The organism is Acinetobacter sp. NIPH 1852 (assembly GCF_022549455.1).
Lineage (GTDB): Bacteria > Pseudomonadota > Gammaproteobacteria > Pseudomonadales > Moraxellaceae > Acinetobacter.
Genome location: NZ_JAKZGG010000002.1, coordinates 1 through 336,024 on the forward strand (window position 1 = coordinate 1; position 336,024 = coordinate 336,024).

Consider the following 336,024-nt stretch of genomic DNA (forward strand, 5'->3'; position numbering starts at 1 on the left):
AATGTGAGTTTAGATTTAACTATGGTAGTCCTCGACAACAACTAAAAACTTTGAGGTTTTGGACTAAAATTTAAACCTTATCTAGTACAGCCCCAAATTTTTTAAAATAAGACTAAAAGTTCATACTTCTTAATGAGTTTAAATTTTTTACAAAATGGCATTTCAAGATCTTTAGTTTAATTTTTATAAAAAAAGACCTCCTGTTTTAAAGGAGGTCTATTGAAAAATTAGTCGTATTCAATAGTCACTGTTGCCATCGCACGAACTTTACCAGCTGTTACGTTAGTATTTGTTTGATAATAGCGAGCAGTAAGCGGAACATTGTATTCAATAGTTTGATTAGATTTCACTGTTCCTAATTCTAGTTTGTCGCCAAGCCCAATAACTTGATTTTTATTCTGATAATTCCATACAAGTTGAACGCCCACACCATTTGCTTTGGTTGCATTTGGCTCAAGGTTTTTCAAAACCTTTGTGTTAGTACCTTCTTGCTGATAATCAAAACTTAAGCTGATTAAATTCTTTTCCTCGTAACCAGTTTGATTTTCACCACCATTACAAAGAATATTTAAATCGAAGCTTTGTTCTCCTTGTGTTGATCCAACACCAGTAAAGCCTGATTTTGTTACAGTTGGCAGTGTGACAGCTTTATTAATATTACCCCGCCATTCACAAGAAGAAGATGCAATGGTAATTGCATTTCCATAAACTGTACTTGTTAAGAAAGGACGATCACTTCGATTTCCTGCGTAGTATGTACTATAGACACCAGGGACTAATGTTCCAGACCCAGTATTTTCTGCTGTTTTAACAATTTCAACAACAAAATAGCCTTCAGCAAGTCTAATATTCGTACCTGGTACAGGGGCTGTATACGGATAATATCCCGAGAAGTTCGTTGCATTAAAAGCTTCTCGATAAAGGCGAATTCCGATCCCCGGGATATTAGTAGAATAAATATTATTACCAAGTGGGCTAATTGCATAATTTTGTAATAATCGTGCAACCATCATATCACTACGACTGCAAGTATATGTCGTTCTGTCGTTTGGACGAATCTCGAAAAGTGATTTAACCAAGACTTTTCCAACGGGGTCACTTGGTCGAACAACAACACGCCCAACTTGCATAGAGACATCAATAGTGGTAAAGCCTGGGCTCGTTGAACAAGCTGCATTTGCCTCAGCATAGAAACCGAGACCTGCGGTAAGTAAAACACTGTTTAAGAGTAATTTTTTCATTTACAAACCGCCTCAGTCATTATTAAACTTTGTTGATCTTGCGCAAGTTGTGCTGTTACATCATACGTAATTTCACATTGCTCAGCGCTATCTTCACCCCATTTTACATATAGGTGATCTTGTGTTTTAGGTGTACGCAAATAAACCATACTACCTTGAGCGACGATACCAACTGCTTCATTGTTTTGATCAAACACTTGTGCCGCAAATGGAAGACTTTCACCTGTTGCTGTTTTTGCAGCGATATAAATGGCATAACCTGTTTTGGTAGAAAAATCGACTTTTGTGATTGCACCAGCAAACGGAGCAATACGCTGACTGGTTTCTTCCAACTCAACATGAGTCGACATTTCTTGCGGATCTAAAGTGATATCATTTAAACGATATGGAGTAACGTAAGGAATAACAGCATAGCCATCCTTATTTACTGTTAAACCAGTTGTATTATTCACTTTTGCACCAGCAGCGTCAGGCGCATAAACAAGTACCATGGTTTGACCTTGTTCAGGGCCAAATAAAACACCATCACGATGTGCAACAATATTACCTGTGAGGCTAACCATTGCTTGCTGATACGCGTCAGCAATACTGTATGAACCACCAACAGTTGTATAATTGGTGCGGTATCGAGCATTCACGTTTAGAGTAGGGTTGTTATAGTCTTGGTGGGACATAGATGAACCATAACTAAAACGATCTCCTACTGTGCCACTGACACCAACAGTACGGTTGTTTTGTGATGCGTTTGCATTGACATTCATTGAATGCTTTTTAAAGCTCAATGGGAATGAAAGCGTCATCAAATATTCGGTATCACGTGTTTGATTATTTGAACCATAGTCAATTTGACGATTGGTTGCAGATAAACCATAAGTCAAACCATGGTAATTATTGCTATAACCAATTTGATATTGCTCGCCGCTTTCCTTGCGATTCCAGTAATCGACCCATGAACCAACCATGTAGAAGTTACCCCAACCATCAGGTAGCCCCTGATTCAAGGTAATTTGGAATTCACTACGTTGTTTACCAACAGCGAAGCTGTTCATACCTTTTTGTTCTAAATCGCGAATTAATAGCGCATCACGTAATTTATAATAATTTTCAGTCGAGTAGCGATACGCTGCTAAGGTTAGGTTGGTGCTTGTTGGCGCAATTAACTTACTATAACTGAGGCGATAACTTTGACCTGATTGCGATTCTTTTTTTTCAAAATCAGCTTCAGAATGCGTAACATCGAGTGAAATCGCACCAATAGGTGTTGCAAAGGCAGTACCGACTAACGCTGAAGCATATTTTTCAGTCGCTTGAAAACCCGTATAGCCCGTTAAGTAGTTGTTAATACCGCGTTGATATTTACCTTGTACAACCCAAGGGTCTAAATCAATATCACGATCACGGAACTCACCCGCAGTAACAGAATATCTGCTCATGCCCGGACGTAACATTTGTACGACCGAAGAATAGGGAATTGCAAATCTTTGTATTTCGCCACTAGATTCGATGACCGAAACTTCGAGTTCACCACCAAAGCCTGTTGGATAAAGATCATTAATTTCAAAACTTCCTGGTGATACAGTGGTTTGATAGATTAATTGACCTTGTTGACGAACCTCTACCTTGGCATTAGTTTTAGCGTTACCACGAATACGTGGGGCATAGCCCAGCATACTATTTGGTAACATGCGATCATCACTTGAAAAATCGACACCACGATATCCAAATGAATCAAAAATTTCACCATTGGTAAAACTATCACCCAGTGTTAAAACACTACGATATTGTGGGAAAGCACGTTGTAAATAGGTACTTGTAGTTTGATAATTTGATTTCTTTTCATCTTCATTCGGTCGGTCTTTCCATTGCCATTGACCGTTATGGCGTAACTGCCAACCTGCTATATTTGCTCCAGCTGTTAAGGCCATGAATGCATTGGTTGTTTCTTTATTGTCGTTACTACGATTGAACGTCTTATAGGCAGTACCGCTATAAGATAAGAACCCAGCATTGATACCGCGATCCCAAATACTTGGATCGACATATCCTTGTGCATTTTTTTGTAATGCAACTTGAGGAATAGAAATATCTACACGTAATTTTGATGTATCAAAATCATAGTAGGCGTCCTCAATCCATTCATCTATTTTTAAACAACTATTTTGTGACAAAGCGGATTGTTGTTGAGCAAGAATATCTTGTTTTACGCCGTACTCGAGTAGTGCACCTGAGTTAAAGCATGTGATCGCATTTTGTTTTGGATCAACTGCTTTAAACACCATTCGGCGTTTTCCGAACCATTGGCCATTGATATATACATCGACGTTATATTCGCCAGCTAAAACGGGGTTGCCATATTTAAAACGCGAAATATCAATCTTTTGTGCATCACCGATTAAAAAAGAAGAGTTAAACTCAGCTTCCATCGCATTTTTGTGTGCGGGTTCGTCTGCATAGACCATAACAGGCACAGTCATACTGACCATGCCAGATGCAAGGTAAAAACAAATATGACGCTTTAATAATCTATGTGGTGCGTGCTGTTTAGACATGATAAAAATCGCCTATATGGTATAGGTACTTAAAATTATTGGTTATTTAAGTGAAGAATGATTATTGGAATTTGATTGGTCTTTCGACACGTCCGCCATAATCATTTACATTGATAAAACTCATCTTCTCAGTATTCGTGTTTTTCAGTTGAACGCGATCTTCAGAAAAAGGCTTTAACATGAGACCTTGAGGTAATAAATCGACTTTTTTATCACCATTGGCTTGGAAAATTGAAGTCATGGTAATGTGGAAAGGGGTCGGATTTTTAATGACAAGGCTTTGACCAGATTTTTGCCATTGCAGTTTATCGGCTGCTAAGTTGGCATCTTCTTTAATACTTGCTGGTCGATAAAAAAACTTAATTCGTGAGCGAATTGCAAGTTGCAAGAAATTATCTGGAGCAGCTTCATTCCCTTTACCTGTTGGGCTAGGTGGAATATCTAAAACATTTAACCAAAGTACAGTTTCTTGTTGTTGATTTAACTGCGAAGCACTAGGCAAAGCTGTAATACGAAGCGTTTGGCTTTTCGATGCTTCCACACGCGAAATCGGAGGTGTGATCATGAAAGGTACTTTTGATTGGTCAGGCGTACTTTTCGGATCACCTTCATCAATCCAAGCTTGGACAAGTGCAGGTTTAGCGCCATTATTACTAAGTTGTAAGGTTACTTCACGTGCATCGGAAGGGTAAATAACCCGTGTGCCATGAATAATCATTTCTGCATGTGTGGCAGTTGCCATCACAGAACAAAGTGCTAAACCAGACAAAAATTTACAACCGCTAAATGACATGTGCAACATTCTCAAAAAAGACAGATGAATTTAAAAGTGAAAAGAGTTTCTATGCTCTAAAACATAGAAACTCTGTTATCAATAAATTATTGATAAATAATTGTGTATTGTACTGAAGTTGTTACTTCACCAGCAGTAGATGCGCCAGTAGCGTAGTATTCAGCATAGTAGTTCAAATCAGCGCTACCGCCTTCAACAACATCAACCCACTGAGAGTTAGTTTGAGCACCAGTAGCACCAGCAGCGAGTACTGGAATAACTTGGTTGTTGTTACCTAATAATTGGATATCAACGTTTTGTGCACCAGCTGCAGCTTGGTTGATTAAACGACCTGTATTGAAATCAACAGTTGCGCCTGGCTCGAAGTAAGTAGCAACTTTACCTTCTGAACAATCTTCTAAGTTGATTTGGAAAGGAGTACGACCTGCAACATCGCCAGCATTTGCTAGAGTCTGTCTAGAAACTGTTGGAAGAGTAACGATAAAATCTTTACCCGCTGGAGTAACGATGTTACAAGTTTTGTCAGTAACTAAACCATTGATTGTAATAGTACCATCAGCAGCTTGTGCATTAGCAATACCTACAACTGAAAGTGTAGCGATCAAAGCAAGTTTTTTCATAATAATATCTCGAATACATCAGCTAAAAAATTGAATTAGATTACTTTTTCAGGTTATTTTTGCGCCGAACAAGTAATGAGCGAAATATACCAGTTATTAAAAAAAATGCAAACTCCGTCACAAAAATAAATTTATTAATCATATATTATACAATTGCTAAGTAAGTCGCTGTTTATTTGAATTTTTTTATTAGAAAAATTAATCTTATTTGTTAGTTTTGTGAAAAATCATGAAAAAAATGATGATTTTTTTTAAGCAAAAATTGAGTAAATGTTTATTTTTTGTTCAAAATTGAGCTTTTTTTATATGAATTTTTTATGACAAACATTATGTGTTAATACGGTTTTTGTGAATTTTGAGTCAAAAAAGTTCGGCATTAACAAAAATGCTTAATTGGTTTTAAGAATTTCTTAAGATTGGGAGCTTAGTTTTTAAGCATGGTCTGATGGTAAAAACACCAATAAGGAGATTTCGATGAACATGCTTTATACCCATAAACCAAACTACTATTTTTTTGCTCATAAATTTGTCCTGTTTTTAGAGGGCTATCTAAAAAGTCACGCTACAGAACAACAGCGCACGAGTTTCAATTTGCAAACGATTTATGATTTGTTTGGTCATGATCGAGCTTCAAGTACAACAAATCTAGAAGGTATTTTAAACATTGCAGATGAATATGTACTCGACACTGATGAAGGGCAGCAAGCATTGATTCGTGCTTACCATGTGCATTTAGATAATCATGTGCTGACTTTAGAGTTTAATCCAAAAGCGGTTGCATGCTTAAAAGGCGGTCAAACCATCGTCAGCCCACAAGCGGCTTAAGCTGAGCGAAGTAGACAAAATTCCTCGTTGATACACTGAGTTAATGATCTTTTAGCTCAGTGTTTTTTTATCGAGCTGATTTCAAGTCATCGATTGGTTATGATATCTATATCAAATCAAGTGATCAGAATATTGTGATGGATAAAGACTTTAACTCTGAAACGTATACCGTAGATGAAAGTATTAGCGATACTATTTTGTGGTTAATGCAACATCAAGAGATATTTGATTCATTTCATTTTGACGTGCATACGCAAGAGTTGTCTGTGACACATGCAGCAGGGGTGGATATCATCCGGATCGGCATGTTTTTGAATGCCAAATACGGCATATTGGTTACATCAATTTAACACTAGTGATTTCTTTAGAAAAAAGCCTTGTCAAATGACAAGGCTTTTGAATTTATGCGCTCATGGCATCCACTGTGAGTTCAGCAATACTTGGTTTCGGTTTTTCAGCAGTGAGACCGAGTTTAGCAAACAAGAGTTGGTCTTTACCTTCACCTGCATTTGGTGTGGTTAAGAGCTTTTCACCAGAGAATAACGAATTAGCCCCAGCCATAAATGCCAATGCTTGATCAGAATCACTTAAAGACTCACGACCCGCAGATAAACGAATATAACTATGCGGCATGATGATTCGAGCAACAGCGATCGTGCGAATCCATTCGGTTACTTCAAGTTTTTCAACATCAGCAAGTGGTGTACCTTCGATAGGTACTAGCATGTTAATTGGCACAGACTCAGGATGAACAGGCATAGTCGCAAGTTCATGTAATAAACCTATACGATCATTGCGGCTTTCGCCTAAGCCCACAATACCACCGCTACATACTTTCATACCTGCCTGACGCACATGATCAAGGGTATCCAGACGATCATCAAAGGTGCGGGTACTAATAATATGTGAATAATATTCGCGGGATGTATCTAGGTTATGGTTGTAATAATCTAAACCAGCATCTTTTAGGCGTTCTGCTTGAGATTGATTGAGCATTCCTAAGGTCATACAAGTTTCTAAACCAAGTGCTTTCACTTCACGTACCATTTCCAGTACATACGGCATGTCACGTTCATGCGGATTACGCCAAGCTGCGCCCATACAGAAACGAGAAGAACCCGATTCTTTTGCTGATAGTGCTTCACGAATGACTTTATCTACTGCGATACGTTTTTCAGCTTCCAATTTAGAATCGTAGCGAGCAGATTGTGAGCAATACTTGCAGTCTTCAGGGCATTTACCTGTTTTAATAGAAAGAAGCGTACTTACCTGAATCGTATTGGCTTGGAAATGTTGACGATGAACACCTTGCGCTTCAAATACTAAGTCTAAAAATGGTTGATCATATAGGGCTTGGATTTCATCACGAGTCCAGTCATTACGTACAGTCATTGTTATATCCATGATGATAGATTACGTTTGTTGAGATTAATCATACAGAAATCATGCCAAAGCCAAAGGGCAAAAAACATCATTTTTCTATTTGACGCACATTTGCTTGTTGCAATTGCTGTTGAATTGCCCAATCAATATGTACATTTACAATCTCATCGTGCCATGTTTTTGCTTCTTGCAATTTGGCTATGATTTCAGATGAGTATGGCGCATTTCCTAGACCGATTGCAATATTGCGCTTAAAGGATTGGTAGCCTGTACGACGGATTGGGCTACCTTCTGTATTGGCTAAAAATGTTGCCTCATCCCATTGCCATATTTCGAGTAAGCTAATGTTATCTAAATGATGTCTTGGATCGAAGTCGGGGATAGATGCTGTTTGAGCAAAACCATTCCATGGGCAAATAAGCTGACAGTCATCACAGCCAAAAATACGGTTGCCAATACCTTGCCGCAAGTCTTCGGGAATAATTCCTTTATACTCAATGGTCAAATAAGCGATACATTTTCTGGCATCAAGCATATAAGGCTCAACGATCGCTTGTGTTGGGCATATATCAATACAGGCTGTACATGAGCCACAATGCGCTGTTGCAGGCTGGTCAAACGGAAGTTCAAGAGAAGTAAACAATTCACCTAAAACAAAAAAAGAACCTGATTTTTTGTGGATAAGTAAAGTATGTTTTCCTGTCCACCCCATACCTGCACTTTCGGCTAAAGATTTTTCAAAAATTGGGGCTGAGTCTGCGAAAGGGCGTGATTCAAAATCTCCCACTTTTTCTTTGATACGCGTGGCCAATGTTTTAAGTCGTCCACGCATGACCTTATGATAGTCACGCCCACGGGCATAGCGTGCAATAATGGCTGAATTTGGTTCAAGTGGTACATAACGAGGCTTAGGCGATGCCACAAGATAGTTCATTCGCACACAAATAATGCTTTTTGTGCCCGGGACGAGTAAGGTTGGGTCTGCACGTTTTTCTAAGTTTTCTTCTAAATAGTGCATGTCAGCATGATAACCACGCTTTAAATATTCTTTGAAACGTGGCATTTGATCTTGAGCATCAGGTTTGGCAATGACACAATCAGAAAAGCCCAAGTCTAAAGCCTGTGCTTTGATCCATGCTTTAAGTTCTTGAGGATCAAACTGTTGCAGTTCAATCTTTTGAGAAAGTTTTTGAGACGATGCAGTGGAAGCCATAAACCAATAACAGGGGGATAAACATGCAACGTCCAGTTTACCATAGTCAAAGTATTCAAGCATGGGAGCAGCGTTGGTTTGCTCAGCAAAATTCTTCGCTGGGACTGATGCAACAAGCCGCTTGGGCAATAACACAGCACTTACTTCAACAATTTCAAGAACAAGACATTAAAAAAATTGCTGTGTGGTGTGGTCAAGGTAATAACGCGGGTGATGGTTATTATATCGCTGCATTTTTAAAACAAGCGGGATTTGAGGTAACGGTATTTGCCGCTGAGTTAGGTCACTCTGCTGATCTAAAGCAAGCTTATGTATATGCTCAAGAGTATCAAATTGATATTCAATTATTAAATCTCCCTAAATCCCTCTTTGAGAAAGAGGGACTTTTATTTGATTGTCATATAGATGCTTTATTTGGTATTGGCCTAAACCGAGCACTAGATCTAAGGTGGCAAAATATTATTCAACTCTTTAATGAGCAAACAGGTTTAAAAATTTCAATTGATATTCCAAGTGGTTTGCATGCCAATACAGGGCAAGTCTTACCTTGCGCAATTCAAGCTGACCAGACTTTTACGATTCTCGGTTATAAAGCTGGATTGTTTACAGGTCAAGGCAAGGAATTTGTAGGGAAGCTTCATTTAGTCAGCCTAATTCCAACTGACGAAGAATTAAAGCCAGTGGCTTATTTATCCCCAGAAAAAATCACTTTACCTAAACGCAAAGCCTTTGGTCATAAAGGCAGTTATGGACATGTCTTGGTGGTGGGTGGTCATGCGGATATGGGGGGAGCAGTCATCATGTCTGCTGAAGCTGCTTTTTATGCAGGTGCAGGAAAAGTCAGTGTGGTGTGTGATGCTAAACACCATCAAGCAATCTTATCGCGTTCACCAAATATTATGGTTCGAGATATAAATGCTTTAAATCTAGAAACCATTCAACAGCTATTAAAGCAAGTTGATGCAGTCTGTTTTGGTATGGGTTTAGGGCGAGATGAATGGGCTGAAAATATCTATAAACAATGGTTGGATTCACTCAATCAAAATACGCAATTAGAAGTTGTGCTTGACGCTGATGGACTTTGGTTTCTAGCCAAGCATCCACAACAGTTAAATGAGCATATCTTTGCAACTCCGCATTCAGGCGAAGCGGCGACATTATTGGGCTGTACAGCCGTTGAAATTGAACAAGATCGAATTACGGCGATTCTTCAACTACAACAAAAGTATGCAGGGCAATGGGTACTAAAAGGCGCGGGGAGTCTGACCTTGGAATTAGGTGATGACTTATTTATCTGTACCCAAGGTAATGCAGGCATGGGCACAGGAGGGATGGGTGATGTCTTAGCAGGTATGATCGCCAGTTTAAAAGCACAATTTCATCAGCATGTTAAGTTGCATGAAATCGTTAGCTTACATGCGCAAGCAGGTGATCTTTTAGCGAGCAACGGTATGAGAGGATTACAAGCACATGAAATGGGGAGAATGATTTATAAAGTTGTGAATGATTAACGTCGTCTACTACTTGAACGACTTCGTCCACGTGCCATACCACCTAATGCATTCAACACTGCCAGTTTAGTCATACTTCCTGAGGCGTGTGCATGACAAATCGCAGCAGCAAGCGCATCGGCAGCATCGGCTTGAGGCTGAATGCTTAAATTGAGTAGACGCATGACCATCATTTGTACTTGCTCTTTTTCCGCAGCACCATAGCCAACAACAGACTGCTTGATTTGACGTGCAGTATATTCAGCGACTTTTAAATCTAAATTAACCAGTGCCGCTATTGCTGCGCCACGTGCTTGACCTAGCTTTAGTGCAGAGTCAGGATTCTGAGCCATAAATACTTGTTCTACGGCTGCTTCTGTTGGCCCATGAAATTTAACAATACGTTCAACACCTGCAAAAATACGTTTTAAACGTTCAGGCATTTCTTGTGTTTCAGTACGAATGGTTCCTGCATCGACAAAACGTAATTTGTTACCATCTTTTTCGATAATTCCATAACCTGTTAAACGTGAACCAGGATCAATACCAATAATGAGTGACATGCAGCACTATAAAAGAATAAAGGATGATTGATATTGTTACATAATGGGCTTTTAGCTGCATGATAATTTTGTAGTATTTTGAATTATAAAGATATAGTTGTTTTATTGAACAAAGTATTTGTTTTTTTAGTAAAGGCACTGAATTTTGTATTTATTGGAAATCTGCTTGCTGAGACGATTAAAATTAAGTTTTATCTCGTATTTGTATTAAATATGAACGTTAATTTAAAAATTAAGTGATTTTTATAAATAAAGTTTGCATTGTCAGGTGTAGGGGCGTATAAAGCTAATTCGCTGATGCGGGGTGGAGCAGTCTGGTAGCTCGTCGGGCTCATAACCCGAAGGTCGTTGGTTCAAATCCGACCCCCGCTTCCAAATTAATATTGCTCTGTGATGTGTAAAAGTTGTTGTTTATTATTGATTAAGCAGTAGCTGAGTTAGCTTAAATAACCTTAAATAAAGCTAAAAATTATTAAATTCTAGTTATGTAGTCTTTTCCCTCATCTAGCATTGTAGTAAATTAGATCGATCACTTGAGCTCAGTAATGAGTATTTAAGTTTTGAATATTATTAGTGAATGGCATGTAGCCACTGCCACGAATGGCAATGAAATTAGTGTGCAAATTATCCCACTTAAACGCCAGCAAAGTACGATGGATGGTTTTAAATGGGTAGAAGTAGGTAAAAAGATACTTTTGCAGTCTGGTCAAGAAATTGAATTCAACCAAGATGGAAAAAGTTTCTATACTTCGGTCAATCAGCTATATCGTTTGACTTAAAATTTGGTATGCTTGTAGTATCTATTTAAGTAAAATAGATAGAGTTAAAATTAGAAGCGGTTTTGTTTCTAATTTGGCTTTTTTTTTAAACAAAAGATTTTAAAGGTTTAGGTTTTATGTCTGAAACTGTTAACGGAACTGTAAAGTGGTTCAACGAAACTAAAGGTTTTGGTTTTATTCAAGCTGACTCTGGGCAAGACGTTTTTGCTCATTTTAGCGAAATCCAAAGCAGCGGTTTTAAAGTTTTACACGAAGGTCAACGCGTTAAGTTTGAGCTTGGTCAAGGTAAAAAAGGACCACAAGCTACAAACATTACCGTTATCTAACAGAAATCATTCGGTAAAAAAGAAGCTCACACAAGTGGGCTTTTTTATTTGTTAAGAATAAATTTGGAATGTTGGGCGTTAGATACGTATTGCATCGAAAAACTAAAGTGGTGTATAGTTAAAAACAACTAGAAGAATAATACTGTTGATTCAGCAAATCTTTTCATTTCGTAGTTTAACCAAACCTTTCGTTTTATCAGATTTAGTTTCATAGTTTATTATTTCAAGTTAATTGCGATTAAGCATCTTAAGTTTTTTTGAAAAAATAGGTTAAATATATGTCTAATACTGTGACTGGTACGGTTAAGTGGTTCAACGAAACTAAAGGTTTCGGATTTATTCATGCTGACTCTGGACAAGATGTTTTTGCTCATTTTAGCGAAATCCAAAGCGACGGTTTTAAAGTTCTACACGAAGGCCAACGCGTGTCATTTACCATTGCTGATGGTAAAAAAGGCCCTCAAGCAACAGGTATTACGGTAGTTTCTTAAAACCAATCGTATGACTTGAAAAAAAAGCTCACTTTGGTGAGCTTTTTTGTTTTTTGGCTTTTACTTTTTTAGAAAATAGGGTGCATTGAATGAGAAAAGGTTAGTCTCTACAAGTGGTATGGTAAACGCGAACAATGCTTACATTTTCTAATCAGTTGGTATTTATGAAGCACTTTTGTTTCAAATCATAGACATAAAATATAAATTTTTTTGTTATCTTATTTTTTTTGCAAGAAAACAAACATATGAAAAACTTTTTATTTTTAGGTTTAATCCTGACCTCGCTGGCAGCTTGTTCTTCAACGCCAAATCAAGAACTTACGCCACCAAAAATCGGTATGGCAAATCCTGCAAGCAAATTCTGCGTTGATCAGGGCGGTCAGTTAGAAATTCGAAATGAGGCAAATGGTCAGGTTGGTTACTGTAAGTTACCGAATGGTCAAGTCGTTGAGGAGTGGGAGTTGTTCCGTTCAAGTCAACCTAAGTGTTTAGCAGATGAAGCACAGAAACTCATTGGTCAATCTGGGTTGAGCGAAGACCAAATCAAACAAAAAACAAAATCTGAGATCGTGCGTAGTATTGGTCCGAATCAGCCTGTAACGATGGATTATCGTGAAAACCGAGTGACGGTCACAGTTGATCCAAAATCTAAAAAAATTACGAATGCTACCTGTGGTTAATTATTAAAAGAAACTATAGTGCTCAATTAAACTGGCTTTAATTGAGCGCTTTTTTATAGAACTTGCTCTCTCAAGCCTTGATAATTCAAAAAATGCACCCATCATTTTATTTAGCATGATTTTTTATTTGCTGTGTAAGCTTTACTTTTATACACTCTGTGCTGCACATTTTTTCAATTTTTCTGAGATAGACGAAGCTTTGACATGAATCTACTTCTTATCGTGGTATTTGGCACAATTGCTGAAGTTTTAGTATGGATCGGCGTGGGCGACCTTGTAGGGAGTATGTGGTACGTATTCTTTTGGTTCATCTTCGCATTCTTTATTGGTTTAAACCTTGTTCGTTCGAGTACATCGAGTATCATGCCGCAATTGCAGCAGATGCAAATGACTGGGCAGCTTGGTGGTGATCCAGCCGTAACTAAAAAACTGGCACTTGCGATGTCTGGTTTTCTATTGATGATTCCAGGTTTAATTTCGGACGTGCTTGCAATACTTGTATTGATCCCTGCTGTTCAAACTGCGCTTCGTAATGCCTTGATGAAAACGATGGCAAAACGTCAACAAGCGATGATGGAACAAATGATGGGTGGTATGGGGGGCGGTGCTGCTGGACAAAATCCTTTCGCTGATATGATGCGTCAAATGCAAGAGATGCAAAACCAGCAACAGGGTGGTGGTCAGTATCGTGATTCTACGATCATCGATGGTGAAGCACGTGAAGTAGAGCCAAATCAGAAGAAAATTGAGTTTAAAGATGTAAATTAATAATGACACAATGAACTAAAAAACACGCTTCTTTAAAGCGTGTTTTTTTATGCGTCTTGTTCAGATATCTGATCAGGTTTTTGGTCAACTTGGGTTTGCTTGTCTTTTTCTTTATTTGATGGTTGATATTCACTCGGCGGGAGTACTGTTATCTCATTTTCTGAGTTTTTATATTTGCGGCTACGGTTGGCTCGTTCACGAAATCCACCTTTATTAATCAATTGGGTCATGATGATATTTCTGAAATTGTTAAAACACTATTCTAACAAATTATATAAAAGTTCGTAATTAGCGTGTTATTGACGTGACTGGGGTGTTCTTAGAAATGCATTAAGCTGTCATAAAGTTGTGTTACTTTTAAAGTATTGGTTCGAAAACAAGATTGTATTCTGATTTTTTTTCTCATAGGATAAAAGTATGACGGTTTGATCGTTGTGCTAAGAAAATAAAAAAGAATAAATGGAGGAGTGAATGATGTTATCTCAATATCATTGTGCATGTTGCGACAAGGTTGTTGCATCAACAGATAAATCGTGCCCTTATTGTGGCTCTCAACATATTCGCAGCCCTTATGGTTTATGGATGTTGTGCGTTGCAGCTTGTTTTGTGGTTGTGGTGATCGTCAAAGTTGTACATATTTATTTACAGCAACATCATGAAGATCAAGCAATGCAAAAAAATTCATTGTTTGAAATATTTAAGCACGAGAGTGTAAATCCTAAAAAATAGATAGAAATTTGCTGTGGAATTAAAAAAGCTCACAGTGTTGTCACTGTGAGCTTTGGGTATGAGATCGGATTGTAGCGGAGGGATTATAATCCAGCAGCATCCTTCAAGATCTCAACCTTATCTGTTTTTTCCCAAGTAAATGCAGTATCCGAACCTTCGCGACCAAAGTGTCCGTAAGCTGCAGTCTGCTTGTACATCGGTTGAATCAAATTCAACATACGTGTAATGCCATATGGGCGTAGGTCAAAGTGTTCACGAACAAGTTGAATAATCAACTCTTCGGATACTTTGGCTGTGTTAAATGTATTGATCGAAATTGAAGTTGGCTCAGCAACACCAATTGCGTAGCTGACTTGAATTTCACATTTGTCTGCTAAACCTGCAGCAACAATATTTTTAGCGACATAACGACCTGCATAAGCAGCAGAACGGTCCACTTTAGATGGATCTTTACCCGAGAAAGCACCACCACCGTGACGGGCCATACCACCGTAGGTATCTACAATGATTTTACGACCTGTTAAACCACAGTCACCAACTGGACCACCAATCACAAACATACCTGTTGGATTGATGTGGAATTTAGTACCTGCATGGAACATTTCAGCAGGAATGATCGGTTTGACGATTTCTTCAATTACAGCTTCTTTGAGTTGAATTTGAGAAATCTCAGGATCATGCTGGGTCGATAATACAACTGCATCTAAGCGAACTGGCATGCCATTTTCATAGGCAAACGTTACTTGGCTTTTTGCATCTGGACGTAACCAAGGTAAAGCACCTGAACGACGTAACTCAGCTTGGCGTTCCATTAAGCGGTGCGCATAAGAAATAGGGGCAGGCATAAGCACATCAGTTTCACGGCTGGCGTAACCAAACATTAAACCTTGGTCGCCTGCACCTTGATCTTCTGGTTTTTGGCGGTCAACACCTTGCGCAATTTCAGGTGATTGCTTGCCGATCATATTGATGACCGCACAAGTTGATCCATCAAAACCTAAATCAGAGTGATGATAGCCAATACTATTTACGGTTTGACGTACAATCGCTTCAAAGTCGACATTGGCTGTCGTTGTGATTTCACCAGCAAGAACAACGACACCTGTTTTTACTAATGTTTCACAAGCGACACGCGCATACGGGTCTTCTTTGATGATTGCATCTAAAATCGCATCACTAATTTGGTCAGCCATTTTGTCTGGATGACCTTCGCTTACAGATTCTGAAGTAAAAACAGCATACTCGCGCATGAACGTCCTATCACTGGTATTTTCAAAAAGACAGAGTATGTTACATCGACTTAGCTTATAGGACTAGCACAAGCTGACTAAAAAGCATGAATTTATTTCATTTTCACCGTGTTTTTATTGATATGTGTATCAACAAAACTAATATACGGGCTTCCTTCGCTCTAGAATTTCGGTTGGACTATTCTTTCATTTTGAAGATGATGGTTTTATTTTCTGCTTAAGGCATGAACATTTGTACTTATAATGCGAGATGAACGAATGAAAAATAAGAAATATCGTGTATTAGGCTTTACCCCATGTCGTTTTTTTAAGACAATAGTCACATCTTTTGAAAGGTGATTTCTCATCTTCTCTCATCTAATTGATTTAATCGGATTCTGACTTATGACAACCCCTTTAAATGAACGTCGTATTGCAAATGCAATTCGTGTCTTGGCTATGGATGCTGTGCAACAAGCAAACTCAGGGCATCCTGGTGCTCCAATGGGGATGGCAGATATCGCTGATGTAGTTTGGCGTGAATTTTTGAATCATAATCCAACAAACCCACAATGGGCGAACCGCGACCGCTTTGTATTGTCAAATGGCCATGGCTCTATGTTGCAATATGCTTTGTTGCATTTGACGGGTTATGAATTATCAATTGAAGATTTAAAACAATTTCGTCAATTACATTCTAAAACACCAGGCCATCCAGAATTGGGTTATGCACCTGGAATCGAAACAACAACTGGCCCATTAGGTCAGGGTATTGCCAATGCTGTTGGATTTGCTTTGGCTGAAAGAACTCTAGCTGCACAGTTCAACAAAGAAGACTTAAATGTAGTTGATCACTTCACTTATTGTTTCCTTGGTGATGGTTGCTTGATGGAAGGTATTTCCCATGAAGTATGTTCACTTGCTGGTACTTTAGGTTTAGGCAAACTTGTTGTTTACTATGATGACAACGGTATCTCGATTGATGGTGAAGTTGAAGGTTGGTTCAGTGATGACACAGAACAACGTTTTAATGCATATGGCTGGCAAGTACTTCGTGTAGACGGTCATGATGCTGCTGCGATTCGTCAAGCGACGATTGACGCAAAAGCTGAAACAAATAAACCAACGATTATTATTTGTAAAACGATTATTGGTCTAGGTTCACCAAATAAACAAGGCAAAGAAGATTGCCACGGTGCGCCACTTGGTAAAGACGAAATCGTTTTAACGCGTGAAGCTTTAGGCTGGAAAGAAGACGCATTTGTAATCCCAGAAGATGTGTATGCAGCTTGGGATGCAAAAGCCAAAGGTCAAAGCTCTGAATCAGCTTGGAACGAATTATTTGCCCAATACCAAGCAAAATATCCGACTGAAGCGGCTGAGTTATTACGTCGTATCAATGGCGATTTACCTGCTGAATTTGCTGCACAAGCAGATGCATTTATTGCGGAAACAAATGCCAAAGCAGAAACCATTGCAACACGTAAAGCAAGCCAAAACACTTTACAAGCATTCGGTCCATTACTTCCTGAATTGTTAGGTGGTTCTGCTGACTTAGCTGGTTCAAACTTGACACTTTGGAAAGGTTGCCAAGGCGTACAAGAAAACCCAGCGGGTAACTATGTCTATTACGGTGTTCGTGAATTTGGTATGACTGCCATCGCGAATGGTGTGGCTTTACACGGTGGTTTTGTCCCTTACGTTGCTACATTCTTGATGTTCATGGAATATGCACGTAATGCAGTACGTATGTCTGCATTGATGAAACAACGTGTGATTCATGTATATACGCATGACTCAATTGGTTTAGGTGAAGATGGCCCTACACATCAACCTGTAGAGCAAATCGCATCTTTGCGTGGTACACCAAACTTAAATACTTGGCGTCCATGTGACACCGTTGAAGCAGCGATTTCTTGGAAATCTGCGCTTGAGCGTAAAGATGGTCCGACAGCGTTAATTTTCTCTCGTCAAAACTTACCATTCCAAGCGCGTAATGAAGCTCAAATTCAAAATGCTGCTAAAGGTGGTTATGTGCTTGCTGAAGAAAAAGGTGAGTTAAAGGCAATCATCATCGCAACGGGTTCTGAAGTTTCATTGGCAATGGAAGCTTATGCACAACTTGAAGGTGTACGTGTAGTTTCTATGCCGTGTGCTGAAGAGTTTATGAAGCAAGATGCTGCTTACCGTGAAGCGGTACTACCTGCGCATATCCGCGCTCGTGTTGCTGTTGAAGCGACTCATGTCGACTACTGGTGGAAATTTGTTGGCTTAGACGGCAAAGTGATTGGTATGACCACTTATGGTGAATCTGCTCCAGCGAAAGACTTGTTCCAATTCTTTGGTATTACCACAGAAGCGGTTGTTGCTGCGGTTAAAGAACTGACTGCTTGATGATTTAAGTGGTATTAAAAAGCGTTCCATTCGGAACGCTTTTTTTATGTTTTACTGAAATAACACTAAGAGTTAAAAGTTTTTTTATTTCAGCCTTTAAGTTCAAGATTGTTGATTACTTTCAACTTAATTGATTCGTAAACCGTATTTAACTTAATTTTGAAAATTTGTATTAAGTATTCAACTCTGTCTGAATCGCAATATTAGAAGTTAATAGCTTGTGAACAGGGCAGCTTTCTGCAACTTTTAATAAACGTTTATGCTGATCTTCGGTAAATTCGCCTGTTAATACGATTTTTCGTTCAATATTATTTTGACCTGCTTCAGGTTTGCCATTTGGATTTAGAGCCAAGTCGACTTGAACGTGAGTAAGCACAATACCTTTATGTTTTGCATACATCTCTAAGGTAATGGTTGTACAAGCGCCTAAAGCGGAAAGTAAGATTTGAATTGGGTTTGGTGCAGAATCTTGACCACCTTGATCTGCGGGTTCATCTGCATACCAGTGATGACCAGAGGAATCTGTGAGCGTGACACGGTAGGGCGTTGCGGTGCTTTGGGCTTGAACGGAGTGAGTCATACTTTACCTTGTTATCTACTTGATGATTTTTAGCTGCGTTAATAAATTCTAGCTTGAAAAAAAATAAGAGCAACAATGCTCTTATTTTAGCTCATTAAATCAATAGCGGACTTTGGCTAATAAATTGATATTATCATCTAAAAATTCGCCACTTAGGAAGTTGGCTTTACCACCATGTTGAATCACAATAGATAAAACATCATCTACAATATCATCAGTATTGGTGGTATCAGAATTAAGTTCAACATTTGAGGTTTCCTCATCAATTGTTGCTGGTTGAATGTAACCCTTACGGATAAAGATCTGATCAACACGACCTTCTTTGGCGGCACGATAAATCGAGGAGAGATCTTCTATTAATAGATTTTGACTTTTCGCCTGACTGATTTCAGCTTGTGATGCTTGCTGAAGCTTTGTTCGATATAAATTAACTTTATCCTGAGCATCATCAATCAATAGGCGAGCTTCGGATTCTAAATTGGTACTATTCGTCACAGTTGCAAAGATGGCACTTGGATTATCACAAACTTGTTGATAGAAAGAGACGATCCGTTCGTCACCGAAGACAAGAATAGGCAAAGGATTTTGCTTGTAAACTTCTTGGACGCTTTTATCGACACGGTTTAAAAACTCTTTTATATAATTTTCCTCTTTTATCGCATTTGAGCGGTCATCAGAGTTGGTTGTATAAAGATGCGTGTTTTCAATTGGAAAATTTAAACCTTGTAATTCATCTTCTTGATTAAGCTCTCGTACTAATTGGTCGTTGAAGACTTCCAATAAACGTCCTTGGTTTCTTGAAACAACCACTAAATAATAGTGCACAGCATTATTTAGTTCACGAAGAATATCTCGTGTTGAAAAATGCTGATCAATGATAACTCTTGGCTTAACTTTAAAAGGGAAATTTAGAATTTGTGTATCTTCAGCGGTCGCGAAAATAGCCAAAGTATCCAAGTTGTAGTTATGATTGTGATCGGCAAGTTTTTGCTCGATTTGTTGAACCAGTGTTTGCGCTTCACGTTTGTCATGATTTTCAGATAATCGTGTCTCCAACTCTTTCATTGCATTCTTTAAAGCAATCGCGTCTTGTTGATTGTCAGGAAAGGTTCGGTGGGTTGGAACAAAAATGCTGATAGCAGGTTGTGCTTGCGTTATGTTTAATTGATCAAATATTTTTTGTAAATTCATGCCACTTCCTCTAAATGAAAATATAAATTTTTTTAAAGTTGATTAATTTTTATAACATTGTTTTTTAAAAACTAAGGTTAAAAATTGATAAGTTTTGTACAGACTAAATTTAATCTAGTTGTCATTAAGATGCGTTCTAAGTAATCGCGTTATTTTATTAAGGCTCTTCGTTGCAAAAACAAAACACTGTGTCATAAATCCTCACACTCTATTGTTGTCGTTTTCTAATACAATTTACTAAATTTAAAAATGAATTGAGGAATACATGAAAAACTTAAAGGCTTTATCATTCGGTGTATGTTTGGTGCTAGGTTCAACATTGGCTCAAGCAAAAGTGATTGACTATAAAATTGATCCTACGCATACCGCAACAGTATTTAGTTGGAATCATTTTGGTTTTTCTACACCAAGCGCTAACTTTACTGACATTCAAGGTGTTATTAAAGTAGATGAAGCAAAACCAGCAAATTCTTCAGTAAATGTGACTATTCCTGTAAGTAGCGTAAATTCAAATGTTGTTGCGCTTGATAAAGAGTTTCAAGAAGAAGCTTGGTTCAATGCTGCAAAATATCCAAACATTACTTTCAAAAGTACCAAAGTGGAAACAAAAGACAAAAAACACTTTAAAATCACAGGTGATTTGACCGTAAAAGGTGTAACTAAACCTGTTGTGTTAGATGCAGTGTTGAATAAACAAGGCGAGCATCCAATGGCAAAAGTTCCAGCGATTGGTTTCAATGCAACAACTTCATTTGATCGTTCTGCCTTTGGTATCGGAAGTTATGTACCAAATGTTGGTGATAAGATCACTGTAAATATTACCACTGAAGCGACTGCTGCGAAGTAATATTTTTAATTATTCAAGATGTTAAAAAACTCACGATGCAACCATCGTGAGTTTTTTTATGTAGATATGCTGCTTGCACGTCTAATTATTTCTTTGACTGTTTTTCTTTTAACAATAAATAAGCAGGTGTCGATTTCTTTGCTTGTCGACGCAGCATCATTTTGATGTAGAGCACGATTGCAAAACAGGCTGTTGCCACCGTGAGCATCAGGCTATTCATATAGCTCATCATTGAACTGACATAACCAATAGTCGCAAGACGACGTTGCATGCGTTCAACTTGCGTGCTTGATTCAATGCCTGTGATAGCCCATGTACATAAATGCTCACAGTTGTTAATAATTAAGTGATAGTGATTTTCATGCATGCGCGAGCGCATCCGACGTACCACAGCTTTGGCTTTGTAGCGAGGGGCAGGATAGTTTCGTATATAAATGACTTTATTCCGTGCGAAACGTTGTAATGAGGTCATTTCGATCGGATGCTTTTTAAAAATATGGGCAAAACCTGAATAATGAATGACTCGCCCGCGACCTGCATAAATCCCATGATGACTGTACCCAAAGTGTTTAACTATGAGATGCGCACCGAGTGGGTAATGTGGATGTTTTTGCTGCATACTGATACGAGGCTTTTGCATTTACGCAACTATTCTAATCAAAAAAGGTGGAGCAATCGAGTATATTTATGCACAGATGTAGCAGAATATGTGTCGAGGTTGTATCCACTTTTTGAACGCGATAAGCAGTGCTATAAATATAAACTTTGATTGATAATCATACGCGGAATTTAGATGCGAAAAAGACTTTTGATAGGACTGCTCATTTTCGTTGTGCCCATAGCACATGCAATGCAGCATCAAACGATCGATACTGATCATGTGACTTATGATGTAATCAAAGTAACGGATCTCAGTCAGCTTGAGCTTTATTTAAAAAATCCTCAGACACATCGTTATTATCAGAAATTTTCAAATATTCAACATGAGTTGCCCAAATGTGCACAACTTAACTTTGCAATGAATGCAGGGATGTACCACGCCGACTTTCAGCCAGTGGGGCTTTATGTAGAACAGGGGCAACAGCTTTCAAAGCTCAATCAAGCGAATGGGGTTGGTAATTTCTTTATGCAACCGAATGGTGTGTTGGCTTGGAATCATCAGCAAGCCACAATCAAAAACACACAAGACTATAAACAACAAGGATTTAAAGCTTTGTATGCAACACAATCAGGGCCAATGTTGATTTATAATGGAGAAATCAATCGCAGATTTTTAGTCGATTCTAATTCTTTAAAAATAAGAAATGGTGTCGGCGTTAAAAATAATCAGTTGTATTTTGTGATTTCTCGGCAGCGAGTTAGTTTTTATCAATTTGCGCAATTTTTTAAACAACAATTAAAAATAGATCATGCTTTGTATTTGGATGGTTCAATTTCCAGTCTATATTCAGTATCAACCAAACAACATGATAAAGCGTTTAATTTGGGACCGATTGTAGCGGAAGTTGATCGTAGTGCGTGTAAATAAATCCCTAGTCTCTTTTCTGTAAAGAGACTAGGGTGAGACTTTTATTGAATTGGGGGATTGATCATTTCAAGAAGTTCTTTACGCGTATAACCTCGAGAAATGAGCACTTTTTTGATGCCTTTAACGACATCTTCATCAGTGGCTTTTACTAAAGCATTGAGTAGTTGTTCATCCGATTTACGTGAACAATCATTCTCGACGCAAGCGGTTTGATTTTTGTGTTCATTATACTGTTGTTCAGCAGAGAACAGTTTTTCCCAAAAACTCATAGAGCCTTTCTTATCGAAACTAACATAGCTCGAAATATAACCAATCTAAAATAAAATACAAGCCTTAAGCAGTGATAAAAGCAGCAGTTAGACTCAAATTTTTCCGATGGATATAGATGAGATCAACGAAATTATGACAGCTTAATGACTTGATCTTTATAGAAAACTATATTTTGTTTTAAAAATCAATTAAAAAATAAGGAGTTATTAGACTCCTTATTTTGTAGTGTTACATAGACATAATTTGTTTAAATTTTTTCGAGTAAAACACCTGATTCAACATGGTGAGTGAAAGGGAATTGATCGAACATTGCAAACTTGGTTATTCGATGTGTTTGAGCCAAAGTTTTTAAATTGTCATGTAAGGTATCGGGGTTACAAGAGATATAAATAATATGTTCAAAACCTTGTAGTAATTTTAGGGTTTCATCATCAATCCCTGCACGTGGTGGATCTACGAAAACGGTGTCAAAGTCGTAGCCTTGAATATCAATATTTGCTTCTTGCAAGCGTCTAAATTCACGTTCGCCTTGATAGGCTTGGGTGAATTCTTCAGCAGATAAACGTGCGACTTGAATATTTTCAATTTGGTTTTGTTCGATATTCCATTGCGCTGCATATACAGAAGACTTGGCAAGCTCTGTTGCGAGGACACGATTAAACTTTAAAGAAAGTGGTAGGGTGAAGTTGCCGTTGCCACAGTACAGTTCTAAAAGGTCTTTTTGAGCGCCTTCCGCAGCGTTACATGCCCACTCAAGCATATGCTGGCAAACTTGAGCATTTGGTTGAGTAAAGCTACTTTCAATTTGTTTGTATTTAAACGTTCGTCCATGTACCTTGAGTTGCTCAACGACATAGTCATCACCAATAATGACTTTTTGACCGCGACTACGACCCATAATTTTAATATTGAGCTTTTCAGCTAAAACTTTCGCAGCAACTTCCCAATCTGCATCTAATTTACGATGATAAATCAGTGTAACCAACATTTCTCCACTCAATGTTGAGAGAAAGTCAGCTTCAAAAATACGTTGAGATAAAATTGGGGTTGCTTTTAATTCTTGTAGTAATCGTGGCATCAATTCATTAATACTACGATCCGCAATCGGAAAATCATCGACACGAATCACGTCTTTTTGTTTACCGTCTTCAGCACGTTCAAACATGGCATAGAACAAATCGTCTTCTGTATGCCAAAGGCGAAACTCGGCGCGCATACGAAAATGTTGTTCAGGTGATTGAAACACTTCTAAAGCAGGTGGATTGAACGAAGCAAATTGTGTGGTGATTCGTTCAACTTTCTCTTGAAGCTGCTGTTGATAAGATACGGTCATAACTAGCAAAAATACAAAACAAATTTAACTGTGAATGGTATCAAAAAAGCTGTGCGAGGTGCAGGGGAATTCTAACAATCAGTGGTTTACTTTTAATTATTTTGATTAAGTACTTGTTGGATGAAGTTGGCTTTTATCTCGCGGTATTGGTCTTGTGATAAACCGATACATTGCTGCTTTAGTTGATTATATTCCTGAATCAGATGAGATGATTCTCTTAATCTATCTCGGAAAACTAGAAAATTTTGGAATTCCGATCCATTCGTTACAATATGAAGCGCGACATCATCATCTAATGACTCCAACATACAAAGATCATCGGTGCGTAACGTATCAAGCTTTTCTCTAAAGTTGAGTCTCTGAAGCTGGTTAATTGTATCTAAGAAATATTTTGCTGGAACTTCAACATAAATGTCTAAATCACCTTTAGAAATTGTATGAGGGATTGCAGATGAACCAATATGCTCGACGATTGCGTAAGGTGTAAGTTGCAATATTTGGACTTTATATTTTTCAAAAAGTTGTTGGCAGCGTTGTTGATATTGATCTGCTGGAAAGAATTGCATCTAAAATTTCTCATTTTTATGAATGGATTTAAGTCTAGCAAAATAATAAAAAACCCGAACCATGTAAACATGATTCGGGCTAGGAGATTGAGGACTAAAACTAGTCTTCAGATAAAGTCATCAAACTTGCATTACCGCCTGCTGCCGCAGTATTTACGCTAATGGCACGTTCGATGACGAGGCGTTCTAGAGGAATCTGTTCATCTGCTTGGAGATGAGTAATACCCACGATTGCTCCAGAACGGTTCGCAATTTTATGTTGTAAGGTTTGTAGTTGATCAACTGAACCTTGATGCAATACAGCATCAAATTGATCTGTTTCAACACGCGCAATGACTTTAATTGCGGCTAACACTTCTTTTGGTAGAGAAGCTTGGTGCTTAGCCAAGAATACGTTGTCTTTCAACACTGCTGCTGAACTACCTACCGCAAAAATTGCGAGAAGCTGTTGTAACTGACCACGTTCATCATCTGCGATTGAAAGCACGCGATGACGAGGTAAGATAATGTATTGATTGCTCTCACCTGTAGGGCCTTGTAACTCGTAGAACTTACCAACACCAAATGTAGGAATTGTTGTTATGGCTTGAGGCATATTTTGATTCGCCCAAGACAACAAGTTTTGGTAAGCAACATTTGATACTGCATCAAAATTTGAAATTTCAGCTTTCATTGCAAATGGCGTTGCCAAAACTTTCTCAGAACAATGTTCCATCAGGCGGTACATATAAAGGGGACCACCAGCTTTTGGACCTGTACCCGATAGACCTTCACCACCAAAAGGCTGTACGCCTACGACAGCACCAACGATGTTACGGTTGATATATAAGTTACCTACTTCAGCACGTTGGATCACGGTATTAATGGTTTCATCAATACGTGTGTGCAGCCCCATGGTTAAGCCGTAGCCTTTTGCATTGATACGATCAATTAATTGCTCAAGTTCACCATATTTATAAGTGATGATATGCAATACAGGACCAAAGACTTCACGCTCTAAATCATCGAGGTTCGGTAATTCAATCGCTGTAGGCGGAACAAACGTACCTTGAGCAAGTGCTTGTTGACTAGCAGCATCATTAAACATCAATTGATGAACAGGGTATCCCTTAGATTTCATCTTTTGGATATGAGTATCAATTGTTTGTTTTGCTTCTTGATCAATCACAGGACCAATGTCAGTTTTCAAGATAGCAGGGTGACCTACGATCAACTGTTTCATTGCACCTTTCAGCATTTGGATGACGGTCGCAGCACTATCTTCTTGTACACATAAGATACGAAGTGCAGAACAGCGTTGACCCGCACTGTCAAATGCAGAGCTTACAACATCTAACACAACTTGCTCAGTAAGTGCAGAAGAATCTACGATCATCGCATTTTGACCACCCGTTTCCGCGATTAACGGAATTGGTTGCCCATTTGCTGATAAACGTTTAGCGACAGTCTTTTGCAAGATTTTTGCAACTTCAGTAGAGCCAGTGAACATGATGCCTTGAATACGATCATCTTGGCTGAGTTGAGCACCCACTGTTTCACCACGGCCTGGAAGAAGTTGAACGACACCGTGTGGTACGCCAGCTTCCCATAAAATTTGTACGGCTTGAGCTGCGATAAGTGGGGTTTGTTCCGCAGGTTTTGCAATCACACAGTTACCGCTGACCAAGGCTGCTGCAATTTGACCAGAGAAAATCGCAAGTGGGAAGTTCCAAGGGCTGATACACAGTACCGTACCCAATGGTTTTACTTGCGCATTTACAGGTAAGTTTTCAATTTGAGTAGCATAGTAACGCAAGAAATCTACAGCTTCACGAACTTCGGCAATCGCATTGGCATAGGTCTTGCCACTTTCACGGCAAAGTAGAACCATAAGTTCTTGGATACGTGCTTCCATCAAATCAGCAGCACGTTTTAAGCATGCAGCACGTTCTACTTTATCTGTTACAGACCAACTTTTTTGTGCTTGTACGGCAGCTTCCAAAGCAAGCTGTACGTCGGCACTCGTCGCTTCATTGACATGACCCACAACTTCGCTGTTTTGTGCAGGGTTTGTAATTGCAATCGCATTACTAATGTCGTGAACAGTCGATTCAAAGCCAAGTAGTGGAGCACTTTTCCAAACGTGATGACGTAGTTTTTGTGCCGTTGCATCTAAATCTGCTAATGGTTGATCGTTGTTTAAATCAAAACCATTCGAGTTTGGACGTAATGGATATAAATCATGTGGAAGTGGGATCGCTGGGTGTTTTAAACCTAACTGACCTTCTTCTTTTGCAGCAGTTTGGATATCTTTGATTGGAGACTGAATGAGGTCTTCAACTTTCAAAGTTTTGTCGGCAATACGGTTTACGAATGATGTGTTTGCACCATTTTCCAATAAACGACGAACTAAATAAGCCAATAATGTTTCATGGTTACCCACTGGCGCGTAAACACGACATGGGATACCCAGTTTATTGTCTGCTTTTGAACCAACCACTTGCTCGTACAATGGCTCACCCATACCGTGTAAGCATTGGAACTCGTACTGACCCGGATAATATTTGCTTGGGTCTGCAAGCGTGTAGATCGTTGCAAGTGACTGTGCATTGTGTGTTGCAAACTGAGGATACACTTGCTCAGGTGCAGCCAGTAATTTTTTCGCACAAGCGATGTATGACAAATCCGTGTGAACTTTACGGGTAAACACTGGATAATCAGTCATCCCATCAATTTGCGCTTTCTTGATTTCGCTATCCCAATATGCACCTTTCACCAAACGAATCATTAAACGTTTGTTACTGCGTTTTGCAAGATCAACAATATAATCAACCACGTAGAAACAACGTTTTTGATAAGCCTGAATCACGAAACCAATACCTTTCCAGTCGGCAAGTTTTGGTTCAAAACATAAACGCTCAAGCAATTCGAGTGAGATTTCCAAGCGTTCAGATTCTTCGGCATCGATGTTTAAACCGATGTCGTAGTGTTTTGCTAGACAAGCAAGTTCAAATACTTTGTTGTAAAGTTCATGGTGAACACGGTCGATTTGCGCACGTTGGTAACGAGGGTGTAGTGCAGAAAGCTTGATCGAGATACCCGGACCTTCATAAACACCACGACCATTGGATGCTTTACCAATCGCATGAATTGCTTGAGTGTAATCATCATAATAGCGTTCAGCATCATGATCAGTCAGTGCTGCTTCACCAAGCATATCGTACGAGTAGCGGAAACCTTTGTGTTCTAGTGGCTTAGCATGTTCAAGCGCTTCTTCAATAGTTTCACCAGTGACAAACTGTTCGCCCATCATACGCATGGCAACGTCAACCGCTTTACGGATGATGCCACGTCCACTACGGGCTAGAAGTCCTGTTAACACGCTAGATAAACTGGTTTGTTTCGGCGTTTCCATTAACTTACCCGTTAACATCAAACCCCAAGCAGCAGCATTTACAAACATCAGGTTACTTTGACCGAGATGCTCTTTCCAGTTGCCTTGGTTGATTTTGTCACGGATCAACAAATCACGGGTTGCTGTATCTGGAATACGAAGCAATGCTTCTGCCAAACACATGAGCGCAACACCTTCTTGAGAAGAAAGTGAAAATTCTTGTAGTAAACCTTGAACAATACCTGCTTTACCAGCCGAGCTTTTACGTTCACGTAAATTATGCGCAAGGTTGAAAGCCAGTTCATAAATTTTTTGATCGAGATCAGGAGAGATATTTGCCGCTTCAGCAAGTTCTGCTACTGATTCAGGTTCTGCACGTCGCCAAGCAGTATTAATACTTTGCTCAAACTCACTTTTTTCTTTAAATTCGGTGATATAACCACCGTTGTCGTGAGCCGTGTCCATTTGTGCGTGGGTATCCAATTTATTCATTGCTAAATTCCGATAACAATACTCTATTGAGTACAGAGGTTTAGATAATTTATAATTACAGAATAAAACCCGAATAACTCACTATAATTGACCCATTTTTTAGAGGAAAACTCAGTTGGATAGCCCTATTTATACATTGGATCGTACTGATTTGAAAATTCTGGATATTCTTCAAACAGATGGGAGGATTTCGAATAGTAAATTAGCTGAGTTAGTGAATCTGTCACCAACGGCCGTGATGGCGCGTGTGCAGAAATTGACGAAAGATGAATTTATCTTGGGTTATGAGGCAAAACTCAATCCCAATAAGCTCAATGCAAGTTTTTTGGTTTTTGTAGAAGTGCTGCTAGATAAAACTACGCCAAACGTATTGGAAGATTTTATTGATGCAGTGACGCAATACCAAGAAATCGTCGAATGTCACATGGTCAGTGGTGGTTTTGATTTTTTAATCAAGTTGCGTAGTGCTGGAATGGAAGAATTTCGGCGTATTGCGGGTCAGATTTTATGGCAATTACCGGGCGTAAAAGAAACGCGAAGTTATCCTGTGATGCAGGTCATTAAGGACAGTTCTAAAATAAAAATCAAATCCAGAAGTAAATTTTAAATCAAAAAAAGGGGCTCTTAAGCCCCTTAAATTTTATCTAAAATGATTATTTCATTTCTCTTGCGTAAATCTCATCAGCTTGTTCAAAGCGACTTGTTACGTTTGAGTTTGGTGCCTTACCAAGTAAGCTCACCACAACGATACTGATCAATGCGAAAAGGAAACCAGGGATGATTTCATAGATGCCTGTATCGCCAAAGAAGTTTTTCCAAACGATAACCGTCACAGCGCCGACGATCATACCTGTCAACGCACCGTTCAAGGTCATACGTTTCCAGAACAATGAAAGAATAATCAGTGGACCAAATGCAGCACCAAAGCCTGCCCAAGCATAAGCAACTAAGCCGAGGACTTTACTTTCTGGGTTTTGTGCCAAGAGCAGTGCAAGCATAGCGACAGCAAATACCATTGCACGACCAATCCAAATCAATTCTTTTTGCGAAGCATTTTTACGGATCAAGCCTTTGTACAAATCCTCTGTCAATGCACTTGAGCAGACCAATAATTGACAACTCAATGTACTCATTACCGCAGATAAAATTGCGGCAAGGACGATACCAACCACCCAAGGATTGAATAAGATCTTGGTCAGTTCCATGAACACAGTTTCAGGGTTTGCAGTTACTGCTGCTGCAAGTTCTGGATGTTGTTGGAAATATGCGATACCAACAAAACCTGAACCAACTGCACCCGCTAAACATAAAATCATCCATGTCATACCGATACGACGAGCAGCAGGGATTGATTTAACTGAGTCGACCGCCATAAAACGAACGAGGATATGTGGTTGCCCGAAATAGCCTAAGCCCCAAGCAGCTGCTGAAAGTATCGCGACTAAGCTTAAATTCGAAGCAAAGTCATAAGCATGAGGACGTGCAGTTTCAACTAAAGCAGTAAATTGAGCAGCGCCTGCATCCAACGAGAGATAGGTGATGATCGGGAGTAGTAGCAATGCAAAAATCATCAAGCCTGCTTGGAAGGTGTCGGTCCAACTAATTGCCAAAAACCCACCAATACAAACATAACCAATTGTTGCAAACGCGCCTAACATCAAGGCTGTGCCATACGGTAATTCGAATAATGTTTCAAACAAACGTGCACCAGCGACCATGCCAGAAGCACAATAAATCGCGAAGAAGACCAAAATAATCAATGCGGATGTTACGCGTAAGATTTTTTTCTGATCATCAAAACGACCTGTAAAATAATCAGGTAGGGTGAGGGCATTATTCTGCACTTCGGTATGTACACGTAACCGTCCTGCAACGAGGTACCAGTTGAGCCACGCACCAATAATCAAACCGATCGCGATCCATGATTCAGATAGTCCAGCCAGATAAATTGCGCCAGGTAAACCCATGAGTAGCCAGCCACTCATGTCCGATGCACCCGCCGATAAAGCGGTGACAAAACTACCTAAACTTCGTCCTCCAAGAATATAATCATCAAGACTTTTGGTAGAAAAATAGGCGTATAAACCTATACCCAACATGGCAATAATATATACCACGAACACAACAACAGTGGGATTAGAGAAATTCATAATGGATGCTCATCCTTATATATCCATAACGGTACAATCCCATCTGAATAGCCCAAAAATGATTTACTATTCTAATAAGATTGATAAGGTGACAGATTCAAGCACGATTGTTTTTTGAAACACTGTAATAGACGTGTATGTTATTTGTATTCTTTGTGTAAATCAATATAGGTGGTTGAATATTAGGCTTTTAATTTAAAATAACGAGTGATTTTGGATAAAAATTTAGCTTTATCTATAAATAAATAAGTAAATAATTTTGGAAATTTACAAAAAAGACGCTTAGATGATCAAAATATGGTATTGAAGGAGTGATATATAGCTGGAATATATGAAATATAAAGTTACAAAGGTGGGGATTCAGAGAAATTCCCTTATAAAAAGCAGCGAATATTAAGCAGTTTTGCCAATGAAACGGTATTTTCTACCCATTTACAGTCGCAAAGTGAAGAAATCTTGCCTTAAAAAAATTGTGCTTAGAAGTAGGTGCAATTTCAATTGATTTTGAATTCTAATGAAAAAGCCTAGTTTAATTTAAACTAGGCTTTTTGATAGATCAGTCTATATAAAGGCTTATAGACCTGATTCGTATTCTTCATTTGATAGAAGTTTTTCAACATCAGCCATATTGTCTGGTTTGATCTTATAGATCCAACCTTTGCCGTATGGATCTTCATTGACAAAATCAGGATCATCTTCAAGATCAGTATTTACTTCAACAACTGTGCCTGAAACAGGTGCGTGAATATCTGAAGCGGTTTTTACAGACTCAACAATACCCGCTTGTTCTGTTGCAGTGACTTGGCTATCAAGTTCAGGTGTTTCCACATAGACTAAATCACCCAACTCATCTTGTGCATGGTCAGTAATCCCTGTCACAACTAAGTCGCCTTCAATTCTTACCCACTCATGTGTACGCGCATACTTCAAATCTACTGGATGATTCATGACAACTCCTTAATAATCCATCTCATCATTTTTGTTTCGTTTTATACAGGGTTTTGATTAAAAACAAAAGTTTTATCAATTAAGTCCGATATTACAAATACGGATCTTTACGCCAGTTACTTGGACTACGACCACTCCAGCGTTTAAAAGCACGGCTAAAATTTGCAACATCAGAATAACCTAATTCATCAGCAATTTGTTCTAGGCTATAGTCTGTTCGTGAAAGTAGGGAAGTTGCATGACGATATCGCACTTCATCCACCAAGGTTGAAAATGATGTTCCTTCCGCTGCAAGCTGACGTTTCAATGTGCGATCTGACATATGTAAACGATCAGCCACGTTTTCAATACTCAGATAGTGCTGTTCAGAGTTGGTCAGAATATCACGGACACGCATCGCTAAACGGCGACGTTCACCCAAAGCAGATAACTCAGTTTCACACTGATTAATTGCAATTTGGCTAGCAATAGGATCTGCATTGACCATTTTCAAGCCTAGATATTTTTTATCAAAACTTGATATCAAATGTGGCTGATTAAAGCGAACCATACTGGTCAATTTGTCACGATACTTATCAAACCCATCTGGTTCGGGGAAATCTAAATCAACTTCACCACTTAAGTCCTCGATTCCAGTCAAAGCTTTAGCCATGGTCATGATACCAATGGTTAGCCCTAGAATAATCTCAGTTCGCAAAGGCTCAACTTGAATGTCACATTGTAGTTGTAACGTTGCTTTAGGGCCAAAAGTAGAAAAATAAAGTTGGAGAAAAGGCAAACGTAATTGAATAAAACGGCTCGCAAGTGCAATCGCATCAGTGATGTCATGGGCGGTCATAATTGCATAACCAATAAAGCCATGAATCGAGATGCGCATTTGCGTACCTAAATGAAAGCCAAGTGTACTTTCACCTGTGAGGCGTAAAGCATGCTTTACCAATTCATTGGCAATCGGCGTTGGAATTCGATAGTTTGGATCAGCCAGTTGTTCGCTCGTTAAGTGAAACGGAGCAAATAATGTTTCATCGCTGTATCCCCAGCGTGAAACAACATCTAATAACAATAAGCCATAGACGCCTGGTATTCCTTGATCTTGTCGAGTTGAGGTCGTTTTCATGTGCTATCCGTGGCGGCTCATCGATCTTTACAAGTACTTTTCAAACATCTTTGCATGAAATAAAAGAATGAATCATAAAAATTGTTGGACAAGAGAGTCACCTAATCCTCAAAAATCAAGTTGGTTTTCTAAAGACCATAATTTTGGTTGTAGATATTAATAGCACATCGCCGTGTTGGTTCAAAGCTTGTGTGACATAGCTAACGATACCACGATCAAGTTTAGTTTTAGAGGGCACAATGGCGGTAATTTCAACATCGACATGGATTTTGTCACCAACACGGGTGGGACGGGGCCAGCGTAGACTAGATTCAGTACCCAATAACCCGCCTGCGATTGGGAAACACTCAGTCCATAAACGCATCACCACAGCGGAAGTATGCCATCCACTAGCAGCTAAACCTTGAAATATAGGATGCTGTGCTGCCGCCTCTGCATCTAAATGGAAGGGCTGAGGGTCAAATTGACCTGCAAATTGTTTAACTTCCTCAAGGGTTATTTCATATTCACGACTGATGAAACGATCACCAATATTCAAATCTTCTAAATACAACATTATTCGGTGTCCTGAGTCACTCTTTGTTCAACTAAAAACCCGCCTGTTTGGCGTTTCCAAAGTTGGGCATACAAACCATCATTCGCTATCAGTTCTTCATGTGTACCTTGCTCAGCAATTCTGCCTTGATCAAGGACGATGAGACGGTCCATTTGTGCAATAGTAGATAAACGATGCGCAATTGCAATGACCGTTTTGCCAACCATTAAGTCATTTAAACTAGATTGGATCGCGGCTTCAACTTCAGAATCAAGTGCACTGGTGGCTTCATCCAAAACCAGAATAGGCGCATCTTTAAGAAAAACCCGTGAAATGGCAATACGTTGACGTTGACCACCAGAAAGTTTTACACCACGCTCACCGACATAGGCATCAAATCCGACACGACCTTTTTGGTCACTCAGTTGAGGAATAAACTCTTCAGCACGAGCTTTTCTCACCGCTTGTTGAATTTCGGCCTCACTCGCATTTGGACGACCATATTTAATATTCTCTGCCACTGTACGATGCAAGAGCGAGGTATCTTGGGTCACTAATGCGATGTTGGCACGTAAACTATCTTGGGTTACGTTTTGGATATCTTGTCCATCAATCAAAATATGGCCCTGATTAATCGGGTAGAAATGCAGTAGTAGTTGAATTAATGTCGATTTACCAGCGCCAGAACGCCCCACAATACCGATTTTTTCGCCGGGTTTGATGGTTAAATTAAAGTGATCAATCACATTTTTCTGATTATAAGCAAAACTCACATTTTCAAAACGAATTTCACCCTGTTGAACTTTTAATTCAGTGGCATCTTGTTTGTCTTGGATTTGGATCGGTTTACCTAAAGTCTTCATACCATCTTGAATGGTACCGACATTTTCAAAGAGCATGGTGATATGCCACATGATAAATTCAGCTAGGCTATCAAGCTTCAACACCATGGCAGTTGTTGCTGCTATTACACCGATCGCGGCTTGACCTTGAGTCCATAACCAAACAGAAGTTCCAATAACACCAATAAAAAGAAAAGCACTCAGCAGGCGAATACTAATTTGGTATTTCACCCCTAAACGCATTTGCTTATAAACAGTCTCCATAAATTCTTTCATGGATTCTTTGGCATACTGGCTTTCACGCCCAGCATGTGCAAACAGTTTTACGGTTTGAATATTGGTGTAGGCATCTGTGATACGGCCGGTCATGATAGATCGTGCATCTGCTTGCGCTTGAGAAATCTTTCCTAAACGTGGGATAAAATAACTGGCAATCGCAATAAACAACACTAACCATATAATTAAGGGAACGATTAGGATCGGAGAGATCGAACCAAGTACAATACTGATGGTAATAAAATAAATAACCACATAAACCAGCATATCGCCAAGAATCATCCAAAACTCGCGTACAGCTAATGCCGTTTGCATCACCTTGGCTGAAAGACGTCCTGCAAAGTCAGTGTGGAAAAAATCTAAGCTTTGTTGTAACAATAAATTGTGAAAGCGCCAACGCATACGCATTGGAAAATTACTAAATAAAACTTGATGTTTAATAATAGCTTGAATGCTGACAAAGAAAATATTGGCAAATAATATACTGATTAGAATGGTCAGATTTTGCTGATTGGTCGCAAAAAATGTATTGGGTTGACTGTTGCTCAGCCAATCGACCAATTTACCGATATAAGAAAAGAACAATGCTTCAAAACAGGCTGCTGCGGCTGTACAAGCGACCAGTAAGAATAAATAAGGGCGAATGCCTTGTGTCGCTTTCCAGACGAAAGCAAAGAAAGTGGTGGGTAATGGTTTGTTTAAGTCTTTGCTTGGATATGGGTCGACTAATTTCTCAAACCATCGCAGCATTGTTTCTTCCTCTAAGTTTAAAAAAGTATAAACATATCGCCATTATAGGATAGCAGAAAATTAATGTAATAAACGTGAAAAGTGAAATTGTACGCATTCTAACGAGCTTGAAGTTGATTGAAATTTATTATTGTCTAATATGAAAAACTAATGAAATATAACACTTGAGAAATATAACACTTGAGAAATATGACATGAAAAAATTATTTGAACACCTACAAGATTCTAATCTCATTATTGAAACTTCATTGATTGATCGTTTTTATCCTAAATACTGGCGGATTGATGGCCCGCAAACCATGTCTTTTGCGATCACCAATTATCAGAATGGCTTTGAAGCATTATTTCGATCTCGCACCACGACTGATTTAGCCGGTATTGTCTGGGATTCTCATGATGCTAAAGACCATACATTTCTCGCATACGAGACTAAGTACGATTACTCAGGGATGATTTGGGGTTTTGATATTGAGTTATCTGCTTCAATGCCAACTCTTAATCATGAAACACTTACACCTACTTTGACGGTCCATTACCATGATCATGGTGAAGATAAGGTGGCTTATATTGTTTTGTTTAATTATGCCAACCAACCCACGGCTCGATCAGCACATATTCAGATCAATTGGGACACAGTAAAAGCAGGTTTCTCAGCCACAGACTATTTCCCTGTCACCAATATTCAGCGGATTTCCTTTTCGGCTTATACAACCACATATAATGGACATTCAACACTTCCACTCGCTCAAGCTGAAGATGGTTATATCCGCATATTCAACTCTATCACTACAGGGCCAAATGCAAAGCTGACTTTAAATCGAGTATCTGTACCACCGCATCATTATGGCATTTGTACCAGTTATGATGACCACTATGATTTAAACCCTCAGCGGCTTGTTGATAATATGAAAGCTTTGGGCTATCAAGGCTTTATGAATCATTATTGTGGTATGTCCAAATATCCAGAGTTAATTTGGAAAAATGATCTGAATAAGTGGCAAATTCCAGATACGCTTATGACACTTGAAGATGTGGTAAATCCATGCACACGTATATGGCATGAGCATTTTGCACAAGCGCTTCATCATGCAGATATGCAGCCAGTATTTGGTGTGAGTTTTGAAATGTACTCATTAGGTGCAAATGAGTTTTGGGCGCAGCGAGATTGGAATAGCAATCTAGGTCGTACGGGTTATGAACCCCCGAGTTATTTTTTTAGTCCATGTGATCAAAATGCACTAGCCTATCTACACAAAGCATTTATCGAGTTTGCAGATATGATGGCGATAGGTGGGTGTGAGGTAAATATGCAAATTGGTGAGCCGTGGTGGTGGTATAACCAAGGCACAGACCTACCTTGTATTTATGATTTCCCCACCAAACTCGCTTTTAATGCTGATACTGGATTATACGCACCAGACTTAGGAACAATTTATGATGCTGTGCATAAAACAGGTACGCCGTATCATGAGTTTAAAACGTGGTTAAGAAATAAGTTGGGTCAGACATGTCAGGACATCCGTGCTGTGATCAAAGCAAAATATCCAAGTGCTCTAGTCTGTCCATTAATTTTCTTTCCCACGATTCGAACACCAATAGAAACTCTTGCGACGGACATTAACTATCCACGCGAACATTATGCTTATCCTCATTTTGATTACATGATGACTGAAGCCTATGATTGGCTTTTAGAGGCAAAACTGGATTTGGCACATCAAACTGTGGCAGAGATACCGACTCAAGATCTTCATTATCCAATCGATAAAGTTGCTTATTTATCGGGATTTGTTCCTGATCCATCTATTGCACATCTCTATGGATTTGACGCTAGCAAAGCGTATCAAGTACACATCTGGCAGCGAATTTTTGGCGATATGCAGAACAATGATCCACTAGGACTGATGAAGCAGTTTATTTGGGCATATCCGCAAGTGATGTTGGATTCAATTACCATTGATATCGGGCAAGCGCCAAACGGCTTCTTTGTAGGGGAGGTCTTTTATTCCCCAATTGCTGATGATACTCCGTATCCTCCGGAAATTTATTTATAAGAGAGTCAATTAAAAAGCCTTTATATAAAGGCTTTTTAATCATCACTTACCGATCGCATAGTAAAAAATAATAGTGTGCACTTTGCTACTTGTTTTAAGTTTGAATAGGGCTATCTATTTGAAAAACCAGATGATGCGCGGGGGTGAAGCAAAGTCTTAGTACAGCGATATGATGAGCGGTCACAATAAAGCGATAATAATACTAGAACTATGCTTACAAAACAGCAATAATTGTGATGTGCTTCACGATTATATGGATGTTAAATGTTAAAAAAAGTCGGCAATTTAAGTGTTTGTTTGTTGTTCATCGCAAGTATATTTTTTCTTATTCGTGGTGCTCCATCTATTGATATCGTTTTAATTACTATTTCACTAGCCTTGATGATGGCAGCATATTTGTTGGCATCGGAATTTAATTTGAATCTACTTAAGTGGACCAAATGATTTTATAAAATTTGAACATTTTTAAAATAGATAACTAGAGAAAATAGGCTTAAGTATAGCTATACCTAGTTGTCGCTATAAAATTTTTATCTATACCTCGATGGCTTGAGAGTTCTGTGTCTGTCCATTTATTTGGGTCGGGTGAGAACTTCAAGCCATTGCAGTTTTTATGCGTATTGATTTAAGTGAGCTTTTCAGTGCTTGCTTGTTGTCTAAATGCTTGTAAATCGTGTCCTGATGGTGCTTGATAAATTCTTAAACCAAACTCAGGAACAATAGCAATTAGATGATCGAAAATATCAGATTGAATTGCCTCATAAGATGCCCATGCAATCGTGTTGGTAAATGCATAAATCTCTAAAGGTAAGCCCTCACTTGTTGGTTGTAACTGGCGAACCAAAATTGTTTGATTTTGGGCAATCCCGTGGTGCTGACGTAAGTAGAACTCAACATAAGCCCGAAACGTTCCCAAGTTGGTTAAACGTCTCTGGTTATATCGAGAATGATTGGTTAAATGATTATTGAACTCCTCAATTTCAGATTTCTTTGCATCAAGATATTGATCTAACAGTAAAAAGTCTTTGAGTTTTTGCTGTTCTTCATCACTCATAAAATGAACACTACTTTGATCAAGAAAAAGCGAGCGCTTCATACGACGGCAACCTGAGTTGCTCATTCCGCGCCAATTCCTAAACGTATCCGTTACTAGTTTATTGGTTGGAATGGTGGTGAAGGTTTTATCAAAGTTCTGAACAGTCACGGTATGTAATGACATATCAATGACGTCACCATCAGCATTTAAAGACGGCATTTCAATCCAGTCGCCGATACGAACCATATCGTAAGATGTGATTTGTACACTGGCGACCAAAGAAAGAATTGTGTTTTGGAACACCAGCATTAATACCGCTGCCATTGCCCCGAAACCAGCAAGTAAAGTGAAGACATCTCTTTTAAGGAAAGTACCTAAAATTAATAGCCCACAAACCACAAACAAGACCAACTTAACCAGTTGCAAATAACCTTTAATGGGTTTATTTCTTGATTTAGGATTACGCTGATAGACGAGGTTGAAGATGTTGAGCGCTTCACTGATCGAGAGTGCGATAGTGAGGAAAATAAAGGCCTGAGCACCCATTTGCACAAGGCTGATTACTTTCTCTGGGAGGTGTGGGACTGAGGAGATCCCATTCATAATCACAATTGCAGGCACGATATTGGCAAAACGACGAGTCACACTATGCTGTGAGAAGATCGCTTGATTTGGAGATTTAAACTTGGTGATTAAATGGCGTATACCACGAACAATAATTCTTTTCGCAATGAAATTTGCCAGTGCTGCGAATAAAATTAGAACGATCAGAGCGAGTAGCATTTCAAGCCAAGGAAAATGGCTTAATTCAGCTCTAATATCGCGTATAAAATTTAAATAATCCAAAACCCAAACACCTTAAAATTCTTTAATAGCGAATTGTAAGCTGTAATAGGGCTTTAGTTATTTTTAATCACAGTTTATATACGATCTGTAAGGCGTTTTTACAGAGTTAAATGATTTACCACATCAAATCATCAGGAATGACATAGGCTGCGTATGGATCTTCTTCATCTGTAGTCTGACTATTATTTTCAGTATTGTTGTTGACTAAGATGAATCCTTGCATTTTCTGGTCAATCTTCTCGGCTAATTCTTTAGGAAGACAAGCATAACTGTCTTGATCTTTTGCAATGACCAGTGAGCCAGAGACCAGTGCGTTATAGACCTGTTGAGCAAGGTAGATTTTCTTAATTTTATTATCATCAATAAATTGATAAGCAATATCGCCATCAGTTTGCTGTACTTTGTGTTGTTTGATCATTTGGATAATTGAAGCTTTTAGGGCTTTTTCTTCCAAGATACGTTGTTTCTCTGAATTGAGCGCTTGATCTTTGGCTATTTTTTCTTGTTTGGCACGATCAATCTCAGCTTTAAATGTTGCATCATCGTTTTGCCCTGTACGTTGCTCATGTTGCACTTGTTTGGTTAATTTTTTCGCTTTTTTATTGTCGACCAAACCCGCTTTTAATAACTGAGCCTGCAATGCATTTTTAACCATGATTCAATCCAAATTTAAGTTTGATGAAGAACGAAAATAATAAATCCAATATGCCATACTCATCGCTAAGCTTAAAGCCGTTGGGATAAGAAAGGTTTGTAAGTTTAAATATGGATACAGCACACTCGCAATGAGTCCGCCTGCTAAAAATCCAGTAAAGATGAGTAAGTGTAGCAAAATACGCCTTCTTTCGACTGTTAACCCACGTGCTTTGTAGCCGAGCGCTAAGCCAATATCGGTTAATACACCAGATAAATGTGTGGTACGAATAATCGCTCCTTTATAGTGGCTGACCATTGCATTTTGTACGCCCATCGCTACACAGGCCCAGAGTAAGCCATAGCGAGGAAAATAGGGGATGAGCAACCACGTTAAAAACAGAAAAATGGCGACCAAACTCAGTGGAAATCCATAATGTCGCCCTAGCGCAAGATTGCCATTTCCAAGAATTAGGCCACTATAAAATGAGCCAACTACAAAGCATATTACCACTAAGCCAAGGTAAATCAGATGATCTGGTTGCCAATCGAGTACATTCATGGCCAATAAGCTGACATTACCCGTCATATGAGAAACGGATTGGTGCAGGAGAGTGAATAAACCCAAAACGTTCACCATCCCTGCATTCAATGCCAATAAAAAAGCACCCAGTTGAATCCAATTTGGTAAACGTTGAAGTGGCATATAAACCTATGAGTCTAGACGGTCTCTGAAATCTACAGCAGCAGTGAATAAAACATCTGTTGATGAGTTGAGTGCTGTCTCGGTTGAATCTTGCAATACACTAATGATCATACCAATTGCGACAACCTGCATAGCAACTTCTGTTGATATACCAAACAAGCTACAAGCAACGGGGATAAGCAATAATGAACCACCTGCTACGCCAGATGCACCACAAGCAGATATTGCTGCAACAACAGACAAAATAATCATTGTGCTGAGATCGACTTGAATACCGAGCGTATTTACAGCAGCGAGTGTTAATACCGTCACGGTAACGGCAGCACCCGCCATGTTTATTGTAGCACCAAGTGGAATGGAAACACCTGCAGTTGCTTCATTGACACCTAAACGTCGTGCAAGGTCTAAGTTCACAGGAATATTTGCAGCTGAACTACGCGTAAAGAAGGCAGTAATCCCACTTTCTTTCAAACAGATAAACACGAGTGGATAGGGATTGGCACGCATTGTAATCGCAACAAGGATTGGGTTGATCACCAGTGCAACAAAAATCATTGTACCGATCAATACCATCAATAAATGTGCATAGCTTGTCAACGTTGCAAAACCAGCTTCAGCAAAGGTCACTGCAACTAAGCCAAAAATACCGACTGGCGCAAAACTAATCACGATATGAATGATTTTATTCACAGCATTGGAAACATCGGTTAATACTTGTTTTGTTGATTCAGAACTGTGGCGCAGTGCTAAACCTAAACCAATTGCCCAAGCCAAGATACCAATAAAATTAGCATCACTGATTGCTTGTACAGGGTTGGCAATAAAGCTAAGCAGTAAGTTCTTTAAGATCTCAGCAAGATTACCAGGTGCTTGTAATTCAGACTGGGCTGCGATATTCAAAAAAAGCTGACTAGGGAACATGATGCTTGCAATGACAGCACTAAATGCAGCGAACAGCATGCCGAGTACATACAAGGTCATGACAGGTCTTAAATTAGAATTTTGACCCACTTGAAAGTTTGCAATTGAAGAAAGTACGAGTACAAAAACTAAAATTGGTGCAACAGATTTCAAGGCCTTAATAAATAACTCACCTAATAAACTTAGATAAGGTGTGAAAGTAGGGAATAGCAATGCCACGCCAATCCCTAAAAAAATAGCGATAATAATTTTGCTAACTAAACTTAAGCGAGACAATACATTAAACATATGAAGGCCTTATAAACCTATGCACGATTTAAGGTTAAACAAGCGCCGTATTCTATACCTAAGCGCTATGAATATTAAAATTTTTTTTACTACCGCATTACTTTAAAAATACTGTAAAAAATAACGTAATGTTTTTTAAAAGTATTTTATAGAAATATACGATATCCTTTTGAGCGAAAAAACAGCTATAAAGTTTTTGTATCGGCTTGAGGTTGAGTGGAAAGCGCTTGTATTGCTTGGTAGTGTGATAGAAATATTCGACCACTCAACTCCTTTACTAGCTCTGATTTAGACAGCTTATCGATTACTGGTCCTTTTACTTCTGAGAGGTGAAGCTGGATCTGTAATTGTGATAATTCTTGATTTAGATCCTTCAACATTTCTAGCGCACTGAGGTCAATATTACTGATACTTGAGCAATTGATGACGACATGTTGTATCTGTGGGTTTTGGCTAAGCTCAGTAATCACATGACCTTTCAAAATATGTGCATTTAAAAAACTAAGATTTTCATCAACACGAAATGCCACAACGTTTGGTGTTGTTATGACATCATATCGTGACACATTTCTAAAGTGCTGAGTGCCTTCGATTAAACCAATCACTGCAATATGTGGACGGCTGATTCGCCAGAGTAATAAGACAAAAGTTAAAACAATACCAATAATAAGCCCAGTCGAAATATCAATACAGGTCACACCCAAGAACGTTGCCCACATCGCAAGACCATCCGCTTTTGAATATCGCCATGTATCAATAAAAGGTGTCAGTGTGACAAGTTTCCAGATGGAAACAAAAATCGTCGCAGCTAAAACGGCTAAAGGTAGATTTTCAAATAGACCTGTAAAATATAAGCTTACGAGGATCATTAATAATGAAGAAAGCACACCAGAGATCGGCGTTTTTGCACCTGCATCAGCATTGACCACCGTTCTAGATAAACTGCCTGAAACAGCAAAGCCTGAATTTATACCTGCTGCAATATTTGCCAAACCTAATGCGATCAACTCTTGATTGCTGTTTAAATCATCACGCTTTTGCAAAGCAGTTGCTTGCGCTATTGCCAAGGACTCAATAAAACTAATCATTGCAATCATAAAAGCACTAGGGAGTAGCTGTTGAACCAAAGTCAAGTTCCATGTTGGAAAATGAAAACTAGGTAAAGCAGAGGGAATCGCTCCAACAGTTTGAATACCATAATGATCTCCCCCTAAGGCAGAAATAAACACGATTGATAAGAGGAGAAGCAGTAGAGGAATAATTTTATTTATAAAATGAGATTGAATAAACTTGGGCAATAAAATGAGTATGCCAATCGCTGTAATTCCAAAACCGAGATTTGTAAGACTTATCTTATCGAAGTGTTGAGATAGACTGACAAAGAACTCAGGAATATTATTTGCTTGTAAGGGGATATCGAGTAAAAACTTGAATTGCCCGAGTGCGATCAATAATGCCGATGCAATGATGAAGCTTTGAATAACGGGATGGCTAATCAATTGAATTAAAAAACCAAAACGAAATAGACCTAAAATGAGTGATATCACACCCACTAAGACCGCCAAAAGACAAGCAGCTTCTATATAGGCTGCTGAACCAACTGTAAAGAGTGGGTTTAATGCTGCGAAAACCATCATGGAAATAATGGCAACAGGACCAATCGACAGTGTGGAGCTACTGCCCGTAAATGCATAGATGATCATCGGCAATATACTGGCGTATATTCCCATGACTGGTGGCAAGCCCGCCAACATGGCATAAGCCATACCTTGAGGAACAAGCATCGCCAAAACAATTAAAGCGGCAGTTAAATCAGACCTAAAACTGGGGAGCTGATAGTTGCGTAACCATTTTCTTGCAGGAAACAGTACAGAGAGGCCTTGATTTAACTTTTTCATGTCTAACATTTTAAAGCATAAATTCGTATATATTATGCAGAAAAAATGCTAAAGAAACGAGTGCTTGTTTTCCCTATGATTGGTCTGGTTTAGGGCAATAATGCTCATACAAGGTATTCAAGATGATATTTAGCTTTGGATCAAGAATTGAATAAAAAATTTGTTTGCCATCACGACGTGTAGAAACAACATTGCTTTTGCGTAGCATCATCAATTGTTGTGAAAGGGTGGGTTGAACAATGTTTGTGAGTTCCGCAATTTGTGTGACGTTAAGTTCTTTTTGAGTTAAATGACACAAAATAATCAACCGATCAGTATTTGCTAGAGATTTGAGTACATTAACAACGTTACCCGCAGATGCTCTCATCGCTTCAATTTCAAGATTTTTTTGCATATTTCACTCGTCACCAGAAAACCGACCCAAGTATAAGATGGGTAATAGAAAGAATTGTTGTAAAACTGAATAATCACAATGGTTTTTAATGACAAGGCATATAAGCAAAATTTATAAGCATAAGCAATTATGTTAATGAATTAGCTTTTTTTTTAATAAATGTCGACTGATTAGCATTTGGTGGGTTTGAGCTAAAATAGAACCAAAAAATCATGTCTATGGAGTAAGATTTTTTAAGTTTACTACACAATAAAATTAAGTGATTAATATAACTAATGAATATTAAAAAAAGTTAAAAATTGATTGTACTTCAAATAAAAGTGTATACAATTGGAATTAGGACAGAAGAATCTGTCTGCATAAAAAGGATCGGAACTGTGAAAACACGACCGCCAGAGGGTAATAATAGTTATTATTAACTAAATTTAGACGCAAGCGTGAGCCAGAAAAAAAATTATAAATCACGCTTTATTTTTTTATTCAATTATTTCATTGCTTTATATAGTTATCCCTTTACTGGTAAAGGGATAAAATTATTTATGCAAGTGTTTGTTCAAAGTTAATCAAGTGTTCAACACGCTTCCAATACTCGTTCATTTCAACAGAGTTTTTATTCACATGCGCTTGAATCGTCATACCGTCTAAAATACTGACAATGAGCGTTGCAAGGTGGATTGGTGTTTGAATTCCTATATTTTCAAGTAAAGCTTGAATTAAGGCAGTTAACCAAATTTTATATTGAGTTGCAGGTTCTAAGGTTGAAGGGTAGATCTTGATCACTTCTCCAAGCGCTTTTTGAAACATGCATCCGTTAAAATCTTCGGTATTGAACCATGCAGCATACCATTCAAAAATCGTTTTGAGCTGCCCCATATGGTCGGCTGGATCGCCTTTACTTAAAGCGATGTTTAGCGAAGCTTGGAGATTTTGGTTGCGCTGGATGAGACATTCTTGAATCAGCTTTTCCTTAGATGGAAAATATTTATAGAAAGTCATTTTTGCAACGTTTGACTCGCTGATAATTCGATCGACCCCAACCGAGTTGTAGCTATGCGAGTTAAATAGTCTTAATGCTGTGCTAATAATATCTTCTTTTTTTGACATATAACGCCTCGGGTTCGCTCCCCATCAAGAGCATTTTTTTGCATTTCATTATGCAATTTTGGCGGACATTTTACATGCTATTCAAAAATTATCATAGGGGTAAATAACACTATTTATTTAATTGATTTTTAAATGAGTCATTCATGTGATCAGTTAAAACGAGCAGTACGGATTTAATAATGCGAATAAAACTTGGTTATAAAAAGTTTGGTTATTAATAGATAGAAAATTGCGCTGAAATGAGTACGCTTCGAATGATTCTATTGATTGGTATTATTGCGAAGAAACAATATTTAATTAAAAATGATAATCATTTTCATAACCAGGGGTTGATTGATGAAATGGTCAGTTATCAATAGATAATAACTGATCCATCATCTTTATCTGAGCTTATTGGGGTTGCTGTTTCGGCAGACTTGCAATGAGTCGAGCGAAGTTTTTGGAAAGTGTGGATGATTGCGTTGGGGTATATACTGAGCGTTGAATTATTCCTTTATCGGTTTCAATGGATAGCTCAACGTTTTTCGCGCCTCTCAATTCATAAAGAAACGAGCTTGGGAGAACAAAGGTATTGGCTGAGTGTTTAGGAATAAGCTTACTTATATATTTCTGTTGAGTTTTCTCAGTAGGTCGGTAGTTAAATGACTTCCCATCCACCAAGAAAGTCATAGCTGTTATATCGTAATATTGATAAGTACTTGTCAACGCAACATCAACTTTTAGTCGATCTTTTTGTTGTTTATCCCATTCAACGACCACATTCGGGCAAATTTCATTGCTCTTACAATTTAATGAGCCTGCAGTAGCAAGATGATCAATAGCCGTAGTGGTTTGCGAATTTTGCAAACTTGTACAACCACTTGTCATTACAGCAATACTAAGTAAGCACAGTACTTTTTTCATATTTAAGGTCTCTTGTTTATTCCACGTCTAGGCGGTTATTAATGTGATGCTGAACCAAGAAATTCAAATGGTTTTGCGATTTTGAACTGACTGGTTGCGTCACCAGCAAAGGTATTTTGTTGATCACTGCCAAGATCAAGTTTACGTGTAACACCATCTTTAAAATTGATTTTCTTTAAATCAATCCAAAAAACATTCGGGGAAACAGCTGATTCAAAAAAATAAAGTTGTTGCTTGTGATCTGCAACTGTTCTCCAGCGGGTTGAGGAGATATTCGGTTCTTCGGCTGTATTTAAACCAAATGGTACGGATGCATTGCGAATAACACTAAATACCGAGGCGATCGCTTCTTTCGGGTTATTGTTTTTAGGAATGGCATTGATGTAAAAAGAGGCGCGTGCAAAGCGATCTGCGGCTCTATTGGTGCCGGGTAGCATCACGGTTCCACCAATTTGTTGCCAATAAGTATTGAGAGCAAGTTGCTGATCAAAGGTTGGAGAATTCGTCATCACTTGATATTTTTTATTGTGGTGAATGACCTGTTTTCCATTGATGTATTCAATGATTGCACTATCTCCTGTTTTATCAGAAAGCGATAAGTGGAGCGTTGTTAGGCGTTGTTCACCGGGTACATTATCGGTAATGATGATAAAAGGTTCTTTTTCTAAGGCACTAACAGCTTCAGCAACAGTTGCATAATTATCAAGTACGTACTGTGCCCATGCTGAAATACTTAAATGGGGTTTATTTGATTTTTTTGAGTCTGGATATTGAGACTCGACTAACCAAAGCACATTCGCTACAAGGCCAACTTCGTTCATTCCATCTGTGGTGGAAACATCATAACCAGAGGCGATTACGCTGCCATATTTTGATTTCCATTTTAGTGATTTTGGACCTGCATTACTATCTCGATTTACACCACTGGGCATGATCCATAGATTGCTACCGACATCGACTTTCCAGTCCATAGAGCGAGCAGTGATGACATGATTGTCATTGCCCAAATACACGGCTCTGGTACAGGCCTGAACAGTTTGTAAAAATAATGAAGAAGCGATAAATGAACAAAATAATGTTTTTTTAAACATGTTTTGGCTCCGTTTTTTGTCAAAAAATTATTTAAAAGAAAGATATATTTTTAAATTATTAATAAGTAGTTTATAAATTTTTTATTGGTATTCAATCATTAAAATGTAATTGTTATAAAAATAATCACTTTGATATTTCCAAGTATAATTAACCGACTGTAGTGAAAAGGTTAATTTAATATATTTTCACATATTGAAGTTAATTATCTTGGAAGTATCAATAAAAGGATTAGTTTGGAGGTAATAACATCACAATCGCATTATTTAGCAGTTGAGCGACATCTTCGAGTATTTCAGTTTGATTGAACTGTTCATCAAATATTAAGCTTTCACCATCTGCGACTTGCTTTAAGTAATTTTCAAAGGTCTTGGAAACACAGACGTTTTCGCCATTTGCCCAAAAGTCTAGAGAGTCACCTTGTTGTCTATAAAGTAGTCTCGATGCGGGTTCAAGGATCAACTGGAATCCTGTATCAATGATTTCTGTCAAATCATTGGCTTCAATTTCCTCTGGTTCTGGAATATTGTTAGGATAGTTTGATTCACTCATATAAGACATGATCGCAGCGTCGAACTCTGGTGCTTGAGTGAGATAGTCAAGTAGTTGAGTTTTTAAGTATGAAAATTCAGTATCGTTAATTTCACCCACTTGAGCAGCTTGTTGGCGTTTAATATCAAGCAATGGTTTTTTGAGTATCTCGTTTTCTGCAAATTTATCGCTGACTTGATCAATCATCTCTGAGAGGTTTGGCATACGGAAACCGAAAGAGAAGGTTAAACAATCATCTTCTGCGACACCGTAATGTGAAAGACCTGGCGGTACATAAAGTAAATCACCTGGAGCAAGCACTTCATCAAAATGAATATCCATTTCAGCTAATAATTTTAAAGGTTGGTCAGGAACAAATGCTGTAGATTCATTACACATTTGACCGAGTTGCCAGCGGCGATGACCATGACCTTGCACCAAGAAGACATCATAAAAATCAAAATGCTTGCCGACTGAACCACCTTGTGGTGCATAAGACACCATGATGTCATCCCGACGCCATTGGGGAATAAAAGGAAATTTTTTCCAGAGTTCAGCGATATCAAATGAATAATGATCAACCGCTTGAACTAATAATGTCCATAGATTCGGTAATTTTTGAAAATCACCTTTGGTGAGCGGAGAAGACTTTACATGCCATTCATTTGGATTTTTATTCTTTTGACGAATCAGGCGAGCAGTGACATCTTCTTCCAAAGCAAGTTCTTTTACATCGTCTGGTTCTAATAGACCGACAATTTCAGGCATTGCGTTACGCACCAGCAAAGGTTTTTTTTGCCAATATTCAGTTAAAAACTGTTCTGCTGTGATACCGCCTAAAACCGTTAAAGATTGTTGAGACATAGGGAGCAAGCCAAAATATATAAATTTGTTGCGTATTGTCTATGGAGTTGAATATTGGCGCAAGTGTTGCGCGATGTAATCGGTATGGAAATAAATAATACGGGAATGTATTTAATCTTGATCAATTAGAAGCAGATTCGTTTACAGTCCTTTCAAAAAAACAGTATGCTTAAGATGCAAAATGGGAGCATACATGTATCAAGTACTGGCAAGAAAATACCGTCCACGTAATTTCAATGAGTTAGTGGGGCAAAACCATGTTTCTCGTGCTTTAACGAGCGCGTTAGAACGTGGGCGTTTGCACCATGCTTACTTGTTTACAGGGACGCGTGGGGTCGGGAAGACGACGATTGCCCGTATTTTAGCCAAGTGTTTAAATTGTGAGACTGGGGTAACCTCTACGCCATGCGAAGTTTGTGCAACGTGTAAAGCTGTCAATGAAGGTCGTTTTATTGATTTAATCGAAATCGATGCTGCATCACGCACCAAGGTTGAGGACACACGTGAACTTCTTGATAATGTTCCTTATGCTCCCACTCAAGGACGGTTTAAGGTTTATCTGATCGATGAGGTTCATATGCTTTCAACGCATTCATTTAATGCGTTGTTAAAGACATTGGAAGAACCACCTGAACATGTAAAGTTTTTATTTGCGACAACTGATCCTCAGAAATTACCGATTACCGTAATTTCTCGTTGTTTGCAGTTCACCTTGCGCCCTCTGGCTGTCGATGAAATAACCACGCATCTCACTGAGATTTTGAATAAAGAACATATTGATGCTGATCAAGATGCCATTTGGCAAATTGCTGAATCGGCACAAGGTTCTGTGCGTGATGCGCTTTCCTTAACGGATCAAGCGATTGCCTATGGTCAGGGTGCTGTTCACCACCAAGATGTTAAAGACATGCTTGGATTGATTGATCGTACGATTATTTATGATTTGATTTTGGCGATTCATCAAAACCAACAAGCCCGTGTCAGTCAGTTGCTTTTGCAATTTAGACAGCAAGCATTAGATGTGTCTTTGGTCCTAGATCAGTTGGTTTCAACATTGCATGAATTGGCTTTGTTACAGTATTTACCTGATCTTGCATTGAAATATAGTGAAGAAATTAATCAGAAAATTCTGCAACTCTCAAAATTGCTTTCAGCTCAAGATTTACAACTTTATTATCAAATTGCATGCAAGGGGCGTGCTGATTTACAACTTGCAGTAACACAAGAGCAAGGCTTTGAAATGTGCGTATTACGCTTGCTCGCATTTAGACCTTTATCTGTGGGTGAGATCACTGTTGTTGAAACAAACCCACATCATGTTGAGCCATCCCCAAAAACTGTGGTTTCGGCTGAAAAAATCTCATCAGATACTCAACAGTTGCAACAACGCACTGAAGTTGAAGAGCAACTTGTCGTTCAGCAAGAAGTCGTTAGCGTTGAACCTGAACCTGAACCTGAACCTGAACCTGAACCTGAACCTGAACCTGAACCTGAACCTGAACCTGAACCTGAACCTGAACCTGAACCTGAACCAATCGTGCAGGAAGATCCTGAGGTCATGGTTTTCGATGCAGCAGATGGACAGCTTATCGGAATAGACAGTGTCTCCGATCAACAAAATCACCAGTCTAATATTGCAGCATTTGATGATGTGCTTATTTTTCCTGTAGAGCCAAAAGCGCAGACAGATCAAATTGTAAATCAAGAGATTGAACAGAATCATTTACAGGTCGAGCCTGAGTTATTCGATGAAGTTGTTGTGGTCGAGCAAATGACGGCACAATCTGCCGAGATTTCGACTGATATTCAACAAGCTGCTGTTGAAGCAATGGATTTGATGCCACAAGACATTCTAAAACTTCATGAACAGGTGCTAGAGGGTGAGTGGAATTTGGAGAAGTGGGAGTTTTGGTTTAGAACCAGTCAGCTTTCTCCAGCCGTTCAGGAGTTAGCCCAGCATGGAGTCATGCAAGGGCAAATTAATGGTGTGTCGATTTTTCATATTCCTCAAGAATACGAGGGAATGCTATCGCAGTTACAACATGGTTTAGAGGATGCACTCAACTCGCAATGGCCAAATACCCAGTTCGATGTGCAGTATGGTGAAGTGCATTCCAATACGCCATTGGCGATACAAAACCAGCGTAAAGAAAAAGCTTTCAACCGAGCTGTGGAATTATTGCAACAAGAACCAACCATCAAAAGCTTGATTGAGACTTTTGATGCAGAACTACACAATATTCAATTGAAGTCCTGAGTGAGGACAAAGCAACGCTTTGTCCGAGCGCAAGACGAGAGCAAGGCTCGAGTGGCGGAACTAAACTTAGCTTTGTCCGAGCGCAAGACGAGAGCAAGACTCGAGTGGCGGAACTAAACTTAAAGCAACGCTTTAGTCTGTTAGTAAATATTCAGTAAGCACATCGCGCATATTTTCAGGAATTGCCGTACTCTTTCGATTCGCACGATCTACAAAGACATGAACAAAATGCCCCTGTGCGGCGGCTTGCTGTTGGCCTTGCTTAAAAATCGCCAATTCATAACGTAACGATGAATTGCCAATTTTTCCAATTGCGACACCCACTTCAATGATTTCTGGAAATGATAGTTCTTGTAAAAAACTACAGGCTGAATCAACCACCAGACCAATCACGTCGCTGTGATGAATATCAAAACCTGTTTTTTGAATCAACAATGAATTGGCTGCGGTATCAAAATAACTATAGTAGGTCACATTATTGACATGGCCATAAATATCGTTGTCTGCCCAACGGGTTTGTATATCCAAAAAGAATTTGAATTGGTCACGGTTTTTTAAAATCGGTTTACTCATGCATAAATCGCCTGATAAATCTGTAAAGCATCTTGTTCGGTCATAGCTCGTGGATTATTTTGCAATAATCGCGTTTGAAGCATGGCATCCTTCGCCAATAGTGGCAATTTTGCTTCTGCAATATCCAAGTCTTTTAATTTAAGCGTTAGACCACTTTGATCTAAATGATTTTGCATATGATCAATGAAAAGATCACATAATCCATCCGTACAGCCTGTACTGCGTGGATCGAGCAGCTGCATGAGCTCGGCGTAATAATGTTTAGCTTTTGGCACATTGAACTTCAATACTTCAACAAGCACCAAAGCATTGGTATGTCCATGTGAAAGATGGAAATGTCCACCCAGAGGATAAGCAAGAGCATGCACAGCGCCGACAGGTGCATTCGCAAAAGCTTGACCTGCCAACATTGAGCCGATCAGCATATTTTGACGAGCATCTAAATCAGCGCCATTTTTGAGCACTTTGGCTAAATTTTGATTGAGTAATTGAAGTGCATTCTTCGCCAATATATCGGCATAAAAGTTTTTTTTGATATTTGAGGTATAGGCTTCAATGGCATGTACCATCGCATCGATACCTGTTGCAGCCGTGATATGTGCAGGCAGACCTGCTGTAAATGTTGCATCTAAAATAGCAACATCAGCATAAAGGATAGGGGAAACAACCCCCATTTTGGTTGTCGCACCTGTTGTGACGATTGAAATCGGCGTGACTTCAGAGCCTGTTCCAGCAGTCGTTGGAACTAAAATAAGAGGCAAACGAGGGGCTTTGGCTTGATTTACACCATAGATTTCACTGAGGTGCTGCTGTTGCTCTGGATGTGCGAGTAAAGCAATAATTTTAGCGACATCCATTGAACTGCCGCCACCAAAACCGATAATCACATCAATCTTTTCTTTTTTCGCAAAATCAACTGCTTCTAATACGATATGTTCTGGTGGATCAGCTTGAATATCGGAGTAAATAATATGGTCGAGGGAGATTTGATTGAATATTTGTATAATCGGCTGATGCAGCTGATGTTGGATCATGCCCGCATCTGTTACTAAAAGCGCTTTGTGATAATGGTGTTGTGCTAAAACCTGTTTAAGTTCTTGTATCGAACCTAGTCCCGCAATAATGTTCGGAACGGTTTGAAATTGAAATGGATTCATAGATACATCCTTATACTTGAACTTTATTTGCATTTTATAAATCAATTACGCGCTAAGCTAAAATATTCTCTCTCATAATCATAGATGAAATGTTAATAAACCCTAATAAATACAACATTTTTATATCAAGTGACTATAGGTTTCATTGCTCAAATAAATTAACATAAGACGCTGTCAAAAAGTGTAGCGTTGAGGTGATTATGCCATCGAAAATGCCCTATAAGGTGTTATGTGTCTGTTTGGGAAATATTTGTCGCTCACCCACAGCAGAAGCGATTCTCAGACATTATTGTGATGTGCATGCTTTAGACGTATTGGTCGATTCAGCTGGAACAAGTAACTACCATCCGAACAAAGCACCAGATACACGGAGCCAGCATCACGCCAAGCTGCGCGGCTATGATCTCTCTACGCAAAGAGCAAGACAATTGCGATTAGAAGATTTCATTGAGTTTGATCTTATTTTAGCAATGGATCATGAAAACTTTGAAGATATTCAATCACTCATGGCTAAAGCCGTTCACCAATTTGGGGCTGATCAAATCCGTGCAAAAATAGCATTGATGAGTGAACACGATCCGTTATTTACTCAACAAGCCGTTCCTGACCCGTATTATGGTGGGGCGGATGGCTTTGATCGAGTGCTTGATCAATGTGAGTCGAGTAGTCAAGCATGGGTGAATATTTTTAAACAGCAAATCAAAGCAGGGTAATAGGATCTCATTCGACATGAATGTACAACAGCAAGTTCAGCTTAAACATTTAAATACCTTAAACCTGAATGCGATCGCTTCACACTATGTTCAAATTCATCAGCCGCATGATGTTATAGAGGCGTTAGCGTTCGCTGAACAACAAGGTTTAAACGTTTTGGTTTTGTCTGGTGGAAGTAATTTATTGCTGCCGCAACAACTTCAAGCGTTGGTGGTGCACTTAAATATTCAAGGCATTGATCTGCTTGCTGAAGATGAAAATACAGTGACTGTGAAGGTTGGCGCAGGTCAAGTATGGCATGATTTTGTTTTATATAGCACACAGCAAAACTGGTTTGGTTTACAAAATTTAGCTTTGATTCCGGGTTTAGTGGGCGCTTCACCTGTACAAAATATTGGTGCTTATGGTGTTGAGGTCGGTGAATTTATTGAATCTGTACAAGTCTATGATCGTGAATTAAAGCAGTTCGATTCAATTTTAGCCCAAGATTGTCATTTTGCTTATCGGCATAGTATTTTCAAAGATCAACCGAATCGCTACATTATTGTCAGTGTTACTTTTAAATTATTGAAGCATGCTGATTTAAAGCTAAATTACGGTGATCTCAAACAAGCGGTAGCAGATCAGTTGACGGCGGAAAATCTGCAAAATCAGGTGATTCATATACGTCAAAGTAAATTGCCCGATCCGAAAGCATTTCCAAACGTGGGAAGTTTTTTTAAAAATCCCATTCTTTCACAAACTGAATTTGACAAAATTGCTCAACAATTTCCAAACATTCCTCATTATCCACAAGCAAATAGCAATGTTAAAGTGGCAGCAGGTTGGTTGATTGATCAAAGTGGTTGGAAAGGCAAGCAATTGGGTTCAGTTGGTATGTTCCATAAGCAGGCATTGGTACTGGTGAATTATGCTGAGGCGACTTTAGCCGATGTTAAAAATACCTACCATGCTGTACAAAGTGATGTAAAACAAAAGTTTAGTATTCAATTGGAACCTGAGCCTGTGTTATATAGTGAACAAGGTTTAATCCAAGCCCATAATGCATGAGGAGATCTATGGCTAAAGTACATTGGATGGTCAGTTTGGTACGCGTAATAACAATACTATTCGTGCTATTGGGCTGTTTTGTACTTTTTTTATATTCGCCATTTTACTCTCAACTGATGGTGAAGGGGTTAAATCACTTTGTTTCAGTGGATGTCAATGAAGTTGCGGCTCAAAGCCAAAAATCCGCTGCTTTGAGTGAACATGAAAACTTGGAACCGGGTTCCAACTTGTGGATCGCTCGACAAGCATATCTCAAATTAATCGAAAAGCGTTTTCAACCTGAAAGTTCTGAAGACTTAAAGCTCATTCAGGCGCGGTATAAATTGCTACAACAACTTATTGTTGATGAACAAGAAAAAGAAAGCGAACAGGAAAAAAAGCCAATTATTCCGTTAAGCAATGAGCAAATAGAACAAGCGCAAGAGCGTGTCGCTGCTGCGAGTACACCTATTGATTTTTTACAATTCAATACACCTGATAATTTGGTGTTAATGGAAAAGTATGTCGTTTTTTTAGAAACATATCCGATTGAGTTGCCGATCGTTCAGGAGCAAGAAGGGCCGAGCAAAGAAGATTTACTTGAGCTTGAAAAGAATAAAGACAGCATTGTTGAAGCTAAAAACAGCACTGAACCTTATGCGATTGTGGTATTGGGTGGTGGGTTGACGCTTGGTGCAAATGGCAAAGACATTGTGGTAAATAATTACACACGCTTGCGCTTGGAGCGAACATTGCAAGTTGAGAAGCAGTACGATTTGCCTATTGTGCTGAGTGGAGTAGAAGCACCATATATGCAAGCTTGGCTAGAAGAACGAGGTCTTGAAGCGAAACTACTTGAAAATAGAAGTATGAATACCTGTGAAAACTCTCGCTTCAGTTCGCTTTTACTGCAAAAGAAAGGTGGCGCACCCAAAGTCATCTTGATTACTGATGAGTATCATATGCCTCGTACACGACGGTTATTCGCTTTGAATGGCATAGAGACTGTTCCTGTCGTTGCACCAATGCCAACTAGCTTAACGCGCTGGCGCCCAAGTGAAAAAAACTATGATCATAGTCGCCGTGCAAATTATGAAATGCTTGCCACGATTCGTGATGTGCTATTTGGTTCAAGTGATTGTCGGGAGATACCATAATGTCCAATATTCCATTTTTAAATCCGACAATTTTAAAACAACTTGATTTACCTATTCCAAATCGTGAAACCACGCCTCAAATCCTTGAAGCTTTAGATCTGAATCAACCTTTTGAAGCACCTAAAGCATTACTTGCCTACCAGAAGTTGTATGGATTGGACTCGCTGGAGTGTGATCAGTGGCAAGGTTATGTCGAAATGCCATTGTTCCGTGTTCATGTACAAGTTTTTCAACCGAAACAATCCAAGATACAAGGTACTGTTTGCTTGTTGCATGGGTACTTAGAGCATAGTGGGATTTATCAGCCGATCATTAAAGAGATATTGGATCAAGGCTTTAGTGTTGTTACTTACGATTTACCGGGACATGGTTTGAGTGATGGTTCAGCGGCAAGTATTCAAAACTTTGACCATTACCAACAGGTATTACATGCTGTTTATGATGCGGTTCGTGACGCGAAACAATTACCAAAACCATGGTTAGGAATAGGGCAAAGTACCGGTGGTGCGATTTGGATGCATCATTTGCTGGCGTATGCTGAGCGTCGGGAAGATCCGATCGTTGATCGAGTGTTGTTGTTGTCACCATTGATTCGACCTGCGAAAACAGCGTGGTGGCATAATTCTGTCGGCCTAGGCATTATTCGCAGGATCAAAAGCCAAGTGCCACGACATTTCCGCCGTAATAATCATAACCCTGAGTTCCTTCGTTTTATTCGACTTAAAGATCCTTTACAGCCTCGTATGATGGGAATGGATTGGATACTCGCGATGTCGAAATGGATGTTGGAAATGGAACAGCGACCCGCTTGTCGTATCCCTGTTTGGTTAGCACAAGGAGCGCTCGATCAAACCGTGGATTGGCGTTATAACATTGAATATATTCGGCGTAAATTTAGATTGCAGACTTTATTGATGTTAGAAGAAGGCTCACATCAATTGATTAATGAGCGTGCCGATATTCGTGCGGCGTTGACAGGACTCATTCCAGCATTCTTACATGCCAAACCAAATCACCACTATTATTAGTGGTGATTGCTATTTAGTTTCTATTAGAACCGAGTGGCATCCGCCATTTTCCACATTCGATAGTAGAAATTCTCGTCATCATCTAAATCGCTCTGTAGCAATTCCTTTTCTTTGAGAAAGAAATGAATTTGCGCATAGTTTTTGATTTCTCGATCATTCATACGCTGTGCTAAATGATGTGCTTTGATCTCGGATGGATGACTTAAACCTGCGGCGGCTATCATTTCAGATAATGCATGTAAGGTGTTTTTGTGAAAACTAAACACGCGTTCGGACTTACTTGGCACATCAATCGCTTTTTGGCGATCTGGGTCTTGTGTGGCGACACCAACAGGGCATTGGTTGGTATGACAGCTTTGCGCTTGAATACAGCCAACAGCAAACATAAATCCACGTGCGGAGTTGACCCAATCAGCACCTAAAGCAAAAGTGCTGGCGATATCAAATGCACTGATGATCTTTCCACTTGCGCCAATTTTCACTTGGCTGCGTAAACCAGCACCGGTCAAGGTGTTGTGTACGAAGCGTAAACCTTCTCTTAATGGCGTGCCGATGTAATCACTAAACTCAATTGGCGCAGCACCTGTACCACCTTCAGAACCATCTACCACTACAAAGTCAGGTACAATCTTTGTTTCGAGCATGGCTTTTACAATACTCATAAACTGCCAAGGCTGCCCAATACACAGCTTGAAACCAACAGGTTTGCCACCAGACAGCTCTCTTAATTGCTGAATGAAATGCATCATTTCAATTGGCGTGCTAAAGCTTGGGTGTTTAGATGGAGAAACGCAGTCATGATCTCTGGAGATACCACGAATACTTGCGATTTCTTCAGTGATTTTATGTTTCGGCAAAATTCCACCATGACCCGGTTTAGCACCTTGTGAAAGCTTGACTTCAATCATTTTAATTTGTGGATTTTTAGCTTGTAAAGCAAACTTCTCAGGATCAAAAAGTCCATCAGGCGTGCGACAGCCAAAATAGCCACTGGCAATTTGCCAAACAATATCGCCGCCATTTTCTAAATGGTAAGGGCTCAAGCTGCCTTCACCAGTATCGTGATAAAAATGCCCCATTTTTGCGCCCTGATTCAATGCTCGAATGGCATTGGCACTTAGACTCCCAAAGCTCATTGCTGAGATATTCATAATCGAGGCACTATAGGGTTGCAGACATTGGGCATTACCGATCTGAACACGAAATGAGGCTGGATCAGCAGGCGGGCATGGCGCGATAGAGTGGACGATGAAGCGATAGTTCGGTTCATACACATCGATGATTGAACCAAATGGTTTATCTGCATTTTCATTTTTGGCGCGTTGATAGACTAGGCTACGTTGCATCCGCGAAAAAGGTAACGCATCTTGATCTGACTCAATAAAATATTGGCGGATTTCAGGACGTACATCTTCAAAAATAAAACGGAAATGACCTAAAATTGGATAGTTTCTTAATATGGCATGTTTCTTTTGCAGTAAATCGTATAAACCAACCAGACTGAGTATCGTTGTTACTAGCCAAAGCCCATTTAGCAGCGTGTCAGAAATAAAATAGTAAATGGTATGTGGAGTGTACGTTGCTTTGAACCAAGTAATACTTAAAGCGATAAAAATACAAAGAAACCAAACAGAATGTCTTGAAAAGAAAGTGTTGAGTAGTTTATGTCTTATCGCTTGTGCTGGACTAGCCATAGTCAAGAGATTCCTATCATTAAACAATGAAGCAACCATGCCAAGAACCAGATATAACTACAAGTAATGAATTGTTAGGTCTGAGAATGATTCTCTTAAAGCGGCTAAAATCAATTCCAATGTACATACATCAAATTTTGTATTCTTCTCAGATGGTTAGGGTCTGTTGACATTTCACAGATGCTTGCGACAGAGGGCATTTTTTTGACGGTACAAGGCATGTTTTATGAAATTTAGTCATTCTAAATGATTAAAACATAACGCTGTAACGGCTAAAAATGACCCTGTCCCGAAGGGTTATAGCTAAAACTTCCCTAAACTTCGTTATAAAACTTGACAAGGGGATCGCCATTGTCTGCGTTTCATGCCTTGTTTATGTCATTTTAGCTGATAACGCAAGGCATGGCTGAAGTGTCAACAGACCCTACTCATACACATCTTTTTATTGCTTAGTGAACTTTTAACGTGCTGACGCGCTTCGAGGTTATTTATACATTTTGCTATTCATTTAGTGGAATATTCATGTTTTATTGTATTGAGACCAAGGTCGGATTTAGATATAAATCTATCTATCGTTAAATCACGCTGATCCCGCAATATAGGGTGTTTGATTAAGCAGAATTGAGTCCGTGTAAATCGAAATAATTACACATAACATAATTAAATTATGTATTGCATAAATTTAATCTTTCTTGTAGCATTAATTTTAAGTTGGTAGCCAATGCTTAGACATGCTTTTTTAGCGTTGTATTTGGCTTACTCAAGGAAAAGAAAAGGCTTTAACACGGATGCTTTTGACCGATATATAAAAACACCGTATGCCTTTTCTGTTAACGCTTACACATGTTGTGATCTTTTGGATGATGTTAACGATGAGAGCCATTGTTTAAATCATCATTTAGAAATCGATATCATGCTGTTTAGTATTAAAAACGGATGAATTTATCTCAAAAAGGATAAGGGAAACTAGATGGACATTTTAGATAACCCATTAGAACTATGTGGATTTGCTTTTATTGAGTTTGTTTCGACGGAAAATGGATTAGATCAAATCTTTGAAACAATTGGTTTTTCAAAAGTCGCAAAACACAAGTCTAAAAAAGTTTATTTATGGCGCCAAGGTAATATCAATATCATCTTGAATTACCAACCTGAATCTTATGCTTCATTTTTCTTTAAAGAGCATGGTCCATCAGCATGTGCAATGGGCTTTAGAACCCGTGATGCTGCAAAAGCCTTTAAGAATGCTGTCGAGCTAGGTGCAGAACCGATGCATTCTCAATCAGGGCCAATGGAACTGAATATCCCAGCGATTAAAGGTATCGGTGGTATGCCGATTTTCCTCGTAGATCGTGATATTTATGAAAATGATTTCGTTTTCTTTGATGATGTTGAGCGTAATCCACGCGGTGCTGGTTTAAATGAAATTGATCATTTAACCCATAATGTCTATAAAGGACGCATGGATTACTGGGCTAATTTCTACGAAAAAATCTTTAATTTCCAAGAAATTCGCTATTTTGATATCAAAGGTGAATATACAGGTTTAACCTCTAAAGCCTTAACTGCACCTGATGGTTTGATTCGTATTCCATTAAATGAAGATTCTGACAAGGGTAATGGTCAAATTGCTGAGTTCTTAGCAGATTTCAATGGTGAAGGCATTCAACATATTGCATTCATTACCGATGATCTTATTTCGACATGGGATAAGTTGAAAGGCTTAGGGCTTAAGTTCATGACGCCACCGCCAGAAACTTATTATGAAATGTTGAAAGAGCGTTTGCCTGAACATGGTGAACCGACGGATGAATTACAAAAGCGCGGTATTTTATTAGACGGCAATACTAAGGATGGTCAGAAGAAGCTGTTATTGCAGATTTTCTCTGAAAATATGCTTGGGCCAGTTTTCTTTGAGTTCATTCAACGTAAAGATGATGATGGCTTTGGTGAAGGTAACTTCAAAGCATTATTTGAATCGATTGAACGTGATCAGATTCGTCGTGGTGTATTAGAAGCCAAATAAATATCTCGAAAAATCCATACTAAAAAGCCAAGAATCGATTCTTGGCTTTTTTGATTTTTAGGATGAAAAGATGATTTAAAAATTAACGCGTTTTAATGTACTGATTGATTGCTGCAACTTCACGTTTGAATAATTCGAGTTTTTCACTGCCTGCATGTACAGGTAGGAACATCTCACTGTCCAAAGCAACTATACAAAACTCCATGGCATGTTGCGCATTAAATATTGGTAAACCAACCGCATTAATGCCCACCAGCAGATCACCTTGTGCGATCGCCATGCCATGCTGTAGCGTAGTTTCTTTGAGTGCTAAGAATTCATCCCAGTTTGATGGTTTAATTGGATAGTGGTTTTGTGCCGCTTTTTCCCATTCGGTATACATCAACGGCTGAATCACAGCTTCAGGCAAATAAGATGCAAAAATACGACCTGCCGCAGAGTTGACCAAAGGCATGGTTGAGCCGACTTTGGTCACAATTGAAATCGGGTGGTTTGATTCAATCGATTGTACGACTAACGGACCTTTAGGTGACCATTTACTGATCTGAATACCGCAGCCAATTTTACTTTGTAGATCGTAGATTAGATGCTGAACCAGTTGTAAGACATCAGTATGTTGAATACAGTTAAGCCCCAAACGCCAAGCTTGATCGCCCAAGGCATATTGACCACCTTCCAGTTGTTTCGCGTAATTCATACGAATCAGGCTGACCAAATAGCGATGTACTTTGGCTGGATGCATATCAAGTTGGCTGGACAGCTCTTTTAAAATAATCGGCTTATTGTGTTCCAAAAGGGCATTGAGAACGGATAATCCCACCTCAAGTGATTGAACCCCACCAGATAACTTTTCTTCAATCATTCAATAACCCTTCATCTACATTTCATCTAGCAGTATTGGTTTGATCTTGGTATTCGATTTTACGAGTTCTGCACATAATGCCTGAGCATCCCGCAAAATAGAAATCATCTTTTTAAATGACTTAAATAGGTGAATCGTATAAGCATACATTTGTTTTCGCATGGAATTGCATTTCGTTTGTATCACAGCAAAATATGCCTCTCATTTAGCAATTTACCTATGTTCAGGCAATAAAAAATCGGCATTGAAGTCAATATATCTTCAATGCCGATCCCCACATTGTTTATGCTATGCGTCTATGCTGAAAACGTGCCTTTTTACTGGCATTATCTTTCTGCATCACATTTGCATAGCGCATATCTAAGCACCTAACTCATCTTCATGTAAGAAATGGGTATGGTGCGGGGCGCGTTTAGTACGGCTCCACTCGTCGAGCATTTCTGACTTCATTTCTTCGGTAATACGCGCAATTTTGGCATCGGCATGTATATCGTTATAAGTGAGTTCTAGCCGATGACCATTTGGATCAAAGAAATAAATTGAATGGAAAATACCGTGATTGGTAACACCTAGTACTTTCACATCATGGGCTTCAAGATGTGCTTTTGCATCTAATAGGGTGGCGTGATCTTCAACCTCAAAAGCGATATGTTGCACCCACTGTGGTGTATTCTCATCGCGGCCCATTTCAGGCTGCGTTGGCAGTTCAAAAAATGCCAAGACATTGCCTTGACCTGCATCGAGGAATAAATGCATATAAGGATCAAAGGCTTTAGTCGAAGGGACGTGATCTTCTGCAAAAGCTAAAATGAAGTCCATATTCAGCATGGTTTTATACCATTCCACGGTTTCTTTCGCATCTCGACAACGGTAGGCGACGTGGTGAATTTTTTTAATTGCAAAGCTCATCATAAAACTCCTTTTATCTTTATTCCCAATCTGGTTGTTGTTCTGGGGCTGCGTGCAAGAATGCAGGAAGCGTTAAACAGTGTTGATAAATGGATTCAATCTTTGGAAACGCAGTTAAATCAATTTTGAATCGTTTTGCGTTATAGACTTGAGGAATCAAACAACAGTCAGCAAATGTGGCTTGTGTACCAAAGCAAACCTGCCCATTTGAATCCTGAAGCTGTGCTTCTAAACTCTGAAAGCCGAGCAACATCCAATGCTGATACCAGTTACTTTTTTGCTGATCGCTTAGCGAAAGATCCTGTTGTAGATACTTCAACACTCTTAAATTATTGAGCGGATGAATATCACAGGCGATAGCTTGGGAAAAGGCTCGAACTTTAGCTCGTTCAGCAATATTCTTTGGTAATAAAGCGACCTCAGGATAAGCTTCTTCCAAATATTCCAAAATGCTGATGGATTGCAACAAGGTCTGATCCGCATCAACTAGCGTCGGTACCAATTGGCTTGGATTCAGTGCTTGATAATCTGCCTGCTGCTGTTCATTTTTTACTAAATGAATCGGCTGAGTTTCATAGGCAAGCTGTTTTATATTCAACGCAATCCGTACGCGATATGCAGCGGAACTACGGAAATAGCTATACAGTTTCATAGCTCTCTTCCTCAGTTCGATTAAATTCAAACTTATGTGCTGCAAGGATGGTATTTTCGACTTGACCAAAACCGACCCGAATCCCATCTTTCTCACAATAACCTTTCATCACAACACGGTCGCCGTCTTCTAAGAAACCACGTGTTTCACCATTTGAAAGGGTTAATGGTTTGGTAGTATTCCACGTTAATTCAAGTAAGCTACCGTACGAGTCTTCGGTTGGTCCTGAAATGGTACCTGAGCCCATCAGATCACCAACTTGCACATTACAACCTGCGATGGTGTGATGTGTCAGTTGTTGTGCCATCGACCAATACATATATTTAAAATTGGTTTGGCAGATCACTTCTGATTTTTGCGATTGTGGCGTTTGTACTTCGACACTGAGATGAATGTCGTAGCTATTGGCGATATTTTCTTGTAAATAACGGAGTGGTTGTGGTTGCTGCGTCGGACCTTTGACTTTGAATAGTTCCAGTGCTTCCATCGTTACCACCCATGGAGAAATAGCACTAGCAAAAGTTTTGGCATTGAATGGTCCTAACGGTACGTATTCCCACTGTTGGATATCACGTGCTGACCAGTCATTGAGTAAAACCATACCAAAAATATGATCTGATGCATCTTCTATCGAGATAGGCTGACCAAGCTTAGTCGCTTTGCCCACGATAAATGCAGTTTCCAATTCAAAATCGAGTTTGCGTGTTGCTGAGAAAATTGGACGTTCGCTATTTGGTAGTTTGATTTGTCCTGATGGACGAACAATATCTGTACCACTAACGATGACTGAGCTCGCTCGTCCATTGTATCCAACTGGAAGTTCGCTCCAGTTAGGCAGAAGGGCATTTTTAGGATCTCTAAACATGGTACCGACATTGGTGGCATGTTCTTTAGATGAATAGAAATCGGTATAGCCAGGTACATGAATGGGTAAGTGTAAAGTTACCGTATTTTGTTGCAATAATACCAGTTTACGTAGTTCGGCATTATCACGTAGTGTTGGGTTGTCTATAGACAATAAGTTCTGCAGGGTTTGACGCACTTTTTGCCAGTTTTGTTTCCCAGACTCAATAAATGTATTCAATGTCGGCTGATTGAAATAGTTTTGATTTCCATCCAGTTGCAACAAGCCGTGTGTTTCTAATACCGCAAGATCAATCACCCAGTCTCCAATGGCAACACCGACGCGTTTATTAGCTTGAGCTATTTCACTAAAAATGCCATACGGCAAATTATGCATTGTGAAATCTGATTGAGGGTCAATCTCAAGAAAAGAAGTTAAATGCTGTGTCATGATTTTGCTTTCCTTGTCTTAATTTTTTCAGGGTTTACCTTTAAGCTTCTCACTTTATTGATCAATTGTTTGAAATATATAGATATATTGAAAATATTATAAGTTTCTTTCAGCTTGATCTCGCAAGAGGAGTGAACGTTATGATTTCTATCATACTGAAAATAATTAATTACGCAATACATAATTTAATTACATATAACATAATTATTGTTATTTGTTGAATTTTCTGCTTATATGCGCGGTTACGAGAAAAGTAAATTAATTATTTTTCGATCAACTATAGGCATTTTGGATTAATTTATGATATACGTAATTTAATACAAGAAAATTACGTGACAAGGATGAGAATAATCATATGTCAAAACAATCGCAAGGAAACCTGAAACATGGTTTGAGCAATCGGCACATCCAGCTTATCGCGCTAGGTGGTGCGATTGGTACAGGACTGTTTCTTGGTATTTCACAATCTATTAAGCTGGCAGGTCCGTCAGTGATTTTAGGTTATGCAATCGCAGGCTTAATTGCATTTCTAATGATGCGACAGTTAGGTGAAATGGTGGTTCAAGAGCCAGTTAGTGGCTCATTTAGTCATTTTGCGAATAAATACTGGGGTTCGTTTGCAGGTTTCATGTCTGGCTGGAATTATTGGGTACTCAATATTCTCGTCTGTATGGCTGAGCTGACGGCAATTGGACTCTATATTCAATATTGGTGGCCTGAAATCCCAACTTGGGCATCGGCATTGGCCTTTTTCCTCTTAATCAACGGCATTAACTTATTGCATGTGAAGCTGTTTGGAGAGATGGAATTCTGGTTCTCTATCGTCAAAATTTTAGCCATCTTAGCCATGATTGGCTTTGGTTCTTATTTGCTTGCAACTGGTACGGCAGGTCCACAGGCTGGTATTAGCAACCTTTGGGCGTTGGGTGGTTTCTTTCCATTTGGTATTGAAGGCTTAGTCATGGCAATGGCTGTGATTATCTTTGCATTTGGTGGGATCGAATTGTTTGGTATCACGGCAGCTGAAGCACGTGATCCTGATAAAACCTTACCTAAGGCTGTAAATCAAATTATTTACCGTATTTTGATTTTCTATATCGCAACGCTGTTCATCTTGTTTGCATTATTCCCTTGGAATCAAATGATCGAGGGTGGCAGTCCATTTGTGATGGTATTTGCGTCTTTAGATAGTCACGGTGTGGCAACCATGTTGAACTTTGTCATTTTGACAGCCGCAGTTTCTGTTTATAACGGCACAAGCTATTGCAGCAGTCGTATGTTGCTCGGTTTGGCAGAGCAGGGCAATGCACCAAAATTTTTAAAGCATATCAATAAACGTGGTATCCCAACCAATGCGGTTCTGGTATCTGCTTTCGTGACGGTATTGTGTGTATTGATCAACTATCTATTTCCAGAAAAAGCCTTTGCTTTGTTGATGATGTTGGTGGTTGCAGCGATTGTGATTAACTGGATCGTGATCTCATGGACACATCTTAAGTTCCGCAAAGCGATGCAAATACAAGGGCAGAGCACCAAGTTTCCAAGTATTGCTTATCCATTTAGTAATTATCTTTGTATCGTATTTATGCTGGGTATTCTTGTGGTGATGTCACTTTCACCCGATATGCGTATTGCGGTGATGATGATTCCTGCGTGGATCCTCTGCTTAATGTTGACCTATGTCTTTAAGCTGAGAAAATTGAAAAACGCACAATCGAGTATGGCTTTAGGAACTGATGTCTAAAGACTATTTCTGAGTTTTTATATCAATAGGGTTGAATTCGTTTTCAGCCCTATTTTTTTGTAATGTCTAAAATGTGGCTACCAATGTTCATAACAACAAATCGTCCATGCTTTGGTTGAAGTATTATTGTTTTATCTAAGCTAGAATTGTTGGTTCATCAATCTAAAATAAGTTTGCATTTTTGGCTTGATATCACGTTGTTCATTAAAAGGCTTTTGAATTGTTTCAATCTTTAAGTATTCAAACTCGATTGGGTGGTTTCTACCTATTTTATTATGCAATCGTTGGAACATTCATGCCTTATTGGAACCTGTATCTGCAAGATCAGGGCTTCAATTATCAAGAAATCGGTATTCTATCTTCAATCGCAATCATTACTCGTTTTTTTGCGCCGCTGATTTGGGGTTGGATTGCGGATAAATCAGGTAAACGAATGCTGCTGGTGCGCATTGCCACATGGATGGAAGCCTGTATTTGGTTTGCTATTTTTGTGATTCCAAATAGTTTTCAATCTGTGGCATTGCTGATGTTGATCTTCAGTTTTTTTCAAAATGCGATCTTGGCGCAGTTTGAAGGTGTGACACTTTTTTGGTTAGGTGAAAAACGCGCTGAACTATATGGAAAAGTGCGAAAGTGGGGTTCGGTCGGTTTTATTGTTGGGGTGTTCGCTATTGGAGCATTATTAGAAATCATCCCCATCTCAATGCTACCTATCTTACTTTTAGCGATTTCATTTTTAGCTTTTTTATGGTCATTCAGCATTAAAGAACCTGAGCACGCACCAAGTTCTCAGAAAAAATTAGAACCTTTATGGCCAGTTTTAAAAAAACCACTGGTTGCAGCATTCTTTACGATCGAGTTTATTCTATTATTTTCACTTGCACCATTTTATAGTTTCTATAGCAACTTTCTCAAAGAAATCGGGTTTAGCACAACACAGATAGGCAGCCTTTGGGCAATGGGTGTTATCGCTGAAATTGTGATGTTTGCGGTGGCACAAAGACTGTTTTTCACCCGTTTTTCATGGAGGAACTTGGTGGTTATTTGTCTTTTATTTACCAGTCTTCGCTGGTTTCTCGTGGGAATATTAGATACTAATTTCATCGGGCAACTTTTAGCACAATGTTTGCATGCCTTTAGTTTTGGACTATTTCATTTGATTGCGATGAAAGTGATTTTCCAAAACTTTTCAGCAGAGCAACAGGGTCGAGGTCAAGCGTTGTACAGCACCATGTGGGGGCTGGGCGTTGCTTCAGGAAGTTTGTTGGCAGGGTACTATTGGCAGATTCTTTCGGGTCCGACCATTTTCTTCTGTGCAAGTGCAGTTGTATTAGTTGGTTTAGGTCTGGTGATGTGGCTGCCGAATCAGGTAGAAACGGCAGCGAAAAGTTAGATTAGAGTTGAATTTTTTTATACTGCGGCATCCACGGTTGTGCTTGCTCAAGTTGTGCGGCGAGTTGTAGCAAATGGTCTTCACGTCCAAAGGGTGCAATAAACTGGCTACCCAAAGGCATACCATTTTTATTCCAGTACAGCGGTACAGACATAGCAGGTAAACCAGTGACATTGGCTAATTGAGTGAAGGGAACCCAACTTAAATTATCTTGCACCATTTTCTCGACCAGTTTGCCTTGCGCGAGATAATGCGCTTTTCCAACTTTTAATAAAGCTTTCAAAATGGGCTTTTGCCAAGCAGGTGTGGCAACTTCACCATTTTTAGGCGCGACCGATGCTGTTGTTGGGGTTAGGTATAGGTCATATTTCTCAAAGAAAATATTCATTTGGGTGCTATACAGTCCCCAATTGTTGAGTGTGTGAATATATTCGGTTGCAGTTGTTTTTGCACCAAAGGCAGCTAAGGCTAATGAATCAAGCTCGAAATCAGCATCTGTTGAGCCAGACATGTGTTTGATTTGTGCTTGCATATAAGTGAACTGACTAAACCACGTTGTGATGAAGTCTTTCGCCAGCGCTAAGCCATCTATGTTTGGACGATCTTCGACCACGATATGACCTAAAGACTCTAAAAGCTTGGCAGTTTGTTGAACGGCCTGAATCGCGTCTTTAGAAACTTTTGTTCCAATGGGTGAATGCGTGCTAAAAGCGATTCTCAGTTTTTTCGGTGCTTGTTGGATAATATCTAAATATTTTTGATCAGGTGCTTGAATCGTAAAAAGTGAGCTTTGTTCAGGACCTTGCACCGCATCTAACATAGCCGCACTATCGCGCACGGTTTTACATAACACATGCTGCATCGCTGCACCATGCATGGCTTCACCTGATTGAGGTCCCCATGGCGTGCGTCCGCGACTTGGTTTTAGTCCAAACAAACCGCAATACGATGCAGGAATACGAATTGATCCGCCGCCATCACCAGCGCCTGCAATCGGGACTAAACCCGCAGCGACAGCCGAGGCAGAACCGCCTGACGAGCCACCGCTATTGTGTTTTAAATTCCAAGGATTGCGACAAGCGCCCCAAGCATCAGGTTCAGTAATACCTTTGATTCCAAATTCAGGGGTATTGGTTCGCCCAAATGTGACAATTCCAGTTTGTTCCCAACGATTGACGATTTCTGCATTAAAGTCTGGTGTGTAATTGATTTTTTTAAGTGCATGGCTACCAAAAGAGGTTGGTATGCCTTGATATTCTTGAAATAAATCTTTTACTAAAAATGGAACACCAGCGAATTGACCTGTACGTTGTTGTTGGGCGCGTTGTTTGGCTTGCTCGTACATTGGGATAATGATTGCATTTAGTTTAGGGTTGATTTGTTCTGTGCGTTGCAATGCAATTTCAAGTAACTCTGATGGATGAACTTGCTTATTTTTGACCAACTCAGCTAAACCTAAACCATCATATTGGATGTATTCAGAAAATTTCATGGCTTTATATCCCTAAAGCTAAACTTTTATAAATTAAATATTTGTATTCAATAAGAATACCTTAAAAAACCGGAACAATCAAATAAATATCAGCACAAAAATATTGTGTTGATATGGTTATGTTTCAGTGTTTTTACTCAAAAATATGCTAAGTTAAAGCCATGGAAAGTTTAGATGATAACTTAATTAAATCTATGAAAAATATTTATATTATTGGATTATTGTGGGCTTGCTCAACAGGGGCAATCGCTGAAACAGCAGTAAACGCGAAGGCAGTAAAAGCTCAAGCTATGACTTCGGTGAATAATATACGTGTCACCAATCGCCCTGAAATTATGGGGTTGTGGGGAATGGAAATACCCAATAATAAAAAATGTGTTGAATACTATAACTTTCGTGGAATGAATGAAGTTGTGGTAAAAAGTGGCAAAGAATGGTCGTATGGCATGTATGACTATCAGCCGTCAGAGGATCATAATGAGCGTTTGCCAGCACTGATCCTACAAATCAAATATGATAATAATGAAATTGACTGTTCAGGTCAGCAAGTCGATCAAACTGGGGAAGTTTCTCAATACTTTGTAAAATGGTCGAACCCACATACCATTGACTTCTGTGCGAACGAGAAAGGCGAAAAATGCTTTGCAACTTTACGCCGTGTTTTACCTTAGACCATTTAATTCAATAAATAAAAAACACCGCCTATGATTCATAAGCGGTGTTTTTTATTGCAGCATTTATTTAAACTTTTTCAGCTTTTGGTTCAAGCTGTTTTAGTAAATGTTTTTCGAGATAATGAATATCCATCGCTTGTTCGCAGAAATTCTTATCTTTCAAAATCAGATCTTTATGCAAAGGGATATTGGTTTTAATCCCTGTCAAAATCATTTCGTCTAATGCTTGACGCATACGCGCTAAAGATGTTTCACGATCTTTACCATGTGCAATGAGTTTTGCAATCATTGAGTCATAGTAGGGCGGAATGCTATAACCTGGATAGATATGAGAATCTAAACGAATACCCGCGCCACCCGGTGCGTAGAAGTTGTCAATTCTACCCGGAGAAGGCAAGAAGTTGGTCGGGTCTTCGGCATTGATACGACATTCTATCGCATGACCTTTGACTTCGATTTCATCTTGTTGAAGGTCTAAGCCTAAGCCACCAGCAATACGAAGTTGTTGTTCAATAATATCAATACCCGTCACCATTTCTGTGACTGGATGTTCAACTTGAACACGTGTATTCATTTCGATAAAGAAGAATTCGCCATCTTCAAATAAAAATTCGAATGTACCAGCACCACGATACTGCATAAGCTTACAGGCATTTACACAAGCCTCTAAAATATCAGCACGGGCTTGTTCAGGTAGATTTGGTGCAGGTGCTTCTTCTAAAACCTTTTGATGGCGACGTTGTAATGAACAATCACGATCATATAAATGAATCGCATGGCCATTACCATCTCCGAGGATTTGTACTTCGACATGACGAGGTTTCTGTAAGAAACGTTCCATATAAACCGTATCGTCACCGAACCACATTTCCGCATCACGTTGTGCAGCTTGAACAGACTCAAGCAGTGTATCCACACGTTCAACAATACGCATACCACGACCACCACCACCAGATGCGGCTTTTACGATCAGTGGGAAGCCGATTTCTTTGGCTTCGGCAAGTGCATTATGAATCGTAACAGCGTGGTCACAGCCCGGTACGGTTGGTACACCTGCTTTTTTCATTGCAATGATTGCTGAAACTTTGTTCCCCATGAGACGAATATGCTCAGGACGAGGACCAATAAAAGTGAACCCTGAACTTTCTATAATCTCAGCGAACTCGGCATTTTCAGATAAAAAGCCATAACCCGGATGGATTGCATCAGCACCAGTGATTTCTGCGGCAGTAATAATTGCAGGAATATTTAAATAACTTTCACTTGTGGTACCCGGTCCGATACATACTGCTTCATCTACAAAACGTAAATGCATCAAATCTTTGTCAGCATCAGAATAAATACCAACGGTTTTAATACCAAGTGTTTTGCAAGCCCGAGTAATTCGTAAAGCGATTTCACCACGGTTTGCAATTAATACTTTTTGCAACATAGAAATCCCCAGATGTATTAGGCGCGGTAGCGGAAAAGTGGTTGACCGAACTGAATGACGTCACCGTTTTTCACTAAGATTTCTTCGATTACACCGCTTTGTGTTGCTTCAATCGGGTTCATGATCTTCATTGCTTCGATGATCCCTAGGGTTTCACCTGCAGATACCGTTTGACCAATTTTGACAAAAGGTGCTTCACCTGGACTTGGTGCTGCATAGAACACACCGACCATTGGCGAGGTTTCAACCGCACCGCGTGGCGTTTTTACAACGGGTGCTGCTGGCGTTGATGCCGTAGGTGCAGCCGCGACAGATGCATAAACAGGTGTTGGACGAGTCAACGAGATGGATTGATCACCTTCCTTAACTTCAATCGCTTGTAAGTCAGATTCAATCATCAGGTCGATGAGTTTCTTGATTTTACGGATATCCATGAGTGAGCATTCCTGAAATGTTTAAATTAATTAGTAGATTGAATTTTTTCGATAGCGTAATCGAGTGCAAGGGAATAACCCTTAGCACCTAAGCCACAAATCACGCCAATGGCTTTATCTGATAGATATGAGTGATGACGGAATGTTTCACGTGCGTGAACATTCGACAAATGAACTTCAATAAATGGGATCGCAACACCAAGTAGTGCATCGCGTAATGCAACCGAAGTATGGGTCAGGGCAGCGGGGTTGATAATGATCAATTTCACCCCTTCATTTTGTGCCTGATGGATACGATCAACAATCGCACCTTCCCAGTTACTTTGGAATGTATCTAGTATAAGTGACGCATTTTTAGCTTGAGCGGTGAGTTGTTGGTCAATATCACTTAAAGTGAGATGGCCATAAACTTCTGGTTCACGCTTTCCTAGCAAGTTTAAATTCGGTCCGTGAATCACCAAAATGGTTGAGCTCATTCAGCCTGCTCCAATTCTAAAACTGCAAATGTGTTTTGCAAGATGTCTGCAAAGTTTGCTTATTATGGCACAAAATTCTACAATTTTTTTATAATTTCTTTTCGTCAATTAAGAAATTCGCATACCAAGCATGGTGCATATAATGAAAACTTTGCAAGGAATTGGCAATGTTAAAAAATGACAAAATTCACCTTATTTTATTTTTTAATATTCTAAACTGAATTACACCAATTGGTTCAGAGGATTTGTGTAACTTGACAGTCAATATGCATCAAATATTATGATATTTAACTCATTTATGATCCATAGATCTATAAAGCCTAAGCACATTCAAATTAAAAAATAAGCCTGAGTATAATAATTTAATATATTGTTTTTATTTGCTTTTATTGTTTTTTCTACATATGGGTTAACCCTAATTATTTAGATGTTTATGCATATCAGCGCTTGGCTTGTTGCATGTTACCGCTGAATCAGCGGCTAGATTTAGCTAAATCTGCCAAGCTGATGGTTTGTTAGGCATCACTTTGCGTTTATGAATTGGCAAAAGTGATGCATTTCTATATTTTGGATGGCAGTTAATGACATGAAAATGTCCGAAAAAGATAAGCTTTATTTGAGTAATATCACTATTACTTGAGAGACTACTTTGATTGGCGTGGTCTCTTTTGGGTCTTTCAGCGCTGTCTTTATATTTAAAGGCAGCTTTTTTTACGCTAAGATTTTATCGCTTCATTCATTGCGGCAGAGTAAGTGTCTAATAACAAGCAGTTTTGTGCTGGATCAGTACATGAAGATGCCTTGATCTTAGGACTGTGCCATTTTTGCATTTGTTCAAATAACCATGCAAAGTCTTTTTGCTTGGGTTCAGCATCATCTTGAATGAAGTTGCGTATGATGTTTTGAATATTAAAATACTTTTCAACATGAACCTCTGGTGAGCAGTTGAATTGAATAATCTCAAATTCAATCAGAAGCTGCCAGACGGGTGCAAAATCTTCGATCTCCCTAAGTTCACGTTGTGCTCTAATAATGGCACTGGTTAAAGCGATCAACGTATTGGGATGTTGTTGTGCCCATTCTTGGGTAACTGCCAATACTTTATCTGCAACGTTGGGAATAATATCTTGGCTTGAACAAACGATATGGCTTAATCCAAGCAGTTCAGGTTGAGTATTCCATGGCTCCCCGACACAAAAACCATCAATTAAATGATTGCTGAGCGCTTCAGCCATATAGGGCGGTGGAAGCGTTTTTACCTGAATGGAGTGTGCCAAATCCGCATCGGCCAACGCTAACCATTCTCTTAGGCAATAGTGATGAATAGAGTGCTGAAATACGTGGGCTAAGGAAATAGGATGATTTGTCTTTATTTTTTGCACCAATTTCTGTGCAGAAGTTTCAGCCGAGTCTTGTTTTTGAATGTTTAATTCATAACAGAGCTTTTGACTTAGACTGATAAATGCACGGTTTTCGCTCAAAACTAAAGGGGTTTGTAATGGGATGCCAATTTGATCGGCTGCCACTGCTGCTGCAGGTAACATTGCCGATAAGCAATGAGCAGCGTCAAGCAAACCAAAAGCAAGTCGATCACGTAGGCTTGCCCAAGATGCTTCCTGTACTAAGCTAATATCTAAGCCAACATCATCAAAGAAGCCACGTTGTTTAGCCCAAAGTAATGCAACGCAGTCAAGTAAAGGGATGTAGCCGAGCTGTAATTGGGTTTTTTCTAATTTTGCTAAATGGCTCATCTATTCATCCTTTAATTGGTTGTTTAATAGTTGTTGCGCATCGAGCAAGCGACGAGCCATCTCACCAATAGTCATACGATGACTCATGGCATTTTTTCTAAGTAATTGAAAGGCAGTGTCTTCACTCAAACCGTGCAGTTTCATCAATAATACTTTGGCTTTATCTATATCTTTACGGTCTGCAAGTTTGGTTTTTGCATCTTTAAGATCACCTTCTAGCTTTTTATGCTTTTTATATTGCTCAATGGATATCTCTAAAATGGTGTGTAAGCGAGAAGGGTCAATACCATCGACGATATAGGCTGTAATCCCCGCATCAATCGCTTGTTTTATGGTGTCTTTATCCGTGTTTTTGGTAAAAAGTACCGTAGGTAAGTCAAAACTGCTGACACAGTTCTCAATCACATCGCGATGCGGGTGATCCATATCAAGCAAAATGACATCTGCTTGAAGGTGTTCTAGATTAAAAATATTAAGGTGATCTAAGGTAAAACAAGCGACTACATCAAAGTCATGTTCTGTTAAACAGGTTTTAATGTATTCCGCCCGAGCCTGATCATCGTCAATGAGAACAATTTTGAGTTTCGGCATAAGTATAAGAGTCAAACTGTCGGTATATGCACATTCTGAATAAAGTGCTGTGAGTAGGGGCTGTTGAAATTTCACAGATGCTTGCGACAGAGAACATTTTTTAGACGGTACAAGGCATGGTTTGTGAAATTTAGTCATTCTAAATGAGCAAAGCATAACGTAGTAGCGGCAAAAAATGCTCCTGTCCCGCAGGGTTATAGCTAAAACTTCCCCAAACTTCGTTATGAAACTTGACAAGGGGATCGCCATTGCCTGCATTTCATGCCTTGTTTGTGTCGTTTTCGCCGATAACGCAATGCATGGCTGAAATGTCGACAGACCCTATTATTTTTTTAAGCAATATTAATGCCATCAGAAAACTTCCGATTCGGTGCAAACGCCCCAGAAGTAGATAGTTTATGCGCTTTATTGTATCGCTGCTCGTTTTTTTAAAAAAATGAAATCTGGGCTGGAAGTGTTAAAAAACTGAATATGAGCCTTTTTGGTGCGTAAAAAGTGTTGTTATGAAGCAAGGTGAATTGTGCTTTAAAACAGGTCATCACAATTTTTAGGGGTAAAAGATGTGTTTCACTTATATCTATGATGTCTGAAATTTACTAACAAATACATATAAAACAATGGTTAACCTTGTTTTTACTTTTATATTGGTTTGTTTGGCACAGCATTTGCTAGTTAAATACTGAGTCAAAGACGACTTTTCAAAAAAAATTGTAAGACGGCCAACGATGTCCGATCTGATCGGTTTGTTTACACAATGTTTGTGTCAACAACACAGTACACGTTCAGTAAAGGAGAGATGGCAATGTCTTTAGATTTATCGGCCAAAAAAGCCACATCAATTAAGTTATTCAACTTTTCCGCACCAGCGATGCGTGCATTCCACATGAGCTGGCTTGCATTCTTCGTTTGTTTCTTTGCTTGGTTTGCTTGTGCTCCTCTTATGCCTGTGATTGCAGGTGAGTTCAATTTAACCATAGATCAAATTGCCAATATCAATATTGCAGCTGTCGCGATCACGATTGTCGTTCGTCTTATCGTTGGACCACTGTGTGATAAATACGGTCCACGCAAAACCTATACCGCATTATTGCTGATCGGGAGTATTCCTGTATTTGGTGTTGCTTCTGCAAATAGCTATGAATCTTTCTTATTTTTCCGTTTATTGATTGGTGCGATCGGTGCCAGTTTTGTGATTACGCAATATCACACCAGCATTATGTTTGCGCCGAATGTGGTGGGGACTGCAAATGCTGCTTCTGCTGGTTGGGGTAATGCTGGTGGCGGTGCGACTCAAGTCTTAATGCCATTGATGCTTGCAGCGTTGGTGATGTTCGGTGTTGAGCAGGCAATGGGGTGGAGAATCGCACTGCTTGTTCCTGGTCTGTTGATGGTTATTGTCGGGGGACTTTACTGGAAATACACGCAAGATTGCCCACAAGGCAACTTTAAAGAGCTTCGTGCACAAGGTGTCTCGGTTGGCAGCGATAAAAAAGGCGGGATGGCGATTCTGATGCACGCGGCGCGTAACTATCGTGTGTGGATCTTATTTGTTTCTTATGCAGCGTGTTTTGGTATTGAGATCTTCATCCATAACATCATCGCCATGTATTACGTCACACATTTTGATTTTGGTTTAAAAGAAGCGGGTTTAGCGGCAGGTATCTTTGGTTTGTTGGCACTATTTGCCCGTGCATTAGGTGGCATGGTTTCAGACAAAGTCGCATTGAAGCGAGGTTTGGACGGACGTACTAAGATTCTATTTTTACTGATTTTGGGTGAGGGTTTGTTCTTGATCCTTTTCTCTCAAATGAACAGCGTTACGTTAGCTATTCTTAGCATGACCATCTTCGCATTGTTCACTCACATGGCATGTGGAGCGACCTACGCACTGGTTCCATTTATTGATCGTGAAGCTCTAGGTGGTGTGGCAGGCATTATTGGTGCAGGTGGTAACGTCGGTGCTGTTGCAGCAGGATTTTTATTGAAAGGCATGTTGGATATCCAAACATGTTTAATGGTTTTAGGTGGCTTAGTTGTGATCACTGCGGGTTCTGTGATGTTCATTCGATTCTCGGTAGAGCATAAAGAAAAAGAACAACGCTTATTTGAACAAGCTCTTGTAGAACGCCACGCAGAACAAAACAGCGCAGCTTAATCGAAATCAGATTTTAGGAGAAACACAATGAAATTAGTGATGATTGGTCACGGCATGGTAGGTCATAAATTCATCGAAGCCATTTTAGAGAAAGCTGATGATGAGTTAGAAATCACCATTCTTGCAGAAGAACCACGTATTGCTTATGACCGTGTACATTTGACTGAGTACTTCTCTGGTAAATCGGCAAAAGACTTGTCACTTGCACGTTTTGATTTTGCCGATGCACACGGGATCGATTTACGCTTAAATACCAAAGCAACTGCGATTGATACAATTGAACAGACTGTTACCACGAATCATGGGGATGTGATTCACTATGACAAATTAGTTTTGGCAACAGGTTCTTATGCTTTTGTTCCGCCAATATCAGGTAATGATCGTGAGAATTGCTTTGTCTACCGTACGCTTGAAGATTTGGATGCGATTCGCGCAGCAAGTTTAAATGCCAAAACAGGTGTGGTGATCGGTGGTGGCTTACTTGGCTTGGAAGCAGCGAAAGCATTACGAGATCTAAACTTAGAAACACATGTTGTTGAATTTGCACCACGCTTGATGGCAGTGCAAATTGATGATTTGGGTGGGAAAGTATTACGTCGTAAAATTGAAAATCTTGGGGTGAAAGTTCACACCCAAAAAGCAACATCTTCTATTGAAGCAGGTGCAGAAGCAACGCATGTGATGAAGTTTGCTGATGGCAGCGAGCTTGAAACCGATATTATTTTATTCTCAGCAGGTATTCGTCCGCGTGATGAATTGGCTCGTTCGAGTGGTTTAGTCCTCGGTGAGCGTGGCGGTATTAAAATCAACGATTACTGCCAAACCTCAAATGAAAACATTTATGCGATTGGTGAATGTGCGCTGTGGGATAACAAAATTTATGGTTTAGTTGCACCGGGCTATGACATGGCACGTATTGCAGCAAAACATATTTTGGTTGAGGAAACGCACAGTTTCGCAGGTGCCGACATGAGCACCAAGCTGAAATTGATGGGTGTCGATGTTGCATCAGTGGGTGATGCACATGGTATGACTCCAAACTCTCTCAGCTATTTCTATGCTGACGAAGACGCCTTGGTTTATAAAAAGATCGTGGTCGATGCTGATAAAACCAAACTGCTTGGCGCGGTTTTGGTGGGTGATGCAGCCGAATATAACGATCTATTGCAAATGATGCTGAATGGCTTGGCATTACCTGAAACGCCTGAAAGTTTAATTATGCCGGGCTTTGCTGATTCAGGTGCAAAAGCAGGAGGCGGTAGTGGCGTTGACTTACTACCTGATAGTGCCACCATTTGTTCGTGTAATAACGTATCTAAAGCTGATATTTGTCAAGCAATCTGTGATGGTTCAACCTCACTCGGTGCTTTGAAAAAATGCACTAAAGCTGCAACCGCTTGTGGTGGTTGTGCGCCACTCGTAACTCAAGTATTAAAGTCTGAGTTACAACGCCAAGGTGTTACAGTCAATAACCATATTTGCGAACACTTCCCGTACTCACGCCAAGAGTTGTATCACTTGGTCCGTGTCAATGAAATCAAAACTTTTGATGATTTGATTCATCAACATGGTCATGGTTTAGGTTGTGATATTTGTAAGCCAACGGCTGCCAATATTTTGGCATCGTGCTGGAATGATTTTGTGCTTGAACCAAGTCATGCAGGCTTACAAGACAGTAATGATTACTACTTGGGTAATATCCAAAAAGATGGTTCTTATTCAGTTGTGCCACGTATGGCAGGCGGTGAAGTTACACCAGATGGTTTGATTGCGGTCGGTCAAATCGCTAAGAAATATAATTTGTATACCAAAATTACTGGCGGTCAACGTGTCGACTTATTCGGCGCGCAAATCCATGAGCTTCCATTCATTTGGGAAGAACTCAACGCGGCTGGCTTTGAATCTGGTCACGCTTACGGTAAATCATTGCGTACTGTGAAGTCTTGTGTGGGTAGCACATGGTGTCGTTATGGCGTTGATGACTCTGTAGGCTTAGCGATTGAACTTGAGAATCGTTACAAAGGTTTACGTTCACCACATAAATTGAAAATGGCGGTTTCGGGTTGTACGCGTGAGTGTGCCGAAGCGCAAGGCAAAGATGTGGGCGTGATTGCAACTGAGAAAGGCTGGAACTTATACGTCTGTGGTAACGGCGGTATGAAACCTCGCCATGCTGAGTTACTGGCATCAGATTTAGATACTCAAACCTTGATTCGCTATATTGACCGCTTCTTTATGTTCTATATCCAAACCGCAGATCGTTTACAACGTACTAGCGTATGGCGTGACAACATGGAAGGTGGTTTAGATTACTTGAAAGCCGTAATTGTCGATGATTCATTGGGTCTAGCAGAAGAGCTTGAAAATCGTATGAGTCATGTGATTGGTACGTATCAAGATGAATGGCGTACTGCGGTGGAAAATCCTGAAATCCGCAAACGCTTCCAAACTTATATTAATGCAAGTGCAGATGAACAAGCTGATCCACACATTCAGTTTACCCAAGTACGTGATCAAATCCGTCCTTTAAATGACGCAGAGCGTTCAGTTGATCGTATTCCAATGGTTGAAGCATAAGGAGAATTAAAATGACGAACTTAAAAGATTTAAATATGCTTCCTGAAGATCAATGGATTGATGTCTGTGCTTTGAATGACATTACACCGAATACAGGTGTTGGGGCATTGGTGGGTGAGCAAACAGTGGCCTTGTTCCGTGTGGGTCATGAAAAACGTATTTATGCATTGAGCAATAAAGATCCGTTTAGTCAAGCGAATGTGATGTGTCGTGGCATTATTGGTGATTTGCAAGGCGAGCGTGTGATTGCATCGCCGATCTATAAGCAGCATTTCAGTTTAGCGACGGGACGTTGTTTGGAAGATAAAGATCAAAAGCTTTTGGTCTTTCCAACTAAAATTGAAGAAGGTCGGGTATGGGTGAGTCCAGTCCCACAAAAGACTTACATCACCAATAACGGTGCTTCTCAAGAAAAATTAAAACTGGTGCTTATCGGTAATGGCTTAGCGGGCATGCGCTGTCTGGAAGACTTACTTGATATGGCGCCAGATCGTTATGAAGTGACCGTAATTGGTGAAGAGCCTTGGGGCAACTACAACCGCATTATGTTGTCGCATGTACTTTCAGGTGAGAAAACCATCGATGATATTATGCTGCATCCACATGCATGGTATAGCGATAAAGGCATCAAGTTCATCGCTGATGATCCTGCGGTAAAGATCGATCGTACACGCAAAACCGTACATACCCAAAAAGGTGAAAGTGTTGATTATGATCGTCTGATTATTGCGACAGGATCGTCGCCATTCATTCCGCCAGTTCAAGGTGTCGATCTAAAAGGTGTGATCAGCTTCCGTGATATTTACGATGTAAATACCATGATCAACTATGCTGAAAGCAAGAAGAATGCAGTGGTGATTGGTGGAGGCTTACTTGGTTTAGAAGCTGCTTATGGTCTGGTACAGCGTGGTATGAATGTCACTGTATTGCATTTGATGGATCGTATCATGGAGCGTCAGCTTGATAGTCGAGCAAGTGCGATGTTACGCCATAGTATCGAACAGAAAGGCATCAATATTATTACTGAGGCAAATACAGAAGCCTTGATTGCGGATGAACATGATCATGTTAAACAAGTTCGTTTAAAAGATGGGACTGTTTTAGACGCTGATCTTGTGATTTTTGCAGTGGGCATCCGTCCAAATATCGCATTGGCACAAAGCGCAGGCTTACGTTGTAATCGTGGTATCTTGGTCAATGACACCATGCAAACCTTCGACCCAAGTATCTATGCGGTAGGTGAGTGTATCGAACACCGTAATCAAACCTTTGGTCTGGTTGAGCCGCTATGGGGACAAGCATTTATCTGTGCAACTCATTTGGCAGAGCATGGTAGTTTGACTTTCAAATCACCAACGGTTCCAACGCAGCTTAAAGTCAGTGGTGTAGATGTCTTCTCGGCGGGTAACTTTGAACTGAAAGATGACTATGAAGACATCATTCTCAACGACGAGAAACGCCAAATTTACAAGCGCATTATTATCCAAAAGGATCGAGTGATTGGTGCCGTTCTATTTGGTGATACCGAAGATGGCATGTGGTATGCCGAACTGATTGCAGATCAAACGCCAGTGTCGACATTTAGAAATAAATTGTTATTTGGTAAAGATTTTGCAATGAAAAAAGCTGGGTAATCCTCTTTGGCTTAGGGGGGGATCCTCCTAAGCCAAAAATAGAATGTGAAATGTAGGCAGAAATGAATTAGGTAAGGGGCAGTCATGAACAGTATTCAAAATTTAGAACACATTCGCTCCGATCATGTAGAAAAAATCATTACAAAAACAACTTGTCCCTATTGTGGTGTTGGTTGTGGTGTGGATGTTACCGTCCAGCATAAAGCACAATCCACAACTGTACAGGTAGCTGGAGATACAGCACACCCAGCAAACTTTGGTCGACTGTGTATCAAAGGCAGTAATTTAGCAGATACTTTAGGTTTAGAAACACGTGTCTTGAACCCAATGTTCGGGCGTAAAAATCATCGGACCGCCACCACTTGGGATGCTGCCATTGAGAAAATTGCAGACCAATTCCAAGCCTGTATCGATCAATATGGTCGTGACAGCGTTGCATTTTACGTGTCGGGTCAGCTACTGACTGAAGACTACTATGTGGTCAATAAATTCGTGAAAGGTTATCTTGGCACGGCGAATATCGATACCAACTCACGTCTATGTATGTCATCTGCCGTAGCTGCACATAAACGTGCCTTTGGCGAGGATATCGTCCCTGCAAGTTATGAAGACTTTGAACATGCTGATATGGTGGTATTGGTCGGTTCAAATACGGCTTGGTGTCATCCTGTTTTATATCAACGCATCATGCAGGCAAAAACTAAAAATCCAGATTTATTTGTAGTGGTGGTTGACCCAAGATTCACCAGTACCTGTGAACAAGCTGATTTACATTTGCCAATTTTACCGGGGCAGGATGTCGCTTTATTTAATGGTTTATTGCAGCATTTATATCACAATGATTTTGTAGATCATCATTTTGTTGAATCTTATACAGAAGGTTTATCAGCACTTTTAGAGGCGAGTCACAGCGAACAAGATTTTAATGCCTTGGTGAAACGTACGGGTATTTCTGCGGAAAAATTACAACTGTTTTTTGATAAGTTTGCCAATACTGAAAAAGTCGTCACCTTATTTTCTATGGGGGTCAATCAATCCTCTCAAGGGGTAAATAAAGCCAATAGCATTATCAATTGCCATTTATTGACTGGAAAAATTGGTAAGTTGGGGGCAGCGCCGTTCTCAATGACAGGGCAACCCAATGCAATGGGTGGGCGTGAGGTTGGCGGTTTGGCGAATATGCTGGCAGCGCATATGGATATTGATAATCCATCGCATCAAACACTTGTACAAAACTTTTGGAACAGCCCAGTGATAGCCAATCAAGCAGGCTTGAAAGCGGTTGATTTGTTCCAAGCGGTAGAAAGTGGAAAGATCAAAGCCATTTGGATTATGGCGACCAATCCAGTGGTGAGCTTACCTGATGCTGATCAAGTCAAACGTGCTTTGGAAAAATGTGAGTTTGTGGTTGTTTCTGATATATGTGCAGATACAGATACCACTGCTTATGCCGATGTGCTGTTACCGGCTTTAGGTTGGGGTGAGAAAGATGGCACAGTGACCAACTCGGAACGCCGTATTTCTCGTCAACGTGCTTTCCTACCCGCACCAAAACAAACCAAAGCAGATTGGTGGGCCGTGTGTGAGGTGGCGAAGAAGCTTGGTTTTAGTGGCTTTGATTTTAATAATGCCTGCGATATTTTTAATGAACATGCAGCGCTGTCCGCCTATGAAAATGCTAGCTTAGATCAGCGTGATCAGGTCGAAAATTTTCGTTATTTCAACTTGAAAGGCTTAATGAATTTAAGCGTAGATGAATATAATCACTTACAACCTATTCAATGGCCCGTTTGGGAAAAAGGCCAGAGTATTATGGTTGAGCAACTTTTTGATCAAGGGCGCTTTAGCCATAAAAATAGCAAGGCCAAATTGATTCCAACGGTTGCGATTGATCCTGTCAATGCGACTTCTGAAGATTATCCATTGATATTGAATACAGGTCGTATCCGTGACCAATGGCATACCATGACACGGACAGGTTTATCAGAGAATTTGACGACACACCGAGCTGAACCTTTTTGTGAGATTCATCCCAATGATGCCTTAAAGTTTGGTATTAGTGATAAAGGTTTAGTCGAAGTGCGTTCAGCATGGGGCAGTTGTGTATTACGTGTGACGCTGGCGCATGGTGTACGCCGTGGACAAATCTTTGCACCGATTCATTGGACTGAACAAGTGGCCTCCGATGCTCGAATTGGTACGGTGGTCAACCCAGTGGTAGATGCCATTTCAGGTGAACCTGAATTTAAACATACACCTGTGGCGATTCAGCCTTTCCATACCACTTGGCAAGGGGTATTGTATGTTCGAGAGGGGTTTGAACATCACATCAAAAACTCACTACAAACCTGTGCTTGGTGGACCAAGATTAAGACGGCTAAAGCAATGCGTTATGAAATTGCAGACCGCCATAATTTTGATCAAACGCAACGAAATCTTAAAAACTTCTTACCTTTTGTCGATGAAACCTATGAGTGGTTAAGTCTGGATGATGTTTCAGCACAATTGAGTCATAGTGTGATTTTGAAGGATGGCATTCTTATTGCTAGTTTATATATCGCACCAGCAGAGTTGTTGCCTGATCGAGATTGGGTTGCTACGCTATTTAAACGTGAGCGATTGAGTGCGTTACATCGTAAAGCTTTGTTGGCTGGTATGCCGATGTCGGCGGCGAACAATGATGGACCATTGGTGTGTAGTTGCTTTAAAGTAGGTAAAAATAAAATCATCGAAGCCATTAAAACCCAAAATATCACGCATGAAAAACAAGTGACTGCATGTTTAAAAGCAGGCGGAAATTGCGGTTCATGTTTACCCGAGATTCGTGGCTTGATCAAAACCTGTCAATTGGAGGCAGAAGTATGAATACAGAGTTTCCCGCTACAGATCTGGTGATCTTGGCGGGAGGGCAAGCACGCCGTATGAACGGTATGAACAAACTTTTACAACAATTTGATGACCAAGTTCAACTCTCAAAAATCTGTCAAAATTTTAAAGCTGAAGTGCAAAATATCTGGGTCAATAGTCACCGTGATAGTTCGATTTATAAACATATTGAACCTGATATTCAGTGCTATGCAGATGATCAAAGTGGTTTCCTTGGACCTTTGATGGGAATGAAAAGCGCTTGGTCACAGGTGCAATCAGACTATGTTCTATTCATTCCTTGTGATGTGACTTATATCCCAAATCAGGTTTTGGCAAAACTTCATCGTGCTTTGCAGAAAAGTACGCTCGCTCAAGTGGCATATGTCATGATTAATGGCGATGCTTTATATCCATTTTGCTTATTAAAAAGACAAAGTTTGCAGATTTTAGAAAAACAAATAACAGCAAATAAATTAAGTTTACGTGCATGTTTTAAACTTTTACATGCACAAAATGTCTCATTTCAGAAGCAAAGTTTATTTTGTCATAGCATAAATTCTCTAGATGAATTACAGCAATATCAGCAGATCAAAGATTTTAAGCGGATGCTTATTTCGAATTAATGGTTGTATGTCTTTTCTGTTAAATCACTTTAAAAGAAAACGACTTACTTTTCGGATTTTTTGAGGTAATTCTCCATTTCTTCAGCAGGTACCATGCCACCGCCAGTTCCCCAAACGATATGATTGGCATTTTCAAGCTGATCATCTGTTAGTTGGTGTAAAATGGCATACTCTTGATGCTGGCTGATCAATATTGGGCCTAACATGCCAGCTAAAGCTGAGGGTTCTAGCTTGAGGTTTTCAGATTGGTTAAGCATGCCAAGTAATAGATACATCGTTTGGTCTTCAATTGTATAAAAGCCATCCAATAATCTTTCCATTGCGCGACCAACAAATCCTGATGCACGACCCACAGCGAGACCGTCAGCAGCGGTAATATTATCAATCCCAATGTCTTGAACAGAAATTCCATCATGTAGACCGCTAGCAACACCTAGTAGCATACATGGTGAGTGCGTGGGTTCAGCGAAAATACAATGCACATGATCACCAAAAGCCATTTTTAACCCAAAGGCGACGCCACCAGGGCCACCACCAACACCACAAGGCAAATAAACGAACAAAGGGTGATCTTGATCCACAACGATATCTTTCTGTGCTAGCTGTTTCTTTAAACGTTCGCCTGCAACTGCATAACCTAAAAATAAAGTTTGCGAATTTTCATCATCAATGAAAAAACAATTCGGATTTGCTAAGGCTACTTTTCGACCTTCTTCTACAGCAACACCGTAATCTTGCTCATATTCAATCACAGTGACACCGTGTGATCGTAACTTATCTTTTTTCCATTGGCGTGCATCTGCTGACATATGCACAGTGACATCAAAGCCAAGTTTCGCACTCATTATTCCGATGGAAAGCCCTAGGTTTCCTGTTGAGCCGACGGCAATACTGTATTGGCTAAAAAACTGTTTAAACTCAGGTTGGCTTAATTTTGAATAATCATCTTCAATTGTTAATAAACCTGCTTGAAGTGCAAGCTTTTCAGCATGGTAGAGCACTTCGTAAATACCGCCGCGTGCTTTAATTGAACCTGAGATTGGTAGATGGCTATCTTTTTTAAGCCAGAGTTTACCGGAAACTTTTTCCCCGAAGTGGGCTTCAACTGCGTGTTGCATATTAGGAATGTTTATAAGCTCAGATTCGATGATACCTTTTGTGATTATTGTTTCAGGAAATACAGCCATCAAATAAGGAGCAAAACGTTTTAAACGGTCGCGAGCATCATCAATATCTGTTTGATCGAGTCCAACGTAGGGCAAGCCTTCGCTAAGTGATGTGAATTGGGAATTAAACCAAATTGTCTCTTTGAGTTCGATCAGATCTTTAATGATCGGATGTTGTGTAATCAGGAGCTTAATCTGATCTGAATCCATAAGTGTGCTCATCAGGTTTAAATAAAATAACAATGCAGCCTAGCGTAAAGTTTTTTTAAATTTAAGACCAGTGTTCTTGACCTTTTTTTAAATAAGTTCTATTTTGGAACTCGATTAATTTTAATTCAGATGAACATGTGCAAATAAGCTTTAAATTAACCATCCCAACACAATCATGTCGAAACCAGTGTTGAATATGATCAAAATTTTTTAGATGTTATGAGATCAGCAAGGAAAATTTGTTTAATGGGCCAATTTTCATAACAAGGATAAGGTGAAAACACATGACAATAACAACGCCAGCATCGAGACAGGATGTAACCGCATGCATTCTATGTTCACGAAATTGTGGACTGAGTGTAGAAATCGAAAATAACCAATTTAAGAAAATCAAAGGTGATCCTCAGCATCATTTTTCACAAGGTTATATCTGTCAAAAGGCAGCACGATTACAGCATTACCAACAACATGCTGATCGGTTAGCTAAGCCGCTTAAACGCCAAGCTGATGGTTCGTTTATAGAAATTGATTGGGGGCAAGCGATTCAGGAGATTGCTGATCAACTGGTACAGATCCGTAACACCTATGGTGGAACTGCTTTCGCTTCAGTTGGTGGTGGTGGACAGGGCAATCACTTAGGCGCAGCCTATGGTCGTCAGTTGTTATATGCCATGAAAAGTTTTTATGCATATAACTCTTTGGCACAGGAAAAAACAGGTGATTTTTGGGTAAATGGTCGTTTGTTTGGAAGCCAAGCTTGTCATACCACAGAAGATGTTGAACATGCTGATTATGTCTTGTTTATTGGAACCAACCCATTTCAGGCGCATGGTATTCCAAATGCACGGGATACTTTAAAACATATCAAAAAAGATCCCGATCGAACCATGGTGGTGTTTGATCCGCGGCGGACAGAAACTGCCAAACAAGCTGATATTCATGTTCAATTAAAACCAGGAACAGATTCTTATCTAATGTCAGCCATGATCGCGATCATGTTACGTGAAAACTTATACGACCAATCGTTTATTCAACAACATACCCATGGATTTGAACAAGTTAAGCAGGCTTTCTTTAACATTCCTGTGGAAGAATACATTCAAAAAGCAGATGTTCCAATTGAGCTGATTTATCAAATTGTTCGCGATTTCGCCAAAGCAAAAAGTGCTTGTGTACGAATTGATTTAGGTATTCAACATACTTTGAATACGACCTTGAATGGCTATTTAGAGAAGCTTTTATATTTATTAGCAGGGCATTTTGGTAAACAAGGGACCAATAACTTACATACGATGTTCATTCCGATTTTGACTGATACCGATGAGCGAAACCCTAAATATCGTCGTACAGTTCATCATAAAATGTTTCCGATTTCTGGATTTTTCCCGCCAAATATTTTACCTGATGAAATTCTAAAAGCAGGTGAAAAACGGGTTCGTGCGGTATTTGTCGATAGTTGTAATCCGTTACTTACATATCCCGATACTTCAGCCTATGAACAGGCTTTTCAATCGCTTGATCTCTTAGTCGTGGTAGATGTGGCGATGACAGAAACTGCACGTTTGGCGCATTATATCCTGCCTGCACATACTCAGTTCGAGAAATGGGAGTTTACGGGGTTTAATTTGGAATTTCCTAAAAATGGCTTCCATTTACGCCATCCACTTTTTCAAGCACAGGGCGATACCCTGACTGAAGCAGAAATTTACACGCGTTTGCTCGAAGCGATGCAGGTGATGCCGAAACAGTTTCCTATTTTGAGTAAGATTGCAGCAAAAGATTCGGCGAATCGGATTTATCTAGCGTATTTTGCAGCACTTGGAGTGAGTTTCGCTCGAAATAAGAAATTAATTCCTTTTGCAGCATCTATTGTGTATCGCACTTTAGGCAAGACTTTACCAAATGACGCTGCGTCTACCGCATTGTTACTTCCATTATGTATGCAGTATGCGGCTCAGCATTATAAAGCTGTGAAGCGAGCAGGATATGTGGGTAATCGTCTCAATTTAGGTGTTAAATTGTTCCAAACCATCTTAGAACAACGTTCAGGTGTGGTGTTGTCACAACATGAATATGCAGATGTATGGCGTTTGATTGCTTATAAAGATCAGAAAATTCGCCTAGCGATTCCTGAAATGTTTGTCGAGTTGGCACAATTGGCTCAACAATCACCACATTTATCGAATGATTATCCATTTATTCTATTGGCAGGTGAACGTCGTAGCTATAACGCCAATCAAATCTATCGTGATCCAGCATGGCGTAAAGTTGATGCAGAAGGACGCTTAAGAATGAACCCTGAAGATGCATTGAAACTTGGGGTGGAAACAGGTCATTCTTTGCAATGTCTTTCTGAGCATGGGCAGATTCAAGTTACTGTTGAGCTTGATGAGGGGATGCGTAAGGGTGTAGTGTCATTACCACATGGTTATGGTTTGCGTTATCGTGGCGGTGAGCCAATAGGACCGCAGCTAAATCGACTAACGTCTACTCAGCATTGTGATCCCTTGTCCAAGACGCCATATCATAAGTATGTACCTGTGCGTTTAGAGCTTGTACAAGCGTCGTGAGACAAGAATGATGCCGCACTCATTTGTTTCGTTTTTACGGAATAGTGGTAAAAGATGGTGCGCTATGGTTGGGGACGATATGATGCATAACTACATTAATCGTTGTTTTATGATTGAAGAAGTTGCTTAATTGAACGAATAAACGACACAACACGCATCAATTATTATAGATTGGAATAATTATTGCTGTAAAAAAGCAACCCACAGCGATTAGTCAAACGATGATGCACAGCATTTGTGCTAACCACAGTGGGAAGATTCACAATATGAGTGCATATAATGACGCATGAGATAGCCAACACGCCATTACCGATTTTAAAGGATCAGTATGGTCGTATTAAACGGAAGTTACGGATTTCTGTGACTGATCGTTGCAATTTCAAATGCATTTATTGTATGCCTGAACATCCAGAATGGATGAAAAAACAAGATTTACTGAGTTTTGAGGCTTTGTTGGTATTTTGCCAGTATATGGTTCAACAAGGCATTGAAAACATCCGTATTACGGGTGGTGAGCCATTAATGCGTCAGGGCGTCGTTCACTTTATTCGTGATTTGCAAGCTTTGAGAGCTTTAGGCTTGAAGCGTATTTCGATCACGACTAACGCACATTATCTCGCAAAATATGCACAACAGCTTAAAGATGCGGGTTTAGATGATTTAAACATTAGCCTTGATAGCTTAGATGCTGCTCAATTTAAAATATTAACAAAAAAAGATTTAGCGCCTGTTTTAGCGGGGATCGAATCAGCTCAGCAAGCCCAACTGCCATTTAAAATCAATTGTGTATTGATGAAAGGTCAGAATGATGACCAAATTTTGCCGATGGTGAAATGGGCAAAACATCACAATATTCCATTACGGTTTATCGAGTTTATGCCTTTGGATGGTGATCAGCATTGGACAGATCAAGCTGTGGTCAGTGAGGCGGAAATTTTAGAACAACTCAAACCGCACTATGATATTCAGCAGCTCATCCAACAACAACATGAACCTGCACGTCAATATCAACTCGATGGAACATATCGTATCGGCATTATTTCGACCATTACCCATTCATTTTGTGGTGAATGTGATCGGATTCGATTGACTGCACTGGGTGAGTTATATAATTGTCTTTTTGCGCAACAAGGCTTAAATATTAAGCCCTATTTGCTAGATGCAATTCGGCAACAAGGTTTAGATAAAGCGATTGATTTCCATCAACTCGATTTACAAATAAAGCCTTATATATGGCAAAAAGCGAAAGGTTATCACGCGATACAACATCAGCAGTTACGTAAGATTAGTATGCATATGTTGGGTGGTTAGTTTGGAAAATGTGGTCTGGAGAAGAAATGCAAACTGTTGAAATTAAAATTGAAGCCTTTGGTGCTATAGAGCGATTATTACCAAAGGCATTGGCATTTGAGTTTGCTGCTGGTCAATTGGTTCAAGATGTGCTCACACATGTAGTATCACTTTATCCTGAGTCTGCAACCGCGATGGAAAAATGCGCTTGTGCTATTGGGGAGGACATCGTAGCTCGACAAACAGCATTGGCTTCTTCATGTACATTAGTGCTGTTATCACCAGTCGCAGGAGGATAAAAATGCGTGAATTTGCTAGAGTTCAAGATCAAGCTTTACGTTTAGATTGTTTTGATCCAATTCAAAGCTTTCCTGAATGTGGTGGTATTGATATTTTTGTTGGTACGGTGCGTAATCATCATGAAGGAAAAGCGGTTAAAGCCTTAAAATATACGGCTTATACACCCGTCGCTGAAAAAATGATTCGTGAGATCGAGCAGCAAATAAAAGATAAATATCAGGTTTCATATGTGCGAGTTATGCATCGTATCGGCTTTTTGGATGTCAGCGAAACCGCGATTATTGCGATTGCTTATGCTGCTCATCGCCGTGAAGCATTTCAGGCTTGCGAAGAAGCAGTGGAACGGGTCAAGCATGAAGTGCCGATTTGGAAAGAGGAATTCTTTATGGATGGCACCAGCCAATATGTTGAGGGTTGTTGTATCCGCAAAGATACGACTGAAGTCGAGACTCAACCTCATGTTCATAGCCATTGCACACATGAGCATACACACGAATAAGGTTTTAGGAAGTTAAAATGAAAAATGTTGGGATGAAACCTGAAAGTTATCGTGTCGCAGAAGCACAAGCAATTTTATATGCACCACCACATTGTATTCAGTTGCTGCGTGATGGAAATACCGAAAAAGGCGATGCCTTGAAAACAGCCCGTATCGCAGGTATTTTGGCGGCGAAACGCACAGATGAACTTATTCCACTGTGTCATCCTTTACCGATCTATCGTGCTGATGTGGAATATGACCTACAAGATGATCATGTCGTGATTTTGACTACGGTAGAAACCATTGGGCCAACTGGGGTTGAGATGGAAGCGTTAACCGCTGCGAGTTTAGCTGGGTTGACCATTTACGATATGTTAAAACCACATTGTGAGCCTGACGAACTTTGTTTAGATCAGTGTAAGTTGCTGAAGAAAAAAGGTGGTAAGTCTCACTTTAAACGCACCTTGCGTCAGCCAGTTTCGGCGGCTGTGATTGTTCTTTCTGACACGGTTGCAGCAGGGCGTAAACCTGATACTGCGGGTAAATCCGTGGTTGATACTTTGACTGAGGCTGGATTTGATCCGATTCATTATCAAATCTTAGCCGATGAACCAGATCAGTTGAAAGATTTGGTTTTAGAGCTGACCAAGTCCTATGCATGTATTATGACGGTAGGCGGTACTGGGATTAGTAAGCGTGATATTACCGTCGATACACTTGAACCTCTCATGGAACGTAAATTAGATGGTTTGATGGAAGCTTCTCGTGCATTTGGTCAAAGACGTACCCCTTATGCTGCGATGTCTCGTGGTGTTGCTGGTTTTATTGATCGTTCATTGGTGGTGACTTTACCGGGTAGTCGCGGTGGCGCAAGTGAATCAATGGCCGCAATTTTACCAGCGTTAGTCCATATTTTTGATGTGTGCCGTGACTTACCTCATCCTGGAGGTTATGAATAATGTCTGGATGTGGTGCTGAAAAAGGTTTAATCAGTATTGATGAAGCATTACAACTGATTCAAACACGACCTCAAGTACTTGCGACAGAGACATTGCCTTTAGGGCAATGTCTTAATCGTTATTTAGCCAAAGCTGTGTATTCAGAAGTGAATCTCCCTAATTTTTCGCAAAGCGCAGTCGATGGCTATGCGTTGAATACTTCGCTTGAGTATCTCCAAGACGCTTATTTTGAGCTGAAGGGCGAAATCAAAGCAGGAAGTGTATCTGATCGTCCGTTGCAGCAGGGGCAAGCGATTCGGATATTTACAGGCGGAAAAATTCCTGAAGGTACAACACATGTTGCACGACAGGAAATCGTCGTTGTTGAGTCTGATGCTAAAATTCGGTTAGCTGAACATATCAAACCAGAAGCAGATATTCGATTTACTAGTGAAGAAATCCAAGTTGGCCAACAATTGGCTGATGTTGGCCAGAAAATTAATATTGGTGCACTTGCTGCACTGAGTATGGCTGGCGTACAAACCATCGATGTGTTTAGTGTGCCCAAAGTTGCCGTTGTGGTTACAGGTGATGAAGTTGCGGAAACGACAGCGGATTTACAAGCAGGTAAAGTTTTCGATGCTAATGGCCCATTGTTGAAAGCATGGTTCAATGATTATGGGCTAGATGTGGAGATTTTGCATATTGCTGATGAAGCAGAACAAGTCAGACACTGCTTTGAACAGTTGAAACAACAGTATGATGTGATTATTACCACTGGCGGTGTTTCAGTTGGAGATTATGACTTTGTACGTCCTTGTGCATTTGAAACGGGTTTTGAGCAAGTTTTTTGGAAAGTAAAACAAAAACCGGGTAAACCGCTGTTTTTTGCAGAATATAAGCCACTAAATGGTGAGGGCCAACCTTGTTATTTACTTGGATTACCGGGAAATCCAGCCGCCGTATATGTAGCAATGCAGATTTATGGCAAAACTTTATTAGATGCTCTACAAAATCAAGATCAGCCACTAGAGTGGTTTAGCGCTGTCCTGACGCATGAACTCAAATCAGATGCGCGTGAACGTTTTTTGAGAATGCATGCCTACTTTGAATACGGGCAACTTAAACTACAAAGCTTGGCTAAACAGCAATCTCATATGCTGAGTAATCTCATGCATGCAAATTGTTTGGTTCGTATTCCTGCCAATATTAAAATAGAAGCAGGACAACTGGTCTCTGGGCTATTTATTCACGATTAGGATTTGATTGTATTCTGTAAACTAATTGTTTTTTTTCACTTTTAGCTCAGTACCAATATTGCATCTGATCGCTGAGGTCGTTACTGTATTTTATATTGCTTAGTTTCTAAGCTTACGGTTCAAGACAAGGTTCAATGTCTTTTAAAACTTTAAAATAATGATTTGGTGATAATAATGAAATGGGAAGAAATCGGTGATCAACCTTGTTCAGTTGCGCGAGCGCTTTCTGTGCTGGGTGATCGATGGACGATGTTGATCTTGCGTAATGCGTTTATGGGTATCCATCGTTTTGATGATTTCCAACGTAGCTTGGGTTTAACACGACATGTTCTTTCTGAACGATTAAAGCGTTTAGTTGAACATGGTATTCTGGTTAAAGTTCCCTATGTGGAGCGACAGGAGCGTTTTGAATACCGATTGACAGACAAAGGTTTAGACTTATATCCGATTATGTTGTCGATGGTACAATGGGCGGATAAATGGATGGATATGGGGCTTGGAAAGCCGATTGAGTTTACTCACAAGCACTGTGGAAAGAAAATGATACCTAGAATGGTCTGCTCAGAATGTGACGAGCCTATTCAAGTTAAAGATGTACGGGCGACAGCTGGGCCAGGTTATTTTGCATTTATGGATCAAAGGCAAAAAAGTGCATGATTTTTAGGGTCTTTTGGCATTTCAGCCATCACCCTATTTTTGTCGTTTTATTTCATCTTGAATTGCATGGGATAGAACATCGAAAATCTTTGGATCTAAAGATTGTGCGACATTAAAACGAATGAAATTTTGATAATTTTGGCTTTGGCTGAATGCATTTCCCGGCGCCAAAATTACACCATGTTCAAGGCAGGTTTTGGCAATACGAGTACTGTCCAAATGATCTGCTAATTTGCACCATAGAAATATTCCTGCCTGTGGTTTAACCCAAGGTTTTATGCCGAGTGTTTCTAATTGCTTGATGGTTGAATCCATTGCTCTGGACAAGCGTATTTTTAATTCCTCTAAATACTTTCGATAATTCCCATCCGTTAATGCTGTATATAAGATTTCAGCTGATAACTGATTGCCACCGAAGCAAGTTGCGATCTTTATATCGGTTAAATCTTCAATCCATTCAGATTTAGTGGCGAGATATCCAGTTCGAACCGAACCAGACAAGGTTTTAGAAAAACTCCCAATATGTATGACGCGTGATAATCCATCCAGTGCAGCAAGTCGTGGCGCTGTATGTAATTCTAAATCAGCAAAAATATCATCCTCGACTACAATCAAATTGGATTGTTCAACCAGCTTTAAAATTTGATACGCCGTTGAAGCAGTTAATATTGCGCCAGTTGGGTTGTGAATTGCTGAATTGGTTATGTATAAACGAGGATTATAGGTTTTAATTGCTTGGGAGAATGCTGCTATATCAGGACCCGTTTGCGTATAAGGTACACCAACGATTTGTATTTGATGAACTTTAAGTAACGCATGAAAATTAAAATAACAAGGATCGTCGACGAGAACGACATCATTCGGTTTTAAAAAATAGCGACAAATTAAATCAATCGCTTGCGTGCCAGAGTCAGTGAGTAAAATTTGATTTGGACTGGCTTCGATTCCTTTATTTAAAATTTTACGTGAAAGTAGCTCACGTAATGCAGGTAGACCAAGCGGGGTTGAATAATCGGTCAGGATTTTTGCATTGGCTTTTGAAATTTTTCGAACCGCTTTACGAATATTTTCATGAGGCATCCAATCATCGGGTAACCAGCCGCATCCAGGTTTCAGAACATCTTGTGTTGCTTCTAATGCTTGTCTTGAAATCCATAATGGGTCAATGTTTCGATCTATCTTAGGGTGAATTTCCGAAATAGATAATGGCGCGAGAGGACCTGCAACAAAATACCCTGAACCTGTTTTAGCTTCGATTAGGCCTTGAGCGGCAAGGCGTTCATATGCTTCAACAATTGTTGAGATCGATAAATTAAGTCGACTAGCCAAAGCACGTACAGACATTAATCTCGAACCAGGCATCAATGAACGATTTTTAATCTGCTCATGGACATGTTGTATAACGAAATCAATTTTTGTTGTTTTCATCCATTCGCTCTTGAACTGTATTGGTGATTTATACAGTACGGTTATTTAAAATTGTACTGTACTGTGTGTGGTACATAAACCTTAACACAGTTTAAATTCTCCATATAGATGTGGAGTGATGAAATGAAGTTTTTAAGCAATGGTTGGGTGAATGGACTCATAGGTGTCGTGATATTTGCGGGCTCTTTACCTGCAACACGTGTTGCAGTCATGGATTTTAGTCCGACATTTTTAACTGCCGCAAGGGCTGCGATTGCAGGGGTGCTAGGGCTAATTTTAATCCTCTTATCACGTCAAAAATTACCTGAGAAAAAAGACTGGATGCCGCTATTGTATGTTGCAATTGGTGTTGTTATCGGCTTTCCACTGTTTACTGCTTTAGCGCTGCAATATGTTAGTGCTGCCCATAGCATCGTTTTTGTAGGATTATTGCCTTTGGCCACCGCCATTTTTGGTGTGTTACGAGGCGGTGAGCGGCCTAATTTTGCATTTTGGTTATTTGCAATCTTAGGGGCAGCACTTGTGTTTGCTTTTATGTTGATTCAAACCCAAAGTTGGCTATTTAACTATGGTGACATTTTTATGCTGCTAGCCATCATACTCTGCGGATTTGGGTATGCTGAGGGTGGAAAGCTGTCAAAACATTTAGGTGGTTGGCAAGTGATCTGTTGGGCACTTATTTTGATGTTACCCATCATGCTTGTTATTTCTTATTTGTATATCCCTACCAGTTTTGAACAAATTTCATGGTCTGCAACATTGGGCTTAGCTTATGTATCCATTTTCAGTATGCTTATCGGTTTTTTCTTTTGGTATAAGGGATTGGCACTTGGTGGTATTGCGGCAGTCGGGCAGTTACAACTATTACAACCGATATTTGGGTTGGCGATTGCAGCAGTCATCTTACATGAGCAGGTAAGTATGACCATGTTTGTGGTGACCGTAGCAGTCATTGCTTGTGTGACTTGTGCTAAGAAATTTGCTTGATTCAAAAGGATTACAAACAATTTGCAGGTTTAGGAACGCCAGCCAAACGACTCAAATGACGAGCAACTAAACCTGTATTAAATCGCTGCTGTAGTTCCGCATTATTAATTTCAGGACTGACCGTTTTCATTAGAAATTTAATCAATGGACGAGTTGCTGGTGAGTGCCCGAATTGCTGGTAAAACTGACGTACCGCATGAAGCACTTCAAAATGCCATGCTGTTAGTTCTAAATCCAAAGATTTAGCCAATTCATGAGCGACTTCTTGATTCCAAATTGTATAATCAAGCAAATGACCATCTTGATCTAACTCTAATTGCATAAAATAGCCTAAGTAAATTTAAAACTGGAAATGGATTATTTCAACGTCACACAGCGATCAAAATGTAAAACTAAATCAGCGAATTGAGTATATTCTATGATTTTCACATACTCTTTAATTTCAACATTTAATAAGCTTTGCTCGCTGCTTAAACAATAAAGATGAAAAAAACGATCTAAAATAGTTTGGGGGATATGCAACGCTGCATCACCCATAATAATAATCGAGTCATCAGTTTGAGCCATTTGACATAAATCTGCCCACATCTTATCAAGTTGTGAATAGGGTGACTGGATCAAAAATAAAGTTGTATTTTGCATCGAATGATTCCTTACCAATACAATACATGGTCAAATAATTGAATGAACTGTGGATTGAGTTCAATAAATTCGATGTCTTGTTCAGTATTTTGAATCACACTGAGTTGTTGATTTTTTGTTTCGATCAAAATAGGCGTTAAATCATAAAACTCAAAACTTTCGACCATATTTGATGCGACTTTAAACGCATGCTTGAGTTGATCGAATGTTAACTGATTGTTCAATAAACTTAGTGCCGCGTCTTTTAATAAAACTTTGACAGAAATACCAAAGGTTGCTAAAACCATAGTTGCAGACAAACTTTCGTTGACCTGCAAACTGGTTAAATTGGGCTGCGTTAGGATGACAAGTACAGATTTCACACAATTTACCTTTTAAAAGCAACACTCTATTAAAGAACTTAAATTAAAATTGAATTAGACGAGAACAATCTTGCACTGCATCAGCAAGCTCACCTAGTCCAACTAGCTCAAAACCCTGCGCTAGATTGTGATGTTGAAGTGAATGGCGTTGTGCATTACTCGCATCAGTAATTCCCCGAGCAAGGGCAGCACTGACACAGACAGGGAGTCGAATGCCGAGCTTTTGCCATTCTTGTTTCAGATTGCGTTGATCATCAGGAAACCACTGTAAATCGTTCGCAACCTGAACACCGTCTTGGTAAAAGAAGACACGAATTTCTTCATGCTTATCTCGTAATGCTTGCGCTAAACCGAATGCGTGCCAAGCCATTACTGAAGTAGGCGCAGAAGTAATTAGCAGTAGTGTACTCATTGAATATTCACTATGGTCATATAGGCGAAATGAAGGTGGGCATAATTAAAAAGAAGGTAATTATACAATGATTTTGCTGACAGGTGGTTTAGGCTTTATCGGTTCACATATTGCTTTGAGTTTATTAGCTCAAGGGAAAGAAATAGTTATTGTTGATAATTTAGCTAATTCTACCTTACAGACCTTAGAGCGATTGGAATATATCTCAGGTATGTATATTCCATTTGTAAAGTTGGATGTTCGTAATACACCAGCGCTAAATAAAGTATTTGAACAATACTCAATCGATACTGTTATTCATACTGCAAGTTTTAAATCTCTCGAAGAATCTGCTTTGAAACCGCTTGAGTATTATAACGACAATGTCAGTTGTATCATGAGTTTATTACGTGCCATGCAACGAATGGGTGTAAGGCAGTTGTTGAATTTATCTAGTTTGGCTGTTTACGGGAAGTCTGATTCTCAGCTATCAGAGGACACAGAATTTAATTATCGTTCTGCCAATCCTTATATTCGAACCCAACAAATCGTTGAAGATATTATAGCCGATACCTATAAAGTTGATCACGAATGGAAAATCGTGAATTTTCGTTTATCCAATATTGTTGGTGCATTTGAGCATGGCGTATTGGGTGAGTATGTTACTCAACTCCCTAAAAATATTGTGCCTCTTGCTTTACAAGTTGCAGCGATGCAAAGAGATTGTATCGAGTTGCAAAACCAAGCAGAAACAACGGATCACACGGTAGAGCGTAGTTTCTTACATGTGTTAGATGCTTGTGATGCGATATTGATGACGATGAATTGGTTAGAAACACAAAGCAATTGTTTAGAGTCTTTTAACATTGCACATTCGCAGCTAACTTCTATTCAAAGCTTATTAGATGAAATCGCAAAAGTGACGCAGGCTGAGATTCGTGTTCAGCCAGCAGTTTATCAAAATCAGGAGTTGGCTCAGTTAGGCGCAAATATTGATAAGGTAAAAAAAGTACTGAATTGGGAACCGAAACGTTCCTTAACTAGAATGCTTGAAGATGAATGGAGATTTTATCTCAATACTTTAAAAGGTAATTAAGTTAATGATTCTTATTTACAATAATGACCTGTTTGACGATAATGATGCCTGTTGTCGGACATTTATAGAGATATTCTACGACTGAGCTAGCCAAAGCATCTATTTGCTTCAGCCCGTGAAAATTTTAACCAAATAGAGCAGAGGTTGATGATATGCAAATGCGAATTGAACACGACACCATGGGGGAGATTGAAGTTCCCAATGAAGCCTTGTGGGGTGCGCAAACGCAAAGAAGTTTACAGAACTTTAAGATCGGTCAAGAGCGTTTACCACGCGCAATGATACGTGCAATGGGCTTGGTCAAAAAGGCAGCCGCAATCACCAATGCTGAGCTGAAACAACTTCCTCAAGATCTGAGCGAATATATTGTCGGTGCTACTGAAGAAGTCATTGCTGGACAATGGGATGCACAGTTTCCTTTGGTGGTTTGGCAAACAGGCTCAGGCACGCAAAGCAATATGAATTGTAATGAAGTCATTGCCAATATAGCCAATCAGAAATTGGGACAAGCACTCGGTGCACAAAATCCTGTACATCCGAATGACCATGTCAATCGTGCTCAATCCACCAATGACTCCTTCCCCACTGCGATTCATGTTGCGGCAAGTCTTCAAATCAATGAGCTGCTCATTCCAGCAGTTGAAAAACTCAAAGTTACTTTACAGCGTAAATCAGATGAGTTTAATGATATCGTCAAAATAGGTCGTACACATTTACAAGATGCGACCCCCCTGACTTTAGGACAAGAGTTTAGTGGTTATGTTTCACAATTAGAGCATGGCGTGAAGCGTCTACATCAAGCACTTGCTGGTTTATATGAATTACCTTTGGGTGGTACGGCTGTCGGTACAGGTTTAAATGCCCATCCTGATTATGCAGTCAAAGCGGCAGAGCAGTTATCTACGCTTACGGGACTTCCATTTATCACTGCGCCGAATAAATTTGAAGCTTTAGCTGGACGCGATGCAGCCGTATTTGCATCAGGTGCATTAAAAACCTTGGCTGCGAGTTTAAATAAAATTGCGAATGATATTCGATGGTTGGCGAGTGGTCCTCGTTGTGGCTTTGGTGAGATTCGTATTCCAGAGAATGAACCTGGCTCAAGCATTATGCCGGGTAAAGTCAATCCGACTCAAAGCGAAGCCATGACCATGGTGGTTGCTCAAGTATTAGGGAACGATACGACTATCAATGTGGCAGGTGCATCTGGTAACTTTGAATTAAATGTATTTATGCCTGTGATTGCCTATAACTTATTACAGTCGATTCAGTTGCTGGGTGATGCATGTAATAGTTTTAACGATCATTGTGCGGTGGGCATCGAGCCAAATCGTGAGAAAATTGACCATTTCTTACATAACTCTTTAATGTTAGTCACTGCATTGAATCCTGTGATTGGCTATGAAAACTCAGCCAAAGTTGCCAAAACAGCCTATAAAGAAGATAAAACCTTAAAACAGGTGGCAGTTGAATTAGGTTTGGTCACCGCTGAGCAATTTGATGAGGTTGTTAAGCCTGAAAATATGGTATCGCCGAACAGTAAGTCGTGATTTTATCTTAATTGTACGTCCTCTCATTTATGGGGGGACTTTTTTATGAGTGGTTTTTACAAAGTGAACTGCGTACAATATTGGTTTGATTGACTAGACCATTGTTTTACTATGCTTAATATTTATTTAACAGATACTCAAACTCATATTCAATATTCTGGTCTGTCTCATGAAAACCCTGTTAAGTTTCTGTTGAATTTAAAGAAAATATTTCCAAGTACCGTTGATTTATTATTGCCAGTATTGCCTGATGATAACGACTTAGAAAATTTAACGTGGGAAGCCAATTCAAAAGATTTTGAAATTTTTAAAAAGTTACTGGAAGGTTGGGGTGTTATCGAATTGCGTTTAAGTGCAATTACCACATATAAAGATAAAGATTTTGCAAATGAGCTGGTAAAAAAAGCCCAAACTCAACGTAAACGGATTGCACAAAAACAAACTCAACTGTCATTACTTGCGTTGGACTATGTGTTGATGCATGAAATTCATGCGTTGATCGATGCAGAACTGGTAACGATTGGAGAAAAGTTCTATTTACCTACATTGCGCCAGCAATGGAAAGGGCAATTCTCAGAGCAAATTTTGCAATGTAAATTTTAATGACGGAAAGCAGACTTAGGGTCTGCTTTTTTTTGATTAATCATGTTGACCTAGAAAAAACATACATATACAAACAGTTACAAGATTTTAGTGTCTGAATTTTCAAGCGGCATATATATTGCTTGTAGGGATATAAATATTATTGCGGGAGAGAAGTTCTTCAATGAACTCGCCGAAGGAGCAACGACCCCGGAAACTCTCAGGCAGAAGGACTGTAATAATAGACATACAATCTGGAGAGCAGTGCTCAATTTGTAGAAACATATATTTTAATTTATTTCTTCTATGAAAAACACTCACCGAAGGGGAAGGCTCAATGATTAATTGGTAATCATCTGCCAAAACTCTCAGGTACCATGACAGATGGGGCTACGCATTAAGGAATGTTATGCATTTCTAGGAGTTTGCTATGCCACATGTTGTTGTAATTGGTGCGGGGATTACGGGTGTAACGTCTGCTTATGAATTGATTAAACTCGGTTATGAGGTGACGGTAATAGATCGACACTTATTTCCAGCAATGGAAACATCCTTTGCCAATGGTGGGCAGTTATCTGCCTGTAACGCCGAAGTTTGGAATCAAAAAGCAACTGTGCTGAAAGGTATGAAATGGATGGGCAAAAAAGATGCACCATTATTGCTCAATCCATCTTTTAGTGTGCACAAATATCGCTGGCTCGTTGAGTTTTTGACTCACATTAAAAATTATAAAGCTAACACCATTGAGACTGTACGTTTAGCGTTATTGGCGAGACAACGTTTATTTGAAATTGCAGAGAAAGAGAACATTTCTTTTGATTTGGAAAAACGTGGTATTTTGCACATGTACCATACCAAAGAAGACTTTGAAATCGCAAAAAAAGTGAATGATGTGTTAGTCGAAGGGAAACTGGAACGTAATGCGATCACGCCCGAAGAAATGAAGGCAATTGAACCCAATTTAACAGGTACATATTTTGGTGGATACTACACTTCTGGAGATGCAACAGGAGATATTCATAAATACTCTGTGGGTTTAGCTGAAAAAACCCAAGAGTATGGTGCGAAATATTGCTTTGGTTTGGATGTGGTTGATGTTCAATGTTTACAAGATAAAGTGATCGTCCAGTGTAAAAACAGCTCGGAAAATACTCATCCTGACTCAGAGCAGATCACTGAAATCGAAGCAGATTTGATTGTGGTTTGTGGTGGTGTCGGTAGCTATCAATTGGCCGATATGCTTGGAGATACGATTAATGTTTATCCTGTAAAAGGTTATTCAATTACAGTCCAGCTTAACGACGAGCGTAGTGTAAACAATGCACCTTGGGTCAGCTTATTGGATGAAAGCGCAAAAATTGTGACTTCGCGATTGGGTGCTGATCGTTTTCGTGTTGCTGGAACAGCGGAGTTCAATGGTTATAACCGTGATATCCGTGCTGATCGCATCCAGCCTTTGGTTAATTGGGTCAATCAAAATTTTGATATTTCAACAGAGCATGTTGTGCCTTGGGCGGGTTTGCGTCCGATGATGCCAAATATGTTGCCAGTGGTGCGACAAGGTAAGCAATCGCGCGTGTTTTACAATACAGGACATGGTCATCTAGGCTGGACATTATCTGCCGCTACGGCAGTTTTGATAAGCCAAGAAATTGCGCAGAAGTTTCCAAGCTAAGTTTTTATGAAGCCGATGGATACATCGGCTTCATATTCGTCATTTTGAGATCAATCATATAAGCGATAAATACCTGCAAAGCGTTCGCAACCTTTTTGTTCGGTTTTTATCACCAATAAAGCTTTCTGAAAATCAAAATGATATTGGCACATCTTCTCGTTGTCGGTAATCTGATTTTTCTCATTCGGGGTGCTATAAGCAAGCAAAGATAATGTTTGTGTTTCCAAACGATTGTTAGGATTTCGATAGGCGATCCCTTCAATTTTAAGTTTGTCTTTGTCGAGCTGATGAATCTGTAAATGAACAGGTTGCGCTGCAAGTTTGCCATGTTCGTATTTTAAATAGTGCTGTGTGAGCGTTTGATTCATTGACGTATAAAAATTCAAATCATCAAAACGCGCATCGAACTGCTGTTGAAAACATGCTTTCGATTTACATTTTCGTATTTGGCCTAACCATAACTTTTGAGTATCGTGTAAAAGTTGCAGAGGGGCATCAGTGACTAGATAAGCCGTTAAAAATTTATCGTTGAGTTTTAGTCGGTGCTCATTATATTGCTTGGAACATATGATTTTGAGGTCAGAATTGCGACTAGAGCAATCGATAGATTGGGCAAATGTATATGTTGAGCAGAAACAACCCAATGCGATGATATAACCTGCTTTCTTTAATTGATTTCTTACCATGTTCAACAGCATAATCACTTATACTTTCAGTCTAATTTGCTCAACGTACTATAGCGAAATAGAAAGCCTGAATACAAGATTTGTTCGGTATATTGTAAAAGGAAAATGTTATGGTTGCTCAGATTCGTATTGGACAAGGGATAGATGTACATGCTTTTGAAGAAGGTGATTTTGTAACCTTGGCAGGTGTTCAAATCCCTCATACACACGGTTTAAAAGCACATTCAGATGGTGATGTAGTTTTGCATGCACTAAGCGACGCTTTATTGGGGGCTTTGGCTTTAGGGGATATTGGGCAACACTTTCCTGATACTGATCCAGAATATAAAGGTGCTGATAGTCGTGTGCTGCTGAAACATGTTTATCAGTTGATTTTGGATCGTGGTTATCATTTAAATAACGCTGATATCACAGTTGCCTGTGAACGTCCGAAACTGGCTAAACATAATCTAGAAATGCGTCAAAGTATTGCAGATGTGCTAGATGTCGAGGTGACGCAAATTAGTATTAAAGCCACAACCACTGAAAAACTTGGTTTTACTGGTCGCCAAGAAGGCATCCTAGCAACAGCTACAGTATTGATTTCACATCAAGCAAAATGATCTGTATTAATCAAAGCTTGTTGCAATTCTTGAGTTGCTTTACGGCCTTGGAGTTGTAAAGCAATGCTATGGATTAGACCAGTCCAAGTCTCGTTTGGTTCCCAGATCTGGTGTAACAGTTCTTGGGCTTCTGGTAGGTCAATGTTCATATAGAATTGGCGATACAAATACATGAGGCTACTCACACGCATATTTTTAGCACAGTGTAACCAAACGACTTCGTTTTGTACTAAGTGATCAATGAGATCCAATACAAAAAGGCATTGTTCTGAACAAGGCATGTCCCAGTCGATTGGGATATGCATATAATTTAATCCAAGCGCTAAGCAAATTTGATCTTGTTTGAGTAAATGGTTCTCGGATTTGCTGGTTGCGAGATTAATGACTGTACTGCAACCATACTCTTTGATCTGCTGTAATTGTTCTGCAGTTGGTTGAGCTGAGCTAAATAAATGCTCATGCACCACGGAGAAACTTGGTATTTCAGATAAAGCTTGCTCAAGTGTCGTCATAAGATCCGCTGTGTCGTCATTGAAGTTTTCTTATAAAGAGAAACTTAATCTAAAGGGCATGGATTACTATAAGTGTTTTTATTTAAGTGTTCAATTTATAAGGCTCAAATAAAAAATATAAGATGCAAAAAAACAGCATCAAATGATGCTGTTTTTTGATACTGGCAATTAACCTTTTTTTAGATTCTCGTTCAGTAAGAACTCCATCAATGCTTTTTGTGCATGTAAGCGATTCTCTGCTTCATCCCAAACAACGGCATTTTTATGATCAAGCATATTTTCAGAGATTTCTTCACCACGATGTGCTGGCAAACAATGCATAAATAAGCAATCAGGATGAGCCAAGTCCATGAGTTTTTCATTGACTTGAAAATCAGCAAACGATTTCTCACGAAGTTTTTGCTCTTCTTCTTGGCCCATGCTTGCCCAAACATCGGTCACGATCAAGTCAGCATTAACGGCTGCATCTTCGGCTTTGTTGAAAACTTCAACACAATCGGCAAATTCGGCTAAAAATTTCGCTTGTGGTTCATAACCTTCAGGCGCAGCAATTTTTAGTTTAAAGCCCATCATATGTGCTGCTTCAATATATGAGTTACACATATTGTTGCCATCACCGATCCACGCAACTGTTTTACCTTCGATGCTGCCACGATGTTCTTGGAAGGTTTGTAAGTCAGCGAGTAATTGGCAAGGGTGATGATCATCAGTGAGACCATTGATGACAGGAACTTTTGAGTAAGAAGCAAAACGTTCGACAATGTCATGACCAAAAGTACGGATCATGACGATATCAAGCATGCTTGAAATAACACGTGCAGAATCTTCAATTGGTTCACCACGGCCCAATTGGGTATCGCGTGGAGATAAAAAGATAGCACTACCACCAAACTGGTCGATACCAGCTTCAAAAGAAATACGTGTACGCGTACTCGATTTCTCAAAAATCATTCCCAAAACTTTACCAACAAAAGGTTGATATACCGTATTGCTATGTTGCATACGCTTAAGTTCATGCGCGCGATCTAAAATGCGTTGCAGTTCCAAAGAAGATAGGTCACGTAAAGTTAGAAAATGCCGAAGCGCCATAGTTACTCCCACAATAATTATTGAATAAAAACAATAACTAATTGCTCTTTATTGGGTGGTGAATAAAAAAGAATTGACTACTATACTATAGGTCTAAAAAAATGCAAAAGAATTAGACCTTTTGATGAGCTTTTAAGAATAGTTCTACAGAATAATTAATATAATCAAATATTTCAGCATCATTATCTGACACGTCTAGACCCATCAAAATACGCCACTCTACATCACGTAGAATCCCAAAATACATCGTGGCTGAAAAATGGGGTTGTGAACAAAAAATCTCATTGTCTGAATGTGCTTGTTCAAGCGCAAAAGCGATCGTGTTTTGAATGTTGGAGGCACATTTGTTATAAAAATAATTTGCTAATTGTGCATCTTTTTGTGATTGCTCGGTAAACATACGCATAAATGCGATATTTTCAGGTTGAATAATATGTTGGTAAAAGCGCTGGAGCGTCTTAGATAAGTAATTTTTTAAGCTGATCTTTTCTGAGGCATAAGGTAAGCAGACCCCGTTAAAGAAAACCTCTCTTCGGTAATCACAAATTGCGCTAAAAAGCCCTTCTTTGTTTCCAAAATATTTATAGATGGATGTCTTGGATCCACCAGCATGATTGACAATATCATCCAAAGAGACAGCATCATAACCTTTCTCAAGAAACATGTCGGTTGCACAAAGAAGTAAGGCAAGGCGACGTTCTTGACCTCGACGGGTTTGAGGTCGTTCACAATTTGGGTAACAAATATCAGTCATCGTATTCGATACTCATATGTTGGGTAATCCTCATTATAGCAAAAACCATATGCATTGTATGGTGATCTTATTGAGGTATATGTCACTCCCATTACAAAACAAAAAAGCGAGCACCTAAATGACTCGCTTTTTTTGTTAAAGATGTTGAAGCGCTAGACTATGCGGGTTTCCTCTTCTTCATCTTCCTCGGTTGAATCCATCCCTAGCTCTTTAAGTTTACGGGTGAGTGTGTTGCGACCCCAACCTAATAGCTCAGCGGCGTGGCGTTTACGACCACGGGTTTGTTGTAATGCGGCAGTGATCAATGTGCGTTCAAACATCGGGGTGGCGATATCGAGAATCTTCATTTCACCATTTTTGAGTTTTTGAATTGCCCATTGAGACAACAACTCATCCCAGTGATGAACTGCCATTCGGTCAACTAAGGCTGGACTGGTAGTAGAAGTTGTTGATGTCGCGTCACTTGAGATTTTCTGTACAGAGACTTGTTTGAGTTCTGCAGGGAGATCTTCGGGATAGACTTCACGACCTGTAATCATGACAGTAAGCCAGCGGCAGGTATTTTCTAACTGACGGACATTTCCCGGCCAAGGTAGTTGTTGCATATAGTCGGTTGTTTCAGTACGTAAGATTTTTGGGCTTACGCCTAACTCTTTACCTGCACGGGCTAAGAAGTGTTGCGCCAGCATAGGAATATCTTCGCTACGATGTGCAAGTTTTGGAATATGAATACGAATGACATTTAGGCGATGATATAAGTCTTCGCGGAAACGACCATCATTCACCAACTTTTCCAGATCTTGATGGGTTGCAGCAACAATACGCACATCAACTTTGACGGGCACATGTCCGCCAACGCGATAAAATTCACCATCTGCTAAGACGCGAAGTAAACGAGTTTGTGTCTCAAATGGCATATCACCAATTTCATCTAGGAATAATGTACCGCCATTGGCTTGTTCAAAACGTCCCTGATGTTGGGTGTTCGCACCCGTAAATGCACCTTTTTCATGTCCAAATAACTCAGTTTCAATTAAGTCTTTTGGAATTGCAGCCATGTTGAGTGCAATAAAAGGCTTAGCGCGACGTGGTGAGTGTTTGTGCAAGGCATGTGCAACCAGTTCCTTACCAGTCCCTGATTCACCATTAATCAACACTGTAATATGTGATTGTGATAAACGTCCAATCGCACGGAAGACTTCCTGCATGGCAGGTGATTCACCAATAATTTCAGTGGATTGAATAGGTGCTGCTGCTGCGGTTTTAGTCGCTTCTTGCTGTTGTAATTTATTGATATGCAAAATAGCACGATTGACTAGTGCTAATGCCTCATCAATATCAAAAGGTTTTGGTAGGTATTCAAAAGCACCTGTTTGATAGCTAGATACTGCTGACTCCAGATCAGAGTGAGCAGTCATGATGATTACAGGTAGGTCAGGATGGGTATTTTTAACTTTAGATAAAAAAGTTAAACCATCAATACCAGGCATGCGAATATCCGTCAGAATGACATCTGGTGCATCTTCATGTAAGCGATCTAGTGCGGTTTGTGCCTCTTCAAAATTGGTAACGTCAAAACCTTCTTCTTTGAAAGTTTTTTCGAGTACCCAGCGCATGGCACGATCGTCATCTATTACCCAAATTTTATTTCGTGACACGGTCCGACTCCCAAGGTAAATATAAGCTAAAAACGGTTTTTCCAGAAACGGATTGACACTCGATCATTCCGTTATGTTGATGCATGATGTTTTGTGCAATGCTGAGGCCTAGACCTGTACCTTTCGCTCGTCCAGTGACCAGCGGATAAAATACAGACTCTAAAATACTTTCAGGTACACCGGGTCCATTGTCTTCAATATCAACACGAACGGTTGAGCGATGAAGAGAACCATTAATGGTCACTAGGCGTTGTATACGGGTTCGTAAAATAAGTTCAGGTTCAGAATCCACAAAGAAATCTTTATTTTCTGTCATGGCTTGAACGGCATTTACGCTAATGTTGAGCATGACTTGAATGAGTTGATCACGGTCTGCCATAACATCGGGCAATGAAAGATCGTAGTCACGTGTAATTTTAATCTTCTTCTTGGTTTGATTCGTGATTAATGATCTAACGCGCTCTAAAGGCTCATGCACATTTACAAGTTCATAACTTGGCAATTGGCGTGAACCGAGCATGGTGTCTGCTAAATTGGTGAGCCGATCCACTTCACTAATAATAATGTCGGTAAACTCTCCATAACGATCATCATTTAAGCTACGTGCGAGTAGTTGAGTTGCACCGCGAATGCCTGCTAAAGGATTTTTGATTTCATGGGCGACACCACGAACCAATTGACGAGCGACTTGATGTTGTTGAACTAAGTTTTCTTCTTTGGAAATCTTTAGCATGCGATCAATAGGGTTGAGTTCGATGAGTAATAATGGAGTATGGTTTTTCCCAGTACTAAGTTGTGAAACCGTATAATCAACGTGAATTGATTTAAAACTTACATTGATCACTGCTTCACGACGTGTGTAATGTTGTCCGCTTTTTAATGTTTTTAATAAAGCTTCGTGTGTATTGAATGAATCATCATGAGCGTGTAATAAATTCAAGACGGGTTGTCTTGAGGCGCGGAGTAGACTGATATCAAACAATGCTTCACAAGCAGAATTCAAATAAAAAATATTAAGGTTACTATCGACCAATAAAATGGCAGTTGTCAGATTATCTACTAAGAGTCGATAGTCGATAGTGTTGTGTTGATCCATTTGTGAATCGTCCTGTTTTAAAATGGCGCAATAAATATCAATTTGAATGAATAGCCATTAACTTCTAAAGTGTAGTTTATGCAAAATGCACGCCAACTTTGTATTGGCTAAATTTCAATAGCTTATTTATGAAGTGATCTATTTATACGGTATTTTTCACATACATCGCTTTAATTTAATATATTTGCATGTTCTAAAATAGTGCATTAATGGATTTTATTTAAAAGATTGGTTGTATTTTGGTGCATTACACAAAGAGATGTTTTTGCAGCTATGCGTAAGCCAAGAAAAGTCATACAATACGCCGATTCAAGTGGAGCGCAGATTCATGAAGACCCCCAAAGTCGGTTTTGTATCTTTAGGTTGTCCTAAGGCATTGGTAGATTCTGAACGAATTTTAACTCAGTTAAAGACTGAAGGTTATCAAGTTGCATCAGATTATGACGGTGCAGATTTGGTTGTTGTTAATACCTGTGGTTTTATTGAATCTGCAGTACAAGAGTCTTTAGACGCGATTGGCGAAGCCATGAGCGAAAACGGTCGAGTTATCGTAACAGGTTGTTTAGGCAAAGACGAAGATAAAATACGCCAAATGCACCCAAATGTTCTTAAAGTAACAGGTGCGGCAGCATATCAAGATGTGATGGAAGCAGTACATGAATATGTACCTGCACCACCAAAGCACAATCCATTTGTCGATTTAGTTCCAGAGCAAGGTGTTCGTTTAACACCAAAACACTATGCTTATCTAAAAATATCAGAAGGTTGCAACCATCGTTGTACGTTCTGCATTATTCCAAGTATGCGTGGTGATCTCGTTTCTCGTCCTGTAGGTTCGGTGTTGGAAGAAGCAGCTGCGCTGAAGCGTGCAGGTGTAAAAGAAGTCCTGGTGATTTCTCAAGATACGTCTGCTTATGGATTGGATACTAAATATAAGCTGGACTTTTGGAATGGTCAGCCCGTAAAAACTAAATTCTATGATATGTGTGAAGCACTCGGTCAACTTGGAATTTGGGTGCGTTTACATTATGTGTATCCATATCCACATGTTGATGCAGTGATTGACCTGATGGGTCAAGGCAAGATTTTGCCATATTTAGACATCCCTTTTCAGCATGCCAGTCCACGTATCTTAAAATTGATGAAGCGACCAGCACATAGTGAAAACACGTTAGAGCGCCTTAAATTGTGGCGAGAAAAATGCCCTGATTTGGTGATTCGTTCAACATTCGTGGTTGGTTTTCCAGGCGAAACAGAAGAAGATTTCCAAATTTTATTGAATTGGTTGAAAGAAGCTCAACTTGATCGTGTTGGTTGTTTTACTTATTCGCCAGTAGAAGGTGCAACAGCCAACGATCTGCCTAATCATGTTCCTGAAGAAATTAAACAACAACGTTATGAACGTTTTATGGAAGTCCAACAGCAAATTTCAGCGGAAAAGTTGCAAAAACGAATTGGTCAAACCATGACTGTACTTGTTGATAACTTAGAAGACGAATTTCCAGTTGCTGTTGCACGTTCATACGCAGATGCACCAGAAATCGATGGTAATGTTTTTGTTGAAGATATTGATAAAAGCCTGATTAAAGCAGGGGATTTGCTTGAAGTCGAAATTACCGATGCAGATGAATATGATTTATTTGCAAAGTTGATTCAGATTAAATCTGCTTGATTTTGGATTAAATTTAAGAATTTTTGAGATTGTTCGGTTTGGAGTATAAAAGTATGTCAACTTCTAAGAATCCACGTTATGCACGTATCTTGCTCAAGCTTTCTGGTGAAGCGCTCGCAGGAAACAAAGATATGGGTATTGATGCCCAAGTACTCGATCAAATGTCATTGTCGATTGCGCACTTAGTTGGTTTAGGTGTGCAGGTGGGTATTGTGGTTGGTGGTGGTAACTTATATCGCGGTAGCCAATTGCAAAAAGATGGTTTGGTGGGTCGTGTAACGGGTGACCAAATGGGAATGTTGGCAACAGTAATGAACGGTTTGGCAATGCGTGATGCATTGGTACGCCGTAATATTAAAACTCGCTTAATGTCTGCGTTACAGATCGGTACAGTAGTTGAGTCATATTCTAGCCGTGATGCAATTCGTTATCTAAGCCAAGGCGAAGTATGCGTATTCGTTGCAGGCACAGGTAATCCATTTTTTACGACGGATACAGCAGCGTGTTTGCGTGGTATTGAGATCGAATCAAACTTGATCCTTAAAGCAACCAAGGTTGATGGTGTCTATAATAAAGACCCAAGCAAATATGATGATGCAGTTAAATATGATCACTTAACTTTCGATCAAGTACTTGATGAGAAATTGGGTGTTATGGATTTGACTGCGATCTGCTTGTGTCGTGACCACAATGTTCCACTCCAAGTATTCGATATGAATAAATCTGGCGCATTACTTTCGGTCGTAATGGGCGAAAAAGAAGGTACTCACGTCACCAACTAATATACGTGCAGCATAAAGCTCTTTATACTACGCATAATTTTCTTGTAATACCTATTGAATAAGTAAGGAAGATCATATGATTAACGATCTCAAAAAAGACAGCGAACAGCGCATGCAGAAAACCCTTGAATCTTTAGAGCAGGGGTTTGCAAAGGTTCGTACTGGACGTGCTCATCCATCTATTTTAAATGGTGTAATGGTTTCTTACTATGGTTCTGACGTGCCACTTAACCAAGTTGCGAACGTAGGTGTAGAGGATTCGCGTACGCTAGTCGTTCAGCCATTTGAACGTACAATGGTTTCTGCAATTGATAAAGCGATTCGTGAAAGTGACTTGGGATTGAATCCAATCACTGCTGATTCTATTCGTGTTCCGTTACCAGCTTTGACTGAGGAAACACGCCGTGACATGCAAAAAGTAGCACGTACCGAAGCTGAGAATGCAAAAATCGCGATTCGTAACATTCGTCGTGATGTTTTGGGTGACATCAAATCATTATTGAAAGAAAAAGAAATTTCTGAAGATGATGATCGTCGTGCAGGTGATGATATCCAAAAAATTACAGACAAATATGTTGCAGAGGTTGATAAACGTCTTGCGGCAAAAGAAGCAGAATTGATGAAGGTCTAATTCTATGACCTTGCAAGAAGAACCGCTTCTTCCTCAACATGTTGCCATCATTATGGATGGCAACAATCGTTTTGCCAAAAAAAAGCAAATGCAAAAAGGTGATGGGCATCGTGAAGGCAAAAATGTCTTAGATCCTATCGTCGAACATTGTAAAAAAATGGGTGTTCGAGCGTTAACCGTTTTTGCATTTTCCAGTGAGAATTGGAATCGTCCCCAATATGAAGTTGATTTGCTCATGCAATTGCTTGAAGAAACCATTCATGAGCAGCTTCCGCGGATGGAAAAGTTCAACATTGCACTGCGTTTCATTGGGGATCGTTCTCGGTTGTCAAATGAGTTGCGTGATTTAATGCAAGTGGCAGAGCAAAAAACCGCCGCTTTTGATTCCATGACACTTTCCATCGCCGTAAGTTATGGTGGTATGTGGGATATGGCTCATGCTGCAAAATGTATTGCTGAAGATGCACTGGCTGGAAAACTTCAAACAGATCAGATAAATGTTGATTTATTTGATAAATATGTCAGTCTAAATGATCTACCTGCTGTCGATTTGTTGGTCCGTACTGGTGGTGACTATCGGTTGTCTAATTTCTTACTTTGGCAAGCAGCATACGCAGAATTGTATTTTACTGAGACTTTATGGCCAGAATTTACAATTAAAGAATTAGATCATGCGTTTCGCGTTTTTTCGGGACGTGAAAGACGTTTTGGTAAGACATCTGAACAGATTCAACAAGCGAAAATAGAGAATTAATAATGTTAGAGCGGATTATTACCGCATTGGTGTTAGTTGCTGTTGTTTTAAGTTGCATGTTTGCAACGCAATCACATTATCCAATGTTTATGCTTATGATTTTAGCTGCGGGGGTGGCAGGTTATGAGTGGTTTAAGCTTATGCCACGTACTGCGACCACTGTGCCAAAACCTAAGGCTTGGTTGTATGGTGGTTGTGTAGCACTCGTATCGGCACTGGCATTGTTCTACGATGATGTGGCACTACTGCTTTGGGCTGCTTCTATTCTCACTTGGTTGGGAAGTATTTATTGGGTTAAAAACTTTCCTGAATCGGATGGTTGGTACAATCCATCATTATATATCATTGGCTTTATCTTAATTTCTGCTGCAGTCACTGCATTGTATGCCCTATGGTTTAGCTCGCCGTGGTGGTTAATGTATTTGTTCTTGCTGGTTTGGGGCGCGGACAGTGGTGCTTATTTTGTTGGACGCAAATTTGGTCAAAAGAAACTTGCACCTTTTGTAAGTCCAAACAAATCCCTAGAGGGATTGTATGGCGGTATTGCAACGACTGTCATTATTATGTTTGTTGTGCAGTATTTTTATTTAGATTTAACCACTGTACAGCTCGTCTTATTCTTAATACTCTCTATCATTACCGTGTTTGCCTCAGTATTGGGCGATTTGTTCGAGTCGATGATTAAACGCCGTGCTGGGATTAAAGATTCTGGTCGCGTACTCCCTGGACATGGTGGTGTGCTCGATCGAATAGATTCTTTGCTCGCAGCTGCCCCGATTTTTGCAACAGGGTTGTATATCTTAAAACTTATTGGTGTAGATCTATAAATGACACAAGCTGTTTGTATATTGGGTGCGACAGGTTCAATTGGACAAAGTACTTTAAAAGTATTAGCGCAGCACCCAGAGCAATACACTGTATTTGCGGTTTCTGCTTATAGTCGTTTAGATGAGCTTTTAGAGATTTGTAGAAAATTTCATCCTAAAATTGTTGTGGTACCGAATGAAAAAGTCAGTGAACTGCAACAGCGTTTTAACCAAGAAAATTTAAAACAAATTGAAATTCTTTCGGATGAAACTGGCTTAATTGAGATTGCTGAACATCCTGACGTTGATATTGTCATGGCAGCGATCGTTGGTGCTGCTGGTTTATTGCCGACACTTGCCGCAGTTAAAGCGGGTAAACGTGTATTACTTGCCAATAAAGAAGCATTGGTGATGTCGGGTGACATTATGATGCAGGCTGCACGTGAGCATAATGCATTACTATTACCCGTAGATTCTGAACATAATGCGATTTTTCAATCATTACCACATGATTACTTAACCACTGAACGAACAGGGCAGCCACAGCTAGGCGTTTCTGGTATTTTGTTGACAGCCTCTGGCGGCCCATTTCTCAATCACACATTAGAACAATTAAGTGCAGTAACACCACAACAAGCGTGCAAACATCCAAACTGGTCGATGGGACAAAAGATCTCAGTAGACTCAGCGACTTTGATGAATAAAGGTCTAGAACTGATCGAAGCATGCCATTTGTTTTCAATATCAGAACATTTTGTTACAGTTGTTGTGCATCCACAAAGTATCATTCATTCAATGGTTCAATATGTGGATGGTTCAACTTTGGCACAAATGGGTAACCCCGATATGTGTACGCCGATTGCACATGCATTGGCATGGCCAAATCGCCTAAAAACACATGTTCCTGCATTGGATTTATTTGCGACAGCTCAGTTGGACTTTCAAGCACCTGATGAAGTTAAGTTTCCTGCTTTAAATCTAGCACGTCAGGCGATGAGAGCAGGTGGTCTAGCACCTACGATCTTGAATGCAGCAAATGAAATTGCAGTGGCTGCATTTCTACAAAACCGCATCGCTTTTACGCAAATTGCTCAAGTTGTCGAACAGAGCTTAGATGCTGTACAAAATGCTAAAGCAGAAAATATAGACATCATTTTGCATACTGATATGATCGCTAGACGGATTGCAGAGAAATACATTGTGGATATAGGAGGCTAAATCGTATGAATGCACTATTTATGATTGTTGCAGCGATTTTATTGCTTGGGCCTCTGATCGCAATTCATGAGTTTGGTCACTATTGGGTTGCACGCAAGCTTGGTGTAAAAGTTTTAGTTTATTCGATTGGTTTTGGTCCAACTTTACTGAAATGGCAATCTAAAAAATCTGGTATTCAATATCAGCTTTCTGCGTTGCCTTTAGGTGGTTACGTCAAGATGTTGGATGAGCGTGAGGGAAATGTCGCAGAAAAAGACCTTCCTTATACATTCAATCGACAGCCACCGTGGAAGCGTATTGCAATTGTTGCTGCGGGTCCTTTAATTAATCTCATTTTTGCAGTTTTTTTATTTTGGATTTTGTTCCTACCTGCACAAGAACAGTTGAATACGCGTATTGGTAAAATCATGCCAAATACACCTGCCGCTCAGGTCGACCTACAGGTCGGTGATAAAGTTCTAGCTGTGGATGGTCAAACGACGCCGACATGGGAAAAATTAAACTTTGCTTTAATTAACCGTGTGGGTGAATCTGGTCAAGTGTCGGTGCTGGTTGAGCGAGACGGTACTGAAAAACAATTTAACTTGTCGATCCAAAACTTTCTCAAAGATCAAAGTCAATCACCTTTAGACGCATTGGGTTTCCTGCCTTATCGTCCAATGATCCCTGCTGTCGTGAAAGAACTAACTGCCGATGGCACTGCGATTCGCCAAGGGATGAAAGAAGGCGATCAAATTGTGGCAATTAATGATGTTGCCATGAAAGACTGGTTTGATGTGGTGAGTGTGGTTCAAAAATCACCTGAAAAGCTATTAAATATTGATGTGATGAGACAAGGTGAGCTGGTACATTTACAGATGATACCCCGTGGTCAGCGTGACAATATGGGCAATGTGACTGGTGTACTGGGAGTGAAAAGTGATGCAGGTCAAGTCACGATTCCGAATGATTATAAGCAAACCATTCAGTATTCACCTTTCCAGGCTTTTGGTGTCGCGGTTGATAAAACCGTACAGCTTTCAAGTATGATTTTTAACTCGATCGTCAAAATGGTACGTGGATTAATTGGGCTAGATAATTTGTCAGGACCAATTACCATTGCTAAAGTTGCAGGTCAAAGTGCAGAAATGGGATGGCAGACATTTATTTCCTTTATGGCACTGATGAGTGTGAGTTTGGGGATTTTGAACTTATTGCCGATTCCGATGCTTGATGGTGGACATCTGGTTTATTACTTTATCGAACTCATTCGTGGTAAACCTGTTTCCGAACAAATACAGATATTGGGTCTAAAAGTTGGTATGGTACTGCTCGGTAGCATGATGCTTTTGGCTTTATTTAACGACTTCATGCGTTTATAAAAAACGCAAATGGAATTTAACTTACTGGAAAATATATGGGCATGCGTCACACACATTTATTAATGCCTTTGGCACTGGTCAGTGCGATGGCAGTGGTACAACAAGCATACGCAGCAGATGAGTTTCTTGCACGAGATATACGAATTGATGGGCTAGTGCGTTTAACACCTGCAAGTATTTATTCGATGTTGCCAATAAATAGTGGTGATCGTGTCAATGATCCAATGATTGCTGAGGCTATTCGTAGTTTATATGCATCAGGTTTATTTGATGACATTAAAGTCTATAAAGAAAGCGATGTATTGGTGTTCAAAGTCGTCGAACGTCCAGTGATTTCCAAGTTGGAGTTTAAAGGAAATAAACTTATTCCAAAAGAAGCTTTGGAACAAGGCTTGAAGAAGATGGGAATCGCTGAGGGCGAAGTGTTCAAGAAGTCTGCGCTACAGATCATTGAAACTGAACTTGAACAACAGTATACCCAGCAAGGTCGTTATGATGCTGATGTGACAGTAGAAACAGTTGCACGACCAAACAACCGTGTTGAGTTGTTATTGAACTTCAACGAAGGAACAGCAGCTAAAGTATTCGATATTAATATCATTGGTAATACTGTATTTAGTGACAGTGATATCAAGCAAGCTTTCGCAGTAAAAGAAAGTGGCTGGGCTTCTGTTGTAACTCGTAATGACCGCTATGCACGTGAAAAAATGGCAGCAAGCTTAGAAGCTTTACGTGCGTTATATCTCAACAAAGGTTATATCAATTTTAATATTATTAATTCACAACTGAATATCAGTGAAGATAAAAAGAATATCTTTATCGAAGTTTCTGTTGATGAAGGTAGTCAATTTAAGTTTGGCGAGACCAAATTCTTAGGTGATGCACTTTATAAGCCTGAAGAACTAAAAGCACTAAAACTATATAAAGATGGCGAAACCTATTCACAAGAAAGAGTGAATGCCGTTAAGCAACTATTACTGAGAAAGTATGGTAATGCTGGTTATTACTACGCTGAGGTGAATGTCGTACCTGAGATTAATAACCAAACTGGATTGGTGAATCTCAATTACTATATCAATCCGGGGCAACAAGTTACGGTACGTCGTGTGAACTTCACAGGTAATAATAAGACTGCTGATGAGGTTTTACGTCGTGAAATGCGCCAAATGGAAGGTGCGTTAGCAAGTAACGAAAAAATTGATTTATCAAAAATTCGTTTAGAGCGTACAGGCTTCTTTAAAACCGTTGATGTTAAGCCTGTTCGTGTACCAAACACACCTGACCAAGTTGATTTAAATGTCGCTGTTGAAGAGCAACATTCAGGAACTACAACTTTGGCAGTTGGTTACTCTCAAAATGGTGGTGTGACTTTCCAAGCAGGTTTAAGTCAAACTAACTTTATGGGGACAGGTAACCGTGTTGCAGTCGATCTATCTCGCTCAGAAACACAAGATTATTACAACCTAAGTGTGACCGACCCATATTTCACGATTGATGGTGTGAGTCGTGGTTATAATGTTTACTATCGTAAAACCAAGCTAAATAAAGACTTTAACGTCAATAACTACGTGACTGACAGTTTGGGCGGTAGTCTAAGTTTTGGTTATCCGATTGATGAAAACCAAAGTTTAAGTGCATCGGTGGGTATTGATAAGACTAAAGTCAGAACGGGACCAAACGTATCTACTTACATCCGTGACTATTTATTAGCAAATGGTGGTAAAAAGACAGGTTCAAGCTCATTTTGTGAGGGCTCTTACAAGTCGCAAAAAGAAATTGATATTGAAAAAGGCGATCCACCACCATCTGATCCCCCAGAAGGATATGATTTACCTACACATTGTGTAGATGACAAGTTCGATGCTTTGAAGTTGAAAGAGTACGGCAATCAGTTTGAAGGTGAATTTTTAACTTATACACTTAATTTGGGCTGGTCATATAATACGCTGAACCGACCAGTTTTCCCAACATCAGGTATGTCGCATCGTGTTGGCCTAGAAGTGGGTCTTCCAGGTAGTGATGTTGACTATCAAAAACTAACTTATGATGCGCAAGCATTTAAATCATTACCAAAAGGTTTTGTACTTCGAGGTTATGGTAAGTTAGGTTTTGGTAATGATCTACCATTCTACAAGAATTTCTATGCAGGTGGTTATGGCTCAGTTCGTGGCTATGACAACAGCTCTTTGGGTCCAAAATATCCAAGTGTTATTTTCCAAGAAACAGGTAGAAATGACCCAGATCCTGAAGAAGTCGGTGGTAATGCACTAGTCCAGTTTGGTACTGAACTCGCCTTACCTGTGCCATTCAAAGGGGATTGGGCACGTCAAGTCAGACCTGTACTGTTTGCTGAAGGTGCACAAGTATTTGATACGAAATGTGATGTGCCTAAAGGTAACATTTCAGTAAATGGTAGCAATGTCGATATAAAACAATACTGTAAAGACAACTACAATTTTGATGCTGGAAATATGCGCTACAGTGTTGGTGCAGGCTTTACATGGATCACTATGATTGGACCGTTATCGCTGAGTTATGCTTACCCGCTTAATGACAAGAAGGGTGATGACACTAAATCAATCCAATTTGAAATTGGTCGTACATTCTAAGTACGACCTTGTTTAATTTTTGAAAAATATACAAAGGATGGAATCATGAAAACATTAACCGCTGTCATGTTCGGTTTAGGTTTAACGATATCTGCGATGAGTAATGCAGCAAGTATTGCTGTCGTCGATTTAGCAAAAGTTGTTGAAAGTAGTACCTATTTGAAACAGCAGAACGCCAGTCTCGGTCAATCGGTAAAACCGACATCGACCAAATTGGAACAGTTAGGCAAAGAAATCGAGAGTTTGCAACAAAGAGCGCAATCTGCAAATCAAGCTGATTTACAAAAACTTTCTGCACAATATCAGGCAAAAGTAAATGAGTTCAATACAACTCAACAAGGTTTACAGACTAAAGTTCAGTCAAGTTTGCAAACCATGAATACGACTTTTGAAAATCGTGTTAAGCAAGCAGCCGAACAACTGCGTAAAGAAAACAATTTAGACTTTATTATGAATAAAAATTCTACGATTGCCTCTGACGCTAAGTATGATTTAACTGATAAAATGATTCAAAAGGTTAATGCAATGAAATAATCAATGAATAGAAGTCGTTATCGTTTAGAAGAACTTGCTCACCTTGTAAAAGGTGAGTTTTTTGGTGAAAAAGACTTTCAAATTTCCAATTTGGCAAGTTTAGAGCTGGCTCAGAACCAGCATATTAGTTTTGTGAATGGTGAAAAATATCTAGCCCAAGCAGAAGCAAGTCATGCTGGTGTTTATATCGTCACGGAAACATTGAAGCAGCAACTTCCACAAAAGAAAAATTTTATCGTTGTTGATAACCCTTATTTAGCATTTGCAGTTCTCACGCATCTATTCGAAGCAAAAATCCTCCAACGTGGTATTGAAAGCACGGCTCAAATTCATCCCTCAGCAATCATTGCCGATGATGTTTATATTGGACATTATGTGATCATTGGCGAAAACTGTGTGGTTGGAGCAAATACAATTATTCAAGCCCATTCATTTATTGATGACGGTGTTGAGATCGGAAAAGATTGCTTTATTGATGCTCATGTCACCATTACGGGACAAGCGACATTAAAAGATCGTGTTCGGATCCATGCAAATACTGCGATCGGGACAGAAGGCTTTGGTTTTGCACCTTATGAAGGGAAATGGCATCGAATTGCTCAACTTGGTTCAGTTCAGATCGGTAATGACGTGCGTATTGGCTCAAATTGTAGTATTGATCGAGGTGCTTTGGATGACACGATTTTGAAAGATGGTGTCATTATTGATAACCTTGTGCAAATCGCTCACAATGTACATATTGGTGAAAATACAGCAATTGCCGCGAAATGTGGAATCGCTGGCAGTACGAAAATTGGCAAAAACTGTATTCTAGGTGGAGCCTGTGGGGTGGTTGGGCATCTTGAAATCACGGATAATGTGACACTTACAGCAATGTCAATGGTCACAAAAAATATTTATGAAGCTGGAACGTATTCTTCTGGTGTTGGACTTTTTGAAAATAGTCATTGGAAAAAGACCATTGTGCGCTTAAGACAATTAGCAGATGTGCCATTGACCCAAATCACGAAAAGACTCGATCATATGCAAGCTCAATTAGAGTCCCTTGAATCAACCCTTAAGTTACGTAAATAATTTATTATGACCGAATCTACATTACCAACATTTACAATGCCTGAATTGCCAATGGATATTTTGACCATTCGCGAATATTTACCTCATCGCTATCCTTTTTTATTAGTTGATCGTGTGACTGAAGTGACTGAAAACAGCATTGTCGGTTATAAGAATGTGTCTATTAATGAAGAGTTTCTTCAAGGACATTTTCCCACTTATCCGATTATGCCTGGTGTATTGATCATTGAAGCTTTAGCACAGGTCTCTGGTATATTAGGTTTTGTATTAACAAATCAAAAGCCAAAAGCGGGTTCGTTGTTCTTATTTGCTGGTGCAGAAAAAATAAGATTTAAGAAACAGGTTGTTGCCGGTGACCAGCTTATCTTAAAATCTGAACTTGTTATGCAAAAACGCGGCATTTACAAGTACAATTGTACTGCAAGCGTTGACGGTATTATCGCTGCAACGGCAGAGATTATTATTTCACACCAAAAAATTGAGCAGGCATGAGTAGTCAAAATTTAATACATCCTACAGCTATTATCGATCCATCTGCAGTAATCGCATCAGATGTGCAGATTGGACCGTATTGTATTGTAGGCCCAAATGTAAGTATTGACACGGGGACAAAATTACACTCACATGTAGTGATTGGTGGTTTTACGCGGATTGGTAAAAATAATGATATTTTCCAATTCTCTAGTGTTGGGGAAATTTGCCAAGATTTGAAATATCAAGGTGAAGAAACGTGGTTGGAAATTGGCGACCACAATATTATCCGTGAGCATTGTACCTTGCATAGAGGTACAGTTCAGGATAAAGGCATTACCAAGATTGGTAGTCATAACCTATTTATGGTGAATACCCATATCGCACATGATTGTGTGATTGGGAATCACAATATTTTTGCCAATAATGTCGGCGTTGCAGGCCATGTACATGTTGGTGATCATATTATTGTCGGTGGTAATGCTGGTATTCATCAATTTTGCCGTATTGATTCATATAGTATGATTGGTGGTGCTGCATTGATTCTCAAAGATGTTCCTGCCTATGTGATGGCATCAGGAAACCCAGCGCATGCATATGGTATGAACATTGAAGGTATGCGACGTAAAGGCTGGTCAAGAGATACCATTCAAGGCTTAAGAGCTGCCTATAAACTGATTTATAAGTCTGGCCTCACCTCTGAGCAGGCTATTGAACAGATTCGTAATGAAGTACTGGTGAATACACCAGAAGCGCAACTATTTATTGACTCTTTAGAAAAATCAACGCGCGGTATTGTGCGTTAATTGATTCAGTGCGGTTAATAGATAAGAAAAAAGACACTGAGGTGTCTTTTTTGCATTTTAGTCGTCGTCCTCAATGAATTGTTGTCGATATTGTTTAGGTGATACTTCAAAGGTTCTTTTAAACGCTTGGCTAAAGGCAGTTTCCGATGAATATCCGACTTTATTTGCAATTTGTTGAATCGAATAACTGCTTTTTCGTAGATATTGGCTGGCTAAACGCATCCGATGTTGTTGTAAATAGGCTAGCGGTGATTCGCCGATAACTTCATGGAATAAACTGGCAAACTTTGAGCGTGACATACAGCATTGTTCTGCCAATAATTCGACGGTCCAAGCATCTTCGGGATGGTTGTGAATAGCAGCTAAGCTATTACTGAGTTCAGGATGGTTGAGTGCACTGAGCCAGCCGTGTTGAGTTGATATTTGTTGGATATGATCACGTATACATTTGATCAATAAAATATTCACCAAGTGGTCAATGATAATGTCTCGACCTGCCTGAATATTCTGAGTTTCCAATGCTAGGAAATGCAATCCTATTTGTAACCATTCAGGTGCGGTCGCATCTCCTTGTTGCAGATGAATCAATAACGGAAGTGCTTGAACAAAAGGGCGCGCCATGATGGTATCAATTTGGCAACGGATCGTTAAAATTAGATTTTTATTCGAAGATTCTGTACCAAACTCTAAGGCATCTTCTTTGTGACCATCGAAGAATTTTGAAATATCAATCGCATCAACGAGCTTGGTAATCGCATTGTCTGCACCAATATGCGCTTTCCCAGAAGGAATAATCACAATTTCGCCAGCATGAGCAGTCAAACTGTTCTGAGCATCAATTTGAATATAAACCGAACCAACCAAAACAATATGCACAATCAAAGCGCTTTGATCTTGGCAAAAAAAACTCCATTCTCCCTGAGTTTTCAAGTAGATATATTCAGTGTGGTTTAAATGAATATCAGCAAAAATTTTACTTAGGGCATCCATATGATTTTTACATGATGTAGTTATTCTTAAATTATAGAGTGCTATGGAGATAACTCAATATCTGTTTATGTGCTTAAAGGACAAAAACAGGGGGGAAAATGCCAAAGACGCTGAAATAGGTTTTTTGGACGCTTGCAACTGTAATCTGCTACATTTTCCTAGAAAATATAAGTATATAGAAAAGATATGGAAAAGATGATGAATGCGCCAGTAAATGTTGAGCATGAACTTACGCCAGTAAGCATTCCAAAATCAAAAATGGAGTTGGACCGTAAACGTTATTTATGGGCAATTAGTCCAGCTTTACCTGTAATCGGTATTGGTATTTTAGCTGGTTACCAATTTGCACCTCGTCCATTGAAGAAAATCTTTGCATTGGGTGGGCCGATTGTTTTACATATTGTCATTCCAACAATTGATACAATCATTGGTAAAGATGCCAATAATCCATCTGAAGAAGATATTAAGCTTTTAGAGAAAGATCCATACTATTCGCGTTTAGTCAAAAGCTTTATTCCGTTACAGTATGCAGCGAATTTTTATGCATGTTATTTAACAAGTCGAAAAGAAACATCATTCATTGATAAAATTTTCCTTGGTATTTCAATGGGTGCGATTAATGGTATTGCGATTAATACCGCACATGAACTCAGCCATAAACATGATCGCATTGACCATATTTTGTCACATTTGGCACTTGTTCCAACAGGGTACAATCATTTCCGTATAGAACATCCTTATGGCCACCATAAACGTGCGGCGACACCAGAAGATCCAGCATCTTCACAAATGGGTGAGACATTTTATGAGTTTTGGCCACGTACAGTCTTCGGTTCTTTTAAGTCAGCAATCGAGATCGAGACCAATCGTTTAAAACGTAAGGGCTTAGAATTCTGGTCTAAAGATAATGAATTACTTCAAGGTTGGGGAATGAGTGCAGCATTCCACGGCTCGATGATTGGTTTATTTGGTAAGGGGGTAATTCCTTATTTAGCAACTCAGGCATTCTATGGCATTACTTTGTTCGAGATTATTAATTATATCGAACACTATGGTTTGAAGCGTCAGAAAAATGCAGATGGGAAATATCAACGCACGATGCCAGAACATAGCTGGAACAATAATAATATTGTGACCAATTTGTTCTTGTATCAGTTACAGCGTCACTCAGACCATCATGCTTATCCAACTCGTCCATTCCAAGCATTACGTCATTTTGATGAAGCACCAGAGTTGCCAAGTGGCTATGCAAGCATGTTACTTCCTGCGTTGATTCCACCACTATGGTTCAAAATGATGGATAAGCGTGTATTTGATCATTACAAAGGTGATTTAAATAAAGCCAATATCTATCCAAAACGTCGTGCTAAAATTTTGAAAAAATTTGGTGTGGCTGACCAGTCTTTAGAACAAGCATCCATTGAAGTTGCTGTTACAGACTAATTTTTAAGCTTCCAAAACAAAAAACACTGATCAGCAATGATCGGTGTTTTTTTATTTTCTTGTATTAAAAAAATAAAAAAGGGCTGTTTTCAGATCCTGTTGCTGTATACCTATCCATAACGTAAAACTAAAAAATCCTGATATTAAGAGGCTGAAATGACAAAACATTATGATTATATTGTGATCGGTGGCGGTAGTGGTGGTATTGCATCGGTGAATCGAGCAGCGATGTACGGTAAAAAATGCGCCTTAATTGAAAGGAGCGAAATCGGTGGAACTTGTGTCAATGTTGGTTGCGTACCTAAAAAAGTCATGTGGTATGCAGCGCAAGTCGCTGAAACCATCCAAAAATACGGGCCTGATTATGGCTTCAATAGCAAACTAGAGTCATTTGATTGGCAGATCTTAATTAAGAATAGACAAGCTTATATTGAGCGGATTCATCAGTCTTATCAAAATAGCCTAAGTAATAATAACGTTGATATAATTCATGGCGCTGCAACTTTTATTGATAAAAATACCATTGAAGTCAATGCTGAACGCTACACAGCAGAACATATTTTAATTGCAACAGGAACACAGCCTGCCTTACCTCAGCTTGATGGCGTTGAATATGGCATCGATTCAAATGGTTTTTTTGAGTTAACAGCTTTGCCTAAAAGAACAGCCGTTGTAGGTTCTGGCTATATCGCAGTTGAGCTTGCTGGTGTGCTGAATGCCTTAGGCTCAAAGGTGGAATTGTTTATTCGTAAGGATTTACCTGTACGTCGTTTTGACCGATTCATCAGTGAAACTTTGCTTGAGGTGATGCAAACAGATGGAATCATGGTACATACGCAGGCAGTGCCTAAGCGTGTCACAAAGAATCAAGATGGTTCTGTTATTTTACATCTGGAAAATGAAGAACAACATACTGTCGATTGTCTGATTTGGGCAACAGGGCGTAAACCAGATACATCAAATTTAAATCTAGATAAAGCCAATATTCAGCTCGATGAAAGGGGCTATATCAAAGTCGATAAATTTCAAAATACGACTCAAGTTGGTATCTATGCAGTTGGAGATATTACTGGGAAAATGGAATTAACACCTGTTGCTGTAGCGGCTGGTCGTCGCTTATCCGAAAGACTGTTTAATAATAAACCTAATGAATATTTGGATTATGACAATATTCCAACCGTGGTGTTTAGTCATCCACCGATTGGCACAGTTGGGATCACTGAAGCTGAAGCAATTGAAAAATACGGTAAACAATCAGTGAAAGTTTATAGCTCATCTTTTACTGCGATGTTTAGTGCGATTACCCAGCATCGGCAGCCAACAAAAATGAAGTTGGTCTGTGTTGGCAAAGAAGAAAAAATTGTGGGAATTCATGGCATAGGTTTTGGGATGGATGAAATTTTGCAAGGTTTTGCGGTTGCATTGAAAATGGGTGCGACTAAACAGGACTTTGACAATACCGTGGCAATTCACCCGACCTCTGCTGAAGAGTTTGTGACGATGAGATAAATCAGCTTTTCATTTATCAAAATTAAAAAAAGGACGTTATAGCAACGTCCTTTTAATTCTGTACTTTCACAGACAGAAATTATTTCAACTCGCTCGAAGATTTACCTAACTCACGACGAGCAATAATGAGTTGCTGAATTTGTTGCGTACCTTCAAAAATATCAAGAATTTTTGAATCGCGTGCCCATTTTTCTAATAACTCATCTTCACCATAACCAAGGCTTGCAGCCAGTTCGACACATTTTAGGGTGATTTCATTGCCCACACGTCCAGCTTTTGCTTTGGCGATCGAGGCTTCTTTGGAGTTTGGTTTCTTGTTATCCGCCATCCATGTTGCTTTGATCATTAGCAAACGTGCAGCTTCCCACTCAGCTTCCATGCGATAAATTTGGGCAGCTAAGTTTGAAGTTTGGAGATAGGGTGTTTTATAGTCAGGATCAAGTTGATCTTTGAATATTTCTTTAATTCGCTCTAATGAAGCTTTAGCGCAACCAATCGCCATTGCAGCGACTAGCGGTCGAGTATTGTCAAAGGTTTCCATCACGCCTGCAAAACCTTTTGCGATATCAATTTCAGGATTGCCCAGTAAATTGGCAGCAGGAACACGACAGTCGATGAAACTAATTACTGCGGTATCCGATGCTTTGATCCCCAACTTATGCTCTAGACGCTCTACCTTCATTCCTGTAGTACCTTTTGGTACAACAAAGGATTTAATCGCAGCGCGACCAAGTTTTTTGTCTAAAGTTGCCCAAACGACAACCGAGTCAGCACGTTCACCAGAGGTAACGAAGATTTTCTCACCATTGAGGATATAGTCATCGCCATCTTTAGTCGCTGTGGTACGAATAGCAGCAGAGTCGGATCCACAACCCGGCTCCGTAATGGCCATCGCTGCCCAAGTATTTTTGAAGCGTTCAAGTTGTTCATCATTGGCGACCGCAGCGATGGCGGAGTTACCTAAACCTTGGCGTGGCATACTGAGCAATAAACCTGTATCGCCATAGCACATCTCAATGATACCAAGTGCAGTCGACATATTATTGCCATTTTTATTTCCTGTTTCAGCGGCACCACGTTGTCCAACAGCCGCGCCCGCATTGATGCCTTCACCACCTTCATTCATACCATCGACCAAAGAGGCTAGCATATCCAACTCTTTTGGATAGGCGTGTTCAGCTTTATCATACTTGCGAGAAATCGGGCGCAATACATTCAACGCGACTTCATGTGCTTGATCGACCATCATTTTGAATTTTTTAGGATTTTGTAAGTTCATCGTATTATCCTCAGGTGATCAGTTAAGCATGTAAGCCAGAATGTAAAATTGCAGTTGCGCGTAAGTCTCGATACCAACGTTCAACAGGATGCTCTTTGGTAAAACCGTGCCCGCCTAGAATTTGTACGCCATCTGTACCGATTTTCATTGATTTTTCAGCACAGAGTAAACGAGCTAAATATGCTTCACGATGGAAGGGTTGTCCAGCTTCTGCCAAACTCGCTGCGTTTAGCACCAACATACGCATGGCATCAATTTCAATCGCCATATCGGCAATGATAAATGCAACACTTTGACGATGAGAGATTGGCTCACCAAATGCGGTACGTTCATTGGCATATTTGATACAGTATGCTTTGATCGCTTCACATGTACCAACCGCCATTGCACACCACATGAGATTGCCCAGGTCGACAAATGCAGTGTAGTCAAAATCTGCATCACCTAAAGGTAAAGCAGGGGTGTTATTAAATCGTAATGTTGCGGTTTCGGCTGCTTTTAATCCCATAGCTGGATTGGCTTTAATCGAAATACTGTCATCGCACTGCACGACAAAGATATTTGCTTCTCCATCGAACTCGGCACTCACCAAGAAAACATCGGCAGTATCACCAAGCACAACTAAAGTTTTTTCACCATTAATGAGGATTTGACCATTTGATTCTGTCGCTGTGGTTTTCAATTGGAATGGATTAAATGCAGGTGTTGCTTCTTGAACTGCAAAAGTTGCGGTCACGTCAGTATCTTCAGCAAAGCACGGGAGATACATCGACTGGACTTGAGTTGAACCCCAACGGGTAATGGCATTAATGACGCTGAATGTACTCAGTAAGCCTGCAGTTAAACTAAAATCACCCTTTGCTAAGCTTTCTGCAATGAGAATATTGCTGACGATATTTTGTTCGGCTGCAACACCGCCTAATGCTTCAGGTAGAGCGTAGTAGTTTAAGCCTAAGTCTACTAAATGTTGCCAGAGTTGTTCTGGAAACTGTGCATTGTGATCGGCATCATGAGCAAGTGTATACAACACTTCTTGTGCAAATTGTGACATTGCATCCGCAGTCATTTGCTGTTCTTCAGTTAAACTGAGATCAAATAAATTTTTGTTAATTTGATTGGGTAAACGTTGTTTATCAATAGGTTGTGCTTTAAAGGCTTTCTGCGTTTTTGTAAGTACTTTAAAACCAGTTTTTGAACCTTGATATAATGATTTTTCTACAAATTTTCGTAATTTGAGTTGATCAAGCACATCGCTTCCTGCAAGTTTTGTGATCAAAGATAGCCCAATACCTTGAGCTTTATTCATCATATTCGACATGTTTTTATCCTAGAGGATGGTTGTGATTTTATGCTGACATGTTCTAGAGCGAAAGACTATGTCTTCTTTGACCTGCTGATTGGATATAGATAAAGGGTGATTTGCATGATGGTTTTATTTTATCTATTTGTTTTTAAATAAGTAAATAAAAATACTAAAAAATTAATCTAAAAAAAATTGACCAAACTGACAAATCAGATTGGTCAAAGTGACTTTTATGAGGATGAGTTACGCAAACTGACGAATCATTTTACGTACATTGGTTTTTGCTTCAATCACAGTCATAAATGTATAAGCACCAATAAACTTACGGCTAATAAACATAAATTCTTTTGGTGGCACCGAGAAATAACGTGAAGCCATGGATTGTGCTGCTTGTTGCATAACGCGGCTATGAAGCTGACTTTTTTTCCAATCATAACGATCTTGATCATCCATAATGCCTGCTGGCATATTTGGATTGTTACTTGGACAGCTAAATGCTTCAGTTGCAACCAAAAACACATCTGCCATACCCGGTTTAATGCTTTCAGGCATCGCATCAAAAAACTCATAACCTGTCATGGCTTTTACCATTGCAGCTTTATCATGCTCATAACCGGCTTGAATCAAGTTACGTGCCACAGAGAGTAAATTGTCATCAAATTTGCGAATTGCACCAAAATCAAGTAAAACGATTTTATCCCTTACATCATCGCCATTGCCTAGACGAACCAAATAATTACCAAAGTTTGGATCGGTCTGCATTTCACCCCATTCAAACAGTTCACGTACAGCAATTTCTAAAGAAGCTTCGCCCAATTGGTTTCTACGTTCTTGAGGTAGAGAGAGCATAACAGGGCTGTTAATCGGCACACCACGCTCGAAGGTCATACAGAGCACTTTTTCAGCACAGAACTCATTTACAATTTGAGGAACGATATAGCGAGGATCTTCTTTTAAACGTGCGGCAAAGCGGCGAGTTGTGGCTGCTTCGATGCCGTAATCCACTTCACGATGCATCATTTCACGAACTTCATCAAACCATTGATCAAATTCACGTGTTTGCGGCACCATGCGAGTGAGTTTCAACATGTTTTTGAACAGATTCATATCTGAGTCAATCGCTTCAGCAACACCTGGATATTGAATCTTTAAAACCAATTCTAAACCATCGGATTTACGTGTAGCGCGATGTACTTGTGCCAGTGAAGCTGTTCCGATCGGCTCATGATCAATGGTCAAGTCGTCTAATCTCGAACCTAATTGTGCTTGCAAATGTACTTTGATCGCAGGCCAAGCTAACGCTACAGTTTGATTGTTGAGCGTATTTAATGCTTGTGTGATTTCTTCAGGTAAAAAATGTTCGCCATATAAAGCCATCATTTGTCCAATCTTGACGATCGACCCTTTGAGCTTACCGATTTCTGCGACGAGGTAATTGGCTTGATCACTCATGGCTTTTTTACGTTTTTTTTCTTTTTCTTCCTCATTGGAAAACATAGAAGTCGCGTTAGCTGTTGCCCAACGTGTGCCAGCGAGTAAAGAAGCTTTTGCGATCGATAAGCGACGATCCACAGACGAGGTTTTCAGGTTCTTAAGCTTATCGTTCTGATCGGACATGAAAGAAAAATCCTATGCTGAAATCGAAGGGAGTGAAGCCGAGAGCTAAATTGTAGTGGATATTACAGCTTTTAAACGTATTAAAATAGTTCAATCGTTTGAATTATCAGTCTAAATTCGTGAAACAGATCAATGGTTCAAAATAGCCTAAGTAATTTGCTAACCTTTTGAATCACATTGATATACAAATGTCCTAAATTTTAAACTGAATCTTCAATGTTGATTTCTGCATCAGAGCTTCACGATTTGAATGAATATGCTTAATCAACATTTGTTTTACAAAGTTGTGATGGAAACCAAGCGCATGCGCTTTAACGATAATGATGCTAGGCAAGGTGAAAAAGAAGTACTTAGTGTCTTCTAACGTTGCATTCTGAAAAATACCTTCTTCAATTAAAGTATCTTTTAGAAATTGCTTTTCAGCTTGTACAGCAGTGGATGATTCATCTTCCCAGTAATTATGGCGCATTGCCATTAAATTGTTATGTTTGTAGCTCATGAGTTGCTGTACCGAATCATTTACATTTAAGAAATATATGAGGATGACATGCAATTTATCAAGAATAGTTTTATGTCTAAAATAGCCTAAGTAAATTTAATCTTGTTTATTAGAATGCTACACTATTAACACTTTTAAAAATCAAATGAAGAACATAGATCTACTATGACACCAGCATGTAAGTTATTGGAAAAAAATAAAATAGCATTTTCAGTTCACGAGTATGAGCATGATGCTAATGCCAAAAGTTTTGGTTTAGAAGCAGCCGAAAAGTTAAATTTGAATGTGGAAGAAGTGTTTAAAACACTCATGGTAACAGATGGGAAAAATTATTTTGTGGCGGTATTGCCTGTAAATCATCAATTGAACCTCAAAAAAGTTGCTGCCGCAGTGGGCTGTAAAAAGCTACAAATGGCAAATCCAAAAGATGCTGAACGTTTAACTGGTTATTTGGTTGGAGGAATTAGCCCATTAGGGCAGAAGAAACGATTAAAAACAGTGATTGATGCAACGGCGAAAGCTTTTAACAAGATATATGTAAGTGGTGGGAAGAGAGGATTGGACATAGGGCTTGCTCCGCACGACTTAGCACAAATACTTAGCGCTGCTTTTTTTGATGTTTTGGATGTTTAATATGTGAAAAGTATATTAATTCGGCATATTTTCAAATTTTTTTATATCTATAAAAACAATTGATGTTTGAGGATTGATCATATTATCTAATAATAACGATTGTTCTTCTTTGTATCTTTTTAAAGCATTTTTCTCTTAAAAACATTTTAAATCAACAGATTAAGAATAATTCTTTATTTTAATTATTAAATTGAAATTATAAATGATAATTATTATCATTAATATAATCTTAACCATAAAACTTTATGCTAAGGTTTGTTTAGAGCTCAAAACATTTCGAAAAAAAATTTACTCTCTTCATAAGAGGATACCGACAGATGCAATCACTTGCTAATCGGTTGGCGATACAACATTTCGTCAACGCATATACGCAAGAAACTGGCAAAGGTCACTTGCTAAATCAAAATCAGCAAAATTCGCAACAACTAGCGTTTAGCCAAGGTTTGACGCTGTTATCGTTACCGATACATTCGATACATGCACAATGTTATTTCCCTTTATCTTATGTCAGTCGAGTCGGACGACATCGTTTAGCCGATCTTCCACAGATTATTATTCATGGACAAATTAAAACCTTAAGCCCAGTCTCGATCGTGGGGCTTTTACTTGAAGAGCTGGTTTTTGAATCGTCTATTCTCTTAGATGCCTCGTCTTTAGTCGAGAAATGGATTCAAAGTCGTGATGCGCTACAACAGTTTTTACAAAATCGTGAACATGAATTTGATGATTTAATAAAAGCAGGGCAAAGCTTTATTGAAACAGAGCAAGCTTTGATTTTGGGGCATAGTATGCATCCTGCGCCAAAAAGTAGAACGGGCTTTGTTCACGAGGATTGGCTGAAGTTTTCTCCTGAAAATAAAGGCCTGACGCAGATGTATTATTGGTTAGTTCATCAGGACTATATTGCGGAAGGTAGTGCAACAGATGAGCGTATTTCTAGTCAATTAAAAAAAGCGTTACAGTGGTATTTGTCTGAAGCGGATCTAAGTCTCCTAAGAACACACACGGAATATAAATTACTCCCTTTACATCCGTGGCAAGCACGTTATTTACAAAGCAAACCGTGGTTTGAACGTTTAAAGCAAACAGGGCAATTGCTTGATATTGGTTTGCGCGGCTGGCAATTTTCTCCTACGACATCGATTCGAACTTTAGCAAGTTTCAATGCACCGTGGATGCTTAAACCTTCACTTTCAGTGATGATCACCAATTCTATTCGTGTGAATTTAGCCAAAGAATGTCATCGTGGCGAACTTACACATCGTTTATGGCACAGCGAATTTGGTCAAAATATTCTAAAGCAGTGCCCAAGCTTGAAAGCAGTCAATGACCCAGCTTGGATTGCGTTGAAAATTGATGAAGAAGTGGTAAATGAAAGTATTTGTATCTTCAGAGACCAGCCATTTCATCCACAACAGCAAGTCACCTGTATTGCATCTTTATGTCAGGATCATCCGAGTAAACCGTTAAACCGATTTAATGCACTGTTTGCAAAAATAGCCAAAGCAAATCATGAAACAAATTATTCAGACATTGCCTTGGATTGGTTCAATCGTTTCCTTGAGGTTAGTTTGCAACCCTTGATGTATGTCTATCATCGTCATGGTATGGCATTTGAATCGCATCAACAAAATGTGTTACTTGAATTAGAGAACCATTTCCCAAAAACTTTGTGGTTACGTGACAATCAAGGTTTCTATTATATCGAAGAGTTTGCCACTGAAATTTTAGCAGCACTCCCTGAACTCAAAGAAAAAGCCTTTGCGGTAGGTCCTAAAGATTTTGTGGACGAACGCTTTAGTTATTATTTCTTTGGTAATACCTTATTTGGCATTATCAATGCGATTGGAGCAACAGGCTATATCAGTGAAGATATCCTGCTCGAGTATTTAAAAGTGTTCTTACAAGAGCAGTTGCTGAAATATCCAGAGAGCACTTTATTACAAGGTTTATTGTTCAATGACACCTTGCCATATAAGGGGAATTTACTGACGCGGTTGCATGAGCTAGATGAGTTAATTTCACCCGTCGAAAATCAATCTGTTTATGTACAACTGCCAAATCCGCTGTGTATCTCACAGAAGGATGTCAGTTATGCTTGATTTTATTGGAATAGGTTTAGGGCCATTTAATTTAAGTCTTGCTAGCTTGCTACAAAATAAAAGCGCATTAAATTATGTGTTTTTCGAGCAAAAGGCTCAGTTTGATTGGCATGCAGGAATGCAGTTACCCAATACGATATTGCAAGTGCCGTTTATGGCGGATTTGGTGTCAATGGTTGATCCAACCAACCCCTTTAGTTTCTTAAATTATCTACGTCATCAGCAACGTTTATATAAATTCTATTTTTTAGAGCAACCACATATCCCACGTTGTGAGTATAACCATTATTGCCGATGGGTTGCTGAGCAACTCGATTGTATCGAATATCAATCGCGGGTTTTAAAGATTGAGCCTCAAACAATTGGTTTTAAAGTGGTTGTGGAATCACAAGGTGTTCAGCAAAGTTATTTATGTCGTCATTTAGTAATCGGTAGCGGTAATGTGCCTTATTTACCTGAATGTTTGGCTAAAGTTCAGCAACAGCAACCTAAACAATGTCTGCATTCAGCTCAGTATATGACACACGCTGATGCGGATTTACACGGCGATATCGTGGTACTTGGTTCTGGACAGTCTGCGGCTGAGGTGTTTATTGATCTGTTTGATGAACAACAGGATAAATCACGTCATCAATTTGATTTGCATTGGTTTACGCGTTCTCAAGGTTTCTTCCCGATGGAATATGCACCATTAGGTTTAGAACACTTTAGTCCAGACTATGCACAGCATTTTTACGAATTGCCAGTAGAGCAAAAAGATCAGCAATTGCAGCAGCAGGCTTTGTTGTACAAGGGCATCAGCGCAAAAACGATTCGGGAAATTTATCAAAAGCTTTATCACCGCTCCATTGCAGGGCAGCGTTTACAAACGCATTTGCATAGCCAATGTGAGTTGAAAGACGCAGAAGTGTTGGATACGCAAAAAATTCGTTTGTATTTCCAACACCGTGCCACAGCACAGGCTTTCCATCTCGATTGTGATTTCTTGGTCGCAGCAACAGGCTATTTCACACCAGACTTTGAGTTTATGCAATTGCTGAAGCCATATATTGAATTTGACCATAAACAGCGCTGGAAAATCACTGAGGACTATCGTGTTGTTCATCATTTGAATGGCAATATTTTTGTTCAAAATCAGGAAATGCATAGTCATGGTGTTGGGACACCTGATTTAGGGCTTGGTGCATACCGCGCAGCAACAATTATCAATCAATTGCTTGGCGAGCAACTCTATGATCTTGGTCAGCAAGAGAAAACTTTCCAACATTTTAATCTCTCCCAAAACCCTAAAATTTGTTTAGCAGATGAAAACGTACGTTCAGATGATTGCCTCGGTGAAAAAGTGAGTAGCAAAAACCATTTGATTTTAAAGAAAACAGAACAGGGCGTGTTGATAGCACATTCAAGCAGCCGTTGTTCCAATAAACGTACTCAAACTACTTCTGCGCATCCAACGTATGAGAAACTGATATGAACTTTGCAACGTTAAAAATTAATCAGCAGCAATGGCGTGCCGCAGGACAGCGTCTTATTGAAATGGCAATTGCAGAGTTTCTCTATGAAGAAATTATTGAAGTGAACGCTTCAACTGCTGGACATTACCAGTTAGATCTAGGCGATCGTCACTATGAGTTTCAAGGTCATCCATATTTGCTTGGGCATTGGAAGATTTTGGAAGGTTCTGTACGTGATCTAAGTCATGATCAGGATCAACCTGCTTGGAATCTGCATGAATTTATTGTTGCTATGGCTGACAGCTCCAATGTAAAGCCATTTACCAAAGCGTATTTGATTAAAGAAATGAACAATACTTGGTTGGCTGAAGCGCATTTATTCGATGTAAATCGCTTGGCAAGCCATGCGGTTTTGACGGAACCACATTATAAAGTTGAAGGCATGTTACGTGGTCATCCTTGGTTGATTATGAGTAAAGGACGTATGGGTTTTGGTTATGATGATTATCTTTCATCAGCGCCAGAACTTTCACCTGAAATGAAAGTGCTCTGGTTAGCAGTCCATCGTGATTTAGCTGAATATCGCAGTACTCAAGAATGGAACGCATGTGATTTGTACCAACACGAATTTGATACAAATGAACTGCAACAGTTCCAAAGTATTCTACAAACGAAAAACCTAAACCCACAAGATTACTTTTTGATTCCAGTCCATGCTTGGCAATGGCATCAATGGCTTGTTCCAACTTATGCCAATGAAATCGTGGATCAGAAAATTATTGAGCTGAGCATCAGTCAAGATAGCTATGTGCCGATGCAGTCAATTCGCACGCTTTGCAATACATCAAACCTACAACGTCATTACATTAAGATGCCTGTCAGTATTTTTAATACGGCTGTTTATCGAGGATTGCCTTCAAAGCGTAATCTTGCTGCTCCAGCAGTGACGGCATGGTTAAAACAAATCCATCAACAGGATCAAGATCTACAGAAAACAGGTGTCATTTTTTTAGGTGAAGTTGCGACTTTAACCATACATCAGCCCTGTTTTGATCGAATAGAAGGTGCGCCTTATCAATTTAAAGAGTTATTTGGTTGCTTATGGCGCGAAAGTGTAGATCGCTATGTTGATCCATCTCAACAAGTGCTTTCTCAAGCTGCTTTATTACATCGAGATATTTCAGGGCAGTCCATTCTCAGTGTGTTGATTCAAGCTTCAGGTCTCAATCCGTTGCAATGGTTAGCGCAATTTGCACAAGTTTGTCTTAGCCCGTTGTTGCTTTGTTTGTACCGCTACGGTTTGGCATTCTCACCCCATGGGGAAAACACCATGCTGGTACATGAAAATGGTGTACCAAAAGCATTGATCTTAAAAGACTTTATTGATGATATTAATTTGGTCGATGAGGATTTCCCAGAGTTGGCTCAATTGCCATCTGAAGCTGATTTGTTATTACGTCATGAAGCCTCTGATTTGAGTCACTTTATTTTCACTGGTCTATTCATGGTGCATTACCGTTATATCTGTAATGTGTTCTTGCAAGATTATCCTGAATATTCAGAGCTGGATTTTTGGCAAACGATTTCTAATACGATTGTTGAATTTCACCATCAACATCCAGAACTGGCAGAGCGTGCTGAAAAGTTTGCCATGTTACGCCCAACCTACACCAAAATTTGTCTAAACCGTGTGCGTTTATTTACCACAAGTTATAACGATGAAGCAGAACGTCCTGTGCCTGTTTTCCTTGATCCAATCGCGAATCCTGTTAGTCCGAGCACCTTAGCTGACTGGTCAGTCCAGAATGTTAATACTAAGGCAGGCTAAGCATTTGTAAACAATTTTTGAATTTGAAGGTTTTGATATGAAAACAATCTCTAGACAACTTCCTGATTTTTTTGAATACTATGAGAATGGGACGCAATACTATTTAAGACAAGTCCAATATCCACAAGATATTCCTTTATTACACAAATGGATGCATGAACCACATGTGATCCCCCAATGGCAATTAAATAAGTCTGAATTAGAACTACAAGTTTATTTTGACAAGATGCTAGCGGATGATCATCACCGTTTACTCATTGTGGGTATTGATGGAAAAGATGTGGGTTATACCGAAATCTATGAAGGTAAACGGGATCGTTTAGGTCGTTATTATGAAGGTGATGATGATGATTTAGGTTGGCATTTGTTATTTGGCGATAAGTCTGTTTTTGGCAAAGGCTTTTTGCGTCCAACGATTCGTTTACTGAGTTTCTATATTTTTGAATATTCAAATGCTAAAAAAATCGTAGGAGAACCAGATCATACGGTTAAACCTTATGCAGCGGTAGTAGAAGAGCTTTGCTATGAAAGTCAACGTCTGATTCCGATGCCAGAGAAAACTGCCATGTTGTATTACTGCTATAGAGAAACGTTTTATCACAAGTTTGGGGAATATTACCAAGCTTCTCAACAACAGCTCGCTGAACAGCCAGCCAAATCCTTGAGTGTTACATGAGCTTATTGATCAATGAAAAGTCAATCAATGAGATGCACATCTTAGACATGCGCTTTGCGGCGCAAGTCTCAGTGGCAGAATTTGAACAATGGCTAGCACATATTCAGCACTATTTTGAACAAAAAAGAAATTTTGTGTTGATTATGCAGACCGATGTGAATACAGCATTTCCTGAAGAATATCGCGCGATACAGGGCAAGTGGTACAAACAATATAAACAAGATTTTTACCAGTATTGTTTGGGTTTTGCTCGTATTGCGCAGGACGAAGAGGATCGTATCCGATTAGATACACCTGCTTTGCATAAAGCATGGCACGTTCCATATTTTGTGAGTGTCGATAAAACTGATGCCATGCAATGGGCGATGCAGAGGTATTTATGAATCAGCAAAATACGCTCAATATTCAAAAAGTATCTGCATTAAGTTTATCTGTTGTTGTCGTGCTTTATTTAGCACATGCCTTACCATTGTACTTTTACAACGTTGCATTACCTGCGATTTTGCGTCATCAAGGTGTAGATTTACGCTGGATTGGGATGTTGTCGCTGCTCTATATTCCATGGGCATTTAAGTTCTTTTGGGCACCATTAATCGATCGTTTTTATTTTAAAGCACTTGGCAAACGTAAAACTTGGCTTCTATTTACGCAGATCGCATTGGTCTTGGGTGTGGTCGCTTTAGCACTCACGCAGTTCGATTATGGACTTGGTGTATTTGTCATCGTAGGGCTTTGGATTTCAACTTTTGCTGCAACCCAAGACATTGCGATTGATGGCTATACCGTCGAAACTTTTTCAGAATCTGAGTACCGCTTAGGGAGTATGGCGCAAAGCATTGGCGTTGCACTTGGCAGTATGGTGGGTGGTGCTGCGACCTTATGGCTTTATCAGCTTTACGGTTGGCAGACGGCACTGATGTCTCTTGCTGCAATGACTGCATTGACTATGCTTGCCATTTCTCAAATCAAAGAAAAATCAAGCACCGAGAAAATTGCAAAGCAACCACCGAGTCTGATCCGAGCTTTTAAACGCCCTGAAATGTTATGGGCTTTAGCATTGATCGTTTGCTATCGCATCGTTGAAGCACCAGCAATGGCAATGCTGAACCCAATGCTGATTGATCAAAAATGGTCACTGTCTGAAATTGGTGTCCTCATGTCAGTGATTGGAGCTGGTGTAGGGTTGTTAGCAGCCGTATCTGCTGCATTTCTTTTGAAAAAAATAGCAGCAACACAATTACTGATTTGGGCAGGTTGGGCACGAACTTTGATTTATGCCTTATTGGGAGTTGCTGTTTTACTCAGTTGGTTTGATCAATGGCAGAGATTACTTGGCGTATTTGTTGTTGTCATTCTTGCGATTCGTTATATCGCGATGACGGCGTTATATGCACATTTCATGCAGACCAGTTCCAAAGAGCAAGCTGGAACGGATTTTACCATTTTAGTTTGTTTTGAATTATTGGTTTATTTCATTGGTGGTGCGATGTCAGGTTTCTTAGCCAAAGCGTTTGGCTACGGAAACTTTTATTTAATTCTTGCCGCTACATCCATTTTGAGCGTTTTACTCAGTCAGGTTTTGATTTCCAAAGCAAAACAATCGAAACAACTTACCTAGGGGTTATTTATGAAAGTTCATACGCTTTCGACAACATTAACACTTTTGAGCTTGGCGGTGAGCGCTCAGCTTTATGCGCAAACAACTGAGATCGATACAACGATCCAAGCAAATGTTGCAACATCTACAGAAGTTCAAAAGCCAACACAGCTTGCACCGATTGTTGTGACCGCATCACGTTCAGCACAAAGTATTGCTGAGATTGCAGGGACTGTTCAATCAATCGAACAAAAACAAATTGGGCAACAAGCTGCTGCTGGACGAAAGTTGGCAGATATTCTAGCGCAGTTGGTTCCGTCACTCAGTCCTAGTAGTGGTACGACCACCAACTACGGTCAAACCATGCGTGGCCGTCAGGTGCTTGTCCTCATTGATGGTGTTGCACAAACGGGTTCTCGTGATGCTGCTCGTCAACTGAATAGTATCAGCCCAGATTCAATTGAAAAAATTGAGGTAGTTTCAGGTGCAAGTAGTATTTATGGTTCAGGTGCGACAGGCGGTATTATTAATATCATCACTAAAAAAGGCACTGATGGCGTAAACTTTGAAACAAAACTTGGGGTTACATCTGGCGATAATTTTAAAAAAGATGCACTTGCCTATGAAGCGTATCAATCAGTTGGATTTAATCAAGGGGATTGGAATGGCTTCTTAGGGGCGGGCTATACCAAACGTGGCGAAATCCAAGACAGTCATGGCAACCGCATTGGACCAGAGATTGCACAAACGGATCGCCAAGATACTGAAACGGTTGATGTAAATGGACGTCTAAGCTGGCAATTTGCCGATACTCAAAAAATAAGTTTGGGGGCGCAGTATTATGAAGACAAACAAGATTCGGAATATGGTCCTGATTATGGTCCAGGTTTTGCGGTTTTAAAAGGCAATCCACCGAGCTTAAAAGCAATCAAAGGCTTTGAAATCGATGATCAACCATTTACTAAACGTTATGCTGTCAATGCGCAATATCAAAATACAGATGTATTTGGTCAAGAGTTAAATATTGAAACGTATTATCGTAATGAAAAGGCTCGCTTTTTCCCAACAGTTCTAGCTAACTTTATTCCTGCTGGATATTATTTGGCTTACCAGTCGGAATCTGATATTGATGTCGCGGGTATTCGTGCTGCAATGACATCAAAATTGAATGTTGCTGATCGTGATCTAAAACTGACTTATGGTATTGATTATGATCATGAGAAAGATAAGCAAACGGCTGATTTGTATAGTTTTACTCATAATGGTCTGAAATATCAAAATACAGGGCGGAGTTATGATTTTGGCCCAGATGCAACCATTAAAAACTTAGGTGCATTTGTTCAAGGAAATTATGATTTAACGGATGCATTTAATGTTCAAGCGGGTTTACGTTACCAACGTATTGAAAGTGATACCAGTGCATTTCAACCCACCGTTGCAGCAATTCAAGGCGATATTACTGGACAGCCTGTAGGCACAGTCGCTGCGGGTTCTGTTAAGCACGACAAAACATTATTTAATTTAGGTGCTGTTTATAAGTTAAATGATCAGCAACAAGTGTTTGCAAACTTCTCACAAGGTTTTAGCTTACCTGATATTCAACGTGTATTACGTGATGTGTCAGCAGGTTATGTGGTTCGCTCTGGCAATGTTGACCCAATTACGGTCAATAGCTACGAACTGGGTTGGAGATTGCAAAATGACCATGGTGGAAATCTAGGATTAACAACGTTCTACAATACTTCTGATAAAGTCATCCAGTTTAAAGCTGATCGTTCTGTAACTGTTGCAGATACCGACCAACGTATTTATGGTCTTGAAGCGAATGCAAGCATGCCAGTATTGGATCAGTTTAGTGTCGGTGGGACATTATCTTATACTCGAGGTCAATTTAAAGATGCGAGCGGTTCTTGGCGAGAGCTGAATGCGTTTCAAATTTCCCCAATCAAAGGAACATTATTTGGTGAGTGGAATGATGACAAGGGCAATGGTCTAAGAGTTCAGATGCTAGCCGTGAAAGGTACTGATAAAGCATATGAAGATTCCCTCGTTGCCAAATATGATGAAAATGTTCGCCCGAATGCGGCAACTAAAATCAAGGGGTATGCAGTTATGGATGTGATTGCCAACGCAAAAGCTGGTCCTGGAACTGTAGGTTTTGGTGTTTATAATGTTTGGAATACAGACTATAAAACGGTATATAGCCAAGCGGCTGAAGCCGTTTATGGTCCAATCTCTAGCCTACCAGCTCAAGGTCGTACCTATGGTTTGAGCTATACACTCAAATATTAATCCAATCAAAAAGGCATCCTCACCCGATGCCTTTTCTTTTAATGAATACACATTATGCAGCAAAATTTTAAATTATTGGCTTGGGCAACTTTAGCCAACGGCACTTGTTTCTCAATGATTTTGCCTTTACTCGCACCATTAATTCGGGAGCTTGGCTTAACGGAGTTACAAGGTGGCATGATTGTTTCAGCAGGTGCGATTTGTATGGCAATTGCATCCATTCTGATCGCCAAAGGGAAACAAATACAGACGCCTTATCAATTAATGAATTATGGTTTCTGGGGCATGACCATTACTTGGGCTATATTTACAGCAATTCTTTATTTGGGAATACAACAGACATTACCTGTTTTGGTTATTTTTGCATTGTTAGTGATTAGTCGAGCCAGTACGGGTGGTTTTATGGCGATGCCACAAATTGGTCTACAAAGTTATGTGATGCAACATGTCATAGATGAGCAACAACGCAGTCAAAAAATGGCGATGTATGGCGCGATGAATAGTTTAGGTATGATCGTTGGCCCATTTCTGACCTCAGTGTTATTGTTCGGTGGAATTCTATTGCCGATGTGGGTTGCTGTCATTTTATTGGTGGTTTTTAGTTTAATTATTACGCTCTATTTTCAGAAAGACTCGGTGATGTCTGCTGTAACTGCTGAAAAACAACAAGATATAACACAAGCAGATTCTTTCTCACTGAAGCCAGCGCTGCCTTGGTTGATACTTGGGTTTAGTACATTCGTCGCGATCGTCACTTTGAATATGACTGCTGGATTCTATATTCAAGATCATTTTCAATTAACAACACAACAAAGTGCGATTTATTTTTCTCAATGTATGCTCATCGTTGGCTTTAGCTTGGTGGTTACGCAGGTCCTGATTGTAAAAGTAATGCGTTTGAAATTGATGGCATTGGTATTGTTGGGTACATTTAGCATGATGATTGGACTAATCCTATCGTTATATGCGGTGCATATTTGGATATTTCAAGCAAGCTATGTGTTCTATGGGGTTGGCGTGGCAAGCCTTTTACCTGCATTTACAACTGGGGCAGCCCAATCTGTTGCTCAATCAGCACAAGTCAAAATGGCAAGTTATTGTACAGCCACTCAAGCGATCGGCCTGATCGTAGCGCCGTTGTTGAGCACTTTTTTGTATCAATGGGGCATTCAATTACCATTTTATTCGCTCTTAATACTGATGATCGTTGTGGTGATTTATTTACTGGTTATATCATTTTCAAATCAGAAGACCTTACTCAGCAATAAAGTTAATCCCTAAATATTTTCAAAATGATCGCAATGGCTTCGATGTTTTTATTTGAGTCAGATAAATGCTAATGCTAATAATTCTTATTAAGTCTATAATGGCGCACTTTTTAAGCTTGTTTAGCGATTTAAAAGACTTTTTGGAGAAGTAAAGCATGAATAATGACATCGGGGCTGGGCAACAGAATCAAACAAATACAAAGCAGTTTTTATTTAAGATAACACCGTGTTGTCTCGCTGTTTTAGCCATGTTTGCCCAACAGGCATATGCAGAAACAGTATCTTCGAGTGCATCCGTAACAGCAGACGTTGATCAAAAGCCTACGACTCAGTTAGAAAAAATTGTGATCACAGCAACACGTACACCAAAAAATATTGCAGATATTGCGGGTACAGTTCAAACCATCGAAAAAAATCAAATTGAACAGCAAAGCGGTGCGGGTCGTAAACTGGCAGATGTGTTAGCTCAATTAGTGCCATCACTTGCTCCAAGTACTGGCACGACCACAAACTATGGGCAAACCATGCGTGGTCGTGATGTGATGATTTTAATTGATGGTGTATCACAAAATGGTTCACGTGATGTGGCTCGTCAGCTCAACAGCATTAGTCCGAGTATGATTGAACGTATTGAAGTGCTTTCAGGGGCAACCAGTATTTATGGTTCTGGTGCAACAGGCGGTATTATCAATATCATTACTAAACGTGCAGATGCATCTCAACCATTAAGCTTTGAAACGAAATTAGGGATTACATCATCAGATACGTTTCGTGGTGATGGTTTAGCTTATGAAGCGGGGCAATCAGTTGCATTTAGCAAAGATAATCTCAACGGCTTTTTAGGCGCGAATTTTACCAGCCGTGGTTCACAGTTCGATAGTCATGATAATCGTATTGCGATTGCACCAATGCAAACCAGCCGACAAGATACCGACACCATCGATGTAAATGGACGTATCAGCATTGACCTCACCGATACCCAATCCTTGAGTTTTGGTGCTCAGTATTATAAAGATAAGCAAGATAGTGCATATGGCCCTGATTATGGTAAAGACTATGTTTATGGTCGCGCACCTAACTCATATATAGGTAAAAAAGGCTTACAATTACCGACGCAGCCGTTTACTGAACGTTATGCCTTTAATACACAGTATCAAAATCAAAATGTATTGGGGCAAGTACTCAATCTTGAAGCTTATTATCGTAAAGAGGATGCACGTTTCTATCCAGTCTATACGGGCGCTGCAATGACCGAAGCAACTCAAAGCCAGTCTAACATTGATGTTGCAGGTTTTCGTTCCACCATGCAAAGTGATTTTAGCGTTGCAAATCGTGATCTGAAACTGACCTATGGTATCGATTATGATCATGAAAAAGATGATCAATATTATGATCACTTAGCTGTATCAAATACAGGACTTCACTTTAAACCAACGGGGAAGACTTCTGATGCTGGGCCTGATACAACCATTCAAAGTGTAGGGGGATTTTTACAAGCGGATTATGAACTTTCAGACCGACTAAATGTACAAGCTGGCACACGTTATCAATATATTAAAGCAAAAACCGAAGCGTATACTGCCAGAGGTGTTGATCAGCCAAGCGGTTCTGTAAGTGATGATACGGTTCTGTTTAATTTAGGAACAGTCTATAAGCTAACGGATGATCAACAAGTTTTTGCAAACTTTTCACAAGGTTTTAGTTTTCCTGATGTGCAACGCATGATGCGTGATGCATTTAACTTGACCACAACAGCAGATTTACAACCGATTCGTGTAAATAGCTATGAATTGGGTTGGCGTTTGAATGATGAACAAGGGCTAAATCTTGGAGTAACAGGTTTCTATAATACGTCGGATAAAGTGACCAAGTTTGAAAATAGAGTGGCAAGTATTGTTGATACCGATCAGCGTATTTATGGCGCTGAACTCACCGCAAGTTATCCATTTATGCAGGACTTTAAAGTTGGCGGTAGCTTGGGTTATACGCGTGGTCAATTTAAGGATAAAGTCGACAATAAATGGAAAGAATTAAATGCGATAAAAGTATCTCCAACAAAAGGTACAGTGTTTGCGGAATGGAATAACGATGAAGGTTTTGGTACTCGGGTACAGATGCTTGCGCTAAAAGGAACGAGTAAAGCATTTGAAGACGCTTCTCCAAGTGCAGCAGAAATCAAAGGTTACGCAACCATGGATGTTTTAACGCATTTTCCTGCATGGAAAGGCCGCGTAGATTTTGGTGTCTATAATGTTTGGAATAGAGACTATCGTACTGTCTACAGTCAGCAAGCTGAAAAGATATATGGGCTTGTCGAGAGCCTTCCAGCAGAAGGGCGTACTTATGGTTTGAGTTATACCTTTAACTATTAATTTAAGCTGATCGAAGGAATATCTGTATTTATTACAGGTATTTCTTTTTTTTTAGTAGCAGATATTTTTAGCTTTAAGGTCAGACGAATGAATCCATAATTTGCTCAATAAACGATCATATTTTTTCTAATAGAGCAAGTATTTTGCTTGGTTCTAACAAAATAAGATGAGAAAAGCACATTGTTGACTAATATTTAATCAATTTCATTTCATTTATTTACAGTCTGAATTATTGGCATCTTTATTGGTTACTCTAGATAGCGTAATAAATATTTTAGGAGTCAAAATGCTGATTTTTCATGATTATCCTGTTCATGGGGCAATTTTTGATATGGATGGAACAATGTTTGATACTGAGCGGTTACGGTTTCAAACATTGAAACAGGCATCTCAAGAACTCATCGGACAGGAATTTTCAGATGATTATCTCATGAACTGTTTAGGTTTGAGTGCAACAACGGCTGAGCAACTTGCTCAAAAATTTTATGGTGAGGATGTTCCTTATCAAGCAATTCGAAAGCGTGCGGATGAATTAGAATTAGAGTCTGTCCGACATCTCGGTGTACCGATTAAAAAGGGATTGGTTCAAGTTCTAGAGCGTTTAAGAAAGTCTGGTTTAAGGATGGCTGTTGCGACTTCAAGCCGTCGGGCAATCGCCGAAGAGTATTTAATTAATGCCAACGTGTATAAGTTTTTTGATGTATTGGTTTGTGGTGATGAAGTCGAAAAAGGCAAGCCACATCCCGAAATTTTCTTGAAAGCTGCGGAACAGTTAAATTTAGATACATCGACATGTTTAATGTTTGAAGATTCAGAAAATGGGATTCGCTCTGCATTTGATGCTAGTGGTATCACTATTCTGCTTAAAGATATCAAAGAACCAAACGATGATATGCTTTCAAAGGCAAATTTCTATTATCAGGATATGTATGCGTGTCTAAATGCTTTGGATCAATATATTCCTGAAATGGGAATGCCGATTTTACAAGAAGCTTTTCCGCAAAGCCTCAATCAGTTAACAGTTGGTATTCATGGGTTTGGGGCAATAGGTGGCGGATATATTGCTCAAGTTCTGTCACATTGGGATGGTTTTACCCGACCTAAACGGATTTTGGCTTCGACCAGAAATCGTTTGTATCTCGAGTCTGTGAATACATTTGCTGGGTATAGCATTCGATATGGTCAATCCTCTTATGATGAGCGAATTGAAAATTTAACGGCCATTGATGCCAACAATGAACAGCAAATGCTTGAAATGTATATGCAGTCGAGTCTGATTGCATTGTGTATCCCTGAAAATGCGATTGAATCTGAAGCGCGAGTGATTGCAAAAGGCTTACTTGCACGGTTTATGTCGCAAGATATACAGCAAAATAATGAACCCATTACATTTTTAATCATTCTCAATAAAGTCTGTGCAAAGTATTTGGTACTCAAATATATTCGTGATGCTTTACTTGAAATAACTGATGAAGATATCGCTGAACACATTCTAAGTGAACACTATTTTTGCGATACCGTCGTGAATCGAATGGTTTCAAAACTGACCGAGCAAACCCTATACCGCCAACTCAACATTAAGCATCGTTTATATATACAAAGCCAAGCTAACTTGAATGCAGATGCTATTGAGCTTTCAGATGAAACTACGTTGAGTGAAAAACACGAGCAACAAATGACACGATGCTTGGAGGAGCTACGAGAGCAATTTCAAGCAGGTCAATGCACACAAAATATGGATCTCATTTTATTCAACAGTGAAGCAGATATGCCGATTTATGTTGAAAATCGAAGTCCACTCTTAAGTAAAATGCGCCAAATGGTTTTAGTCGATCAGATTGCCGATATTCAAGTGATTAAAAATCGGTTGTGGAATGGTTGTCATGCCATGTTGGCGTGGTATGCAAGTCTAAATGACATGGAAACCATCGGTATCGCGATGTCTGATCAACGAATGCAGCGTTTTGTTGAGCAACTGGTTGATGAGGTTAAATTGGGTCTAGGCAATGTCGTTCCAAATCAAGCCAAAGAACTTGATCGTATGGCAGAGAGCTTTTTGGACTCATGTCGATCGGCCTACAAAGATCCTTGTGAGCGCGTGGCTAGAGATCCTTTAAGGAAGCTAAGTCTTAATGAACGCGTTTTGGGTAGTATCGAGCAACATATTCATCAGCACATTCCTTATCAAAATTTATTGAAAGGAGCGATTTATGGTTATGTATATGCTTTAAAAGTTCTGGATATAGATGAAATGGTGATCGTACAGCATCTACAAAAAAATATTGCGCAGTTGGATATTTCTGAAAGTCAGCGTAAAGTCTTGCTAGATGTACTCTATCGGGGGATACAGTCACAATTGAAAGAAGATGGTATGCAACTTGATGTTCAAAATCTCTTGGTCACTCGGCTAGAAAGCGTTTAAATGAAAGTACCAAAAGTGCTTTAAAGAATGAAGCAATTTATGTTTGAATAACACAACTTCAAAATGATCTACAAGTTGTGTTATTGCAAGCATTTACAAAACTGATGGCAACAGGTATTCATGATTATCCAGAATGGCATCATGGTCGGGTCAAATATGGTTTGTGGTATATCGAAATCAATCAGCCTGAACTGATTGAATATCTAGAACAATTACAACAAACATTTTCAGATCTGCTGATTCCTTCGAATCAACGCCAATACCACATCACCTTATTTGTTGCAGGTTTCTTAACAGCAAGTTCACCGAAGTTTGATGATGATTTTGAAGTTTATAAACTGAATCAGCAGATTGAACAGCTTGAAAAATTACAGCTCGATACTTTTGAGCTCGAAGTAATGCATATTGATAGTTTTAGCAGTGCTTTATTTCTGCACATTCATGATAAAAATAATGTCTTAAATAAAATCCGTCAGCAACTTTCGCAAACTTCAATTGAAATTGCCGCGCCAGTATATTGTCCACACATCACATTAGGACTTTATCGTGCGGCGTGGAAAAGTGAGTTTGTTCTGCAACGTATTCAAAAACTGCCACTACGAAAATTTAAAATTCAGGTCAATCAACTCACTTTCGGCTATTATAAAGCTCAGATTTTACAAGGATTACTTTATCCTTATCACCAAATTAGACTGGATTAAATATGTTGCAACTGATTTTAGGTGGCGCACGTTCAGGTAAAAGTCGTTTAGCTGAGCAAGTCGCTAGAGAAAGCGGCTTATCTGTGGTGTATGTGGCAACAGCTCAAGCACTTGATGACGAAATGCAACAGCGAATAGAGCACCATCAGCAACAACGCCCAACGGAGTGGAAGCTTTGTGAAGAACCGATCTTTCTCGCTGAGAAGTTATTGCAATTGGATCAAGAAAATCAGTTGATTTTGGTTGATTGTCTGACTTTATGGTTGACGAATTTATTGCTGCACGATGATACTGAATTGCAGCAACAACAAACCGCAAAACTTTTTGATGTATTACCAAAGTTAAAATCAACAATCATTCTCGTCAGTAATGAAACGGGGCTTGGTGTCGTACCAATGGGTGAAATTAGTCGTCGTTTTGTCGATGGAGCAGGGCGTTTACATCAGGTTTTAGGGCAGTTAGCACATAAAGTTGTGTTTTGTGTGGCGGGCTTTCCAATGATTTTAAAAGATGAGAAATAGAATGACAGAATCTGTTCAATGGTGGTTGGAACCTGTTAAACAGCCCGATATGAATGCAAAATTGCAAGCTGAACAACGTCAATTGCAGTTAACCAAGCCCACAGGTGCGCTTGGCGATCTTGAACAGATTGCGATTACCTTAGCTGGATTGCAAGCAACAGTATACCCGCAAATTAAAACACCTTGGATTAGTGTTTTTGCAGGGGATCATGGTGTGGTTGCAGAAAATATTTCTGCCTATCCTCAAGCGGTGACACGCCAAATGCTACAAAATTTTGCCTCAGGTGGTGCTGCTATTAGCGTGATTGCCAAACATCATCATGCTCAGTTGCAGGTGATTGATTGCGGAACTGTTGGTGAAGTTTACGATTATGTCGGTGTCGAGCGTCATTGTATTCGTGCTGGCACAGCAAACTTTGCACACCAAGCGGCGATGACTGCATCAGAATGCTTAGCTGCGCTCAGCTTAGGTAAAAAGAGTGTTGATTTAGCCAAATCAAAAGCCGCAGATATTTTTATTGCGGGGGAAATGGGCATTGGCAACACTTGTTCAGCCTCTGCGTTGGCATGTTTGTTATTAAATGAAAGTGCCCAACAATTGACGGGGGTAGGTACAGGTATCACCAATCAACAATTGCGACATAAGATCGACGTCATTGATCAAGCCGTAAAATTACACAAGGCGGATGTCGCTGATGATGTCCAAAAAATCTTGGCTACAGTGGGTGGACTTGAAATTGCTGCGATGACAGGCGCTTATTTACGTTGCGCACAGCTTGGTTTACCAATCGTGGTGGATGGCTTTATCAGTTCTGTAGCTGCTTTATGTGCGGTTCGTATTCAACCTAAAGTACGAGCGTGGATGTTATTCGGACATCAATCCGCTGAGTATGGCCATCAAAGAATATTAAAAGAACTCAATGCTGAGCCCATTCTCAAAATGAATCTACGATTAGGCGAAGGCAGTGGTGCAGGTGCAGCATTGTCGGTGATACAACTGGCTTGTGCGCTTCATAATCAAATGGCAACTTTTGCAGAAGCTGCTGTGATAGGTGATAAAGTTGCGGATTGATCTATTGCGTCATGGTGAAACAACGCAAAGCCATACTTTACGTGGACACCTAGACGATGAATTGACAGAGAAAGGTTGGTTGCAAATGCAAACAACCGTTCAACGCCATCTTGACGCTCAGCAGCATTGGGATGTTATCATTAGTTCCCCTCTACAACGTTGTCGTCTTTTTGCTGAAAATTTGGCAAATCAATTACAACGCTCGCTATTGATTAATGAAAATATCAAAGAAATGTATTTTGGCGATTGGGAAGGTATTTCAACTCAAACGATTTATGAAACTACTCCTGAGTTACTGGCAAATTTTTGGCAATTCCCAACTCAATATCAAGCACCAAATGGCGAGTCTCTAGCGCGATTCCAACAACGAATTTTGGTTGGTTTTAAACAAATTCGTCAGCAAATGCAGCAAAACCGTTGGGAAACAGCACTGATTGTTACGCACGGCGGAGTAATAAAGTTACTAACCTGTTTAGCAAGACAACATGATTTAAATGAATTGTTAAAAATGCCTGCTGAACTGGGAAAACTGTATCGATTAGAGTTGCTTGAAGCTGAAAGTGAGATTGGTTTTATGGAAAAGTCACTTATTCCTTAGCTTCGAAATACGATTGTATTTAAATTTTTTACTGAATGGTGTAATAGAACTGTCATTGCTCCTGTCTATGATACATGGCACTTCTTTATCTATAAGCAAAAAATTCATGAATATATTATTTAAAAGCAGTGTGTTATGCGCAAGTATCTTGTTGGTCGCTTGCAACAATGATGATCATCAGCAACCACAAACAAAGCCTGAAAATAGTACACCATCAAAATATTATCAAACTAAAACACCTTATCAGCCCTTACAAGATCTAAAAAAATATGAGCCAATTCCACAAGGCTTCGAATCTGTTTTTACTGAATTAGTTGCACGTCATGGTTCTCGAGGCTTATCAAGTATCAAATATGATTTAGCACTTTATAATCTATGGAAACAGGCAAAGGCTGAAAATGCGCTGACCCCGTTAGGTGAAAAACTCGGTGCAGATCTAGAAAGCATGATGAAAGCAAATATTCTGTTAGGCTATGGTGTCGAGGGTATTCGCCAGTTTGGTTACGGCAATGAAAGTTTGACGGGGATTTTAGAGCATAGAGGAATTGCAGATCGATTATTGCAGCGCCTACCAAATTTATTTAAAGCAGTAGAAAGCCAAGCGTCATCTATTTTAGTGCAAAGTTCGGGTGTAGACCGTGCCGTGGATAGCGCTAAGTTTTTTACTGATGAACTTATTCAACAAAACCAAAAGCTTAAAGATAAAATTACACCAATTTCATATACTAGCCTAGCCAGTGAAAGTGTGCCAACAGTTGAAGATGGTGGCGTAGATCGCTTCAAGCTTTATTTCCATAAGTTAACGTCAGATCAAGATTTGGCTCAATCGTTATCTGAGCAAGAAAAAGCCGTTTATGATGCGAGTCAGGCTTACCAGAAATTTGCCGAAGAAGATCAGGATTTAGCTCAAAAGCTGAAAGAACTGACAGGTGATACGCGTGCTGAAACGGTTGCAATGCAAGTGCTTAAACCAATTTTCAAAGCTGAGTTTATTCAAAAGCTAGGGACGAGTGAGGCTTATACATTTAGCAATAATGGTTCATATAGCGTAGTCGCACCGAATGGTGAAACCATTACTGAAAAAGGCAAGGGTAAAAATAGCATTACTAGTGCTGTGGATGCAGCCGCTTATTTATATGAGCTTTATTCAATCATGGGAGGTATGCAGAGTGAACTCAAAGGTGTCGATTTTGATAAATATATGCCTGAAGATGCAGCAAAGTTCTATGCAGAATTTAATGATGCCAATGATTTCTATGAAAAAGGTCCAAGCTTTAGCGAGTCGAATCAAGTCACCAGTGCAATTGCTCAGGGATTGAAACAAGATCTATTTAAGCAGGTCGATGCAGTCGTAGATAAACAACAATCACATCGTGCAGTTTTACGCTTTGCGCATGCTGAAATCATTATTCCGCTTGCGACGACTTTTGAGTTGCATAACATGATGCAAACTTTACCATTACGCCAAACCTATAACTATACAAATAGTGCATGGAGAGGTGAGTTGGTATCGCCTATGGCAGCCAATTTACAGTGGGATATTTATCAAAATGCTCAAGGCAGCACTTTGGTAAAAATGCTTTATAATGAAAAAGAAACCTTATTTAAACCCGCTTGTGATTATGCAAGATACCGTACAAATAGCTTTTATTATGACTATTTTAAGCTTAAACAATGCTATCAAATTCAATAATCTAACTTCATAATTTCTTAGGATGGGAATAGGCTTGCTATTCCCATTTTTATTTCTTCATAATGGGTGAATAAAAGATATAGCTTGGCTGAGATTTCTAGCATGACACCTTTTTGGATTGCCTTGCAATTTTTAACTGTTTTACCGATTCAATTAAAAAATATACCAACCGCACAACAAAATGCACAAGCCATTTTGTTTTATCCTTTCATTGGACTATTGATTGGTTTAGTTTTATTTGCATGTTCAATATTGCTATTCAAACTGCCAACCTTATTGCTGGCAAGTATTATCCTCGTATTGTGGATTTGGCTGACTGGCGGATTACATCTCGATGGATTAGCAGATACCGCAGATGCATGGGTCGGTGGTTTCGGTGATCCTGAACGTACACTTAAAATTATGAAAGACCCAGCATGTGGGCCTATCGGTGTTTTAAGTTTGATCATGCTTTGCTTGCTTAAATTTGTCGCTATTTATGTGTTATTAGAACAACAATTATCTACGATTTTGATTATTGTCCCTGCAATTGGGCGAAGTGCGGCTTTATTTCTTTTCCTAACTACAAGCTATGTCCGAAAACAAGGTTTAGGGCGTTCTATTGCTGATCTGATCCCAAAAACGGCGGCATGGATGGTATTTGTCATTACATTGTCATTTCTTTGTATGTTTGGGTGGTCTGGCATTCTCTGCCTAGCAATATTTTTACTGCTGTTGTTTTATCTACGTGCGAAGTTTATTGAAAGGATTGGTGGGATTACGGGTGATACGATTGGTGCTTCGATTGAGTTATCAGAGATGGGTGTCTTGATCAGTTTTCTGATTACATTTTTCTATCTGTCTTAGACTCATGAAATTGAATCTCGAGAGATATTGATCCTCTCATTGTTCGTGAGAGGATCAAAAAAACATTATCTTTTTTTACGGTAGGCACAGAAGCCTAGTATCACCAAAATAGCAATCAATGTAGCGATTAAACCTAATAAGATATCACGAACAATTTTATCAATCGGTAACCAACTCCACTTATGCAAATAAGTAAAACTTTTGCCTTCGAGTGCATCCTGTGCCGTGAATTTTGCCGCGATTACACCGCTACTTGGCTCGATATAGAGTCGTAATTGATCGTTTAAATGGGTATCAATTTTAATCACTGGAAGACGTTTATTGATAAAGCCGTATTCCCCGCCAAAGCTGGTAATCCATGAACTTTGCCCAATTCTTTCTATCGGTACATTGAGATAATCGGCGGCGAGCTGTTTACTTTGCTCAAGCACGTCAACGGGTTTGGCTTGTTCAGCATCAATCCATTGGATCGCAGGTGTCTGATTTTTACTCTGACCATGATGATCATGTTCTTTGGCTGCGGTCATACTGCCTTGCATGTCTTTTTTACCGATGAGTTGAATCATCCATGCAGCTCGTGTTTGATCTTGACTAAATGAAATAGGTACGAGGTGTAATCGTTGTATTGACTGAGCTGTTGCTAGTTGCCACGACGTTTGATCTAAATCTTGTGTCTTGAAAATAGGCTGAATATTTTTGATCTCGGGCTTCTTTTGCCAAAGATGGTAAAAACCACTGATCACCCAAAGTAAAATAAATACACTCAGACTGATACCTAAATAGCGATGTAGAAATCGAACTGGTTTCTGACGTAAACGATGGTTTTTTCGGTTATGAATTTTGAAAAACAGTCCGATTCCCATACACGTGATGACGAGTATACCAATCAGAGCAAACTGCATCAAAAGTGTTTGACCAAACCATTGCTGATTATTCCACGTCCATGTATGACCTAAGCGGAAAATCCGTGCCATCCACATCTTTTGGTCATTTGAAATCGTGGCAAGTCGTGCATGACTAGGATCAACATAGGCACGTAAACCTTGATCAAAATCAACACGCCAGATAGGCAATAAGCGATTTACACTCGGATAATCATCACTAAACTCTGTAACGAGTTGTGCGAAAACAATACGTTCCTCAGCGAGACCTGTATACCAAACGGCTAAACGTTTGGCATCTTGTGATTCTGCATCTTCAATACGATGACCCGAATGAGCATCGTAATATTCAGCAATATTTTGGCCTGTGCCCAATACCCGATATGCCGTTTGATCGGCATTTATTTGAATGGTTTGAAGTGCAGAAAATTGCTTGATCTGATTTTGCTCTAAGACCGTTTTTGCTGGTAAAGCATTGTTTAAATCTAGTTGTTGCGGTGGAGGCATTCGTTTCAAAGGCTGCGGTTGTGTTGCACTCATAATTGGATGCAACACACCTGTTAAAGCCCAAAATAGAACCAAAATGCCCAACACCATTCCAAGGCTACGATGAAAGCTCAGTAGCTTTTTGAGTTGGTTGGCATTCATGGCTTATTTCCCAAAATGATAACGTAAACCTAATAAATAGGTACGCGGTGCAGCAGGGGTAAAGCTCGCTTGGTTATTACTAAATGAGGTACTTTCAGCATAATGCGCGTCTGCGGCATTGATGATATGACCATAGATTTCATAAGCATTGCGGCGATAGGTTGCGCGTAGATTTAATACGGTATGCCCATCATATTTTTCAGTATTGGCATCATTGATCCAGTATGATCCGACGTAAACACCTTCAGCGGATAACAACAACTCAGGAAAGGGTTTAATTTGATATTCAACTGTACCAAATGCCTTTGGAGCGCTTGGCATACGATTGCCATTATAATTTAAGCTTGCTGATGGCTGAAATTGCTTAAATTCATGTTTCGCCCAACTTCCGGATAGTTTCAAACGCTGATCGTAGTGATCCGTAATATTCCACGTTCCACCAATTTCAATGCCTTGATGTCGTGTTTTACCTGCATTCCGTGGTTCGCGGGTATTGTCAGGTTTAGTATAGTTAATGACTTCATCCTCTCCATCTAAGCGATAAAGCGTAATTTCACCATCTAAACGTTCATCAAAAAGTTTGAAGCGTATACCAAGATCCATATTGTTAAAGGTTGCTTCAGACAAATTTGGTGTCACTAAGTTTGCACCGTATAAACTGCTTATTTCTGGTGGTACAAAACCTTGTGACCAGTTGCTATAGATATCCAATAGCGGATGTGCATTCCAAATAAAGCCAAGTTGTGGGCTGGCTTTATGGAAGCGACGTGTTTCGTTCGGTGCACCCGTAACATTTGATGGCGTTAAATTATTCTGATAGTCATATTTAATCCAGTCGTAGCGAGCACCAGCGACTAGATTTAAGTTATCGAATGTTTGCCAATTGACTTGGGTGTAAATGGCTTGGTTATCGACATCAACATTGAAGTCACGTAATAATTTTCGTGGTTTAAAACCTGTATAAATACGTGTTTCCGGATCACGAAACACTTCAATATCATTAGTTTTTGCTGTGTTTGGTGTATGTTCTGCCATCGCACCGACAATCCACTTCACTTGATCAAAGCTTTTGGCGTGTTGCAAATTTAGACCATAAGATTTGAACTGATTGTAAGTGGTTTGGCCCGTATAAGTTCCTGTAGGCACACCATTTCGCATATCAGTACGAATGCTATAACTTGGGTTTTGTTCGGTGGTGTTGTCTCGATAATATAACGTTGCTTGAGATTGATTGAGATCATTCCACGCATGGCTAATCTGTGAAGATAAACGAGTAGAGTCGACTTCACGATAGGTAAATGTCTGGTAACTATAACCTGGACGTTCACTAAAATCTTTGGCATTCACGCTTCCAGTCATGTCTGCTTTTAGATGATTATAGCTGGCAATATTTTTGATTTGTGTGGCATCAGAAATGCGCCAATCATGCCGAAGGGTGAGACTTTGTTTATTGCTTTCGGCATGATCTTGCCAACTATCGCCACGATCACTTGCGTATCCAGACAACCGTAGACCATGTTCACCAGATTCAGTATCAAATGTATTTGAAGCACCTAGATCCAGACGGCGATAACCTTCCGTACTTGAAAGTATACCGATTTCAGCAGTCGGTGTTGCACTTGGTGCTTTGGTTAGAAAGTTAATCGTGCCGCCAATAGCATTACTTCCATATAAGCTACTGGCTGGACCACGTAAGATTTCAATACGATCAATTCCCGCAAGATTAAGTTCATAGAGTGCATTGTGGTTAAATACCCCAACAGGTCGAACTGAAATACCATCTTCTAAATACTGATAAACCGCTGCGGTGGTCATCGGTTGTCGAATCGACATCATATGTTGTTCATTACCCAAGTCATTCATCAATACCCCAGGGGTTTGATTGACCAATTGCCCAATAAAAGTGGCATTTTTATCGGCTAATGTTTGGCTGGTAATTTGGCTAATCGCAGCAGGGGTATTATTGAGAGATTCACCCTCACGACTTGCTGTAACCACAATAGTCGCTAAGGTTTTGGTATCTTGTGCAGGATTTTCTTCAGCAATGGCCAATGAACTGTATGTCACAGACAGGCAGGCAGCCGTTAAGACTGACAAACGAAAATAAGTCGTCATTTTTAAAACTCTATAAAAGCATTAAACGAGCTGTATCGCAGTGATGAACTGGATACGAATGTAAAAGTTTGCGATTTATAGAGCGACTGGCGGAGCGTGTTTAAGGGGGGAAATATAGAAAATACGTGGAATATACAGATCCTGTGACCACGCATGGCACAAACAGCGTACACGACTAAACCAAGCCAATAAGAAAATGATAATCAAGCCAAGCAATGGAATAATTGCGGCTGCATCTAAACCATAGGTACACAGTGGGCAATGCTTCATAATCTGGCTGGCAAGTGCATAGACTTGTTGTGCATATTCACTGAGCTGTGAACCGTGTTGAGCATGATCAAGGTGATGATTATGCTGCTGCATCGTATGGTGGTGATGTTCACTATGATCGTTGCTGTGTACTTGTGTCGATAACAGTGTGACTTTTTGAATTTCTGTGACTTGGCAATGGGATGGCATTGCATAAAGTGCAGGTACGACGCCTGTATGTACCATCGTTGGTAACAAGATATGCCAGAGTAAACAAAGCAAAGTTATCATACCCAATAAGGTACGCCACTTGTGCATATGTTGACGGAAACTGGGCTTCATATCGGCGATACGTCGCAGGGGGAATGTGGCAGCAGTATAATTAAAAAAATGTTACAGTTCAAAACATAGTTGATCTATCAAAAATAAAAACAGGCTCATGAGAGCCTGTTTTTGATCTATTCAAAGATTAACGATTTGGTAAAACGTCTTTTAACGCTTCATGCATTTCTAACAATGCTTTTTCAGTGGTTTCCCAATCAATACATCCATCTGTTACAGATTGACCATATACGAGGTCACACAGATTTTCAGGGATGTCTTGACGTCCACCTTTTAAGTGACTCTCAACCATGATACCCACGATTGATTTGTTGCCATCAAGAATTTGCTCTGTGATGTTTTTCAAAACCAATGGTTGTAAATACGGGTCTTTGTTTGAGTTAGCATGACTGGTATCGATCATGATTTTAGTGCTGACTTTCGCTTTGGCTAAAGCTGCTTCAGCTTCAGCAACAGAAGTTGCATCATAGTTCGGTTTGCCATTACCACCACGTAAAACCACATGCGCGTATGGATTACCTTTGGTATTGATGATCGCAACTTGACCACTTTCATTTAAGCCTAAGAAGCTGTGACCATGTTTTACGGATTGCATCGCATTGGTTGCAACCGTTAAACCACCATCAGTACCATTTTTGAAGCCCACAGGTGATGACAAGCCCGAAGACATTTCACGATGTGTTTGGCTTTCTGTAGTACGTGCACCAATTGCAGACCAAGAAATTAAGTCTTGATAGTATTGAGGAGAGTTTGGATCAAGTGCTTCAGTCGCACATGGTAAGCCTTTTTCATTCAATTCAAGCAAAAGCCCACGACCAATATGCAAGCCTTTTTCAATATTGAAAGAGTCATTCATATCAGGATCGTTAATCAAACCTTTCCAGCCCACAGTCGTACGTGGCTTTTCAAAGTAAACACGCATCACGATATATAAAGTATCTTTTACTTTTTCACTGAGCACTTTCAAGCGATCTGCGTATTCATGCGCAGCTTTGGTATCGTGAATAGAACAAGGCCCGATCACGACAAACAAGCGCTTATCATTACCATCTAAAATATTACGAACCGTGTTACGCCCATTAAGTACAGTTCGATAGGCAACTTCTGATAAAGGAAGGTCACTTTTAAGTTCTGCTGGAGTAATCAAAGTCTGAATGCTTTTAATGTTAACGTCGTCGATATCTGGCTGAGAAACTGGATTTGACTGTAGAGTATTCATTGCTGTCACAAATTCAATCGAAAGAAGAGGTTAATTTGTCTACGAATATAGCACGAAAAGCTGATTGATTAACTAGCGATTCGCATCATTTATGTATAAACAATCGGCTATTTAACACTTAAACTATTGTTGTAGAATGAGTTGTTTGCTGAATCAGAACCACTTGGGTTGTTTCAACAGGTTTCGGTTTCTCTTTTACAGGGTTAATAATGAAATTTATACCCAATGCAAATAGCGTGATTCCTAATATTTTGCGGATAAATCGTTCAGGTAAATGCGAGCTGATCAATGTTCCCACAATAATCGCAGGAATAGAGCCAACCAATAACCACATCAATAAGCTGAAGTCGACATTGCCAGAAGACATGTGGCTCAAACCAGCGACAGCAGTCAGCAGTACCGCATGGACAACATCAGAACCAATGATTCGAATCATCGGTAAGTTGGGGAACATGATCACTAATGCCATGATGCCGAAAGCACCTGCACCGACGGAGGATAATGTCACCAACACGCCTAAAATAATGCCCATAAATACAATATATCGGCGTTTATGCTGTAGGGCATGTTGTTCGCTTTCCATATTGGCTTGTTCACGATTTCTAAAACGATCGAAGAACTTTTCAATTTGAGCACGGAAAACGATTGATATACCCGTCAAAGTCAACATCACCCCTAAAACCATGGTCAATACTGGTTTATAGTGTGCGGATTGACTCAAATAATGTTCTAACACCCAAGAAGTAGCGAAAGAGGCAGGGATACTGCCCAATGCTAACCAAAGGACAATCGGCCATACAATATTTAGTTTTTTGGCATGAACCAATGAACCACAAAATTTTGAAATCGAGGCGTAGAGTAAATCTGTACCAATGGCAATATGCGGTTCAATCTTAAATAAGCTGATTAAAATCGGTGTCATCAATGAACCACCGCCGACACCCGTGATTCCAACGCAGAAACCAACCAGTACACCAGCTAAAATAAATTCCATTGGACCAAACATCGACGATATGCCTAAATTATGCAAAAAACAGCATATCTTATTTCTTTTTTAGCTAACTCGTTGTGATGAATAGTGATTTCCTTATGCAAAAAAATGCTAAAGGAATATTGCAAATTCTAACTTTTATGACTTTTACGTGGCTGATTGCTTAAATCATTCACGGTCAAAATCACAAAAAAAGTCAGCGGTGTGGCAAAGATCCACCATCCTACAAAACCGATTGAAGACCCGTAGATTAAACACAGCAAAGCACCTGCCAAGAAAAAACACAAAAAAGCACACATTCTTAGCTGTAACCGAAAGCGCTGTACGAATGGTTGACGCTTCGGTTTAATTTTGCGGATCGCTTTATCACTGCATTGATATAATAACGTCATGCCTAAGCCAATCAGGATAAGTGCAAATAACATCATTTTTTTGTCTCTTTTCGGTCAAGTTTCGCTTTCAATTTATTGTGCGCTTTGGCTTGAATAGGTTGAATATTTCGATAAATAAATACAGCAAAGAGTGCACAAGTGATCAGAAATAAATCAATCCGCAAAAAAGGCCAATAGCTTTGTAGATCTGAAATGAGCCGATGGTGAGTTAGATAAAGCAAGTTATATATAGGCAAAGCAATTGCGAGCAATCCAAAAATGAGAATCTGTGATTTCCATAAATATTGTTGTTTCGTTATAAGTGCAATAATGAAGCTCAGTGCCCAAACAATGAAAAACGTATAAATCTCATAGTTAGGCATGGTTTCTGTTAGATGCACCAATCGGTTGGCAAAAAGATAGCCAAGCATTGCAATAGGCAAACCAACAAATGCAGCAACATTCAAGCGATCAACCAAGTAGTAGCCAAAATGGAACTGATTTGATTTATTTTGAATCTGACGTTTTAAGCTCCATAACAACAAACCAGAAGCAATCATTAAACAACCAAGAAGCCCTGACAGGAAGAAAGCAAATCGCAGCGCAGGCTGTGCAAAAGTTGCCATATGTAGGCTATAAACACCAAAGTTTAGGGTCGCTACCGCACTATTGTTTCGAGTATCTGCAAGAATTTTACCTGTACCGTCAAAGCTAATTTGCGCTTGATTTAAGGTGATTGATCGATCTTCCAATTGTTTAAATGTAATGGTTGCTTGATCTGTATTTAGATTTTTTGCTTCGATCGTTGCAAGCGCTTGATCTCCCCATTGTTGCCGTACTTGGGTGAGGAGGGTTGCAATTGAAACTGTTTCAGCGGGTTTAGGTGCTGCATTATTGCCATTGCTTTGGTTCACTGTTCTGATTTCAGTGAAATATTGATATGGATTATCTGGATATAATTTTTTCATACCTAAGGGTAGATACAGATAAAAGAATATCGCTAAACCTGTAAAAGTAATGGTAAGGAAAAAAGGCAGTGCCACAACAGAAGACACATTATGAAAATCGAGCCAAGAGCGTTGTGATTTAAAGGTTCTAAAGGTAAAGAAATCAGTAATGATTTTTTTGTGGGTAATAATGCCTGAAACCAAAGCAATCAGCATGATAAATGCGGCCAAACACGCAATCAGTCGACCGATGAGGATCGGCATCCCATAAAGTTGGTAATGGAAACGATAGAAAAATTCTCCACCTTGTGTTGCTGATAATTTTAATTCTTGCCCAGTATTAATATCCAAGTTACGACTTTCATAGCCACCATCTGCCTTTTCCCAATAAATTTTATTTACAGGCTGCTCAGGATTGGCAATGCCGATATACCATGACTTCGCATCTGCCGCATTTTTTTCTAAATAATCAGTCGCAGTGCCTATCGCCACATCTTGATTCACTTGATATTGTGCAAGTTGCGGCTGCATCCACAAATTTATGTGATGACGATAATACGAACTCGTTCCCATCAAAAAAATGGCAAACAAAAGCCATCCAAAAACCAAGCCAGTCCAAGCATGTAACCATGTCATTGATTGGCGGACGCCTTTATTTTGCATTTTAATTTAAACCCGCAGATAAGCCAAACAAGAGTCCCACCAAAGCCAAACTGAGCAATGTCAACTTCAATAATGAGTTGAAACAAAATCCAACAATAACAAAGAGTAAATAAAACAAAATCGAGATAAATGCCGCGAGAAAAATTGCTTCTGCTTTATCTAGAAAATAGCTGAATAGTGTCGTTAGGCTTAAACTCAAATACATCATTGCTAAATAGCCAAGCACGAATATAAATGTAAAGCGATAGAACACACTCAGTCGGTAGGCAAATGTTAGGGAAGTGGATTTAGCCATAAATGTACTTAGAAATAGCAGAAGGAGAGAAAATCACACATGTAAATGATTCTTGTTTATATTAATGTTTATATACAACGCAAGCAATTGCTGATTTATCGCAAATCTAGATGCTCATTCACCCAATTAATGATTTATTAGATTAAAATGATCTTCACTAATCATGAACAAATTACATTGTTTGCTGTGATTCGATGTAAAATCATTCTGTTAGAATCTTTTAAACTTTTGAATGGGGCGTTAGTCTTGTTAAAGCAAAAACTAAAAATTGGCATTGTAGTGGGGGAAGTTTCTGGAGACACGTTGGGTGTAAAACTCATGCGCAGTTTTCGTGAACAAGGTATTGATGCTGAATTTGAAGGGATTGGTGGTCCACAAATGATTGCCGAGGGTTTCCATAGTTTTTATCCAATGGAAATATTATCGGTCATGGGCATTGTTGAAGTTTTAAAAGACCTAAAAAAACTCTTTGCTGTACGTGATGGCTTGGTTGAGCGTTGGACTGAACAACCTGTAGATATTTTTATTGGGATAGATGCACCAGATTTTAATTTACGCTTATCGAAAACGATAAAAGAAAAGAACTTACCGATAAAAACTGTTCAATATGTGAGCCCATCAGTGTGGGCATGGCGTCAGGGACGTGTCCATAGCATCAAGCGAAGTATTGATTTAGTGCTGTGTTTATTCCCATTTGAAAAAACCTTTTATGAAAACTATGATGTTGCAGCCGCCTTTGTTGGTCACCCATTGGCAAAGCAATTGCCTTTAAAAAATCCAATTATAGAAGCAAAACATCAGCTTGGTTTATCTGCACATAAAATGCATATTGCTCTATTGCCGGGTAGCCGTCGCGGTGAAATTGAACGTTTATTGCCTTTACTCACTGGTGCAGCCGAAATCTTACATCGTAAACATCCTGAGCTTGAATTTTTGATCCCAGCGATTAACGATGCAAGAAAACAGCAGATTGAGCAAGGTATCCAAAACTTGGATATCAGCTTAAAAGCCAAGATTCATGTTTTAGAAAATACCGATAATGAATCAAAGATCGGCCGTATGGTGATGAGTGCCAGTGATATTGTGGCACTTGCATCAGGCACAGCCACACTTGAGGCGATGTTGCTGCATCGTCCAATGGTGACTTTTTATAAACTGCATTGGCTTACCTATATGATTGCCAAGTTTCTCGTCAAAATTCCATATTACGCATTGCCCAATATTATTGCGGGTAAAAAGGTGATAGAAGAATTGATCCAATCCGATGCAACGCCAAAACAGCTTGCGACTGAGATTGAAAAATTGATGGATCATGAAACGGCACATATTCAAATGATGCAACACTTGAGTATGCATAAGCAGTTAATCTCTGGAAATACTGAAGACCCAGTGCAAGCCATTTTGAAATGCTTAGAAGCTGATTAAAAAGAATAAAAAGGTGGCTTAGATGCCACCTTTTTACTTATGCACGAAGGATAAGTTCATACCCCGTATATTTACGGATATTGATCACGCCAATATCCAGTAATAAATACTGACCTTTAATGCCTTGTAAAACACCACGAATTTTTGGGGTTTTATCGAGGTTCAGTGATTTTATCTTTTCAGGATAATGATCAACAGGGTAAATAAACTCACGTTGAGCTTCGTTTTCTAAAAATTCTAAGCCTTCATCAAACTCAAGATTTTGATTAAACTCTTCGCGAATGCTTTGAATTTTTGGTGCAAACTCTTCAATGATTTGATCACGTTGCTCAATCAAATTTAAAGGTTCGGCTTCGCCTTTAAGCAACTTTCGCCAATCCGTCTTATCTGCGACTTGACTGGCAATCAGCGTCTCTAAATGACCAGATAAACGGCGAGAACCAACTTTCATGATCGGCAGTGCTTGAGTCGCACCTTGATCTAACCATCGTGTTGGCATATTGACGATACGTGTAATACCGATTTTTAGCGCACTTGAATTGGCCAAATAAACAATATGTGGTTGGAAACAAACATTGTGTGCAAAATCATCTTCACGACAAGTTCCAAGATGATAATGACAAGTTTCAGGTTTCATAATACAAAGATCACATTCTGCCTTGGTCTTGAAACACTTGAAACAATGACCTTGGGAATAGGATTTAGGTGTTTTAGCACCACATGATGTACAGAAAATATTGCCTGTCCATTCGATCTCTAGTTCTTGACCCAACACAAATGGTAGATCAGTTTCTGAACGATCCAATATAAATTTATATTCAACATTTGCCTTGTGTATTGGTTGATCAGTTACACTATGCGTTTTGAGCGCTGCATGCATTTTATGACAAATGCCTTGTAGTTCCATTAATAAACTCTCATCTTTCTCAATCAAGGGTTGCAGTTATGGCTGAACAAAATGTCATCACTTCTATGCTAGACGATTTATCTAAAGAACAGCCCATACATACTGCACTTTGTATTGGTCAACAGATTGACCAAAATGCGTCCATTCAATGGCATTATTTTAACGTAACTGACTTTCTAAGTCTGCCATTTACGCAGCGCTATGATTTAGGTTTTGTATTTTTTAATACCGTAGAGATGCAAAACGTCAGCCAAACACAAAAAGCGCAGTTGCTTGTCAAATTGCGTGATTTAATGGCAAAACGTATCGTAGTCGTGAGTCAATTAGATGACGAAAGATTACTTCGTTCGCTAGGCTTTACTCAATTGATCGACAAGACCACACATGATAACGATTTTGCTTTGTGGCAATTTAATATTTTGACCTATAAACATGTGCCTGATTGGTTTAATTCCAAGTTTTGGGCGAATCCTGAAAACTGGAATAAATTCCGCTGGTAAATCTAAAAATGTCTCTGTTTTCAAAGATAGAGATTTAGTCTAGGTTAACTGCAAGCCCTTGCAAAATTTAACAATTCAATTTTGTTCTGGGCTTTCAAAGCAGCGTATGCTTTTGGAATAAATAATTCCAAAAGGAACGTGTAAGCCATGACAGATTTAAGCAATATTGTTGAAATGTTAGCAAAACAAGCTTTAGGCGGTCAGCAACAATCAGGACAAGGCGGTTTGGGTGGCATACTTGGATCAGTACTGAGCCAAGTTGGAGGACAACAACAAAATACGCAAAACCAACAAGGTGGTTTGGGTGGTGTTTTAGGTTCGGTACTTGGCCAATTGAGTGGTGGAACAACTTCGTCTAACCGTAATAATCCGCAAAGTCTTCTTATCGTTGTGTTGCCATTGGTACTTGCTTGGATTCAAAAGCAAGGTGGTTTACAAGGCGCACTGGATAAACTTAAAAATGCGGGTTTAACCAATCAAGTACAAAGTTGGGTTGATCCTAATCAACCGAATAATACGGATATACCGACTCAAAATATGCAGAGTTTGTTTGATGATCAAGATGTAGAGCAGGTTGCACAGCAAACACAAGCCCCTAAACAAGCGATTTATGGCGCAATTGCATCGGTTTTACCACAAGTGATTGATTCTTTAACTCCACAAGGTTCTAGTACGAGTCCTCAAGAAGCGAATAATGATATTCAAAATGTGATGAATATTGTGAGTGGGTTTTTAAAGAAATAAATTATAAGTGTAATAAAAACAAGGAATAAAGCTCATGTAAATATGGGCTTTATTCCTTTTATAATTTGAATCACATGTTAATTAGATGAAACCCGTAGATGTAAAGACAATAGATGGTTTTATTAAATAGCGACTTAGTGATTTGTGAATAAATAGGCATCTAGAAATTATCTTTTCGGGGAAATTAAATGAGCGTATCAGGTTCAGGAGTTGGTTTTTTCTTAATATTCTTTATCTATTTCATTATCGCTTTACCAATCTTGATTTTGGTCGCTGTTTTTATTAAAGAGTTTCGACAAAAGCTATTAATATTTTCCTCTACCTTATCCCTTTTATTTTTACCATCATTATACAAAGAAGTGAGATTCACCGTAGAAAATAATATTTGGGGGAATGCACAATTAAATGGGGCAATTTGGTTGTTTTTCTCGATTACATTATTGATCATACTTTTAATTTATTTCGTTCTAAGGAAATATAGTTTCTTTAGATTTTTATGATGGTTTTTTTGTTCTGATTGTTTGTGTGAATAGCCTAGCCACGATTTTTCTTTTTTCAACCTAAAACTAAAAGGGCATCAAGCCCTTTTAGTTTATTAGAAAATAATCTTCAAATTAGAAGTTATATTCCATACCTAAACCAATAGTTGTTTTCTTATCATCTTTCACTAACCAATCACGTTTTTGTTGGCCAACTACGCCATAGAAACGTGCTTGTTTGTTGATTTGATAGTCTGCACCAAGACCATAAAGATCTTGTTTACGATCATCACGACCATTTGATTCTGTTGTTGCAGAGATATACTGCGCTTTTAACTTGATCGGTGTAGAAGGGATCTTGTACGCTGCAGTTACGCCATACGCATCTTCTTGTAAACCTTTATATGATGTTACATCAGAACCGCTTGTTGTTGTAACAGTGTCATCTGTTGGTTGAGCTGTTTGCCATAAAGCACCCAATACAAACCCATCAAGACCTAACTTAGTGAAATCAAGTGAACCAGTTACACGGATTGCATCGGTATAGATACCAGATAAGCTATAAGCACCATATTTAGATGCGATACCGTAGTTACCTGCTACCGCAGCAGCAAAGCCGTAGTCTTTATTCTCATAAGTGATCGAAGTAGAAACGCCGTCACCAAAACCATCACGACTACCTTTATAACCATTAGCTGCATTTTCTTTAGCAGAAGATTCTTCACCTTGTTGGAACATGATGTTGAAAGCCAAGCCGCCTAACAATTTTTTATCAGTTTCAAAGCCGATCACATTTTTTAAACGATCTTCACCAGCCAAAATAGCGGTCATATCAAGTTCGTTGTGATCGTTATAGATATCTTGGTTATTGCCCGCTGCAGTTTTGAAGTAAGAGTCGTATTGACCAACTTTTAATGTACCCACGCCATCTGATTTAAGACCAATAAAGCGGTTACGGTTAGTAAAAGATTGATCACCGTCACCATCTGCATTGATTTGCCATTCAATTAAGTAAACTGCTGAAAGATTGTCTGTTAATTTTTCTTCACCCTTGATACCGATACGAGAAGCGTTTGAATTTACTTTTGTTACGCTTTCGTCTTTAAAGCCATTCTTATCGATTTGATCGAGCGTCACATTGAGCTTACCATACAATGTTGGTGCTGCTTGCGCTGCATTCATGGCTAATGTTGCTACAGTAGCAGCAAGAAGCAATTTTTTCATTGAGATTTCTCCAAAACACTTTTTTGTAAATGGCAGTTGCCTTAGTTACTGTTATAAGTTTGCTCGTGTACAAAAAGTTACATAGCTCACTAACTTGTATGCAGTATCGACAAACTTTGTTACAGAGAAGTGAAAGAAAAATGACAGTTTGGTGACGATTTATATGGAATGATAATTTTGTTTCTTATTGATTTTTATATAATTACAAAAACAAAAAAACGGAGTCATTGCTCCGTTTAAGATATTTCCAAAGATTAAAGTGCTGCTTTGATCTTTTCAGCGAGTGCCTGAATCTTATCTTGATCACCCATTTGCACCGCATGACGTCCTAACTCATGGACAGAACTCGGAATTAAATGGAAGTGCACATGTGGAACAGTTTGTCCAGCAGAAGCACCTGAAAGCTGCATAAGCACTATCCCTTTGGCATCGAGTGCCTTTTCCATGGCTTGAGCAACTTTTTGAACGATTTGAATCGTATAGGCAGCTGCATCGGCAGGGAGATCGAGTAAGGTAACTGCTGGTGTCTTAGGGATAACTAAGGTATGACCATCGGCTTGAGGCATGATATCCATAAACGCAAGAACTTGCTCATCTTCATAAATTTTAATCGCGGGTAATTCACCACGAAGAATTCTTGCGAAAATATTTTGGTCATCGTATGCCATGCTTAGTCCTTTAATTTAAATCATAGATGTTGGAATGTCCCTCGATGTTTGCAAAGAGGGGCGAAGAAATATTACTTACAATTCAGTTCTTTTTGACGCGCTTTGATTTCATCTAAACGTTGCTGTTCTTTGTCAGAAAACTTTGGCTTAGTGGTATGACAGTTCTCATTACCATACTTGGCTTTAGCATCTGCATCTTTAAAGCAGAAGCCTTTAGATGCATAGATCAGGTTATAGTTATCTTGTAACTTTTTACATTCTTGTTCCGATGCCGAAGCTTGCATGCTGAAACCTGTAAGGGTCATTAACGTAGCAAAAGCGGCAACTGTAAACTTATTCATGAGGCGTTCCTCTCGTTATGAGCAAGCACTGCGTTGAGCGCAGCGCAAGTACTAATATAAGGTGTATAGATGAAATTTCAATGAAACTGTATTATTTGAATGTAATTTTACTCCATATTCTATCCTTAATTATATAGAAAAACTATAGATATCAATGGTTTTATTAAAATCAAACATACAGAAGAAAATTATCAGCATTTTTATAAGGTTTTATACTCATTCTTTTAAACTTTATTAGCGCGTTATTCTGAAAACAATGACAGATATCCTTACTCGGTAACTCTACCATTGAAGTTTTGCGTTAAGAATATAATTCACAAAGAGCTGCTAGACGTGTACACAATAATACCGCCCCCATTTAAATTTATCTTTAAGTGGGGTTTGTTTTTAAACACATTGATGGCTAATAAACTACATAAAAAGCATCTTTTACTTAGCTTAACGAAACAGTATTTGAGCTATGTTGTGTCATTTGTTCAAAGTACTGTACCGCAGGTGAGCGGGCCATATATGCTAAAGCTTGTACAGTATCACCTTCATGGATCGGATTAAATTTTGGAGATACCCAACGTAAAGTCGCTTTCCATAGATATTTAATAGTCGGAAGGTTGTCTGTTTTGGTAGCCGTTTTTTCAAATTCACGAATAAAAGCAAAGAATCCACGACGCATTAATTTCTGAATGTCTTGATGTTCTAAATCCTGTTTCCCAAGACTGCGAGCGAAATCTGCAAGGAAGTAAATGAACAGTGGAAAAATTGCCATCATAATGACCTGACGAGAAACATAGAAACCTAACTTGTTTGTTAATAGATGTTCAAATAAGTCATAAGCGACACAGCGATGTTCAACCTCTTCAGCAAGATGCCAACGGAATAAATCGGTCATAGCAGGGTCTGCTTTATCCCAAGACTTGCTATCAAGCGTCCATTGCCCAATGGTACCTGTAAAGTGCTCAATTGCAGCAATCACACCTACACGAAACAGTAACCAATATTCATCAAGTTTCTCACCTTTTAAAAAAGGGATACCTAATGGTTTATCGCCTAATAGGATGTTGAAAACAAGGTGAGCACGGTTTAACGGATCTTGTATGTCGTAGCCATTTTCCCTGAGAAAATCTTGTGCCTTTTCATGAGCACGGGCATGGGCTGCTTCTTGGCGGACAAATCCGATAACTTCTTCTTTTAATTTAGCATCAGTAATATATGGGATGGCTTTATTAAATACTCGACAGAACCAAAACTCACCTGCAGGTAAGAGCATATTTATACCATTGGCTATGTGCGAGCAGAGAGGATCGTTCGGCATCCAACATACGGACGATTCAGAAAAATCGAAATATACTTTTCTTGCTTTAATTTGATGATTTTCTGTGATCATACATGTCACCCAAGATGAAATTGCGAATTAAATTGACTGAGTAATTTTTAACATTGAGTAAATTAGATCACCATGTTCTGATGGGACAAAAATGCACATTAAAGAGGTTTTAAGGACAAGATTAGATTCTAAAAGCAATTTTTCTTATATGTTTGAGTGTTTAAGTCTTTACTATTGTTAAGGTGTGGATGTTGAAAATTAGCTATTCATATTGTTTAACATGCGAATTGAACAACGGATTTATGAGTCCGCTGTTCTAAGCAGCGATAAAGTCAGGCATTATCATGTGCTTTCTAATGACTTTGGTTTTACCATTTGATAAATTATGTGAATTAAATAACAAATGGTTCATAAAATGAAATACTTCATAATACTAGCAATAATTTCAACTTTTATCTCAGTCAGTACTTTTGCAAGAGAAACCAACTCAATGCGTTCATCCTATGAGCTTGTTAGCGTAGGGGATAGTGAAAGCGATTTACTCAGAAAAATGGGGAAATCCTATCCAAGATATTTCAAACATAGAGATGGTCGATATTCCTGTAGTGCAACAGAATATGTCTATGAGATTGATATGCAGACCTATACCGTTTGGGTCTGTAATGGAAAGATATTTAAAATTGATGTGAATAATAAATAATTGAGATCTAAAATAAAAATTATTCTTACTTTTACATATTGCCATTATTTAACCTTAAATATAGTATGGATTTATAAATATATATAGAAACTATAATTAAGGGGTTAAATCATGGAAGAGTTTATTTCAAAATTAAAATCACATATCGAGCATGTTAAACGTGTTGGCGGTCACTGTACTACAGAGGAGACGACCAAACAGGCTTTAATTTTACCATTACTAGATATATTGGGATTTAGTCCTTATGATCCTACAAAAGTTTTGGCAGAGTTTGCGGCAGACTTTCCAGGTGTAAAAGCGACTGAACGTGTTGACTATGCTCTTTATTGTAATGGACAGCCAGTGATGTTTATTGAGGCTAAACCTTATGTTGCAGATTTGACAAACCACGCACCACAACTTTCTCGTTATTTTAATAGCAGTTTAGGCGTAACGATAGGCGCTATTACAAATGGCAAAGAGTGGCGGTTTTTTACCGATTTAATAAATACGAATGTAATGGATGAAAAACCTTTTTTAACCATTGATTTCACAAAAACTAAACCAGAAGATTTAATTCAGCTTGCAGAATTTAAACATGATAACTTCCATGCTGAAAAATTAAGATTTTTTGCTGAGGAAAATCAATATATTCAGCAGTTTAAAACAGTTATTAAACGAAGTATTAATGAAGTTGATATTGATTTTGTTCGGTATGTTGCTCAACAAGCAAGTATCCAACGCCAATTAAATACTAAGTTTTTAGAAACCATACAACCTTTCGTAAAACAAGCGGTTCAGCAAGCAATAAGTGATACTGTAGTCAAAGGCTTATCATCGCCTACAGTTATCACAGCTCAACCTATTGAGCCGACCAAAACAGCAGAAGAAGCATTGGTAAACGTTAAAGTTGAAGAGCCTGATTTTATTGTTAATCCAGATAATCATAAAATTATTACAACTAAAGAAGAACAAGAACTTTATCGTATTGTTGCTGAACTGTTCCCTGAAGTTGAATTAGAATCAAAAGACACTGAAAGCTATTATTCAGTCCTATATCAAGGTAAGAACAATCGTTGGTTATTCAGATATGATGTAAATCGTAAACGGCATACCATACAGTTTATTGTGCCAATGGATGATTCGCGTAGGAAAGAATTAGAACGTGCTGGACTAGAGGTTCAAAGTAATGGTCAAATCTTCTTAGAAAAACCTGAACATATTTATCGTATGGTTGGAATTTTAAGAGACAGCCTTGAGCACTGTCGGAATGATGATAATTTTAAGCGCTCTGCAAGCTAAGCTGGTACGAATAAAAAAACCATTCGGGCTTAATGGTTTTTTTATTTACGCTCATAATTTCTAAAACCAGCGCTTTCTAGTTTAATCCTATTCCAGCGTGATTTTGCTCCAAGACTCATACATTTTTACAGCAGCAGAGAAATCACTATTCGGTTCAGCAGTCAAACTTGCAGCTTGAATCAAACTTTGCGTTAAAGCGAGTATAGGCGCTGGTAGTTTTGCTTGATGAACCAAATCCAAAGCAATCCCTGTATCTTTAGCCAGTAAAGGTAGAGCAAAGGTCACAGGGAACTCACGGCTCAAAACACGCTGTGGAAAGATATTCTCCGTGACTAAACTTTTACCGCTAGAAGCATTAATACAATTAAGCGCTGCATCCAAATTGACACCATGCGCTTTGAGTGTAGAAAAACCTTCCGCAACTGACCACAAATTCACGGCGAGTAACATATTATTAATCGCTTTCACCGCAAAACCAGCACCTGAATCACCCACGTGTTGAATCAATTTCCCAACCGCAGCCATCGCAGGGTATGCACGTTCAAAAGCGTCAACATTTCCACCCACCATAACCGTCAAGGTTGCATTTTCAGCGCCAACGGTTTGACCGCTGACAGGTGCATCTAAAAAATCAACATTTTGAAGTTTAAGTTTTTCTGCAAGACGCTGAGCTGCCTCAGGAACACCGCTGGTGCAATCAATCCAAATCGCCCCAGATTTGATTTGAATACCGTCTATTAAGCTTTCAACATCATTACTCGTCGGTAAACAAGAAAAAATAATATCTGCTTGTACAGCCTGAGACAACTCAGCAGCGATAGTTCCATATTCTGTTGCGTGCTGTTCAGCCTTAGTAAAATTGCGATTCCAGACCAAGACTTGATCGAAATTTTTTGGCAAATGTGCCGCCATGCGGTAGCCCATCGCGCCTAAACCGATAAATGCAACAGATTGAATCATCGCTTATTCCTTCATTGGAGTTGAACGTTCAGCTAACCAAGTGGTGAATGTCGGCCAAAACTCGATTGAACTGTTTTGACTAGACATTAAACCTAAGTGCCCGCCAGGTATAAGAGTAAACGTGACATCTTGACTATTTGTCAACTGGGTCAGCGGAAATGCTGACTCGGAAGTAACAAGTTGATCTGACTTTCCAGCACCCACCAGTAAAGAACAATCAATATTTTTTAGTTCAATGGTTTTATCTTGGAGTGTGATCGCGCCATTTTTTAAGGGATTTTGTAGCCAGACATTAAAAAGCATGTCTTGATTCACACCACCCGGATAATCAATCATATTGTTTAAGAAGTGGCTCAGCGTTGCATCTTCTTGGACTAATTTAAGATTATCTAAATTTTTTAATAATTGAATATTGCCATCGATCCAACCTTTGGGATCAAGCAACTTAAAACCGAGGGAATTTAAGAAACCCGGTGAATGGATCATCAATTTAGGGAGTCGATTGTAGACATAGTCTTTGATTGTGGCATTGCGTGTGGTGATCGATGCCAAGGTTTTATACAGTTTGCCGATATAGCCTGAGGCATAACTGTCAATTGGGCTGCCTAGAACAATTAGGTTTTTCACCACACTAGGTTGATGCTGTGCGGTATAAAGCGTGACAAATACTCCCGCCATACTCCATCCATGCAAAGAAATTTTATCTGAGTTTGAATGTTGCTGAATCGCATCAATACATTTGGGAATAAATTTATCAATAAAAGATAGGAAATCAACACGATAGTTTTTATAGGTGAGCTTACCCCAGTCAATTAAATAAACATCAAATCCAGCTTCTTGAAAATGTTTTACTAAAGATCGATAGGGATATAAGTCGTAAATATCCATATTGATCGCTAGAGGAGCAACAAAGACAAGAGGTTCTTTAAAACGTTTGTTCTCTGAGGCGTAAAAGCGGACACGTGTTTGTTTAAACTGAGCAATCACTTGATAGGGGGTAGATTGAGATAACACCAGTTTGTCTGCTTCAAATATGCGCATTGCGAGGTGTTTAAAATTTACTTTTTGTAGTTCCACAAGTGATTTCATCTTTTAAAGTCTCATCATGAGTAAAGATTGCGCGAAGTCTAAGCGATAATTTCATCTTATACCTTGACCTTAAATACCCTAGGCGATCAAAATGTTGGCATATATAGATAGGATTTGATAATCCCTTTATGAAAAGCTTTTTTATAAAGGGGGATTAGGACCATTGATCATAAGGCATATAAAACCATGAATCCAAGCGATGATTTAGAATATCAACTTGAAACACTCGCCATTCGTACGGGACATAATCGTACTTTTGAAGGTGAACATAGTGAGCCTATTTTTTTAACGTCATCGTTTGTTTGTGAAAGCGCCGCTGATGCTGCTGCTAAATTTTCTGGGCAAATTGCAGGAAATACCTATTCACGTTATACCAACCCAACTGTACAAGCTTTTGAAAAGCGTTTAGCCGTACTTGATGGTGCAGAGCGTGCGGTTGCAACCAGTTCAGGCATGGCGGCTGTACATGCCATCTGTATGGCGTATCTGAAAGCAGGCGATCATGTGATTTGTTCACGTGCTGTTTTTGGTTCGATTATTGCCTTGTTTGAAAAATATGTTGCTAAATTTGCGGTTGAAGTGACTTTTGTCGATCTAGGAGATCTTGACGGCTGGAAACAGGCGATTCAACCAAATACACGTTTACTGTTTATTGAAACGCCGTCTAATCCATTGGCTCAAGTGGGTGATATGCAAGCCATCGCTGATATTGCCCATGCGCATGGTGCATTGTTTGCGGTTGATAACTGTTTCTGCACACCAGTTTTACAACAACCGATTAAGTTTGGTGCTGATTTGATTGTATATTCAGCAACTAAATATATTGATGGCCAAGGTCGAGCTTTAGGCGGTGCAGTGGTGGGGAAACATGATTTACTTGAAGAAGTGAATGGTGTTATTCGTACTTTAGGCAATTCAATGAGCCCGTTTAATGCGTGGATTTTCCTTAAAGGTTTAGAAACGCTCAGTATTCGTATGAAAGCACATTGTGAAAGTGCTCAAAAGCTAGCTGAATGGTTACACCAACACGATAAAGTTGAAAAAGTATACTATGCGGGTTTACCTGATCATCCGGGTCATGAACTTGCGAAAAGACAGCAAAAAGGTTTTGGTGGAGTCGTATCATTTGTTGTGAGAGGTGAACGCCAAGGTGCTTGGACTGTGATTGATAATACTCGGTTTTTATCTATTACCAGTAATTTGGGTGATGTAAAGTCGACAATCACGCATCCAGCAACCACCTCGCATGGTAGAATGTCGGCTGAGGCCAAACAAGCTGCAGGAATTGAAGAAGGTTTAATTCGTGTTTCTGTAGGCTTAGAAGATATTGATGATATTATTCGCGATATATCACGTGGTTTAGGTTTAATTTAACGAGAGAGACTTATGAACATTAATATGCTCATGCAGCAAGCTCAACGCATGCAAAAAGACATGGAAGTGAATCTTAAAAAAGCGAAAGAAGAGCTTGCAAATACCGAGGTTCATGCTGAAGCGGGTGGTGGCTTGGTTAAAGTGACCATGACTTGCCGCAATGTCGTTAAGCGTATCGAAATCAGCCCAGAACTGTTGCAAGACGAAGCTGACATTATTGAAGATTTGATTGTTGTTGCAATCAATGATGCAGCGCGTCAAGTTGAAGCTATTTCTGAACAGAAGCTACAAGGCGCAAATACAGGCATGGGTTTACCACCGGGCTTATCAGGTTTGTTCTAATTTAAATTTAATCCTTCCTCTAAGCTCCCTTTGTCATAAGGGGAGCTTTCCCATAAATGGCAATAATTGATTTTTGGGATTTCTCTATGCGATGCAATTCAAGTATCGTAAGAACGAGAGATGAGGAGGACTCTCCTAAGAAGTATCAATTTTTATGTTTAGCGAACGATTTGAACAGTTGGTTCATGCATTACGTATTTTGCCGAGTGTTGGTCCGAAATCAGCCCAACGTATGGCATTACATTTATTAATGAAAAATCGTGAAGGTGCATTTGCTTTATCTTATGCTTTGCATGAAGCATCCAGTCATATTCATGAATGTCATATTTGCCACTCTTTAACTGAAAATGAAATCTGTGATATTTGTGCTTCAGTTGAACGAGACGAGCAACTGTTATGTGTGGTTGAATCCCCAGCAGATGTGATGGCAATCGAGCAAAGTGGTAGTTTTCGGGGCAAGTATCATGTATTGGGCGGGCATTTGTCGCCTTTAGATGGTATTGGTCCAGAAGAAATCGGCATTCCATATCTGATCCAACGGTTAAGCGAAGGCAAAATCCAAGAAGTAATTTTGGCCACCAACGCAACGGTTGAAGGTCAGGCTACAGCACATTATTTGGTAGAAGCAACCAAACACTTACCACTTCATATGACTCGGATCGCACAAGGCGTACCACAAGGTGGCGAGTTGGAATATGTGGATAGTCATACTTTGAGTCAGGCAGTACATAATCGGATGCGGATGAAATAGCAGATTCATGCTATTTTCTTATATTTATTTTAAATTCATGTTGTTAATTTAAACAAATAATTAACTTTTACATTTTGTCTAACATTATTCTAGATCTATTTGCTGGAATCTATGGCACTATTGGCGGGCGAAAAGGATTTTCGTTTTTTGATTAAAGGGAATAGGAGTAATTTCATGTTGTGTATGTGGAATACTGATTAATTTTTTACATTTAATCTCGCATGTACGATGACTGTATTTAACAGTTTAGTCGCCAATGGTTCTTTTATTATTGTATTTGAGCAAATATGTTTCAATTTATCCAACAGCAAAACGATTTAGCTGTTCTCCTCTCCCAAATGGAACAATGTTCCACCTATGCACTTGATACTGAGTTTATTAAGGTCGATACCTTATATCCAAAACTTGGGGTCTGCCAAATCAATCTAAATGGACATGTTTCCTTATTGGATGGGGCAGCACTGGACTTATCGCATTTTTGGCAAAAAGTATTTAACGCACAACAAAATATTTTCCATGCGTGTAGTGAAGATATTGATCTGATCTATCACTATGCTGATCAGAAACCTTTAAAGAATATTTTTGATACTCAAGTGGCCATGGCATTTCTTGGACATGGGCTTCAAGTGAGTTATCAGAATGCGCTCAAAACTTGCTTAAATATTGATATAGAAAAAGATCAAACCCGCTCAGATTGGTTGGCTAGACCGCTCACTGAAAAGCAGATGTGTTATGCGGCAAATGATGTGCTGTATTTGGTAAAGCTTGCAGATGCTTTAAAAAATGATCTACAACGTAAAGGTCAGTACCAATATGTTCTTGAGGATTGTCAAAACTTAACCAAAGAAATTGCAATGGAAACACCACTTCCAGAGCTTTATACCAATATTGGTAATTATCGTCATACACGCCGTGAGCTGATGCAGTTACAACAATTGAGTATTTGGCGAGATCAAATTACCAAAGCAATGAACCAGCCGCGTAGCTTTATTCTGAAAAATACCACCATGCTCGACTTGGTAGAAAAGAACCCACACAATAATTTTCAACTGGCTCAGATCAAAGAAATACGACCGAATGTAGTGCGTGAGCATGGTCGAACGATTTTAGATTTGTTGAAATTTTTACCGCCAGAAGATGATTGGCCATTAAAAATGGCTCGACCAGTAAAAAGTAATTCTAAAGAAGTCGCGCCTAAAGTAGATGCGCTGATCGAAGATATTGTCATTCAAACTGGAATACCAAAAGAAGTCTTGCTGCGTAAAAAATGGCTGAATGCCATTTATGAGCATGTGGTTTTTCATTTGCCTGAGCAAGAGTTACCAAGCTATTTACTTGGGTGGCGTTATGATGTTCTCACAGAACCATTGATTGCACTATTGCAGCAGGACACTGAATATTTAGCCACACAAATGAAAATTTCTAGATAAACAAGGTAGTCAAAAAATCGACTGTTGCGTTAACATTCATTAATGTACCTGTGTTTTTTTTCATGTATGCTGTTTATGGTCTGTTGAGATAACATCGAGACCAACGGCCCCTAAGATTGTTAAGAGTTGTGAGTAAACATGCACTGCGATATTTATAGATCGAGCAAAAAAGACGAAATGTATATGTATATTGCTCGTCCAAACCATTCTGATGACAAGGAACTCGAAAATCCATTTGAAGGTGTTCCTGAAACAGTTCTACAAGCATTTGGTAAAGCAACTTTTGTGATGCATTTAGAACTTCATCCTGAACGTAAACTTGCACGTGTAAATGTGCTTCATGTTTTAGACTCATTACAGACCAAAGGCTTTTTTATGCAGATGCCGCCTGAGGGATTAATCAATCCAAATGCGGTAGAACCAGAGGGTTTGCGTGGTGCTTGAAACTTTAACTGCAATATGGGCAAACATTCTTTCGGTACTTGATCAATTTCCTGAAGAGAATGTTGCAATCATTGTTTATGTTACTGGGACACTCATTGCATTGTGGTGTTGGTATCGTTTGATGACACGCTTACCAACCCCAATTGGTGGAATCCTATGGATTGTTGCCTTTGCGATTCTTGCAACACCCACGATTTCAGAAGGTCCTAATTCAGCATTAGCGCCTGCCATTTTTGGTTTGATTTTTGGTGTGCTCACCAAAGAACATGTTTTAATCTGGTCGAACTTATCATTGATTTTATTCGTCATTGGTACTGGTCTATTGATTGGCTTTTGCTGGTCAAAATACACGGCAAATAAAACTGCACGTTCAGTTTAGATATACATCCACACATTGTTAAAGATAGAAAAATAAGGTTTTAAAAATGTCTGCTGATACACAACACTTCGCTGGTACAGATCAATATATTGCAACTGATAGCCTGAAACTTGCAGTAAAAGCTGCGCGTGCGCTACAAAAACCGTTATTGGTAAAAGGCGAGCCAGGCACAGGTAAAACATTACTTGCTGAACAGGTTGCAGAAAGTCTGGGTTTAAAGCTCATTACTTGGCATATCAAATCAACGACCAAAGCGCAGCAAGGTTTGTATGAATATGATGCAGTGTCACGACTGCGTGATAGCCAGTTAGGTGATGATCGTGTCTACGACATTAAAAACTATATTAAACCGGGTAAATTGTGGGAAGCGTTTACCAGTGAAGAACGTTGTGTGTTGTTGATTGATGAAATCGACAAAGCAGATATCGAGTTCCCAAATGATTTATTACATGAACTCGACAAAATGTCGTTTTATGTATATGAAACAGGTGAGACTGTCACCGCGATACAGCGTCCGATCGTGATTATTACTTCGAATAATGAGAAAGAATTGCCTGATGCATTCTTGCGCCGTTGTTTCTTCCATTATATTGAATTCCCTGATGAAGCAACCATGCGTGACATTATCGCGGTTCATTTTCCAAGTATCTCGAATACCTTGGTCAGTGAGGCTTTGCAAGTCTTCTTTAAGTTACGTCAAGTACCAAACCTAAAGAAACCGCCGTCAACCTCAGAACTTATTGATTGGTTAAGTCTATTAATGGCAGATGATATGCCTGAAGATGTATTGCGTAACCATGATAAATCTAAAGCGATTCCTCCGCTTTATGGTGCTTTGATTAAAAATGAACAAGATGTACAACTCCTTGAACGTTTAGCCTTTATGTCACGCCGTTAAGAGTGTTTATCAATGTTTGTTCGATTGTTTTACACTTTACGCAAATATGGTGTGCCAGTCACAACACGTGAACTGATTGATCTCAATCAGGCGGTTGCATCAGGGCTTGTGTTTGCTGATCAAGAACAGTTCTATCAACTGGCTAAAACTGTTTTAGTTAAAGATGAACGCTTCTTTGATAAGTTTGATCGTGCCATGAAAGATTATTTCGATGGCATTGAAACTTTCGATCTAGATGAATTGCTTAAACAAGTTCATAAGCTGCCCAAAGATTGGTTTGATCTGGAGCTATTAGAGAAGCATCTGACTCCTGAACAACGTGCCGAATTACAAAAAGCAGGTTCGCTTGAAGAACTGATGAAGATGTTGGAAGAACGTCTACGTGAGCAACATAAGAAGCACCAAGGCGGGAATCGCATGGTGGGAACAGGCGGAACTTCACCTTTTGGTGCTTTTGGTGATCATCCTGAAGGTGTGCGTATCGGTGGACCAGGGCGCAAACGCTCAGCAGTCAAGGTCTGGGAACAACGTAAGTACCAAAATCTAGATGATGATCAAGTCTTGGGAACACGCCAAATGCAAATCGCCTTGCGCCGTTTACGTAAGTTTGCGCGTCAAGGTGCTGCTGAAGAGCTGGATGTTGATGGTACGATTCGAGAAACAGCAAAACAGGGCATTTTAGATGTACAGCTTGTTCCTGAACGTCGTAATCGCATCAAAGTACTGATGTTATTTGATGTCGGTGGTTCAATGGATGCTCACATTGCTGAATGTGAAAAACTGTTTAGTGCCGCGAAGTCCGAATTCAAAACCTTAGAATATTTTTATTTCCATAACTGTCTATATGATTATGTCTGGAAAGATAATCATCGCCGTAGCTCAACACGGATGAATACGTGGGATCTATTCCATACCTATGGACGTGACTATCGTGTCATCGTTGTAGGTGATGCGAGTATGGCACCATACGAGTTAAAGTCTGCTGGTGGCTCAGTCGAATACATGAATGAAGAAGCAGGCGAAGTCTGGTTAAGACGATTGCGTCAACACTTTGATAAAACAGCATGGCTCAATCCTGAATTGGAAGGTTATTGGCATTACACCCAAACGATTCAATGGATTAAAGAGACTTTTGAAAATCACATGTATCCGATGACTTTGAAAGGCATCGAAGATCTGACGAGATATTTGTCACGTTAAAAATTTAAATAAATACGATATAAAACCGTTTCTTTGATTTGAAGCGGTTTTTTCTTGTTAAATAAGCCTCAAGCGGGTTAGAAACTTGTTAAAGCGTTGCTTTGCTTTTCTTGGCTCAGGTAAAATAAACCGTTTTGCAATTAGCACTTTTGGAGACGCCTAAGTGGAGCGACCTACAATCAGCCCTGAACATTTACAAGAAGCGGCTGAAAATCTAGTAACCATTCGAGATTTTATTCGTTTTGGTGTAACTGCACTTCGTCAATACGACGCACACTTAGGACAAGGCACAGAAGATTATTTTGCAGAAAGCGCTGCACTGGTTTTGCAAACACTCTCACTTGAGTGGAAAGCTGACCCAGAAATTTTAGATGCTAAATTATTGCCAAGTGAAAAAGCTGAATTCTTGAGCTTATTGGAACGCCGTGTCAATGATCGGATTCCAACGTCTTATTTATTAAATCTTGCTTATTTCTTTAATAAGCCATTTTATGTCGATGAGCGTGTACTTATTCCTCGTTCACCAATTGCTGAATTGATTGAACAACGTTTTGCACCTTATTGCTTAGATGAAAATGGACAGATGCTTGAGGCAATCAATAGTTTGCCTGAAAATAAGAATCCTAAAACACCACAACGTATTTTAGATATGTGTACAGGTTCTGGTTGTATCGCAATTGCATTAGCTTATGCGTTCCCAGAGTCCGAAGTTGATGCAACTGATATTTCAAAAGAAGCATTGGAAGTCGCATCAATTAACGCTGAACATCATGATAAACAGTATCAAGTCGCTTTGCTTGAGTCTGATTTATTTGCAAAAATTCCTGCTGAAAACCAATATGACCTGATCATCAGCAATCCACCGTATGTGGATGCAGAAGATATGGCAGATTTACCAGAAGAATTCTTGCATGAGCCTGAGCTTGCATTGGCTGCTGGTCAGGATGGCTTGGATTTAGTTCGTAAAATGTTAGCGCAAGCGGCTGATTATCTCACTGAAGATGGTCTAATCGTTATTGAAGTTGGAAACTCAGAATGGGCAATGCGTCAAAACTTCAACACAGTTGATTTTCATTGGCTAACGTTCAAAAAAGGCGGTTCTGGGATTTTTGCATTAACAGCTGAACAATGCCGTCGTTATAAAGACGTATTTCAGCAATCCGTTCAAAACTAAGGGGCAAAAGCATGGCAGGGAATAGTATTGGGCAACTCTTTCGAGTGACAACATGTGGTGAATCACATGGTGTTGGCTTAATGGCAATTGTCGATGGTGTGCCGCCAGGTCTTGAACTTTGTGAAGAAGATTTGCAAAAAGATTTAGATCGCCGTAAACCGGGAACATCTAAGTTCGCCACGCAACGTAAAGAACCTGATCAAGTTGAAATTATTTCAGGTGTCTTCGAAGGTAAAACTACGGGCACACCGATTGGATTATTGATCCGTAATACAGATCAAAAATCTAAAGATTATGGCAATATCGCGCAAACTTTCCGTCCAGGTCATGCTGATTATACCTATACACAAAAATATGGCTTCCGTGACTATCGTGGTGGTGGTCGTTCAAGCGCACGTGAAACTGCAATGCGTGTTGCAGCGGGCGGGATTGCAAAAAAGTATTTAGCTGAAAAGTTTGGTATCAATATTCGCGGACATGTGACTCAAATCGGTAATGAAGTTGCAGAGAAACTAGATTGGGCTGAAGTTCCGAATAATCCATTTTTCTGTGGTGATGTCGATGCGGTTCCACGCTTTGAGCAACTGGTCACTTCTTTGCGTGAGCAAGGCACAAGCTGTGGTGCAAAGTTAGAGATCTTGGCAGAAAAAGTACCTGTGGGTTGGGGCGAACCTGTATTTGACCGTTTGGATGCTGATATTGCTCACGCAATGATGAGTATTAATGCAGTAAAAGGTGTGGAAATTGGAGATGGCTTTGCCGTTGCAGAACAGTTTGGCCATGAAACGCGTGATGAATTGACCACAGATGGTTTTCTTGCAAATCATGCAGGTGGGATTTTGGGTGGGATTTCGAGTGGTCAAACCATCCGTGTCGCCATTGCACTAAAACCGACAGCAAGTATTACCACACCGGGTAAAACCATTAATATTGAGCGTGAAAACACAGATGTGTTAACCAAAGGTCGTCATGATCCTTGTGTTGGCGTGCGAGCAACACCAATCGCAGAAGCAATGTTAGCTATTGTTTTAATGGATCATTTTTTACGTCACCGCGCACAAAATGCGGATGTAGTACCACCATTTAAACCAATTGAAGCTTAATTCATAAATTCGAAGCCACGCACATATTTGTTATGTGCGTGGCTTTTATCGTTTTGGGTGATGCTTAAACAATACGTTATAGCGCCTCAGAAATCACATTTTCTGAAGTCGAAATATGATACTGATTTCGACCATTACTCTTTGCAGTATATAAAGCATGATCCGCCTGAGCAATAAACCCTGACAGGCTATCATTTATATTAGGTGTCATGGTTGTCACACCGACACTAATGGTAACGTACTTAGAAACAGGACTTTTAGGATGGTTAATATTTATATTACGTACCACCTCCATCAGTCTCTTGACTTGTATCAATGCCTGTTCTTGGTCAGTCATTGAGAACAGGAGTAAAAACTCTTCTCCGCCATAGCGTGCGGCTAGATCACCACTTCTTGAGGTGAGCGAACCTAGTGATATCGCAATACGTCTTAAACATTGATCGCCTTGTATATGCCCCAAGGTATCGTTGTATGGTTTGAAGAAATCAATATCAATCATCATGATGGTGATGGGCATTTCATGGCGCATTGCGCGTTTCCATTCATTTTCAAGCACTTCATCTAAATAGCGACGATTTGCTAAACCCGTTAGAGCATCCTGTTGCGATAGAATAGATAGCTGTTGTGCTTGACGCATCAGCTCTAATCGATTTAATTCGATCATACAATTTTGTAAATAATTCTCTCGATGTTGGCGATCAGTGGCATAGGCGAGGGCCATACCTAAGAAACTGCTAAACGTATATGTCCTATTTAGAAAAGTCCAATCTATTGAACCATTTAACCATGTACTGGCAGCAACACCCACAAGACCGCCACACCAACCCGCAATGATCGCTGTGTAGAAACGCATCCCCACAAAACCATAGATAATGACCACTGCATACATCATTGCAGCATGAAATAATACGTTGTGTTGGCCTTGTTCCAATACGTTGATCAAAGTGAATGTAATGGCAACAGCACCTGTTGAACCTATACAGACATAATGATCGAACCACCGATTCATAACTGGAAGAAAGGAAAGTAACCATGCGAATAGGATAATAATACCCACCCACCCATAGTAGGCAATCCATTCAAGTCGCATGTCAGGTGGTAATACTTGATAAATACCGAAACTAAGAAAAAGGTACAGACCTAGAATGATGGGACCACGGTAACGAAACTCGTGTGCAGCCTCATTTCTATACTGATCTCGATAGATCGCTTCTAATTCTTTAGGAAACCAAACTAAATTTAGCCCGCGAGATATTAACAAGTCGATTTGTTCTTGTCCCAAGATATTGGAAGCTTTCAACTTCATTTTATCTCTCACCACTCCCAAAGATTTTTTATATAAGTCAGATATAGGTATTCTTTTTTACTACGTTACACTGAATTAAATAAAATGTGTATTAGATAATCAAAAAAACTCAATTTTTTGTCACAATGGCTTTTTTATGCTTAAAACTTACACTAATTCCGGGTTTTTAGAGTTTTTCAAGCAATCTAATAGAATGATTTCAATAAAAAAGATGATCGGTAAACAAAACAACTACAAATCGAAGAATGGTGATTGTATATTTAGGATATTAGGATACAATTTATAAAAAAGCAGCAATCATGGAATGTGATTGAGTCAAGTCATACGAAATAGGATGCATCGCAATGACTGCTATGAGTCAATATGGAACAAAACTGGAAATCAGCGCTCATTCTGGCTGGTCACAAAAGTTCTGGGATGAACTTTTACCTGCAAAAGAACGAGTTAGCAAACACCCATTATTTTTAGATATGGCTAGTGGTTCATTAAGCCTTGAATGTTTTCGTTCGGCATTATTGAACTTTTATCCTTTAGTTGCTCATTTTCCCTCATACATGGCTGGAACCTTGGCCAAAGCCACATCGTTCTCGCAGAACGGGGTCACAGAGACTCGTGATTGGCTGATTCAAAATATTAAAGTTGAAGAGCGCCATCTGAGTTGGTATCAGGATTGGGCAGGTGGTTTTGGGCTGACAGTTGAAATGCTAAATACGGTCAGACCACCCGCTGCGATGAATGCCGTCAATCATTTTTTATGGGATGTCAACTTTCGAGGTAGTTTAGCTGAAAGTATAGCCGCGACGAATCTTGCAATAGAATGGGCGACAGGGGATTGGAGCATACAAGTTTATAAAGGGGTGCAAAGTTACACCCAAAACCCAGAGGTCAATATCAATAAACGATCGCTGGCTTGGTTAAGAGCACATGCTCACTATGATGACCTACATCCTTATGAAGCAATGGAACTGATAAAGAGACTTTGTGATAAAGATCCTGACATGCAACGAAAAGCGTTCTTAGCTGCTCAAGAAGGTTTGGCTTATTATGAGCTTGCACTAGACGAATGTTATAAACTCCAACAGGCGAACAAATAAGAATTTAACAAATATAGAGACTGTGACTTTGCTTGGGGACTTAGTCGCAGTCTCTATTCTCATTTTTTAAGTAAGCGGATTCATTTTTTCATCAAAATTTTCTAATTGTGGAAATTCTAGCGCCTCTAAATCATCTAAGTTTTTAATATAGTCTTCAAAATTCATTAAAATATTTTGTCTATCTTCATTGCTGATATATGGGACATGATAAGCCATAAATGGCGGCAAAACTTCAAAACCAACGTAGGCGAGTGTGCCGCGTTGGATAGATGATAAATAATGTTCAATAGGGCCATGCACTGTGTTTTCACCAAACATGTTGCTGCGTCCGCCCAGAGTCAAACAAAGCATCGCTTTTTTCCCAGTCATGCCACCATGATTGTAGAAGCGCTTGCCTCCATAAAAAAGACCAGAAACAAAAACACGATCTATCCAACCTTTTAAAACGGCGGGAACCGATGTCCAGTACAATGGAAAGCTAAATAAAATCAGATCCGCACGTTTTACTTTTTCAATTTCGAGTTCAATATCTTTAGAAAATTGTTGTTGCTTCAGTGCATGACGTTGCTCAAGTGCATAATTGAAATATTCTGGTTGATTAAGCTGCTCAAAATCATCTTTTGATGCAATTGGATTGAAATTCATTTCATATAAATCTGAAACCTCAACGGTATAACCTAATTGCTCAAAAGTTTGTTGGGCCGTATTCTTTAGCGCCGCAGTAAAAGAAAGTTTCTCAGGATGTGCATGAACAAGCAAAACATTCATTGATCAATAACCTTAATATGTAAATTTTTAGATAGATCTACTATGCCTAAAAGCTAAAAAATGGCATAGTTCTAAAACCGCCAATATTTACCATTTCACGCCAAATGTAGCATCTAAAAGGATGAGTGATGAACCCTGAATTACCTGGCACATATGTCAATCTATTGGTAGATGTCGTTAAAAAGTGGGATATTTCTTCGGAACGGCTTTTGGCTGGGACAGGTATTTCCTCGCAAAAATTAAATGCTCCATTTTGGTATGTGGATTTCAATGTTTTTAATTACTTATTGGAAAAAGCAGCGCTACTTACAAAAGAGCCAGCAATAAGTTTATATCTTGCAAAAGAGATGAAAGTTTCTTGTTATGGACATGTTGGAATTGCAGCAACAGCATCAGAAACTCTGGGGGATGCAATAGAGGTTTTAGAGCAATTTATTGGCTTACATTGTTCGGTGTTTAAGCCTAGGCTTAAAATCGATGAAGAAATGGCGTATCTATATTTTAATCAGCCTTTACAACAGTTTAGGCTTAATACGCATGGTATTACGTTTTTAGTTTTTGGATTTGCACAAATATTAGAAAATTTAGCTCAACATAAACTAGAAATTATTTTTAGATTTCAGCAAGATAAACCTGTTTTTTATAAAGTGCTTAGAAAGTTTAATGAATTAAATGTGAGTTTTGGTCATAAAAATGACTGTCTAATCCTAAAAAAGGATGTGCTCGGTTTAGCTCTGAAAACGGCAGATACACTGGTGGCTCGGTTAACTAAACAGCAATGTAAACAAGACGTTCAGAACTTAACTTTAAAAAGAAGAAGTAAAAATAACGTGACATCAGTAGTAAAGGAGCTACTTTATGATGAGTTTGAGGGCTTTTTATCTTTAAAACAGGTCGCAGAGAAACTTCATATTTCAGAAAGGACACTACAACGACAATTAACGAATGAACAGACGGCATTCCAAATTCTTGCTGCCGAAGTACGTAGAAAGCATGCTGAGCATTTATTGAGACAACACCAGTTATCAATTGAACAGGTTTCTGAGCGTCTAGGCTATGCAGATATTTCTCATTTTTCCCGTGCTTTTAAAAAATGGACAAACGTCACACCTAAGTTTTATCGAGAAGTTGCTAAGGGTAATTTCTATTAAATATTTTAATCGATGTGAGTCGTAAGCAATGATCGCATTGGGTTTATACCTAAATTACGTGGGTGGTTAACCAACATGAATAACGGAATAATTATTACAACAATAACTTAGTATTGATTAATAATGGTTCAGTGCGTATAATGTATATTATGTTAAATAGAATATCCAAGACTTCAGACCGCTACTCGACTTGCGTATTAGTCGAGCCTACGCAAGTCTCTGTGGCTTGTTCTAATGAAATGCAACCCTATCAAACTTTTAAGATGATGGCTGCGTTGTTTTCTTATATCTGCTAAGGCTGTAATTTGTTTTTGCTGGAGTTTGTTATAGACACTAGCCTTTGCTAAATCATCATTTAATTGAGTTAATCTTTTTCTTTTAATATCTATATTTAAGCTGTAATTTTCTATGTTAATTACGTTTAAATTCCAACCCTCTCATTTTTCAACTAGCTCAGGTTATAATTATGGTCTCCAAAAATATGGTTGATCTATTATGAACGCCTCCAATGACCCTCTACACGGCAAAAAACTTGCTGACATTTTAGACGAATTATTGGATTACTACGGTGGCTTTGAAGGCTTAAGTCGTAAAATTGAAATTAGATGTTTTTGCATAGATCCAAGTGTTAAGTCATCATTACGATTCTTACGTACAACACCATGGGCACGTGAAAAAGTAGAAAGCTTATATTTGTATGTCTTACGCCAAAAAGCTAAACAGAAATCGTAGCTATCAGAATCCTAGCCTCAGCATAAACTACACTTATTGAATAGCTACTGATTTTGTAGACACCTTTTAATTAGTGGTGGACTGCCACCACTCTCCTAGAAAAATTTAGTCTATTCTTAAGATCTTTTTAGTAGGAAAAATAGCATTAGAGGGAGCACATGCACCCTCTTAAATTTTAAAACTTATGATGCAGCAGTTCTTTATATTTTATATTAAACAACCTTTTTTAGTGTTTAATTTTTAGTTCAGTGAAAGTTGTAATAGTCAAATTAAAACAATAATCATATTGTTTAATATGAAAAAAATAATTTAAAGTTAAATTATACTACTATTTCTACTACAAAAAATTAAACAAATAAAACGCCGTACAGCAAGCGTTGAATGAGACATTCACTGCTAGTTAATTTACTGTACGACATAAGAATAAATATCTGTTCAACAGTTTTATTTTTTAGTTTCCACGATAGGTTGAATAACCATAAGGGCTGAGTAACAACGGAATATGATAATGTTTAATCGTTCCATCCACTTTAAAGATCACAGGAACTTCTGGAAAAAAGGTCTGTTGCTTTTGTTGATTGAACCAAGCCTCAGTTTTAAAGGTCACTTTGTAAATCCCTTTTTCCAACGCTTTATTCTCAGGATATAGCGCAGTAATCCGCCCATTTTCACCCGTAAGTTTCTGATTCAGCTTAATCCACTGATCACCAAAGCTTTTCTCAAGAACAACTTCAACATTTGCTGAAGGTAAACCATTTTCTAAATTAAGAACATGGACACTCAATGGATTCTGTTCAGCAAATGCCGCTGAGCCGAGCAAGATAAGTGAACAAGGTAAGATTTTCTTTAACATCATAAACTCCTTAAAGATTTTTCAATATTTGAATGGCTGATGTAGCACAGTAATCATCGTTTTTAGCGCCGCCTGCACCAGCAACGCCAATTGCTCCGACCACTTGATTTTGGTATCGAATAGGTAATCCACCACCCAATAACAGCAGCTTAGACACAGTGGTTAAATTTTTTGCATCAGAATTGCTATTTGCTGTTTGACTCAAAGCTAAGGTTGCTGTTTTTGTTGATAATGCAGTAAATGCTTTTTGCTCTGCAGCATCTAAATTGTGTGGACCGACGGACTCATGGCGTTGTGCATAAAGTGTATTACCACCTTGATCAACGACTGCGACTGCAATATTTTGCTTGATATTTTTGCATACACGCTCAGCTTCACTGGCTAATACTTTGGCGGTTTGAAGATCCAACGAATAAACTTGCTTCAACTCCACAGAGTGTGCAACAGTGCTACTAAACAGTAATGTTAAACCAAGAATTTTAAGCTTATTCATATTGATTCCTGCCTGATATGATTTGAAAATCTTAAACAAATCCATTCCTCCACAGCATGACAATCACATTACAAAATTGTCATGTTCACAAAGAGTCTGAACAAAATGTGTATTCTGATTATCGAAGATGAAACGAAGATCGCGTCTTATTTAGTAAAAGGCTTAATTGAGTCAGGCTATGCTGCGGAATGCGTCCATTCAGGACTAGAAGGTTTGGAAAGATTAAAAATGAAATCATATTCTTTGGTGATTTTAGATGTAATGTTGCCTGATCTTGATGGTTGGGATGTGTTGAAAATACTTCGCCAATTTTCAAAGGTTCCCGTGATCTTTTTAACTGCAAAAGATCAGATTTTAGATCGTGTCAAAGGTTTAGAGCTGGGTGCAGATGATTATTTAGCAAAACCATTTTCCTATATCGAACTGCTTGCTCGTATCAAAAGTCTTTTAAGACGCCAACAATATAATCAAGAAAATGAACTCTCAATTGCTTCATTAAAGATGGATTTAACACAACACAAAGTATGGCGAGAAGATTCATTAATCGACCTCAGCAAAAAGGAATTTAACCTACTTCGATTTATGCTTCTGCACCAAGATGAAATTATTACGCGCCGCCAAATTGCCTCAGAAGTTTGGAATATTAACTTTGATACAGATACTAACTTTATTGATGTTGCTGTACGTCGCTTACGCAGCAAAATTGATGATGGACATGATTTAAAGTTAATTCATACGGTTCGGGGCTTAGGTTATAAGCTATCGGTTCAAACATGATGAATCATATCTTTCGCTCATTAGAATTGAGACTCACCCTACTGGTGACTTTTTGTAGTGCTCTAGTTTTATGCGTAGTGGCAATGATTAGTTATGTTGGGATTAATCAAATTTTAATTATCCAACAAGACCGTGCTCTGACAGATCGAATTGAACGACTCGAAATACTTCTACAAGATAGTGAAAATATCAATCAAATTGTTGCTCGCCCTAAGCTCTATCAAAATATGTTAGGCAACCAAGATAACTTGTTTATTTTAATGGATCACAAACAACGCCTGATTGATATTAATCCTTTGAATATTCCCCTTCCTCGATTGGCAACCTCAAGCAGCATCCAATTTACTGATTGGACTCAGACCGAACACCCAACACGCTTGTCATGGAAAACGATCAGCATCCATCAAAAGCCGTATGTGTTAATCGCTGGAAAGCAATGGTCTGAACGTCTCAATATTCTTGAGCCATTCCGTAATGGCTTATTGGTTTCAGTGAGCATAGGGATTGTAATGATCTTTATGTTGTCTGCTCTGGTTAGCCGTTTTGGATTAAGCACTTTAAGAAAACTACAACAACAAACTCAGGCAATCAATGTCCATCAATTGCAGCAAAGAATTCAGCTTGATCAAGCTCCATCAGAAATTGAACAACTGACAGCAGACATCAATACCATGCTGAACCGAATTGAAATCGGATACCAGCAACTCAATCGATTCTCAGAAGACATTGCGCATGAATTTCGTACTCCACTCAACAACCTGATTGGACAAACGGAAATCATGCTGATGGGTGAGCGTACAGATGAGCAATATAAAGAACTGCTGTATTCAAATTTAGAAGATTACCAACGTCTAAAACGTATGATTGATAGCATGCTGTTTCTTGCACGTGCAGATCGTCAGATGGTGATGTTAAATAAACAATGGGTGGATCTACCTAACTTGATTGAGACGATTTGTGACATCTTTGAGCATCAAGCCGAAGAACAAGCTTGCCAGTTTATTGTGCAATTAGAACAAACCCAAATATTGGCTGATCCAGAGTTATTACAACGAACGCTTTATAATTTAATTTCGAATGCACTGACACATGGTGGTTTGCAACGTCAGATTTATATTGGCAGTCGAAAAAAACAGCAAGATAGCTCAAGTCCCGCAACTAGTTTATATGTGATCACAAGTGATACGAGCATTGCAGATGAGCATCTTGATTCTCTATTTGAGCGCTTTTATCAATGCACATCAAGTCGCCATCAAAGCAGTCAAACTGGAGGTCTTGGTTTATCCATCGTTGCCTCAATTATGGCCCTTCATCAAGGTGAATATTTGGCCTACAACACACCAGATGGAATTTGCTTTGAACTTATTTTTCCTGATTTTTCTGAAAGCTAGTTTTCACCAAACTATTTAAGATAATTAAAATAACTACTAAATACTATCTCCCTACATATTCACCGCCCACCTAAAAACCAGTGTTTCCATAGCTTTGTCATATCCATGCCCCTCGTTATTTACAGTAATTTTTATAACCATGGCTTCATTACAATCATGTTTCTTAATAGCAGAGTTACCAACCTACTTTAATTGAAATGCAATGTTTTTATAAAGCTAAGTGTTATTATTAGACCCTGTTCAATATCATAATTCTCTTATGAAGAATACATTTTCTGACAACACTCAAATTGGCGTGGTTTCCACTTTTTCTGAATTGGTAAATTCCAGTTTTCAAGGCGATATGAATGCTATTTGCTGGTATAGAAATTTGGTCGGTGATTTTGAAGAAATTGTGTCTAAACTTGAGTTAAAAGAGAATGTTACGGAAGTTTTAGTTGAAGATGTTTTAGCATTGAAACTTTCGGAAAATGGCAATTTAGCAAGACAAATTATCTTAAAAGATATACAGCTATTGACTGTTTTTGGAGCATCGCCTTCGCTTAATTTAATTAAAAATTACGAACGGGATGAAGAACTAGATTTTATTTCAACAGATGTATATTCGTTTCATGTTGACCGATCACCTATCCCAACAGATACTTTTTTGTGCACCTATCATGGTTCTGCAAGTGATATCCTGCCCCATGATCAAGTTGAACAAAAGATTTTAATTCCAGAAATCAGGGAAAAACTTAAAAAATTACATGACGGTCCAGAAGCTGAATTTGAAAATTTTCTAGAAGAGTATTTCTTTGATCTGCATTATCAGCCTAAACCTAACACAAAACCTGTGAACTTAGGTTTAGGACATCTTTGGCGGCTGGCGGTAGATCATCCAACACAACAGGTCTTGCCTTGTGTTCATCGCGCTCCTGTTGAAATGGATGATGAATATAGACTGCTATTGATTTGTTAAGTATTTATTCGATATATAGATTGGCATTCCGAACTAAACGGCTGTATTGGACTTTTACAAGTTGATTACATAATCATACAAGTAAAAGTCCCTACTAGTTTCAGCGCAACTCGTTTCTTTAAATATCGCTATCTCGCTTGGGCTCAATCAAAGACTTTGTTGTTTTAGATGTTGTATTATTATATCGAACACCTAAACTCGCATATAAGTCATCTGCTGAAACCTCCATATCAAAACGTATTTTCTCGCGTTCCCTTATTTCCTGAGTAATATTGGAAGCTTCATTTTGACTTACTCCAGCTGCTTTTAGTGTCGCCTCACCAAAAAGCAAAGCAGATTCAAAGGTCTCTCTAATCTGAAAGTCTACATCAGCTTTAACTAATTGTAAGGAATGCTCTCTATCGTAGGCTCGCACAAGTACCTTAGCAAAAGGAAACTCATGTTTGATAAGCGTTACGATCTGATTTGCGGAATTTTTGTCGTCTATACAAACAGCAATAACTTGAGCATTACCAGCACCTGATGCATGTAAAATATCTAATCTTGCTCCATCGCCATAATAGACTTTAAAACCAATTTTTTCTGCATTCTTAATCATTTTAATATCACTATCAATAATGGTGACATCTAAACCATTTGCCAATAACGATTGACTCATTACCTGTCCAAAGCGACCAAAACCAATGATTAGTACACTACCATTAAGACCGTTGGCTTCATCAATACCATCTAAGTTTTCTTGATGACTTGGTTTATAGATTTTTTTGAAAATGATTCCAATCACAGGAGTCAATACCATAGATAAAACAACAATGGCCGTCAGGGTTGATTTAATTGTTTCATCAATCACATGAGCACTTGTTGCCGCAGCAAAAAGAACAAAAGCAAACTCTCCTCCTTGAGCCATCAGTAAGGCACGATCAAGCGCATCAGGGTGAGATGTTTTTGTAATACGAGCAACCACATAAATCATAAGTGCTTTGGCGGTCATCATTGCTACAACAGCACTGAGAATTAATTGCCAATTGTTTGCAACTACCGACAAATTAAGCGCCATTCCGACGCCAAGGAAAAACAACCCAAGTAGAATCCCGCGAAAAGGCTCAATGTCCGCTTCGATTTGATGTCTGAAAGTAGATTCTGATAACAATACACCTGCTAAAAAAGCCCCCATAGCCATAGATAGACCACTTACCTGCATCAACAATGCTGAACCTAACACAACGAGCAAGGCTGCGGCAGTCATTACCTCACGAGCTTTGGCGGCAGCCAACAACCTAAATAAAGGATTAAGAAGCCAATAGCCTGCAGCAATTAGCCCGGCAATTGCTATAATTCCTATACCAATTCCTTGCCAACGAGAGCTAACACTTTCTACTACTGGATCTGGCGACATGAATGCAACAATGGCTAAAAGAGGAACAATCAGTAAATCTTCGAACAATAATATGGCGACTATTTTTTGTCCTCGTGGTTGATTGATATCTCCCCGATCACCCAATAGTTGCATCACAATCGCTGTCGATGTTAATACAAAACCTGTCGCGGCAATGAATGCAATTTGCCAGCTAAAACCAAAAGCCAAACCAACGCCAGTCAATGCTAAAGAAGATAAGGTTATTTGGAATGCACCTAATCCGAAGATTTCTCGCCTTAAACTCCATAAATGTGATGGTTTCATTTCTAAACCAATCAAAAATAGATACATAACGATACCGAGTTCGGCGATATGTAATATTGAAGCTGAGTCTGAAAAGAAGGCAAGTCCAAAAGGACCAATTATGAGCCCAGCGGTAAGGTAACCCAGTACAGAGCCAAGCCCAATACGTTTAAAAATAGGTACAGCAATCACGGCTGCTGCCAATAGAATGACGGGGCTTAGCAAGCCAACGGAGTGGGCCTCTGCGGACATATTATGGTTCTCAAAAATAATTCGTAAAAAGGTCAAATACTTTTCTGAAATCTATTATTAAATACCTAATTTTAGAAAAATAAATCTGATCTGACCCACGAAAATTGGACGGTTTCATTAAGCAGCTTTATGTATGGAATCTTCCATCGAGAGCTGTTAATTATTAAATTTAGACTTATGCGATAAACTTAAGAATCAGTTGAGTAACTGTCGCATTGTATGGATGTGGCGCACATACCAAACAACAGTGCCCTGCAACATCGTATTTTGACCAATAATTAAAGTCTCAAATGCTACATAAAGCGCCATCGTCAGTGTTTGTGCGCCTAGAATCACATCAATTAATCTGCACTTTCCATAATGCTCTTTAGCTTTTCCACTTTGCCAGCATAAGGTGGATAACTCAATGAATCATCCATCGACTCACTGGTGTGGACTATCATGATTGGTTTGAAATGCGTAAAGGCTTTGAATGTTGCTTCACCAACATAATTACCCATGCCACTATTGCCTACACCACCAAATGGTAAATATCTCGATGCTGCGTGTTGCATACAATCGTTAATAGTAACGCCACCTGAACTGGTATGTGCAAGCACTAAATCTTGGCTTTTTTTGTCTTTACTAAAAAAATATAACGCCAAAGGTTTCTCTTTAGTCTTTTGAAGAGCGACCAGTTCTTTAATTGAATCAAAGGCAAGCACAGGCATAATAGGCCCAAAAATTTCTTCTTGCATAATCTCAGAATGTTCTGTGACATCATCTAAAATAGTTGGGGAAATATAACGTTTCGCTGCGTCTGTCTGTCCACCAAAAACCATCGTCCCATTATTGTTTAGTGATCTTACCAATCTTTCAAAGTTTCTTTGGTCGATAATAAAACCATAATCTTCACTTTGAGAAGCATCTTCGCCATAAAACTCCACGATGTATTTTTTGCAGAGTTCTATAAACTTCTCTTTGATGCTCGAATGTACATATACATGATCAACTGAAACACAAATTTGACCTGTGTTGAATAATTTCGCCCTAACTATACTCTTGGCAGCATGTTCTATATCAGCTGTTTCATCTACGATAGCAGGACTTTTCCCACCTAATTCTAAAATTGTTGGTGTTAAATGTTTAGCGGCTGCTAATTGAATAACTTTACCTACTCTTGGGCTACCTGTAAAAAATATAAGGTCAAATCGTTCTTCTAAGAAACGATTAATCATTTCCACATCTCCCAAAATACATTTGATGTAATTTGGCGAAAATGTAGTTTCTACAATTTCATTAATTACTTCTCCACAAGCAGCAGAAGTAGAAGAAGGTTTTACCACTGCTGTATTTCCAGCGGCTATTGCTCCAAGCAAAGGACCAAAAATTTGCCATGTCGGAAAATTCCAAGCACTCAAAATAAATGCTGTTCCTAAAGGTTCGGGTTTTAGGATACTTTCATTTGCCTTAAAAATTTCAGGCGATTTTACGTGCTTTTCTTTCGCCCAATCCCTTAGATTGTTTATCATGTTATTGAGTTCATCTAAAACCCAATTCAACTCAATTAAATACGTTTCCATTTCATTTCTGCCCATATCTTTTTTAGCGGCTTCAATGATTTTCGGTTGGTATTTTATAAAACTTGTTTTTAGTTTTTCTAATTGCTCTAATCTAAAATCTAGATCCAATGTTTCGCCTGAAAGAAAATACGATCTTTGGCTATCTAATAAACTCTTAATCTGTTCTTGATTCATCTTTATGCCTCATAATGTTAGTTCTTAAATAATTTTTTAGCTTTTATAAGTAAAAACGTGGAAAAAATAACCACGTTTTTACAAAAAATTATAATGCTGCTGTTGGTCGTACAACTATTTCACTCGTATCAACATCTTCGGGTTGATTAATAACGTGTGCGATAGCATTGGCAATCGCTTCTGGCTTAAGAGCAATATTACGATAACCTTCCATAGCTTCAGCTGCGGCAGAATCTGTAATGGTTTTCGCAAGTTCCGACTCAACCACTCCTGGATAAACACACGTTACGCGAAGCTCTTTATGTTCTTGACGCAATCCATCAGAAATGGCACGTACAGCATATTTTGTCGCACAATATACGGCTCCTGTAGGAATGACATATAAGCCACCTATAGAAGAAATATTAATAATTTGACCATTTCCTTGCTTTTGCATAATAGGAAGTACGGCTGCTACGCCATAAAGTACACCGCGAATATTTACATCTATCATGGCATCCCATTCATCTACTTTAAGAGATGCCATTGGTGACAGTGGCATAATACCTGCGTTATTGATAATGACGTCAATTCGACCAAATTGATGTATCGCAAAATCAGCAAACGCCTGAACATCATCTTTTTGGGTGACATCTAAAGGACGATATTCGACTTTACACCCTTCAGAACCGAGTTCATCAGCCAGTACTTTTAGTTTATCGGTACGACGAGCACCAATCAGTAAGGTATGCCCTTGACGAGCAAGAACTCTAACAGTGGCTTCACCAATACCACTACTTGCACCTGTAACAATAATAATTTTTGATTGGATTGTTTTTGACATGTATTGAAACCTCTAAAACCGTAAAGATGAACTTAAATGCATTAAAAACCTAAAATTATCCTATATACAAAGGGTCGAAGCTTTAAGACCTATTCGTATTCAATGCTTGCCTAAAAGTAATCAATAACTTGCTTAAAGAAAAAATTACTCGTATTTTTAATTATTTAAAACTGGATGTGGAATTCAAGAATGAGCACTAACTTCACCCTTAATTCACAGCAGCGAATGTTGTCTTTAATAAATCAGTTAGCTTCTTCGGAAGGGTTTACAGAGTCATTGCTTAAAAATGTCACATTTATTCGTTCGAATAGTGCATTGACATGCATGTCGACCTTCTATGAGCCTAGTATTGTAATTATTTTACAAGGACGTAAATGCGGTTTTTATAATGATAAACAATATATTTATGATGCTAATAATTATCTTGTGGTCTCTATTCCTTTGCCTTTTAATGTTGAGGCAGAAGCAACGGCTGATAACCCTTTGCTAGGTATTATACTCCACATTGATCCCTTGATATTGACCGAACTTATAACAAATCTTCCTGTAGACTCTGTGCCATCTAGCTCTCCTCCTAGTGCGTTATATTCTAGTCCTGTAGATGAAAATTTTGAAAATGCAGTATTTCGTTTGATAAAGTCACTAACCTCTCCTATTGATGCTAAAGTTTTAGGACCTTCTATATATAGAGAAATTCTTTATAGAGTTCTTAGCAATGAACAAGGAAATGGACTTAGAGAAGTTTTATTAAGGAATAGTAGTTTTGGTAAGATTGCTAACGCGTTACAGTACATTCATTCAAATTATGATAAGAAAATAGATGTTAGCACTTTAGCAATACAGACTAACCTTAGTATTCCTGCTTTTCATATGTATTTTAAAACAGTCACTTCTACCTCCCCAATTCAATATATCAAGGCTATACGATTACATAAATCAAGATTAATGATGGTCAGACAAGGCGTAAGTGCTGAAAGCGCTGCAAGAAAAGTTGGATATGAAAGTGCTTCTCAATTTAGCAGAGAATTTAAACGTCTATTTGGTCGTAGTCCAATAGAAGAAGTAAGAAACTTAAAAACAGTTTTATCTCTTTCCACATCCAACCCCGATGGCTAAAAAACCTTTAATTATATATATTTATGTTGAGATTAAAGTTAACTGAATTATTCAGGGTGTAGCAATACCTGAATCAAATCAAAAACTCACATTCCAAGACAACTGCGCGGTACGTGGCGCACCAAGGAATAAATAATCATCCCCAAAGAAGCTACCTGCATCTCGCCAGTATTTTTTATTGAATACATTATCAACATTAAATCTCAAAGTATTGTCATACCCATAAGCACGGAAGTTATAGGCAGTGCCGACATTAAATACTGTATAACCAGATACTTTCGCTGTACCTGATTTATTGGCGTATTTACTACTGCTGTATTGCATGCCTGTTAACAAGCGTAATCCATCTACTTGTGGCACTTGATAAGACAAATAACTGGCGAAACGTACTTTCGGTACATTTTGAGTTTGATGCCCTTGATAATCTGAGACATTTATATCCTTCAAGCGTGAACGAGTAAGCGCTAAAGTCGATATCATGTCTAGGCTCTGCCCTAGCCGCCCTTGTACGCCTAATTCCAAGCCAAGGTTGTGTTGTTGACCATTGGCGACAAAATCATTTGAAATATCGGTATATTGATTATCTTGTTTCAAATCAAATAATGCAGCAGTGAACAGCAAATTCTGCACTTGTTGTTTAATCCCCAATTCATACTGGGTGGATTTTATAGGTGCTAAAGTTGCGTAGGCATTATTGGCAAACCACGGTGCTTGTCCACCATCGCTCAAGCCTTTGGCATAAGACGCATAGAGATGGGTATTTTCCCAAGGCTGAAACATCAGCGCGAACTGAGGCAAGAATCGGTTTAAGTCCGTATCACGGATAGTATTAGCTTCAGCATCATAAGCTTTTTCATCTAAATGCAGCAGTTTTCCACCCACTAAAACTGACCAAGTATTATTAAAATCAATCTGATCGAGCAAGTTGAGTGCGGTTTGCTGACTATCTAAAGATTTATATCGATTACCTAGAGCTACATTTGTAGGCTCATAGTTTACTGTATTGCTGTAGATGTTACCTGTGCCCACCAGCTCATTCATTGCATCATATTGGGCACGGCGTTTGTAGGTCTGTGACAATTCAACATTCAGCTTATGTTGCCAAGATCCCGTATTAAATTTACCGTTTAATCCTGCTTTAAATTGATTGGTTAGGTAGCTGTCATCAGGGCTGCGGAAATCATAAATATCATAATTGCCATTTTGGTCAAAACTATTGCCTAAGCCTGTAGTCTGACATATATCACTGTAGCAACCCCATGGAAATGCCGAATAATCATCGACCACGACACGACTTTGTGATGCAGACAGGTTTGCAGTCCAATGATCATTGATTTGTTGACTATACTTTAAGCTGGCATTGAGGCTTTCATTGGTGACAGGTTTACTCCAGCTTTGATAGCCAAGCAAGCGATCCCATTCAACGCCAGTAGGTACGGTTTTTCCATCAAGTAACTGATAACCAGCAACAGAACGTTGACGTTGGCGCTGTGATTCGATATCAAATTCTAGTTTTGAATGATCTGAAATGTTCCAGTCTAAAGCCAGCGAACCAAATAAACGCTTACCATCGGTATGTTCAACATAAGGATGGATTTCTTCTGTAGCCAGATTAACTCGATAGCCAAATTGCTGGTCTTCACTGATGAAACCACCCAAGTCAGTCGCGACACGATGACCGCCATGACTGTCTGCTTCAACTGTAATGGAACGAATCTCTTTCGGACGTTTAGTCACATAGTTGACTACGCCGCCAGGTGTTGACATACCACTTTGAATTGCGCTTATGCCTTTTAGGATTTCGACTTGTTCTTTATTTTCAAGCGCTACATTTTGTTCACCTCGTAGGAGGTTACCATTCAGTAAATAACTCGAACCGAGATTTAAAGAAAAGCCACGCATGACAAAGTTTGGATAGTAGCCAATTGGTGCATAACCATCACCGACTGCCGCATCATTTTTTACGACATCGGTGAGTGTTTTTGCATGCTGATCTGCAATGCGTTCTGCTGTGACTGTGTTGATGGATGCAGGAATTTCTATAAGATTTTGCTGAGTAAAACCCGATAAATTCACTTTTGGCTGGTGGTATATGGGTTGTTCTACTTGTGCAGCCACGGTAATGGTCGGGAGACGTGGTGTATTATTTTCATTTTCTGCATGTACGACTGTTGAGCTAAGCCCTAGACATGAAAATGAGCCAACTGCCAGTATTGCTTTTTGTAAACGAGAAAATGGATATGTTTTCACAGTCGTTGCCTAACCCCAAAAGATAATCTTACAGCCTGAATTTTATGGGATGAGTATTCACAATTTTGTTGGATTGAACAAGCATATTCCCTTACATATCTCAGATTTGTTGAATTATCTTCATCAAACTTTATTCAGATTTCCGACAAAGGAAAATTCCTGAGTCTTTCAAAGCATGCTACTATTTCAAAAATGACAATACATCATGTCAAATTAAAAGAAGGAATTGAGATGCTAAAAATGCAACAAGTCAAGATAACCCAAGAATTCAATGCACCTGTCGAAAAGGTTTTCGCGACCCTCAGTGAGCACGAAAATCTAAATAAAATTTTCGCACCAGCAAAAGTGACTCGTCTCAGTGATGGCAAGGATGCGCGTAATGGCGTGGGTTCAGCACGTAAGTTATCTATTCCATTGACACCATCATTTGTCGAAACAAATTTGGTCTACATCGAAAATGAACGGATTGAATATGCCATTACCAGTGGCATTGCACCGATCAAAGATCATCGCGGTGTGATGAAGTTTACTGATCTTGGCAATAACCGTAGTCGTTTGGATTATACGATTATGTTTAAAGGTCGAGTTCCGTTTATTGGCGCAATCATTAAAGTTGCACTACAAAATGGTGTGAGCCGTGGGCTTAAGAAATTAAAAGTTTAATTTTAGAGAAAACAGAATTTTTCTAATTTTTGAATCAAACTCCCCTATTTTCTGATGGTGGGAGTTTTTATTGAGTCTATTTATCCACCATTCTTTGAAAAAACAATTCCTAAAATAACATTCAGCTCATTTTTACGATACATTATTGCCTTGGATGGGTTTAATTCAAGGAAAGACATGACACTTAAGCAATTAAAAGCCTTTTTGGCACTTGCTCGTACCTTAAATTATGCCAATGCTTCTCTTGAGTTACACCTGAGTCAATCTGCCCTGAGTCTTTCCATTAAAAGTCTAGAAGAAGAATTAGGCGGTAAGTTGTTTAATCGAAATACACGCCGTGTTGAATTGTCTCAGGAAGGAAAATCACTGATCCCCTATGCAAAAAAATTACTCGCAAATTGGGATGAGATGGAAAATGATGTCAAACAGCGCTTTAAATTGAACCGCGGCACATTAAGCATTGCTTCAATGCCATTTGTCACCCATGCAATCTTGCCCGAGGTGATTCATGCGTTCTTATCGCTTCATCCAAACCTCAACTTTTCCATCCATGATATTCCGAATGAAACTATTATTGAAAAAGTGCAAGATGGTATTTTTGAGTTAGGAATATGTTTTGAACCTGATCTGACTGAAGGTCTAGAATTTAAACCTTTATTTGAGGAAGATTTCCTCGCTTTATTGCCTAAAAATCATGCCTTAGCTGGTTCTGCCTCTATCACTTGGCAACAACTTTTTTCTAATCCTTTTATTACCCTACAAAAGCCATCAATCGTCCGTCATTTGATTGAACAGAATTGCTTGCGCAACAATATGACATTGGATCTAAAAATCGAATGTCATCAAATTTCTTCTCTTTCAAGCTTTGTTGCTCTCGGCATAGGTGTGAGTGCGATTCCGCGTCATTTTGCCAAACATATCGATTTAGAACAAAATGTTTTGCTTGAGTTACAAGCTGACACCATCCATAAAACAGTGGGAATCATCTATAAAAAGAATTTTGAAATATCCAATATTTCAGAGCAATTTATTGAAACTCTAGTCAATCATAAATTTTAAATTATTAATAACTCAGCAACTCTATTTCTAATGATATTTTTGATAAATATAATTTTATTAATATAAAACAAACGATTGCTATGTTTAGTGCAGTTTTCATGACGGTTTTCTATTTTATCTAAATTGTTATTTATTAATTTTTCTCATTAATCCTTAAGAAAAATCAACTTCTATACCCTAAAGCCAAGTGCTAATAATAAAGATACTAAGGGATAGTAGGAAAACAAGAGAATGAATAAGGTTTATAGCAGCGCAGAGGCAGCGCTCAAAGATGTGATTGCCAATGACCAAACACTTGCTGTGGGCGGTTTTGGACTATGTGGGATTCCTGAAAAATTAATTGTGGCGGTTAAACAAAGCGGTGCAACGGGTCTGACTTGTATTTCTAATAATGCAGGTGTGGATGACTTTGGTTTAGGTATTTTATTGCAAACAAAACAAATCAAAAAAATGATCTCCTCTTATGTAGGAGAAAATAAAGAATTTGAACGCCAATATCTCAATGGTGAACTTGAAGTCGAACTTACCCCTCAAGGTACTTTGGCTGAGAAATTACGTGCTGGTGGCGCTGGGATTCCTGCTTTTTATACCCAAACAGGTGTAGGCACATTGATCGCTGAAGGTAAAGAGCAGCGTAACTTTAACGGTAAAAACTATATTTTAGAAGAATCACTTACGGCTGATGTTGCGTTGGTAAAAGCTTATAAAGCCGACAAAGCAGGTAATTTGGTGTTCCGTAAAACCGCGCAGAATTTTAATCCTGAGTGTGCAATGGCTGGAAAAATCACCATCGCTGAAGTTGAACATGTTGTCGAGATTGGTGAATTAGATCCTGATGAGATTCATTTGGCGGGCATCTATGTAAATCGCATTATCTTGAATGCTTCACCTGAAAAACGTATCGAACAAAAAACCTTAAGCATGGAGGCAGTATAAAATGGCTTGGTCACGTAATGAAATGGCACAACGTGCTGCACAAGAACTCGAAGATGGTTTTTATGTGAATTTGGGCATTGGTTTACCTACCCTTGTTGCCAATTATATTCCAGAAAATATGAATGTTTGGTTGCAATCTGAAAATGGTTTACTCGGTATTGATGCATTCCCAACTGAAGATACGCTTGATGCCGATCTGATCAATGCTGGAAAGCAAACCATTACGGCGCGTGCTGGCGCAGCTTTTTTCTCTAGCTCTGAATCCTTCGCCATGATCCGTGGTGGTCATGTCAATATTGCAATCCTAGGGGCAATGGAAGTTTCTGAACAAGGTGACTTGGCCAACTGGATGATCCCTGGCAAAAAAGTCAAAGGTATGGGCGGCGCAATGGATTTGGTGGTCGGTGTTCAGAAAGTTGTGGTTCTGATGGAACACTGTGCCAAAGATGGTACGCCAAAGATCGTCCCGAATTGTAGTCTCCCTTTAACAGGTCAAGGTGTGGTACATCGTATCATCACTGATTTGGGTGTGATGGATATTACACCACAAGGTGTTGAGCTGATTGAACTGGCGAAAGATGTGACACTTGAGCAAATACGTGCTGTGACCGGTGTACCTTTAATTTTTAATAAATCCTTAGTTGCTTGATTTGATCGAATGTTCTGCTCTGGTTTCAACTAGAGCAGTTTTATCACAACATAAATTTTAAGAGATATTAAAAATGAGTTCTATTGTTATCGTTTCAGGTAGTCGTACCGCGATGGGCGGTTTTCAGGGTAGCCTATCCGCTTTAACAGCACCTGAGTTGGGTGCTGCTGTGATTCGTGAATCTATTCAACGTGCAGGTATTCGACCTGAACAAGTTGATGAAGTGATTTTTGGTTGTGTATTGAGTGCAGGTATTGGTCAAGGTCCTGCTCGCCAAGCGATGCGTAAAGCTGGTGTTCCTGATCATGTTGGTGCAGTTACGATCAATAAACTATGTGGTTCTGCGATGAAAGCGGTATTAATCGCTTCTGATACCCTAAAAGCAGGTAGCGCAAATATCGTGGTTGCTGGTGGCATGGAATCGATGAGCAATGCGCCGTATATCCTGCCTAAAGCACGTGGTGGCTACCGTATGGGGCATGGCGAGGTCAAAGATCACATGTTCTTGGATGGGCTTGAGGATGCTGAAACGGGCCGTTTGATGGGTTCTTTTGCACAAGATATGGCAAATACCAAAAGCTTCACCCGTGAACAAATGGATAACTTTGCGATTTCTTCACTGAAAAAAGCACAAACAGCAATCACAGAGGGATATTTCAAAGAAGAAATCGTTCCTGTTGAAGTTAAAACTCGTAAGGGTGTCGAGCTGGTTGATCAAGATGAGCAACCACATAAAGCAAATCTTGAAAAGATCCCAACGTTACGCCCTGCTTTTAGCAAAGACGGTACCATTACCGCAGCGAACTCTAGCTCTATTTCTGACGGTGCTGCCGCATTGGTACTTTCAACCGAAGACTATGCACAAGCAAATGGTTTAAATGTGTTGGCTAAAATTGTGGCGACTTCAAGCCACTCACAGCATCCAAGTGAATTTACTGTAGCCCCTATTGGCGCGATTCAAAAAGTGCTTGATCGTGCGGGTTGGTCAGTTGAGGATGTTGATGCATGGGAAATCAATGAAGCATTTGCGATGGTGGCAATGGCACCTATTCATGAGTTGGGTATTGATGAAACCAAAGTCAACATTCATGGTGGTGCTTGCGCTTTAGGTCATCCAATTGGTGCTACAGGTTCACGTATTATTCTTTCATTGATCTACGCTTTAAAGCGTTTAGGTAAAAAGAAAGGTGTTGCTGCACTGTGTATCGGTGGTGGTGAAGCAACTGCTGTGGCTATCGAAATTTAAGTTTCAAAAAGTCAAAAATGCATCTCAGACAAGAGGTGCATTTTTTTATCTGTATAAAATTGAAATCTTTTAAAATATTTATCTTTAAAACCTATAAGATTTTGGATTGTGACTTAAATAAAAAAGCACATCAGCGTATCTGATGTGCCTTTAGTATTTGAATAATCATCAAAAAACCAAGTTAAGCATTACCTGATTCAGTTAAATTAGTTTTTACCTCTTCTACCTGTTGTTCTTCATCAAATTTATGACGTTTTAGGCTTAAAATTGCACAGATTGCAATCATCGCTGGAATAGAAATCATCACGAAATTCATAGTGTGCGGTAAGTTTAAAGTCAGTAACAAGCCAGTTAAAATAGGTCCGACGATCGCACCGATTCGCCCGACACCCGATGCACAACCGATTCCTGTAGAACGCACGCTTAATGGATAATATTGAGCAACATAGCTATAAAGAAGAATTGAGGTACCAATGGTCGCAGCACCTGCAACAGTCACTAAACCATATAAAACATAGGCTGGTGAATTAAATCCTAAACCAATGAGTGCCGCAACGCCTGCCATGAGCATACTTAGAATTACTGGCTTTAAATGGAATTTATCTGAAAGAATACCACCGCCAATCGAACCAATCATTGCGCCGACATTTAGAGCGAGTAGGAATAAAATACTCTTTCCGAGTGAATACCCTGCTGCAAGCATCAGTTTAGGCAACCAACTGCTTAAGGCATATACCATTAGTAGGCACATAAAGAATAATACCCAAAACATCAGTGTATTAAAGGCACGACCTTGTTGAAATAATCCTTTGACTGAGCTACCTGTTGGAATATTTTCTTCATTTAGCATTAATTTTGTATTACGGGTAATTGCTTGTTCAGGCGAAATTTTTTGAATAATGTTCTGCGCCTGTTCAGTTTTCCCTGTTTTAACCAAAAAAGTTAACGACTCAGGCAAAAACTTCCACATCACAGGTAATAAAAGCAAAGGAATACCTGCAATCAAAAACATGATTTGCCATCCTTGACTTTCAACCAGATAACTCCCAATCAATGCAGAGAGAATCCCCCCGATTGCATAACCACTAAACATGGTGCCGACTAAGGTACTGCGGATGCGTTTTGGTGCATATTCAGACGTGAGCGCAACTAGATTTGGCATCACTCCACCAATCCCTAATCCTGCCAAAAAGCGTAAAATACCAAACTCAAAAGGATTGGAAGCAAAAGCGCCTAAAAAGGTAAAACCGCTGAATAAAGTGACACAAATTAAAATTACATTTTTTCGACCAATTTTGTCTGCCAAAGCACCAAACAGCATTGCTCCAAACATCATGCCGCATAATGCGGTACTGGCTAGCATTCCTGCTTGGACTGAGGTCAGTGACCACTCTTGCATCAATAGTGGCAATACCACGCCATAAATCACAAGGTCATAACCATCAAAAATAATAATCAATAAACACCAAAGCAAAATGCTCCAGTGAAAAGGGGTAAATTTTGCTTGGTCAATTACTGCATTTACATTAACTGTAGATGTTGTCATTCTGCATCTCCTCAATGAGATAATTTTTCCATCATATTTAAAACGGCATAATGTACCTTAAAGAAAAAAAATATTATTCAAGGTCTTATTTAAATTAAAAATCATAACTCGCCATCATATTAATACGGCTATCTGCCCCTGAACGACCGTCAAATGTTTCTCGCTCGCCATAGACATATTCCATCCCCAAAGTAATCGGCTTGTATGGGTTGTACATGCCGTTAATCCAGCCTTGCCATAGTTCTTTATTTTGAGCTGGGTTATTTTTATGGATACGCGCAAATGCGTTATCGTCTTTGGCTTTCATATAGCCATAACCTAATGTTGAACGGAACTGCGAAGTGAATTGATGGGTAATCCCTGTCGAAATGGAATCAAATTCATTGGTTTGGATGTTGTTTTGATCATCAATGGCATAACTACTATTCGTCCACATCAAGAAGCGTCCATCTCCTTTGATGTGGTTATAATCCGCCTTTAAAAAGGTTTTTGGACTGAGCTGATATTTGCCCCCGATGCCAATGCCCCACGCCCATTCATCATCATTGCTGGTTTTCTTCTCAGCCACAAAGCTACGCCCAGATAGCATCGAACCATTTTCAAACTTATGATTTACGCGCCCAACAAATGCGGGCAAACGCATTTTATTTTCAGGATCAGATGTGGCTGTGTATTTTGGATCTTCAACCGATAACGCGAAGCTGGTATTTGCAGATAAAGAATCGCTATAGCGTACTAACGGAGAGCGTTGTAATGCACCGCCCACATAGGTCGCAGCATCAATCGTTTCGGGATAGTATTCAGGTGCGATAAAGGTAGACCAAGTCTGACCAATCAACCATTTATCCAAAGTAAGATAGGCATGACGAATACGGAACTGATCGCGTGAAGCGCCCCCAAAGAAATCCATTTCTAATTTTCCGCCCACATCGCCTGCTGTTGTTGGTGTGGTGAAATTGAGTCCTATGCGTGAGACATTGGCAGTTGAGTGTAATCGATCTTTTTGTTGGGCTGCTTCCGCTGTGCCCTTGAGTGGAACACCATTGATATTGTTATACATCGTGGATGCGCCTTTCGCTTGATAAGATGCATCGGCACGGATATAACCATATAAACTGACTTCTGCACCAGATTTTAGTTTAGGTGTCAGCGTTTGCGTGGTTACTGGAGAAGCTGCTGCGTTTAGATTGTTTGCTGGCTGTGCCGATGCGGGTTGCTGTACATAGTGTTGCAACATTGTTCTTAACTCTTGCACTTCTTGGCGAAGCTGTGCAATTTCGGCACTCTCCGAAGCTGCATGAGCAGATGACATGACTGCCACAATGGACAGCGTCAGCACGCTTTTTTGCACCGTTAGTATGAACTTTTTCATTAAAATAAGTTTCCTTCTTTTTTGATCTTAAATACCGTTTTAAGATCGCTATTTGTTTGCGTTGTATCCTTTGCAGAAATCATGACTGCATCGCATTTTTTTGTTTTAAAGCATTAACACATTGATTTATTTGGTTTTCACCTCCTTTAAAATACTGATATTGATAAACTCACTCTTTTTTAAAGACAAAAAGATCTAGCAGCGGTGATATAAACCACTGTTAATTAATCATTTGGTAAAAAATAAGTTTAAATGAATCCTTTAATATTTATTCCGTCATAGATTCAAGTCCGTGTTTAGGATGCTTGTGCAGAAAACGTTTGACGCTTCTTTTTCTGCGCGATCAATCCTTGATACATTAAAATTTGGCTATAGGAATGCACATCCATAAAACCTGTACTGTGAAGCAGTTGCTGATAGTCAGTAAAGGAAAGCGTAAAAAATTCCTGTGCCATTCGTTCTAACATTTTCTGACATTGCACTTCCGTCAAGCCTTGTGCCAAGCATACATAACGTAATGCTTGAAGCTGCTGAGGGTCTGTACAAGTCATTAAATCGTATGTCAGCAAGATCCCATCCTCTTTTAAGTGATCATAGATTTCGCTAAAAAAAGTGGGCTTATTTTCATCAGCAATAAAATGAGCAACCAAAATAGAAAGTGCAGCATCAAAATAGGCATGATCAGATAAAGTAGAAGTTTCACCATGTACAAATCTTACTTGAGCAGATCGACCTAAATCAGCGACCAGTTTCTGGGCTTTTTCAAGCATGGTGAATGAGGGATCGACTGCTGTAAACTCCCAACTCGGATGCCTTTTGAGTAGATATTCCAGTTCATAGCCTGTGCCACAGCCAACGATTAAGATGTGCGCGTGTGGCGGTAACGCTGATTGTAAAATGGCATCCACCTGTTGATGGATAATTTCATAACCCGGAATTAATTTACGGATATGTTGATCATATTCTTCAACGACTTTCGGACTACTGAAATCTTTTGCCATTTTGTTTTATCCTTTACTTGTGCGACTTTTAAAATGGTGCTTTTTATAGCGAATGTAAAACATCATTTAGTCGAATACCGTTCCTGTTAAATTAAGCTCAGCACGCATAATTTCCTGTAACTTGAACTTTTGTGCTTTACCTGATGCTGTCATTGGAAATTCATTAAAGAATTTGACATAACGTGGCACTTTATTATGAGAAATATGTGCTTTACAGAAGCTACGGATACCATCTTCATCGCTCTGATGATGCTCATGTAGAATGATGCAGGCACACAGCTCCTCACCATAGCGAGTATCTGGTAAACCAATGACTTGAACATCGCTGATATCTGGATGGGTATACAAAAAGTCTTCTATTTCTTTTGGAAATAGATTTTCACCGCCCCGTATCACCACATCTTTTATACGTCCTTTGATTTTGACAAAGCCATCAGCATCCATTTCAGCGATATCACCTGTATGCATCCAACCCGCAGTATCAATCACTTCATTGGTTTTTTCTTGTTCCCCCCAATAACCTGCCATCACTGAATAACCACGGACACATAATTCGCCTAAAATTCCCTGAGGAACGATTTGTCCTTCTGGATCGACGATTTTGATTTCAACATGTGGGTGGACATGACCAACAGTGCTAACGCGTTTATCAATGGTATCACTCACCGAACTTTGTACACTGACGGGAGAAGTTTCTGTCATGCCATAGCAAATAGTGATTTCTGACATATGCATTCGATCAATCACACGTTGCATGATTTCACGTGGGCATGGGCTGCCTGCCATAATGCCAGTACGCAGACTAGATAGATCAAATTCATCAAACTGTTCATGCTCTAAAGTGGCGATGAACATGGTTGGTACGCCGTATGCTGCCGTACAACGCTCGTTGTGAATTGTCTTTAGTGTTTCTAATGGATTAAAAACAGCTGATGGATACACCATAGTAGAACCATGTGTGATACAGGCTAAATTTCCCATCACCATACCGAAACAGTGGAATAGTGGTACAGAGATGCAGACTTTATCCTGTGGGGTTAAACCAATGCCCTCACCGACAAAATAACCATTATTTAAAATGTTATGGTGGGTGAGCATCGTGCCTTTCGGATTGCCTGTTGTGCCTGATGTAAATTGGATATTAATGGTTTCATCAAATTGCAGTTGTTGCGCGACTAACCGTAATTGTTCGAGCTGTTCTGCGGTTGGCGCGACGACAAGATCACTAAAACGATGAATTCCTATGTGTTGCTGCTCATCAATTTTGATCACAAATTTTAAGAATGGTAGTCGTTCGGAATGAATCACTTTATCCGTACAGAAGCTGATCTCCGGTGCGATTCTCGTGAGCAGTTCTTGGTAATCTGTGGTTTTGAACTGTGATGCGATGATCAGTCCTTTGCATGAGACTTTATTTAACACATATTCGAGTTCATGGCTTTTATAGGCTGGATTGAGATTGACTAAAATAATCCCTGCTTTAAACGCTGCAAACTGAGTGACTGTCCATTCCACACAGTTTGGAGACCAAATCGCTAATCGATCACCTTTTTTCAAACCGAGTTGAAGCAAACGGCATGCAAATGCATTTACTTCATCGTGCAGCTCTTTATAGGTTAACCGTCTGTTCTGATGCGAACTCACAATTGCCTCTTGTTCAGCATATTGCTGACAAGCTTGGTCAAATTTCTCTCCAATCGTCATCCCCAACAGGGGTTGCGAACTTGGCCCAGAGGCATAGCTTAACTGTACGTGTTGCATTGAATCATTCTCCTTGATTCTTTGTAATTCTCATCGCTCTAATTGTTGTTACTGCAACTACTCTTCAATCTGCCTATTTTGTAATTTTACGGATTGTGCATGCTCTACTTTTTCCGTACGGCATCCACACAAAAGTCAGCAATCTGTTTTGAAAAATAGTCCTTGTGTTGCTGATCAAACTTTGTATGTTGAGCTGGGTCTAAAGGCTCGACCACCACAAAAGTCATGGCACCAACCACACACAGTGCCGTGGTATTTAGGTCTTCTAAGACAAACTCACCACTTGCATTTCCATCCGCAAGGATTTTAATCACACTCTGTTTAATCAACTGCTTCACCCGAAAACGCTCATGTTCAACCGAAGAGTCAACGGGTTCAAACATAAGTGAATACGCAAGCTGCGGACTGTTCAATGCTCGTTTGACGAAAGTCGCAACGGCCTTGTGCAATTTATGTTCTGCAGTCAGATCACTTTCTGTGATTGCATCAATCACCAAAAGTTCGGTATTGATGGCTTCTGACAAAACTTCAATCAGCACCTGACTTTTATTGTCAAAGTAGCGATAAACCAGACCACTTGAAACGCCTGCTTGCTCAGCAATTGTTTGTATCTGCGCGTCTTTAAAGCCTCCTTCTGAAATTAATTTTCTCGCCGAACTCAAAATCGCCTTACGATTTTGCTCCATTCGCTCTTGCATTAAAGATGATCGTTTATAGCTCATAAATTTTATTCTCTAACAAATAAAGTGAATTGTAAATCATTTTATGAATCTCTATTCACTTTTTTAAAAAATCATTGTATGGTACTTCCTAAGCACCTACAAGAATGCTTATGGAACAACAAATATAACCAATGGGATGAACACAATGAACCTACGTAGCTTGAATTTTGGCCTCGATGAAACACTCATTGCACTACAAGATTCAGTTGCCGCATTTTGTGCAAAAGAAATCGCACCAATTGCTCAACAAGTTGATCAAGACAATATATTCCCTGCTCATCTTTGGAAAAAGTTTGGCGATATGGGTTTATTCGGCTTAACAGTTTCCGAAGAATATGGTGGCACTAATCTTGGCTATCTTGCTCACATCATTGTCATGCAAGAAATTTCTCGCGCTTCAGCAGCCATCGGGCTTTCTTACGGTGCTCATTCTAACTTATGTATCAATCAAATTAACCGTAACGGAAGCGAACAACAAAAACAGAAGTATTTACCTAAGCTAATTTCTGGTGATTTCGTCGGTGCTTTAGCGATGTCTGAGCCAAATGCGGGTTCGGATGTGGTCAGCATGAAATTACGCGCTGAGCAAAAAGGTGATCATTTTGTTTTAAATGGTTCAAAAATGTGGATCACCAATGGTGGTGATGCAGATGTACTCGTGGTCTATGCGAAAACAGATCCTCATGCCGGTGCGAAAGGTATGACAGCCTTTTTAATTGAAAAAGATATGAAAGGTTTTAGCCATGGTCATCATTTAGACAAACTCGGAATGCGTGGCTCTAACACTTATCCGCTGTTTTTTGACAATGTTGAAGTTCCAGTCGAAAACGTACTCGGTGGTGTTGGCAATGGAACAAAAGTCCTGATGAGCGGTTTGGATTATGAGCGTGCAGTATTAAGTGCGGGCCCACTCGGGATTATGGATGCGTGTTTGGACGTGGTGATTCCGTATTTGCATCAACGTGAACAATTTGGACAAGCATTAGGTGAGTTTCAGTTAATGCAAGGCAAGCTAGCAGACATGTACTCGACTTGGTTGGCATGTAAAGCGTTGGTCTATGCAGTAGGTGCAGCTTGTGACAAAGCCGATCATGACCGTAGTCTACGTAAAGATGCCGCAAGTGCCATTTTATATGCTGCCGAAAAAGCCACATGGATGGCGGGTGAAACGATTCAAAGCTTAGGTGGAAATGGCTATATCAATGAGTTCCCTGCTGGTCGTTTATGGCGTGATGCAAAACTTTATGAAATTGGTGCAGGCACATCTGAAATTCGTCGCATGTTGATCGGACGTGAATTGTTTAATGAAACCAAATAATAACGATAAATCAGGATGCAGCTTATGAATCAATTACAAAGCAAAATTAATGTCAGAAGTGAAGACTTCAAAACCAATCAACAAGCTATGCAAAGCTTGGTCAATGATTTGACTCAAGTTGCTCAGTCTATCGCTTTAGGTGGCGGTGAAAATGCTCGTCAAAAGCATTTGGCGCGAGGAAAATTACTTCCCCGTGAACGTATTGATCATTTAATTGATGTTGGCACTGCCTTTTTAGAAATCGGACAACTCGCTGCGTACAAGGTTTATGAAGATGATATCCCTGCTGCTGGTGTCATTGCTGGTATTGGACAGGTCAATGGTGTGACGTGCATGATCGTTGCCAATGATGCCACAGTCAAAGGTGGGACTTATTATCCCCTCACCGTCAAAAAGCATTTACGCGCCCAAGAAATTGCTGAGCAGAACCATTTACCTTGTATTTATCTGGTCGATTCTGGTGGTGCATATTTACCGATGCAAGATCAGGTGTTCCCAGATCGTGATCACTTCGGGCGTATCTTCTACAATCAAGCACGTATGTCGAGCCAAGGTATCGCCCAGATTGCTGTGGTCATGGGGAGCTGTACCGCAGGTGGTGCTTATGTTCCTGCAATGTCAGATGAAACCATCATTGTACGTAATCAAGGCACGATTTTCTTAGGCGGTCCTCCTCTAGTTAAAGCAGCAACAGGTGAAGTTGTAAGTAGCGAAGATTTGGGTGGTGGTGATGTGCATACCCGTCTCTCAGGTGTTGCTGATCATTTGGCAGAAAACGATGAACATGCAATTGCGATTGCACGGAATATCGTTGCAAATCTCAATAAAAAGCCAAATGACTTAAACAAGCAGATTGATGAGCCACTATTTGATGCCAAAGAGCTATACGGTGTCGTACCAAGTGATGCACGTAAACCATTTGATGTACGTGAAGTGATTGCTCGTATCGTCGACGGTTCCCGTTTTGATGAATTTAAAGCACGTTTTGGTTCAACCCTGATCACAGGTTTTGCATCGCTATACGGCATGCCAGTCGGGATTATTGCCAATAATGGGATCTTATTTTCTGAGTCTGCACAAAAAGGCGCGCACTTTATTGAGTTATGTACCCAACGCAATATTCCGTTGTTGTTTATACAAAATATCACAGGCTTTATGGTCGGTCGTCAATACGAAAATGAAGGCATTGCCAAACATGGTGCCAAACTGGTGATGGCGGTTGCAACTGCGAATGTCCCTAAACTGACTTTAATCATTGGTGGTTCTTTTGGTGCAGGTAACTATGGTATGTGTGGCCGTGCTTATTCACCACGCTTTTTATGGACATGGCCGAACTCGCGTATTTCTGTGATGGGCGGTGAACAAGCAGCCAGCGTACTTTCAACTTTGAAACGTGATCAGATTGAGCAAAAAGGCGCAGAATGGTCAGCACAACAAGAAGATGAATTTAAGCAACCGATTCGTGATCAGTACGAACGTCAAGGTCATCCTTACTATGCCTCTGCCCGCCTATGGGATGATGGTGTGATTGATCCTGCTCAAACACGTCAAGTGCTTGGGTTGAGCCTTGCAGCAGCCATGAATGCACCGATTCAACCAACCAAATTCGGCGTGTTCCGCATGTAAGAGGTGTTTTATGAGCTATCAATTTTTACAACTGGAACAGCATGATCAAGTGGCATTTGTGTGGCTAAATCGACCAGAGCTACACAACGCCTTTAATACTACGGTGATTGAAGAGTTACATGCTTGTTTTAAGACCTTAAATAGTCGTGATGATATTCGAGTGGTGGTTTTGGCTGGCCGTGGCAAAAGCTTTTCAGCAGGTGCAGATCTCAATTGGATGAAACAGGCGGGTCAAGCCTCTTCAGCAGAAAATGAAGCTGATGCGATGAAACTCGCGCTGATGCTTGATGCGCTTGCAACGCTAAAACAACCAACGATCGCTCGAGTTCATGGCATCGCCTTTGGTGGTGGGATGGGGCTTGCCTCGGCTTGTGATATTTGTATTGCCAGTACCGATGCGAAGTTTGCAACTTCTGAAGTCCGTTTGGGACTTGCACCTTCTACGATTAGCCCTTATGTGATTCGTGCGATTGGAGCAAGACAGGCTTCACGCTATTTCTTAACCGCTGAACGTATCTCAGCACGTGAAGCCAAACAAATTGGCTTGGCACATGAAATTGCGGATGCGGAAGATTTAGATAAAAAGGTTCAAGAGATTATTGATGCATTATTACTTGGTGGTCCACAAGCTCAGGCCGCATCGAAACAATTGATTCAAATGGTCAGCAATCAAAGTATGAATGATCACTTGCTTCAGCAGACTGCACAGCATATTGCACAAGTCCGTCAAGGTAGTGAGGCAAAAGAAGGTTTAAATGCCTTTCTAAATAAACACTCTCCAGCATGGGCTTTAAATCCCAATAACAACAATTAAGGACGATCAAAATGTTTGAAAAGATTTTAATTGCGAACCGTGGTGAGATTGCTTGTCGCGTGATTCGTACAGCGAAAAAATTGGGTATTGCAACGGTTGCGGTGTATTCAGATGCTGATGCGAATGCACAGCATGTCAAACTTGCCGATGAAGCGATTTATATCGGTCAATCTCCTGCAACGCAAAGTTATTTACAAGCTGACCGTATTATTCAAGCGGCAATTGATACAGGTAGCCAAGCGATCCATCCAGGTTATGGTTTTCTTTCTGAAAATGACCAGTTTGCCCTTGCCTGCCAACAGCACAATATTTGTTTTATCGGTCCACCAGTCGATGCCATTTTAGCCATGGGCTTAAAAGCAACCTCTAAAGCTTTGATGGAAAAAGCAGGTGTACCTTTAACACCGGGTTATCACGGAACTAACCAAGATGCTGAGTTTTTAAAACAGCAAGCAGATGAGATTGGTTATCCAGTGTTGATCAAAGCCAGTGCTGGTGGTGGTGGTAAAGGGATGAGTTTGGTGGAACGCAGCGAAGATTTCCTACATGCCCTTGCCTCGTGTAAACGAGAGGCGAAATCAAGCTTTGGCAATGATGATGTCCTCATTGAACGTTATGTGATACAACCACGGCATATCGAAGTGCAAGTATTTGGTGACACGCACGGCAACTATGTACATCTATTTGAACGTGATTGTTCGGTACAACGTCGTCATCAAAAAGTGCTAGAGGAAGCACCTGCTCCACAAATGCCAAGCGATAAGCTCGATGCGATGCGTCAAGCTGCAATTGATGCTGCACGTGCGGTAGATTATGTCGGTGCTGGTACGGTGGAGTTTATTGTTGAGCAAGACGGTACAGCCTATTTCATGGAAATGAATACTCGTCTCCAAGTCGAACACCCTGTCACTGAAATGATTACAGGTGAAGATTTAGTGGAATGGCAACTTCGTGTTGCTGATGGTGAACCTTTGCCAAAACTACAGCATGAATTACAAATTCATGGACATGCTTTGGAAGCACGTATCTACGCTGAAGAACCTGAAAAGGGATTTTTACCTGCAATCGGTAAAATTGACTATCTTCGTTACCCAACTCAAAACCAATACGTGCGTGTAGATAGTGGGATTATTGAAGGTGACGAAATCACCACTTTCTACGATCCAATGATTGCCAAGTTGATCGTATGGGGCAAAAACCGTGAAGCGGCCTTGATTCAAATGCAACATGCACTGAGTCAATTCCATGTCGATGGTTTAGGCAATAACATAGCCTTTCTAGAAAAGATTGTACGCTGTGATTCCTTTAAACAAGCCAAGTTGGACACCAACCTGATTCAACGAGAAGAACAGTTTTTGTTTAGCCCAGCCAACATAAAATCTGAGTTTGTTGTTGCGACTGCATTTATTGAGTTTTTAAGCCAAATGCAAAACAACCACTCAGGTCAAAAACAACTTTGGCAGGCACAACCGTTATGGCGTTTAAATGTTGCTTATCAGCACAGTATTAAACTGAATTATTTAAATCAAAATATTCAGATAAAGTTCGTCGCGGCTGAACAAGGTTTTAACGCAGAATTTAATGATCAAACTTTCCATATCTCTGGTGAACTCATTGATCAACATAGCGCTTCAATCCAAATCAATGCAACTCAGCAAAGACTCGCATTTAACCGAAGTTCACAAGGCATTACTTTGTTCCATACAGGGCAAAGCTATAAGTTTGATTATATTCATCAAGACTTTAATCAGGCGGATAGTCAAGCTGAACAAGGGCACTTGAAAGCGCCTATGCCGGGTGTAGTGACCCAGTTACTTGTAGGTGCGAATCATACGGTGAAAAAAGACGATATTCTCATGACACTCGAAGCGATGAAAATGGAATACACCATTCGTGCACCGAAAGATGGTGTGATTGTGGATGCTTATTTCCAAGTGGGTGATCAAGTTAAAGTCGGTGATGAACTTGTTGAGTTTCAAGCTGCTGAGGAGGAAGTTGCATGAGTGAGTTTGTCAAAATCGTGGAAGTTGGGCCGCGTGATGGACTACAAAACGAAAAGCAGCCCTTAACCATAGAACAACGCTTCAATTTCATTAGCGACCTGATTGATGCTGGCTTGAAATCAATTGAAGTGGGTTCTTGCGTTTCGGCTAAATGGGTTCCGCAGATGGCGCAAAGTGATGAGTTATATAAACTGCTGCCGCAACGTGCTGACTTAAACTTGAGTTTGCTGACGCCGAATCTCAAAGGCTTTGAAGCAGCGCTCGCAGTTGGCTGTAAAGAAGTTGCGGTATTTACCGCGGCTTCTGATCGTTTTACCCAAAAAAATATTAACTGTTCGATTGATGAAAGTTTAGAACGGTTTTCTGAAATTTTCCAAGCTGCCAAGACACATAATGTTCGTGTCCGTGGTTATGTCTCTTGTATGGTGGATTGCCCTTATGAAGGTGCAATAGATCCCAAACAAGTGCTTAGCGTGGTTAAACGGCTCTATGACATGGGCTGTTATGAGATTTCATTGGGTGAAACCATTGGTACAGCGACGCCAGATCGTGTTCAAAAAGTTTGGCAAGCCTGCTTGGCTGAACTGGATAGCAACGTCTTGGCTGGGCATTTTCATAATACCTACGGCATGGCAATCGCCAATATCTATCAGTCTTTGCAACAAGGTATCCGTATTTTTGATTCGTCTCTTGCTGGGCTTGGTGGTTGTCCCTATGCCAAAGGCGCATCAGGCAATGTCGCCACTGAAGATCTATATTATTTGCTATCTCATATTGGATATGAAACTGGAATTAATTTAGAGAAATTGATGAGAGCAAGCCAAAATATCAATAAAACCCTGAATCGAAAAAATTTATCAAGCTATGCCAATACCTATTTGCAGCAACATTGCGCATAAATAAATTCATCAACTGTTCAAGCAATGCTCCGCAAATTTGATTTGAAGGAGCATTTAAAAATTATTCTTTTCTATGATTGATTTCAGTTATTTTATGTTCCGAATGTCCTATTCAGTATGGGTTAATTGATAAAAATAAGAGGTATCCGCCTCTATTTTTGGGGCAATATGCTGTTCTACCCAGTCTAACCATGCTCGTGTTTTGGCATCAATAAAATGTCGGGATGGTAATAAGGTATAAACACCAATATCTGGAGAACGCCAATCTGGCAAAATGTGACAGAGTCGCCCCGCACGAACAGCCTCAATCACCGTAAACATGGGTAAAAGCGCGATCCCCATATCTTGTTGAACCATATCTAACAAGAGTTCTGGCGTATCTGCAATCAATTGTCCTGTAATATCAATTTGATAAGAGCAACTGCTTTTACTGACTAGATGCCATTGTGCTGTGATGGATGGATTGACTAAACGCAAACAAGCATGCTCATGCAAATCATCTGGTGATTGTGGTATGCCATGTTTTTTCAAATACGTCGGTGATGCACATAGCACTGAAAATATAGTACCAATACGTCGTGAAACGAATCTAGAATCCGTCAAAGATTCAGTGAGATAAAGACTGACATCAATCCCTTTGGCTAAAAGATCAGGAGCATTTTGAGACGTGCGATATTCAACAGTCAGTTCAGGGTAAGTTCTACAAAACTCAGCCATGACAGGTGCGACGTAGTAATGACCAAAACTGGCCATACTCAAGATACGTAATCGACCTTTTGGCTTTGTGGCTGTTCCTGTCGCCTCCGCCTCTGCTTCATCAATCATTGCAATCACTTGCCGACAACGTTCCGCATAAGTTGCACCAATATCGGTCAACGCATGCTGTCTGGTAGAGCGTTGCAGTAATTTAATTCCTAAGCGTGTTTCCAACTCACTGATCAGACGTGAGACCTGCGCTGTGGTCAGATCCATCTGCTCAGCCGCTGCGGTAAAACTTCCACTGTCGATCACTTTCAGGAAAGCATGCATAGCATGCAACAGTCCACCCTCGTGATTTTTGCGCATAACGTAAATATCTTTTCCTAAATTACGCATTGTTGCACCAGTTTAGATCATCCACAATGGTAAATATGTACATACATTGAGCCAGCCCTTTCTCAAAGATGCTCAGCCCATTTTAATTTTTCGTATGTCAATTGCTCCAAACTTCAACTCGGATGTTGAGAAAAGAAAGTCGCACGAACGACCACAATACTAAGGAGACATAAATGAATATAGCGACAAAATTTACACCAAGAATGATTACGACAAAGGATGTTTCACTTGAAGATAAATATATAAGCGATGACGGTACTGCTTATATGACAGGTATTCAGGCATTGGTTCGTTTACCACTTGCCCAGACACGTCGAGATACTTTAAACGGTTATCAAACCGCAGGTTTTATATCTGGCTATCGCGGCTCCCCTGTTGGTAATTATGATAGTTTCCTTTGGCAAATAGGCGGTTTACTCAAAGATCATCATGTTGTCTTTCAACCGGGTGTAAATGAAGACTTAGCTGCAACCGCAATTTGGGGCACGCAACAAGCCAACCTTGCTGGACAAGGCAAATATGATGGTGTCACTTCATGGTGGTATGGCAAAGGTCCTGGTGTTGATCGTTCTGGTGATGTACTTCGCCATGCCAATCTAGCCGGTACGTCTGAACATGGTGGTGTTGTTGCTCTATTTGGCGATGACCATTCCTGTAAGTCTTCTACTGTTCCGCATCAATCTGAACACGTCATGATTGGCTGTGGCATTCCTATTTTCTATCCAACATCCGTACAACATATTTTAGACCTTGGTGTTCATGCAGTCGCCATGTCTCGCTTTACAGGCGTTTGGACATCAATGAAATTGGTCAGTGAAATTGTTGAAACATCTGCTTCAGTCAAGGTCGGTCTAGACCGCGTAACACCGATTATTCCAGAAGATGTTGTGTTCCCCGAAGATGGCGTAAATATCCGCTGGCCTGATCATGGCATACAACAAGAAGAACGACTTTATAAATATCGTTTACCGGCAGTATTGGCTTATGCACGTGCCAATAAACTGAACCGTGTGACTTTGCCATGCAAAAATGCGCGTATCGGAATCGCCGCAAGTGGCAAAGGTTATTTAGATACGATTGAAGCATTGCGTATATTAGGAATTGAAGGTGAAACGGCTGAGCAACTCGGATTACGTGTTTATCAAGTTGAATTGATTTGGCCGTTAGAACCTCAAGGTATCCGCGAATTTGCACAAGGCTTACAAGAGCTGATCGTGGTCGAAGAAAAACGACCAATCCTTGAAGCACAAATCAAAGATGAACTCTATTCCCTCCCAGATGGTCAACGTCCTCGAGTCATTGGTAAAGCCTGTGATGGAAAAGGTGAATGGAGTACCTCAGTTGAAGAAGCACCACTCATTGGACATTATGAATTCCAGCCTGAACCGATTGCTAAAATGCTTGCAACTCGATTCTTAGGCCTTGATTTACCAGAAGCGTTAAGAACACAAATTCAAAATAAAGCAGACTTATTACTTAAAGCAGAACAAGCGTCTCACGGTGTAACTGATCTCGCAGAGCGCAAACCTTATTTTTGTAGCGGTTGCCCACACAACACCTCAACCGTCCTTCCTGAAGGAAGTCGTGCGCTTGGTGGTATTGGTTGTCACTATATTGCGGTTTCACTTGATCGCGGCACAGAAACCTTCTCTCAGATGGGCGGTGAAGGTGTGAGTTGGGTTGGTGCATCCCCTTTCACCAATGAAAAACATATCTTTGCAAATCTTGGTGATGGGACCTATTTCCATTCAGGTTATCTTGCCATTCGCCAAGCGATCGCCGCTAAAGTGAATATTACTTACAAAATCCTTTATAACGATGCGGTTGCCATGACAGGTGGACAACATGTCGATGGTCACTTGAGTGTCGCTCAATTAACCCGCCAGTTAGCAGCGGAAGGGATAAAAAAACAAGTCATTGTGACAGATGAGCCTGAACTGATTCATGCGGAAGAAGGAATTGCAGCAAATGTAGAAATTCATCATCGAAATGAATTGGATGCGATTCAACGTCAATTGCGCGAAACGTCAGGTGTTACTGCTTTAATTTACGTACAAACTTGTGCCAGCGAAAAACGCCGTCGTCGTAAACGTGATGCCTATCCTGATCCAGCAGAACGTATCTATATTAATACCGATATATGTGAAAGCTGTGGTGATTGTTCTAAAAAATCGAATTGTTTATCCATTGAAACTGTAGAAACTGCATTAGGACCAAAACGCCAGATTAATCAAAGCACGTGTAACAAAGATTTTTCTTGTGTTGACGGTTTCTGTCCAAGTTTTGTCACGGTACATACCCGCGACATGAAACGTCCTGAAAAATTTGAAGGTATTGCTGCTGGTTGGCCTGAAACACCAATCATTCCAGTACTTGATGATGTGCCAAATCGTATTATGGTAGGTGGTGTTGGTGGTACAGGTGTAGTGACGATTGGTGCCCTACTCGGTATGGCAGCACATCTTGAAGGTAAAGCAACACGTGTGATGGATATGGCTGGACTGGCTCAAAAAGGCGGTACGGTTTATTCCTATATCCAAGTCGCAAATTCAGATGAGCATATTTCTTCAACCAAGATTCCAGCGGGTCAATGTGATCTTTTAATCGGTGCAGATGCCGTGGTTGCTGGTAGTGGTGCTGCACTTTCTCGCTTAAAAGAAAATGCGGTGGTGATTGTGAATGAAGATGCTTCACCGACATCAGACTTTATTGACTCTCGTGACTGGTATGCGCCTATCAGTGACTTAGTTGATCGTCTACGTGGTCGTACCCGCAAAGGCACACTAGTATCACTATCTGCGACACGTATCGCAACTTTAGTACTGGGTGATGCAATCTTTACCAATCAACTATTACTTGGTATGGCATGGCAATCAGGTCGTATACCGCTATTACGTCAAAGCATTGAAAAAGCGATTCAACTCAATGGCACTGCCGTAGAAAAGAATCTCGAAGCTTTCCGAATTGGGTGCCATCTTGCGAGTGATCCAAGTTTAGCGCCACGATTGCTTGCAGCCATGCAAAAAACTAAAAAGCCTGAAACATTGGCTGAATTAATCGAGGATCGTTCAGCACGTTTGGTTGACTATTGGAATGAAGCCTATGCGATGAAGTATCGTCGTTTAGTTGAACAAGCATCGAAAACATTACCAGAGGAATTGACCGTGACGATTGCGACACAACTGTATCGTGTGATGGCTTATAAAGATGAATATGAAGTCGCTCGTCTTTTAACCGGTAAAAAATTCAAAGAGTCGATTGAAACCCATTTTGGTAAAGGCTTACGCTTAACTTACCATCTTGCTCCACCGACTTTAGGTGCTGATCAAAATATTAGTAAGCGTGCTTTCGGATATTGGATTCGTTTTCCAATGATGTTGCTGGCTCGTTTGCAGTTGCTTCGGGAAACCTTCCTCGATCCATTTGCACGTCATGAAGAACGCAGACGTGAACAAGCTTGGCGTGATCGTTATATCACATTTGTTGAAGCATTAATTGCATCACCTGAACAGTATGACTTAACTGTCGCTGAGGAAATTGCTCAGTTACCAGTAGAAGTACGTGGCTTTGGTCATATCAAAGCACAAGCCATGCAAACAGCGATGCAACGTTGGGATGAGTTATCTTTAGCACTAAAAAAATAAGGAAATAGCAATAAAGTTGATATGACGACTTTATAAAAGAAAATTCAAAGCGTTAAGAGTTTAGCTCTTAACGCTTTGTTTATGAAAATGCAGAATTACATACTATATCAAGTGTATAACCAATAAAATCAGAAATAGCACTGCAACTACAGCATTCACTTTTAATATCTTTTTAGGCGAATAGGTCAATAACAATCCGACCGCCAAAGCTGCAAAGCTAATGCACCCTAACCATTCTGAAAGTCCAATTGAAATGCCTTTAAAGTATGCAGTGAATCCCGCAGATACAATCAGCAAGCCCCAACCTACAATTTGAAATAAACGACAATTTCGTTGACTGACTGGGCTTGAGAAAATCTCACGTTGGTGCTTCGCCATCGTACAAGCCAGACTCGACAATCCAACCACACAAACACACCATAGTAGCAAAGCAGTCATTCTATAGACTCCTGTGCATTCTTGTTTTTAGGCTGCGCTTTTTTCTTGATCGGTAAGCCTTGATAACGTTTTAGCTTGTAGTAAGCGTAAATAAAGATCAGTCCTAAAGTGATCGATACCAGATCAAAACTTGCAATCATCCATTGACCAAGATAGATACTTTTCCAGAGTGGCATACCTCCAGTTAAGACATTGAGTATTGGAATCAATAAAAACATGACCGCAGCCAAAGCGAGTTGATCCAACCATGCAGGACGATGTTGACGAATTGCGGCATGGACTAAACACAACAACCAAGTGATAAAAAATACCTTAATTTCAATGGGTGAACGTTCAATAATTTGAGCTGGAATCAGTCGATTGGCAAAGAAATATGAAGCACAAGCAATTGGTAATCCTGTAATCGCTGCAATATTTAATACTTCAACTACACGATGCCCGACAGGTTTGTAGCCCAACTTTTGAACATCTGGTGCGCGTTTAACCACCCATAGAATAAGTCCAGATGCGATCATCATCGTACCTAACACACCTGATAAAAATAACAACCAACGTAAAACTGAATCTACGCCATGTGCCATATGAAGCCATGTCACTAAGGTATAAATCGCTTTTGGAGTTGAATTGACAGGCTTCGCCTCATCTATTTCTCGACCAGTTACCGCATTGAATTTTAATGACGGGATACTTTCTCGATCCATTAACGTTGTGGTACGTGTAGCGTTATATTGTATTTCGGCTTCTACCGTATTGGGTTTATTGACCCTGATCGAAGAGATGGGATTGTTTAACCAACTGTGTTGAACAGATTGTGTCAGCGCAGTTAAATTAACCATTTCCGCAGCCTCAACAGGCTTATTTTCTTGCACTGATTCAACACGACCACCGCCACGATTTCCTCGTCCTGTCAGCAACCCTTTTTGTTTTTGTTCTTCCAGTAAACGGGCTTGTTCAGGTGTTTGAGCAACAGGTTGATTGAGAATCTGATAGAAACTGCGCACATCGCCATAATGTGTATTCATCGCCCAAGGCATAAACAAATGCATCAGCAGCAATAAACCACTAAAAGTAATCATGATGTGAAAAGGTAAAGCAAAAACCGCCGTCGCATTATGCGCATCCAGCCAAGAACGTTGCCCTTTGGCAGGTCGGAAAGTAAAGAAATCTTTGAAAATCTTTTTATGCGTGATAATCCCGCTAATGATAGCGACAAACATCAGTAGTGTTGCGATACCGACAATCCAGCGTCCCCAAATACGCGGCATGCCATATAGCTCAAAATGGAAACGATAGAGAAAAGCTCCACCTCTAGTTTCTCTCGCCTTAATCTCTTGGCCTGTTTGAGTATCTAAGTAAATCTCTCCACCACGTCGTCGTTCTTCACCGGCTTGGCGGATATTCAGCATAATGGCGGGTTGTCTTTCATTGGCAAAACGAATATTCCAACTCTCGGCATTTTGACCTTTCTGATTCAAATATGCCAAGGCATGGCTAAGTTGTTGTTGCTGTGAAACTGTATTCACAGATTGGTGTAGCTCTGGTTTCATCCAAACAGTAATTTCATTTTGGAAGAAGCTCAACGTTCCTGTTAAAAATACTGCATATAACAACCAACCTAACAGTAAACTCGCCCAAGTATGCAGCCAAGACATCGATTGGCGTGGTCCCTCATTTTTACCATCAACACGCATGATGTCATCCTTGTAACGATAAATAGATCAGTGTCATCAATACACTCGGCAGTACTACAGAGAGCCAGACTTTAAGCGTTGAATTGACCATAAAGACCCAAATGAACAAAGCACAATGAATGATAAAAGCCAGCATGGTGACGCTTAAGACCGCATTTGCTTTTAAAGGTTCAGTCGGAAATAAAAATACAATCAGCATTGCTGTGATCGCTGAAAAGTAATAACCACCAAAAATTGCTAAGACAAAGCGAGATAAGACCATCAAACGATATTTAATTAACGCTGATCGTTGAATAGTCTTTTTGGAGATGGTCTTAGTGGCGACGAAGGGAATTGATGCTTCAATAGTCATAACGATACCAATAGTGGTGACGACTATTCAGGATCATCCCCACCTTAATCTATGATTAAAAAATTGCTTGGAGCATACACAAAACTAATAAAAATAACAATAATGATAATTATTATCACAAGTAAATGATTCAATTTTATGCATTCAGTATGTACAGATCGACATAAACTATTTGCTCCACATCCAGATCAAGACTACAGCCATACATGCAATGAGAGGATATACCACCCAAGGATGCGGAATGATCCAGATCATAAGACCTGCAGCGACACTCATACTCACCGTTGACATATATTTTGCTTTTTTAGGTATGCGACGATTTTCCCTCCATTCTTTTATGATCGGACCGATAAAACGATGGTTTAACAACCATTGATGAAGCTTTTCTGATCCCCTCGCCGCAAAGAAGACTGCCAATAAAATAAAATCGACAGTTGGTAAACCGGGAATAAAAATCCCGAGCACTCCCAAAGCAATGCATAACCAAGCGAGACATATAAATAACATGCGCCACCAAATCGAACGTGCGACTTTATTTTCTGGTGATGGTGCGGAAGTTAGTTCCATATTTAACTTATTCTCTGTGTGATCCATATGTTTCATACTCAGTTAGGCATAGTTTGATGAGTTAAGTGCTTTGAGAATTTTCTAATCTTTGCTGTGTATTTCCCCAATCTGGATAAATAAAAATTGCTTCTCAAAGATTTAGTGCATTTCATCCAATCGATTGAGTGCGTTACCAAAATAACCAAAAGCATCTAAAGCACCTTGGATCACACGGTCTTGCTGAGATTGATCAAAGCCTGTCTCATCCAAAGCTTGTACAAAACGTTTCCACACCTTGGCACGTCCTTCGGGATAGGCAGCAAGATTTCGAGCAGCAAAAGTTTCAGAAAAACCTAAATGCTTTTGTGCTTCTTTAAATAAAAAGGCTGCACCTAAAGTTGAACCCTCCGAAACGTAGATCCAACCTAATGCTTCAGGCATTTCGACATTTTTACTTTGTAAAGGTTCACCTTTTGGTACTAGTCCTAAGTCTTGCAAATCTGCCAGTGCTTGTTGAGAACGTCCACGAATCCCTAAATCAGGAATGAGTTCCGCCACGCCTTGCTTTTCGAAAAGATGTTCAATCTCTTTCTGAAAGTAGTATTGTGACAAGGTGAATTGTGTATATCGCTCTTTACTCGAAAATACCGCTGCTTCAGCCATCAATTTGTGCATACGTTCATGTTCAGTTGCGGTTTCATGTTTTAAACGTTGGGACAATTGATTAGCAATCATCTGTTCTGTTGCTGCATTCATTTTCTTTCTCCTAAAATAGATATCACGGATGGTTCAACGATTCCGACTGAGTTTAAGTTGGACTGGGAAGTCCACGACCACGGCCACTGCTCGACCGTTCACTTGATAAGGTTTAAATTTTGATTTAAGTGCAGCTTGTATGACACGTTGATCCAAGCTGCTGATGCCTGAGCTTTGTTGTAGTTGAATATCTGTCGCCTGACCGTTTTCATTAATACGTATACGAAGTTCAACCGTGCGATCTTGTTGTTTTAGTTCACGATCCTCATAGCTTAGTTTTGCAAAACTTAATACATCTACACGACTCACTTGTAATGGTTCATTTGGGGCGACTTGGCTATCTGGAGCACGTGCAAGTTCCTGTTGTGTCGCGGGTGTCATCACTCCACCAGCGTTGGAATGGCTCTCTCCTTGTTGTTTTGATACATTTGGGTTTTGCTCCGATGTGAGCTGTTGTTCGATCTTTTTTGTTTTTAAGGTCAGATCTTTATTCAGGGATGGCTTTGAATCTACAGATACTTGAGTTGGGGTAGCTTGCTCATTTTTATGATTATGTTTTGGCTGGCTATCTGATATCACACGATCAACATGTGTGCTGCTGAGTGTGCGAGTATTTGCGGCGGGTTTGGATGATACAGTTGCATTTGAACTCTCTGATACGCTTCGTTTTTGCTTCTCTGACTTGATTGCAACAGCACTTTGTCCAGACGATCGTGGTGATGATTGTTCGGCACTGGACAATGAAACGAAATGCACTTTTAATGCATTCACTTTAGGTGCGCTATCCAATGTATACGGTTCTATCAGATGGCTGAGCAACCACAATGCTGCAATATGCAAAAGCATGACCGTACCTACAACGCCCCATTTCCCGAAATGATGAGGATGCAATTCAGAGAAGCGAGGAAATTGTTGTTTATAACTTGGAGATAGATTTTTTAATTTCATCAGCCTCTCCTAGAAACGGTGTTCGAGTTTCAGGCTGACATTGTGCTTGTCATAAGTGTACAACCAGTCCACATTGCTATCATTGTGGTTATAACGATAAGTTAAATTCGGCGTTACGCCATAAAATTTGAAGCGTGGCATTTGCACAACAAACGTATAATTTTGTTCAAAATCATGTCGTCTTGCTTCATAAACCTTTGCGTATTTATCAAACTGTCGCCAACGATAAGAACTTAATAATGTTGTATGAATTCCAATATTCCATGGTTTGCTTATACCTAGACGAATTCCTTGTTGCTGGTAAGCCGCGGTATATTGTTCTTGTGTCGAACGATCAAGGAGGTCGAGTCCACCAAAGAATGTCCATTGTTCTGGTAAAATTTTCCAAAAAGTCGCCAGTACCGAACGCTCTTGCCCATTAAGTGTTTTATAGGTGTGATAATCAAAATCTTTAATTTCTGCTTCAAGTTTGAGTGCTTTATCTCCTGAAATAAATCGCATCCATTCAATCCGTCCGCCCCAAGCATCGTACAAACTCTCGTTGCCATAACGTTTGTGTTCAAATAGTGGACTGAAATTAATTTGGTTTTTTAAATCGTAATAGCTATAACCTGCATTTACGTTGAGGGTGGATTCGTTATAATTGCTTTGGTTATCGTAGGACTGTCCATAAGCTAGAGCACGTAGTGCAACACCATGATTTTCTTTGATGGAAAAACGTTTGATCAGGCTTACGTCATAATCTATACCATTTGCTGAAACTGCTTTTGGACTTCCTCGTGTAATTTGAGCTGGGATAATGTTGCCATCTTTATCCATGCCATACAGCGTCCAAGTTTTGCTTTGTTCTGATGAACTGTTTAGATTGCTCGCATAAGTCGGACCTATAGCAATAGAACCTTGCCATGCATCTCGTTGAGCAAGCGCTTTGACGAAAAGCTGAACCGTTTTTTGTACTTCTGGTGGAATGACACTGTGATCACTTTGTTCTAATTTATTTTGAATCGTTATAAAAAGGTGTGCTGCCTCTTTGTTCTTCTGTTGTTCAAACAGCACACGCGCTAACTCGAGTTCACAAATCAGATTGTTCGGTTGTTTATTTAAACTGCTTTGGAATTTTTGTTCAGCCAGTTTTAGTTGTCCCTGAGCACGTGCCAATGCACCTTCAGCGAAATCAGTTAAAGCCTGATCATACTCAGGATAGTTTTGATAATGCACTAAATAGATTTGAACATTTACCCAGTGTTTTTGCATAACCGCTAGATATAGCGCTTTGGCTAGATCATCTTGATTTTTCTCAACGACATAGACTTTTCCATTGATTTGGAGTTCAGGTAGTTTTTCAGTGCTCCGAATCGTACCTTGTGCTTGAAATGAACGCTGTTGTTGTAATAACTGCTGATCTAGGCTCTGATTTAGGCGAAGTTGAGTCTCATCATCCGCATAGAGTGATGTATTTCCCCATAAAGCCAAGCAACACAGCAATGTTCGTTTCATATCAACCGCAAACCAAAATGTAAAATCATCAACGCATAAAAACAAAAGGAACCTACAGATGTAGATTCCTCTCGCCACGATTAGTTTTTCGCACCGCCAAATGCAGTGTTATAAGATGCGTTATTAAACTCGGCGATACCTGCCAAAGCCGCAGCATTTGCACCAAAGAAATGTCCTTGGACAATACCTGTATTATTTAACCCAGCTGTACCATTGGCGCTTGCTGCACCAGCAAACTCAGCAGTACCGGGATTAAATGTCACACCATTCAATGTTAAGTTTGAAACCGCTGTACCTGTTCCCGTTAAAGAACCTTCAAGTGTGCCCGTGCCAAAATTCGCAGTGAAATTACCAGTTAACAGATTCGTCGCAGATCCATTAATCCCTGCAACGGTATAAGTTGCAGTACCTGCTGTTGGTACGGTGGTATTGCTATTGTCACCCGCATAATAAACCGTATGGCTCGCACTCGCTGCTGTATCGCCAGCCTTCCACCACTCACCAAAATATACTTCCTGCGTACCCACCTGACCAAAGTTAAAGTTACCCAAAGCACTATGTGAAGGTGGCATAGCCGATACAGGAATGTGAGAAATATTAAAGCTCTTGCTACCCACTGTGACATTGGTATTACTGGTACCTTGTGCCGCAAATGCTTGTGCCAAGCCCTTTAATGAACTAAAACCTGTAAATGCATTGTATGGTGCTCCTGCCGCTTCTACAGATACTGCCGCTGCACCGCCTGGATGGTTAGCATTTGCTGCCGCACCAATTCTAATGTTTGCTTCATTGCTAGAAGCACCATCAATAGCTGCATGAGAAAATACAGCAGAACATGCAACCAGACCGATGAACAGTTGAGAGATTTTCATTTATTGTTACTCCATTTATTTAAAGATAAGTTATTGTTTCAATGAGGATAACGCTATCGCTATCATGTTGTTGTATGAGCAGTTGAATCTATAAAACTGCTTTTTAGTTATGTAAATAATAATCATTCAAATCTATTATTTACGCCTATCTAATTCCAATTCACTTAAAGCTGGAATTAAATTCTGTGCTAAAACTTAGTGGTCCAACTGATTTTAAGGGTACGACCGGGTGCAGCCATCGCACTCCGAGTGAGTGGGTCAATGTAGAATTGGTTTGAAAGATTATTTCCTACAAACTCAACGGTGTTGTAGGTATCGACTTGATAACGTGCATAAGCATCAAAAATCCATGTATCGTCCCACGCCAAAGGAACATTGAGGTAATAGCCTTTATTGACGCCATCATCATTGTTTTTACGCAATGGGCTTTCATAAGCTTTATAGAAAGTTGCACGTGCCCCAAGTTCAAGTGCTTCATCAAAGAAACGTGCGCCGAATAATGCATGTGCACTGAGTTCTGGTGTAGACATTGTCACCAGATATCCATTGGGAAAGCCGTCATCGACGCAGCGTTGGTAAGCATCTCGGAATTGAATCCCATGATCTGTTTGTACAGTGCCACTATTGATCATCCTATCAATCGCACTATTACTATCACAGACTTCATTTTTGAGGTTATAAGCCAAACTTAAATCTGTGAAGAAACCACCATTGTCAAAACGGCTTTGTAGTTCTAAACCTGAAAGTTTTTGCTCATCCATGTTGGTAAATATCAGATTTTGATTTCGTTCAATCACGTTTTTGGTTTTGTTGTAGTAATACGCCAGTTTAAAGTCAGCATTGCGCGCTGAACTAAACCAGTCACGCATATCATAGACATAACCCACTTCATAGTTAAAAGCATGTTCAGGTTTAACAGCTTGATAAGGCATCATTGCTGAAAAACCGACAGTGCTTTCAAATAAACTCGGCAAACGATATTCTTCAGCATATCGTGCATAGAGTCGGTTATTTTCGGTCAGTTGAATGGCTGCACTTAACTGAGGCGCCCAACCGCTATCTTTAACTTTGTTTACAGATTCAATTGGAACTTGTTCAATTACAGCGGGCTTAAAGCCATTTCCGATCACAACGTATTTCTGATCTAAAGCGTTCAGTTGATCCAAAATGTTGTCAGCCAAAGCCAAATGACCATTTTGATCTGCTTTCCATGTCAACGTATTGATTTGTGACCAAATTCGGCTATATAAATTTGTCTCTGATGCAGGTACCGTCTCCAAACGACCATCCCAATCAGGATTGCTCGTTGCATAGCGTTGTGATAGTAGGTTGAGCATGCGCTGCTGCTGAGCATCATAACTTTCAGGCATGGTTCGATATTCAAAACTATATTCTTTGAGTCTATTTTTCTTGGTAAATAATGGATTTAGCGTAAGATCAACCCCATCGCGGATTGATTTATTTAAGAAGTCATCAAAAGCCCAATAAGAACGGTAACGCATACCCGCATCGAAGCTTAACCAAGACAAGGGACGATAATTAAAATTAAAATCAAAAGTTTTCTCTTCACGTCGTCCAGCACGCGGTAAAGCTTGGTATAAGGAATAGCTTGGACCATGATCACCATAGACATCATCAGATGTCAGTTTTTCTTTTAAGAAGCTTCCACCCAGCGTCAAATCGAGTTGATCCGTTAAATGTGCTTTATTGCTCACGGTAATGCCCTTACGGGTATTATCTGAATGACTGACTGCGGTATTAATAATTTTGTTATCACGGAAGTCTATCGTGGTTGGCCAGCCGCCACGAGTAAAAGTCTGACTTTCAGTATCGGTTTGCCAAACATTGGCATAAAAATCGACCCACTGATTGCTATCAGGTTTAAATTTGTATTCCAAACTGTATGCTTTTGAACGGATGTCACTGAGCGGCCATTGAGGTACACCCAAATCAGGCGTTATTCCCCATTGAATGCGAGATGGCATAATTTCACCAAACTTATTTTTAGTATCTCGATAAGTGAGTTTTAAGGTTTGGAAGTCTGTAGGCCGATAGGTTCCTTTGAAAAGCCAAGATTCCATCTGGCTAGAAGTATTTGGAACCTCATCACCTGGTTTGTAAGCATGTGCAAAATATGGAATAAAATCGAAATTGTCATTATTGGGTTCAGCACGTTTGTAATAACCCGCACCGTGTGTTCCTGAAAAATAATTGCCACGTTCACGAACAGCATAAACAGCCAATAAATCGAATTGATCTTTTTTCATTGCCAGTGCAAGTCGACCGGCCAAATCATCGCCAGAGAAATTAGAGTTATCTTTTCGGGTTCTATTTTTCTTGTAAATATCAGGATCATATCGAGCACGATCTATTTCAATCCATGGTGTTGTCTCACTATAATCTCGACCAACTTTACTCATGTCGGGTAGTGATGGATCTATTGAATTGGTTGAGCCTTCTACTTTTAATTCAGCACCAAAGGTTTTTCCTGCGCGGACAATATCATCAGCTTCAAGTGTTTTAACCAACACCCCACCACCAACAGATGTTGTGGCATTACGTTCTAGTGAAGGTCCTTTGATGACCTCGATCCCAGCAATCAAGTTCGGATCAATATAGTTCCGATTGTTAACACCGTTATACCCTCGCCAAACAGCGACCGATTGCTCTGTTCCATCAATGGTTAATGGTACTCTACCAACACCTTGCACACCGCGAACACTTGGATCAAGTGCGCCGCTATTCCGCGCATCACCACTATACACCCCGACCATACCTTGTAATACATCAGCAGGATTTGTACCTTTAAAACGCTCTACATATTCTTTACCTGCATAAACTGAAGAATGATTTGCGTCATAAACCTTGTTATAGCCTTGTGTATCACGATCTTCTTGACCGTAGACAACGATGGGAGCTAAACGAGCTGAGGCTTCATTCATTAAATCGCGTTGATCACTCATAGGAGAAACTAAAGCAGCTTGATTGGCTGTTAATGGTGGTGCTTTTTTTGTGAGTGTATAGCCTTGCCCAACTTTCACAGCATAAAATTCTGTGTTCATGAGAATATGTTGAAAGCCTTGCTCTATGGAGTAACTTCCTTTTAAGCCAGTACTATTTTTGCCTTTTAACTGTTGTGCATCGATTGCAATCGAAGTGCCCGATTGCTCTGCAAATTGATTTAATACATTTGCCAATGTACCTGCTGAAATATTATAAGATTTGGCATTTGTCGTTGCTGCATATGCAGGATGTAACGGTAAGGCTATACTCCCGATTCCCACGGTATAGATTGCAAGTGCAAGCTTTGATAGTCGAAACAGACTTTTTCTCTGTTGCTGGCCATTTCCCAAGTTTTCCATTACACACCCCAGTAAATAGAAATAAGAATCATTCAATACCACTAATTAAAATGATCCAAATTTATTGCTTCTATTTACTATGACGAACAAGTAAGAAAAAAGTGGAACCAAATAATTAAAAAATTTTGCTAAGTCGTCACAAAAATCACATAAGGCGTAATTTGATATATTTTTAATTGTGGAAAAACTGCGCCCAGTAGCTTAAGTGCGTCTTGTGTTTGGTCTAGTGGTAATACAGCATTGACGTGTATCTTGCTCAATGCTGAATCATTAAAAATAATTTTTCCTTTGTAGTTCTGATCCAAGGCTTTCAGCACTTGATTCAGTGGTAAATCTTCAACCATCAGTTGATGTTTATCCCACTTTTGCTGTTCATTGTAGCGATTCAGTGCTGAAATTGGCGTTAAACCATTTTGATCTATTCCGATCGCTTGCCCTGCTTTAACTATTGCTTGATTGACAGTATTTGTAGATGTTGTCTTGGATGGTTTGGCTCGCACTTGAACTTTTGAATGCAGTATTTTTAATTCGGTTATTTCTGGTTGATAAGCAACACTAAAAGCTGTTCCGAGTGCCTGTATTTGTCCATGAGAGGTTTTGACAATAAAAGGTCGCTGCTGGTCTTTGGCGACATCAACAAATATTTCGCCTTGCACCAGCTCAACCACTCTTTGGTTCGTCTTAAAATCAATATTGACGGCACTTTTGCCACGAAGAATGATTTGTGAGCCATCTTGTAATGTTTGAGTGGTCCACTGACTAGAATTACTGCGAATATCCGCAGCAATATAACCTAGCGATGTATCTGATAAATATAATGTACCAACACCCGAAGTGCATAGAACGATCGCAAATGCTGTACCAGTTCGAATATTTTTATAAACCTTTCCTGATCCCAGCCCAGCTTTGAGTGCCGATTTGGTAATTTTTTTATGATGATTATGTGATAACTTTTGAATCGAGCCGAGACAGCGTTCAATATCGTTGGCAATCTTTTGATGTTGCTGACTATTTTTTTTCCATTGTTTGAATTGTACTTCTGCATTACGACGAGTCACCTCATCATCCGCGCTTAATTGAACAATCCATTGTGCTGCCTCTTCAACCAATTGCTGGTTATGATTCTTTGTCATTTAAACCAACACATCCATATCCATTCGGGTTTGATAGCACTGTACCAAACAACTGGCCAAATACTTTTGGATCATCTTGGTCGAGACACCAAGTTGTTCAGCCGTTTCTTTATGCGTATACCCCTCTAAATAATGCAAGATAAAAGCCTGTTGGGCTTTTTCAGAGACTACTTCTAATGCTTTGCATAACTGATGAATGGCTTGAATGATTTGTACCTGTTCTTCGGGGGACACAACCGCATCAAGCATGTATTCCATTTCACTTAAACCATCAAGATACGCTTGTTCAATTCTTTTCCGTCTTACTTGATCGATCAATAAATTTTTCGCAATTGAAGTTAAATAAGCTTTTGGTTCTTTGACGCCCAACAACTCATCGCGTGTCTGAAGGATTTTAATAAATGTATCTTGAACTAAATCAGCAGCTTGCTCAGAACTTCCAATTTTCTTTCGCAGCCAATGGTGAAGCCACCCGCTATGGTTCCTGTATAATTCATCAACGAGTATCGGGGTTTTGTTCACAATCATTGACTCAAAAACAAAGTATTTACAAATGATAATTATTATCATTTATAAAATCAAGAAAGAATAATAATAAAGTTTCACTGTTTGCTCATCGTCACCGTAAGATTAGTATTTATCTGATTGGCACTTATTTTGCTTAATCAGTATTACGTTTTATAAAAAATGTAATATTAAGAGGCAAAAAAATATGAGTTACGTTGCGCGCGAACTCAGCCAAACCAACAAATTGTTATTTGGTCTAGGGTCATTTTTAATACCAATTTTGTTGTGGTGTGCTGTAAGTTATTTGCCATTTGTATGGCACCCACAAGTCAAAATTACTGATACAGGCAGCGTGACATATCTACAGGTCGATAGTCGTATTGCCAAAGAGGTTTTTTATTCTGAAGCACAAAGTGCTGTAGATCATGGCTTAAAGCCACCTCAAGGAATCTTAGTCAACCCCATTTATTTGCCTGCCCCTCACGAAGTTGCTAAAGCCCTTGTTACTGCGTTTACGACGCCACCTGTTCAAGCAAATGCACCGTGGTTCCATGAAAGTCTTTGGCATAGTATTAAACTGGTCTTCACCGCATTTTTTATCTCATCGCTCATCGGTGTACCTTTGGGGATTTTATGCGGTTTTTCTAAAACGATTGCTCAACTCACAGAGCCATTTGTTGAATTTTTCCGTTACCTGCCTGCCCCTGCTTTTGGTGCGCTAGCTGTTGCCATTTTAGGTATCAACGATGCACCAAAAATAGCCATCATTATCATCGGTACGCTATTTCAACAGATACTTATTATTGCCAATACAACTCGGTTGGTTGATCGCAGTTTAATCGAAGCAGGATTTACCCTTGGCACGAACAAAACCAAGAGCCTATTTCATGTAGTAATTCCTGCAGCCTTGCCAGAGATTTATCGTAATTTAAGAGTTTTACTCGGTTGGGCGTGGACTTACTTGATCGTTGCTGAATTGATTGGGAGCACATCAGGTATTACATGGTTTATCACTCAACAAGCGCGTTACCAAAATTTTGACAATGTTTATGCAGCCATCCTCATCATCGGTGTGATTGGTCTTATCTGTGATGTCATTTTAATGAAACTTGGACAGCAGCTTTTTAAATGGAAATCAGGAGCACACTAATGACAAATACCCATTTCAATGCTCGTGAATATTTTGATCACATCTATGAACGTGCTGTCATATTAGAAGCGAAACAACTGACGCAAAGCTTCAAACATGGCAAAACTGAACGAACTGTTTTAAACCAAATTGATTTAAAGATTCATAAACGTGAGTTTATTTGTGTGATCGGTCCTTCTGGCTGTGGTAAGTCAACATTCAGTCGGATTGTTGCTGGACTAGATTCTTATTCAGGTGGAGAGATTCTGATTGATGGTCAACTGATCGTGGGGCCTAGCCCTGAGCGTGGTATGGTATTTCAAGGATATACACTGTTTCCGTGGAAAACCGTCAAAGAAAACGTGATGTTCGGTCCAAAAATGAAGGGACAAAGTGATAGTACGGCCGAGGCGCAAGCACGAGAATGGATTAATATTATCGGCTTAGAAAAATATGAAAATCAGTATCCTCATCAACTCTCTGGAGGGATGAAACAACGTGTTGCGATTGCTAGAGCATTGGTGAATGAACCTAAAATTTTATTGATGGATGAACCCTTTGGCGCACTTGATCCACATACCCGTCAGAAGATGCAACGACACTTGATGGATTTATGGCAAAATATTGATATCACTATTATTTTTGTCACTCATGATATGGATGAAGCGATCTTACTCGCTGACCGTATCGTCGCACTGAAAGCCAATCCTGGTGAAATAAAAGAAATTATCGAAGTAGATTTACCTCGCCCACGTCATCCAGATCAAATGCTTTGCCCTGAATTTAAAACATTGCGTCAACGAGTAGATCAACTGGTTCATGCTGATGAAGATCAACTCGATCCAGCACTCGAGGATTTGCCGTTAATTCCTCGTATGACTAAAGTAAGTGATGATTAGCTTAGTTAAATAGAATAAGACCTTTCAAAGCCCACGTTTAAAAGTGGGCTTTTTTATATCGAAGTATTATTTTTCACATGTATGAATGTATAAAAATCTCCCTATTTTCAGGGAGATTTTTAAGGGCTAATTATGGAATTTAAAAGGATTGTTGCTCAATAGGGAATTATTTGATTTCTTCAACGAGCGTTGGAAAAATCACACTATCAACATCTACTTTAGTTGTGTAAACACCATTTTTAAAATTAAATTCATTGACGTGATAACTTGATCCGTAAATTGAATCAAAGCTGTCGGATTTGGTAAATACCTTCTTATTTGCTTCGAGATCAAGTAAATGAGTTCCATCAATAAATTGGGCATATTGTGCGGCATCTAAACCAACCCGTTTTGCCATGATCGTTACTGCATCGTCTCGTGTTGCAGGATCATTAATATATTTAACGGTTTTATCCCAAACCTGAATGATTTTTTTCCAATCTTCCTTATTCGCAGCAAGATGCGTCATATTGACGGTCAAAGTATCATAAATCAGTCCGGGCTTATCTTTGGATGAATAGATGATTTTAGAACCTGCAACCGCTTTCAAAGCTTGATTAGCTACAGGTTGCCAAACTGCAATTGCTGATACATCAGGACTTGCAAACACTTGAGGTAACTCATTCGTCATCGCATTTACTAAAGTGACCTCACTATTAGCAACTTTGGCATCATCTAAAGCCGAATTGAGTAAGTGATGATCAACAAGACCTTTCTCAACCGCTATTTTTTTACCTTTCAAATCTGCAATACGATTGATTCCACTTTTGGCGATAATGACATCATTTCCAGCGGAATAATCGGTTGCCAAAATCATGATGCCTTTGGTGCCTCCTGAAGCGATCACCAAGTTATCACCATTGGATACAGAAACAGCATCGAGCTGATTGGCAGAAAATGCATTGATTGATGCGGAATAATCGAACCATTTAAATTCGACATTTAACCCTGCTTCTTTAAACCAGCCTTTTTCGATTGCCACCTGCCATGCCACCCAACCCGGCCAATCACTGTATCCAATCGTGATTGGTTTAGTGTTGGTACTACCTTCAGTTTTTGCTTTAGACTCTGGAATTTTTGCTGTGTTGTCACAGCCCCCTAAAAAAATCGCTGTCAGCACAGATGCTGAAATCAGTGTTTTTTTGATCATCTTATGCTTGCTCCTATTGTGCTCTGATATTGAGAACTTTTCGTCTTTACAAATGTTTATGTGCTTAAGTGTTTTGTGCGATTGGTGGCATGACGGCATCCATCAATTCCAAATGCCCTTTAATCACCCCTTTTAATGCAATGAACTGTTGACTGATGGCTTTCAAATCACTACTGACACCTTGCATCAACATGACTTGTAGAACCTTGTCATCATCCAATTGAATATGTAATGAACTGATCACCTGAGCTAAGTATTGTTGCTGTAAATCAACAAGTTGAGTGCGTAACGGTTTTAAACTCACGTCATACAACAATGTCAAAGTGCCAACCATAACTTCATCATTTTTAGCTAGATCATCGATTAAATGCCGATTAATCATGTCCAAGATCGCTTGTGAACGACTTTCGTAGTGTTGATCAACGATTTTTTGATCAAGTGCACTCAATGTAGTTTCAGGTACGGTAATACTGATTCGAGCTAACTTTTGCTTGGCCACAGTCTTATCCCTTTACTTTGCGTTCTTGGTGATTTTGTTTGAAATACAGACCTGCTCTTGCACTGAATAAATCGACTAAGAATTTCTTAATAGGGTGTTTTTCTACAGTGTTGGTTTTGGCTTCACTCATATCGCAGCTCCTACAAAGGTATTACTAAAATTAGTTTTTGTATTACTTCTATTGAGATGCAGAATATGTGCCAATTTTAGCTATAGAGATTTGGTGAATAAACTTTAATTAAATGACAAAAAAAAAGCCCCACTACGTTGAGATGGGGCTTACTTGAAGTAGAGTGTTTCATCAGTTTATTCCATTGTTACTGCTCATGTACTGGTTATTCTTTTTATACATGTTGGAATGAACCGATGTGTGTGATTTAGTGATCAAGTTTATTGCTCTCCTTTATTTATACTGTATATAAATAAAAGCAGAAAGCATGCCAAAATATAAAATTAAGTGGATTCAGCCATAATGGCATATAAAAAGCCCCACAAAAGCCTAGTGATACAAAACGAGGGAGATTTACCTATCTTAAATATGCTTAAAAAATGTACCACCTTGCACCATTCAGGTTCACTAGTGCATCAAAGGGTGGCTGAGCATGGTTGGAGTAACTTTATCTGTAAATGTTTTGAGTTCTTTATATTAAGGATTCTTTAAAATTGATGGTTCTGTGATATTTACCTTTAAGACTGAATGTTTTGCCCATCATCAATAGACTAGATATGTAAACAATAATCAAATTATTACCATTTAACAGGTCTTTCAAAAGACCTGTTAACTAGTCTCATATTAAGGTTTAGGATATTTTTAAAACATCATATAAATCTGATCTTTTTGATAATTCAGCGTATAAAGCCGTTAACCAATGATTTTTGCCATGTGTTAAAATAAAAAGTTTCCTGTTTGAATCTAACGTTGTAGTGATCTCTTCATTGCTTAATTCTAACCAAAAATCTTTACTTCTAAATTTTGCCATTAGCGTTGTCAGCTCTGTTTCAGCAGCTTTATTACTCAAATATTGAGCCATACCCAACTCATCAAAAGTATAATTAATCTTATAGATTATCTCTTCAGCAACATCTAATGAACTATCAACCAAAAAAGATACTGATAAGAAATTTTGTTCAATAGTTATGTTTGCTTTCAGCCATAAAACATTATCAAGATCATCGTAATATGGATGAAAAAAAGAGACCTGATGTTGTCCAATTATTTTAAAAATTTTAGCTCTTTTCTTAGTATTACAATTATGACAACTTGGGATTAGATTCTTAGGATTAACCGCTAAACCATGATAAATAGATTCAGGTAAAAAGTGATCAACATGTGAACAAATCGCAGATAAGCAATAAGGACATTTAATAATTTTATCCTTATTTTCATTACCATTAGTTAAAATTAAGTCATAAAATTTTCTTATAGTTGAATACTGAGGCTGATTGTTGGAAAAATATGATTTATATAATTTGACTAAATCCTCTGAATAATTTCTAAATCGATCTTTATCAAGTTCATATAATTTACCTTGAGAAGCTTTTTCCTCATATTCATCACTATAGGAAAAAATATCATCAGTTAATGATGTTAGATTATCAAAAATAATCTTTCTATTTTGTTTGCTTTGGTCTATATACTTAAGACTTAAAGGATAAGTATCCTTAATATTGAAATTTGGAAGATTAATTTTTTTCATCATTAATATCCGCTTTAATATTCTTGATGCTTTTCATTAAATGTGCTCTAGCTTCAGTACCCAATTCTCCCTTAAAAATAGATATAACCTGATTAAATATTTCTATATTTGTTTGTGTACGACTCTCTTTTATAATTTTACTTACTTCTGTTTCTAATAAATCAATAAAACTTGAATTTGATGCTGTTAAGTTAAAAACCTCATAGTTTAATAAAGAAATATTTTCTCCAAATGTCTCAGTTTCTAATCTCAGAGCATTGAAAACATCTCCTCTTCTTAAAATTTTCCATACACAACTCTTAGGTACTTCTTGTAAAATAATTGGAGAATGTGTAGTCAAAATTCCAATGGCATTTCTATCAATCAGCAACCATGACATAGCTCTTAAATAAGCCGAAATCAAAGGAGGATGCAAATAAGTTTCAGGCTCATCATATAAAATTAACGACTTTTCAGTAACTGAATTAACTAAATGTGTCAAAGATTTAATAATGATTTTGTGGCCAGTACTTAGTAAACGGTAAACCTCTAAAATTTTTTCACTATTAATTTCACTTTCTTCATCTTCTAATATATACGAAAAAATATCAGTAAGATAATCATCATTCTTTGTTAGGATTTTAAGCATTTCAATCCATCTATGAGTCTTAGAAATAGATTTCATACATTCAATGAATGATTCTAAAAACTGACGTTCGAGATCCAACCCACCATTTAATGTGTTTTCAGTATTATTAAAAGGACTTTTTAGCAACCCATGAAATGCATAATCATAATCAATTATATCGGCTTCCATAATGCCTTGAAATGGCTTATCAAATGGGCTGTAACTAAAGTAAATTACTTTTGTTAACCCTAAATCTTTAGTGAAAAAATGTTTTAATATCTTATTCAAAAAATTCGTTTTACCTACACCATTACTTCCAATTACAACATGTAAATTTGTTGGTGGTAATGAGTTAGGAGTAACATCAAAAGATACATTAACCTGGCGATTTTCATCATTAAAATATTCAAATGAAAAACTAAATTCTGTTAATTCAGGTTTCCCGTTTGCTAAACGATTATACTTTCCCCGTATTTCATCAGCAAAAAATTCTCTCATCAATGAGGTATGTAAAACTGGTAAATTTTTTTCATATAATGAATTAAATTTTTCTAAATTGAATGCCAAATCATTTAATGAACTAAGTATTCTTCTTCTTGTTTTATTATTTAATGATCTAATTCTCTGATAATACTTACCACTCCCACCCATGCTGAAAAATTTTTCATCGATCTTAGAAAATTTTTTTGATACATGCTGATTAAAGTGAAAGATTTTTGGGCTATCCTCTACAAATGCTATTTTTATCGCCCCTAAATCAGTAACTTCACCATTTTTCACGTATCTTAAATGAAATTGTGTTTTATAACCGAAATCATCCCAATCATCCCACTTAAGTACACAATATTCTTTATCAGTCGAGACCTGTCTACTATCAACTCTATAATCATCAACAACATAAAAATTCATGGAATAGATTTTATAATGAAATAAGTTCTCATAATTTATCACATATAAGGAAAAAACCGCCCTTACGAACGGTCTTTTTATCTATCAACTCTTAGGCAACTGGCGCCAAGGTAAACAACACCTGTCCCGTTTTCACTGTTTGCCCTTTTTCAATAGTAATCGCATCTACACGCATACGCTCAGGCGCAATAATTGGAATCTCAATTTTCATCGCTTCAATGACTGCAAGTGTTGCACCCTCTTCCACAATATCACCCGATGCACATTCAATTTTCCAGATCGAACCCGGCATGTGCGATTCAACCGCACAACCACCGTCTGGAATTTCAACGCCTTCACCATCATCTACAGCATCGAGGCTTTCAGAGACATATTCCGCAAGCCCTGCTTCATGCCAGCGTCGACGTTCTTCATCAAAGTTGGCTTGTTGTACCGCTTTAAATGCAGAAATGGATTCTTGATTTTCCGTTAAGAAGTCGTTGTACTCTTTCAGGTTGAGTACACCATCTTCAATGCGTAGTTTTAAACGACCTGCTTTAAAGTCCTCACGCATGTGCATCAGTTCAGCTTCAGAAACTTCATAAAATTTAATCTGATCAAAGAAGCGTAATAACCACGGTTTACCTTGCTCAAAGTCTGCATTTCTACGATAGCGAGACCACATTTGAGTCGTTCTACCCACAAACTGATAGCCACCCGGTCCTTCCATGCCATAGACACACATATAAGCACCGCCGATTCCGACAGCATTTTCAGGTGTCCAAGTTCTTGCAGGATTATATTTGGTCGTTACAAGTCGTTGACGTGGATCAAGCGGTGTCGCAACTGGTGCACCGAGATATACGTCACCTAAGCCCATCACCAAATAATTTGCGTTATACACCACGTCTTTTACAGCTTGTTTATCTTTCAGACCATTAATGCGACGGATAAATTCGATATTGTCTGGACACCACGGTGCATCAGGACGCACCGTTTGCATATAACGTTCAGTTGCCAACTGCGTTTGAGAATCTTCCCAAGCCAAAGGTAAATACACGGTACGTGAAGGAACTTGCATTTCAGTCACATCAGGTAATTCTGTTTCGGCTTGTTTAAGGAGGTTCAATAAATTCTGTTGATCAAGTTTGAGTGAATCAAAATGAATTTGAAGTGAACGTATTCCCGGTGTTAAATCAATGATACCTATGATGTTTTGATCTTTAACCCACTGCATTAATGCATGTATGCGGAATCGTAAATTCAGGTCTAAAACCAATTCGCCATACTCAACCAACATGTAGTTATTACCAGCGGGGCGATACACCACATTTGGCGTATGATCTTGACCATCTAAACGATCCAATACAGCATCATTTAAACTATCAATCTCAGCATAAAAACTTTGGCCAAATTGCACATTGTTAAGATACTCCGTACTGAGCATATGATGATATGTTTGATTTAATTGGGTTGCTTGTTCATATCGAATAGGAACAAATTTGACTTTGTCTCCTGCTTTTAATTGACCTAATTTCCAAAGTTCAGAATGAACAACGACCGCTGGGCAAACAAAACCACCAAGGCTCGGACCATCAGGACCTAAAATGATCGGCATGTCTCCAGTAAAGTCGATTGCACCAATGGCATAGGCATTGTCATGAATATTGGAAGGATGTAAACCTGCTTCACCGCCATCTTCACGCGCCCATTCAGGCTTTGGCCCGATCAATCGAATTCCTGTACGGCTTGAATTGAAATGTACTTCAAAGGAATGTTCAAAGAAGGTATCAATATCTTGTTTGGTGAAAAAATCAGGCGCACCATGTGGACCATACATTACCGCAATTTCCCAACTGTTTGAAAATGTCGGGACTTGTTCTGCATTCAAACTTGTTTGTTGATCTGAACTAAAAGACGTGATGGGCAACATATCACCAATTAACAAATTACGCCCTGCGTGACCACCAAATTGACCTAAAGTAAATGTCGCTTGTGAACCCAAGTATTTGGGAACATTCAAACCACCTTTAATGCCAATATAAGTTCTACATCCTGTAATGATTTTACCGCATTTAAGAATTTGCCCTTTCTTCACATTCACCGTTTGCCACATTGGAATGTGCTCACCGTCTAAGGTTGACGGCATGTCACCACCTGCAAGCACGATTTGGCTATCACAGCGAAACTTTAGTGTAGGTCCATGCAAGGTACATTCTAGACCTGCACTATTAGATGCATTACCAAGTAGTTGGTTTGCCACGTTTAAAGATAAAGGGTCAATCGCACCAGATGGTGGTACTCCCACATCCCAATAGCCTAAACGCCCAGTAACATCTTGTATGGAAGTTTGAATACCTGCTTGCAATACCTCGATTTTTTGAGTTTTCCACTCAAAAGTATTGAGGAAACGAGTGGTTTGAGTACCCGCTTTAAACACTTCACAATCAATAATATTCTGTAAATATTCAAGATTGGTTTCGATACCTGCCACCTGAGTTTTGGCTAAGCTATGATTCATTGCCTGAATAGCCGCATCTCGATCATTTGCCGTGACGATAATTTTAGCAATCATAGGATCGTAAAATGAGGAAACAGTTGAGCCAGTTTCTACCCATGTTTCATTACGTGCTTGATCATCAAATTCAACAAAGGTCAGTAAACCTGCACTCGGTTGGAAGTTTTTGATCGGGTCTTCTGCATACAAACGAACTTGTATCGAATGTCCTACTGATTTCAAAGATTGCGTTGGTGCTGTCCAGTCGCCACTTGCAAGTGTGACCATCCATTCAACCAAATCCACGCCGTATACTTGTTCTGTGACACCATGTTCAACTTGTAGACGGGTATTTACTTCCAAAAAGTAAAAATCTTGTGTGTCCGTATCCATCACAAATTCAACAGTACCCGCGGAACGATAATTCACGGATTGCATCAGTTGAATCGCAACAGTCTGAATATATGAACGTTGTTGATCATTTAAATGTGGTGCTGGCGTTTCCTCAATAACTTTTTGGTTGCGACGTTGAACAGAACAATCTCGTTCACCTAACGCTAAAACTTGTCCTTGACCATCACCAAATATTTGCACCTCGATGTGGCGAGCATTCTGTACGAATTTCTCTAAATACAGTCCTGCATCTTTAAAGTTTGCCTGCGCAAGATAAGAAACTGTTGTGAAAGCATCTTTTAGCTCCTCAGCATTCCATATCAAGCGCATTCCGATACCACCACCCCCTGCGGTACTTTTTAGCATCACAGGATAACCAATGCGCTCGGCTTCAAGTAATGCTTCTGCTTCATCAGCCAAAAGTTGGCTACCTGGCAATAGTGGCACATTTGCTTCGATTGCAAGTTCTCGAGCGGTATGTTTCAAGCCAAAAGCACGCATTTGAGCTGAGTTTGGACCGATAAATGCAATTCCTTGTGATTCGCACAGATCACAAAATTCGGCATTTTCAGATAGAAAACCGTAACCCGGGTGAATGGCATTCGCACCTGTTTGTTTGGCAACTTTTAAAATTTTGTCAACATTGAGGTAACTTTGACTCGCGGGTGCATCACCGATATAAACCGCTTCATCCGCTAAAGTCACATGCAAAGAATCTCGGTCTGCCTCTGAGTACACAGCAACCGATTGAATACCTAATTTTTTTAGTGTTCGAATAACACGACATGCTATCGCACCACGATTGGCGATTAAAACTTTATCAAACATAGACTAAGCCTCCTCACCATCACGAATCACTAATTGGATCGGAGTCGGGTTATAGGCATTACAAGGATTATTCAATTGTGGGCAATTAGAGATCAGCACAATTAAATCCATTTCTGCTTTAATCTCGACAAATTTACCCGGTGCAGAAATACCATCATCAAATTTCAAATGTCCATCAGATGTAACTGGAACATTCATAAAGAAATTGATATTTGGACCAATGTGGCGCACATTCAAATTGTGCTTTTTCGCGATTGGATGTTTGGCTAAGGCATACATGAAATTGTTGCGGCAACTATGCATAGGATAAGTTTCATGTGCATAGCGCACAGTATTACTTTCGCAAGAACATGCGCCACCCAACGTGTCATGACGACCACAGTTATCATCATGAATCACTGCAATTAACCGTCCAAAGTTACTGTATAAAGATGTGCCTTTTTCTAAATAGATATATTGATTTATGGCAAGCGTATCTGTAGCGCTATAACGCTCTTCAGGATTTTCTGCTGAGATAAATAACGTATCAACAGCTTGATTGCCCTCTAAATCGATAATGCGAAAGTATTGCCCTTTTTTAACCTCGCACATCCATGCTTCACCCGCAGGACAAACTTCACTTAATGTTGCTTTTTCAAAAGTATGTAAACTCGTCATGATGCTTCTCCTATAGCTTAATATGCTGAACTCAATGCGTAGTAACGTGCGTTGTTTTGAAAAGCACGCTGATTTTGTGGACAGGCATCACGACAAATATCGTGGTTGGCTAAAGGATTGGCTTTATATAAAGACAATTGAATATCGCTTGGTTGATAGAGCGAACTGTTATCTAAACCATGGGGAGCAGCAGAAAGGAAAACCAAACAATCCATTTCAAAACGTAATTCAATGATTTGGTTGAGGTTATCTGATTGGGTATAGCTTAGAGCACCTTGATCATTGGGACTCACTTTTGAGAAAAGGTTTACGGTTGCGCTTAAATCAATCTGTGACAGTGAAAATTTCGCCATCTCTACCAATAAGCCATCTACACCGTTTTGGTGCATTTCATTTCGTGCATCTTGAAAACGACGTTGACCAAACTGTTTGCTGATTTGCTCAGGACGACTCGCCCCACAGAACGTATCATTCCAACCATGGTCATCTTTAACGATCGATGCCATGACACGCCCTAAATCTGAATACAAGACATTGCCCGAACTTAGAAATGCAGTATGTTGTCCTTTTAAGGTGTCTGGCATGTTGTAGCGTTCAAGTTTATCTTCAGCATTCACACAAAACAGTGAAACATTGGCGTTTGAAGCTAACGCTTTGAATTGTAAAACTGTCCCTTTCTGAACTCGTCCAGACCAATGATGACCACCCGGTAGTTTTTCAGTCCAAAGGATCTGGTTGTTATGATATTCGCTCATTCGCATACCTCTTTTAAGGTTTAAGTCCAACCTCCCGGGCTTTTATCCCTCCGTGTAGTTCTTGCGAACCGTGAACTCTCGGTCTCAGTCATAGCCAACTTTGAGCAGTCGTCTATCGGAACCCTAGATCACTTTATGATGGAATTAATGAAGCAAATGGCGTGCCAATTTAGTAATACTATTTTGATATTTCGTCATACTTTTTGGTATTAAAACAATGCATTTTTATTTTCTATGCACTGTGATCAGTCAAAATCAGTGCATTAGTGTTTATTTCTGAGGCTTTACTGGAAAACATAAAAAGGGCTTTATTTCCTTCAGCACAAACATACTTTGCATTTCTTTGATTCCGGGCAATCTTCGAATGGTCGTCATTGAAAATTCAGCATAGGTATCAAGATCAGGCGATACGACTTGCAACAAAAAGTCTGCATCGCCGCCAATGCTATAACATGCAACGACATAATCTAAAGCAGTGACTTCTTCTTCAAATTTCTTTGCCTCTCTTTCGCTATGACTATCTATCGATACACGGACAAACACCATCACACCTAAGCCAAGTTTTTTGCGATCAAGTAAAACGCCGTATCCTTTGATGACTTTGGTGTCTTCTAAATGTTTGACTCTTCGCCAACAGGGCGAGGTTGAAAGACCTAACTGTTCAGATAATTCAGCATTTGTGGTTCTTGAGTCTTTTTGCAATAACTCTAAAATTTTTGCATCAGTTTTATCAATTTTTAAATTAGGCATAATATTTCTATTAAAGTTAAATATAGGGTTATTTATACCCTATTTTTGATATTTACCAGAATATATAGATCAAATTTACCTGTGTATTTATTAAAAAATAGAGATCCGATTTCATTTGGTTTTAATTGGCATGGAACATCTCACACAAACAATGACCTATGTTTTAACTTTAGGATTAGCAGCAATCCTCCCTGGACCAGGTATGACCGGTCTTATGTTTAAAACCTTAGTGCAGGGATATAAGAATGGACTGATGATGCTGTTTGGCCTCATCACGGGAGATATCACTTTTTTATTGGTTTCAATTTTTCTTCTTTCTTCGATTCATCATTTCAGTCCACATTTGGCTTTTTATTTGATACTACTATCAAGTTCATACCTGCTTTACTTAGCTTATAAGTTTTGGTTTTTTAACGGTAATCTTTTGGAAAATGAAGCACCTGCAAATCTCAAAAACACGCTTTTTTCCTATAAAGATGGGCTGTTAATTACTTTGAGTAATCCTAAAACTATTTCATTTTATCTTGCGATTGTACCTGCTATCTTCGGCGCGCAGTCATTGCAAAAGCAAAGTTGGTTTTTAGTGTCTATTACCATCTTCACACTTGCCATCATTGGCGGACTTTATGTCTTTTTTTCGTGGAATCTAAAGAAAGTACTCAGTGATATAAAAGTACAAACCATTTTATTAAGAACGCTGTCTGTCATGATGGGTATATTGGCTTTGGGAATGTTCTATAGAGAATTTAACATTCAATATTTAGCATAAGCCATTGATTCACAAAGCCCTAAATTACATTTTACTTTAGAGCTTTGTGAATCAAATAAAAGATGAACTCAAATCTTACTTTTTCTTTTTGGTGAACAAATTCAATGCTTGCGCATAATGTGATGGTGCTACACGCTGAATCAGATCTAAAATTTTGGCATCATTGCCTATTAAAACTCGGCGCTGATCTTTTTTAACCGCATTTAAAATTACTTTTGCAGCTTCTTCAGGTGGGGTTTTAAGTACCTTGTTAAAAGCTTTACTGGCCTTTGCAGGATTCAATCCTAAGGCCCGAATACTATCACTCATGCGTGCGCTATTCGCAATATTAGTGCGTATTCCTCCTGGATGAACACAAGTTGCACTTACGCCGTTGGCTTGTAAGTCAAGCTCTTGACGAAGTGATTCGGTAAAACCACGCACTGCAAATTTAGTTGCATTGTATGCACTTTGCGTAGGTTGGGCGGTTAAGCCAAATAGACTAGAAATATTGATAATATGCCCTTCACCACTTTGCTTTAAATAGGGTAAAAATGCTTTGGTACCATGTACAACACCCCAAAAATTAATATCAAATACCCACTCCATTTCCTCATAACTCATTCCTTCAACCGTGCTTGCCAATGCCACGCCTGCATTATTAAAAATGAGGTTAATTTTTCCATGTTCTTGGGCGGTATTCGTAGCCCATTCCTCTACAGCAGTGCGATCAACCACATTTAAGGTGCTAAGCGTGACTTTAACTGGATAGGATTTAACAAGTTCCAATGTTTCAGCTAAGCCTTGCTCGTTGACATCACTTAGGGCTAAATGTGCACCTTGTTGTGCCAATAAAATAGCAAGTTGTTGACCGATTCCAGAACCTGCACCTGTAATCGCGGCAACTTTTTGATTAAAATTTTTCATAGCGTGGCTCTTTGTTGTTTAGTTAATGTCTAATTGATAAAAATGGATTGCGTTTTGTCTAAAAATCGCTTGCAAAGCTTCAGAACCATAAGGCTCAATCATTTTGATATAAGCCTGTATTAAGTCAGTTAAACGCGCATTAGGTTTATCCATTGGATAATTCGAAGCGAACATGATGCGTCCTGTACCAAAGACATGGATCGCATGCTGTATCAATGGGGTCAATAATTGAACCATTTCAGCAACTGTCGCCGTCCGATTTTCTTTGTAAAATGTGTGTCCCAATACTGGCATCATAAGCCCTGATATTTTTGCATGCACATTCGGCTGTTCTGCCAAAGTGCTCAGATCGTTTTGCCATTGTTTAAATATTGCATCACGTTGCACAGCAGTTTTCCCAGTCTTCTTACCCACTGCGCCAAATAACCCAGCAGGTGTTGCAAGATGATCCACGACAATGCGTGTTTCTGGAAATTGCTTGGCTAAGGCAGTGATCTCATTTAATTGAGTTGAATAGCCCCAAGCATCGAAGGACAAATTCATTTTGGCGAGTTGCTCAAATCCCTTTAAGAATTTTTTAGACTGATATAAATGAGGTGTTTTAGACCAGCGATAGATGCCGTCATCCTCATGCCAAGAAGACATCTTTCGAATTCCTCTAAACAAAGGATTTGCATCTCGATGTGCTTTTAGAATATCGGCGAATTTGCAATGACTTGGATCCGCCGTGGCAACGATTGCAGCAAGTTTTAAATCATATTTTGAGAAATCTAAATGGCTTAGCCAGCTCGTTTCTTCAACAACGCCAAACCCTTTATGATGATGCCAATTGGCTTCAACATGCACCACACTCTCTACATTCAAACCGCCTAAGTCTTGACGGTAATGTATGGGTAAATAAGGATTTAAGATGTGTTCAGTCTTTCCGAGCGTATCTAATAATGGCTTGGGCTTAACCAGACGAATCACCTTATCCATAAGTGTTGGATATTTCCCCAAAGTTTTGACCAATAGCGCAGCTGAATGTGGTGTGTGATAAGGGTCCCATTGGTGTATATGTGGATCGATAATTGCGAAATCTAAAGGATTCATTTTTCTACTCTATTGATTATATATAAACGCATCTTTGTATTTATTCATCCATAAATAGCTTCGGTTATTAGATGATGACCATCTCTATCTTATTTTCCGAGCTTACAAACAATTTAGATATGCATGAAATGATTTTTTCTAATGTAAAAATATGAATTATATTCATAATCTAAAGCAACACACTTCTTATATAAATTCCTTTTGTTTATCTCAATAAGGGTAATACCAGCAAGTGTAAATAATGATCAAAGGGGTTTAGCTAATAGCGTAATGCATAGTTGAAATACCGACAGAAGCTAAATATTTATGTCATTCTTATTTCTTTAATTTTTTTGTTCAAATGTGCTAGATATTTAAAAAATACTGGACTGCTCAATGAATATCATCTTGCAGTCCAGTGTCGTGTATTCTCGTTCCTAGCTTACTATCACTGATTTCGCACGAGCAGCATGCAATTTCTTATAGCTTTCAATCAAACGTAAATGACGATCTAAGCCTTCAAGTTTCATGCTGGTCGGCGTTAAACCATAGAAACGAACAGTGCCTTCGACCGAACCGATTACCGCATCCATACGTTCATCACCAAACATACGACGGAAGTTTTTGTCGTAATCTTCCAATTCCATCTCATCATCGAGAATGACTTCTAGCACGACATTCATGCATTGATAGAACAAGCCGCGCTCAACTGTGTTGGTATTGTATTGCAAGAACGTTTCGACCAGTTCTTTGGCTTCTTCAAATTGCTGCAATGCAAGATTGATTAATAATTTTAATTCGAGCAGTGTGAGCTGTCCCCACACGGTATTGTCATCGAATTCAACCCCAATCAGCGTAGTGATCTCAGTATAATCATCTAATTCACATTCTTCTAAACGTTCAAGCAATGCTTCGAGTTGCTCATCGTCTAAGCGATGCAAGTTCAAAATATCTTCACGGAACAATAAAGCTTTGTTGGTATTATCCCAAACCAAATCTTCAACCAAATAAATTTCTGAATAATCAGGTACTAAAATACGACAAGCTGTTGCACCGAGATGCTCATAGACAGCCATGTAGACTTCTTTGCCCATTTCTTCAAGAATACCAAACAGTTCTGCGGCTTCGTCAGCATTTGAGTTTTCACCATCATTGGTAAAATCCCACTCGACGAAATCATAGTCAGATTTGGCACTAAAGAAACGCCAAGAGACTAAACCACTTGAATCAATAAAGTGTTCCACAAAATTATTTGGTTCGGTCACTGCTTCACTTTGGAAGGTTGGTTGTGGCAAGTCATTCAAGCCTTCAAAACTACGACCTTGTAATAACTCAGTCAGACTACGTTCCAAAGCGACTTCAAAGCTTGGATGCGCACCAAATGAAGCAAACACACCGCCTGTGCGTGGGTTCATCAAAGTGACACACATCACTGGAAATTGACCACCCAAAGAAGCGTCTTTAACCAATACTGGAAAACCTTGCTCTTCTAAGCCTTGGATACCTGCAACAATGCTTGGATATTTCGCTAAAACGTCTTCAGGTACGTCAGGTAATGTGATTTCCCCTTCTAAGATTTCACGTTTTACAGCACGTTCAAAGATTTCAGATAAACATTGTACTTGCGCTTCTTCTAAAGTATTCCCCGCGCTCATACCGTTACTTAGATATAGGTTTTCAATTAGATTCGATGGGAAATAGATTGTCTCACCATCAGATTGACGCACAAATGGAAGTGAACAGATACCACGTTCGATGTTACCTGAGTTGGTATCATACAAATGCGTACCCAGTAACTCATCGTCAGGGTTATAAACTTCTAGACAGTATTCATCTAAAATTTCTTTCGGCAATTCGCCATTTGGACCTGGTTTAAACCATTTCTCATCTGGGTAATGTACAAACTCAGCGTTTGCAATCTCTTCACCCCAAAATTGATCGTTGTAGAAGAAGTTACAGTTTAAACGTTCAATGAACTCACCGAGTGCTGAAGCCAAAGCACTTTCTTTGGTTGAACCCTTACCATTGGTAAAACACATTGGAGATTGGGCATCACGGATATGCAGTGACCAAACATTTGGCACAATATTGCGCCATGACGCAATTTCAATCTTCATGCCTAAGCCTGCCAAAATGCTCGACATATTGGCAATGGTTTCTTCTAATGGCAGATCCTTACCTGCGATATAGGTCGTATTTTCCGATGCTAAGCTTGGCATCAGCAATGCCTGTGCATCGGCATCGATACTTTCGACTTCTTCAATAATAAATTCTGGGCCAGTTTGTATGACCTTCTTCACCGTACAACGGTCGATTGAGCGCAAGATACCTTGACGATCTTTTTCTGAAATATCAGCCGGTAATTCAACCTGAATTTTAAAAATCTGTTTGTAGCGGTTTTCTGGATCAACAATATTGTTTTGCGATAAACGAATATTATCAGTTGGGATATCACGCGCGGCACAATAAACTTTTACAAAATAAGCAGCACACAGTGCTGATGATGCCAAGAAATAATCAAATGGACCCGGTGCTGAACCATCTCCTTTGTAGCGAATCGGTTGGTCGGCGATTACGGTAAAGTCATCGAATTTGGCTTCTTGTCGAAGGTTGTCGAGGTAATTAACCTTGATTTCCATGCTAGCACCTAAACTGATCTGATGTGTTTTAACACAAGAGATTGAAAATATTGATAAATAAGCCGAATTATAGCGTTAAAATTGACTTAATAATGCGTAGTTGCAATTGATCGTAGTCGTCATACGACTCACTGCAACTCGTAATGATGGGCATTATTATAGAAGTATTTTATGAAATTGATAACTTTTGTCGGTTTTTCTAATGGATTTAAAAGGAATGGCTTAAAAATACGCCATATTGAAGCATGTTAAATAGAAAATGACTGCTCAATAAAACATTTCACAGCCATTTTGATTGAGCGTCAAATCCGCCCCACTTCAAGATATGGAATGAGTGTTTGATCAAAGTTAGGACGCGGATCTGCCTCAAAGCTAATAAAACCATGCATACCAGTCAACCGTTCTCCTTTATAGAATTGATTCAGTTGAAAGCGAGGATCTTTATGCGATAGCGTAAAACTAACAGCACCAATACCCAGTTGCTTGGAACGCTGATAAGCATCGCTGAGCATACGATGATGCAAAGCGAGTGCCTCTGGATGACACAATAAAGTATGCAGTACATGATATTTCACGGGATCACCTCGCTTGGGCAAAGGCATGCTTTTACTGAACTTGGTGTAAAGGTTATATATCGGTCTGAGTACGCCGATCATTGGACTGTAATGTAATATTTTGGTTTGTTTCAGGCTGTGCTGATCCCATAACCCAAACATGCCAACAATTTTGTCATTCTGAAAATAAAGAAGAAAGTCTGATAGTTTTATGCCAGAAAAATAACAATTCCCCTCAGCCAACTCTTCGAAATTATAAGCAGGGATAAAGTTATAGTAATCTGACATCTCGGTAATAAACTGATTCATCGCCTGTATATGTTCTGGTTTGGCTATACAAGATTGAATCTGCGCTATGTCCGTATGATGTGGGTTTGAATCATTCAGGAAAGTCGTAATTTTTCTTCGTGAGCCTAAATCTGTCAGCGTTAAAGTCTCAATGAGTCCTTCATCATAATAATCAGGCATACCTGTTTTAGGCGCTTGTATTGCAGCACGGGCTGCATGATTATCATCAAAAATAATCATCTGACTAAAATTAGGCGCATGCATATTTTCTTTTACATGTGCACCGAGCACCTTAACTAATGATTTTCCTCGATAGCGATGATCAACGCGCAGGTCACTGGCATATCGAAAATTCTGTATGCTGCGATTGACATAACACGGACGATAGCCATTGCTATAACAAGCCACTTTTTTCTGGCTCGCAGTGTCTTCAATCACCACATGTAATTTATGCTTATACAAAATATCGGATGCTTTAAAATAACTCGGCTCACGTTGAAAACTGATTTGAACCCCTTTCGTTGTCATTGGAACAGCGATCAATGCTCGCAAGGCTTGGTCATCTTCTAATGTTGCTTCCCTTGTAATGAGATGACTTTTTTCAGGCGGTTGTAATGCAGGATTTATATTCATTGTAGATTCACCTGTTCAGGATATTGATTAGACACCAGCTGGTTTAGCTCGCCCATTTGATCCAATAACTGATAGACAAATACGATTTCATCTTGTTCATTGACGATTTTCTGAGTTTGAACATCCAACAATTTTTGCTCTGTATTGAGTAAGTCAAAGGTTGTCTTGGTGCCTATTTCAAATTCTTTACGTGTGTATAGCAGCGCGATTTCTGCTGCATCTATTGCATTTTTGAGTGCATTTTTATTTTGACGGATACTTAAAAGTTGTGCATAGGTCGTTTGTGCACGTTGATTCAGTTCCAATTCAAGGCTTCTAATCTTCTGATTGGCGAGATCCACATCTGTTTGTGCTTTTCGCACATTGGCGCGATTTAAACCATCATCAAACAAAGGCATATTTAACTGTACGCCCACCATATAATTATTACTTTCAGAACCAATGTAACTCGCTTCTTCTTGTTTCCCAGCGCGACTGGTCAACATCACAGTTGGCCAAAGCTCACGTTTTGTTAAGGCGAATTGTTGCTCTGCCGCTTGCTTTTGGTACTTTGCTTGGATAAGCGCAGGGTGATTTTTAGTCTTTGATAAAATCTCATCCAAATTATTTGTCAGATTCGGTGCTTGAGTGATTGGCACCAATTGATCAGCTCGAACACCTGTCACTTGATAAAATTGCGCTTCGCTAATGCTGAGGCTCGATTGTGCTTGAGTCACATCGGCTTGCCCTTGAGCGACCTGCGCCAAGACTTGAGCCAAATCAGCACGGGTAATCATGCCAACATCAAAGCGCCGTTGAGACTCATAAAGTGATCTTTGTAGATTAGAAAGTGTTTTTTTTCTAAGTGCTAAAATCGACTGCTTTTTGAGTACATCGGTATAGACCATCACTGTATTTAAAATCGTTTCTGATCGTCGATCGGAAAATGCATGGGTCTGTGCAGAAAGCTGACTTTTAGCGGCATCTACGCCCAAACGATGACGACCCGATGTGTAAATCGGATAGTCCATCTGTAGTTGTAAGCTGCGACCACGCCTATTTCCCTCTGTCGGAAATAAAACTGTTGCCGGTGTCTCTATTTTTTCATAGTCCAACTGCCCCACCAAATTTACTTTTAAACCATCACGTTGTCTTGCTTGTTCAAGCATGGCAGTGGACTGATTGACACTTAAACGGCTCAGTTCTAGTTGGCTTTCATGTTTTAAACTCGCACTCAAGGCTTGCTCTAAAGTCATTCCATTGACTGCACCCGATATGAATAAAACACTGACAAACACTAAAGAATGAAGTTTTAACACTCGCTTTTTGAATCGCTGCACCTTGCATCCTCCTTGTTTCATAGCTGAGCCAAACTATTCAAGCTCACTTTTTTCAGAGGTTCTGGCTTAATATTGCCTTCAATGATGCCATCGAACATCACCAACTTTTTATAGGCATTCCAACCATTTTCTGCCTGTCGAATCTGTGGTTGATCTAGCTGTCCCAGATTTCGAGCAAGTTCATAATGAAAGTTTCGACGTAAAATATTATCGATATATTCATGATCAACCGTGTGATGAATATCTCCTTCAAACAATACACAGTAAAACGGTTTAACATGCTGCTGTGTATCAATCGCGAGCAACGAAATCGCTTTAGAATCCGTTTGATTTAAATGTGATAAAAGCTGTTGTGCTGTTTCAGGAGCTAGCTTTTCCCCCACAAGATCGACACCAAAACGACGTCCTTGAAACTCAAAACACGGTATTTGATCCAAGAAACCAGTCACAATTAAGCAGTCATCCAAACAATATCGCAATAAACCATTACCTGAGCTAATGATTGGACTAACAACATCACCCATTTTCAATGCCCAAGAAGGGATAATCTGCCCTTGTTTTTCGCCTTCTAGATATTCAAATTCATAAAAATGACTTTGATATGCAAGTGGATACTGATCAGCATAAGGAATCGTGACAACACCTTCGGTTGCCCACAAACCTTTGCCTTCAAACTGTACCTCAGGCAGTCTTTGTCGTAATTGAGCCGCCCAAGCTTTTGAACCAGCGGTATCCCAACTTGAGACTAAACTGAGTTTTGGCCATAAGGCTTTAAAATCAATTTGCTCACCATCGGAGCAATCAATTAAACGTTCAGCGCTTTCTGGGCTATGCGGAGCATCGACTTGTTGCAAAGAACGCTGACGGGCACCCCATGAACCACTGTATAGAACTTCCGCAACGTCTTGTTGCATGGCTTCCAAGCGATCTAACAATTGCAAAGCAAAAGTCGGACTCCACACTGAGATCATAGCTAAATTACGGTTTGCAACCAAATAACAGATTGTGGCAAATAAAGCATCATCAGCGTTTGCTGCAAAGGCGATATTGCTCGGAACTGCTTGAGTAAACTTGGATAAGATGCGCTTACCTATACCGAGTAATGCACTGTCATCATTTAAGTTTTTATCTTTTAGCACTTCACGTTGGCTTTCAGGTAACCATGAAACTGACCAATAATGCGTTCCTGATTGTAATTGCGGACATTTACGGTACATACTCGCTAACCAAGGTGCGATGGCATGATCAAGTTCATCTAAGAATGCTTGGGTATAAGGAATAAATTTGATTTGTTCACTCGAACCGCTGGTCGGTTGAAAACGGATCAATTTACTGCTTGAAAGCAAGGACTTTTCTTCTCGATATTGCTGAATATCTTCTCGCCATGCGCTATAACGCGTTGCAGGAAAAGACGCGACAAATTGTTCATAATTTTTGACATCATCCTGCTGTGCCAAAGTAGATGATTGTAAAATAACACTTAAAATTTGACGTTGCGCTGCTTCGAGATCATTAAAACCCTTCTTAAACTTTTGATCTGCGATATCACACCAGTGTTTTAAAATAAAATGCGATCCAGACGTTAGCCAGTCTTGATATCTCATTTGCTGGCTCCTCGTTGACGTGTGTGCTTGGTCACAATTGCATCGCATCGACCTTTGCTGATCGGCTTCGAGATTAGTTTTGCTGGGAAACGGGCAATATCTTTCCAAGCCAAACGTCCAATACACGGTAACTCCGTTCCGACTGTCCAAGTTGGATTGAGTTGCTCAAAAAACTCAATTTTTGGATTTTGTATTCTCATCTCATCCGTAATTGGTGCGACTTCCCCTTTTAATGGTTGATAGTCATTACCAAAGTTTAATAAGCCGACTTCTTTGTCATAATATTCACCAAAGAAGTTCTCACAGTAATGTTCTACCACCGCTGACAAGTGTTGGTTTTCATCCATTATGTTTGGATAGTATGCATAATAATTATTTGCCAATAACAAGTATGTTTTATAACCTTTAGATATCAATAACCAATAAAGTTCATTAAATGGATATTTAACTCTTAACTTCATAATCAGTTTGAACATGGTACTTTGCAGGGTGCGAGTCCCCCAATATGCTCTTAAAATAACCGTATCACCACTAAATATAACGGTGTAATCTTTACCTTCAAAATAGAAATGTTGTACAGCGACCGTTGAAAAACCCACAATTTCATTACTTTCTTTGTTGAAAATTAATATAGCGCCACTTTTCTTTTGGAAATCTTCAACAAAGACTGAAAACTTGGTGTTTTCATAATATTGCTCATAAATTGAATACATCGTTTTCAATTTATCAATATCAATCTTCTCTTTTTCTATATATTGGCCATAAGTGCTTTCTTTATTGTTTAATTTAGAAATCAGCTTATATGTTGTCTTAATCATAGTTTTAACCTTTAAATTTATACATAAGTATTCTTGTCCCCAAGACATCTCGATACTTATATAACTATTATTTTTATTTAAAGGGCATATACAGAGATACACCTTTCCAGTTTTTTAATTAAAAAAACTCACCCTCTAATATGTTTTTACATATTCATTTTCTTCCCCCTATCCATAAAAAATGTAAGGAAAGCAGCAATGAACATAATGATAGACAGCATACGCAGTAAATCATTAAAACTTGATGTCAGTGCTTGATAATGAATATCTCGATAAATAATACTCAGCGCGATTTGCTGCGCATTTGAACCCACTTCTTGATATTGCGCGGTGAGTTGTTCAAGTCGTTCTACAAAAATCCAATTCTGAGGCGTCATATATTGATTTAGCTCAGTGACATGGATCGCCGTAAGCCAATCTAGGGAAGAGTTGATCAAAGCAAGTCCCACTGCACCGCCAATATTGCGCATCAGATTATAGATACCGCTGGCATCGGCAACTTTACTCATCGGCAATGTACTCATGGCTAAATGCGAAACCACAATCAAACAAATCATTAAGCCAATACCACGATAGATTTGCGGCCAAAACATAAAGTCATAATCACTATGGATACTTAAATGCGAATTTAACCAAACACCAAATCCGGCCAAGATCATGCCCACAAAGACCGTTTTTCTAGTGTCAAAATTTGGAATCAACCATGCAAGGAATGGTGCGAAACAGAACATGACTACGCCTGTTACCATCATAATGTGACCGATTTGACTACTGTTCATTTCCCGAACTTGCCCAAGAAAAACAGGAATCATATAACCTAAACCATACAGTGCCATGCCAATAACAAAGGTGATGATTGCACTTAAGGTAAAATTTTTATTCTTAAAAACACTCAAATCCAATAAGGGTTTTTCTTGGGTAAGACTCCGATAAAAGAACGTAATACCGCCAAGAATGCAGATAATAAATGCCATGCGCACTCCACTATCCACCAACCAATCATGTCGAGCGCCTTCATCTAAAAAGTATTCCAATCCCCCCAAGAACATCGCCATCGCAATGAGACCGATCCAGTCCATTGTTTTCAGCAAAGAATGATCAGCACGATCAATATCAGGCCCAGAGAAAATAATGGTTGCGATAATGATGCCTGGAATAATATTGATCAGAAACATCCAGTGCCATGAGAAACTATTGGTGAGCCACCCACCCACAGTCGGCCCAATAGCTGGTCCTAAAGTACTGATCATGCCAAAGAGTACCAGTGGCAAAGTACGTTTCGCTTCAGGGAATAGTAGAAATAAAGCGGTCATGGAAGTCGGAATCATACCGCCGCCCATAAAGCCTTGAATTGCACGAAATACCAATAAACTTTCTAGATTCCAAGCCATCGCACACAAAAGCGAACTGATCGTAAATCCAACTGCGCAAATGGTGTAATAAATTCGTGTCGATAACACTCGCGCAATAATACTGGACATCGGAATAGCGATGATTTCAGCAATCAAGTACACGGTTTGAACCCATGTCACCTCATAGCGACTAGCACTCATACCTGCTTGAACTTCATTCAGAGAACTTGCGACGATTTGAATATCCAAAATCGCCATAAAATTGCCAAAAATCATGGCAATAAAAATCACCCACGCGACTTTGGTCGGGAACTTCCAGTCCTCATCTAAACGCTTATCCATGTTTAGCACCTAAAATCGCGATGATTAAGTTCTTAAATTTACGGTTGCTTTGACCGACATACCGGGTTTGATCAGATCGATATGAGCGTTGCTGTCTATCGCAATACGCACAGGTATCCGCTGAACGACCTTATTAAAATTGCCTGTTGCATTATCTGGTGGCATCAGTGAGAACGTTGCACCTGATGCAGGTGAAAAACTTTCGATTTTTCCGGTATAGGTTAAACTTGGATACGCATCTATTTTTAATTTAACTTCTTGACCAATATGCATTTTTTCTATTTGTGTTTCTTTGAAGTTGGCTTGAACATATAAACTATTTTCTGGAATAATCGCCATTAATCGTGTTTGCGGGCCAACACGAGAACCTTTTTGTATCGCTAAACTCCCCACCTTACCTGAGACAGGGCTAGTCACTTTTGCAGATGCTAAATCAATTTGAAAAAGATCCAAGCTTGCTTTTGCATTTTGAATATCTGCCAAAAGTTGTGCTCGACCTGCTTGTAGGCTTCCGAGCTGCGCTTCTGCTGAATTGACGGTTGCTAATGCTTTGTTTAATTGCGCTTGAGCAGAAAGATATTGGGATTGAATACTGTCAAAGTTTTGACGCGTAATCACGCCGTCTTTTAATAAGTCTTGGTAACGGGCGTAATCCTTTTTCAAACGAGATAAATCTGCTTGTACAGCAAGCACCCCGCTATTCGCTTCATTAATGGTTGATTTTGCCGACCTTTCATTTTGTTGCTGAACAATAAGCGCAGCTTCTTTTAATGTCACCAAAGATTGGGCTTGATCATAACGTGCCTGATAATCACGCTGGTCTAATATGGCTAGGGTCTCACCTTGTTTTACAAACTGATTGTCATTTATGACTAATTCAACAACTTCACCCGAAATTTTCGGCATGACCCATGTCACATCGGCTTGGATATAAGCATTATCGGTAGATTGATAAAATCGAAAAACAAAGAAGTAGTACATTACCCCAATCAATAAAAATAGCGAAAGTAGTGAAAAAACGATCCAAGTAACTTTTTGCTTTTTTTGGACCTTCGTATCCGTTCCCACCTCTACACGAGCTATGGTATCCATATTTTATTCCACATGTTGTAATATAAATTCTTCTATTTCGATTTATAGATTTCTATAACTTTCACTTATTCAGGCCAAATAAATAGTTACAAATATCAAATTGGCGCAAATTATCATGCTCGATGTAATTTAGTGTCATTGACCACAATTAAGATACAGTTGTGCACTTATGCCAATTACTTTTCAAAAAAAACCAGTGAAACAATAATCATTACTATTTGTGCTTTGATCGTAACCCGCCTAACTAAATAGAAATATATAATTGTTTATATTGAACTTTTACTAGATAAGCGAACGCTATAAACCTGTCTAAAATCAGTCTAGATTGAACATTTTTCTTCAAGATCAAGACAGAACTGTCATCACCCTCAATCGTCGTAAATATGTAACCAAACATAGAAAATGAATGCTCAGTCTAAAAGTGACATATTAAAATTTTATGAAATTGTCGTAGAGTAGACACATTCCAATCGAGAAATGCACATATTAATAAGTGAAATTATTTAGTAAAAATAACTAAATTCATGGTGCATAAAGTATTGGTTTTTTAAATTTGTTGCTTGTGTCGTACCAGCTTTCCCAAGAGCGATACAAGTCGAAGGATTCGATTTCGTACTGGGTACGACCAAACAACATCTTTTCATACAAATAATATCTATTAAAAGGAAAAAATGATTATGGATTCAGGATTGATCACACTTTTTTTACCTATCGCCCTTGCAATCGTCATGGCAGGTTTGGGTTTAGAGTTAACGGTCAAAGATTTCGCCAGAGTAAGTAAACATCCCAAAGTTGTACTGATTGCACTGTTCTGTCAATTGGTCTTATTGGTCGGCATAGCCTTTTTAATCTGTAAAATCTTAGCTTTACCACCATTATTGGCTGTTGGCTTGATGCTCCTTGCGGCCTCACCCGGTGGAACGACCGCAAATTTATTTAGTTATTTATATAAAGGTGATATTGCGTTAAATATTAGCCTAACTGCGATCAATGCTGTACTCGCCGCTGTTTTTTTACCTTTTATCGTCAATTTCTCCATCCTACATTTTATGAATGAGGGTCAACAAGTTGGACTACAGTTTTCTAAAATAATGCAGGTATTTTTAATTATTCTAGTGCCTGTTGGTATTGGGATGCTTGTTCGTCACTATGCGCCGCATTTTGCTGAAAAATTGAATCGTCCTGTACGTATTTTTGCCGTCATTTTCCTCGTGATTATTATTTTAGGTGCAATCATCACAGAACGTGCAAATTTAGTAGAGTACATTGGCCAAATTGGCTTAGCTACTGCTCTATTCTGTGCGATTAGTTTATGTGTTGGTTATTTTGTTCCTCGTTTGCTTGGCATTAGCTCATTTCAAGCACGTGCTTGTGCTTTTGAGATTGGTATCCATAACAGTACGCTAGCGATGACGATTGCGCTTACCGTGATGGCGAGCACCACCATTGCAATGCCTGCTGCGGTCTATTCTATTTTTATGTATATCTTTGCGACTATTTTTGGGATCTGGGTCACTCGTTTTGGTCCTAAGGACGCGGTCACAACACCCTAATAGATTTATTCTTCAATAAAAAACAGCGTATCACTAGATACGTTGTTTTTTATTGCCTTCTTGAAGTTAGATAAATACTCAACTTGAAGGAGGTTGTATTTCTTTGATGATATATTTCTTTTTAAACAATATTTGTATCTGCTAATAAGGCATTTGCTGCAAGCTTACCTAAATTGTTTGAAGCCAAAGGGCTGTCGCCTGTTAATAATTTTCGGTCTTGATGAACTTGACCTGTAATTCCTTTATTTAGGATTTCCACACCGAGTTTCTCTAAACTTTCACCAACCAGCCACGGTAGTTGACCCGGCATGTAGCCAATATCTATATTAGCACCTGTATCTAAAGCATCTGGAAACACACAGGCTTGATAGCCTTTAAAGAGATAATCGTTTGGATCTTCATCGACTGCCGCTGCAAGTAATGATGCTGGGCCATGACAAAGTGTGATCACATATTTATCGTTTTCAACAGCCCACTTCAACACGGCTTTAACGTCTTTACTATGCGGTATTTTTACCATTGCGCCATGCCCACCAGGAATGAAGACACCAACATAAGGAGAGTCTTTACTAAGTGCTTTATCCAAAATATCGGCTAATTTCAGGGGTGCTTTAAGTTGTTTCTCATACTTCTTATAGGTATCCAAAACAACTTGCTCTTCTTTGGGCATCGCCCACATTTCAAGTTTGACTGGATTGCCTGACAGCGTTGCAACATCAAATGCAAAACCTGCACTGTCTAAATGAAACATCGGTAATAACATTTCAACAGGGTGATTACCTGTAGAAAAGAATTTCTCATTTTGCATCAAGATATAACGTTCATCCGTTGCGATCATAAGAATTTTTTTATCGCCTTGATAAGGATTCGGATACGTGGTTCCGTCGTAATCCGTTTTAGCTGCTGTGTACTGACTCAAGGAATATGGTGATGGGAAAAATGCATTATCTTCAGCAACATCAGGCGTTGGGTTGCGATCATTAAGATTTGTTGTCATTTTTTAAATGTCCTCATAGGATTGTTTTGTTTGTACATACTGCTCAAGATTTGGGTCATGCTCAACTGATCTGCATAAACAGGCATGTAATGAATATAATTAGGCAAATTCAGCTTTAACTTCTAGTACAACTTTGCCAATATGTTGACTACTTTCAAGACATTGGTGTGCTGCTGCAACATCTTCAAAAGCAAAAGTTTTATAAATAATCGGTTTACATTGATCTGCTTCAATCAATGGCCATACGTATTGCTCAAGGTCTTCGGTAATTTCTGCTTTTTCTGCGTTGGTTCTCGCTCGCATGGTTGAACCTGTAACAGTCGCACGTTTTAACATCAATTCTTGTATATCAAAGCCATCTACTTTTCTGCCACCCATAAAGCCAATGATGACCAGTCGACCATCTCGTTTTAGCAAGCGTAAATTTTGATTAAAGTAAGATGCACCTATAATATCCAAGATCACATCGACACCTTGACCATCGGTGCGTTCTAAAATTTCTTTTTCGAAATCCTGAGTCTTATAGTTGATAACTTGAGACATCGAAGCTAGTTTTTCAACCTTATCGTCACTGCCAACTGTTGAAAAATTTTGAATTCCCATCGCATGACATAGACTGATCGCGGTTGAACCAATACCACTCGCACCACCATGAATTAAGACCGTTTCATGATTCTTTAACTGCCCGATCTGAAATAAATTTGCCCATACCGTAAAGTAAGTTTCAGGAATAGCTGCTGCTTCTACAAAGCTCAGATTTTTGGGAATTGATAAGGTCTGATTTGCGGGTACAGCACAATATTCTGCATATCCACCGCCATTGGTAAGTGCACACACTTTATCGCCGACTTTAAACTTTTCTACCTTATTTCCTACTTGTGCAATAACGCCAGCAACTTCTAAACCTGGAATCTGTGTCACGCCTTTCGGCATCGGATAAAGCCCTTGACGTTGCAAAATATCAGGTCGATTAATGCCTGTAGCATAGACTTCAATGAGCACTTCATCTTCTTTAATCTCTGGACGATCGCCTTGCACAACATTTAAAACTTCAGGACCGCCAGCTTGAGTAATTTCGATATATTTCATTTGATCTACACGACTATGATTCATGATTTGTTTATTCCTTATTTAACTCAGTCTGATTAGGAGAAAAACCAAACTGTTTTTTAAATTCTCGACTAAATTGTGATGAGCTTTGATAACCAACAGCATAAGCGGCTTGAGCAACGCTTTGGTTTTCGTTTTGCAACAATTGTTTGGCCTTATGCAATCGAACTATTTTTAAATATTGCAAAGGTGGATGTTGGGTGACTTGTTTGAAGGCTTTATGGAAAGCGGAAGTACTCATATTGGCTTTCTCAGCAAGCATTTCCACTGTTAATTTTTCTGTAAAGTGATGTTGAATATATTCACAAATTTTATAAATTGGTCTTAAATTTCCTTGAGCCACTAGCCCTTTTAAAGCATCTGCACCTGAGTGTTGAATCACTCTATATAAGAGTTCTCGTTTTATTTGATCACCTAAAATCAAAATATCTTGCTCAGATGTAAGCGTATTGAGTAGCCTAAATAATACACTTGAGATGTTCTGATCATATTGAATGACGCTCATTCCCGTCGTTAACGGCTTAAACTGATAATTCTTAAAATAGGTCTTTGCCAATAATTCATTGACCGTATCCGCCTCTAATTTCATACCAATCGCAATCATGGGGAATTCAGGACTTGCAATTGTGTCGCAATCAAATGGCATCGATACCGAAACAATCAGGCAATCTCCTTGTTGAAATGAATAGGTTTCTGTTCCGATATAGCCATGTTTTTGACCTTGTAAAACAAAAACTAAAGTCGGTTCTTGCAATACAGCAATCGGCGGTGTGTCATGATCGACTCGCATCAGGGTAATGCCATCGATTGCTGTAGTAAAAAAGCCTTCTTTATGAACGATTTTTAGAAATAGTGCCGTGAGTGTTTGATCATTCATCATGTTTCATCTGATGATTGGAAGTTTGATCTTTATTATTAAATAGAAAAGTAATGAAAGATGTTAGTTTTATGCAGGATTAGGCATGAAAAATATAATTCTGTGAATTTTCACTTGGATAAGATATTGAATTTAAGTTCTTAGTACCCAGAGATCCATGCTTTTAATTGTATAAAAGAACCACAGAATTCTAATAATCTTTAATATATATTTTATTAACTAAAGGCAATATACCTAATCTTCCTTCAATGATGTCATTCCATGTGTCGTCCTCTTTCAATTTATCTAAAACATAGAAGGTAACTATTTTATTACCTACCTTAAATAGATTTCTGTATCTAATTTCTATTTCTTCATTTGTGAAATCAACTCCACCATATATTTCTCTTTCCTCATTATCTAATTTTATTGTGGTAACTTTATTAGCTTCCATGAAGGGGTTTTCTTCATTTAATCCAATTATAGTTCCACTGGTTACATATGTTTCAATATTTCCATTATCAATATTTTCCCACCATTCATCTGTTGCATATAAGCCGTAATCGCCTTTTAAACCCATACTTGTTGACTGATCAAGTGTAACTTCATGTGTTTCTTTAATACTTTCTGGGTTCATTAGTAAAGATAACTTTAAGTCAAAAACTAATTTATAACCTTGCTCAAGTAGAAGTAACTCTTCCTGCATTTATTTCTCCCAGCTTATTACTTTTACTTAAAAAAAATGATATGAGCCATTAATAATTTCTATCTCAATAAAACTGACTCGAATCTAACATTTGCAAAGTAATTTTTTTCACTTCATCACGACTTTGCATAATATGCGCTTCAATCGCGTGGATTGCTTCATCCACTTTGCGATCGAAGATAAAACCGAGTATTTTCTGATGTTCTTGATAAGTCGCTTCTACACGATAATCTTTGGAAAAATCCAAACGACGGATAATACGGATGCGCTCACTCAAATCACGATGAATCCTTGCCATTTCATTATTACCAGAAGCGCGAACTAAAGCACAATGAAAATCTTCATCTTGTTGTGAGAGTTGTTTGATGTCTTTTAGATATTGATGCGATTCGATCATCCATAAATCTTTTAAAACGGATAATTCAACAGAGTTTTGATGATCCATCTGACAAAGTTTACGAATCGAATCTTTTTCTAACACTATCCGCACATCATAAAGTTCTTCATAATAACGAAAATTGAGCGGTCGGATTTGCCAACCGCTACGAAAACTCACATCGACATAACCCTCTTGTTGCAAACGATACAAGGCTTGTCGGATTGGGGTACGACTCACATCATAAGCCTTTGCAACTTCGGATTCTGTAAAACGTTCACCCGGCATCAGTTTGAAATCAAAGATATCATTCTTGATGCGTTGGTAAACCAGCTCAGACAAGTTGTCTGAGCTCTTTGTTGTTTTTATTTTGGTTTCTTTCATGCAGCCTTGCCTTATTCCATATAGACCAGTGGCTCGCCACTATGTACCGTTTGCCCTGCTCTGCAAATAATGGCTTTCACGATGCCATCTTCTTCTGCATAAACAGGAAGTTCCATCTTCATTGCTTCAATAATAGCAATAGTCTCACCTTTTTTAACCTCCTGACCGCTTTCAACAAAGATTTTCCAGATATTGCCAGTCATCGATGCGTTGAGGGATGAAAGATGGCTATAGTCCGCACTGTTGCAAAGTTCAATCTGTTCTTCTGGCTGGGCGGCAAACTCTTCTTTCCAACGACTCACTTCGGTGGTAAATGCTTGTTGCTGCTTGGCTTTAAACTCAGCAATACTTTCCGCTTCATTCTCTAAGAATTTTACATAGTCTGCATAATCAAATTCAGTTTCTTCAATCTGAATTTGCGCACGACCATTTTCAAAATCTGCACGCCATAAATTCAATTCATCCTCAGATACTTCAAAATATTTAATTTGATCAAAGAATTGCAAGAACCATTGCTTATTACCAAATTGTTTATTTTTCCTAAACTTGTTCCAAATCGGTAAAGTACGACCAATAAGCTGATAGCCACCCGGTGAATCCATGCCATAGATACACATGTACATACCGCCAATCCCCACTGTTCCCTCTGCGGTAAAGGTACGTGCAGGATTGTATTTAGAACTGAGTAAGCGATGACGCGGATCGATTGGTACGGCACATGGTGCAGTCAGATAAACATCACCCAAACCAAGAATTAAATAATTCGCATCGAAAATAATATCTTTGACTTCATTACGATGGGCTAAACCATTAATTCGTTGAATAAAATCAACATTGCTTGGTAGCCAAGGCGCTTTGGCACAAACACTTTCTTGATAACGCTCAACTGCACCTAAAGTGGTACTGTCTTCAAATGCCATTGGCAAATGTACGATTCGAGATGGAATTTTTAACTGACTCAAATCGCCCATTTCTTCTTCAAGTTTAAGTAATTGAGCAATCAGTTCTGATTGTGGAATCACTAAACCATCATATTTAATTTGCAGTGAACGTACACCTGGTGAGAGTTCTAATACGCCATCGATATTTGCTGCACGAATCATTTGAATCAATTGATGCACACGTAAACGCAACGCCAAATCCAAAACATTGTCGCCGTATTCTAAAAGAATATAGCTATCACCTGCTTGGCGATAAACTGTTTTTGGTGATAAATCGGTTGGTTCGCGTTGTGCCAAAATTGTTGTTAGCACATCTTGAGTTGGCTCAATCGTCTCCACGACTTTGGTCGCATCAGCAAAGTTTTGGATATTTTCAATTTGCTTGCGTTCTAATTCATTGGCTTGTTCTACCGTGATTGGATAGAAACGAATTTTATCATCCGCTTTTAACTGTCCAACTTTCCAAAGTTCTGCTTTGGCAATGGTTACAGGACATACAAAGCCACCTAAGCTTGGACCATCTTTTGCCAAAATAACAGGGAAATCACCAGTAAAGTTGATTGCGCCAATCGCATACTCACAGTCATGCACATTGGATGGATGTAAACCTGCCTCACCACCATTTTCTCGCGCCCAGCTTGGCGTCGGACCTGATAAACGTACACCTAAACGGTTAGAGTTGAAGTGTACTGTCCATTCAGATGCAAAAAACTCCTCCACATATTCAGGCTTGAAGAAGTCAGGTGCGCCATGTGGGCCATATAAAACTGCGATTTCCCACTCATTGCCATATTCAGGAATCAGATCAGCCGATAATGCTTGAGGCACGTCAGTTGCAATTGGAAGTTCTATACTGGCAAATGTTGGATCAACCATTTTAATCATGTCACCGACACGTAAGGTACGACCTGCATGCCCCCCAAAATTACCAAGTGCAAAAGTAGAGCGACTGCCAAGATAAACAGGCACATCTAAGCCATTTCTCACAGCTAAATAAGTACGACAGCCTGTTTCAACTTGACCGATTTTAAGAGTTTGCCCTGCTTTGACTTCAACAGGTTGCCAAAAATCAATTTTTTCATTATCCAAGAATGCTTTACAACTCGCTCCTGCTAAAGCAATGGTTGTATCCGCATGGAATTTTAATGTTGGCCCAACTAAGGTAAATTCAAACCCTGCCGCTTTAGTATCATTTCCCACAATACGATTGGCAAGCTGAAATGCATAATCATCCATTGGACCTGATGGTGGCACACCAATATCCCAATAGCCTGTACGACCCGGATAATCTTGAATTGAACTCAAAGTTCCTGCTTGAACCACTTCAATCACGTTTGGCGTATAGTTGAAGTCATCCAACATACGTGTCCAAATCTGCATGGATTCAAAACGTTCATCAGAAATAATGGCACGCGCATAATCTAAATTGGTGCTGATCCCATTTAAACGAGTTTCAGCTAAGACAGTTTGTAGTTTCTCAATCGCAGCAGCACGATCTTCAGCATGAACGATGATCTTGGCAATCATTGGATCAAAATATTGCGAAATTTCTGTACCTGTTTTGACCCAAGTATCAACACGAATTCCTTCTGGAAAACTCACTTCTGTCAAAACACCCGGACTTGGCTGGAAATTTTTAACAGGATCTTCGGCATAAACTCGTACTTCAATCGCTGCACCTTTAGGCTGAATATTGCTAAGGTATGCCCAATCAAGTTCATCACCAGCAGCCACTTTGAGCATGCATTCAATGAGGTCTAAACCAGTCACCATTTCAGTGACTGGATGTTCAACCTGTAAACGCGTATTCACTTCTAGAAAATAAAACTCATCGCGATTGGCATCATAGATAAATTCTACTGTACCAGCACTGCGATAATTGACAGATTTGCCTAACTCCACCGCAGCCTGATGCAATTTTTTGCGTGTTGCTTCTGGTAGGTTTGCTGCGGGTGTTTCCTCAACCACCTTTTGGTTACGACGTTGCAAAGAACAATCACGCTCACCAAAAGCAACCACTTGCCCTTTGCCATCACCAAAAATTTGCACTTCGACATGACGAGCTTTATCAATAAAGCATTCAATAAATACGCCTGCATCCTTGAAAAACTGTTCGCCTAAACGTTTGACACTTTCATAGGCATCGGCCAAGGCTTGTGGGGTGTCGCAACGGGTCAAGCCAATACCACCACCACCTGCGGTACTTTTCAGCATGATTGGATAGCCAATACGATCAGCAGCAGTCAATGCTTCTTCTAAACTATCCAGTAATCCTGTCCCCGGTGTCATTGGCACATTCGCCTGTGCGGCCAATTCACGGGCACGATGTTTTAGTCCAAACTCTAAAATTTGCTCGGCGGTTGGTCCCATAAAGGCAATATTATTTTCTTCACATGCACGCGAAAAATCAGCACTTTCTGAGAGGAAACCATAACCCGGAAAAATCGCCTCAGCACCCGTTTGTTTAGCAGCTTGAATTAATTTCTCAATACTTAAATAAGTATCGGCTGGTTTTAAGCCATCCAATGCAATTGCAATATCAGCATCTTCAACATGTTGTGCATAACAATCGCTATCTGAATAAACAGCAACACTAGTCACGCCTAATTTTTTCAGTGTGCGAATCGCTCGAACAGCAATTTCACCACGGTTTGCAATAAGTACAGTTTTAAACATGATGACTCCCCCAATTAATTCGCTGTGTTTGCTACTTGATTGTTACGATGCTGGATATAGGCTCTCCATCCACCAAAATGACTAATATTCTCTGCATCATCTATGCCATAAGGCTCACAGATAAAGCCTTTAACCCAACGACCATCTTCCAACTCGACATTGCCCATGCCCAAAGGTGTTGGGATCTCTGCTACAAACTCGCCAAATCGAGCGGTTGGAACATCCCAAAGTTCAACAATGATGCTTTGACCATCTTGTTGACGAGCTAAGCCTGGTTTTGGCGGAACAGTGCCGTTTAAAGCATAGAGCGCATAATTTTTAGAGGTTTTTGTGGTTTCGATATGCACGGCTTCACGGGTGGTCAATTGAAAATTTAATGGCATCCCGGTGAGATGCGCACCGACCACAGCAACACGGATATGATGAGGAGAAACTGGAGTTACAGAACCTAAAGGCTGAGTCTTATCTAAAGCACCTAATTTCAGTGCTAAGTAGTTTTGCCATGCCTTACCGAAATGAACTAATGCGGCATCGTGCCAAGCTGGGGCAATTAAGGTGATGCCAAAAGGTAAATGATCCGCTCTAAAGCCTGCTGGTAATGCCAGTGCGCTGAGATCAGCTAAATTGGTAAAATTGGTATATGTACCAAAGTGAGCGTTATATTCAATTGGATGCTGTTGTACTTGCTCAATGGTGTAAATGGTCGGTGCTGTTGGAACGATTAAAGCATCAAACTCAGCGAGTTTCGCTTGAATTTTTCGTGCTAAGTCTTGTTTTAAATATTCAGCATTGTAGGCATCAACCGCTGAATATTTTTCGCCGTTTTTAATAATTTCAAGTACTGTTGGATCAAAATCTTTTGCATTGGTTTTGAGTAAATCCTCGACCGCCGCAGTACGCTCTGCGACCCAAGACCCTTGATAAAGTTGCGCTGCCAGTTTTTCAAAATCTGAAAAATCAATCTTGGTGATTTCAGCGTTTAAACTTTCCAGTAATTGCACGGTTTGTTGAAATGCTTTTTCAGCTTGCTGATCACCAAAGAAATTCAGTTGGTTTGGAATTGCAAATTTTAATTTGCTAGAAAAACGTGCAGGCACATTTTTAGGGTGCTTACGTGAATAGCTATCCAGAGCATCGTAGGCTTCGATTTGATGAGCGACTAGATCTGCATCGGCAACCGTTAAAGCAAATATCGAAATACAATCGAGACTTTTACACGCAGGTATTAAGCCACGATTTGAAAAACGCCCTTTGGTAGGCTTTAAACCGACAATATTATTAAATGCCGCTGGCACACGACCTGAACCCGCCGTATCTGTACCCAATGCAAATGGCACGAACCCACGAGCTACAGCACTTGCTGAACCTGAGCTTGAACCACCACTGACATATTCAGCTTTAAATGTATTTGGTACTGCACCAAATGGAGAACGTGTACCTACTAAACCTGTAGCAAATTGATCAAGGTTGGTTTTACCGATCACAATCGCACCAGCTTGTTTTAACAAACGTACTGTTTCTGCATCTTGCTCTGCTATCTCGGTTAGTGCTTTACATGCAGCTGTTGTTGCAAATCCAGCGACATCAATATTGTCTTTCACGGCAAACGGTACGCCGTAAAGTGGAAATTGTTTATGCAGATTCTCAGCATCTTGAGTGGAGTGATTCAATGCTTCGATTTGCTGTTCAATTTGATCTACCGTCGCAATTGAAATCCATGCATTGTCTTGAGGGTCAATTGCTGCAACTAAATCTTTTAAAGTATCGAGCTGAATCTCTTTTTTTAAGTAAGCCGTTTGCCATTCAGAAATTGTCCAGCCTAAAGTTTTAATTTCGTGCACTTTATGAATCCTATCTTGTATACAAGTTTGAATTAATAAAAGCAGAAACCATGCCATAATTATTTTTTAATATAAATCATGTATTTATGTTTATGTGATTTTTAGGTCTGATAAATATGCTTATTATTGGTGCTGAAATCACTGTTGTTGCACAATTCTAGAGATAATGCTGAGAATGAAATTTTTATCTAGCATTTCCAAAATCAGAGACTGTTTATCAAAATCAGAAATAGATATGCTGAGCTTTTAATGCTTAAACACAATGTTTCTTTTCAATCCTCACAAACTCACTTAAAATTTAGACAATATCTGCAACCTAATGATTTTAAAAAGATGATTAAACAAAACCTTGCGATCATTTTACTTTCTAGCATTGCTTTAACTGCTTGTGCCAAACCTACGTCAAATCCTAGTCAAAACGCACAAACGCCAACTACTAAAGCAAATCTATCTGCTGAACAACAAAAACAATTACAACAATTGTTAGAAAAAACCAAAAAGAATCTCATCTTGGTCAAAGGTGGAAACTTTATGATGGGTGACTTTGGTCCTGAACATAGTACTGATAAACGTCCCTATGCTGGCGGGGACAGTAGCCCCTTACACAAAGTCACTTTGGATGACTTTCATCTCAGTGCCACCAAAGCCACTTATGCCGATTTTGATGTCTATACGGATGTCACAGGGCAAAAAAAAGTGGGTAAGTTTAATGAAGATTCAATCGAAGAAAGGATCTCTACTGCAGCAGCGGGGATTAATTGGCAGCAGGCACGAGATTATTGTCAATGGCTCGGTCAACAGCTCAACTTAAAGATGGACTTACCCACAGAGGCGCAATGGGAATATGCAGCCCGTAATCGTGGGCAATATGTTCTCTTTGCCACAGACAATGGCAAAATCGATATTGGTCGTAATATTTGGAGTTTCGAACAACGGCAAGATATTCAAGATAGAACCAAAGTGTATAAGAATATCTCTACATTACAACAATTTCCACCAAGCCCGTTAGGCTTCTATGACATGCTAACCGACAACTATGAATGGATGCTGGACTGGTATGATCCTGAGTACTACAGTAAATCTCCCGAAAAAAATCCGCAAGGTCCAGCGACAGGCATCTTAAAAGTGGTACGTAGCTCTGCACCTGATGATGGTCAAAATATGCACATGGGGGGGAATGGTTTAACCATACAACGCCATGCCATACATCCTGTCGAAGACCCTGAACGTGCTAAATCAAAAATAGTGCAAAAATACAATTTAGACCTGAATCAAAATAACTCAGTGCGTTGTGCAGCCAATCCTTAAGCTTTTTAAAGGTGTACCCTTAAACATGGTACACCTTGGATTCGGATTCATCCTGTTCAAAGGGCGCTAATATCTCGAGGTTACTCGCCATCAACGCTTGCTCTTCAAAACCTCTAGATAAGCCCTGTTGTATGCTCAATTGTTCAAAACGGTAATCATCTTGATTTAGCACCAACATATAGTTCCATGATGTGTCTGTAACCGCCCTTGCTCCCTTACGATATTTTAAATAGTCTTTCAACCACTGATTAATATTGCTTCCTGCATAATCAATGCCTTGATTAATACAGCGAATAATATCTTCTGCATACTTTCGATCACTACCATAATTTAAAAAGCGAATCAAATCCCCTTCAACTTTACCAAACTCAGAGGGGTTTAACTTCTTCGCCCTCGGATGTATATGTTGAATGGTATTTTGCCATTCTGCTATTGTGATACAGGTTTTTAAGATATTAATCACTGCGGTTTTTCGTGCAGGGAAAAACTGAACCTCTCGCTCACTAAAGGACACCTTCATATCAAAGATTGGGGCAGTACGATCACTCCAGTGGGTCACTGCATAGAGTAAGATGCCTTTAGTTTCTGGCGGAGCAATAATCAGTTCCTCACGACCTTTAGCGGAGTTCACATGATTGGCTGTTTTTAAACGCTTTTGGTCTTTATTCAAACGGTTGAGCCAAATATTATAAGCATTTGCTATTTCTTGAACATTTCCTGTTAATGGATGATCCTCACCAATAGAATAAGCGAGTACTTGTGACATCAACGTGAAAGCTTGCCCCGAGATATAGACTAAACTTCTAAACCCAGCTTGTAATAACTGCAATTTAATAAAACCAATATAGTTCAGGATATGCTCAGTCCCTACCGTAAATGTCGCAATCCCCTTTGCACCAACACCCCAACATAGATGTGCTGCGGCACGTACCTTAAAACAGCCAGCATGGTAAATCAGTTGGAATTGCCCTTGCGCCCCAGCACCAGCAGACACCGCAGCGATGGTGACAAACTCTCCCTCTCCATTGCTATCTGTACTCGGTTTGAACCACTCTATCCCGCCTTTTAACACACCTTGGATTTGCGCCCCAACAAATGCATCAACGCCAACGGTTGCTTGTGGCTTGCCACTGTTCTGATCAACAGCAATTTCTTTTAAACCACCTTTTGCGGGTTCAAACATCGGTTTACGCTCACGATTCAGCATGTTCGTCATCGATTGCTCTGGCTCACGTACCACTGCGGATAGCATTTGGGTCGTACCTTGATGAGTAATATCAACCGATAGATTTCCTGCGATCCCCAGATTGGCACCCGAAAAACCTGATAACTCGGCACCTAGCCAGCTCCAGCTTTAAAATATTTATGCAACAAAGCCCAAACATCAACTAAATCAAAAAAAAATAAAATAGAACTTAGAACAATTGCTAAACCAAAAAAAATAGAAAGTTTAATATGATTCCATAGTTTTTTATGTTGCTCTATAACTTTCATAGCAGACTTAAAATCTAAACCATAAAATAGCTTGTTCCTTTTTTCAATAAAATTCTTCAAACTATTTTCTGAAAATAGAAAAATTGTATTGATAAAGGTAACACCCAGAATTACAGCCTCAATATTGGTTACATCCATTGATTTTTGTTTATACAAATCACCATAAAATATAGCTTTTAATTCTTCAGAATTATTAACATATCTTGCTGCTAACTGATGAAAAATAGCCCACAAAACAACGGATAATAATAAATATATTACCAATAAGTCTTTAAGCAGCATAACATTTCCAATTATTTAAATCGTTCATAGCTATACTCTGCAACCGATGCACCAGTGACGCCACCTACTTCGCTACCCGCCCATCAAAGTAATGCAGAGGCCCCTGCTGCAACTCTTATTCATTCTTTGGTTGTTTTTGACAACCTATCATCATTGCAGCAAAGATCGATATCGCTAAACTCATAACGTTGATTTTCATTAGACCACTTACTCCAAGATAGCTCCTACAATAATTGTTATATCAGCTAAATTTTAACAACAAGCAAGCGAAACTCAAAAAGATAAGGAAAAAAATACCAAAAAGAATAAGAGTATATTGAATACCAAAAAGGAATGGATATTTATTGAGGAGTTGCACTAGTTCTTTTTTGCTTATTATAAAAAAAGAATCTTTATTGTAAAGATTCTTGAAGCTTATGCCTCGCTTAATATTTAATACTTCACGCCAAAAAACAACCGGGACTAATCCAATAAAATAAGAGTCAAATGGATTAAGCGGTATTTTAAAATGGTTCTCATCGCCATATACAAGCCTACAAATACCTTTTAGATTGCAGGATAAATAAAAATATTGAACTATAAAAGTAAAAACATACAGAAATAAAAAAAGAAAAGAAATAACAAAAAAAGAAAAAATTTTGTCTTCTAAAAATAAATTAATAAAATTGATCATTTTCTATCATTAACTTTATCATATACATATTCTGCACCTATGCCAGCACCGGTACCAGCGCCCCAGCTCGCTAATGCCCCTAAACCAGCAGCTACTCCTAATACAACCCATCCAGTTCCACCAGTAGCAACACCTATAACCAAAGCGCTTACGATCATACCACCAGTTAAACCACCAACAATTTTAGAGGTTTCAACAACGGCTGTCCTCTCTTTCTCTTCAGGTTTCGCCTCTGCAATCGCATTTCCAGCATTATAAATATCCAAACCGATAAACAATAATCCCCCTCCTTTGACATATTTACTAATCTTTCCTAACTCCGTCATATTCTTAGCGTATGCTTTTGTACCACCTTTATAATTCGGATCTCTGATCAAAGCCGTACTTTTCGTGACTTTTCTCATATTCTGAGTTTGGATCCCACGATCCCATCTAAAAATGTCATTTAAAAAATTATTGTCGAACTGTTTATATAAAGAGGCATATTTCCGTCTAAATTCTGGCTCATGCTTTGGATTAGCTAACCTTGAACCTTTAGCGACCTCTTCATTATATTTTAAGGTAATCTCTCCTTGAACTTTACTTAATTTTGCCATTGCCCCAACCGAAAAATTCATAGAAGCATCTATACTCCCTTTTGCTACAGTTCCCCAAGCAATACCACTGCTTTCTGATGATACAGGTGATTCAAACTTATGGGTCAAGGGATGAGCATTAGGATCATTAAAGACATCATGTTTAGAAGCAACAACCTGATCTTCATTATAGATATCAAGCAAAAACTCATAATTTTGAGCAAAAAACTCCGCATCAAAACTAGGGTCCTTCATCATGTTCTCAAGGTTCTTTTGTGCTTCCCTTGCTTCTTTTTTATATTGTTCTAACTCTTTTGCTGTTGTACTATTCGATAAAATAATGACTTGACCTGGTTGTAATAGTCTAATGCTTGCCATGCCAGTTATATGTGGATTATTTTTTCTAAGAATATCCCAATCCGAGCTTGTTAGCGGTCTTTTAAACACACGCTTTGACCATTCCAACATTGTTTCTTTTTTCTTGACCAAATACCAAGCAACTTCACTATCATCTAAATAGATTTCTTTAATATTTTCAGTGACCTTTTTTGTCATTTCTTTTGTTAATTTGATGCTAAAACTGCTCCAACGTGTTTTTTGAGGATACGCCTTTGCAGAAATTTTTTGTAAGAGTTCACCACGAATATAAACTTCATAGATTAGTACTGTATTTAAATTCCGAATCTCATACCACTTTGTAAACCCTTGTTCATCAAAACGCCCTTCGAACTTTGTTTGTTTATTTGTTATTTTATTGTAGACAATAAATTTATAAGTCAAATCTTTGACTTTCAATGGGGCTTGAACGATAAGTTTCAGTCGACTGTAATGCATATTATTCTTCCTCTACTCCATCTTCTTCAGCTTCTTCTATTTCATTCACCATCACACGTGTTGCCACTTTTTGGGCAGAAGATGTTGTTTTTAATTTCATAAAACCATTTTTGTCTGTCACACCTTTTTGAATATTTCCACTCTCATCAAAAATCAAATAAGGCTTATCCATAAGCAACTGATTATCTTTGTTTTTTACAAGATACTGAAGAATAAAAGGGTTGTCGAATTTAGGTAATAATGGCAACTTAGTAGAAACACTCCCCCCCCCCATAAACAAATGCTGCCCAGCTTTACATTCAAACTTTCCACCTGTGGTTGGGAAAATACCACCACCATTAATTTCGAGTTGCGAACTATCGCCAACCATGACGATTTTCTTTTTCGCAATAAAATGTATTGAACCCTCTGTCGAGATGATTTGTATCCCTGCTTTAGCAAATATATCCAGACCATCACTTTGCGCCTGTATCTCAAACTTACCTTTTGCTGCAACCTGTTTAATCCCGCTTTGTGCTGCAAATAAGCTGATCTTTTGACTGGCTTGGGCGATTAAATTCTTTTGCGTAGTTAGGTTAATACTACCGCCTGCAAATTGGTTCAGTTGTCCATCCGCAGAAAGGTGTATGTCTTCTGGAGTACTCAGTCCAATACCATTCGGTGAGCTAAGTAATAGGATTGCTTCATTGAATTTAGCAATCTTGTCTTGAATTGTCTCGGCGAACGCTTTGAGTTGTTCTAAAGCTTCGAGTTCATCCGTCTGTTGGTTCTTTGCCACTTCACTTAAGGCTTTGGCGTTGCTTTGGTTGCCTTCTAATTGTTGTTTGGCTGTTTGCGCTTCGAGATGATCGCCTTCTGCTTGGTCTTGTGTATGGGTGGTGATCAGTAAGCCTTCGCCTGCTCGAATCGCACCCCATTGGTCAGTGCGTAGTTCAAAGCCTTCACCTCGATCTTCGCTTTCTGCTTGGGCTTTAGGGTGGCTGAGTTTACCGAGATTGAGTTGACTTGCCGCATGGCTGCTTTGTAGTTGAGCGCTGATCTGTCCTGTGGTGTCGTCAAAGCGTAGCTGGTTATAACCTGAGCCTTGGTATTCTTTGGATTTTATCCCTGCCAGTTTCTTGGTATCTGGCAGTTGTCCTTGGTTATCGAATTTAGTCGGGCTACGCTGTGCTTCGTGCAGTCGTCCTGTGACATAAGGTCGGTCGATGTTGCCATCAAAGAAGTCGATCACCACGATCTCACCGATACGTGGCAGAAAGCGTGCGCCGTAGCCTTCGCCAGCCCAAGGAGTGAGTACATCCACCCATGCTGAATCGGTATCGTTGTCGTTACTACCTGCACCGCCATCGTGTTGGTGATCCTCATTTCGGGTAAACAGGAAGCGGACTTTGATTCTGCCCCATTCATCGACATGGATTTCTTCACCTGATGGTCCAACCACTTTGGCGCGTTGTGGATGGGCTGCTGGGCGGTGTTGTAGGGGGTGGTATTCGGGTACGGTTTTGATGCTGCGACGTTGTAGGGTCAGTTGGTTGGCTTGGCGTTCTCCGCTATTGTTTGAATATTGCCATTGGCTTTGTTCAACTAATTGGCTGATTTGATCGTTCAAATCTTTGGGTAGGTTGTTCTGATTAAACCAATCTTTTTTGATGATTAGAAACTCTTGGTCTGATCCACTGTGTTGATCGATTTCTGGGTGTTCGTTCAGTTTAAACCAGTAGCCGACTTGGGTATCGCGTACAGTCGTATTGGCGATAAACTGTTTGGCTTGGGCATCGTGGTAATGAGCGAGGTTTTGATTAAGTTTTTCAATTTGCTTGTTGCCTGATGCAGTTGCGCCATCTTCTCCATTGAGGTCTTGCATCCATGCTGGGGTGAAGTGCCATGCATCTTCAAGTCCTAGGCTGGCATTGTCGTGTTGTTCGCTATGCCGATGCTTGCTTTGTACACTGCCTGCACCGTCTTCTTGTTCTAGGGCATCGGCTTGCCAGCGTTGGATATGCACGGCTGTCGGTTGTAAAGAGCGTTCCGCAATTAAGCTGGTCATGCTGTCGTATTGTTCGGTGGCACTGCTGCGGTGATAACGAATCGTTCTGCGATTTAAGGCTTGGTATTGGTTGTTATCGTCAATTAAACGCAGTTTTTGTGCTTGGATCGGGCTATTGCTGTTTGCAACAGTGAGTTGAGCTTCATCAATTAACCAGTTAACACCCTCACTACGCAATAAATTCGTTAGAAATTCTGCATCGGTTTGATTGTGTTGCATAGTGAATGGGCGAACATCGTAGTCTTGCGTAAGCCCACTGAGATCCAAGCTAAGACTGGATGCAAATAAGGGATTTTGTTGTTGCCATTCCTTAAAAACAACTTCCAATACCTCTATAACCGTCTTATTCATAAACACGCGGCTATTACGACGTTTATGCCACAGTGCGGTGGCATCTTGCAGTTTGAGTTTATATAGGGTCAAACTGCCATCAGATTGTCCTTGGAAGGCTTCGGTGATAATACCTGTGGTTCTAAAGAGTGTGCCTATATCCGTAACGGTATCGACAGCAACTTGGCAACCAATGAATTGTTTTAATGGAATGATCGCGTTCGTAGATAAGCATATAAGGGCGGCAGTAATTCCGCCATTCAGACTATGCGTACCTTCAATACGCTGCAAAAATACCTGATTGGCTAAAGCAGGATTCGAAAATTGAATATGAATTGCACGTTTCTGAGCAGTTAAGCCGAGTTGTTCTAATGCAGAAAAAATAGTCTTGAACATTGCTTCTTATTGAGTTTTTTTAAACGTAAAGGCATTTTACAGGAAAAATCGATGATATGTTCAGACAGTTTCGTCTATTTGTGACGATTTGTGTCACCATCATAAAGGGGATGCCTTTTAAAAATTCACTGGACAATCTTCCTATTCTTCATTTCACTTTCATATAATTAGATAGCTCTTCAAATTCTGATTCGACTGCCTGAATGGCATGTTGCTCCATTATTCTAAATTTATTTAACACCAATTGTCCTAATTCAGTGACCACTGCACCACCACCATGTGTTCCGCCAGTCTGAGTTTCAACAAGATTGGAACGAAAACATTGGTTCATTGTTTCCACCAATTGCCACGCACGCCGATAGCTCATATTCATGCATTTAGCGGCTTGAGAAATTGAGCCTGTACGTTGAATCGCTTCAAGTAACTCAGCTTTTCCAGGTCCAAAAGCAATTTCATTTTCAGACAATATACGAACATGAAGTTTTAAACGTGCTTTCGTCATGAATAGATGCTCATAGATGATTTGATGGCACTTTTCGCACCATCAAATCTAAACTTAAAAATTAGAAATGAATCACAGTACGGATAGATTTACCTTCATGCATCAAATCAAAGGCTTCATTAATATTCTCAAGTGGCATGGTATGCGTTACAAAAGGCTCCAGTTGGATTTCACCTTTCATTGCATCTTCTACCATTTTCGGGAGTTGCGAACGACCTTTCACTCCACCGAACGCTGTACCCATCCACTTACGACCTGTGACCAGTTGGAAAGGACGCGTCGAAATTTCCTGACCTGCACCGGCTACGCCAATAATCACGGATTGCCCCCAACCACGATGTGCACATTCCAAAGCAGAACGCATCACATTGGTATTGCCAATACACTCAAAAGAATGATCAACGCCCCAACCTGTCATTTCTACAATCACTTGTTGTATCGGTTGTTCATAATCTTTTGGATTTAAACAATCTGTTGCACCAAACTGTTTTGCCAGTTCAAATTTATCTGGATTTGTATCCACCACAATGATTCGCCCAGCTTTAGCCTGACGTGCACCTTGTACGACTGCCAAACCAATACCACCTAAGCCAAAGACGGCAACACTATCACCTTCTTGTACTTTCGCTGTGTTATGTACTGCACCGATACCTGTCGTTACACCACAGCCTAATAAACAGACTTGTTCATGATTGGCTTCAGGGTTAATTTTCGCCAAAGAGACTTCAGCAACAACCGTGTATTCACTAAAGGTTGAGCAACCCATATAGTGATAAATTGGCTGGCCATTATAAGAAAAACGGGTTGTGCCATCAGGCATAACACCTTTACCTTGAGTTGCACGAACCGCAACGCATAAATTGGTTTTGCCCGATTTACAGAATAAACATTCCTTACATTCTGCTGTATAAAGCGGAATCACATGATCGCCAACCGCAACACTGGTTACACCTACACCGATTTGAACCACAACTCCTGCGCCTTCATGCCCCAAAACGGCAGGGAAAACACCTTCGGGATCATCACCTGATAAAGTAAAGGCATCTGTATGGCATACACCTGTATGCGTAATTTTAATGAGGACTTCACCTGCTTTAGGTGGCTCAACATCAAGCTCTACGATTTGTAATGGTTCACCGGCGGCAAAAGCAACGGCTGCACGAGATTTAATCACAATGATACTCCTGAATTTTACTTTAAATAAGATTTAAGAATTTTACTGACTTGAATCAGCTCTTGACTGCGTTGCAACTCGGAAGATTCACCGACGACTAAGGTATCTTTTAAATGAATTTCGAGAAGTTCAGTCATCAAACCATTTATTGCGCCACGAACTGCACAGATTTGCTGCAAAATATCTGCGCATTCTGCGTCATTTTCCAAAGCACGCTCAACACTCTGGACTTGGCCTTGGATTCGTCTTACACGAGCGAGGATCTTTTTTTTGTCCTCTAATTGCTTAGGCATAATGTAGACCACATTAAATCTAAAAATATACTATACACCAGTATAGTACTATGGCTCAATATTTATTGATTTATACACTATACATCTGTATTGATTCAGAGTATTTACATAGGAAAAATATATAAATTAAAATATAAGTTGTTGATTATATTTATAATTACATTTAAACCTTGGAAAGAAAACGTATTTAGATATATAAGAAAATCAATAACCTGCAAATTACTGTTGGACTCACACGCTTGATAAATAAAATGATAAATAATTCATACTCTTTCAAGATAATGACACTTGGTATTATGTTAGCAATAAGTGGCTGTTCATTGCCCCCTAATCAAAACCATGATCGGAGTAATCCCTTGCAAACAAAAACAAAATGGATAAATGATCCTCAAACCGATCTTAATATTGAAAATGGTTTAACTGCATTTTTAGCTTTGGATGATGCATTTTTAAGTATTGCATCTCGTATTCACTTAATCAGGAACGCTAAACATCATTTGGATTTGCAATATTACATTTGGAATGATGATCCAATTGGCAACTTGATGCTTTATGAATTACTCAATGCTGCTGACCGAGGGGTAAAAATCCGATTACTGATTGATGACCAAAATGGAGTCAAACTCGATAAAACACTTAAAGCACTCTCGCAACATCCAAATCTAGACATTCGTATTTTCAATCCATATAAGTTTAGACATCTGCGCTTTATTGACTATATTTTCAGGTTAAATCAAATTAACCATCGCATGCACAATAAACTCACGATTGCTGACTCATCAATCGCAGTCACTGGTGGTCGAAATATTAGTAGTGAATACTTTGACGCCAGTGATCAATTCCAATTTAGTGACATGGACATTTTATTTTATGGCGCGTCTGTTGATCACGCTGCTGAGGTCTTCGATGAGTTTTGGCAAAGTCCTTTAAGTTATTCTACTGAACAATTACTTGGTCAAGGCACACCGCAGCAATTTGAAAGTATTAGGCAAAGTTATCAGGCTTTTGATGAAGAAAATACGCTTACTGAAAAGAAGCTTGAAGCTGCGCAGGATTATTTAAAAATCCGTCTTCAAAACTACCCTGTTCAATGGGCAAAAGCACACTTTGTTGCGGATCGACCGAATAAAGCATCGGGACAAGCAAAAGAGCAAGAACTGCTTTATGCACAAGTCTTAAAGATTATGGGGAAACCCGAGCAGCACATGGAATTGGTTTCGGCCTATTTTGTGCCAACACAACGTGGAACAGAATACTTAAGCCAATTATCGAATAACGGTATCAAAGTTAGGGTGCTCACCAATAGTTTGGTCGCCAATGATGTCGCCGTTGTGCATTCATTTTATAGTCAATACCGTAAACCGCTTCTACAAAATGGCGTACAACTTTACGAGTTCAAACCCAATATCGAAAGAAAAAAACGGACTTGGTATGAAATCGCAACGGGTAGCGTGATTCCTATAAAAGGTAAAAATCGCTCAAGCCTACATGCAAAATTCTTTGATGTAGATGGTAAAGTTTTTATTGGTTCTTTTAATTTTGACCCTCGTTCTGCGCATTTAAATACCGAGGTCGGTTTAGTGGTTGAATCAGATCAATTACAGAATCAAATTACCGCACTTCTGGATGAACACATGCTACAAGTCGCCTATCAACTTAAACTTGATGCAGATGGCAATATTGTCTGGTATGAACATAAGGAAAATGGTCAAGTCATTGAACATCATCACGACCCTGAGAGCACTAGATTCCAAAGGTTTAGCATGCATTTCGTGTCTTATTTTCCAGTAGAATGGATGATGTAGTTCAATTTTAGATTGATTACACCAAACCAATTATTTCAAAGAATTGTCGATAAACATCCGCTTTTTTTTCTAAGGCTAAAGGATATGCCCGTGACGATGATGGTAAACGATATAAATTAAGCTCACGATTAGCATAATTTACTTGTACAGATTGACCAATCATTGGCTTATTTGCTTGCTCTGGAAAATGCTGCATCAAAGTATCGGTGGCCTTGTCCCCTGTGGTCATAATGGTATGGCACATTGGGATTTGCTCTAGCAATTCTGATAAATCAGTTGGTGTGACAATTTGCAAAAACTTGTCCGAAGCATTGCCTTGCAGCCGTTTAACTTGATAGGCCGTATCAAATATTCCAACACCAATTTGTGTTAAGAAATCACGTATAAGCTGTTCTTTAAAGTTTTTATTCGGCAAGTCTAAAAAATAGTCTTTGTCTTTAAAGAAAATCAAACCAAAGATACGCCACATATCATTTTGATAGTTCGGATAATAGAAATCCATTTTCCATCTACTTTGAGGCGGTGGAAAACTTCCTAACATGAGTAATTTTGCATGAACAGGTAGAAAAGGAGTTAGCGGATGTGTTTCTATTTCTATATCAGTCATTTATATAAAAAACCAAGTTTAAAATTGAGTGAATAATTTTGATCATTTTATAGATATTTCTAGCTTTTTGCTTGTGCCTTTTCGTATAGCAAAATTTCAACAATAATTTTTTTCATTAAACTTTGAGTTCACTAATCTGGGCAAACTGAGCAATATGTTGAAGCAAAATCAGGAGAAAAGGTCTTTCTAAGTCGCTTCCTAGCTATCGGCATCATTCCCCCCTGTTTAGCCATAGGTATGGAACAATCATCAAAATATAGTAGCTCAGATGCTTTTTTGGAAAGTCGCCATGATAAATGTGTTTAATCGCTTATTGAAATTTGAAAAGTGTGGGAAAATTACCGTAAAACTCTTTAACAGGAATTATCATGATTACATTACATCATTTAGATCAATCACGTTCTTTTCGAATTTTGTGGCTACTTGAAGAAATCAAACAGCCGTATCAACTGCAACGCTATTACCGTGATTTAACTACCCATTTAGCGCCTGAGTCTTTAAAAAATATTCATCCTTTAGGTAAGTCTCCTGTGATTGAGTGGCAAGGTAAAATCATTGCGGAATCAGGTGCCATAGTAGAATTATTAATTCAGAAATTTGCACCTCACTTAGCACCAGACATCAATGATGCTACTTATGTAGACTATCTACAATGGATTCATTTCTCTGAAAGCTCTGCCATGTTGCCATTTTTATTAAAAGTTTTTAATGAGATAGAGACCAAGCAAGGTACGCAGTTGATATTTCTAGAAAACTATACTCAAGTTGAATTTGATAAGGTTTTTGGTTATCTAAATGAGTATTTAGAAAATAAATCATATTTGGTGGAAGATCGTTTAACTGGAGCAGACTTTATGATGGGATTTGGACTTCATGCCTTAATTCATCAAATGTCACAAGGTGAGAATTATCCAAATATTCAGAAATATGTCGAGGGATTAAGTTTATTACCTAGCTGGAAAGCGGCAGTAAAAATTGAACAAGATGGAGTGAAGACCTGAAAATTAAAATATTATCAAGCGTTTTCATACAATAAAGAAATGGAAAGCCCAGCTAAGGGCTTTCCGATCTAGTTATTTTAAGCGCGAAATTCCTTCGTGGTCATCTCACCTAAATAACAAATAGATAACGTAAACAAGTTCTCAGGATCTGCTGATGGATCATTCTTTCTGATCCACTCCAATCCAATTACACCAAGCTCATTTAATTTTGATTGGGAAACGGGTGGTAAAAAGGTTTCCAATGGCAGTTGAATACTAAAGTTTCGAGTATTACCACTATCATTCTTATCATTAAAAGTATAACCAATTAAATACCAATGATATTTTTGTTCAGACATTTCTTATTCTCAAGTTGGATTGTTGAGATATTTTTATACCATAGAAACTTAAAAAACCCACTCAAAACACGTGCGCCTGCCTATTTTTTGTCACATCTCCATAGGCTCACAAGAATTGAAGTCTGAGTAAGCGAACATCACTTTTCAGATGATTTAATAGACGAGTTCTCCCAGTTACAACCAAGTTAGCAAATCTGGATTTTTAGATTTGATAAATTGATGCTCGTTCACACTCAATAGCTGTGGCTCACCATTGACTAACTTCAAGGTGGTAACACTTGTGTTTGCAATCGACCAGCTGAGCGCGAAAGTACGTTGCACACTTAACTCAAGTAATTTACCGACCACAACGGAGATCACGCCACCAGAAGTAAAAACAACAGCTTCTTGGGGTTGTTTATGTGCTAACTCTGCACATAAATTCTCTAATGCACTTTCTACACGCATTTTAAAGGTGATCCAAGATTCATCATACTCATGATGAAATTCTTCATTTGTCCAACGAGCAATCGCTTGATCGAAAATCTGAAATAAATAAGCTCTCGGGTCTACTTCTTGAAAAACGTCTTGTTGCAATACTTCTGGTTGAGCAAACCTTGGCTCATATAAAGAAAATACTTGCTGATGATTAAACTCATTCCATAACCCATCAGTTTTATAATCCGCTTGAGGAAAACACTCATTCAATGAAATTTGAGTGGTTTGTTGATGCCGCTTCATGCTACCTGAAACGATATAAGGCGGTTCAGTAAAAAGATGCTTAAAATATTGCCCTAAGAGCTTTGCTTGTGCTTCACCATTTTCAGATAGCTCATCGTAATTACTTTTACCAAATGAAGCCTGACCATGTCTGACTAAATAAATGGTGGTCATTTAAACACCTTAATTTCAGCAAGTTTTAAAATGAATTGTATTTTTATCATAGCGTTGATTGAATGTACAAAAATTTATGTTTGGAAATTGCATGTGACTAAGTTAATAAAATAGATGTTCAATTTTACTTAGGCTATTTTGAGCACATGCGATAACATCGATATTTACTAATCTCAGCTCAGGTGATTTACTGCTTAAAGTAGTTTAAAGGTAGTTTTAAATAACGTATGCCATTGGATTCAGGTTCAGGAAAACGCCCAGCATCCATGTTGATTTGAATAGCTGGCAGAATCAGTTTGGGCATAGCCAAAGTTGCATCTCGTGCTTGTCGCATATTCACAAAATCTTGTTTGTGGGTTTTAGCATCTATATGAATATTGGTTTGCTTTTGTGCATTGATAGTTGTTTCATAAAGGTATTCATTTCTTCCTTCAGGCTTATAATCATGGCAGAGAAAAACTCGTGTTTGATCAGGAAGTTGATATAGTTTTTGTACCGAATCAAATAAAGTATCTGCACTACCTTTAGGAAAATCACAACGTGCCGTGCCATAGTCTGGCATAAATAGTGTATCCCCTACGAACACAGCATCACCGATCACATAACTTAAGCATGCAGGTGTATGTCCTGGCGTTGGGAGGTTGAATGCGTCCAATTCACCGATACTAAAATGCTCGTTATCTTTGAATAAATAATCAAAGCTTTGATGGGTGTTAAAATACTTTATATCAATGCCGTATATTGCACTGAAAGTTTGTTGAACAATACTGATCTTCTGACTCATGGCAACTTTGCCACCCAGTTTTGATTTTAAGTATTGAGAAGCGGTTAAATGATCTGCATGTACATGTGTTTCCAATATCCATTCAACTTTTAATTGATGATCTTCAACATATTGAATGATTTGATCCGCACTTTCAGTCGAGGTTGAAGCCGATGCAGCATCATAATTCAATACGCTATCAATTACAGCACAACAGTTCGTCTGTGGATCATTCACTACATAACTAAATGTATTGGTATCTTGATCAAAAAAAGCTTTAACTTGAGGATATTGCATGGTATTTCTCCTAGCGCTTAGCCCATAAATGATGAATAAACATTCCAAACAGCATGGCTGTAATAAAATACCAAATTTGAGAATAACCCAAGCCAATCAATGTAATTGCAGGTGCAGGACAAACACCCGCAATACCCCAACCAACACCGAATAAAATTGCTCCGATCACCAGTTTTTTATCAATCTGAGTATTCGTTGGTAAAGTAATTTTTTCTCCAAATAATGTTTTTGGGTTACGAATTGCTTTTTGGAAAGGAATAATTGCAACAGCAATTGCACCAATCATCACAAACATTAAGCTAATATCCCATTGGCCAAAGATATCTAAGAAACCTAAAACTTTTGCGGGATTCGACATCCCTGAAAGCATTAGACCTAGCGCAAATAAGCTACCAAATAAAAAAGCAAAAATATTTTTCATAGCATCACCCCTAACAGATGACGTGCAATATATACCGTCACGATCCCAGCAGACATGAATATCATCGTTGCAACTATTGAACGCATAGACAAACGACTTATTCCACAAATACCATGTCCACTGGTACATCCCGAACCTAAGCGCGTACCGAAGCCAACCAATACCCCCGCCGCAATCAAGGCGATCGGAGATGACTCTAAGATGATCTCAGGCTTAACAAATAATTGATAAATAAATGGTGTGATAAGTAGGCCCAACAAAAACCAAAAAGCTGGGCTTTTAAATAATGATTTTGGTTGGAGTAGCTGGGCGATCAGACCACTAATTCCTGCGATACGACCATTCACATATAAGTAACCAATAACTGCTAACCCAATAAGCACACCGCCCATCAGTGCCAACAAAATGCTATGCATATTCCGCTCCAAACATTATGTGTTTTTATAATATATTATTTTAAATAATAATATAAGCTATTTTTCTACATTTGATTTAATGCGTTATTTTATCTACCTTTATTCAACTATATCTATTTTCGCCAATCAGATTCTACTTATATCATACGCATACAAAATCATTGCTCCAACACAAAGTTGTGCATAATGCACAATTAACATATAATAAGTGCATATACAGCATGAGGATTTCATCATGAGTGCATTATTAAAACAACCCGCAGACAAAAAAGTTGTACTCGCCAAAGCGGTGCTCAATGCAGCAGAACAACTTGACCTAAAACAAGTACAATTGGCCGCCATTTTAGGTGTACATCGTACAGCGATCAGCCGATTGAAAAACAATCCTGAGTTAGATCCTGCTTCTAAACAAGGTGAATTGGCGCTATTGCTTATTCGTCTATCACGGGCATTATATGCTTTGACAGGTGGAGACACAGACTGGATGCGTCACTTTATGAATACATCGAATCGTGTGACTGGTGGTGTTCCTGTTGAACAAATCGAGAGTGTGAGTGGATTGGTCTCTGTTCTGCAATTTGTCGATGCAATTCGAGGTAAAGTATGACCGCCATTGAACAAAATCTATGGCAACAGTGTCAAGGAAACCAACAAATAACGCCCCTATCTGGTACTTTATATCGTTTAGTAGAAAGCCAAGAACAAATTGCGACACGACAATTAGTTGACACCTTAGAAGAACAAGCATTATTGGAGGATATGCTGGAATTGGTTAAACCACCATATCCTCCAAACTCAGATCATTTACATTATCTACTTAAAACACCTTTTCGCTACCCGCCATTAAAATGGGGTTCACGTTTTGGTCGGACATTTGAACCGAGTATTTTTTATGGCGGATGTAGCATCGCTGTTACGCTAGCAGAATCAGCTTATTATCGCTTTATATTTTGGCATTCAATGAATGGCCAACCAAAGAAAAAAACCATACGTACCGAGCACACCTTATTCTCAGTCGGCTATCATTGTGATAAAGGTATCCGTTTACAATCTCCACCATTTGAACAGTATCTTGATCTTATCGCTCACCCGACAAACTACAGTTATGCTCAACAGTTGGGTACATCCATGAGAAATGCAGGCATAGAAATATTTGAATATCCATCCGCTCGTGAAAATCACCATGCAGCTTGTGTTGGACTATTTACAGCAGATCACTTTAGCCAAAATAGCCCGATAGATCGAGCGCAATGGTTTTGTGATATTGGTGCTGATGAGGTTATATTTAAAGCGGTCGAAGATTCAAGCATTGTTCGTTTTGAATTATCACAGTTTTTACAACAAGGTGAATTTCCAATGCCAGCATAAGATGGCAATCTTCATATAAAAATGCCCCGATATATCGGGGCAAATAAATAATATTCTATTTAACTCACTAAACCATCAACCCCAATCATTTTTGGCAACTTTTCAATCAGTTTATTGAGCTCAGCATTTGCTGGCGAAATACAGCCCATGTAGTGACTAAGTTTAGTTACCGTACCATCTGGACGTGACCAAGAAAAATAGGCATTCTGCTGGTCAGTTGCGGTCTCTTCACAAGCAGTAGTTTTTACACTCATACCTGTTTCTGGGCGATACGTTTTCAGCTCTTGTTGAAGCTTGCTATAAACAGAAGGATCAACGCTAAGGTCTTGCGTCCCAACAACTTTGGTATATTGCTTCCCATCAAAATGAACCTTCCCTGAAGGAGAAATTTCAACAGAATAAATCGGGCATGCGCCAAAACAAGGGCTGGTCGAGTAGCGAATTGTTTCCTGTACGGTATCTTGAGGCTGTTGAGTTGTTGTTGCACAACCCACTAAAGAAAAGCTAAAAAGACCTGCAAGTAATAATTTTTTCATTTATTGATCCATTATCAAGAATGTTGTTTAAATTTAACAAATTGTGAAATACTTGTCATTTATGTTAACAGGAAAATGATAAATTTCATCTAATTTACTTAGGCTATTTTATATTAAGAAAGATATATCTAAATCTAGTTTGTTTGAGACAGAAGAACTAAGCGTGCAAGTTCTAAATCATCGGTATAAGTAATTTTAATATTATCTGAACGCCCTTGTACCACTTGCACAGCTTCACCGATATATTCCAAGGCACTTGCTTCATCGGTGATATTGATTTGGGCAGCTAATGCAGCCTCAATCGCATGTTTTAGCGTTTTTAATTTTGCCATTTGTGGTGTTTGCGCTTGCCATAAATGCTCACGACTTACTGTTCTTTCAATCTGATCATTAGCTTGTACGTGTTTTAAAGTATCGCGCACAGGTATTGCTAGAATCGAACTTTGATTCGATTGAACTGAAGATAGCACTAATTTCTCTAAACAGTTCGCTGTTACACATGGGCGTGCAGCATCATGTACCAAAACCCAATCATTTTCATCTGCAATATCGGATAAATAAATTAAAGCATTAAGAACAGAATGAACACGCTCGACACCACCTATACAGTAGTGCAATTTATCTAGATGTTGAAAAGAGAGTGTTCTAGCAAAGTTATCTTGCTCACCGATCGCTAGCACACACCCCGCCAAATCCAATGTATTTAAACGGTTAACCGTATGCTCAAGTACAGTTTGACTTTGGATATATTGATATTGTTTTAATTCGGTTTTGGAAAAACGACTGCCCGAACCTGCTGCGGGTACAATCGCCCAAAGCTTAGTTTTCATTGGTGGCAGTATCTACTTTTGCATTTGGATCAATATAAATGGGTTTGTAATGGGTACTAATAGTACTCATTTGCACAAAAGTTTCATTAGGTTTAACTAAACCTAAATCTAAGCGTGCATGTTCCTCAATTGCTTCACTTCCGTTTTTTAAATCAAAAACTTCAGCGGCCAAAATACGGTTACGCTCTTTTAACTCAGTATTGATTTCAGCTTGTTGTTGAATTTGATGAGTTAAAGCCTGATGAGGAACGTATCCGCCCTCACCTAGCCAAAACCGATACTGTAAACTTGCAATCAAAACGATTGCAAGCAACAGAATCAACTTACTTGAAGTAGATCTAAAAATCTCTAACATGAATAACTCCCTATATCCCTCTTTAAAGGAAGATCAGTCACGAATTCTATAGGATTCTGAATTCGTGAAGTTTCTCTCTTTTGTAAAGAAAGAGGGTCAGGAGGATTCAACATAGCTGAGATTGACCTTAATTTAGACCTTTAAACTCAGCTTTACCGCGGTAAGCTGCTTGAGTTAACTCTTCAATACGAAGCAATTGGTTATATTTTGCAACACGGTCAGAACGACACAATGAACCAGTCTTGATTTGACCTGCTGCTGTACCAACTGCTAAATCAGCAATGGTTGAATCTTCTGTTTCACCTGAACGGTGTGAGATAACAGTGCTATAACCATTTGCTTTAGCAAGGTAAATTGCATCTAAAGTTTCAGTCAAAGTACCGATTTGGTTATATTTGATCAGAATAGAGTTACCTACTTTCTCATCAATACCACGTTGTAAAATCTTAGGATTAGTTACAAATAAATCATCACCAACCAATTGGATTTTATCGCCAAGGATTGAAGTGAGGTAGCTCCAACCTTCCCAGTCAGACTCATCCAAACCATCTTCAATTGAGATAATTGGATACTGGTTCACAAGGCCCGCTAAGTAGTCAGCAAATTGATTGCTAGTAAATGCTTTGTTGCCTTCACCTGCAAGAATGTATTGACCATTTTTGTAGAATTCTGATGATGCACAATCAAGCGCAAGCATAATATCAGAACCTGCTTTATAGCCAGTTTTTTCAATTGACTCAAGAATAACGGTGATTGCTTCTTCATTAGAACGAAGGTTCGGTGCAAAACCACCTTCATCACCAACTGCTGTATTTAGACCTTGTTTCTTTAAAACTGATTTTAAAGAATGGAAAATTTCAGCACCTGCACGTAATGCTTCAGAGAATGAAGTGAAACCGACTGGTTCAATCATGAACTCTTGAATATCTACATTATTATCCGCATGTGAACCACCATTGATGATGTTCATCATTGGAACAGGCATAGTCAAAATCGTTTGACCACGAAGATCTGCGATATATTGGAAAAGTGGGGTCTTCTTTTCATCAGCAGCAGCACGTGCAACCGCTAAAGATACAGCTAGTGTTGCGTTTGCACCTAATTTTTCTTTGTTTTCAGTACCGTCAAGCGCGATCATTGTATTATCAATGTCTTTTTGCTCGAAAACTGATTTACCCAACAAAGCATCGCGAATCAGTGTGTTAACGTTATTAACTGCTGTACGAACACCTTTACCTAAGTAACGTGCTTTATCACCGTCACGAAGTTCTAAAGCTTCACGAGAACCAGTTGAAGCACCAGATGGTGCACATGCACGACCAACAATCCCAGATTCTAAAATTACGTCTGCTTCGATGGTTGGGTTACCACGAGAGTCCAAAATTTCGCGCGCACGAATATCAACGATTTGGCTCATGAACAATTCCTCTGTTGAATGAATAATAAATTAAACCCATATTTCCTTAGCGTTCCCCTTTTATAGAGGAACTCAAAGGGGAAAGATTGGTTTAATGTGTATCTAACTTTTTGAATCCTTTGATCAAAGTATCCAATTCTTTTAATTGTGCCAAGAATGGCTCAAGCTGAGACAAACGCAATGCACAAGGTCCATCACATTTTGCATTTTCAGGGTCTGGATGTGCTTCTAAGAACAAACCAGCTAAACCAGTTGCCATACCAGCACGTGCTAATGTGGTGATTTGCGCACGGCGACCACCAGCAGAATCTGAACGACCGCCCGGTGTTTGCAATGCATGGGTCACATCAAAGAAAACAGGAACATTCATTTCTTTCATCGTGTCAAAACCCAGCATATCAACAACTAAGTTGTTATAACCAAATGCTGAACCACGTTCGCAAAGAATAAGTTTGTCATTCCCAGCCTCTAAACATTTATGCAAAATATGACGCATTTCATGTGGCGCTAGAAATTGTGCTTTCTTGATATTGATAATCGCCTGAGTCTTTGCCATTGCTTCAACAAGATCAGTCTGACGACTCAAAAAAGCTGGAAGTTGGATAATATCTGCAACTTCTGCAACTTCCGCTGCCTGATACGGTTCATGCACATCGGTAATAATTGGAACATTGAACTGTTTTTTAATGTCTGCAAGCCATTCAATTCCTTTTTCCAAACCTGGACCACGGAATGAATTTAAGCTAGAGCGATTCGCTTTATCAAAGCTCGCTTTGAACACGTAAGGAATATCTAAGCGCTTGCAAATATCGACATAAGTTTCAGCGATTTCAAAGGCTAAATCTTTTGATTCGAGTACGTTCATTCCGCCAAATAATACAAATGGCAAATGATTTGCCATTTGTATATCGCCTAAACGTACAACTTCTTGTGCTTTTAATTGTGACATCTAAACTTTCCCAGTTTATTTAAAGCCTACATTATTTACTTCTGATGCTGTTTTTTTGCAGCCTCAATAAAACTAGCAAATAATGGATGTCCATCACGTGGTGAACTTGTAAATTCCGGATGGAATTGTACAGCAATAAACCAAGGATGTTCAGGAATTTCTACAGTTTCAACTAAGTGTTGTACTGATGAATAACCAGAAACCTTCATTCCAGCTTGTTCAAGTGTTGGAATAAAACGGTCATTCATTTCATAACGATGGCGATGACGCTCAACAATTTCAGCTTGACCATAGATGCTACGAATTTTTGCACCCTCAACCAACTCTGATTTTTGTGCACCTAAACGCATCGTACCGCCTAAGTCTGACTCAAGACTACGATGTTGTAATTCGCCGCGTTCATCCAGCCATTCAGTGATTAAGCCAATAAGTGGGTATTTGGTTGAACGATTAAATTCAGTTGAGGTCGCTTCAGGCAGTCCTGCTACATTACGAGCATATTCAATCACAGCCAACTGCATACCCAAACAGATACCTAAAAATGGAACACCATTTTCACGCGCATATTGAATTGCACGCATTTTACCTTCAGTACCGCGCTCACCAAAGCCACCCGGTACTAAGATCGCATCCGCAGTTTCAAGTACAGAAATGTCCTGACCTTCTAAAGATTCAGCATCAACATAATCAATTTGTACTTTAACGCGATTTTGGATACCCGCATGTAAAAGTGCTTCATTTACAGATTTATAAGCATCTGGTAATTCGACATATTTACCGACCATCGCAACACGTACGATATATTCTGGGTTTAATAGTGCATCAACCACATTATCCCAGTCTTCAAGATTTGCTTCTGGAAGATCGTTATAGCCAAAACGTTCGCAGATTAAATCATCTACGTTTTGCTCAGAGAAATTACGTGGAATTTGATAAATTGTTTTTGCATCTTTACATACAACAACTGCACGTGCTTCCACATTGGTAAACAATGCAATTTTACGTTTAGTATCTGCATCAACATCATATTCAGTACGGCAAATAAGAATATCGGGTTGAATACCAATTGAAAGCAACTCTTTAACAGAGTGCTGAGTTGGTTTGGTTTTAAGTTCAGCAGCCGACTTGATGTATGGCAATAAAGTTAAATGCATCAACATGGTCCGTTTATGACCCAGTTCAACCATAAGCTGACGCACTGACTCCATAAATGGAAGTGATTCGATATCACCTACTGTACCGCCGATCTCGACGATCGCGACATCGTAACCTTCACCGGCACGTAATACACGTTCTTTAATATTATCTGTAATATGCGGAATAACTTGGACTGTACCACCGAGGTAATCACCACGGCGTTCTTTGTTTAAAACGTCTTGGTAGACACGTCCACTGGTGAAGTTATTTAACTTCGTCATTTTTGCACGACGTAGGAAACGTTCGTAATATCCCAAATCTAAGTCAGTTTCTGCACCATCCTCTGTGACAAAAACTTCACCGTGCTGAAATGGGCTCATGGTACCTGGATCGACATTGATATATGGATCCATTTTTACCATCGTGACATTTAAGCCACGAGCTTCCAAAAGTGCGGCAACAGAAGCAGCAGAAATACCTTTACCTAGTGATGAAACCACACCACCAGTGACAAAAATAAAATGGGTCATTAAGTTTCTCGTACAATCAAGCCGAAATCGGCCTACAATGTTGGGCAATTTTACTGTACTCTGCCCCTATAAAGCAAAGTCAAACCGCTTCAATTCAAAGAACTATAAACAACTGGTTATTCTATCAGCATTTTCAATAAAATTTTATGGGATTTATGGAGATTTCATATAAAAATTGCTTTTAACAAATCAAAAACACAGCTCCGATGAGAAAAATTCCCTTAGAACCCCAACATCGATCCACTTCATAACACATGCATCCATGCAAACATTTATAAATTATCAACAAACTCGATAAATCCGAGTGCTTTTTTCAGTTAATTTTGCTGTTATAATCCTCGTCGTCCTTATTTGATATGTTGTTTTAGCGATGGCGAATAATAAACTTTTAATTTGTGCAGCACTTGCGACTGGTCTTTTACTTACAGCTTGTGTGAAAAAAGAAGAACCTAAAAACGAAGAGCAGCCTGAACAGGCTACTGAAACACAAATGACAGAGCAACAGCCTGAAGCTGCGAAAACTGAAGTGTTTGAGTCTTTAGAAAGTATCAATACAGAAGAAGCTCCCGCGCCTGTAGTTGAAACGACTCTTGAAGAAACTGAGAATACGACAACCGAAATTCGTCGTGAAACTCGACCTGCTCAAACCCAAAATACAACTGCTCAATCTGAAGCTCCTCGTACAGAGCAACCTAGAGCAACTCAAACTCAACCTAGCGCGCCAAGAGTTGAACAGCCAAAACCATCTAAATCGAATACTTCTGGTCAAAGTGAAGAAGATGCTGTCGCTGCTGCGATCGCTGCTGCAACACCTGCATTAAGCAACTAATCTGCTTAAAAAAGTATTTAAAAAGCCAGTTCCTTTGCGCCGCTTTCATCACGGTTTAAGGGAGCTGGCTTTTTTATAGCTGGAATATTAACAAACCCTAATAACTCTTAAAAAAATCTGCCATCAATCGTGATGCCCAAGATTTCACCGCTAGGCTTTCATAGAAGCCACAATGACTCCCTTTTTTCGTAGTAATCACGACCATATTATCCATCTGTTGTATCTTGTCCTTATAAGGCTCGAAATTCTTGATTGAACAAACGGGATCATCTTCAGCATTTAAAATCATCAGTGGGATTTTGATATTTTCAAACACGTAAATTGGGTTTATCGCTTTGCAATAAGATTGATAATCCTCATAACCTGCCATTTCAAAATATGCTTTTTCAAACTCCTCTAAGCTTGTTGTCGCCAATACCTTTTCAAGAGAAGCAACCCGACTCCAGATATTTTGATAAGGGTAAATAAAATGTTTGAATAATTTTTTGGTCATCAATTTACTATAAAAAGGATGAACATTTTTAAAGCCTATTTCTGTGTCATAACCTGGACACATCGCGAAAGCTGCCTTAAATGGCGTATCTTCACCTTGCTCCCCCAAATAACGTACCAATAGTCCTGTACCCGCAGAAGATCCCACTGCATATAAATCAGAACTTGGGAATAATTGCTGAATATGATCGAGCTGTTCTTTTAAATCGCGAGTAGAACCAAATAAAGAAATTTGTGGCACTGGCATAGGTAAACCAGCATGACCACGGCGTAAACAAAGTGCGATTCGCCAACCCGTATATTGATGTAAATCTTTGACCAACTCTCGCATGCTTTCAAGTGTACCTGTGATGGTATGCATGATCACAACAGTGGGTGTAGTGACAGGAAGATCATATCCATACCAAGCAATTGCGGTCACACCACCATCTTGCATGGTAAGTTGATCTATACGATCATATTCCAGCTTGATTGTTTTCTTTCTAATGATATCAAAATATAAGAGATGGACATGTGTATTACTCAACCAAGGTGTTGGGCGATACTTTTGCTTTAATTGGGGTAACTTCTCCAGAACATCTTTGATTTTGCCTTTTGGGTGATAATACATTTTTGGTGGTTCGGCACCGAGTGCCAAATCAAATAGATTTAAACCTAAAACTTTCAGTTTATTTAGAGTGAATATACCCATACTTCATTCCTCCCTCTACTTAGGGTCTAAACGACTGTCGCACTAAATCTGCGACTTGTTTCCCCCAAATTGCATAAACCTCTTTACTAGGATGAAAGCCATCCCTTGCCATCGGCAGATTTAGCGCCTGCAAAGCTTCGATATCGTATGCAATAAATCTAAATTGATCTTGTGAAGTGAGCCATTGTTGTAATGTTTTATTCATTTGCTCTGCATATTTTCCGAACAACCAAGCCAATGGCTGAGGCAGTGCTGGAAAATGCTGCATCGGTGGTACTCCTGATACAATAACCAATTTTGGTTGAAAGTGCTGCTGTATTTGGGTAAATAATTGTTTTTGTTGTTTTATCCAAGACTTTGCTGAAATAAGTTTCGTCACATCATTGACACCAATAGACGTCACCACAACATCATATTGTTGTTGATCTAAACCCAGTATCGCTTGGAAAACTTGTTTGGTTGTATCACCCGTTTTCGCGTGAAGTTTCCATTGCAAGGCATACTCTGTTTTTAATTCAGAGATAATCACTCCTGATAAGGCATCTTGTTGTGTTTCAACACCTACACCTGCCGCAGCGGAGTCGCCTAAAATTAAGATCGAAAGGGGTTGACCTTGACCAACGCACCCCTCGCGCTCACCACTTGGCTCAGACAAACGTGGCGTATTCTTACGAACGCGTGTTCCTTGTATAATCAGCACAGGTAACAAAGCAATTGTTGAAAGTTTTAGCCACATTTTAATAGTCTCGATATACTTAGGCTATTTATGATTGAGCAGTCTGGTACTGTGCCAATCGAGCGCCCATTTGTTCTGCCAACGCTGCTAAACCACTCATTGGGCGAATCATCACCTCGAAATCAGTAATTTTACCTTGTTCATCAAAACGGATCATATCAATACCTTTTAATGATTTACCGCTTACATTAGCGCTAAATTCGAGTACGACACTTTCACCATCGTCGGTATAAAACTCACGATGATAGGTAAAATCTTGAAAAACCTGAATGACATTACTCAAAATAAAGAAAACAACCTGCTTTCCCTCATAAGGCTTATACGCGACGGGTGAACGAAAAACCACATCATCAGAGAGCAAGTCATTTAAAATGGACAAATCGCCTGTTTTAATCATTTGATGCCAAAGTTGTATCGCTTGTTTTGTTATTTCAATCGTCATTGTTATATTTCCTTTTAATTAATTCATAGCGCAATGGACACTTCCTCCTAAGAGAAAATGTCCAAAGTATTAGGTCTGTTTATTTATAGTACTGCAGCTAATTCAGCACCTTGACGAATCGCACGTTTCGCATCTAATTCACCCGCTTCTTTAGCCCCGCCAATCAGATGAACATTCTTACCATCTGCTTTAAGCTGATCAAACATTGCTGTATAAGACTCTTGACCCGCACAGATCACAACATTGTCGACTTCAAGAACAGTGCTGTGACCATTCAAAGTAATATGTAGACCCTGATCATCAACTTTATCGTAGCTAGCACCCGCAATCATTTTGACATCACGGTGTTTTAAGCCTGTACGGTGAATCCATCCCGTGGTTTTACCTAAACTAGAACCAACAGCAGCACTCTTACGTTGTAATAAGTAAATTTCGCGCTCAGATTTTTCGAGTTCAGGTTGTTTTAAACCGCCAACATGCTCATACGTGGTATCAATGCCCCATTCTGCATAGAATTTTTCAGGATTTAAGCTACCACTTTCACCTTCATGGGTTAAATACTCTGCTGTATCAAAACCAATACCACCTGCACCAATGATCGCGACACGCTTACCAACAGGCATACGCTCTCTTAAAACTTGGAGGTAGCTTAATACTTTTGGATGATCAATCCCTTCGATCTGTAATTGACGTGGCGTAACCCCTGTTGCAATCACGATATCATCGTAATCCGCTTGGCTCAGCTCGTCATAGGTCACGGTATGATTCAGGACTAATTCAATATTGGGTTGTAATTCAATTTGGCGTTTGAAGTAACGCAAGGTTTCATAGAATTCTTCTTTACCCGGAATGGTTTTGGCAATATTGAACTGACCACCAATTTGATTACTTGCATCAAACACTTTTACCTTATGACCACGACTTGCAGCATATACAGCAAAACTTAAACCTGCTGGCCCTGCCCCAATGACTGCAATTTTTTTGGTCGCATTGGTTTCTTTGAAAATTAACTCAGTTTCATAACATGCACGTGGGTTAACTAAGCATGTTGCAATACTCATTGAGAAAATATGATCTAAACACGCTTGGTTACAACCAATACAGGTATTAATTTCATCACTACGACCTTCACTCGCCTTCAATACAAATTCAGCATCTGCAAGCATCGGACGCGCCATGGACACCATATCTGCATGACCAGAAGCTAACACGTACTCCGCCATTTCTGGTGTATTGATACGGTTAGAGGTAATCAATGGAATCGATACTGTACCTTTTAACTTTTCAGTCACCCATGTAAATGCAGCGCGAGGTACTTTGGTTGCAATCGTTGGGATACGTGCTTCATGCCAGCCAATACCCGTATTGATAATCGTTGCACCTGCTTTTTCGATTTCTTTGGCGAGTTGTACCACTTCTTCTAGCGTTGAACCACCTTCAACTAAATCAAGCATGGATAAACGATAGATAATAATGAAATTCTCACCAACTGAAGCTCGAGTACGTTTTACGATTTCGATTGGAAAACGAATACGATTTTCATAACTTCCGCCCCACTCATCATCACGATGATTGGTACGAGCTGCAATAAACTCATTAATGAGGTAACCCTCAGACCCCATGATCTCAACACCATCATAACCCGCATATTGGGCTAGCTTGGCGCAGTTGGCAAAGTCATCAATGGTTTGCTGTACTTCAGCAGAAGACAATGCTTTTGGTTTAATTGGATTGATTGGTGCTTGAATGGCAGATGGTGCAACATTATCAGCTTGATACGAATAACGCCCTGTATGCAAAATTTGCATCGCAATTTTACCACCAGCGTCATGTACAGCTTGGGTAATCACTTTATGCTTTTCAGCTTCTTCACGTGTATCTAATTTAGTGCCATGCGCAAATACCACGCCATCATCGTTTGGAGAAACACCACCAGTAACAATTAATCCAACATCACCCTTCGCACGTTCAGCATAAAACGCTGCCATACGTTCATAACCTTGCGGTGCTTCTTCTAGACCAATATGCATAGAGCCCATCAGTACACGGTTTTTCAATGTAGTGAAGCCTAAATCAAGTGGTGCTAATAAATTTGGATAAGCTGACATGTGTTCTCCTTTGGCTAGCAATCTGCTTGCTAATGCAACTTGTTGCACAAACTTATAAACAAGATTTGATTTTTATGCAACATTTTGCATAATCTAAAGAGTCACTTTTTATTTCTTGGATGGTTATGTCACTCGCCCATGTTTTATTGACCAGCTTATTAGAAAAACCAAGCACAGGTTTTGAATTAGCTCGTCGTTTTGATCGCTCCATGGGCTTTTTTTGGAATGCCACTCATCAGCAAATTTATCGTGAACTCAATGGTATGCTGAAAAAAGAATGGATCTCTACCTTAGAAGAGCAAACAGCCAATAGTCGAAAAAAAACCTATCAAATCGAACAGCTCGGAAGAATACAACTCGCTGCATGGATTGAGCAGCAAAGTGAACCAGCTCAACTACGTGATGACCTCATGGTTAGATTAAGAGCTGAAGCGCAGTTAGGTGGTAATAAAATTTTGCCCGAATTAGAACGGCATTTAATATTACATAAGGAAAAATTAAGCCTTTATCAAGCTATTCATGATAAAGATTTTAAAAATACCGAACCGACCAATCGCGTTTTGTTTATCCATAAAATGATTCTTGAACTTGGTATCATTAAAGAAAACGAATGGATAAAATGGTTAGAACAAATGATTCCTCAACTTAAGAAGTTTGATGAACTAGACAAAGGAGAAAAATAATGCCGTTTTATACCATGCCCGATCAACAAAAATTATTTGTACGACGTGTGGGTGAAGGTGAACCTGTACTTGTTTTATCTGGGCTGGGTATGCAAAGCTGGCAATGGCTTCCTTTTTTATTTGCTAATCGTAAGCAATATGAATTTATTATTCCGGATTGGCGTGGCTTTGGTGGTTCAAAACACTGTGCGATTCCAGAGACTGATGCGATTTCTAGTCATTGGAATGATATTGATCATCTGATTAAACAATTAAAATTAGATCAGTTTATCTTGATGAGCTACTCCATGGGCGCAACTACAGCGATGCATGGCATGAAACATGGTGGTTTGGCAGGAAAACTCAAAGCCTATCTTCATATTGACCAAACCCCTAAGATTTCGGTAGACGACTCTTGGCATTATGGCTTGTTTGGACAAAAGCATGCTCAATTCAAAAATCTACTTCTCGATATTCAAACACTTTTATTAGATTATAAGCATGCACAAAAGCTTGAAGACCTACCAAGTGATATCCGTTATAAACTGGTAAGTTTATGGGGAGCTTTTATTGAATTACAAAGTAGCAATACCTATAGCCCTAAAATCGTTAAACTCGCACTAAACCGCCCTTTCCTACAAAAATATTTACTGCCGATTCAACGTTTAGATTATTTGCTTTGGTATGTTGAAAATTATTTAAATCACAATGAAGACTATAGAGAAGCGATTCGCCAAGTGAACTGCCCAACCACGTTCTTTATCGGTCGTGAATCTAGCCTTTACCCTGAAACTGGTCAGACACTGATTGCAAAGAGTCTAACAAATGCTAAAACTGTTTATTTTGAACGCTCTGGACATACACCATTGATTACAGAACCCAGAAAGTTTAGCCAAGAGATTGGTCGTTTTCTTAGCGCACAGTCCATATAAGCGGTTTTACGGAATTGAATAAAAAAGCCAATCTGATCTAGATTGGCTTTTTTAAGGAAGATTATTTCTTATGTCTCATTTGTTCAGCAATATCTAACAAAACTTGTTCCGTTTTATCCCAACCTAAACAACCATCTGTTACTGATTGACCATAAGTCATATCACAAGAAATCTTCTGATTCCCATCAACTAAATGGCTTTCAAGCATAACACCACGTACGTTTGATTCAGCTCGCTCAACAATAATTTGCTGCAAAACCTGTGGTTGTAACAAAGGATCTTTACCACTATTGCCATGACTGCAATCAATCACCAATGCTGGTAAATGCTTATGTTTAAAATGCATCGCCTGAATCGCTGCCAAATCATAGTTTGTTCCTTGATTTGAACCACGTAAAATCAAATGTGGCAATGGATTACCTTCACTATGCAAAATTGCAGGTAAACCTTGTTGTGTCATTCCTAAAAATTGATGACCATGTAGCGCAGATTGGATTGCATCTAACGCAATTTGAATCGAACCATCGGTACCATTCTTGAAGCCAATACTGTATGGCATATGGCTAGCAATTTCACGGTGAATTTGAGATTCGCTGGTACGCGCACCAATTGCCCCCCAAGCGAGTAAATCATCAAAATAACCTGTTGCCATTGGGCTTAGAATTTCACTTGCAATTGGCAAACCCTTTTCAACAAGTTGTAAGTAAAGCGCGCGCGATTTTTCTAAACCCAACTGTAAATCTGATGATCCATCTAAATTTGGATCATACAAAAAACCTTTCCAACCCACTGTTGTCCGTGGTTTTTCAATATATGCGCGCATAACAAGAAATATCTGATCTTTTACTTGTTCTTGTAGTTGCTGTAGACGATCAGCATATTCTAGAACGGCGATAGGATCATGAATCGAACAAGGCCCTGTAATCACCATTAAACGGTGATCTTGCCCTGATAAAATATTCTGAATCGTTTGACGATGTTTTGAGATTTGCTGCGCTAAAGTAGCAGACAAGGGATACTGCGCTTTAAGTTGCGAAGGTAAGCTGAGCATTGTTTCTTTTGTATGACTTTTTGATTGTGTTAAAGCAGTATTTAAAGCGTTCATTGGCAATTCCTTTGGACTGTCGCACAGTCCGAATATTTATTTGAGCAAGTGTGATCTAAGCGATGTTGATTTCTTTGCAAAGTAAAACCAAGAAGTCTTGCTAAAATATGAAACGTTAAATATGTACATGCTATTTCTCCTAAAGTGATGAATATTAAAGCATAAAAAAACCTGATCGGGGTTGCCGATCAGGTATTAACTGGTTGGGCAACCTTTTGTCGCCCGAAACGCTTCAGGCAACTAAATATATTGCCAAAAATAAAAGTAAGCGTTTGTGTTTACAGTATGCTTTAACATCATTATTTCAAATATCTAAAAAACTGTTCTTCCTTACTAAACTACGCACTATTAGGGCATTTGACAAGCTTTTTTTCTCTTTTTTAACTGCGACTGTAAAAAGGTGAAATTTGACCTTTGACTTTTTCACCAATAGAATAATGCAAAAATAAACCCATTTGAGATCACGCTGATGAAGTAAGTTCTATTTTTATCATCAAAGTTCACTTCCCTTTTTGATGTGCAAAATAGACTTATCTATCGTTTAGCGATTCGTATTCTAAAACCCCTCTCACTCTATTTTGCATATCCTGTTTATGAGGTTCTTATGACTCAACAGGCATGTATCGTTACAAACCTAACACTTGAATTCTCTCAGCTTAAGCTTTTTGAGAGCCTATCTTTCCAACTCCCTTTAAAACAGTTTTCTGGATTGATCGGTCGTAATGGTCAAGGTAAATCAGTATTGATGTCGACTCTGCATGGGCAAGCAGCCAGTGAGCTAACCCATTCAGGTCAAATTTCATGGCAATGCCCACATCAATATTTAACACAGCTTCAGCGTGTACAAGCAGAGACCATTGCTCAAGCCTTAGACATTGAAGATTTATATTTAATTTTTCAGCATATTCAACAAGGTTGTGCTTCATTTACAGACTATGAACAGGTGGAAAATCTTTGGCATTTGCCTATGCAATGGCAGCAGCTCTTAGAAAGTGCTGGCTTACCTAGTGAGCTCAGCACATCCATTCAACATTTAAGTGAAGGTCAAAAAACCAAACTTGCACTTTGTCGTTTATTTCTACTTAAAGATCATTATCTGCTACTAGATGAACCCAGTAATCATTTGGATACTCAGGGTCGTCAATGGCTAATCAATCAAATGGCTCAACATACTACAGGTGGGCTCATCATTAGTCATGATCGACAGCTATTAGCTCATGTAGAAAGTATTTTTGCATTAAATCAATTTGGTTTAAATTATTATGGTGGGAACTATGCACTGTATCAGCAACAACATCACTCCCAAGTCGAAGCCTTATCGCAAGCTGTTCAACAAGAAAAAAGAGAATTGAAGCATCTTAAGGAACAGCAAAATCTCAGTCAAATGAAAGCTCAAAAGCGTAAAAAAATAGGTGAAAAGTTAAGGTCGTCTGGTTCGCAAGCTCCAATCTTGTTGGACGCAAAAAAAGAGCAAGCCGAGCAATCACTCTCTCATCTACGTAAGCAACAGAACAAACAATTAGCGGATGCAAAAGACGAGTTGCTACATAAGCAAACTCAATTGGAACATTTGAAACCGCAATCTTTTGAATTTACCCCAATCTCTGGAAAATCATCAGTGGAAATCTTACGCTGTCATCAGCTTAAATTGGCTTTTGCGAATACCACTCACCTTAATCTCGCAATCTCTGCTAGAGAGAAATTGCATTTGAAAGGTATAAATGGCATTGGTAAATCAACTTTACTAAAGACCATCCACGGTCTAATTCCTCCAGCGTCAGGAGAAATTCATTGCAAAGTAAGTTCTATTTATTTGGATCAGAATCTTTCATTACTTGACGAAAGTATATCGGCCGTTGGTTATTTATGTAGTTTTGATTCAAATCTGACCGAGCAACAAGCGCGAACTTTGCTTGGAAATTTACAAATCCGTAGAGATAAAGCACTTACTCCTTTAGCAACTTTGAGTGGTGGCGAACGCTTAAAAGTGTCATTGCTTGCGTTGAAACAACAAACTGTAGAGCTATTACTTTTGGATGAACCAGAAAATCATCTCGACATCGAATCACGCGAATTACTCGCTCAGGCAATTCGCTCTTTTAATGGTGCGGTGATATTAGTATCACATGATGAATCTTTCGTAGAAGAATGCGGAATTTCAGAAGATTATGTATTGATGTAGTATTTTTTCTCATATTTCTAAATAAGCGTGACAACATGATTATTGTTATGCTTAAGCGCTTAACGCACCAACCCTTGCGGTTGTAAGATAATCAAGCTTGCACCACAAAGCACAATGATCCCACCCAAGACATCCCAGCGCGTCAACATTACTTGATCAACGTAACGTAGCCACATCAACGCAGTGAAAATATAAACACCACCATAAGCCGCATAAATACGACCTGATGCAGCGGGATGTAATGTGAGTAACCACACAAATACAGCTAGACTCAATGCTGTCGGTATCCACAACCAATGAGACTTGCCATGATTCAAAATCAAATAAGGAAAATAGCAACCTAAGATTTCAGCAATTGCAGTTAATAAAAATAACCCGAATACACTTAGTATTCGGGTTATAGAAAAAGAGAATTCAAACATTAAGCGGGTTCAGCACTCGGATTGATATGGTCTTCAAATACTTCCAATTTCAAACCGACGTCTTTGCCATCTTCATGTTTGACAGAAACAGCAACATTACCGCCATGTTCAGCCAACTCACCAAATAAAATCATCTCAGCAAGTGGTTTTTTCAAATGCTCTTGAATCAAACGTTGCATTGGACGAGCACCCATGAGGCGATCATAGCCATTGGTAGATAACCAGTCACGTGCACTTTGATCAACTTCAAGCACCACTTGTTTTTCATCTAGCTGCGCTTGGAGTTCTGTTAAGAACTTATCAACCACAGATTCAATGACTGTTGTTGGTAATGATTTAAACTGAATCACCCCATCCAAACGGTTACGGAATTCAGGTGAGAATGCACGTTTCATCGCATCTTGGTTATCGGCACTGTGATCTTGTTCTGTAAAACCAATACTTGCACGAGAAATACTTTCCGCACCGACATTGGTTGTTAATACAATAATCACATTTCTAAAATCAGACTTACGACCATTGTTATCGGTTAAAGCCCCATGATCCATGACTTGTAATAATAAGTTGAATACATCTGGATGTGCTTTTTCAATTTCATCAAGTAACAAGACACAATGTGGGTTTTTGTGAATCGCATCGGTCAACAAACCGCCTTGATCATAACCAACATAACCTGGAGGTGCACCAATCAAGCGTGAAACTGCATGACGCTCCATATATTCAGACATATCGAAGCGGACAAACTCCACACCTAACAATTTTGCCAATTGCTTGGTAACTTCTGTTTTACCAACCCCTGTAGGCCCAGCAAATACAAAACTTCCAACAGGTTTGTCTGGTGCTTTTAAGCCTGCACGAGAAAGCTTAATTGCTGACGATAAGGCTGTAATTGCTTCATCTTGACCAAAGACCACACGTTTTAAATCACGCTCTAGATTTTCCAACACAGTCTTGTCATCTTTCGAGACTGTTTTAGGTGGAATACGCGCAATCTTAGACACGATATCCTCAATGTTTTCGACAGAAATCAGTGAGCCATCGACTTCCGCCTTCAAGCGACGTCCCGCACCTGCTTCATCAATAACATCAATCGCCTTATCTGGTAAAAAACGGTCATTGATGAATTTTGCAGAGAGCTCCACAGCAGCCACAAGTGCTTTGTCGTCGTATTCAACGTGATGGAAATCTTCAAATTTGCTTTTCAGACCACGTAAGATCTCGATCGTTTCCCCAATACTTGGTTCACTTACGTCAACCTTTTGGAAACGGCGCGATAATGCATGATCCTTTTCAAATACTTGACGATATTCTTGGAAAGTTGTTGAACCGATACAACGTAAACTTCCGTTTGCCAAAGCAGGTTTAATAAGATTTGATGCATCCATTGTGCTGCCCATACTTGAGCCAGCACCAATAATCATATGTATTTCATCAATAAATAGAATTGCATTCGGATTCTTTTTTAACGCATTTAACAATTGTTTCAAACGTTTTTCAAAGTCACCGCGATATTTAGTCCCTGCAACCAACGCACCAATGTCTAAGCTATAAACTTCAGCATTTGCTAAAGGTTTCGGTGCTTTACCATTGACAATCAACCATGCCAAACCTTCAGCAATCGAAGTTTTTCCGACACCCGGATCTCCCACTAATAGTGGGTTATTTTTACGACGGCGACATAAAATTTGTGCCGCACGCTCAATTTCTTTCTCACGCCCGATTAAAGGATCTGTTTTACCTTTTTGCGCTTCAGTATTTAGATTTAACGTGTATTGCTCTAAAGGCCCTGCATTTGCAGATGCTGCGCTTTCCCCATCAATATCTTCAACTTCTTCTTCAACTTGAATCTCTTCTTTACGTGTTCCATGAGATAAGTACTGAGTTAAAGTTAAACGATTAATTTGATGGCGTTTCAATAAATAAACAGCGAAAGAATCTCTTTCAGAATACATGGCAACTAAAACATCTGCCCCTTCAACGGTACGATCTCCACCGCTTGATTGAACATGAAAAATCGCTCGTTGCAAAATTCGGTCAAAACTTTCCGTTGGGTGTGGTGCTTGTTCGCTATTATCACCAAGCTTTGGGGTGTGTTGCTCTACATATTCCTCTAATTCTTTACGTAAAGTAACGATATCAGCACCACATGCTTTTAGTGCGTTCACAGCTGAATCATTATCAAGTAAAGCGAGCAATAGATGTTCAACTGTCAGAAACTCATGCCTCTTTTGACGAGCCATGCTTACAGCCAAACGTAACGATACTTCTAATTGACGACTGAGCATGTAACCCCCTTATATTTTGGGCTAGATCAAAAAAAGACGCATCTTTAACTGAAAAAGCCAATTATGGACTAATCCGCTTGAGTATCTGCAATCGTTATCTAACATACGTTTACAAGTCTCTTTGCTTCATAGTCTACTGTTAGCATTAGTTGAGTGTATTGGTCAAGATTCAAAACAAAGTATTGTTGTAAAAATTTAATTACAAAGAGAATATGAACCATTCAATTGTTTAAAAAACAAACATACTTGTTGTTTAACCGTTACTTTTCTTCATCATCCATTCAAATTTTACTTGAACGTTTATGTATATTTTTACTCGCGGTTAAAACTTTGCTACACCTGCCACTGGAGCATACGAGACACATGTATGGCTATGGCGCAAGGTCTTCTTACGAAGCTCTAAAGCCTTCTCAGGACAAAGCCTCAAAGTGATGCTTTAAATTTGTTTTCCGCCACTCGGGCATATGAGCCATATATGGCGCAAGGTCTTGCGCATGAGGAATATATTCCGCAAGAGCGTTGCTTTTCTTAACGCTGCTCAGGTTCGATCTGACAAAGCAACGGGTGTCCTTGTGCACGCGCATAATTATTAACTTGATTTGCTTTAGTTTCAGCAATATCTCGAGGATAAATACCCGCAGTGCCTTTGCCTTCATAATGGACTGTTAGCATTACTTGACTTGCTTGATCCAAGTCCATAGAGAAATAGCTTTGCAATACATCAATCACAAAATCCATTGGCGTGTAATCATCGTTTAATAAAACAACTGCATACAATGGTGGTCGCTGCACTGCTGGTGGAGCTGTTTGCACAACCAGCTCACCATCATGATCCTCTTGCGAATCACTTAAACGAGGATTTAAGTGCCAGTCAACATAACCCGATTGATGAAAAGAGTTTTTCACTTCACTTAAATTCATTTGACGTCGATATCTTCGCATATTCGGTTCTTAATCTATAAATTTACTGAGCATTTGCTTCAGCTTGAGGAATTTCTGATACAAAAGCAGAATTTAAATCAACGGGTTGACCACGTTGCCAGCTAAAGCGCTTAATCACAGGTGTACCTGCGCCAGATAAACGCACCTCGATAAATTGTGGCGTAAATCCTTTTGGCATGGTCCAACGTCCAGTTAAACGCTCAAAATCATCAAAATTAAAGCTTTTATCTTCTAGTGGTACATCTAAAATTTCAGTATTTCGAATCAAACGCAACTCAACAGACCCTGCTGCACGGCGTTTATTCGGACTCACTTGAACAAGATCAATTTGATATTCAAACGCATTTTCAGGTAAAGACTTGATCGCCAAATTCTGAATCGTCAAACTCACGCCACCGCGCTGTCTCAAAATATCTCGATAAATGGCATTCATGCCCTCAAACTGAATCTTATCAGCATTGGCTTGATTGACCGCTTTGAATAGATCATCAGCATTACCCACAGCCATATCCCGCTCTTGAACAGCAGCATTCAAACTTTTGTTAATAGAGTCTAATGCTGTCTTCTGTTTTTGAACAACATCTACTAGCTGCTCAGCATCGGCATCATAACCAACAACCGTTAATCCTTGACGGTGCCCAACTGTATAACCAATCATAAAACTACTACCAATAAGAATGGTTGCAGCAATAAGTAAAGGTAAATTCGTTTTTAAGAATTTGTTTTTCTCAACCGAACTTTCTGGTGAAGTCGTTGGTTCAACGTTATCCATCATTATCTCTATCGTTACGATCTACATCAAAGCACACATTTAAATCCAATTTTAAATGTGTGTGAAGTAAAAAAGCGTTTTTTATGGTAATAAACCAATACCTTCCAAACCTGCAGCCTCATCAAAATCGAACATTAAGTTCATATTTTGAACTGCTTGACCTGCCGCGCCTTTCACCAAGTTATCCTGTGCAACAAGCACAATTAACTTATTCGGTTGAGGCTGATGTATCGCGATACGTAATTCATTTGCACCACGAACACTACGTGTTTCAGGGGAACTGTTGGCAGGCATCACATCTACAAAACGTTCATTTTGATAGAAACTTTCATACAATGTTTGTATATCTGTTTGTTGACCCTGTTCAGTTAAATCAACATAAATCGTGCTTAACATACCACGAATCATTGAAACCAAATGCGGTACAAAAATCAGTTGATCAAACTGACCTTTTTGTCCTGAAATATTCTCAAGGGCTTCAACAATCTCTGGATGATGACGATGTCCTGCCACGCCATAAGCTTTGAAGTTATCCGCATTTTCACTGTAAATCATACCAAGACTGGCTTTACGTCCTGCACCCGACACACCTGATTTTGCATCAACAATGATACTCTGAGTATTGATCAAACGATTCTTTAATAATGGTGCTAAACCAAGCTGAACCGTGGTCGGATAGCAGCCTGGGTTACCAATTACATTCGCTTGTTTGATTCTTTCACGATTCAATTCAGTTAAACCGTAAACTGAATCTTTGAGTACAGTTGGGCAATGATGTTGCATGCCATACCATTTCTCAAATTGGGCTAAATTCTGTAGACGAAAATCTGCCGCTAGATCAATTACTTTCGTACCAGCAGCAACCAATGCCTCAGCATGTTGCATCGCTACACCATGCGGCGTTGCAAAAAAAACAACATCACACTGTTTAAGCTGATCCAAATCGAGATCAGAAAACTTGAGCTCAGTATGTCCTCGTAGGCTTGGGAACATATCTGCAACACGCTTTCCAGCTTCAGTACGCGAAGTGAGAATACTGACCTGAACTTGTGAATGTCTTAACAATAGACGTAGTAGTTCAACCCCTGTGTATCCAGTTCCACCAACAATACCAACAGAAATCACGTGTCACACCTCTAGCGTTCATTTAGACAAATAGTATGGCAGTTTGGCTTGTTTTACACAATCTTCAAGTCTCTAACTTATAAGAAAATAAAATGAGTAGTCATCATCAAATTAACATGAATAAATTGGCTTATATTTCAAAAATCAGATATATAGAAAGAGAAAAGGTATTCTTTTATTTTGAGCTGATTTTACCATTGGTCAAGAAAGACTATTGAATCAGTATAAGATTCGCATAGAATAAAACGATGCGGTAATAAAAATTTCATGGATGCAAAATTTTTGGAGAGCTGGAATGCCTTCTTTGATGTCAGAACAAAGATTACATCATCATATTTGCTTAGGGTTGAGTACACTTTTACTTAGTTCAGCTTTGATTGGTTGTGGTAGTGGTGAGAGTGAAGCACGTAAGAGCACTCCACCAGAAGAGGTCGTAGCCCAAAAACCGAAGAACTTTAATATTAAAGTGCCTCTCGAAATACGTGAAGTTGTTGTTAAAGTCTTTGATAACGTTGATGACCGATTAGTCTTAGAGCAAAATTTTAGTACAACAACCGATTTATCGATTACCCTGCCTGAAATCCTGAATAAAAACCGTTTATATCGAGTTGAATTAACGACTACACCTAATTCTCTGATCTACGATTTCCTCAGTGGTCAATATAAAAAAATTGATCTGACATTACGAGCATTAGTCAAAGTTGATGTCAGTGATTTAACGCAAACGATATTTATCAACCCCAGCAGCGAGTCGATTTATCAACGCGCCTTAGTTCGTTCAGGACAGTTGCCAAGTGATGAAAGTAACTATGCAATGAACATCACAGCAGGACAGCTTGAACTTGCGACATCGGATGTTGAAACAGCGTTATTGAGTGCCTTTAAATATTTAAACATCACCAACGTAAATCCATCCAATAGACTGCATGTCTTCTCACCTCAAAGCTCCAATATAAATTCTGGATTATATTTAAACACCTACCTGAGTTTTGGTTATCTACAGCAATGGTCAACCATATATCCTGACACTTCCTTCGCTGAGTTCTCTAAAAATTTAGCCATTGATTTAAGAGATGGCTATCTGGATGCAAAAAAAATCCGTGGTGATCAAGAAGCCCTGACAACTTTGGTTCTCGCAGCACCAGATAATATTGACCCTGCTAAAAATACCATCATTGACATAGCAAATAATCAAAAAAATACAAGAGAACAATATGCTGCTTCATTAAAGCAAGCGGTGTTGCAACTCGCAGATACTTATGACCAAAAGACATCTAATCCAACGCATTATAACCAATTGCAACAGCGTAGCTATTCTGGTGTTGTGCCAACAGCCAATCCATCTGTACCGCACAATGTTCGTATCACTGGTGCGGGGGATTACCGTCGAGCTGTTGGTTTTTCAGATACAATCGCAACTTGCAATGGCTCAATTTATCCCTGTAAACAAGGCATTACAGGTATAAATATCATTAATCATAGCTCACCTTCTATTGAATATTTGATTGGCCACTATCAAGATAACAGTCAAGGCTGCCAACTTGATATTCGTGCCGATGGATGGCTGGAACTAACCAAGAATAATCAGACATTTCGATCAAAATTGGATGGTGACAGTACAGATAATCTATTACAGGTTAATAAAGAAAATCATGAATATCTATTAAATAGTAGTTCACCAGAGCCAACCAATAGCAATTCACAATATCAATTTGTGCAAGTTAATATCAAAGCCAACCAAGTACTGAGCGCCAGCGCTGGTTTTGATACCCGTAAAGCACCTGATCAATTGCAAAGCACGCAGCTGCAATGTAGTTTTAGTTCGTAGATCACCTTTGCACACAAGCAACTGGATATATTTCCAATTGCCTATGTGAGTGTTTTGATCAAAAACAATATGCCAAGCTTGTTTCAAGCTTGGCATATTTGCAATGTGTTAGCTGTTCAATGCAGCCGTTTCTTTAATGGTTAATCTTCAATCAGTAACTTAAATCTTTTTATAATACCAATGCGGTAGCTGTATCTGCTTTAACTGCCTGCGATGCTCTAGATAGTTGTGATCATGTTTAGCCACCTCATTCCAAAATGCGGCACTATGATCGAAATGTTTGGTATGCGCTAATTCGTGTACACATACTGCTCGCACGTTAGATTTAGGCATCAACACCAACGCTGCATTTAACATGATGTCATGTTTTGAACTGCAACTTCCCCATCGTGTTTTTGGTTTTCGGACTGCACATGCTTGGTAAGGCAAGCCAATTTCTCGGCTGACTTGATTTAAATATTCAGGTAAAAATTGTTTTGCGTAAGCCAATACAGCCGCTTGTAAAGCAGCTTCAGGTTGTTGATTCCGTATAAATAATTGGTGTTGCTCCCAATCGAACTTAAAAATATAGCGCTGCTGTTGCTGAATAATATGAAAGGGTTGTGAATGGAAAAACAAACATAACGCTTCGGGAAAATCACGCCCTTGATCTAATTGTTGCTGCTGTTTTGACCAAGTGTCGACTAGCCATTGTTCTGACTGTTTCAAAAATTGTTGAATTTGAATTTTAGTACAAAACGGAGGAACAGTGAGACGTATACCCGTTGGCTCAACACGCAAGCGCAAATTTCTCGCCCTTGCATGTCGAACAACTTTAACTTCAGGTAATAACGCTTCCAATGAAACTGATGGCATTATTGTGCGGTACGTTCTTCAATACCATGATCAGTTGCAACGATTGCGATACTTGCTGCATTTAAAGCAAAAATACCATTTGTTACGACACCTGGAATGTTATTAATGGTTTTTTCTAAATCAATGGCATTTAAGATATTGAGATTAAATACATCCAAAATCACGTTTCCATTGTCCGTCACAACACCTTCACGATAAGCAGGATCACCGCCTAAAGCGACGATTTTACGAGCGACCGCCGAACGTGCCATTGGAATAACTTCGATCGGCAATGGGAAATCACGTCCCAATTGATCCACCCATTTAGAGTCATCGACAATACACACAAATTTCTTTGCAATTGAGGCAACAATTTTTTCACGCGTCAATGCAGCACCACCACCTTTGATCATATGCATGTGACGGTCAATTTCATCTGCACCATCAACATAAGCATCTAAGCCACCAACAGAGTTCATATCAACAACTTCGATACCGAGTTTTTTTAATCGCTCCGCTGTTGCATTGGAACTTGCAACCGCCGCTTCAAGTTGCAGCTCAGGCAGCAAATCGATAAGGAAATTAACCGTACTTCCCGTTCCTACGCCTAAAATGCCGCCTTTAGGTAAATGTTTTAAAGCGGCTTTTGCTGCTGCTTGTTTTTTTTCATCTTGGGTTGCATATAGACTCATGACTTCACTCAACTATTTTGACATTTGCTTCAAGAAAACAGCGCAAATGTACAGGGGTTTGCTACAATGACTCCCTATTTTAAACTGTTATAGGGAAGATGAACATGCTGTCTCGTGTGGTACGACAAATTTTACAAGCAACGGTTTACGATGTTGCGATTGAAACACCGCTTGAAGCAGCTCCCCGAATTAGTCAAAAAATCAATAATAACATTCGCTTTAAACGCGAAGATTTACAACCTGTTTTCTCGTTTAAACTCCGCGGTGCGTATAACCGCATTAGCCAACTCCCAAAAGATCAATTAGATCGAGGCGTAATCTGCGCTTCTGCTGGTAACCATGCCCAAGGCGTTGCTTTGTCGGGTAAAAAACTCGGCATTCCAGCTATTATTGTGATGCCAATTACCACACCAGATATTAAAGTCCAAGCCGTTAGAAACTTAGGTGGTCAAGTTGTTCTACATGGCGATAGCTTTGATATTGCCAATAAATACGCAAAACAACGTGCTGAAACTGAAGGTCTAGTTTTTATTCCACCCTATGATGATGAACTCGTTATTGCGGGACAAGGCACCATTGCCAATGAATTACTTCGTCAATGGCGTGATGTTGAATATGTGTTTGTTGCTGTTGGTGGTGGTGGTTTAATTGCCGGCGTTGCTGCTTACCTCGGTGAAGTCGCACCACACGTCAAAGTGATTGGAGTCGAATACGAAGAATCGGCTTGTTTGAAAGCTGCACTGGAATCAAATGAACGTGTGATTTTACCGCATGTCGGTTTATTTGCAGATGGCACTGCCGTTGCACAGATTGGTGAGTTGCCTTTTGAAATGGTTAAACTACGTAAATCTGACAACTCAGGACCGATTGTTGAACCCGATGTAGTGACTGTCGATACAGATGAAATCTGTGCAGCGATCAAAGATACCTATGATGAAAACCGTAGTATCGTTGAACCCTCTGGTGCTATGGCATTGGCAGGCATTAAGAAATACGTGGCTCAACATCAATTGACCGATAAAAATATGGTATCGATTGTATGTGGTGCCAACATGAATTTTGACCGTCTACGTTATATTGCTGAGCGCACCGAATTAGGTGAGCGTAAAGAAGCCATTTATGCAGTGACGATTCCTGAACAAAAAGGCGCATTTTTACAATTCTGCCGTGCCTTACAAGGCCGTAATATTACTGAATTTAACTATCGTGCCAGCAATAGCGGTCTAGCTCAGGTATTTGTTGGGATTAGCTTAAAAGGCGGTGAAATCGAACGCCATGAGATTCATGAATTGCTCAAACAACAATATGAAGTCGATGATTTGTCTGATGATGAAGTCGCGAAACTACATATTCGTTATCTGATCGGTGGACATGCAAATCTCGAAAATGAACGTTTATTCCGTGTCGAATTCCCCGAACGTCCGGGCGCTCTACTCACCTTCTTAGAGCGTTTAGGTCCAACACACAATATTACCCTGTTCCACTATCGTAATCACGGCGCTGCGGAAGGTCGCGTTCTTGTGGGGTTACAGGCAACCGATGCGAAGCAAAATCCAGATGGTTTGATTGAAACATTGGAGCAGATCACCTATCCATATGCAGAGATCAGCGACAACATTGGATATAAACGTTTCTTAAAATAAAGTGAACATAACGAGGAGGATTGAGTTCTAATGACAGAACTCAATCGTTTTCTGCGTCTCGAAGACTGTTTTTCCTAAAAAAAAGTTACACACGATCCCGTCAATTCTCAATAAAATGAATAAAAATATTTTTTGATCTTTGGTTCAGGGGTACACATGGCACAGTTTGCAATCATTGGCTTAGGTAGTTTTGGTGCAACAGTTGCGCTAGAGCTTACAAAACTAAATCATGATGTTATTGGTATCGATACCCAAAAGCGTAATGTCGAGAATCTAGCCAACCAAATTACGCATGCCGTTATCGCAGATGCAACTGACGAGCACGTCCTTGATGAACTAAACGTACAAAACTGTGATGCTGTCGTGGTGGCAATCGGTGAAGATATTGAAGCCAGTATACTTTGTGTGTTGAGTCTAAAAAATTTAGGTATTGATAAAATTTGGGTGAAAGCAAAAACCAAAGCGCATCATACAATTCTATCCCATCTCAATATCAACAAAATCATCCACCCTGAAGAAGATATGGGGGTACGTGTCGCACAAGCACTTAACTACCCAATGGTGAGCCGCTATATGGCATTGGATGATGATCACTTTATTATTAAAGTTCCAATAATCGATAAATTGCATGGCATTAACTTATCAGGACTGATGCAGCTCGCGCCTCATGTCAAACTTTTATTGGTCAAACGCAATAATGAAATTTTTTATGAGACAGATTGTAATTTTACCTTGCATAGAGGTGATGTACTTATTCTGGAGGGATTATTACCCAACTTAAAAAAATTGTCCGAGTGCTTCCAATAATATGACAACGAATACTAAGGCACAAAAGATTTTTAATCTGAGTCCTCCCTCCTTGCTTGCGATTGGTTTCTTAAGCTTTATTGTGATTGGGACGATTCTACTCAAACTTCCTTTCGCACATACAGGACAAGTTTCTTGGATGGATGCGTTTTTTACAGCAACTTCCGCTGTGACCATTACAGGGTTATCTGTTGTCAATATTGGCGAGTCCTATACTCATTTTGGGCAAATGATTATTCTACTCATGATCCAGTCTGGTGGGCTTGGGTTTATGACTTTTGCGATATTGGCGGCACTTAGTTTATCTCCCAAAGTCGGATTGCGACAACAAATGATGGCCCAAGAAAGTCTGGGGCAAACTAGCTTATCTAAAGTGACGTTTATTGCGAAAGGCGTTGTTGCGTATACGCTTTTCTTTGAATTGATTGGCGCGATATTATTGGCCACGACATTTATTCCACTTTATGGTATTCCCAAAGGTATTTATTACTCTATTTTTTATAGTATATCGGCCTTTAACAATGCTGGTTTTTCTTTATTCGATAACGGTCTTACTAACTTTTACGGCAACTATTTCATTTGTATCACCATTAGTATTCTCTATATCTTAGGCGGGATTGGCTTTTTGGTATTGATGGACATTAAACAGAATAAAAAATGGCGCAAACTCAGTCCAAACAGTAAATTGGTAATCAGTACAATCGTCATTATTAATATTATTGCTTTTATCGCCATTTGGTTACTTGAAGCACGTAACCCGATGACTTTGGGTCATATGAGTTTGGGAGAGCAAGCCGTCAACTCATGGTTTCAAGCCACCGTCCCGCGTTCATCAGGCTTCAATACGCTCGATACAGGCGCGATGAATAACAGCACAACACTATTGACCATGTTATTGATGTTCATTGGTGGTGGCTCTCTCAGTACCGCAGGCGGTATCAAGGTTGGAACGTTTGTCATCTTGGTTTTATGTGTTGTCGCTTTCCTGAGGCGGAATGACGAAATCCGCATCTTTAATCACGCAATTTCGCATGAAAGTACTTATAAAGCACTGGCTGTGGCATCGATTACAGGCATGTTAATTTTTATAGGTGGCTTTACTATACTCATCTTAGAACCCGAGTTAGATGTTCTAGATCTGATGTTTGAAGTTTTATCTGCCGCGTGTACTGTAGGACTTTCCAGAGGCGTGACAGGCGAACTACATGACGGTAGCCTTTTAATGCTGTGTTTACTCATGTTTACAGGGCGGCTTGGGCCACTGACCCTCGCATATTTAATTGCAACACCGAAGAAGAGCCGTTTAAAACATCCTCCAGCCAACATTCAAATTGGATAATAAAAAAGCAGATGATTTCATCTGCTTTTTTATGGACTTAAATTAACTTAATACAAGTTCATCAAAGACACACCCAACCCGACATAAGTTGCACGATGATTATAATCAATCAAGCTCTCGCCATAACCATCAAATATTTGGAAATGTCCACGCAGTTTATCTTTGATCGGAAAAGCCCAGTCAAACTGCACTGCGCCATTTGAACGATCTCCACCCTTGAGTGAGTGGCGTAACATCAAAGAAAAATCATTTTGCTTATGTCGATAAAAAGCAGTTAAATCACCACGACCAACATAATCCTTAATATCTGGATTATTATCGTCTTTCGCATCTTCTTCGACACGGTACCAAGGACGTAGCATCAATGCAAAGTTATCTTTTTCAAATCCGAAGTTAAAAATCACGCGATTCCAACTACGAGATAATGGATCAGAACGACCATTTGATTGATGATTTAAAGTCACACCAAGTAAGCGTGCGTTTAAACCCAACACATTGTAATTGGTTCTAAACATGAGGCTTGCTTCAGGCTCGTAATTAGTCTCCCGGAATGGTCTAGACTCTTCCGAGTTATAAACCTGCCAACGTGAAGATTGGGTATAACCAACCCAAAGATCACCATTGTTGCCGAAAATATTTTCCCAAGCTTTGGTCTTTAATGAGATCTGGAACTTCGCCTCTGCCGACGTTAAGTCCTGTTTATCTTCCACCGTGTTTTGTGGATTTGGGCTATTCGGAAACTCATTTTTATTACTGGTCCAAAACACGGGCAGCAAATAAACAGGTTGATAAGCACGAATATTCCAAACGCCTAATTTACTTTCTTCAGAAAGCTCCCAACGACGATCCAATAAAGAAACAGTCGGGTCAAACTTTGGCGCAGCACCTAAGATATGCAAGTCACTGACTTTTTGAACCACTTTATCTCTTAATGACTCCGGTTGACTGGCTTCACTCGCACGTTCATCAATTACTGGACTTGCTGCAAGAATAGGCTCAGCGACTGGTGTTGGTGGCTGAATAATCGTTGGCGCTTTGAACAGACGATCATAACAAGCGAGGCGATCCGCATTTGAAGCCAATGCCACACACGCTTCTGCTGACGCAGGGCTTGCTGGTGCTGTCGCCTCAGCATTTGCCAACGATGTCGTTAAAGAGCCAAGTATCGTAAGGACACCTAGCTCCAAATAACGACGCTCAAAAGATTTGAACGCCATACATATCTCCAGTTTTTATTTTTTAATTGACCTGTTGAATCTCAAAACCAAGTTTTTGCAATTCTTCGCGTTTAGCGAATGGGGCAACGACTGCTTTCACTGGTGTTTGCTCAAGCAAATATTGTTTCGCTACACGTTGTAAATCATCGAAAGTTACATTGAGTAGACGTTCACGTAACAATTTACGGAATGTAGGTGTCCGAGCATGCAACCATGAATAACAAGCCGTAATCGCTTCACCAGCAGGTGAACCTGGCTTATCCATACTCGAAACCAATCCTAAAATCGCTTCTTCGAGTTGGTATGATTGCTGTTCCGTATTGAACAACCATTGTACGCTTGCTTCAAAATCATTAAAAGTTTCAACTAAACGTGGATCCCTATAGCTGTAGAAACGGAATGAACAAGCATTGCCATCGTAGCTCGCCCCACCACCGTATGCCCCACCTTTTTCACGGATTGCGCTATGCAGGAATCCATTACGTAGGTACGCTGCCAAGACCATTAAGGGTGCAGCATCAGGGTGTGCCACATCTACAGCTTGATAAGCTGATGCACAGAACTGGACATTGGTTTGAATCAACCATGCTTCATCCGTATTTGTATTCACCTGTGCGACTTGGGTTAAAGTTACAGGGGTCTGATCAACTTCTAATTTATCCCAAACATTTTGGATTTCTTCAACCAAACGATCAGACTGATGTTCTTCACATACCAATAAGAACTGCTTAGGCGCTTGTAAAAGTTGGCGATGAATGGCTTTTAATTCTTCAATCAACGCTTGATAAGCCGTGTCATCTTGATCAATTTTAGCCACTAAATCACTGAGCCAATTTAACGCACCTAATCCTGTATTATGATAATCACGGCGTGCCAAAGCACTCATTTGACGTGAAGCAGCTTGCATTGCATAACTGTGACCAGAACCAGACAAGCGTGATTGCCAACGTGTTTTGCGTTGCTGCAATAACTCAATGATACGATCTTTCTCATCGAAACGTAGTTTTTCAAAAGCTAACTTTAATAGCTGGATCGTATCTAATTTTTGCGTGAGTGATTTGGTGGTTAAAGTTAACCAAGCGCTGATACGATCTTTATCATCAACCTTACTGCGCAAAGATGCACCCATGCCTAAGCCGCCACTCACCGCAGTTTGGATTTGTTGGAACTCGAGATAATCGTATTCGCCAGCACCAACTTCACCCATCAAAATAGAGAGCAAGTTGAAATAAGGTGACTGTACGATTTCATCAGGCACTTGAATGAGTACCTGTTGATAATAAATCCCGTTCGTCCCCGCATGATATAGATTCAATGGCATATCTGAACGATTAATGATAATTTCACGCAATTGGCCCTGCACGATCTGTAAATCAGCGGGCACATCTTCCAAACCAACTTTTGGCAGCAATTCTAAGTTATCAGGCGTATCTTGGCGTTTTTTCAGCGCTTCAGTTTTCTCTTGAATTTCAATTTTCTGAGCATCTGTTAGATTTGCAGTGATTTCAGCTAAACGTGCTTGTTCAGCCTCTTGCTCTTTTACAGATTTAGTTGCATCAGGCACCAGTGTCATTTGGACACGATGAGGATTATCTAACAAATGCGTTTGAATCAAGTTGGATAACCACATTGGGTCTTTCAACTCTTCTTTGACTTGTTCAATCGCTGCATCCACATCCCAAACATGAATTGGATCAGTGTGATGAATCGCACAACCCAAACCATTCAAGATCAAACTTAAGCCATAAGGTGTACCATCGCCATTGATTTCACGTTGATGCAATTCAATTTGATGAAGAATGGCATCAACCAAATCTGTATCTATCGGTTTAGATGCAACATCTTTTAGAATATCTAATACGCCATTTTTAAAGGTATCAGCATGTTCAGCATTTGAACCTTGAATGCCACAATAAAAGGTCATTTCAAAATTACTATCATCTACACCCATAATTGGGCCAGTTGATTGAGCATAACCACAGGTTTCTAAGTAATGACGTAATGGAGAAGCTGAGTTTTCTAATAAAATCCCTTCAACCAAACGCATACCTAAACGGAGTTTGATATCACTGGTTTCAGGCAATAACCATGACATAACATGATAGGTTTTATCTTTTAAATCTTCACTATCGACCGCATAGCTTTCAGTCACCTCAACTGGTGCAGCTAAACGTTGCTCAGGTGTTGAATATAAGGTCGTTCCTTGAGAAAACTTATGCAGTGCTAATTTTTCAAACTGCTCTTGTAGGTCATAAGCAGTTTGATTGCCAAAAGTCATAAATACGGCATTACTCGGATGATAATGCGTTTTATAAAAATCAACGAGCTGCTCGTAACTTAAATCTGGAATGTCTTTCGGATCACCACCTGAGTTGTAGTGATAAGTGGTCTTTGGAAATAAATGATGTGCCAGTTGATGATAAAGCTGATCTGTAGGAGAACTCATAGCCCCTTTCATTTCATTGAAGACCACGCCTTTATAAACAGCTTGATCATTTTCAAGCTCTATACGAATACCTTCTTGAGCAAAGTCTAAAGGATTTAAATTCGCGGCAAATGCAGCATCCAAATACACTGACAATAGGTTTTGAAAGTCTTTTTTATTCTGAGTCGCAAATGGATATGCAGTCCAATCCGCGGCAGTAAACGCATTCATAAAGGTATTGAGTGAACGGCGAATCATTAAAAAGAATGGGTCACGTACAGGAAACTTTTCAGAGCCACACAAAGCAGTATGCTCTAAAATATGTGCCGCACCTTTTGAATCCATGGGTTGTGTTCTAAAAGCAACCAAAAATACATTTTCATCATGCTCTGTTGCCAAATGGTAATGAACCGCACCTGTCACTTTATGTTTGTATTCTGAAACGTGAATATCGAGTGCTTCTACATGGTGTTGACGTAATAGCTGAAACGCAGGGTGAATAGTTTGAGTAATGCTTTCAGAAACATCTACAGTCATGTGATCTCCAATTTATCTATTTAAATAACGACGATTGATAGTACAGAGTCTACCGAAGAATACCTATGGATATCCATGTAAATTACTCTATATTTGTAGAAAAATTCAGCGAGCAGTCGAACTGACATCAACACCTCCCTTTGTCTTATCCTTGATTTATCTAAAAAATACCGCACCTGAATTTTTTTCAACAAACTACAGTAATCCTGAGCATTGGTGTAAACTTTAGTTTTTGATTTTTACTGTGATGACAAACATGGCAACTGTTGATCTTTTTGCAATTGGAAATGCACTCATTGACCAAGAATTTAAGATTTCAAATGAGTTTTTAACACAACAAGCATTGCAAAAAGGTACGATGCAGTTGGCTGATGGTGATGCGCAAGCGGCGTTATACCAACAATTACAAGATACACAGACTTATAAAGGTCAAGCCAGTGGTGGTTCAGCAGCCAATACAACGGTTGCATTTAGTGCATTAGGCGGTACAGCTTTTTATGGATGTCGCGTTGGGAATGATGAATTAGGCTCAATTTACCTAAAAGGTTTAAATGACGCTGGCATCAAAACAGCCACACAATCCATCAGTGAAGGCGTAACAGGTACTTGTATGGTACTGATTAGCCCTGATTCAGAACGTACCATGCACACATATCTCGGCATTACCGCTGAATTAACGGCTAAACAAATCGACTTTGAACCATTAAAAACGGCGAAATGGCTATATATCGAAGGCTATTTATCGACCAGTGATACTGCACGCAAGGCAGTAAAACAAGCGCGAGAAATAGCAAACGCACATGGCGTTAAAATCGCACTATCGCTTTCCGATCCTGCAATGGTGCAATACGCACGTCAAGGCTTAGAAGAACTATTGGATGATGGTGTTGACTTATTGTTCTGTAACGAACAAGAAGCATTGATGTTTACCAATACAGAAAATCTTAATGATGCAATTGACGTACTAAAATCAAATAATCAACATATCGTTATTACCCAAGGTGCAAACGGCGCAATGATTATCGATCCTGCACAGCAGTTCCATGTCGCTGGTCGTCATGTTGATGCCGTAGATGCGAATGGTGCTGGTGATGCATTTGCAGGTGCATTTTTATATGCAATCAATGCAGGTTTAAGCTTAGAAGCCGCAGCTCAACTCGCGATCTTAATTTCAAGTGAAGTTGTTGCCCAATTTGGACCTCGTTTAGCTGTCGATAACTACGCTAAACTATTTGAGCAATTTAAAACATCGCAACAGGAATGTGCTTAACATGGAAAAGATTTGCATGACTGAGGAAGTCCCTGAACGTGAGTCTCGTGCATACGATACTTTAAAAGGAACAACCATTTTCGTTACTCAAAAAGATGGCAACTTTTATGCCTATCAAAATGTTTGTCCGCATTTGCAAACAGAGCTTGAGTATTTAGAAAATCAGTTTTTAGATCAAGATCGTGAATATATTCAATGCTCTACTCATGGTGCATTGTTTTCTGTAGAAACGGGCGAATGCATTTCTGGACCATGTCTGGGTGACTTCCTTGAAAAAGTAAACTTGGAAGTCCACTCCGATGGTGGTATTTATATCATTGATTGATACCTAAGCTAGAATTCTGCGATGACTGAGTTTTTTTTTAATTACTACCTGATGCCATTTCACATGAGCGTGGTTGCTTTAATTTTGCTCAGCATTGCAGAAACGATTGGGATTCTGATTGGTTTACGACCAAGTTCTTTAGTAAAAAAATTTACACCTGAATGGATTTTAAACTCACCGTTATTAGACGTTAAATTTTCTAAATATCTAATCGTTGTTTTTTTACTGATTAATTTTAGTTTTGCGGGTTATTTTCTCGAACTTTCTTTCTTTGCTATTCAGCATTATTTCATTTCCCCTTACTATCTCTTTATACCAGCATTAATCATCGACATTTTTTTTACGGTATTTATGATCCATTGCTTAGACCAAGTGATCAAGCCAAAAGTCAATCAGACCCACGCCAATCTTGTTGGCCGTTTAGCCACAATTTCCACAGGGAATGCACGTCCAGGGTTTTCTGCACAAGCACGTGTGCGTGATGAATTCGGACAACTTTATTATGTTCAAGTTGAGCCAGAATATGGTGAATTAGAACTTCAATCCCAAGTGCTCCTCATCAGCCAAAAATCCAATGCATATTATCTCGCAAAAAAAATATCGATTTCAAATAAACTCTTCACCCCAGATTAAGTTCGAGTTTAGATCGTATTTTTACAAAAAATTACAATAAAGTCACTTAAAAATAATGCTCTCGTCTACTCGCTTAAAATTCAAGTTTGAGCAAAAAACAAAAAACGAAATGAATTGCATTTACATTAACAAATCCAGACTAAAATACTTGGTTCTAATGACTATTTAATCTAAATCTTCTTTATTTTAAGCTATAGATTCGCAACTGCATGTAAATATTATATATATTTAATTCATACCATTTCAATCAACTTTAAAATAGATTAAATAAAATTAAAACCAACCATTTTAATTTGATTTATATTTTTTAATTATAAGCAATTTAGTCGGATTTAAAATACAGAAAACAAAGTATTTTAGTTGGTTAATAAAATTAATTATAAAAATAAATATAAATTATTGATTTAAAATATAATTAATGAAAACAAACTCATAAAAACCTCATAAATTTTATTTTCAATGCATTTTAATTAATAATAAAAGAATCTCCCATTTAATATGAAATGCAGTTCTATGAACATAATTTCAAATGATCAAAATCGGCGATTAATTCGAGAAATCACGATCATTCTTATTATTAAAGTAATCCTTCTCTTGGTCATTAAACACATTTGGTTTGATGCACCAACGATTCCAAAAGATTTTAACAATCAAGTTGCCGAGCGTATTACAGGCAATCCATCTAACACTCAGGAGACACGTTGATGATTTCTGAAAGCGTGGTCGATCTTTCGCGGTTCCAGTTTGCAATGACTGCGATGTATCACTTTCTTTTCGTTCCGCTGACTTTAGGTCTTGCATTTATTCTGGCCATCATGGAAACCACCTATGTGATTTCAGGCAAAGAAATTTATAAAGACATGACCAAGTTTTGGGGAAAACTCTTTGGGATTAACTTCGCTTTGGGTGTCACCACTGGTTTAACCATGGAATTTCAGTTTGGTACCAACTGGGCTTATTACTCGCACTATGTTGGCGATATCTTCGGTGCACCCCTCGCAATTGAAGGCTTAATGGCATTCTTCCTTGAATCAACCTTTATTGGTTTGTTCTTTTTTGGCTGGGATCGACTCTCTAAATTTCAGCATTTAGGTGTAACGTGGCTGGTCGCAATTGGTTCAAACATGTCAGCTTTATGGATTCTAATTGCCAATGCTTGGATGCAAAACCCAGTCGGTGCAGCATTTAACTATGAAACCATGCGAATGGAATTGGTGGATTTCGGTGCGTTGATATTCAATCCTGTGGCACAAGTCAAATTTGTGCATACCGTTTCGGCTGGCTATGTCACAGGTGCAATTTTTGTTCTCGCAATCTCAAGCTATTACTTGTTAAAAAAACGTGACTTGCCCTTTGCACGTCGTTCTTTTGCGATTGCAGCAATCTTCGGTTTAGCATCAACATTATCTGTCATTTTACTGGGTGATGAATCAGGTTATGAACTCGGTGATGTGCAAAAAACCAAACTCGCTGCAATTGAAGCAGAATGGCACACTGAACCTGCACCTGCTGCATTTACCTTATTTGGTATTCCCAACCAAAAAGAAATGCGTACCGATTATGCGATTAAGATCCCTTATGCAATGGGGCTGATCGCAACTCGATCAACGGATAAACAAGTCACTGGCTTACATGATTTGATGAAAGAACATGAAGTCCGTATTCGCAATGGTATGGTGGCATATAGTGAGTTAGAAAAACTTCGTGCGGGTGATCGCTCTCCAGAGTTACTCGCATCATTTGAGAAAAATCAAAAAGACTTAGGCTATGGTCTTTTATTGAAGAAATATTCTCCAAACGTGGTGGATGCGACTGAAGCACACATTCAAGCTGCAACCAAAGATACCATTCCCAATGTAGCCGCACTTTTCTTCTCTTTCCGTGCCATGGTCGCGTCTGGCTTCCTGATGCTCGTACTCTTCCTTTTAGCGACTTGGGCTGTTGCCAAACGCAATGCCGAAGACAAACCTTGGTTGCTCAAATTTGCGTTATTCTCGCTCCCACTCCCATGGATCGCAGCGCAAACAGGTTGGTATGTGGCTGAAGGTGGTCGTCAACCATGGTCTATTGGTGAGATTTTACCAACCCATTTATCTGCTTCAAGTGTCAGTGCTGGCGATGTGTGGGGATCAATTATTGCGCTTGCGGCGTTCTATACCGTACTGCTTATTATTGAAATGTACCTAATGATCAAGTTTGCGCGTCTAGGCCCAAGCTCTTTGCACACTGGTAAATATCACTATGAAAGACTAGAAGCAGAAACAGTGGAGGCTCAACCATGATCGAATATGAATTACTAAAAATTATTTGGTGGGTATTGGTTGGTGTCTTATTGATCGGCTTTGCCCTCACCGATGGTTTTGACATGGGTTCAATGGCACTCATGCCATTTGTAGGTAAAACTGATTCTGAACGTCGCGCCGCAATTAACACAATCGCACCGCACTGGGATGGTAACCAAGTTTGGTTTATTACAGCTGGTGGTGCACTGTTTGCGGCATGGCCAATGGTCTATGCCGTTGCCTTCTCTGGTATGTATTGGGCACTACTACTGGTCCTCTTTGCCCTTTTTTTACGACCTGTCGGATTTGACTATCGCTCCAAACTAGAAAATACCCAGTGGCGTAACGCTTGGGATTGGGGTCTGTGTATCGGTGGCGCTGTTCCTGCACTTGTCTTTGGTGTTGCATTTGGAAATCTATTTCTGGGCTTACCTTTCGGTTTGGATGACACGTTACGCTCGCAATACACGGGAAGCTTCTTTGCACTGCTCAACCCATTTGCGCTCATTTGTGGTGTTGTAAGCCTAACAATGCTCTGTGCTCATGGCGGTGCATGGCTGATGTTGCGAACAGATGGAGCGCTCTATCAACGCTCTGCTAAAGCGACACAAATCATGGCTACTATCTTCCTTATTTGCTTCTTAGCAGCTGGTGCTTGGTTATGCTTTGGAAATATTGAAGGTTTTAGCTACGCTACTGCGGTTGATACCAACGTTGCGTTAAATCCACTTGCAAAAGAAATCGTGACCAATGCCAATCACGGTTGGCTAAATAACTATACGACTTTTCCAATGACGATCGCCGCGCCTATTGCTGCAATTCTAGGTGCAATATTGGTGATCATCAGTGCAAGCAAACATAAAGCTGCTGTGAGTTTCACTGGCACGAGCTTAATGATTGTCGGTGCAATCTTAACTGCGGGCTTTGCATTATTTCCATTCTTATTGCCATCAAACATAGATCCTGTTTCAAGCTTGACCATGTGGGATGCAGTATCTAGTCATAAAACACTCGGTGTGATGACTGTTGCTGCATGTATTTTTGTTCCTCTCATTTTGATTTATACCTCTTGGTCTTATTACAAAATGTGGGGTGTCATCACCAACAAACACATTGAAGAAAACTCACATAGTTTGTATTAATCGAGGAGATGTGAAATGTGGTATTTTGCGTGGATTCTAGGCATTTTGATGGCATGTTTCGCAGGGGTGCTCAGCGCACTATATATCGAACATCATCAAAATTTAGATGAGGAATAATAAAATGGCGAAAGCAATGGCAACACCGAAGAATAGTAAAGCTCAAGTACTTGCAATGACCGTTTCGTTTTTGTTGGCATTGCCACTTGCTGCTATTTTATTGGTACATCCATCACTGATGCTCGATGCGAACGGACACTATAATCATAGCTTACTCATGTTGGTAATGATTGGTATCTCAGGTGGGTTCATTCATGGCGTTGGGTTTATACCAAGATTCTGGTTGTGGAAATGGTTATTCAGTCCTTATATCGCATGGCCATTAATGATTTTGGGTTACTTTATCTGGATCGGTAATTAACTCCCAACAGATCAAATGAAAAGAGGAAGTGGATTCACTTCCTTTTTTTTCGATATAAATTCCCATTGAGGTTTTATCAATATCTCACCCACATCGCAATATCAACACTTTGTAATTACAACGAAATTACCAAAACTGTTTTTTTAATAAGATCACTCAATTCATTAAGATTTTACCGATATATTTCTGCTTATCAATTTTCTCATTTCAATCAATTGCGTTGGTACAAGGGGTTGCCCGACACCCGCCTCTAGCGGATAAGACTCCTTTCGCCCAGTCACTTGATATCCACGTCGCTGGTAATAAGCAATAAGTTCAGAGCGCACATCCAATACATACATCATCAAACTCGCAACCGCAGGATAATACTCCTCCACGTATTCCTCTACGAAATGAAGCATCTCACGCCCATATCCTAAGTTTTGCAGCGTCGGATCTATGGCAAAAGTACCGACCTCAACGCTGGCATGTTCAAATGTTAAGCCAATACAGGCAATAATGTGCCCAAGCTCATTTTCAGCAACAAACAATTCAAATCGAGATTGTTCCAATGCCTGATTTAATTGCTGTTGGGTAATGCGTTGCCCACGAATAAAATCTTTTTCAGTTGTCCAACTTCGACTTGATTGGGTTCGGTAAGCGATATTAATTAATACAACAAGCTGTTCTAAGTCATCATTTTTTACTTTTCTAATATTTAAAGACATTTCTATTCTATATTCGGACATTCAATAAAAAACCGATGATAACATCGGTTTTATAAAACAATGGATAAGTTAGTTGCTTTGACCTGCCAACCAAGCCATAAACTTTTGACGTTCTGCTTTAGATGCTTGCTGCCATAGCTCAACCAATTGTTGATCTGTCGTTTTCACTGCGCCAACTGTAGCAGCAGTAGTTACAGCGACTGGTGCGCTAGCAATGGCTGCTTGTGTTTTACCCGTAACTGGTGCTGGTTGATTTACCGTATTATTCTTATTTTTTTGGGTCAAATCCAAAGTACGACTTAATAAATTATTCCCCGAGAACCAAGGTTTCGCTTCATTATTTGCACCCGTTTGCTGTACGACGAGTTGTTTATTTTGATCATAGAGTGCAACGGTCGGCTGTTCAGCATATTTTTTTGCAGCTTCAAAATCTTTTGGTGCATTGACCAGAGCTAAACGATAGCTTTGATTATCCTTTAAGCTTTGAGCTTTGATCGTAATCACACCAGATTTGACAATGTCATGCTCGCCAGTTAAATGCTCAAAATACTCACGGTAACGAACATTAACAGTTAAGTCACCAGCATCAACTTGATAGTTATTTTTACTTGATGGAAGTAATCCTGAATTCACTTCTTGACCATTTACAGCCAGAATCACAATTTCTTCAGGTGCAGTGATCGTAACCGCTGAAAAGACTGAACCACTGAATAATAACCCGAAAGCAGCAATACCAACTCTTAAAGACATTAGACTCTTCTCGATATAAACTATTTATGAAATCGTATGCACTATGCTACGAGATTGTGACTATTTTATGACAATAAGCCGAACGATCTATCCTCAGGATTCGACTTATTAAGATATATACCCATTTTTCATACTAAAGACCATACTGCTTTTGGCGAATTTTGCTGTTTTTCTTATTACAACAAAAAGAGCACATTAAGTGCTCTTTTTGTTAACAATGATTTAAACTTAATTAAATGTTTTAAAGCGTACTGCATCATCCATATAGGTTTTTTCGCCTGCTGGAGCTTCAATTGAACCAAATACAAGCTGAGCGCGTAATTTCCAATTTGCTGGAATATCAAAAGTTTCAGCAACTTCGGCATCTACAATTGGATTGTAGTGTTGTAATGATGCACCTACACCGATTTCAGCCAATGCCGTCCAAGTCGCGAACTGAGCAATTGCACTTGAATGTTCAGACCATACTGGGAAATTATCTGCGTACAACGCGAACTGCTCTTGTAAACCTTTTACAACGTCTTGATCTTCGTAAAACAATGCCGTACCAAAACCAGCCGCAAAGCTATCAATTTTTGCACTTGTATTTGCAAATGCGTCTGCAGGAACCATTTTACGCAAAGTTTCACGAACGATTTCCCAAAATTTGCTATGAGACTCACCATATAGAGTAACAACACGTGAGGTTTGTGAGTTAAATGAAGATGGACTTTGTTTTACTGCTTCACGAATTGTTTCTTCAATGGTTGCTTGATCAACTGAAACGTTTTTACCAATTGCATAAATTGTACGACGTGTTTTGATACTATTTAAAAAGTTACTCATGTTGTTATTCCTACCTATGACCTAAAGGGAGTTATCTTGGATTGAGGTCAGTTTATAACGCTTCATTTTTTAGGCATAGCCCCAAAAACATAACAGATCGTTCTATTTTCGCAACATATCTCTTTTTCTAGAGCAAAAAAAAACTCCACCTCATCATAAAGTGGAGTTCCTAATATCATCAGAACTTATTTATCTGTTTCAAATAATGCAGCAACAAATGACTTCGCTGAGAAAGGACGTAGATCATCAATTTTCTCACCCACACCGATATAACGAATTGGCACATGAGTACGGCTAGCGATATTGAATAACACACCACCTTTCGCTGTACCATCCAACTTGGTAATCGTAATACCCGTCAAACCTACTGCTTCATCAAATAATTGTACTTGATTAATCGCATTTTGACCCGTGCCCGCATCTACGATCAACATGATTTCATGTGGCGCAGTCGCATCAATCTTTTGCATCACACGTTTCACTTTTTTAAGCTCTTCCATTAAGTGCGATTTATTTTGCAAACGACCTGCTGTATCCGCAATTAAGACATCCATACCTTTAGCTCGTGCACTTTCAAAAGCATCAAAAATTACGGATGCGCTGTCAGCACCATTGCCTTGAGCAACCACAGGAATGTCATTGCGCTCACCCCAAATTTGTAATTGCTCAGTAGCCGCAGCTCGGAAGGTATCGCCTGCCGCAAGCATGACTTTTTTGCCTTCACCCTGTAAACGTTTTGCAAGCTTACCAATCGTTGTGGTTTTACCCACTCCATTTACACCAACCATCAAAATCACATAAGGGGATTTGTTTGGATCGATATGTAACGGTTTTACACGTGGCGCAAGTAAAGCGACCAGCTCTTCTTGCAAAGCTTTATACAAAGCATTTGAATAAATCAAATCACCACGTGCAGTTCTTTCAGTCAGGTTTGCAATAATTGTTTTAGTCGCATCAACACCGATATCAGCAACAAGTAATTGTTCCTCAACTTCTTCTAATAACTCATCATCAATTTCTTTGCCACCAATAAGAATATTGACCATCCCATCCGTAAAACTGCGACGAGTTTTGGTCAAACCATCTTTCATTCGACCAAAGAAACCACCTACTTTTTGTTGACCATCGTTCTCTGATTCTGACGTTGATTCCGAAATTTCAATAACTGGAGTAGCTTCAACTTGAGTCTGCAGTGGACTCGATTCAATAATTGGAACATCGACAGCAGGTAAACTCGGCAATGTGACATCATCATCGCCGATATCAGCATTTATCAAGAATTTATTTTGCATATTCGATTGCTGTTGCATGTCGATTCCTTGAGAAAAAAGCAGCTTTTTAGAAGATGGCCAGTCTAGCATAAAATCCTATTTTTTTCTGACCAAGCCCAAGCATTCAGTTATTAATGAAAATCAATCAGCCAAAACTTATTCATCTTCTTTGGCCATTGCTGGGTATTGTCTAATTCGATTTGATTCAAATTGATAGGCATTTAAAAGTTTCAGATACTCTACACGGCGAACTTGATGTTGTTGCAATACATTCTCAGCCATATTTTGAGTTCTTGGATGGCTTGCTTGTTCTGAAAGTCGAATGATTTGCTGATACTGAAATGTATTAATCGGACGCTGCAACGCGCTATACGCAAGCAGGAAAATAGACAATAAAATGAGACAAACCAAAATATTGTAAAATTGGTCAAATTTAAATCCGAACTGGGATTGCAAGACTTTATATTTAGAAATGATAGACAACATAACCTACCTCAGTGTTATGAAGTAGTGTATGTCTCTGATTCACTAAGAACAAGCATCAAGTTTAGCGATCTTTCATAGATGGTTGCGTTATAGGCTGTTTTTCCAACAATAACGCAACCCTTAAAGGAGATCGCAAAACACTAACCCATTAGCGTTCGAACAAAAGCAAAGTATAGAATCAGTGCAATAATCGCCAAACTAATAAAGATTGCAAACATCCCTACACCATTCTCAGCATCCGCTGGATGTAATTCATCATCGTCAGCAATACGCATCAACTCTCCATTATAAATTTCATAAAAGCGATCTTTTTGCTCAGGCGTCAAACGAATTGCAAAATCATAAACGCGTTTACGCTGTGCAAGACAATAGTCACCCAAATGGATTTCTTGATGAAATACTGCCTCATCGAGCAACTTACGATGGTAATGAGCCAGAGCAATAATTTGGTTTTCTGATGGCGGAATATCAAAGTTTAAACCATCTATGATAGCTGACATGTTATTCTCCTTTTCTTTTATTTTCACTTTGATTTTACTTAAAATTACTTGTTCACAGTGTTTAATCGTGTAAGCTTTTATTTAAACAAAGCAATTGAACGTAAAAGCGAGTTAAATGTTTGACAATTCCATTAATTTTGTCATAATAACTTCACAATACAATGTTAAATTAGCTTAAATTCAGAGCAATATAGCTTTGAATAGAATATGCGGTAATCATAATTAAAATAAGGAGTTATATATGATTCAACATTTTACACAACATGAACTAGAGCATGTTTATGCAAATGCGGTAAATACTATCCAATCGCAAAAAAACTTTCTAGATGCCGTGAAAGAGCTTGAACAAGTTGCACAAGCAGGTCACGGGAAAGCAGCATTATTTTTAGCAGAGTTATACTACCAAGGTTTCCGAGTCGAACGTGACTCCCTGAAAGCTCAATATTGGCAGAAGATGGCAACCTTACAAGCATAATAAAACGTCCTTGCGCTACATCAAAGCTTTAATCGCTTTGATCTGCTCAGGTGGCGTTTTTTTATGCCTATAATAAAAGCATCATCAGAAATAAAATTCCGCACTTCATTTTTCTTACACTGCACCAAAGCTTTAGTCACTTTTAACCTACGCACTTCGTTTGTCTTGCACTGCACCAAAGCTACAATCGCTTTTAACCTACGCACTTCGCTTATCTTGCACTGCGCCAAAGCTTTAGTCGCTTTGGCTTGCTCAGGTGGCGTTTTGTAATGCTTAAGAATATTTGCTTACGATTTTGATGAATAGTTTAAACATAAATGCCATCTAAATTTCTTATAATAAAACATAAGTTTAAATAATATTAGTTTAATAATATGTATAGGTTCAATCATTTCCAGCCAGTATCACGAGAGTTGATGATCAAAATCTCGATTCTCAAGACCATGATGTATTGTGGCGTTCTATGGGGACTTTATCACGATGGTTGGGCGATCACGTCTGATCAGGATGGGCATGTATTCCCTTTTTGGCTGAATGGTGTGCAAGCACATCGTTATGCACGATCAAACTGGAAACACTACACACCTCGTAAGATTACACCAAAGGATTTTCATGAATCCTTACTTCCATTACTTACCCGTTTACAAGTTGAACCAGCCCTTTTTAACTCGTCTCATTGCAAATTTAAACTTTCAACTCAGCAAATGCAGCATTTCTTTTTTATGCCGCAGCAACCAATTATTGCCGCTTAGTGCAGTCAAGAACGACTCAATGATGGCTTTATTCTTATAAATGCTTAAAAAGTCATCATTGAAATTAAATTAGGGCTTTGCAATTAAAAAAAATACCGTTAAGTTAAATGAAAATGACAATACAACACAGGTGGATAAACAATGACAATCGTTGCTCAAGTCATAAAAAATAAAGCTGTACAATCAATTTTTACAATCTCACCAAATGCGACTGTACTTGAAGCGATTAAAATTATGGCGGACAAAGGTGTAGGTGCTTTAGTCGTTGCTGAAGATGAAAAAGTCATCGGTATTTTTTCAGAACGTGACTATACCCGTAAGATTGCATTGATGGAACGCTCTTCAAACAGCACACTTGTTGCGGATATTATGACCTCAAAGGTTATTTCAGTCAGTCTAAACAATACCGTAGAAGAATGCTTACAATTGATGACTGATCGCCATTTACGCCATTTACCTGTGCTTGATAATGAAAAACTTGTAGGTTTTATTTCTATTGGAGACTTAGTTAAAGCTGCGATGGATGACCAACGTATTCTCATTGAACAGCTTCAACAATATATTTCTGGCTAAAAATCCTCCCCAACCCTCCTTTCATAAAGGAGGGGGTCTATATGCTTAACAAAAAATGGGCAATTTCTAAAATTGCCCATTTTTATTTCGATTAGTTTACCGTTATGCAGCCAAAAAATCTTGAATCATAGGAACGAGGCGCTTGAGCAACTCATCGGCTTGATCTGGAGTCATGTTTAAAGGCGGCAACAAACGAACCACTGAACCTGCTGTGACATTGATGATTAATTTATATTGATCACGCGCAATTGCAACCAACTCAGCACAATCTTTGGGTAACTGAATCCCAATCATCATGCCAAAACCACGGACTTGAACGTGTTGTTCTGTCAATTGCTCACGCAACTTTTCAACAATGTATGTACCTACATTTGCAGCATTTTCAACCGCATTTTCTTGTTGAATCGTATCTATTACGGTGTAGACCACACGAGAGCCAAGTACAGTACCGCCATAAGTCGAACCATGACTACCAGCTCCCAATATCCCAACAGCTTTGCCCTGCGTCATCACAGCACCAACAGGAAAACCATTGCCTAAACCTTTGGCTGTGGTCATTACATCTGGAATAATATTGGTGTGTTGATAAGCAAAGTATTTACCAGTACGTCCATTCCCTGTTTGAATTTCATCGAGCATCATTAACCAGTTATGCTGATTACAAAGAGCGCGAACTTCTTCCAAATAACTAAAACCTTGAGGCGCAGTATTGACACCACCCTCACCTTGAATCGGTTCAATTAAGATCGCAACAATATCAGGATGATGAATAGCTGCTTCTTGGATTGCCTCGACATCACCAAAAGGAACGCGGACGAAACCTTCAACAAGTGGCGCAAAGCCTTCTTGAACCTTTTTATTTCCAGTCGCAGATAAAGTCGCTAAGGTACGACCATGAAACGATTGCTCAGCAACGATAATTTTGGGATTGGCTATGCCTTGTTGTGCACCAAATTTACGTGCAATTTTAATTGCTCCTTCATTTGATTCTGCACCGCTATTTGAGAAAAAGATTTCCTCCATCCCAGAAACCTCTGCAAGTTTCTGTGCTGCGGCTGTCTGCCAAGGAATTTCAAATAGATTACTGGTATGCACTAATGTAGCTGCTTGCTCAGCAATTGCTGCTGCGATAACTGGGTGTGCATGACCTAAGCCACATACAGCAATGCCCGTTAAAGCATCTAAATACTCTGTACCATCTGCTGTATATAAATACGCCCCTCGTCCTCGCACAAAACTGATCGCTTGGCGACCATAGGTTGCCATAATATGTGATGGTTGATCAGGTTGCACAGGCGCAAGAGTAATATTAGTCATAACAAACTCAATCTATCATTAGTTGTGGGGAAAAAAGTTATATAAGCAAAAACTTGCGTAGATTGAAAGCGTAAACTCACATTTATATAAGAAAAATCTTGAGTAATCCCCCGCGAAGCGATTTTTTTAGGTATATAATGTCGGAAGTTTAGTTGAGGATCTATCTAATGACGGAACAAGCGCGTGATACAGTAGCGTTAATTCGTGATCAAATTGCGAAACACCCTGTTTTACTTTACATGAAAGGCACTCCACAATTCCCGCAATGTGGTTTTTCTGCTCGTGCAGTAGAAGCACTTAGCCAAATTGGTCGTCCATTTGCCTATGTAAATATCTTAGAAAATCAAGATATTCGTGCAACTTTACCTCAAATTGCGAACTGGCCTACTTTTCCACAATTATGGATAAACGGCGAGCTTATTGGTGGTAGCGATATCATGCTTGAAATGTTCCAAAATGGTGAGTTAAAACCATTAGTTGAACAACACAGCGCGGCGCCTGAAGCCTAAGCTGTACAAACGAAAGCCAATCAAATGATTGGCTTTTTTATTTAGTTAAATTCAATTCTGATTAAAACCAATATATCTAAACAGACCTTCCACACCTAAATCTGCTTTATAAATTTGCATTTCAGTATAATTTGCTTGTGTGACGCTGAGAAAAACATTCATGTTTGGATCTTCATGAATTTCCTCAACAGACAGTGGCAATGCCGCTTCAAAACGATCAGCTATATACTCAAAGCCTAAATCCATAGCGATAAACAAAGTATGTTCACAAGGCTGAATATACTGTTCTTGCTCCCAATCTAATACTGCATGATCACAATGAGGGCAGCAAACATTTGCTGTAGCGCTAGACACTTCAACCAGTTGATAAGGCATATTGATTATTTCAAAAAATTTTAAAGATTATAAAAGAATTTATGCTTCACAAAAAACCTCTACTCATCACTTATTTTTGCAACGATATATCTATAAAATAATGAATGTTGCAGAAATGGAATTGAATAATGTTAACTGATTTAGATGATTTTTATTGTTTTGCCCTTGTCGTTGAACATGGGGGCTTTAGTGCTGCGGAACGCGCCACAGAAATCCCAAAGTCTAAACTCAGCCGTAGAGTCTATAACCTAGAAGAACAATTAGGCGTGCGTCTCATCCAACGCAGTTCACGTCATTTTGCTGTAACAGACATTGGTATGGATGTTTATCGACATGCTCAAGTGATGATGAATGCCGCTCAAGCAGCGCATGATGCGGTGAATCATTTAAGTAGTGAACCTCGTGGTGTCATAAAAGTCAGCGTTCCAGTTGATATTGCTCAAAATCAAATGACTAAAATCTTACCCAATTTTTTAAAGAAATATCCTGAGGTGCGAGTACAAATGATGGTGAGTAACCGTCGCATTGATGTCATCAACGAGGGAGTAGATGTAGCCTTACGTGTTCGCTCGAAATTAGATGATGATCCAAATTTGGTTTTACGAGAGTTTGAAGCGATTGAGCAACGCCTCTTTGCTAGCCAAGCCTACCTAAATGAATTTGGACATTTAACCACACCAGAACAACTGACCGATCATCGTATTATCAGTATGGCTGAAGATCATCTCGATCAACATTTCTTACTCACCGACCCAAATAAAGTACAGAAAAAAATCAAAGTAAATCCTGTCATTATGGGTTCAAACTTACTCATGCTCGCTGAATTAGCCAGTCAAAACTGTGGTATTGCTTTGCTACCTGATAGCATCGCACAAGACTTCGTTCAATCTGGTCAATTGGTAAAAGTATTGCCTGAGTGGACTGCGCCACATGGTATTTTCCATGCCGTTTACCCTTCACGTAGAGGGTTATTGCCAGCAGTACGGGTATTTATCGACTATTTGGTTGAGCAACTGGCTCAGTGTGCAACAAAAAAGGTTCGATATTAAAATATCGAACCTTTGCTGTACTTCGCAGTGTTTATAATTAAGGGGCTGTACTAGATTAGCACTATGTTAATCTATGAAAATGAAGCTAACCAATTGTAAATTAAATAAGAAAACTCAGCTTAAACTACTTGAGTTT

General features: G+C 39.3%; 301 protein-coding genes, 1 tRNA gene, 3 pseudogenes and 2 riboswitches. Of the genes and pseudogenes, 137 read left to right on the top strand and 168 right to left on the bottom strand.

All coding sequences use genetic code 11. The annotated features are described in order from the left end of the window. A pseudogene (locus tag MMO38_RS01725) lies at window positions 1-74 on the top strand (IS1595 family transposase); the annotation flags it as partial. Window positions 75-227: 153 nt separating this feature from the next. Here the strand turns inward: MMO38_RS01725 and MMO38_RS01730 are convergent. The 4 genes from MMO38_RS01730 to MMO38_RS01745 form a co-directional block, all read right to left on the bottom strand. Next, entirely contained in the window at window positions 228-1,241 is a 1,014-nt protein-coding gene (locus tag MMO38_RS01730; protein ID WP_241322295.1) for a fimbrial protein, read from the bottom strand. Beyond that, entirely contained in the window at window positions 1,238-3,790 is a 2,553-nt protein-coding gene (locus tag MMO38_RS01735; protein WP_241322296.1) for a fimbria/pilus outer membrane usher protein, read from the bottom strand. The genes MMO38_RS01730 and MMO38_RS01735 overlap by 4 nt, the downstream gene beginning before the upstream one ends. 61 nt (window positions 3,791-3,851) lie before the next feature. Continuing rightward, entirely contained in the window at window positions 3,852-4,583 is a 732-nt protein-coding gene (locus MMO38_RS01740) for a fimbria/pilus periplasmic chaperone (protein ID WP_241322297.1), read from the bottom strand. Window positions 4,584-4,669: 86 nt separating this feature from the next. After that, window positions 4,670-5,203: a fimbrial protein gene (locus MMO38_RS01745; RefSeq protein ID WP_241316823.1), complete on the bottom strand. Its 534-nt coding sequence runs from the start codon at window positions 5,201-5,203 to the stop codon at window positions 4,670-4,672. Window positions 5,204-5,677: 474 nt separating this feature from the next. On the opposite strand from MMO38_RS01745, the gene MMO38_RS01750 reads away from it, so the two are divergent. Together MMO38_RS01750 and MMO38_RS01755 are read left to right on the top strand one after the other, a co-directional pair. Next, the gene (locus MMO38_RS01750; protein ID WP_241322299.1) at window positions 5,678-6,028 is read left to right on the top strand and encodes a hypothetical protein; all 351 of its coding nucleotides are present in this window, start codon (window positions 5,678-5,680) and stop codon (window positions 6,026-6,028) included. Between the two features lie 137 nt (window positions 6,029-6,165). Next, window positions 6,166-6,378: a hypothetical protein gene (locus tag MMO38_RS01755; protein ID WP_241322522.1), complete on the top strand. Its 213-nt coding sequence runs from the start codon at window positions 6,166-6,168 to the stop codon at window positions 6,376-6,378. Between the two features lie 52 nt (window positions 6,379-6,430). On the opposite strand, the gene bioB is transcribed toward MMO38_RS01755, so the two are convergent. Together bioB and queG are read right to left on the bottom strand one after the other, a co-directional pair. Beyond that, the gene (bioB, locus tag MMO38_RS01760) at window positions 6,431-7,420 is read right to left on the bottom strand and encodes a biotin synthase BioB (protein ID WP_004670766.1); all 990 of its coding nucleotides are present in this window, start codon (window positions 7,418-7,420) and stop codon (window positions 6,431-6,433) included. A 79-nt stretch (window positions 7,421-7,499) separates the two neighbouring features. Then, window positions 7,500-8,624, bottom strand: coding sequence for a tRNA epoxyqueuosine(34) reductase QueG (queG, locus tag MMO38_RS01765; RefSeq protein ID WP_241322301.1), 1,125 nt, complete (start codon window positions 8,622-8,624; stop codon window positions 7,500-7,502). Between the two features lie 23 nt (window positions 8,625-8,647). Between queG and MMO38_RS01770 the strand changes: the two genes are divergently transcribed. Continuing rightward, window positions 8,648-10,135 carry an NAD(P)H-hydrate dehydratase gene (locus MMO38_RS01770; RefSeq protein ID WP_241322302.1) on the top strand — a complete coding sequence of 496 codons (1,488 nt, stop codon included), beginning with the start codon at window positions 8,648-8,650 and terminating at the stop codon, window positions 10,133-10,135. On the opposite strand, the gene ruvC is transcribed toward MMO38_RS01770, so the two are convergent. Continuing rightward, window positions 10,132-10,677: a crossover junction endodeoxyribonuclease RuvC gene (gene ruvC / locus MMO38_RS01775; RefSeq protein ID WP_004670772.1), complete on the bottom strand. Its 546-nt coding sequence runs from the start codon at window positions 10,675-10,677 to the stop codon at window positions 10,132-10,134. The genes MMO38_RS01770 and ruvC overlap by 4 nt on opposite strands. A 298-nt stretch (window positions 10,678-10,975) precedes the next feature. Between ruvC and MMO38_RS01780 the strand changes: the two genes are divergently transcribed. The 6 genes from MMO38_RS01780 to MMO38_RS01805 all read left to right on the top strand — a co-directional run bounded on the left by MMO38_RS01780 (window position 10,976) and on the right by MMO38_RS01805 (window position 13,721). Next, window positions 10,976-11,052: transfer RNA gene (locus MMO38_RS01780), tRNA-Met, on the top strand. Between the two features lie 185 nt (window positions 11,053-11,237). Further along, entirely contained in the window at window positions 11,238-11,456 is a 219-nt protein-coding gene (locus MMO38_RS01785) for a hypothetical protein (RefSeq protein ID WP_004670774.1), read from the top strand. Between the two features lie 116 nt (window positions 11,457-11,572). Next, window positions 11,573-11,782: a cold-shock protein gene (locus MMO38_RS01790; protein WP_004670776.1), complete on the top strand. Its 210-nt coding sequence runs from the start codon at window positions 11,573-11,575 to the stop codon at window positions 11,780-11,782. Between the two features lie 278 nt (window positions 11,783-12,060). Continuing rightward, a complete protein-coding gene (locus tag MMO38_RS01795) occupies window positions 12,061-12,273 on the top strand; it encodes a cold-shock protein (protein ID WP_004670777.1) in 213 nt (70 codons plus the stop codon). 245 nt (window positions 12,274-12,518) lie between these two features. Then, on the top strand, window positions 12,519-12,953 hold the full coding sequence (locus tag MMO38_RS01800; RefSeq protein ID WP_005196685.1) for an I78 family peptidase inhibitor: 435 nt from the start codon (window positions 12,519-12,521) through the stop codon (window positions 12,951-12,953). Between the two features lie 204 nt (window positions 12,954-13,157). Next, on the top strand, window positions 13,158-13,721 hold the full coding sequence (locus tag MMO38_RS01805; RefSeq protein ID WP_241322304.1) for an FxsA family protein: 564 nt from the start codon (window positions 13,158-13,160) through the stop codon (window positions 13,719-13,721). 47 nt (window positions 13,722-13,768) lie between these two features. Here the strand turns inward: MMO38_RS01805 and MMO38_RS01810 are convergent, their stop codons facing one another. Then, a complete protein-coding gene (locus tag MMO38_RS01810; RefSeq protein ID WP_241322306.1) occupies window positions 13,769-13,951 on the bottom strand; it encodes a hypothetical protein in 183 nt (60 codons plus the stop codon). A 244-nt stretch (window positions 13,952-14,195) separates the two neighbouring features. Here MMO38_RS01810 and MMO38_RS01815 point away from each other — a divergent pair, with 244 nt between their 5' ends. Next, on the top strand, window positions 14,196-14,450 hold the full coding sequence (locus tag MMO38_RS01815) for a hypothetical protein (RefSeq protein WP_004670785.1): 255 nt from the start codon (window positions 14,196-14,198) through the stop codon (window positions 14,448-14,450). 83 nt (window positions 14,451-14,533) lie between these two features. On the opposite strand, the gene metK is transcribed toward MMO38_RS01815, so the two are convergent. Next, window positions 14,534-15,700, bottom strand: coding sequence for a methionine adenosyltransferase (gene metK / locus MMO38_RS01820; RefSeq protein WP_004670787.1), 1,167 nt, complete (start codon window positions 15,698-15,700; stop codon window positions 14,534-14,536). A 384-nt stretch (window positions 15,701-16,084) separates the two neighbouring features. On the opposite strand from metK, the gene tkt reads away from it, so the two are divergent. After that, entirely contained in the window at window positions 16,085-18,073 is a 1,989-nt protein-coding gene (gene tkt / locus MMO38_RS01825; protein WP_241322307.1) for a transketolase, read from the top strand. Between the two features lie 172 nt (window positions 18,074-18,245). Here the strand turns inward: tkt and MMO38_RS01830 are convergent, their stop codons facing one another. Then, window positions 18,246-18,653, bottom strand: a complete 408-nt coding sequence (locus tag MMO38_RS01830; protein WP_241322308.1) for an OsmC family protein — start codon at window positions 18,651-18,653, stop codon at window positions 18,246-18,248. Window positions 18,654-18,752: 99 nt separating this feature from the next. Beyond that, window positions 18,753-19,844 carry a hypothetical protein gene (locus MMO38_RS01835; protein WP_241322309.1) on the bottom strand — a complete coding sequence of 364 codons (1,092 nt, stop codon included), beginning with the start codon at window positions 19,842-19,844 and terminating at the stop codon, window positions 18,753-18,755. Between the two features lie 265 nt (window positions 19,845-20,109). On the opposite strand from MMO38_RS01835, the gene MMO38_RS01840 reads away from it, so the two are divergent. Continuing rightward, complete coding sequence (locus MMO38_RS01840) at window positions 20,110-20,691, top strand: YceI family protein (RefSeq protein WP_241322311.1); 582 nt, start codon at window positions 20,110-20,112, stop codon at window positions 20,689-20,691. An 85-nt stretch (window positions 20,692-20,776) separates the two neighbouring features. On the opposite strand, the gene MMO38_RS01845 is transcribed toward MMO38_RS01840, so the two are convergent. Continuing rightward, complete coding sequence (locus MMO38_RS01845) at window positions 20,777-21,310, bottom strand: lecithin retinol acyltransferase family protein (protein ID WP_034595626.1); 534 nt, start codon at window positions 21,308-21,310, stop codon at window positions 20,777-20,779. Window positions 21,311-21,484: 174 nt separating this feature from the next. Between MMO38_RS01845 and MMO38_RS01850 the strand changes: the two genes are divergently transcribed. Next, entirely contained in the window at window positions 21,485-22,219 is a 735-nt protein-coding gene (locus tag MMO38_RS01850; protein WP_241322313.1) for a phosphodiester glycosidase family protein, read from the top strand. A 41-nt stretch (window positions 22,220-22,260) separates the two neighbouring features. Here the strand turns inward: MMO38_RS01850 and MMO38_RS01855 are convergent, their stop codons facing one another. The 4 genes from MMO38_RS01855 to putA all read right to left on the bottom strand — a co-directional run bounded on the left by MMO38_RS01855 (window position 22,261) and on the right by putA (window position 28,253). Further along, a complete protein-coding gene (locus MMO38_RS01855; protein WP_004670810.1) occupies window positions 22,261-22,488 on the bottom strand; it encodes a hypothetical protein in 228 nt (75 codons plus the stop codon). A 248-nt stretch (window positions 22,489-22,736) separates the two neighbouring features. Continuing rightward, window positions 22,737-23,822 (bottom strand): tRNA (uridine(54)-C5)-methyltransferase TrmA, encoded by a 1,086-nt coding sequence (gene trmA, locus MMO38_RS01860; RefSeq protein WP_241322314.1) that lies wholly within the window; start codon window positions 23,820-23,822, stop codon window positions 22,737-22,739. A gap of 92 nt (window positions 23,823-23,914) precedes the next feature. Beyond that, on the bottom strand, window positions 23,915-24,388 hold the full coding sequence (locus tag MMO38_RS01865) for a GrpB family protein (protein WP_241322316.1): 474 nt from the start codon (window positions 24,386-24,388) through the stop codon (window positions 23,915-23,917). A gap of 100 nt (window positions 24,389-24,488) precedes the next feature. Next, complete coding sequence (putA, locus tag MMO38_RS01870) at window positions 24,489-28,253, bottom strand: trifunctional transcriptional regulator/proline dehydrogenase/L-glutamate gamma-semialdehyde dehydrogenase (protein ID WP_241322317.1); 3,765 nt, start codon at window positions 28,251-28,253, stop codon at window positions 24,489-24,491. A gap of 115 nt (window positions 28,254-28,368) precedes the next feature. Between putA and MMO38_RS01875 the strand changes: the two genes are divergently transcribed. Then, window positions 28,369-28,860: an Lrp/AsnC ligand binding domain-containing protein gene (locus tag MMO38_RS01875; protein WP_004670817.1), complete on the top strand. Its 492-nt coding sequence runs from the start codon at window positions 28,369-28,371 to the stop codon at window positions 28,858-28,860. 46 nt (window positions 28,861-28,906) lie between these two features. Here MMO38_RS01875 and putP read toward each other — a convergent pair whose 3' ends face one another. The 5 genes from putP to MMO38_RS01900 form a co-directional block, all read right to left on the bottom strand. Next, a complete protein-coding gene (gene putP / locus MMO38_RS01880) occupies window positions 28,907-30,403 on the bottom strand; it encodes a sodium/proline symporter PutP (protein ID WP_004670819.1) in 1,497 nt (498 codons plus the stop codon). Between the two features lie 573 nt (window positions 30,404-30,976). Then, entirely contained in the window at window positions 30,977-31,351 is a 375-nt protein-coding gene (gcvH, locus tag MMO38_RS01885) for a glycine cleavage system protein GcvH (RefSeq protein ID WP_004670821.1), read from the bottom strand. A gap of 91 nt (window positions 31,352-31,442) precedes the next feature. After that, window positions 31,443-32,468 carry an AraC family transcriptional regulator gene (locus MMO38_RS01890; RefSeq protein WP_241322319.1) on the bottom strand — a complete coding sequence of 342 codons (1,026 nt, stop codon included), beginning with the start codon at window positions 32,466-32,468 and terminating at the stop codon, window positions 31,443-31,445. Window positions 32,469-32,583: 115 nt separating this feature from the next. Then, the gene (locus tag MMO38_RS01895) at window positions 32,584-33,024 is read right to left on the bottom strand and encodes a MaoC family dehydratase (protein WP_004670825.1); all 441 of its coding nucleotides are present in this window, start codon (window positions 33,022-33,024) and stop codon (window positions 32,584-32,586) included. Beyond that, window positions 33,024-34,871, bottom strand: coding sequence for an ABC transporter ATP-binding protein (locus tag MMO38_RS01900; protein ID WP_241322321.1), 1,848 nt, complete (start codon window positions 34,869-34,871; stop codon window positions 33,024-33,026). The genes MMO38_RS01895 and MMO38_RS01900 overlap by 1 nt, the downstream gene beginning before the upstream one ends. Before the next feature lie 194 nt (window positions 34,872-35,065). On the opposite strand from MMO38_RS01900, the gene MMO38_RS01905 reads away from it, so the two are divergent. Then, window positions 35,066-36,922: a phage capsid protein gene (locus MMO38_RS01905; protein WP_241322322.1), complete on the top strand. Its 1,857-nt coding sequence runs from the start codon at window positions 35,066-35,068 to the stop codon at window positions 36,920-36,922. A 625-nt stretch (window positions 36,923-37,547) separates the two neighbouring features. Here the strand turns inward: MMO38_RS01905 and MMO38_RS01910 are convergent. From MMO38_RS01910 to MMO38_RS01955, 10 genes are all read right to left on the bottom strand, one after another. Continuing rightward, the gene (locus MMO38_RS01910; protein ID WP_241322323.1) at window positions 37,548-38,804 is read right to left on the bottom strand and encodes a mechanosensitive ion channel domain-containing protein; all 1,257 of its coding nucleotides are present in this window, start codon (window positions 38,802-38,804) and stop codon (window positions 37,548-37,550) included. A 115-nt stretch (window positions 38,805-38,919) separates the two neighbouring features. Then, window positions 38,920-39,459 carry a DUF2058 domain-containing protein gene (locus MMO38_RS01915; RefSeq protein WP_005196718.1) on the bottom strand — a complete coding sequence of 180 codons (540 nt, stop codon included), beginning with the start codon at window positions 39,457-39,459 and terminating at the stop codon, window positions 38,920-38,922. Between the two features lie 3 nt (window positions 39,460-39,462). Continuing rightward, window positions 39,463-40,143, bottom strand: coding sequence for a YoaK family protein (locus MMO38_RS01920; protein WP_004670837.1), 681 nt, complete (start codon window positions 40,141-40,143; stop codon window positions 39,463-39,465). Window positions 40,144-40,149: 6 nt separating this feature from the next. Further along, window positions 40,150-41,352, bottom strand: coding sequence for a serine/threonine transporter SstT (gene sstT / locus MMO38_RS01925; protein WP_004670840.1), 1,203 nt, complete (start codon window positions 41,350-41,352; stop codon window positions 40,150-40,152). Between the two features lie 185 nt (window positions 41,353-41,537). Next, a complete protein-coding gene (gene sulP / locus MMO38_RS01930) occupies window positions 41,538-43,250 on the bottom strand; it encodes a sulfate permease (RefSeq protein WP_241322325.1) in 1,713 nt (570 codons plus the stop codon). 73 nt (window positions 43,251-43,323) lie between these two features. Continuing rightward, window positions 43,324-43,644 carry a metalloregulator ArsR/SmtB family transcription factor gene (locus tag MMO38_RS01935; protein ID WP_241322327.1) on the bottom strand — a complete coding sequence of 107 codons (321 nt, stop codon included), beginning with the start codon at window positions 43,642-43,644 and terminating at the stop codon, window positions 43,324-43,326. A 537-nt stretch (window positions 43,645-44,181) separates the two neighbouring features. Beyond that, the gene (locus MMO38_RS01940; protein ID WP_241322329.1) at window positions 44,182-44,748 is read right to left on the bottom strand and encodes a TetR/AcrR family transcriptional regulator; all 567 of its coding nucleotides are present in this window, start codon (window positions 44,746-44,748) and stop codon (window positions 44,182-44,184) included. A 390-nt stretch (window positions 44,749-45,138) separates the two neighbouring features. Next, window positions 45,139-45,651, bottom strand: a complete 513-nt coding sequence (locus MMO38_RS01945) for a hypothetical protein (RefSeq protein WP_241322330.1) — start codon at window positions 45,649-45,651, stop codon at window positions 45,139-45,141. A gap of 38 nt (window positions 45,652-45,689) precedes the next feature. Continuing rightward, window positions 45,690-46,742, bottom strand: a complete 1,053-nt coding sequence (locus tag MMO38_RS01950; RefSeq protein ID WP_241322332.1) for a linear amide C-N hydrolase — start codon at window positions 46,740-46,742, stop codon at window positions 45,690-45,692. A gap of 229 nt (window positions 46,743-46,971) precedes the next feature. Beyond that, the gene (locus tag MMO38_RS01955; protein ID WP_241322333.1) at window positions 46,972-48,135 is read right to left on the bottom strand and encodes a cupin domain-containing protein; all 1,164 of its coding nucleotides are present in this window, start codon (window positions 48,133-48,135) and stop codon (window positions 46,972-46,974) included. Window positions 48,136-48,328: 193 nt separating this feature from the next. On the opposite strand from MMO38_RS01955, the gene dnaX reads away from it, so the two are divergent. Beyond that, window positions 48,329-50,392, top strand: coding sequence for a DNA polymerase III subunit gamma/tau (gene dnaX / locus MMO38_RS01960; protein ID WP_241322335.1), 2,064 nt, complete (start codon window positions 48,329-48,331; stop codon window positions 50,390-50,392). Between the two features lie 132 nt (window positions 50,393-50,524). Here the strand turns inward: dnaX and MMO38_RS01965 are convergent, their stop codons facing one another. Both MMO38_RS01965 and MMO38_RS01970 read right to left on the bottom strand, forming a co-directional pair. Then, complete coding sequence (locus tag MMO38_RS01965; RefSeq protein ID WP_241322336.1) at window positions 50,525-50,965, bottom strand: thioesterase family protein; 441 nt, start codon at window positions 50,963-50,965, stop codon at window positions 50,525-50,527. Then, entirely contained in the window at window positions 50,962-52,122 is a 1,161-nt protein-coding gene (locus tag MMO38_RS01970; RefSeq protein ID WP_241322338.1) for an iron-containing alcohol dehydrogenase, read from the bottom strand. Before MMO38_RS01970 ends, MMO38_RS01965 begins: the two co-directional genes overlap by 4 nt. A gap of 200 nt (window positions 52,123-52,322) precedes the next feature. Here MMO38_RS01970 and MMO38_RS01975 point away from each other — a divergent pair, with 200 nt between their 5' ends. From MMO38_RS01975 to MMO38_RS01990, 4 genes are read left to right on the top strand one after another with little or no spacing between them, the layout of a single operon-like run. After that, a complete protein-coding gene (locus MMO38_RS01975) occupies window positions 52,323-52,835 on the top strand; it encodes a low molecular weight phosphotyrosine protein phosphatase (protein ID WP_241322340.1) in 513 nt (170 codons plus the stop codon). 4 nt (window positions 52,836-52,839) lie between these two features. Next, entirely contained in the window at window positions 52,840-53,886 is a 1,047-nt protein-coding gene (gene murB / locus MMO38_RS01980) for a UDP-N-acetylmuramate dehydrogenase (protein WP_347005727.1), read from the top strand. 8 nt (window positions 53,887-53,894) lie between these two features. Next, on the top strand, window positions 53,895-55,022 hold the full coding sequence (locus MMO38_RS01985; protein WP_241322344.1) for a YdcF family protein: 1,128 nt from the start codon (window positions 53,895-53,897) through the stop codon (window positions 55,020-55,022). Continuing rightward, window positions 55,022-56,050: an alpha/beta hydrolase gene (locus MMO38_RS01990; protein WP_004670867.1), complete on the top strand. Its 1,029-nt coding sequence runs from the start codon at window positions 55,022-55,024 to the stop codon at window positions 56,048-56,050. Before MMO38_RS01985 ends, MMO38_RS01990 begins: the two co-directional genes overlap by 1 nt. 23 nt (window positions 56,051-56,073) lie before the next feature. Here MMO38_RS01990 and MMO38_RS01995 read toward each other — a convergent pair whose 3' ends face one another. Further along, window positions 56,074-57,744 (bottom strand): FMN-binding glutamate synthase family protein, encoded by a 1,671-nt coding sequence (locus MMO38_RS01995; RefSeq protein WP_005196745.1) that lies wholly within the window; start codon window positions 57,742-57,744, stop codon window positions 56,074-56,076. 970 nt (window positions 57,745-58,714) lie between these two features. Between MMO38_RS01995 and hppD the strand changes: the two genes are divergently transcribed. Then, window positions 58,715-59,770, top strand: coding sequence for a 4-hydroxyphenylpyruvate dioxygenase (gene hppD / locus MMO38_RS02000; RefSeq protein ID WP_004670871.1), 1,056 nt, complete (start codon window positions 58,715-58,717; stop codon window positions 59,768-59,770). An 82-nt stretch (window positions 59,771-59,852) separates the two neighbouring features. Here the strand turns inward: hppD and MMO38_RS02005 are convergent, their stop codons facing one another. The 4 genes from MMO38_RS02005 to fahA all read right to left on the bottom strand — a co-directional run bounded on the left by MMO38_RS02005 (window position 59,853) and on the right by fahA (window position 63,487). Next, window positions 59,853-60,632 carry an IclR family transcriptional regulator gene (locus tag MMO38_RS02005; RefSeq protein ID WP_004670873.1) on the bottom strand — a complete coding sequence of 260 codons (780 nt, stop codon included), beginning with the start codon at window positions 60,630-60,632 and terminating at the stop codon, window positions 59,853-59,855. Between the two features lie 360 nt (window positions 60,633-60,992). Beyond that, window positions 60,993-61,541: a VOC family protein gene (locus tag MMO38_RS02010; protein ID WP_004670876.1), complete on the bottom strand. Its 549-nt coding sequence runs from the start codon at window positions 61,539-61,541 to the stop codon at window positions 60,993-60,995. Window positions 61,542-61,560: 19 nt separating this feature from the next. After that, on the bottom strand, window positions 61,561-62,193 hold the full coding sequence (maiA, locus tag MMO38_RS02015; protein ID WP_004670877.1) for a maleylacetoacetate isomerase: 633 nt from the start codon (window positions 62,191-62,193) through the stop codon (window positions 61,561-61,563). Beyond that, window positions 62,180-63,487 (bottom strand): fumarylacetoacetase, encoded by a 1,308-nt coding sequence (fahA, locus tag MMO38_RS02020; RefSeq protein ID WP_004670879.1) that lies wholly within the window; start codon window positions 63,485-63,487, stop codon window positions 62,180-62,182. Before fahA ends, maiA begins: the two co-directional genes overlap by 14 nt. A 355-nt stretch (window positions 63,488-63,842) precedes the next feature. Here fahA and MMO38_RS02025 point away from each other — a divergent pair, with 355 nt between their 5' ends. Continuing rightward, window positions 63,843-65,231, top strand: coding sequence for an amino acid permease (locus MMO38_RS02025; protein ID WP_004670881.1), 1,389 nt, complete (start codon window positions 63,843-63,845; stop codon window positions 65,229-65,231). A gap of 220 nt (window positions 65,232-65,451) precedes the next feature. Further along, a complete protein-coding gene (locus MMO38_RS02030) occupies window positions 65,452-66,624 on the top strand; it encodes an MFS transporter (protein ID WP_212749351.1) in 1,173 nt (390 codons plus the stop codon). Window position 66,625: 1 nt separating this feature from the next. Here the strand turns inward: MMO38_RS02030 and MMO38_RS02035 are convergent, their stop codons facing one another. After that, window positions 66,626-68,116 (bottom strand): amidase family protein, encoded by a 1,491-nt coding sequence (locus MMO38_RS02035; protein ID WP_004670885.1) that lies wholly within the window; start codon window positions 68,114-68,116, stop codon window positions 66,626-66,628. A gap of 194 nt (window positions 68,117-68,310) precedes the next feature. Between MMO38_RS02035 and MMO38_RS02040 the strand changes: the two genes are divergently transcribed. Next, a complete protein-coding gene (locus MMO38_RS02040; protein ID WP_034595628.1) occupies window positions 68,311-68,787 on the top strand; it encodes a hypothetical protein in 477 nt (158 codons plus the stop codon). Between the two features lie 70 nt (window positions 68,788-68,857). Here MMO38_RS02040 and accC read toward each other — a convergent pair whose 3' ends face one another. From accC to MMO38_RS02065, 5 genes are all read right to left on the bottom strand, one after another. Continuing rightward, a complete protein-coding gene (accC, locus tag MMO38_RS02045; protein WP_241322345.1) occupies window positions 68,858-70,222 on the bottom strand; it encodes an acetyl-CoA carboxylase biotin carboxylase subunit in 1,365 nt (454 codons plus the stop codon). A gap of 17 nt (window positions 70,223-70,239) precedes the next feature. Further along, window positions 70,240-70,656 carry an acetyl-CoA carboxylase biotin carboxyl carrier protein gene (gene accB / locus MMO38_RS02050; protein WP_241322347.1) on the bottom strand — a complete coding sequence of 139 codons (417 nt, stop codon included), beginning with the start codon at window positions 70,654-70,656 and terminating at the stop codon, window positions 70,240-70,242. 26 nt (window positions 70,657-70,682) lie between these two features. Continuing rightward, window positions 70,683-71,132, bottom strand: coding sequence for a type II 3-dehydroquinate dehydratase (gene aroQ / locus MMO38_RS02055; RefSeq protein ID WP_004670893.1), 450 nt, complete (start codon window positions 71,130-71,132; stop codon window positions 70,683-70,685). A gap of 716 nt (window positions 71,133-71,848) precedes the next feature. Continuing rightward, window positions 71,849-72,883 (bottom strand): ABC transporter substrate-binding protein, encoded by a 1,035-nt coding sequence (locus MMO38_RS02060; RefSeq protein WP_241322348.1) that lies wholly within the window; start codon window positions 72,881-72,883, stop codon window positions 71,849-71,851. Further along, window positions 72,884-73,474, bottom strand: a complete 591-nt coding sequence (locus tag MMO38_RS02065) for an ANTAR domain-containing protein (RefSeq protein ID WP_004670897.1) — start codon at window positions 73,472-73,474, stop codon at window positions 72,884-72,886. Between the two features lie 796 nt (window positions 73,475-74,270). Between MMO38_RS02065 and MMO38_RS02070 the strand changes: the two genes are divergently transcribed. The 5 genes from MMO38_RS02070 (at window position 74,271) to MMO38_RS02090 (ending at window position 83,331) form a co-directional block, all read left to right on the top strand. Beyond that, window positions 74,271-75,629, top strand: coding sequence for an MFS transporter (locus MMO38_RS02070; protein WP_241322350.1), 1,359 nt, complete (start codon window positions 74,271-74,273; stop codon window positions 75,627-75,629). Window positions 75,630-75,656: 27 nt separating this feature from the next. Continuing rightward, window positions 75,657-78,206, top strand: a complete 2,550-nt coding sequence (gene nirB / locus MMO38_RS02075) for a nitrite reductase large subunit NirB (RefSeq protein ID WP_004670901.1) — start codon at window positions 75,657-75,659, stop codon at window positions 78,204-78,206. An 11-nt stretch (window positions 78,207-78,217) separates the two neighbouring features. Beyond that, window positions 78,218-79,840 (top strand): nitrite reductase small subunit NirD, encoded by a 1,623-nt coding sequence (gene nirD / locus MMO38_RS02080; RefSeq protein WP_004670903.1) that lies wholly within the window; start codon window positions 78,218-78,220, stop codon window positions 79,838-79,840. 84 nt (window positions 79,841-79,924) lie between these two features. Further along, window positions 79,925-82,705 (top strand): nitrate reductase, encoded by a 2,781-nt coding sequence (locus MMO38_RS02085; RefSeq protein ID WP_241322352.1) that lies wholly within the window; start codon window positions 79,925-79,927, stop codon window positions 82,703-82,705. Beyond that, window positions 82,702-83,331, top strand: coding sequence for an NTP transferase domain-containing protein (locus MMO38_RS02090; protein ID WP_004670907.1), 630 nt, complete (start codon window positions 82,702-82,704; stop codon window positions 83,329-83,331). Before MMO38_RS02085 ends, MMO38_RS02090 begins: the two co-directional genes overlap by 4 nt. A 44-nt stretch (window positions 83,332-83,375) precedes the next feature. On the opposite strand, the gene dsdA is transcribed toward MMO38_RS02090, so the two are convergent. After that, the gene (gene dsdA / locus MMO38_RS02095) at window positions 83,376-84,707 is read right to left on the bottom strand and encodes a D-serine ammonia-lyase (RefSeq protein WP_241322354.1); all 1,332 of its coding nucleotides are present in this window, start codon (window positions 84,705-84,707) and stop codon (window positions 83,376-83,378) included. A gap of 284 nt (window positions 84,708-84,991) precedes the next feature. Here dsdA and MMO38_RS02100 point away from each other — a divergent pair, with 284 nt between their 5' ends. The 7 genes from MMO38_RS02100 to MMO38_RS02130 all read left to right on the top strand — a co-directional run bounded on the left by MMO38_RS02100 (window position 84,992) and on the right by MMO38_RS02130 (window position 92,202). Continuing rightward, entirely contained in the window at window positions 84,992-87,277 is a 2,286-nt protein-coding gene (locus MMO38_RS02100) for a molybdopterin-dependent oxidoreductase (protein WP_004670913.1), read from the top strand. 279 nt (window positions 87,278-87,556) lie between these two features. Beyond that, window positions 87,557-88,588 carry a GTP 3',8-cyclase MoaA gene (gene moaA, locus MMO38_RS02105; RefSeq protein ID WP_004670915.1) on the top strand — a complete coding sequence of 344 codons (1,032 nt, stop codon included), beginning with the start codon at window positions 87,557-87,559 and terminating at the stop codon, window positions 88,586-88,588. 26 nt (window positions 88,589-88,614) lie between these two features. Continuing rightward, window positions 88,615-88,866: a MoaD/ThiS family protein gene (locus MMO38_RS02110; protein WP_004670917.1), complete on the top strand. Its 252-nt coding sequence runs from the start codon at window positions 88,615-88,617 to the stop codon at window positions 88,864-88,866. A 2-nt stretch (window positions 88,867-88,868) separates the two neighbouring features. Continuing rightward, window positions 88,869-89,366 carry a molybdenum cofactor biosynthesis protein MoaE gene (locus MMO38_RS02115; protein WP_004670918.1) on the top strand — a complete coding sequence of 166 codons (498 nt, stop codon included), beginning with the start codon at window positions 88,869-88,871 and terminating at the stop codon, window positions 89,364-89,366. Window positions 89,367-89,383: 17 nt separating this feature from the next. Next, entirely contained in the window at window positions 89,384-90,307 is a 924-nt protein-coding gene (moaCB, locus tag MMO38_RS02120) for a bifunctional molybdenum cofactor biosynthesis protein MoaC/MoaB (protein WP_004670920.1), read from the top strand. Then, window positions 90,307-91,545 (top strand): molybdopterin molybdotransferase MoeA, encoded by a 1,239-nt coding sequence (locus tag MMO38_RS02125; RefSeq protein ID WP_004670922.1) that lies wholly within the window; start codon window positions 90,307-90,309, stop codon window positions 91,543-91,545. The genes moaCB and MMO38_RS02125 overlap by 1 nt, the downstream gene beginning before the upstream one ends. 174 nt (window positions 91,546-91,719) lie before the next feature. After that, the gene (locus MMO38_RS02130; RefSeq protein ID WP_004670924.1) at window positions 91,720-92,202 is read left to right on the top strand and encodes a helix-turn-helix domain-containing protein; all 483 of its coding nucleotides are present in this window, start codon (window positions 91,720-91,722) and stop codon (window positions 92,200-92,202) included. Window positions 92,203-92,235: 33 nt separating this feature from the next. Here MMO38_RS02130 and MMO38_RS02135 read toward each other — a convergent pair whose 3' ends face one another. Further along, window positions 92,236-93,630: a PLP-dependent aminotransferase family protein gene (locus MMO38_RS02135; RefSeq protein ID WP_004670926.1), complete on the bottom strand. Its 1,395-nt coding sequence runs from the start codon at window positions 93,628-93,630 to the stop codon at window positions 92,236-92,238. 123 nt (window positions 93,631-93,753) lie between these two features. Here MMO38_RS02135 and MMO38_RS02140 point away from each other — a divergent pair, with 123 nt between their 5' ends. Then, window positions 93,754-94,617, top strand: coding sequence for a DMT family transporter (locus MMO38_RS02140; RefSeq protein WP_004670928.1), 864 nt, complete (start codon window positions 93,754-93,756; stop codon window positions 94,615-94,617). Between the two features lie 10 nt (window positions 94,618-94,627). Here MMO38_RS02140 and MMO38_RS02145 read toward each other — a convergent pair whose 3' ends face one another. Genes MMO38_RS02145 through tusD form a run of 4 tightly spaced genes read right to left on the bottom strand, consistent with a single transcriptional unit; the run spans window position 94,628 to window position 96,033 of the window. After that, entirely contained in the window at window positions 94,628-94,939 is a 312-nt protein-coding gene (locus MMO38_RS02145) for a TusE/DsrC/DsvC family sulfur relay protein (RefSeq protein WP_004670930.1), read from the bottom strand. Between the two features lie 35 nt (window positions 94,940-94,974). Next, window positions 94,975-95,259: a hypothetical protein gene (locus tag MMO38_RS02150; protein ID WP_241322356.1), complete on the bottom strand. Its 285-nt coding sequence runs from the start codon at window positions 95,257-95,259 to the stop codon at window positions 94,975-94,977. Window positions 95,260-95,270: 11 nt separating this feature from the next. After that, window positions 95,271-95,621, bottom strand: a complete 351-nt coding sequence (locus tag MMO38_RS02155) for a hypothetical protein (RefSeq protein ID WP_241322358.1) — start codon at window positions 95,619-95,621, stop codon at window positions 95,271-95,273. A gap of 43 nt (window positions 95,622-95,664) precedes the next feature. Further along, window positions 95,665-96,033, bottom strand: a complete 369-nt coding sequence (tusD, locus tag MMO38_RS02160; protein WP_004670937.1) for a sulfurtransferase complex subunit TusD — start codon at window positions 96,031-96,033, stop codon at window positions 95,665-95,667. Between the two features lie 67 nt (window positions 96,034-96,100). Here tusD and MMO38_RS02165 point away from each other — a divergent pair, with 67 nt between their 5' ends. The 4 genes from MMO38_RS02165 (at window position 96,101) to MMO38_RS02180 (ending at window position 100,915) form a co-directional block, all read left to right on the top strand. Beyond that, on the top strand, window positions 96,101-97,108 hold the full coding sequence (locus MMO38_RS02165; RefSeq protein WP_241322359.1) for an NAD-dependent epimerase/dehydratase family protein: 1,008 nt from the start codon (window positions 96,101-96,103) through the stop codon (window positions 97,106-97,108). 152 nt (window positions 97,109-97,260) lie between these two features. Next, window positions 97,261-98,658, top strand: coding sequence for a class II fumarate hydratase (gene fumC, locus MMO38_RS02170; protein ID WP_241322361.1), 1,398 nt, complete (start codon window positions 97,261-97,263; stop codon window positions 98,656-98,658). Between the two features lie 111 nt (window positions 98,659-98,769). Next, complete coding sequence (locus tag MMO38_RS02175; protein WP_241322363.1) at window positions 98,770-99,261, top strand: hypothetical protein; 492 nt, start codon at window positions 98,770-98,772, stop codon at window positions 99,259-99,261. A 135-nt stretch (window positions 99,262-99,396) separates the two neighbouring features. After that, window positions 99,397-99,486: riboswitch (glycine riboswitch) on the top strand. 184 nt (window positions 99,487-99,670) lie between these two features. Beyond that, window positions 99,671-100,915: a D-amino acid dehydrogenase gene (locus MMO38_RS02180; RefSeq protein ID WP_241322365.1), complete on the top strand. Its 1,245-nt coding sequence runs from the start codon at window positions 99,671-99,673 to the stop codon at window positions 100,913-100,915. Between the two features lie 50 nt (window positions 100,916-100,965). On the opposite strand, the gene MMO38_RS02185 is transcribed toward MMO38_RS02180, so the two are convergent. Continuing rightward, entirely contained in the window at window positions 100,966-101,613 is a 648-nt protein-coding gene (locus MMO38_RS02185) for a hypothetical protein (protein WP_241322367.1), read from the bottom strand. A 98-nt stretch (window positions 101,614-101,711) separates the two neighbouring features. Between MMO38_RS02185 and ispF the strand changes: the two genes are divergently transcribed. Beyond that, the gene (gene ispF / locus MMO38_RS02190; protein WP_005197095.1) at window positions 101,712-102,203 is read left to right on the top strand and encodes a 2-C-methyl-D-erythritol 2,4-cyclodiphosphate synthase; all 492 of its coding nucleotides are present in this window, start codon (window positions 101,712-101,714) and stop codon (window positions 102,201-102,203) included. On the opposite strand, the gene MMO38_RS02195 is transcribed toward ispF, so the two are convergent. The 5 genes from MMO38_RS02195 to glnL form a co-directional block, all read right to left on the bottom strand. Further along, window positions 102,191-102,715 carry a protein tyrosine phosphatase family protein gene (locus MMO38_RS02195; protein WP_004670953.1) on the bottom strand — a complete coding sequence of 175 codons (525 nt, stop codon included), beginning with the start codon at window positions 102,713-102,715 and terminating at the stop codon, window positions 102,191-102,193. The two genes, ispF and MMO38_RS02195, sit on opposite strands and share 13 nt — an antisense overlap. A 168-nt stretch (window positions 102,716-102,883) precedes the next feature. Next, a complete protein-coding gene (gene argF, locus MMO38_RS02200; protein WP_241322369.1) occupies window positions 102,884-103,804 on the bottom strand; it encodes an ornithine carbamoyltransferase in 921 nt (306 codons plus the stop codon). 112 nt (window positions 103,805-103,916) lie between these two features. Continuing rightward, window positions 103,917-104,558: a TetR/AcrR family transcriptional regulator gene (locus tag MMO38_RS02205; RefSeq protein WP_121929288.1), complete on the bottom strand. Its 642-nt coding sequence runs from the start codon at window positions 104,556-104,558 to the stop codon at window positions 103,917-103,919. A 152-nt stretch (window positions 104,559-104,710) separates the two neighbouring features. After that, window positions 104,711-106,216: a nitrogen regulation protein NR(I) gene (gene glnG / locus MMO38_RS02210; RefSeq protein WP_004670959.1), complete on the bottom strand. Its 1,506-nt coding sequence runs from the start codon at window positions 106,214-106,216 to the stop codon at window positions 104,711-104,713. Beyond that, window positions 106,203-107,312: a nitrogen regulation protein NR(II) gene (gene glnL, locus MMO38_RS02215; RefSeq protein ID WP_005197090.1), complete on the bottom strand. Its 1,110-nt coding sequence runs from the start codon at window positions 107,310-107,312 to the stop codon at window positions 106,203-106,205. Before glnL ends, glnG begins: the two co-directional genes overlap by 14 nt. A gap of 328 nt (window positions 107,313-107,640) precedes the next feature. On the opposite strand from glnL, the gene rimO reads away from it, so the two are divergent. The 12 genes from rimO (at window position 107,641) to lpxA (ending at window position 120,030) form a co-directional block, all read left to right on the top strand. Then, window positions 107,641-108,984: a 30S ribosomal protein S12 methylthiotransferase RimO gene (gene rimO / locus MMO38_RS02220; RefSeq protein ID WP_241322372.1), complete on the top strand. Its 1,344-nt coding sequence runs from the start codon at window positions 107,641-107,643 to the stop codon at window positions 108,982-108,984. A gap of 53 nt (window positions 108,985-109,037) precedes the next feature. After that, the gene (gene pyrH, locus MMO38_RS02225; protein WP_004670966.1) at window positions 109,038-109,766 is read left to right on the top strand and encodes a UMP kinase; all 729 of its coding nucleotides are present in this window, start codon (window positions 109,038-109,040) and stop codon (window positions 109,764-109,766) included. Window positions 109,767-109,842: 76 nt separating this feature from the next. Continuing rightward, the gene (gene frr / locus MMO38_RS02230; RefSeq protein WP_004670967.1) at window positions 109,843-110,397 is read left to right on the top strand and encodes a ribosome recycling factor; all 555 of its coding nucleotides are present in this window, start codon (window positions 109,843-109,845) and stop codon (window positions 110,395-110,397) included. Between the two features lie 4 nt (window positions 110,398-110,401). Continuing rightward, complete coding sequence (gene uppS, locus MMO38_RS02235; RefSeq protein ID WP_004670968.1) at window positions 110,402-111,151, top strand: polyprenyl diphosphate synthase; 750 nt, start codon at window positions 110,402-110,404, stop codon at window positions 111,149-111,151. Between the two features lie 2 nt (window positions 111,152-111,153). Next, window positions 111,154-111,978, top strand: coding sequence for a CDP-archaeol synthase (locus MMO38_RS02240; protein ID WP_005197084.1), 825 nt, complete (start codon window positions 111,154-111,156; stop codon window positions 111,976-111,978). After that, entirely contained in the window at window positions 111,979-113,175 is a 1,197-nt protein-coding gene (ispC, locus tag MMO38_RS02245; RefSeq protein WP_241322373.1) for a 1-deoxy-D-xylulose-5-phosphate reductoisomerase, read from the top strand. 5 nt (window positions 113,176-113,180) lie between these two features. Continuing rightward, window positions 113,181-114,536 (top strand): RIP metalloprotease RseP, encoded by a 1,356-nt coding sequence (gene rseP, locus MMO38_RS02250; protein WP_241322374.1) that lies wholly within the window; start codon window positions 113,181-113,183, stop codon window positions 114,534-114,536. 35 nt (window positions 114,537-114,571) lie between these two features. Beyond that, a complete protein-coding gene (gene bamA / locus MMO38_RS02255; RefSeq protein ID WP_241322375.1) occupies window positions 114,572-117,145 on the top strand; it encodes an outer membrane protein assembly factor BamA in 2,574 nt (857 codons plus the stop codon). Window positions 117,146-117,190: 45 nt separating this feature from the next. Then, window positions 117,191-117,679, top strand: coding sequence for an OmpH family outer membrane protein (locus tag MMO38_RS02260; protein WP_004670973.1), 489 nt, complete (start codon window positions 117,191-117,193; stop codon window positions 117,677-117,679). A 3-nt stretch (window positions 117,680-117,682) separates the two neighbouring features. Further along, entirely contained in the window at window positions 117,683-118,753 is a 1,071-nt protein-coding gene (gene lpxD / locus MMO38_RS02265) for a UDP-3-O-(3-hydroxymyristoyl)glucosamine N-acyltransferase (protein ID WP_241322377.1), read from the top strand. Between the two features lie 6 nt (window positions 118,754-118,759). After that, window positions 118,760-119,245: a 3-hydroxyacyl-ACP dehydratase FabZ gene (gene fabZ / locus MMO38_RS02270; RefSeq protein ID WP_004670975.1), complete on the top strand. Its 486-nt coding sequence runs from the start codon at window positions 118,760-118,762 to the stop codon at window positions 119,243-119,245. Beyond that, on the top strand, window positions 119,242-120,030 hold the full coding sequence (gene lpxA / locus MMO38_RS02275; RefSeq protein ID WP_004670976.1) for an acyl-ACP--UDP-N-acetylglucosamine O-acyltransferase: 789 nt from the start codon (window positions 119,242-119,244) through the stop codon (window positions 120,028-120,030). The genes fabZ and lpxA overlap by 4 nt, the downstream gene beginning before the upstream one ends. A gap of 57 nt (window positions 120,031-120,087) precedes the next feature. Here lpxA and MMO38_RS02280 read toward each other — a convergent pair whose 3' ends face one another. Beyond that, window positions 120,088-121,020 carry an AraC family transcriptional regulator gene (locus MMO38_RS02280; protein ID WP_004670977.1) on the bottom strand — a complete coding sequence of 311 codons (933 nt, stop codon included), beginning with the start codon at window positions 121,018-121,020 and terminating at the stop codon, window positions 120,088-120,090. Between the two features lie 198 nt (window positions 121,021-121,218). Here MMO38_RS02280 and MMO38_RS02285 point away from each other — a divergent pair, with 198 nt between their 5' ends. Together MMO38_RS02285 and gorA are read left to right on the top strand one after the other, a co-directional pair. Next, window positions 121,219-122,463, top strand: coding sequence for an alkane 1-monooxygenase (locus MMO38_RS02285; protein ID WP_241322379.1), 1,245 nt, complete (start codon window positions 121,219-121,221; stop codon window positions 122,461-122,463). A gap of 156 nt (window positions 122,464-122,619) precedes the next feature. Further along, window positions 122,620-123,972 carry a glutathione-disulfide reductase gene (gene gorA, locus MMO38_RS02290; RefSeq protein WP_241322381.1) on the top strand — a complete coding sequence of 451 codons (1,353 nt, stop codon included), beginning with the start codon at window positions 122,620-122,622 and terminating at the stop codon, window positions 123,970-123,972. 79 nt (window positions 123,973-124,051) lie between these two features. Here the strand turns inward: gorA and MMO38_RS02295 are convergent, their stop codons facing one another. The 4 genes from MMO38_RS02295 to MMO38_RS02310 all read right to left on the bottom strand — a co-directional run bounded on the left by MMO38_RS02295 (window position 124,052) and on the right by MMO38_RS02310 (window position 128,670). Then, window positions 124,052-125,251: an acyl-CoA dehydrogenase family protein gene (locus MMO38_RS02295; RefSeq protein ID WP_241322382.1), complete on the bottom strand. Its 1,200-nt coding sequence runs from the start codon at window positions 125,249-125,251 to the stop codon at window positions 124,052-124,054. 22 nt (window positions 125,252-125,273) lie between these two features. Continuing rightward, window positions 125,274-126,560, bottom strand: a complete 1,287-nt coding sequence (locus MMO38_RS02300; protein WP_241322523.1) for an acyl-CoA dehydrogenase family protein — start codon at window positions 126,558-126,560, stop codon at window positions 125,274-125,276. A 237-nt stretch (window positions 126,561-126,797) separates the two neighbouring features. Continuing rightward, window positions 126,798-128,171 (bottom strand): AarF/ABC1/UbiB kinase family protein, encoded by a 1,374-nt coding sequence (locus MMO38_RS02305; protein ID WP_241322384.1) that lies wholly within the window; start codon window positions 128,169-128,171, stop codon window positions 126,798-126,800. Between the two features lie 193 nt (window positions 128,172-128,364). Further along, entirely contained in the window at window positions 128,365-128,670 is a 306-nt protein-coding gene (locus MMO38_RS02310) for a hypothetical protein (RefSeq protein ID WP_004670991.1), read from the bottom strand. Between the two features lie 165 nt (window positions 128,671-128,835). On the opposite strand from MMO38_RS02310, the gene ybaK reads away from it, so the two are divergent. The 17 genes from ybaK to MMO38_RS02395 all read left to right on the top strand — a co-directional run bounded on the left by ybaK (window position 128,836) and on the right by MMO38_RS02395 (window position 150,745). Further along, window positions 128,836-129,303 (top strand): Cys-tRNA(Pro) deacylase, encoded by a 468-nt coding sequence (gene ybaK / locus MMO38_RS02315; protein WP_241322386.1) that lies wholly within the window; start codon window positions 128,836-128,838, stop codon window positions 129,301-129,303. 317 nt (window positions 129,304-129,620) lie between these two features. Next, window positions 129,621-131,405 (top strand): IucA/IucC family protein, encoded by a 1,785-nt coding sequence (locus MMO38_RS02320; protein WP_241322388.1) that lies wholly within the window; start codon window positions 129,621-129,623, stop codon window positions 131,403-131,405. Then, window positions 131,398-132,879 (top strand): SidA/IucD/PvdA family monooxygenase, encoded by a 1,482-nt coding sequence (locus MMO38_RS02325; protein ID WP_241322390.1) that lies wholly within the window; start codon window positions 131,398-131,400, stop codon window positions 132,877-132,879. The genes MMO38_RS02320 and MMO38_RS02325 overlap by 8 nt, the downstream gene beginning before the upstream one ends. Further along, complete coding sequence (locus tag MMO38_RS02330) at window positions 132,876-134,687, top strand: IucA/IucC family protein (protein WP_241322391.1); 1,812 nt, start codon at window positions 132,876-132,878, stop codon at window positions 134,685-134,687. Before MMO38_RS02325 ends, MMO38_RS02330 begins: the two co-directional genes overlap by 4 nt. Before the next feature lie 37 nt (window positions 134,688-134,724). Next, window positions 134,725-135,363: a GNAT family N-acetyltransferase gene (locus MMO38_RS02335; protein ID WP_004671001.1), complete on the top strand. Its 639-nt coding sequence runs from the start codon at window positions 134,725-134,727 to the stop codon at window positions 135,361-135,363. Further along, the gene (locus tag MMO38_RS02340; RefSeq protein ID WP_004671003.1) at window positions 135,360-135,746 is read left to right on the top strand and encodes a hypothetical protein; all 387 of its coding nucleotides are present in this window, start codon (window positions 135,360-135,362) and stop codon (window positions 135,744-135,746) included. Before MMO38_RS02335 ends, MMO38_RS02340 begins: the two co-directional genes overlap by 4 nt. After that, window positions 135,743-136,981 carry a putative ferric acinetoferrin MFS transporter permease subunit ActC gene (actC, locus tag MMO38_RS02345; protein ID WP_241322393.1) on the top strand — a complete coding sequence of 413 codons (1,239 nt, stop codon included), beginning with the start codon at window positions 135,743-135,745 and terminating at the stop codon, window positions 136,979-136,981. Before MMO38_RS02340 ends, actC begins: the two co-directional genes overlap by 4 nt. Before the next feature lie 9 nt (window positions 136,982-136,990). Continuing rightward, a complete protein-coding gene (actA, locus tag MMO38_RS02350; protein ID WP_241322394.1) occupies window positions 136,991-139,252 on the top strand; it encodes a putative TonB-dependent ferric acinetoferrin receptor ActA in 2,262 nt (753 codons plus the stop codon). Window positions 139,253-139,306: 54 nt separating this feature from the next. Next, window positions 139,307-140,533 (top strand): MFS transporter, encoded by a 1,227-nt coding sequence (locus tag MMO38_RS02355; protein ID WP_241322395.1) that lies wholly within the window; start codon window positions 139,307-139,309, stop codon window positions 140,531-140,533. 142 nt (window positions 140,534-140,675) lie between these two features. Further along, window positions 140,676-142,892 carry a TonB-dependent receptor gene (locus MMO38_RS02360; RefSeq protein ID WP_241322396.1) on the top strand — a complete coding sequence of 739 codons (2,217 nt, stop codon included), beginning with the start codon at window positions 140,676-140,678 and terminating at the stop codon, window positions 142,890-142,892. A 286-nt stretch (window positions 142,893-143,178) separates the two neighbouring features. Beyond that, window positions 143,179-145,314, top strand: a complete 2,136-nt coding sequence (locus tag MMO38_RS02365; RefSeq protein ID WP_241322397.1) for an HAD family hydrolase — start codon at window positions 143,179-143,181, stop codon at window positions 145,312-145,314. Between the two features lie 104 nt (window positions 145,315-145,418). Then, window positions 145,419-146,015: a 2'-5' RNA ligase family protein gene (locus tag MMO38_RS02370; protein ID WP_241322524.1), complete on the top strand. Its 597-nt coding sequence runs from the start codon at window positions 145,419-145,421 to the stop codon at window positions 146,013-146,015. 2 nt (window positions 146,016-146,017) lie between these two features. Next, a complete protein-coding gene (gene cobU, locus MMO38_RS02375) occupies window positions 146,018-146,536 on the top strand; it encodes a bifunctional adenosylcobinamide kinase/adenosylcobinamide-phosphate guanylyltransferase (RefSeq protein WP_241322398.1) in 519 nt (172 codons plus the stop codon). A gap of 1 nt (window position 146,537) precedes the next feature. Next, entirely contained in the window at window positions 146,538-147,608 is a 1,071-nt protein-coding gene (gene cobT / locus MMO38_RS02380; RefSeq protein ID WP_241322399.1) for a nicotinate-nucleotide--dimethylbenzimidazole phosphoribosyltransferase, read from the top strand. After that, on the top strand, window positions 147,598-148,206 hold the full coding sequence (locus tag MMO38_RS02385; RefSeq protein WP_241322400.1) for a histidine phosphatase family protein: 609 nt from the start codon (window positions 147,598-147,600) through the stop codon (window positions 148,204-148,206). The genes cobT and MMO38_RS02385 overlap by 11 nt, the downstream gene beginning before the upstream one ends. A gap of 106 nt (window positions 148,207-148,312) precedes the next feature. Then, a complete protein-coding gene (locus MMO38_RS02390; RefSeq protein WP_241322401.1) occupies window positions 148,313-149,899 on the top strand; it encodes a histidine-type phosphatase in 1,587 nt (528 codons plus the stop codon). A 102-nt stretch (window positions 149,900-150,001) separates the two neighbouring features. Beyond that, window positions 150,002-150,745 (top strand): adenosylcobinamide-GDP ribazoletransferase, encoded by a 744-nt coding sequence (locus MMO38_RS02395; protein ID WP_241322402.1) that lies wholly within the window; start codon window positions 150,002-150,004, stop codon window positions 150,743-150,745. Window positions 150,746-150,810: 65 nt separating this feature from the next. Here MMO38_RS02395 and MMO38_RS02400 read toward each other — a convergent pair whose 3' ends face one another. From MMO38_RS02400 to MMO38_RS02435, 8 genes are all read right to left on the bottom strand, one after another. Beyond that, window positions 150,811-152,274 carry a PepSY domain-containing protein gene (locus tag MMO38_RS02400; RefSeq protein ID WP_241322403.1) on the bottom strand — a complete coding sequence of 488 codons (1,464 nt, stop codon included), beginning with the start codon at window positions 152,272-152,274 and terminating at the stop codon, window positions 150,811-150,813. Between the two features lie 3 nt (window positions 152,275-152,277). Then, complete coding sequence (locus MMO38_RS02405) at window positions 152,278-154,389, bottom strand: TonB-dependent receptor (protein ID WP_241322404.1); 2,112 nt, start codon at window positions 154,387-154,389, stop codon at window positions 152,278-152,280. 75 nt (window positions 154,390-154,464) lie between these two features. After that, window positions 154,465-154,980, bottom strand: a complete 516-nt coding sequence (locus MMO38_RS02410; protein ID WP_241322405.1) for a hypothetical protein — start codon at window positions 154,978-154,980, stop codon at window positions 154,465-154,467. Window positions 154,981-155,107: 127 nt separating this feature from the next. Beyond that, window positions 155,108-156,199: a 3-deoxy-7-phosphoheptulonate synthase gene (locus MMO38_RS02415; RefSeq protein WP_004671025.1), complete on the bottom strand. Its 1,092-nt coding sequence runs from the start codon at window positions 156,197-156,199 to the stop codon at window positions 155,108-155,110. Between the two features lie 118 nt (window positions 156,200-156,317). Then, window positions 156,318-157,205, bottom strand: a complete 888-nt coding sequence (locus MMO38_RS02420; RefSeq protein ID WP_241322406.1) for a sulfite exporter TauE/SafE family protein — start codon at window positions 157,203-157,205, stop codon at window positions 156,318-156,320. 116 nt (window positions 157,206-157,321) lie between these two features. Continuing rightward, window positions 157,322-157,618: a DUF1634 domain-containing protein gene (locus MMO38_RS02425; RefSeq protein ID WP_241322407.1), complete on the bottom strand. Its 297-nt coding sequence runs from the start codon at window positions 157,616-157,618 to the stop codon at window positions 157,322-157,324. Next, on the bottom strand, window positions 157,615-159,171 hold the full coding sequence (locus tag MMO38_RS02430) for a PepSY-associated TM helix domain-containing protein (protein ID WP_241322408.1): 1,557 nt from the start codon (window positions 159,169-159,171) through the stop codon (window positions 157,615-157,617). The genes MMO38_RS02425 and MMO38_RS02430 overlap by 4 nt, the downstream gene beginning before the upstream one ends. Before the next feature lies 1 nt (window position 159,172). Then, window positions 159,173-159,466: a hypothetical protein gene (locus MMO38_RS02435; RefSeq protein ID WP_241322409.1), complete on the bottom strand. Its 294-nt coding sequence runs from the start codon at window positions 159,464-159,466 to the stop codon at window positions 159,173-159,175. A gap of 246 nt (window positions 159,467-159,712) precedes the next feature. Here MMO38_RS02435 and lpxB point away from each other — a divergent pair, with 246 nt between their 5' ends. Continuing rightward, a complete protein-coding gene (gene lpxB, locus MMO38_RS02440; protein ID WP_241322410.1) occupies window positions 159,713-160,891 on the top strand; it encodes a lipid-A-disaccharide synthase in 1,179 nt (392 codons plus the stop codon). A 37-nt stretch (window positions 160,892-160,928) separates the two neighbouring features. On the opposite strand, the gene MMO38_RS02445 is transcribed toward lpxB, so the two are convergent. Further along, window positions 160,929-161,798, bottom strand: a complete 870-nt coding sequence (locus tag MMO38_RS02445) for a DUF2797 domain-containing protein (protein WP_005197019.1) — start codon at window positions 161,796-161,798, stop codon at window positions 160,929-160,931. A 38-nt stretch (window positions 161,799-161,836) separates the two neighbouring features. Between MMO38_RS02445 and MMO38_RS02450 the strand changes: the two genes are divergently transcribed. Both MMO38_RS02450 and MMO38_RS02455 read left to right on the top strand, forming a co-directional pair. Further along, window positions 161,837-162,298 (top strand): DUF6231 family protein, encoded by a 462-nt coding sequence (locus tag MMO38_RS02450; protein ID WP_004671040.1) that lies wholly within the window; start codon window positions 161,837-161,839, stop codon window positions 162,296-162,298. Between the two features lie 147 nt (window positions 162,299-162,445). Further along, window positions 162,446-163,042: a YidB family protein gene (locus tag MMO38_RS02455; protein ID WP_005197018.1), complete on the top strand. Its 597-nt coding sequence runs from the start codon at window positions 162,446-162,448 to the stop codon at window positions 163,040-163,042. 614 nt (window positions 163,043-163,656) lie between these two features. Here the strand turns inward: MMO38_RS02455 and MMO38_RS02460 are convergent. From MMO38_RS02460 to MMO38_RS02475, 4 genes are all read right to left on the bottom strand, one after another. After that, window positions 163,657-164,745 (bottom strand): porin, encoded by a 1,089-nt coding sequence (locus tag MMO38_RS02460; RefSeq protein ID WP_241322411.1) that lies wholly within the window; start codon window positions 164,743-164,745, stop codon window positions 163,657-163,659. Window positions 164,746-164,999: 254 nt separating this feature from the next. Then, on the bottom strand, window positions 165,000-165,413 hold the full coding sequence (locus tag MMO38_RS02465; RefSeq protein WP_004671044.1) for an HIT family protein: 414 nt from the start codon (window positions 165,411-165,413) through the stop codon (window positions 165,000-165,002). Between the two features lie 71 nt (window positions 165,414-165,484). Then, window positions 165,485-165,754, bottom strand: coding sequence for a YARHG domain-containing protein (locus tag MMO38_RS02470; protein WP_005197015.1), 270 nt, complete (start codon window positions 165,752-165,754; stop codon window positions 165,485-165,487). A 433-nt stretch (window positions 165,755-166,187) separates the two neighbouring features. Continuing rightward, window positions 166,188-167,135, bottom strand: coding sequence for a metal-dependent hydrolase (locus MMO38_RS02475; RefSeq protein ID WP_241322412.1), 948 nt, complete (start codon window positions 167,133-167,135; stop codon window positions 166,188-166,190). Between the two features lie 355 nt (window positions 167,136-167,490). On the opposite strand from MMO38_RS02475, the gene MMO38_RS02480 reads away from it, so the two are divergent. Beyond that, a complete protein-coding gene (locus tag MMO38_RS02480; protein ID WP_241322413.1) occupies window positions 167,491-167,775 on the top strand; it encodes a hypothetical protein in 285 nt (94 codons plus the stop codon). Window positions 167,776-167,886: 111 nt separating this feature from the next. Then, a complete protein-coding gene (locus tag MMO38_RS02485) occupies window positions 167,887-169,056 on the top strand; it encodes a type I restriction endonuclease (RefSeq protein ID WP_241322414.1) in 1,170 nt (389 codons plus the stop codon). 87 nt (window positions 169,057-169,143) lie between these two features. Here MMO38_RS02485 and MMO38_RS02490 read toward each other — a convergent pair whose 3' ends face one another. Both MMO38_RS02490 and MMO38_RS02495 read right to left on the bottom strand, forming a co-directional pair. Continuing rightward, a complete protein-coding gene (locus tag MMO38_RS02490; RefSeq protein ID WP_241322415.1) occupies window positions 169,144-170,016 on the bottom strand; it encodes an NAD(P)-dependent oxidoreductase in 873 nt (290 codons plus the stop codon). A gap of 3 nt (window positions 170,017-170,019) precedes the next feature. Then, a complete protein-coding gene (locus MMO38_RS02495; RefSeq protein ID WP_241322416.1) occupies window positions 170,020-171,105 on the bottom strand; it encodes an alpha/beta fold hydrolase in 1,086 nt (361 codons plus the stop codon). 186 nt (window positions 171,106-171,291) lie between these two features. Here MMO38_RS02495 and MMO38_RS02500 point away from each other — a divergent pair, with 186 nt between their 5' ends. The 10 genes from MMO38_RS02500 to aroC all read left to right on the top strand — a co-directional run bounded on the left by MMO38_RS02500 (window position 171,292) and on the right by aroC (window position 180,200). After that, entirely contained in the window at window positions 171,292-172,479 is a 1,188-nt protein-coding gene (locus MMO38_RS02500) for an O-succinylhomoserine sulfhydrylase (protein WP_241322417.1), read from the top strand. 12 nt (window positions 172,480-172,491) lie between these two features. After that, window positions 172,492-172,821, top strand: a complete 330-nt coding sequence (locus tag MMO38_RS02505) for a YbaB/EbfC family nucleoid-associated protein (protein WP_004671056.1) — start codon at window positions 172,492-172,494, stop codon at window positions 172,819-172,821. A 154-nt stretch (window positions 172,822-172,975) separates the two neighbouring features. Beyond that, window positions 172,976-173,572, top strand: a complete 597-nt coding sequence (gene recR / locus MMO38_RS02510) for a recombination mediator RecR (RefSeq protein ID WP_004671058.1) — start codon at window positions 172,976-172,978, stop codon at window positions 173,570-173,572. A 287-nt stretch (window positions 173,573-173,859) separates the two neighbouring features. Next, window positions 173,860-175,002 (top strand): HRDC domain-containing protein, encoded by a 1,143-nt coding sequence (locus MMO38_RS02515; RefSeq protein WP_241322418.1) that lies wholly within the window; start codon window positions 173,860-173,862, stop codon window positions 175,000-175,002. Window positions 175,003-175,140: 138 nt separating this feature from the next. Then, window positions 175,141-175,446, top strand: a complete 306-nt coding sequence (locus MMO38_RS02520) for a YcgL domain-containing protein (RefSeq protein WP_005196992.1) — start codon at window positions 175,141-175,143, stop codon at window positions 175,444-175,446. After that, entirely contained in the window at window positions 175,439-175,825 is a 387-nt protein-coding gene (locus MMO38_RS02525; protein ID WP_034595024.1) for a hypothetical protein, read from the top strand. The genes MMO38_RS02520 and MMO38_RS02525 overlap by 8 nt, the downstream gene beginning before the upstream one ends. 46 nt (window positions 175,826-175,871) lie before the next feature. After that, window positions 175,872-176,723 (top strand): MoxR family ATPase, encoded by an 852-nt coding sequence (locus MMO38_RS02530; protein ID WP_005196988.1) that lies wholly within the window; start codon window positions 175,872-175,874, stop codon window positions 176,721-176,723. A 12-nt stretch (window positions 176,724-176,735) separates the two neighbouring features. Next, window positions 176,736-177,923, top strand: coding sequence for a VWA domain-containing protein (locus tag MMO38_RS02535; protein ID WP_005196985.1), 1,188 nt, complete (start codon window positions 176,736-176,738; stop codon window positions 177,921-177,923). Window positions 177,924-178,086: 163 nt separating this feature from the next. After that, window positions 178,087-179,097 (top strand): 50S ribosomal protein L3 N(5)-glutamine methyltransferase, encoded by a 1,011-nt coding sequence (gene prmB / locus MMO38_RS02540; RefSeq protein WP_005196983.1) that lies wholly within the window; start codon window positions 178,087-178,089, stop codon window positions 179,095-179,097. Between the two features lie 11 nt (window positions 179,098-179,108). Continuing rightward, window positions 179,109-180,200 (top strand): chorismate synthase, encoded by a 1,092-nt coding sequence (gene aroC / locus MMO38_RS02545; protein ID WP_005196982.1) that lies wholly within the window; start codon window positions 179,109-179,111, stop codon window positions 180,198-180,200. Window positions 180,201-180,276: 76 nt separating this feature from the next. Here aroC and MMO38_RS02550 read toward each other — a convergent pair whose 3' ends face one another. After that, entirely contained in the window at window positions 180,277-181,506 is a 1,230-nt protein-coding gene (locus tag MMO38_RS02550) for a GGDEF domain-containing protein (protein WP_241322420.1), read from the bottom strand. A 344-nt stretch (window positions 181,507-181,850) separates the two neighbouring features. Here MMO38_RS02550 and MMO38_RS02555 point away from each other — a divergent pair, with 344 nt between their 5' ends. Beyond that, a complete protein-coding gene (locus tag MMO38_RS02555) occupies window positions 181,851-182,600 on the top strand; it encodes an iron-containing redox enzyme family protein (protein ID WP_241322421.1) in 750 nt (249 codons plus the stop codon). Window positions 182,601-182,666: 66 nt separating this feature from the next. Here the strand turns inward: MMO38_RS02555 and MMO38_RS02560 are convergent, their stop codons facing one another. Next, window positions 182,667-183,368, bottom strand: coding sequence for an NAD(P)H-dependent oxidoreductase (locus MMO38_RS02560; protein ID WP_241322422.1), 702 nt, complete (start codon window positions 183,366-183,368; stop codon window positions 182,667-182,669). Window positions 183,369-183,496: 128 nt separating this feature from the next. On the opposite strand from MMO38_RS02560, the gene MMO38_RS02565 reads away from it, so the two are divergent. Further along, window positions 183,497-184,519, top strand: coding sequence for a response regulator transcription factor (locus MMO38_RS02565; RefSeq protein WP_241322423.1), 1,023 nt, complete (start codon window positions 183,497-183,499; stop codon window positions 184,517-184,519). A 281-nt stretch (window positions 184,520-184,800) separates the two neighbouring features. Here the strand turns inward: MMO38_RS02565 and MMO38_RS02570 are convergent. Beyond that, a pseudogene (locus MMO38_RS02570) lies at window positions 184,801-184,914 on the bottom strand (DUF4145 domain-containing protein); the annotation flags it as partial. Window positions 184,915-185,014: 100 nt separating this feature from the next. Here MMO38_RS02570 and MMO38_RS02575 point away from each other — a divergent pair. Then, the gene (locus MMO38_RS02575) at window positions 185,015-185,251 is read left to right on the top strand and encodes a VF530 family protein (RefSeq protein WP_003651786.1); all 237 of its coding nucleotides are present in this window, start codon (window positions 185,015-185,017) and stop codon (window positions 185,249-185,251) included. 451 nt (window positions 185,252-185,702) lie between these two features. Here MMO38_RS02575 and uraH read toward each other — a convergent pair whose 3' ends face one another. Both uraH and MMO38_RS02585 read right to left on the bottom strand, forming a co-directional pair. Then, the gene (gene uraH, locus MMO38_RS02580) at window positions 185,703-186,104 is read right to left on the bottom strand and encodes a hydroxyisourate hydrolase (RefSeq protein ID WP_241322424.1); all 402 of its coding nucleotides are present in this window, start codon (window positions 186,102-186,104) and stop codon (window positions 185,703-185,705) included. A gap of 10 nt (window positions 186,105-186,114) precedes the next feature. Then, window positions 186,115-186,597, bottom strand: coding sequence for a heme-binding protein (locus MMO38_RS02585; protein WP_241322425.1), 483 nt, complete (start codon window positions 186,595-186,597; stop codon window positions 186,115-186,117). 105 nt (window positions 186,598-186,702) lie between these two features. Here MMO38_RS02585 and MMO38_RS02590 point away from each other — a divergent pair, with 105 nt between their 5' ends. From MMO38_RS02590 to MMO38_RS02600, 3 genes are all read left to right on the top strand, one after another. Further along, a complete protein-coding gene (locus MMO38_RS02590; protein WP_241322426.1) occupies window positions 186,703-187,374 on the top strand; it encodes a heavy metal response regulator transcription factor in 672 nt (223 codons plus the stop codon). Further along, the gene (locus MMO38_RS02595; protein WP_241322427.1) at window positions 187,371-188,765 is read left to right on the top strand and encodes a heavy metal sensor histidine kinase; all 1,395 of its coding nucleotides are present in this window, start codon (window positions 187,371-187,373) and stop codon (window positions 188,763-188,765) included. Before MMO38_RS02590 ends, MMO38_RS02595 begins: the two co-directional genes overlap by 4 nt. 259 nt (window positions 188,766-189,024) lie before the next feature. After that, window positions 189,025-189,723, top strand: a complete 699-nt coding sequence (locus MMO38_RS02600) for a DUF1826 domain-containing protein (protein ID WP_241322428.1) — start codon at window positions 189,025-189,027, stop codon at window positions 189,721-189,723. Window positions 189,724-189,841: 118 nt separating this feature from the next. On the opposite strand, the gene MMO38_RS02605 is transcribed toward MMO38_RS02600, so the two are convergent. The 3 genes from MMO38_RS02605 to MMO38_RS02615 all read right to left on the bottom strand — a co-directional run bounded on the left by MMO38_RS02605 (window position 189,842) and on the right by MMO38_RS02615 (window position 194,194). Continuing rightward, complete coding sequence (locus tag MMO38_RS02605; RefSeq protein ID WP_241322429.1) at window positions 189,842-191,635, bottom strand: monovalent cation:proton antiporter-2 (CPA2) family protein; 1,794 nt, start codon at window positions 191,633-191,635, stop codon at window positions 189,842-189,844. 341 nt (window positions 191,636-191,976) lie between these two features. Next, entirely contained in the window at window positions 191,977-193,371 is a 1,395-nt protein-coding gene (locus MMO38_RS02610) for an aldehyde dehydrogenase family protein (RefSeq protein WP_241322430.1), read from the bottom strand. Window positions 193,372-193,459: 88 nt separating this feature from the next. Then, window positions 193,460-194,194 (bottom strand): SDR family oxidoreductase, encoded by a 735-nt coding sequence (locus MMO38_RS02615; protein WP_241322431.1) that lies wholly within the window; start codon window positions 194,192-194,194, stop codon window positions 193,460-193,462. A gap of 189 nt (window positions 194,195-194,383) precedes the next feature. Here MMO38_RS02615 and MMO38_RS02620 point away from each other — a divergent pair, with 189 nt between their 5' ends. Then, window positions 194,384-195,310 carry an AraC family transcriptional regulator gene (locus MMO38_RS02620; protein WP_241313780.1) on the top strand — a complete coding sequence of 309 codons (927 nt, stop codon included), beginning with the start codon at window positions 194,384-194,386 and terminating at the stop codon, window positions 195,308-195,310. Between the two features lie 78 nt (window positions 195,311-195,388). On the opposite strand, the gene MMO38_RS02625 is transcribed toward MMO38_RS02620, so the two are convergent. Continuing rightward, window positions 195,389-197,560 (bottom strand): TonB-dependent siderophore receptor, encoded by a 2,172-nt coding sequence (locus MMO38_RS02625; protein WP_241322432.1) that lies wholly within the window; start codon window positions 197,558-197,560, stop codon window positions 195,389-195,391. A gap of 231 nt (window positions 197,561-197,791) precedes the next feature. Here MMO38_RS02625 and MMO38_RS02630 point away from each other — a divergent pair, with 231 nt between their 5' ends. The 5 genes from MMO38_RS02630 to MMO38_RS02650 all read left to right on the top strand — a co-directional run bounded on the left by MMO38_RS02630 (window position 197,792) and on the right by MMO38_RS02650 (window position 202,113). Continuing rightward, window positions 197,792-198,223 (top strand): SRPBCC family protein, encoded by a 432-nt coding sequence (locus tag MMO38_RS02630; protein WP_004671119.1) that lies wholly within the window; start codon window positions 197,792-197,794, stop codon window positions 198,221-198,223. Window positions 198,224-198,400: 177 nt separating this feature from the next. Then, window positions 198,401-199,282, top strand: coding sequence for a LysR family transcriptional regulator (locus MMO38_RS02635; RefSeq protein WP_241322433.1), 882 nt, complete (start codon window positions 198,401-198,403; stop codon window positions 199,280-199,282). A gap of 231 nt (window positions 199,283-199,513) precedes the next feature. Next, window positions 199,514-200,218, top strand: coding sequence for a CoA transferase subunit A (locus MMO38_RS02640; protein ID WP_241322434.1), 705 nt, complete (start codon window positions 199,514-199,516; stop codon window positions 200,216-200,218). 1 nt (window position 200,219) lies between these two features. Continuing rightward, on the top strand, window positions 200,220-200,867 hold the full coding sequence (locus MMO38_RS02645; RefSeq protein ID WP_241322435.1) for a 3-oxoacid CoA-transferase subunit B: 648 nt from the start codon (window positions 200,220-200,222) through the stop codon (window positions 200,865-200,867). A 73-nt stretch (window positions 200,868-200,940) separates the two neighbouring features. After that, the gene (locus MMO38_RS02650; RefSeq protein ID WP_241322436.1) at window positions 200,941-202,113 is read left to right on the top strand and encodes a thiolase family protein; all 1,173 of its coding nucleotides are present in this window, start codon (window positions 200,941-200,943) and stop codon (window positions 202,111-202,113) included. 181 nt (window positions 202,114-202,294) lie between these two features. Here the strand turns inward: MMO38_RS02650 and MMO38_RS02655 are convergent, their stop codons facing one another. From MMO38_RS02655 to MMO38_RS02675, 5 genes are all read right to left on the bottom strand, one after another. Beyond that, window positions 202,295-203,659: an MFS transporter gene (locus MMO38_RS02655; RefSeq protein ID WP_241322437.1), complete on the bottom strand. Its 1,365-nt coding sequence runs from the start codon at window positions 203,657-203,659 to the stop codon at window positions 202,295-202,297. A 94-nt stretch (window positions 203,660-203,753) separates the two neighbouring features. Beyond that, on the bottom strand, window positions 203,754-205,031 hold the full coding sequence (locus tag MMO38_RS02660) for a DcaP family trimeric outer membrane transporter (protein WP_241322438.1): 1,278 nt from the start codon (window positions 205,029-205,031) through the stop codon (window positions 203,754-203,756). A 296-nt stretch (window positions 205,032-205,327) separates the two neighbouring features. Further along, window positions 205,328-206,032 (bottom strand): class I SAM-dependent methyltransferase, encoded by a 705-nt coding sequence (locus tag MMO38_RS02665; RefSeq protein ID WP_241322439.1) that lies wholly within the window; start codon window positions 206,030-206,032, stop codon window positions 205,328-205,330. A 66-nt stretch (window positions 206,033-206,098) separates the two neighbouring features. Next, window positions 206,099-207,793, bottom strand: a complete 1,695-nt coding sequence (locus tag MMO38_RS02670; protein WP_241322440.1) for an AMP-binding protein — start codon at window positions 207,791-207,793, stop codon at window positions 206,099-206,101. Window positions 207,794-207,897: 104 nt separating this feature from the next. Next, complete coding sequence (locus tag MMO38_RS02675) at window positions 207,898-208,515, bottom strand: TetR/AcrR family transcriptional regulator (protein WP_004671136.1); 618 nt, start codon at window positions 208,513-208,515, stop codon at window positions 207,898-207,900. Window positions 208,516-208,660: 145 nt separating this feature from the next. On the opposite strand from MMO38_RS02675, the gene MMO38_RS02680 reads away from it, so the two are divergent. Genes MMO38_RS02680 through MMO38_RS02700 form a run of 5 tightly spaced genes read left to right on the top strand, consistent with a single transcriptional unit; the run spans window position 208,661 to window position 215,175 of the window. Continuing rightward, entirely contained in the window at window positions 208,661-209,833 is a 1,173-nt protein-coding gene (locus tag MMO38_RS02680) for an isovaleryl-CoA dehydrogenase (RefSeq protein WP_241322441.1), read from the top strand. A gap of 24 nt (window positions 209,834-209,857) precedes the next feature. Then, window positions 209,858-211,459: a carboxyl transferase domain-containing protein gene (locus tag MMO38_RS02685; protein WP_241322442.1), complete on the top strand. Its 1,602-nt coding sequence runs from the start codon at window positions 209,858-209,860 to the stop codon at window positions 211,457-211,459. 10 nt (window positions 211,460-211,469) lie between these two features. Continuing rightward, window positions 211,470-212,273 (top strand): enoyl-CoA hydratase/isomerase family protein, encoded by an 804-nt coding sequence (locus tag MMO38_RS02690; protein WP_241322443.1) that lies wholly within the window; start codon window positions 211,470-211,472, stop codon window positions 212,271-212,273. Window positions 212,274-212,284: 11 nt separating this feature from the next. Continuing rightward, window positions 212,285-214,276, top strand: coding sequence for an acetyl/propionyl/methylcrotonyl-CoA carboxylase subunit alpha (locus tag MMO38_RS02695; protein ID WP_241322444.1), 1,992 nt, complete (start codon window positions 212,285-212,287; stop codon window positions 214,274-214,276). Further along, window positions 214,273-215,175 (top strand): hydroxymethylglutaryl-CoA lyase, encoded by a 903-nt coding sequence (locus MMO38_RS02700; RefSeq protein ID WP_241322445.1) that lies wholly within the window; start codon window positions 214,273-214,275, stop codon window positions 215,173-215,175. Before MMO38_RS02695 ends, MMO38_RS02700 begins: the two co-directional genes overlap by 4 nt. Before the next feature lie 108 nt (window positions 215,176-215,283). On the opposite strand, the gene MMO38_RS02705 is transcribed toward MMO38_RS02700, so the two are convergent. Further along, window positions 215,284-216,240, bottom strand: a complete 957-nt coding sequence (locus tag MMO38_RS02705) for a LysR family transcriptional regulator (RefSeq protein WP_241322525.1) — start codon at window positions 216,238-216,240, stop codon at window positions 215,284-215,286. A gap of 203 nt (window positions 216,241-216,443) precedes the next feature. On the opposite strand from MMO38_RS02705, the gene MMO38_RS02710 reads away from it, so the two are divergent. Next, window positions 216,444-219,914 (top strand): indolepyruvate ferredoxin oxidoreductase family protein, encoded by a 3,471-nt coding sequence (locus tag MMO38_RS02710; RefSeq protein WP_241322446.1) that lies wholly within the window; start codon window positions 216,444-216,446, stop codon window positions 219,912-219,914. A gap of 102 nt (window positions 219,915-220,016) precedes the next feature. Here the strand turns inward: MMO38_RS02710 and MMO38_RS02715 are convergent, their stop codons facing one another. From MMO38_RS02715 to MMO38_RS02765, 11 genes are all read right to left on the bottom strand, one after another. Further along, window positions 220,017-220,352 (bottom strand): DUF3325 domain-containing protein, encoded by a 336-nt coding sequence (locus MMO38_RS02715; RefSeq protein WP_075315596.1) that lies wholly within the window; start codon window positions 220,350-220,352, stop codon window positions 220,017-220,019. Next, on the bottom strand, window positions 220,349-222,043 hold the full coding sequence (locus MMO38_RS02720; protein ID WP_075315597.1) for a PepSY-associated TM helix domain-containing protein: 1,695 nt from the start codon (window positions 222,041-222,043) through the stop codon (window positions 220,349-220,351). Before MMO38_RS02720 ends, MMO38_RS02715 begins: the two co-directional genes overlap by 4 nt. A 4-nt stretch (window positions 222,044-222,047) precedes the next feature. Then, window positions 222,048-222,395 carry a hypothetical protein gene (locus MMO38_RS02725; protein ID WP_005090518.1) on the bottom strand — a complete coding sequence of 116 codons (348 nt, stop codon included), beginning with the start codon at window positions 222,393-222,395 and terminating at the stop codon, window positions 222,048-222,050. A gap of 168 nt (window positions 222,396-222,563) precedes the next feature. Further along, entirely contained in the window at window positions 222,564-222,989 is a 426-nt protein-coding gene (locus MMO38_RS02730; protein WP_075315598.1) for a YbaN family protein, read from the bottom strand. Between the two features lie 111 nt (window positions 222,990-223,100). After that, window positions 223,101-223,697 (bottom strand): biliverdin-producing heme oxygenase, encoded by a 597-nt coding sequence (locus MMO38_RS02735; protein WP_017395133.1) that lies wholly within the window; start codon window positions 223,695-223,697, stop codon window positions 223,101-223,103. Between the two features lie 33 nt (window positions 223,698-223,730). Continuing rightward, window positions 223,731-224,645 (bottom strand): energy transducer TonB, encoded by a 915-nt coding sequence (locus tag MMO38_RS02740; RefSeq protein WP_075315599.1) that lies wholly within the window; start codon window positions 224,643-224,645, stop codon window positions 223,731-223,733. Between the two features lie 9 nt (window positions 224,646-224,654). Then, the gene (locus tag MMO38_RS02745; RefSeq protein WP_241322447.1) at window positions 224,655-226,142 is read right to left on the bottom strand and encodes a surface lipoprotein assembly modifier; all 1,488 of its coding nucleotides are present in this window, start codon (window positions 226,140-226,142) and stop codon (window positions 224,655-224,657) included. 80 nt (window positions 226,143-226,222) lie between these two features. After that, window positions 226,223-227,014 carry a Slam-dependent surface lipoprotein gene (locus MMO38_RS02750; protein WP_241322448.1) on the bottom strand — a complete coding sequence of 264 codons (792 nt, stop codon included), beginning with the start codon at window positions 227,012-227,014 and terminating at the stop codon, window positions 226,223-226,225. 188 nt (window positions 227,015-227,202) lie between these two features. After that, complete coding sequence (locus MMO38_RS02755; RefSeq protein ID WP_241322449.1) at window positions 227,203-230,376, bottom strand: TonB-dependent receptor; 3,174 nt, start codon at window positions 230,374-230,376, stop codon at window positions 227,203-227,205. A gap of 128 nt (window positions 230,377-230,504) precedes the next feature. After that, the gene (locus tag MMO38_RS02760) at window positions 230,505-231,509 is read right to left on the bottom strand and encodes a FecR domain-containing protein (RefSeq protein ID WP_241322450.1); all 1,005 of its coding nucleotides are present in this window, start codon (window positions 231,507-231,509) and stop codon (window positions 230,505-230,507) included. Then, complete coding sequence (locus tag MMO38_RS02765) at window positions 231,510-232,031, bottom strand: sigma-70 family RNA polymerase sigma factor (RefSeq protein ID WP_241322451.1); 522 nt, start codon at window positions 232,029-232,031, stop codon at window positions 231,510-231,512. 190 nt (window positions 232,032-232,221) lie between these two features. On the opposite strand from MMO38_RS02765, the gene MMO38_RS02770 reads away from it, so the two are divergent. Together MMO38_RS02770 and MMO38_RS02775 are read left to right on the top strand one after the other, a co-directional pair. Further along, the gene (locus MMO38_RS02770; protein ID WP_241322452.1) at window positions 232,222-233,166 is read left to right on the top strand and encodes an ABC transporter permease; all 945 of its coding nucleotides are present in this window, start codon (window positions 232,222-232,224) and stop codon (window positions 233,164-233,166) included. After that, window positions 233,166-234,044 carry an ABC transporter ATP-binding protein gene (locus MMO38_RS02775; protein WP_241322453.1) on the top strand — a complete coding sequence of 293 codons (879 nt, stop codon included), beginning with the start codon at window positions 233,166-233,168 and terminating at the stop codon, window positions 234,042-234,044. The genes MMO38_RS02770 and MMO38_RS02775 overlap by 1 nt, the downstream gene beginning before the upstream one ends. Window positions 234,045-234,210: 166 nt before the next feature. Here MMO38_RS02775 and MMO38_RS02780 read toward each other — a convergent pair whose 3' ends face one another. From MMO38_RS02780 to MMO38_RS02815, 9 genes are all read right to left on the bottom strand, one after another. After that, a complete protein-coding gene (locus tag MMO38_RS02780) occupies window positions 234,211-235,233 on the bottom strand; it encodes an ABC transporter substrate-binding protein (RefSeq protein WP_241322454.1) in 1,023 nt (340 codons plus the stop codon). Between the two features lie 64 nt (window positions 235,234-235,297). After that, window positions 235,298-235,732 (bottom strand): ribbon-helix-helix protein, CopG family, encoded by a 435-nt coding sequence (locus MMO38_RS02785; protein WP_004639187.1) that lies wholly within the window; start codon window positions 235,730-235,732, stop codon window positions 235,298-235,300. A 4-nt stretch (window positions 235,733-235,736) separates the two neighbouring features. After that, a complete protein-coding gene (locus MMO38_RS16640; protein WP_277602772.1) occupies window positions 235,737-235,862 on the bottom strand; it encodes a hypothetical protein in 126 nt (41 codons plus the stop codon). Between the two features lie 670 nt (window positions 235,863-236,532). Further along, a complete protein-coding gene (locus MMO38_RS02790; protein WP_241322455.1) occupies window positions 236,533-237,429 on the bottom strand; it encodes an HNH endonuclease signature motif containing protein in 897 nt (298 codons plus the stop codon). After that, complete coding sequence (locus MMO38_RS02795) at window positions 237,416-238,945, bottom strand: AAA family ATPase (protein ID WP_241322456.1); 1,530 nt, start codon at window positions 238,943-238,945, stop codon at window positions 237,416-237,418. Before MMO38_RS02795 ends, MMO38_RS02790 begins: the two co-directional genes overlap by 14 nt. 91 nt (window positions 238,946-239,036) lie before the next feature. Further along, on the bottom strand, window positions 239,037-242,642 hold the full coding sequence (gene uca, locus MMO38_RS02800; protein WP_241322457.1) for an urea carboxylase: 3,606 nt from the start codon (window positions 242,640-242,642) through the stop codon (window positions 239,037-239,039). Window positions 242,643-242,645: 3 nt separating this feature from the next. Continuing rightward, window positions 242,646-243,299, bottom strand: a complete 654-nt coding sequence (locus tag MMO38_RS02805; RefSeq protein WP_241322458.1) for an urea amidolyase associated protein UAAP2 — start codon at window positions 243,297-243,299, stop codon at window positions 242,646-242,648. Window positions 243,300-243,316: 17 nt separating this feature from the next. Further along, window positions 243,317-244,060, bottom strand: coding sequence for an urea amidolyase associated protein UAAP1 (locus tag MMO38_RS02810; protein ID WP_241322459.1), 744 nt, complete (start codon window positions 244,058-244,060; stop codon window positions 243,317-243,319). 23 nt (window positions 244,061-244,083) lie between these two features. Then, window positions 244,084-244,192, bottom strand: a riboswitch (guanidine-I (ykkC/yxkD leader). A gap of 132 nt (window positions 244,193-244,324) precedes the next feature. Beyond that, a complete protein-coding gene (locus MMO38_RS02815; protein ID WP_241322460.1) occupies window positions 244,325-244,804 on the bottom strand; it encodes an Lrp/AsnC family transcriptional regulator in 480 nt (159 codons plus the stop codon). A 130-nt stretch (window positions 244,805-244,934) separates the two neighbouring features. Between MMO38_RS02815 and MMO38_RS02820 the strand changes: the two genes are divergently transcribed. Further along, the gene (locus tag MMO38_RS02820; protein WP_241322461.1) at window positions 244,935-245,573 is read left to right on the top strand and encodes a LysE family translocator; all 639 of its coding nucleotides are present in this window, start codon (window positions 244,935-244,937) and stop codon (window positions 245,571-245,573) included. Window positions 245,574-245,648: 75 nt separating this feature from the next. On the opposite strand, the gene MMO38_RS02825 is transcribed toward MMO38_RS02820, so the two are convergent. From MMO38_RS02825 to MMO38_RS02865, 9 genes are all read right to left on the bottom strand, one after another. Next, entirely contained in the window at window positions 245,649-246,479 is an 831-nt protein-coding gene (locus tag MMO38_RS02825; protein WP_241322462.1) for an SDR family NAD(P)-dependent oxidoreductase, read from the bottom strand. Window positions 246,480-246,497: 18 nt separating this feature from the next. Continuing rightward, window positions 246,498-247,571, bottom strand: coding sequence for an amidohydrolase family protein (locus MMO38_RS02830; RefSeq protein WP_241322463.1), 1,074 nt, complete (start codon window positions 247,569-247,571; stop codon window positions 246,498-246,500). A 416-nt stretch (window positions 247,572-247,987) separates the two neighbouring features. Then, window positions 247,988-250,189: an OsmC domain/YcaO domain-containing protein gene (locus MMO38_RS02835; protein ID WP_241322464.1), complete on the bottom strand. Its 2,202-nt coding sequence runs from the start codon at window positions 250,187-250,189 to the stop codon at window positions 247,988-247,990. 302 nt (window positions 250,190-250,491) lie between these two features. Further along, window positions 250,492-251,664, bottom strand: a complete 1,173-nt coding sequence (locus MMO38_RS02840) for a hypothetical protein (protein WP_241322465.1) — start codon at window positions 251,662-251,664, stop codon at window positions 250,492-250,494. Beyond that, a complete protein-coding gene (locus MMO38_RS02845; RefSeq protein ID WP_241322466.1) occupies window positions 251,661-253,004 on the bottom strand; it encodes a TolC family protein in 1,344 nt (447 codons plus the stop codon). The genes MMO38_RS02840 and MMO38_RS02845 overlap by 4 nt, the downstream gene beginning before the upstream one ends. Then, on the bottom strand, window positions 253,001-254,587 hold the full coding sequence (locus MMO38_RS02850; RefSeq protein WP_241322467.1) for a GH3 auxin-responsive promoter family protein: 1,587 nt from the start codon (window positions 254,585-254,587) through the stop codon (window positions 253,001-253,003). Before MMO38_RS02850 ends, MMO38_RS02845 begins: the two co-directional genes overlap by 4 nt. Beyond that, entirely contained in the window at window positions 254,584-255,405 is an 822-nt protein-coding gene (locus MMO38_RS02855) for a hypothetical protein (protein WP_241322468.1), read from the bottom strand. The genes MMO38_RS02850 and MMO38_RS02855 overlap by 4 nt, the downstream gene beginning before the upstream one ends. Before the next feature lie 146 nt (window positions 255,406-255,551). Beyond that, window positions 255,552-257,099 (bottom strand): DHA2 family efflux MFS transporter permease subunit, encoded by a 1,548-nt coding sequence (locus tag MMO38_RS02860; protein ID WP_005196875.1) that lies wholly within the window; start codon window positions 257,097-257,099, stop codon window positions 255,552-255,554. A gap of 24 nt (window positions 257,100-257,123) precedes the next feature. After that, window positions 257,124-258,191 carry an HlyD family secretion protein gene (locus tag MMO38_RS02865; RefSeq protein ID WP_004671214.1) on the bottom strand — a complete coding sequence of 356 codons (1,068 nt, stop codon included), beginning with the start codon at window positions 258,189-258,191 and terminating at the stop codon, window positions 257,124-257,126. Window positions 258,192-258,868: 677 nt separating this feature from the next. Here MMO38_RS02865 and MMO38_RS02870 point away from each other — a divergent pair. Next, on the top strand, window positions 258,869-259,744 hold the full coding sequence (locus tag MMO38_RS02870) for a bile acid:sodium symporter family protein (protein WP_004671216.1): 876 nt from the start codon (window positions 258,869-258,871) through the stop codon (window positions 259,742-259,744). 121 nt (window positions 259,745-259,865) lie between these two features. Here MMO38_RS02870 and hchA read toward each other — a convergent pair whose 3' ends face one another. The 7 genes from hchA to atzF form a co-directional block, all read right to left on the bottom strand. Then, entirely contained in the window at window positions 259,866-260,741 is an 876-nt protein-coding gene (hchA, locus tag MMO38_RS02875) for a glyoxalase III HchA (RefSeq protein ID WP_241322469.1), read from the bottom strand. Window positions 260,742-260,840: 99 nt separating this feature from the next. After that, window positions 260,841-261,854 carry an NAD(P)H-quinone oxidoreductase gene (locus tag MMO38_RS02880; protein ID WP_241322470.1) on the bottom strand — a complete coding sequence of 338 codons (1,014 nt, stop codon included), beginning with the start codon at window positions 261,852-261,854 and terminating at the stop codon, window positions 260,841-260,843. A gap of 7 nt (window positions 261,855-261,861) precedes the next feature. Beyond that, window positions 261,862-262,731: an AraC family transcriptional regulator gene (locus MMO38_RS02885; protein WP_241322471.1), complete on the bottom strand. Its 870-nt coding sequence runs from the start codon at window positions 262,729-262,731 to the stop codon at window positions 261,862-261,864. A 187-nt stretch (window positions 262,732-262,918) separates the two neighbouring features. After that, window positions 262,919-263,413 (bottom strand): hypothetical protein, encoded by a 495-nt coding sequence (locus tag MMO38_RS02890; protein WP_241322472.1) that lies wholly within the window; start codon window positions 263,411-263,413, stop codon window positions 262,919-262,921. A 64-nt stretch (window positions 263,414-263,477) separates the two neighbouring features. Beyond that, window positions 263,478-264,173, bottom strand: coding sequence for a GntR family transcriptional regulator (locus tag MMO38_RS02895; protein WP_241322473.1), 696 nt, complete (start codon window positions 264,171-264,173; stop codon window positions 263,478-263,480). Between the two features lie 11 nt (window positions 264,174-264,184). Further along, entirely contained in the window at window positions 264,185-267,790 is a 3,606-nt protein-coding gene (gene uca, locus MMO38_RS02900; RefSeq protein WP_241322474.1) for an urea carboxylase, read from the bottom strand. Window positions 267,791-267,804: 14 nt separating this feature from the next. Further along, window positions 267,805-269,631, bottom strand: a complete 1,827-nt coding sequence (gene atzF / locus MMO38_RS02905; protein ID WP_241322475.1) for an allophanate hydrolase — start codon at window positions 269,629-269,631, stop codon at window positions 267,805-267,807. Window positions 269,632-269,964: 333 nt separating this feature from the next. Here atzF and MMO38_RS02910 point away from each other — a divergent pair, with 333 nt between their 5' ends. Beyond that, window positions 269,965-270,939, top strand: a complete 975-nt coding sequence (locus tag MMO38_RS02910; protein WP_241322476.1) for an SUMF1/EgtB/PvdO family nonheme iron enzyme — start codon at window positions 269,965-269,967, stop codon at window positions 270,937-270,939. Window positions 270,940-270,958: 19 nt separating this feature from the next. Here the strand turns inward: MMO38_RS02910 and MMO38_RS02915 are convergent. The 7 genes and pseudogenes from MMO38_RS02915 to MMO38_RS02945 all read right to left on the bottom strand — a co-directional run. Continuing rightward, a pseudogene (locus MMO38_RS02915) lies at window positions 270,959-272,281 on the bottom strand (hypothetical protein); the annotation flags it as partial. Then, on the bottom strand, window positions 272,278-272,715 hold the full coding sequence (locus MMO38_RS02920; protein ID WP_241322477.1) for a hypothetical protein: 438 nt from the start codon (window positions 272,713-272,715) through the stop codon (window positions 272,278-272,280). The gene MMO38_RS02920 and the pseudogene MMO38_RS02915, both read right to left, overlap by 4 nt. A 669-nt stretch (window positions 272,716-273,384) precedes the next feature. Continuing rightward, entirely contained in the window at window positions 273,385-274,797 is a 1,413-nt protein-coding gene (locus MMO38_RS02925) for a hypothetical protein (protein ID WP_241322478.1), read from the bottom strand. 1 nt (window position 274,798) lies between these two features. Further along, window positions 274,799-277,570, bottom strand: a complete 2,772-nt coding sequence (locus MMO38_RS02930) for a type VI secretion system Vgr family protein (RefSeq protein ID WP_241322479.1) — start codon at window positions 277,568-277,570, stop codon at window positions 274,799-274,801. A gap of 148 nt (window positions 277,571-277,718) precedes the next feature. Then, window positions 277,719-278,072, bottom strand: a complete 354-nt coding sequence (locus MMO38_RS02935) for a LysR family transcriptional regulator (protein WP_241322480.1) — start codon at window positions 278,070-278,072, stop codon at window positions 277,719-277,721. A gap of 61 nt (window positions 278,073-278,133) precedes the next feature. Then, window positions 278,134-279,243 carry an S-(hydroxymethyl)glutathione dehydrogenase/class III alcohol dehydrogenase gene (locus MMO38_RS02940; protein ID WP_241322526.1) on the bottom strand — a complete coding sequence of 370 codons (1,110 nt, stop codon included), beginning with the start codon at window positions 279,241-279,243 and terminating at the stop codon, window positions 278,134-278,136. Window positions 279,244-279,263: 20 nt separating this feature from the next. Beyond that, window positions 279,264-279,539 carry a metal/formaldehyde-sensitive transcriptional repressor gene (locus MMO38_RS02945; protein WP_241322481.1) on the bottom strand — a complete coding sequence of 92 codons (276 nt, stop codon included), beginning with the start codon at window positions 279,537-279,539 and terminating at the stop codon, window positions 279,264-279,266. A gap of 296 nt (window positions 279,540-279,835) precedes the next feature. On the opposite strand from MMO38_RS02945, the gene MMO38_RS02950 reads away from it, so the two are divergent. After that, window positions 279,836-281,344, top strand: coding sequence for a phospholipase D family protein (locus MMO38_RS02950; protein WP_241322482.1), 1,509 nt, complete (start codon window positions 279,836-279,838; stop codon window positions 281,342-281,344). Window positions 281,345-281,360: 16 nt separating this feature from the next. Here the strand turns inward: MMO38_RS02950 and MMO38_RS02955 are convergent, their stop codons facing one another. Then, a complete protein-coding gene (locus tag MMO38_RS02955) occupies window positions 281,361-281,951 on the bottom strand; it encodes a uracil-DNA glycosylase family protein (RefSeq protein ID WP_241322483.1) in 591 nt (196 codons plus the stop codon). A 368-nt stretch (window positions 281,952-282,319) separates the two neighbouring features. Between MMO38_RS02955 and MMO38_RS02960 the strand changes: the two genes are divergently transcribed. Beyond that, complete coding sequence (locus tag MMO38_RS02960; RefSeq protein WP_241322484.1) at window positions 282,320-282,952, top strand: glutathione S-transferase; 633 nt, start codon at window positions 282,320-282,322, stop codon at window positions 282,950-282,952. Window positions 282,953-283,029: 77 nt separating this feature from the next. Here the strand turns inward: MMO38_RS02960 and MMO38_RS02965 are convergent, their stop codons facing one another. From MMO38_RS02965 to MMO38_RS02985, 5 genes are all read right to left on the bottom strand, one after another. Continuing rightward, window positions 283,030-283,290, bottom strand: coding sequence for a hypothetical protein (locus MMO38_RS02965; protein WP_241322485.1), 261 nt, complete (start codon window positions 283,288-283,290; stop codon window positions 283,030-283,032). 174 nt (window positions 283,291-283,464) lie between these two features. Further along, window positions 283,465-284,163 (bottom strand): histidine phosphatase family protein, encoded by a 699-nt coding sequence (locus tag MMO38_RS02970; protein WP_241322486.1) that lies wholly within the window; start codon window positions 284,161-284,163, stop codon window positions 283,465-283,467. 187 nt (window positions 284,164-284,350) lie between these two features. Continuing rightward, window positions 284,351-285,223, bottom strand: a complete 873-nt coding sequence (locus tag MMO38_RS02975) for an MBL fold metallo-hydrolase (protein ID WP_241322487.1) — start codon at window positions 285,221-285,223, stop codon at window positions 284,351-284,353. A gap of 10 nt (window positions 285,224-285,233) precedes the next feature. Next, window positions 285,234-285,644 carry a DUF6691 family protein gene (locus MMO38_RS02980; RefSeq protein WP_241322488.1) on the bottom strand — a complete coding sequence of 137 codons (411 nt, stop codon included), beginning with the start codon at window positions 285,642-285,644 and terminating at the stop codon, window positions 285,234-285,236. Further along, window positions 285,641-286,060 carry a YeeE/YedE thiosulfate transporter family protein gene (locus tag MMO38_RS02985; RefSeq protein ID WP_241322489.1) on the bottom strand — a complete coding sequence of 140 codons (420 nt, stop codon included), beginning with the start codon at window positions 286,058-286,060 and terminating at the stop codon, window positions 285,641-285,643. The genes MMO38_RS02980 and MMO38_RS02985 overlap by 4 nt, the downstream gene beginning before the upstream one ends. Before the next feature lie 235 nt (window positions 286,061-286,295). Between MMO38_RS02985 and MMO38_RS02990 the strand changes: the two genes are divergently transcribed. Both MMO38_RS02990 and MMO38_RS02995 read left to right on the top strand, forming a co-directional pair. Next, the gene (locus MMO38_RS02990) at window positions 286,296-286,667 is read left to right on the top strand and encodes an XRE family transcriptional regulator (protein WP_241322490.1); all 372 of its coding nucleotides are present in this window, start codon (window positions 286,296-286,298) and stop codon (window positions 286,665-286,667) included. After that, entirely contained in the window at window positions 286,664-287,428 is a 765-nt protein-coding gene (locus MMO38_RS02995) for an RES family NAD+ phosphorylase (protein ID WP_241322491.1), read from the top strand. The genes MMO38_RS02990 and MMO38_RS02995 overlap by 4 nt, the downstream gene beginning before the upstream one ends. 59 nt (window positions 287,429-287,487) lie before the next feature. On the opposite strand, the gene MMO38_RS03000 is transcribed toward MMO38_RS02995, so the two are convergent. The 6 genes from MMO38_RS03000 to MMO38_RS03025 all read right to left on the bottom strand — a co-directional run bounded on the left by MMO38_RS03000 (window position 287,488) and on the right by MMO38_RS03025 (window position 293,182). Beyond that, window positions 287,488-287,964 carry a DUF6438 domain-containing protein gene (locus MMO38_RS03000; RefSeq protein ID WP_241322492.1) on the bottom strand — a complete coding sequence of 159 codons (477 nt, stop codon included), beginning with the start codon at window positions 287,962-287,964 and terminating at the stop codon, window positions 287,488-287,490. Between the two features lie 134 nt (window positions 287,965-288,098). After that, entirely contained in the window at window positions 288,099-288,794 is a 696-nt protein-coding gene (gene ispD, locus MMO38_RS03005; protein WP_241322493.1) for a 2-C-methyl-D-erythritol 4-phosphate cytidylyltransferase, read from the bottom strand. Then, the gene (gene ftsB / locus MMO38_RS03010) at window positions 288,784-289,149 is read right to left on the bottom strand and encodes a cell division protein FtsB (RefSeq protein ID WP_004671267.1); all 366 of its coding nucleotides are present in this window, start codon (window positions 289,147-289,149) and stop codon (window positions 288,784-288,786) included. Before ftsB ends, ispD begins: the two co-directional genes overlap by 11 nt. A 127-nt stretch (window positions 289,150-289,276) precedes the next feature. Then, window positions 289,277-290,566, bottom strand: a complete 1,290-nt coding sequence (gene eno / locus MMO38_RS03015; RefSeq protein ID WP_004671269.1) for a phosphopyruvate hydratase — start codon at window positions 290,564-290,566, stop codon at window positions 289,277-289,279. A gap of 91 nt (window positions 290,567-290,657) precedes the next feature. After that, complete coding sequence (kdsA, locus tag MMO38_RS03020) at window positions 290,658-291,515, bottom strand: 3-deoxy-8-phosphooctulonate synthase (protein ID WP_121930207.1); 858 nt, start codon at window positions 291,513-291,515, stop codon at window positions 290,658-290,660. A gap of 35 nt (window positions 291,516-291,550) precedes the next feature. Then, entirely contained in the window at window positions 291,551-293,182 is a 1,632-nt protein-coding gene (locus MMO38_RS03025; protein WP_241322494.1) for a CTP synthase, read from the bottom strand. Between the two features lie 370 nt (window positions 293,183-293,552). Between MMO38_RS03025 and MMO38_RS03030 the strand changes: the two genes are divergently transcribed. Next, the gene (locus MMO38_RS03030) at window positions 293,553-294,011 is read left to right on the top strand and encodes a hypothetical protein (RefSeq protein ID WP_004671273.1); all 459 of its coding nucleotides are present in this window, start codon (window positions 293,553-293,555) and stop codon (window positions 294,009-294,011) included. 97 nt (window positions 294,012-294,108) lie between these two features. On the opposite strand, the gene MMO38_RS03035 is transcribed toward MMO38_RS03030, so the two are convergent. From MMO38_RS03035 to MMO38_RS03050, 4 genes are all read right to left on the bottom strand, one after another. Further along, a complete protein-coding gene (locus tag MMO38_RS03035) occupies window positions 294,109-295,194 on the bottom strand; it encodes an alpha/beta fold hydrolase (RefSeq protein WP_004671274.1) in 1,086 nt (361 codons plus the stop codon). A 19-nt stretch (window positions 295,195-295,213) separates the two neighbouring features. Further along, window positions 295,214-295,930 (bottom strand): SGNH/GDSL hydrolase family protein, encoded by a 717-nt coding sequence (locus MMO38_RS03040; protein ID WP_004671275.1) that lies wholly within the window; start codon window positions 295,928-295,930, stop codon window positions 295,214-295,216. 28 nt (window positions 295,931-295,958) lie between these two features. Beyond that, window positions 295,959-296,372 (bottom strand): nuclear transport factor 2 family protein, encoded by a 414-nt coding sequence (locus MMO38_RS03045; RefSeq protein WP_241322495.1) that lies wholly within the window; start codon window positions 296,370-296,372, stop codon window positions 295,959-295,961. Window positions 296,373-296,455: 83 nt separating this feature from the next. Then, window positions 296,456-298,480 carry an NADPH-dependent 2,4-dienoyl-CoA reductase gene (locus tag MMO38_RS03050; protein WP_241322496.1) on the bottom strand — a complete coding sequence of 675 codons (2,025 nt, stop codon included), beginning with the start codon at window positions 298,478-298,480 and terminating at the stop codon, window positions 296,456-296,458. A gap of 125 nt (window positions 298,481-298,605) precedes the next feature. On the opposite strand from MMO38_RS03050, the gene MMO38_RS03055 reads away from it, so the two are divergent. Continuing rightward, a complete protein-coding gene (locus MMO38_RS03055; protein ID WP_241322497.1) occupies window positions 298,606-299,163 on the top strand; it encodes a helix-turn-helix transcriptional regulator in 558 nt (185 codons plus the stop codon). Beyond that, a complete protein-coding gene (locus MMO38_RS03060; protein WP_241322498.1) occupies window positions 299,163-300,074 on the top strand; it encodes an alpha/beta hydrolase in 912 nt (303 codons plus the stop codon). The genes MMO38_RS03055 and MMO38_RS03060 overlap by 1 nt, the downstream gene beginning before the upstream one ends. Window positions 300,075-300,135: 61 nt before the next feature. Here the strand turns inward: MMO38_RS03060 and MMO38_RS03065 are convergent, their stop codons facing one another. After that, window positions 300,136-301,179 carry a 3-deoxy-7-phosphoheptulonate synthase gene (locus tag MMO38_RS03065; protein WP_241322499.1) on the bottom strand — a complete coding sequence of 348 codons (1,044 nt, stop codon included), beginning with the start codon at window positions 301,177-301,179 and terminating at the stop codon, window positions 300,136-300,138. Window positions 301,180-301,783: 604 nt separating this feature from the next. On the opposite strand from MMO38_RS03065, the gene MMO38_RS03070 reads away from it, so the two are divergent. Continuing rightward, complete coding sequence (locus MMO38_RS03070; RefSeq protein ID WP_241322500.1) at window positions 301,784-303,361, top strand: ATP-binding cassette domain-containing protein; 1,578 nt, start codon at window positions 301,784-301,786, stop codon at window positions 303,359-303,361. Between the two features lie 59 nt (window positions 303,362-303,420). Here MMO38_RS03070 and MMO38_RS03075 read toward each other — a convergent pair whose 3' ends face one another. The 5 genes from MMO38_RS03075 to argC all read right to left on the bottom strand — a co-directional run bounded on the left by MMO38_RS03075 (window position 303,421) and on the right by argC (window position 308,907). After that, window positions 303,421-303,783, bottom strand: coding sequence for a YnfA family protein (locus tag MMO38_RS03075; protein WP_241322501.1), 363 nt, complete (start codon window positions 303,781-303,783; stop codon window positions 303,421-303,423). After that, window positions 303,783-306,068, bottom strand: a complete 2,286-nt coding sequence (clpA, locus tag MMO38_RS03080; protein WP_130161416.1) for an ATP-dependent Clp protease ATP-binding subunit ClpA — start codon at window positions 306,066-306,068, stop codon at window positions 303,783-303,785. Before clpA ends, MMO38_RS03075 begins: the two co-directional genes overlap by 1 nt. 528 nt (window positions 306,069-306,596) lie before the next feature. Continuing rightward, the gene (gene clpS / locus MMO38_RS03085) at window positions 306,597-307,010 is read right to left on the bottom strand and encodes an ATP-dependent Clp protease adapter ClpS (protein WP_165382367.1); all 414 of its coding nucleotides are present in this window, start codon (window positions 307,008-307,010) and stop codon (window positions 306,597-306,599) included. 22 nt (window positions 307,011-307,032) lie between these two features. Next, complete coding sequence (locus MMO38_RS03090; RefSeq protein ID WP_004671298.1) at window positions 307,033-307,782, bottom strand: DUF6776 family protein; 750 nt, start codon at window positions 307,780-307,782, stop codon at window positions 307,033-307,035. A gap of 81 nt (window positions 307,783-307,863) precedes the next feature. Next, complete coding sequence (argC, locus tag MMO38_RS03095; protein ID WP_241322502.1) at window positions 307,864-308,907, bottom strand: N-acetyl-gamma-glutamyl-phosphate reductase; 1,044 nt, start codon at window positions 308,905-308,907, stop codon at window positions 307,864-307,866. 295 nt (window positions 308,908-309,202) lie between these two features. Here argC and MMO38_RS03100 point away from each other — a divergent pair, with 295 nt between their 5' ends. Beyond that, window positions 309,203-310,735 (top strand): hypothetical protein, encoded by a 1,533-nt coding sequence (locus MMO38_RS03100; protein ID WP_241322503.1) that lies wholly within the window; start codon window positions 309,203-309,205, stop codon window positions 310,733-310,735. Between the two features lie 159 nt (window positions 310,736-310,894). Here the strand turns inward: MMO38_RS03100 and MMO38_RS03105 are convergent, their stop codons facing one another. Together MMO38_RS03105 and rpiA are read right to left on the bottom strand one after the other, a co-directional pair. Beyond that, window positions 310,895-311,590: a SprT family zinc-dependent metalloprotease gene (locus MMO38_RS03105; protein ID WP_241322504.1), complete on the bottom strand. Its 696-nt coding sequence runs from the start codon at window positions 311,588-311,590 to the stop codon at window positions 310,895-310,897. Then, window positions 311,590-312,261, bottom strand: a complete 672-nt coding sequence (gene rpiA / locus MMO38_RS03110) for a ribose-5-phosphate isomerase RpiA (protein WP_121930224.1) — start codon at window positions 312,259-312,261, stop codon at window positions 311,590-311,592. Before rpiA ends, MMO38_RS03105 begins: the two co-directional genes overlap by 1 nt. 98 nt (window positions 312,262-312,359) lie before the next feature. Between rpiA and ilvA the strand changes: the two genes are divergently transcribed. From ilvA to MMO38_RS03125, 3 genes are all read left to right on the top strand, one after another. Continuing rightward, window positions 312,360-313,904: a threonine ammonia-lyase, biosynthetic gene (gene ilvA / locus MMO38_RS03115; protein ID WP_171065228.1), complete on the top strand. Its 1,545-nt coding sequence runs from the start codon at window positions 312,360-312,362 to the stop codon at window positions 313,902-313,904. Window positions 313,905-314,060: 156 nt separating this feature from the next. Beyond that, window positions 314,061-314,711 (top strand): TrkA family potassium uptake protein, encoded by a 651-nt coding sequence (locus MMO38_RS03120; protein WP_241322505.1) that lies wholly within the window; start codon window positions 314,061-314,063, stop codon window positions 314,709-314,711. 1 nt (window position 314,712) lies between these two features. Beyond that, window positions 314,713-316,050, top strand: a complete 1,338-nt coding sequence (locus tag MMO38_RS03125) for a TrkH family potassium uptake protein (RefSeq protein ID WP_241322506.1) — start codon at window positions 314,713-314,715, stop codon at window positions 316,048-316,050. A gap of 47 nt (window positions 316,051-316,097) precedes the next feature. Here MMO38_RS03125 and MMO38_RS03130 read toward each other — a convergent pair whose 3' ends face one another. Then, window positions 316,098-317,267 carry a phospholipase A gene (locus MMO38_RS03130; RefSeq protein ID WP_241322507.1) on the bottom strand — a complete coding sequence of 390 codons (1,170 nt, stop codon included), beginning with the start codon at window positions 317,265-317,267 and terminating at the stop codon, window positions 316,098-316,100. 22 nt (window positions 317,268-317,289) lie between these two features. Next, complete coding sequence (locus tag MMO38_RS03135) at window positions 317,290-320,229, bottom strand: insulinase family protein (protein ID WP_241322508.1); 2,940 nt, start codon at window positions 320,227-320,229, stop codon at window positions 317,290-317,292. Between the two features lie 256 nt (window positions 320,230-320,485). Between MMO38_RS03135 and MMO38_RS03140 the strand changes: the two genes are divergently transcribed. The 8 genes from MMO38_RS03140 to MMO38_RS03175 all read left to right on the top strand — a co-directional run bounded on the left by MMO38_RS03140 (window position 320,486) and on the right by MMO38_RS03175 (window position 326,299). Continuing rightward, the gene (locus MMO38_RS03140) at window positions 320,486-321,499 is read left to right on the top strand and encodes an adenosine kinase (protein WP_241322509.1); all 1,014 of its coding nucleotides are present in this window, start codon (window positions 320,486-320,488) and stop codon (window positions 321,497-321,499) included. A gap of 16 nt (window positions 321,500-321,515) precedes the next feature. Beyond that, window positions 321,516-321,824, top strand: coding sequence for a Rieske (2Fe-2S) protein (locus tag MMO38_RS03145; RefSeq protein WP_121930323.1), 309 nt, complete (start codon window positions 321,516-321,518; stop codon window positions 321,822-321,824). A 21-nt stretch (window positions 321,825-321,845) separates the two neighbouring features. Continuing rightward, window positions 321,846-322,457, top strand: coding sequence for an OB-fold-containig protein (locus tag MMO38_RS03150; protein WP_004671317.1), 612 nt, complete (start codon window positions 321,846-321,848; stop codon window positions 322,455-322,457). Window positions 322,458-322,970: 513 nt separating this feature from the next. After that, a complete protein-coding gene (gene cydP, locus MMO38_RS03155; RefSeq protein ID WP_241322510.1) occupies window positions 322,971-323,162 on the top strand; it encodes a cytochrome oxidase putative small subunit CydP in 192 nt (63 codons plus the stop codon). After that, window positions 323,162-324,739 (top strand): cytochrome ubiquinol oxidase subunit I, encoded by a 1,578-nt coding sequence (locus tag MMO38_RS03160; RefSeq protein WP_241322511.1) that lies wholly within the window; start codon window positions 323,162-323,164, stop codon window positions 324,737-324,739. The genes cydP and MMO38_RS03160 overlap by 1 nt, the downstream gene beginning before the upstream one ends. After that, window positions 324,736-325,881, top strand: coding sequence for a cytochrome d ubiquinol oxidase subunit II (gene cydB, locus MMO38_RS03165; protein WP_241322512.1), 1,146 nt, complete (start codon window positions 324,736-324,738; stop codon window positions 325,879-325,881). Before MMO38_RS03160 ends, cydB begins: the two co-directional genes overlap by 4 nt. Window positions 325,882-325,896: 15 nt before the next feature. Continuing rightward, a complete protein-coding gene (cydX, locus tag MMO38_RS03170; RefSeq protein ID WP_000270276.1) occupies window positions 325,897-325,998 on the top strand; it encodes a cytochrome bd-I oxidase subunit CydX in 102 nt (33 codons plus the stop codon). A 4-nt stretch (window positions 325,999-326,002) separates the two neighbouring features. After that, entirely contained in the window at window positions 326,003-326,299 is a 297-nt protein-coding gene (locus MMO38_RS03175; protein ID WP_241322513.1) for a cyd operon YbgE family protein, read from the top strand. A gap of 164 nt (window positions 326,300-326,463) precedes the next feature. On the opposite strand, the gene MMO38_RS03180 is transcribed toward MMO38_RS03175, so the two are convergent. The 6 genes from MMO38_RS03180 to MMO38_RS03205 all read right to left on the bottom strand — a co-directional run bounded on the left by MMO38_RS03180 (window position 326,464) and on the right by MMO38_RS03205 (window position 330,838). Next, window positions 326,464-327,006: a GNAT family N-acetyltransferase gene (locus tag MMO38_RS03180; protein ID WP_241322514.1), complete on the bottom strand. Its 543-nt coding sequence runs from the start codon at window positions 327,004-327,006 to the stop codon at window positions 326,464-326,466. A 69-nt stretch (window positions 327,007-327,075) separates the two neighbouring features. Further along, on the bottom strand, window positions 327,076-327,756 hold the full coding sequence (locus tag MMO38_RS03185; protein ID WP_241322515.1) for a DUF2057 family protein: 681 nt from the start codon (window positions 327,754-327,756) through the stop codon (window positions 327,076-327,078). Window positions 327,757-327,984: 228 nt separating this feature from the next. Next, window positions 327,985-328,581, bottom strand: coding sequence for a nitroreductase family protein (locus tag MMO38_RS03190; RefSeq protein WP_121930236.1), 597 nt, complete (start codon window positions 328,579-328,581; stop codon window positions 327,985-327,987). A gap of 185 nt (window positions 328,582-328,766) precedes the next feature. Further along, on the bottom strand, window positions 328,767-329,891 hold the full coding sequence (gene ftsY, locus MMO38_RS03195; protein WP_241322516.1) for a signal recognition particle-docking protein FtsY: 1,125 nt from the start codon (window positions 329,889-329,891) through the stop codon (window positions 328,767-328,769). 117 nt (window positions 329,892-330,008) lie between these two features. Further along, entirely contained in the window at window positions 330,009-330,338 is a 330-nt protein-coding gene (locus MMO38_RS03200; protein WP_241322517.1) for a hypothetical protein, read from the bottom strand. A gap of 140 nt (window positions 330,339-330,478) precedes the next feature. Next, window positions 330,479-330,838: a hypothetical protein gene (locus MMO38_RS03205; RefSeq protein WP_241322518.1), complete on the bottom strand. Its 360-nt coding sequence runs from the start codon at window positions 330,836-330,838 to the stop codon at window positions 330,479-330,481. Window positions 330,839-331,079: 241 nt separating this feature from the next. Here MMO38_RS03205 and MMO38_RS03210 point away from each other — a divergent pair, with 241 nt between their 5' ends. From MMO38_RS03210 to MMO38_RS03220, 3 genes are all read left to right on the top strand, one after another. After that, window positions 331,080-331,313: a hypothetical protein gene (locus MMO38_RS03210; RefSeq protein WP_004671340.1), complete on the top strand. Its 234-nt coding sequence runs from the start codon at window positions 331,080-331,082 to the stop codon at window positions 331,311-331,313. A 374-nt stretch (window positions 331,314-331,687) separates the two neighbouring features. Then, window positions 331,688-332,065: a DUF2750 domain-containing protein gene (locus MMO38_RS03215; RefSeq protein ID WP_034595035.1), complete on the top strand. Its 378-nt coding sequence runs from the start codon at window positions 331,688-331,690 to the stop codon at window positions 332,063-332,065. 141 nt (window positions 332,066-332,206) lie between these two features. Beyond that, on the top strand, window positions 332,207-332,638 hold the full coding sequence (locus MMO38_RS03220; RefSeq protein WP_121930240.1) for a CBS domain-containing protein: 432 nt from the start codon (window positions 332,207-332,209) through the stop codon (window positions 332,636-332,638). Window positions 332,639-332,740: 102 nt separating this feature from the next. Here the strand turns inward: MMO38_RS03220 and MMO38_RS03225 are convergent, their stop codons facing one another. Beyond that, the gene (locus MMO38_RS03225) at window positions 332,741-333,955 is read right to left on the bottom strand and encodes an aspartate aminotransferase family protein (protein ID WP_241322519.1); all 1,215 of its coding nucleotides are present in this window, start codon (window positions 333,953-333,955) and stop codon (window positions 332,741-332,743) included. A gap of 167 nt (window positions 333,956-334,122) precedes the next feature. Here MMO38_RS03225 and grxD point away from each other — a divergent pair, with 167 nt between their 5' ends. After that, window positions 334,123-334,464, top strand: coding sequence for a Grx4 family monothiol glutaredoxin (grxD, locus tag MMO38_RS03230; RefSeq protein WP_004671348.1), 342 nt, complete (start codon window positions 334,123-334,125; stop codon window positions 334,462-334,464). Between the two features lie 51 nt (window positions 334,465-334,515). Here grxD and MMO38_RS03235 read toward each other — a convergent pair whose 3' ends face one another. Next, window positions 334,516-334,839 carry a hypothetical protein gene (locus MMO38_RS03235; RefSeq protein ID WP_241322520.1) on the bottom strand — a complete coding sequence of 108 codons (324 nt, stop codon included), beginning with the start codon at window positions 334,837-334,839 and terminating at the stop codon, window positions 334,516-334,518. Between the two features lie 128 nt (window positions 334,840-334,967). Between MMO38_RS03235 and MMO38_RS03240 the strand changes: the two genes are divergently transcribed. Next, entirely contained in the window at window positions 334,968-335,888 is a 921-nt protein-coding gene (locus tag MMO38_RS03240; protein WP_241322521.1) for a LysR family transcriptional regulator, read from the top strand. The last annotated feature ends 136 nt before the right edge of the window (window positions 335,889-336,024 follow it).

What these genes read in the sequence shown, in the direction of transcription:
- MMO38_RS01730 (WP_241322295.1), bottom strand. Translation starts at nt 1,241, where the DNA reads ATGAAAAAATTACTCTTAAACAGTGTTTTACTTACCGCAGGTCTCGGT.
- MMO38_RS01735 (WP_241322296.1), bottom strand. Translation starts at nt 3,790, where the DNA reads ATGTCTAAACAGCACGCACCACATAGATTATTAAAGCGTCATATTTGT.
- MMO38_RS01740 (WP_241322297.1), bottom strand. Translation starts at nt 4,583, where the DNA reads ATGTCATTTAGCGGTTGTAAATTTTTGTCTGGTTTAGCACTTTGTTCT.
- MMO38_RS01745 (WP_241316823.1), bottom strand. Translation starts at nt 5,203, where the DNA reads ATGAAAAAACTTGCTTTGATCGCTACACTTTCAGTTGTAGGTATTGCT.
- MMO38_RS01750 (WP_241322299.1), top strand. Translation starts at nt 5,678, where the DNA reads ATGAACATGCTTTATACCCATAAACCAAACTACTATTTTTTTGCTCAT.
- MMO38_RS01755 (WP_241322522.1), top strand. Translation starts at nt 6,166, where the DNA reads ATGGATAAAGACTTTAACTCTGAAACGTATACCGTAGATGAAAGTATT.
- bioB (WP_004670766.1), bottom strand. Translation starts at nt 7,420, where the DNA reads ATGACTGTACGTAATGACTGGACTCGTGATGAAATCCAAGCCCTATAT.
- queG (WP_241322301.1), bottom strand. Translation starts at nt 8,624, where the DNA reads ATGGCTTCCACTGCATCGTCTCAAAAACTTTCTCAAAAGATTGAACTG.
- MMO38_RS01770 (WP_241322302.1), top strand. Translation starts at nt 8,648, where the DNA reads ATGCAACGTCCAGTTTACCATAGTCAAAGTATTCAAGCATGGGAGCAG.
- ruvC (WP_004670772.1), bottom strand. Translation starts at nt 10,677, where the DNA reads ATGTCACTCATTATTGGTATTGATCCTGGTTCACGTTTAACAGGTTAT.
- MMO38_RS01790 (WP_004670776.1), top strand. Translation starts at nt 11,573, where the DNA reads ATGTCTGAAACTGTTAACGGAACTGTAAAGTGGTTCAACGAAACTAAA.
- MMO38_RS01795 (WP_004670777.1), top strand. Translation starts at nt 12,061, where the DNA reads ATGTCTAATACTGTGACTGGTACGGTTAAGTGGTTCAACGAAACTAAA.
- MMO38_RS01800 (WP_005196685.1), top strand. Translation starts at nt 12,519, where the DNA reads ATGAAAAACTTTTTATTTTTAGGTTTAATCCTGACCTCGCTGGCAGCT.
- MMO38_RS01805 (WP_241322304.1), top strand. Translation starts at nt 13,158, where the DNA reads ATGAATCTACTTCTTATCGTGGTATTTGGCACAATTGCTGAAGTTTTA.
- MMO38_RS01810 (WP_241322306.1), bottom strand. Translation starts at nt 13,951, where the DNA reads ATGACCCAATTGATTAATAAAGGTGGATTTCGTGAACGAGCCAACCGT.
- MMO38_RS01815 (WP_004670785.1), top strand. Translation starts at nt 14,196, where the DNA reads ATGTTATCTCAATATCATTGTGCATGTTGCGACAAGGTTGTTGCATCA.
- metK (WP_004670787.1), bottom strand. Translation starts at nt 15,700, where the DNA reads ATGCGCGAGTATGCTGTTTTTACTTCAGAATCTGTAAGCGAAGGTCAT.
- tkt (WP_241322307.1), top strand. Translation starts at nt 16,085, where the DNA reads ATGACAACCCCTTTAAATGAACGTCGTATTGCAAATGCAATTCGTGTC.
- MMO38_RS01830 (WP_241322308.1), bottom strand. Translation starts at nt 18,653, where the DNA reads ATGACTCACTCCGTTCAAGCCCAAAGCACCGCAACGCCCTACCGTGTC.
- MMO38_RS01835 (WP_241322309.1), bottom strand. Translation starts at nt 19,844, where the DNA reads ATGAATTTACAAAAAATATTTGATCAATTAAACATAACGCAAGCACAA.
- MMO38_RS01840 (WP_241322311.1), top strand. Translation starts at nt 20,110, where the DNA reads ATGAAAAACTTAAAGGCTTTATCATTCGGTGTATGTTTGGTGCTAGGT.
- MMO38_RS01845 (WP_034595626.1), bottom strand. Translation starts at nt 21,310, where the DNA reads ATGCAGCAAAAACATCCACATTACCCACTCGGTGCGCATCTCATAGTT.
- MMO38_RS01850 (WP_241322313.1), top strand. Translation starts at nt 21,485, where the DNA reads ATGCGAAAAAGACTTTTGATAGGACTGCTCATTTTCGTTGTGCCCATA.
- MMO38_RS01855 (WP_004670810.1), bottom strand. Translation starts at nt 22,488, where the DNA reads ATGAGTTTTTGGGAAAAACTGTTCTCTGCTGAACAACAGTATAATGAA.
- trmA (WP_241322314.1), bottom strand. Translation starts at nt 23,822, where the DNA reads ATGACCGTATCTTATCAACAGCAGCTTCAAGAGAAAGTTGAACGAATC.
- MMO38_RS01865 (WP_241322316.1), bottom strand. Translation starts at nt 24,388, where the DNA reads ATGCAATTCTTTCCAGCAGATCAATATCAACAACGCTGCCAACAACTT.
- putA (WP_241322317.1), bottom strand. Translation starts at nt 28,253, where the DNA reads ATGAATAAATTGGATACCCACGCACAAATGGACACGGCTCACGACAAC.
- putP (WP_004670819.1), bottom strand. Translation starts at nt 30,403, where the DNA reads ATGAATTTCTCTAATCCCACTGTTGTTGTGTTCGTGGTATATATTATT.
- gcvH (WP_004670821.1), bottom strand. Translation starts at nt 31,351, where the DNA reads ATGAATCATCCAGTAGATTTGAAGTATGCGCGTACACATGAGTGGGTA.
- MMO38_RS01890 (WP_241322319.1), bottom strand. Translation starts at nt 32,468, where the DNA reads ATGAAAACGACCTCAACTCGACAAGATCAAGGAATACCAGGCGTCTAT.
- MMO38_RS01895 (WP_004670825.1), bottom strand. Translation starts at nt 33,024, where the DNA reads ATGTTGTATTTAGAAGATTTGAATATTGGTGATCGTTTCATCAGTCGT.
- MMO38_RS01900 (WP_241322321.1), bottom strand. Translation starts at nt 34,871, where the DNA reads ATGCTGCGATGGTTTGAGAAATTAGTCGACCCATATCCAAGCAAAGAC.
- MMO38_RS01905 (WP_241322322.1), top strand. Translation starts at nt 35,066, where the DNA reads ATGAAAAAATTATTTGAACACCTACAAGATTCTAATCTCATTATTGAA.
- MMO38_RS01915 (WP_005196718.1), bottom strand. Translation starts at nt 39,459, where the DNA reads ATGGTTAAAAATGCATTGCAGGCTCAGTTATTAAAAGCGGGTTTGGTC.
- MMO38_RS01920 (WP_004670837.1), bottom strand. Translation starts at nt 40,143, where the DNA reads ATGCCACTTCAACGTTTACCAAATTGGATTCAACTGGGTGCTTTTTTA.
- sstT (WP_004670840.1), bottom strand. Translation starts at nt 41,352, where the DNA reads ATGTTTAATGTATTGTCTCGCTTAAGTTTAGTTAGCAAAATTATTATC.
- sulP (WP_241322325.1), bottom strand. Translation starts at nt 43,250, where the DNA reads ATGAAAAAGTTAAATCAAGGCCTCTCTGTACTGTTTCCTGCAAGAAAA.
- MMO38_RS01935 (WP_241322327.1), bottom strand. Translation starts at nt 43,644, where the DNA reads ATGCAAAAAAATCTTGAAATTGAAGCGATGAGAGCATCTGCGGGTAAC.
- MMO38_RS01940 (WP_241322329.1), bottom strand. Translation starts at nt 44,748, where the DNA reads ATGTCAAAAAAAGAAGATATTATTAGCACAGCATTAAGACTATTTAAC.
- MMO38_RS01945 (WP_241322330.1), bottom strand. Translation starts at nt 45,651, where the DNA reads ATGAAAAAAGTACTGTGCTTACTTAGTATTGCTGTAATGACAAGTGGT.
- MMO38_RS01950 (WP_241322332.1), bottom strand. Translation starts at nt 46,742, where the DNA reads ATGTTTAAAAAAACATTATTTTGTTCATTTATCGCTTCTTCATTATTT.
- MMO38_RS01955 (WP_241322333.1), bottom strand. Translation starts at nt 48,135, where the DNA reads ATGTCTCAACAATCTTTAACGGTTTTAGGCGGTATCACAGCAGAACAG.
- dnaX (WP_241322335.1), top strand. Translation starts at nt 48,329, where the DNA reads ATGTATCAAGTACTGGCAAGAAAATACCGTCCACGTAATTTCAATGAG.
- MMO38_RS01965 (WP_241322336.1), bottom strand. Translation starts at nt 50,965, where the DNA reads ATGAGTAAACCGATTTTAAAAAACCGTGACCAATTCAAATTCTTTTTG.
- MMO38_RS01970 (WP_241322338.1), bottom strand. Translation starts at nt 52,122, where the DNA reads ATGAATCCATTTCAATTTCAAACCGTTCCGAACATTATTGCGGGACTA.
- MMO38_RS01975 (WP_241322340.1), top strand. Translation starts at nt 52,323, where the DNA reads ATGCCATCGAAAATGCCCTATAAGGTGTTATGTGTCTGTTTGGGAAAT.
- MMO38_RS01985 (WP_241322344.1), top strand. Translation starts at nt 53,895, where the DNA reads ATGGCTAAAGTACATTGGATGGTCAGTTTGGTACGCGTAATAACAATA.
- MMO38_RS01990 (WP_004670867.1), top strand. Translation starts at nt 55,022, where the DNA reads ATGTCCAATATTCCATTTTTAAATCCGACAATTTTAAAACAACTTGAT.
- MMO38_RS01995 (WP_005196745.1), bottom strand. Translation starts at nt 57,744, where the DNA reads ATGGCTAGTCCAGCACAAGCGATAAGACATAAACTACTCAACACTTTC.
- hppD (WP_004670871.1), top strand. Translation starts at nt 58,715, where the DNA reads ATGGACATTTTAGATAACCCATTAGAACTATGTGGATTTGCTTTTATT.
- MMO38_RS02005 (WP_004670873.1), bottom strand. Translation starts at nt 60,632, where the DNA reads ATGATTGAAGAAAAGTTATCTGGTGGGGTTCAATCACTTGAGGTGGGA.
- MMO38_RS02010 (WP_004670876.1), bottom strand. Translation starts at nt 61,541, where the DNA reads ATGAGCTTTGCAATTAAAAAAATTCACCACGTCGCCTACCGTTGTCGA.
- maiA (WP_004670877.1), bottom strand. Translation starts at nt 62,193, where the DNA reads ATGAAACTGTATAGCTATTTCCGTAGTTCCGCTGCATATCGCGTACGG.
- fahA (WP_004670879.1), bottom strand. Translation starts at nt 63,487, where the DNA reads ATGACACAGCATTTAACTTCTTTTCTTGAGATTGACCCTCAATCAGAT.
- MMO38_RS02025 (WP_004670881.1), top strand. Translation starts at nt 63,843, where the DNA reads ATGTCAAAACAATCGCAAGGAAACCTGAAACATGGTTTGAGCAATCGG.
- MMO38_RS02035 (WP_004670885.1), bottom strand. Translation starts at nt 68,116, where the DNA reads ATGAAATTTTCTGAATACATCCAATATGATGGTTTAGGTTTAGCTGAG.
- MMO38_RS02040 (WP_034595628.1), top strand. Translation starts at nt 68,311, where the DNA reads ATGAAAAATATTTATATTATTGGATTATTGTGGGCTTGCTCAACAGGG.
- accC (WP_241322345.1), bottom strand. Translation starts at nt 70,222, where the DNA reads ATGTTGCAAAAAGTATTAATTGCAAACCGTGGTGAAATCGCTTTACGA.
- accB (WP_241322347.1), bottom strand. Translation starts at nt 70,656, where the DNA reads ATGGATATCCGTAAAATCAAGAAACTCATCGACCTGATGATTGAATCT.
- aroQ (WP_004670893.1), bottom strand. Translation starts at nt 71,132, where the DNA reads ATGAGCTCAACCATTTTGGTGATTCACGGACCGAATTTAAACTTGCTA.
- MMO38_RS02060 (WP_241322348.1), bottom strand. Translation starts at nt 72,883, where the DNA reads ATGAGCCATTTAGCAAAATTAGAAAAAACCCAATTACAGCTCGGCTAC.
- MMO38_RS02065 (WP_004670897.1), bottom strand. Translation starts at nt 73,474, where the DNA reads ATGCCGAAACTCAAAATTGTTCTCATTGACGATGATCAGGCTCGGGCG.
- MMO38_RS02070 (WP_241322350.1), top strand. Translation starts at nt 74,271, where the DNA reads ATGGCAATGTCTTTAGATTTATCGGCCAAAAAAGCCACATCAATTAAG.
- nirB (WP_004670901.1), top strand. Translation starts at nt 75,657, where the DNA reads ATGAAATTAGTGATGATTGGTCACGGCATGGTAGGTCATAAATTCATC.
- nirD (WP_004670903.1), top strand. Translation starts at nt 78,218, where the DNA reads ATGACGAACTTAAAAGATTTAAATATGCTTCCTGAAGATCAATGGATT.
- MMO38_RS02085 (WP_241322352.1), top strand. Translation starts at nt 79,925, where the DNA reads ATGAACAGTATTCAAAATTTAGAACACATTCGCTCCGATCATGTAGAA.
- MMO38_RS02090 (WP_004670907.1), top strand. Translation starts at nt 82,702, where the DNA reads ATGAATACAGAGTTTCCCGCTACAGATCTGGTGATCTTGGCGGGAGGG.
- dsdA (WP_241322354.1), bottom strand. Translation starts at nt 84,707, where the DNA reads ATGGATTCAGATCAGATTAAGCTCCTGATTACACAACATCCGATCATT.
- MMO38_RS02100 (WP_004670913.1), top strand. Translation starts at nt 84,992, where the DNA reads ATGACAATAACAACGCCAGCATCGAGACAGGATGTAACCGCATGCATT.
- moaA (WP_004670915.1), top strand. Translation starts at nt 87,557, where the DNA reads ATGACGCATGAGATAGCCAACACGCCATTACCGATTTTAAAGGATCAG.
- MMO38_RS02110 (WP_004670917.1), top strand. Translation starts at nt 88,615, where the DNA reads ATGCAAACTGTTGAAATTAAAATTGAAGCCTTTGGTGCTATAGAGCGA.
- MMO38_RS02115 (WP_004670918.1), top strand. Translation starts at nt 88,869, where the DNA reads ATGCGTGAATTTGCTAGAGTTCAAGATCAAGCTTTACGTTTAGATTGT.
- moaCB (WP_004670920.1), top strand. Translation starts at nt 89,384, where the DNA reads ATGAAAAATGTTGGGATGAAACCTGAAAGTTATCGTGTCGCAGAAGCA.
- MMO38_RS02125 (WP_004670922.1), top strand. Translation starts at nt 90,307, where the DNA reads ATGTCTGGATGTGGTGCTGAAAAAGGTTTAATCAGTATTGATGAAGCA.
- MMO38_RS02130 (WP_004670924.1), top strand. Translation starts at nt 91,720, where the DNA reads ATGAAATGGGAAGAAATCGGTGATCAACCTTGTTCAGTTGCGCGAGCG.
- MMO38_RS02135 (WP_004670926.1), bottom strand. Translation starts at nt 93,630, where the DNA reads ATGAAAACAACAAAAATTGATTTCGTTATACAACATGTCCATGAGCAG.
- MMO38_RS02140 (WP_004670928.1), top strand. Translation starts at nt 93,754, where the DNA reads ATGAAGTTTTTAAGCAATGGTTGGGTGAATGGACTCATAGGTGTCGTG.
- MMO38_RS02145 (WP_004670930.1), bottom strand. Translation starts at nt 94,939, where the DNA reads ATGCAATTAGAGTTAGATCAAGATGGTCATTTGCTTGATTATACAATT.
- MMO38_RS02150 (WP_241322356.1), bottom strand. Translation starts at nt 95,259, where the DNA reads ATGCAAAATACAACTTTATTTTTGATCCAGTCACCCTATTCACAACTT.
- tusD (WP_004670937.1), bottom strand. Translation starts at nt 96,033, where the DNA reads ATGAGTACACTACTGCTAATTACTTCTGCGCCTACTTCAGTAATGGCT.
- MMO38_RS02165 (WP_241322359.1), top strand. Translation starts at nt 96,101, where the DNA reads ATGATTTTGCTGACAGGTGGTTTAGGCTTTATCGGTTCACATATTGCT.
- fumC (WP_241322361.1), top strand. Translation starts at nt 97,261, where the DNA reads ATGCAAATGCGAATTGAACACGACACCATGGGGGAGATTGAAGTTCCC.
- MMO38_RS02175 (WP_241322363.1), top strand. Translation starts at nt 98,770, where the DNA reads ATGCTTAATATTTATTTAACAGATACTCAAACTCATATTCAATATTCT.
- MMO38_RS02180 (WP_241322365.1), top strand. Translation starts at nt 99,671, where the DNA reads ATGCCACATGTTGTTGTAATTGGTGCGGGGATTACGGGTGTAACGTCT.
- MMO38_RS02185 (WP_241322367.1), bottom strand. Translation starts at nt 101,613, where the DNA reads ATGCTGTTGAACATGGTAAGAAATCAATTAAAGAAAGCAGGTTATATC.
- ispF (WP_005197095.1), top strand. Translation starts at nt 101,712, where the DNA reads ATGGTTGCTCAGATTCGTATTGGACAAGGGATAGATGTACATGCTTTT.
- MMO38_RS02195 (WP_004670953.1), bottom strand. Translation starts at nt 102,715, where the DNA reads ATGACGACACTTGAGCAAGCTTTATCTGAAATACCAAGTTTCTCCGTG.
- argF (WP_241322369.1), bottom strand. Translation starts at nt 103,804, where the DNA reads ATGGCGCTTCGGCATTTTCTAACTTTACGTGACCTATCTTCTTTGGAA.
- MMO38_RS02205 (WP_121929288.1), bottom strand. Translation starts at nt 104,558, where the DNA reads ATGACTGATATTTGTTACCCAAATTGTGAACGACCTCAAACCCGTCGA.
- glnL (WP_005197090.1), bottom strand. Translation starts at nt 107,312, where the DNA reads ATGGATCAACACAACACTATCGACTATCGACTCTTAGTAGATAATCTG.
- rimO (WP_241322372.1), top strand. Translation starts at nt 107,641, where the DNA reads ATGAAGACCCCCAAAGTCGGTTTTGTATCTTTAGGTTGTCCTAAGGCA.
- pyrH (WP_004670966.1), top strand. Translation starts at nt 109,038, where the DNA reads ATGTCAACTTCTAAGAATCCACGTTATGCACGTATCTTGCTCAAGCTT.
- frr (WP_004670967.1), top strand. Translation starts at nt 109,843, where the DNA reads ATGATTAACGATCTCAAAAAAGACAGCGAACAGCGCATGCAGAAAACC.
- uppS (WP_004670968.1), top strand. Translation starts at nt 110,402, where the DNA reads ATGACCTTGCAAGAAGAACCGCTTCTTCCTCAACATGTTGCCATCATT.
- MMO38_RS02240 (WP_005197084.1), top strand. Translation starts at nt 111,154, where the DNA reads ATGTTAGAGCGGATTATTACCGCATTGGTGTTAGTTGCTGTTGTTTTA.
- ispC (WP_241322373.1), top strand. Translation starts at nt 111,979, where the DNA reads ATGACACAAGCTGTTTGTATATTGGGTGCGACAGGTTCAATTGGACAA.
- rseP (WP_241322374.1), top strand. Translation starts at nt 113,181, where the DNA reads ATGAATGCACTATTTATGATTGTTGCAGCGATTTTATTGCTTGGGCCT.
- bamA (WP_241322375.1), top strand. Translation starts at nt 114,572, where the DNA reads ATGGGCATGCGTCACACACATTTATTAATGCCTTTGGCACTGGTCAGT.
- MMO38_RS02260 (WP_004670973.1), top strand. Translation starts at nt 117,191, where the DNA reads ATGAAAACATTAACCGCTGTCATGTTCGGTTTAGGTTTAACGATATCT.
- lpxD (WP_241322377.1), top strand. Translation starts at nt 117,683, where the DNA reads ATGAATAGAAGTCGTTATCGTTTAGAAGAACTTGCTCACCTTGTAAAA.
- fabZ (WP_004670975.1), top strand. Translation starts at nt 118,760, where the DNA reads ATGACCGAATCTACATTACCAACATTTACAATGCCTGAATTGCCAATG.
- lpxA (WP_004670976.1), top strand. Translation starts at nt 119,242, where the DNA reads ATGAGTAGTCAAAATTTAATACATCCTACAGCTATTATCGATCCATCT.
- MMO38_RS02280 (WP_004670977.1), bottom strand. Translation starts at nt 121,020, where the DNA reads ATGGATGCCCTAAGTAAAATTTTTGCTGATATTCATTTAAACCACACT.
- MMO38_RS02285 (WP_241322379.1), top strand. Translation starts at nt 121,219, where the DNA reads ATGAATGCGCCAGTAAATGTTGAGCATGAACTTACGCCAGTAAGCATT.
- gorA (WP_241322381.1), top strand. Translation starts at nt 122,620, where the DNA reads ATGACAAAACATTATGATTATATTGTGATCGGTGGCGGTAGTGGTGGT.
- MMO38_RS02295 (WP_241322382.1), bottom strand. Translation starts at nt 125,251, where the DNA reads ATGAACTTACAAAATCCTAAAAAATTCAAAATGATGGTCGATCAAGCA.
- MMO38_RS02300 (WP_241322523.1), bottom strand. Translation starts at nt 126,560, where the DNA reads ATGATGAATAAAGCTCAAGGTATTGGGCTATCTTTGATCACAAAACTT.
- MMO38_RS02305 (WP_241322384.1), bottom strand. Translation starts at nt 128,171, where the DNA reads ATGTCCGATCAGAACGATAAGCTTAAGAACCTGAAAACCTCGTCTGTG.
- MMO38_RS02310 (WP_004670991.1), bottom strand. Translation starts at nt 128,670, where the DNA reads ATGAGCTACAAACATAACAATTTAATGGCAATGCGCCATAATTACTGG.
- ybaK (WP_241322386.1), top strand. Translation starts at nt 128,836, where the DNA reads ATGACACCAGCATGTAAGTTATTGGAAAAAAATAAAATAGCATTTTCA.
- MMO38_RS02320 (WP_241322388.1), top strand. Translation starts at nt 129,621, where the DNA reads ATGCAATCACTTGCTAATCGGTTGGCGATACAACATTTCGTCAACGCA.
- MMO38_RS02325 (WP_241322390.1), top strand. Translation starts at nt 131,398, where the DNA reads ATGCTTGATTTTATTGGAATAGGTTTAGGGCCATTTAATTTAAGTCTT.
- MMO38_RS02330 (WP_241322391.1), top strand. Translation starts at nt 132,876, where the DNA reads ATGAACTTTGCAACGTTAAAAATTAATCAGCAGCAATGGCGTGCCGCA.
- MMO38_RS02335 (WP_004671001.1), top strand. Translation starts at nt 134,725, where the DNA reads ATGAAAACAATCTCTAGACAACTTCCTGATTTTTTTGAATACTATGAG.
- MMO38_RS02340 (WP_004671003.1), top strand. Translation starts at nt 135,360, where the DNA reads ATGAGCTTATTGATCAATGAAAAGTCAATCAATGAGATGCACATCTTA.
- actC (WP_241322393.1), top strand. Translation starts at nt 135,743, where the DNA reads ATGAATCAGCAAAATACGCTCAATATTCAAAAAGTATCTGCATTAAGT.
- actA (WP_241322394.1), top strand. Translation starts at nt 136,991, where the DNA reads ATGAAAGTTCATACGCTTTCGACAACATTAACACTTTTGAGCTTGGCG.
- MMO38_RS02355 (WP_241322395.1), top strand. Translation starts at nt 139,307, where the DNA reads ATGCAGCAAAATTTTAAATTATTGGCTTGGGCAACTTTAGCCAACGGC.
- MMO38_RS02360 (WP_241322396.1), top strand. Translation starts at nt 140,676, where the DNA reads ATGAATAATGACATCGGGGCTGGGCAACAGAATCAAACAAATACAAAG.
- MMO38_RS02365 (WP_241322397.1), top strand. Translation starts at nt 143,179, where the DNA reads ATGCTGATTTTTCATGATTATCCTGTTCATGGGGCAATTTTTGATATG.
- MMO38_RS02370 (WP_241322524.1), top strand. Translation starts at nt 145,419, where the DNA reads ATGGCAACAGGTATTCATGATTATCCAGAATGGCATCATGGTCGGGTC.
- cobU (WP_241322398.1), top strand. Translation starts at nt 146,018, where the DNA reads ATGTTGCAACTGATTTTAGGTGGCGCACGTTCAGGTAAAAGTCGTTTA.
- cobT (WP_241322399.1), top strand. Translation starts at nt 146,538, where the DNA reads ATGACAGAATCTGTTCAATGGTGGTTGGAACCTGTTAAACAGCCCGAT.
- MMO38_RS02390 (WP_241322401.1), top strand. Translation starts at nt 148,313, where the DNA reads ATGAATATATTATTTAAAAGCAGTGTGTTATGCGCAAGTATCTTGTTG.
- MMO38_RS02395 (WP_241322402.1), top strand. Translation starts at nt 150,002, where the DNA reads ATGACACCTTTTTGGATTGCCTTGCAATTTTTAACTGTTTTACCGATT.
- MMO38_RS02400 (WP_241322403.1), bottom strand. Translation starts at nt 152,274, where the DNA reads ATGAATGCCAACCAACTCAAAAAGCTACTGAGCTTTCATCGTAGCCTT.
- MMO38_RS02405 (WP_241322404.1), bottom strand. Translation starts at nt 154,389, where the DNA reads ATGACGACTTATTTTCGTTTGTCAGTCTTAACGGCTGCCTGCCTGTCT.
- MMO38_RS02410 (WP_241322405.1), bottom strand. Translation starts at nt 154,980, where the DNA reads ATGAAGCCCAGTTTCCGTCAACATATGCACAAGTGGCGTACCTTATTG.
- MMO38_RS02415 (WP_004671025.1), bottom strand. Translation starts at nt 156,199, where the DNA reads ATGAATACTCTACAGTCAAATCCAGTTTCTCAGCCAGATATCGACGAC.
- MMO38_RS02420 (WP_241322406.1), bottom strand. Translation starts at nt 157,205, where the DNA reads ATGTTTGGTCCAATGGAATTTATTTTAGCTGGTGTACTGGTTGGTTTC.
- MMO38_RS02425 (WP_241322407.1), bottom strand. Translation starts at nt 157,618, where the DNA reads ATGATGTTATTTGCACTTATCCTGATTGGCTTAGGCATGACGTTATTA.
- MMO38_RS02430 (WP_241322408.1), bottom strand. Translation starts at nt 159,171, where the DNA reads ATGCAAAATAAAGGCGTCCGCCAATCAATGACATGGTTACATGCTTGG.
- MMO38_RS02435 (WP_241322409.1), bottom strand. Translation starts at nt 159,466, where the DNA reads ATGGCTAAATCCACTTCCCTAACATTTGCCTACCGACTGAGTGTGTTC.
- MMO38_RS02445 (WP_005197019.1), bottom strand. Translation starts at nt 161,798, where the DNA reads ATGGAACTACAAGGCATTTGTCATAAAATGCATGCAGCGCTCAAAACG.
- MMO38_RS02450 (WP_004671040.1), top strand. Translation starts at nt 161,837, where the DNA reads ATGGCTGAACAAAATGTCATCACTTCTATGCTAGACGATTTATCTAAA.
- MMO38_RS02455 (WP_005197018.1), top strand. Translation starts at nt 162,446, where the DNA reads ATGACAGATTTAAGCAATATTGTTGAAATGTTAGCAAAACAAGCTTTA.
- MMO38_RS02460 (WP_241322411.1), bottom strand. Translation starts at nt 164,745, where the DNA reads ATGAAAAAATTGCTTCTTGCTGCTACTGTAGCAACATTAGCCATGAAT.
- MMO38_RS02465 (WP_004671044.1), bottom strand. Translation starts at nt 165,413, where the DNA reads ATGGCATACGATGACCAAAATATTTTCGCAAGAATTCTTCGTGGTGAA.
- MMO38_RS02470 (WP_005197015.1), bottom strand. Translation starts at nt 165,754, where the DNA reads ATGAATAAGTTTACAGTTGCCGCTTTTGCTACGTTAATGACCCTTACA.
- MMO38_RS02475 (WP_241322412.1), bottom strand. Translation starts at nt 167,135, where the DNA reads ATGATCACAGAAAATCATCAAATTAAAGCAAGAAAAGTATATTTCGAT.
- MMO38_RS02480 (WP_241322413.1), top strand. Translation starts at nt 167,491, where the DNA reads ATGAAATACTTCATAATACTAGCAATAATTTCAACTTTTATCTCAGTC.
- MMO38_RS02485 (WP_241322414.1), top strand. Translation starts at nt 167,887, where the DNA reads ATGGAAGAGTTTATTTCAAAATTAAAATCACATATCGAGCATGTTAAA.
- MMO38_RS02490 (WP_241322415.1), bottom strand. Translation starts at nt 170,016, where the DNA reads ATGATTCAATCTGTTGCATTTATCGGTTTAGGCGCGATGGGCTACCGC.
- MMO38_RS02495 (WP_241322416.1), bottom strand. Translation starts at nt 171,105, where the DNA reads ATGAAATCACTTGTGGAACTACAAAAAGTAAATTTTAAACACCTCGCA.
- MMO38_RS02500 (WP_241322417.1), top strand. Translation starts at nt 171,292, where the DNA reads ATGAATCCAAGCGATGATTTAGAATATCAACTTGAAACACTCGCCATT.
- MMO38_RS02505 (WP_004671056.1), top strand. Translation starts at nt 172,492, where the DNA reads ATGAACATTAATATGCTCATGCAGCAAGCTCAACGCATGCAAAAAGAC.
- recR (WP_004671058.1), top strand. Translation starts at nt 172,976, where the DNA reads ATGTTTAGCGAACGATTTGAACAGTTGGTTCATGCATTACGTATTTTG.
- MMO38_RS02515 (WP_241322418.1), top strand. Translation starts at nt 173,860, where the DNA reads ATGTTTCAATTTATCCAACAGCAAAACGATTTAGCTGTTCTCCTCTCC.
- MMO38_RS02520 (WP_005196992.1), top strand. Translation starts at nt 175,141, where the DNA reads ATGCACTGCGATATTTATAGATCGAGCAAAAAAGACGAAATGTATATG.
- MMO38_RS02530 (WP_005196988.1), top strand. Translation starts at nt 175,872, where the DNA reads ATGTCTGCTGATACACAACACTTCGCTGGTACAGATCAATATATTGCA.
- MMO38_RS02535 (WP_005196985.1), top strand. Translation starts at nt 176,736, where the DNA reads ATGTTTGTTCGATTGTTTTACACTTTACGCAAATATGGTGTGCCAGTC.
- aroC (WP_005196982.1), top strand. Translation starts at nt 179,109, where the DNA reads ATGGCAGGGAATAGTATTGGGCAACTCTTTCGAGTGACAACATGTGGT.
- MMO38_RS02550 (WP_241322420.1), bottom strand. Translation starts at nt 181,506, where the DNA reads ATGAAGTTGAAAGCTTCCAATATCTTGGGACAAGAACAAATCGACTTG.
- MMO38_RS02555 (WP_241322421.1), top strand. Translation starts at nt 181,851, where the DNA reads ATGACTGCTATGAGTCAATATGGAACAAAACTGGAAATCAGCGCTCAT.
- MMO38_RS02560 (WP_241322422.1), bottom strand. Translation starts at nt 183,368, where the DNA reads ATGAATGTTTTGCTTGTTCATGCACATCCTGAGAAACTTTCTTTTACT.
- MMO38_RS02565 (WP_241322423.1), top strand. Translation starts at nt 183,497, where the DNA reads ATGAACCCTGAATTACCTGGCACATATGTCAATCTATTGGTAGATGTC.
- MMO38_RS02575 (WP_003651786.1), top strand. Translation starts at nt 185,015, where the DNA reads ATGAACGCCTCCAATGACCCTCTACACGGCAAAAAACTTGCTGACATT.
- uraH (WP_241322424.1), bottom strand. Translation starts at nt 186,104, where the DNA reads ATGTTAAAGAAAATCTTACCTTGTTCACTTATCTTGCTCGGCTCAGCG.
- MMO38_RS02585 (WP_241322425.1), bottom strand. Translation starts at nt 186,597, where the DNA reads ATGAATAAGCTTAAAATTCTTGGTTTAACATTACTGTTTAGTAGCACT.
- MMO38_RS02590 (WP_241322426.1), top strand. Translation starts at nt 186,703, where the DNA reads ATGTGTATTCTGATTATCGAAGATGAAACGAAGATCGCGTCTTATTTA.
- MMO38_RS02595 (WP_241322427.1), top strand. Translation starts at nt 187,371, where the DNA reads ATGATGAATCATATCTTTCGCTCATTAGAATTGAGACTCACCCTACTG.
- MMO38_RS02600 (WP_241322428.1), top strand. Translation starts at nt 189,025, where the DNA reads ATGAAGAATACATTTTCTGACAACACTCAAATTGGCGTGGTTTCCACT.
- MMO38_RS02605 (WP_241322429.1), bottom strand. Translation starts at nt 191,635, where the DNA reads ATGTCCGCAGAGGCCCACTCCGTTGGCTTGCTAAGCCCCGTCATTCTA.
- MMO38_RS02610 (WP_241322430.1), bottom strand. Translation starts at nt 193,371, where the DNA reads ATGAATCAAGAACAGATTAAGAGTTTATTAGATAGCCAAAGATCGTAT.
- MMO38_RS02615 (WP_241322431.1), bottom strand. Translation starts at nt 194,194, where the DNA reads ATGTCAAAAACAATCCAATCAAAAATTATTATTGTTACAGGTGCAAGT.
- MMO38_RS02620 (WP_241313780.1), top strand. Translation starts at nt 194,384, where the DNA reads ATGAGCACTAACTTCACCCTTAATTCACAGCAGCGAATGTTGTCTTTA.
- MMO38_RS02630 (WP_004671119.1), top strand. Translation starts at nt 197,792, where the DNA reads ATGCTAAAAATGCAACAAGTCAAGATAACCCAAGAATTCAATGCACCT.
- MMO38_RS02635 (WP_241322433.1), top strand. Translation starts at nt 198,401, where the DNA reads ATGACACTTAAGCAATTAAAAGCCTTTTTGGCACTTGCTCGTACCTTA.
- MMO38_RS02640 (WP_241322434.1), top strand. Translation starts at nt 199,514, where the DNA reads ATGAATAAGGTTTATAGCAGCGCAGAGGCAGCGCTCAAAGATGTGATT.
- MMO38_RS02645 (WP_241322435.1), top strand. Translation starts at nt 200,220, where the DNA reads ATGGCTTGGTCACGTAATGAAATGGCACAACGTGCTGCACAAGAACTC.
- MMO38_RS02650 (WP_241322436.1), top strand. Translation starts at nt 200,941, where the DNA reads ATGAGTTCTATTGTTATCGTTTCAGGTAGTCGTACCGCGATGGGCGGT.
- MMO38_RS02655 (WP_241322437.1), bottom strand. Translation starts at nt 203,659, where the DNA reads ATGACAACATCTACAGTTAATGTAAATGCAGTAATTGACCAAGCAAAA.
- MMO38_RS02660 (WP_241322438.1), bottom strand. Translation starts at nt 205,031, where the DNA reads ATGAAAAAGTTCATACTAACGGTGCAAAAAAGCGTGCTGACGCTGTCC.
- MMO38_RS02665 (WP_241322439.1), bottom strand. Translation starts at nt 206,032, where the DNA reads ATGGCAAAAGATTTCAGTAGTCCGAAAGTCGTTGAAGAATATGATCAA.
- MMO38_RS02670 (WP_241322440.1), bottom strand. Translation starts at nt 207,793, where the DNA reads ATGCAACACGTACAGTTAAGCTATGCCTCTGGGCCAAGTTCGCAACCC.
- MMO38_RS02675 (WP_004671136.1), bottom strand. Translation starts at nt 208,515, where the DNA reads ATGAGCTATAAACGATCATCTTTAATGCAAGAGCGAATGGAGCAAAAT.
- MMO38_RS02680 (WP_241322441.1), top strand. Translation starts at nt 208,661, where the DNA reads ATGAACCTACGTAGCTTGAATTTTGGCCTCGATGAAACACTCATTGCA.
- MMO38_RS02685 (WP_241322442.1), top strand. Translation starts at nt 209,858, where the DNA reads ATGAATCAATTACAAAGCAAAATTAATGTCAGAAGTGAAGACTTCAAA.
- MMO38_RS02690 (WP_241322443.1), top strand. Translation starts at nt 211,470, where the DNA reads ATGAGCTATCAATTTTTACAACTGGAACAGCATGATCAAGTGGCATTT.
- MMO38_RS02695 (WP_241322444.1), top strand. Translation starts at nt 212,285, where the DNA reads ATGTTTGAAAAGATTTTAATTGCGAACCGTGGTGAGATTGCTTGTCGC.
- MMO38_RS02700 (WP_241322445.1), top strand. Translation starts at nt 214,273, where the DNA reads ATGAGTGAGTTTGTCAAAATCGTGGAAGTTGGGCCGCGTGATGGACTA.
- MMO38_RS02705 (WP_241322525.1), bottom strand. Translation starts at nt 216,240, where the DNA reads ATGCGCAAAAATCACGAGGGTGGACTGTTGCATGCTATGCATGCTTTC.
- MMO38_RS02710 (WP_241322446.1), top strand. Translation starts at nt 216,444, where the DNA reads ATGAATATAGCGACAAAATTTACACCAAGAATGATTACGACAAAGGAT.
- MMO38_RS02715 (WP_075315596.1), bottom strand. Translation starts at nt 220,352, where the DNA reads ATGACTGCTTTGCTACTATGGTGTGTTTGTGTGGTTGGATTGTCGAGT.
- MMO38_RS02720 (WP_075315597.1), bottom strand. Translation starts at nt 222,043, where the DNA reads ATGCGTGTTGATGGTAAAAATGAGGGACCACGCCAATCGATGTCTTGG.
- MMO38_RS02725 (WP_005090518.1), bottom strand. Translation starts at nt 222,395, where the DNA reads ATGACTATTGAAGCATCAATTCCCTTCGTCGCCACTAAGACCATCTCC.
- MMO38_RS02730 (WP_075315598.1), bottom strand. Translation starts at nt 222,989, where the DNA reads ATGGATCACACAGAGAATAAGTTAAATATGGAACTAACTTCCGCACCA.
- MMO38_RS02735 (WP_017395133.1), bottom strand. Translation starts at nt 223,697, where the DNA reads ATGAATGCAGCAACAGAACAGATGATTGCTAATCAATTGTCCCAACGT.
- MMO38_RS02740 (WP_075315599.1), bottom strand. Translation starts at nt 224,645, where the DNA reads ATGAAATTAAAAAATCTATCTCCAAGTTATAAACAACAATTTCCTCGC.
- MMO38_RS02745 (WP_241322447.1), bottom strand. Translation starts at nt 226,142, where the DNA reads ATGAAACGAACATTGCTGTGTTGCTTGGCTTTATGGGGAAATACATCA.
- MMO38_RS02750 (WP_241322448.1), bottom strand. Translation starts at nt 227,014, where the DNA reads ATGAAAATCTCTCAACTGTTCATCGGTCTGGTTGCATGTTCTGCTGTA.
- MMO38_RS02755 (WP_241322449.1), bottom strand. Translation starts at nt 230,376, where the DNA reads ATGGAAAACTTGGGAAATGGCCAGCAACAGAGAAAAAGTCTGTTTCGA.
- MMO38_RS02760 (WP_241322450.1), bottom strand. Translation starts at nt 231,509, where the DNA reads ATGACAAAGAATCATAACCAGCAATTGGTTGAAGAGGCAGCACAATGG.
- MMO38_RS02770 (WP_241322452.1), top strand. Translation starts at nt 232,222, where the DNA reads ATGAGTTACGTTGCGCGCGAACTCAGCCAAACCAACAAATTGTTATTT.
- MMO38_RS02775 (WP_241322453.1), top strand. Translation starts at nt 233,166, where the DNA reads ATGACAAATACCCATTTCAATGCTCGTGAATATTTTGATCACATCTAT.
- MMO38_RS02780 (WP_241322454.1), bottom strand. Translation starts at nt 235,233, where the DNA reads ATGATCAAAAAAACACTGATTTCAGCATCTGTGCTGACAGCGATTTTT.
- MMO38_RS16640 (WP_277602772.1), bottom strand. Translation starts at nt 235,862, where the DNA reads ATGAGTGAAGCCAAAACCAACACTGTAGAAAAACACCCTATTAAGAAA.
- MMO38_RS02790 (WP_241322455.1), bottom strand. Translation starts at nt 237,429, where the DNA reads ATGAAAAAAATTAATCTTCCAAATTTCAATATTAAGGATACTTATCCT.
- MMO38_RS02795 (WP_241322456.1), bottom strand. Translation starts at nt 238,945, where the DNA reads ATGAATTTTTATGTTGTTGATGATTATAGAGTTGATAGTAGACAGGTC.
- uca (WP_241322457.1), bottom strand. Translation starts at nt 242,642, where the DNA reads ATGTTTGATAAAGTTTTAATCGCCAATCGTGGTGCGATAGCATGTCGT.
- MMO38_RS02805 (WP_241322458.1), bottom strand. Translation starts at nt 243,299, where the DNA reads ATGACGAGTTTACATACTTTTGAAAAAGCAACATTAAGTGAAGTTTGT.
- MMO38_RS02810 (WP_241322459.1), bottom strand. Translation starts at nt 244,060, where the DNA reads ATGCGAATGAGCGAATATCATAACAACCAGATCCTTTGGACTGAAAAA.
- MMO38_RS02815 (WP_241322460.1), bottom strand. Translation starts at nt 244,804, where the DNA reads ATGCCTAATTTAAAAATTGATAAAACTGATGCAAAAATTTTAGAGTTA.
- MMO38_RS02820 (WP_241322461.1), top strand. Translation starts at nt 244,935, where the DNA reads ATGGAACATCTCACACAAACAATGACCTATGTTTTAACTTTAGGATTA.
- MMO38_RS02825 (WP_241322462.1), bottom strand. Translation starts at nt 246,479, where the DNA reads ATGAAAAATTTTAATCAAAAAGTTGCCGCGATTACAGGTGCAGGTTCT.
- MMO38_RS02830 (WP_241322463.1), bottom strand. Translation starts at nt 247,571, where the DNA reads ATGAATCCTTTAGATTTCGCAATTATCGATCCACATATACACCAATGG.
- MMO38_RS02835 (WP_241322464.1), bottom strand. Translation starts at nt 250,189, where the DNA reads ATGGAAATCAAGGTTAATTACCTCGACAACCTTCGACAAGAAGCCAAA.
- MMO38_RS02840 (WP_241322465.1), bottom strand. Translation starts at nt 251,664, where the DNA reads ATGAATATAAATCCTGCATTACAACCGCCTGAAAAAAGTCATCTCATT.
- MMO38_RS02845 (WP_241322466.1), bottom strand. Translation starts at nt 253,004, where the DNA reads ATGAAACAAGGAGGATGCAAGGTGCAGCGATTCAAAAAGCGAGTGTTA.
- MMO38_RS02850 (WP_241322467.1), bottom strand. Translation starts at nt 254,587, where the DNA reads ATGAGATATCAAGACTGGCTAACGTCTGGATCGCATTTTATTTTAAAA.
- MMO38_RS02855 (WP_241322468.1), bottom strand. Translation starts at nt 255,405, where the DNA reads ATGATTAAGACAACATATAAGCTGATTTCTAAATTAAACAATAAAGAA.
- MMO38_RS02860 (WP_005196875.1), bottom strand. Translation starts at nt 257,099, where the DNA reads ATGGATAAGCGTTTAGATGAGGACTGGAAGTTCCCGACCAAAGTCGCG.
- MMO38_RS02865 (WP_004671214.1), bottom strand. Translation starts at nt 258,191, where the DNA reads ATGGATACCATAGCTCGTGTAGAGGTGGGAACGGATACGAAGGTCCAA.
- MMO38_RS02870 (WP_004671216.1), top strand. Translation starts at nt 258,869, where the DNA reads ATGGATTCAGGATTGATCACACTTTTTTTACCTATCGCCCTTGCAATC.
- hchA (WP_241322469.1), bottom strand. Translation starts at nt 260,741, where the DNA reads ATGACAACAAATCTTAATGATCGCAACCCAACGCCTGATGTTGCTGAA.
- MMO38_RS02880 (WP_241322470.1), bottom strand. Translation starts at nt 261,854, where the DNA reads ATGAATCATAGTCGTGTAGATCAAATGAAATATATCGAAATTACTCAA.
- MMO38_RS02885 (WP_241322471.1), bottom strand. Translation starts at nt 262,731, where the DNA reads ATGATGAATGATCAAACACTCACGGCACTATTTCTAAAAATCGTTCAT.
- MMO38_RS02890 (WP_241322472.1), bottom strand. Translation starts at nt 263,413, where the DNA reads ATGCAGGAAGAGTTACTTCTACTTGAGCAAGGTTATAAATTAGTTTTT.
- MMO38_RS02895 (WP_241322473.1), bottom strand. Translation starts at nt 264,173, where the DNA reads ATGAAAGAAACCAAAATAAAAACAACAAAGAGCTCAGACAACTTGTCT.
- uca (WP_241322474.1), bottom strand. Translation starts at nt 267,790, where the DNA reads ATGTTTAAAACTGTACTTATTGCAAACCGTGGTGAAATTGCTGTTCGA.
- MMO38_RS02910 (WP_241322476.1), top strand. Translation starts at nt 269,965, where the DNA reads ATGATTAAACAAAACCTTGCGATCATTTTACTTTCTAGCATTGCTTTA.
- MMO38_RS02920 (WP_241322477.1), bottom strand. Translation starts at nt 272,715, where the DNA reads ATGCTGCTTAAAGACTTATTGGTAATATATTTATTATTATCCGTTGTT.
- MMO38_RS02925 (WP_241322478.1), bottom strand. Translation starts at nt 274,797, where the DNA reads ATGCATTACAGTCGACTGAAACTTATCGTTCAAGCCCCATTGAAAGTC.
- MMO38_RS02930 (WP_241322479.1), bottom strand. Translation starts at nt 277,570, where the DNA reads ATGTTCAAGACTATTTTTTCTGCATTAGAACAACTCGGCTTAACTGCT.
- MMO38_RS02935 (WP_241322480.1), bottom strand. Translation starts at nt 278,072, where the DNA reads ATGACGAAAGCACGTTTAAAACTTCATGTTCGTATATTGTCTGAAAAT.
- MMO38_RS02945 (WP_241322481.1), bottom strand. Translation starts at nt 279,539, where the DNA reads ATGCCTAAGCAATTAGAGGACAAAAAAAAGATCCTCGCTCGTGTAAGA.
- MMO38_RS02950 (WP_241322482.1), top strand. Translation starts at nt 279,836, where the DNA reads ATGTTAGCAATAAGTGGCTGTTCATTGCCCCCTAATCAAAACCATGAT.
- MMO38_RS02955 (WP_241322483.1), bottom strand. Translation starts at nt 281,951, where the DNA reads ATGACTGATATAGAAATAGAAACACATCCGCTAACTCCTTTTCTACCT.
- MMO38_RS02960 (WP_241322484.1), top strand. Translation starts at nt 282,320, where the DNA reads ATGATTACATTACATCATTTAGATCAATCACGTTCTTTTCGAATTTTG.
- MMO38_RS02965 (WP_241322485.1), bottom strand. Translation starts at nt 283,290, where the DNA reads ATGTCTGAACAAAAATATCATTGGTATTTAATTGGTTATACTTTTAAT.
- MMO38_RS02970 (WP_241322486.1), bottom strand. Translation starts at nt 284,163, where the DNA reads ATGACCACCATTTATTTAGTCAGACATGGTCAGGCTTCATTTGGTAAA.
- MMO38_RS02975 (WP_241322487.1), bottom strand. Translation starts at nt 285,223, where the DNA reads ATGCAATATCCTCAAGTTAAAGCTTTTTTTGATCAAGATACCAATACA.
- MMO38_RS02980 (WP_241322488.1), bottom strand. Translation starts at nt 285,644, where the DNA reads ATGAAAAATATTTTTGCTTTTTTATTTGGTAGCTTATTTGCGCTAGGT.
- MMO38_RS02985 (WP_241322489.1), bottom strand. Translation starts at nt 286,060, where the DNA reads ATGCATAGCATTTTGTTGGCACTGATGGGCGGTGTGCTTATTGGGTTA.
- MMO38_RS02990 (WP_241322490.1), top strand. Translation starts at nt 286,296, where the DNA reads ATGAGTGCATTATTAAAACAACCCGCAGACAAAAAAGTTGTACTCGCC.
- MMO38_RS02995 (WP_241322491.1), top strand. Translation starts at nt 286,664, where the DNA reads ATGACCGCCATTGAACAAAATCTATGGCAACAGTGTCAAGGAAACCAA.
- MMO38_RS03000 (WP_241322492.1), bottom strand. Translation starts at nt 287,964, where the DNA reads ATGAAAAAATTATTACTTGCAGGTCTTTTTAGCTTTTCTTTAGTGGGT.
- ispD (WP_241322493.1), bottom strand. Translation starts at nt 288,794, where the DNA reads ATGAAAACTAAGCTTTGGGCGATTGTACCCGCAGCAGGTTCGGGCAGT.
- ftsB (WP_004671267.1), bottom strand. Translation starts at nt 289,149, where the DNA reads ATGTTAGAGATTTTTAGATCTACTTCAAGTAAGTTGATTCTGTTGCTT.
- eno (WP_004671269.1), bottom strand. Translation starts at nt 290,566, where the DNA reads ATGAGCCAAATCGTTGATATTCGTGCGCGCGAAATTTTGGACTCTCGT.
- kdsA (WP_121930207.1), bottom strand. Translation starts at nt 291,515, where the DNA reads ATGTCACAATTAAAAGCACAAGAAGTTGTACGTTTAGGCGATATACAA.
- MMO38_RS03025 (WP_241322494.1), bottom strand. Translation starts at nt 293,182, where the DNA reads ATGACCCATTTTATTTTTGTCACTGGTGGTGTGGTTTCATCACTAGGT.
- MMO38_RS03030 (WP_004671273.1), top strand. Translation starts at nt 293,553, where the DNA reads ATGGCGAATAATAAACTTTTAATTTGTGCAGCACTTGCGACTGGTCTT.
- MMO38_RS03035 (WP_004671274.1), bottom strand. Translation starts at nt 295,194, where the DNA reads ATGGGTATATTCACTCTAAATAAACTGAAAGTTTTAGGTTTAAATCTA.
- MMO38_RS03040 (WP_004671275.1), bottom strand. Translation starts at nt 295,930, where the DNA reads ATGTGGCTAAAACTTTCAACAATTGCTTTGTTACCTGTGCTGATTATA.
- MMO38_RS03045 (WP_241322495.1), bottom strand. Translation starts at nt 296,372, where the DNA reads ATGACGATTGAAATAACAAAACAAGCGATACAACTTTGGCATCAAATG.
- MMO38_RS03050 (WP_241322496.1), bottom strand. Translation starts at nt 298,480, where the DNA reads ATGTCAGCTTATCCAAATTTATTAGCACCACTTGATTTAGGCTTCACT.
- MMO38_RS03055 (WP_241322497.1), top strand. Translation starts at nt 298,606, where the DNA reads ATGTCACTCGCCCATGTTTTATTGACCAGCTTATTAGAAAAACCAAGC.
- MMO38_RS03060 (WP_241322498.1), top strand. Translation starts at nt 299,163, where the DNA reads ATGCCGTTTTATACCATGCCCGATCAACAAAAATTATTTGTACGACGT.
- MMO38_RS03065 (WP_241322499.1), bottom strand. Translation starts at nt 301,179, where the DNA reads ATGAACGCTTTAAATACTGCTTTAACACAATCAAAAAGTCATACAAAA.
- MMO38_RS03070 (WP_241322500.1), top strand. Translation starts at nt 301,784, where the DNA reads ATGACTCAACAGGCATGTATCGTTACAAACCTAACACTTGAATTCTCT.
- MMO38_RS03075 (WP_241322501.1), bottom strand. Translation starts at nt 303,783, where the DNA reads ATGTTTGAATTCTCTTTTTCTATAACCCGAATACTAAGTGTATTCGGG.
- clpA (WP_130161416.1), bottom strand. Translation starts at nt 306,068, where the DNA reads ATGCTCAGTCGTCAATTAGAAGTATCGTTACGTTTGGCTGTAAGCATG.
- clpS (WP_165382367.1), bottom strand. Translation starts at nt 307,010, where the DNA reads ATGCGAAGATATCGACGTCAAATGAATTTAAGTGAAGTGAAAAACTCT.
- MMO38_RS03090 (WP_004671298.1), bottom strand. Translation starts at nt 307,782, where the DNA reads ATGGATAACGTTGAACCAACGACTTCACCAGAAAGTTCGGTTGAGAAA.
- MMO38_RS03100 (WP_241322503.1), top strand. Translation starts at nt 309,203, where the DNA reads ATGCCTTCTTTGATGTCAGAACAAAGATTACATCATCATATTTGCTTA.
- MMO38_RS03105 (WP_241322504.1), bottom strand. Translation starts at nt 311,590, where the DNA reads ATGCCATCAGTTTCATTGGAAGCGTTATTACCTGAAGTTAAAGTTGTT.
- rpiA (WP_121930224.1), bottom strand. Translation starts at nt 312,261, where the DNA reads ATGAGTCTATATGCAACCCAAGATGAAAAAAAACAAGCAGCAGCAAAA.
- ilvA (WP_171065228.1), top strand. Translation starts at nt 312,360, where the DNA reads ATGAACATGCTGTCTCGTGTGGTACGACAAATTTTACAAGCAACGGTT.
- MMO38_RS03120 (WP_241322505.1), top strand. Translation starts at nt 314,061, where the DNA reads ATGGCACAGTTTGCAATCATTGGCTTAGGTAGTTTTGGTGCAACAGTT.
- MMO38_RS03125 (WP_241322506.1), top strand. Translation starts at nt 314,713, where the DNA reads ATGACAACGAATACTAAGGCACAAAAGATTTTTAATCTGAGTCCTCCC.
- MMO38_RS03130 (WP_241322507.1), bottom strand. Translation starts at nt 317,267, where the DNA reads ATGGCGTTCAAATCTTTTGAGCGTCGTTATTTGGAGCTAGGTGTCCTT.
- MMO38_RS03135 (WP_241322508.1), bottom strand. Translation starts at nt 320,229, where the DNA reads ATGACTGTAGATGTTTCTGAAAGCATTACTCAAACTATTCACCCTGCG.
- MMO38_RS03140 (WP_241322509.1), top strand. Translation starts at nt 320,486, where the DNA reads ATGGCAACTGTTGATCTTTTTGCAATTGGAAATGCACTCATTGACCAA.
- MMO38_RS03145 (WP_121930323.1), top strand. Translation starts at nt 321,516, where the DNA reads ATGACTGAGGAAGTCCCTGAACGTGAGTCTCGTGCATACGATACTTTA.
- MMO38_RS03150 (WP_004671317.1), top strand. Translation starts at nt 321,846, where the DNA reads ATGACTGAGTTTTTTTTTAATTACTACCTGATGCCATTTCACATGAGC.
- cydP (WP_241322510.1), top strand. Translation starts at nt 322,971, where the DNA reads ATGAACATAATTTCAAATGATCAAAATCGGCGATTAATTCGAGAAATC.
- MMO38_RS03160 (WP_241322511.1), top strand. Translation starts at nt 323,162, where the DNA reads ATGATTTCTGAAAGCGTGGTCGATCTTTCGCGGTTCCAGTTTGCAATG.
- cydB (WP_241322512.1), top strand. Translation starts at nt 324,736, where the DNA reads ATGATCGAATATGAATTACTAAAAATTATTTGGTGGGTATTGGTTGGT.
- cydX (WP_000270276.1), top strand. Translation starts at nt 325,897, where the DNA reads ATGTGGTATTTTGCGTGGATTCTAGGCATTTTGATGGCATGTTTCGCA.
- MMO38_RS03175 (WP_241322513.1), top strand. Translation starts at nt 326,003, where the DNA reads ATGGCGAAAGCAATGGCAACACCGAAGAATAGTAAAGCTCAAGTACTT.
- MMO38_RS03180 (WP_241322514.1), bottom strand. Translation starts at nt 327,006, where the DNA reads ATGTCTTTAAATATTAGAAAAGTAAAAAATGATGACTTAGAACAGCTT.
- MMO38_RS03185 (WP_241322515.1), bottom strand. Translation starts at nt 327,756, where the DNA reads ATGTCTTTAAGAGTTGGTATTGCTGCTTTCGGGTTATTATTCAGTGGT.
- MMO38_RS03190 (WP_121930236.1), bottom strand. Translation starts at nt 328,581, where the DNA reads ATGAGTAACTTTTTAAATAGTATCAAAACACGTCGTACAATTTATGCA.
- ftsY (WP_241322516.1), bottom strand. Translation starts at nt 329,891, where the DNA reads ATGCAACAGCAATCGAATATGCAAAATAAATTCTTGATAAATGCTGAT.
- MMO38_RS03200 (WP_241322517.1), bottom strand. Translation starts at nt 330,338, where the DNA reads ATGTTGTCTATCATTTCTAAATATAAAGTCTTGCAATCCCAGTTCGGA.
- MMO38_RS03205 (WP_241322518.1), bottom strand. Translation starts at nt 330,838, where the DNA reads ATGTCAGCTATCATAGATGGTTTAAACTTTGATATTCCGCCATCAGAA.
- MMO38_RS03210 (WP_004671340.1), top strand. Translation starts at nt 331,080, where the DNA reads ATGATTCAACATTTTACACAACATGAACTAGAGCATGTTTATGCAAAT.
- MMO38_RS03215 (WP_034595035.1), top strand. Translation starts at nt 331,688, where the DNA reads ATGTATAGGTTCAATCATTTCCAGCCAGTATCACGAGAGTTGATGATC.
- MMO38_RS03220 (WP_121930240.1), top strand. Translation starts at nt 332,207, where the DNA reads ATGACAATCGTTGCTCAAGTCATAAAAAATAAAGCTGTACAATCAATT.
- MMO38_RS03225 (WP_241322519.1), bottom strand. Translation starts at nt 333,955, where the DNA reads ATGACTAATATTACTCTTGCGCCTGTGCAACCTGATCAACCATCACAT.
- grxD (WP_004671348.1), top strand. Translation starts at nt 334,123, where the DNA reads ATGACGGAACAAGCGCGTGATACAGTAGCGTTAATTCGTGATCAAATT.
- MMO38_RS03235 (WP_241322520.1), bottom strand. Translation starts at nt 334,839, where the DNA reads ATGCCTTATCAACTGGTTGAAGTGTCTAGCGCTACAGCAAATGTTTGC.
- MMO38_RS03240 (WP_241322521.1), top strand. Translation starts at nt 334,968, where the DNA reads ATGTTAACTGATTTAGATGATTTTTATTGTTTTGCCCTTGTCGTTGAA.